Annotated in this window: 414 protein-coding genes and 10 pseudogenes (2 of these 424 cut by a window edge); 224 read left to right on the forward strand and 200 right to left on the reverse strand. The window is 74.5% G+C overall.

Annotation, left to right across the window (positions count from 1 at the left end; translation table 11 throughout):
• The 11 genes and pseudogenes from H7X46_RS13955 to H7X46_RS14005 form a co-directional block, all read left to right on the forward strand.
• On the forward strand, positions 1–1,220 hold the 3' portion of the coding sequence (locus tag H7X46_RS13955; protein ID WP_186359815.1) for an AMP-binding protein. Its footprint begins 433 nt before the window's first position; the window shows 1,220 of its 1,653 coding nt (coding positions 434–1,653); its start codon lies off the left edge, out of view; its stop codon occupies positions 1,218–1,220.
• On the forward strand, positions 1,217–2,242 hold the full coding sequence (locus tag H7X46_RS13960) for a phosphotransferase family protein (RefSeq protein WP_186359816.1): 1,026 nt from the start codon (positions 1,217–1,219) through the stop codon (positions 2,240–2,242). Before H7X46_RS13955 ends, H7X46_RS13960 begins: the two co-directional genes overlap by 4 nt.
• A 43-nt stretch (positions 2,243–2,285) precedes the next feature.
• Positions 2,286–3,503, forward strand: coding sequence for an acetyl-CoA C-acetyltransferase (locus H7X46_RS13965; protein ID WP_186359817.1), 1,218 nt, complete (start codon positions 2,286–2,288; stop codon positions 3,501–3,503).
• Positions 3,500–4,615, forward strand: a complete 1,116-nt coding sequence (locus H7X46_RS13970; RefSeq protein WP_370588764.1) for an NADH:flavin oxidoreductase/NADH oxidase — start codon at positions 3,500–3,502, stop codon at positions 4,613–4,615. The genes H7X46_RS13965 and H7X46_RS13970 overlap by 4 nt, the downstream gene beginning before the upstream one ends.
• 34 nt (positions 4,616–4,649) lie before the next feature.
• The gene (locus H7X46_RS13975) at positions 4,650–6,284 is read left to right on the forward strand and encodes an FAD-dependent monooxygenase (RefSeq protein WP_186359818.1); all 1,635 of its coding nucleotides are present in this window, start codon (positions 4,650–4,652) and stop codon (positions 6,282–6,284) included.
• Entirely contained in the window at positions 6,281–7,606 is a 1,326-nt protein-coding gene (locus H7X46_RS13980; RefSeq protein WP_186359819.1) for an MFS transporter, read from the forward strand. Before H7X46_RS13975 ends, H7X46_RS13980 begins: the two co-directional genes overlap by 4 nt.
• A 286-nt stretch (positions 7,607–7,892) precedes the next feature.
• Positions 7,893–8,258 carry a hypothetical protein gene (locus H7X46_RS13985; RefSeq protein WP_222131306.1) on the forward strand — a complete coding sequence of 122 codons (366 nt, stop codon included), beginning with the start codon at positions 7,893–7,895 and terminating at the stop codon, positions 8,256–8,258.
• 164 nt (positions 8,259–8,422) lie between these two features.
• Positions 8,423–8,953 (forward strand): annotated as a pseudogene (locus tag H7X46_RS29635) (IS110 family transposase); the annotation flags it as partial.
• Between the two features lie 50 nt (positions 8,954–9,003).
• Complete coding sequence (locus H7X46_RS13995) at positions 9,004–9,147, forward strand: hypothetical protein (RefSeq protein WP_370589071.1); 144 nt, start codon at positions 9,004–9,006, stop codon at positions 9,145–9,147.
• Positions 9,148–9,649: 502 nt separating this feature from the next.
• Entirely contained in the window at positions 9,650–11,059 is a 1,410-nt protein-coding gene (locus tag H7X46_RS14000) for an FAD-dependent oxidoreductase (RefSeq protein WP_186359820.1), read from the forward strand.
• Positions 11,052–12,344, forward strand: a complete 1,293-nt coding sequence (locus H7X46_RS14005) for an NAD(P)/FAD-dependent oxidoreductase (RefSeq protein ID WP_186359821.1) — start codon at positions 11,052–11,054, stop codon at positions 12,342–12,344. Before H7X46_RS14000 ends, H7X46_RS14005 begins: the two co-directional genes overlap by 8 nt.
• A gap of 19 nt (positions 12,345–12,363) precedes the next feature.
• Here H7X46_RS14005 and H7X46_RS14010 read toward each other — a convergent pair whose 3' ends face one another.
• From H7X46_RS14010 to H7X46_RS14030, 5 genes are all read right to left on the reverse strand, one after another.
• Positions 12,364–12,969: a TetR/AcrR family transcriptional regulator gene (locus tag H7X46_RS14010; RefSeq protein ID WP_222131307.1), complete on the reverse strand. Its 606-nt coding sequence runs from the start codon at positions 12,967–12,969 to the stop codon at positions 12,364–12,366.
• A gap of 359 nt (positions 12,970–13,328) precedes the next feature.
• Positions 13,329–14,495, reverse strand: a complete 1,167-nt coding sequence (locus H7X46_RS14015; RefSeq protein ID WP_186359823.1) for an alpha-hydroxy-acid oxidizing protein — start codon at positions 14,493–14,495, stop codon at positions 13,329–13,331.
• A gap of 152 nt (positions 14,496–14,647) precedes the next feature.
• Positions 14,648–16,048: an MFS transporter gene (locus tag H7X46_RS14020; RefSeq protein WP_186359824.1), complete on the reverse strand. Its 1,401-nt coding sequence runs from the start codon at positions 16,046–16,048 to the stop codon at positions 14,648–14,650.
• A gap of 245 nt (positions 16,049–16,293) precedes the next feature.
• Positions 16,294–16,698: a RidA family protein gene (locus tag H7X46_RS14025; RefSeq protein ID WP_186359825.1), complete on the reverse strand. Its 405-nt coding sequence runs from the start codon at positions 16,696–16,698 to the stop codon at positions 16,294–16,296.
• A 25-nt stretch (positions 16,699–16,723) separates the two neighbouring features.
• Positions 16,724–17,554: a phytanoyl-CoA dioxygenase family protein gene (locus H7X46_RS14030; RefSeq protein ID WP_186359826.1), complete on the reverse strand. Its 831-nt coding sequence runs from the start codon at positions 17,552–17,554 to the stop codon at positions 16,724–16,726.
• A 251-nt stretch (positions 17,555–17,805) separates the two neighbouring features.
• Between H7X46_RS14030 and H7X46_RS14035 the strand changes: the two genes are divergently transcribed.
• Complete coding sequence (locus H7X46_RS14035; protein WP_222132559.1) at positions 17,806–18,213, forward strand: hypothetical protein; 408 nt, start codon at positions 17,806–17,808, stop codon at positions 18,211–18,213.
• 365 nt (positions 18,214–18,578) lie between these two features.
• Here H7X46_RS14035 and H7X46_RS14040 read toward each other — a convergent pair whose 3' ends face one another.
• Positions 18,579–19,004, reverse strand: coding sequence for a nuclear transport factor 2 family protein (locus H7X46_RS14040; RefSeq protein WP_222131308.1), 426 nt, complete (start codon positions 19,002–19,004; stop codon positions 18,579–18,581).
• A gap of 269 nt (positions 19,005–19,273) precedes the next feature.
• Between H7X46_RS14040 and H7X46_RS14045 the strand changes: the two genes are divergently transcribed.
• Both H7X46_RS14045 and H7X46_RS14050 read left to right on the forward strand, forming a co-directional pair.
• Positions 19,274–19,825: a DUF6226 family protein gene (locus H7X46_RS14045; protein WP_186359827.1), complete on the forward strand. Its 552-nt coding sequence runs from the start codon at positions 19,274–19,276 to the stop codon at positions 19,823–19,825.
• 24 nt (positions 19,826–19,849) lie between these two features.
• Entirely contained in the window at positions 19,850–20,014 is a 165-nt protein-coding gene (locus tag H7X46_RS14050) for a hypothetical protein (protein ID WP_186359828.1), read from the forward strand.
• A gap of 40 nt (positions 20,015–20,054) precedes the next feature.
• Here the strand turns inward: H7X46_RS14050 and H7X46_RS29640 are convergent.
• Positions 20,055–20,201 (reverse strand): annotated as a pseudogene (locus H7X46_RS29640) (GNAT family N-acetyltransferase); the annotation flags it as partial.
• A 154-nt stretch (positions 20,202–20,355) separates the two neighbouring features.
• Between H7X46_RS29640 and H7X46_RS14060 the strand changes: the two are divergent.
• The gene (locus H7X46_RS14060) at positions 20,356–20,505 is read left to right on the forward strand and encodes a hypothetical protein (RefSeq protein WP_186359829.1); all 150 of its coding nucleotides are present in this window, start codon (positions 20,356–20,358) and stop codon (positions 20,503–20,505) included.
• Positions 20,506–20,552: 47 nt separating this feature from the next.
• On the opposite strand, the gene H7X46_RS14065 is transcribed toward H7X46_RS14060, so the two are convergent.
• Together H7X46_RS14065 and H7X46_RS14070 are read right to left on the reverse strand one after the other, a co-directional pair.
• On the reverse strand, positions 20,553–21,371 hold the full coding sequence (locus H7X46_RS14065; RefSeq protein WP_186359830.1) for an alpha/beta fold hydrolase: 819 nt from the start codon (positions 21,369–21,371) through the stop codon (positions 20,553–20,555).
• A 209-nt stretch (positions 21,372–21,580) separates the two neighbouring features.
• Complete coding sequence (locus H7X46_RS14070) at positions 21,581–22,858, reverse strand: dicarboxylate/amino acid:cation symporter (protein WP_222131309.1); 1,278 nt, start codon at positions 22,856–22,858, stop codon at positions 21,581–21,583.
• Positions 22,859–23,125: 267 nt separating this feature from the next.
• Here H7X46_RS14070 and H7X46_RS14075 point away from each other — a divergent pair, with 267 nt between their 5' ends.
• From H7X46_RS14075 to H7X46_RS14090, 4 genes are all read left to right on the forward strand, one after another.
• Complete coding sequence (locus H7X46_RS14075) at positions 23,126–23,608, forward strand: ATPase (protein ID WP_186359832.1); 483 nt, start codon at positions 23,126–23,128, stop codon at positions 23,606–23,608.
• Positions 23,605–23,946: an ArsR/SmtB family transcription factor gene (locus H7X46_RS14080; RefSeq protein WP_370588765.1), complete on the forward strand. Its 342-nt coding sequence runs from the start codon at positions 23,605–23,607 to the stop codon at positions 23,944–23,946. The genes H7X46_RS14075 and H7X46_RS14080 overlap by 4 nt, the downstream gene beginning before the upstream one ends.
• Positions 23,947–24,055: 109 nt before the next feature.
• Positions 24,056–25,582, forward strand: coding sequence for an MFS transporter (locus H7X46_RS14085; protein WP_186359833.1), 1,527 nt, complete (start codon positions 24,056–24,058; stop codon positions 25,580–25,582).
• An 85-nt stretch (positions 25,583–25,667) separates the two neighbouring features.
• A complete protein-coding gene (locus H7X46_RS14090; RefSeq protein WP_186359834.1) occupies positions 25,668–26,528 on the forward strand; it encodes a hypothetical protein in 861 nt (286 codons plus the stop codon).
• Positions 26,529–26,557: 29 nt separating this feature from the next.
• On the opposite strand, the gene H7X46_RS14095 is transcribed toward H7X46_RS14090, so the two are convergent.
• Both H7X46_RS14095 and H7X46_RS30660 read right to left on the reverse strand, forming a co-directional pair.
• On the reverse strand, positions 26,558–27,667 hold the full coding sequence (locus H7X46_RS14095; protein ID WP_186359835.1) for a tryptophan 2,3-dioxygenase family protein: 1,110 nt from the start codon (positions 27,665–27,667) through the stop codon (positions 26,558–26,560).
• A gap of 156 nt (positions 27,668–27,823) precedes the next feature.
• Positions 27,824–28,015, reverse strand: a pseudogene (locus H7X46_RS30660) (hypothetical protein); the annotation flags it as partial.
• Here H7X46_RS30660 and H7X46_RS14105 point away from each other — a divergent pair.
• Positions 27,963–28,625 carry a class I SAM-dependent methyltransferase gene (locus H7X46_RS14105; RefSeq protein WP_186359836.1) on the forward strand — a complete coding sequence of 221 codons (663 nt, stop codon included), beginning with the start codon at positions 27,963–27,965 and terminating at the stop codon, positions 28,623–28,625. The pseudogene H7X46_RS30660 and the gene H7X46_RS14105 sit on opposite strands and share 53 nt — an antisense overlap.
• 102 nt (positions 28,626–28,727) lie before the next feature.
• Here the strand turns inward: H7X46_RS14105 and H7X46_RS14110 are convergent, their stop codons facing one another.
• Entirely contained in the window at positions 28,728–29,393 is a 666-nt protein-coding gene (locus H7X46_RS14110; RefSeq protein ID WP_186359837.1) for a metalloregulator ArsR/SmtB family transcription factor, read from the reverse strand.
• Between the two features lie 182 nt (positions 29,394–29,575).
• Here H7X46_RS14110 and H7X46_RS14115 point away from each other — a divergent pair, with 182 nt between their 5' ends.
• A complete protein-coding gene (locus H7X46_RS14115) occupies positions 29,576–30,970 on the forward strand; it encodes a rhodanese-like domain-containing protein (protein WP_255426133.1) in 1,395 nt (464 codons plus the stop codon).
• 28 nt (positions 30,971–30,998) lie between these two features.
• On the opposite strand, the gene H7X46_RS14120 is transcribed toward H7X46_RS14115, so the two are convergent.
• On the reverse strand, positions 30,999–32,255 hold the full coding sequence (locus tag H7X46_RS14120; protein ID WP_186359838.1) for an MFS transporter: 1,257 nt from the start codon (positions 32,253–32,255) through the stop codon (positions 30,999–31,001).
• A gap of 236 nt (positions 32,256–32,491) precedes the next feature.
• Here H7X46_RS14120 and H7X46_RS30665 point away from each other — a divergent pair, with 236 nt between their 5' ends.
• Positions 32,492–33,244 carry an IclR family transcriptional regulator gene (locus H7X46_RS30665; protein WP_186359839.1) on the forward strand — a complete coding sequence of 251 codons (753 nt, stop codon included), beginning with the start codon at positions 32,492–32,494 and terminating at the stop codon, positions 33,242–33,244.
• A 46-nt stretch (positions 33,245–33,290) separates the two neighbouring features.
• Here H7X46_RS30665 and H7X46_RS14130 read toward each other — a convergent pair whose 3' ends face one another.
• Positions 33,291–33,524, reverse strand: a complete 234-nt coding sequence (locus tag H7X46_RS14130) for a hypothetical protein (protein WP_186362662.1) — start codon at positions 33,522–33,524, stop codon at positions 33,291–33,293.
• A gap of 602 nt (positions 33,525–34,126) precedes the next feature.
• Here H7X46_RS14130 and H7X46_RS14135 point away from each other — a divergent pair.
• Both H7X46_RS14135 and H7X46_RS30670 read left to right on the forward strand, forming a co-directional pair.
• Positions 34,127–34,429, forward strand: coding sequence for a PASTA domain-containing protein (locus tag H7X46_RS14135; RefSeq protein WP_186359840.1), 303 nt, complete (start codon positions 34,127–34,129; stop codon positions 34,427–34,429).
• Positions 34,430–34,559: 130 nt separating this feature from the next.
• A complete protein-coding gene (locus H7X46_RS30670) occupies positions 34,560–34,925 on the forward strand; it encodes a DUF2784 domain-containing protein (protein WP_186359841.1) in 366 nt (121 codons plus the stop codon).
• Between the two features lie 53 nt (positions 34,926–34,978).
• On the opposite strand, the gene H7X46_RS29655 is transcribed toward H7X46_RS30670, so the two are convergent.
• Positions 34,979–35,140 carry a hypothetical protein gene (locus H7X46_RS29655; protein ID WP_255426135.1) on the reverse strand — a complete coding sequence of 54 codons (162 nt, stop codon included), beginning with the start codon at positions 35,138–35,140 and terminating at the stop codon, positions 34,979–34,981.
• A 252-nt stretch (positions 35,141–35,392) separates the two neighbouring features.
• Positions 35,393–35,716 (reverse strand): annotated as a pseudogene (locus tag H7X46_RS30675) (hypothetical protein); the annotation flags it as partial.
• A gap of 622 nt (positions 35,717–36,338) precedes the next feature.
• Between H7X46_RS30675 and phoU the strand changes: the two are divergent.
• The 3 genes from phoU to H7X46_RS14160 all read left to right on the forward strand — a co-directional run bounded on the left by phoU (position 36,339) and on the right by H7X46_RS14160 (position 38,842).
• On the forward strand, positions 36,339–36,980 hold the full coding sequence (phoU, locus tag H7X46_RS14150; protein ID WP_186359843.1) for a phosphate signaling complex protein PhoU: 642 nt from the start codon (positions 36,339–36,341) through the stop codon (positions 36,978–36,980).
• Positions 36,981–37,049: 69 nt separating this feature from the next.
• Complete coding sequence (locus tag H7X46_RS14155) at positions 37,050–37,589, forward strand: MarR family winged helix-turn-helix transcriptional regulator (protein WP_370588766.1); 540 nt, start codon at positions 37,050–37,052, stop codon at positions 37,587–37,589.
• Complete coding sequence (locus H7X46_RS14160) at positions 37,586–38,842, forward strand: MFS transporter (RefSeq protein WP_186359844.1); 1,257 nt, start codon at positions 37,586–37,588, stop codon at positions 38,840–38,842. The genes H7X46_RS14155 and H7X46_RS14160 overlap by 4 nt, the downstream gene beginning before the upstream one ends.
• Positions 38,843–38,955: 113 nt before the next feature.
• Here the strand turns inward: H7X46_RS14160 and H7X46_RS14165 are convergent, their stop codons facing one another.
• The gene (locus H7X46_RS14165; protein ID WP_222131310.1) at positions 38,956–41,805 is read right to left on the reverse strand and encodes a BTAD domain-containing putative transcriptional regulator; all 2,850 of its coding nucleotides are present in this window, start codon (positions 41,803–41,805) and stop codon (positions 38,956–38,958) included.
• 64 nt (positions 41,806–41,869) lie between these two features.
• On the opposite strand from H7X46_RS14165, the gene H7X46_RS14170 reads away from it, so the two are divergent.
• Both H7X46_RS14170 and H7X46_RS14175 read left to right on the forward strand, forming a co-directional pair.
• The gene (locus H7X46_RS14170; protein WP_186359846.1) at positions 41,870–43,282 is read left to right on the forward strand and encodes an FAD-binding oxidoreductase; all 1,413 of its coding nucleotides are present in this window, start codon (positions 41,870–41,872) and stop codon (positions 43,280–43,282) included.
• A gap of 11 nt (positions 43,283–43,293) precedes the next feature.
• Positions 43,294–44,700, forward strand: coding sequence for an NAD(P)/FAD-dependent oxidoreductase (locus H7X46_RS14175; RefSeq protein WP_186359847.1), 1,407 nt, complete (start codon positions 43,294–43,296; stop codon positions 44,698–44,700).
• Positions 44,701–44,910: 210 nt separating this feature from the next.
• Here the strand turns inward: H7X46_RS14175 and H7X46_RS14180 are convergent, their stop codons facing one another.
• Positions 44,911–45,885: a transposase gene (locus H7X46_RS14180; protein WP_186359848.1), complete on the reverse strand. Its 975-nt coding sequence runs from the start codon at positions 45,883–45,885 to the stop codon at positions 44,911–44,913.
• 59 nt (positions 45,886–45,944) lie between these two features.
• On the opposite strand from H7X46_RS14180, the gene H7X46_RS14185 reads away from it, so the two are divergent.
• A complete protein-coding gene (locus H7X46_RS14185; RefSeq protein ID WP_370588767.1) occupies positions 45,945–46,814 on the forward strand; it encodes a class I SAM-dependent methyltransferase in 870 nt (289 codons plus the stop codon).
• Here H7X46_RS14185 and H7X46_RS30680 read toward each other — a convergent pair.
• Positions 46,766–46,882: pseudogene (locus H7X46_RS30680) on the reverse strand (hypothetical protein); the annotation flags it as partial. The gene H7X46_RS14185 and the pseudogene H7X46_RS30680 sit on opposite strands and share 49 nt — an antisense overlap.
• Here H7X46_RS30680 and H7X46_RS14190 point away from each other — a divergent pair.
• Positions 46,881–47,762 carry an alpha/beta fold hydrolase gene (locus H7X46_RS14190; protein ID WP_186359849.1) on the forward strand — a complete coding sequence of 294 codons (882 nt, stop codon included), beginning with the start codon at positions 46,881–46,883 and terminating at the stop codon, positions 47,760–47,762. The pseudogene H7X46_RS30680 and the gene H7X46_RS14190 sit on opposite strands and share 2 nt — an antisense overlap.
• On the opposite strand, the gene H7X46_RS14195 is transcribed toward H7X46_RS14190, so the two are convergent.
• Entirely contained in the window at positions 47,741–48,613 is an 873-nt protein-coding gene (locus H7X46_RS14195; protein ID WP_370589072.1) for a dihydrofolate reductase family protein, read from the reverse strand. The two genes, H7X46_RS14190 and H7X46_RS14195, sit on opposite strands and share 22 nt — an antisense overlap.
• Between H7X46_RS14195 and H7X46_RS14200 the strand changes: the two genes are divergently transcribed.
• Positions 48,599–48,805, forward strand: coding sequence for a hypothetical protein (locus H7X46_RS14200; RefSeq protein ID WP_186359851.1), 207 nt, complete (start codon positions 48,599–48,601; stop codon positions 48,803–48,805). The genes H7X46_RS14195 and H7X46_RS14200 overlap by 15 nt on opposite strands.
• A gap of 10 nt (positions 48,806–48,815) precedes the next feature.
• On the opposite strand, the gene H7X46_RS14205 is transcribed toward H7X46_RS14200, so the two are convergent.
• On the reverse strand, positions 48,816–49,919 hold the full coding sequence (locus tag H7X46_RS14205; protein ID WP_186359852.1) for a winged helix DNA-binding domain-containing protein: 1,104 nt from the start codon (positions 49,917–49,919) through the stop codon (positions 48,816–48,818).
• 181 nt (positions 49,920–50,100) lie between these two features.
• Between H7X46_RS14205 and H7X46_RS14210 the strand changes: the two genes are divergently transcribed.
• A complete protein-coding gene (locus tag H7X46_RS14210; RefSeq protein ID WP_186359853.1) occupies positions 50,101–50,631 on the forward strand; it encodes an isoprenylcysteine carboxylmethyltransferase family protein in 531 nt (176 codons plus the stop codon).
• 32 nt (positions 50,632–50,663) lie between these two features.
• Here the strand turns inward: H7X46_RS14210 and H7X46_RS14215 are convergent, their stop codons facing one another.
• Together H7X46_RS14215 and H7X46_RS14220 are read right to left on the reverse strand one after the other, a co-directional pair.
• Positions 50,664–51,962 (reverse strand): DUF222 domain-containing protein, encoded by a 1,299-nt coding sequence (locus tag H7X46_RS14215; RefSeq protein WP_186359854.1) that lies wholly within the window; start codon positions 51,960–51,962, stop codon positions 50,664–50,666.
• Between the two features lie 84 nt (positions 51,963–52,046).
• Entirely contained in the window at positions 52,047–52,331 is a 285-nt protein-coding gene (locus tag H7X46_RS14220; RefSeq protein WP_186359855.1) for a putative quinol monooxygenase, read from the reverse strand.
• 456 nt (positions 52,332–52,787) lie between these two features.
• On the opposite strand from H7X46_RS14220, the gene dnaK reads away from it, so the two are divergent.
• The 6 genes from dnaK to H7X46_RS14250 are packed head-to-tail and all read left to right on the forward strand — an operon-like array spanning position 52,788 to position 59,487.
• Positions 52,788–54,677, forward strand: coding sequence for a molecular chaperone DnaK (dnaK, locus tag H7X46_RS14225; protein ID WP_186359856.1), 1,890 nt, complete (start codon positions 52,788–52,790; stop codon positions 54,675–54,677).
• A 20-nt stretch (positions 54,678–54,697) separates the two neighbouring features.
• Positions 54,698–55,219: a nucleotide exchange factor GrpE gene (locus H7X46_RS14230; RefSeq protein WP_186359857.1), complete on the forward strand. Its 522-nt coding sequence runs from the start codon at positions 54,698–54,700 to the stop codon at positions 55,217–55,219.
• Positions 55,219–56,151 (forward strand): DnaJ C-terminal domain-containing protein, encoded by a 933-nt coding sequence (locus H7X46_RS14235; protein ID WP_186359858.1) that lies wholly within the window; start codon positions 55,219–55,221, stop codon positions 56,149–56,151. Before H7X46_RS14230 ends, H7X46_RS14235 begins: the two co-directional genes overlap by 1 nt.
• Before the next feature lie 11 nt (positions 56,152–56,162).
• Positions 56,163–56,474, forward strand: a complete 312-nt coding sequence (locus tag H7X46_RS14240; RefSeq protein WP_186359859.1) for a chaperone modulator CbpM — start codon at positions 56,163–56,165, stop codon at positions 56,472–56,474.
• A gap of 1 nt (position 56,475) precedes the next feature.
• Positions 56,476–59,103: an ATP-dependent chaperone ClpB gene (gene clpB, locus H7X46_RS14245; protein WP_186359860.1), complete on the forward strand. Its 2,628-nt coding sequence runs from the start codon at positions 56,476–56,478 to the stop codon at positions 59,101–59,103.
• Between the two features lie 36 nt (positions 59,104–59,139).
• A complete protein-coding gene (locus tag H7X46_RS14250) occupies positions 59,140–59,487 on the forward strand; it encodes a hypothetical protein (protein ID WP_186359861.1) in 348 nt (115 codons plus the stop codon).
• Positions 59,488–59,506: 19 nt separating this feature from the next.
• On the opposite strand, the gene H7X46_RS14255 is transcribed toward H7X46_RS14250, so the two are convergent.
• The 3 genes from H7X46_RS14255 to H7X46_RS14265 all read right to left on the reverse strand — a co-directional run bounded on the left by H7X46_RS14255 (position 59,507) and on the right by H7X46_RS14265 (position 61,191).
• Positions 59,507–59,719 (reverse strand): hypothetical protein, encoded by a 213-nt coding sequence (locus H7X46_RS14255; RefSeq protein ID WP_186359862.1) that lies wholly within the window; start codon positions 59,717–59,719, stop codon positions 59,507–59,509.
• A 72-nt stretch (positions 59,720–59,791) separates the two neighbouring features.
• Positions 59,792–60,226, reverse strand: coding sequence for a DUF6069 family protein (locus tag H7X46_RS14260; protein ID WP_186359863.1), 435 nt, complete (start codon positions 60,224–60,226; stop codon positions 59,792–59,794).
• 65 nt (positions 60,227–60,291) lie between these two features.
• Positions 60,292–61,191 carry an MBL fold metallo-hydrolase gene (locus H7X46_RS14265; RefSeq protein WP_186359864.1) on the reverse strand — a complete coding sequence of 300 codons (900 nt, stop codon included), beginning with the start codon at positions 61,189–61,191 and terminating at the stop codon, positions 60,292–60,294.
• A gap of 103 nt (positions 61,192–61,294) precedes the next feature.
• Between H7X46_RS14265 and H7X46_RS14270 the strand changes: the two genes are divergently transcribed.
• The 5 genes from H7X46_RS14270 to H7X46_RS14290 all read left to right on the forward strand — a co-directional run bounded on the left by H7X46_RS14270 (position 61,295) and on the right by H7X46_RS14290 (position 65,909).
• The gene (locus H7X46_RS14270; protein WP_186359865.1) at positions 61,295–62,899 is read left to right on the forward strand and encodes a DASS family sodium-coupled anion symporter; all 1,605 of its coding nucleotides are present in this window, start codon (positions 61,295–61,297) and stop codon (positions 62,897–62,899) included.
• Between the two features lie 118 nt (positions 62,900–63,017).
• On the forward strand, positions 63,018–63,500 hold the full coding sequence (locus tag H7X46_RS14275) for an SPW repeat protein (RefSeq protein WP_255426138.1): 483 nt from the start codon (positions 63,018–63,020) through the stop codon (positions 63,498–63,500).
• 67 nt (positions 63,501–63,567) lie between these two features.
• Complete coding sequence (locus H7X46_RS14280) at positions 63,568–64,815, forward strand: tyrosine-type recombinase/integrase (RefSeq protein WP_186359867.1); 1,248 nt, start codon at positions 63,568–63,570, stop codon at positions 64,813–64,815.
• A gap of 58 nt (positions 64,816–64,873) precedes the next feature.
• The gene (locus H7X46_RS14285; protein ID WP_186359868.1) at positions 64,874–65,512 is read left to right on the forward strand and encodes a bifunctional 2-polyprenyl-6-hydroxyphenol methylase/3-demethylubiquinol 3-O-methyltransferase UbiG; all 639 of its coding nucleotides are present in this window, start codon (positions 64,874–64,876) and stop codon (positions 65,510–65,512) included.
• Positions 65,513–65,546: 34 nt separating this feature from the next.
• On the forward strand, positions 65,547–65,909 hold the full coding sequence (locus H7X46_RS14290) for a hypothetical protein (protein ID WP_186359869.1): 363 nt from the start codon (positions 65,547–65,549) through the stop codon (positions 65,907–65,909).
• A 23-nt stretch (positions 65,910–65,932) separates the two neighbouring features.
• Here the strand turns inward: H7X46_RS14290 and H7X46_RS14295 are convergent, their stop codons facing one another.
• From H7X46_RS14295 to H7X46_RS14320, 6 genes are read right to left on the reverse strand one after another with little or no spacing between them, the layout of a single operon-like run.
• Positions 65,933–66,964, reverse strand: coding sequence for a ferrochelatase (locus H7X46_RS14295; RefSeq protein ID WP_186359870.1), 1,032 nt, complete (start codon positions 66,962–66,964; stop codon positions 65,933–65,935).
• A 7-nt stretch (positions 66,965–66,971) separates the two neighbouring features.
• Positions 66,972–67,748, reverse strand: coding sequence for an enoyl-ACP reductase FabI (gene fabI, locus H7X46_RS14300; RefSeq protein ID WP_186359871.1), 777 nt, complete (start codon positions 67,746–67,748; stop codon positions 66,972–66,974).
• Between the two features lie 29 nt (positions 67,749–67,777).
• Entirely contained in the window at positions 67,778–68,488 is a 711-nt protein-coding gene (gene fabG / locus H7X46_RS14305) for a 3-oxoacyl-ACP reductase FabG (protein ID WP_186359872.1), read from the reverse strand.
• A gap of 35 nt (positions 68,489–68,523) precedes the next feature.
• Positions 68,524–69,513: a VWA domain-containing protein gene (locus tag H7X46_RS14310; protein ID WP_186359873.1), complete on the reverse strand. Its 990-nt coding sequence runs from the start codon at positions 69,511–69,513 to the stop codon at positions 68,524–68,526.
• The gene (locus tag H7X46_RS14315) at positions 69,510–70,463 is read right to left on the reverse strand and encodes a DUF58 domain-containing protein (RefSeq protein ID WP_370588768.1); all 954 of its coding nucleotides are present in this window, start codon (positions 70,461–70,463) and stop codon (positions 69,510–69,512) included. Before H7X46_RS14315 ends, H7X46_RS14310 begins: the two co-directional genes overlap by 4 nt.
• Complete coding sequence (locus H7X46_RS14320; RefSeq protein WP_186359874.1) at positions 70,460–71,491, reverse strand: MoxR family ATPase; 1,032 nt, start codon at positions 71,489–71,491, stop codon at positions 70,460–70,462. The genes H7X46_RS14315 and H7X46_RS14320 overlap by 4 nt, the downstream gene beginning before the upstream one ends.
• Positions 71,492–72,266: 775 nt before the next feature.
• Between H7X46_RS14320 and H7X46_RS14325 the strand changes: the two genes are divergently transcribed.
• The 9 genes from H7X46_RS14325 (at position 72,267) to H7X46_RS14365 (ending at position 81,309) form a co-directional block, all read left to right on the forward strand.
• Positions 72,267–74,018, forward strand: coding sequence for a dihydroxyacetone kinase family protein (locus H7X46_RS14325; RefSeq protein WP_186359875.1), 1,752 nt, complete (start codon positions 72,267–72,269; stop codon positions 74,016–74,018).
• Entirely contained in the window at positions 74,012–74,770 is a 759-nt protein-coding gene (locus H7X46_RS14330) for a triose-phosphate isomerase family protein (protein WP_186359876.1), read from the forward strand. The genes H7X46_RS14325 and H7X46_RS14330 overlap by 7 nt, the downstream gene beginning before the upstream one ends.
• Positions 74,767–75,477 (forward strand): GntR family transcriptional regulator, encoded by a 711-nt coding sequence (locus H7X46_RS14335; protein WP_222131313.1) that lies wholly within the window; start codon positions 74,767–74,769, stop codon positions 75,475–75,477. The genes H7X46_RS14330 and H7X46_RS14335 overlap by 4 nt, the downstream gene beginning before the upstream one ends.
• An 85-nt stretch (positions 75,478–75,562) precedes the next feature.
• Positions 75,563–76,498, forward strand: coding sequence for a sugar phosphate isomerase/epimerase (locus tag H7X46_RS14340; protein ID WP_186359877.1), 936 nt, complete (start codon positions 75,563–75,565; stop codon positions 76,496–76,498).
• 20 nt (positions 76,499–76,518) lie between these two features.
• On the forward strand, positions 76,519–77,499 hold the full coding sequence (locus H7X46_RS14345; protein ID WP_186359878.1) for a 3-hydroxyacyl-CoA dehydrogenase family protein: 981 nt from the start codon (positions 76,519–76,521) through the stop codon (positions 77,497–77,499).
• On the forward strand, positions 77,496–78,263 hold the full coding sequence (locus tag H7X46_RS14350) for an SDR family NAD(P)-dependent oxidoreductase (RefSeq protein WP_186359879.1): 768 nt from the start codon (positions 77,496–77,498) through the stop codon (positions 78,261–78,263). The genes H7X46_RS14345 and H7X46_RS14350 overlap by 4 nt, the downstream gene beginning before the upstream one ends.
• A 104-nt stretch (positions 78,264–78,367) precedes the next feature.
• Positions 78,368–79,759 carry an MFS transporter gene (locus H7X46_RS14355; protein ID WP_222131314.1) on the forward strand — a complete coding sequence of 464 codons (1,392 nt, stop codon included), beginning with the start codon at positions 78,368–78,370 and terminating at the stop codon, positions 79,757–79,759.
• Positions 79,756–80,997: a four-carbon acid sugar kinase family protein gene (locus H7X46_RS30685; protein WP_222131315.1), complete on the forward strand. Its 1,242-nt coding sequence runs from the start codon at positions 79,756–79,758 to the stop codon at positions 80,995–80,997. The genes H7X46_RS14355 and H7X46_RS30685 overlap by 4 nt, the downstream gene beginning before the upstream one ends.
• 54 nt (positions 80,998–81,051) lie before the next feature.
• Positions 81,052–81,309 carry a PLDc N-terminal domain-containing protein gene (locus H7X46_RS14365; protein ID WP_186359880.1) on the forward strand — a complete coding sequence of 86 codons (258 nt, stop codon included), beginning with the start codon at positions 81,052–81,054 and terminating at the stop codon, positions 81,307–81,309.
• Here the strand turns inward: H7X46_RS14365 and H7X46_RS14370 are convergent.
• Positions 81,263–82,015, reverse strand: a complete 753-nt coding sequence (locus tag H7X46_RS14370; protein ID WP_186359881.1) for a sulfite exporter TauE/SafE family protein — start codon at positions 82,013–82,015, stop codon at positions 81,263–81,265. The genes H7X46_RS14365 and H7X46_RS14370 overlap by 47 nt on opposite strands.
• A gap of 83 nt (positions 82,016–82,098) precedes the next feature.
• Here H7X46_RS14370 and H7X46_RS14375 point away from each other — a divergent pair, with 83 nt between their 5' ends.
• Positions 82,099–82,731 carry a class I SAM-dependent methyltransferase gene (locus tag H7X46_RS14375; RefSeq protein ID WP_186359882.1) on the forward strand — a complete coding sequence of 211 codons (633 nt, stop codon included), beginning with the start codon at positions 82,099–82,101 and terminating at the stop codon, positions 82,729–82,731.
• Positions 82,732–82,755: 24 nt separating this feature from the next.
• Here the strand turns inward: H7X46_RS14375 and H7X46_RS14380 are convergent, their stop codons facing one another.
• Complete coding sequence (locus H7X46_RS14380; RefSeq protein ID WP_186359883.1) at positions 82,756–83,427, reverse strand: response regulator transcription factor; 672 nt, start codon at positions 83,425–83,427, stop codon at positions 82,756–82,758.
• Positions 83,428–83,638: 211 nt separating this feature from the next.
• On the opposite strand from H7X46_RS14380, the gene H7X46_RS14385 reads away from it, so the two are divergent.
• The 4 genes from H7X46_RS14385 (at position 83,639) to H7X46_RS14400 (ending at position 86,175) form a co-directional block, all read left to right on the forward strand.
• Complete coding sequence (locus H7X46_RS14385) at positions 83,639–84,406, forward strand: GAF and ANTAR domain-containing protein (protein WP_186359884.1); 768 nt, start codon at positions 83,639–83,641, stop codon at positions 84,404–84,406.
• 69 nt (positions 84,407–84,475) lie between these two features.
• Positions 84,476–85,165, forward strand: a complete 690-nt coding sequence (locus H7X46_RS14390) for an ANTAR domain-containing protein (protein WP_186359885.1) — start codon at positions 84,476–84,478, stop codon at positions 85,163–85,165.
• An 84-nt stretch (positions 85,166–85,249) separates the two neighbouring features.
• Positions 85,250–85,720 (forward strand): hypothetical protein, encoded by a 471-nt coding sequence (locus H7X46_RS14395; protein ID WP_186359886.1) that lies wholly within the window; start codon positions 85,250–85,252, stop codon positions 85,718–85,720.
• Between the two features lie 17 nt (positions 85,721–85,737).
• Positions 85,738–86,175, forward strand: a complete 438-nt coding sequence (locus H7X46_RS14400; RefSeq protein ID WP_186359887.1) for a hypothetical protein — start codon at positions 85,738–85,740, stop codon at positions 86,173–86,175.
• A 61-nt stretch (positions 86,176–86,236) separates the two neighbouring features.
• Here the strand turns inward: H7X46_RS14400 and H7X46_RS14405 are convergent, their stop codons facing one another.
• Both H7X46_RS14405 and H7X46_RS14410 read right to left on the reverse strand, forming a co-directional pair.
• Positions 86,237–87,919 carry an ABC-F family ATP-binding cassette domain-containing protein gene (locus tag H7X46_RS14405; protein ID WP_370588769.1) on the reverse strand — a complete coding sequence of 561 codons (1,683 nt, stop codon included), beginning with the start codon at positions 87,917–87,919 and terminating at the stop codon, positions 86,237–86,239.
• 364 nt (positions 87,920–88,283) lie between these two features.
• The gene (locus tag H7X46_RS14410; protein ID WP_186359888.1) at positions 88,284–89,264 is read right to left on the reverse strand and encodes an EamA family transporter; all 981 of its coding nucleotides are present in this window, start codon (positions 89,262–89,264) and stop codon (positions 88,284–88,286) included.
• A gap of 73 nt (positions 89,265–89,337) precedes the next feature.
• On the opposite strand from H7X46_RS14410, the gene H7X46_RS14415 reads away from it, so the two are divergent.
• Positions 89,338–90,255 carry a LysR family transcriptional regulator gene (locus H7X46_RS14415; protein WP_186359889.1) on the forward strand — a complete coding sequence of 306 codons (918 nt, stop codon included), beginning with the start codon at positions 89,338–89,340 and terminating at the stop codon, positions 90,253–90,255.
• Here H7X46_RS14415 and H7X46_RS30690 read toward each other — a convergent pair.
• On the reverse strand, positions 90,239–91,633 hold the full coding sequence (locus H7X46_RS30690) for an NlpC/P60 family protein (protein WP_186359890.1): 1,395 nt from the start codon (positions 91,631–91,633) through the stop codon (positions 90,239–90,241). The two genes, H7X46_RS14415 and H7X46_RS30690, sit on opposite strands and share 17 nt — an antisense overlap.
• 303 nt (positions 91,634–91,936) lie before the next feature.
• Between H7X46_RS30690 and H7X46_RS14425 the strand changes: the two genes are divergently transcribed.
• The gene (locus H7X46_RS14425; RefSeq protein ID WP_186359891.1) at positions 91,937–94,747 is read left to right on the forward strand and encodes an aconitate hydratase; all 2,811 of its coding nucleotides are present in this window, start codon (positions 91,937–91,939) and stop codon (positions 94,745–94,747) included.
• Positions 94,748–94,819: 72 nt separating this feature from the next.
• On the opposite strand, the gene H7X46_RS14430 is transcribed toward H7X46_RS14425, so the two are convergent.
• Positions 94,820–95,572, reverse strand: a complete 753-nt coding sequence (locus H7X46_RS14430; RefSeq protein ID WP_186359892.1) for an IclR family transcriptional regulator — start codon at positions 95,570–95,572, stop codon at positions 94,820–94,822.
• 113 nt (positions 95,573–95,685) lie between these two features.
• Here H7X46_RS14430 and H7X46_RS14435 point away from each other — a divergent pair, with 113 nt between their 5' ends.
• Genes H7X46_RS14435 through H7X46_RS14450 form a run of 4 tightly spaced genes read left to right on the forward strand, consistent with a single transcriptional unit; the run spans position 95,686 to position 99,780 of the window.
• Positions 95,686–96,966 carry an SLC13 family permease gene (locus H7X46_RS14435; protein ID WP_186359893.1) on the forward strand — a complete coding sequence of 427 codons (1,281 nt, stop codon included), beginning with the start codon at positions 95,686–95,688 and terminating at the stop codon, positions 96,964–96,966.
• 38 nt (positions 96,967–97,004) lie between these two features.
• Positions 97,005–98,396, forward strand: a complete 1,392-nt coding sequence (locus H7X46_RS14440) for an acyl-CoA synthetase (RefSeq protein WP_186359894.1) — start codon at positions 97,005–97,007, stop codon at positions 98,394–98,396.
• 26 nt (positions 98,397–98,422) lie between these two features.
• Entirely contained in the window at positions 98,423–99,382 is a 960-nt protein-coding gene (locus tag H7X46_RS14445) for an NADPH:quinone oxidoreductase family protein (protein ID WP_186362670.1), read from the forward strand.
• A gap of 8 nt (positions 99,383–99,390) precedes the next feature.
• Positions 99,391–99,780 (forward strand): VOC family protein, encoded by a 390-nt coding sequence (locus tag H7X46_RS14450; protein ID WP_186359895.1) that lies wholly within the window; start codon positions 99,391–99,393, stop codon positions 99,778–99,780.
• Between the two features lie 80 nt (positions 99,781–99,860).
• On the opposite strand, the gene H7X46_RS14455 is transcribed toward H7X46_RS14450, so the two are convergent.
• The gene (locus tag H7X46_RS14455; RefSeq protein ID WP_186359896.1) at positions 99,861–100,052 is read right to left on the reverse strand and encodes a hypothetical protein; all 192 of its coding nucleotides are present in this window, start codon (positions 100,050–100,052) and stop codon (positions 99,861–99,863) included.
• 266 nt (positions 100,053–100,318) lie between these two features.
• On the opposite strand from H7X46_RS14455, the gene H7X46_RS30695 reads away from it, so the two are divergent.
• The 5 genes from H7X46_RS30695 (at position 100,319) to H7X46_RS14475 (ending at position 104,495) form a co-directional block, all read left to right on the forward strand.
• The gene (locus H7X46_RS30695) at positions 100,319–100,603 is read left to right on the forward strand and encodes a putative leader peptide (RefSeq protein WP_370588770.1); all 285 of its coding nucleotides are present in this window, start codon (positions 100,319–100,321) and stop codon (positions 100,601–100,603) included.
• A 170-nt stretch (positions 100,604–100,773) separates the two neighbouring features.
• Entirely contained in the window at positions 100,774–101,619 is an 846-nt protein-coding gene (locus H7X46_RS14460; RefSeq protein WP_186359897.1) for an ABC transporter permease, read from the forward strand.
• Complete coding sequence (locus H7X46_RS14465) at positions 101,616–102,329, forward strand: ABC transporter ATP-binding protein (protein ID WP_186359898.1); 714 nt, start codon at positions 101,616–101,618, stop codon at positions 102,327–102,329. The genes H7X46_RS14460 and H7X46_RS14465 overlap by 4 nt, the downstream gene beginning before the upstream one ends.
• The gene (locus tag H7X46_RS14470) at positions 102,319–103,371 is read left to right on the forward strand and encodes an ABC transporter substrate-binding protein (protein WP_186359899.1); all 1,053 of its coding nucleotides are present in this window, start codon (positions 102,319–102,321) and stop codon (positions 103,369–103,371) included. The genes H7X46_RS14465 and H7X46_RS14470 overlap by 11 nt, the downstream gene beginning before the upstream one ends.
• Entirely contained in the window at positions 103,368–104,495 is a 1,128-nt protein-coding gene (locus H7X46_RS14475; protein ID WP_186359900.1) for an LLM class flavin-dependent oxidoreductase, read from the forward strand. The genes H7X46_RS14470 and H7X46_RS14475 overlap by 4 nt, the downstream gene beginning before the upstream one ends.
• Here the strand turns inward: H7X46_RS14475 and H7X46_RS14480 are convergent.
• Positions 104,484–104,825: a plasmid stabilization protein gene (locus H7X46_RS14480; protein WP_186359901.1), complete on the reverse strand. Its 342-nt coding sequence runs from the start codon at positions 104,823–104,825 to the stop codon at positions 104,484–104,486. The genes H7X46_RS14475 and H7X46_RS14480 overlap by 12 nt on opposite strands.
• Before the next feature lie 119 nt (positions 104,826–104,944).
• On the opposite strand from H7X46_RS14480, the gene H7X46_RS14485 reads away from it, so the two are divergent.
• Positions 104,945–105,334, forward strand: a complete 390-nt coding sequence (locus H7X46_RS14485) for a hypothetical protein (RefSeq protein WP_186359902.1) — start codon at positions 104,945–104,947, stop codon at positions 105,332–105,334.
• A 38-nt stretch (positions 105,335–105,372) separates the two neighbouring features.
• Positions 105,373–105,891, forward strand: coding sequence for a DUF6328 family protein (locus H7X46_RS14490; RefSeq protein WP_186359903.1), 519 nt, complete (start codon positions 105,373–105,375; stop codon positions 105,889–105,891).
• 36 nt (positions 105,892–105,927) lie between these two features.
• On the opposite strand, the gene H7X46_RS14495 is transcribed toward H7X46_RS14490, so the two are convergent.
• The 8 genes from H7X46_RS14495 to H7X46_RS14530 form a co-directional block, all read right to left on the reverse strand.
• Positions 105,928–106,131, reverse strand: a complete 204-nt coding sequence (locus H7X46_RS14495; RefSeq protein WP_186359904.1) for a DUF1918 domain-containing protein — start codon at positions 106,129–106,131, stop codon at positions 105,928–105,930.
• Between the two features lie 141 nt (positions 106,132–106,272).
• On the reverse strand, positions 106,273–108,291 hold the full coding sequence (locus tag H7X46_RS14500; protein WP_255426139.1) for an ATP-dependent Clp protease ATP-binding subunit: 2,019 nt from the start codon (positions 108,289–108,291) through the stop codon (positions 106,273–106,275).
• 71 nt (positions 108,292–108,362) lie between these two features.
• Complete coding sequence (locus H7X46_RS14505; RefSeq protein ID WP_186359906.1) at positions 108,363–108,575, reverse strand: dodecin; 213 nt, start codon at positions 108,573–108,575, stop codon at positions 108,363–108,365.
• Between the two features lie 52 nt (positions 108,576–108,627).
• Positions 108,628–109,131, reverse strand: coding sequence for a CinA family protein (locus H7X46_RS14510; protein WP_255426140.1), 504 nt, complete (start codon positions 109,129–109,131; stop codon positions 108,628–108,630).
• Positions 109,128–110,516: an aldehyde dehydrogenase gene (locus H7X46_RS14515; RefSeq protein ID WP_370588771.1), complete on the reverse strand. Its 1,389-nt coding sequence runs from the start codon at positions 110,514–110,516 to the stop codon at positions 109,128–109,130. The genes H7X46_RS14510 and H7X46_RS14515 overlap by 4 nt, the downstream gene beginning before the upstream one ends.
• A gap of 41 nt (positions 110,517–110,557) precedes the next feature.
• A complete protein-coding gene (add, locus tag H7X46_RS14520) occupies positions 110,558–111,586 on the reverse strand; it encodes an adenosine deaminase (RefSeq protein WP_186359907.1) in 1,029 nt (342 codons plus the stop codon).
• Positions 111,583–113,349, reverse strand: a complete 1,767-nt coding sequence (locus H7X46_RS14525; protein ID WP_186359908.1) for an adenine deaminase C-terminal domain-containing protein — start codon at positions 113,347–113,349, stop codon at positions 111,583–111,585. The genes add and H7X46_RS14525 overlap by 4 nt, the downstream gene beginning before the upstream one ends.
• Positions 113,346–114,752, reverse strand: coding sequence for a cytosine permease (locus H7X46_RS14530; RefSeq protein WP_186359909.1), 1,407 nt, complete (start codon positions 114,750–114,752; stop codon positions 113,346–113,348). The genes H7X46_RS14525 and H7X46_RS14530 overlap by 4 nt, the downstream gene beginning before the upstream one ends.
• Positions 114,753–114,855: 103 nt before the next feature.
• Here H7X46_RS14530 and H7X46_RS30700 point away from each other — a divergent pair, with 103 nt between their 5' ends.
• The 4 genes from H7X46_RS30700 to alc all read left to right on the forward strand — a co-directional run bounded on the left by H7X46_RS30700 (position 114,856) and on the right by alc (position 119,187).
• A complete protein-coding gene (locus H7X46_RS30700; RefSeq protein ID WP_186359910.1) occupies positions 114,856–115,848 on the forward strand; it encodes a LacI family DNA-binding transcriptional regulator in 993 nt (330 codons plus the stop codon).
• 153 nt (positions 115,849–116,001) lie between these two features.
• Positions 116,002–116,490 (forward strand): gamma-glutamylcyclotransferase, encoded by a 489-nt coding sequence (locus H7X46_RS30705; protein ID WP_370589073.1) that lies wholly within the window; start codon positions 116,002–116,004, stop codon positions 116,488–116,490.
• Positions 116,372–117,958, forward strand: a complete 1,587-nt coding sequence (locus tag H7X46_RS14540; RefSeq protein WP_186359911.1) for an AbgT family transporter — start codon at positions 116,372–116,374, stop codon at positions 117,956–117,958. The genes H7X46_RS30705 and H7X46_RS14540 overlap by 119 nt, the downstream gene beginning before the upstream one ends.
• Before the next feature lie 38 nt (positions 117,959–117,996).
• On the forward strand, positions 117,997–119,187 hold the full coding sequence (alc, locus tag H7X46_RS14545) for an allantoicase (RefSeq protein WP_370588772.1): 1,191 nt from the start codon (positions 117,997–117,999) through the stop codon (positions 119,185–119,187).
• A 107-nt stretch (positions 119,188–119,294) separates the two neighbouring features.
• Here the strand turns inward: alc and H7X46_RS14550 are convergent, their stop codons facing one another.
• Together H7X46_RS14550 and H7X46_RS14555 are read right to left on the reverse strand one after the other, a co-directional pair.
• Complete coding sequence (locus H7X46_RS14550; protein WP_186359913.1) at positions 119,295–120,053, reverse strand: MTAP family purine nucleoside phosphorylase; 759 nt, start codon at positions 120,051–120,053, stop codon at positions 119,295–119,297.
• On the reverse strand, positions 120,046–121,446 hold the full coding sequence (locus H7X46_RS14555; RefSeq protein ID WP_186359914.1) for a cation:dicarboxylate symporter family transporter: 1,401 nt from the start codon (positions 121,444–121,446) through the stop codon (positions 120,046–120,048). Before H7X46_RS14555 ends, H7X46_RS14550 begins: the two co-directional genes overlap by 8 nt.
• A gap of 278 nt (positions 121,447–121,724) precedes the next feature.
• On the opposite strand from H7X46_RS14555, the gene aceE reads away from it, so the two are divergent.
• From aceE to H7X46_RS14570, 3 genes are all read left to right on the forward strand, one after another.
• A complete protein-coding gene (gene aceE, locus H7X46_RS14560) occupies positions 121,725–124,541 on the forward strand; it encodes a pyruvate dehydrogenase (acetyl-transferring), homodimeric type (protein ID WP_186359915.1) in 2,817 nt (938 codons plus the stop codon).
• Between the two features lie 165 nt (positions 124,542–124,706).
• Positions 124,707–125,348, forward strand: a complete 642-nt coding sequence (locus H7X46_RS14565; RefSeq protein WP_186359916.1) for a TetR/AcrR family transcriptional regulator — start codon at positions 124,707–124,709, stop codon at positions 125,346–125,348.
• A complete protein-coding gene (locus H7X46_RS14570) occupies positions 125,345–126,655 on the forward strand; it encodes an FAD-dependent monooxygenase (RefSeq protein WP_186359917.1) in 1,311 nt (436 codons plus the stop codon). Before H7X46_RS14565 ends, H7X46_RS14570 begins: the two co-directional genes overlap by 4 nt.
• On the opposite strand, the gene H7X46_RS14575 is transcribed toward H7X46_RS14570, so the two are convergent.
• Entirely contained in the window at positions 126,537–127,010 is a 474-nt protein-coding gene (locus H7X46_RS14575) for an SRPBCC family protein (RefSeq protein WP_186359918.1), read from the reverse strand. The two genes, H7X46_RS14570 and H7X46_RS14575, sit on opposite strands and share 119 nt — an antisense overlap.
• Before the next feature lie 194 nt (positions 127,011–127,204).
• On the opposite strand from H7X46_RS14575, the gene H7X46_RS14580 reads away from it, so the two are divergent.
• The 4 genes from H7X46_RS14580 to H7X46_RS14595 all read left to right on the forward strand — a co-directional run bounded on the left by H7X46_RS14580 (position 127,205) and on the right by H7X46_RS14595 (position 130,524).
• Positions 127,205–127,699, forward strand: coding sequence for a hypothetical protein (locus H7X46_RS14580; RefSeq protein WP_222131317.1), 495 nt, complete (start codon positions 127,205–127,207; stop codon positions 127,697–127,699).
• A 3-nt stretch (positions 127,700–127,702) separates the two neighbouring features.
• Positions 127,703–128,092, forward strand: a complete 390-nt coding sequence (locus H7X46_RS14585) for a histone-like nucleoid-structuring protein Lsr2 (protein WP_186359920.1) — start codon at positions 127,703–127,705, stop codon at positions 128,090–128,092.
• Between the two features lie 64 nt (positions 128,093–128,156).
• Positions 128,157–129,548: a cytochrome P450 gene (locus H7X46_RS14590; RefSeq protein ID WP_186359921.1), complete on the forward strand. Its 1,392-nt coding sequence runs from the start codon at positions 128,157–128,159 to the stop codon at positions 129,546–129,548.
• A gap of 160 nt (positions 129,549–129,708) precedes the next feature.
• Positions 129,709–130,524 (forward strand): sigma-70 family RNA polymerase sigma factor, encoded by an 816-nt coding sequence (locus H7X46_RS14595; protein WP_186359922.1) that lies wholly within the window; start codon positions 129,709–129,711, stop codon positions 130,522–130,524.
• Positions 130,525–130,588: 64 nt separating this feature from the next.
• On the opposite strand, the gene H7X46_RS30710 is transcribed toward H7X46_RS14595, so the two are convergent.
• The 3 genes from H7X46_RS30710 to H7X46_RS14610 all read right to left on the reverse strand — a co-directional run bounded on the left by H7X46_RS30710 (position 130,589) and on the right by H7X46_RS14610 (position 134,269).
• Entirely contained in the window at positions 130,589–131,722 is a 1,134-nt protein-coding gene (locus tag H7X46_RS30710; RefSeq protein ID WP_186359923.1) for a glycosyltransferase family 4 protein, read from the reverse strand.
• Between the two features lie 86 nt (positions 131,723–131,808).
• Entirely contained in the window at positions 131,809–133,005 is a 1,197-nt protein-coding gene (locus H7X46_RS14605; protein ID WP_186359924.1) for an alcohol dehydrogenase catalytic domain-containing protein, read from the reverse strand.
• Positions 133,006–133,036: 31 nt separating this feature from the next.
• A complete protein-coding gene (locus tag H7X46_RS14610; protein WP_370588773.1) occupies positions 133,037–134,269 on the reverse strand; it encodes a glycosyltransferase in 1,233 nt (410 codons plus the stop codon).
• Between the two features lie 124 nt (positions 134,270–134,393).
• Here H7X46_RS14610 and H7X46_RS14615 point away from each other — a divergent pair, with 124 nt between their 5' ends.
• Positions 134,394–135,374, forward strand: a complete 981-nt coding sequence (locus H7X46_RS14615; RefSeq protein WP_186362674.1) for a glycosyltransferase — start codon at positions 134,394–134,396, stop codon at positions 135,372–135,374.
• On the opposite strand, the gene H7X46_RS14620 is transcribed toward H7X46_RS14615, so the two are convergent.
• Positions 135,371–135,979 (reverse strand): TetR/AcrR family transcriptional regulator, encoded by a 609-nt coding sequence (locus H7X46_RS14620; protein ID WP_186359925.1) that lies wholly within the window; start codon positions 135,977–135,979, stop codon positions 135,371–135,373. The two genes, H7X46_RS14615 and H7X46_RS14620, sit on opposite strands and share 4 nt — an antisense overlap.
• A gap of 65 nt (positions 135,980–136,044) precedes the next feature.
• Here H7X46_RS14620 and H7X46_RS14625 point away from each other — a divergent pair, with 65 nt between their 5' ends.
• Positions 136,045–136,881 carry an alpha/beta fold hydrolase gene (locus tag H7X46_RS14625; RefSeq protein ID WP_186359926.1) on the forward strand — a complete coding sequence of 279 codons (837 nt, stop codon included), beginning with the start codon at positions 136,045–136,047 and terminating at the stop codon, positions 136,879–136,881.
• Here the strand turns inward: H7X46_RS14625 and H7X46_RS14630 are convergent.
• From H7X46_RS14630 to H7X46_RS14640, 3 genes are read right to left on the reverse strand one after another with little or no spacing between them, the layout of a single operon-like run.
• Complete coding sequence (locus H7X46_RS14630) at positions 136,878–137,774, reverse strand: glycosyltransferase family 2 protein (RefSeq protein WP_370588774.1); 897 nt, start codon at positions 137,772–137,774, stop codon at positions 136,878–136,880. The two genes, H7X46_RS14625 and H7X46_RS14630, sit on opposite strands and share 4 nt — an antisense overlap.
• Positions 137,771–138,664: a glycosyltransferase gene (locus H7X46_RS14635; RefSeq protein ID WP_186359928.1), complete on the reverse strand. Its 894-nt coding sequence runs from the start codon at positions 138,662–138,664 to the stop codon at positions 137,771–137,773. The genes H7X46_RS14630 and H7X46_RS14635 overlap by 4 nt, the downstream gene beginning before the upstream one ends.
• Positions 138,661–139,545: a polysaccharide pyruvyl transferase family protein gene (locus H7X46_RS14640; RefSeq protein ID WP_186359929.1), complete on the reverse strand. Its 885-nt coding sequence runs from the start codon at positions 139,543–139,545 to the stop codon at positions 138,661–138,663. Before H7X46_RS14640 ends, H7X46_RS14635 begins: the two co-directional genes overlap by 4 nt.
• Before the next feature lie 85 nt (positions 139,546–139,630).
• On the opposite strand from H7X46_RS14640, the gene H7X46_RS14645 reads away from it, so the two are divergent.
• The 8 genes from H7X46_RS14645 to H7X46_RS14680 all read left to right on the forward strand — a co-directional run bounded on the left by H7X46_RS14645 (position 139,631) and on the right by H7X46_RS14680 (position 148,769).
• Positions 139,631–140,626, forward strand: a complete 996-nt coding sequence (locus tag H7X46_RS14645) for an NAD-dependent epimerase/dehydratase family protein (protein WP_186359930.1) — start codon at positions 139,631–139,633, stop codon at positions 140,624–140,626.
• 88 nt (positions 140,627–140,714) lie between these two features.
• On the forward strand, positions 140,715–142,337 hold the full coding sequence (locus tag H7X46_RS14650; protein ID WP_186359931.1) for a carbamoyltransferase C-terminal domain-containing protein: 1,623 nt from the start codon (positions 140,715–140,717) through the stop codon (positions 142,335–142,337).
• Positions 142,334–143,836, forward strand: a complete 1,503-nt coding sequence (locus H7X46_RS14655) for an HAD-IIIA family hydrolase (protein ID WP_186359932.1) — start codon at positions 142,334–142,336, stop codon at positions 143,834–143,836. The genes H7X46_RS14650 and H7X46_RS14655 overlap by 4 nt, the downstream gene beginning before the upstream one ends.
• A complete protein-coding gene (locus H7X46_RS14660; RefSeq protein WP_370588775.1) occupies positions 143,833–144,966 on the forward strand; it encodes a glycosyltransferase family 9 protein in 1,134 nt (377 codons plus the stop codon). The genes H7X46_RS14655 and H7X46_RS14660 overlap by 4 nt, the downstream gene beginning before the upstream one ends.
• A gap of 11 nt (positions 144,967–144,977) precedes the next feature.
• On the forward strand, positions 144,978–145,559 hold the full coding sequence (locus H7X46_RS14665) for an SIS domain-containing protein (RefSeq protein WP_186362676.1): 582 nt from the start codon (positions 144,978–144,980) through the stop codon (positions 145,557–145,559).
• Positions 145,556–147,136, forward strand: a complete 1,581-nt coding sequence (locus H7X46_RS14670) for a PfkB family carbohydrate kinase (RefSeq protein ID WP_186359933.1) — start codon at positions 145,556–145,558, stop codon at positions 147,134–147,136. The genes H7X46_RS14665 and H7X46_RS14670 overlap by 4 nt, the downstream gene beginning before the upstream one ends.
• Positions 147,133–147,828 (forward strand): SDR family oxidoreductase, encoded by a 696-nt coding sequence (locus H7X46_RS14675; RefSeq protein ID WP_186359934.1) that lies wholly within the window; start codon positions 147,133–147,135, stop codon positions 147,826–147,828. The genes H7X46_RS14670 and H7X46_RS14675 overlap by 4 nt, the downstream gene beginning before the upstream one ends.
• Positions 147,819–148,769: a glycosyltransferase family 9 protein gene (locus H7X46_RS14680; RefSeq protein WP_370588776.1), complete on the forward strand. Its 951-nt coding sequence runs from the start codon at positions 147,819–147,821 to the stop codon at positions 148,767–148,769. Before H7X46_RS14675 ends, H7X46_RS14680 begins: the two co-directional genes overlap by 10 nt.
• A gap of 7 nt (positions 148,770–148,776) precedes the next feature.
• On the opposite strand, the gene H7X46_RS14685 is transcribed toward H7X46_RS14680, so the two are convergent.
• On the reverse strand, positions 148,777–149,286 hold the full coding sequence (locus H7X46_RS14685) for a DUF4383 domain-containing protein (RefSeq protein WP_186359935.1): 510 nt from the start codon (positions 149,284–149,286) through the stop codon (positions 148,777–148,779).
• Positions 149,287–149,524: 238 nt separating this feature from the next.
• On the opposite strand from H7X46_RS14685, the pseudogene ctaD reads away from it, so the two are divergent.
• Both ctaD and H7X46_RS14695 read left to right on the forward strand, forming a co-directional pair.
• Positions 149,525–151,119 (forward strand): annotated as a pseudogene (gene ctaD, locus H7X46_RS14690) (cytochrome c oxidase subunit I).
• 244 nt (positions 151,120–151,363) lie between these two features.
• Positions 151,364–151,804 (forward strand): hypothetical protein, encoded by a 441-nt coding sequence (locus tag H7X46_RS14695; RefSeq protein WP_186359936.1) that lies wholly within the window; start codon positions 151,364–151,366, stop codon positions 151,802–151,804.
• A 750-nt stretch (positions 151,805–152,554) separates the two neighbouring features.
• Here H7X46_RS14695 and H7X46_RS14700 read toward each other — a convergent pair.
• The 4 genes from H7X46_RS14700 to H7X46_RS14715 form a co-directional block, all read right to left on the reverse strand.
• Positions 152,555–152,860 carry a PASTA domain-containing protein gene (locus H7X46_RS14700; protein ID WP_186359937.1) on the reverse strand — a complete coding sequence of 102 codons (306 nt, stop codon included), beginning with the start codon at positions 152,858–152,860 and terminating at the stop codon, positions 152,555–152,557.
• Between the two features lie 48 nt (positions 152,861–152,908).
• On the reverse strand, positions 152,909–153,466 hold the full coding sequence (locus H7X46_RS14705) for a bifunctional nuclease family protein (RefSeq protein ID WP_186359938.1): 558 nt from the start codon (positions 153,464–153,466) through the stop codon (positions 152,909–152,911).
• 93 nt (positions 153,467–153,559) lie between these two features.
• Positions 153,560–155,578, reverse strand: coding sequence for a CocE/NonD family hydrolase (locus H7X46_RS14710; protein ID WP_186359939.1), 2,019 nt, complete (start codon positions 155,576–155,578; stop codon positions 153,560–153,562).
• A gap of 25 nt (positions 155,579–155,603) precedes the next feature.
• Positions 155,604–156,935 (reverse strand): acetyl-CoA carboxylase biotin carboxylase subunit family protein, encoded by a 1,332-nt coding sequence (locus H7X46_RS14715; RefSeq protein WP_370588777.1) that lies wholly within the window; start codon positions 156,933–156,935, stop codon positions 155,604–155,606.
• Positions 156,936–157,216: 281 nt separating this feature from the next.
• On the opposite strand from H7X46_RS14715, the gene H7X46_RS14720 reads away from it, so the two are divergent.
• Positions 157,217–158,002 (forward strand): ANTAR domain-containing protein, encoded by a 786-nt coding sequence (locus H7X46_RS14720; RefSeq protein WP_186359940.1) that lies wholly within the window; start codon positions 157,217–157,219, stop codon positions 158,000–158,002.
• Positions 158,003–158,057: 55 nt separating this feature from the next.
• Complete coding sequence (locus H7X46_RS14725) at positions 158,058–158,309, forward strand: DUF6158 family protein (protein ID WP_186359941.1); 252 nt, start codon at positions 158,058–158,060, stop codon at positions 158,307–158,309.
• An 11-nt stretch (positions 158,310–158,320) separates the two neighbouring features.
• Here the strand turns inward: H7X46_RS14725 and H7X46_RS14730 are convergent, their stop codons facing one another.
• A complete protein-coding gene (locus tag H7X46_RS14730) occupies positions 158,321–158,956 on the reverse strand; it encodes a UdgX family uracil-DNA binding protein (protein WP_186359942.1) in 636 nt (211 codons plus the stop codon).
• A 52-nt stretch (positions 158,957–159,008) separates the two neighbouring features.
• Between H7X46_RS14730 and H7X46_RS14735 the strand changes: the two genes are divergently transcribed.
• The 3 genes from H7X46_RS14735 (at position 159,009) to H7X46_RS14745 (ending at position 161,174) form a co-directional block, all read left to right on the forward strand.
• The gene (locus H7X46_RS14735) at positions 159,009–159,671 is read left to right on the forward strand and encodes an HAD family hydrolase (protein ID WP_186359943.1); all 663 of its coding nucleotides are present in this window, start codon (positions 159,009–159,011) and stop codon (positions 159,669–159,671) included.
• Between the two features lie 237 nt (positions 159,672–159,908).
• Positions 159,909–160,847 (forward strand): alpha/beta hydrolase fold domain-containing protein, encoded by a 939-nt coding sequence (locus tag H7X46_RS14740; RefSeq protein WP_186359944.1) that lies wholly within the window; start codon positions 159,909–159,911, stop codon positions 160,845–160,847.
• A 90-nt stretch (positions 160,848–160,937) separates the two neighbouring features.
• Positions 160,938–161,174 (forward strand): hypothetical protein, encoded by a 237-nt coding sequence (locus H7X46_RS14745; RefSeq protein ID WP_186359945.1) that lies wholly within the window; start codon positions 160,938–160,940, stop codon positions 161,172–161,174.
• 252 nt (positions 161,175–161,426) lie between these two features.
• Here the strand turns inward: H7X46_RS14745 and H7X46_RS14750 are convergent, their stop codons facing one another.
• On the reverse strand, positions 161,427–162,146 hold the full coding sequence (locus tag H7X46_RS14750; protein WP_186359946.1) for a DUF2267 domain-containing protein: 720 nt from the start codon (positions 162,144–162,146) through the stop codon (positions 161,427–161,429).
• Positions 162,147–162,542: 396 nt separating this feature from the next.
• Here H7X46_RS14750 and H7X46_RS14755 point away from each other — a divergent pair, with 396 nt between their 5' ends.
• Positions 162,543–163,454, forward strand: coding sequence for an SDR family NAD(P)-dependent oxidoreductase (locus H7X46_RS14755; protein ID WP_222131319.1), 912 nt, complete (start codon positions 162,543–162,545; stop codon positions 163,452–163,454).
• Here the strand turns inward: H7X46_RS14755 and H7X46_RS14760 are convergent.
• The 6 genes from H7X46_RS14760 to solA all read right to left on the reverse strand — a co-directional run bounded on the left by H7X46_RS14760 (position 163,396) and on the right by solA (position 172,332).
• Positions 163,396–165,225: an ABC transporter permease subunit gene (locus H7X46_RS14760; protein ID WP_370588778.1), complete on the reverse strand. Its 1,830-nt coding sequence runs from the start codon at positions 165,223–165,225 to the stop codon at positions 163,396–163,398. The genes H7X46_RS14755 and H7X46_RS14760 overlap by 59 nt on opposite strands.
• Complete coding sequence (locus H7X46_RS14765) at positions 165,222–166,748, reverse strand: ABC transporter substrate-binding protein (RefSeq protein ID WP_370588779.1); 1,527 nt, start codon at positions 166,746–166,748, stop codon at positions 165,222–165,224. Before H7X46_RS14765 ends, H7X46_RS14760 begins: the two co-directional genes overlap by 4 nt.
• A gap of 34 nt (positions 166,749–166,782) precedes the next feature.
• Positions 166,783–168,435: an ABC transporter ATP-binding protein gene (locus H7X46_RS14770; protein WP_186359948.1), complete on the reverse strand. Its 1,653-nt coding sequence runs from the start codon at positions 168,433–168,435 to the stop codon at positions 166,783–166,785.
• 472 nt (positions 168,436–168,907) lie between these two features.
• Positions 168,908–169,846: an alpha/beta fold hydrolase gene (locus H7X46_RS14775; RefSeq protein WP_186359949.1), complete on the reverse strand. Its 939-nt coding sequence runs from the start codon at positions 169,844–169,846 to the stop codon at positions 168,908–168,910.
• 106 nt (positions 169,847–169,952) lie between these two features.
• Entirely contained in the window at positions 169,953–171,149 is a 1,197-nt protein-coding gene (locus tag H7X46_RS14780; RefSeq protein WP_186359950.1) for an aromatic ring-hydroxylating dioxygenase subunit alpha, read from the reverse strand.
• Complete coding sequence (solA, locus tag H7X46_RS14785; protein WP_186359951.1) at positions 171,142–172,332, reverse strand: N-methyl-L-tryptophan oxidase; 1,191 nt, start codon at positions 172,330–172,332, stop codon at positions 171,142–171,144. The genes H7X46_RS14780 and solA overlap by 8 nt, the downstream gene beginning before the upstream one ends.
• Positions 172,333–172,456: 124 nt before the next feature.
• On the opposite strand from solA, the gene H7X46_RS14790 reads away from it, so the two are divergent.
• Positions 172,457–173,347 (forward strand): LysR substrate-binding domain-containing protein, encoded by an 891-nt coding sequence (locus H7X46_RS14790; protein ID WP_186359952.1) that lies wholly within the window; start codon positions 172,457–172,459, stop codon positions 173,345–173,347.
• A gap of 51 nt (positions 173,348–173,398) precedes the next feature.
• Here H7X46_RS14790 and H7X46_RS14795 read toward each other — a convergent pair whose 3' ends face one another.
• Both H7X46_RS14795 and H7X46_RS14800 read right to left on the reverse strand, forming a co-directional pair.
• Positions 173,399–174,235: an alpha/beta fold hydrolase gene (locus tag H7X46_RS14795; RefSeq protein WP_186359953.1), complete on the reverse strand. Its 837-nt coding sequence runs from the start codon at positions 174,233–174,235 to the stop codon at positions 173,399–173,401.
• Between the two features lie 100 nt (positions 174,236–174,335).
• The gene (locus tag H7X46_RS14800; RefSeq protein WP_186359954.1) at positions 174,336–177,122 is read right to left on the reverse strand and encodes a LuxR C-terminal-related transcriptional regulator; all 2,787 of its coding nucleotides are present in this window, start codon (positions 177,120–177,122) and stop codon (positions 174,336–174,338) included.
• Positions 177,123–177,504: 382 nt separating this feature from the next.
• Here H7X46_RS14800 and H7X46_RS14805 point away from each other — a divergent pair, with 382 nt between their 5' ends.
• The 4 genes from H7X46_RS14805 to H7X46_RS14820 all read left to right on the forward strand — a co-directional run bounded on the left by H7X46_RS14805 (position 177,505) and on the right by H7X46_RS14820 (position 180,031).
• Positions 177,505–178,212, forward strand: coding sequence for a type 1 glutamine amidotransferase (locus H7X46_RS14805; protein ID WP_186359955.1), 708 nt, complete (start codon positions 177,505–177,507; stop codon positions 178,210–178,212).
• Positions 178,213–178,366: 154 nt separating this feature from the next.
• On the forward strand, positions 178,367–178,618 hold the full coding sequence (locus tag H7X46_RS14810; RefSeq protein ID WP_186359956.1) for a hypothetical protein: 252 nt from the start codon (positions 178,367–178,369) through the stop codon (positions 178,616–178,618).
• Between the two features lie 119 nt (positions 178,619–178,737).
• Complete coding sequence (locus H7X46_RS14815; protein ID WP_186359957.1) at positions 178,738–178,929, forward strand: hypothetical protein; 192 nt, start codon at positions 178,738–178,740, stop codon at positions 178,927–178,929.
• Positions 178,930–179,272: 343 nt separating this feature from the next.
• Positions 179,273–180,031, forward strand: coding sequence for an HpcH/HpaI aldolase/citrate lyase family protein (locus H7X46_RS14820; RefSeq protein ID WP_186359958.1), 759 nt, complete (start codon positions 179,273–179,275; stop codon positions 180,029–180,031).
• A gap of 42 nt (positions 180,032–180,073) precedes the next feature.
• Here the strand turns inward: H7X46_RS14820 and meaB are convergent, their stop codons facing one another.
• The 3 genes from meaB to H7X46_RS14835 form a co-directional block, all read right to left on the reverse strand.
• The gene (gene meaB, locus H7X46_RS14825; protein ID WP_186359959.1) at positions 180,074–181,057 is read right to left on the reverse strand and encodes a methylmalonyl Co-A mutase-associated GTPase MeaB; all 984 of its coding nucleotides are present in this window, start codon (positions 181,055–181,057) and stop codon (positions 180,074–180,076) included.
• Between the two features lie 132 nt (positions 181,058–181,189).
• Complete coding sequence (scpA, locus tag H7X46_RS14830; RefSeq protein ID WP_186359960.1) at positions 181,190–183,394, reverse strand: methylmalonyl-CoA mutase; 2,205 nt, start codon at positions 183,392–183,394, stop codon at positions 181,190–181,192.
• Entirely contained in the window at positions 183,391–185,292 is a 1,902-nt protein-coding gene (locus H7X46_RS14835) for a methylmalonyl-CoA mutase family protein (RefSeq protein ID WP_186359961.1), read from the reverse strand. The genes scpA and H7X46_RS14835 overlap by 4 nt, the downstream gene beginning before the upstream one ends.
• A gap of 449 nt (positions 185,293–185,741) precedes the next feature.
• Here H7X46_RS14835 and H7X46_RS14840 point away from each other — a divergent pair, with 449 nt between their 5' ends.
• From H7X46_RS14840 to H7X46_RS14885, 10 genes are all read left to right on the forward strand, one after another.
• A complete protein-coding gene (locus tag H7X46_RS14840; RefSeq protein ID WP_222131988.1) occupies positions 185,742–190,004 on the forward strand; it encodes a Pls/PosA family non-ribosomal peptide synthetase in 4,263 nt (1,420 codons plus the stop codon).
• Positions 190,001–190,705 carry a hypothetical protein gene (locus H7X46_RS14845; RefSeq protein ID WP_370588780.1) on the forward strand — a complete coding sequence of 235 codons (705 nt, stop codon included), beginning with the start codon at positions 190,001–190,003 and terminating at the stop codon, positions 190,703–190,705. Before H7X46_RS14840 ends, H7X46_RS14845 begins: the two co-directional genes overlap by 4 nt.
• Positions 190,702–192,003, forward strand: coding sequence for a heparan-alpha-glucosaminide N-acetyltransferase domain-containing protein (locus H7X46_RS14850; RefSeq protein WP_186359962.1), 1,302 nt, complete (start codon positions 190,702–190,704; stop codon positions 192,001–192,003). Before H7X46_RS14845 ends, H7X46_RS14850 begins: the two co-directional genes overlap by 4 nt.
• Positions 192,004–192,693: 690 nt before the next feature.
• Positions 192,694–193,878, forward strand: a complete 1,185-nt coding sequence (locus H7X46_RS14855; RefSeq protein ID WP_186359963.1) for a heparan-alpha-glucosaminide N-acetyltransferase domain-containing protein — start codon at positions 192,694–192,696, stop codon at positions 193,876–193,878.
• 44 nt (positions 193,879–193,922) lie between these two features.
• Complete coding sequence (locus H7X46_RS14860) at positions 193,923–195,365, forward strand: M1 family aminopeptidase (RefSeq protein WP_186359964.1); 1,443 nt, start codon at positions 193,923–193,925, stop codon at positions 195,363–195,365.
• Positions 195,366–195,479: 114 nt separating this feature from the next.
• Positions 195,480–196,892, forward strand: a complete 1,413-nt coding sequence (locus H7X46_RS14865) for a cytochrome ubiquinol oxidase subunit I (RefSeq protein WP_186359965.1) — start codon at positions 195,480–195,482, stop codon at positions 196,890–196,892.
• Between the two features lie 9 nt (positions 196,893–196,901).
• Positions 196,902–197,957 (forward strand): cytochrome d ubiquinol oxidase subunit II, encoded by a 1,056-nt coding sequence (gene cydB, locus H7X46_RS14870; protein ID WP_186359966.1) that lies wholly within the window; start codon positions 196,902–196,904, stop codon positions 197,955–197,957.
• Between the two features lie 62 nt (positions 197,958–198,019).
• Positions 198,020–199,735 carry a thiol reductant ABC exporter subunit CydD gene (gene cydD / locus H7X46_RS14875; protein ID WP_186359967.1) on the forward strand — a complete coding sequence of 572 codons (1,716 nt, stop codon included), beginning with the start codon at positions 198,020–198,022 and terminating at the stop codon, positions 199,733–199,735.
• Positions 199,732–201,441 carry a thiol reductant ABC exporter subunit CydC gene (gene cydC / locus H7X46_RS14880; protein ID WP_186359968.1) on the forward strand — a complete coding sequence of 570 codons (1,710 nt, stop codon included), beginning with the start codon at positions 199,732–199,734 and terminating at the stop codon, positions 201,439–201,441. The genes cydD and cydC overlap by 4 nt, the downstream gene beginning before the upstream one ends.
• Positions 201,442–201,575: 134 nt before the next feature.
• The gene (locus tag H7X46_RS14885) at positions 201,576–203,000 is read left to right on the forward strand and encodes a hypothetical protein (protein WP_186359969.1); all 1,425 of its coding nucleotides are present in this window, start codon (positions 201,576–201,578) and stop codon (positions 202,998–203,000) included.
• Between the two features lie 70 nt (positions 203,001–203,070).
• On the opposite strand, the gene fabG (H7X46_RS14890) is transcribed toward H7X46_RS14885, so the two are convergent.
• Positions 203,071–203,829 carry a 3-oxoacyl-ACP reductase FabG gene (fabG, locus tag H7X46_RS14890; protein ID WP_186359970.1) on the reverse strand — a complete coding sequence of 253 codons (759 nt, stop codon included), beginning with the start codon at positions 203,827–203,829 and terminating at the stop codon, positions 203,071–203,073.
• A 213-nt stretch (positions 203,830–204,042) separates the two neighbouring features.
• Here fabG (H7X46_RS14890) and H7X46_RS14895 point away from each other — a divergent pair, with 213 nt between their 5' ends.
• From H7X46_RS14895 to H7X46_RS14915, 5 genes are all read left to right on the forward strand, one after another.
• Positions 204,043–204,798 carry a class I SAM-dependent methyltransferase gene (locus H7X46_RS14895; RefSeq protein WP_186359971.1) on the forward strand — a complete coding sequence of 252 codons (756 nt, stop codon included), beginning with the start codon at positions 204,043–204,045 and terminating at the stop codon, positions 204,796–204,798.
• 90 nt (positions 204,799–204,888) lie between these two features.
• Entirely contained in the window at positions 204,889–205,866 is a 978-nt protein-coding gene (locus H7X46_RS14900) for an ABC transporter substrate-binding protein (RefSeq protein WP_186359972.1), read from the forward strand.
• Positions 205,867–205,885: 19 nt separating this feature from the next.
• Entirely contained in the window at positions 205,886–206,647 is a 762-nt protein-coding gene (locus H7X46_RS14905; RefSeq protein ID WP_186359973.1) for an SDR family NAD(P)-dependent oxidoreductase, read from the forward strand.
• 52 nt (positions 206,648–206,699) lie between these two features.
• On the forward strand, positions 206,700–207,281 hold the full coding sequence (locus H7X46_RS14910) for a hemerythrin domain-containing protein (RefSeq protein WP_186359974.1): 582 nt from the start codon (positions 206,700–206,702) through the stop codon (positions 207,279–207,281).
• Positions 207,278–208,099, forward strand: a complete 822-nt coding sequence (locus tag H7X46_RS14915) for a family 1 encapsulin nanocompartment shell protein (protein ID WP_370588781.1) — start codon at positions 207,278–207,280, stop codon at positions 208,097–208,099. The genes H7X46_RS14910 and H7X46_RS14915 overlap by 4 nt, the downstream gene beginning before the upstream one ends.
• A gap of 43 nt (positions 208,100–208,142) precedes the next feature.
• Here H7X46_RS14915 and H7X46_RS14920 read toward each other — a convergent pair whose 3' ends face one another.
• Positions 208,143–209,723: a Na+/H+ antiporter gene (locus H7X46_RS14920; RefSeq protein WP_222131992.1), complete on the reverse strand. Its 1,581-nt coding sequence runs from the start codon at positions 209,721–209,723 to the stop codon at positions 208,143–208,145.
• Between the two features lie 53 nt (positions 209,724–209,776).
• Here H7X46_RS14920 and H7X46_RS14925 point away from each other — a divergent pair, with 53 nt between their 5' ends.
• From H7X46_RS14925 to ppgK, 5 genes are all read left to right on the forward strand, one after another.
• The gene (locus tag H7X46_RS14925; RefSeq protein ID WP_186359976.1) at positions 209,777–210,361 is read left to right on the forward strand and encodes a YbhB/YbcL family Raf kinase inhibitor-like protein; all 585 of its coding nucleotides are present in this window, start codon (positions 209,777–209,779) and stop codon (positions 210,359–210,361) included.
• Positions 210,362–210,372: 11 nt separating this feature from the next.
• Entirely contained in the window at positions 210,373–211,413 is a 1,041-nt protein-coding gene (locus H7X46_RS14930) for a hypothetical protein (RefSeq protein WP_186359977.1), read from the forward strand.
• Between the two features lie 370 nt (positions 211,414–211,783).
• Complete coding sequence (locus H7X46_RS14935) at positions 211,784–212,872, forward strand: AbrB family transcriptional regulator (RefSeq protein ID WP_186359978.1); 1,089 nt, start codon at positions 211,784–211,786, stop codon at positions 212,870–212,872.
• 63 nt (positions 212,873–212,935) lie between these two features.
• On the forward strand, positions 212,936–214,579 hold the full coding sequence (gene pgm, locus H7X46_RS14940) for a phosphoglucomutase (alpha-D-glucose-1,6-bisphosphate-dependent) (protein WP_186359979.1): 1,644 nt from the start codon (positions 212,936–212,938) through the stop codon (positions 214,577–214,579).
• Positions 214,580–214,610: 31 nt separating this feature from the next.
• A complete protein-coding gene (gene ppgK / locus H7X46_RS14945; protein WP_186359980.1) occupies positions 214,611–215,369 on the forward strand; it encodes a polyphosphate--glucose phosphotransferase in 759 nt (252 codons plus the stop codon).
• A gap of 7 nt (positions 215,370–215,376) precedes the next feature.
• Here the strand turns inward: ppgK and H7X46_RS14950 are convergent, their stop codons facing one another.
• A complete protein-coding gene (locus H7X46_RS14950) occupies positions 215,377–215,922 on the reverse strand; it encodes a dihydrofolate reductase family protein (protein WP_186359981.1) in 546 nt (181 codons plus the stop codon).
• A gap of 93 nt (positions 215,923–216,015) precedes the next feature.
• Positions 216,016–217,485: a mannitol dehydrogenase family protein gene (locus H7X46_RS14955; RefSeq protein WP_186359982.1), complete on the reverse strand. Its 1,470-nt coding sequence runs from the start codon at positions 217,483–217,485 to the stop codon at positions 216,016–216,018.
• A gap of 193 nt (positions 217,486–217,678) precedes the next feature.
• On the opposite strand from H7X46_RS14955, the gene H7X46_RS14960 reads away from it, so the two are divergent.
• The 9 genes from H7X46_RS14960 to H7X46_RS15000 all read left to right on the forward strand — a co-directional run bounded on the left by H7X46_RS14960 (position 217,679) and on the right by H7X46_RS15000 (position 227,060).
• A complete protein-coding gene (locus H7X46_RS14960) occupies positions 217,679–218,587 on the forward strand; it encodes a TetR/AcrR family transcriptional regulator (RefSeq protein ID WP_186359983.1) in 909 nt (302 codons plus the stop codon).
• Complete coding sequence (locus H7X46_RS14965) at positions 218,584–219,477, forward strand: 3-keto-5-aminohexanoate cleavage protein (RefSeq protein ID WP_186359984.1); 894 nt, start codon at positions 218,584–218,586, stop codon at positions 219,475–219,477. Before H7X46_RS14960 ends, H7X46_RS14965 begins: the two co-directional genes overlap by 4 nt.
• Complete coding sequence (locus H7X46_RS14970) at positions 219,470–220,459, forward strand: 3-hydroxyacyl-CoA dehydrogenase NAD-binding domain-containing protein (RefSeq protein ID WP_186359985.1); 990 nt, start codon at positions 219,470–219,472, stop codon at positions 220,457–220,459. Before H7X46_RS14965 ends, H7X46_RS14970 begins: the two co-directional genes overlap by 8 nt.
• On the forward strand, positions 220,456–220,917 hold the full coding sequence (locus H7X46_RS14975; protein ID WP_186359986.1) for a thioesterase family protein: 462 nt from the start codon (positions 220,456–220,458) through the stop codon (positions 220,915–220,917). Before H7X46_RS14970 ends, H7X46_RS14975 begins: the two co-directional genes overlap by 4 nt.
• 75 nt (positions 220,918–220,992) lie before the next feature.
• Entirely contained in the window at positions 220,993–222,543 is a 1,551-nt protein-coding gene (locus H7X46_RS14980) for an ABC transporter substrate-binding protein (protein ID WP_186359987.1), read from the forward strand.
• Positions 222,540–223,511 (forward strand): ABC transporter permease, encoded by a 972-nt coding sequence (locus H7X46_RS14985; protein WP_186359988.1) that lies wholly within the window; start codon positions 222,540–222,542, stop codon positions 223,509–223,511. Before H7X46_RS14980 ends, H7X46_RS14985 begins: the two co-directional genes overlap by 4 nt.
• Entirely contained in the window at positions 223,508–224,365 is an 858-nt protein-coding gene (locus H7X46_RS14990; RefSeq protein WP_186359989.1) for an ABC transporter permease, read from the forward strand. Before H7X46_RS14985 ends, H7X46_RS14990 begins: the two co-directional genes overlap by 4 nt.
• On the forward strand, positions 224,362–225,939 hold the full coding sequence (locus H7X46_RS14995) for an ABC transporter ATP-binding protein (RefSeq protein ID WP_186359990.1): 1,578 nt from the start codon (positions 224,362–224,364) through the stop codon (positions 225,937–225,939). Before H7X46_RS14990 ends, H7X46_RS14995 begins: the two co-directional genes overlap by 4 nt.
• Positions 225,936–227,060, forward strand: coding sequence for a serine hydrolase domain-containing protein (locus tag H7X46_RS15000; RefSeq protein WP_186359991.1), 1,125 nt, complete (start codon positions 225,936–225,938; stop codon positions 227,058–227,060). Before H7X46_RS14995 ends, H7X46_RS15000 begins: the two co-directional genes overlap by 4 nt.
• On the opposite strand, the gene H7X46_RS15005 is transcribed toward H7X46_RS15000, so the two are convergent.
• Entirely contained in the window at positions 227,050–227,619 is a 570-nt protein-coding gene (locus H7X46_RS15005) for a TetR/AcrR family transcriptional regulator (protein WP_186359992.1), read from the reverse strand. The two genes, H7X46_RS15000 and H7X46_RS15005, sit on opposite strands and share 11 nt — an antisense overlap.
• A gap of 217 nt (positions 227,620–227,836) precedes the next feature.
• Here H7X46_RS15005 and H7X46_RS15010 point away from each other — a divergent pair, with 217 nt between their 5' ends.
• From H7X46_RS15010 to H7X46_RS15030, 5 genes are all read left to right on the forward strand, one after another.
• On the forward strand, positions 227,837–229,078 hold the full coding sequence (locus H7X46_RS15010) for a betaine/proline/choline family ABC transporter ATP-binding protein (protein WP_186359993.1): 1,242 nt from the start codon (positions 227,837–227,839) through the stop codon (positions 229,076–229,078).
• Complete coding sequence (locus tag H7X46_RS15015; protein ID WP_370588782.1) at positions 229,071–229,988, forward strand: ABC transporter permease; 918 nt, start codon at positions 229,071–229,073, stop codon at positions 229,986–229,988. Before H7X46_RS15010 ends, H7X46_RS15015 begins: the two co-directional genes overlap by 8 nt.
• A gap of 30 nt (positions 229,989–230,018) precedes the next feature.
• A complete protein-coding gene (locus tag H7X46_RS15020; protein ID WP_255426141.1) occupies positions 230,019–230,909 on the forward strand; it encodes a glycine betaine ABC transporter substrate-binding protein in 891 nt (296 codons plus the stop codon).
• Positions 230,910–231,000: 91 nt separating this feature from the next.
• Positions 231,001–232,323 carry an LLM class flavin-dependent oxidoreductase gene (locus H7X46_RS15025; RefSeq protein WP_222131321.1) on the forward strand — a complete coding sequence of 441 codons (1,323 nt, stop codon included), beginning with the start codon at positions 231,001–231,003 and terminating at the stop codon, positions 232,321–232,323.
• 80 nt (positions 232,324–232,403) lie between these two features.
• Positions 232,404–232,901 carry a flavin reductase family protein gene (locus tag H7X46_RS15030; RefSeq protein ID WP_370588783.1) on the forward strand — a complete coding sequence of 166 codons (498 nt, stop codon included), beginning with the start codon at positions 232,404–232,406 and terminating at the stop codon, positions 232,899–232,901.
• Positions 232,902–233,143: 242 nt separating this feature from the next.
• Here H7X46_RS15030 and H7X46_RS15035 read toward each other — a convergent pair whose 3' ends face one another.
• The 7 genes from H7X46_RS15035 to edd form a co-directional block, all read right to left on the reverse strand.
• Positions 233,144–233,743, reverse strand: a complete 600-nt coding sequence (locus H7X46_RS15035) for a malonic semialdehyde reductase (protein ID WP_186362683.1) — start codon at positions 233,741–233,743, stop codon at positions 233,144–233,146.
• Positions 233,744–233,839: 96 nt separating this feature from the next.
• Positions 233,840–234,757 carry an aldose epimerase gene (locus tag H7X46_RS15040; RefSeq protein ID WP_186359998.1) on the reverse strand — a complete coding sequence of 306 codons (918 nt, stop codon included), beginning with the start codon at positions 234,755–234,757 and terminating at the stop codon, positions 233,840–233,842.
• 28 nt (positions 234,758–234,785) lie between these two features.
• Complete coding sequence (locus H7X46_RS15045; protein WP_186359999.1) at positions 234,786–238,436, reverse strand: AAA family ATPase; 3,651 nt, start codon at positions 238,434–238,436, stop codon at positions 234,786–234,788.
• The gene (locus H7X46_RS15050; RefSeq protein ID WP_370589074.1) at positions 238,433–239,656 is read right to left on the reverse strand and encodes an exonuclease SbcCD subunit D; all 1,224 of its coding nucleotides are present in this window, start codon (positions 239,654–239,656) and stop codon (positions 238,433–238,435) included. The genes H7X46_RS15045 and H7X46_RS15050 overlap by 4 nt, the downstream gene beginning before the upstream one ends.
• A 93-nt stretch (positions 239,657–239,749) precedes the next feature.
• Positions 239,750–241,063 (reverse strand): Na+/H+ antiporter NhaA, encoded by a 1,314-nt coding sequence (nhaA, locus tag H7X46_RS15055; protein ID WP_186360001.1) that lies wholly within the window; start codon positions 241,061–241,063, stop codon positions 239,750–239,752.
• A gap of 116 nt (positions 241,064–241,179) precedes the next feature.
• Positions 241,180–241,806: a bifunctional 4-hydroxy-2-oxoglutarate aldolase/2-dehydro-3-deoxy-phosphogluconate aldolase gene (eda, locus tag H7X46_RS15060; protein ID WP_186360002.1), complete on the reverse strand. Its 627-nt coding sequence runs from the start codon at positions 241,804–241,806 to the stop codon at positions 241,180–241,182.
• The gene (gene edd / locus H7X46_RS15065; protein WP_186360003.1) at positions 241,803–243,668 is read right to left on the reverse strand and encodes a phosphogluconate dehydratase; all 1,866 of its coding nucleotides are present in this window, start codon (positions 243,666–243,668) and stop codon (positions 241,803–241,805) included. Before edd ends, eda begins: the two co-directional genes overlap by 4 nt.
• Before the next feature lie 137 nt (positions 243,669–243,805).
• Between edd and H7X46_RS15070 the strand changes: the two genes are divergently transcribed.
• Positions 243,806–244,990 (forward strand): ROK family transcriptional regulator, encoded by a 1,185-nt coding sequence (locus tag H7X46_RS15070; RefSeq protein ID WP_186360004.1) that lies wholly within the window; start codon positions 243,806–243,808, stop codon positions 244,988–244,990.
• A 1-nt stretch (position 244,991) separates the two neighbouring features.
• On the opposite strand, the gene H7X46_RS15075 is transcribed toward H7X46_RS15070, so the two are convergent.
• Positions 244,992–245,705, reverse strand: coding sequence for a GNAT family N-acetyltransferase (locus H7X46_RS15075; RefSeq protein ID WP_186360005.1), 714 nt, complete (start codon positions 245,703–245,705; stop codon positions 244,992–244,994).
• 60 nt (positions 245,706–245,765) lie between these two features.
• Between H7X46_RS15075 and galK the strand changes: the two genes are divergently transcribed.
• Positions 245,766–246,902: a galactokinase gene (gene galK / locus H7X46_RS15080; protein ID WP_186360006.1), complete on the forward strand. Its 1,137-nt coding sequence runs from the start codon at positions 245,766–245,768 to the stop codon at positions 246,900–246,902.
• Positions 246,903–247,030: 128 nt separating this feature from the next.
• The gene (zwf, locus tag H7X46_RS15085; RefSeq protein ID WP_186360007.1) at positions 247,031–248,533 is read left to right on the forward strand and encodes a glucose-6-phosphate dehydrogenase; all 1,503 of its coding nucleotides are present in this window, start codon (positions 247,031–247,033) and stop codon (positions 248,531–248,533) included.
• A 24-nt stretch (positions 248,534–248,557) separates the two neighbouring features.
• Here zwf (H7X46_RS15085) and H7X46_RS15090 read toward each other — a convergent pair whose 3' ends face one another.
• From H7X46_RS15090 to cobT, 4 genes are read right to left on the reverse strand one after another with little or no spacing between them, the layout of a single operon-like run.
• Positions 248,558–249,724 (reverse strand): acyl-CoA dehydrogenase family protein, encoded by a 1,167-nt coding sequence (locus tag H7X46_RS15090; protein ID WP_186360008.1) that lies wholly within the window; start codon positions 249,722–249,724, stop codon positions 248,558–248,560.
• 51 nt (positions 249,725–249,775) lie between these two features.
• Positions 249,776–250,519 carry a precorrin-4 C(11)-methyltransferase gene (gene cobM, locus H7X46_RS15095; RefSeq protein WP_186360009.1) on the reverse strand — a complete coding sequence of 248 codons (744 nt, stop codon included), beginning with the start codon at positions 250,517–250,519 and terminating at the stop codon, positions 249,776–249,778.
• Positions 250,516–251,739, reverse strand: coding sequence for a precorrin-6y C5,15-methyltransferase (decarboxylating) subunit CbiE (cbiE, locus tag H7X46_RS15100; protein WP_186360010.1), 1,224 nt, complete (start codon positions 251,737–251,739; stop codon positions 250,516–250,518). Before cbiE ends, cobM begins: the two co-directional genes overlap by 4 nt.
• Entirely contained in the window at positions 251,732–253,450 is a 1,719-nt protein-coding gene (gene cobT / locus H7X46_RS30715; RefSeq protein ID WP_186360011.1) for a nicotinate-nucleotide--dimethylbenzimidazole phosphoribosyltransferase, read from the reverse strand. Before cobT ends, cbiE begins: the two co-directional genes overlap by 8 nt.
• 103 nt (positions 253,451–253,553) lie before the next feature.
• On the opposite strand from cobT, the gene H7X46_RS15110 reads away from it, so the two are divergent.
• Positions 253,554–253,916 carry a YchJ family protein gene (locus H7X46_RS15110; protein ID WP_186360012.1) on the forward strand — a complete coding sequence of 121 codons (363 nt, stop codon included), beginning with the start codon at positions 253,554–253,556 and terminating at the stop codon, positions 253,914–253,916.
• A gap of 73 nt (positions 253,917–253,989) precedes the next feature.
• Here the strand turns inward: H7X46_RS15110 and H7X46_RS15115 are convergent, their stop codons facing one another.
• The 4 genes from H7X46_RS15115 to H7X46_RS15130 form a co-directional block, all read right to left on the reverse strand.
• On the reverse strand, positions 253,990–255,345 hold the full coding sequence (locus H7X46_RS15115) for an MFS transporter (RefSeq protein ID WP_186360013.1): 1,356 nt from the start codon (positions 255,343–255,345) through the stop codon (positions 253,990–253,992).
• A gap of 102 nt (positions 255,346–255,447) precedes the next feature.
• Positions 255,448–255,948 (reverse strand): NUDIX hydrolase, encoded by a 501-nt coding sequence (locus H7X46_RS15120; protein WP_255426142.1) that lies wholly within the window; start codon positions 255,946–255,948, stop codon positions 255,448–255,450.
• Positions 255,945–256,340 carry a GNAT family N-acetyltransferase gene (locus H7X46_RS15125; RefSeq protein WP_186360015.1) on the reverse strand — a complete coding sequence of 132 codons (396 nt, stop codon included), beginning with the start codon at positions 256,338–256,340 and terminating at the stop codon, positions 255,945–255,947. The genes H7X46_RS15120 and H7X46_RS15125 overlap by 4 nt, the downstream gene beginning before the upstream one ends.
• A 481-nt stretch (positions 256,341–256,821) precedes the next feature.
• Positions 256,822–257,598, reverse strand: coding sequence for an HNH endonuclease signature motif containing protein (locus tag H7X46_RS15130; RefSeq protein ID WP_186360016.1), 777 nt, complete (start codon positions 257,596–257,598; stop codon positions 256,822–256,824).
• Positions 257,599–257,735: 137 nt separating this feature from the next.
• On the opposite strand from H7X46_RS15130, the gene H7X46_RS15135 reads away from it, so the two are divergent.
• The 3 genes from H7X46_RS15135 (at position 257,736) to H7X46_RS15145 (ending at position 260,292) form a co-directional block, all read left to right on the forward strand.
• Positions 257,736–258,242, forward strand: a complete 507-nt coding sequence (locus tag H7X46_RS15135) for a DUF2127 domain-containing protein (protein WP_370588784.1) — start codon at positions 257,736–257,738, stop codon at positions 258,240–258,242.
• A 329-nt stretch (positions 258,243–258,571) separates the two neighbouring features.
• Positions 258,572–259,750: a CoA transferase gene (locus H7X46_RS15140; protein ID WP_186360017.1), complete on the forward strand. Its 1,179-nt coding sequence runs from the start codon at positions 258,572–258,574 to the stop codon at positions 259,748–259,750.
• A 59-nt stretch (positions 259,751–259,809) separates the two neighbouring features.
• Positions 259,810–260,292, forward strand: coding sequence for a DUF4188 domain-containing protein (locus H7X46_RS15145; RefSeq protein ID WP_186360018.1), 483 nt, complete (start codon positions 259,810–259,812; stop codon positions 260,290–260,292).
• 141 nt (positions 260,293–260,433) lie between these two features.
• Here the strand turns inward: H7X46_RS15145 and H7X46_RS30720 are convergent, their stop codons facing one another.
• Positions 260,434–262,728, reverse strand: coding sequence for a molybdopterin-dependent oxidoreductase (locus H7X46_RS30720; protein ID WP_186360019.1), 2,295 nt, complete (start codon positions 262,726–262,728; stop codon positions 260,434–260,436).
• A 63-nt stretch (positions 262,729–262,791) separates the two neighbouring features.
• On the opposite strand from H7X46_RS30720, the gene H7X46_RS15155 reads away from it, so the two are divergent.
• Positions 262,792–263,307, forward strand: a complete 516-nt coding sequence (locus H7X46_RS15155; RefSeq protein ID WP_186360020.1) for a DinB family protein — start codon at positions 262,792–262,794, stop codon at positions 263,305–263,307.
• 7 nt (positions 263,308–263,314) lie between these two features.
• On the opposite strand, the gene aac(3) is transcribed toward H7X46_RS15155, so the two are convergent.
• Positions 263,315–264,121 (reverse strand): aminoglycoside 3-N-acetyltransferase, encoded by an 807-nt coding sequence (gene aac(3), locus H7X46_RS15160; RefSeq protein ID WP_186360021.1) that lies wholly within the window; start codon positions 264,119–264,121, stop codon positions 263,315–263,317.
• 72 nt (positions 264,122–264,193) lie between these two features.
• Between aac(3) and H7X46_RS15165 the strand changes: the two genes are divergently transcribed.
• Positions 264,194–265,120 (forward strand): LysR family transcriptional regulator, encoded by a 927-nt coding sequence (locus tag H7X46_RS15165; protein WP_186360022.1) that lies wholly within the window; start codon positions 264,194–264,196, stop codon positions 265,118–265,120.
• On the opposite strand, the gene H7X46_RS15170 is transcribed toward H7X46_RS15165, so the two are convergent.
• Both H7X46_RS15170 and H7X46_RS15175 read right to left on the reverse strand, forming a co-directional pair.
• Complete coding sequence (locus tag H7X46_RS15170; protein WP_186360023.1) at positions 265,061–266,341, reverse strand: MFS transporter; 1,281 nt, start codon at positions 266,339–266,341, stop codon at positions 265,061–265,063. The two genes, H7X46_RS15165 and H7X46_RS15170, sit on opposite strands and share 60 nt — an antisense overlap.
• On the reverse strand, positions 266,338–266,778 hold the full coding sequence (locus tag H7X46_RS15175; RefSeq protein ID WP_222131322.1) for a MarR family winged helix-turn-helix transcriptional regulator: 441 nt from the start codon (positions 266,776–266,778) through the stop codon (positions 266,338–266,340). The genes H7X46_RS15170 and H7X46_RS15175 overlap by 4 nt, the downstream gene beginning before the upstream one ends.
• A 104-nt stretch (positions 266,779–266,882) precedes the next feature.
• On the opposite strand from H7X46_RS15175, the gene H7X46_RS15180 reads away from it, so the two are divergent.
• Positions 266,883–267,359 (forward strand): nucleoside deaminase, encoded by a 477-nt coding sequence (locus H7X46_RS15180; RefSeq protein WP_186360024.1) that lies wholly within the window; start codon positions 266,883–266,885, stop codon positions 267,357–267,359.
• A 223-nt stretch (positions 267,360–267,582) separates the two neighbouring features.
• Here the strand turns inward: H7X46_RS15180 and H7X46_RS15185 are convergent, their stop codons facing one another.
• Positions 267,583–268,683: a hypothetical protein gene (locus tag H7X46_RS15185; RefSeq protein ID WP_186360025.1), complete on the reverse strand. Its 1,101-nt coding sequence runs from the start codon at positions 268,681–268,683 to the stop codon at positions 267,583–267,585.
• A gap of 155 nt (positions 268,684–268,838) precedes the next feature.
• Between H7X46_RS15185 and H7X46_RS15190 the strand changes: the two genes are divergently transcribed.
• The 5 genes from H7X46_RS15190 to H7X46_RS15210 are packed head-to-tail and all read left to right on the forward strand — an operon-like array spanning position 268,839 to position 273,038.
• Complete coding sequence (locus H7X46_RS15190; RefSeq protein ID WP_186360026.1) at positions 268,839–269,162, forward strand: hypothetical protein; 324 nt, start codon at positions 268,839–268,841, stop codon at positions 269,160–269,162.
• 45 nt (positions 269,163–269,207) lie between these two features.
• Positions 269,208–269,603, forward strand: coding sequence for a hypothetical protein (locus tag H7X46_RS15195; RefSeq protein WP_186360027.1), 396 nt, complete (start codon positions 269,208–269,210; stop codon positions 269,601–269,603).
• Between the two features lie 20 nt (positions 269,604–269,623).
• Positions 269,624–270,382, forward strand: a complete 759-nt coding sequence (locus H7X46_RS15200) for a class I SAM-dependent methyltransferase (protein ID WP_186360028.1) — start codon at positions 269,624–269,626, stop codon at positions 270,380–270,382.
• Positions 270,379–272,016 carry an FAD-dependent oxidoreductase gene (locus tag H7X46_RS15205; protein ID WP_186360029.1) on the forward strand — a complete coding sequence of 546 codons (1,638 nt, stop codon included), beginning with the start codon at positions 270,379–270,381 and terminating at the stop codon, positions 272,014–272,016. The genes H7X46_RS15200 and H7X46_RS15205 overlap by 4 nt, the downstream gene beginning before the upstream one ends.
• Complete coding sequence (locus H7X46_RS15210) at positions 272,013–273,038, forward strand: DUF5914 domain-containing protein (RefSeq protein WP_186360030.1); 1,026 nt, start codon at positions 272,013–272,015, stop codon at positions 273,036–273,038. The genes H7X46_RS15205 and H7X46_RS15210 overlap by 4 nt, the downstream gene beginning before the upstream one ends.
• Positions 273,039–273,087: 49 nt before the next feature.
• Here H7X46_RS15210 and H7X46_RS15215 read toward each other — a convergent pair whose 3' ends face one another.
• Positions 273,088–273,522 (reverse strand): MarR family winged helix-turn-helix transcriptional regulator, encoded by a 435-nt coding sequence (locus tag H7X46_RS15215; protein ID WP_186360031.1) that lies wholly within the window; start codon positions 273,520–273,522, stop codon positions 273,088–273,090.
• Positions 273,523–273,595: 73 nt separating this feature from the next.
• On the opposite strand from H7X46_RS15215, the gene H7X46_RS15220 reads away from it, so the two are divergent.
• Positions 273,596–274,261, forward strand: coding sequence for a maleylpyruvate isomerase family mycothiol-dependent enzyme (locus H7X46_RS15220; RefSeq protein WP_186360032.1), 666 nt, complete (start codon positions 273,596–273,598; stop codon positions 274,259–274,261).
• A 147-nt stretch (positions 274,262–274,408) separates the two neighbouring features.
• On the opposite strand, the gene H7X46_RS15225 is transcribed toward H7X46_RS15220, so the two are convergent.
• Positions 274,409–275,443, reverse strand: coding sequence for an AraC family transcriptional regulator ligand-binding domain-containing protein (locus tag H7X46_RS15225; RefSeq protein ID WP_186360033.1), 1,035 nt, complete (start codon positions 275,441–275,443; stop codon positions 274,409–274,411).
• Between the two features lie 144 nt (positions 275,444–275,587).
• Between H7X46_RS15225 and H7X46_RS15230 the strand changes: the two genes are divergently transcribed.
• From H7X46_RS15230 to mtnA, 4 genes are read left to right on the forward strand one after another with little or no spacing between them, the layout of a single operon-like run.
• Positions 275,588–277,156: an NAD(P)/FAD-dependent oxidoreductase gene (locus tag H7X46_RS15230; RefSeq protein WP_186360034.1), complete on the forward strand. Its 1,569-nt coding sequence runs from the start codon at positions 275,588–275,590 to the stop codon at positions 277,154–277,156.
• Positions 277,153–278,016 carry an SDR family NAD(P)-dependent oxidoreductase gene (locus H7X46_RS15235; RefSeq protein WP_186360035.1) on the forward strand — a complete coding sequence of 288 codons (864 nt, stop codon included), beginning with the start codon at positions 277,153–277,155 and terminating at the stop codon, positions 278,014–278,016. The genes H7X46_RS15230 and H7X46_RS15235 overlap by 4 nt, the downstream gene beginning before the upstream one ends.
• Positions 278,013–278,930, forward strand: a complete 918-nt coding sequence (locus H7X46_RS15240; RefSeq protein WP_370588785.1) for an alpha/beta fold hydrolase — start codon at positions 278,013–278,015, stop codon at positions 278,928–278,930. Before H7X46_RS15235 ends, H7X46_RS15240 begins: the two co-directional genes overlap by 4 nt.
• 49 nt (positions 278,931–278,979) lie before the next feature.
• Positions 278,980–280,023, forward strand: coding sequence for an S-methyl-5-thioribose-1-phosphate isomerase (gene mtnA, locus H7X46_RS15245; RefSeq protein WP_186360036.1), 1,044 nt, complete (start codon positions 278,980–278,982; stop codon positions 280,021–280,023).
• Here the strand turns inward: mtnA and H7X46_RS15250 are convergent.
• On the reverse strand, positions 279,953–280,615 hold the full coding sequence (locus H7X46_RS15250; protein WP_186360037.1) for a class II aldolase/adducin family protein: 663 nt from the start codon (positions 280,613–280,615) through the stop codon (positions 279,953–279,955). The genes mtnA and H7X46_RS15250 overlap by 71 nt on opposite strands.
• A gap of 71 nt (positions 280,616–280,686) precedes the next feature.
• Here H7X46_RS15250 and H7X46_RS15255 point away from each other — a divergent pair, with 71 nt between their 5' ends.
• A complete protein-coding gene (locus H7X46_RS15255; protein WP_186360038.1) occupies positions 280,687–282,354 on the forward strand; it encodes an FAD-binding dehydrogenase in 1,668 nt (555 codons plus the stop codon).
• 5 nt (positions 282,355–282,359) lie between these two features.
• Here the strand turns inward: H7X46_RS15255 and H7X46_RS15260 are convergent, their stop codons facing one another.
• Positions 282,360–283,280 (reverse strand): alpha/beta fold hydrolase, encoded by a 921-nt coding sequence (locus tag H7X46_RS15260; protein ID WP_186360039.1) that lies wholly within the window; start codon positions 283,278–283,280, stop codon positions 282,360–282,362.
• Between the two features lie 74 nt (positions 283,281–283,354).
• Here H7X46_RS15260 and H7X46_RS15265 point away from each other — a divergent pair, with 74 nt between their 5' ends.
• Complete coding sequence (locus tag H7X46_RS15265) at positions 283,355–283,981, forward strand: helix-turn-helix domain-containing protein (protein ID WP_186360040.1); 627 nt, start codon at positions 283,355–283,357, stop codon at positions 283,979–283,981.
• 54 nt (positions 283,982–284,035) lie between these two features.
• Here the strand turns inward: H7X46_RS15265 and H7X46_RS15270 are convergent, their stop codons facing one another.
• Positions 284,036–284,887: a CBS domain-containing protein gene (locus tag H7X46_RS15270; RefSeq protein ID WP_186360041.1), complete on the reverse strand. Its 852-nt coding sequence runs from the start codon at positions 284,885–284,887 to the stop codon at positions 284,036–284,038.
• Positions 284,888–284,915: 28 nt separating this feature from the next.
• Positions 284,916–288,362, reverse strand: a complete 3,447-nt coding sequence (locus H7X46_RS15275) for a proline dehydrogenase family protein (RefSeq protein ID WP_186360042.1) — start codon at positions 288,360–288,362, stop codon at positions 284,916–284,918.
• 104 nt (positions 288,363–288,466) lie between these two features.
• On the opposite strand from H7X46_RS15275, the gene H7X46_RS15280 reads away from it, so the two are divergent.
• The 5 genes from H7X46_RS15280 to H7X46_RS15300 all read left to right on the forward strand — a co-directional run bounded on the left by H7X46_RS15280 (position 288,467) and on the right by H7X46_RS15300 (position 291,061).
• Complete coding sequence (locus tag H7X46_RS15280; protein WP_186360043.1) at positions 288,467–288,982, forward strand: DUF4190 domain-containing protein; 516 nt, start codon at positions 288,467–288,469, stop codon at positions 288,980–288,982.
• A gap of 45 nt (positions 288,983–289,027) precedes the next feature.
• A complete protein-coding gene (locus tag H7X46_RS15285) occupies positions 289,028–289,789 on the forward strand; it encodes a PIG-L deacetylase family protein (protein ID WP_370588786.1) in 762 nt (253 codons plus the stop codon).
• Positions 289,790–289,854: 65 nt separating this feature from the next.
• Positions 289,855–290,112, forward strand: coding sequence for a hypothetical protein (locus H7X46_RS15290; protein WP_186360044.1), 258 nt, complete (start codon positions 289,855–289,857; stop codon positions 290,110–290,112).
• Positions 290,113–290,151: 39 nt separating this feature from the next.
• Positions 290,152–290,577 carry a helix-turn-helix domain-containing protein gene (locus H7X46_RS15295; protein ID WP_186360045.1) on the forward strand — a complete coding sequence of 142 codons (426 nt, stop codon included), beginning with the start codon at positions 290,152–290,154 and terminating at the stop codon, positions 290,575–290,577.
• Positions 290,578–290,587: 10 nt separating this feature from the next.
• Positions 290,588–291,061 carry a VOC family protein gene (locus H7X46_RS15300; protein WP_186362688.1) on the forward strand — a complete coding sequence of 158 codons (474 nt, stop codon included), beginning with the start codon at positions 290,588–290,590 and terminating at the stop codon, positions 291,059–291,061.
• A gap of 3 nt (positions 291,062–291,064) precedes the next feature.
• Here the strand turns inward: H7X46_RS15300 and H7X46_RS30395 are convergent, their stop codons facing one another.
• Genes H7X46_RS30395 through benA form a run of 4 tightly spaced genes read right to left on the reverse strand, consistent with a single transcriptional unit; the run spans position 291,065 to position 298,494 of the window.
• Positions 291,065–293,767, reverse strand: a complete 2,703-nt coding sequence (locus tag H7X46_RS30395) for a LuxR C-terminal-related transcriptional regulator (protein WP_370588787.1) — start codon at positions 293,765–293,767, stop codon at positions 291,065–291,067.
• A 29-nt stretch (positions 293,768–293,796) separates the two neighbouring features.
• The gene (gene benC / locus H7X46_RS15310; RefSeq protein WP_186360046.1) at positions 293,797–296,604 is read right to left on the reverse strand and encodes a benzoate 1,2-dioxygenase electron transfer component BenC; all 2,808 of its coding nucleotides are present in this window, start codon (positions 296,602–296,604) and stop codon (positions 293,797–293,799) included.
• A gap of 10 nt (positions 296,605–296,614) precedes the next feature.
• Positions 296,615–297,133, reverse strand: a complete 519-nt coding sequence (gene benB / locus H7X46_RS15315; RefSeq protein ID WP_186360047.1) for a benzoate 1,2-dioxygenase small subunit — start codon at positions 297,131–297,133, stop codon at positions 296,615–296,617.
• Complete coding sequence (gene benA / locus H7X46_RS15320) at positions 297,130–298,494, reverse strand: benzoate 1,2-dioxygenase large subunit (RefSeq protein WP_186360048.1); 1,365 nt, start codon at positions 298,492–298,494, stop codon at positions 297,130–297,132. Before benA ends, benB begins: the two co-directional genes overlap by 4 nt.
• A 206-nt stretch (positions 298,495–298,700) precedes the next feature.
• Here benA and H7X46_RS15325 point away from each other — a divergent pair, with 206 nt between their 5' ends.
• From H7X46_RS15325 to H7X46_RS15340, 4 genes are read left to right on the forward strand one after another with little or no spacing between them, the layout of a single operon-like run.
• A complete protein-coding gene (locus H7X46_RS15325) occupies positions 298,701–299,639 on the forward strand; it encodes a LysR substrate-binding domain-containing protein (RefSeq protein ID WP_186360049.1) in 939 nt (312 codons plus the stop codon).
• Positions 299,639–300,742: a mandelate racemase/muconate lactonizing enzyme family protein gene (locus tag H7X46_RS15330; protein ID WP_186360050.1), complete on the forward strand. Its 1,104-nt coding sequence runs from the start codon at positions 299,639–299,641 to the stop codon at positions 300,740–300,742. Before H7X46_RS15325 ends, H7X46_RS15330 begins: the two co-directional genes overlap by 1 nt.
• A 24-nt stretch (positions 300,743–300,766) precedes the next feature.
• The gene (gene catA / locus H7X46_RS15335) at positions 300,767–301,615 is read left to right on the forward strand and encodes a catechol 1,2-dioxygenase (protein ID WP_186360051.1); all 849 of its coding nucleotides are present in this window, start codon (positions 300,767–300,769) and stop codon (positions 301,613–301,615) included.
• Positions 301,615–301,899 carry a muconolactone Delta-isomerase family protein gene (locus tag H7X46_RS15340; protein WP_186360052.1) on the forward strand — a complete coding sequence of 95 codons (285 nt, stop codon included), beginning with the start codon at positions 301,615–301,617 and terminating at the stop codon, positions 301,897–301,899. Before catA ends, H7X46_RS15340 begins: the two co-directional genes overlap by 1 nt.
• A 4-nt stretch (positions 301,900–301,903) precedes the next feature.
• On the opposite strand, the gene H7X46_RS15345 is transcribed toward H7X46_RS15340, so the two are convergent.
• Positions 301,904–302,113 (reverse strand): hypothetical protein, encoded by a 210-nt coding sequence (locus H7X46_RS15345; RefSeq protein WP_186360053.1) that lies wholly within the window; start codon positions 302,111–302,113, stop codon positions 301,904–301,906.
• A 79-nt stretch (positions 302,114–302,192) separates the two neighbouring features.
• On the opposite strand from H7X46_RS15345, the gene H7X46_RS15350 reads away from it, so the two are divergent.
• Both H7X46_RS15350 and mdlC read left to right on the forward strand, forming a co-directional pair.
• A complete protein-coding gene (locus tag H7X46_RS15350; RefSeq protein WP_186360054.1) occupies positions 302,193–302,828 on the forward strand; it encodes a PadR family transcriptional regulator in 636 nt (211 codons plus the stop codon).
• Between the two features lie 30 nt (positions 302,829–302,858).
• Positions 302,859–304,448 (forward strand): benzoylformate decarboxylase, encoded by a 1,590-nt coding sequence (gene mdlC / locus H7X46_RS15355; RefSeq protein ID WP_186360055.1) that lies wholly within the window; start codon positions 302,859–302,861, stop codon positions 304,446–304,448.
• Here the strand turns inward: mdlC and H7X46_RS15360 are convergent.
• From H7X46_RS15360 to H7X46_RS15385, 6 genes are read right to left on the reverse strand one after another with little or no spacing between them, the layout of a single operon-like run.
• On the reverse strand, positions 304,426–305,661 hold the full coding sequence (locus tag H7X46_RS15360) for an APC family permease (RefSeq protein WP_370588788.1): 1,236 nt from the start codon (positions 305,659–305,661) through the stop codon (positions 304,426–304,428). The genes mdlC and H7X46_RS15360 overlap by 23 nt on opposite strands.
• A gap of 27 nt (positions 305,662–305,688) precedes the next feature.
• Positions 305,689–306,351, reverse strand: a complete 663-nt coding sequence (locus H7X46_RS15365) for a phosphonatase-like hydrolase (RefSeq protein WP_186360056.1) — start codon at positions 306,349–306,351, stop codon at positions 305,689–305,691.
• The gene (gene phnE / locus H7X46_RS15370; protein ID WP_186360057.1) at positions 306,348–307,178 is read right to left on the reverse strand and encodes a phosphonate ABC transporter, permease protein PhnE; all 831 of its coding nucleotides are present in this window, start codon (positions 307,176–307,178) and stop codon (positions 306,348–306,350) included. Before phnE ends, H7X46_RS15365 begins: the two co-directional genes overlap by 4 nt.
• Positions 307,175–307,891: a phosphonate ABC transporter ATP-binding protein gene (locus tag H7X46_RS15375; RefSeq protein ID WP_186360058.1), complete on the reverse strand. Its 717-nt coding sequence runs from the start codon at positions 307,889–307,891 to the stop codon at positions 307,175–307,177. Before H7X46_RS15375 ends, phnE begins: the two co-directional genes overlap by 4 nt.
• A complete protein-coding gene (locus H7X46_RS15380; RefSeq protein WP_186360059.1) occupies positions 307,891–308,799 on the reverse strand; it encodes a phosphate/phosphite/phosphonate ABC transporter substrate-binding protein in 909 nt (302 codons plus the stop codon). Before H7X46_RS15380 ends, H7X46_RS15375 begins: the two co-directional genes overlap by 1 nt.
• On the reverse strand, positions 308,799–309,950 hold the full coding sequence (locus H7X46_RS15385; protein WP_370588789.1) for a TIGR03364 family FAD-dependent oxidoreductase: 1,152 nt from the start codon (positions 309,948–309,950) through the stop codon (positions 308,799–308,801). Before H7X46_RS15385 ends, H7X46_RS15380 begins: the two co-directional genes overlap by 1 nt.
• 122 nt (positions 309,951–310,072) lie before the next feature.
• Here H7X46_RS15385 and H7X46_RS15390 point away from each other — a divergent pair, with 122 nt between their 5' ends.
• Positions 310,073–310,807, forward strand: a complete 735-nt coding sequence (locus H7X46_RS15390) for a GntR family transcriptional regulator (protein ID WP_186360060.1) — start codon at positions 310,073–310,075, stop codon at positions 310,805–310,807.
• A gap of 20 nt (positions 310,808–310,827) precedes the next feature.
• Here the strand turns inward: H7X46_RS15390 and H7X46_RS15395 are convergent, their stop codons facing one another.
• From H7X46_RS15395 to H7X46_RS15415, 5 genes are all read right to left on the reverse strand, one after another.
• Complete coding sequence (locus H7X46_RS15395; protein WP_186360061.1) at positions 310,828–311,895, reverse strand: zinc-binding dehydrogenase; 1,068 nt, start codon at positions 311,893–311,895, stop codon at positions 310,828–310,830.
• An 85-nt stretch (positions 311,896–311,980) separates the two neighbouring features.
• Positions 311,981–314,311, reverse strand: coding sequence for a xanthine dehydrogenase subunit D (gene pucD, locus H7X46_RS15400; RefSeq protein WP_186360062.1), 2,331 nt, complete (start codon positions 314,309–314,311; stop codon positions 311,981–311,983).
• Positions 314,308–315,651: an 8-oxoguanine deaminase gene (locus H7X46_RS15405; protein WP_186362692.1), complete on the reverse strand. Its 1,344-nt coding sequence runs from the start codon at positions 315,649–315,651 to the stop codon at positions 314,308–314,310. Before H7X46_RS15405 ends, pucD begins: the two co-directional genes overlap by 4 nt.
• Positions 315,651–316,172, reverse strand: a complete 522-nt coding sequence (locus H7X46_RS15410) for a (2Fe-2S)-binding protein (RefSeq protein WP_186360063.1) — start codon at positions 316,170–316,172, stop codon at positions 315,651–315,653. Before H7X46_RS15410 ends, H7X46_RS15405 begins: the two co-directional genes overlap by 1 nt.
• On the reverse strand, positions 316,172–317,053 hold the full coding sequence (locus H7X46_RS15415) for a xanthine dehydrogenase family protein subunit M (protein ID WP_186360064.1): 882 nt from the start codon (positions 317,051–317,053) through the stop codon (positions 316,172–316,174). The genes H7X46_RS15410 and H7X46_RS15415 overlap by 1 nt, the downstream gene beginning before the upstream one ends.
• Before the next feature lie 93 nt (positions 317,054–317,146).
• Between H7X46_RS15415 and H7X46_RS15420 the strand changes: the two genes are divergently transcribed.
• Complete coding sequence (locus H7X46_RS15420) at positions 317,147–318,697, forward strand: PucR family transcriptional regulator ligand-binding domain-containing protein (protein ID WP_186360065.1); 1,551 nt, start codon at positions 317,147–317,149, stop codon at positions 318,695–318,697.
• Positions 318,698–318,718: 21 nt separating this feature from the next.
• On the opposite strand, the gene H7X46_RS15425 is transcribed toward H7X46_RS15420, so the two are convergent.
• The 6 genes from H7X46_RS15425 to H7X46_RS15450 all read right to left on the reverse strand — a co-directional run bounded on the left by H7X46_RS15425 (position 318,719) and on the right by H7X46_RS15450 (position 325,905).
• Complete coding sequence (locus tag H7X46_RS15425; RefSeq protein WP_186360066.1) at positions 318,719–320,677, reverse strand: solute carrier family 23 protein; 1,959 nt, start codon at positions 320,675–320,677, stop codon at positions 318,719–318,721.
• Positions 320,678–320,821: 144 nt separating this feature from the next.
• The gene (locus H7X46_RS15430) at positions 320,822–321,481 is read right to left on the reverse strand and encodes a response regulator transcription factor (RefSeq protein WP_186360067.1); all 660 of its coding nucleotides are present in this window, start codon (positions 321,479–321,481) and stop codon (positions 320,822–320,824) included.
• Complete coding sequence (locus tag H7X46_RS15435) at positions 321,478–322,695, reverse strand: sensor histidine kinase (protein WP_186360068.1); 1,218 nt, start codon at positions 322,693–322,695, stop codon at positions 321,478–321,480. The genes H7X46_RS15430 and H7X46_RS15435 overlap by 4 nt, the downstream gene beginning before the upstream one ends.
• Positions 322,696–322,776: 81 nt before the next feature.
• The gene (locus H7X46_RS15440; protein WP_186360069.1) at positions 322,777–323,586 is read right to left on the reverse strand and encodes an IclR family transcriptional regulator; all 810 of its coding nucleotides are present in this window, start codon (positions 323,584–323,586) and stop codon (positions 322,777–322,779) included.
• Positions 323,587–323,596: 10 nt separating this feature from the next.
• On the reverse strand, positions 323,597–324,394 hold the full coding sequence (locus tag H7X46_RS15445) for an aspartate/glutamate racemase family protein (protein WP_370588790.1): 798 nt from the start codon (positions 324,392–324,394) through the stop codon (positions 323,597–323,599).
• 17 nt (positions 324,395–324,411) lie between these two features.
• Positions 324,412–325,905 (reverse strand): NCS1 family nucleobase:cation symporter-1, encoded by a 1,494-nt coding sequence (locus H7X46_RS15450; RefSeq protein ID WP_186360070.1) that lies wholly within the window; start codon positions 325,903–325,905, stop codon positions 324,412–324,414.
• 151 nt (positions 325,906–326,056) lie between these two features.
• On the opposite strand from H7X46_RS15450, the gene H7X46_RS15455 reads away from it, so the two are divergent.
• The 3 genes from H7X46_RS15455 to H7X46_RS15465 all read left to right on the forward strand — a co-directional run bounded on the left by H7X46_RS15455 (position 326,057) and on the right by H7X46_RS15465 (position 329,799).
• Complete coding sequence (locus tag H7X46_RS15455) at positions 326,057–327,004, forward strand: acyl-CoA desaturase (RefSeq protein WP_186360071.1); 948 nt, start codon at positions 326,057–326,059, stop codon at positions 327,002–327,004.
• Positions 327,005–327,122: 118 nt separating this feature from the next.
• Positions 327,123–329,030 carry an MFS transporter gene (locus H7X46_RS15460; protein ID WP_370588791.1) on the forward strand — a complete coding sequence of 636 codons (1,908 nt, stop codon included), beginning with the start codon at positions 327,123–327,125 and terminating at the stop codon, positions 329,028–329,030.
• Complete coding sequence (locus H7X46_RS15465) at positions 329,023–329,799, forward strand: TetR/AcrR family transcriptional regulator (RefSeq protein ID WP_370588792.1); 777 nt, start codon at positions 329,023–329,025, stop codon at positions 329,797–329,799. The genes H7X46_RS15460 and H7X46_RS15465 overlap by 8 nt, the downstream gene beginning before the upstream one ends.
• Positions 329,800–329,814: 15 nt before the next feature.
• Here H7X46_RS15465 and H7X46_RS15470 read toward each other — a convergent pair whose 3' ends face one another.
• Positions 329,815–330,408 carry a hypothetical protein gene (locus tag H7X46_RS15470; protein WP_186360072.1) on the reverse strand — a complete coding sequence of 198 codons (594 nt, stop codon included), beginning with the start codon at positions 330,406–330,408 and terminating at the stop codon, positions 329,815–329,817.
• Positions 330,409–330,538: 130 nt separating this feature from the next.
• Entirely contained in the window at positions 330,539–331,840 is a 1,302-nt protein-coding gene (locus H7X46_RS15475) for an AI-2E family transporter (RefSeq protein WP_186360073.1), read from the reverse strand.
• A gap of 197 nt (positions 331,841–332,037) precedes the next feature.
• On the opposite strand from H7X46_RS15475, the gene H7X46_RS29730 reads away from it, so the two are divergent.
• A complete protein-coding gene (locus H7X46_RS29730; protein ID WP_255426143.1) occupies positions 332,038–332,172 on the forward strand; it encodes a hypothetical protein in 135 nt (44 codons plus the stop codon).
• A gap of 121 nt (positions 332,173–332,293) precedes the next feature.
• Complete coding sequence (locus H7X46_RS15480; RefSeq protein WP_186360074.1) at positions 332,294–333,046, forward strand: DUF5995 family protein; 753 nt, start codon at positions 332,294–332,296, stop codon at positions 333,044–333,046.
• Positions 333,047–333,132: 86 nt separating this feature from the next.
• Here H7X46_RS15480 and H7X46_RS15485 read toward each other — a convergent pair whose 3' ends face one another.
• The 6 genes and pseudogenes from H7X46_RS15485 to H7X46_RS15510 form a co-directional block, all read right to left on the reverse strand.
• On the reverse strand, positions 333,133–334,185 hold the full coding sequence (locus tag H7X46_RS15485) for a hypothetical protein (RefSeq protein ID WP_186360075.1): 1,053 nt from the start codon (positions 334,183–334,185) through the stop codon (positions 333,133–333,135).
• Positions 334,186–334,673: 488 nt separating this feature from the next.
• Positions 334,674–336,956 carry an HNH endonuclease signature motif containing protein gene (locus H7X46_RS15490; protein ID WP_186360076.1) on the reverse strand — a complete coding sequence of 761 codons (2,283 nt, stop codon included), beginning with the start codon at positions 336,954–336,956 and terminating at the stop codon, positions 334,674–334,676.
• An 84-nt stretch (positions 336,957–337,040) separates the two neighbouring features.
• Positions 337,041–338,314, reverse strand: a pseudogene (locus tag H7X46_RS15495) (integrase core domain-containing protein).
• A 1,188-nt stretch (positions 338,315–339,502) separates the two neighbouring features.
• On the reverse strand, positions 339,503–339,904 hold the full coding sequence (locus H7X46_RS15500; RefSeq protein WP_186360077.1) for a hypothetical protein: 402 nt from the start codon (positions 339,902–339,904) through the stop codon (positions 339,503–339,505).
• A gap of 75 nt (positions 339,905–339,979) precedes the next feature.
• A complete protein-coding gene (locus H7X46_RS15505) occupies positions 339,980–340,489 on the reverse strand; it encodes a hypothetical protein (protein WP_186360078.1) in 510 nt (169 codons plus the stop codon).
• 135 nt (positions 340,490–340,624) lie between these two features.
• The gene (locus H7X46_RS15510; RefSeq protein ID WP_186360079.1) at positions 340,625–341,179 is read right to left on the reverse strand and encodes a DUF2269 family protein; all 555 of its coding nucleotides are present in this window, start codon (positions 341,177–341,179) and stop codon (positions 340,625–340,627) included.
• Between the two features lie 319 nt (positions 341,180–341,498).
• Here H7X46_RS15510 and H7X46_RS15515 point away from each other — a divergent pair, with 319 nt between their 5' ends.
• The 11 genes from H7X46_RS15515 (at position 341,499) to H7X46_RS15565 (ending at position 349,191) form a co-directional block, all read left to right on the forward strand.
• Positions 341,499–342,131 (forward strand): TetR/AcrR family transcriptional regulator, encoded by a 633-nt coding sequence (locus H7X46_RS15515; protein ID WP_186360080.1) that lies wholly within the window; start codon positions 341,499–341,501, stop codon positions 342,129–342,131.
• Between the two features lie 154 nt (positions 342,132–342,285).
• On the forward strand, positions 342,286–343,188 hold the full coding sequence (locus H7X46_RS15520) for a hypothetical protein (protein ID WP_186360081.1): 903 nt from the start codon (positions 342,286–342,288) through the stop codon (positions 343,186–343,188).
• Positions 343,189–343,211: 23 nt separating this feature from the next.
• Entirely contained in the window at positions 343,212–344,366 is a 1,155-nt protein-coding gene (locus tag H7X46_RS15525; RefSeq protein ID WP_186360082.1) for an acyl-CoA dehydrogenase family protein, read from the forward strand.
• Positions 344,363–345,211 (forward strand): CoA ester lyase, encoded by an 849-nt coding sequence (locus H7X46_RS15530; protein ID WP_186360083.1) that lies wholly within the window; start codon positions 344,363–344,365, stop codon positions 345,209–345,211. The genes H7X46_RS15525 and H7X46_RS15530 overlap by 4 nt, the downstream gene beginning before the upstream one ends.
• 4 nt (positions 345,212–345,215) lie before the next feature.
• The gene (locus H7X46_RS15535; protein WP_186360084.1) at positions 345,216–346,115 is read left to right on the forward strand and encodes a LysR family transcriptional regulator; all 900 of its coding nucleotides are present in this window, start codon (positions 345,216–345,218) and stop codon (positions 346,113–346,115) included.
• 10 nt (positions 346,116–346,125) lie between these two features.
• Positions 346,126–346,509: a YidH family protein gene (locus H7X46_RS15540; RefSeq protein WP_186360085.1), complete on the forward strand. Its 384-nt coding sequence runs from the start codon at positions 346,126–346,128 to the stop codon at positions 346,507–346,509.
• Positions 346,506–346,841, forward strand: a complete 336-nt coding sequence (locus H7X46_RS15545) for a DUF202 domain-containing protein (protein WP_186360086.1) — start codon at positions 346,506–346,508, stop codon at positions 346,839–346,841. Before H7X46_RS15540 ends, H7X46_RS15545 begins: the two co-directional genes overlap by 4 nt.
• Positions 346,842–346,913: 72 nt before the next feature.
• Positions 346,914–347,516: a universal stress protein gene (locus tag H7X46_RS15550; protein ID WP_186360087.1), complete on the forward strand. Its 603-nt coding sequence runs from the start codon at positions 346,914–346,916 to the stop codon at positions 347,514–347,516.
• 29 nt (positions 347,517–347,545) lie between these two features.
• The gene (locus tag H7X46_RS15555; RefSeq protein WP_186360088.1) at positions 347,546–347,797 is read left to right on the forward strand and encodes a hypothetical protein; all 252 of its coding nucleotides are present in this window, start codon (positions 347,546–347,548) and stop codon (positions 347,795–347,797) included.
• Between the two features lie 45 nt (positions 347,798–347,842).
• Positions 347,843–348,331: a hemerythrin domain-containing protein gene (locus tag H7X46_RS15560; RefSeq protein ID WP_186360089.1), complete on the forward strand. Its 489-nt coding sequence runs from the start codon at positions 347,843–347,845 to the stop codon at positions 348,329–348,331.
• A gap of 80 nt (positions 348,332–348,411) precedes the next feature.
• Positions 348,412–349,191: a PIG-L family deacetylase gene (locus tag H7X46_RS15565; protein ID WP_186360090.1), complete on the forward strand. Its 780-nt coding sequence runs from the start codon at positions 348,412–348,414 to the stop codon at positions 349,189–349,191.
• Positions 349,192–349,207: 16 nt separating this feature from the next.
• Here H7X46_RS15565 and nrfD read toward each other — a convergent pair whose 3' ends face one another.
• Genes nrfD through fdh form a run of 3 tightly spaced genes read right to left on the reverse strand, consistent with a single transcriptional unit; the run spans position 349,208 to position 354,429 of the window.
• Complete coding sequence (nrfD, locus tag H7X46_RS15570) at positions 349,208–350,275, reverse strand: NrfD/PsrC family molybdoenzyme membrane anchor subunit (protein WP_186360091.1); 1,068 nt, start codon at positions 350,273–350,275, stop codon at positions 349,208–349,210.
• Positions 350,272–351,207, reverse strand: a complete 936-nt coding sequence (locus H7X46_RS15575; protein WP_186360092.1) for a 4Fe-4S dicluster domain-containing protein — start codon at positions 351,205–351,207, stop codon at positions 350,272–350,274. Before H7X46_RS15575 ends, nrfD begins: the two co-directional genes overlap by 4 nt.
• Positions 351,208–354,429 (reverse strand): formate dehydrogenase, encoded by a 3,222-nt coding sequence (fdh, locus tag H7X46_RS15580; RefSeq protein ID WP_370588793.1) that lies wholly within the window; start codon positions 354,427–354,429, stop codon positions 351,208–351,210.
• A 131-nt stretch (positions 354,430–354,560) separates the two neighbouring features.
• On the opposite strand from fdh, the gene H7X46_RS15590 reads away from it, so the two are divergent.
• Positions 354,561–355,790: a CoA transferase gene (locus H7X46_RS15590; protein ID WP_186360094.1), complete on the forward strand. Its 1,230-nt coding sequence runs from the start codon at positions 354,561–354,563 to the stop codon at positions 355,788–355,790.
• A gap of 19 nt (positions 355,791–355,809) precedes the next feature.
• Here the strand turns inward: H7X46_RS15590 and H7X46_RS15595 are convergent, their stop codons facing one another.
• Positions 355,810–356,268 carry a cupin domain-containing protein gene (locus H7X46_RS15595; protein WP_255426144.1) on the reverse strand — a complete coding sequence of 153 codons (459 nt, stop codon included), beginning with the start codon at positions 356,266–356,268 and terminating at the stop codon, positions 355,810–355,812.
• A gap of 75 nt (positions 356,269–356,343) precedes the next feature.
• Between H7X46_RS15595 and H7X46_RS15600 the strand changes: the two genes are divergently transcribed.
• Together H7X46_RS15600 and H7X46_RS15605 are read left to right on the forward strand one after the other, a co-directional pair.
• Positions 356,344–357,528, forward strand: coding sequence for a CaiB/BaiF CoA-transferase family protein (locus H7X46_RS15600; RefSeq protein ID WP_186360096.1), 1,185 nt, complete (start codon positions 356,344–356,346; stop codon positions 357,526–357,528).
• The gene (locus H7X46_RS15605) at positions 357,525–358,964 is read left to right on the forward strand and encodes an MFS transporter (RefSeq protein WP_186360097.1); all 1,440 of its coding nucleotides are present in this window, start codon (positions 357,525–357,527) and stop codon (positions 358,962–358,964) included. Before H7X46_RS15600 ends, H7X46_RS15605 begins: the two co-directional genes overlap by 4 nt.
• Positions 358,965–359,074: 110 nt before the next feature.
• On the opposite strand, the gene H7X46_RS15610 is transcribed toward H7X46_RS15605, so the two are convergent.
• The 7 genes from H7X46_RS15610 to egtA form a co-directional block, all read right to left on the reverse strand.
• Positions 359,075–360,163: a serine hydrolase domain-containing protein gene (locus H7X46_RS15610; RefSeq protein WP_186360098.1), complete on the reverse strand. Its 1,089-nt coding sequence runs from the start codon at positions 360,161–360,163 to the stop codon at positions 359,075–359,077.
• Complete coding sequence (locus H7X46_RS30725; RefSeq protein WP_186360099.1) at positions 360,160–360,576, reverse strand: serine hydrolase; 417 nt, start codon at positions 360,574–360,576, stop codon at positions 360,160–360,162. Before H7X46_RS30725 ends, H7X46_RS15610 begins: the two co-directional genes overlap by 4 nt.
• A gap of 9 nt (positions 360,577–360,585) precedes the next feature.
• Complete coding sequence (locus H7X46_RS15620) at positions 360,586–360,996, reverse strand: nuclear transport factor 2 family protein (RefSeq protein WP_186360100.1); 411 nt, start codon at positions 360,994–360,996, stop codon at positions 360,586–360,588.
• Between the two features lie 74 nt (positions 360,997–361,070).
• Complete coding sequence (gene egtD, locus H7X46_RS15625) at positions 361,071–362,060, reverse strand: L-histidine N(alpha)-methyltransferase (protein WP_186360101.1); 990 nt, start codon at positions 362,058–362,060, stop codon at positions 361,071–361,073.
• 8 nt (positions 362,061–362,068) lie between these two features.
• Positions 362,069–362,809 (reverse strand): ergothioneine biosynthesis protein EgtC, encoded by a 741-nt coding sequence (egtC, locus tag H7X46_RS15630; protein WP_186360102.1) that lies wholly within the window; start codon positions 362,807–362,809, stop codon positions 362,069–362,071.
• A gap of 3 nt (positions 362,810–362,812) precedes the next feature.
• Positions 362,813–364,168: an ergothioneine biosynthesis protein EgtB gene (egtB, locus tag H7X46_RS15635; protein ID WP_186360103.1), complete on the reverse strand. Its 1,356-nt coding sequence runs from the start codon at positions 364,166–364,168 to the stop codon at positions 362,813–362,815.
• Positions 364,165–365,553: an ergothioneine biosynthesis glutamate--cysteine ligase EgtA gene (gene egtA / locus H7X46_RS15640; protein WP_370588794.1), complete on the reverse strand. Its 1,389-nt coding sequence runs from the start codon at positions 365,551–365,553 to the stop codon at positions 364,165–364,167. Before egtA ends, egtB begins: the two co-directional genes overlap by 4 nt.
• Before the next feature lie 88 nt (positions 365,554–365,641).
• On the opposite strand from egtA, the gene H7X46_RS15645 reads away from it, so the two are divergent.
• From H7X46_RS15645 to H7X46_RS15655, 3 genes are read left to right on the forward strand one after another with little or no spacing between them, the layout of a single operon-like run.
• A complete protein-coding gene (locus H7X46_RS15645; protein ID WP_186360105.1) occupies positions 365,642–366,232 on the forward strand; it encodes a TetR/AcrR family transcriptional regulator in 591 nt (196 codons plus the stop codon).
• Positions 366,233–366,267: 35 nt separating this feature from the next.
• On the forward strand, positions 366,268–367,278 hold the full coding sequence (locus H7X46_RS15650; protein ID WP_186360106.1) for a dihydroxyacetone kinase subunit DhaK: 1,011 nt from the start codon (positions 366,268–366,270) through the stop codon (positions 367,276–367,278).
• Positions 367,275–367,898, forward strand: a complete 624-nt coding sequence (locus H7X46_RS15655) for a DAK2 domain-containing protein (RefSeq protein WP_186360107.1) — start codon at positions 367,275–367,277, stop codon at positions 367,896–367,898. Before H7X46_RS15650 ends, H7X46_RS15655 begins: the two co-directional genes overlap by 4 nt.
• A gap of 10 nt (positions 367,899–367,908) precedes the next feature.
• Here the strand turns inward: H7X46_RS15655 and H7X46_RS15660 are convergent, their stop codons facing one another.
• The 3 genes from H7X46_RS15660 to H7X46_RS15670 all read right to left on the reverse strand — a co-directional run bounded on the left by H7X46_RS15660 (position 367,909) and on the right by H7X46_RS15670 (position 372,078).
• A complete protein-coding gene (locus H7X46_RS15660; protein WP_255426145.1) occupies positions 367,909–369,807 on the reverse strand; it encodes an ABC transporter ATP-binding protein in 1,899 nt (632 codons plus the stop codon).
• Positions 369,808–369,932: 125 nt separating this feature from the next.
• Complete coding sequence (locus tag H7X46_RS15665; protein WP_010240451.1) at positions 369,933–370,142, reverse strand: helix-turn-helix domain-containing protein; 210 nt, start codon at positions 370,140–370,142, stop codon at positions 369,933–369,935.
• Positions 370,143–370,455: 313 nt separating this feature from the next.
• Complete coding sequence (locus H7X46_RS15670; protein ID WP_186360108.1) at positions 370,456–372,078, reverse strand: ABC-F family ATP-binding cassette domain-containing protein; 1,623 nt, start codon at positions 372,076–372,078, stop codon at positions 370,456–370,458.
• Positions 372,079–372,225: 147 nt separating this feature from the next.
• On the opposite strand from H7X46_RS15670, the gene H7X46_RS15675 reads away from it, so the two are divergent.
• The 4 genes from H7X46_RS15675 (at position 372,226) to H7X46_RS15690 (ending at position 376,017) form a co-directional block, all read left to right on the forward strand.
• Positions 372,226–373,005, forward strand: a complete 780-nt coding sequence (locus H7X46_RS15675; RefSeq protein ID WP_186360109.1) for an SDR family oxidoreductase — start codon at positions 372,226–372,228, stop codon at positions 373,003–373,005.
• A 90-nt stretch (positions 373,006–373,095) separates the two neighbouring features.
• Complete coding sequence (locus H7X46_RS15680; RefSeq protein ID WP_186360110.1) at positions 373,096–374,379, forward strand: lycopene cyclase family protein; 1,284 nt, start codon at positions 373,096–373,098, stop codon at positions 374,377–374,379.
• A 135-nt stretch (positions 374,380–374,514) separates the two neighbouring features.
• Positions 374,515–374,964: a universal stress protein gene (locus H7X46_RS15685; protein WP_186360111.1), complete on the forward strand. Its 450-nt coding sequence runs from the start codon at positions 374,515–374,517 to the stop codon at positions 374,962–374,964.
• Between the two features lie 3 nt (positions 374,965–374,967).
• Complete coding sequence (locus tag H7X46_RS15690) at positions 374,968–376,017, forward strand: adenylate/guanylate cyclase domain-containing protein (RefSeq protein WP_186360112.1); 1,050 nt, start codon at positions 374,968–374,970, stop codon at positions 376,015–376,017.
• Positions 376,018–376,174: 157 nt separating this feature from the next.
• Here the strand turns inward: H7X46_RS15690 and H7X46_RS15695 are convergent, their stop codons facing one another.
• The 7 genes and pseudogenes from H7X46_RS15695 to H7X46_RS15725 form a co-directional block, all read right to left on the reverse strand.
• A complete protein-coding gene (locus H7X46_RS15695; protein ID WP_186360113.1) occupies positions 376,175–376,582 on the reverse strand; it encodes a metal-sulfur cluster assembly factor in 408 nt (135 codons plus the stop codon).
• Positions 376,579–377,040 (reverse strand): Fe-S cluster assembly sulfur transfer protein SufU, encoded by a 462-nt coding sequence (gene sufU / locus H7X46_RS15700; RefSeq protein WP_186360114.1) that lies wholly within the window; start codon positions 377,038–377,040, stop codon positions 376,579–376,581. The genes H7X46_RS15695 and sufU overlap by 4 nt, the downstream gene beginning before the upstream one ends.
• The gene (locus H7X46_RS15705) at positions 377,040–378,344 is read right to left on the reverse strand and encodes a cysteine desulfurase (protein WP_186360115.1); all 1,305 of its coding nucleotides are present in this window, start codon (positions 378,342–378,344) and stop codon (positions 377,040–377,042) included. Before H7X46_RS15705 ends, sufU begins: the two co-directional genes overlap by 1 nt.
• A 2-nt stretch (positions 378,345–378,346) precedes the next feature.
• Entirely contained in the window at positions 378,347–379,126 is a 780-nt protein-coding gene (gene sufC / locus H7X46_RS15710; protein ID WP_186360116.1) for a Fe-S cluster assembly ATPase SufC, read from the reverse strand.
• 34 nt (positions 379,127–379,160) lie between these two features.
• The gene (gene sufD, locus H7X46_RS15715; protein WP_186360117.1) at positions 379,161–380,345 is read right to left on the reverse strand and encodes a Fe-S cluster assembly protein SufD; all 1,185 of its coding nucleotides are present in this window, start codon (positions 380,343–380,345) and stop codon (positions 379,161–379,163) included.
• Positions 380,342–381,778: a Fe-S cluster assembly protein SufB gene (gene sufB, locus H7X46_RS15720; RefSeq protein WP_186360118.1), complete on the reverse strand. Its 1,437-nt coding sequence runs from the start codon at positions 381,776–381,778 to the stop codon at positions 380,342–380,344. Before sufB ends, sufD begins: the two co-directional genes overlap by 4 nt.
• A gap of 242 nt (positions 381,779–382,020) precedes the next feature.
• Positions 382,021–382,857, reverse strand: a pseudogene (locus H7X46_RS15725) (helix-turn-helix transcriptional regulator); the annotation flags it as partial.
• Positions 382,858–382,995: 138 nt separating this feature from the next.
• On the opposite strand from H7X46_RS15725, the gene mptB reads away from it, so the two are divergent.
• From mptB to H7X46_RS15775, 10 genes are all read left to right on the forward strand, one after another.
• The gene (gene mptB, locus H7X46_RS15730) at positions 382,996–384,663 is read left to right on the forward strand and encodes a polyprenol phosphomannose-dependent alpha 1,6 mannosyltransferase MptB (protein WP_186360119.1); all 1,668 of its coding nucleotides are present in this window, start codon (positions 382,996–382,998) and stop codon (positions 384,661–384,663) included.
• Positions 384,660–385,571, forward strand: coding sequence for an ABC transporter ATP-binding protein (locus H7X46_RS15735; protein WP_186360120.1), 912 nt, complete (start codon positions 384,660–384,662; stop codon positions 385,569–385,571). Before mptB ends, H7X46_RS15735 begins: the two co-directional genes overlap by 4 nt.
• Entirely contained in the window at positions 385,568–386,347 is a 780-nt protein-coding gene (locus H7X46_RS15740) for an ABC transporter permease (RefSeq protein WP_370588795.1), read from the forward strand. Before H7X46_RS15735 ends, H7X46_RS15740 begins: the two co-directional genes overlap by 4 nt.
• 76 nt (positions 386,348–386,423) lie before the next feature.
• Positions 386,424–387,407, forward strand: coding sequence for a heme A synthase (locus H7X46_RS15745; protein WP_186360121.1), 984 nt, complete (start codon positions 386,424–386,426; stop codon positions 387,405–387,407).
• Positions 387,408–388,397: 990 nt separating this feature from the next.
• A complete protein-coding gene (locus H7X46_RS15750) occupies positions 388,398–390,239 on the forward strand; it encodes a BCCT family transporter (RefSeq protein WP_186360122.1) in 1,842 nt (613 codons plus the stop codon).
• A 106-nt stretch (positions 390,240–390,345) separates the two neighbouring features.
• A complete protein-coding gene (locus tag H7X46_RS15755; RefSeq protein WP_186360123.1) occupies positions 390,346–391,368 on the forward strand; it encodes an outer membrane lipoprotein carrier protein LolA in 1,023 nt (340 codons plus the stop codon).
• On the forward strand, positions 391,365–392,366 hold the full coding sequence (locus H7X46_RS15760) for an ABC transporter ATP-binding protein (protein ID WP_186360124.1): 1,002 nt from the start codon (positions 391,365–391,367) through the stop codon (positions 392,364–392,366). The genes H7X46_RS15755 and H7X46_RS15760 overlap by 4 nt, the downstream gene beginning before the upstream one ends.
• Positions 392,363–393,214, forward strand: a complete 852-nt coding sequence (locus H7X46_RS15765) for an ABC transporter permease subunit (protein ID WP_186360125.1) — start codon at positions 392,363–392,365, stop codon at positions 393,212–393,214. The genes H7X46_RS15760 and H7X46_RS15765 overlap by 4 nt, the downstream gene beginning before the upstream one ends.
• 76 nt (positions 393,215–393,290) lie before the next feature.
• Positions 393,291–394,265: a quinone oxidoreductase gene (locus H7X46_RS15770; RefSeq protein ID WP_186360126.1), complete on the forward strand. Its 975-nt coding sequence runs from the start codon at positions 393,291–393,293 to the stop codon at positions 394,263–394,265.
• Between the two features lie 40 nt (positions 394,266–394,305).
• Positions 394,306–396,330, forward strand: coding sequence for a prolyl oligopeptidase family serine peptidase (locus H7X46_RS15775; RefSeq protein WP_186360127.1), 2,025 nt, complete (start codon positions 394,306–394,308; stop codon positions 396,328–396,330).
• 19 nt (positions 396,331–396,349) lie between these two features.
• Here the strand turns inward: H7X46_RS15775 and H7X46_RS15780 are convergent, their stop codons facing one another.
• Positions 396,350–397,231, reverse strand: a complete 882-nt coding sequence (locus H7X46_RS15780; protein WP_186362698.1) for a heme o synthase — start codon at positions 397,229–397,231, stop codon at positions 396,350–396,352.
• Between the two features lie 598 nt (positions 397,232–397,829).
• Between H7X46_RS15780 and tkt the strand changes: the two genes are divergently transcribed.
• The 8 genes from tkt (at position 397,830) to H7X46_RS15820 (ending at position 409,184) form a co-directional block, all read left to right on the forward strand.
• Complete coding sequence (gene tkt, locus H7X46_RS15785) at positions 397,830–399,956, forward strand: transketolase (protein ID WP_222131325.1); 2,127 nt, start codon at positions 397,830–397,832, stop codon at positions 399,954–399,956.
• Between the two features lie 34 nt (positions 399,957–399,990).
• On the forward strand, positions 399,991–401,100 hold the full coding sequence (tal, locus tag H7X46_RS15790; RefSeq protein WP_186360128.1) for a transaldolase: 1,110 nt from the start codon (positions 399,991–399,993) through the stop codon (positions 401,098–401,100).
• Complete coding sequence (locus H7X46_RS15795; RefSeq protein ID WP_186360129.1) at positions 401,101–402,855, forward strand: hypothetical protein; 1,755 nt, start codon at positions 401,101–401,103, stop codon at positions 402,853–402,855.
• Between the two features lie 36 nt (positions 402,856–402,891).
• Positions 402,892–404,433, forward strand: coding sequence for a glucose-6-phosphate dehydrogenase (gene zwf, locus H7X46_RS15800; protein ID WP_186360130.1), 1,542 nt, complete (start codon positions 402,892–402,894; stop codon positions 404,431–404,433).
• A gap of 46 nt (positions 404,434–404,479) precedes the next feature.
• On the forward strand, positions 404,480–405,424 hold the full coding sequence (gene opcA / locus H7X46_RS15805) for a glucose-6-phosphate dehydrogenase assembly protein OpcA (RefSeq protein WP_186360131.1): 945 nt from the start codon (positions 404,480–404,482) through the stop codon (positions 405,422–405,424).
• 2 nt (positions 405,425–405,426) lie between these two features.
• Positions 405,427–406,206, forward strand: a complete 780-nt coding sequence (gene pgl, locus H7X46_RS15810; protein ID WP_186360132.1) for a 6-phosphogluconolactonase — start codon at positions 405,427–405,429, stop codon at positions 406,204–406,206.
• Positions 406,207–406,282: 76 nt separating this feature from the next.
• Positions 406,283–407,464, forward strand: coding sequence for a formate-dependent phosphoribosylglycinamide formyltransferase (gene purT / locus H7X46_RS15815; RefSeq protein WP_186360133.1), 1,182 nt, complete (start codon positions 406,283–406,285; stop codon positions 407,462–407,464).
• Between the two features lie 514 nt (positions 407,465–407,978).
• The gene (locus tag H7X46_RS15820) at positions 407,979–409,184 is read left to right on the forward strand and encodes a patatin-like phospholipase family protein (RefSeq protein WP_186360134.1); all 1,206 of its coding nucleotides are present in this window, start codon (positions 407,979–407,981) and stop codon (positions 409,182–409,184) included.
• Positions 409,185–409,212: 28 nt separating this feature from the next.
• Here H7X46_RS15820 and H7X46_RS15825 read toward each other — a convergent pair whose 3' ends face one another.
• From H7X46_RS15825 to uvrC, 12 genes are all read right to left on the reverse strand, one after another.
• Positions 409,213–410,472: a TrpB-like pyridoxal phosphate-dependent enzyme gene (locus tag H7X46_RS15825; protein WP_186360135.1), complete on the reverse strand. Its 1,260-nt coding sequence runs from the start codon at positions 410,470–410,472 to the stop codon at positions 409,213–409,215.
• 32 nt (positions 410,473–410,504) lie between these two features.
• On the reverse strand, positions 410,505–411,353 hold the full coding sequence (locus tag H7X46_RS15830) for a class I SAM-dependent methyltransferase (RefSeq protein WP_370588796.1): 849 nt from the start codon (positions 411,351–411,353) through the stop codon (positions 410,505–410,507).
• Entirely contained in the window at positions 411,350–411,691 is a 342-nt protein-coding gene (locus tag H7X46_RS15835; RefSeq protein WP_186360136.1) for an RNA polymerase-binding protein RbpA, read from the reverse strand. Before H7X46_RS15835 ends, H7X46_RS15830 begins: the two co-directional genes overlap by 4 nt.
• 39 nt (positions 411,692–411,730) lie before the next feature.
• Positions 411,731–411,964 (reverse strand): preprotein translocase subunit SecG, encoded by a 234-nt coding sequence (secG, locus tag H7X46_RS15840; RefSeq protein ID WP_186360137.1) that lies wholly within the window; start codon positions 411,962–411,964, stop codon positions 411,731–411,733.
• 163 nt (positions 411,965–412,127) lie between these two features.
• On the reverse strand, positions 412,128–412,916 hold the full coding sequence (gene tpiA / locus H7X46_RS15845; protein ID WP_186360138.1) for a triose-phosphate isomerase: 789 nt from the start codon (positions 412,914–412,916) through the stop codon (positions 412,128–412,130).
• The gene (pgk, locus tag H7X46_RS15850) at positions 412,913–414,148 is read right to left on the reverse strand and encodes a phosphoglycerate kinase (RefSeq protein WP_186360139.1); all 1,236 of its coding nucleotides are present in this window, start codon (positions 414,146–414,148) and stop codon (positions 412,913–412,915) included. Before pgk ends, tpiA begins: the two co-directional genes overlap by 4 nt.
• The gene (gene gap / locus H7X46_RS15855; RefSeq protein ID WP_186360140.1) at positions 414,145–415,158 is read right to left on the reverse strand and encodes a type I glyceraldehyde-3-phosphate dehydrogenase; all 1,014 of its coding nucleotides are present in this window, start codon (positions 415,156–415,158) and stop codon (positions 414,145–414,147) included. Before gap ends, pgk begins: the two co-directional genes overlap by 4 nt.
• Before the next feature lie 245 nt (positions 415,159–415,403).
• On the reverse strand, positions 415,404–416,225 hold the full coding sequence (locus H7X46_RS15860; protein ID WP_186360141.1) for a hypothetical protein: 822 nt from the start codon (positions 416,223–416,225) through the stop codon (positions 415,404–415,406).
• A gap of 122 nt (positions 416,226–416,347) precedes the next feature.
• Positions 416,348–417,340 (reverse strand): DNA-binding protein WhiA, encoded by a 993-nt coding sequence (whiA, locus tag H7X46_RS15865; protein WP_186360142.1) that lies wholly within the window; start codon positions 417,338–417,340, stop codon positions 416,348–416,350.
• Positions 417,331–418,374, reverse strand: a complete 1,044-nt coding sequence (gene yvcK, locus H7X46_RS15870; RefSeq protein WP_186360143.1) for a uridine diphosphate-N-acetylglucosamine-binding protein YvcK — start codon at positions 418,372–418,374, stop codon at positions 417,331–417,333. Before yvcK ends, whiA begins: the two co-directional genes overlap by 10 nt.
• Positions 418,371–419,270, reverse strand: coding sequence for an RNase adapter RapZ (rapZ, locus tag H7X46_RS15875; RefSeq protein ID WP_186360144.1), 900 nt, complete (start codon positions 419,268–419,270; stop codon positions 418,371–418,373). Before rapZ ends, yvcK begins: the two co-directional genes overlap by 4 nt.
• Positions 419,267–421,258 (reverse strand): excinuclease ABC subunit UvrC, encoded by a 1,992-nt coding sequence (uvrC, locus tag H7X46_RS15880; RefSeq protein WP_186360145.1) that lies wholly within the window; start codon positions 421,256–421,258, stop codon positions 419,267–419,269. The genes rapZ and uvrC overlap by 4 nt, the downstream gene beginning before the upstream one ends.
• A gap of 241 nt (positions 421,259–421,499) precedes the next feature.
• On the opposite strand from uvrC, the gene H7X46_RS15885 reads away from it, so the two are divergent.
• Positions 421,500–422,282 (forward strand): DUF2786 domain-containing protein, encoded by a 783-nt coding sequence (locus H7X46_RS15885; protein ID WP_186360146.1) that lies wholly within the window; start codon positions 421,500–421,502, stop codon positions 422,280–422,282.
• A 21-nt stretch (positions 422,283–422,303) separates the two neighbouring features.
• On the opposite strand, the gene H7X46_RS15890 is transcribed toward H7X46_RS15885, so the two are convergent.
• The 11 genes and pseudogenes from H7X46_RS15890 to metK all read right to left on the reverse strand — a co-directional run bounded on the left by H7X46_RS15890 (position 422,304) and on the right by metK (position 434,361).
• Positions 422,304–422,810 (reverse strand): PH domain-containing protein, encoded by a 507-nt coding sequence (locus tag H7X46_RS15890; protein ID WP_186360147.1) that lies wholly within the window; start codon positions 422,808–422,810, stop codon positions 422,304–422,306.
• On the reverse strand, positions 422,807–423,298 hold the full coding sequence (gene ribH / locus H7X46_RS15895; protein ID WP_186360148.1) for a 6,7-dimethyl-8-ribityllumazine synthase: 492 nt from the start codon (positions 423,296–423,298) through the stop codon (positions 422,807–422,809). The genes H7X46_RS15890 and ribH overlap by 4 nt, the downstream gene beginning before the upstream one ends.
• A gap of 79 nt (positions 423,299–423,377) precedes the next feature.
• Complete coding sequence (locus tag H7X46_RS15900; protein ID WP_186362701.1) at positions 423,378–424,646, reverse strand: bifunctional 3,4-dihydroxy-2-butanone-4-phosphate synthase/GTP cyclohydrolase II; 1,269 nt, start codon at positions 424,644–424,646, stop codon at positions 423,378–423,380.
• 104 nt (positions 424,647–424,750) lie between these two features.
• Positions 424,751–425,383, reverse strand: coding sequence for a riboflavin synthase (locus H7X46_RS15905; RefSeq protein ID WP_186360149.1), 633 nt, complete (start codon positions 425,381–425,383; stop codon positions 424,751–424,753).
• 15 nt (positions 425,384–425,398) lie between these two features.
• Positions 425,399–426,406 carry a bifunctional diaminohydroxyphosphoribosylaminopyrimidine deaminase/5-amino-6-(5-phosphoribosylamino)uracil reductase RibD gene (gene ribD, locus H7X46_RS15910; protein ID WP_186362702.1) on the reverse strand — a complete coding sequence of 336 codons (1,008 nt, stop codon included), beginning with the start codon at positions 426,404–426,406 and terminating at the stop codon, positions 425,399–425,401.
• Between the two features lie 64 nt (positions 426,407–426,470).
• On the reverse strand, positions 426,471–427,169 hold the full coding sequence (gene rpe / locus H7X46_RS15915; RefSeq protein ID WP_186362703.1) for a ribulose-phosphate 3-epimerase: 699 nt from the start codon (positions 427,167–427,169) through the stop codon (positions 426,471–426,473).
• Between the two features lie 87 nt (positions 427,170–427,256).
• Positions 427,257–428,705, reverse strand: a pseudogene (locus tag H7X46_RS15920) (RsmB/NOP family class I SAM-dependent RNA methyltransferase); the annotation flags it as partial.
• Between the two features lie 603 nt (positions 428,706–429,308).
• A complete protein-coding gene (locus tag H7X46_RS15925) occupies positions 429,309–430,247 on the reverse strand; it encodes a methionyl-tRNA formyltransferase (RefSeq protein WP_186360151.1) in 939 nt (312 codons plus the stop codon).
• Entirely contained in the window at positions 430,244–430,792 is a 549-nt protein-coding gene (gene def, locus H7X46_RS15930) for a peptide deformylase (protein WP_186360152.1), read from the reverse strand. The genes H7X46_RS15925 and def overlap by 4 nt, the downstream gene beginning before the upstream one ends.
• Before the next feature lie 151 nt (positions 430,793–430,943).
• Entirely contained in the window at positions 430,944–433,049 is a 2,106-nt protein-coding gene (locus H7X46_RS15935) for a primosomal protein N' (RefSeq protein WP_186360153.1), read from the reverse strand.
• Between the two features lie 94 nt (positions 433,050–433,143).
• A complete protein-coding gene (gene metK, locus H7X46_RS15940; RefSeq protein WP_186360154.1) occupies positions 433,144–434,361 on the reverse strand; it encodes a methionine adenosyltransferase in 1,218 nt (405 codons plus the stop codon).
• A 336-nt stretch (positions 434,362–434,697) separates the two neighbouring features.
• Between metK and H7X46_RS15945 the strand changes: the two genes are divergently transcribed.
• On the forward strand, positions 434,698–435,213 hold the full coding sequence (locus tag H7X46_RS15945; protein ID WP_186360155.1) for an SH3 domain-containing protein: 516 nt from the start codon (positions 434,698–434,700) through the stop codon (positions 435,211–435,213).
• Positions 435,214–435,289: 76 nt separating this feature from the next.
• Here the strand turns inward: H7X46_RS15945 and coaBC are convergent, their stop codons facing one another.
• The 10 genes and pseudogenes from coaBC to pyrR all read right to left on the reverse strand — a co-directional run bounded on the left by coaBC (position 435,290) and on the right by pyrR (position 446,678).
• Positions 435,290–436,504: a bifunctional phosphopantothenoylcysteine decarboxylase/phosphopantothenate--cysteine ligase CoaBC gene (coaBC, locus tag H7X46_RS15950; RefSeq protein ID WP_370588797.1), complete on the reverse strand. Its 1,215-nt coding sequence runs from the start codon at positions 436,502–436,504 to the stop codon at positions 435,290–435,292.
• A gap of 9 nt (positions 436,505–436,513) precedes the next feature.
• Complete coding sequence (gene rpoZ, locus H7X46_RS15955) at positions 436,514–436,780, reverse strand: DNA-directed RNA polymerase subunit omega (RefSeq protein ID WP_186360156.1); 267 nt, start codon at positions 436,778–436,780, stop codon at positions 436,514–436,516.
• Positions 436,777–437,439 (reverse strand): guanylate kinase, encoded by a 663-nt coding sequence (gene gmk / locus H7X46_RS15960; protein ID WP_186360157.1) that lies wholly within the window; start codon positions 437,437–437,439, stop codon positions 436,777–436,779. The genes rpoZ and gmk overlap by 4 nt, the downstream gene beginning before the upstream one ends.
• Positions 437,440–437,452: 13 nt before the next feature.
• Positions 437,453–437,767: an integration host factor, actinobacterial type gene (gene mihF / locus H7X46_RS15965; protein ID WP_010234602.1), complete on the reverse strand. Its 315-nt coding sequence runs from the start codon at positions 437,765–437,767 to the stop codon at positions 437,453–437,455.
• 423 nt (positions 437,768–438,190) lie between these two features.
• Positions 438,191–439,027 carry an orotidine-5'-phosphate decarboxylase gene (gene pyrF / locus H7X46_RS15970; protein ID WP_370588798.1) on the reverse strand — a complete coding sequence of 279 codons (837 nt, stop codon included), beginning with the start codon at positions 439,025–439,027 and terminating at the stop codon, positions 438,191–438,193.
• A complete protein-coding gene (gene carB / locus H7X46_RS15975) occupies positions 439,024–442,389 on the reverse strand; it encodes a carbamoyl-phosphate synthase large subunit (RefSeq protein ID WP_255426146.1) in 3,366 nt (1,121 codons plus the stop codon). The genes pyrF and carB overlap by 4 nt, the downstream gene beginning before the upstream one ends.
• A 326-nt stretch (positions 442,390–442,715) precedes the next feature.
• Positions 442,716–443,861: pseudogene (carA, locus tag H7X46_RS15980) on the reverse strand (glutamine-hydrolyzing carbamoyl-phosphate synthase small subunit); the annotation flags it as partial.
• Complete coding sequence (locus tag H7X46_RS15985) at positions 443,858–445,150, reverse strand: dihydroorotase (protein WP_186360159.1); 1,293 nt, start codon at positions 445,148–445,150, stop codon at positions 443,858–443,860. The gene H7X46_RS15985 and the pseudogene carA, both read right to left, overlap by 4 nt.
• Positions 445,147–446,091 (reverse strand): aspartate carbamoyltransferase catalytic subunit, encoded by a 945-nt coding sequence (locus H7X46_RS15990; protein ID WP_186360160.1) that lies wholly within the window; start codon positions 446,089–446,091, stop codon positions 445,147–445,149. Before H7X46_RS15990 ends, H7X46_RS15985 begins: the two co-directional genes overlap by 4 nt.
• Positions 446,088–446,678, reverse strand: a complete 591-nt coding sequence (gene pyrR / locus H7X46_RS15995; RefSeq protein WP_186360161.1) for a bifunctional pyr operon transcriptional regulator/uracil phosphoribosyltransferase PyrR — start codon at positions 446,676–446,678, stop codon at positions 446,088–446,090. Before pyrR ends, H7X46_RS15990 begins: the two co-directional genes overlap by 4 nt.
• A 544-nt stretch (positions 446,679–447,222) precedes the next feature.
• Between pyrR and H7X46_RS16000 the strand changes: the two genes are divergently transcribed.
• Positions 447,223–447,714 carry a transcriptional regulator gene (locus tag H7X46_RS16000; protein WP_186360162.1) on the forward strand — a complete coding sequence of 164 codons (492 nt, stop codon included), beginning with the start codon at positions 447,223–447,225 and terminating at the stop codon, positions 447,712–447,714.
• A gap of 118 nt (positions 447,715–447,832) precedes the next feature.
• Here H7X46_RS16000 and nusB read toward each other — a convergent pair whose 3' ends face one another.
• The 3 genes from nusB to H7X46_RS16015 all read right to left on the reverse strand — a co-directional run bounded on the left by nusB (position 447,833) and on the right by H7X46_RS16015 (position 450,081).
• On the reverse strand, positions 447,833–448,252 hold the full coding sequence (gene nusB, locus H7X46_RS16005) for a transcription antitermination factor NusB (protein ID WP_186360163.1): 420 nt from the start codon (positions 448,250–448,252) through the stop codon (positions 447,833–447,835).
• A 1-nt stretch (position 448,253) separates the two neighbouring features.
• Positions 448,254–448,814: an elongation factor P gene (gene efp, locus H7X46_RS16010; protein ID WP_186360164.1), complete on the reverse strand. Its 561-nt coding sequence runs from the start codon at positions 448,812–448,814 to the stop codon at positions 448,254–448,256.
• Positions 448,815–449,004: 190 nt separating this feature from the next.
• On the reverse strand, positions 449,005–450,081 hold the full coding sequence (locus H7X46_RS16015) for a Xaa-Pro peptidase family protein (protein ID WP_186360165.1): 1,077 nt from the start codon (positions 450,079–450,081) through the stop codon (positions 449,005–449,007).
• Positions 450,082–450,116: 35 nt separating this feature from the next.
• Here H7X46_RS16015 and H7X46_RS16020 point away from each other — a divergent pair, with 35 nt between their 5' ends.
• Positions 450,117–450,836 (forward strand): MBL fold metallo-hydrolase, encoded by a 720-nt coding sequence (locus tag H7X46_RS16020; RefSeq protein ID WP_186360166.1) that lies wholly within the window; start codon positions 450,117–450,119, stop codon positions 450,834–450,836.
• Between the two features lie 12 nt (positions 450,837–450,848).
• Here H7X46_RS16020 and aroB read toward each other — a convergent pair whose 3' ends face one another.
• The 4 genes from aroB to H7X46_RS16040 form a co-directional block, all read right to left on the reverse strand.
• Positions 450,849–451,985: a 3-dehydroquinate synthase gene (gene aroB / locus H7X46_RS16025; RefSeq protein ID WP_222131328.1), complete on the reverse strand. Its 1,137-nt coding sequence runs from the start codon at positions 451,983–451,985 to the stop codon at positions 450,849–450,851.
• Positions 451,982–452,680 (reverse strand): shikimate kinase, encoded by a 699-nt coding sequence (locus H7X46_RS16030; RefSeq protein WP_186360167.1) that lies wholly within the window; start codon positions 452,678–452,680, stop codon positions 451,982–451,984. The genes aroB and H7X46_RS16030 overlap by 4 nt, the downstream gene beginning before the upstream one ends.
• Positions 452,677–453,882: a chorismate synthase gene (aroC, locus tag H7X46_RS16035; protein WP_186360168.1), complete on the reverse strand. Its 1,206-nt coding sequence runs from the start codon at positions 453,880–453,882 to the stop codon at positions 452,677–452,679. Before aroC ends, H7X46_RS16030 begins: the two co-directional genes overlap by 4 nt.
• Positions 453,883–454,012: 130 nt before the next feature.
• Positions 454,013–454,654, reverse strand: a complete 642-nt coding sequence (locus H7X46_RS16040) for a prepilin peptidase (RefSeq protein WP_186360169.1) — start codon at positions 454,652–454,654, stop codon at positions 454,013–454,015.
• Positions 454,655–454,870: 216 nt separating this feature from the next.
• Between H7X46_RS16040 and H7X46_RS16045 the strand changes: the two genes are divergently transcribed.
• Complete coding sequence (locus H7X46_RS16045) at positions 454,871–456,772, forward strand: HNH endonuclease signature motif containing protein (protein WP_186360170.1); 1,902 nt, start codon at positions 454,871–454,873, stop codon at positions 456,770–456,772.
• A gap of 123 nt (positions 456,773–456,895) precedes the next feature.
• Positions 456,896–457,532, forward strand: the 5' portion of a protein-coding gene (locus H7X46_RS16050) for a spermidine synthase (RefSeq protein WP_186360171.1). It continues 242 nt past the right edge of the window; 637 of the gene's 879 nt are visible here — the first part of the coding sequence; its start codon is at positions 456,896–456,898; its stop codon lies off the right edge, out of view.

Below are 457,532 nucleotides of genomic sequence, written 5' to 3' on the forward strand. Positions count from 1 at the left end.
CGGCGGTCGCGCTGCGGGCGGACCACGACATCCGGACGCTGACCGTCCGGGGCGAGGTGGACGGCGCGCTGTGCCTGGATCACCCCGGTGACCGGTCCGGCGCCGTGCTCCCGCGCGCCGGCGCGGAGGACGTCGCTCTGCTGCAGCTCTCCGGCGGTACCACCGGTACTCCGAAACTGATCCCCCGGCTGCACTGCGACTACCTCTGCAACGCCCGGGCGTGGGCGCGCGTGTCGGAATGGGACGAGCACGTCGTCGCGATGCACGCGCTGCCCGTGGCGCACAACGCCGGCCTGGTGCTGTGCGTGCTGCCCGCGATGCTCGCCGGCGGCACGGTCGTCCTCGCCCCGGGCGCGGACGCCGCCACCATCGCCCGGCTCGTCGCCCGGGAGCAGGTCACCGACATGGTCGTCAACGCGACCGTCGTCTACCGCCTGCTCTCCTCGCCGGAGGTCGGCCGGAGCGACCTGGCGTCCCTGCGCCGGATGGCCGTCGGCCCGCAGACCCCGGAGTACGCCGCCCGGCTGGAGTCCGAGCTGGGCGTCCGGGCGCTCGGTGTGTTCGGGATGGGTGAGGGCATGATCATGCGGACCCCCTGGGACGCCCCGCGCGAGGCCAGGCTGCACACCGTCGGTACCCCGATCCACCCGCTCGACGAGGTCCGGATCCTCGACGAGGACCGCACCGACGTGCCGCCCGGGGAGATCGGTGAGCTAGCCTGCCGGGGCCCGTACACGATCCCGGGCTACTACGCCGCTCCCGAGCACAATGCGAGGGCTTTCACCCCGGACGGTTTCTACCTCACCGGTGACCTGGCGCGGGCCCGCGAGATCGGGGGGACGACCTACTACTCGATCGAGGGGCGGATCAAGGACAACGTCAACCGGGGCGGGGAGAAGGTCCACGCCGACGAGATCGAGCGGCTGCTGGTGACCCACCCGGCGATCGCCGAGGTCGCCGTCGTCGGGATGCCCGACCCCGAGCTCGGGGAACGGGTGTGCGCCTACGTCGTACCGCGCGCCGGGGCCGCGGCACCCACGGTCGCCGACCTCGCCGGTTTCCTGCTCGGCCACGGCCTGGCGAAGTTCAAGCTGCCCGAGCGGGTCGAGATCCGCGCCGAGCTGCCGACGACCAGCATCCGCAAGGTCGCCAAGAACCGGCTCCGTGCCGACATCGCCGAGCTGCTGGCCCGGGAGCGCTCCACGGCGGTGGGCACGTGAGCACCGGCGTGGCGACCGCACTCCCGCTCGACCGGCTCGAGCCCTGGCTCGCCGAGCACGTGCCGGGGCTGGAACCGCCGCTGACCCCGGTCCTGATCGCCGGCGGGCGGTCCAACCTCACCTACCGGATCACCGACGCGACCGGCCGGGCGGTGGCGCTGCGGCGCCCGCCGGGCGCGGTCGGGGTCCGGGGCGCGCACGACGTCGGGCGCGAGTACCGGGTGCAGGCCGCGCTGCGCGACGGGTCGGCCGTGCGGGTGCCCCCCGTGCTCGCCCACGCCGATGAGGACGGACCGCTCGGCGTGCCGTTCTACCTGATGGAGTTCGTGGACGGTGTCGTCGTGCGGGACGCCGCCGCGGCGGCCGGCCTGCCCGAGCCGGCCCGGCGGGCGTGCGGCCTCGCGCTCGTCGACCAGTTGGTGGACCTGCACCGCACCGATCCCGCCCGGATCGGGCTCGGCGACCTCGGGCGCCCGGACGGGTACCTGGAGCGCCAGCTGCGCCGCTGGCGCGGCCAGATCCCCGAGGGCGCCGCCGCCTCGGCGGCGCTCGCCGAGGTGCACGAGATCCTCGTCCGGCGGATGCCGTCGCAACGAGGGTCCGCGCTGCTGCACGGCGACTTCCGGCTCGACAACGTGATCGTCACGCGGTCGGGGCAGGTGCGGGCCGTCCTGGACTGGGAGCTCTCCACGCAGGGCGACCCGCTCGCCGACCTCGGCTGGCTGCTCCTGTACTGGCGGCCTCCGGACGACCTGGCCGGGGTGCTGCCCGCGGGCAGCGAGCTCCCCGGCTTCGCGGACGGCGCCGAGCTCGCGGCCCGCTACGCGGCCGGCACCGGTACCGACCTGTCCGACCTGCCCTACTACCTCGGCTTCGCCGCGTGGCGCCTCGCCGTCATCACCCTCGGTGTCGCGGCCCGGTACGTGGCCGGTGCCCGCGCCGGGGGCCACGTCGACGTCGACCGGCTCGCCGGCGACGTCCGGCTCCTCACCGCCGCCGCCCGGCGGCACCTCGCGCCCTGACGCCGGTCCCCACCGGCTCACCACCTCCGTGAAAGGTTCACCGATGCCCGACGCCGTCGTCGTGTCGACCGCCCGCTCGCCGATCGGCCGAGCGGTCAAGGGATCGCTGGCGCAGATGCGGCCGGACGATCTCGCCGCCGCCACCGTCCGCGCCGCCCTGGACAGGGTGCCCGGGCTCGACCCGTCCGCGCTCGACGACCTCATGCTCGGCTGCGGCTGCCCCGGCGGGGAGCAGGGCCACAACATGGCCCGGGTCGTCGCCGTCCTGCTCGGCCTCGACACGGTCCCCGCGACGACCGTGACCCGCTACTGCGCGTCGAGCCTGCAGACGTTGCGGATGGCGTTCCACGCCATCCGGGCCGGGGAAGGGTCGAGCTTCGTGGCCGCCGGGGTGGAGACGGTCAGCCGGTTCGACCGGGGACACAGCGACTCGGTCCCGGGCACGACCAACCCCGTCTTCGGCGACGCCGGCGCCCGTACCGCCCGCCTCGCTGCTACAGGCGCGCCCTGGGCGGATCCCCGGGCCTCCGGCGCACTCCCGGACGTCTACATCGCGATGGGGCAGACCGCGGAGAACGTCGCCCGGCTCTACGGCGTCAGCCGCGCCGACCAGGACGAGTTCGCCTGCCGCAGCCAGAACCTGGCCGAGGAGGCGGTCGCCTCCGGCTTCTGGGACCGGGAGATCACACCGGTCACCACGCCGGACGGCACCGTGGTGACCCGTGACGACGGACCACGATCCGGGGTCACGGTGGAGAAGCTCGCTGCGCTCGACCCGGTGTTCCGCGCGGACGGCACGGTGACGGCCGGCAACTGCTGCCCGCTCAACGACGGCGCGGCAGCGCTGGTCGTCACGAGCGACGAGCGCGCACGCGACCTCGGTCTGACCCCGCTCGCGCGGATCGTGGCGACGGGCGTCTCCGGTCTCAGCCCGGAGATCATGGGAGTGGGCCCGGTCCAGGCCACCACCAACGCGCTCGCCGCGGCCGGGATGACCATCTCCGACATCGATCTCATCGAGATCAACGAGGCGTTCGCGGCCCAGGTGCTGGCCTCGCAGCGCGAGCTGAAGCTCGATCTCGACCGGCTCAACGTCAACGGCGGCGCGATCGCGGTGGGCCACCCGTTCGGCATGACCGGCGCGCGGCTGGTCACCACCATGATCAACTCGTTGGAGTGGCACGACGCGCAGGTCGGGCTGGTCACCATGTGCGTCGGCGGCGGCCAGGGGATGGCCGTCGTGCTGGAGCGGCTGTCGTGAACGGTGCGCCGGAGGCGCCGCCCCTGCTGTTCACACCGTTGCGGCTGCGCGACCTCACCATCAGGAACCGGGCGTGGCTGTCGCCCATGTGCCAGTACAGCGTGCACGCCGAGGACGGGATCCCCACCGACTGGCACCTCGTCCACCTCGGGGCCCGCGCGGCCGGTGGTTTCGGACTGGTCATGACCGAGAGCACGGCCGTGCTCCCGGACGGCCGGATCAGCCCGCAGGACACCGGCATCTGGAACACCGAACAGGCACGGGCGTGGCACCGGGTGACCGAGTTCGCGCACGGGCAGGGTGCCGCCATCGGGATCCAGCTCGCCCACGCCGGGCGGAAGGCCTCGACCTGGGCGCTCGCGCTGCGTCGGGACGGCAGCATTCCCGAAGCCGAGGGCGGGTGGCCCGTCATCGCGCCGTCCGCGGAGGCGCTGGTCGGTCTCGCGACGCCCCGCGCGATGAGCCGCGCCGACGTCGCCCGGGTGGTCCGCGCGTTCGGGGACGCGGCCGAGCGTGCGGACCGGGCCGGTTTCGACGTCGTGGAGCTGCACGGCGGGCACGGCTACCTCATCCACCAGTTCCTGTCCCCGCTGTCCAACCACCGCCGGGACGCCTACGGCGGGTCGTTCGAGAACCGGTGCCGGTTCCTGGTCGAGGTCGTCGCGGCGGTGCGCGAGAAGTGGCCGTGCGGCAAGCCGCTGTTCGTGCGGTTCTCCGGCCACGAGTGGGCCGAGGGCGGCTGGACCCTCGGGGAGACCGCGGAGCTCGCCGCGCAGCTCCAGCCGCTCGGCGTGGACCTCGTCGACATCTCGTCGGGCGGTGTCGTCGCGCCGACCGAGCGGATCTCGGTGGGCCCCGGCTACCAGGTCCCGTTCGCGCGCGACGTCCGCGCGAAGTCCGGCGTCCCGACCGGAGCCGTCGGCATGATCACCGATCCGGAGCAGGCCGAGGACATCCTGGCCGACGGCTCCGCGGACGCCGTCCTGCTCGGCCGGGTCGCCTTGCGCGAGCCCGCCTGGCCGCTGCGCGCCGCGCACGCGTTCGGCGTCCCGCGGGACGCCGCGCCGTATCCCACCCAGTACTTGAAGGGCGCGTGGCCCCGGAAACGGTAATGGCCACCTGCCTCCCGAACGGAGGACGCCAGCAATGGCAGAGAAGATCGTCTCCATCATCGGCGGAGGGCCGGCCGGTCTCTACGCGGCCAGGCTGATGAAGCTGCGCCGGCCCGACTGGTCGGTGACCGTCCACGAGCGCTCCACCCACGACGACTCCTTCGGGTTCGGCGTGAGCCTGACCGGCCGCGCGCTCGCCTCGTTCCGCCAGGCCGACGAGGAGAGCCACCAGGAGATCCTGGCGCTCGGCGTGGCCGCGCCGAGCGCGGAGTTCCGCCTCCCGACCGGCACCGTGCGCATCCCCGGGTTCAGCCGCGGGGTGGCCGTCGCGCGCCGGGACCTGCTCGGGCTGCTGGTGCGGCTGTGCCGGGCGTCCGGGGTCGACCTGCGCGAGGGCAGCACCGCCGACGTCGACGAGCTGCGGCGGCACTCGGACATCGTCGTGGTCGCCGACGGCGCCGGTAGCCCGTCCCGGTCGCGGCTGCGCGAGGAGCTCGGTGTCCGGGAGAGCTTCGCCCGCGACGCGTTCATCTGGTGTGCCGCGGAGGTCCCGCTCGATGCCGCGACCTTCGTCCCGATCGAGACCGAGCACGGCGTCTACGCCACCCACTCGTATCCCTACACCTCGACCATGTCCGGCCACGTCATCGAGGCGTCCCTCGAGACCGTCCAGGCCGCCGGGATGTCCGTCGGACCCCGCGCCGACGGCGGATCGGACATGGTGGCGCTCGAGTACCTGTCCGAGGTGTTCTCCGAGATCCTGAAGGGTCAACCGCTGATCGGGAACCGCTCGGTGTGGGGTCGGTTCCGCTGGGTGTCCTGCGAGCGGTGGCACCACGACCGCGTCGTCGTCATCGGCGACGCGGCCGCGACCGCACACATGTCGCTGGGGTCCGGCACGAAGCACGCGATGGAGAGCGCGATCTCGCTCGCCGACGCGCTCGTCGCGGAGGACTCGGTTCCGGACGCGTTCGCCCGGTACGAGCAGTGGCAGCGCCCGGCGACCGCGGAACTGCAGGACCGCTCGTTCCGCAGCAGCCTGTGGTGGCAGTCGATCGACCGGAGGCTCGACCTCGCGCCGTCCCGGCTCGCGGTGTCCTACCTGACCCGGGCCGGCGCCATGTCGCTGGACAAGCTGCTCGCCTCGGCGGGCGGCCTGACGACGGACGCCGCGACCGCCGTCGGCGGCGGTGCGACCCCGCCCGACCTCGATCCCGCGGCGTTCGAACGTTGGGTTCTCGAGCGGCCGCTGTCGGTGCGGCAGGACGTGGAGCTGGCCCGGCGGCTGATCGGTCCCGACACCTCGGACGTCGTGACCGTGGCAGGGGAACGGGAAGCCCGCGAGCAACGCCACCTGCGCCCCGGCGCGGTCGTGCTCGTGGACCTGACGGTGGACACCGGTGACGCCTGGGGCGACGAGGCAGCAGCCGTCGTCACCCGGGCCCGCGCGTGCCTGGCCGCCGGGGCGGACGGGGTCCGGCTGGTCGGGAAGCCGACGCGCGACGCCCTTCTCGACCGCCTCGCGCTGGCCGAGCGGATCCGCACCACGACCCGGGCCACGGTGGCCGTGTCCGGACCGGACGAGCACCGCACCGACCTGGTGGAGGGGCTGCTGGCCGGCCGGCTCGACCTCGTCGAGTTCCCCGACCGGGAAGGAGAGGTCCGATGAACGAGCCCGTCTCGCGGCCGGCGATCGACCGCACCCCGCCCACCGTTCTCCTGCTGTGCCTGGCCTGCATGACGCTGGAGGGCTACGACGTCATCGCGTTCGGTGCCGCGCTGCCGCTGCTCCTGGCCGACACGACCTGGAACGTCACGGTGGCCCAGGCCGGCCTGCTGGGCAGCCTGACGCCCGTCGGCATGCTCGTCGGGGCCGTCGGCGCAGGCCTGTTGACCGACCGGCTGGGCCGGCGCAGGCTCGTCCTGCTCAGCACGGCGGTCTTCTCGCTGGCGATGATCCTCAGCGGGATCGCGCCGACGATCGCCGTCCTGGCGGCGGGACGGTTCCTCGTGGGCCTCGGCGTGGGCGGGGTGCTCCCGTCGATCACGGCCCTGGTCTACGAGTACTCGGGCCCCGGCCGGCGGAACATCAACACCGCCCTGACGTTCGCCGGGATCGGGATCGGTGGTGCCGCCTCCGCGGTCGTCGCCGGCGTGCTGGGACCGGAGTACGGGTTCCGCGTCGTGTTCCTGGTGGGTGGCTTGGCCGCGGTCGTCATCCTTCCGGCGGCGATCGTGTACCTGCCGGAGTCGCTCATCCACCTGCGCAGCCGGGGCCGCGTGGACGACGCCCGCCGGTGGGCCGCCCGTCTCCGTCTCGATCCCGCCGTGGCCGAGACCCCGGCGCCGTCGGCGGAGAGCGCCGGGCGACTCACCATCCTGATGTCGGCACCGTTCCGACGCACCACCGTGGTGTTCTGCCTGATGACCTTCGCATCACTGCTGACGTTCTTCGGCCTCTACACGTGGCTGCCGCAGCTGATGCGGTCCGCGGGTTACGAGCTCGGTTCCGCGCTGACGTTCCTGGTGGTGCTCAACCTCGGCACGACCGTCGGACCGCTGTGCCTCGCATTCCTCGCCGACCGCATCGGATCACGCCCCGCCACCGCGGTCGCGTTCCTCATCGCCGCGGTCGGGGTCGCCGGGATGAGCCGGCCGCTGCCGGGACCGATCCTCTACGGCGTCGTGGTGCTGGCGGGGATCGGCGCTGTCGGTACCCAGATCCTCATCAACGTCTTCATCGCCAGCCGGTACCCGATCCAGGTGCGCGCCACCGCGATCGGGACCGCCCTCTCGGCCGGTCGGCTGGGCGGGATCGTCGGCCCCGTCTACGGCGCGCTGCTGGTGTCGTCGAACCTGTCGACGGTCGCCGTGTTCCTCGCCTTCGCCGCGCCGGCGGTGGTCGGGGCCACCCTGACAATGGCGGTCCCGCGCGCATCCCAGATCGCGCGCGGAGCATCGGTCCGGCCGCACCGGACCGAAGCTCCGTGAGTCGGCCCATTCCCCGACACCGGCCAACCGGGGATTCTCAGCGAGGCTCGGATCGGCAGCCGAGACGGTGCTGGCCCAGGATGTCGTCCAGCATCGCCCGGGGAATGCCGGCCCCCGTCGGTGCGCAGCCAGGCCCGGCACGCGTCGTCGACAAACCACCTCGATCGCGGCGTGCGCGACACATTCCCCCGCGAAGCCGTCAGGTAGCGTCATCGTGCCGGCATGCGGCGCGCTCTCGGACCGGCTCCGCCGGCGCAAGATCTTCCCCATCGCGGGGGCTCTCGGCATGATCGCCCTGTTCTACCCCCTGCTGCTCCGGCTGAGCCAGCTAGGATTCGGCGTCTATGTTCTCGTCTCGGCGTCCGGCAGGGTCGTGCTGGCCATCTGGCAGGGCGTCTACCCCACCATCCAGGCAGAGCTGTTCCCGGCGTCGGTACGAGTGTCGGGCGTGGGGTTCGCGCACCAGATCGTGATCGCGGTCTTCGGAGGCACCGCCCCACTGATCGCGACCGCATTCATCGGAGCGGGACACCCCACCTGGGTCGCCATCTACATGACCGTAATCGTCGCGCTGTGCCTTTTCGTGTACTTCACGCCCGTTACCTTCTTGATCAAGCCCGGTGAGGCTTGCAGGCCGCCGGCCGCGGTATGACTTGTTGCCCCTGTCGCTTGATGATCTGGGGGGGGTGTTGTCGCCGCGGCCGGAGGACGCCAACGACCGCTGATAGAGACCTGACCGCACGCCGGTCTGCTCGTAACGTGGCTGCCGGCGCGGGTGCTCCAGGTCGGCCTGCCGCGACGAGAAGGGAGCGGCCGTTGCCCGATCCTGATCAGCCTCCGACCGGGTACGCGGTGTTCTGCGGCCTCGACGTCGGCAAATCCGAGCACCATGCCTGCGCACTCGACGCCGAGGGCCAGCGCGTACATGACAAGGCGCTGCCCAACGACGAGACCTCGCTGCGCGAGGTCCTGGCCGTTCTTGCCGAGCGGGGCCCGGTGCTGGTGGTAGTCGACCAGCCGGCCTCGATCGGCGCGCTGGCGGTCGCGGTCGCCCGCAACATGGGCATCGACGTGGCCTACCTGCCCGGGCTGGCGATGCGGCGCATCGCCGACCTGCACCCCGGACAGGCCAAGACCGACGCCCGCGACGCGCACGTGATCGCCGAGGCCGCCCGCACCATGCCGCACACCCTGCGCCCGGTCGGCACCGACGACGAAACCCTCGCCGAACTCAGCGTTCTCGCCGGCTACGACGACGACCTGGCCGGGCAGTCCACCCGGCTGACCAACCGGCTGCGCGACGCGATGCTGCACGTCCACGCCGCACTGGAGCGGCTGCTCGGCCCGCCACCGACGAGGTCGTCCTCGATACCGCCCACCGGCTCGAAGCCGGTTGGGTGCAGGTCAACCAGGGCGGCGGACAGGCAGTCGGCCAGTCCTACGGCGGCTACAAGCAGAGCGGCATCGGGCGCGAAGTGTCGCTTGAGGGCATGCTCGCGGGCTTCACTCAGGCCAAGCAGATCAACGTCCGGATCAGCTGACCGAACGTACGAAGGATCATCGGCCTGCCGGAGCAAACCCCTGCGGAGAGTTCTTCCACAGGCACCAGGTTCGCTGAGACACCCCTGGCCGCTCCCGTCTCACAGAAGCTGACTCCACGCAGGCCACAGCGTGGCGGAGGTGCCAACTTCGTTGAGACAGGACACGGCGGCCTGTGGTGACGGCTCCTGCTGTCGTCGTTGTCCGGCCTCAGTCGAAGTTGCCCCGGCGCGGGCCCGACACGGCCACGGACGGGCCTTCCCGCGATTGCCTGGCGCGCCGGGCTCGACCTCAGCCCGATCGACGTCACCGCCCCGCACGCCGTGCGCTGGCACTGAATTGAGATAACGCCCGTTGTCAGAACTGTTGCCGGTCGATAGGGTCGTGTCCGTCCGACACGCGAAGGCCGAGCTCGTGAGGAGTGCGCCCGGCGCCCCACGGAGTGGTGACGCGGTGTCGCCGACGACCTGGGCACGGTCGGCGGAGTACTCCGAGCAGGGAGGCGTGGCATTGATCACCTACTCGACGTTCACGGGCTGGGTCGACCCGCCGGTCGATCTTCAGGGCAGGTTGGAGGGCGAGACCACCTGCGATGTCGTGGTCGTCGGTGGTGGCCTCGGGGGCATGGCCACCGCGCTCCGGCTGGCCGAGCACGGCGCCGACACCGTGCTGCTGGAGGCCGAGTTCTGCGGGTACGGGGCCAGCTCACGCAATGCGGGACAGCTGGGAGCGGGTCCTGCGGGCGACGGCAGGTTCCTGCGGATCTTCTATCCGCGTCGCCTTCCTGCCATCGCACGTTTCTCCGAGCGGTCCGCACACTTCGCCGAGGGCCTGGTGAAACGACTTGACATCGACTGCGAGTACGAGCCGACGGGCAACGTCCGGGTCGCCTCCACTCCGCACCAGTTCGAGAAGATGCGCAAGACCGGGAAGCTCCTCGAGGCAGCAGGAGCGAGCGCCACGTTCGGCAGCAGCCATGAACTCGGCATTCCGCCCACCTTCCTCGGAGGGCTCCACGAGCCCACCGGGGGCTCGCTGAACCCCGGCAAGTTCAGCCTCGGAGTCCGCCGTGCGGTGATCCGAGCGGGTGTACGGGTCTTCGAGAAGACCACGGTGGAATCGGTGGAGGACCACGGCGGAGGTGTTGTCGTCAGCACTCCCGCCGGTCGGGTTCGCGCGGATCGGGCCGTGCTCGCGACCAACGCTCACGCGCGTGAACTCGCGATCGCCCCGAGGCGACTCGCCGCCCCGATCTGGGTCAGCTTGGTCGAGACCGCCCCGATCGATCCGGAACGGCTGGCTGCAACGGGCTGGACCAGCCGCTCCGGCATCGTGACCACGCACAACATCATGCAGAACTTCCGGGTCACTCGGCGCAACACGATCGTCTCGGGCGTTCGCCGCCTCGAGTCCGGGGGCGGGCGCAGAGCGCTCCCCGCCCGTACATCCGATCCGGCCGTCGTCGCCGACATCACCGGCGGGCTCCACGCCCGTTTCCCCTCGCTGCGCGACGTGCCACTGGAGCGGACGTGGGGTGGCTGGATCGCCATGACGCCGTCCATGCAGCAGATCGCGGGACAGACCACCAGGAACGTCACCTACCTGTGCGCCTGCAACGGCCACGGCCTCGCTCAGGCCCCCTACGTCGGCTCGATGCTCGCCGACCGAATCGCCGGCGGCAGTGTCCACGAAGATCTCGTCACGGTGTGGCGGGACCACCCGCGGTTCGCGCCCGCGATGATCTACAACGCGCCCGTTCTTCGGGCGATGTGGACGGTCGATCGGCTGTCCGACCGCATCCACCGTTCTCCGCAGCGAGGCGACGACGTCGACGGCAACGCGGCAGTGAACACGTCGAGATGCGCTTCCGGCGCGTCGGGAACCGAGGCGGGAGCTCGTGATCGACATGTATGACGTCGCAGTGATCGGGGCAGGGTTCGCCGGGATGACCGCCGCCCGGGATCTCTCTGCCGATGGCTACTCGGTGATCCACCTCGAGGGGCGTGACCGGATCGGTGGCCGGACCTATGCAGGTGAGGCGTTCGGCCGGTCGGTGGAGTTCGGTGGCGCCTACGCGCACTGGACCCAGCCGAACGTGTGGCGGGAACTCGAACGTTACGGGATCGCGCTGGCCGCACCCATGGCGATCGACAAGCTGTACTGGCTCGCGGACGGTGCCGTCCACTCCGGGAGTCCGGTCGAGTACGCCGCCGTCGGCGAGCCGCTGATCGATCGGTTCGTGGCCGACTCGCGGGCGCAGTTCCCCCGGCCGTTCGACCTGTCCGCCGCGGACACCACCGTGATCGAGAAGCAGACGCTCGCGGACCGGCTCGAGTCGCTGGACCTCTCCCCCTACGAGCAGGACGTCGTCGACGGGATGATGTCGTCGCTCGTGCACTCCTACACCGAGCAGGGCCTCGCGCAGTTCCTGTTCTGGACCGCGCTCAACGTCGGTCACTGGCGCTCGTTCATCGAGACGGCCGGGCAGTGGCCGATCCAGGGAGGAACGCGGCGGCTGCTCGACGCGATCGCCGGTGACTCGACGGCGGAACTGCGCCTGACCAGTCCGGTGGACGCCGTCGAGGACGACGGCTCCGGGGTCGTTGTCACCATCCGTGGTGGCGAGCGGGTCAGGGCCCGGCAGGCCGTCCTCGCCGTACCGCTCAACACCCTCCACGACCTGAGGATCACGCCCGAGCTGACCGGGCCGGTCCGCAGGATGGTCGAGGAGAAGCACCCGATGAGGACGCGGAAGCTGTGGGTGCGGGTCCGGGGCGAGATCGAGACGTTCGTGGCCAACGCGCCGGTCGGGAAGCACCCGGTGAACACGGCCAAGACGGAGTACCGCCACGAGGGCGACACGCTGGTCGTGTGCTTCTGCTCCGACGCCTCGTCGATCGACCCGGATGACCACGACGCCGTGCAGCGCGCGCTGCGCCTGTTCGTGCCCGAGATCGAGGTGGTCGATGTCGCCGCCCACGACTGGGTTACCGACGAGTTCTCCCAGGGGACCTGGGTGCATCACCGGCCGGGGAATCTGACGACCGTCGTGCCGCTGATGCACCAGGCGCACGGTCGCATCCGGTTCGCCGGTGGTGACATCGCGCCGATGGGTGTCGGCGGGATCGACGGAGCCATCCAGTCCGGCGCCAAGGCCGCCCGGGACAGCGCGCGGGCGCTCGCGGACGACCGGAGCTGAACGAAGCAGCAGCGCGTGCTCAGGCCCCGGCCGCGGCGGAACGCCCGCCGCCGGCCGGGGGCCTGAGCAAGGTGAGGATCGACTCGACGATCGCATCGACCCGGCTCGGGGTGAACCGCTCGCGCTCGAACGGGAACATCAGCATCCACCCGTCACCGGAGGCGCTGAGCTGATCGGCCAGCAGGTCGGCCGGGATGTCGTCGCGGACGACGCCTCGTGCCTGCCCGGCTGCGAGGATCGAGGCGTACTCCTTGCGGAAGCGGGCGTACCGCCGCTCGATGATCGCCGCCAGAGCCGGTTCGTACCGGGCGTGCGCGAGGAGTTGCGACATCACCGGCCAGTACTCGGGATCGCCGGTGGAGTGGACCAGCCAGCGCCGGATGAGCGACTCGATGTCGGCGTCGTCCCGGACCGCCTCGAGCATCGCGTCATAGCTGTCGAACCGGCTCTCGACCAACGCCGTGAGCAGCTTCTCCTTGCTCGAGAAGTAGTAGGTCACCGCGCCCGTCGTGCACCCGGCACGCCTCGCCACATTCCGCAACGAGGTGCTCGCGTAGCCCTCCTCGGCGATCACCGACACCGCCGCCTGGAGCAGCTCGGCACGTCTCGCGTCCCGGTCACCCACCGGACGCCCCCGCCGCGCGACCTGCTCGTTCTCGCTGTCGCCAGCCTGTCGCGTCCGAGTCTGAACCACTCGTCCGATTGTGCCACGCCCATATCGGAACGGGCATGACGATAACTGGCGCGTCGGCGGCGGTGCAGGTCAGACCGCGCAGTACCGCCCGTCCTCGAGCCGTGTGACCATCCCTCGGTCCATCAGGCGATCGAGGTGGCGCACGGCGGTCCGCCGCGAAGCCGTCGAGGCGCTCGCGGAACCCGGCGGCGCCCTCGATGACCGCCTTCTGGCGCGAGGTGCAGTACCGGCGGGCCTCGACGTCACGTCAAGTCGCGAGACGGGCCTGTCGCTGTCCGCGGCTCGCTCGATCACTGAACCCGCTGCAGACCGGCCTCACGCAGGCGGGCGAGGTCGGGGTAGCCGTTGACGGCCATCAGCAGGTCCGCCTCGGCGAGGAACGAGCGCAGGTGATGGTCGACCCCGGCCTGTCCCCCGACTGCCAACGCGTAGGCGAGCGGCCGCCCGGTGCCGACCATCGTCGCGCCCAGCGCCAGTGCCTTCACCATGTCCGATCCGCTGCGGATCCCCGAGTCGAACAGCACGGGCGTGTCACCCGCCGCATCGACGACCGCCGGCAGGGTCTGCAGCGCCGGCAGGCCACCGTTGGCCTGCCGTCCACCGTGGTTCGAGCAGTAGATCCCGTCGACGCCCAGGTCGATCGCCTTGCGCACGTCCTCGGGATGGCTGATCCCCTTCAGCACGATCGGAAGTGACGTCGCCTCCCGGATCCAGGACAGGTCGTCCCATCCCAGCGGGTAACCGAACACCCGGGCCCACTCGGCGGTCACGGCGGCCGGGTCGTCCTCGGGGGCGACCGCGAGCCGCTTGCGGAAGTGCTCGTCGGTCACGTAGTTCGACAGGCAGTACCCGCGAAGCTGCGGGAAGTTGCCGGTGTTGAGGTCGCGCGGCCGCCAGCCGGTGATCCAGGTGTCGAGTGTGATCACCAGAGCACGGAAGCCGGACGCCTCCGCCCGGTGGACCAGGCTCACCGCCAGGTCCCGGTCGTTCGGCGTGTACAGCTGGAAGAACGACGGCGTGCCGTCGAGCTCCCTGGCGACCTCCTCCATCGGGTCCTGGGAGAGGGTCGAGAGCACCATCGGTGTCGAGGTCGCCGCGGCCGCACGTGCGGTGAGCAGGTCGCCGTGCAGATCCTGCGAGCACAGGCCGAGGATCCCGATCGGGCACAGGAACATCGGATGGGGGAAGTCGATCCCGAAGAGGTTCACCGAGAGGTCGCGCCGGTGCTCCCCGACCATCATCCGGGGGACCAGGCCCCACTGGGTGAACGCCTCGGCGTTGGCCCGCTGGGTGTGCTCGTCCCCGGCACCCGCGCGCACATAGTCGAGCACCCACCTGGGCAGCGCGTGCGATGCGCGTTCCTCCAGCGTCGCGAAGTCGGCGGGGAATCGGGGCACGTGGCCCCGCAAGCCCGCGCCGTAGATCTCCGCCTGGTAGTCCCCGTACGTCGCTGCCATGAGCAGTGTCTGTCTCCGATCTTCTTCGACCACGGACGCGGGTCCGGGAACCTGACGAGGCCGCCGTGCCGTTCGCCTCGTGGTGCCAGCACGGCAGCCCCGAAGAGAGAGACGGTGGCCACCACCTCGTGAGATGGCGAGGTGGTCGGTCGCTACGTGGTCGTGCTGAGTTCTTCGGCAGCGACGCCTTCGAGCGAGCGGTTCGCGGTCCGCGGGCCGCCCAGGAGTACGGCCGAGAACACGATGTAGGCCGCTGCAGCGACGACCATCACCCCAGCCATTCCCCACCCTCCGAAGAGGGCCGCGCCGACAACACCGGATGCGGCGCCGCCGACCTTGCCCACGCCGATGATGACACCGCTCCCGAGGCCACGCGCTTCGGTCGGGATCGTCTCCGGAATGTACGTGTAGTACACGTTGACCACGATCCCGGTCGTGATTGCCGCCAGCCCACCGGAGACGATGACGATGACGCTGTCGACCGAGATGCCGAGCAGGACGAGCGGGACGGCACTGATCACCGAGGTCGCGACCGCGAGTGTCTTGCGCTCGAACCGGTCCATGACGAGAAGTGCGACGAACGGGGTGACGCAGTACACGACGTTCCAGATCAGCTGGATCTCGTACGCGGTGGTCTCGTCGTATCCGAGGCCGTAGACCAGCGAGTAGAGAGCCCAGTTCTGGAACAGGTAATAGCCGAACGTGGCTCCGAAGTAGCTCACCGACACGATCGCGATGATGCGCAGCAGGCGCTTGTTGCTCAGCAGGGCGCGCATCGAGAGGCGATCGTTCGTGTAACCCGGCTCGATGACGGGCTCGCTGAGGGGCCCGGAGCGGAGTGCGCGTTCCTCGAGGTTTGCGACGATGTTCTCGGCCTCCTGGATGCGGCCCTTGGTCAGGTACCACCGCACCGATTCCGGAACGGTGAACCGCACGAGCGGGGCGATCACCAGGCCGATGCCGCCGATGAGGTACAGGTAACGCCACATCTCCGGCCCGCTGTTGGGGATCGTCACGAGTGCCAGTAGCGCGATCAGCGGTGCGACGACCACGAACCCGAAGGTCAGGAACGAGACGAACCGTCCTCGGGTCTTGGCGGGGAACATCTCTGCGACGTAGACGAGCAGCACGGACGTAGCCGCCTGGACGCCGAGCCCGGTGACGATCCGGGAAACGGTCATGACCTCGAAGGTCGGTGACCACGCAGTTCCGATCGCCCCGGCCGAATAGAGCACCGTCGTCCACACCAGCGTGCGGCGGCGCCCGAACCTGTCCGCCATGCGGCCCCCGATCAGGGCCCCGACGAGCATGCCGACGAAGAACGCGGTGTTGACCGTTCCGAGCTGCGCCAGCGAGTACCCCGTGCTTTCCGCGATGGCCGGCATCACGTAGGCGAACAGGGCGTTGTCGTAGAACTCGAGCGCCAGGTTCGCAGCCAGGACTGCGATCCACACGATGTGCGTTGCGGTGACCGGCAGGCGGTCGAGGCGCGCCGTCATGCTCGCGTTCACGCCTGATCCGGGATCATTGTCGATGTTCTGCAGGCGGTCCATGACCCCTCTTTGGTGTGAGATATCCGCTCTCGCGGACGAGGGTCCAGGATCGGACGACCGTCGTCAGGAGATGCCGATCGATCCTGGTCGGGGGGAAGCACCCACCGTGTGGTGGATGCATCCCTTCCGGGTCCCCGGTCGGACGTTGCGGTCTGCCGTTGTCACCGGGGCGCCGCACCCGCATGGGACCAGTGCCCCGCGGGTGCTGCCGAGCCGCTGTCGATGGAGCCGGTCCCGGCGCCGAGTCAGTCCGAACCGCTGCCACGGACGGCGACGGCGCGGATCTCGACCAGCAGTTCGGGCAGGGCGAGCTGGGTCACCCCGATCGCGGTCCACGCCGGGTACCGGTCGGGCAGGTACTCGTCCTTCACGCGAACGAACTCGGCGATCTCCCCGCGGAGGTCGGTGTGGAACGTCGTGATCTCGACGACGTCGGCGAGCCCGGCCCCGGCGGCCTCGAGCACGGTCCGCAGCCCATCGAAGGCGAGGCGGGCCTGGGCATCCATGCCGTCAGCGGGTCGTCCGGTGCCCGGATCCACTCCCACCTGGCCGGCAACCCAGATCAGGTCGTCGACGCGGTTGGCCTGGGAGAAGTGGAGCCGGTCGTAGGTGGCCTCGGTGCCGGCGGGGTTGACGAGTTGGCGCTTCATGTCAGGTGGCCGATCGTGGTTCGGATCAGACGACCTGGCGGAAGACGGGCGAGCGGAAGGGATCCCCGGCGCTCAGCTTGGCCATCTCCTCCACGAAGAGTCCGCCGTTGCGGGCGAAGTGCTTGTTCACCTCCGGGAGGGGACGGAACGTCGCATCGTCGCCGAAGTAGCGGAGCACCAGGGTGTGGCGGTCCGGGCAGTCCGCGTCGACCCCGGCGCCGCCGTGCAGCGAGCGAGGGTGCAACACGACGACGTCACCCGGATCGACCGCCCAGGAGAGGATGTCGTAGGCGTCCGGGTCCTCCGCGAGCTCGGCGTCGATGTCGGGGAGGCGGGGCAGCACCCCGTGACCGTGCAGTGGCTCGGTCGGGTCGTCGGGGTTGGCGAACGTGGTGCCGTCGAACTGCGTGCCGCGGTGCGAGCCGCGGACGATCTCCAGGGAGTTCTTCCGGGGAATGTGCTGGAAGCTGATCCAGGCGTTCGCCCAGTGCTCGCCCGCCCAGGGGAGGTAGGCCGTGTCCTGGTGCCATGAGCTGCGCGCCCCGCGCCCGCCGGCCTTCAGGAAGATCTCCTCCGCGAAGAACCAGACGTTCTCGGACCCCCACAGCTCGGCGAACAGCTTGCCGAACGGCAGCGACGCCGCCAGCTCGTCGACGTGCTCCTTGGCCAGGGGGTTGGCGTTGTCGACGAGCGAGCGCTGCTCGGTCCCGTCGAACAGCGACGTGGCGCCGGGCCCGGGGTTCGCCACGGCCCAGTCGAAGGCCTTGCGACACCGCGCCAGCTGCTCGGCGTCCAGGCAGTCCTTCAGGAGGACGGCCCCGTCCTCCCGGAACGCGGTGCGCAGCGACTCGTCCATGCGTGACTCCCTTCACATATCAGTCGTGACGAAAAGCACGGTAGAGACAACGACCCGTCTACACAACAGTTGTTATGGAAAATCCTACCTCTGTCCGTCCAGGTGCGGCGCGGTCATGCCACGGCTCGCCGCTCGGAGCAGGGCGCCGGTGTCGCGTCCGCCAACCGACTGGCCTACCTGCCGGAGCCGGGTCAGGCTCCCGCGCGGTCGCGCTCGCACTGGCGGGCCACCGCAAGGACCGGCCGGGCAGTGTGCGCCTGTGCGGCCGGTCCATCGATCCGACCCGCTGGAACGCATCTCACGCGGTCCAGACCGGCGTCACCCTCGTGCCCGAGGACCGCATCAAGTCCGGCCTGGTCGGCGCCATGTCGATCGAGGACAACGTGACCCTGACGACGCTGCGTCAGCTGACGAAACGCGTGTTGCCGGACCGTAAGCAACGCCGACGCACGGCTGAGTCCGCTCGAGAGGATCTCGGGGTGGCTTGCAGCTCAGCGGCGGGAATCAGCAGAAGGTTCTTTTCGGTGCCGCGCTTGGGCCGCACCGGATCCTGGCCACCCTGGCCCCGCGAGATGGACCGCCGCGACGCCCGCTTCGGCCTGGAGACCATGTGCATCGGCGACGGGCAGGGGCTCGCCGCAATCTTCGAGAAGGTCTGAGCGAGAGCGCCTCATCCGCCCGACCGACTGCGGACCTCGTCGCCCGACCAGCTATTGGACCGAAGAGGCAGATGGTCGACTGCCGCGTCTTGGACTGCGTGCGAGAAATCCTCGTTCCTGACGACCACCGGCGTCCGCAGCATCGCTTCCACGGGAGCCAGGTCCGATGAGACAGCTTGGGAGCCGGGCGTCTCACCGATCTGACTCCGCCCAGGTCAACTGCCTGGCCTGGAGTCACCTTCGCTGAGGTCGGACAGCAGCCGCGCTGCTGCTGGCGGCTGCTGGAGGGTGCGACACGGGGCAGCCACACCGCCTGGGCGACGCTGAACTCGCCGCGCCGCATGTCGCGCCGACCGGCCCGTGCTCTATCGTCGCTTCTCGAGGGTGTAATGGATGGTCTGTGCCACGATCTTGCCGGCCTCGATGAGGAACGAGTCGACGCCGTCGCGGACCCTCACGGCGGAGTCGTCGTAGGTCCACTCGAGCAAGCCGACCCGGCCTTCCACCTTGACATAGGTGTAGGCGAACGCCTTGTGTTCCGGCAACTCGTCGCCGAGCATCCGGGCGAGATGCCGTACGCCTTCGTGGCCCCGGAACGTGCCGCGGTTGATCAGGACCACGACATCCTCGGACACATTCCGTCGAAGATCCTCGTCGAGCACGCGATCCAGCGGGGTGTCGACCCAGCTGTTGGCGAGCTTCAGGTGATCGTCAAGCACTTCTCGGGCGGTCCGGTTGCTGAGATCGTCCACAACATTCGACGTCGGGGTCGAGTGCAGGAGCGTTACCACGACGGCGGAGCGGAATCCGCCTCTCGGGAGAACCCAACCGCCACTGAACCCGCGGCGCTTCACACCGGCGGACAACGACACCTGCCCACGAACCCTCGTCCGGGGTCACGTGACCACAATTCAGATACCGACTCCACCCATCCCGGGCCAACCACCTCCGCCAGACCCGGGCCGGTTCAGAACAACGGCCCTCGTCGCCGTACATCGAAGGCGGCCTCGCCGCTGGTGTACCGGTTGAACAGGGGCCGACCTGGTCGGTGGTGTCGGCGATGAAGCCGTCCAACACCGAGCCCGGCGACACTGTACGAACCTGGCTGCAGGTCGTCCGGAGCACGGAGTTGCGTCCACGCGACGCCCGAGCCGCCCCACTGACCATCGGGCACACCGCATTTCCCGGCGTCGTCGCGCGGGCCGGGGTGCTGCTCGACGCGAGCTGCCCGATCTACGGCCCAACGTGCTCGGGGCGCTACCGCGCGGATCCATGGGCGCATGTGGATCCCGTGCCGGGTGGGGCCGGGCTGTACCGGCGGTCACCGTCCTGCTCGCGAGCGGGCTACTGCGATGGCCGCGACCGCGACGGCGGCGAGCAGCAGTCCGACCAGCTGCGTGCGGGTGACACGTGCGGCGCCGGGCGGGTCCACGTCGATCACATCGCGGAGGCGCGCACCGGCGAGGGCCACGAAGCCTCCTGCGCACCGTGCCTCGCGTCGCACAGCCAGGTTGCTCGAAGCCGAGTCGGGATTCAGGGCGCCCCCACCGGCGCCGGCCCGGTGTCCGCCGGGTTACCGAAGCCGAAGAACGTGCGCGGCGCCACCGGGTAGACGTCGACGCGTCCTGCGCAGCCGGTGCAACGCGGCGTTCTCCCGGTCCAACGCCTTGATCCGGTCCCGGTCGGCGGTTCGTCCCGGCCCGGTGCGGCGGCCGCCGTCGCCGAGATCAACGCGGCGGTCGCGTGCGCGAAGGCGGGCGTGCCGATGGACCTGACCGGGCCCCGCCACTTCGCCCACTGACCAGTGTTCGCTGGGCGCACTACGGCGGCCGCCCGGCCGGTCAGGACTCGAGTTCGCGGATGTAGCAGAGCATGCGGTAGTCGGTGCCGGGCTCGATGTTCACGAAGCCGTGCCGCTCGTAGACGCGGCGGGTGTCGGTGTCGATCTCGTCGACGTTGATGTGCATCTCCCCTGCCGGACGACGGCGACCGCGGCGTCCTCGTGCAGCAGGCGACTCTCGAAGCCCGGCCGGGGCCCCCGGCCTTGATGGATGTCGAGCCGCCGTCGTACGACCCTACGTCTCGGCGAAGAACTACTGGGTCCTGAAACACCACGCCCGTGAGCGCTGGCGGGACCATCCCTTGTACGACGACTGTGTTTGCGCCGACTACGACCAGAACTCCTTCGACCCGACCTACGACTCGCAGCCCTTGGAGTTCTTCGAGCCGATGCTACGGCGCGTCTTCGCGCCCGCACGGGTCACCGCCCCCGACCTCATCGACGACGCCTGACGGGCACATCGGGCACCGCGCAGGCCGGCGGGCCCGCCCAGCGCGGATCAGTGTTCCGGGTCCGGTGCGTCGAGGAAGGTTGTCACGGCGTCGAGGACGAGCGTGGTGCGGGCGAGCCCGAAGAAGTGCGTGGTACCGGGGAACACGGCCAGCTGGGAGGCCGGCACCCCGACGAAGTCGCCGTTGACGTCGCCTCCGCGCAGCTGCAGGAACCGCACGGCGTGCTCGAGCGTGACGGCGTCACAGTCGCCGACCGTGATCAGCGTGGGCGCGGCGATCCCTCGGATGTCCTCCTCGGACCAGCCAGCGGCGCCCTTGTCGTAGTTGCCGAGCTTGGTGAGCAGCGCCTGCAGGTGTTCCTTGTCCGGGTGCGGCGACCTGGCCAGGTAGGCCGCTTCCATCGGCGTGCCGGCGATCATGTCGACGGTCATCTCGGCGACCGCCTCACTGTTCTCGGCGCGGTCGCCGTCGGGGTGGAACGACACCGAGGAGACCACGAGCCGGCGGACCCGCTCCGGGTGGCGCACGGCCAGATACAGCCCGACCGCGCCGCCCACGCTGAACCCGAACACGTCGACCCGGTCGAGGCCGAGGTGCTCCAGCAGGCCGACCACGTCGGAGGCGAGGTCGGCGGTGCGCAGCGGCCGGGCGATGTCGTGGGTGCGGCCGTGGCCCTGGAACTCGACGGCAATGACCTGACGGCCCGCGGCCAGATCGGGGATCAGCGCCCCGAACTGCTGGTCGATGTCGAACAGCCCCCCGTGCAGCAACAGCAGCGGCGTGCCGCCCACCCCGTGGACCTCGTAGTACATCCGCAGGCCGTTCACCTCGGCGTAGCCGGTCTGCGTGGGCGTGGTCTCGGTCATCGCTGCTGCCTCCCTGCCCGCCGGACCGGGGCGTGGTGCCCGTCGGCGTGTCGGCCGGCCTGTGGTCGTGTCGGTCAGCCGGTAGACCGCGCCCGGACGGCGATCTCATCGGCTCGGGGTGCGCGAGGTCGCCGAGCGGCCGGACCCCGACTGTTCCGGCCCGGAGACGACCGACCCCGAGGGCGGCAGCGCCCGGTACGTGACCGGCGTCAGGAGGTCGACGCGCCTTCTTCTTCCTCCTCCTCCGGTACCGGAACGGTGCCGTCGTAGACGTCGCGGTCGATCTCGTCGTCGGCGTGGGCCACGAGCATCGCCACCAGCGTGTCCGCGTTGACGTTGAGGAACGTCCGGAGGATTCCGGTGAACCAGTCGACGGCGATCAGCAGGCCCGCGGCCTCGACCGGCAGGCCGAAGGTGGTGGCCAGGAAGATCGCCACCACCGGGAAGCCACCCGGCACGGTGATGGTGCCCATGTTGAGCAGGATCGCCAGCACCATCCCGAACACGATCTGACCCGGGGTGAGGTCGATCCCCCCGGCCTGCGCGAGGAACAGCACGGCGATGGTGTAGTTGAAGACGGCACCGTAGGAGCCCATGGTCAGCCCCACCGAGAGCGTGAAGTTCGCGATCCGGGGGCTGACACCCACCTTCTCGATCGTGTTCCGCAGGACGGTGGGGAAGGTGACCGCCGAGCTGGTGGTCGTCACCGCGACGGCGGTCTGCTCGGCGAGCTTGCGGGGCAGCTTCAACGGGCTGAGCCGGGTACGCAGCGTCACGACCGCTACGAAGACGACGGTCAGGATGACGACGCCGAGCAAGTTGGTGCCCAGATAGGCCAGTGCAGAGCCCACGACGGCGAGCCCGACGTCCCCGGCCAGCGCCGCGAGCAGCGCGAACACGCCGATCGGCGCGACGTACATGACCAGCCGGATCAAGGTGAGCAGGACCTGCTGGAGGTGCTCGATGAAGGTGAGGACGACCGTGCTGTTCGAGGTGCGGCCGTACTGATTGAGCGCGACGCCGAACAGCAGCGAGAAGATGATGATCGGCACCATGGCGGCCTCGGCCATCGACTCGATGACGTTGGTCGAGAAGAAGCCGAGGATCGTGTCCTGCCAGCCCGTCGCTTCCGAGGCCGATTCCCGCAGGCTCGGATCGATCGCGCCGGTGTAGACCATCCCCACGCCCGGGCGGAACAGCAGTCCGAGGGCGACCGCGAGCGCCGCTGCGACCGCCGACAGCCCGATCATCCAGGCGAACGTCCGCAGCGCCACCTTCCCGGTGCCGGAGCCACTCATCGAACCGGTCGCGGCGATCACCGAGGCCATGACCAGCGGGACGATCGCCATCTGGATCAGCCGGATGAACGCGTCGCCGATGAACTTCAGGTTGCTCGCCCAGTCGCCGACCAGCAGGCCGAACACGACCCCCGCGATCGCCGCGAGGGCGATCGCGGTCGCCGGGTGCTTCAGCACCGAGAGCTTCACGTTCGCCCCTCCTGGCAGGCCCGAGCTGCTGTGTCTCCGCCGAGGCGTCCACCGCGCGCCACGCCGGCAAGGCCGACCGTCGCTGCTGGTCGCCCCGGTGCCCAGGAACTTTACGAGGAGACGACGCTGTTCCAACAGGCCCGGATCTCGCCGGTGCTGCCCGGCGCGGCCGAGGTCTGCGCGAAGGTTCACTGCAACTGACTGGTTGCACTCGGTCGGCTTATGTGCAATCGTGTGATTGCACATCGATTCGACGGGAGCAACGCCATGAACGACGCCACGTACACCCCCGCGGAGCTGGCCGAGCTGGACAGCATCTCTCGCGAGATCGACATCGACGCGCCGGCCGAGCGCGTGTGGGACCTGATCGCGCGGCCGGGCTGGTACATCAACGACGGCACGGTCGACGCCGAGCCCGACCTGCGCTACGAGGACGACGTCGCGGTCGTCACGGATCACACGGGCGAGTTCCGGTTCCGGACGGTGCAGCTGGACAAGCCGCGCTACGCGGCCTTCCGCTGGCTCGGTACCCCGTTCCGGGCCGTGTCCGAGGGCACGCTCGTCGAGTTCTGGATCGACGAGCGCGCAGGCGGTGGGGTGACGCTGCGGGTTCTGGAGAGCGGCTTCTCCAGCCTGTCCGAGGACCCCGCCGAGTGGCTGAAGGAGCGCGCAGGCAACGACCAGGGCTGGACGCAGGAGCTCGCGGCGGCGAAGACGTTCGTCGAATCCCGTGTGGACGGCGGGTCGTGAACGCGACCGAGCTCCCGACGATGTGCGCCGCCCTGGGTGACTCGACCCGCTGGGACATCCTGTCCCGGCTCGGGGACGGCGCGAAGTCGGCGTCCGCGCTGGCCCGAGTGCTCCCGGTGAGCAGGCAGGCGATCGGCAAGCACCTGGAGGTGCTGCGCGAGGTCGGGCTGGTCGAGTCGGAGCAGCGCGGCCGCGAGGTCGTCTACATCGCCGTCGGCGCCCGGCTGGGCGCGCTGGCTCGCGAACTCGACCGGATCGGCCGGTCCTGGGAGGCCCGGCTGCAGCGGATCAAGGAGCTGGCCGAACGCCCCGACCCGGACCGACCGCCCCGCACCTGAGCCGCACGCGGTCCCCCGGTCGAGCCCGTGCGCTCGGCCGCGGTGGGCTCCGTGCGCCCGGAAACGCCTCCACGCCCCGATCGCACACCACCAGAAGGCAGGCATCGCCATGGCCACCCAGACGTCCGAGCCGGACCGCGACGACCGGGCCCCCACCCCACAGACCCTCGCGCCCACCGGGCGCGCTCCGGCCGGACGGGCCGTGCGACGGCTGGTGCTGGCCCTGGCCTGCGCCGCGACGGCGATGGCGGGGCTCGACATCGCCATCGTGAACGTGGCGCTGGCCTCGATCCAGCACGACCTCGGAGCCGGGCCCGGCACCCTGCACTGGGTCGTCGTCGCCTACGGGCTGCTGCTCGGCGGGTTCCTCCTGCTCGGCGGACGACTGGCCGACCACCTGGGCCGTCGGCGGATCTTCCTGATCGGGCTCACCGTCTTCACCGGCGCATCGTTCCTCGCCGGCGCCGCGCAGGACGCCGGTCAGCTCATCGTCGCCCGTGGCGTCCAGGGCTTCGGCGCCGCCCTCGTCGTACCGGCGGCCTTGTCCCTGCTGGCGGTCACCTTCGCGGAGGGCCCCGAGCGTGACCGGGCCTTCGGCCTCTTCGGGGCCGTCGGTGGCCTGGCAGGGACGGTCGGCGTCGTCGTCGGCGGGCTGCTGGCGTCCGGGCCCGGCTGGCGCTGGTCGTTCTTCATCAACGTGCCGATCGGCGTGGTGTTGATCGCGATCGCTCTGGCCTTCCTGGCCCGGGACGGGCGCAGCGACCGCGTCGGACGGCTCGACGTCGCGGGGGCGACCACGGCGACCGGCGGGTTGCTGCTGGCGGTCTCCGCGTTGCACCACGCCGTCGAGCACGGCTGGTTCTCCGGTTCGACCCTGGTGTCGTTCGCTGCTGCCGCGGTCCTGCTGGCGGTGTTCGTGCGGGTCGAAGCACGTTCCGCGGCCCCGCTGATACCGGCCGTCCTGCTGAGGAACCGCTCGCTCGTGACCGCGAACCTCACCGCGTTCCTCGGACTGTGCGCGCTGCTGTCGTTCATCTTCGTCGGGTCCCTGCTGATGCAGCAGGTGCTGGGCTACTCATCGGCGCAGGCAGGCGTGGCATGGCTGGCCACCACGGCCACCGTCTTCGTGGCGGCCATGGCCGGTGCCCGGCTGGTGACCCGCGTCGGTGTACGGGGGCTGCTGCTCCTCGGGCTGTCGCTCGTCGTCGTGGGGGCACTGTGGATGGCCAGGATGCCGGCCGATGCCGGCTACCTCGCGGATTTGTTGCCCGCGTTCCTGCTCGTCGGTGTCGGCTTCGGATTCTGCGAGCCGGCCGTGCAGCTCGGCGCGCTGTCCGGGGTGGCGCCGTCGGATGCGGGACTGGCCTCCGGTCTGGTGCAGACCATGTGCGAGATCGGCGGTGCCGCCGGTGTCGCGGCGGTGTCGACCGTGCTGGTCGCCGGTTCGGGGCTCGACGGTTTCCACGCCGCCTTCGCGTTCATCGCCCTCCTCGCGCTCCTCGGCGTCGTCACCGCCGCCGTCGGGTTCGTCCGCAGGGGTGGCCGCAGGGACATCGGCAGCGGGACCACGCAGTGTGACCGGACGTCGGCACGACATGCCATGATCGCGCCGGATTCCGCACCGTGCCCGGAGTGAGGAGTGGCGGCACGGGACCGAGTCGGCTGCGGCCCACGCGTTCGCCCAGTTCCTCCTCAGCCCCGAGATACGGTCGAAAATGCACTTGCAGGAGCAGGAGTCGATGAACAGACGAATTCAGTGGGCCCGACCAGGTCTGCTCGGCCGGCTCAGCAAGGGCAGCACCGGCAAGGCAGCACTGATCCTCGTTGCGGCACACCTCCTGCTGCTGCTCGTCTGCCTGGGAATCTGGTACGCGGGACTCGCGCCGGTGTTCGATCGGGCTCACTGGATCCCGGCCGTCCTGGTGACGGTGGTGGCCGTGGCCGGAGGGACGTTCCTGATGGCCTCATTCGGCTTCTGGGGAGTCGGGGCCCACAGCGGTCAGGACGGTGGCGACCAGTTCGAGGGCGACTTCAGCCCGGCGGCCGCGTTCGGTCTCGGCTGGCTGCGGTGGGCACTCCAGATCGTGGTCATCGGCAGCGTGGGCATGCTGGTCATTCTCACCTGGATGAACTTCCGCCCCTGGTACATCCTCTCGTCACCGGGCATCGACGCCATGCCGACGCAGGTCGCCGGCATGCCCATTCCTCGGGACTGGGAGCAGTCGGACACCGAGAAGGACGACGACTGGAAGCGAGACCGGGCGGCGTACACCAAGCCGCACGCTCGCTATGAGCAGTCCTACTACGCCCCGGTGCGGACGTTCGCCGAGATGGAGCGGTGGGTGTCCGATGAAGCGGCCTGGAAGCAGAGCCGGTTCGGCGCCATCACCAACGTCGACTGCGACGAACGCATCGAGCGATGCCGGGCGGACAAGGTTCCGGCCGCCGGTGAACCCGAGGAGCACTTCATCGAGGTGTACTTCTCCGAGCTCGACGGGGTCACCGACAGTTCTGACGGGTCGCCGTTGAACAGTGTTCGGGTGGTGCTGTACTACGCCGAAGACGGTCAGGAGTGGAACTGAGCCTGAGCCGATGACCGTTCCGGCCGTGCTCACGCCGCCCCGGCACCGCCGCCCGGCGCGCTGAACAGCCGCTCGTCCAGCCAGCGGCGCAGGTACGGGACGCCCTCGGTGTAGCCCGAGCCCGGCGCGTCGCCGAGCATCGACGCCGCGAGCGAGTGGTGCGTGCCCTTCCAGCGCCGGTGCCCGCGCTCCAGGGCCGTGACGGCGGTGGCCAGTGCGGCGCCGTCCGCCCCGTCGGCGCCGACCTCGCGCCACGCCGCGCTGAAGTCGTCGAGGTGCGGGACCTCGGCGCGCACGACCGGGACATGTGCGAAGGCCTCCCCCGCCAGACGCGGGGGCGACGGTGTCCCGCAGGCGATCTCGAATCGTTTGTAGGACTCCGACTGGATCGCACTCGCGCCCTCGGTGTAGCGGCGGAACGAGTGGAACGCGGCCGGCCGGACCGTCGCGACCAGCCGGAACAGCAGCGCGGCCTGGTCCAGCACGACGGCCGCGCGTGCCAGGTGCGCTGTCGCGGCGGGGACGTCGTCCGCGCGCAGCGCTGCGGTCGCCGCCCGCAGCAGGTCGGTCATCGTCGTGAAGACCATCTCGTGCGCCTGCAGGACCCGGATGAAGAAGTACTCGTCGTGCTCCGTGGAGACGGGCAGCGCGGTGAGCGCGAACCAGCCGCCGGGTTCGTGCGCCACGTCGACGCCGGGTGCGGCCGCCGCGACGAACCGCAGCGCGTGCCGGATCCGGACCGCGCGGGTGCGCGCGTCGAGCGCGCCGGTCACCTCCCGCTCGTGCCGCACGACGTCGGCGACGAGCAGTGCGGACATCGTCTGCGGGTCGACACCGAGGTCGACCCGGACGAGCTCGACGAGCGGCAGCGCGAGGTAGGTCTGGTTGCAGAAGCGGTTCCGGTGGCGGCCGAGCACGGCGGTCAAGAAGGCGTCGAGGTGGACGTCGCCGTCGCCGAGCCGGTCCTGCAGGTCGCCGAGCGCGTCGAGCAGCGGGCTGCCCAGGTGATGCCGGCCGGTCCGCCGCACCCGCCCGGCCACGAGGGTGGCCAGCGTCCGCGGGTCGGCCGCCCGGTCGCCGCGGTACTGACGGTCGAGCTCGGCGTCGAGGTGCAGGGCGGGCGGTCTCGTGCGGGCCATGGCGTCTCCTCCGGCTGTGGACGCCCAGGCTCGGGGACGGGAGCCCCGCAGGCGATGGGGTGCGCACGTGGAGCGCCGGGGGACGGCCCCCGAGGACGGGTGGGGTCCGCACCCGCTGGCGGGAGGTGTCAGCTCGGCCACCGTGGCTCGCCGGTCCGCGGGGTGACGTCGACGCTCGGCCCAGCCGCGCTGTTCCATGGTGTCGACCAGGGCGGTGACGTGCCGTGGGCTGCAGCGCAGGTAGGCGGCCGGCTGCCGGTGAACTATGTTCAGGGCTTGGTGCGAGGGGGCAGCGATGGCAGCGGAGAAGGTCAGCAGCGTGCAGGACCGTCCGCGACGGCTGTTCAGTCGCTTCTACGCGTCGATGAGCCCACGGCTGGACGACGAAGGGCTGGCCGCGCTGCGCGACGAGTTGCTCGCACCGCTGACCGGCGCCGTTGTCGAGGTCGGCGCGGGCCCGGGTGGCAACTTCGCCCGCTACCCGTCGGCGGTGGCGTCGGTGACCGCGGTGGAGCCGGAGCCCTACCTGCGACGGCTCGCCACTGCGGCGGCCCGGGACGCCGCGGTTCCGACGACGGTGCGGGCCGGGGTCGCCGAACATCTGCCGCTCCCGGACGCGTGTGCCGACGGCGTCGTCTTCTGCCTGGTCCTGTGCTCGGTCCCGGATCAGGCTGCGGCCGCGACCGAGGCAGCCCGGGTGCTGCGCCCCGGTGGGATCGTCCGGTTCCTCGAACACGGCCGCGCCGACACGCTCGGGTTGCGCATGCTGCAGCGGGTCGCCGATGCGACCGTGTGGCCGCTGCTCACCGGGGGCTGCCACACCAGCACCGACCCGGTCGCAGCGCTGCGTGCGGCCGGTTTCGTGGTCGACGACGTCCGTCGGCTGCGGTTCCCCGCCGACCGCTTCACCCAGCCGTCCACCCCGCACGTCCTCGGCACTGCACGTCTCCCCGGCTGAGCGCTCCGACGGGGCGCTCGGCCGGATCCGCGCCTGCCGGGCACGGCGCTCCGGTCGATCCGGACCGCTCGAGCTCGGCTGTGGCCGGGTACCGCTCGCTGGTCAGGACGCGGCCGCGGTGACGACGGGCTCACCGGCCAGCCGCCACTCGAGGATGCCGTCCTCGAGCCGCCGGGCTCGGCGTCCGCGCGCCCGGAGCAGGCGGACCGCCTCGTGGGAGAACACGCAGAAGGCGCCGCGGCAGTAGGCGACGACCTCCAGCTCGGGGGGCAGCTCGTCGAGACGCTCGGCCAGCTCGTCGAGGGGGATCGACACGGCGCCGGGAATATGACCTGCGGCGAACTCGGAGCCAGGGCGCACGTCGACGACGACCGCGTCGCCCTGGTGGACCCGGTCGAGCAACTCCTCCCGGCTGACCTGCTCGGTGTCGGCGGGGCCGAGGTAGTCCCGCGCCACGGGGGCAACGTCGGCCACCCGGGTCGCCGCCACGTCGCGCAGGCGGGCATACAGCTCGGCGACGTCGTCACCGGCCAGGTCGTAGAAGATCGTCGTGCCGGCGCGGGTGGTGCGGACCAGGCCCGCGTGCTTGAGCACCTGCAGGTGGGCCGACGTGGTCGTCAGCCCCGCCTGGGCCGCCTCGGCGAGCTCGGCAACCGATCGCGGACCCTGGGCCAGCAGATCGATGAGCTCCAGGCGTTTCCCGTTGCCCAGCGCCTTGCCCACGCGCGCGAGGTGCGTGAACAGCCGTTCCTTCGTGCTCTCGCCCATCACCCGATCCTCCACAATATGATGGAATACGGTACCACGGGCGGCGGCGCCGACCCCGCCCCGAGCCTGCGCCGCGGGAGCGACCCCCGGGCCGGCGCATCGCCGACGCTCCTCCTGCGTGCTATCCTCCAAAATAGCATGGAATAGCCGAGGATCGCGCCGGTGTGGTTCCGGAGGTCGAGATGAACGCGTCCACTGCCGTGGCACCGATGACGATCGTCGACGAGGGCCTGGGCAACAGCTGCTACCTGGTGGACCTCGGTGACGGGTCGGCGCTCGTGGTCGACCCCCCGCGGGATCTGCGCACGGTGCTGGCCACCGCCCGCGAGCACGGGCTGCGGATCCGCTTCGCCGCCGACACCCATCTCCACGCCGACTTCCTCTCCGGCGCCGTCCAGCTCGCACACGAGTTCGACACGACCGTGCTGGCCTCCGCCGCTGGCGGGCGGGCCTTCCCGCACCGGGGACTGGGTGACGGTGACCAGGTCGACCTCGGCGGGTTGCAGCTGACCGCGCTGACCACGCCAGGGCACACCGACGAGCACCTGAGCTTCCTGCTCGGCGACGGTGAACGGCCGGCCGGAGTGTTCACCGGCGGGTCGTTGATCGTCGGCTCGGCCGCGCGGACCGACCTGCTCGGCCCGGACCGCACCGATGCGCTGACCCGCGCTCAGTTCCGCTCGCTGCACCGGCTGAGGCAGCTGCCCGCCCGGACCGCGGTGTGGCCCACCCACGGTGCGGGGTCGTTCTGCTCGGCGCCACCCGGGACGGCGCGGACGTCGACGATCGGTCAGGAACTGGCGACCAACCCGCTGCTGCAGCTCGACGACGAGGACACCTTCGTACGGACCCTGCTCGCCTCGCTGGGGAGCTACCCGGCGTACTTCCGCCGGCTCACCGAGATCAACCGTCGGGGCCCGCAGATTCTCGATCTCCGGGCGCCGGCCCGGCTCGCCCCGCTGTCGCCCTCGCTGGTGCACACGATGCGTGGCGACGGCGCCGTGGTGGTCGACGTCCGCCCGGTGCGCGACTACGCGGCCGGGCACGTCCGGGGCGCGGTCTCGATCCCGCTGCGCGCGCAGTTCGCGACCTGGCTGGGGTGGCTCGTCGACGCTCCGGTGGTCATCGTCCGCGGGGACGACCAGGACCCTGCCGAGATCATCTGGGCGGCGGCGAACATCGGGTTCGACACCCTCGGCGGACTGGTCGGAGAACTCGCCGGAGGGGTCGAGAGCTGGGCCGCCGCCGGCTACGAGCTGGCCACCACCGGCATGCTGGCCGCGGCCGAGGTCGAGCCGGACCGTCAGCACGTGCTCGACGTCCGCCAGGACGCCGAGGTGGCCGCGGGACACCTGCCACGCACCCACCACGTCGAGCTGGGCTCGCTCGCCACCGAGACGGTGCCACCCCGTGGCGACCCGGCACCGAGGACCGTGACCATGTGTGGGCACGGCGAGCGCGCGGCAACGGCAGCCAGCCTGCTCGAGCGCCAGGGCCACCACGATCTCGCGATCGTCGAGGGCGGACCCGACGACTGGGCGCACGCCCGCAACGCCCGACTCGACACCACGTCCTGACCACTTCCGACCGGATCGGGCCCCGCGCTCAGCCGGCCGACGGTGTGCGGGCACCGCGCGGGTGGGTCTCGTACATGCGCACGGCGACCACGATGGCGGAGACCAGCGAGATCGCCGCTGCCGCCCACACCGCGGCGGTCAGGTCGAAGGCGTCGGCGACCACGCCCCCGACCACGGCGCCCGCGGCGTAACCCAGGTCCCGCCAGACCCGGTAGACCCCGACCGCCCGGCCGCGCCAGGACGGGTGCGCCACGTCGCCGATCACCGCCAGCAGCGTCGGATACACCAGCGCCGTGCCCAGTCCGAGCACGACGGCGCCCAGCGCCCAGCCGGCGAACCCGCCGGACACCGCGATCACCACCAGCGCACCGGCCTGGACCGCCATCCCGACCGTGATCATGTGTTTGCGGCCGACGCGATCCGACAGGCCACCGGTGACCAGCTGCCCGATCCCCCAGACCCCGGGATACAGGGCGATGAGCAGCCCGATCCGTCCGATGTCGAGGTCGGCGGTGGCGAACAGCAGCGGGAACAGCCCCCACGACAGCCCGAAGTTCAGGTTGTTGACCAGCCCGGCCTGGCTGGCCGCGGCCAACGCGGGCTCCCGCCAGCTGACGTCCGCGGTGATCCTTCCGTTGCTGCGCGGGTCCTCGGGGCCGTGCCCGGCCGCATCCAGGCGGGCGTGTTCCCGGGTCTCGCGCACCAGCAGCGAGCTGAGCGCGAGGGCGATGACCGCGTACCCGAGCCCCAGCAGGAACGGCGCCGGCCGCAGCCCGTACTGCTCGGCCAGCGAGCCGGCGAGCAGCGAGCTGACCGCGACCGCCCCGTATCCGGCCGCCTCGTTGAGCCCCATGGCCAGGCCACGTTGGCGTGCACCCACGAGGTCGATCTTCATGACGACGGTGGTGGACCAGGTCAGGCCCTGGTTGAACCCGAGCAGGACGTTCGCCAGGATCACCCAGCCCCAGCTAGGGGCCCAGATCAGCAACAGCGGGACCGGGACGGCCACCAGCCAGCCGAGGAGCAACACCGGCTTGCGCCCGAAGCGGTCCGACCAGGTCCCCGCGACGTAGTTCGCGGTCGCCTTGGTGAGCCCGAACGCGGCGACGTAGGTGAAGATGAACGTGTAGCCGGTCAGCCCGAACGCCTCGGACGCCAGCAACGGCAGCACCGCCTGCTGCTGGCCGACCATGCCGCCGACCAGGGCGTTGACCACCACGAGCAGGGTGAACTGGCCGGCGTTCTCCCGCAGGCCGAGCCGGGGCGGCCGCTGCCCGCTCCTCATGGCCTCGGCTCCTGCGCCGGGTGCGGACCGGCGGGGTCACCCCACCCACCAGGAACACCGCAGCTGACGTGCCGCACACCGCACACCGAAGTATTCCAAGAGTCCATGGATTAAGAGCATATGGCAGCCGTTCGACGCCGGCAACACCACCGGACCCAGGTCGGTCTCGTGTCGCCCACGACTGCCGCGGTCGCAGGGCCGGGTAGGGTCGTGCCAGCGGCCGAAGGGAGGCCTGAGTGTCGGGGGTCCGGTCCGTCGATCGCGCGATCACCGTCCTGGAGCTGCTCGCCGAACGCGGCGAGGCCGCGGCCGGTGAACTGGCCGCTGCGCTGGGCGTGCACAGTTCGACCGCGTTCCGGCTGCTCGGCGCCCTGGCCGAACACGAGCTTGTCGAGCAGGTCGGCGACCACGGCACCTACCGGCTGGGGTTCGCGCTGATCCCGCTGGCCGACCGGGTCGCCGAGCGGCTCGAGGTCAGCAGCCGGGCCCGCCCGGTGTGCCAGGAGCTGGCCGCCCGGCTCGGTGAGACGGTCACCATCGCGATCCCGGACCGCGGCTATGCGGTCAACGTCGAGCAGGCCCGCGGTTCCTCGGTGGTCACCGCCTACAACTGGCTGGGCCGGAGCACCCCGCTGCACAACACCTCGAGCGGGAAGGTGTTGCTGACCGCGGGCGGCGCCGCCGACCCGGACGCGCTGGCCGCCGAGCTACCCCCGGACACCCGGCTCTCCCCGGGGGCGCTGCGGGCGCTGGCCACCGAGCTGACCGAGATCGCCGCCCACGGCTACGCCTGGGCGCTGGAGGAGTACGAGCCCGGGCTGCACGCCGTCGCCGCCCCGGTGCGTGACCACGACGGCACGATCATCGCCGCCCTGTCGGTCTCCGGGCCGTCCTACCGCCTCCCCGCCGAACGGCTCGAGGAGATCACCCCGGACGTCGTCGCGGCCGGCCACGAGATCAGCCGCCGGTTCGCCCCCTGCAACGGGTGAAACCCCCACCGAGCACCGGCTCCGCGAGGATCCCGGGGTAGGTGCGTCAAACCCGGTCGACGACGGGTGTCCGTTCGCTCTGTCGCGCGCAGTGCGCGCAGCAGTAGAACCGACCGTGACTCTGCACACCGTGCCCGACGATGCGGCAGCCACAGTGCTCACACACCGGTGCCATCTTCTGGATGGCACATTCGAAGCTGTCGAACACGTGGACGTCGCCCTGTGCGTGCACCTCGAAAGCCATGTCGTAGTCGTTGCCGCAGACCTCGCATACCGCCATCGCGTTCTCCTCGAATCGCATCGACGCTCGGGCGTACCCGTTCCTCGCGACACGGATGCACCCCAGGCCACCCCGGCGGCCCGGCCCCGCAGGGTCCGCGATCGGTTGCCCCGCTTCCCGGACCGGCACGACGTGCCTCCGCGGCGGTCGTGCCGTTCCCGCGAGCGGACCTCGCGTGGGACGGAGTGCCACGAGCGGCCCGCTCGTCGCGAAGCCAGGCCCTCGGCGCGTCGCGACCTGACGAGCCGCGCCGGACGAATCGGCTCGCGATCCCGGGGGTACTCCGTCACCACCGGTGACGACATCACCCGCGAAGAAGGTGCAGCCACGATGCCCACGCTCACCACCGGACGAATCCTCGGCGCCGTCCGGGTCACGGAGCCGCCCCTGCCGCCCGACCCGCCCGAGCCGACACCGGATCCACCCCCGCCCCCGATCCCGGATCCGGAACCGGTCCCTCCCCCGGACCCGGCCCCGCCCACCCCGGAACCACCGTTGCCGCCGACCTGAGGGCCCCGGGCCATCGGCATGCGCTTGCGGGGCGGGCGCGTGCGGCGGACCGTGGGTGCCATCTCCGTCCTCGGGAGGGAGGCTGCAGCGTGATGGGCGAGTCCAGACGAGCCGTGGTCCCGACGCTGGTCGGACTCAGCACGGCGGCCGCGCACGACGCGGCCCTCGACGCGGGACTGCTCGCGGTACTCCAGCAACCCGCCCCCGCCGACCCGAGCTCGGTGCCGGTCACCGCCCAGCGCCCGGCACCGGGACGACGGCTCCACCGCGGCGCCCAGGTCCGGATCTGGGCGGTGCCCGATGATCCCGGCGATGACTCGGGCGGTGGTGGCGGCCACCGGGTCCCGGTCAATCCCGGTCCGAAGACCCCGGCCGGGACCAAACCCGGGCCATGATCGCCGGGAGCCCGGTCGCGCGCGCCATCACCGGCAGCTTCACGACGGCTGGCGAGGATCGCGACAGCGCGGCGGACTCGGTCGTCTCGGTGCCCGGCCACGGCACGGACCCTTCCCCGCGGCAGAGACTGTGAGTCACGAGGTGCTCGCCGAGACCGCGATGGTGGTGCACTTCGCCTTCCTCGCCTACGTGGCGTTCGGCGGGTTCCTGGCCTGGCGCTGGCCGCGCACGTACTGGCTGCATCTCCTGGTCAGCCTGTACGCGCTCGGGATCGTCGTGATCGGCTGGGAGTGCCCGCTCACCCGGGTCGAACGCCGGGCACGCGCGCTCGCCGGACACCCGAGCATCTCGGAGGCCGGGTTCGTCGATCACTACCTGACCGGCACCCTCTACCCGGCCGAGCACGAGCCCACGGTGCAGCTCGTCCTGGTCGCCCTCGTCCTCGTCTCCTGGGCCGGAGTCGCCGTCTCGGCCCGCTCCTCCTCCCCCACGTAGCCCGTGATGGACAGCTCGGGTCGGTCCGCCCATCCCGGCCGCCGAGGTCGTCCTCACATCGGCCGGGGCACGAACGCTCCGGGGCGGTAGTGGTGGGGCCGCGAACGTTCACTGTCCCGCGGATGCCGCGGAACAGCGGAGCCGAGCGCGCCCAGGTGGGCACGGAGCTGGTCACGGTGGCGCAGGTCGTACTCGGCGCCCGGTCGGTCGGTCATCGCCTGCACGATCGACACGAGGTCGTCGGTCGTCCGGGAGCTGGACCTCCGTAGCGATCGGCGTGGGGCCAGGCACGCACCGAGGACGTTCGCCAGGCGATGCACATCGGACGACCCGGGTCCGGCACGGCGGGACTGCCGGACGTGCGAATCGTGGTCGCACAGCAGGCTGGCGTATCCGCTCAGCCGCGGGATGCCGTCGGCACCGAGGAGGATGTGTCGCATTCCGAGGTCGGGATGCCGGATGCCACGACGGTGACCGTGCCCGAGGGCCGCGGCGAGTGCAGCCCCGAGTTCGACCGCCTCGTCGACGAGCAGCGGGCCGGCGCACCGGAGCCGGTGATCGAGTCGCTCGCCGCCCAGCGGGGTCACGACGAACCAGCCTTCTCTGGACGAATGGCGGTCGAGCCGGCCACCGTCGAGGACGCTCAGCACACCGCGATGGTCGAGAGTCGTCGACAGCCGTAGTTCCCGCTGCCACCGGCGGTGTCCGGCACCGTGGGGGTCTCCGGGTACGAGCTTGACCGCGACGGCTCGCTCGAGCAGGCGGTCGTAGCCGCGCCGCACCACGACCATCGTGCCTCGGCCGAGCACACCGGTCAGCCGATACCGGTTCGCAGGTCCCACGAAGGTCGACGACGGTCGTGGCTCGGCCAGCCAGCCGATGACGCTGTCGAGGTGGCGCACGACGACCTCCTGGTGGTCTCTACCCGGCGAACCGTCAGCGGCTCGTGTCGCGACGCGCCTGGCTGCTACCCGATCGACCGGTGCCTACTCATGGCGCGGAGGGAGCCGCCGCGGTGGCTCGGGTGCCGGCAACACAGCGTGAAATCGCCGGGTGCTGGAGCGACTCCCCGGATGCCAGGTGATCCGCATCAGGACGGCCGAGCGGCTCGCGTGCGGGGTGCGTCAGCCCGGAAGCCACCCCATGCCCAGGAGGACCAGGACGACCAACGCCGCCAGGCCCACTTCGATCCCCCAGCTCAGACACTCGATCACGGTCGACGGCGCCGGTGGCCGCTCCTGCATCCCCACGATGAGGCCCTCGCCCCGGCCCCTCCCTGAGTTACCACCGCGCTCGCTCGAGCAGGGCACGCTCACGCCGCCCGGCAGCAGGGAACGGTCGGGGCCGCCACTGCGCCGGCCGGCGGGTCGGACCGCCACGCCGATCCGGCGTGACGGGGTCACACTGGGCGTCGTGCGACAGCTCTTCCACGGCGACCTCGAACAGCTGGGCCGCGGGCTGGCCAGCATGTGCGGGCAGGCCGCGGACGCCCTCGACGATGCCTCCGGCGCCCTGCTCGACACCGATTTGGCCCGCGCCGAGCGGGTCATCGGCAACGACAGCACGCTCGACACCAGCCGCGCCCGGTGGGCCGAGCACGCCGAACGGCTCCTCGCCCTGCAGGCCCCGGTCGCCCGTGACCTGCGGCGGGTCGTCACCGGCATCCAGATCGCCGACAAGATCGAACGCATGGGCGACCTTGCCCGCCACGTCGCCGAGGTCGCCCGCCGCCGCCACCCCGAACGCGCCGTCCCCGACCCCCTGGTGGAGCCGTTCCGCGAGATGTGCCGCCTGGCCGTCGGACTGGCCCGCAACGTCCAGCAGACCATCACCAGCCCGGAGCAGGCCCGCCCCGAGCAGCGCGAACGCGACGACGACCGGATCGACCAGCTCCACCACACCCTGCTCGCCGGCCTCGACGACCTCACCGGACCGCACCCGGTCCGCACCGCGATCGACGTCGCACTGCTGGCCCGGTTCGTCGAACGCTTCGCCGACCAGGCCGTGGCCATCAGCCGCCGCCTGGACTACATCCACACCGGCGCTCCCCACTGAGCCGAGACCGAACCGAGCGGCAGCGAACCGAGTTCGCCGAAACACTGACAGCGCTGTTATATTAGCGCTGTGGAAAGTTCGGACCCGACGCGGGTCGAGGGCCGGTTGCAGCCTCTGCGACGGCTGCTCGCGGCCATGGAAGCCGAGATCGAGCAGATCTACGAGGCCCGCGGCCTGCGCGGCGTCCGGCCTCGCTACGCCTACCCGCTGATCAGGCTGGCGCACACCGGGCCGCTGACGATCCGCGAGCTCGCGGAGTCGCTCGGGCAGACCCACTCGGCGGTCAGCCAGACGCTGGCCGGGATGCGTCGCGAGGGCCTGATCTCCTCGGAGCCCGGTGCGGATGCCCGGACACGTCGGATCACGGTGACCGAGCACGGGCGCTCGCTGGTGCCGTTCCTGGAGACCGAGTGGCGTGCCACCGAAGCCGCGGTCGCCGAGCTCGACGACGAGGTGATGCCGACTGCACTGAGCGTCGCCGTGACCGCGACGGAAGCCGCTCTGCAGCGGCGCAGCCTCACGCAGCGGATCTCCGAACGCATGGGCGACGCTCGACCACCCGACGCACCACCTCCACCGGCGCAGCGCGAACCGCCCGGACGAGCGTGACGCGTCGAACGGGCGTCCTCGACGCACGCCCGCTGCACGCCGGCCCGTTCCGCGACCTCTGGGTCGGCACGACGCTCGGGCAGTTCGGCCAGCAGTTCGCCACCGTCGCCGTCCTGCAACAGACCTGGGAGCTGACCGGCAGCCCCGTCTGGACCGGGGCGATCGGGATCGCCACCGCGGTCCCAATGATCGTGTTCGGGCTGCTGGGCGGATCACTGGCCGACATGGCCGACCGCCGCACCATCGTCCGCGCAACGACGACACTCCAGTTCCTCGCCGCGCTGGCGCTGATCGTCCAGGCCGCAGTGGGGAACGTGTCGGTCGTCCTGCTGCTCGGCCTCGTCGCACTGCAGACCGTGGCCGCGGCCCTCGGCGCACCGGCCCGGCGCACACTCCCGGTCCGCCTGCTCCCCGCCGACCAGGTCGCCGCCGGCCTGGCCCTGTCGAACGTCTCGTTCCAGGCCGCGATGCTGGTCGGGCCCGCGGTCGCCGGTGTGGTTCTCGCCGCGTGGCAGTTCCCCGCGGCCTACGCCTTCCACGCCCTCGCGATCGCCGCGTCCCTGGTCGCGGTGGTGCGGCTACCGCCGATCCCGCCGGACCGCACCCTGCACGACGCGTCCATGGCCCCGACGCGGTGGCGCCCGTCCGCGGGCGGCTGGGCGTTCATCCTGCGGCGACCCACGCTCTGGGGCTCCTTCGCCGTCGACCTCGCCTCCTGCGGGCTGGCGATGCCCGTCGCGCTGTTCCCCCTGATCAACGAACTCCGGTTCGGCGGGGATCCCCGCACGCTCGGGTTCTTCCTGTCGTCCATCGCGGTCGGCGGGATCACCGCCGGGCTGTTCTCCGGCTGGATCACACGGCTGCGCCGCAGCGGCGCCGTCCAGCTCACCGCCGCCGGCATCTGGGGACTCGCCCTCGCCGGGTTCGGCCTGGCCGGTCCGGTCTGGGCTGCTCTCGGCTGCCTGGCCATCGCCGGTGCCGCCGACTCGATCTCGGTCTTCACACGCGGCGCGCTCATCCAGCTCGAAACCCCGGACGGGTATCGCGGGCGCGTCTCCTCCGTCGAGCAGGTCATCGGCGCCGCCGGTCCGGAGATCGGGAACTTTCGCGGCGGGCTGGTCGCATCACTGACCTCTGCGCCGCTGTCCCTGGTCACCGGAGGGCTCGCCGCGACCGCGGCCACGCTGGTGATCTCCGCGATCAACGAGCCGCTACGCCGCTACACGATCCCCACCCGAGGGGCGTGCCGGTGACCCGGCGGACGACGTCGCCGACGTTTCTCGGCCCCGGCTGTGAGGGTCGCGGCGCTCCGTGAGCGGCTGGACGGGGTCCCGCCATCTACTGCCGATTCACAACCGACGCCGCATCATCGCGCAGCTCGGCGTGTGATCGCGGCCCGGTGGTCGGCGATCGCCTGCCGTGCGACGGCGAGCACCTGCGCGCGGCCGGTGACCGCGGCGATCGCCCTGACGTCCGAGACAGAATCGGCCGGCAGGTCCCCGACGGCCGGATCCTGGTCGTCGCCGACCGGCGGCGCGTCGGGGGCGTGGTCGGCGGCGGTGTCGAGCAGCAGCGCCGTCCCGGCGTCGCCCAGCGTGCGCAGCAGCCGGGCGAGGTTGCGCAGGGTGGTCCACTGCTGCACCCAGCCGCCGGTGCGCTCCCAGTAGTCGACGAGGTCCCGGTAGCCGTCCAGCGCGTCGGCGACACGTCCGGTCGCCGCGCGGACGGTGAGCAGACCGACCGAGGCGATCCCGTCGACGAACGTGGCACCGCTGACGCGGGCGAGGTTGATCGCCTGCTCGTAGTGGGCCTCGGCGCGGTCCGTGTCCCCGGCCGACGCGTCGATCTCGCCGGCCACGTAGTGGTGGAACCCGCGCAGGGTCGGTGAGGCGGCGACACCGGCCAGCCGGCCGTTCAGCTCCCTCGCCGCATCGAGGTCGCCCCGGTAGGCCGCTGCGAGGGCGGCGACTCCGAGGCTCTGGTCGGGTCGGGGCGCGAGCCTGCCGGCCTCGGTGCCGTGGGCCACCGCATCCTCGAGCTCACCCCTGCTGAGCGCGGCGAGGGCCAGCGCGGCCTCGCACCGCCACCGGCCGTCGCCGGACGACCGCAGCCCCGCTCGCGCGAGTCGCTCGGCGCGCTCGAGCTCGCCACGGGCCCAGGCTGCCCCGGCGGCGATGCCCCGGATCGAGGTGGCGTCCGGGTGGGTATCGAGGGCGGGATCGTCCGTCAGCTCCAGGCCCCACGACCAGATCTCGGTGAGGTCGCGCCAGCCTGCAGCGGCATCGAGCCCGATGACCAGGCGCACGGCCTCGTCGAGCCGACACCGTCCGCGGAGCAGCTCCCAGGCGGCGCGCAGGTTGGCCGTCTCGCGGCGGAGCACGGCGTCGACGCCCGGCTCGTCCTCGGTATCGATCGTGCGATCGGCCCACGCCGCGAGGTCGAGCGCCCACCGGAGGAACTCCTCGGTCGAGGCCTCTTCCTCGTCATGGGCGGCGAGGCGATCGCGGGCGAACGCCCGCATGGTGTCGAGCAGGCGGTAGCGCGTCGGCGAACCGGGGACCGCCTCGACCATCGACGCGTCGACGAGGTGTGCGAGGGTCCGGACGGTGTCCCCGGGAACGCCGACCCGGGTGGCAATGGACTCGGCGGTCGCCAGGTCGAGCCCGTCGGGGAACGCGCCGAGATGGCGGAACAGCCGCCGCTCCGGCCCGTCCAGCAGGTCGTAGGACCACTCGATCGTCCGTCGCAGCGTCGTGTCATGGGCGTCGCCGAGCAGGTCGAGGGCCCGGTCGAGGTGGCTGTGGATCTCGGAGAGGCCGAGTGACGTCAGGCGCCCGGCGGCGAGCTCGATGGCAAGGGGGATGCCGTCGAGCCTGCGCACGATCTCGGCGACGAGGCCGAGCTCCGCCGGCCCGGGCACGAAACCCGGTCGAACCCGCCGCGCCCGGTCGAGGAAGACCGCGACGGCCGGTGAGCGGGACAGGTCGTCGGCCCGGTGCCCGCCGACGAGCCCCAGCGGGGCGATCCGCAGCCGCTGCTCGACGGTCAGCCCGAGCGGCTCCCGGCTCGTCGCCAGCACGGTGAGCCGCGGGCAGCGGTCGATCAGGGCGGCGACGACGTCCCGCACGGCGGGAAGCAGGTGCTCGCAGTTGTCGATCACGAGGAGGTGCGGGCCCGCCGCGAGCAGCGCGGCGCAGGCGGAGAGCACGTCGCCCTGGGTGATCCGCAGGTCGAGCGCGTCGGCGAGCGCATGCGGGACCGCCGCGGTGGTGGTGACCGGAGCCAGCAGCAGCACGGTGACCGGTTCGGTGGTGGCGGTGATCGCCGTCGCCAAGCGGGTCTTGCCGACTCCGCCCGGCCCGAGCACGGTGACCAGGCGTTCCCGGGCGAGCAACCGCCGGAGGGCGGCGAGCTCCGAGTCGCGGCCGCGCAGCGGACCGGCCGGGCGGGGCAGCCCCCGGTCCGGCCGCACGTCGCCGGCGATCTCCCGCTCGAGCCGCGCGAGCGCGGGCGTGGGGTCGAGCCCGCTCTCGGCGATGATCCGCCGGCGGTGCTCGTAGGCGACGCGCAGCGCGTCGGGCGCCCGCCCGGTCGCGTGCAGCGCGCGCATCAGGATCAGCACGGCCCGCTCGGACAGCGGGTCGGTGGCGACCAGCGCGGCCGCGACGTCCACGGCGTCGGCCGGCGCGCCCGCGTCGAGAGCCGCGGCGGCATAGGTCTCGTCGACGCTCCGCCGCAACCGGTCCAGCGCCGGTACCAGCGCGGCGAGCGGGGCGACGTCGGGGAACTCGGCGAGCGGCCGGCCGCGCCAGAGCGACCGCGCCTCGGCCGCCAGCCGCCGGGCCACGTCGGGCGGTGACCCACTCGAGCTGGCGAGCAGCGAGCGGGCGCGGGCGACGTCGGTCCCGTCGCCGTCGCCGGGATCCAGCAGGTAGGCGCCGGGGCGACCGGCGAGGCGGCCCGCGGCCGGCCCGAGGTGCCGGCGCAGCCGGGAGACGTGGCTGTGCAGCGCGGCGCGGGCCGAGTCCAGGTCGTCCGGCCACAGCGCGTCCAGCAGGCGGGCGGTGGTGACCGCCCGGCCCTCCTCCATGGCCAGGAGCGCGAGCAGCGCCCGGCGCTTCGGACCGGGCACGTCGACCACGTCGGCACCGACCGTGAGCCGCAGCGGGCCGAGCACGTCGACCCGCACCTGCGGCGCCCCGGCGAGCCCGGTCACGCCGGCCCCCCGGCCGACGCGCCGTGCAAGAGGCGTGCAAGGTGCGGCCGCGACAGTAACCCGCATGACACGGACAGAGTCTCCCGCACGAATGAGCTCCGGTGCCGAGCGTGCGCTGGTCGACGCGCTGCGCGGCGGCCTGCGCGGGGCGGTCGTCGGCCGCACTGATCCCGGCTACGACGAGGCCCGCCGGGTGTGGAACGGCCTGGTCGACCGCGCGCCCGCGGCCGTCGCCCGCTGCGCGGACGTGGCCGACGTGGTCGACGCGGTCCGGGTGGCCCGGGAGCAGCGCCCGGTGCTCAGCATCCGCGCCGGCGGGCACCAGGTGGCGGGCAGCGGGGTCTGCGACGGCGGCCTGGTGATCGACCTGTCGTCCATGCGCGGGGTGCAGGTCGACCCGATGGCGCGCACGGCACGGGTACAGGCCGGTGCGACCTGGGGTGAGGTCGACCGGGCCACCCAGCTTCACGGGCTGGCCACCCCGGGCGGCGAGGTGTCCGTCACCGGCGTGGCGGGCCTGACCCTCGGCGGCGGCCTCGGGGCGATGATGCGCACGCACGGCCTGAGCTGCGACAACCTGCGGTCGGTCGAGATCGTCACCGCGGACGGGATGGTCCGCACCGCCAGCCGCGACCAGCATCGCGACCTGTTCTGGGCCGCCCGCGGCGGCGGGCGCGGGCTCGGCGTCGTCACCTCGCTGGAGTTCGACCTCCACCCGCTCGGACCCGAGGTCGCCGGCGCGCTGGTGCTGTACCCGTACGAGGACGCCGCTGCCGTGCTGCGGGCCTGGCGCGAGGTGGCCCGGCAGGCCCCGGACACGCTCACCCCCGAGATCGGGCTCTGGAGCATCCCGCCGCTGCCCGACGTGCCCGGTGATCTGCACGGCGCGCCCGTCGTGATCGTCGCGGGCGTCTACATCGGAGCTCCTGCCGACGCCGGCCCGGTGCTCGAACCGCTGCGGCGGCTCGGCGTTCCACTGGCCGACATGACCGCGACCTCGTCCTACGTCGAGTCCCAGCGCGCCCTCGACGACCTGTTCCCCGCCGGCGGGCGCTACTACTGGAAGTCGCACTTCGTCGACGAGCTGACCGACGAGCTCATCGACGCCCTGCTCGCCTGTGACGTGCACCGGCCGAGCCCGGAATCGGTCGTCTACATCCGCACGCTCGGCGGGGCCATCGCCCGCGTGGGCGAGGACGAGACCGCCTACCCGCACCGCGCGGCCGGCTTCAACATCAGCGTGGACGCGTCCTGGCACGACCCGGCGCTCGACCACTCCGCCATCGCCTGGGCGCGGTCCACCTGGGACGCGCTCGTCCCGTTCGCCACCGGCGGCGTCTACCTCAACTTCGCCGGTCTCGGCGAGGAGGACGCGCTGCGGGCCACCGCGCTGGGCGCCCACGGGGCCCGGCTGGCCGAGATCCGCCGCACCTACGACCCGAATGGTCTGTTCGAGGCCGCTGCCCACCGAGCGTGAGGAACACCGCGATGACCGGAACGACCGACCGACGTCCTGCGCGAATCGGTGGCCGCGCCGTGGTCGTCGGCGCGAGCATGGCCGGGCTGTGCGCGGCCCGGGTCCTGTCCGAGCGGTTCGACCACGTGCTGCTCATCGACCGCGACGCGCTCCCCGACGGTCCGGTCCCGCGTGGCCGCGTGCCCCAGGGCCGGCACCCGCACCTGCTGCTGGTCGCGGGCGCCCGCCTGCTCGAGCGCTGGTTCCCCGGCATCGTCGACGAGCTCGAGGCGGACGGCGCCGTGGACCTCGACCTGTGCGGCGACTTCTACTGGCACCAGGGCGGCGGTGTGGCGCGACGGCCCTCCTCCCCGCTGCGCGGGCCGGCGATGTCGCGCCCGTTCCTCGAACACACCGTCCGCACGCGCGTCGAGGCCCTCCCCCGGGTCACCGTCCGCGACCGCACCACCGTCGCGGGCCTGCACACCGACACCGGCGGGGCCCGGATCACCGGCGTCCAGCTCGACGACGGCACGACCGCAGGCTGCAATCTGGTGATCGACGCCACCGGCCGGCAGGCCAGGAGCCTGGCGTGGCTGGCGCCACTGGGATTCACCGCACCGCCGACCTCGGTGGTCGCGGTCGACACCCGCTACGTGTCCCAGGTGTACCGGCGCGGCGACGATCCGCACCGGGGCTGGAAGGCCGCGGCCGTGATCGACGAACCGGCCGCCAGGCGGCTGGCCATGGCGCTGCCGGTGGAAGGCGACCGGTGGATCGTGCTCCTCGGCGGCCTCAACGGCGAGTCACCGCCCACCGGCGAGACCGAGCGGCTGGCCTACGCGCGATCGATGCCCTCCCCGGTGATCGCCGAGATCATGGAAACGGCCGAACCGGTCGGCGCGCGGGCGACCCACCGGTTCCGTGCGAACCAGCGACGACACGTCGAGCGCATGCGCCGCGTCCCCATCGGCTGGGCGCCCCTCGGCGACGCCGTCTGCAGCTTCGATCCCATCTACGGCCAGGGCATGACCTCGGCGGTGTTGCAGGCCGACGCTCTCGGCGCATGCCTCGACCGCTCCGGCGCGGTGGACCGCGCCTTCACCCGCCGGTACCTGCGGTCGGTCGGCCGGGTCGTGGCCGGCCCGTGGTCGGTCGCCGTCGGCGGAGACTTCGTCTACGAGGGCACGACGGGGCCCAAGCCACCCGGGACGGACCTCCTCAACCGCTACATGGACCGGGTGACCATCGCCGCCCAGCACGACGACGCCGTTGCCCTCCGGCTGAACGAGGTGATCGCGATGGTGCGTGCCCCGGAGGCCCTGCTCGCACCGGGCTTCGTCCTGCGAGTCCTCTCCGTCGCGCGGCGCGGACCGGCGGGCACCACCGGCGCCCCGACGCCGGGCCGGTCCGCCGCGACACCACGGCGGGCGACTTGATGCGCAGACCGGACGGCGAGCGCGCCACCATCGCGGTCCGGCGGGCGGAACGAGGCGCACCCAGCGAGTCCACACGGGAATCAGGCGAGCGCGGCGGCCAGCAGGGCGAAGGCGGCGATGATGACGGCGACGCGGAGGTAGTGGTAGCGGTCCCAGGAGCTGCTGGTGGACCGGCTCGCCGTGATCCGATCGGCGTGACGCCGGGCGCGGTCACTCGACTCCGACGGTGTCGGCCAGCAGCGGAGCGAGAACCCGGTCCCAGGTGCCGTCGCGGCGGTAGCGGCGATACCGCTTCCACAACGTCTGCCAGGGCCCGAACCCGGCCGGCACGTCGCGCCACGGCAACCCGTTCCGGAACCGGTAGAGGATCCCCTCGACCACACGCCGGTCGTCACGGAACTGCCGTCCGCGACGCCCCGCGGACGACGGGAGCAGTGGCGCAAGGCGTGCCCACTGGGCGTCGGTCAGCACGGCGGGGAGGGCCGCCGAACTCGGCTCCGCACCGTCCTGCGACCGATTTGGGAGACACGATGAGACGGTGTCACGCTCGAGGAGGGTGACGACGTCCTGGGCCAGTCGCACCCCTTCCTCGGCGGCCGCCACGTCGAACGGGGCCCGGGTGACGTCGTCGGGCCAGGCCTCCACGACGTCGGTCGCCCACCGGACCCAGCGGGCGACCATCAGGTAGTACTCGGTCAGGAAGCGCCCGGGGAGCTGGTTCAGTGCCGCACGCTCGGGGAAGGCGCCACGTCCTTCGAGGTAGGCCCGGGCGGTGGCGAGGTTCTCCTCGTTCTGGGCGAGCACCCAGGACCGCATCGCCTCCAGGTTGGCGACGATGTCGGCCTTGGTGCCGTGGTCGCCGAGGTGGACCTTGACGAGCTGCTCGCATTCGAGCACCGGCCCCTCGCCGGGTTCCGAGAGCCAGGCGGCGAGCGCCCGGCGCCCCTCGGCGGTGATCGTGTAGCGGGTGCGGGGACGGCGGCCGACGGAGTCGTCGGCCGCCCGGGCGTAGCCGTGGGCGACCAGCTTCTTGGGTTCCTCGTAGAGCTTGCTGGTCGCCCGCGGCCAGATCCGGCGCAGGCTGTGATCGACCTGCCGGACCAGCTCATGCGTCCGCCACGGCTTCACGGCCAGCAGGCCCAGGATGGCGTAGGACGTCGTGGTCATCGAGGAGGGGCTTGACATGCTTCTCCCTCTGGGAGGACATTTTACTCCCAATGGGAGATTAGCAGAGGGGTCCGACCGTGACCACGACCGATGCCGTGCCCGTCCATCCGTCCAACCTCGACCAGCTGCGCGCCTGGGACGGCGACGAGGGCGGCTACTGGGCCGCCCACCCCGACCATTTCGAGCGCGCCCTCGCCGCCTACGACGACGCCCTCTTCGACGCCGCCGCCATCGGCTCCGGCGACCGGGTGCTCGACATCGGCTGCGGAACCGGCAGCACGTCCCGGCACGCCGCCCGCCTCGCCGCGACCGGCTCCGTGCTCGGTGTCGACCTGTCCTCGGCGATGGTCGACGTGGCTCGCCGGCGAGCCGCGGCCACCGGGCACGCCAACGTCGTCTTCGCCCAGGCCGACGCGCAGGTCCACCCCTTCGAGGCCGGGGCGTTCGACGTGGCCGTCGGCCGGACCAGCGCCATGTTCTTCGGTGACCGGGTCGCCGCACTCGCCAACATCGGGCGCGCCCTCCGGCCGGGTGGCCGGCTCGCGCTGCTGACGTGGCAGCCGGTCGAGCGGAATGAGTGGATCCGCGAGTTCGGCGGTGCCCTCGCCGCCGGCCGTACGCCGCCGGCACCCCCGCCCGATGCACCCGGCCCCTTCTCCCTCGCCGATCCCGGCGTCATCCGCGCCGTGCTCGACTCCGCCGGGTACACCGACGTCCGGATCGACGGTCACGAGGCGCCGATGTGGTTCGGCACCGATCCCGACGATGCCCATGAGCTCGTCCTCGGCCTGCTCGGCTGGATGCTCGACGGCCTCGACGACGCCGCTGCGTCCCGCGCCCGGGACGCCCTGCGTGCCACGATCACCGCCCACCGGACACCTGGCGGTGTCGTCTTCAGGTCGGCGGCCTGGATCATCCGCGCGACCCGGTCGTCCACGACTGCCTGATCCGCAGAGGCGATCGTGTCCGCACCGCCACGATGAGTACGGCCCGCTCGCGCAGTCTGCAGGGGCATGGAGACCCTTCTTCCGGTCGGCGACGTCGAGCTGTGCGTCGACACCACCGGCTCGCCGACCGACGTCCCACTGCTGCTGATCGGCACCACCGTCGCCACCTGGGACGACGCGTTCGTCGAACGGCTCACCGACCGGTACGTCGTCCGCTACGACCTGCGGGACACCGGCCGATCGACCACCGTCGACCCCGACTCGCCCGGCTACACGTTGCGTGACCTCGTCACCGACGCCGTCGGCGTACTCGACGGGCTCGGCATCGCCAGCGCGCACGTCGTGGGCATCGCGACCGGCGGTTTCATCGCGCAGCTCCTGGCGCTGGACCACCCGTCGCGGGTCGCGTCGCTCGTGCTGGTCGGCACCCGCCCGGTCGCGCCGGGCCCCGTCGACGAGGACCTGCCCGAGCACTCCCCGGCGATCATGGCCCACTTCGCCGGCGCTCCCCCGGTCGACTGGGCCGACCGCACGTCGATCCTCGACGGTGCGGTGGCCACGGCCCGCGCCCTCGCCGGCACGCCGGGGGTCGACGCCGCCGAGGCCCGCGCTCGCGCGGCCGCGGTTCTCGACCGCTCCGGCCCGCACCCGGCCTCGGCGCGCAACGGCCTGCTGAGCACGGTGTTCGCGAAGCTGGACTGCACGCCGCGCTGGCGCGAACGGCTGCCGGAGATCACCGCACCGACACTGGTGGTGCACGGCGCGGCCGACCCGTTCTTCCCGGTGGGGAACGCGGAGGCGCTGGCCGGGGAGATCCCCGGCGCGACCCTGCTCGTCCTCGACGGGGTCGGGACCGGGCTCCCCCGCCGGGCACACGCCGAGGTGGCTGCGGCGGTGCTCGCCCACACCGGGGCCGCTGCCCGGCGTCAGCCACCGCCGGTGGCGTAGGTCGCGATGATCGCGCCCGTGCCGGTGACCCGGCTGTCGACCAGCCGGAGCGGTTGCAGCGCACCGTCGTCGCCGAACAGGCGCTTGCCGCCACCCACCACCACCGGGTCGATCATCAGCCGGAGCTCGTCGACCAGACCCAGGTGGATCAGGGTCTGGAGAAGCCCCGGGCTGCCGATGAGGTGGAGGTCCCCTCCGTCGTCCGCCTTCAGCGCGGCCACCGCAGCACCGAGATCGCCTGCCAGCAGCCGCGCGTTCTGCCACCTGAGCGGCTCCTCGATGGTCGTCGAGGCCACGTACTTCGGCAGCGTGTTCATCGGCTCGGCGAGCACCTGCTGCTCCTCCGGCGCGTGCGGCCAGTGGGCGGCAAACCGCTGGTAGGTGCCGCGCCCGAGCAGGTAGCCGCCGGCGCCTCGCACGTTGTCGATCACCCACTGCATGGACACGTCATCGAGGTAGCGGGCGTTCCAGCCACCGTGCTCGAACCCGCCGGCGAGGTCCTCGTCGGCATAGCTGGGCGCTTGCACCACCCCGTCCAGCGTCACGAACTCGTTCGCAATCACCTTCCGCATTGCGGGCTCCCTCGGTCGTTCTCCGGCGCACCATGGCCGGGCTCTGACACCACCGGGACGGAGCCGGGAGCCCGTGCTCGACATGAACCAGGCCCCGGTGGTCGTCGCTATCACAGCCGGCTGACGACCGTCCGCCGCGGCGGAGCCCGTCACGGAGAGCCCGGCGACCGTGAATGGGCCGCGCAGGCCGCGGGAACCCTCGTGGAGCGCGTCGAGGTCGACCCCACCGAGCGCGCGGCAACCCCCACAGGAAGGTGACATGTCATGGCCGACGCCCATCCCGAGGACGCCGAGGAAGGCCCGGACCGCGGGGGCGAGACGCCCGACCGGCACGACGATCCGGCCCGCGACGCGCGGCGCCGCGACGGGGAGCTCGAGGAGGAACCCGAACACGGCTCCGACTCGGCGGCCTCGCAGACCTTGCGCCGGACGGCGGGCCCCGAGGGTAGCGACTCGGTCGACCGCATGTAGGCGGGCCGGTTCACGCCGACCGACGGCGGTCCAGGACGACGCGTCCGGGGAGGCCGTCGCCGAGGAACGTGGCCAGCTGAGTCGCCTCGTCGCGTACCTGTTCCTGCTCGTCCTCGGTGAGTGTGCGCAGGGGTGTGACGGTCACCGTCACGGGATCCGGCGTCGTCTCCCGGCCGCTCGTCCAGGTTGCGGCGACCCGGCCGTCGACCAGGACGAACCGCGCCCCGCGCACGCTCAGGCCCCGATGCGGCGCGTCGATGACGCGGCTGCGGTCGTCGTAGCCGAGCACCGCGTTGTCGAACGCGGGCAGGAACCGCACCGGGACCGGGATGTCCGGGTCGGGAAGCGGGCCGTCCTCCACGTCGAGGAGCTCGCGTCCGCGTTCGTCCCGGTAGGTGCACAGCTGCGGGCGCAGGCGGGCGATCACCGCCGGGAGTCCGGTCAGGCCGGACCATGCCCGGATGTCGGCACTCGCTGCGGGGCCGAACGCGCGCAGGTACCGCAGCACGAGTTCGGCGAGCGGATCGGTCGACGCGGGACCGGGCGTCCGGCCGAGCCAGCTCCCCGTCGTGAGGCACGTCGCCGGCGCGGTCCGTCCCCAGAGTCCGCGCGGCGGGACCTGCACCAGCGGGACGACCGTGCCCAACGCATCGGCCAGGTCGCGCCTCGCCACATCCGGCCAGCGCGACGCGAGGATGCGCGCGACGTCGGTGGTCCGCCGCGGCTCGCCGGTGAAGTGCGGAGCGGCGGCCTCGGCGAGCTCATCGAGATCCACACCGGGAAGCTGCCTGCGCAGGGTCCCGTACATGCGGGTGACGAGCATCCGGTGGTGCACCGGCCGCAGCTGCAGGCAGTCCTCGGCCGAGACCAGGTGCAACGTGCGGCGCATCAGCAGCGTGCGCACGGCGTGCCGCTCCTCGAGGAGCTGGACCAGATCGCGCGGGATGAAGCCGTCGACGCGCGACCACAGCCCCACGTACGGCTCCAGTGGCTCCTGGGCCTGCAGCCCGACGAGATGCTCGACGGCGCCGATCGCGGGCAGCGTGCTCCGGCGGTCCAGCAGCTGGCGAGCGAGCAGCGCCCGGTTGAGGGTGGTGCGGTCGAGGACCCTCACGCCGGCACGTCCGGCCCAGCAGGGCGGGCCGGCACCGGCCCGTGCCCGGCGAGATCTCCGATGCTGACCATGACGCTCCCCCCGGGCGGTCGCTGTGCGTGCCGGGGCCCGGGGTAGCCGGGTGGCACCGACCGCGGCCTCGATTGTGGCCCGGACCATTAATTCAGCGTATGTTGAGTTCATGCGGGCGGAATCGGCATCGGATCGCAGGCGGCGGCGCGCCGCACTCGGGTCGGCAGCGTTCCTCGTGGCCGGCCCCGGCACGGTGGCCGGTGTGGTGCCGTGGTTGCTGACCCGGTCGGCACCCCGGCGCCCCTTCCCCGGCGGCGCGGTGACGCGCGCCGCCGGGGCGCTGCTGATCGGCGCCGGGGGTGTCACGCTCACCACCGCGTTCGCCGAGTTCGTGCGTGACGGGCTCGGCACGCCGGTCCCGGCCGCCCCGCCGACCGAACTGGTGGTCGACGGCCTGTACCGGCACGTCCGGAACCCGATGTACGTCGCCCTGGCCGCGCTCGTGCTCGGTCAGGCCCTGCTCGGTGGGCGCCGCCGGCTGCTGGGTTACCTCGCGGTGATGGCGGTGCCGGTGTCGGTGTTCGTGATCTACCGCGAGGAGCCGGTGCTGCGGGAGCGGTTCGGTGAGCAGTACGAGCGCTACTGTGCCGCCGTCCCCCGGTGGCTGCCGCGGGTGCGTCCCTGGCACGGCACCGCGTGACGCTCCTGGAGCCGCCCCCGGCTCCGGCGGGGTCAGGGTCCGGCGCGGCTGGTGTAGGTGTGGCCGGTCGGGGTGGTGGTCCGCACGGTGTGGGGTTCGGTGCCGAGTCCGTCGTGGATGACCTCGGCGGTCCAGCCGGGTAGTTCTTTGATCTGGTTGCCGCGTACGCAGGTGCCGCGGCCGTTGGTGTAGCTGGTGGGTCCGCCTTGTGCGTCGGGGTGGATGTGGTCGATGTTGCGGCACGGTGCCCCGCAGTAGGGGTCCCGGCAGCGGTCGTCGTCCCGGATCCGGATCAACGCGGCGAGTACGCCGTCGAAGTAGCGGCGCCGGGGGTCGGCGCCGATCAGCGGTCCGCCGGCCGGTCGGGTGAACAGGCGTCGCCACCAGCGGCGGCCCTTGGTGCCGGCCAGGACCTCGCGGGCGAGACAGGCCGGGATCGGGCCGTGCCCGACGACCTGGGCGGTGGCCGGGGAGCGGGGGTCGGTCAGGGCGTCGACCGGGATGACGATGCCGACCTCGACGTTCACATCGCCGGCGGTGGTTTGGCCGGTGAGGCGTTCGACGAGGGTGTCGGCCATGACCTGGTCCCGGGTGCGGGGTTCGTCGCCGACCCCGACGGTGGTGTCGGCGTGCCGGCGCAGCGCGGCCAGCGCGGCGACGCCTTGTTCGACCGGCACCAGGGCGGAGAGCACGGCCATGGTGTCCGGGGCCGGCCGCAGGGTGACCCGGCGGTCCTTGCGGGCGGTGCGGCCCCGCTGCAGGTAGCCGGCCTTGTCGGCCTGGTAGGCGAGGTCGCGGACCTTCATCGCGGCCTGGCGCGGGTTCAGCCCGTCGACACCGGCGGCGACGATCTGGGTGTCCACCTGCCGGCGCAGCTTCGGGGTCAGGTGCCGGGTCTCCGAGACCACCTGGGTGGCGATGTCTTCGGAGATCTGCCCGGCCACCAGCAGCCCGCGCACGCCGGGCAGGTCGGCGCGCAGGATGCGGGCGGTGCCCAGCCGCCGCGACCCGGCGGTGGGTGAGATCCGGGCGGCCAGCGCGATCTGGTCGGCGATCCCGCGCTGCACCCTGGCCGGGTGCACGTCGCCGCGGGCGATCGTGTCCTCGACCTGGGCGCGGGCGAACCCGATCGCCTCGGTGTGCTGGGCGGCGGCGACCGCGCCACGGAGTTTCTCCAGCAGCGCGATCCGGTCGATCCGGGTCGCCGCGGTCACCCCGCCGGCGGGGTCGGTGTCGGTGTCGGTGTCGGCGAGCGTGGACAGCTGGTCGAGCATGGTGGACAGCGCGGCCGTGACCGGGTCCCCGCCGTTCTCACTCGACTTCGCTCGCATGTTCGAATTCTAGCGCGTGGCCACGCCATTCTCCCGGCCGTTCGGCGCGCCGAAGGACCGCTCACCGCAGCACGCCGCCTGCCACTACGGCTCCCCCACCGACGCCACTCCGTAGCGCCGCACATCGGCCCCGACGATCCGCGCCGCGGTGCCCGAATCCGGCCCCGAACCGCGAAACGCCAGCAGCGCCTCTTCCGACTCCCAACGCTCGAACACGTTCACCCGCCCGGGGTCGACCGTGTCCGCCGTCAGGCAGAAGTCCAGGCAACCGGGAGCCGCACGTGCCATCGAGACGACCGTGGTGCCCTCGGCCACGAAGGCGTCCCGGTCCCGCGGGTCGGTCAGCAGGTGGCCGGCGATGATCAGCATGCCAATGTGGACCGGGCTCGGCGCCGGGAATCATCGGTCACCCGGGCGAATCGCCGGGCGAGGTCGCAGGCTCCCGGGTGGGTTCGCGTGACAGCCACCCGGTGGGAGGACGTGCCTGTCGACCCGGGACCCGTAGCGATCACCGCACGCCCGGGATCGAACCCGGTTCGACCGACCGGTCGATGTGCCGCTCACCAAAGTCGATTGGAGCGGCTCACAATCGCGCTGCACCTGGTCGATCGACAACCGGAGTCCGCTTGACGACCCGTCCCGGACCGCAGTAGACCCGGACCGGACGGAACCGTCGACCGCAGCAGTTCGACGCTCGAATTCGATCAGGTACGGACGTGCGGCCGTCGCATTCGTTGCGCCCGACAGCATTCCGTGTGGATCCCGCGCATCGACCCCCCACCACCGGGGCGCCGCGGACCGACCGCACCGTGACAAGGAGACCTCGTGGCCAAGGCCGTAGGAATCGATCTCGGTACGACGAACTCGGTGATCGCTGCCATGGAGGGCGGGCATCCCACCGTCGTCGCGAACGCCGACGGCGACCGCACGACGCCGTCCGTCGTCGGCTACACCGAGCAGGGCGAGCGACTGGTCGGCCAGCTCGCGCGCCGGCAGGCCATCCTCAACCCCAAGGGCACCGTCTCCTCGGCGAAGCGGTTCGTCGGGCGCCGGCACGACGAGGTCGCCGGCGAGCGGGACGCGGTGTCCTACGACGTCGTCGCCGGCGGGGACGGCGCCGCCCGGTTCGACGTCCGCGGCCGCCAGTACGCGCCGGAGGAGGTCTCCGCCCAGGTGCTGCGCAAGCTCGTCGACGACGCCTCGAAGTACCTCGGGGAGAAGGTCACCGAAGCGGTGATCACCGTGCCGGCGTACTTCAACGACGCGCAGCGGCAGGCGACCAAGGACGCCGGCAAGATCGCCGGCCTGGACGTGCTCCGGATCATCAACGAGCCGACCGCCGCCGCGCTGGCCTACGGCCTGGACAAGGAGAAGAGCGAGACCGTCCTGGTCTTCGACCTGGGCGGCGGCACCTTCGACGTCAGCATCCTCGACATCGGTGAGGGCGTGGTCGAGGTCCGCGCCACCGCGGGAGACACCCATCTCGGCGGCGACGACTTCAACCAGCGCATCGTCGACCACCTCGCCGAGGGGTTCAAGAAGGACACCGGAATCGACCTGCGCTCCGACGCGCAGGCGCTGCAGCGGCTCTGGGAGGCCGCGGAGAAGGCCAAGGAGGAGCTGTCCTCGGTCAGCCAGACCACGATCAACCTCCCGTTCGTCACCGCCGACGCCTCCGGCCCGAAGCACCTCAACGTCACCCTGATGCGCTCGACGTTCGACCAGATCACCGAGGACCTCGTGGAACGCTGCCGGGGCCCGGTCGAGCAGGCGATCGCCGACGCGAAGCTGACCCCGACCGACATCGACGAGGTCATCCTGGTCGGCGGATCCACCCGGATCCCGGCCGTGCAGGCGCTGGTCCGCCGGCTCACCGGCGGCCGGGAACCGAACATGACCGTCAACCCGGACGAGGTCGTCGCGCTCGGCGCCGCCGTCCAGGCCGCCGTGATCAAGGGTGAGGCGAAGGACGTCCTGCTGCTGGACGTCACCCCGCTGTCGCTGGGCATCGAGACCCTCGGTGGCGTCATGACCAAGGTGATCGAGCGGAACACGACGATCCCGGCTCGGCGCAAGGAGACCTTCAGCACCGCGGAGGACGACCAGCCCGCCGTCGACGTCGTCGTGCTGCAGGGTGAGCGGGAAAAGGCCGCCGACAACCGGGTGCTCGGCCGGTTCCGGTTGGAGAACATCCCGCCGGCGCCCCGCGGCGTCCCGCAGATCGAGGTCACCTACGACATCGACGCCAACGGCATCCTCAACGTCTCGGCCATGGAGAAGACCACCCGGACCGAGCAGAACATCACCATCAGCGAGAGCTCCAACCTGGAATCGTCCGAGGTGGACCGGATGGTCGCCGACGCCGAGAAGCACCGGGCCGAGGACGCCCGCCTGCGCGAGACCGTCGACGCCCGCAACGTCCTCGACACCGCCGCGTACCAGGTCGACAAGCAGGTCACCGAGCTCGGCGGGTCCGTCCCGGTGCACGAGAAGGCCCGCGCCGAGTCGCTGGTCGCCGACGCCCGCAGCCTGCTCGAGGACGCCGACCCCCCGCTGGACCGGATCAAGTCGCTCACCGCGGAGCTGCAGCAGGTGCTGCACGGCCTCGCGGCCGCCGCGGCCGGACCGGACGTGGGTGCCGCCCACGGCGCCCCGGGCGGCCGCCCCGGCCCGGACGACGACGACGTCGTCGACGCCGAGTTCACCACCTCCTGAGCGACGCCACGAGTAGGACGATGACCGAGCAGAGCACCGACGGGACCGCAGCCGGCCCGGACCCCGGGACCGGCGCGGCGGACGGCCAGGAGGCCGGCGAGCTGCGCGCGCGGATCGCCGAGCTCGAGGACCGCTGGCGGACCGCCGCCGCCGATCTCGAGAACTTCCGCAAGCGCACCGCCCGCGACGCCGAGCGGTCCCGCGAGCTGGAACGCGCCCGGGTGGCCCGGGAGTGGCTGCCCGTCCTCGACAACCTCGACATCGCACTGCAGCACGCGGAGTCCGACCCGGGCGCGATCGTCGAGGGCCTGCGCGCCGTCCGCGAGCAGGCCGCGGCCGTGCTCGCCCGGCTCGGCTTCCCGCAACGCGAGGACGAGCCGGGCACGGCCTTCGACCCCGCCCGGCACGAGGCCGTCAGCACCGTCCCGGCCGGGGAGTTCGCGCCCGGCACGATCGTGCAGACGGTGCGCACCGGGTTCGGCGACGGCGATCACCAGCTGCGCCCGCCCGGTGTCGTCGTCGCGGCCCCGGAGCCGAGCTGATGGCCACCACGCACGACACCGACTTCTACGCGACCCTCGGCGTCGGCCGGGACGCGAGCCCGGAGGAGATCCAGCGGGCCTACCGCAAGCTCGCCCGCTCCTACCACCCCGACATCAACAAGGACCCGGGCGCCGAGGACACGTTCAAGAGCATCACGGAGGCCTACGACGTGCTCTCCGACCCGGAGACCCGCAAGCGGTACGACGCCTTCGGCGCGGACTTCCGGTCGGTCCCCGAGGGCGTCGACCCCGACACCTGGGCCCGGGCCCGCGCGGGCGGTGAGCGCACCGGCGGGTTCGGCGACGGCTCCACCTTCACCTGGTCCGACGACGACATCGACATCGAGGACCTCCTCGGCGGGATGTTCGGCGGGCGTGCCCGGCGGGCCCGGGGCCCGGTGCCCGGCGCCGACCAGGAGGCGGAGATCGAGCTGACCCTGCAGGAGGCCTACCGCGGCGGCCGGCGCTCGCTCACCCTGTCCGGCCCGGACGGTCCGAAGACCCTCGAGGTGAACATCCCGCAGGGGGTCACCGAGGGGAAGCGGATCCGGCTGGCCGGGCAGGGCGGGCGCGGCTTCGACGGCGGCGAGCCCGGCGACCTGTACCTGATCGTGCGGTTCGCCCCGCACCCGCGCTACCGCGTCGACGGCCGGGATGTCTCGCTGACCGTGCCGGTCGCGCCGTGGGAGGCCGTGCTGGGGGCGACCGTCGCGCTCGAGATCCCGGACGGCGAGGCCAAGGTCAAGATCCCGCCCGGCACGGCCGGCGGGAAGCGGCTGCGCCTGCGCGGGCGCGGCATCCCGGACCCGCGCGGCACCGCGGGCGACCTGTACGCCGAGGTCCGCGTCGTCGTCCCCACCGACCCGACGGAGGCCGAGCGCGACCTCTACCGCGAGCTGTCGACCACGTCGACGTTCGAGCCGAGACGATGAAGGAGGCCCGGATGACCTACCCGCTCGTCCTGGGACACGTCGGCGCGCACCGCCTCGACCCGGAGTCCTTCGCCGAGACCGCCGGCGTCCACCCGGAACTCGTGCACCGGTGGGCGACCCTCGGCCTCGTCGAGTGCGTCACCGACGCCCGGGGCAACCGGTGGTTCCCGGTCACCGAGCTCGCCGCCGTGGCCCGGATCCAGCGGCTCCGGGCCGGGCTCGGGTTGAACTACGCGGCCCTGGGTGTGGTCGTCGACCTTCTCGACCGCATCGCCGAGCTCGAAGCCACCCTGCAGCAACGCCCACGACGCACCGGAGGCTGACGTGGACCCCGACCGCCTCACCCAGAAGTCCCAGGAAGCCCTGCACGACGGCCAGACCAAGGCGCTCCGGTACGGCCACACCGAGGTGGACGGCGAGCACCTGCTGCTGGCCCTGCTCGAGCAACCCGACGGGCTCGTCCCCCGGCTGATGGCCGCCGCGGGCGTCGACACCGACCGGCTCGCCGGCGCCCTCGAACGCGAGCTCGACCGGCGTCCGAAGGTCAGCGGCCCCGGCGTCCGGCCCGGGCAGGCGGCCGTCACCCAGCGGCTGTCCCGGCTGCTCGACGCCGCCGACCAGGAGGCCAGGCGCCTCAAGGACGACTACGTCTCGGTCGAGCACCTCATCACGGCGATGCTCGACGAGGGCCGCGCCGGCCCCGGCGGGCGGCTGCTGCACGAGGCAGGGCTGAGCAGGGACGCCTTCCTGAAGGCGCTCACCGACGTCCGCGGCCACCAGCGGGTGACCTCCGCGACCCCCGAGGGCACCTACGAGGCGCTGGAGAAGTACGGCCGCGACCTCGTCGCGGAAGCGGCGGCCGGCCGGCTCGACCCGGTCATCGGCCGGGACGCCGAGATCCGCCGGACCATCCAGATCCTGTCCCGCAAGACGAAGAACAACCCGGTGCTCACCGGGGACCCGGGCGTCGGCAAGACCGCGATCGTCGAAGGCCTCGCCCAGCGGATCCACCACCGCGACGTGCCCGAGGGCCTCAAGGACAAGACGGTCTTCGCGCTCGACATGAGCGCGCTGGTGGCCGGCGCGAAGTACCGCGGCGAGTTCGAGGAACGGCTCAAGGCCGTCCTGAGCGAGGTCATCGGGGCCGAGGGGCGCATCCTGCTGTTCGTCGACGAGCTGCACACGATCGTCGGCGCCGGCGCGACCGAGGGCGCCATGGACGCCGGCAACATGCTCAAGCCGATGCTCGCCCGCGGCGAGCTGCACATGATCGGCGCGACCACCGCCGACGAGTACCGCCGCCACATCGAGAAGGACGCCGCGCTGGAGCGCCGGTTCCAGCAGGTCGTCGTGGACCAGCCGTCGGTCGAGGACGCGATCTCCATCCTCCGCGGGCTCCGCGAGCGGCTGGAGGTCTTCCACGGCGTCAAGATCCAGGACGGGGCGCTGGTCGCGGCCGTGGTCCTGAGCGACCGCTACATCACCGACCGGTTCCTGCCGGACAAGGCGATCGACCTGGTCGACGAGGCGTGCGCGATGCTCCGGACCGAGATCGACTCGATGCCCGCCGAGCTCGACGAGTACACCCGCAGGCTGACCCGCCTCGAGATCGAGGAAGCCGCGCTGGCCAAGGAGACCGACGCGGCCAGCGGCACCCGGCTGGAGGAGCTGCGCCGCGAGCTCGCCGACCTGCGGTCCGACGCCGCCGCCATGCGCGCCCGGTGGGAGGCCGAGCGCCAGGCCGTGCACAAGGCCCAGAACCTGCGCGGCGAGATCGAGCGCGTCCGCGTCGAGGCCGAACGGGCCGAGCGCGACTACGACCTGAACCGGGCCGCCGAGCTGCGCCACGGCCGCCTTCCGGACCTCGAGCGGCGGCTGCAGGCCGAGGAGGAGCGCCTCGCGAGCAAGCAGGGCGGCAACCGGCTGCTGCGCGAGGTGGTGACGGCCGACGAGATCGCCGCCATCGTCTCCCGGTGGACCGGGATCCCGGTGTCCCGGCTGCAGGAAGGCGAGCGGCAGAAGCTGCTGCGGCTCGACGAGCTGCTGCACGAGCGGGTGATCGGCCAGGACGAGGCGGTGCTGCTGGTGGCCGACGCCGTCATCCGGGCCCGGTCGCACATCAAGGACCCGCGGCGCCCGATCGGGTCGTTCCTGTTCCTCGGGCCGACCGGAGTCGGCAAGACCGAGCTGGCCAAGGCGCTCGCCGCGAACCTGTTCGACACCGAGCGCAACGTGATCCGGCTCGACATGAGCGAGTACCAGGAGCGCCACACCGTGTCCCGGCTGGTCGGCGCCCCACCCGGCTACGTCGGGCACGAGGACGGCGGCCAGCTCACCGAGGCGGTACGGCGCAAGCCCTACTCGGTGCTCCTGTTCGACGAGGTCGAGAAGGCCCACCCGGACGTCTTCAACACCCTGCTCCAGGTGCTCGACGACGGCCGGCTGACCGATTCCCGGGGCCGCACCGTCGACTTCCGGAACACCGTCATCATCATGACCTCGAACATCGGGTCGCAGTACCTGATGGACGGCGTCACCAGCGGCGGCGAGATCAAGCCCGAGGCCCGCGAGGCCGTGCTCGCCGACCTCCGCGCGCACTTCCGGCCCGAGTTCCTCAACCGGATCGACGACATCGTCCTGTTCAAGCCGCTCACCCCGCCGGACATCGAGAAGATCGTCGACCTGATGTTCGGCGAGCTCCGGGACCGCCTGGCCGAGCGCCGGATCTCCCTGGAGGTCACCCCGGCGGCGCTGCGGTTCATCGCGGAGCAGGGGTTCGACCCGGTCTACGGCGCCCGCCCGCTGCGCCGGTTCCTCACCCGCGAGGTGGAGACCCGGATCGGGCGGGCGCTGCTCGGCGGGGAGGTCACCGACGGGGGCACCGTCTCGGTGTCCCTGCACGACGGCGAGCTGGCCGTCACCTACGACGAACCGGCAGGCGCCGCCGCATGACGGCGCCGGACACCCACCCCGGAAAGGCGGTCCGCCGTGCCCGAGAACCCCACCGTCCGTGCCCACCTGGTCGGCAACCCGTTCGGCGGTGAGCTCGACAACCCGTGGCCGCCGGGTCGTCCGGCCGACGGCGAGCAGGTGGCCCTGTTCCTGTTCGAGGTGACCTCGGTGGACGGGACCCGCGACCACAGCCGCACCTTCCACACCGTGCCCGCGGTCCGGGCCGCGACCGGCGCGCTGGGTCCGGCCACGAGCGAGCCGCAGGGGGTGACCGTCCGCTGGTGGGGGTGCGGGACCGCGACCGTCGCCGGGGTCCCGGAGGACGACCCGCTCTCCCGCGAGGTGCGCCCGGACGACCCCGCGTTGCTCGACCCGGCCGGGTAGGTTCTCGCGGCCGTGATCCTCAGGGCAGCTGACGCGGCCCCGCGCCCGGCCCCAGCGACTGCGCCCGGGAGCCGGACACGCGCCGGTACGCCCAGACCCCGCCGCCGACCAGGAGCGCGCCCGCGGCCAGCCACGCCAGCGACCCGACCAGCCAGCCCAGCACCGGCAGCACCACACCGGTGAGCACCACGATCGCGCCGATCCCCGCCAACACCAGCACTGCGATTCTCATAACTCCACGGTGCCGTGCCCCCGGCGCCGCCACCTCGGGGTCGCCCCGGAGACGGCTCGGGGTCGGCCGCCCCTACCGGGCGCGGGTGCGCAGCAACGCGGGCACCAGCACCGCCACCGCGAGGTGCACGAAGAACAGCGCCACCTGGGTCCCGGGTGTGGCGTCGACGAGGAAGATCGGGACCATCGACGCGGTGAGCACCACCGCGGCCAGCGCCGTCCAGATCCGGGCGGCGTGCCGGGTGAGGCGTTCGAGCAGGACCAGGACGGCCCAGCCCAGCAGCGACACGACGAGCGTGACCGCCGCCGTCGTCCCTGCCCCGATGGTCACCGATCCGGTCGGGTCCCTGAGGACGTAGTCGGCGCCGGCGAGCACGCCGACGGCCCAGACGACGAGCGTCACGACGACGGTGGCCCCGACGCCGGCCGGGCGCAGCAGCCGGCGGCGCGCCGCCGGGAAGCCGGAGGAAGTCGGATCGACGGTGTGGACGGTTGTTGTTTCGCTCATGGACACAGCCTCTGAGCTGAAGCTGAGTTCAGGTCAAGTAGCTCGTCCCGGATGTGTCACCGGTCTCAGCGCGCCACCCGGTACCGCCCGGGCTCGACGAGCTCGACGGTCCCGCCCGCGACCAGCCGGGCCAGGTGCTGCTCCGCGGTCCGCCGCTCCACGGTGTCCGCCCAGGGCAGGTCGACGTGCGGGCGGTAGACGATCCGGTGGGCGACGATCTCGTCGAGGGTGCGCGGCTCGGCGAGGAACTCCAGCAGCCGCTGTTCCCGGGTGCCGATCACGTCGCGGTAGGCACGCAGCTGGCCGGCGAACTCGGCCGCGCCGGTCACCACGCCCTTGTGGTGGAACGTGCCGTACCAGCGGGCCTGCACCTGCAGGCACTGCTCGATCGACGCCTCGAACGCCGACAGGTCGCTGCCCAGGTCGCCGTAGTACGGACCGAACCGGCTCAGGTCGATGTCGCCGACGAAGAAGAAGTCGTCGGGCTCGACCAGGAGCCCGCAGTGGCCGGCCGTGTGACCGGGCAGGTGCACCACGGTCAGCGTGCGGTCGCCCAGATCGAGCCGGGTGCCGTCGGCCAGACCGGTGGCGTCCGGGCGGTCCACCAGCCCGAAGTCGCGCACGAGCTCGGCCCGGAACTCCCCGGACCGTTCCCGCGGCAGTCCGTAGCCCTCGACCAGCGCGTCGACCGAGCGCACCGCGGGCAGGTCCGCCTCGTGGACGTACACCGGCACCTCGGGGAACCGGTGCAGCCCCGCCAGGTGGTCCTCGTGGCCGTGGCTGACGACCACCGCGTCCACCCCGGTCCCGTCCAGGCCCTGCTCCCCGACCGCGAGCGACGGGTCGACCAGCACGGTCTCCGCGCTCCCCCGGATCAGCAGCGAGTTGCCGTGCGGGTAGCGGCCCCCGTTCTCCGGGACCAGCACCCCGACGGCGCCATGATCGTGACGGCTCAGGCCCACCATCGGCACCTCCTTGCGACCGGGCCGACCCTACTGCCCGGCCCGGCCGGAGCCGACGATCTCCGCCCGGGTGGCCGCCGGTCGTGACCCCTGTCACGCTTCGCCCATGAGCGACCAGAGCCCGGGCACCCGGACCGACGTCGACCAGGCCCTGCTCGGCCACGCCACCTACCGCAGCCTCGGTGAGCAGCGGCTCTCCCCCACCGAGGAACGGTTCGAGAAGGGCCGCCGCACGGTCGGGCTGTTCCTCGCCCCGGCGGTGACGATCGTGTTCCTGCTGCTGCCGCTGACGATCGAGCCGCAGCAGCAGGTGCTGGCCGGCGTGCTGCTCGGCGTGATCGTCCTGTGGGTGACCGAGGCGGTGCCGATCCCGGTCGGCGGACTGATCGGGGTCGCGGCCGTCGTGATCCTGCAGGTGGTGCCGGCCGACGACGCGCTGGCACCGTTCGGATCCTCGACGATCTTCACGTTCATCGGGGCGTTCATCCTCGCGCAGGCGATGCTCAAGCACGGCCTGGCGCGGCGGTTCGCGTTCCGGATCCTCGCCCTGCCGCGCGTGGGGCAGACGACGACCGGCGTGATCATCGCGTTCGGCGCGATCACGTGCGTGCTCTCGGCGTTCGTGTCCAACACCGCGACGGTGGCCATGCTGCTGCCCACCGCGATCGGCATCCTCGCGGTGATCGCCAAGCTGCTGCAGGAACGTGGGCTGGTGGCCGAGGACTTCGACCCGCTGCGGCTGCGCGTCGGAGCGGCCCTGATGCTGATGCTGGCCTACGGCGCGAGCGTCGGCGGGCTGCTGACGCCGGTCGGCAGCCCACCGAACCTGATCGGCCGGGGCCTGATCGAGGAGGCCACCGGCAGGCAGATCACGTTCGCGCAGTGGATGGCCGCCGCGGTCCCGATCTGCCTGCTGATGTTCGTGGCGCTCGCCCTCGTGCTGCTGCTGCTCAACCGGCCCGAGATCCGGCGCATCGAGGGCGTCGGCGAGTTCGTGGCCCAGCAGCGCGCGGAGATGGGGCCGCTGTCGCGGGCGGAGAAGAACACGCTGATCGCGTTCGGCATCACCGTCGCACTGTGGATCCTCCCCGGTGTCGTCGCGCTGGTCGCCGGCGCCGACTCGCCGGTCTACGACGCCGTCAGCGAACGGCTCGACGAGGGCGTGGTCGCCGTCCTCGGGGCCGCGCTGCTGTACGTGCTGCCGACCGACTGGGCGAACCGGGAGTTCACCCTGCGCTGGCGGGACGCCGCAGAGATCGACTGGGGCACGATCCTGCTGTTCGGCACCGGCATCATCTTCGGTTCCCTGCTCGCCGACACCGGCCTGGCCGAGACGCTGGGCAACGCCGCGGCGTCCGGGCTCGGGCTGAGCAGCATCGTCCCGATCACGATCTTCGCCGTGGTGCTGGCGATCGTCGTCTCGGAGACCACGAGCAACACCGCGTCGGCCGCGGTCGTGGTGCCGATCATCATCCCGGTGGCCGTCGCGGCGGGGGTCAACCCGTTCGTGCCGGCACTCGCGGCCACGTTCGCCGCGTCGTTCGGGTTCATGCTCCCGGTGTCGACACCGCAGAACGCCGTGGTCTACGGCTCCGGGGCGGTGCCGATCACCAAGATGATCCGCTCCGGGGTGTCGTTCGACGTGCTCGGCGCTCTTTTGATCATCGTGCTCATCCCGCTGATGGTGGCGGTGCTGGGGCTGGGTGCCTGAGTCGCCTCGCGCGGAATATTGCCTCTGTCCTGCGGGTGCGAGCAGGTCGACAATCGTGCGAGGCGGACACTCGTCTTGCACGGAGGTGAGCATGATGTCCACCCCACAGAACCCTCCCATGTCGGAGCACCCCGACCTCGCCGAAGTGCGGCGCGGGCACGAGCTGCAAGAAGTCCGGATGCGCTACGAGCGGGCGGCCGAGACGGCCACCGGGCAGCTCATCGAGGGCGTGATCATGCTCGCCGGGCTGTACATCGCCCTGTCGGGTTGGATCATCGGGTTCGCCGGACCGCTCCAGATGAACAACCTGGTCGTCGGCCTCGCGATCGCCGTGCTCGGCTTCGGTTTCGGTGCGGCCTACGGCAGCACCCACCGCCTGGCCTGGGTGTGCCCGATCCTCGGCGCCTGGACCATCGTGGCGTTGTGGCTGGTCAGCGGAGCCGCGGGCGGCATCGGCGCGCTCCTGACCAACATCATCGCCGGCGTGGTGGTGCTGCTGGCCGGGCTCGCGTTGCTCGGCACGACCCGGATGGGTGACGCCGGGCAGATGTTCCGCGGCGGCCGGACCGGGACCGGGGGCGGCACCGCCGGTCACATGTGAGAACGGCGGCCCGGGCGTCGGGGGCGGGACCGGACCACCCGGCCACGGTCCGGCACGATCGTCGGCGATGACCGACCCCGCCGCGCTCACGGTGCTCACCGCACTCCCCCGCCGTCCCGGGCCGGCGCTCCCGGGCCCGCACCCCGGCCCGGACGCCGACTGGCCCGGCGTCGACGACCCCGCCGCGCTGCGGGGCCTGGTCGCCCGCTGGCTGGCCGGCTACGGCGCCGCGCAGACCCGGCGCACCTACGCCTACGCGCTCGGGCTGCCCCCGGAGTGGGCCGACGCCGTCACCGGCGCCGACCGGCCCGCCCGCGCCGCCGGCAGCGGGCGCACGCCGCCACCGGCCCGCCGAGGCCGGCTGCACCACCTGGCGTACTTCCGCTGGTGCGCGGGCCACGCGCTGGACCCGCGGGCGGCGACGGCCGCACACGTCACCACCTGGCTGCACGCCCTCGACGCCGCCGGGGCCGGCAAGCGGACCCGGGCCCGGATGCTGTCCACGGTGTCGGCGTTCTACGCGTTCCTGGCCGAGGACGGTGTGATCGACGCGAACCCGGCCGCGCTGCACCGCGGGCGGCTCGGGCTGGCCGGGACCTCCCGGGACCCGTCCCCCACGATCCGGCTGACGGCCGACCAGGTCCGCGCGTTGTGGGCGGCCGCGGCGGCGCTGCCGAACCGCACCCGGCACCGCGAGCTCTACGCCCGCCGCGCCGTCGCCTACGTCGCGCTGCTCTGCCTGGGCCTGCGGATCTCCGAGATCACCGGGCTGGACCGCGACGACCTCGTCGTGTCCGGCGGCGAGCGGGTGCTGCGGGTCCGCGGCAAGGGCGGCACGGTCCGCGAGGTGTTCCCCGGGGCGGCGACCGTCGACGCGCTGACCGGGTACCTGCTGCTGCGCGACCGCGAGTACGGCGACCCGCTGCCCGCCCGCACCGGGGGCGCCCGCCGCTCCCCGCTGCTCGCCACCAAGGACGGCGGCCGGTGCTCCCGGCACGACCTGCACCAGCTGCTGCGCCGGATCGCCCGGCACGCCGGGCCGCCGCTGGCCGAGGTCGCCGACCGGGTGCACCCGCACACGCTCCGGCACGCCTACGTGACGCTCGCCCTGGAGGCCGGGGCGCCGATCCAGCACGTCCAGGCCGACGTCGGGCACGCCAGCATCGCCACCACCCGGCACTACGACCGGTCGCTGCGCACCCGGGCCGGGAGCGCCGCCGACCTGGTGACGGGGCTGGTCACCGAGACCGGCCGGGAGCGCACCGGTCCCCCGGACGAACGGGAGGACCCGCAACGGCCGCGCGCAGACGCTTGACCTCGAGCCGACTTCAGCTCGCAGGCTGGGCGGGACCCGACGACGGAGGAGCATGCAGATGGACGTCACCCCACCGGTCACCCGGTTCGAGCAGGCCTACCGGGACGGCGACCCGCCCTGGGTGATCGACGAGCCGCAGCCCGCCGTGGTGGCGCTCGCCCGCGACGGCGCGTTCACCGGGACCGTCCTCGACCTGGGCTGCGGCACCGGGGAGCACACCATCCACCTGGCGCGCCTCGGGTACGACGTGCTCGGCGCCGACGGCTCCGCCACCGCCGTCGAGCGGGCCAGGGCCCGCGCCGCGGCGGCCGGCGTGGCCGCCCGGTTCACCGTCGCCGACGCACTCGCCCCGGCCGGGCTCGGCACGTTCGACACGGTCCTCGACAGCGCCCTGTTCCACGTGTTCGACCCCGGCGACCAGGCCCGGTACGCCGACGCGCTGGCCGGACTCGTGCGCCCCGGCGGCGTCGTGCACCTGCTGGCGCTCGCCCGGACCGGTGCGGCCGCCGAGTTCGGACCGGTGATCGACGCCGCGGAGATCCGGGCGGCGTTCGCCGGGCCCGGGTGGACGGTCGAGGCCCTCGACCGGTCCACCTACCGCGGTGTCGTCACCGCGGACCTGGCCGCGTCGTACGGGGAGCCGGCCGGGACCCGGGTCGACGTGCCCGCCCACCTGGCCCGGATCGTCCGGACCTGACGCGGGACCGCCCCGGCTCGTTATCCTGCCCACCATGTCGCGACCGTCCGACCTCGAGGCCCGGCTCGCCGCGCTGGAGGCACGCGTCGAGGCCGTGGCCGCGGACGCGACGGCCGCCCGCCACCTGGCCGCGGCCCGCGACCGCGACCTCGCCGAGGTCGGGCGCAAGCTCGACGCGACCCGCTCGGGGGTCACCGGCCTCGGGGAGCAGTCGGCGGCCCGCTTCGCGCACCTCGAGGAGCGCTTCGCCCGGCTCGAACGGCGGCTCTACCACATCGAGGACGGGATGGGCACCGGGTTCGCCGAGCTGCGTGGCCGGCTCGACCAGGCCGCGGCCGGTCAGCAGCAGATCGTGGAGCTGCTCCACGAGGTGCTCGCGCAGGAGCGTGACCGGTAGGGACCTCCACGGCCCCCGGGAGATCAGGCCGGCCGGCGCGCCGGCAGGCAGCAGTCGACCGCGCACGGGGCGCCGTTGCGGGTGCACCCGGCGGCCGGGACGGCGCCGAGCCTGCGGGCGGGCAACCCGCCGGTGTGCTCCCGGACCAGCTCGATCACCATGTCCGCGAACCGCGGGTCCGGCCCGGCCGTGGCCGCCCGGGCGAAGCCCATGCCGTGCGCGGCGCACCGCTCGGCGGCCTCGTTGTCCAGGTCCCAGATGACCTCGACGTGGTCGGAGACGAACCCCACCGGGGCGACGACGACCGCCGGGACCCCCTTGGCGGCCAGGTCGTCGATGTGGTCGACGACGTCCGGTTCCAGCCACGGCACCTGCGGCGGGCCCGACCGGGACTGCCAGACGACGTCGAAGTCGTCCACGCCCAGCTCGGCGGCCACCAGGGCCGCCGCCTCCGCCACCTGCCGGGAGTAGCGGTGCCCGCCGTCGGCGGGCGTGCCCGCGGCGGCGTCGGCGGCGGTCGGGATCGAGTGTGCGGTGAACACCAGCCGGGCCGGGTCGCGCTGCTCGGCGGGCAGCCGCGCCACCGCCGCGCGGATCGCGTCGGCGTTGGCGCGCACGAAGTCCGGGTGGTCGTGGAAGTGCCGCAGCTTGACCAGCTCGGGTGCGCCGTCGCCGACGGCGGCCCGGGCCCGGGCGATGTCCTCGTGGTACTGGCGGCAGGCCGAGTAGCCGCCGTAGGCGCTGGTCGCGAACACCAGCGCCGACCGGATCCCGTCCCGCGCCATGGTGCGCACCGTGTCCTCGGCGAACGGGTGCCAGTTGCGGTTGCCGAAGTACACCGGCAGCTCGGTGCGGGCGGCGATCGCCGCGACCAGCTCCCGGTTGCGCGCGTTGATCGGCGAGACCCCGCCGAAGTGCTGGTAGTGCTCCTCGACGGCGTCGAGCCGCTCCGGCGGCACCCCGCGGCCCCGGGTCACGTTCTCCAGGAACGGGCGGACCTCGCCGGGGGCTTCGGGGCCGCCGAAGGACAGCAGCAGGATCGCGTCGAACTCCACCCCCCGATTAGACACCGACCGCGTGGACCCCGCCGTCGGCCATCACCATCGAGCCGGTCGTGGTCGGCATCCAGTCCGAGAGGACCGCGCAGACGGTCTTCGCGACCGGCACCGGGTCGTTCATGTCCCAGCCGAGCGGGGCCCGGGAGTCCCACACGTCCTCGAACGCGGAGAAGCCGGGGATCGACTTGGCGGCCATCGTCTTCACCGGGCCGGCGGCGACGAGGTTGACCCGGATGCCGTCCGGGCCGAGGTCCCGGGCCAGGTAGCGGGTGACCGACTCCAGCGCCGACTTGGCGACGCCCATCCAGTCGTAGGCCGGCCAGGCCTGCCGGTTGTCGAAGTCCATCCCGACGATCGACGAGCCCGGCCCGAGCAGCGGCTTGCACGCCACCGCCAGCGACTTCAGCGAGTACGCGCTGACCTGGATCGTGGTGGCGACGTCCGCCCACTCGGCGGACAGGAACGCGCCCTCGCCGAGCGCGCCGGGCGGGGCGAAGCCGATCGAGTGCAGCACGCCGTCGAGCCGCGGCTCGTCCCCGAGGTGCGGGGTGATGCGCTCGGCGAGGGTGTCCAGCTGCTCCTGGTCGGCCACGTCCAGCTCGACGACGGGTGCGGGCTTCGGCAGCCGCTGCGCGATCCGCTCGACGAGGCGCATCCGGCCGAACCCGGTGAGCACCACCTCGGCGCCCTGCTCCTGGGCGATCTTGGCGGAGTGGAAGGCCAGCGAGGCGTCGGTGATCACACCGGTGATCAGCAGCCGCTTGCCGTCGAGCAGTCCCATGACGTCCTTTCGAGATCTGGAGTTGCGGGCTAGTGGCCCATGCCGAGGCCGCCGTCGACCGGGACGACCGCCCCGGTGACGTAGCCGGCGCCCGGCGAGGCGAGGAAGGTGACGACCGAGGCGACCTCGTCGGGGTCGGCGTAGCGGGCCAGCGGGATCGTCCCGAGGATCTCGTCGCGGCGCTTCTCGCCGAGCGCGCGGGTCATGTCGGTGTCGACGAACCCGGGGGCCACCACGTTCGCGGTGATGCCGCGGCTGCCGAGCTCGCGGGCCACGGAGCGGGCCAGGCCGACCAGCCCGGACTTGGACGCCGCGTAGTTGACCTGGCCGGCCGAGCCGGACAGCCCCACCACCGACGACACGAAGATCATCCGGCCGGCCTTGGCCTTCAGCATCCCGCGCGACGCCCGCTTGGCGACCCGGTAGGCCGCGGTCAGGTTCGCGTCGACGACCTTGGTGAACGACTCCTCGCCCATCCGCATGAGCAGGCCGTCGTCGGTGATCCCGGCGTTCGACACGAGCACCTCGACCGGGCCGTGCGCGGCCTCGACCTCGGAGAACGCGGCGTCCACCGACTCGGCGTCGGTCACGTCGCAGCGCACCGGCAGCAGGTCGTCCGGCAGGCCGTCCTTCCCGGACCGGTACGTCACCGCCACCTGGTCCCCCTGGGCAGCGAACGCTCTCGCGATCGCCAGCCCGATGCCGCGGTTGCCTCCGGTCACGAGCACGCTGCGTCCCACGGGGCCAGAACCTAACGCACGCGGGTGCCCGCCGGTCACGGCAGGCGCCGCCCCAGCAGGACCCCGGCGCCCAGCCCGCCGAGCAGCAGGACGAACCCGCCGATCATCCAGGGCCGGCTCGCGTCGACCTCGCGTTCCTCGTAGCCGAGCTCCTCGGACAGGTCGGAGTAGACCGCGCGCAGCTCGGACTCGGTGGCGGCGGTGAAGAACCGGCCGCCGGACAGCGTCGCGATGCGTTCCATCGCCGCGTCGTCGACGGCGACCGGGGTGCGCCCGCCGTCGAGCTCGATCGTGCCGTAGCCGGTCCCGAACGAGATCGTCGACACCGGCATGCCCCGCTTCTGCGCCTCGGACGCGGCGGTGAACGAGCCGCGCGGCTCGTTCTCGCCGTCCGGCCCGGGCACGGTCTGGGTGCCGTCGGAGAGCAGCACGATCCGGGCCGGCGGCGGGACCCCCTGCTGGTCCGGGCCGCCCTGCAGCGAGCGGGAGAACGTGTCGATCGACTGCATGGCCGTGAAGATCGCCTCGCCGGTCGCGGTCGACTCGGCCAGCTGCAGGTTGTCGACGGCATTCTTCACCGCGTTGCGGTCGGTGCTCGGCGACACCAGCACCGCGGCCGTCCCGGCGAACGAGACCAGGCCCAGGTTGACGCCCGGGGTCAGCTGGTCGGCGAACTGCTTCGCCGCGGACTGCGCGGCGGCCAGCCGGGTCGGCGCGACGTCGGTGGCCTTCATCGACAGCGAGACGTCGATCACCAGGACCACCGTGGCCCGGTTGCGCGGGACCTTGGCCAGCGCCTGCGGCCCGGCGAGGGCCACCGTGAGCACGGCGAGCGCGGCGATCAGCGCGACGGCGGGCACGTGCCGCCAGCGGCCGGGCCGCTTCGGCGCGACCGTCTCCAGCAGTTCGAGGTTGGTGAACCGGACGACGTCGCGGCGCCGGCGCCGCAGCAGCCACACGTACCCGGCGGCCATCGCGGCGACGATCAGCAGGCCCAGCAGCCACCACGGCGTCGCGAACCTCATGCCGGCCTCCCCCGCTCCCGCCCGCCGGACCAGGAGTGCTTGCGCGCGACCGCGAACCGGACGACGTCGGCCACCCAGTCCCGGTCGGTCCGCAGGGTCAGGTGCGCCGCACCGCACCGGCGCAGCGCCGCCGCCACCTCGTCGCGGTGCGCGGACGCGGCCGCGGCGAACTCGCGGCGCAGCAGCGGGGTCGTCTCCACCTCGCGCTGCCGCCCGGTCTCCGGGTCGGCCAGCACGACCGTCCCGACGTCGGGCAGCTCGAGCTCCCGCGGGTCGACGACCTCGATCGCGAGCAGGTCGTGCCGCGCCGACAGGGCACGCAGCGACCGCTCCCACACCGGCGCGCCGAGGAAGTCGGACAGCACCGCGACCAGCCCGCGGCGCCGCGGCGGGCGGCGCAGCTGGTCCAGCGCGCCGGTCAGGTCACCGCGGACCCCCTCCGGGGCGGCCGGTGTCGCCGCCACCCGCCGCACCAGGCCGCGCGCGTGCACCGTCCCGGCCCGGGCGGGCAGCCGGACGGTCCGCTCCCCGGTCGCGACGACCGCGCCGATCCGGTTCCCGCCACCGGTGGTGAGCTGGGCGACGGTGGTCAGCCCGGCCAGCACGAGGTGTCGCTTGTCGGTGTCGGCGGTGCCGAAGTCGAGGCTGCGGGACAGGTCGACGACCGCCCAGGTCTCCAGCTCGCGGTCGGCGACCGTCTCCCGGACATGCGGGGCCGTGGTCCGGGCGGTGACCGACCAGTCCATCCGGCGGACGTCGTCGCCGGGCTGGTAGGGCCGCGCCTCCCCCGGCTCGCTGCCCGGCCCGGGCAGCAGCCCGATGTGGTTGCCCTGCAGCAGGCCGTCCAGCCGGCGGCGGACGGCCAGCTCCATCGTCCGCAGCGACGCCTCGAGCCGGACGAGGTCGGGGGTGGTCCCGTCCCCCGGAGCGGGCGGCCGCTCCGCGGTCACGCCGGGCCACCTGCCGGGCGGGCACTGACCTGGGGCAGCGGCACGGTCTGCAGCACCCGGGAGACGAGGTGGTCGACCGGGACCTGGTCGGCGACGGCGTCGTAGGACAGCACCAGGCGGTGCCGCAGCACGTCCGGAGCCACCTCCAGCACGTCCTGCGGGAGCACGTAGTCCCGGCCCCGGACCAGGGCCAGGGCACGGGCGGCGGCCACGATGCCCAGCGACGCGCGCGGCGAGGCCCCGTAGGCGATCCAGGACGCGACGTCGGTCAGGCCGTGCTCGCCCGGGAGCCGGGTCGCGACCACCAGCCGGACGACGTAGTCGACCAGGGCGTGGTGCACGAACACGTCACCGGCGGTGCGTTGCAGCCGCACCAGCTCGGCCGGGCTGAGGATCTGCGCCGGCTCCGGCGGGGTCACCCCCATCCGGTAGATGATCTCCCGCTCCTCCTCGACGCCCGGGTACTCGATCAGCAGCTTGAACAGGAAGCGGTCGCGCTGCGCCTCGGGCAGCGGGTAGACGCCCTCGTTCTCGATCGGGTTCTGGGTCGCGAGGACCAGGAACGGGTCCGGCATCGGGTGGTCCCGGCCGCCGAGCGACAGCTTGCGCTCGGCCATCACCTCGAGCATCGCCGACTGCACCTTGGCCGGGGCGCGGTTGATCTCGTCGGCGAGCACGAAGTTCGCGACGACCGGGCCGAGCTCGACGTCGAACTCCTCGCGCCCCTGCCGGTAGATGCGGGTGCCGAGGATGTCGGCGGGCACCAGGTCCGGGGTGAACTGCAGGCGGGCGAAGCTGCCGCCGACGACCTTGGCGAACGTCTCCACCGCGAGGGTCTTCGCGACCCCGGGGACGCCCTCCAGCAGCAGGTGCCCGCGGGCCAGCAGCCCGACCAGCATCCGCTCGACCAGCCGGTCCTGGCCGACGATCACGCGCTTGACCTCGAGCACCGCGCGTTCGAGCCGCTCGGCGTCGTGGGCCGGGGTGGTCGGCGTGCCGACGGTGTCCTGCGACGGAGTCGTGCTCACCGTGCCATCCCATCGCGGGGGCCGTGTGACGGCCGTGAAAGCGGAGTGGGCGGACGTCCGCCGTGTCCGTGCCGTGTTCCGGCGGCCGCTCCCCTCCGGCGGCGTCCGTCGTCGAGGCGGCCGGGGTCGTCGTCGTTTGGTTGACGAAACGCTGGTGTCAATGATTCATTGACATCATGGGCACGGCCGAGTGTCGATCAACTCTCGGACGCCCCCGGCAGGGCGAGAACGCGCGCCTCGACCGAACCACCGCCGTCGATCTGCACGATCCGGCCCGCGCCGGGGCCAGAACGCGCGTCTCGACCGGCGCATCCTCGTTGATCTGCACGCTTTCGCCGCGGCCAGGGCGAGACCGTGCAGATCGACGAACGCCGCCCTGTCGATCTGCACGCTTCCGCCCCCGCCAGGGCGAGAACGTGCGTCCCGGCCGGCGCCTCCCAGTTGATCAGCACGCTTCTGCCCCGCCCCGGGCACGAACGTGCAGATCGACAAGACGCTCGCCCATCACGCTCCACGATTCCGCTGGTGATCTGCACGGTGTCGCCCCGTCTCGGGCGAGAACGTGCACCTCACCCCACACCTTCTCCCGCGGCGATCCGGGCGCGGGCGAGACGGAGCGCACCGCGCCGCTCCCCCCGTCCGGCACCCCGGGCGACCGCGAGTACGCGAGCCGAGTGCCGCGCCGCGGTGGCCGGCGCTCGCGACCCACCAGCTGCACCCTCTTCCAATTTCCTATAGGATTCACCTGCCCGCACCCCGTGACGAGAGGACCGCGATGACGCGCCTGTTCAACGACCCCGGCGAGTTCGCCGCCGAGATGACGGCCGGGTTCGCCGCCGCCTCCGCCCGCTGGGCGCGCGCGGTGCCCGGGGGCGTGGTCCGCAGCACCGCGAGCCCGGAGCCGACGGTGTCGCTGGTCGTCGGCGGCGGCTCAGGCCACTACCCCGCCTTCGCGGGCCTGGTCGGGCCCGGCCTGGCGCACGGCGCGGCGATGGGCAACCTGTTCGCCTCACCGTCGGCCCAGCAGGTGCACGCGGTCGCCGCGGCGGCCGACCAGGGACGCGGGGTGCTGCTGTCCTACGGCAACTACGCCGGCGACGTCCTCAACTTCGACGCCGCACAGGAACGCCTGCGCGCCGAGGGAGTCGACTGCCGGACCGTCGTCGTCACCGACGACGTGTGGAGCGCCGGCCCCGACGAGCGGCACCGGCGCCGCGGCATCGCGGGCGACCTCACCGTCTTCAAGGTCGCAGGCGCGGCCTGCGCGGCCGGCTACGACCTCGACGGCGTCGAGCGGGTCGCGCGGCTGGCCAACGCGCGGACCCGCTCGCTCGGTGTCGCGTTCGGCGGCTGCACGCTGCCCGGTGCCGGCGAGCCCCTGTTCGACGTCCCGGCCGGCCGGATGGGCGTCGGCCTCGGCATCCACGGCGAGCCCGGCATCGACGAGACCGACGTCCCGACGGCGGCCGGGCTGGCCGAGCTGCTGGTCTCCAACCTGCTCAAGGAGGTCCCGGACGGCGCCGGGGCCCGAGTCGTCCCGATCCTCAACGGCCTGGGCTCGGTCAAGTACGAGGAGCTGTTCGTCGTCTACGGCACCGTGCACCGGCTGCTCGGCGAGGCCGGGCTCGAGGTCGTCGACCCCGAGGTCGGCGAGTTCTGCACCAGCTTCGACATGCCCGGCGCCTCGCTGACCCTGCTGTGGCTCGACGACGACGTCCCCGGCGAGCTGGAGCGCCTCTGGACCGCGCCGTGCGACACCCCGGCCTTCCGGCGCGGCGCCGTCGGCGGGCAGGGCGCCGTCATCCCTGCCGCGTCCGGGGCGACCACCGGGGCCGGCCCGGCCGCACCCGGCACAATCACCGAGGGGAGCCCGGCGTCGCAGGCCTGCGGGGCCCGGATCGCGGCCGTCCTCGACGACGTGGCCGCCGCACTCGACGCGCACGCCGACGAGCTCGGCCGGCTCGACCGCGTCGCCGGCGACGGCGACCACGGCATCGGCATGCAGCGCGGCGGCCGGGCCGCCCGGGACGCCGCGGCCGGGGCGGCCGGGCAGGGCGCCGGGGCGGGCACCGTCCTGCGCCGGGCCGCCGACGCCTGGGGCGACCGCGCCGGCGGCACCTCCGGCGCGATCTGGGCGGCGATGCTCGACGCCCTCGGCACCGCGCTCGGCGACGACGACGCCCCGGACGCCCGCGCCGTGGCCGGCGGGGTCCGCGCCGCCGAGCAGGCGGTCGCACGGGCCGGCGGGGCCGCCGTGGGCGACAAGACCATGGTCGACGCGATCGTGCCGTTCGCCCGCGCGTTCACCGAGCGCGTCGACGCCGGCGACGACCTCGCCGCCGCCTGGGACGCCGCGGCCCGGCTCGCGACGGACGCCGCCGACGGGACCCGCGAGCTGGCGGCCCGGCTGGGCCGGGCCCGGTCGCACGGGGACCGCAGCATCGGCACGCCCGACCCGGGCGCGGTCTCCTTCGCGCTCGTCGTGCGGACGGCCGGGGAACGGCTCCGGGAGGACCCCCGGTGCTGATCGGCATCAGTTTCAAGACCTGGTTCTCGCACGCCCGCACGCTCGACTGGCTGCGCACGGTCGCCGCGACCGCCGCCACCCACGAGGCCGTGACCTCCGGGCTGGTGCGGCTGTTCGCGCTGCCGCAGTTCCCGACCGTCCCGGCGGCACTCGAGATCGCCGGGCCGGCCGGGATCGCGGTCGGCGCCCAGGACGTCGCGGTGCACGACGAGGGCCCATGGACCGGCGAGGTGTCCGGCGCCGTGCTCGCCGAGCTCGGCGCGACGCTGGCCGAGATCGGCCATGCCGAACGCCGCGCACACTTCGGCGAGACCGACGACGTCGTCGCGGCCAAGGTCCTCGCCGCGCGCCGCAACGGGCTCACGCCGGTGCTGTGCGTCGGCGAGACCGAGCACTCCGCGCACGCCGCCGACGAGGTCCGGGCCCAGGTCGACCGCGCCCTCGCCCCGGCCCGCGCGGCCGGCCTCGACGGCCCGCTGGTCGTCGCCTACGAGCCGGTGTGGGCGATCGGCGCCCCGGAGCCGGCGCCGGTCGCGCACGTCCGCGCGGTCGGCTCGGCGCTGCGCGCACACCTCGCCGGGCTGCCGGACACCCGGGTCATCTACGGCGGGAGCGCCGGGCCCGGCCTGCTCCCGGAGATCGCCGGCGCCGTCGACGGGATGTTCCTCGGGCGGTTCGCGCACGATCCGGCCGCGGTTACCGCCATCCTGGACGAAGCACTGTCGACCACGACGAGCGGAGGCGCCCGGTGAGCACGAGGTCCGGCCTGCGCGGCGGCATCGAGCGGCGCGGCCTGCGCGACCACGTCTACGAGCGGATCCTCGAACTGCTGCTCTCCGGCGGGCTCGAGCCGGGCACCCGGCTGGGCATCGACACGATCGCCCGCGAGCTCGACGTCTCCCCCACCCCGGTGCGCGAGGCGATGGTCCAGCTGGAACGGACCGGGCTGGTCACCCGGGAGGCGCTCAAGGGCTACCGGGTCGCGCCGCCGCTGGGCGCCGACCAGCTCGCCGAGCTGTTCGACGCCCGGCTGATGCTGGAGACCACGGCGGCCCGGATGGCCGCACCGGCCACCCCGGAGATGCTCGACGACCTGCGCGCGACCCAGCAGCGGCACGCCCGGGCCGGCTCCGCGGTCGCCGCCGCCCTCGCCGAGGGCCGGGTCGACCCCGCACTGACCGCCGAGTACTTCGCGGCGGACACCGCGTTCCACGACGTCGTGCTGCACCACAGCGGCAACCGCTACCTGCGGCAGATGTCCGAGACGCTCGGCGCCCAGGTGCACCGGATGCGCCAGACCGCCCTGCAGGGCGTCCCGGACGTCGAGGAGGCCGTCACCGAGCACGCGGCCGTCGTCGACGCGTTCGCCACCGGCGATCTCGAGGCCCCGGTCACGGCGCTGCACCGTCACCTGGAGAACGTCCGGGAGCGCTCGCTGCGCTTCGAGACCGGCACCTGACCCCCGGAGCACGGCCGCCCGAACGGTTGACTCCGATACTCGATCCTATAGGATCTATCAAAGAGCACGATTGAAGGAGCCGCTGATGCCCCCCACCCCGGATCTCACCGCGGAGACCTGGCCGATCGCCGTGTGCATGCACGGTTTCGCCCCGGTCGGCCCGGACGGGGTCGCCCTGCACGACGCACCGGCCGAGCGCTGGGACGCGGTGTTCGCCGAGGTCGCCGCGCTCGGTTTCACCGAGCTGGAGCTCGCCGACTCCCACATCCGCCCGGCCGACCTGGAGCCGGTCCGGCGCGCCGAGCTCCTCGCGGTCGCCGAGCAGCACGGCGTCAAGATCATCTCCGTGCACGTGCAGCGGCAGAGCGTGCTGCAGCCGGGCCACGAGGACCGCAACCTCGACTACGCCCACCGCACCATCGACGCCGCCGCCGAGATGGGCATGGACGTGTTCTCCACCGGGCTGCACCACCCGTTCTCCGCCGCGCAGAAGCGGGCGCTGTGGTTCTGGACCGCGCCCGGCTGGCGCGACCCCGACGACGCCGACACCCGCGCGTTCGCCGTCGCCCGGCTGCGCGAGCTGGGCAAGCACGCCCAGGACGCCGGCCTGCCGATGTCGCTGGAGATGTACGAGGACACCTACCTCGGCACCGCCGACTCGGCCGTGCAGCTGATCGAGGAGATCGGCCTGCCCAACGTCGGCCTCAACCCCGACATCGGCAACCTCGTGCGCCTGCACCGCCCGATCGAGGACTGGCGCGAGATGCACGCCAAGACGCTGCCGTACGCCAACTACTGGCACGTGAAGAACTACGCCCGCGACGAGGCCGCCGACGGCTCCTGGTCCACCTCGACGCCGACCTCGCTGCAGCTCGGGCTCATCAACTACCGGCAGGTCGTCCGCGACGCCGTCGCGCTCGGCTTCCGCGGCCCGTTCCTGATGGAGCAGTACGGCGGCGACTCGCTCGGCGTCTGCGCCACCAACCGCGACTACCTGCGCACCCTGCTCCCCCGCCCCTGACCGAGCCGAGAGAGGCCACCATGACCGGACAACTCACCGGCCGCACGTTCGCGGTGATCGGCAGCGGGTACATGGGCGGCGGCATCGCCCAGGTCCTCGCCCTGGCCGGCGCCGAGGTGCGGATCGCCGACGTCGACGCCGAGGTGACCCGGGCGAACCGGGAACGGCTGATCGCCGAGGCGGAACGGTTCGCCGCCGACGGCCTGTTCCCGGCGCACGCCCCGGACACCGTCGCGTCCCGGGTCACGGCCGCCGACGACTACGAGGCCGCCGTCGACGGCGCCGGCTTCGTCGAGGAGGCCGTCCCGGAGAAGATCGAGATCAAGCACGAGGTCCTGCGCCGGGTCTCCGCGGCCGCCGCACCCGACGCCGTGATCGGCTCGAACACCTCCACCATCCTCATCGGACGGATCGCCGAGGCGGTGAAGGGCCCGGAGCGGTTCCTCGGCGTGCACTTCTCCAACCCGGCCCCGTTCATCCCGGGCGTCGAGGTGATCACCCACGAGGGCACCGACCCGGCGGTCGTCGCCGGCGTCGAGGACGTCGTGCGCGCCACCGGCAAGCACCCGGCCCGGGTCGCCGACGCCGACGGCTTCGTCCTCAACCGTCTGCAGTACGCGCTGTTCTCCGAGGCCTCCCAGCTGGTCGACGAGGGCGTCGCGAGCGCGGAGGACGTCGACACGATCGTCCGCACCACGTTCGGGTTCCGGCTGCCGTTCTTCGGCCCGTTCGCGATCGCCGACATGGCCGGGCTCGACGTCTACAGGTTCTGCTTCGAGTCGCTGCAGGGCCGCTGGCCCGAGCGGTTCGCCACCCCGCCGGCCCTGGCCGAGCACGTCGACGCCGGCCGGCTGGGCACCAAGTCCGGCGGCGGGTTCCTCGACGTGCCCGCCGAGCGGGTGCCCGAGCTCGTCGCCTACCGCAACCGGGCCTACACGCGGATGCAGCAGCTCCTCGACGAGCTGGGCCCGGCACCCCTGACCCAGGAGGACGACCGATGACCCCCTTCCCCACCGAGCGCACGGTGATCCTCACCGGGGCGGGCTCCCCGCGCGGGATCGGCCGGGCGACCGCGTTCCACCTCGCCGAAGCGGGCTGGAACGTCGGCCTGGTCGACGTGGACGCCGCTGCGGCCGCCGATACCGCGGCCGAGGTCGCCGCGGCGCACGGCGTCCGCGCCGCCGGCGTCGGCGCCGACGTCGCCGACCGCGAGGCCGCCGTCGCCGCGGTCGACACCCTCGAGGAACGGCTGCCGCAGCTCGTCGCGCTGGTGGCGTTCGCCGGGGTCTCCTCCCCGGTCCCCTACCTGGAGGTCGACGCCGACGAGTGGCGCCGGGTCGTCTCGGTGAACCTGGAAGGCACCCACTGGGTCACCCAGCGGGTCGCCCGCTCGCTGGTCGGGCACGGTGTCGGCCGGATCGTCGGGATCTCGTCGGTGTCCGCGCAGCGCGGCGGCGGCACCTACTCCAAGACGCCGTACTCCGCGGCCAAGGCCGGCATCGTCGGCCTGATCCGGTCGGTGGCCCGCGAGCTGGGCCCGCACGGGGTGACCGCGAACGCGATCTCCCCCGGCCCGATCGACACCGACATCATGGGCGGCACCCTCACCGACGAGCGCAAGGCCGCGATGGCCGCCGACGGGGTGCTCCCCCGGATCGGCACCCCGCGCGACGTCGCCGCGGCCGCCGCCTACCTGATCAGCGAGGACGCCGGCTTCGTGACGGGGCAGACCCTGAACGTCGACGGCGGCCTCTACATGCACTGATGTCCCGACCGTTCCCCGGCTGGAGCCGCTCCCGGATCGCGTTCCTCGCGGTCGGGATCGTCCTCGTCGCCGCCGGGCTCGTGATGATCTTCTAGGAGACCGCCGTGGCAACGACGCCGCAGACCGGCGCCCCGCGCGAGCTGCTCGACAGCCCGCACCTGGCGTCCGGCATCAAGAAGGCCACCACCCGGCTCATGCCGATGCTGGTGATCCTCTACTTCGTCGCCTTCCTCGACCGCACCAACGTCGGGTTCGCCGAGGACGGCCTGCAGATCGACCGGGGCATCAGCGCGGGCGCGTTCGCGCTGGGCGCCGGCATCTTCTTCATCGGGTACGCGCTCTTCGAGATCCCGTCGAACCTGCTGCTCACCCGCTACGGGGCCCGGTTCTGGCTGGCCCGGATCGCGATCAGCTGGGGCCTCGTGGCGTCCGCGTTCGCGTTCACCACGAACGACACGATGTTCGTGATCCTGCGGTTCCTGCTCGGCGTCACCGAGGCCGGGCTGTTCCCCGGCGTGATCATGTTCCTCGCCGAGTGGTTCCCGAACAAGCGCCGCGTGCAGCTGTTCGCGATCTTCTACCTGGCCCAGCCGTTCAGCCAGATGCTGGGCGCCCCGCTGTCCGGCGGCCTGATCAGCTTCGGTGAGCAGTTCACCCCGTGGCTGGGCTGGCAGGTGATGTTCTTCGTCGAGGGCATGCTCGCCGTCGTCGCCGGGATCGCGGCGTTCTACCTGCTCACCGACTCCCCGCAGAAGGCCCGCTTCCTCACCGCCGAGGAGAAGTCCGCGATGCACGCGGTGATGGAGCACGAGAACGCGGTGAAGGACGCCGACGGGCCGCGTGGCATCTGGCCCGCCATGGTCAGCGGGAAGGTCTGGTACTTCACCGCGATCTACTTCTGCCTGCAGGTCGCCGTGTACGGCACCACCTTCTACCTGCCCCAGCAGGTGTCCGGGCTGATCGGCCGCGACGTCGGCTGGGAGGTCGGCCTCGTCACGGCGGTGCCGTGGGCGGTGGGCCTGTTCGCCTGCTACTACGTCGGCAAGCACGCCGACACGCTGCGGCGCCGCCGGGACTGGGGCACGGTCGCGTTCGTGCTCACCGGAGCCGCGATCCTGCTCTCGGCCTGGGCGGGCGCGCACGGGTACTCGCTGCTCGGCATCGTCGCGATCACGGTCGCGGTGTCGGCGTTCCTGTGCGCCGGCCCGATCAGCTGGTCGTTCCCGACCGCGTTCCTGGCCGGGGCGGCCGCCGCCACCGGCATCGGGCTGATCAACTCGATCGGCAACCTGGGCGGCTTCGTCGCCCCGGTCATGCGGACCGCGATCAACGACGTCGTCCCGACCGAGAGCGGCACCTGGGGCGTGGTGTCGCTGGGCGTGCTCGCGTTCGTCGCGGCCGCGATGATGTGGGCGACCCGGTTCTTCACCGCCCGGGCCGACGCGCTGCTCGCCGACACCCCCGCAGCGGACGGCGCCGCGGAGACGCGGCCGTGACCCGGCCGGTGAAGGTGGTCGTCTGCGACGACGACCCCACCGGGACCCAGTCCGCGACCGGGGTCGAGGTGCTGCTGGCCTGGGACGCCGGCTCGCTCACCGAAGCCCTGACCCGGGCCGACGCGGTGTACCTGCTCACCAACACCCGGGCGCTGGCCGAGCCCGCGGCCGTCGCACTGGTCGCCCGGATCCGGGCGGAGGCGACCGCGGCCGCGGAGCGCCTCGGCGCCGACGTCCGGCTGGTGCTGCGCGGCGACTCGACCCTGCGCGGGCACGTGTTCGCCGAGGCCGCCGCCGTCGACCCGGTCGCGCCGCTGCTGTTCGTGCCGGCGTTCCCCGGCGGCGGCCGGACCACCGTCGACGGCACCCACCTGGTCCGGGTCGGCGGGGAGACCGTCCCCGCGCACGAGACCGAGTTCGCCCGCGACCCGGTGTTCGGCTACCGGCACGGGCACCTGCCGGACTACGTGCGCGAGAAGTCCGACCGCACCCCGGTGCCGGTCGGGGTCGACGTCGTGCGCTCCGGCGGATTGGCCGGCGTGCTGGCCGCGGCCGGTGACGGCGAGGTGATCCTCCCGGACGTGCACGACGACGCCGACGTCGTCCGGATCGCCGAGGCGCTGCGGGCGGCCTGGCCCCGCCGCGCCGTCGTCGCCCGCGGCGGCGCCCCGCTCGCCGCGGCCGTCTGCGGCGTGACCAGCGACGGCCTGCTGGACCGGCCGGTCGCCGGCCCGGGCCGGACGCTGCTGGTGTGCGGATCGCACACCGGCGCCGCCACCCGCCAGCTCGCCGCGGCCTCGGCCCGCCGGCCGGCGCCCGCGGTCGTCGACACCGACGCGGCGCTCGCCGACCCGGACGCGGCCGCGGTCGCGCTCACCGCCCGGTGCGGCGCCGGCCTGGACACCGGCTACGCCGCGCTGGCCAGCGAGCGCGAGCGCCGCGCCGAGCACGACACCCTCGCCCACGGGGAGTCGGTGATGCGGGTGCTGGTCGGGGTGGTCGCGGCGGTGCGGGACCGGGTCGACGTCGTCGTCACCAAGGGCGGGATCACCGGCGCCCAGGTCGCCCGGGACGGCCTGGGCGCGACCTCCGCCCGGGTCCGCGGCCAGGTGCTGGCGGGGGTCTCGGTCTGGGACCTGCGGACGGCGGGCGGCCGGGACGTCGTGCAGGTGGTGGTGCCCGGCAACGTCGGCGACGACGACGCCCTCGACGCCGCGCTCACCGCCGTCGGCGCCTGAACCGGTCCGGGAACGCCCCGTGACGTGCGGGGCGGCTCCTGCCAGGATCGGCGCATGGGCCGCAGGGTGAGGTGGAACGACCTGGGCGCCGGCGGGCGGGCCGCCGTGGTGCTCACCGCGATCGCGCAGTTCGGGCTGCTCGGCGCCGCATGGGTGGATCTCGCCCGCCGCGCGCCGTCCGAGGTGAACGGCCCGCGGTGGCTGTGGGCGCTGGCGTCGCTGGTGAACTTCGCCGGCCCGATCGCCTACTTCGCCCGCGGCCGGGCTACTCCACGAGCAGGAACACGACCGCGGCGATCCCGATCACGATGATCACCGCGCGGAGCAGCGCCGGCGGCAGCCGCCGCCCGACCTTCGCGCCCAGCAGGCCACCGGCGATCGAGCTCACCGCGATGATCCCGACGACCGCCCAGTCGACCGGGGCGACGACCGCGTAGATCACCCCGGCGACCAGGTTCACCACCGACGCGAGCGTGTTCTTGAACGCGTTGAGCCGCTGCAGCGGGTCGGCGACGAGCAGGCCCATCACCCCGACCAGCATGATCCCCTGCGCGGCGGTGAAGTAGCCGCCGTACACACCGACCAGGAAGATCAGCAGGTAGAGCACCGGCGACGAGGTCCGGTCCGGCCGCTCCCGGTTCCGCAGCAGCCGCGCGAGCAGCGGCTGCACCGCGACCAGCACCACCGAGAGCCCCACGAGGACCGGCACGATCGTCTCGAACGCGTCCGGCGGCAGCGACAGCAGCAGGACCGCGCCGGCGATCGCGCCGAGGAACGACGCGACGCCGTAGCGGGCCAGCCGGCGCCCGTGCCCCACCCATTCCTTGCGGTACCCGACCGCACCCGTGATCGAGCCGGTGATGAGGCCGATGGCGTTCGACGTCGTCGCGGTCACCGGCGGGAACCCGAGCGCGACGAGCACGGGGAAGGTCACCAGCGTCCCGGACCCGACGACGGTGTTGATCAGTCCGGCCCACAGCCCGGCCAGGGCGATGACCGCGACCTCCCACAGCTCCATGCGCTCACCCTACGAACCGACCGTTGCATCGCTAACCATCGGCCGCTCGCCGGGGCGCACCGCGGCCGTACGAGGATCGCCACGTGAACCCCGACTTCCTCACCCGGACCCGCTCCGGCTACGACCGGATCGCCCGCGCCTACGCCGATCACTTCCGCGACGAGTTCGCCGGGTGGTACGAGGAGCGCGCCCTGCTCGGGGCGTTCGCGGACCGCCTCGTCGCCGGCGGGGGCGGCCCGGTGGTCGACGCCGGCTGCGGGCCGGGTGACGTGACCGGGTTCCTGCGGGACCGCGGGGTCGACGCCCGCGGGATCGATCTCTCCCCCGAGATGGTGCGGGTCGCCCGCGAGCAGCACGCGGGCGTCCCGTTCGCGGTGGGGTCGCTGCTGGAGCTGCCGACGGGGCTCGCCGGGCTGCTGGCCTGGTACTCGCTGATCCACGTCCCGCCGGAGCGCCGCGCGGACTGCCTCGCCGGGTTCGCCCGTGCCCTGCGCCCGGGCGGGCTGCTGCTGCTCGGGTTCCAGGTCGGGACCGGGACGTTGCACCTGGCCGAGGCGCTCGGCGAGCCGGTCGGGCTGGACTTCCACCGGCTCGACCCGGACGAGCTGGCGGACCGGCTGGGCGACAACGGGTTCACCGTGCTCAGCCGGACCGTCCGGGCGGCGCGGGAGGGCGAGCGGACCCCGCACGCGGTCGTGCTCGCCCGGCGCGGGTGAGCGCCGGCCGGCCGCCGGGCGTGCTCAGCGGACCGACCGGTGCCGGTGGTACAGGGCCACGGCCTCGATCTGGGAGTTGACCCCGAGCTTGGTGAGCACCCCCCGGATCTGGGTGCGCACCGTGGCGACCGAGACGACGTAGGAGTCCGCGATGGCCGGGGCCCGCCGGCCCGCGGCCAGCAGCTCGAGGATCTCGCGCTCCCGGGTGGTGAGAGCGGCGAAGGCCTCGTCCAGCCGGTGCCGGTCGCGCCGGTGGGCGAGGTGCCGTTCGATCAGCTCGCGGCGCCGGACCGGCGGCACGACCGGGCGGCCGTGGAGGGTGTCGCGCAGCGCGGCCAGCAGGGTGCCGAACGGTGCCGACTTGGGGACCGCCCCGGCTGCGCCTGCGGCGAGCGCGGCCCCGATCCGTTCGGGCCCGGTGTCGTCGCTGAGCGCCAGCACCCGCCGGCCCGCGGCCCGGATCGGCCCGACCAGCTCGGCGCCGTCGATCCGGCGGCCGGTGCCGTCGTACCCGAGCTCGAGGTCGAGCAGCACCACCTCGGGCACGGTGGTGGGCCCGAGCGCGGCGACGACCTCGGGTGCGGAGGGGACCGCGAGGACCCGCGCGTCGTGACCGGCCGCCCGCAGGCCGGTGGCCAGCGAGGACGCCACCAGCGGGTGGTCGTCGACGATCCAGATCGGCCGGAACGGCGACACGGGGCCCCTTTCCGTCAGGGGCCGCACGGTCGCCAGGCCCCGGCATCGAGTGGACGAAGCCGATGTACCGCCGGGGTCTGGAGCGGTCGTCTCCAGTAGGTACACAATCGGCTGCGGGAACGTCGACCGCCGTTCGGCCGATCCGGGCTGCTGCGGTCACATGATCCCGTGCGGGGCCGGGTACCCACCCGATGCGAGCTCGGGAGGACCCATGGCCCCACGTGACGGGTGGCCGCCGGACCGGACCGGTGAGCTGGCCGAGACGTTCGTCGAATGCGCCGACACCCTGGTGGCCGGTTTCGACATCGTGGAGTTCCTGATACGGCTCTGCGACCGGTGCGTCCGGTTGCTGCAGGTCGACGCGGCCGGGGTGGTGCTGGCCGACCCCCAGGGCCGGCTGCAGATCATGGCCGCGACCGGCGAGGACGCCCGGCACCTGGAACACCGCCAGCTCCAGGTCGGCGAGGGGCCGTGCCTGGACTGCCACCGCACCGGCCGAGCGGTGGCCGTCCCCGACATGGCCGAGGCCGTGGAGCGGTGGCCCCGGTTCGCCGTGACGTGCCGGCAGGCCGGGTTCGCCGGGGTGCACGCGCTGCCGATGCGCTATCGCGACCAGGTGGTCGGCGCGATGAACCTGTTCGCGCGCACGCCCGGGCCGTGGGGCCCGGCCACCGCGCGGGTCGCCCAGGCGCTGACCGACGTCGCCACGATCGGCCTGCTGCAGCACCGCGAACGCACCGACCAGGCCACGGTGATCGACCAGCTGCAGACCGCGGTCACCAGCCGGGTCGTCATCGAGCAGGCCAAGGGGGTTCTCGGCGAACGCATCGGCATGGACCCGGAGCAGGCGTTCCAGGTGCTGCGCCGGTACGCCCGGCGCCACAACCGGCGGCTGACCGACCTGGCCCGCGCCGTGGTCACCGGCACCGAGGACCTCACCGGCCGGGTCCCGCGCCCCCCGCCGGACGGCCGGCGCTGAGCACCCGTGCACGCGGCCGGGTTCGCGGTAGCGTGTCGGTATCGCCCTCCGGCAATCGAGGGGTCGTCCGTGCCACCAGACTCTCGACAGTCGCTCCAGCAGGTCGTTCGCGGCTGCGTCGCCACGCTCGGGGTAGACGGAGCCGGCCTGACCGCGATCGGCAGCCGGGACGAACGGGTCCACCTCGCCGCGACCGGCCCCGCCACCCTCCGGATCGCGGACCTGCAGCAGGTCACCGGTACCGGCCCGTGCTGGGACGCCAGCACGACCCACCGGCCCGCGCACGGGCCCGACCTGGCCGCGGCGGTGGAGCAGGCGCGCTGGCCCGGTTTCGCCGCGGCGGCCGTCGAGCGGGGGACGCGAGCGGTCTTCGCCTTCCCGGTCCTGGCCGGGGCCGTCTGCTGCGGCACGCTCCTGCTGTGCCGGCAGCGCCCCGGGCCGCTGACCCCGGCCCAGATCCGCGACGGGCTGGGGTTCGCCGAGTCGGGGCTGTGGGCCCTGCTCGATCTGCGGGCCGGCGTGCCCACCGACCGGCCGGTCGCGCCCTTCGGCGCCGGCCAGGACGAGGTCTTCCAGGCCAGCGGCGTCATCGCCGCCCAGCTCGGCACCGGGGTCGATGACGCCCTGGTCCTGCTGCGTGCCCATGCGCTGGCCGCCGGCCGGCCCCTGACCGAGGCCGCCGCCGACGTCGTCGCGCACCGCCTGCGGTTCGCCCCGGACCGCACCGGTAGCGCCGGCGATCACGGGTCGACGGAGTGATCTGGATCATCTAATCTGGCGGCGCGTCACTCCAGACCCCGGTGACCCACTCCTGTTGGTGTGCACGGGAAAGGCCGGGCGGGTATGGAGAACCCCTGTTTCATCGGCTCGTTCCTCGACGACCCGGGCGAGGGTGTCCTCCTGCTCCGGGGTGATCTCGACGCCGGTGCGGTCGTCCGCGTGGGCCACCACATCGACGACTTCCTCGCCGGCCCCACCCGGTTCCTCACGATCGAGGCCCACGAGGTCCACGACTACGACGCCGGCCTGCTGGCGCTGCTCGGGCGCGCGCAACGACGGCTCGGCGCCCGGCGCGGGATGCTGCAGGTGCGGGGCCTGCGGCCGGCCCCACGACCGGACCCGGCCCGGGCCGGGGCGGGTGCCGCCACGCCGGCACCCGAGGCGGCCCCACCGGTCGACGACCGGCCGACGGTTCGCTGTGGCGTCGCGCGTCAGGACCGGCGCGGCCGCCACCGCCGTGACCGGGCCGCCCCGGTGCCCGGTAGCCGCGCGGCGGGGGCCGCGAGACCTGCGGCCGACGGAGCACCGGCGTGACCCGGTCGGCACCGGACGTGAGTTCCGTTGCGGACGCGCCCCGGCTGCGCGACCGCCGCGAGCTGGTCGCCCAGCTCGACGCGCTGCACCGCTGGGACGGTGCCGGACCGACCGCCGAGTTCTACCGCGGCGCCGCCGCGGCGCTGAGCTGGCTGGCCGACGGTCGCCCGGCCCCGCTGTCCGGGAGCAGCCGTACCGGGCCCGTCACCGCGCCGGCCGTGGCTGCCGAGCTGGCCGACGCCGACGACCTCATCCGGGCCGGCCGGCCGCGACGACGGCACTTCCTCATCGGGGTGGAGCACGCCCTGATGTGGGCAGGGCACGACACCGCCGTCCCCCCGCTGCCGGACGCGCCCGAGCCGCCACCCCCCGTCTCCTCCTGGGCCGGACCGGGCATCCCTGCCCCGGACACCGCCGGGGACCAGGACCCGGTCGGCTGCGTGACCCGACGGTGACCGCCTTCCCCGGCACCGCGAGCCACCGGTCGCACGCCGTCCCAGGGCACCGGCCGACCGGTCATCGGCCCGGCGGGCCGGCCGGCCCCGAGCGGCCGCCGAGCTCCCGCCGCGGCCAGCCGGCCAGGTCCCGCAGCAGCTGCCTGTCGTGGGTGGCGACGACGACCGCGGCACCGGTCACCCGGATCGCCCCGGTCAGCTCGTCGACCAGGGCCGGTGACAGGTGGTTCGTCGGCTCGTCGAGCAGCAGCGTGCCCGGCCGCCCGGCCAGCGCCAGTGCGAGGTCGAGCCGGCGTTGCTGGCCCTGGGACAGCCGGCCGACCGGGGTGCGCAGCGCGGCCGTGTCGAGCAGGCCGAGCGATCCCGGCGGGACCGCGTCGGCGTCGCGGAGATCCCCGCGGGCGACCAGCCGGCCCACGTGGCGGGCGTGCACCTCGAGCGCGGTGAGCCCGGGATCGTGATCCGCGGTCTCCTGGGTGACCCGCACGATCCGGGCCCCGGGTGCCCGGCGGACGTGCCCCCGGGTGGGTGCGAGGTCCCCGGCCAGCACGGCGAGCAACGTCGACTTCCCGGACCCGTTCGGACCGGTGACGAGCACCCGGTCACCGCCGTCCAGGACGAGGTCGACCGGCCCGGCCAGCCGCCCGGCGACGGCGACGCCGTGCGCCCGCAGCTGCGGCGCCCCGGCCCGGACGCCCGGTTCGGGCCACCGCAGCGACGGCGGCGGCTCCGGGACGTCGACCCGGTGCGCCTCGAGCGCGCCGCGCTGCCGGTGCAGTGCCTGCACGACACCGGGTGCCCGGGACTGGCGCTGGTGCCTGCCGGTGCCCTTGTCCGGGCGCCATCCGGTGGAGAGCCGGTCCCGGGCCCGGGTCACGGCGTCCTGCAGGCGCCGGTGCTCGGCCTGCTGGGCGGCGTGGTCCTGCTCCCACCGCTCCCGCTCGCCGCGCCGGGCGTCCTGCCAGGCGTCGTAGCCGCCCGCGTACAGGCGGGGCCTGCCGTCCCGGGTCGGGTCGAGGTCGAGGAACCGCTCGGCCACGTCCCGCAGCAGGGCCCGGTCGTGGCTGACGACGGCGAGCCCGCCGGGGTGTTCCCGCAGCGCGCGGGTGAGGAAGTCGAGCCCGCCCGCGTCGAGGTGGTTGGTCGGCTCGTCGAGCAGCAGGACGTCGTGCCGGGCACCGAGCAGGCACGCCAGCCGGACCCGGTAGCGCTGCCCCACCGAGAGGGTCGCGAGCGGCCGGTCCCGGTCGGTGCAGGCACCCAGCGCCTCCAGGGCGACGTCGACCCGGCGTTCGGCGTCCCACGCCTCGAGCCGGGTGGCGGTGTCCAGCGCGGCCGCATAGCGGTCGTCCGCGCCGGTGTCGCCCCTGGTCAGGGCGTGGGTGGCCGAGTCGAGCGCAGCCAGCGCGGCGAGGCCGGCGGCCAGCGCCTGCCCGGTGACGGTGCCGACGGTCTCGCCGTCGCGGGCGGACATCTCCTGGCGGGCGAGCCCGATCGTGCCGGCCCGGTGCACGGTGCCGCCGTCCGGTGCGAGGAGGCCGGCGAGCACGTGCAGCAGGGTCGTCTTACCGCGGCCGTTCTCGCCGACGACGGCGATCCGCGACCGGTTGGACACGGTGACCGTGACGCCGTCGAGGACCCGGCGGTCCCCGCGGACGACGGTGACGTCCTCGGCCCGGATGTGGGCGGTGCCGGCCGGTGCGCCGGCGGTGCCGGCAAGCGTGGATTCGGGGGTGAGGTTCACGGGGATGCTCCGCAGCTCGCAGTGGAGCCGGGCAGCAGGACACGGCCGCCCGGCGGGAACCGGAACGGCGAGCGCGTGAAGTCGATGCGAAGGCGCCGCCGTCAGCGGGCGGAGCGGACCTTCTGGGACCAGATGCCTCGTGCCATGGCGCTCACGGTAACGACGCGGGCGCAGCGCATCATCCCGATTTCCGCGGCCGGCCGGCCCCGGAGGCGCCAGGTCCGCCGAATCCCGCCGACATGTAGCCCCCGGCGCGAATCGTCGATCTCCGCCGGACCGTGGGCTGCATCTCGGCGGGGGTGTGCCGGACACGGACGTTCCGGACGCGGACCGGTGCGCCCGGGTTGCGCCCCCGGTCACCGCATCACCCGACGGTCGCGGCCGGTTCGGCCGGCGCCCGGCGCCGCGACGGCGCCGACGCCGCGAGCACCCCGCCCACCACGACCGCCCCCGCGAGCAGCTCGACGACCGAGGGCCGCTCCCCCAGCAGCACCATCGCCAGCGTCATCCCCACGACCGGCACGAGCAGCGAGTGCGGCGCGACCAGCCCCGCCGGGTAGCGGCGCATCAGCCCCGTCCAGATGCCCGCGGCGAGGACCGTGGCCACCACCGAGAGGTAGACGAGCGCCCCCAGCCCCGGCAGGCCGTCCCAGGTGACCATCGCCCCGACGGCCGCCCACCCGGCCCCCGGACCCTCGACCACGGCGGAGGCGGCCAGCAGCGGCACCGGCGGCACGACCGTCATCCACATCGTCAGGTGCAGCGGGTTCACCGTCGCCCCGTCCCACTGTGCGGATGCGCGTTCCGCCTGCGCTCCACGCTGGGCCGACGCGCGTTCCGCCTGCGCTCCACGCTGGGCGAGCCGGTTGCACAGGTTGCCCGCCGCCCACCCGAGCGCGCCGAGCAGGGTGAGCACCACGGGCAGCAGCGCCGCGCTCTGGGCCCGGGCCAGCGCGATCGTGGCGAGCCCGGCCACCGCGACCCCGATGCCCGCCCACTGCCGGCGGGTCACCTCCTCCCGCAGCAGGATCGCGCCCAGCACGAGGGTGAACGGGCCGGACGCCTGCAGCACCAGCGACGCCAGCCCGGCCGGCATCCCCGCGTACATGGCGAGGAACAGAAACAGGAACTGCAGCGTCCCGAACCCGAGGCCGTAGCCGACCAGCCAGCGCAGCGGCACCCGCGGGCGCGGCACGAGCAGCACCGCCGGAACCGCGAGCACGAGCATCCGCAGGCCGGCGAGGAACACCGGCGGGAAGTACTCGAGTCCGACGTGGATCGCGATGAAGTTCGCGCCCCACAGCACGGCGACGACGACGGCGAGCAGGCGGTCCCGGACGGTCACGGCACCGACCCTGTCGCACCGCGGACACTGCAGTCCAGCGACATGAACTGAAACGATGTTGTAGCGTTCCTACATGGATGTGCGCCGCCTGCGGATCCTGCGCGAGCTCGCCGACCGCGGCTCGGTCACCGCCGTCGCCGCGGCACTCAACTACACGCCGTCGGCGGTGTCCCAGCAGCTCAAGGCGCTGTCCCGGGAGGCGGGCATCGCCCTGACCGTCCCGGACGGCCGCGGGCTGCGGCTGACCGAGGCAGGCGCCGCCGTCGTCGCCGGGGCGGAGGAGGTCCTCGCCGCGCTGGGCCGGCTGGAGGAGACCGTCACCGGGCTGCGCGATCAGCCACTCGGGACTGTCCGGGTGGTGCTGTTCCCGTCCGCGGCGCGGCTGCTGCTGCCCGGCCTGCTGCGCCGCGCCGGCCGGCACGACGGCCTGGTCCTGTCCTGCCGGGATCTGGACCTGCGCCCCGACGAGGTGCCGGTGGCCGCGGCGGAGGCCGACGTCGTCGTCACCCACCACGACGAGCGGCTCGACCCGTTCGGCGGCGGACGGCTGCGGGTGCACCCGCTGCTGCGCGAGCCGCTCGACGTGGTCCTCCCGCCCGCGCACCCGCTGGCCACCCGCACGGCGCTGCGCCTGACCGACCTGGTCGACGAGGACTGGATCTCGGTCGGGGTCGGGTGGCCGGTCGACGACGTGCTGAACTCCCTCGCGCTGGTCACCGGCACGACACCGCGGGTCGTCCAGCGGATCAACGACTTCTCGGTCACCGAGGAGCTCGTCGCCGACGGCCACGGCGTCGCCCTGCTCCCCCGCTACTCCACCGACCACCGTGACGGCACACGCCTCGCGCTGCGCCCGCTGGCCGGCGTGCACGCGGCCCGGCTGGTGCACGCCGTCGCCCGCCCGGAGGCAGCCGAGCGCCCGGCCGTGCGGCTGGTGCTCGACGAGCTCGCGGCCGAGGCCGACGCCGTGCGGCTCAGAACATCCGGGTGACCTTGTTCAGGCCGTCGTAGCGCACCGGGGTGATCCGCACCCGCGCCCCGGAGTACGGCGCCTCGATCATCATCCCGTCGCCCAGGTACATGGCGATGTGGTGGGTCCGGCCGTCCTCGGCCCAGGACAGCATGTCGCCGCGGCGCATCTCGTCGATCGGCACGAGCTCACCGGAGTTCGCCTGGTTGCCGCTGTAGCGGGGCAGGTCCACGCCGACCCCGGCGAACGCGTACTGCATCAGCCCGGAGCAGTCGAAGCCGACCTTGCGGTAGTCACCGTGCTCGTCGGCGACCCCGCCGTCCCGGATCCCCCGGGTCGGGCCGCGGGAGTTCCCGCCGCCCCACGCGTAGATGACGCCGAGCTGGGCCGTCGCGCGGTCGATCACGGTCTCGATCGCGGCCGAGCCGGACCGGCGGGGCGCCGGCGCCGGCGACGGCCCGTCCTGCTGGCTCTCCCGGGCGCGCGACCGCTCCTCGCGCTGCACCCGGGCGCGGGCCTCCGCGCGGGCCCGCTCCTCGGCCGCGGCGCGCAGGCGCTCCTGCTCGGCACGCCAGGCCTCGAACCGCTGGCGCTGGGCCCGCAGCCCGGCGTCGGCGTTCTCCGCCGCGTCCAGCCGGCCCTGGACCTGCGCCCGCTCGGCCCGGACGGCGTCCAGCCGGGCCTGCTGCGCGTCCGCCGCGGCCGCGGCGGCGTCCAGCTCGCGCTCCGCGGCGGCCGAGGCCTGCTCGGCGGCCTCCCGGCGCCGGTCGGCCTCCTCCTGCGCGGCCCGGGCCAGCGAGTCCGCGTTGGCCTGCGCGATCCGCGCCTGCTGCAGCCGTTCCAGCACCGCGGCCTGGTCCTCGCTCAACGCGTCGGTCAGCCGGGCCCGGTCGACGAGGTCCTGCGGGTCGGTCGCCCGGGACAGCAGCCCGAGCGGGCCGAGGTCGAGGCCGTGCGTGTAGACGTCGCCGACGAACGCGTCGAGCCGGGTCCGGGCCTCGTCGACGGCGCGGCCGGCCTCCTCGGTGGCCTGCCGCGCGGAGAACGCCCGGGCCGCGGCCGCGTCCGCCTCCCGCCCGGCCGCGTCCGCGGTGTCGCGGGCCGCGAGGGCCTCCTCGTTGCGGGCCGCGACGGCGAACTGCAGCTTTTCGACCTCGGCGTCCAGCTCCGCGAGCCGGCCGGTGAGCCGGCCGACCTCGCCGGCGCGTTCCTGCACGGTCCGGCGGCTCTGGTCGAGCTCGTCGTCGCCGGGGTTCGGCGGCGGGGGCGGCGCGGGCTGGGCCGGCGCGGTACCGGCCGCCGGCGCGACGGCGGCGGCGCCCACGGCAGGCGTGGCGAGCAGCACGGCCCCCAGGACCGCCAGCACGCCGATCGCCGTCGGCACGCGCCTGGACGTCACTCGTGGGCCTCCCGGGGAGCGGAACGGCGAGCGGGGGTCTCGCGCAGCTTGCCACTCCCGTCACGTCCGCACCGTGCGACACACCGGACGCACCCCGAGGTCCGCCGCTCGGGCGACGCGACCGGCACCACACCCACCTCGCGCGACTTATAGGACAGGCGTACTATTTGGGCGCGAGGGTCCACGCTGCCGCGGACGGAGCGGTGCGCAAGACTCCCGAGAGACGCCGGTGAGCCCACCCGAACGGCGAGCGCTCACCGACCCGGACGAGACACACGCCCACCACCACGGGAGGACCATCAAGTGGCCAGCACCGACAGCTTCGGCGCCCGAGGACAGCTCGACGTCGGAGGCACCGGTTACGAGATCTTCCGGCTCTCCGCGGTGGAGGGCTCGGAGCGGCTGCCCTTCAGCCTGAAGGTCCTGCTCGAGAACCTGCTCCGCACCGAGGACGGCGCCAACGTCACCGCGGACCACATCAACGCCCTGGCGAACTGGGACCCGCAGGCCGAGCCGGACACCGAGATCCAGTTCACCCCCGCCCGGGTGATCATGCAGGACTTCACCGGCGTGCCCTGCGTGGTCGACCTGGCGACGATGCGCGAGGCCGTGACCGAGATGGGCGGCGACCCGTCCAAGGTCAACCCGCTCGCGCCGGCCGAGCTGGTCATCGACCACTCGGTGATGATCGACTTCTTCGGCTCGGCGGACGCCTTCGAGCGCAACATCGAGTTCGAGTACGGCCGCAACAAGGAGCGCTACCAGTTCCTGCGCTGGGGCCAGGGCGCCTTCGACGAGTTCAAGGTCGTCCCGCCCGGCACCGGCATCGTGCACCAGGTCAACATCGAGAACCTGGCCCGCGTGGTCATGCCCCGCAACGGGCAGGCCTACCCGGACACCCTCGTCGGCACCGACTCGCACACCACGATGGTCAACGGCCTGGGCGTGCTCGGCTGGGGCGTCGGCGGCATCGAGGCCGAGGCCGCGATGCTCGGCCAGCCGGTGTCGATGCTCATCCCGAAGGTGCTGGGCTTCAAGCTGACCGGCGAGATCCCGACCGGTGTGACCGCCACCGACGTCGTGCTGACGATCACCGAGATGCTGCGCCGCGAGGGCGTCGTCGGGAAGTTCGTCGAGTTCTACGGCGCGGGCGTCGGCTCGGTGCCGCTGGCCAACCGCGCGACCATCGGCAACATGAGCCCCGAGTTCGGCTCCACCGCGGCGATCTTCCCGATCGACGAGGAGACCGTGCGCTACCTGCGCCTCACCGGCCGGTCCGAGGAGCAGATCGCGCTGGTCGAGGCGTACTGCAAGGAGCAGGGCCTCTGGCACGACCCGGACCGCGAGCCGGTCTACTCGCAGACCCTCGAGCTCGACCTGTCGACCGTCGAGCCGTCGATCGCCGGCCCGAAGCGCCCGCAGGACCGGATCGCGCTGTCCGACGCCAAGTCGTCGTTCCGCAAGTCGGTGCACGACTACACCGACGACGACGTCCCGGAGTCCCCGCAGCTCAAGGGCGTCGACGAGTCCAGCGACGAGTCCTTCCCGGCCAGCGACGCGCCGGCGCTGTCGTTCGCCGACGACGACGCCGCGCCGGTGGTGCACTCGGCCGCGAACGGCGGCGAGGGCCGCCCGTCCAAGCCGGTCACCGTGCGCTCGGAGACCCGCGGCGAGTTCGTCCTGGACCACGGCGCGGTGGCGATCGCCTCGATCACCTCCTGCACCAACACGTCCAACCCGAGCGTGATGCTCGGGGCGGCCCTGCTGGCCCGCAACGCCGTGGAGAAGGGGCTCACCGTCAAGCCGTGGGTCAAGACCTCGATGGCCCCCGGCTCGCAGGTCGTCACCGACTACTACGAGAAGGCCGGCCTCTGGCCGTACCTGGACAAGCTCGGCTACAACCTGGTCGGCTACGGCTGCACCACCTGCATCGGCAACTCCGGCCCGCTGCCGGAGGAGGTCTCGCAGGCGGTCAACGAGCACGACCTGACCGTCGTCTCGGTGCTGTCCGGCAACCGGAACTTCGAGGGCCGGATCAACCCGGACGTCAAGATGAACTACCTGGCGTCCCCGCCGCTGGTCATCGCCTACGCGCTGGCCGGCACGATGGACTTCGACTTCGAGACCCAGCCCCTGGGCCAGGACCAGGACGGGAACGACGTCTTCCTGCGCGACATCTGGCCCTCCACCGAGGACATCAACGCGGTCGTCGACTCGGCCATCGACTCGGCGATGTTCACCAAGAACTACGCCGACGTGTTCCGCGGGGACGAGCGGTGGCGCTCGCTGCCCACCCCCGAGGGCCAGAACTTCGAGTGGGACCCGCAGTCGACCTACGTCCGCAAGCCCCCGTACTTCGAGGGCATGGCCGCCGAGCCGGCGCCGGTCGGCGACATCTCCGGGGCCCGGGTGCTCGCCCTGCTCGGCGACTCGGTCACCACCGACCACATCTCGCCGGCCGGCGCGATCAAGCCGGGCACCCCCGCCGCGCAGTACCTCGACGAGAACGGCGTCGAGAAGAAGGACTACAACTCCTTCGGCTCGCGGCGCGGCAACCACGAGGTGATGATCCGCGGCACGTTCGCGAACATCCGGCTGCGCAACCTGCTGCTGGACGACGTCTCGGGCGGCTACACCCGCGACTTCACCCAGGAGGGCGGCCCGCAGGCGTTCATCTACGACGCCGCGCAGAACTACGCCGCGCAGAACACCCCGCTGGTCGTGCTGGGCGGCAAGGAGTACGGCTCCGGGTCGTCGCGCGACTGGGCGGCCAAGGGCACCGCGCTGCTGGGCGTCAAGGCCGTCATCGTGGAGTCCTTCGAGCGGATCCACCGCTCGAACCTCATCGGCATGGGCGTCATGCCGCTGCAGTTCCCGGAGGGCGAGTCGGCGCGGTCCCTGGGCCTCGACGGCACCGAGACCTTCGACATCGCCGGCATCACCGCGCTGAACGACGGGGCCACCCCGCGGACGGTGCAGGTGACGGCCACCAAGGAGTCCGGCGAGACCGTGCAGTTCGACGCGACGGTCCGCATCGACACCCCCGGTGAGGCGGACTACTACCGCAACGGCGGCATCCTCCAGTACGTCCTGCGGGGCATGCTGGCGAGCTGACGCGCCACCACCACGGACGGAGCCCGTCGCCCCGCGCAGGGGTGGCGGGCTCCGCCTCGTTCACACCCGCGTTCACACCGGGGCGCCGAGCTCCCGGGAGATCCGGCGGGCCGCATCCGCGGCGGCCCGCCCGTGGTCGTCGAACACGGCCTCGGTCATCCGCACGGTCGGGCCGGACACCGACAGGGCCCCGACCGGACGGGCGTCGGCGCCGAGGATCGCCGCGCCGACCGCGGCGATGCCGTCGCTGAGCCCTTCCGGGTTGACCGACCAGCCGCGGGCCCGGACCTCGGCGAGCCGCGCCCGCAACGCGTCCGGATCGGTGACCGTCCACCGGGTGCGCTCCTCGAGGGACCCGCCGGCCAGGTAGGCGTCGACCACGGGGGCGGGACAGGCCGCCAGGTAGGCCTGGCCGGTGGCCGAGGCGTTGAGCGGGATCCGGTGCCCGAGCGGCAGGAACGCGCGCAGGCTGTGCGCGGTGTCGAGCCGCTCGATCAGCACCAGCTCGCGGCCGTCCGGGGCCGCGAGGTGGATCGTCTCCCCCGTGGCGAGCTGCAGCTCGTGCAGCACCGGCAGCGCGCGCCCGCGCAGCTCACCGGCGTCGCGCGCCTGGTTGCCGACCGCGAACGCGCGGTAGGTCAGCCGCCACCGCGACACCTCGTCCACCCGGCACCAGCCGACCTCGGCCAGCGTCAGCAGGGTCCGCTGCACGGTGCTCTTCGGCAGCCCGACGGCCCGGGCGAGCTCGGACAGCCCGATCGGCTGCCGCTCCCCCACGGCCTCCAGCACCCGGATCGCCGAGACCACGCTGTTCGTCGCCGCCATGTGCTTGACCCCTCACGTACGGGTGACCTAACATCCGCGTCGGTCCATGGAATGAACCACTGTGCCATTGTGTGGACCGATTCGACAAGGTAGCGACCAACGGGGGTACGCACGTGGCGGTCCAGACCATCGCGCTGGTGGTGTTCGCGGCGGTGTTCGTGATCGCCGAGGTCCGGCGGTCGCACATCGGCATCGTGATGTTCGCGGCCGCGTCCGGGATCGGGCTGCTGGTGGCCGGGCTCGCCCTCGACGACATCGTCGCCGGGTTCCCGATCGACATCCTGATCCTGCTGGTCGGCGTCACGTACTTCTTCGGGATCGCCAAGGCCAACGGCACGATCGGGCGCCTCGTCGACCGTGCGCTGCTGCTCACCGGGGACCGCACCGGGGCGCTGCCGCTGACCTTCTTCGCGCTCACCGGCGTGATCTCGGCGATGGGCTCCCCGCTGGGCGGCCTGGTGATGGCCCCGATCGGGATGTCCGTGGCGCACCGGCGCGGGATCGACCCGATGCTCATGGGCCTCGCGATCGGGACCGGGTTGTCCGCGGGCGGCTTCGCGCCGACGTCGCTGTTCGGGATCGTCACCTGGGGCACCGCCGCGTCGGCCGGGGTCCCGCTGAACCCGCTCACGCTGTTCGCGGTCGCGATCGTCGCCAACCTGGTGCTGCTGGGCGCCGCCCACCTGCTGTTCGGTGCCCGCCGCCGGGTCCGCGTCGCCGCCGGGAGCGTTCCGCCCGTCGAGGACGACGACGTGCCGGCCGGGCGCGACCCGTTCAGCCCGATCCACCTGATCACCGTGCTCGCGATGCTCGGCCTGGTCGCCGCGGTGGTGGTGCTGGCCGTCGTCGGCAACGAGCCCGACGTCGGTGTGCTCGCGTTCGCGTTCGGTGCTGCGCTGACCCTGATCGACCCCGCGAACGGCCGCGGTGCGCTCAAGGAGATCGACTGGTCGACGGTGCTGCTCGTCGGCGGGATCATCACCTACGTCGGCGTGCTGCAGGAGATCGGTGCCGTCGACCTGCTCGGCGACCTCGCCGCCCGGCTCACCGTCCCGCTGCTCGCCGCCCTGGTGATCTGCGCCGTCTGCGGGCTGGTGTCGGCGTTCGCCTCGACCACCGGGATCCTCGCCGCCCTGGTCCCGCTCGCCATCCCGCTGGTGCAGCAGGGCGGTGTGCCGGGCTGGGCGCTGATCTGCGCGCTCGGGGTCTGCTCGTCCCTGGTGGACGTCTCCCCGTTCTCGACGGTCGGGGCGACCCTGGTCGCGACCACCGTCGACCCCGACCAGCGTCCGCGGATGACCGCGCTGCTGACCCGCTGGGGCCTGTCCATGGTGGTGCTCGGCCCGCTCGCGCTGGTCGGCACACTGGTGCTCCCCGCACTCGCCGTCCAGTGAGACCGCCCAGTGAGACCGCCCAGAACCGGAGACCGACGTTGATCCTCACCTCCCTCACGTCCGCGGAGGACCTCGACCGCGCCGTCGCCGTCGGCGACGACGTGCTGTCCCGCGCCGACCTCGTCGAGCGCGCCGGGCGGTTCGCCGCCGGCCTCCCGGACGACGGCCCGGTCGCGGTGCACGCGACGGCGTCGATCGACACGATCGTCGCCGTCACCGGCTGCCTGCTGGCCGGGGTGCCCGTGGTGCCGGTGCCGCCGGACGCCGGCCCCGCCGAGCGCGGGCACGTGCTGCGCGACTCGGGCGCGACCGCGTGGGCGGGCGACCGCCCGGACGGGGCCGAAGTCGCGGCGCTCCCGCCGGTCCGCCCCGCCGCGAGCGCCGCCGCACCGAGGGAAGTCGACCCCGAACAGACCGCGATGCTGCTCTACACCTCGGGGACCACCGGTGCGCCGAAGGGGGCGCAGCTGTCCGGGCGGGCGATCGCGTCCGGCCTGGACGCCCTGTTCGAGGTGTGGGACTGGACGCCCGGCGACACCGTCGCGCACGGGCTGCCGCTGTTCCACGTGCACGGGCTGATCCTCGGCGTGCTCGGCTCGCTGCGGCGCGGGTCGCGGGTGGTGCACACGGTCAAGCCGCAGCCCGCCCGGTACGCGGCGGCCGGCGCGAGCATGTACTTCGCCGTGCCGACGGTCTGGAACCGGATCGCCGACGACCCCACCTCGGCGCGGGCGCTCGGATCGGCCCGGCTGCTGGTGTCGGGCAGCGCGCCGCTGCCGGCGTCGCTGTTCGAGCGGATCGCCGGGCTCACCGGACAGGCACCGGTCGAGCGGTACGGGATGACCGAGACCATGATCACCCTGAGCGCGCGGGCGGCCGGGGAACGGCGCGCGGGCTGGGTCGGCCTGCCGGTCCCGGGCGCGGAGACCCGCCTGGTGCCGGCCGGCGACGGCGAGACCGGGGAGGTTCCCGGCGACGGCGAGACCGTCGGCCGGCTCGAGGTGCGCGGGCCGATGCTGTTCAGCGGCTACCTCAACCGGCCCGACGCCGACGCCGAGTGCCGGGCCGGCGACGGCTGGTTCCGCACCGGTGACCTCGCCGTCCGCGACGCCGGCGGGTTCCACCGGATCGTCGGCCGCGAGTCCACCGATCTCATCAAGTCCGGTGGCTACCGGATCGGCTCGGGCGAGATCGAGGCGGTGCTGCTCGACCACCCGTCGGTCTCCGAGGTCGCCGTCGTGGGGCTGCCCGACCCGGACCTGGGCCAGAAGATCGTCGCGTTCGTCGTGGGCGACGGCGACGGCCAGGCCCTCGTCGACCACGTCGCGTCCCAGCTGTCCTGGCACAAGCGCCCGCGCGAGGTCGTGTTCGTGGACGCGCTGCCGCGCAACCCGATGGGCAAGGTGCAGAAGAAGCTGCTCGGACGCTGAGCCACGGAGGGAGCAACGTGCGACGGATGGTCTGCCGGGAGTTCACCGACCCGCCACGGCTCGACGTGGTCGAGGAACCCCACCCCGTGCCCGGGCCCGGCGAGGTGCTGGTCGAGGTGGACGCGGCCGGGGTCAGCTTCGTCGACGGCCTCATCGCGGCCGGGCGCTACCAGGTCCGACCGCCGCTGCCGTTCGCGCCGGGCTCCGCCGTCGCCGGGCGGGTCGCGGCCGTCGGGGACGGTGTCACGGCCCCGGCGCCGGGCGTGCGGGTGGCCGGGCTGCTGACCGGGTTCGGCGGTTTCACCTCGCACGTCGTGCTCCCGGCCGCGTCCGCGGTCGAGATCCCGGCCGGGGTGGATCCGGACGCCGCGGCCACCGCCCTGGAGAACTACGGGACGCTGGTCTTCGCCGTCACCCACCGGGTGACGATCGCCCGCGGCGAGTGGGTGGTGGTGCTCGGCGCCGGAGGCGGCATCGGGCTGGCCGCGGTCGACGTGGCGCGCTCGCTCGGGGCGCGGGTGCTGGCCGTCGCGTCGTCGGAGGGCAAGCGGGCGGCCGCGCGAGCCGCCGGGGCCGAGGCCACCCTGGGTTACGACGGGCTCAAGGACCGGATCCGGGAGGTCACCGGCGGCGGCGCGGACGTGGTGCTCGACCCGGTGGGCGGGCCGACGGCGGAGGCGGCGCTGCGGGCGCTCGGCACCGGCGGCCGGTTCTGCGTGGTCGGCTTCACGTCCGGGGAGATCCCGCGGCTCCCGGCGAACATCGTGCTGCTGCGCAACCGGACCGTCGTCGGGGTGGACTGGGGCGACTGGGCCCGCGCCGACTCGGCCGCGGCCGTGGCGCTGGCCGGTGACGTGCTGGGCCGGATCGGCCGGGGCGAGCTGCACCCGCCGGCGCCGCACGGGCTGCCGCTGGGGGAGGCGGGCGAGGCGCTCCGGATGCTGGCCGCGCGCGAGGTCACCGGGAAACTGGTCCTGCACCCCTGAGGAGACCCATGCCCTGCACGTTCAACCACACCATCGTCGCCGCCCGGGACCGCACCGCCTCCGCGGCGTTCTTCCGGCACGTCTTCGAGGCCGCCGAGGCCCCGTCCTGGGGCCCGTTCACCAACGTGCTGCTCGACGGCGGCGTGCTGATCCAGTTCGCCGACCTGCCGGAGGACGCGTACCCGGAGATCCAGAACCAGCACTACGCCTTCCTGGTCGACGACGACCTGTTCGACCGGGCGTACGCGCGCCTGGTCGACGGCGGCGTCGAGCACTGGGCCGACCCGCGCGGCGAGCGCCCCGGGGAGATCAACCACGAGCACGGGGGCCGCGGGGTGTACTTCCTCGACCCGGCCGGGCACTACCTGGAGATGATCACCCGGCCGTACCTGCCATGATCACCCGTTGTGGAGTGCAGCGCTCGCTGCGCGAACGCTGCACTCCACAACCGTCGATCACCGGGTCGTGCCGGGGTCGGTCAGACCGCGCGCGGCCGCCGGCGCAGGGCGTTGCGGGCCACCGCGAGGTGCTGGGCGACCTCGGCGGTGATCAGCTCCGCGTGCAGCGGCCCGGTGTCGTCGGCGCGGAGCGCCCGGTGCCGGCGGACGAGGGCCTCGAGGCCGTCGAGCAGCTGCGTGCCCGGGTCGGCGGGGCGGGTGGACGTGCTCATGCTGGTCTCCCGGATGCGGAGGGACGTGGTCGCGGTCGAGCGGCCGTCCGACACAGTGTCGCGTGCGTCAGTCCGAAGTCGACGACGCGCCGCCGGGACAGGACCGTGCGGGCCACGTCCCGCTCGTCGCGCCTCCGCAGCATGCGTCCTCCATCGCTCCCGGCGGGAGCACCCGCACCCGCGTGGCGGGGGGTTGCTGCGGCGTCGTCGAGCCGGGTCTCTCGGCCGCTCCGGATGGTGTGCCCCCCGAACTGTACGAAGATCGGATGGGCCCGTGTCAAGCGGCGTCGAGCCGGAGTGACCGGCACCGCTGCGGGCGTCCCGACCGGCGGAAACCGGCGGCCGGGGCGGCCCGTGCTGTCCGGACAGGACGGTCCCGCTCCCGCGCCGCGGACGCCGGGTTGTCCCGGACGCACGGTCCGTGGTCACCTGCCGGGGTGAGTGCCCCCCGAGGTGACCGGTCACGCCCGGTCGCCGTCGACCACGGCCGCGACCTGACGCGTCGCCGGCACGTCGACCTCGTCCGGATCGCCGGCTGCGTCTGTCGCTGACGCGCCCGCCGCACCCGCACCCGCACCTCCCCGCGCGCCACGTCCCGGGCCGGTGACGGCCGGGCCGTCCTCGACGGCCGGGTCACCGGCCCGGCCGGCACGCGCGCTCCGCGTCCCGGCGCCGCCACCGAAGCCGCCGCCTCCCCCAGACCTCTTCCCGGGAGACACCCGTGTCCTCGACCACCCTGACCCGCCCGGCGGGCACCCACGGCCCGGCCGCCGCACGGCCGGAGCCGGCCCGTGCCCGCCGCCGCCCCGACCTGCGCCGCTGGATCTCTCCGGTCGCGCTGCTGCTGCTGTGGCAGCTCGCCTCGACCACCGGACTGCTCGCCGAGGACGAGCTCGCCTCGCCGCTGCGGGTGGTGACCGCCGCCGTCGACCTCACGCGGACCGGTGAGCTGCCGGCAGGCCTGCTCGTCTCGCTCGGCCGGGTCGCGGCCGGCGTCCTGCTCGGCCTCACCACCGGTGTCGCGCTCGGGCTGGCGTCCGGGCTGTCCCGGTGGGGCGGGCACCTGATCGACCCGCCGGTGCAGATGCTGCGCACCTTGCCGCACCTGGCGCTCGTGCCGCTGTTCATCCTGTGGTTCGGCGTCGGCGAGCTGCCGAAGGTGCTGCTGGTCGCGCTCGGCGTGCTGTTCCCGATGTACCTCAACGTGCACGCCGGTGTCCGCGGCGTGGACCCGAAGCTCCTCGAGGCCGCGTCGGTGTCCGGGTTCACCCGCGCCGAGCGGCTGCGGCACGTCGTGCTGCCGGGCGCGATGCCCTCGACGCTCACCGGGTTGCGCCTCGCGCTCGGCGTCGCCTGGCTGTCCATCGTGGTCGCCGAGACGACCGCGGCGGACGCCGGCCTCGGATACATGATCATGAACGCCCGGGAGTTCCTGCGCACCGACGTGATCGTCGTCGGGCTCGCGGTCTACGCCCTGCTCGGGCTCGGCACCGACGCGCTGGTCCGCCGGCTCGAGCGGACCGTGCTGGCCTGGCGCCCGGCCGGCCCGGCGGGAGGCGACCGGTGACCGCGCGCATCCGCGACCTGACCCGCTCCTTCGACGGCCGCCGCGTCCTCGACGGGCTCGACCTCACCCTCGGCGACGGCGAGTTCGTCGCGCTGCTCGGCCGCTCCGGCTCCGGGAAGTCGACGCTGCTGCGCCTGCTCGCCGGGCTCGACGGCACCTCCGACGCCGAGGTGTCGGGCCGGGTCGAGGTGCCCGGCTCGGTCGCCGTCGCGTTCCAGGAACCGCGGCTGCTGCCGTGGCGCTCGGTGCGCGACAACGTCGCGCTCGGCCTGCACCGCGATCTCGCCGGGGACACCCCGGCCCGGGTCGCCGACGCCGCGCTCGCCGAGGTCGGGCTCACCGGGCGGGCCGCCGCGTGGCCGCTGACCCTCTCCGGCGGTGAGGCACAGCGCGCGTCGCTGGCCAGGGCCCTGGTGCGGGAGCCGGACCTGCTCCTGCTCGACGAGCCGTTCGGCGCGCTCGACGCGCTCACCCGGATCACCATGCACCGGCTGGTGCTGGACCTGTGGACCCGGCACCGCCCCGGCGTGCTGCTGGTGACCCACGACGTCGACGAGGCGCTGCTGCTCGCCGACCGGGTCCTGGTGCTCGCCGAGGGCCGGATCACCGCCGAGCACCGGCCCGGTGGCCGCCCGCGGGACCCGGACCGGCTCGCCGCGCTGCGCCGCACCGTGCTGGACGAGCTGGGGGTGGCCGACGATGCGGCCTGACTGGGTCGTGCCGCGGCTGGTCGCCGCCGTCGTCACGCTGCTCGCGCTCGCCGGGTGCTCGGCAGTGCCGGTCGAGCGCCCACCCGTCCAGCCGCCGGTCGAGGAGGCCGTGATGGCCGGTGTGACGCTGGTCGTCGGCGACCAGAAGGGCGGGTCGCAGTCGCTGCTGCGCGCCGCGGGGCTGCTCGACGACCTGCCCTACACGGTGCAGTGGCGGACCTTCACCTCCGGCCCGCCGCTGATCGAGGCCGCCCGCGCGGGAGCGATCGACGTCGGCGGCACCGGGAACACCCCCGCGATCTTCGCGGCCGCCGCGAGGGCCCGGGTGCAGATCGTCTCGGCGAACCGCGGTGACGTCAGCGGCGACGCGATCGTCGTCCGCCGCGACTCGCCGCTGCGCACCGTCCAGGAGCTGCGCGGCAGGCGGATCGCCGTGGCGAAGGGCAGCTCCGCGCACGGCCAGCTCCTCTACACGCTGCGCCGCGCCGGGCTCTCGCTGGACGACGTCGAGCTCACCTTCCTGGCCCCGGCCGACGCGTTCGCCGCCTGGAAGCAGGGGGAGGTCGACGCCTGGTCCACCTGGGACCCCTACACCAGCCAGGCCGAGCTCGGGGGTGGCCGCGTCCTCGCCGACGGCGAGGGCACCGCGAACGGCCTCGGCTTCCAGGTCGCCTCGAACGCCGCGCTCGCCGACCCGGCCCGGAGCGCCGCCGTCGCCGACCTGCTGGCCCGGGTCGCGGCCGCGCAGGCCTACTCGAACACCCACCGCGAGCAGCGCGCGGCGGTGTGGAGCCAGGAGACCGGCCTGCCGATCGCGGTCACCCGCCGGGCGGTCGGCCGGGGCCCCGACCTGCCGGTCCCGCTCGACGACCGGGTCGTCGCCTCCCAGCAGGCGCTCGCCGACGCGTTCTCCGAGGCCGGGGTCATCCCCGGCCGGGCGGACTTCGCCGCGTTCGTCGACCGCCGCTTCGAGCCGACCACCCTGCACGCCGCCCGGAACGGCGTCCCGGGCACCCCGACCTCCCGAGGAGACACCCCGTGAGCAGCATCGTCCCGCACTGGTTCCTGCCGACCTCCGGCGACGGCCGCACCGTCGTCGCGCGCCGGCACGCCGACCGCGGCGAGGCCGGCGAGACCACCCGCGCGGCGGACATCGGCTACCTCGCCCAGATCGCCCGCGCCGCCGAGGCGCAGGGCTTCCACGGCGTGCTGACGCCGACCGGCACGTTCTGCGAGGACTCGTGGCTGACGACGGCGGCACTGCTGCGCGAGACCCGCACGCTGCGCTACCTCGTGGCGTTCCGGCCCGGGGTGCTCTCCCCCACCCTCGCGGCCCAGATGGCAGCCACCTACCAGCGGATCTCCGGCGGGCGGCTGCTGCTCAACATCGTGACCGGCGGGGACGCCGTGGAGCAGGAGCGGTTCGGCGACCACCTCGACCACGACGCGCGCTACGCCCGCACCGACGAGTTCCTCGCGGTGCTGCGCGGAGCCTGGTCCGGGGCGCCGTTCGACTTCGCCGGAGCGCACTACGATGTGCGGGGCGCGACCACCCTCGCCGCACCCGACCCGGAACCCCCGATCTACTTCGGCGGTTCCTCGGACGCGGCGCTCCCGGTCGCGGCCCGGCACGCCGACGTCTACCTGACCTGGGGCGAACCGCCCGACGCGGTCGCCGAGAAGGTCGGCCGGGTGCGCAAGCTCGCCGAGGACCTCGGGCGCAGCCCACGGTTCGGCATCCGGCTGCACGTCATCACCCGGGACACCGCGGACGAGGCGTGGGCCCAGGCGCAGCGGCTGCTCGACGCCCTCGACCCGGCCGAGATCGAGCGGGCCCAGTCCGTGCTGCGCTCCAGCCAGTCGGTCGGGCAGCGGCGGATGCTGGATCTGCACGGCGGCTCGCGCGACGACCTCGTCGTCGCACCGAACCTGTGGGCCGGGATCGGCCTGGTCCGCGGCGGCGCGGGCACCGCGCTCGTCGGATCGCACGCGGAGGTCGCCGACCGCATCGCCGAGTACCACGCGCTCGGGATCGAGGAGTTCGTCCTCTCCGGATACCCGCACCTCGAGGAGGCCTACCGGGTCGGCGAGGGCCTGCTGCCCGAGCTGCGGCGCCGGGGGCTCCTCCGGCCGGCCGGGTCGCCCGGCGGCGGGTCAGGACCGTGAGTACCCGAGGGCCCTCCGGAGCTCGTCCTTGTTCATCGAGGAGCGGCCCTGGATGCCGGCGCGCTTCGCGTCGTCGTAGAGCTGCTGCTTGGTCTCGCCCTTGGGCCCCTCCCGGCGACCGGAGCGCTTGCCGCCGCGGTGGCCGGGCGAGACGTCCTTCGTGGACGCCTTGCTCGCCTGCCGCGACTCGCCCTCCTGGGCGCGCTCCTTGTTCACCGTCCGCGCCGCGATCTCCTTCGCGCGCTTCTCGGAGCTTCCCCGCTCCTCGGTCTGCTCCTTGATGTGCTCGTACTGTCGTTCCCGCTTGTCGCTCCACGCCTGCTGCGGCACGAGAGCACCTCCTCGGTCTCCGGACGGTCTCTCCATCCGGTACCCGGCTCCGTGGCGAGGTATGCGAGGAACCCTCCGGACCGGTACGGTCGTACCACCGCAGACCGGGGGGGAACGTGGTGGACGACGTCCGACGGGTGGTCGCCAGGGCACTGCACGACACGCGCGACGGGGGCACCGCCGTGCTCGGCGCGGACAGCGGCGCACGGGGCGTCGTGCAGTGGATCTGTTTCGGCTCCGACGGGTACCTGATCGACGTACCGGACCCGGCCCGCTGCCGGGGCGGCCTGCTCCGCCGGATGTGGCGCCGGTCGGAACCGGACCCGGACGGCCTGAGCGACGAGCAGGTCCGCGGCCTGCAGCGGCTCGGTTTCGGTCCCGGGGACCACGGGTACGAGCGTCACACCCGAGCCGACGAGCTCGGTCACGACCAGCTGGTGCACCTCATCGTGAGCGCCCTGGACGTGGTCGGGCTGGACGGGGAGCCGGTGTCGGCCGAGGTGTTCTGACCCGCAGCCGGGCCGGCCCCCGATGCCGAGGAGCGACCATGACCGTCACCGAGCCCGTCATCGGCAGTGACCACTGGAACGAGCAGCACCGCGACGAGGGCCCGCTGTGCCGCGCCGACCGGAACTTCATCGAGATCCTGCAGGAGCTGCGGGTCGTGCTCACCGGCGTGCAGATCCTGTTCGGTTTCCTGCTCACGGCGTCGTTCACCGAGCAGTTCGCCCAGCTGACCCCGCTGCAGCGCGGGTTGTTCGTCAGCACGCTCCTCGCGGCCGCGCTGACGTCCGCGCTGCTGGTCGCGCCGGTGGCGGCGCACCGCGCGGTGTTCCGACTCGGCCGCAAGCCCGCGCTGGTGCACTGGGCGCACCGGCTCACCCAGTGCGGGTTGGGCAGCCTGGCCGTCACCCTGGTGTCCGGGCTGGGCCTGGTGCTCGACCTGGCCGTCGGCACGCCCGGCGCCCTCGCCGGCGTGGCCGGCTTCGTGGTCGTGCTGGCGGGGCTGTGGGTGATCGGACCGGTGCGCCGGCTGCGCCGGGAGGACGGCTCAGCGTCCTCGTAGGCCGGGCCACCCTCCCGGCGCAGCACGTGAGCCGCCTCAGGCCCCGCTGCTCTCCTCGGCCGCGGCGTTGAGATGGGCGTCCGGCCCCGGGCAGTAGAGCGACTCGGTGCCGTCGTCCCACCGCACGCGGTACGGCGGGCCTCCCCCGTCGCCCAGGACGGCGACGACCTCGCCGAGCCGGGCGGGCTTGCCGAGGGTCGCCGACTCGACGACGATGTGATCACCCACGGTTGCCTGCATTCGTCCTGCACCCCTTCCGTCGTCCGGCGTCTGCTGACGGTGTGTCGAGTCGGATGGTTCCCGGATCCCGGCGCTGCCATGCGCCCGTGCTGCCAGGATCTCGCCGCGTTCGGGACCCGGCAAGGGCAGGACGGTTCCCCGCTACCGCTCCGGCCGGATCCGCAGCTCCTCCCCGGCGACGGTGAGCCGCACCGTGTCCCCGGCCCGTAGCTCCCCCGCCAGCAGCGAGCGGGACAGCCGGCGCCCCACCTCGCGACCGATCGTGCGGCGCAGCGGCCGGGCCCCGTGCTCGGGGCGGTGCCCGCGCCGGGCGAGCAGGTCGACGGCGTCGTCGTCGGCGCGCAGCGTGATGCCCTGCGCCCGCAGTCGCGTGCCGGTCTCGGCCAGCATCATCGCGGTGATGCGGCGCAGCTGGTCCGCGGCGAGCGGCGCGAACAGCACGACCTCGTCGATCCGGTTGAGGAACTCGGGCCGGAAGTGCATGCGCGCCAGGGCCAGCAGCGGCTCCCGGACGTCGTCGAGCGGGGTACCCGCCGCCGCGGCGGCCAGCACCCGGTCCGACCCCAGGTTGCTGGTCATGATCACGATGGTGTGCCGGAAGTCGACGGTGCGGCCGCGCGCGTCGGTCAGCCGGCCCGCGTCCAGCACCCCGAGCAGCGTCGAGGTGACCTCGACGTGCGCCTTCTCGATCTCGTCGAGCAGCAGCACGCAGTACGGGGTGCGCCGCACGGCCTCGGTGAGCCGCCCGCCGTCGTCGTGCCCGATGTAGCCGGGTGGGGCACCGATCAGCCGGGTCACCGACGCGCGGTCGGCGTACTCGCTCATGTCGAGGCGGACGATCCGGTCCGGGGAGCCGAACAGGGTCTCGGCCAGCGCCCGGGCCAGCTCGGTCTTGCCGACCCCGCTGGGCCCGAGGAACAGGAACGAGCCGACCGGTCGGTCCGGGTGCCCCAGCCCGGCCCGGCCGGCCCGGACGGCGTCCGCGACGGCCTCCACCGCCTCGTCCTGCCCGACGACCCGCGCGTGCAGGTGCTCCTCCAGGCGCAGCAGCCGGTCGCGCTCGTCGGTGCCGAGCCGGGCGAGCGGGATGCCGGTGCGCCGGGAGACGATCTCGGCGACGTCGTCGGCGGTGATCACCGGTCGGGCGTCCGCCGCGCCGGTGATGGCCCCGAGCCGGTCCAGCTCGCGGGTGAGCATCGCGGCCCGCTCGAAGTCCTCGGAGTCGACGGCGACGTCACGGGCCCGGCGCAGCTCGTCGATCCGGTGGGTGGTCGTGCCGGAGGACCGCAGCCCGGCCCGGGCAGCGGCCCGGTCGACCAGGTCGATCGCCTTGTCCGGCAGGAACCGGTCCGGGACGTAGCGCGCCGACAGCGCGACCGCCGCGTCCAGCGCGCCGTCGGTGAGCCGGACGCCGTGGTGGCGCTCGTAGCGGTCGCGCAGGCCGCGCAGGATCTCGACGGTCCGGGCCTCGGTCGGCTCGGGCACCGCCACCGGTTCGAACCGCCGTTCCAGCGCGGTGTCGCGCTCGATGTAGCGGCGGTAGTCCTCGGTGGTGGTGGCCCCGACCAGCCGCAGCGTGCCGCGGGCCAGCGCCGGCTTGAGGATCGACCCGGCGTCCATCGCGCCGCCGTCGGCCGCACCGCCGGCGCCGACGACCAGGTGCAGCTCGTCGACGAACACCACGATCCGGCCCTCGGCGGCGACCACCTCGTCGATGACGGCGGTGAGCCGCTCCTCGAACTCGCCGCGGTACTTGGTGCCCGCCACCATCCCGGCCAGGTCCAGCGCGATCATCCGCACGCCGCGCAGCGCCGCGGGCACGTCACCGGCGGCGAGCCGCCCGGCGATGCCCTCGGCGATCGCGGTCTTGCCCACGCCCGGGTCCCCGACCAGCACCGGGTTGTTCTTGGTGCGGCGGCCCAGCACCTCGAGCGCGGTGTCGATCTCGGCGTCCCGCCCGATCACCGGGTCCAGCCGGCCGGCGGCCGCGTCCGCGGTCAGGTCGCGGCCGAACCGGTCCAGCCCGCGGGTGCCGCGGGCGCCGGGCGGGCGCCGGTCGGCGTCGGCGAACGGCTCGTCGAGGTCACCCAGGGACTCGAACAGCCGCCCGAGCAGCGGTTCCAGCGGGCCGAACGCGTCGCGGAACGGGTCCTGGGGCATGCGGGCCTCCTCCGGGAGGGGACGCCGTACGGCGTCCCTACCCGATGGTGCCCGCCCGGCGCGGCCCGCGCTCATTCTTCTTCTTCGACCCGGAAGCCCACCTTCATGCCGACCTGGAAGTGCTCGACCGAGCCCTCGTCGAGATGCAGGCGGATCTGGGTCACCTCCGCCCAGTCGAGGTGCCGCAGCGTCCTCGACGCGGCCGCGATGCCGCTGCGGATGGCCGCGTCGACGCCCTCGGTGGAGGAGCCGACGATCTCGGTCACGCGATATGTGTGCGCCATGCGGACGGCATGCCCATCCGCCGGCCGCGCGAAACAACCCACCGGCCGGCCGTCACGGGCTCGGCCCGAGCCGGGTCGCGAGCACCCGGAGCACCTCGGCCGCCGCCGAGGTGCAGATCTCCGCGGGCGTGCCGTCGAGGTCGAGCCGGAACACGTCGTCCCCGCCGGGCTCCCCCGCGACGGCGACGAACACGGTGCCCGGCGACTCGCCGTCCTGCGGGTCCGGCCCGCCCGAGCCCGTCACCGCGACGACGAGCCCGGCGCCGAGCAGCTCGCGGGCCCGCCGGGCCATCGCCCGCGCCGCGGGCCGGCTCACGACCGGGCCGTCGGGCACGTCGAGCAGGCCGTACTTGACCTCGCTGGCGTAGGCGACGATCCCGCCGCGGAACCACTCCGAGGCGCCCTCGGCGCGGGCCAGCGCGGCCGCGACCATGCCCCCGGTCAGCGACTCGGCGACGGCGACCGTGCACCCCCGGGCGCTCGCCCGCCGGGCGACCGACGCGGCGAGGTCGTCGAGGGCCGGGTCGTGCGCGTCCTGGGTCATGTCCTGGTTCATGTCACCGGCCGGCCCAGGTGCACGACCTTCACCGTGGTCATCTCGTCGAGCAGCTCCGGCCCGTAGCCGAAACCCTGCCCGCTCGCCCGCCGCGGCTGCGCCGCCCCGCCGGGGGCGCCGCCGAACACCGAGTTGACCTTCACCGACCCGACCGGCAGCGACCGCCACGCCTGCTGGGCGTGCTCCATGTCGGCGGTCAGAACGGTCGCGGCCAGCCCGTGCCGGTCGTCGGCGGCCTCGGCCAGCCCGGTCGCGAAGTCCGGGACCACCCGCACCGGCGCGACCGGGCCGAAGGTCTCCTCGGCGAACACGGCCAGCTCCGGGGTGCAGCCCTCCAGGACGGTCGGCGGGTAGTACGCGCCGGGTCCGCCGGGCAGCGTGCCGCCGGCACGCAGCCTTGCGCCGGCCGCCACGGCGTCGGTGACCTGCCGGTGGACGGTCTCCCGCAGGTCCCGGTCGACCATCGGCCCGATCCGGTCCGCCCAGGTGCGGGCCTGCACGGTCAGCGCGTCGAGGAACGGCCCCGCCAGATCCGCGTGGACGTGGACCCGCTCGACGGACACGCAGATCTGCCCGGAGTTGGCGAAGGCGCCCAGCGCGGCCTGCTCGGCCGCCCAGCCGGGGTCGACGCCGGCGTCGACGACGAGCGGGTCGTTGCCGCCGTTCTCGAGCAGCACGTGCGCACCGGTGGCGGCACAGGTCCGGCGGATCTCCCGGCCGGTGGCGGTGCCGCCCACGTGGGCGACGACGTCGACGTCGGCCCCGGCGAGGCGGGCCCCGACCGTGCCGTCGCCGTCGACGACGCGCAGGACGTCCGGTGGCAGGTGCGCCGCGACCAGCTCGGCGAACCGCCGCCCGGTGGCCGGGCACCGCTCGCTGGGCTTGTGCACCACGGTGTTGCCGGTGGCCAGCGCCGCACCGAGGAGACCGGCCGCGACCGCGACCGGGTCGTTCCACGGCGTCAGCACGGCCACCACGCCGCGGGGCTCGGGCACCATCAGGTCGGTGGCGTCCCAGCTCCCCTGCAGGGTGCGTCCGCGGTGCAGCGGGCCGAGCTCGGCGTACTGCACGAGCGTGCCGATCCCGGCCTCGACCCCGCCCCGCGCGTCGGCGAGCGGCTTCCCGGTCTCGCGCTCGGTCATCTCGGCGAGCTCGTCGGCGGCCTCCCGCACCGCGGCGGCCGCGGCGTGCAGGGCGGCGCCCCGCTCCGCGGCCGGGGTGCGGGCCCAGCCGGGCGCCGCCGCCCGGGCCGCGGCGACGGCCGCCGCGCACTCGACGGGCGTCGCCGGGGTCAGCCGTCCGACGACCTCGCCGGTGCGGGGGTCGAGGATCGGGCGGTCGCCGGGCTCGGTGCGGTCCTGCGGGGTGCGGTCGGTGAGTGTCACGACGACCACGTACCCGGCAACCGGCCGTCCTCACCTCGCCGTCACCCGGCCGGCGACCCCACCAGCGCGTCCAGCCGGCCCCGGAAGTCCCGCTTGACCTCCGGGGGTGCCCAGGAGATGTCGATGGCGTTGCGCTGCAAGGTGATGAGCTCGTCCGGGGAGAAGCCCGCCTCCCGCATCGCGACCAGGTTCTCGGCGACGTAGCCCCCGAAATAGGCGGGGTCGTCGGAGTTGACGGTGACCTTCACCCCGAGATCGAGCAGCTGTTTGATCAGCTCTGCCTTCGTACCGTCGCTCACCCAGCGGTTCGAGATCGGGCAGCAGGTGAGCCCCAGTCCCCGGCGGACGACCTCGGCGACCAGCTCCGGGCTCTCCAGGACGTTCGAGCCGTGGTCGATGCGGTCCACCCGGATGTCCTCGACGCACTGCCGGATGTGCTCGACCGAGTCCTGCTGGTCGACGTCGCAGTGGGCCGTGATCAGGTAGCCCTCCCGCCGCGCCCGGTCGAAGACCTGCGCGAACTTGGCCGGCGGGTGGCCGCGCTCGTCGGAGTCGAGGCCGACGCCGACGATCCACTGCCGGTACGGCAGGGACTCCAGGAGGGTGGCCATCGCGTACTCGGCCTGGAAGTCCCGCAGGAAGCACATGATCAGCCCGGTGGGGAGCCCCAGGGTGCGCTCGGCCTCCAGCTGGGCCCGCCGGATGCCGCCGATGACGACGTCGAACGGGACCCCGCGGGACGTGTGCGCCTGAGGGTCGAAGAAGATCTCCGCGTAACGGACCCCCTGGCCGGCGGCCTTCTCCAGGTACGCCCGGGTGAGGTCGTAGAAGTCCGCCGCGGTTCGCAGGACCTGCATGCCTTCGTAGTACGACGCCAGGAACGACGTGAGGTCGTCGAAGCGGTACGCGGCCCGCATCTCCTCGACCGTGCCGTGGGGAAGCCGGAGCCGGTTGCGCTCGGCGAGCGCGAACTTGAGCTCCGGTTCGAGCGTGCCCTCGATGTGCAGGTGCAGCTCGCACTTGGGCAGCGTCTCGATGAACGCGTCGGTCGCGGTGGCGTTCTCGGTCATGTCCGCACCTCGATGATCGGGTCGATGGGCTCGAACGTCGTGCAGTCGATCAGCCCGAGGTCGGTGATCGCGTACTCGGGGATGGCGGTGATGGACAGGAACATCAGGTGGCCGAACGGTGACGGGAGACCGCTGCCCAGCTCGCGGGCGCACTTGTCGAGCGCCTGTTCCCGCTCCGCCATCGTCTCGGGGGGCAGGTCCGCCACGATCCCGCCGATCGGCAGCGGCAGCAGCGCGAGCACCTGGCCGTCCCGGACGACGACCTGCCCGCCCCCGGCGCGGGCGATCGCGTCGACCGCCGCGGCCATGTCCTCGGTGTCCGCGCCGACACAGACGATGTTGTTGTCGTCGGGCGCTGCGGAGGTCGCGATCGCACCGGCGGTCAGGCCGAAGCCGTGGACGAACGCGACGGGCAGGTGCGAGGTCCTGCCGTACCGCTCGGCGACGGTGACGTACAGGACGTCGCGGTGCACGTCGGCCAGGATCCGTCCGTCGCGGACCGGGAGCACGGCGTCCTTGCGGGTGCGCACGAACGCGACGTCGGGGCTCAGCGCCATCGCCAGCACGTGGGCCTCCCCGGTCGGCTGGGACACCCGCGGTGCGAGATCGGCGCCACCGATCTCCCGCAGCACGATCGTCTCGCGGACGAGCGGGGAACGCTCGGGGGGTTCCGGGCGCCGCACCGGCCGGCCGTCCCGGGCGACGACGACACCGCCGGCGAGGACGGTCTGCGCACGGAAGTCGGCGAGGTCGTCGACCAGGAGGATGTCGGCGAAGCGGCCGGGCGCGACCGCCCCGACCGACTGGTCGATCCGGTACATGGTCGCGCAGTTGATCGTCGCCATCTGGATGGCGGTCACCGGGTCGACCCCGGCGTCGACCGCCATCCGGACGAGGTGGTCGAGGTGCCCGCGGCCGAGCAGGTCACCGGCCGACACGTCGTCCGTGCAGAACGCCACCCGACCGGGTGCGGCACCGAACTCGGTCAGCACCCGGATGTTCTCGTGCAGGAACGGGGCGGCCGCGGACTCGCGGAGGATCACGTGGATGCCGTTGCGCAGCTTCTCGAGCGTCTCCTCGGCGGAGTAGGACTCGTGGTCGAGCCGGATACCGGCAGCGGCGAGCCCGGCCACCCGGCGGGCGTCGGCCATCGGCGCGCACCCGAAGATCGGCAGCCGGTTGCGGTCGGCGAGCTCGAACGCCCGGAACACCTCGTCGTCACCGTGCTCGACGAACTCCTGCACGGTCTCCCACAGGCCCACGCACTCCGGCCAGGACTGGGCGACCCGGTGCTCGTCCGGGCCGAACCGGTGACCGACCGTGGACTCCGGCACCGTGTAGGGCGCCTTCGCCGGCGCTCCCCAGAAGATCCGCAACGCCGTGTTCCGCGACTCGGCGAGGAACTCGCGGACCCCCTCGAGGCCGGCGACGACCAGGATCTGGTCCAGTCCGGACACCGCGCTCGTCGTGCCGTAGCGCGACACCAGATCGGCGAACATCGTGACCGAGAGCTTGCTGCACTCGACGTGGACGTGCCCGTCGATCAGCCCGGGGGTGAGGTAGCGCCCGTCGGCCCGGATCACCGTGGTGTCCCGGCCGCGGTGGCGGGTGGCGTCGCCGACGGCCGCGATGCGCGCGCCGGAGATCGCCACGTCGGCCGGGTAGATCTCCCCGGTCAGGACGTTGACGAGCCGTCCGCCGGTGACCACGGTGTCCGCGGCCGTGCGCCCGTAGGCGACGTCGAGCAGGGAACGGTCGATCACAGGGTGGCCCTTTCTCGGGGGTCGGAGCTGCGGAAGGCGGCCCGCCGGGCGAGGGCCCAGTACGTCAGCGACGCGGTGAGCAGCCCGGCCGGGATGCTGAGGTCGGCGCCGCCGGTCCAGGTCGACAGCGGACCCACGTAGGTCGTCGAGTGGAGCCAGAGTGCCGCGACGAGCATGCCGAGTGCCTGCGCGACCAGGCCCGGGGTCCCGAACCGGGCCCGTCCGCGGTCGCCGGGCCGGTCGGCGAGCTCGGCCGGGGCGTAGCGGCCGCGGCGCAACCGCCAGTCGGTGAGGTAGACGGCCACCCACGGCGCCATCCAGACGACCAGCAGGCCCAGGAACGCGTTGAGCATGTCGTAGAACGACTCGCCGACGACGGCGACGTAGGTGATGACCGCGCAGAGGACGGTGTCGGCGACGACCATCCCGATCCGGGAGACCGGGACGCCGGCCGTCTGCAGGTTCAGTCCGGAGGAGTAGAGGTTCGTGCTGTTCTGCACGAGCAGCGACACCATCGCCAGGACGAGGTACGGGACGACGAACCAGGCCGGCAGGACTCCCGGCAGGCCGGAGATGGGGTCGGAGGCGTCGAGCGTGATCGACGCGGTCACCGCACCCAGGATCTGGAGCAGCACGTAGGGGACGAACCCGCCGAGCGCGGCGTACCAGGCCACCGCGGGCCGGGACGCGGTCGTCGGGAGGTAGCGGGAGAAGTTCGACCCGGACGGCGCCCAGGAGAGGCCCCCCGAGGCCATGACCAGGGCCACGGCGACGGTGAACATGGACAGGGACGCGCCCTCGGCGGTGCTCGCCGCGCCGAAGTCGACCTGGGGGACGACGAGCGCGGCCATCACGGCGAACGCCACCGCGAAGACGGCACTGAAGTACTTCTGCGCCTTCATCATCACGGCGTGCCCGAACAGGGGCAGCAGCAGCTGCACTCCGGCGAGGGCGACGATCGCCACGATCTGGACCGCCGGTGTCGCTGCCACGCCGGCCCGCTCGAGCAGGGTGAGAGCAGCGAACACGACCAGGATGAGGCCCCCGGCCTCGAAGCCGACCAGCGTCAGCCACGCGAACACCCCGAGGACGCGGGCCCCTTTCGGCCCGTAGGACGCCCGCGAGATCGTCAGGGTGGTCGTGCCCGTGGCCGGCCCCTGCACGCTGGCCAGCCCGAGCAGGGGGTAGGCCAGCAGGTTCCCGACGACGATCGCCAGGACGGCCTGGCCGAGGCTCAGCCCGAGCGCGACGACGAACGCACCGTAGACCACCGTGAACACCGTCATCGTGGTGCCCGCCCAGAGGAACATCAGGTCACGGGGCCTGCCGTAGCGCTCGGTGTCCGGCACGAGGTCGATCCCCCGGCGCTCGAAACGACTCGCGGACGACGATGTCCTGCCCATCGGGGCTCCTCGTGGTGACCGGAGGGGATCGCGTGATGGACGCGGACGCTAGGAGCAGAAACGTTTCTTCACAAGAAGTCCGGGCCGGTGGCATGCTTCCGCCGTGTCCCGCCGCCGGTCCGCCGCACCCGGAATTCGCGATGTCGCCACCGCGGCCGGGGTGTCGATCACGACGGTGTCGGACTCCCTGAGCGGCAAGGGCCGGATCAGCGAGGCCACCCGCCGGCGGGTGCGGGAGATCGCGGACTCGCTCGGCTACCGGCCGAGCCCGCTCGCCCAGGGCCTGCGCGCCGGGCGGTCCCGACTGCTGGGGCTCGTCGTGACGAAGTACGGGCCGACCCGGTGGACGTTCACCCGCTACCCGTACTTCTCGACGGTCGTCGACGCGGCCGTCGACGCCGCGCTCGATCGCGGGTACGCGCTGGTGGTGCTCCCCGCAGGTGGCAGCCCCGAGACGCTGCTGGCCTACCCGTTCGACGGGCTGTTCGTGGTCGACCCGCTCCGCCACGACACCGTGATCACCGAAGCCCGTCGCCGGGGCGTTCACGTGATCGCGGACCGCGCCAACGCGACGTCCCCCGAGCACCTCTGGGTCGACTTCGACCACGACCGGGCGGTCACGCTGATGTGCGACCACCTCGGCACCCGGAACGGTCACGCCCCCGCGCTGCTGGCCGCGGACGGCGACGACAGCTACACCCACGCCTGCATCGAGGCGTACCGGCGCTGGTGCGCGGGCGCCGGGGCCCTCCCCCGCGAGGTCCGCGTCGGCCGCACCGAGGAGGACGCGGCGGAGCAGGTCACCGCCCTGCTGCGCGCGCCGGACCGGCCCGGCGCGGTGTTCGGCCTGGAGGATCTCCATCTCCAGGTCCTGCGGTCGGCGGTACGCCGGTGCCGGCTCCGGGTCCCCACCGACGTCGCCCTCGGGTGCTTCACCGAGGAGACCGCGACCGACGAGGGCAGCGGACCGGTGGCCCGACTCACCGGAAACCCGGCCGCCCTCGCCGGCAACGCCGTCGCCCTGCTCGTGGACCGGATCGAGAACCGGGATCCACGCCCGGAGCTTCGCACCGTCGACTGCGCGCTGCGGGTTTGACGGACGACACCGGTGGACAATCGTCGTCCGCCGCCCGTCCCATGTATACACGCCAGTGATTGATCTGGCCGATCCCGGACCATACGTTGACCGCGTGTGAACACGAACACACGGAGGAACGACATGGCCCGAATGTTCTTGACCGGCGGCGCGATGAAAGGTGGTTCAGCGCATCACCTGATTGCCGGGAGCCCTTTCCTGGGCGAATACCGCACCGTTGCGGAGTACCGGTTGTTCTGCATCCGCGACCGCTTTCCGGCGCTGTGCCCCGTGGAAACCGGAGGCTTCCCGATCCGGGGGGAACTCTACGACGTCCCGCTCCGGCAGCTCCGTGAGATCTCCTACCCGCCGAGTCCCCCGAGCTGGAACTGGGGATCGTCCTGCTCGACGACGCACAGGCGTGCCTCGCCATGCTGCTCCGGCAGACCGAGCGGGTTCCCGGACGCTTCCCGGACATCACCGCCTACGGTGGATGGCGGGAGTACATGCGGCAGTCACGGGTGGCCGGCGGGGCGCACCGACCATGACCGCCGAGAGCCGGACGCCGGCGGCGGGTTCCGGTTCCGGGCCCACGGCAGGGTCCGAGTCCTACGGACGCGGACCGCTCGGGAGCCTCTTCCGCCTGCTCGAGCGCGTCGGTAACCGGGTGCCCGAGCCCTTCACGCTCTTCGTCTACGCCTTCTGCCTCCTGGCGGTCCTCTCCACCGTCTTTGCCGGACGAACCGTCACCGTTCCCGGCCAGGCCGACGCAGTCATCGTTCGCAACTTCCTCTCGGTCGATGGGGCGCTTCACCTTCTCGACACCGCGGTCGAGAACTTCATCGGCTTCCCGGCCCTCGGCACCGTCCTGGTCATGGTCATGGCGGTCGGCGTGGCGCAGGGCACCGGCCTGCTCGAGGCCGCCGTTCGCGCCATGATGGTGCGGGTTCCGGCATGGGCGATCCCGTATGCCGTGGCTTTCGCGGCGGCCCAGGGTCACGTTCTCTCGGACGCGTCGTACTTCGTCATCGCGCCACTCGGAGCCCTGGTGTTCAAGGCCTGCGGTCGCAATCCGCTGGCGGGACTCATCGGCTCCTACGCCTGCCTTCAGGCCGGCTATGCGGGCGGATTCGTCCTCGGCACCTTGGACGCGACCTACGCCGGCATCACGCAAGAGGCCGCCATGATCGTCGGCGGCGACGAGCCCATCCACATCGCCATGAACATCTTCTACACCGCGGCTGCGGGGATCATCCTCCCGGTCCTGGGTGGTTGGTTGATCGCGCATGTCCTGGAGCCACGGCTGCCCGCATCGACACGGCCGCCCGGCCACGACGACGAGACCACGGTCACGCTGGGCGTGACGCCGGTCGAGCGCCGCGGACTGCTGATGGCGATCGCCGGCGTCGCGACCTACTCCGCGGTGGCACTGACCCTCTGGCTCCTCCCGGACAGCCCGCTCCGAGGCGACGGCGGCCGTCTCGTTCCGTCACCGTTCACGAGCGGACTGGTTCCCCTCATCGCCATCGCCTTCGTGATCGGCGGCGCCGTCTACGGCTTCGTGACGCGAGCGCCCGGAGATCGCGAGAACCTGCCGACGCTGATGGCCCGGTCGGTGCGCAACGTGGCCGGACTGGTCGTTCTCTTCTTCGTGGTCGGTCAGGTGTTCGCCCTGATCCAGTGGACGAACCTCGGCACCTTCCTCGCCGTGACTCTCGCCGAGACGGCGCGGGCGTGGCACATCGAGGGGTTCGCCGCACTGATGGTCCTCGTCGTCGTTTCTGCGCTCCTCAACATGGTGATCACGTCGGGGTCCGGACTGTGGAGCCTCGTCGGGCCCGTCATGGTGCCCAGCATCATGCTTCTCGGGCTGTCGCCGGCGGCGATCCAGGCCGCTCACCGGATCGGTGACTCGACCACCTCGCTCATCACGCCGATGTCCGTGTTCCTGTTCTGGCTCCTCGGCGTGGCAAGGGAGTACGAGCCAGGGCTGAAGTTCGGCACCCTCATCACCCGGCTGGCGGTCTTCGTGCCGGTGTACCTGGTCGGCTGGATCGCCGTCCTGGCGGCCTTCTACTACGCCGACCTCCCCCTCGGCCCCGGAACCGGATTCGAACTGACACCGCCCTGATCCGTCCAGGTCGCAGTCGATACCACGTCAGGAGAAACGTGTCTCGCCTCCCACGGCCAATTGATCTTGCATCCCGCCGCCTCGGCGGTGGGGTGATGGCAGCGAACGACGAGCATTTCGGCAAGAAGGAAAGGCTGCTCGATCCCTCCGACCCGGTCTCGCATGCCGCGCACACCGGCCTGACCGGCGACCTGTATGACGGGTGGGAAACCCGCCGTCGACGCGGGCCGGGTGATGACTGGGCCCTGGTTCGCCTCGGTGCCGCCGGGATCGTGCGGGAGATCGTCGTGGACACCCGGCACTTCCGGGGTCAGAACCCGCCGAGCTGCACGATCGAGGCCTGCGCGGTCGAAGGGTTTCCGTCGGCCGAGTCCGTTCTTGCGGACGACGAGGTCCGGTGGGTGCCGCTCGTGAAGCAGGTACCGCTGCTCGCGGACGACGTGAACCGTCTCCCGGTCGATTCGGCGCTCAGGATGACCCACGTGCGGCTCAGCATCCACCCCGACGGCGGTGTCGCACGCCTCAGGGTCCTCGGTGACGTCGTGCCGGACCCCAGACGGCTACACGGAATGACCTTCGACCTGGCGGCGCAGGCCAACGGAGGCCGGGTCGTCGCGTGCAGCGACGAGTTCTTCGGCAACCCGACGAACATCAACGCACCGACGCCGCAGCTGCGCAAGGAGAAGGGATGGGAGTCCAACAGGCGACGGAGCGGCGGCCACGACCACCTGGTCATCGAACTGGCGGCCAAGGGAGTCGTCGGCATCATCGACTACGACACCACGTACTACACGGGGAACTCGCCCGAGTCGTTCTCGCTCGAGGGTTGTGATGCCACGGCCTCCGATCTTCGCGATCCGGACGCCTGGTTCTCCCTGCTCGCCCGTACGGAAGGCCGGCACGACACGCCCCACTGGTTCAGCGCACTGCCGGCTCCCGCGGTCACCCACGTGCGACTGAACATCTACCCGGACGGCGGGGTTTCACGGCTACGCCTCTGGGGGCGACCGGATGGGACGGGGCGATCGCACCTCGCTCATCGCTGGTTCAACTCCCTCCCCGAGGACCACGCGGCTGCGGTGCTGCGAAACCTGGATGTCCCTGCGGGGATCGCCGCACGGGTCGTGCCCGGGCGCCCCTTCCCCACCCCGGCCGAGACGATCGCTGCGCTCAGGCACGCGGATGACGGGCCCGGTGTCGGGAAGCTCCTGGAGCTGTTCGAGGTGTGATCCGCCCCTCCTGCGTCCACTCATGGACCTTTGGTCCCGTGGCGCGGGACCAAAGGTCCATGAGTACGCGACCGGCGCGGGTGGGTGCGGGCCGGCCCCGGGAGCGGTCAGCCCGCGGGCCCCGACAGCTGCACGGCCACGTGCAGCAGGGCCTCCCGCAGCCGGCGCGTGTTCGCCGAGAGCTGCTCGGTGACCTGCTCCTGGGTGACCGGCCACGGGGTGTCGGGGATGACGTCGTGGTCGGTCACCAGCGCCACCGAGGTGTAGGCGATGCCGAGCTCGCGGGCGAGCACGGCCTCCGGGTACGGCGTCATGCTGACCAGGTCCCATCCCTGGGCCGCGTACCAGCGCGACTCCGCCCGGGTGGAGAACCGGGGGCCCCGGACGGCCACCATCGTCCCGCCGTCGTTGACGACCCAGCCGCTCTTCCGCAGGGTGGCGACGACCTGGCGGCGGCCGGCCGCGCTGAACGGCTCGGCGAACGCGACGTGCACGTCGTCCTCGTCGTGGAAGGTGTCGTCGGTGCGGCTGGTCCGGTCGATGAGCTGGTCCGGGACGACCACCGAGCCGACTCCGAGCGCCGGCCGCAGCGACCCGGACGGGGTCGGCGCGAGGATGGCCCGGACGCCGATGCTGTGCAGCGCCCAGATGTTGGCCCGGGCGTTGATCTCGTGCGGCGGGATGTTCCGGTCCGGGCCGGTCCGCGTCAGGTAGGCGACCCGCCGGCCGTGGGCCTCGCCGACGAGGATGTCGTCGGACGGCGGGCCGTAGGGCGTCGTGACGCTCAGCTTCTCGGGATCGGTCAGCAGCCCCTGGTACCCCCAGGTACCCAGGATCGCGACCGTCGGTGCCGGCTGCTCAGGCATGCTCGCCCTCCGTCTTCGCTGGGGTGGCGCCCGTGACCGGGGTGGAGCCCACGTCGACGCCTTCCGGGATGACCTCGTCGACGTCGGCCAGCTCCTCCTCGGACAGCCGGCCGTCGAGGGCCGCCTTCATCTGGTCGCGGTCGAGCAGACCCTCCCACCGCGCGACCACGAAGGTCGCCATGCAGTTGCCGAGCAGGTTGGTGAAGACCCGCATCGAGTCCATCAGCCGGTCGGCGCCCAGCAGCAGCGCCACCGCGGCGACCGGGAAGGCGTTGACGGCCGCGGCCGTCGCCGACAGCGCGACGAACGCCGAGCCGGGGACCCCGGCCATGCCCTTGGAGCTGAGCATCAGGATCCCGAGGATCACGATCTGCTGGCCGAGGCTGAGGTCCACGCCGACGGCCTGGGCCAGGAACAGCATCGCCAGCGACAGGTAGATCGCGGCCCCGTCGAGGTTGAACGAGTACCCGGTGGGCACCACCAGACCGACGACGGCGCGGTCGCAGCCGGCCCGGTTCAGCTTCGTGATGATCCGCGGCATGACGGCCTCGGACGAGCCGGTGCCCAGCGCGAGCATGAACTCGTCGCGGCAGTAGCGCACGAACTTCCAGGCGCTCACGCCGGTGATCAGCCGGACGACCACCGCGAGGATCACGATGAACACGACCGCCGCCCCGTAGGCGGCGAGGACGAGCATGCCGAACGACGCGAGCGATCCGGCCCCGTAGTTGCCGACGGTCGCCGCCATGGCACCGAAGGCACCGATCGGCGCCAGGTACATCACGTAGCCGACGATCTTGAAGATCACGTGCAGCGTCTGGTCGATGACCTCCATCAGCACCGGCGGGGCGCTGCTGTGGAGGGCGGCCAGTGCGACGCCGAACAGGATCGCGAACAGCAGCACCTGGAGCAGGCTGTTCTCCGCGAACGCGCTGAACACGCTGGTCGGGATGATGTCCATGATGAAGGGGACGGCGCCGGGCAGCTGCCCGCCCTTCGTCTTCTCCTCCAGCGCGCTGGTGTTCAGCGTCGCCGGGTCGACGTTCAGCCCGCTGCCCGGCTGCACGACGTTGGCCACGACCAGCCCGAGCACCAGCGCGGACATCGTCGCGACGGTGAACCAGGCCAGCGCCTTGACCCCGATCACGCCGAGCGCCTTCATGCTGCCGACCTTGGCGATGCCGGTGACGATCACCAGGAAGATCAGCGGCGCGACGACCATCTTGATCAGCTTGATGAACCCCTCGCCCAGCGGCGAGAGCAGCTTTCCGAAGTCCGGGAAGAGGAGCCCGGTCAAGATGCCCAGCCCGATACCGATGAGCACCTGGACGAACAGGGACGGACGCCAGCGCCGCCGCGGCGGCGAGGCTTCGACTACCTGGCTGTCTGCCATGCGGGACTCCCCTTCGAGTTTCGCATCGTGAAATTTTGATTCCGCAGCGGCGAACAGTAAAGAGCTTGCATACCCGCGCTGTCAAACCGACTGGTGCACGTGGGGCCGACCGCCCCCCTGGGCGCGGCATGATCCTGCGGCACCTGCATGGCGCCTTGACACCCCGGGGCCGTCGTGCTCGGATTGACTCCCCACAGAGCGGAATAATCATTCCATATCGCGAAAAGATCACGTGGCGACGCGCGTGCGAGCAGCGACCACGCGAGAAGGGATCGGCCATGGTTCAGCGCAGCACCGGCTCCACCGGCTCCGACGACGAGCGGGGCCCGGGCTCCGGGGCGGCCGAGCCGCGCCGCGTGAACGTGATCCGGGACGGGCTGGCGGCTCATCTTCCGGATATCGATCCGGAGGAGACGGCCGAGTGGTTGGAGTCCTTCGACGCGGTCCTGGACAATGCCGGGCAGCAGCGGGCCCGGTATCTGATGTTGACGATGCTGCAGCGGGCCCGGGAGCGCCATGTCGGGGTGCCCGCGTTGACGGCGACCGACTATGTGAACACGATCCCGACCGAGCGGGAGCCGTGGTTCCCCGGTGACGAGGACGTGGAGCGCACCTACCGCCGCTGGCTGCGGTGGAACGCGGCGATGACGGTGCACCGCGCCCAGCGTCCCGGGATCGGGGTGGGCGGGCACATCTCCTCGTATGCCTCCTCGGCGACGCTGTACGAGGTGGGGTTCAACCACTTCTTTAGGGGCAAGGACCATCCCGGCGGCGGGGACCAGGTCTTCATCCAGGGGCATGCCTCGCCGGGCATCTACGCGCGCGCGTTCCTGGAGGGCCGCCTGTCCGCGGACCGGTTGGACGGGTTCCGCCAGGAGCTCTCGCACGCCGGCCCGGGTGGGGGGCTGCCCTCGTATCCGCATCCGCGGTTGATGCCCGACTTCTGGGAGTTCCCCACGGTGTCGATGGGGATCGGCCCGATGAACGCGATCATGCAGGCCCGGTTCAACCGCTACCTGGGCGACCGCGGCATCACCAACACCTCCGATCAGCGGGTGTGGGCGTTCCTCGGCGACGGCGAGATGGACGAGCCGGAGTCCCGGGGCATGGTGCAGGTGGCCGCGAACGAGGGCCTGGACAACCTCACCTTCGTGATCAACTGCAACCTGCAGCGCCTGGACGGCCCGGTCCGCGGCAACGGCAAGATCATCCAGGAGCTGGAGGCGTTCTTCCGCGGCGCCGGCTGGAACGTGATCAAGGTGATCTGGGGCCGGGAGTGGGACGCCCTGCTGCACGCCGACCGGGACGGCGCCCTGATCAACCTGATGAACACCACCCCGGACGGCGACTACCAGACCTACAAGGCCAACGACGGCGCCTACGTGCGGGATCACTTCTTCGGCCGCGACCCGCGGACCAAGGCCCTGGTCGAGCCCATGACCGATGCCGAGATCTGGAACCTCAAACGCGGCGGGCACGACTACCGCAAGGTCCACGCCGCCTACGCCGCCGCGACCGCGCACCACGGCCAGCCCACGGTGATCCTGGCCAAGACCATCAAGGGCTACGGGCTGGGCTCGCATTTCGCCGGCCGCAACGCCACCCACCAGATGAAAAAGCTCACCCTCGACGACCTCAAGCAGTTCCGCGACGAGCAGCGCATCCCCATCTCAGATGCGGCGCTGGAGGCCGACCCCTACCTGCCGCCCTACTACCACCCCGGCGACGACGACGAGGCGATCCAGTATCTGCGGGAGCGCCGCCGCCAGCTCGGCGGCCCGCTGCCCTCACGCCGCACGTCGTCCAAGGCGTTGGTGCTGCCCGGGGACAAGGTCTACGACCCGGTCCGGAAGGGCTCCGGCAAGCAGGAGGTCGCCACCACCATGGCGTTCGTCCGGCTGCTCCGCGAACTGATCAAGGACAAAAACGTCGGCGGCCGGATCGTGCCGATCATCCCGGACGAGGCCCGCACCTTCGGCATCGACGCCATGTTCCCCACCCAGAAGATCTACAACCCGCACGGCCAGCACTACACCTCGGTCGACGCCGAACTACTGCTGGCCTACAAGGAATCCGAACAAGGCCAGATCCTGCACGAAGGCATCAACGAAGCCGGCTCGGTCGGCACGTTCACCGCCGCCGGCACCTCCTATGCCACCCACGGCGAGCCGATGATCCCGATCTATGTCTTCTACTCCATGTTCGGGTTCCAACGCACCGGCGACTCCATCTGGGCCGCCGCCGACCAGATGGCCCGCGGGTTCCTCGTCGGCGCCACCGCCGGACGCACCACCCTGACCGGCGAAGGCCTGCAACACAACGACGGCCACTCCCTGCTGCTGGCCGCCACCAACCCCGCCGTCGTCGCCTACGACCCCGCCTTCTCCTACGAGGTCGCCCACATCGTCCGCGACGGACTGCGCCGCATGGTCGGCGACAACGCCGAGAACGTCATCTACTACCTCACCGTCTACAACGAGCCCTACGTCCAACCCGCCGAACCGGCCGACCTCGACACCGACGGCCTGCTGCGCGGCCTCTACCGCTACGCACCCGCCCCCGACGGCACCGGACCCGTCGTCCGGCTGCTCGCCTCCGGGGTCGCCATGCCCTGGGCCCTGCACGCCCAACAGATGCTCGCCGACGACTGGGACGTCCGCGCCGAGGTCTGGTCGGTCACCTCCTGGGGCGAACTGCGCCGCGACGGCGTCGACGCCGAACGAGCCAACCTGCTCCACCCTGCCGCCGACCCCGTCGTGCCCTACGTCACCAGCAAACTCGGCGACGGCGACCACGCCGACACCCCGGTCATCGCCGTCTCCGACTGGATGCGCGCCATCCCCGACCAGATCCGCCAATGGTCCCCGGCACCGTTCACCTCCCTGGGCACCGACGGATTCGGCCTGTCCGACACCCGACCCGCCGCCCGCCGCCACTTCGCCGTCGACGCCGAGTCCATCGTGGTCGGCGCCCTGACCACACTCGCCCGCCACGGACAGATCAAAACCGAAACCGCCGCCGACGCCGCCACCCGCTACAAGATCGACGACCCCCAAGCCACCGGCCCCCAAACCAGCGACTCCGGCGTCGCCTGACCACAGCGCTCACGCGCCCGTGAGTGGTTGGCAGGGCCAGGACCCGCCCAACCACTCACGGGCGCGTCAGCGCGTCACACCCCCGACCGGGGGCATGGCGGGCCGTCGGCATGCCGGCCTCCGTCCGGCTGGCGGTGCCGTAAACAACTGTTTACTATCCTCAACATGGGTTCACTCCCGGACGACCGGACGGCGCGGGCCCGCATCCGGGACGAGGCACTACGGCTGTTCGCCGACCACGGGCCGGACGCGGTCACCGTCCGGGACATCGCGACCGCCGCCGGCGTGTCCCCCGCGCTGGTCGTGCGGCACTACGGCTCCAAGGACGGGTTGCGCGACGCGGTCGACGACCACGTCGCGCAGGTCTTCGAGGTGATGCTGGACCAGGTGTCCGGCCCGCCCGGCGCCGGCGACCCGTTCGATCCCGCGGCACTGCCGGGCCTGGCCGAGATCGTCGCCGACCAGCTGCCCGCCGGCTCGGCGATCCCGGCCTACCTCGGGCGGATGCTCGTCGCCGGGGGGCCGGTCGGGTCGGCGCTGTTCGAGCGCCTGCACCAGCTCAGCCGGCGCACGCTCGCCGCCCTCGCCGACGCCGGGCTGGCCACCGAGGGTGCGGCCCCGGACGTGCGGGCAGCCTTCCTGCTGGTCAACGACCTGGCGGTGCTGATCCTGCGCGCGCGGCTGACCGACGTGCTCGGGACCGACCCGCTGTCGGCGCCCGGCATGCGGCGGTGGGCGGGCGAGGTGCTCGCCGTCTACGGCGGGGGCCTGCGCACTCCGACCAACCCGAGAGGAGATCCACGATGAAGGTCGTCATCTGCGGAGCCGGCATCGCCGGGCTCGCGCTCGCCCACCGGCTCGGCACCCTCGGCTGCGAGGTCGTGGTGCTGGAGCGGGCACCCGGTCCCCGGCCCCAGGGGTACATGATCGACTTCTTCGGTCCGGGCTACGACGCCGCCGAGGCCATGGGGGTCCTGCCCCGGCTGCGGGAGCTCGGCTACCGCTTCGAGGAGGCGACCTTCGTCGACGGCACCGGTCGGCGCCGGGCCGGCCTGAAGTTCGACGTCTTCGGGCGGGTGATGCAGGGCCGCCTGTTCAGCATCCTGCGCCCGGACCTCGAACGGGGACTGCGCGAGCAGCTCCCGGACGGCGTCGACCTGCGGTTCGGCACCGGCGTGACCGCCGTCCACCGCACCGCAGGCGGTGTCCGGGTCACGCTGGGCGACGGCGGCACGCTCGACGCCGACCTGCTCGTCGGGGCGGACGGGATCCACTCGACGGTGCGCCGGCTCGTCTTCGGTGCGGAGCACCGCTTCCTGCGTCACCTCGGGTTCCACACCACCGCGTTCCTGTTCGAGGACGCGCGGATCCACCGCGAGCTCGGCGGGCGGCTGTGCCTGACCGACACCGTCGACCGCCAGATGGGTCTGTACGCCCTGCGGGACGGCCGGATCGCGACGTTCGGGGTGCACCGCGCGCCCGGTCCCACGCTGCCGGACGACGCGGCCACCGCCGTCCGGCGCGAGTACGGCTCGCTGCCGTGGATCGTGCCGCAGGTGCTGGACCGGTGTCCGCCCTCGTCCGAGGTCTACTACGACCAGGTCGCCCAGGTCGAGCTGCCGCGCTGGAGCGACGGCCGGGTCGTGCTGCTCGGTGACGCCGCCTACGCGGTGTCGCTGCTGGCCGGCCAGGGCGCCTCCCTCGCCGTCGCGGGCGCCTACGTCCTGGCCCAGCAGCTGGCCGGCGCCGGTTCGATCGAGGCCGCGCTCGAGGGCTACGAGCGGCTCTGGCGGCCGGTGGCCGAGGAGAAGCAGCGGGTCGCCCGCGCCGGCGTCCAGTGGTTCCTGCCGCACTCCCGGATCCGGCTGCTCGCCCGCCGCGTCCTGATCGGACTGTCCCGGGTGCCGGGCCTCGACCGCTACGTCGCCCGCGGGCTGGCCGGGGATGCGCTCTGCACCCGTGAGTGGATGGCAGGGCCAGGACCCGCCCAACCACTCACGGGCGCGACAGCGCGTCCAGGTGGGCCAGCGAGTTCTCCAGATGCTCGCGGCCGAACGGCGGGAACCGCAGGTACTCGCGCACCGACGCGGGCACGCCCGACCAGTCGTAGGTGAGCGTGACCGCGGTCGCCCCGTCACCGATCGGCGCGAGGTCGTAGCGCCAGGTCCATCCGCCGTAGCGGATCGTGCCGGTCCCGTCGTCGTACCCGGGCTTCCACGAGATCGTCCGGGGCGGGTCGCACACCTCCACGAGGTTCTCGATCTCGTAGTTCCCGTCCGGGTGATCGGGGTGGTACATGGCGACGCGGAACGTCTGCCCGGACGCGGTCAGCCGCCGGGCGTCGAGCGCGTCGCCCACCCAGCCGGTGCCGTCGACCTCGGCGTGCCGCGTCGGGTCGGCGAGCACGGCGAACACGTGCTCCGGGGTCGTGGCCACCGTCCGGGTCACGACCATGGTCTCGTCGGTCATGCCGGTACCGACCGCGGCCGGAGCGGAATCTCATCGCTTCCCGCCGCCCGGTACGCGGCACGCCACAGGAGTGACCGAAATCGACCCGGCCCGCGACGCGTCGGAGCGATGCCCGACCATAATCTCCTGGCACGATCACATCACCCCGCACCGGATGGTGACGGGGTGAGCGACCGGACCGAGAGGAGATGGACGTGGCGGAGGGTGCGGCGGCCGGAACGCCGAGATCGATCCAGGGCGAACAGCAACAGGAATCGGGTTGGATCCGGGCCTCCGAGGAGGACGTCGACCTGTACGTGGATCGGGTCTCCGACGAGGTGCTGGCCTGCCGCGAACGCGGCCGCCACCTGTTCCCGACGATCCGTCAGGCCGGGATCCATTTCACCGGCGTCGACGACGACGGCCTGCTGATCCGCCGGTTGACCTGCACCTGCTGCCAGCTCGCCGTGAAGGTCGAGAAATGGGAAGGCGTGCGTGGCCGCGGTCGCCGCACCCGGTTCCAGCGTGTGGCCTCGCATCTCGAGTACCGCACGGGCCCCGACGGCCAGGCCTATCTGGCCCCGTCGGGTCGCGGGCACATGACTCCACGGCAGATCGGCGACTCCGTCGCGTCGAAGGCGTTGGCCGGCCAGAGCCTGACCGCCCTCCGCAAGGCCGCCATCCGGGCGAGCAAGGAAGAGGGGCGCTGACCCATGGGGATCCGTCAGATCCGGTTCTGCGATCTCACCGGCACCGAGAACGACGTCGAGTCGCACGAGATCCACATCGACCAGATGCGGATCCAGATCGACCTCGCCGGAAGCGAGTACCGCCGGCTGCTCGAGACCCTGAAACCGTTCATCGACGCGGGCCGGGTGGATGCGTCCGTACCGGACGAGGCCACGCTGCCGGGCCGCGGGGGGCGCCGCGGGCGGGCCCCGACCCGTTCGGGCCTGTCGGCCGCCGAGCGCGACCAGCTGCGCCAGTGGGCCGAGGCCAAGGGAATTCCCGTGCCGTCGAACAACCGCTTCAAGCGCTCCCTGATCGCGCAGTGGCGGGAGGAGACGGCACCGGGGACCTCGGAGGGCGACGCCCAGGAGTGAGCCCGCCGGGGCCGGCGCGGCTGCTCGCTGCATGGCCGGTGCTGCACCCGGGTACGGCGGGTGCATGTCCCGATCCCACCACGCGACGAGCCCGGCCCCGGCCACCGGCCGGACCGCCACCGCGTCGCTGCCCGTCCTGTCCCCCGCCGACACCGCACGCCTGCTCGGGTCGGGGCTCGGCCCGATCGTCGCGCAGGGCGTCATCGCCCGCCGCCCGCTCGTGGTCGCGGCGGCCGGCAAGGCGGGCACCGACGACCGGTCGGTGCGGTTGTTGCAGGAGCTGCGGGACCGCTACGGGGACGGCCCGGTCCGGGTACCGGTGCCCGGCCGGCCGGCCGCCCTCGTGCTCGACGCCGGCGGGGTCCGGCGGGTGCTCACCGAGGGACCGGAGCCGTTCGCGCCGGCGTCCTGGGAGAAACGCGGGGCGCTGCGGCAGTTCCAGCCGCACGGCGTGCTGGTCTCGCACGGCGAGGCCCGCGCCGAGCGCCGCCGGTTCACCGAGGCCGTGCTGGACACCGGGTCCCCGCTGCACGCCGAGGCCTCCCACATCGCCGAGGTCGCCCGGGCCGAGACCGCGGCGCTCCGCGACGACGCCGCCCGCCGCGGCGCCTTCGGGTGGGACGGGTTCGTCACCACGTGGTGGCGGATCGTGCGCCGGATCGTGCTCGGCGACGGCGCCCGCGACGACCACGCGCTCACCGACACGCTGACCCGGCTGCGCCGGCGCGGCAACTGGTCGTTCCTCGTCCCGCGCCGCGACGACCTCCACGAACGGTTCGCCTCCGGGGTGCGCGATCACCTCGAACGGGCCGAACCCGGCAGTCTCGCCGCCCGCATCGCCCAGGTCGACCCCGGCCCGGGCAGCGCCGTGACCCCGGAGGACCAGATCGGGCACTGGTTGTTCGCCTGGGACCCCGGCGCGGCGGTGACGCTGCGCGCCCTCGCGCTGCTGGCCACCCACCCGGAGGTGCGGGGCCGGGCCCGCGCCGAGGCCGCGGCCCCGTCGCCCGGCGGGCCTCCGGAGCTGCCGGTGCTGCGCGCGACCGTCCTGGAGTCGACGCGGCTGTGGCCGACCACTCCCCTGCTGCTGCGCGAGTCGACCGCCGACACGAGCTGGCCGGGCGGCACCCTCGCCGCGGGCACGTCGCTGCTGGTCCCGACCTGGTACCTGCACCGCGACGACCGGCGCCGCGCCGACGCGGACCGGCTCGACGTGGAGCAGTGGCTCGACGGCGGTGCCGCCGACGACTGGATGCTGACCCCGTTCAGCGGGGGTATCGGGGCCTGCCCGGGCCGGGAGCTGGTGCTGTTCGTCGCGTCGACGGTGCTGGCGACGCTGCTGGACGGCCACCACGCGGTGCTGCTGCCGCCGGAGTCGTTCGACGCGAGCCGCCCGCTGCCGCGCGGGCTCAACCCCTACGCGCTGCGGCTCGGCCTGTCCCGGGCGGCGCGCTGAAACACGCCACACCGTGGGTTCCGACCTGGGTCGTGGGCCGGCGGGAGCCGGTGCGACGAGCGGTGTTGTGGGATGCTGCTCCTCTTCGTACTGTCGAGATACGACAAGGTTCCGTTCAACCACGCAGCGGAGACGCCACCCCGAACAGCCGGGAGCCTCCATGCGCACCTCTGAACAGAACCGCGTCGAGCACCGGCCCGCCGCCCCCGGATCCCGCCGCGACGGCCCCCACGGCTACGACGACCTCGAGCCCGACCTGCGCCGCCTCGCGGACATGGACCCCGACGACCCGGCCCGCGGCGCGCTCCGCGACCAGATCATCTGCGAGTTCCTGCCGCTGGCGCGCAACCTGTCCCGCCGCTACGCGACCGGGGCCCAGTCCGCCGACGACGTCGAGCAGGCCGCCACCCTCGGGCTCATCAAGGCCGTCGACCGCTACGACCCCGACGCGGCCACCGGGGGGCCGCTCGGCTACCTGGTGCCCAGCATCCGCGGCGAGCTCATGCGCTACCTGCGCGACCACAGCTGGGCCCTGCGCGTCCCCCGGGACCTCAAGGAGCTCAGCGTCGGCCTGAACCGGGCCACGGCCGTCCTCACCCAGCGCCTCGGCCGCGCTCCCCGGCCCTCCGAGATCGCCGCCGAGCTCGACACCGACACCGCCGACGTCGTCGAGGCGCTCGGCGCGCTCGAGACCTACCGCGCGGTGTCGCTCGACGTGCCCGGCCCGGACGGCGAGGCGCCGCTGGGCGAACGGATCGGGGACATCGACGACGACCTGGAGACCGCGTCACTGCGCGACGAGCTGAAGGACCGGATCGAGGCGCTGCCCGACCGGGACCGGCGGATCCTGCTGCTGCGGTTCTACGGCGACCGCACCCAGTCGGAGATCGCCGCGGAGATCGGGGTGTCCCAGATGCACGTGTCCCGGCTGCTGACCCGCATCCTGGCCCGGCTGCGCGAGGAGCTCGACGCCTGAGACGCACGGGTCGGGGCCCGCCGTTCGGCGGGCCCCGACGTCTGTCCGATGTGTGTCCGGCGTGTCACCCGGTCCCGGCGAGACACGCCCGCTCGAAGACCTCACCCAGCGCCCGGGCCAGGTGGCTGCGCCGGAACGCCACCTCGACCCGGTTCCGGCCGGCGGCGCCGAACGCGATCCGGCTGCTCTCCCGGGACAGCACCTCCCGCAGCCCGCGGCTGAGCGCCCGGTCGTCGCGCGGCGGCACGGTCAGGCCGCACACCTGGTCGACGACCACGTCGGCGTTCCCGCCGACGGCGGCCGTGACGACCGCGCGGCCGCAGGCCATCGCCTCCAGCGCGGCGATGCCGGTCGACCAGCGCGGCGCGGCGTTCACCACCGCGTCGGCGGACCGGATCAGCCGTGGCACGTCGGCCCGCTCGACCGGGCCGAGGAACCGGACCCGGCGTCCCACGCCGTGCTGCCGGGCGAGGGTGTACAGGCGGGCCCGCGCGGGGTCGTCCGCGCCGGCGGGCAGGCCACCGGCGACGAGCAGCTCCGCGTCCGGCACCGTGGCCAGCGCGCGCACGACCCGGTCCGCACCGCCCTCGGCGTCGGCCCCGCCGAGCGCGACCAGCCGCGGGCGGGTCCCGCGGCGCAGCGCCGGGCCGGACGGGTGGAACTCGTCGTCGTCGACGGCCAGCGGGACGATCCGCAGCCGGTCCGCCCGGACCCCGATCCCCTTCACCGCGTGGTGGTCGGCGGAGCTGGTCACGACGACCTGGTCGGCGCCGCGCAGCACCGCGTGCTCCACGGCGCTGCGGTCCTGGTCGGACTCCAGCTCGCCGCCGTGCACGGTCTGCACCACCGGCACCGGTGCGTCCGCGGACGCCTGCCGGGCCGCCAGCGCGGCGATCCAGTGGTGGACGTGTACGACGTCCGGCCGCCGGTCGCGCCAGAGCCCGGACAGGTGCTCGGTGAGCGTCCGCACGGCGGCGGCCGGATCGGGTGCCGCCGGGTCGACCGGTACCCGGTGCACGACCGGGCCGGACCCCTCGACGACGTGGCCGGGCCGGCCCGGCACCACCACGTCCACCCGGTGTCCCCCGGCGGCCAGGGTGTCGACCACCTCGCGGAGGTGGCCGGCGCGTCCGCACCAGTCCGGACGGCCGGGCGTGGTCCACGGATCGAGCGAGCTGGAGACGACGGCGACGTGCACACGGACCCCCTCGGTTCATGACGAGCGAGCTACCCGCGCAGGCGGTTCTACGCGCTGGACACCGGGATTCCCCGCGGAGGTGCGGGTCAAACGCCGGGGCCCGGCGTGAAGAGGATCTTCACTGCGCCGCTGCGCTTCTCCTGGAACATCCGGTACGCCTCCGGGGCCTGCTCCAGCGGCAGCCGGTGGGTGGCGAACTCGTCGACGCCCAGCGGGTCGTCGTCGCCGAGCAGCGGCAGCAGGTCCGGCACCCAGCGCCACACGTTGGCCTGCCCCATCCGCACCTGAACCTGCTTGTCGAACAGGGTCAGCAGCGGCACCGGGGTGGCCGTGCCGCCGTAGACCCCGGCCAGCGAGAGCGTGCCGCCGCGGCGGACCAGGTCGATCGCCAGGTACAGCGCGGTCGTCCGGTCGATGCCGGCGGTCTCCATCAGCTTCCGCCCGGCGCCTGCCGGGAGCGCCGCGGCCAGCCGCTGGCCGGCGGTGGCGACCGGGGAGCCGTGCGCCTCCATGCCGACGGCGTCGATGACGGCGTCCGCGCCGCGGCCCTCGGTGAGGGAGTCCACCCCGGCCCGGACCTCCCGGGCCCCGGAGCGCACGTCGAGCGTCGTGGTGCCGCGCAGCTCGGCGCGGCGCAGCCGCTCGGGGACCCGGTCCACGCCGACCACCTGCCGCACCCCGAGGTGGCGGGCGATCCGGGTGCACATGTCCCCGATCGGGCCGAGGCCGAGCACGACCACGGTGCCGTCGCGCGGCGGGTCGGCGTACTGCACGGCCTGGTAGGCGGTGGGCAGCACGTCGGACAGGTAGACGAACCGGTCGTCCGGCGGGCCGTCCGGGACCCGGATCGGCAGCGTGTTGCCGAACGGCACCCGCAGGTACTCGGCCTGCCCGCCGGGGATCCGCCCGTAGAGGCTGGTGTAGCCGAACAGCGACGCGCCGGTGCTCGTGTCCCGGTTCTGCGTGGTCTCGCACTGCGAGTGCAGGCCCCGCCCGCACATCCAGCAGGTCCCGCAGCTCACGTTGAACGGGACGACGACCCGGTCGCCCACCGCCAACTCGGTCACCGCGGGCCCGGTCTCGGCGACCACGCCGATCGGTTCGTGGCCCAGCACGTCACCGGGGGTCAGGTAGGGCGCGAGCACCTCGTACAGGTGCAGGTCGGAGCCGCACAGCCCGGAGCTGGTGATCCGCACGACGACGTCGTCCGGTGCGGAGATCACCGGGTCGGGGACGGTCTCGACGCGGACGTCGCGACGGCCCTGCCAGGTCAGCGCGCGCATCGGCTCTCCTCCTGCGGTCCGGTGGGGACGGTCATGACGCCGCGGCTACCCGGGGCCGCCGGTCGGAAACGGGCAGCGGGGCCCGCCGGCGGGCGGCCCGGGCGGCGTCGGCGTAGACGCCGGCGATCCGCTCGGCGACGCGGTCCCAGCCGTACCTCTCGACGACCCGGCGCCGGCCGGCCGCACCGAGCGCCGCGGCCCGCACCGGGTCACCCGCCAGCTCGCGCAGCGCCGCCGCGAGGGCGTCCGGATCGCGGGGCGGCACGTGCAGCCCGGTCCGGCCGTCGCGCACCGTGTCCTGCAGGCCGCCCACCGCGGTGACCACCACCGGCCGCCCGCACGCCATGGCCTCCAGCGGGACGATGCCGAACGGCTCGTACCAGGGCGCGCACACGACGATGTCGGCCGAGCGCAGCAGCCCCGGGACCGCGTCGCGGCGCACCGCCCCGAGGAACCGGACCCGGTCCGCGACCCCGGCCCGGGCCGCGACCTCCTGCAGCCGGTCGACGTCCGGGTCGCCGCCGGGGCCGGATCCCCCGGCCACCACGAGCTCCGCGTCCGGCACCCCGGCGAGTGCCTGCACCGTCTCGTCGACGCCCTTGCGGCGCACCAGCCGTCCGAGCACCAGCAGGCGGGGGCGGCCGGTCGGTTCCCGGGCCGGCCCGGGCCGGAACAGGGAGGTGTCCACCCCGGACGGCACCGTGACCAGGGCGCCGAGCGGTGCGCCCAGCCGGATCAGCTCCGCGGCCTCGTCCGGGCAGGACGCGACGACCCGGTCGGCCCGGCGGGCCACCGCCGCCTCGATCCGGATCCGGCCCTCCGGGCTGGTGTCGGCCGCGCCCTGGTGACGGCGCTTGACCGCGCCGAGCGCGTGGTAGGTCTGCACCAGCGGCAGCCCGAGCCGCCGCGCCGGGCCGGCCGCGGCCCACCCGGACATCCAGAAGTGCCCGTGCACCACGTCCGGGCGGTCGGCCCGCCACGCCTCCTCCAGGGCGGCGGACAGCTCCGGGACGTGCGCGGCGATGTCGTCCTTCGGCATCGGGCCGGCCGGGCCCGCCGGCACGTGCCGGACCCGCACGGACCCGGTGAGCGGCACGACCTCGGGCGCGGCCGGGTCGTCCCGGCGGGTGCAGACGGTCACGTCGTGCCCGGCGCGGGCCAGTGCCAGCGCCAGCTCGCGGACGTGCACGTTCTGCCCGCCGGCGTCCGGGCCGCCCGGGTCGACGAGCGGGCTGGCGTGTTCGGAGACCATCGAGATGCGCACGCCCCCCGCATCGCCGCGCAGCCGCCGTCCAAACCCGCCGGGGCATGGAACCGGGCGCGGCGGGTAGCGGGCCGCCATGACCGGGTCGTCGTCGCCGACAGAAGCGTGCGCAACGAGCCATGGGCTGAGCGTTCTGCTCTGGCACGTCCACGGGTCGTGGACCGGCTCGTTCGTGGCCGGGCGCCACCGGTACCTGATCCCCGAGCTCGACCGGGGCGGGCCGTGGGGCCTCGGCCGGGCCGGGCGGGACTGGCCGCCGTCGGCGCGCGCGGTGCCGCCCCGGGAGCTGGCCGCGTCGGAGGTGGACGTCGTCGTCCTGCAGCGACCCGAGGAACCGGCCCTGGTGGAGGGCTGGCTGGGGCGGCGCCCCGGCGTCGACGTGCCCGCGGTCTACGTGGAGCACAACGCGCCGCCCGAACACGCCGCCCGGTCCCGGCATCCGCTGGCCGGCCGCGCGGACGTGCCGGTCGTGCACGTCACCGGGTTCAACGAGCTGATGTGGGACTGCGGGGACGCCCCGGTCACCACGATCCCGCACGGGATCGCCGACCCGGGGCACCGCTGGACCGGGGAGCTGCCGCGCGCGGTCGCGCTCATCAACGAGCCGGTGCGCCGCGGCCGGGTCACCGGCAGCGACCTGCTCCCCCGGTTCGGCGTGCGGCTGCCGGTCGACGTGTGCGGGATCGGGACCGAGGGGCTCACCGCCGCCGACCTCGGCCCGCCGCGGGACGCCGACGTCAGCGGGCTCGGCGACCTGCCGCAGGACCGGCTGCACGCGACGATGGCCCGCCGGCGGCTCTACCTGCACACCGCCCGCTGGACCTCGCTGGGGCTGTCGCTGCTGGAGGCCATGGCGCTGGGCATGCCGGTGGTGGTCCCGGCGACCACCGAGGCCGCGGTCGCGGTGCCCCCGGCGGCCGGGGTGGTGGCCACCTCGCCCGCGGAGCTGGTGGAGGGGGCGGCGGCGCTGGCCGGCGACCCGGCCCGGGCCGCCGACGCCGGCGCCGCCGCCCGCGAGCACGTGCTGACCCGGTTCGGGCTGCCCGCGTTCCTCAAACGCTGGGACGAGCTGCTCGGCGCGGTCGTCTCCGGCCGGCCGGTCTAGCGCGGCGTCGCCTGCCAGCCCGCGATCAGCGCGCCCACCGCGTCCGCCCAGATCTGCGTGGTGTCCGGCCGACGGCCCGCCGTCGCCGTGCGGAGGTCCTGCGCGGCGAGCCCCTCGCACAGGCTGCTGAACTGCCAGGCGGCCTCGCGGACCGTGCGCCCCCCGCAGCCCCCGGACTCCCGGAGCCGCCGGATCCGCTCGAGGAGGACCTCCAGGGCTTCCGCCCGGGCCGGGTCGAAGCGCGCACGGACCTCGGGCGACACGGTGACCCGCTGCGGGAAGGTGACCTGGAACAGCGCGGGATGCGCCAGCGCCCAGACCCGGAACCCCGACACCGCCGCCGAGACCAGGTCCGCGGCGGGATCGTCCGTCCCGCGCACTCCCGCGACCTCCGCCGCGAGCAGCGCGAACCCCCGCACGCCCAACCCGGTGAGCAGGGCGTCCTTGGACCCCAGGCTGGTGTAGACGGCCCGAGTCGTGGTCCCGACCTCGTCGGCGACCCGGCGGACGGTCAGCGCCTCCAGGCCGCCGGCCTCCAGGATCCGCTCGGCCGCGTCCAGCAGCGCCTCGGCCGTGTCCTCGTCGTGTATCCGCCTGCGCCCCACCTTGACAGCATATCGTAACAGAATTACGTTACAATGATTCGAAATCGTGTCCCGAGGAGGCCGTCATGGACGTCGCGAATCCGGAGGCCGGCCTCGCCCACGACGTCGAGGGAACCGGCACGCCCGTCGTCCTGCTGCACGGGATGACCTTCGATCGCCGGACGTGGCGGCCGGTCGTCGACGAGCTGGACGGCTCCGTCACGAGCATCGCGGTCGACCTGCCCGGGCACGGCGGAAGCAGCGGCCGGCCGACCCGGCTCGAGGAGGTCGTCGAGCAGGTTCACCGGCTGCTGGAGTCGCTGGCCGTGGAACGCCCGGTCGTCGTCGGCCACTCGATGGGTGCCGCGGTCGCCGCGCTCTACGCGGGCACGCATCCCGCGCGCGGCCTCGCCATGGTCGACCAGGCGACCGAGATCGAGCCCTTCGCCCGGGCGCTCCACCGGATCGCACCGATGCTGCGCGGACCCGCCTTCGGCCAGGCCTGGGCGGCCATCGAGAACGGCCTCGGCCTCGACCGCATCCCCGAACCGGTCCGCACCCTGGTGCGGGATGCGCACACGGTCGAGCAGGACGTCGTGCTCGGGTACTGGGATCAGCTCCTGACCACCGATCCGGCCGGGATGCAGGCCTGGATCGACGCCCGGGCGGCCGGGATCCGGGCCCCCTGCCTGGCCGTGTTCGGTCGGCAGGCCACCGAGGGTGAACGCGAGCGGGTGGGGCGGATGCCGGACGCCCAGCTCGAGGAGTGGGTGGGCGACGGGCACTTCGTGCACCTCGTCGACCCCGCGCGGTTCGCGACCAGGCTGCGCGCCTTCGTCGACCACTGCGATCACGACAGTGATCAGCGCGGTGATCAGGGCGGGGCCGTCGCCGGGGAACCGGTGGCCGGCCAGCGGAGCTAACCGACGTAGCGGCGGGCGGTGGACCGGCGCTGCGGCTCCTCCAGCAGCCGCAGCCCCTCCTCCACCGCCGGCGGCACGACCCGGCGCTCGCGCAGCACCCACGGCAGCCCGGCCACCGCCGCCAGGACGGCACGCAGCGTCGCCGCGTCGGCGGGCGCGCCCCGCACGACCTCCACCGTGCGCCGCACCGCGCTCCGGACCGGGCGACGCAGCCACAGCGTCCACAGCGTGTTCCGGATGCCGAGCCGGCGCCGGGCCCGCGGGTCACGCAACGTCGACGGGGCGTGGTGCACCACGACGTCCGGGATCCAGCACATCCACCAGCCCGCGGCGGCCAGGTCGAGGGCGAGCAGCTCCTCCTCCCCGCCCAGCCAGATCCGCGGGTGGAAGCCACCGGCCGCGCGGAACGCGCCGACCCGCAGCGTGGACAGCCCGGCCATGATCCCCAGCAGCGCCGGGCCGGGCAGCCCGTCCGGGGCCGGCACCGGCGAGTCCCGCATCTCCGGGGTGATCGGGTCCTCGTGCAGGTCCGGCTCGACCAGGCAGCGCCCGGTCACCGACGCGACACCCGGGTGCGCGTCCAGCACGTCCGCGGCCCGGGTGAGCGCGCCGGGCTGCGGGCGGGTGTCGTCGTCGCAGAACGTCACGTACGGGGTGCGGACCCGCTCGACGGCGACGTTGCGGCCGACCGCGCCGAGGTTCTCGCCCGCCGCGATCAGCGCGACCCGCGGGTGCCGGGCCCGCACGGCCGCCGCGGTCCCGTCGGTGGAGCCGTTGTCCACCACGATCACCGGGGCGGCGTCGGGCAGCGCCTCCAGGTGCGCGAGGGTCCGCAGCAGCTCCGCGCGCCGGTCCCGGGTGATGACGACGACGGTCGTCCGCGGCCCGCTCACCACTGCTCCACCAGCCGCAGCCGGTCCTCGACCGCTCGGGGCAGCACCCGGCGCCGGGCGAGCGCGCGAGGCGCCGCGGCCAGCCCGGCCGCGAACGCCCGCCGGGACACCCCGTCGTGCACGGCCCGTTCCGCAAGGCCGGCCAGCTCCGAGCCGACCCGCGACCAGGGCCGCCGCATCAGCGCGATCAGCAACCGGTTGCGGGCCTCCAGCGCGCACCGCTGGTCGTGCGGCATCCGGTGCGGCGACGGGTGGTGCAGCGCCACCACGCCCGGGTCGTGGCACAGCCGCCAGCCCCGGGCCGCCAGGTCGACGGCCAGCAGCGTCTCCTCGGCGCCGAAGCGCAGCAGCGCGGAGAACCCGCCCGCCTCGTCGTAGGCCCGCTTCCGGACGACGGCCGCGCAGGCCAGGAAGCCCAGCACCTCCGGGCCCGGGTCGGTCCCGCCGAGCGGGCTGTCGCGCAGGTCGGCGTTCACCGGGTCGGGCCGCCGCTCCGGTCCGACCAGGACCGCGCCGGCGACCAGCCCGACGTCCGGGCACCGCTCGAGGATCTCCTCGGCCCGGGCCAGCGCGTCCGGGGCCCACCACGAGTCGTCGTCGCTGAACGCCACGTAGGGGGTGCGGACCCGCGCGACGCCGGCGTTGCGGGCGGCCGCGCCCCGGCGGTCCCGCAGCCGGACGAGCTCCACCTCCGGGCGGGCGGCGACGGTCCGCGCCGTGTCGTCGGTCGAGGCGTCGTCGACGACCACGACCGGCGGCCGGGGCCGCAGCGCCGCCAGCTCGTCGAGCGTGCGGGCGAGCTCGCCGGCCCGGTTCCGGGTCGCGATCACCACCGTGGTCCGGACGCCGTGCTCATGGTGCTCATGGTTCGCTCGCTGACGCTCGCTCACGTGAGTCCGACCTCCGCCCGCAGCTCGGCCAGCAGCCGGTCGCCGTCCCGCGCGGCGGCCAGGTCCCGGGCCCGCCCGGCCGCACCCCGGCACCACTCCCAGGCCCGGTCCAGCACGGCGCGGCCGTGCGGGCCGGCCACGTCCTCGCCGGCCAGCACCGGCCAGCCCAGCGCCCGGCCCTGCGCCGTCACCTTGGCGCCGCCGGCGACCGGGTCGACGGCCAGCGCCGGTACCCCGGCCGCGAGCGCGAGGACCGCGCCGTGCAGCCGGGTCGTCACGACGGCGTCGAGCCGGGACAGCACGGCCCGGAACTGTCCGGGCGTGGCCGGGTGCCGCCAGTCCCGCGGGTCGACCCGGGTGTCCAGCTCCAGGCGGGCGGCGTCGAGGTCGCGCAGCCACTCGGCGAGCACCGCGTGCACCTGGTCGTGGCGGCGGCGGTCGCCGTACTCCGGCTGGCCGGGGGCGAGGACGACCCCCACCACCGGGACCGGCGCGGGGTCGGGGGCGGACCAGCACAGGTCCGGTGCGGCGTCCTCGGTTCCGTCGCGGGCCAGGACGCGGTGGAAGCCGGTCACCGCCGGGTCGAGCGGGTCGGGCACCGACACGCCGACCGCGATCCGCCGCGCGCCGGCGAACCGCTCGTGCAGCCGCGCCACCTGCGCGCCCCGCGCCGGGCCGCAGGCGAACACCAGGTGGGTGCAGCCCGCCGGGTCCGCGGTCGTCGCGGACTCCGCCGACGGGTCGAGCACCGGGCTGAGCAGCTGCTCGACCCGCCGGCCGGGCCCGCGCACCGCGTCGGCGACCCGGGCCATCGCCAGCAGGTCACCCGCGGTCGCCTCCCCGTCGACGAAGCTCGGCCAACCGGCCACCATGATCCGCACGGCGGTGTGGCTACCCCGGACCGGCGAGACCATGCGACTCGTGTGCCGACCGTTTCGCGCCGGTACGGCGAGGTAGCCGCCGGCCATGACCTCACCTCCGTTCGACCGCGCGATCGTGACCGGCGGAGCCGGCTTCGTCGGCTCGCACCTGTGCGAGGCCCTGCTCTCGGCCGGCACCCGGGTCGTCTGCCTGGACGACCTCAGCAGCGGGCGCCGCGAGCACCTGGCGCCACTGTCCGGTTCGCCGCGGTTCCGCTTCGTCCGCCACGACGTGACGCTGCCCTGGCCGGAGCCGTGGCCCGGACCGGACGCGGCCGGCCGGGTGCTGGTCGCGCACCTGGCGTCGGCCGCGTCACCGGTCGACTACCACCGCCGCCCGCTGGAGACGCTCCGCGCGGGCGCCGCCGGCACCGAGCACGCGCTCGCGGCCGCGCAGCGGTACGGGGCCCGGTTCCTGCTCGCCTCCACCAGCGAGGTGTACGGCGACCCGGAGGTCCACCCGCAGCACGAGGGCTACCACGGCGACGTCGACCCGGTCGGCCCCCGCAGCTGCTACGACGAGGCCAAGCGCTACGCGGAGGCGCTGACCACCGCGCACCGGCGGGTGCACGGCACCGACACCGCGATCGCCCGGCTGTTCAACACCTACGGCCCGCGGATGCGCCCCGGCGACGGCCGCATGGTGCCCACGTTCGTGGACCAGGCGCTACGCGGGGTACCGATCACCGTGACCGGGAGCGGGGAGCAGACCCGGTCGCTGTGCCACGTCGACGACACCGTCCGCGGGCTCCTCGCGCTGGCCGCGTCGGACCACCCCGGCCCGATGAACATCGGCAACCCGACCGAGCGGAGCGTGCACGCCGTCGCCGAGCTGGTCCGGGACCTCACCGGCTCGGCGTCGGAGATCACCGCGGTCCCGGCGGCCGCGGACGACCCGCGCCGGCGCCGCCCGGACATCGGCCTGGCCGGGCGGGAGCTGGGCTGGGAACCGCGGATCGGGCTCGAGGAGGGCCTGCGCCACACCGTGGGCTGGTTCGCCTCCCGGTCAACCGTGCCCACCCCGGTCGACTCCGCTGTGTAGCGACGTCCTGGGGCGACGTTTGTGCCCGACCGCGGAGGGTAGGAGCCGTCCACCGGCCAATCGGAACGCAGAAGATCGGGAGGTGGGGATGCGGGTCCTCGGGGTGAACGCCGTGTTCCACGACCCGGCCGCCGCGCTCGTCGTGGACGGCCGGGTGGTGGCCGCGGCCGAGGAGGAGCGGTTCACGCGCCGCAAGCACGGCAAGGAACCGGTGCCGTTCTCGGCCTGGGAGCAGCCCGCCGCGGCCGCCGCCTGGTGCCTGGAACAGGGCGGGCTCAGCCCCGCCGACCTGGACGCCGTCGGCTGGTCCTACGACCCCGACCTCGTCGAGCACGGCCAGCCCGGCACCGACCCGGGCTGGGAGCAGCTGCGCACCGACTTCGCCCGCCGCGCCCCGTACTTCCTGCGGACGGCGCTGCCGGGGCTCGACCCGGGCGTGGTGCGGTTCGTGCAGCACCACCTGGCGCACGCCGCGTCGGCCGCACCGGCCGCGCCCTGGCAGGACGGCGCCGTGCTGGTCGCGGACGGGCGCGGCGAGGCGACGTCGTACCTGGCCGGCCTCTACCGCAACGGGATCCTGCAGCGGATGGCCACCCAGCGGCTGCCGGACTCACTGGGCCTGCGCTACGAGGACCTCACCGCGCACCTGGGCTTCCGGCGCTCCTCCGACGAGTACAAGGTGATGGCGCTGGCCTCCTACGGCACCCCGCGGTTCGCCGACGACCTCGCCGAGGACCTGCACGCCCGCGGTGACGGCGGGTTCCGGGCGGCCCCGGTCGACCTGTCGCGGTTCGCGCCGCCCCGCGGCCCGGCCGACCCGGTCCTGCCCGAGCACGCCGACCTGGCCGCCAGCATGCAGCGGCGGCTGGAGGACACGCTGCTCGACCTCGCCCGCTGGCTGCACGACCGCACCGGGGAGTCCCGGCTCGCGATGGCCGGCGGGATCGCGCTGAACTGCGTGGCGAACACCCGCATCGCCGACGAGGGCCCGTTCGACGAGGTGTGGGTGCAACCCGCCGCCGGGGACGCGGGCACCGCACTCGGCGCCGCGCTGCACCTGGCCGCCGAGGCCGGTGACCCGGTCGCCCCGATGCCCGGTGCCGACCTCGGCCGCGGCTGGACCGACGACGAGCTCGAGCAGGTCCTGCGGGACGCCCGGGTCCGCTACGAGCGCCCCGACGACCTGCCCGGCACCGTCGCCGACGCGATCGCCGACGACGGCGTCGTCGCCTGGTTCCAGGGCCGCTCCGAGTTCGGGCCGCGGGCGCTGGGCAACCGCTCGCTGCTGGCCCACCCGGGCCGGCGGGAGAACCTCGACCGGCTCAACGCGGTCAAGGGCCGCGAGTCGTTCCGCCCGGTCGCCCCGATGGTCCGCGCCGAGCGGGCCGCCGAGCTGTTCTCCCGCGGGCCCGCCGAGAGCCCGTACATGCTGTTCGTGCACGACGTCGCCCCCGAGTGGCAGGACCGGATACCGGCGGTCACCCACGTCGACGGCACCGCCCGCATCCAGACCGTGGACCACACCGAGCGGCCGCTGCTCGCCGCCCTGCTCGGCGACGTCGAGAAGGCCACCGGCCTGCCGTGCGTGATCAACACCAGCCTGAACACCGCGGGCCGCCCGATGGTCGACACCCCGGTGCACGCGCTGGAGACGTTCGGCTCGGCGCCGATCGACCTGCTGGCCCTCGGCCCGTTCGTGGTGCGCCGGTGACGGCGACGGGCACGGTGAGCGTCGTCGTCCCGACGACCGGGCGGGCACGGCTGGCCCGGGTGCTCGACGACGTCCGCGCCCCGGGCGCGCGCGCCGCCGGGATCAGCGAGGTGATCGTCGTCGACGACCGGGTCCGCCCGGACACGCCGCTGCCGGGCGTGGCCGACCGGGACGGCGCGCCGCCGCTGCGGGTGCTGCGCACCGGCGGGCGCGGGCCGGCCGCCGCGCGCAACGCCGGCTGGCGGGCCGCGGCCCCGGGCTGGGTCGCGTTCGTCGACGACGACGTCGAACCCGGCACCGGCTGGGCCGCCGCGCTGGCCGCGGACCTTGCCGCGGTCGCCGCCGACGTCGGCGCCGTGCAGGCCCGGATCGCGGTGCCGCTGCCCGCGCACCGCCGCCCGACCGACGCCGAGCGCAACACCGCGGGCCTGGCCTCGGCCCGCTGGGTGACCGCCGACATCGCCTACCGGACCACGGCGCTCGCCGCCGTCGGCGGCTTCGACGAGTGCTTCCCCCGCGCCTACCGGGAGGACGCCGACCTGGCCCTGCGGGTGCGCGCGGCCGGCTGGCGGATCGTCGCCGGCGACCGGGTCACCACGCACCCGCCGCGCGCGGGCGGCCCGCTCGCCTCGGTCCGGGCCCAGGCCGGCAACGCCGACGACGCCCGGATGCGCCGCAAGCACGGCCCGGCCTGGCGGGACGCCTGCGACGCCGGGCGCGGCATGCTGGGCACGCACGCGGTCACCACCGGTGCCGCGCTGCTCGCGGTCGCGGCCGCGGCCACCGGACGGCGCGGGCTCGCCCGCACCGCCGCCGGGGTGTGGGCCGGCGCGACCGCCGCGTTCGCGGCCCGCCGGATCCTGCCCGGCCCGCGCACCCCGCGCGAGGTCGCGACGATGCTGCTGACCAGCGCGCTGATCCCGCCGGCCGCGACCGTGCACCGGGTCGCCGGCGAGCTGCGGGCCCGCCGGGCCCCGGCCGCCGTGCTGTTCGACCGCGACGACACCCTGGTCCACGACGTGCCGTACTGCACCGAACCGGATCGGGTGCGGCCGGTCGACGGGGCCGCCGCCGCGCTGGGGCGGGTCCGGGCCGCGGGCGTCGCCACCGGCGTGGTCACCAACCAGTCCGGGGTGGCGAGGGGCCTGATCTCCCCCGACGAGCTCGCCGCGGTGAACGCCCGGGTGGGCGCCGACCTCGGGCCGTTCGGGACCTGGCAGGTGTGCGTGCACGGCGAGGACGACGGCTGCGGCTGCCGCAAGCCCGCGCCCGGCATGGTCCGGGCGGCGGCGGAGGCGCTCGGCGTCCGCGCCCGGGACTGCGTCGTGATCGGCGACACCGGCGCCGACGTCGCCGCGGCCCGGGCCGCCGGTGCCCGCGCCGTGCTCGTGCCGACCGCGCGGACCCGGCCCGAGGAGGTCGCCCACGCCCACCGGTACGCGCGGGTCGCGCCGGACCTGGGCGCGGCCGTCGACCTGGCAATGGGGGGCCGGGCGTGAGCCGGCCGCGGCGCCGCGACCGGGTCCTGGTGGTCCGCCAGGACGCGGCCGGTGACGTCCTGCTCGCCGGGCCCTGCGTGAGGGCGGTCGCCGCCGGCGCGGGCTCGGTGACGCTGCTGGCCGGGCCGCGTGGCCGCCGCACCGCCGCGCTGCTGCCCGGGGTCGACACCCTGCTGGTGCGGCCGGCGCCGTGGATCGAACCGGACCCGGCGCCGGTGCACCGCGCGGACCTCGACGCCGCCGTCGACGAGCTGGCGGCCGGCGAGTTCGACGCGGCGCTCGTGCTGACCTCGTTTCACCAGTCCCCGCTGCCCGCGGCCCTGCTGCTGCGGGCCGCCGGGGTCCCGTGGGTCGGTGCGGCCTGCGAGGACTACCCGGGGTCGCTGCTGGACCTGCGGCACCCGCCCGAGCACCACCTGCCCGAGCCGGAACGGATGCTGTCGCTGGCCCGCGCGGCCGGGTTCCCGCCGGCGCCCGGGGACGACGGGCGGCTCGCCGTGAACCGCCCGCTGCCCGAGGTCGGGCCGCTGACCGGGCCGCCCGGCTACGTCGTCGTCCACCCGGGGGCGTCGGTCCCGGCCCGGCGGCCCTCCGCCGGGCGCAGCGCCGCGCACGTCCGGGCGCTCGCCGGCGCCGGGTACCGGGTCGTCGTCACCGGTGGGCCGGACGAGGCCGAGCTCACCGCGCGCGTCGCCGGCCGGGCGGCCACCGACCTCGGCGGCCGGACCGGCACCGCCGAGCTCGCCGCCGTGCTGGACGGGGCGCGGGTCGTCGTCGCGCCGAACACCGGGCCGGCGCACCTGGCCGCCGCGGTGGGCACCCCAGTGGTGTCGCTGTTCGCCCCGGTCGTGCCGGCGCACCGCTGGGGCCCCTACGGCGTGCCGTCGGTGCTGCTCGGCGACCCCGACGCGCCGTGCCGCGACACCCGGGCCCGCACCTGCCCGGTCCCCGGACATCCGTGCCTGGACGGCATCGGGGACGACGCCGTCGTCGACGCCGTCGCGGAGCTGGCGGGCGACCGCGCGCCGTACCCGGTCCCGGCCGGGGCGGCGCCGTCCGTCCCCGGCCCGCACCCACCCGCGACCGGCCGCGGCGCCCGCGGCCGCCCGACCCAGGGAGGTACCCGGTGAGCGAGCACCAGCTGGACGAGCTGCACCGCGCCCTGACCGGCGTACGCCGTGACCTGCCGACCGTGCGCGCCTGGGGCGGCCACCTCGCCCGGCGGCTGTCCGACGGCGGGCGGCTGCTCGCGTGCGGCAACGGCGGCAGCGCCGCCGAGGCCCAGCACCTGACCGGCGAGCTCGTCGGCCGTTTCCGGTTCGACCGCCGCCCGCTGTCGGCGATCGCGCTGCACGCCGACACGTCCTCGACGACCGCGATCGGCAACGACTACGGCGCCGACGAGGTGTTCGCCCGCCAGGTGTACGCGCACGCCCGGCCCGGTGACGTGCTCGTGCTGCTGTCCACGAGCGGGTCCAGCCCGAACGTCGTCGCCGCGGCCAAGGCGGCACCCGAGGTCGGTGCGACCGCGTGGGCGCTCACCGGTCCCGCGCCGAACCCGCTCGCCGCGCTCTGCGACGACGCCGTGACCGTCGACGCGGCCCTGACCAGCACCGTGCAGGAGCTGCACCTGTTCCTGGTGCACGCGCTGTGCGCCGCGATCGACGACGCGCTCGGGGTGGGGGCGGCGCGGTGCGGGAGCGCCGGCGAGGGCGCGCGGTGAGCGCACCGCTGGTGGTGGTCGGGGACTCCCTGCTCGACGTCGACCTGGCCGGCCGCTCGGACCGGGACTGCCCGGACGCGCCCGGCGCGCCCGTCGTGGACGTCGCGGCGTCCCGGGCGCGGCCCGGCGGTGCGGCGCTCGCCGCCGTGCAGGCCGCCCGGCTCGCCCCGGACGGGTGCCCGGTCGTGCTGCTCACCGCGCTCGGCGACGACGCCGCGGCCGAGCGGCTGCGCGGGCTGCTCGGCGACCGGGTCACCGTGCACGCGCTGCCGCTGGCCGGTGCCACCCCGGTCAAGACCCGGGTGCTCGACCGGGGGCGGCCGGTGGCCCGGCTCGACACCGGGGACGGGCGGGCCACGGCCGACGGCCCGGCCGCCGAGGTCCTCACCGCGGCGCGGGCGGTCCTGGTCGCCGACTACGGCCGCGGGGTGGCCGCGCTCCCGGGCGTGCGGGAGCTGCTGGCCGGCCGTCCGGCCGGGGTCCCGCTGGTGTGGGACCCGCACCCGCGCGGGTCCGCGCCGGTCGCCGGCACCGACCTGGTCACCCCGAACGCGTCCGAGGCGCGCCGCGGGGCCGGCGGGGCGGGACCGGTCCGGGCGGCCCGGCGGCTGCGGCGGCGGTGGGACGCCGGCGCGGTCGCCGTGACCCGCGGCCGGGACGGTGCCGTGCTGGCCGCAGGCGGGGCGCGGCGGGTGCGGCGGATCCCGGTGCCCGGTGCCGCGCGCCCGGCGAGGGGCGGGCGCGCGGACAGCTGCGGGGCCGGGGACGTGTTCTCGGCCGCGGCGGCGGCGAGCCTGGCCGGCGGGGCGACGGCCGCGGCGGCCGTCGCCGCGGCCGTCGAGGCGGCGAGCCGGTTCGTCGCCGCGGGCGGGGCCGGTGGGGACGATGTCACCGTCGGGGCGGGCCGGGACGGTGTCACCGTCGGGGCGGGCCGGGACGGTGTCACGCTCGGCGCGGGCACGGACCGTGTCCCGGCCGGTGCGGGCGGGGACGGTCTCACCGCCGGCGCGGGCGGGTGCGGGGGCGCCGTGGCGGACGGCGGCGCCGTGCCCGCCGGCGACTCCGGCGCCCTGCCCGACGCGGCGCCGGCCGGACCCGACGGCTTCGCGCTCGCCGAGCGGGTCCGCCGCGCCGGCGGCCGGGTCGCCGCCACCGGCGGCTGCTTCGACCTGCTCCACCCCGGCCACGTGCGCGTGCTGCAGGCCGCCCGCGCCCGCGGCGACGCGCTGGTGGTGTGCCTCAACTCCGACGACTCGGTGGCCCGGCTCAAGGGACCGGGCCGCCCGTACGCCACCGCGGCCGACCGTGCCGCGGTGCTGCTCGCCCTGAGCTGCGTGGACGCCGTCGTGACGTTCGACGGCCCCGACCCGTCCGCGGTGCTGGACCGGCTCCGCCCGGACGTGTGGGTGAAGGGCGGCGACCACGACCCGGACCGGATGCCGGAGACCCGGGTGGTGCGCGCGCACGGCGGGACCGTCGAGACGGTGCCGCGGGTGGGCGGGCACTCGACGAGCCGGCTGGCCGCGGCCGCGCGGGCCGCGGCGTCCCCGACGACCGACACGGAAGGAACTTCATGAGCCACGACCGCGACCTCGGGACGGTGCTCGTCACGGGTGGGAGCTCCGGGCTCGGCGCCGCCGTCGTCGACGCCGTCGCCGCCGCCGGCGGCCGGCCGCAGGTCCTCGACTTGCACCCGCCGAAGGCCGACGTGCCGCACGTGACCGTGGACCTGGCCGACACCGCCGCCACCGAGGCGGCCGTCGACGGCCTGGCCCGCACCGCGGGCCCCCCGGACGCCGTCGTGACCGCGGCCGGCATCGACCATCCGGCCCCGTTCGGGGCGCTGCCCGCCGACGAGTGGGAGCGCGTGGTGCGGGTGAACCTGCTCGGCACGGCCGCCGTCGTCCGGGCCGCGCTGCCCTACCTGGAGGGGGTCCGCGGCCGGGTCGTCACCGTCTCGTCCACGCTCGGCCTGAAGGCCGTCCCGGACGCGACGGCGTACTGCGCCTCGAAGTTCGGGGTCCTGGGCTTCAGCCGGGCGCTCGCCGCGGAGACGGCCGGGCGGGTGTCGGTGACGACCCTGGTGCCCGGCGGCATGCACACCGCGTTCTTCGACGGCCGCGACGAGCAGTACCGCCCGCCCGAGGACGCCAAGCTGAACCGGCCGGAGGACACCGCCGCCGCCGTGCTGCACGCGCTGCGGCAGCCGCCGGGCTGCGAGATCCGGGAGCTGGTGGTCTGCCACTCCGAAGAGGGCTCGTGGCCGTGATCCCGCCGGGTCCCGGCCGCCCGGAGGTGCTGGCCCTGCGGGCGCCGGGGATCGGGGACCTGCTGACCGCGGTCCCGGCGCTTCGGGCGCTGCGCCGCGGGTTCCCCGCCGCCGAGCTGGTGCTGGCCACCCCCGCCCGGCTCGCCGGACTGGTCAGCCTGATCGGCGGGATCGACCGGATCCTGCCCGCGGACGGCCCGGGTTCGCTGTGCTGGTCCGGGCGGCCGCCGCGGCTCGCGGTCAACCTGCACGGCTCCGGCCCGCAGAGCATCGACGCGCTGCGGGCCACCCACGCCGGTGAGCTGCTGACCCACCGGCACCCGGACCGCCCGGACGTGCCCGGCCCCGCGTGGCGGCCGGACGTGCACGAGGTCCGCCGCTGGTGCGACCTGCTCACCGGGTACGGCCTGCCGGCCGACCCGCACGACCTGGACCTGGACCCCCCGGACCGCCCGCCCCCGGTCCGCGGGGCGGTCGTCCTGCATCCCGGAGCGGCCTCGGGCGCGCGGCGCTGGCCCGCCGACCGGTACGCCGAGCTGGCCCGGGCGCTGCACCGGGACGGGCACCGGGTGGTGGTGACCGGCGGGCCGGGTGAGCGGGCGCTGGTGGCCGCCGTCGTCGAGTGCGCCGGGCTGCCCCGCTCGGCGGATCTCGCCGGCCGCTGCTCCGCCGAGGGGATCGCGGCGCTCGTTGCCGATGCCCGGCTGGTGGTGTGCGGCGACACCGGGCCCGCGCACCTGGCCACCGCCTACCGCACCCCGTCGGTGCTGCTGTTCGGCCCGACCTCACCGGCCCGGTGGGGCCCGGGACGAGAGGGCCCGCACACCGTGCTGTGGGCGGGCCGCACCGGCGACCCGCACGCCGACCGGCCCGATCCCGGGCTGCTGGAGATCGGCACCGGCACCGTGCTGGACGTCGCGCGGGCGCTGCTCGCCCGCTGAGCCGGCCTCAGGAGTCCTCGCGGGGCTGGCGCAGGCCGATCACCCGCCGGCCGGTGCCCTCGATGCCCGCCTGCAGGCGGTCGTAGGGCATGTCGCTGCGGACCCGCCCGAGAGCGGCCAGCGCGCCGAGCACCGCGTACGCCACGGCCACCAGCACCGTGCCGAGGTTGAACGCGAACGGGCCGGACGGGAGCACCGCGAGCACGCCGGTCAGCAGCCCGGCGAGCGCCTCCACCCCGCCCAGCACGAGCAGCGCCCAGCCGTAGACCCGGGTGGCCACGAGGTTCGCGGCGCAGGGCATCCCGGCCACGCCGACGGCGAGGTGCACGATGTTCCGGATCGGGTCGACCGCCGCGCCGAGCAGCTCGTTGCTGCCCGGCGGCGTGCCCGGCATGCCGCTGTACCGGAACCCGATCAGGCCGTAGAGCACCATCACGAGCGCGGTGACGAGCACGAGCAGCTGCGGCCACGGGAACCGGGCATGGCCGTGCGAGTGGTGTTCGGACTGGACGGGCATGGGACCTCCCGCAGTGCGCGCCCCGGCCGGGTCGGCCGGTCCAGCCGATCGGGTACCCGCTGCCGGGCCGGTGATGCACCCGCCACGGGGAATGGACCACGCCGGCCCCGGGTAGGTGCGGGCGGTGACCCGCACCGATCCCGCACCCGGAGGCGGCACCACGGCGCGCGTGGTGCCCCGGCCCGTCCCGTCGGCGTCGGTCCCCCGGCGGCCGTCGCGGGGCGGGCGGTTCGCCGCGATGCTGCGCACCACCGACCCGAAGGACATCGGGCTGCTCTACCTGGTGACCGCGTTCGGGTTCTTCCTGGCCGGTGGCGCGATGGCGCTGCTGGTGCGCGCCGAGCTCGCCCGCCCGGAGCTGCAGCTGCTGTCCACCGAGCAGTACAACCAGCTCTGTTCACCATGCACGGCACGCTCATGCTGCTGCTCTACGCGACCCCGATCCTGTTCGGGTTCGCCAACTACGTCGTGCCGCTGCAGATCGGCGCCCCGGACGTGGCGTTCCCGCGGTTGAACGCGCTCTCGTACTGGCTGTTCCTGTTCGGCGGGTTGATCGTCCTGTCCGGGTTCGTGACCCCGGGCGGCGCCGCCGACTTCGGCTGGTTCGCCTACACCCCGCTCTCGGACGTCGCCCACTCCCCCGGGCCCGGCGGCGACCTGTGGGCGAGCGGCCTGATCGTGTCCGGGCTGGGCACGATCCTCGGCGCCGTCAACATGATCACCTCGATCGTCTGCCTGCGCGCACCGGGTATGACGATGTTCCGGATGCCGATCTTCACCTGGAACATCCTGTTCACCTCGGTGCTGATCCTCATCGCGTTCCCGGTGCTCACCGCGGCGCTGTTCGCGCTGCTGGCCGACCGGCACCTCGGGGCGAACGTCTTCGCGCCCGAGCACGGCGGCACGATCCTCTGGCAGCACCTGTTCTGGTTCTTCGGCCACCCCGAGGTCTACATCGTGGCGCTGCCGTTCTTCGGGATCGTCACCGAGATCATCCCGGTGTTCGCCCGCCGCCCGCTGTTCGGCTACAAGGGCCTGGTCTACGCCAGCGTCGCGATCACCGTGTTGTCGGCGGTCGTGTGGGCGCACCACATGTACGCCACCGGGTCGGTGCTGATGGCGTTCTTCTCGCTCACGACGTTCCTGATCGCGGTCCCGACCGGCGTCAAGTTCGTCAACTGGATCGGCACGATGTGGCGCGGGAAGCTGACCTTCGAGACACCGATGCTGTTCGCGGCCGGCTTCCTGGCGACGTTCCTGCTGGGCGGGCTGACCGGGGTGCTCCTGGCGTCACCGCCGCTGGACTTCCACCTGACCGACACCTACTTCGTGGTCGCCCACTTCCACTACGTGCTGTTCGGGACCATCGTGTTCTCGGTCTTCGCCGGCACCTACTTCTGGTTCCCGAAGATGACCGGCCGGCTGCTCGACGAGCGGCTCGGCCGGCTGCACTTCTGGACCATGTTCGTCGGGTTCCACATGACGTTCCTGGTCCAGCACTGGCTCGGTCACGAGGGCATGCCCCGCCGCTACGCCGACTACCTGCCGACCGACGGCTTCACCGTGCTCAACACGGTCTCCTCGATCGGCGCGTTCCTGCTCGGTGCCTCGACGCTGCCGTTCATCTACAACGTGGTCAGGAGCTACCGGTACGGCCGGGCCGCCGGCGTGGACGACCCGTGGGGGTTCGGGAACTCCCTGGAGTGGGCGACCACCTGCCCGCCGCCGCGGCACAACTTCACCGAGCTGCCGCCGATCCGCTCCGAGCGACCGGCGTTCGAGCTGCACCACCCGCAGACGGTCGCGGCGGCGCGGCAGCGGGGTGGGCGGTGACCGGGTGCGACGACGCACGCGTGGCGTCGCCGGGCCGGTCACGGCGCTCGCCCTGCGGTGGCGATCGACGCGCCGCACGGCAACACTGCGAACTGCACCCTCATCGCACCGTCGTCCCGGGAACCGACTGCCCGGGTGTCGCGGCGGCGCGGACGTCCGTCAACGGGTATCGGATCGACGCAGCCAGACCACCCGCCGAGTGATCGGATCCGCGGGAGCGGGAACGGTGACAGGAGGACACCGGATGATACCGGCCGTCGCAGCGAGCCAGCCGGACGCCGGGCACCCTCCGGCGGCCGCCGAGCAGCGAACAGCACCCGCGGTGCCACCCGGACAACGCCTCAAGGAGAGCGTCCAGCGACTGCTGGTCGTCCTCATCGACAGTGCCGCGGGCTTCGCAGTCGACAAGGTCGACGACCTGGCCGACTCCCTCGAGAACGTCACGGCCCGCGGCGGCGTCGGTCTGTCCGCGACGCTCGGGGCCGGGCGCGCCCTGCTGTCCGGCGACAATCCGCTGTTCGCCGCCGCGAGAGCGACCTATGGCACGCTCGGTGCGCTCGGCAAGACCCTGATGATCATCGGGCTCGTGCTCTCGCCGGTGCTGCTGGTCCTCCTCGCGGTGCTGCTGCTCGTCGCCGCGATCGTGATCGCGATCGTCCTGGTCATCCGGTCCGCCACGACCTGACCGCGACCGGCCCGTCGGGCCACGCAACAGAAGGGGATCATCCTGCGTAGCGCTCAGGTCGCCGGTGGTGCGCGGTCGATCAACACGATCGAGCCGCGGCGAGGGCCGAATCGTGCCGCTCACGGGCACCGGCCTCGCCGATCAGCACGCTGTTGCCGAGATGAGGGCGGAATCGCGCAACTCGAGGCACTGCGCGCAGTCGATCAACACGATCGAGCCGCGGCGAGGGCCGAATCGTGCCGCTCACGGGCACCGGCCTCGCCGATCAGCACGCAGTTGCCCCCGCGGGGGCAGAAACGCGCTGATCGAGTCCGCGTCGGGGCCCAGGTGTGCACCTTCCCGCCCCGACGCGGGCGGAAACGTGCTGATCGGATAGCGGGCTCCGGTCGGCGCGCGCGTTGCCGCCCCCGCCGGGGCGAGAGGGTGTTGATCAACTCGCCGGCGCGGTCGAGGTGCACCCTTTCGCCCCAGCGAGGGCTGAACGGTGCTGATCAACTCCCCGACGCGGGTCGAGGTGCACCCTTTCGCCCCAGCGAGGGCTGAACGGTGCTGATCAACTCCCCGACGCGGGTCGAGGTGCACCCTTTTCGCCCCGGCCGGCCTGTCGCTCGGCGACCGGTGCTGTCCGGTCCTGGCCGCCCGCCCGGACGCCCCGCCGTCACCGCCGACAAGGCCTGGACCGCGCTCGACGCCGGCGTGCGTGTCGTACCCGTCCGGTGGACCAGCACACGACAGCCGGCGCGGACCCCGTCAGCCCCGTCCGCTCAGCACCGGGCCCGGGTGCACCGGCAGCACGCCGCCCCCACCGCCGCCGTTCCCGTCGTCCGGGGGCGGCCCGGTCCAGACGTCGACCGCGCTGCCGTACGGCACGACCGCCCCGGGGCGCGGTTCCTGGCGGAGCACCCGGCGTTCCGGCTCCGCGCCGCACGAGCTGTGCTCCACCGCCAGCACCCCACCGTCGAGGGCCGTGTCGTGTGCCTGCGTGACGTCCAGGCCGGTCAGCGGTGGCACCGTCACCACCCGCTGCCGGCCCGGGGACGACCCGTTGCCCGACATGCCCCCGGAATCACCGCCCCGGGCAAGTCCGAAACGCGGATCGGGGGATCACTGGTCGTCGGGGCGCTCGTCGCCGGGCTCGAAGTCCTCGGGTGACGCGGTGTCGAGGAAGCGGCGGAACTCCTCCATCTCCCGGCTCTCCGGCTCGCCGGCCCCGGTCCCGCCGGCCTCGGGGCCGGCGCCCGCCACGCCGCTGCCCTCCACCGAGACGGTGTCCGCGGCGACCCCGGCCTCGGCGAGCACCGCCTCCTCCACGTCGATCCGGCAGGCGGCGTGCAGGGCCAGCACGACGGCGTCGCTGGTCCGGGCGTCGACCCGGGTGCCGTCGTCGAGCTCCAGCTCGGCGTGGAACACGTGCTCGCGCAGCGCGCACACCCGGACCCGGACCAGCCGCCTGCCGAACGCGGCGAGGACGGCGCCGATCAGGCGGTGCGTGTCCGGACGCTCGCCGACCACCCCCTCCAGGGCCGACGCGACGGCGATCGCCTCCGGCTCACCGACGGCGACCGCGAGCAGGCGCCGGTCACCGGTCGTCTCCTGCAGCAGCACCACGGGGCCCTGGGTCCCGACGTCGATGCCCACTGCTCGCACCCGTACCTCGACCATGCCCAACTCCCTGCTCGGTCCGCGAGGCCACGCGTACCCGGTGCGCGGCGGCCGTACGCCCGCGCCGGCCCCCGCGCACCGGCAGGGTGCCGGTCAGACCAGGTCCCGCGGCACCGAGGTGGACCGGTCGAGCGAGGCGATCCGCGCCTCACCACGGTAGGCGTCGACCGTCGCGTGCAGATGGAAGTCCTCCGCGTCGGCGGTCTGCACGGTCCGGGTCACCGCGGTCGCCTCGTGCTCGCCGCGCCGGAACGTCACCGTGGACCGTACCTCCCCGCGCAGCGACCCGTGGTCGTCGCCGCGGGCGGCGTAGCGCTCCTCGACCCGGTGGTCGAGCTCGAGCCCGTCCGGGTAGCGCACGCAGCCGAGGTCCTTGACCACCAGCAGCTCGGAGACGTAGTCGACCAGGTCACGGCGCACCTCCCAGCGCTGCTCACCCGGGCGCACCTGCTCCACGACGATCGGTGTGGCCCCCTCGGCGGGCCCGAACGGGTCGTCGCCGAGCTCGTCGGGTGCCTCCGCGTGCCGCACCGGCAGCGTCACCGACGACCGGCCCGACGCCAACCCGAGCCGCACGGGGTGCGGCGGCGCCCACGCCAGCGGCCAGTACGAGGTGGACAGCGACAGCCGGATCCGGTGCCCCGCCGGGAACCGCTGGGCCACCCCGTTGAGGTCGAGGTGCACCCGGCACGGCGTCCCGGGCTCGAGCGGCTGCGGGTCGGCGTGCGAGTCGCGGTGGGTCAGGTTGAGCAGCCCGTAGCTGACGCGGGTCGCGGCCCCGTCGGGGGCGACGTCGGACAGCCGGGCCGCCACCATCGCCACCGGGGCGTCCGTGGTGACCTCCAGGTCCAGCCGGGGCGCGCCGAGGATCTCCACCGGCTCGTCGAGCGGCGGGGTCTCGAACACGAGCGAGCCGCCGTCCTCCTCCCGCTGGTCGTAGGGCAGGTCCGGCGGGGCGTTGTAGGAACACCACTTGCCGGCGAACTGGCCCACCGACAGCGGCGAGCTGATCGTCAGCTCGGCCTCCGGTCCCTCCTCGCCGGGCTCACCGATCCGCCCGGGCAGCAGCGGCCGGCAGCGCCGCTCCACGTGCGGCGACGGCCAGGACGGGTCGGCCACCCACCGGCCGGGGCGGTCCTCGTAGGAGGTCGACGGCGGCACGCTGTCCTGCATCCAGGTGCACAGCGTCGGCTCGTCCCCCGCGCCGTTGTCCTCGTCGGCGAGCCAGTGACCGAACCAGCGGACCAGCTCCTGCAGGAACCCGATCGCCGGCCCGGGACGTCCCAGGTGCGGGTAGGTGTGCGACCAGGGCCCGATCAGGCCGCGGCGGGGGACGTCGAGCCGTTCCATCAGCCGGAACACCGCGTTCGAGTAGCCGTCGGCCCAGCCGCTGGCGGCGAGCACCGGGCAGCGGATCGCGCCGTAGTCCTCGTTCACCGAGCCGTGCCGCCAGTAGTCGTCGCGGCGCTGGTGGCGCAGCCACTCCTCCACCCAGAGCCCGCTGCCGTGGAGCCGCTCCAGCCACATGTCCTCCCAGCCGTCGCCGACCCCCTCGGGGTCGGGCGGGCAGGAGTTGTACATCAGCATCGTCGACGCCCACGACAGGTTGTCCCCGAGCAGGCAGCCGCCCATGTAGTGGACGTCGTCGGTGTACCGGTCGTCGGTCGAGCACACGGTGGCGATCGCGCCCAGCGACTCGGGCCGGCGGGCCGCGACCTGCAACGCGTTGAACCCGCCCCAGGAGATGCCCATCATCCCGGTGCGGCCCGAGCACCACGGCTGGTCGGCCAGCCAGGCCAGGACCTCCTCGGCGTCGTCGAGCTCCTGCGGCAGGTACTCGTCGGTGAGCACCCCGTCGGAGTCGCCGCTGCCGCGCAGGTCGGCCCGCACCCCGGCGATGCCGTGCCCGGCGAGGTACGGGTGGTGCACCGAGTCGCGGACCGCGGTCATGTCCCGCAGGCGGTACGGGATGAACTCCAGGACGGCCGGGACGGGCCCGGCGGTGTCCGGGCGCCACACGCGGGCCGAGAGCGTGGTCCCGTCCCCCAGCTTGACCCGGGTGTCCTCGCAGACCACCGCGTGCGGCAGGTCGTGCGGGTCGATGGTGCGCAAGGTGCTCCCTCCGTCGGTGGCCTCGTCACTCGCCGAACTCGAACGGGAGCAGGTCGGTGCAGCGGCGGATCTTCTCCTCCAGGTCGCTCGCGTCGCTCCCGCCCACGTAGATGTTCGCGATCTTGTAGCTGTAGCTGTCCTGGTCGGGCAGCTCGGAGAGCCGGTCGCCCTCGGACACGATGACGTCCACCGTGGTCCCCGACACCTCGCGCTGGGCCCGCTCGATCTCCTCGGCCGTCGGGACCCGCCGGACGACACCGTCCTCGACGCGGCGCATGAACCACTTCGCCGCGATCGCGTACGGCCCCTGCCCCCGGGGCATGTCCGGCTCCTCCCCGAGCGCCAGCCGCACCATCGCCAGGTGGTTCGCGGCCCCGTCGACGTCGGCGAACAGCTCGGCGTGCGACTGCGAGTGCCGCGGGTTCACCTCCAGCACGGTGAGCCGGTCGGTATCGGGGTCCCAGAAGAACTCGACGTTGAGCGTGGTGTGGTCCAGCCCGACCCGGTGCACGATCCGCTCGGTGACCGACGCCATCCGCTCGACCACCCGGTCCGGGACCGACGACGGGTAGACGAACCGGTCCTGGCTGGGCACGTCGTCGCGGTTCACCGTGTCCACCGCGCCGAGCAGGTGCAGCTCACCGCCGCGGACCCAGGCCTCGAGGGTGACCTGGCGGCCCTCCACGGCCTCCTCGGCGACGCAGGCCGTGCCGCCGGCCTCGGCGATCTCCCGCGGCAGGTCCACCATGGCCAGCAGGTCCTCGAACGGCTCCCCGACCCGGTCGACGTCCTCCGCGATCCGGTCGATCGCCTCGGAGAACTCCTCGGCGTTCGTGACCCGGAACGCGAGGTCGGAGGAGAACGACTTCACCGGCTTGACCCACATCGGGAAGGGCACGCCGTCCGGCGGCAGGTCGTCCTCCTCCGGGTCGACCAGCGCGAACGCCGGGTACTCGTCGATCACCTCCCGCTGCTCGAGCCGGCACCAGTACTTGTGCTCGCAGCGCAGCACCGCCTCCAGCGACGGGCAGTTGCTCCCGAGGTGCGCGCACAGCAGCGGCACCATCGTGCTCACCGGGAAGTCCCAGAACCCGATGACGCCGTCGACCCGGCCGGCCTCGTCCAGCTCCTTCTTCGCCTTCTCCAGCAGCTCCAGCACCGGGATCTCCTCGCCGTACTGGAGCTCCTCGATGCTCAGCAGAGGCAGGAAGCGGTAACGTTCGGCGCCCGGCAGGCGCTCCAGGATCTCCCGGTTGTGGTCGTCGAGTCCCGGCACGGCCACCGTGCGGACGTCGGCTTCCTCGTTTCCCATGACCGTCATGTACCCGGGCCGCCGGCGGCCATGCGTGGTGTCCACAGTCGATCCGCGGGCCGCGACGCGCCGATCACCGGGGCGGCGTTGCGATCGTCTCCCCCGCTGGAATACCGTCTCCGCCGAGTGCGCCCGGGCCTGCCCGCCGGCGCCGTCCCGGGGTCGAACAACCGGCCCAGCGTCCACCCGTCCGGTCCCCACCGGCCGGGGATCCACGACAGTGCACGAAAGCAGCGCTGCCGGACCGCGCCCCGGCCAGGCCCGACGCTCCCCCGAGCCGTCTCCCCCTTCCCGCCGAACGCCGTCCTGCAGCGGCGGAGGTCGACATGCCACCCGGACCCACGGAGGCGCGCGCGCTGCGCGCCGTCCACGACGATCCCGTCTTCCACGCGACCCGGTCGCCGTACGTGGTCCTCGACCGCTCGCTGCGGATCCACGCCGCCAACCCCGCCTACCTGGCCGCGACGCTGCGCGAGCCCGGCGAGCTCGCCGGCCGGCACCTGTTCGACGTGTTCCCCGAGCATCCCGGGGCTCCTGGCGATGACGGTATGGCCCGGGTGACCGCGTCGCTGCTGCGGGTGCTGCGCTCCGGCGAGCGGGACGACCTCGGCATCGTGCGCTACGACGTGCCGGCACCCCGCGGGGCGGCCGGGTTCGTCGAGAAGGTCTGGGTGGCGGTCAGCTCGCCGGTGCGCGACGGCGACGACCGGACCGCCGGCATCCTCCTGCACGCCGAGGACGTCACCGCGCTGTGGGCCGCGCTGCCGCACCGCAGCACCGACCGCGCCGGCGACCCGGACGGTGACGGCAGCGCGCCCCGCAGGGTCGTCCCGCTCACCGGCCACGGGCCGCACCGCGACGGGGCCGGCCCGGTCGACCCGGTCGGCGCGGTGGCGCTCGCCCGGGAGCTGGCCGCCGAGAACGCCCGGCTGCACCGGCGCTTCGGCCGGCACGCCGAGATCGAGCAGGCCAAGGGCGTCCTCATGGCCGAGCACGGGTGCGGCCCCGAGGAGGCCTTCGCGACGCTGCGCGAGCTGTCCCAGACCACGAACACGAAGCTGTGGAAGGTGGCCCGGTCGGTGGTCGACCGGGCGATCGGCGCCCCGCGCTGACCGCGGGACGGGCCGGCGCCGCATGACCCGGACACGGTGCGGGTACGGGCCCGGTATGCCCGACCGATCGCACGGCATCCCGCCCACCGAGCTCGACGACGACACGCTGCGGCGCGAGATGGCCCACCTGCACGAGACCCGGCACGACACCGTCCTCCGCGGGTCCGAGGACGCGCTGCGGGCGCACACCCGGCGGATGCTGGAGCTGGAGTCCGAGTTCCTGCGCCGGCTGCCCGCCGAGGCCGCGCCGGACCCGCACCGCACCCGCGCGGGGAGCCGGGCCGACGCCGGGCAGGACCGTCCGTAGCCGGCGCCCGGTCAGGGCGCGACCACCCGCAGGTCCTCGACCAGCGCGTCGAACGCGGCCCGGCGCTGCTCCGGATCGGAGCGCAGCACCGACGACGGGTGCACCGTCGCCAGCACCGACGGGCCGTCGCCGGGTGCGTCCGGCAGCGGCAGCAGCCTGCCGCGCTCGCGGGTGACCCGGAACCCCGGACCGAGCACCGCCTTCGCCGCGGTCGCGCCGAGGCACACCACGACCTCCGGGCCGACCGCGGCGATCTCGGCGTCCAGCCACGGCCGGCAGGCCACCACCTCGGTCCGGCTGGGCGTGCGGTGGATCCGGCGGGACCCGCGGGCGTCGCGGGTGAACTTGAAGTGCTTCACCACGTTCGTCACGTACGCCTCGTCGCGGGGGATGCCGGCCGCCTCGAGGGCGTCGTCGAGCACCCGCCCGGCCGGCCCGACGAACGGCGCACCCCGCCGGTCCTCCGCGTCGCCGGGCTGCTCGCCCGCCAGCAGCAGCCGGGCACCGGCCGGCCCGGCGCCGAACACGGCCTGGGTCGCGTCCCGGTAGAGCCCGCACCCCCGGCAGCCGTCGACCGCCTCCCGCAACGCGGCCAGCCCACCGCCCTCGGGCAGGTAGGCCTCCGCACCGGTCGCCTGCTGTCCCATACGCCCTCCCGTACCCGGTTCCGGCCGGGCCAGTCGCGGGTACGCGGGGGTCATGACCCGACCGGACACCGCGGTGATCGACGTCGACGGGACGCTCGTCGACACGAACTACCACCACGCGCTCGCCTGGTACCGCGCATTCCGCCGCCTCGGCCGGACCGTCCCGGTGTGGCAGCTGCACCGCGCCGTCGGCATGGGCGGTGACCAGCTGGTTCCGGCCGTGGCCGGCGAGTCGTTCGACGCCCGGCACGGCGACGACACGCGGGCGGCGTGGAAGGAGGAGTTCGCCGAGCTGCTGCCGGAGATCGAGCCCCTCGCCGGCGCGGACGAGCTGCTCGCCGCCCTCTCCGAGATGTTCGGCGAGCAGCTGGTGCTGGCCAGCTCCGGGGCGCCCGAGCACGTCACCGCCTACCTGGACCTGTTCGACGGTGCCGCAGACCTCCGCGACCGGTACCTGACCCGCGACGACGTGGACCGGACGAAACCCGAACCCGACCTGATCGAGATCGCGGTCCGGCAGGCGGGCGGGACGGCGGCGTTCGTCGTCGGCGACTCGGTGTGGGACGTCCGCGCCGCCTGCGCCGCGGGACATCCGACCTACGCCGTGCGCACGGGCGGCTTCTGCGAGGCCGAGCTGCGCGAGGCCGGGGCACGCGAGGTGTTCGCCACGCTCGCCGAGCTCCGGAACGCGCTGCCGCGGCTGGTGCTCGGGTAGCCGGGCACGCCCGCCGGCGCTGCCGCACCTCGTGCCGGCGTCGCACACCCGTACCGGCGCCGTTGCCCCGGCGCTGCCGTGCCCGTGCCGGCATCGCACCCGTGCCGACGCCGCGCCCCGGCGTCGCCGCACCCCGTACCGGCGTGCCGCACCTGTCGCGCGGCGTGCGGCACGCCGGTACGGGGTGCGGCGGCCGTGGGGGTGTGGAGGCGGCGTCGCTCGGGGTACTGCTACCCCATGACCCGCGCCGACGACGAGCACGTCGCCGCGCCCACCGCGCCGGCGAGCCTCCGGGCCCGCGCCCTCGTCGCGGCGTTCCGGTGGCGGCGCACGTCGGATTTCTTCGCCGACCCGGCGACCATGCGCGCCCACCTCGCCGAACACCAGGACCCGGCACACACCCGCCCGCCGCGGTGGCTGCGCGCCACCACCGACGTCGAGCACCGGACCGTCGACGGCCACGACGCCTGGACGCTGCGGCCCCGGCGCGGGGTGCGGACCGGCATGCACGTCCTCCACCTGCACGGCGGCGGTTTCGTGGAGCAGCCCGCGCGGCACCACTGGCGCTTCGCCCGCTGGCTGGCGTGCCGTCTCGGCGCCGCGGTCACCCTGCCGATCTACCCGTTGTGCCCCGACCACGACCACCACGACATCTGGCCGGTGGTCCGGCACTGCTACGAGCAGTTCCTGGCCGCGCACCGGCCCGACGACCGGGTGGTGCTCGGGGACTCGTGCGGCGGCGCGCTCGCGCTCGCCCTGGCCCAGCTGCTCCGCGACCGCGGCGAGCCGGTGCCGTCCCGGATCGGGCTGTTCTCCCCGTGGCTCGACCTGGCGGTGTCCGACCCGCTGTCGGCCCGCATCGCGCCGCACGACCCGGTCCTGGGGATCGAGGGGCTGCGCCTGGCCGGGCGCTGGTACGCCGGCAACAACCCGATCGACGACCCCGAGATCAGCCCGGTCGACGCCGACCTGCGCGGGCTCGGCCGCATCGCCGCGTTCGCCGGCACCCGGGACCTGCTCCTGGCGGACACCCGGCGGCTCCGCCGTGACGCCGAGGAGGCCGGGCAGACCGTCGAGATGCACGAGTACCCGGGCATGTTCCACAACTGGATCATGCAACCGATTCCGGAGGCCGAGGTCGCCCGCGGGCACCTCCTCGATTTCCTCCGCCGCTGAGCCGCGCCGGCAGGTGTGCCCCGCGCGGGTCCGGGTACGCGAGGGACGCCCGCAGCGACCCGATCGAGAAGTTCGAGGAAGGAGGTTCCGATGACGTCGACCAGCGAGACCGGTGAGGTCACCGGCACCAAGGACAAGGACTACAACCTCGTCTGGTACGTCCAGGCCTGCCTGGAGAACGCGCTCCGGCTGGACACCTACATCCAGGACGCCGAGCGCGACGGCGACAACGAGCTCGCCGACCTGTTCCGCCGGGCCCAGGCCGACAGCCGCAAGGGGGCCGAGCAGGGCAAGTCGCTGCTCGCCCAGCGGCTCAAGTCCGCGTAGGGACTCTCCGCCGAGGTACTGCTCACCGGAATCCTGCCCGCCGAGGCGTGGCCCCGTCCTCCGCCCGGAGGGCCGGCCGCCCCGGCGGGCGGTTCTGTCTGCTCCGCTCGGGGACGTCCTGTCTGCGGCCCGGGTCATCTGCTCCGGCTGCCCGTTCGACCTCACACCCCTTCCCCGCACCGCACACCCTTCGCTACACCTCACACCCGACGCAACAGGTGTGTGGCGAGGTCAAGGGGGTGTGAGGTCGGGTCAGCCGCGGCGGGCCCGGCCGCCGGTCGCGGCTTCCGCCACCACGTGGTCGATGTCGGCCGCCAGCTCGATGTCCGGCCGGGTCACCTGCTGGTCCGCGGTCCGCAGGACGATCGTCAGCTCGCCCCGCCCGCGCTCGAGGTGTGCGTGGTCGTTGCGCCGGCGGGCCACCTCCTGGACCCGGGCGGCGAGCGGTTCGACCCGTTCGTCCGGGACCGCGACCGTCCGCGAGATCCGCGTCGGGTCCCCGTCCCAGTTCTCCAGCCGGGCCAGCTCCCGCGCGACCTCGTCCGCGGTCAGCGCGGTCGGCCGCTCCGGGGTGGCGGTGACCTCGTCCCACCGCGCCGCACCGCCCCGCAACGACTCGAGCGCGCCGTCCGGTAGCGACCCGGCGATGCGCGCCGTGGTGTCCGGGTCCTGCCGGTCGATCTCGTCGAGCACCGCGCGGGCCAGCAGAAGGGCCTGCTCCGGGGGACGCTTGAGGAGCCCGGCGATGTCCTGGATCATGCGTTCGGGATCCACCGTCCGCGGGCCTTCCCCGACATCGGCGACCGCCTCGACCAGGGACGGCATGGCACCGAGCACGTGCTCGCGGGCGTCGGACGGCAACGCGCGCACCAGCGTGCCCAGCACGATCCCGGTGGCCTCCCGGGCCTCGCGCGCATCCGGCAGCCCGGCGCGGTCCCGCACGGCCTCCACCAGTTCCTGGTAGCGGATCATGATCCCCCTTCCGCGTGAGTCTCGGCGGCATCGCTGCCGGCGGGCTACCCCCGGCGGGCATCGTTCATGCGCGGGCGCCGAGGTCGTCGCGGGCCCGAGGCGCACGTTCCCGCCCTCCTCGGGGCATCACTGTGCGAGTCACCGCAGCTCGGTCCGTCGAGCCGCACGTTCCCGCCCCACCGAGGGCGTCACCGTGCAGATCACCGGCGGTTCCGCCCGGGCATTATCGCGCTGATCGGCCCGAGCCGTCCGACCCACGCGCGCACTCCGCTCCGCCCGGAGCGCACGTTCCCGGAACGGAGGCATCGACGGCGCCGGAACGGGGACCCGGTGGGGATGACAAACACCGAGGCAGCGCCCCCTGACCGGCCCACCCGCCCACGCCCGGTCGCGCTGGTGACGGGCGCGAGCCGCGGGCTCGGGTTCCTGATCGCCCGCGAGCTCGGCGACCGCGGCCACGATCTCGTCGTGTGCGCCCGCGACGGCCTCGACGCCGCCGTCGCCGACCTCGCCCGGCCGGGCCGGGAGATCCTCGCCGTCGAGGCCGACGTCACCGACCGCGCGGACGCCGCCCGGCTCGTCGCCGAGACCGAGCGCCGCTTCGGGCGGCTCGACGTCCTGGTCACCAACGCGGGCGTGATCCAGGTCGGGCCGGTCGCGCACATGCGCCTCGAGGACTTCCGGCACGCCATGGACGTCATGTACTGGGGCATCGTGCACACGGTGGACGCCGCGCTGCCGCTGCTGCGCCGCCGGCACGGGCGGGTACTGGCGGTGACCTCGATCGGCGGGAAGCTGCCCGCCCCGCACCTCGCGCCCTACACGGCGGCCAAGCACGCCGCGGTCGGCTACGCCGAGGCGCTGCGGGTGGAGGCCCACCGGCTCGGCATCGGCGTCACGGTGGCGGTGCCCGGGCTGATGCGCACCGGCTCCACCCGCAACGCCCTGTTCACCGGTGACCGGGACGCCGAGCGGCGCTGGTTCACCCTCGGCGCGGGCGTCCCCCTGCTGTCGATGGACGCCGAGCGTGCGGCCCGCCGGCTGGTCGCCGCCACCCTGCGTGGCCGGCCGGAGGTGGTGCTCACGCCGGCGGCGAAGCTGGGCGTCCGGGCGCACGCGCTGGCGCCCGGGCTCACGATGCGCACCGTGGCCGCCGTCGAACGGCTCCTCCCCCCGCCGGCCGGCCCGGACGGCGACGGTCCGGAACCCGGCCACGCCACCGGCCCGCAGCCGTCCTGGTTCGCCCGGCTCACCCGCCTGGACCGGACGGCGGCCCGCCGCTGGCACCAGCTCGACGACCCCGGCTGACCCCGGCCGAGGCCAGGGACACGGCGAGCACGGCGACGAGCACCAGCATCCCGGCCGGGGCCAGCACCGCCCAGGGTGCGCGCTCGACGTAGGGCATGCCGTCGGCGAGCAGCCGCCCCCACTCGGGGCTCGGCGGCTGCGGGCCGAGCCCGAGGAACCCGAGCGAGGCGAGCGCCAGCGCGGTGCCGGGCAGCCGCAGCATCGCGTGCCGGACCAGCGGACCGGCCGCCGCCGGCAGCACGTGCCCGACCGTCGCCCGGACCGGGCCGACCCCCAGGACCGGCAGGATCCGCACGTGTGGCTGCGCGCGGATCTCCGCCACGAGCGCCGCGGTGTGCGCGGCCAGCGGCGCCCAGCCGACGAGGGCCACCCCGACCGCGGCGCCGACCGCCGACGGCCCCAGCACGGCCGCGACGACCAGCCCGGCCAGCACCGGCGGGGCCGCGTTGGCGGCCTCCGCGGCGCCGGTGGACAGCCGGGGCGCCAGGCCGACCAGCACGCCGGCGACGAGCGCGACCGCGACGACCGCCAGCGCGGTCCCGGCCGTCAGCAGCGCCCCGTGCCCGGCCCGGGCCAGCAGGTCCCGGCCCGCCGCGTCGCTGCCCAGCGGCAGGGCGAGCGACGGGGCGGCCAGCCGCGGGTGGGCCGAGGTGTACGGGTCGCGGACCAGTCCCGCCGCGACCACCAGCAGCAGGAGCGTCCCGGACAGACCGGGCAGCACCCACCGGTGGCGGCGGACGGCCGTCACCACCCACGCGACGGGGACGTCACCGGTGCGGGCCGCCCGGCCGAGGACCAGCCGCCGCGCCAGCTGGGCGAGCGCGCCGGCCGCCGCGGCGACGAGCAGCAGCGCCAGCACCCCGGCCTGCAGCACCGGCAGGTCCAGCGACGCGGCCGCGCCGAGCGTCGTCCGGCCCAGGCCGGGGACGGCGAAGACCTCCTCGACCGCGACCGCTCCCCCGGTCATGCCGACCAGGACCAGCCCGACCTGCGGGAGCACCGACGGCAGGGCCCGCCGGACCACCGCGGCCCCGACCCGGGCCGGGGGCAGCCCCGCGGTCTGCCACGTGCCGACCCACGGTTCGCCGAACGCCGACGCGACCGACTCGGCGAGCAACCGGCCGACCAGGCCGCCCGCGGGCACGCCGAGTGCCAGCGCGGGCAGCACCGCGTACTGCGGCCCGGCCCAGCCGTAGGGCGGCAGCCAGCCGAGACCGACCGCCACGGTGACCAGCAGGACGGCGGCCAGCAGGAACTCCGGGAGCGCGGTCAGCGCGGCGGCGAGACCGCCCGCGTTCCCGGCCGTCCCGGCTCCGGTCAGGCCGCGGCGCAGGACCGGGGCGACCAGGACGGCCGTGACGGCGGCCGTCACGGCCAGGGCGAAGCCCATCAGGGTCAGCGACACCCCCAGCCCGGACAGCACCGAGCCCAGCACCGGCGTCCCGGAGACCCAGGACGTGCCCAGATCGCCGGTCAGCACCCCGGCGAGCCAGCGGCCGAACACGCCCCACGGCCCGGCGTCCAGGCCCAGCTCGGCCCGGACCGACGCGAGCGCCTCCGGGGTGGCCTCCTGCTCGGCCGAGCGGGCCCGCAGCACGGCGAGCTCCGGGGAGCGCAGCGACAGCCACGGCAGGATCCCGATCAGGAACACCACGCCCGCGCCGGCGACGAGCCGGGACGCCGCGACGACCGCCCCGTCGCGGGCCCGCGCGGCACCGTCCCGGCGCGGCGGCGGACCGTCCGGCACGGTCACCGGGCGGGCCACGGTCACGGCGTCGCGCCCACGGTGGTGCCGGACGTGATCAGCTCGCGCTCCCGCGGGTCCCGGGCCACCCCGGCGACCCGCGCCGACTCGCCCTGGATGACCCGCTCGTGCAGCAGCGGGACCACGGCGTCGGTGGCGAGCACGGCCGCCTCGGCCTGCATCGTCGCCGCCCGCCGCGCCGGGCCGGCCTCGGTCCCGGCGGCCCGCTGCACCGCCTGCTGGACCTGCGGGGTGCAGAGCTGCGAGATGTTGAACCCGCCCGCACAGCCGAAGTCGCTGGCCAGGTAGGCGACCGGGTCCCCGGAGTCGAGCACGGTGGCGCGGGACAGGATGAACGCGTCGAACGCCCCGTTCAGTGCGTCGGCCTCGATGAAGGCGTACTCGCGCACGTCCTGGGTCACGACGAACCCGGCCGCCTCGAGCTGCTGCTCCAGCAGCACGGCGACCTCGGGCAGCTCGGCGCGGTCGGTGAACGTGCCCAGCGTGATCGGCACGCCCCGCACCGGCGCCGGGGCGGGCCGGGCCGCGAGTGCCCGGGCGTAGGCGGGGTCGCGGCGCAGGTCGGCGGCCCACGGCAGCGCCGGACCCAGCAGCCCGGCCGCGCTGTCCGCGCGCCCCTCGTAGGCGCCGGCGATGATCGCCGCCCGGTCGACGGCCGCGCGGGCCGCCGCCCGGACCGCCGGGTCGGCGAACGGGCCGCGGGCGGTGTTCAGGTACAGCGTGTTCGTCCGCGGCATCGGTACCTCGTGCACGCGTGCCGGGTCCAGCACCGGCACCTGGCCGGCCGGGATCGCCTCGACGACGTCCGCGGTGCCGGTCCGCAGCGCGGCGGCGCGGGCGGTGCCGTCCGGCACGTAGGTCACGTCGATGCCCGCGACCCGGGCCGGCTCACCCCAGTAGCCGTCGTGGCGGTCCAGGGTCGCCGCCGTGGTGCCCTGGGCCGCGGTCAGCCGGAACGGGCCGCTGCCGTGGCCGACCGGGTCGACCCGCCCGTCCGGTCCGTACGCCGCCGGCGCGAGGATCGCCAGCTGCGGGCTGGACAGGCGCTGCGGGACCAGCGGGTCCGGTACCGCCGTGGTGACCAGCACGGCGTCGCCGTCGGCACGGGCGGTCAGGTCGACGCCGTCGAGGATGCGGGGCGGCGGGGACGCGGCCACGGCCCGGTCGAGGACGTCGGCCGCGTGCGCCGCGGTCAGCTCGGTGCCGTCGTGGAAGGTGACGCCCTCGCGGACGGTGAACCGCCAGGTCCGCGGGTCGACCCGGGACCACGCGGTGGCCAGCATCGGCAGGGCGTCGCCGGCCGGGTCGAGCTGGACCAGCGTCTCGGCGGTGCGCCAGCGGGCCAGCTTGAACGCGTCGTCGCTGAACGGGGTCAGGCCGGACCGCGGCGGCTGCAGCATGGCCACGCTCACCCGGTCGGAACCGGCGGCGGTGCTGCTCGGCGGGGCGGCGAAGCAGCCGGCCAGCATCAGCGCGGACGCGCCCAGCGCCAGCCCGGCGAGGGATCGGTGGATTCGGGACGACGGCACGGGACTCCTCTGTCGGGTGGGTTCGGTTCGGAGCTCAGGCGGGGACGCGGGTGCCCGCGGCCCGCACGAGGCCGGCGGTGGTCGGGTGGGTGGGCCGGGCCAGCACCTCGGTCGTGGGCCCGTCCTCGACGACCCGGCCCGCGTCGAGCACGACCAGCCGGGAACACAGCGCTTCTGCGACGTCGAGGTCGTGCGCGACCAGCAGCAACCCGGCGCCGGTGGCGGCGCAGGTGTCCGCGAGCAGCTCGACCACCTGCTCGCGCAGCTGCGGGTCGAGCCCGCTGACGGGTTCGTCGGCGAGCAGCAGTCGCGGCCGGACCACCAGCGCGCGGGCCAGCGCGGCCCGCTGGGCCTGGCCGCCGGACAGCTCGCCGGGACGGCGGTCGGCCAGGCCGGCGGTCAGGCCGACCCGGTCCAGGGCGGTCCGGACGGCCTCGGCGTGGTCGCCGGGCACGGCGAGCCGCCGCAGCGGCTCGGCCACGAGGTCCTGGATCGTCCACCGGGGATTCAGCGACCCCGCGGGGTCCTGCGGCACGTACTGGACGGCGCGGCGGAACCACCGCCGGGCCCCGGCGGCCCCGATCTCGCGGCCCTCGACGGTGACCGTGCCCTGGTCCGGGCGGTCGAGACCCAGCAGGATCCGCAGCAGGCTGGACTTCCCCGCACCGGACGGCCCGGCGAGACCGACCCGCTCGCCGGGGGCCAGGTCCAGGTCGACGCCGCGCAGCGCGCGTACCGGGTCGGCCGGCCGCCGCCACGGCCGCCGCGGGCGGGGATCCGGGTGCACCCGGTGCAGGTCACGGGCCGCCAGGAACGGCTCCGCGGCGGCGTGACCGGGTTCCGCGGAGGCACAGCCGGACGGGCCGAGCTCCGCGGTCGCGCGGCCGGGCGGGGACGGCTCGGCGGCACGGCCGGGCGGGCCGGGCTCCGCGGTGGCGTGGCCGGGTGGGCCGAGCTCGACGGCGGCGCGGCCGGGCGAGCCGGGCTCCGTGGCGGGAACCACCCGTCCCCCGTCGAGATGCACCGACCGCGTGCACAGCCGGTCGGCGGCCGGCACGTCGTGGCTGATGAACAGCAACGCCGTGGACGAGTCCGCGAGCCGGTCCGCCAGCACGTCCAGCACCCGGGACCGGGTGACCGGGTCGAGCGCGGTGGTCGGCTCGTCGGCGACCAGGAGGTCCGGCCGGCACGCCAGGGCCAGCGCGAGCTGCACCCGTTGCCGCTGGCCTCCCGACAGCTCACCGGGCAACCCACCGAGGATCCGCTCCGGATCCGCGAGCCCGGTCGCGGCCAGCTCCGCGGCGAGGTCCGTGGTGTCGCCGGTACCGGCGGCGCGCACGGCGGCCCGCAGCTGCACGCCGACCGGCACCAGCGGGTTCAGCGCCACCCGGGAGTCCTGGCCCACGGCCGCGACCCGCACCCGCCGTGGCCGGCGCGCGGCCGGGACGGCGAGGACGTCGCGCCCGGCGAGCGCCACCGTGCCGCTCCCGGTCGCGACGGCGGGCAGGCGCCCCAGCACCGCGGCCGCGGTCAGCGACTTGCCCGACCCGGACGGGCCCAGCAGCGCGACCCGCTCGCCGCGGTCCACGTCCAGGTGGACCGACCGGACCAGCTCACGGCCGCCGATCGAGACGGTGAGGTCGCGGATCGAGAGCAGCGGCGGGCCCCCGGACGTGTCGGGCTTCATCCCCGAAACGATAACGGACACAGTTGTCGTTACTGCACGCACCGTGACGAGGACCGCAGCCGGTTCCACCGGACGGGCGGCGGGCACGCCCCACCGTGGCCACCCGCACCACCCGCACCGCCCGCAGAATCCCGCCGAGGTGCAGCTGAGGGCGAATTGTCGATCTACGGCGAACGCTCAGGTGCATCTCGACGGGGTGTTCCGGACACGTATCAGTTCGCGGTCGGAACGGGCACGCGCCACCGGCCGATCATGGGGCTGGGTCCGCCGCCGTCCAGGAATCGCCCGCTGCGCGCCCGCAGGAGCGGTGGAGGCGCGGACGGCGCTGGTCACCGCCCGACGGGCCCGGGTTCCCGCCGAGTCCTCAGGCGTCGCGCCGGGTCCACGCCCGGCCCGGGCCCGGTCGGCTCCGCCGGGTCCTCACCCGGCCCGGCTCCCCGGTCGTCACCCGGCCCGGCTTTCCGCCGCGACCTCAGGCGTCGGCGGGAACCGGGAGCTCCGGCAGCCCCAGGATCCGGCGCCGCACCGCATCCCGGCCGCTGTCGGCGGGCGCGGTGCCGTCGACGAACTCCCGCACCAGCGCCGCGAACCGCGACGGCCGTTCGGCGTGCGGGAAGTGCCCGGCCCCGTGGAAGATCTCCAAACGGCTGCCCGGCAGGCGGTCGTGCGCCGCCAGCGTGTGCTCCGGCGGGATCACCCGGTCCCGGTCACCGCCGACCAGCAGCACCGGCACCTCGGAGAGCAGGTGCAGTCGCTGCGCGCCGTCGAGCCGCTGCCCGGACGGTTCGAGGGCGCCGCGGGCGGTGCGCACGAACGCGCCGCGGGCACCGTGGTCGGCGAACGACTCCCAGGCCGCGTGCACGCCGTCGACGTCGGAGGCGGGAGCGCTGCCCACCGCGTGCGCGATCCGGTGCACGGTCCGGCGCATCCAGCGCGGGGTCAGCGAGGCGGCCGAGCGCAGCACGACACCGGAGCCCGGCAGGCTGGCCGCACGCAGGGGCAGCGCGACGTCGTGGCCCAGCCCGCCGCTCGACACCAGCACCACCCGCTCGGTGCGCTCGGGGAACTGGTGCGCGAACTGCATGGCCACGCCGCCGCCGAACGAGTGCCCGACGATCGTCACCCGCTCGACGTCCAGGGCGACCAGGAGGTCGCGCAGGTCGGTCGCGAAGCCGCCCAGCGAGTAGTCACCGCTGCGGGGAGCGTCGCTGGCGCCGTGCCCGAGCAGGTCCGGGGCGATCACGTGCAGGTGCCGGCCCAGCGGCTCGAGCACCGGCAACCAGGTCGCCGAGCTGCCCGCGAGGCCGTGCACGAGCAGGACCGCCCGATCGCGGCCGCGGCCGGTCTCGCGGTAGCCGACCCGCTGGCCGTGCAGCTGGATCTCCTGCGCCGCAAGCAGTTCGCTCGCCATCCGCCACCTCCAGGCTCCCGGCTCGGGGTACCGGGACTCGGTACCGACACTACCGGCGGAGCGACGTCCGACCGTCCGGTGTGGTAGGCGCCTCCGGCGGCACGCGTCACGCCGGGGTGCGGCCCCGTTCCAGGGCCGCGGTGTACCAGGACAGGAACCCCTCGACCGAGGCCTCGACGACCGGCGAGAGCGGCCCGGGCCGGTAGCCGCGCGAGGCGATGCCGGCGTAGTTGTTCTCGCACAGCTCCCAGTCCTGCTCGGAGGTCGCGCGCCAGACCGCGGTGAGCGCGTCCACATCGAGCTCACCGGCCTCGGCGCGCACCAGGAAGCAGACGTCCACATCGGTCGTGCCGGCGTCCACCGGGGACAGCCGGGTCGTCACCGCGTAGTCGCAGTTGGCGTGCGCCCACATGTCGGGCAGGCCCACGATGCGCAGGCTGCCGGCGTCCTCCGCGGTGAGCCCGCCGAGGAACGGGGCCACCGGCCGCCCGTCGAGGGACTCGGTGACGAAGCCGTCGCGCAGCGGCAGCCGGGCGATCCGGTACCAGGCACCGCCCGGGAAGCTGACCTCCTCGCCGGGAAGCCCGCGGCGGGCCCAGCGGGCCCGCGCCTCGGCCAGGGCGGCCTCGTAGCGGGGGTGGGACCGCACGTCCCCGTGCACCCCCAGGTCGAAGTTGGACAGCGTGAACTCCGGGTGGCTGCCGCGGCAGTGGTAGCACTCGCGGTTGTTCTCCACGAGCGTCTTCCAGTTCGCCGCGACCCGGTAGTGCAGGCGCGCCTCGACCCGGGTGCCGGCGAGCCGGTGCGGGGCGAGCTGCGGGCCGAGCGCCGCGGCGAACCCGGCGATGTCCGGCGGGTCCTGGGCCAGGCTGACGAACACGAGGCCCTCGATCTCGCGGACGGCGACCGGGGCCAGCCGGTAGTCGTCCACCGGGAAGTCCGGGCCCATGTGCCGGGCCGCGCGCAGCCGGCCGTCGGTGCCGTACACCCACTGGTGGTACGGGCAGACGAACGCCCGGACGCAGCCGCGGTCGGCACCGGTCAACCGGGAGCCGCGGTGCGCGCACACGTCGTGGTGGGCGTGCAGGGCGCCGTCCTCGCCGCGGACGACGATCACCCGGTCCCGGGCGACGTCACGGGTCAGGTAGGCCCCGGGGCGGTCCAGCTCGCAGGTGTGACCGGCGAACAGCCAGCCGGTCGCCCAGACGTGCTCCAGGTCGGCGGCGAACACGTCCGGGTCGGTGTAGGCGGCCTGGGGCAGCGACCGTCCGGGGCTGCGGGTGAGCACGGCAGTCTCAGACATGGAACGACCTCGCGAACCCGGGGTCGGTCAGGGCCGGCCGGTCGAGCGCGAACTCGCCGATCGGGTGCCGGGTGCGGCCGGTCGTGGCCAGCTCGGCGAGGACGTGGCCGAGCAGCGAGGCGAACTTGAACGCGTGCCCGGCCCCGACCGCGACGGTCACCCGCGGCGCTCCCGGCACCGGCCCCAGCACGAAGTGGTGGTCCGGCGGGAGCGTGTACAGGCAGGTCTTCGTGTACAGCTCGGGCCCGAGCATGCCGGGCACGTGCTCGGCCAGGAACTCCGCCTGACGCTTGCGGCGCACCGGGTCCGGGTCGTAGCTCCGGGTGTCGGCGGTGACCTCGTGGCCGCCCATGTGCTGGCCGAGCTTGGTGGCGACCTCGCCGTACACCGGGAAGCCGTAGAAGTTGTCGGCGCCGTGCCACATGAACACCGGGAAGCGACCCGGCGAGAAGTCGATCAGGTTCGGGGTCGCGTAGTAGGTCACCTGCTCCTGGAGGACGGTCAGCGGCAGCTCGAGCAACCCGTCGAGCACCTCGTTGGTGCGCGCGTCCACGGTGACGACGACGTGCTCGGCGCGGAACACCTCGTCGTCGGTGACGACCTCGACGTGCGACCCGGCCTCGTGCACGTCCCGGACGGGGGTGTGCTCGCGGATCTCCGCGCCGTACCCGCGGGCCAGCGCGATGTGCGTGGCGTTCGCCCGGCGCGCGTCGACGATGCCGGTCCGTCGCTGGTAGACGGCCCGTTCGGTGCCGCGGAGCCGGAACTGCGGCCAGCGCGCGGCCAGCGCGCCGGCGTCGAGCAGCTCGAGGTCGACCCCGTGCCGCGCCGCGACCTCGAGATAGCCGTCGATGTCGCGGCCGCCGGTGGGCAGCCCGCGGCGCGCCTCGACGTCCTCGATCACCAGCCCGCCGGTCTCGGTGACCAGGGTCTGGCCGGACAGGCTCTCGACCTGCCGCCAGGCGTCGTAGGCGGCGGGGGCGAGGCGTGCGTAGGCGTCCTGGTGCTGGACGAGGCGGATGATCCGGCTGTGGTCCTGGCTGGCGCCGTGCTCGTGGCCGAGCGCGTGCTGCTCGAGGCCGAGCACCGAGGAGTACGGCGCGGCGCTGCGGGCCAGCCAGTACAGCGCGGCCGAGCCGAGGCCGCCACAGCCGACGACGACGAACGGGTGGTCGGAGTTCACGGGGGATCACTCCCGAATCCGGTGGGTCGGTCGCCGTCCACTCTGGCCTCTGCCGTGCCGCCGCGGGGCCGTTCGATGATCGCGGCCCGCGATGCTGCGATAAGGATGGTCTTATGATCGATGCATGGACGTCGAGCTGCGCCAGCTGCGGGTGTTCCTCACCGTCGCCTCGGAGCTGCACTTCAGCCGGGCCGCAGCGCGGCTGCACGTCAGCCAGCCGGCGTTGAGCCAGCAGATCCGGACCCTGGAGAAGGCGCTCGGCACGCCGCTGTTCGACCGCACCAGTCGTGCCACCGAGCTGACCCCGGCCGGACGGGTGCTGCTCGACGCCGCACCGCGGGTCCTGTTCGAGGCCGAACGGGCCCGGACCCGGGTCGCGCAGGCCGCCGAGGGCGCGAGCGGGCTGCTGGTCGTCGGCTCGGTCGGGACGGCGCTCGCCTCGATCGCCCCGCGGATCCTGCGCACCGTGCGGGCCCGCTACCCGGACCTGCAGATGCAGGTGTCCCAGCACGACACGGCCGCACAGATGGTCGCGCTGGCCGAGGAACGGCTCGACGTCGGCCTGGTCCGCGCGGCCGCGCCCACCACGGCCGTGACCGTCGAGGAGCTGGTCGCCGAGCCGCTGGTCGCCGTGCTGCCCGGCGACCACCCGCTGGCCCGGCACGACACCGTCGACGCCGGCGACCTCGCCGGCGAGGCGTTCGTGCTGTGGCCGCGGCCGCTGGGGTCGGAGTTCTTCGACATCCTCACCGGCTACTGCCGCGACCACGGGTTCAGTCCCCGCATCGTCGCCGAGGGTGCCGACATCGAGACCCAGCTCAGCCTCGTCGCGGCCGGGATCGGGGTGTCGTTGCAGCCGTCGTACTACGCCAACCTGCGGCCGCCCGGCGTCGAGTTCCGGCCGCTGTCCGGGGACGCGCCCGCCGTGGCGCTGCAGGTGGCGTGGCGCCGCCGGGACCGCTCCGCCGCCGTGCGGCACTTCGTCGAGGCGGCCCGGGTGTGCGCAGCCGGGTAGGCGGCCCGTCGGCACGACCGGGTAGGGCCACGACCGCCCGGAAATCGCGGGTCAGGCCGGCGGCTGCGCCGGCGAGAAGAAATCCGTGAGCGCCTCGGCGAGCGCCTCGGGATGGGTCAGCATGACGGCGTGCCCGGCACCGGGGATCTGGTGTATCCGTGCGTTGGGGACGTGGTCGGCCACGTACCGCGCGCCGGCGTGGTCGAAGTGCTTGGTGTCCGATCCGAGCAGCATCAGCACCGGAGCGGAGATCGCGCCGAGAACGGCCGGATCGGCAGGCGTGGGGCCTTCGTACTCCATCGCCTGCCGTTGGACGTCGAGCACGTTCGGGACGTAACGACCTGTGGCCTCGAAGTAGCCGGCATCCTCGGCCACGGCGATGTCGTCGTCGTTGAAGGGGAAGCCGGCGAACGCGCGAGCCGCGGCCGTCAGCTGACCTTCTGCGGCCAGCTCGCCCATGCGGGCGACGGCCGCGCCGAGAGCCGCTCGCTCCTGCCCGTCCATCAGCCACGGCATCACCGGCCCGACGACGGCCACCGCGTCCACCGCGTCGGGCTGCACCCCCGCGGCCGTGAGTGCCAGTCCGCCGCCGGCGGACCAACCCACCAGTCCGGTCGGTTCTCCGATGCTGTCGACGTAGGCGAGGACGTCGTCGACCAGCCGGCCCCAGCTGAGGTCGGGGTGATCGTCGCTGAGGCCACGGCCCCGCCAGCTCGGCAGGTAGCACGTGAACCGGTCGATGAGATGCGGCAGCAGCGCCTGCCAGTCGATGTCGCCGTCACCGATGATCCCGTGCACGAACACCAGCGGCCGTCCTTGGCCGTGCACGGTCCCTCCGATGGTGACGCCGTCGGTGGCGGTCACGAAGTGGGTGCGTTGGCTGCTCATGTGCGCTCTCCTGCATCTCGTGCGGTCGTGCCCGACCATGACGCGAAGGACGCCGGAGAACGTCACCCCACCCGGTACGTCTCGGCGGGCAGGGGTGGTACTAGAGGTCGCGGCGGGCCACCTGTGCGGCGAGATCCGCGCGTCCACCGACGTCGAGCTTGGCGTAGACGTGGGTCAGGTGCTTCTTGACCGTGTTGACGCTCATGAACAGGCGCTCACCGATGCCGGCGTTGGTGTGGCCTTCGGCGACCAGCAGCACGACGTCGCGTTCGACGGGAGACAGTGACGCCCAGCCGGCCTGCGGGCGCCGACGCTCGCCTCGCCCGCGGCGCGCATAGGCGACCGCGGCGGCCAGCGACAGCTCGCCGCCCGCGTCCCAGCATGCCGCCGCGTCGGTGGGGTTCAGGGCGGCTCGTGCCGTGCTGCGGGCACGGTCGAAGCGGTCGGCCTGGATCGGGAGGCGGGCGAGCCCCGTTTCGGTGTGGAACCGTTGCGACGCGGCGAGCAGGCGAAGCGACCGCTGGGGTTCGCCGAGGGCCACGGCAAGGTCGGCAATCATCTCCAGCGCCGCGGCGGCACCGACGCGGTCGCCGTAGTCGTCGAGCACCTCCAGGCCGTCATGGGCCAGCTCCCACGCCCTTCCGAGGTTCTCGTCCTCCTTCCCGGCCAGTGCCGCGAGGCCGAGCCACGACCGGCCCAACGGGAACGGGAGCCGTGGGTCGGACGACAGTGCGCGGCTGGCCTCCAGATGTGCGCGGGCGTCGTCGTCGTGCTCACCGACGTGGGCGACCACGCCCAGCAGCCACTCACCGACGGCTTCGTCCCAGCGACTGCCACTCCCACGGCCGATCCGCACGAGCTCTGCAGCCGTGGCCCGTGCGGTGTCCAGGTCACCGGATGCACAGGCCGACAACGCGCGCCACGGGCACAACCACATCTCGTGGTTGGACCCCGTCAGGCCTCGTGCCCGCAGCACCGCGTGCGCCTCGGACAGCCAACGCCGGGCCTGACCCTGATTTCCGTGCAGGACCTCGACCGCTCCGAGGCCGGCGAGCCCGATCGCTTCCCACCCGGGACGTACGACCTGCCGGCCGAGCTCGACGGCACGTTCAGCGTGCCGGCGTGACCGGTCGAGCCGCCCCGACCACCCCGCCCACAGCCCGAGAACCGCGTGGGCGGCGGGCAGATGGAAGACGACGTCGTCGGCTTCGCACACCTCGATCGCCCGCTCGAGCAGGCTGCACCCGGCGTCGATCGTTCGACTTCGGAGCAGTGTCCATCCGGTGATCGCCAGGGCGTAGGCGTGGGTCGCCGCATCACCGCACTGCTCGGCATGCCCGACCGCTTCCTCGACGTCGGCGTCCACCTGCGCGCTGGTCGACAGCCCCGCCAGGGCCCCCGTCTGGGCCCGAACGCTCAAGCCGAGCGCGAGCGCACCGTCCACACCAGTGGCGCGTGCCGCCTCGACCGCGTGGCTCGCCGACCGATGGGCGCCGGCATAGTCGCCGCCACCGATGGCCAGCAGCGCCGCGGTGGTCAGCCCCCGCACGCGTTCCTCCTCGGGTACGCCCCGGATCTCGGCTGCGTCGTGCAGGCGTCGATGCACCTCCCCGGACAGGCCGCGCTCGAACCAGAAGCGGACGATGGGCTCGGTGATGTCCACCAGCGCTCGCAGGTCCGCCGACTCCGCCGCCCGGTCCATCGCGGCACGCAGGTCGTCGAGGTCGGCCACGAGCCGCGTCATCCATGGCCCAGGCCGTCCACTGTTGAGACCCGCGTGCGCCCGCCCGGCCAGCCCGACATGGAACTCCAGATGGCGATCACGCACCCGGGCGGGGTCATCGAGCTCGGACAGCCGCTGCCGGGCATACACCCGGATCGACTCCAACAGACGGTAGCGGGCTCTCCCGTGGCGCTCGATGATCTCCAACATCGACTGTTCGACCAGCCCGGCGACCAGATCGAGCACGTCGTCGCCGTCGATGCCGTCCCCGGCCACGACCGCCTCCGCGGCGTCGAGCTCGAACGAACCGGCGAACACCGACAGCCGCGCCAGCGCCAGCCGCTGCGCGGCGTCGAGCAGGTCATAGCTCCAGTCCAGCGACGCCACGAGCGTTCGTTGACGTGCCGGCGCCCCCCGCAGGCCGCCGGTGAGCAGGCCGAAGCGGTCCGACAGCCCGGCCGCGATCTGGCCCGGCGCCAGCACCCGCACCCGCGCCGCCGCGAGCTCGATCGCGAACGGGATCCCGTCCAGGCGGCGGCAGATCTCGGCGACGTCGGCGGCGTTGTCGACGCCGATCCGGAAGTCCGTGCGGACCTGCCGTGCCCGCACCTCGAACAACCGCGCCGCGTCCGCGGCGGCGACCGTGCCGGCGGACCTGGCATCCGGGTCGGGCACCGGCAGCCCGGTGACCTCGAATGTCGCCTCACCCTCGACGACCAGCGGCAGACGGCTGGTGGCCAGCACGTGAAGGTGCGGGCACGCCGACGACAGCTCGCTGACCAGAGTGGCGCACGCGGCCACCAGGTGCTCGCAGTTGTCCAGCACCATCAGCAGATGCCGTGCATGGAGCTGCTCGGCGAGCGTGTCGGTCAGCGCCTGGTCGGGTCGCGCGTGGACGTCCACCGCCCCGCCGACCGCCCCGCCGACCGCTGCGGCGACCGTGGCGGGTTCACTCACCCCTTGCAGGTCCACCCAAGAGACCCCGTCGGAAAACCGCGACACCACGTCCCGGGCGACCTCCAACGCGAGCCGCGTCTTCCCGCAGCCACCCGAACCGGTCAACGTCACCACGCGGGAACCCGCGACCAGGTCGGCGACTTTCGCACGTTCACGACGGCGGCCGACGAACGCCGCGACCCCGGCAGGTAGCCCGTGCATCTCCATGCACTCCAGCGCGAATCAGAAAGCGCGGTGAGCGAGATGCCGACGGAGCAGCCCGATGAGTGGCCATCGACCCCACGCCCTGACCCCGGTCCCCATGGCCGGATCTTCCCACGAACTGCCACGGGGCAGCCGCGCTCTCGAGCCGCATTCCGCGCCGGAAAATCGGACCGGCGCACTCTGATCACAACCGACCGCGGTGACGGCTTTCACCACTTCTTCCTCGTCTCGGCGGTGGTCGGGCGTCGTGGCCCTCGTTGTGGTCGGGCCCGGGCCGGTTCCACCAGGACGTGCAGCCGCCGGTCCCCGTTCACCGCGTGAGTTGCGGACCGGCTCGGTGGTACGCCACGGTCACGGTGATCAGTCCCCGTCCCCTGGAGCCGATGTGACCGCGTCCCGCCCCCCACGTGTCCTGTTCGTCCAGCACCAGGACGACGGTCCCCCCGGGTACGTCGGGGAGCGGATCGCGCAGCGCGGTGGCGAGGTCGAGGTCGTCCGGGCACAGTCGCCGCGCATGCCCGACCCGCGCGGCTACGACCTCGTCGTGCCGCTCGGCTGCTACGCGTCCGCCTACGACGAGTCGCTGCCGTTCCTGCGCCGCGAACAGGACCTGCTCACCGCCGCGGTGGAATCCGGCGTCGCGGTGTTCGGGATCTGTTTCGGCGCGCAGCTGCTGGCGCGGGTCCTGGGCGGCGAGGTCCACCCCTCCCCCGGTGGCCCGGAGATCGGCTGGCTGGAGGTCGAGACCGCACCGCAGGCGGCGGGCACCGTCGAGCCGGGTCCGTGGCTGGTGTGGCACCTCGACGTGATCAGCCCGCCCGCGGACGGCGTCGAGCTGGCGTGGACCGGTGTCGGCACCCAGGCGTTCCGGCACGGCCGCCACCTCGGGGTCCAGTTCCACCCCGAGGCGACCCTGGACAGCGTGCGGTCCTGGGCCGACCACTACCGCGATCTCCTTCTCGACATCGGCCCCGACCCCGACGAGATCGTCGCGACGACCCGGCGGACCGCAGCGGAGACGGCGCGGCGGGCGTACGTGCTGACGGACCGGGTACTCGCCGCGGCGATGCAGGACGCGGGCCGCCCGGCATGAGGTTCCGCGCCGACCGATGAGGTCCGGGCAGGGGGGCAGTCCCTACCTGTGACCGGCGGGGTACGCCGGGGGTCCGCCCGATGGCAGGGCGGACCCCTCCGGCGGATCGTCGACGGTCCCAGGTAGACGACCCGGACCCGAAGGAGCGACGACGATGTCCACCACCACTGTTCTCCCCCGTTCCACCGGCCGTGACCGTGCGCTGCTCCGGGCCGTCGCCGCGGGCCGGTGCACCGTCAACGACGACGCCTGCCACTCGCTGGCGATCGACGGTGTGTGCTTCTGCGACCAGTTCGCCGCGGTGCGCCTGGCCGGTGCCGGTCTCGTCGAGCCGGCGGGCCGGGCCCGAGGCCCGAGACCACTCCGGCTGACCGACACCGGACGGTCGTTGCTGGCCGCCGCGTGAGCCGGGCACCGCCGGGGCGCCCGAATCGCACGATCCGGCCCTCGCCGCGCACGAGCGTGCTGACCGTACGGACCGGGCGCCGGTGAGCGGCACGACTCCGCCCCCGGCAGGTCGACACCGTGCTGATCGACTCGAACCGCCCGATGACCCGCACGAAGCTGCCCTCGGCCGGGCACCATCGCGCTGATCGACTGCGCGCCGCCCCCCGAGTCGCACGAATCCGCCCCCGCCCCGGCAACAGCGTGCTGATCGACGACGCCGGTACCCGCGAGCTGCACGAATTCGCCCTCGCCGCGGCACGATCGTGCTGATCGACCACGCGCCACCCGACGACACGCACGAATCCGCCCCCGTCCGGGCACAATCGCGCTGATCGACTGCGCGCCGCCCGCCGAGTCGCACGAATCCGCCCCCGCCCCGGCAACAACGTGCAGATCGACCACGCGCCGCCCGACGACTCGCACGAATCCGCCGTCGCCCGGGCCGGATCGTGCTGATCGACCGCACACCACCCGACGATCAGCACGAATCCGCCCCCGCGACGGCACGATCGCGCTGATCGACCACGCCGTCGACGGCGAGGCCTGCACCGCGACCCGCCGAGAACCCGCGCGGGTGTGGCGCCGGCGGCTCCGGGCAGGCACGGTCACACCCATGACCCCGGTTGCGTCCACTCCCGACCCGATGTTCACCGCCGACGCCGTCGGCGGCTGGCTGCAGCTGCCCTCCCCCGCGGTCGCCGAGGTCGTCGGCTCGGTCGGCTTCGACGTCGTCTGCGTCGACACCCAGCACGGGCTGATCGGCGACGACACCACCCTGGGCATGCTGCAGGCCCTCACAGCCACGGGGACGCGGTCGCTGGTCCGCGTGCCCGGGCACGGTGCGGAGCCGATCGGCCGGGCCCTCGACCGGGGCGCCGACGGCGTGATCGTCCCGCTGGTCGACACCGCCGAGCAGGCCGCGGCCGCCGTCGCCGCGTGCCGGTACCCGCCGGACGGCCACCGCAGCTTCGGACCCGTCCGGCCGTCCTGGCTGGGCCGCGACCTGCTCGCCGGCGGGCGGTGCGTCGTGATGGTGGAGACGGTCGCGGCCGTCGCGAACCTGGCGGAGATCCTCGCCGTGGACGGCCTCGACGCGGTGTTCATCGGCCCGTCGGATCTCGCCCTGGCGCACGGGTTCCCGCTCAGCGCGCAGGACCCGGACGGACCCCGCGCGGACGAGTACGGCGAGCTGGTCGGCGGGATCACCGGCCGGTGCGCGGCCGCGGGCGTCCCGGTCGGGATCTACTGCAACTCCCCCGCGCACGCCCGGCGGTTCCGCGAGCTCGGCTGCACGTTCACGATGCTGGGCGCCGAGCAGGCGATCCTGCGGGCCGCGCTCGCCGAGCAGCTGGCCCGGGCCCGGGCCGGCTGACGCAAGGACGGTGCCCGGACGGACCCCGCCGGCCGGGTGCGCCTACCGCAGGACGTCGAGGATGGTCTGGGCCGCCAGGGTCGGGGTCAGCCGCCCGTGCCGGACCTCCTCGGTCAGCCCCGGCAGCTTCTCCGCCAGCCCCGGGTCCTGCAGCAGCCGGTCCATCAGCCGGTCCCGGACCATCTGCCACATCCAGTCGACCTGCTGGTCGGCCCGCCGGGTCGCGAGCTCCCCGGCCTTGTCGAGGGCCTCGCGGTGCTCGGTGACCTTCGCCCAGACCTTGTCCAGCCCCATCCCGGTCTGCCCGGAGCAGGACAGCACCGGGGTGCGCCAGTTCGCCGACGGCGGCGTCATCATGTGCAGCGCCCCGGCGAGCTCGCGGGCGGCGGCCCGGGCGTCCCGCTCGTACGGGCCGTCGGCCTTGTTGACGGCGACGACGTCGGCCAGCTCGAGGATCCCCTTCTTGATCCCCTGCAGCGAGTCGCCGGTGCGGGCGATGGTGAGGAACAGGAACGTGTCGACCATCCCGGCGACCGTCGTCTCGGACTGGCCGACGCCGACGGTCTCGACCAGCACGACGTCGTAGCCGGCGGCCTCCATCAACACCATCGTCTCCCGGGTGCGGCGGGCGACCCCGCCGAGCGTCCCGGCCGACGGGGAGGGCCGGACGAAGGCGTCCGGGTCGACGGCCAGCTTCGGCATGCGGGTCTTATCGCCCAGGATCGAGCCGCGGGTCCGGGTGGACGACGGGTCGACGGCCAGCACCGCCACCCGGTGCCCCTGCCCGGTGAGCCGGGTGCCCATCGCCTCGATGAACGTCGACTTCCCCACCCCCGGCACGCCGGAGATGCCCACCCGGACCGCCTGCCCCGCGCGCGGGCTCAGCTCGAGCAGCAGCTCCTGGGCGGCCCGCTGGTGGTCGGGCCGGCTCGACTCGACGAGCGTGATCGCCCGCGCCAGCAGGGTGCGGTCGCCGGCCAGGACACCGCGGGCGAGCTCCACGGGGTCGGGGACGCGCGGGGCCATCAGGACCTCCGGTTCTCGAGGTGCGGACACGGCGGCACCAGCGTGCGACCCTCCCCGCACCAGCTTGCCACTCATGGAGCATTGGTCCCGTCGCACAGGACCAAAGCTCCATGAGTGGAAATGGGGGCGCGATCAGTCCGCGAAGACGCTGCCGGGCTCCGGGGCCGGGTCGCCGTGACCCAGCTCGGCCGACAGCTTCCCGAGCAGGTCGACCGCCGCCTCGGCGATCACCGTGCCGGGCGGGAACACCGCGGCGGCGCCCATCTCCAGCAGCTCGGGCACGTCGGCCGGCGGGATGACACCGCCGACGACGACCATGATGTCCTCGCGCCCCAGCGCGGCGAGCTCGCGGCGCAGCTCCGGGACCAGCGTGAGGTGCCCGGCGGCCAGCGAGCTAGCGCCGATCACGTGCACGTCGGACTCGACGGCCTGCTTCGCGACCTCGGCCGGGGTCTGGAACAGCGGGCCGACGTCGACGTCGAAGCCGATGTCGGCGAACGCCGTCGCGATGACCTTCTGGCCGCGGTCGTGGCCGTCCTGGCCCATCTTCGCGACCAGGATCCGCGGCTGGCGGCCCTCGGCCCCGGCGAACTCGGCGACGAGCTCGCGGGCACGGTCGATCGCCGGGTTCTTCCCGGCCTCCTTCGAGTACACACCGGAGATGATGCGGATCTGGCCGGCGTGGCGCCCGAAGACCTTCTCCAGCGCGTCGGAGATCTCCCCGACCGTGGCCTTGCTGCGGGCCGCGTCGACGGCCAGGGCGAGCAGGTTCTCGTCGAACCCGCGCGCCGTGCCCTCGGCGATCTTCTCCGCGGCGCCGGTGAGCGCGCGCAGCGACGCGTCGACGGCGCGGTCGTCGCGCTCGGCCCGCAGCTTCTGCAGCTTCTCCAGCTGTTCGCGGCGCACGCCGGCGTTGTCGACCTTGAGCACGTCGATCTGCTCGTCGGTGTCGACCACGTACTTGTTGACGCCGATCACCGGCTGGCGGCCGGAGTCGATCCGGGCCTGGGTGCGGGCCGCGGCCTCCTCGACGCGCATCTTGGGGATGCCGGCGTCGATGGCCTGCGCCATGCCGCCGGCCTTCTCGACCTCGTCGATGTGGGCCCAGGCCCGCCGGGCCAGGTCGTAGGTGAGCCGCTCGACGTAGTACGAGCCGCCCCACGGGTCGACGACGCCGGTGGTGCCGGACTCCTGCTGGAGCAGGAGCTGGGTGTTCCGCGCGATCCGCGCCGAGAAGTCGGTGGGCAGCGCGAGCGCCTCGTCGAGGGCGTTCGTGTGCAGCGACTGGGTGTGCCCCTGGGTCGCGGCCATCGCCTCGACGCAGGTGCGGACGACGTTGTTGTAGACGTCCTGCGCGGTCAGCGACCAGCCGGAGGTCTGCGAGTGCGTCCGCAACGACAGCGACTTGGCGTTCTGCGGCTCGAACCGGTTCACGAGCTTCGACCAGAGCAGGCGCGCGGCCCGCATCTTGGCGACCTCCATGAAGAAGTTCATGCCGATCGCCCAGAAGAAGCTCAGCCGCGGGGCGAACGTGTCGATGTCCAGCCCGGCGTCCACCCCGGCCCGCAGGTACTCCACGCCGTCGGCGAGGGTGTAGGCGAGCTCCAGGTCGTTGGTCGCCCCCGCCTCCTGGATGTGGTAGCCGGAGATCGAGATCGAGTTGAACTTCGGCATCTTCGCGCTGGTGAAGCCGAAGATGTCCGAGATGATCTGCATCGACGGCTGCGGCGGGTAGATGTAGGTGTTGCGGACCATGAACTCCTTCAGAATGTCGTTCTGAATGGTCCCGGTCAGCTTCTCCGGCGCGACGCCCTGCTCCTCGGCCGCGACGATGTACAGCGCGAGCACCGGCAGGACGGCCCCGTTCATCGTCATCGACACCGACATCCGGTCCAGCGGGATGCCGTCGAACAGCTGGCGCATGTCCAGGATGGAGTCGATCGCGACACCGGCCATGCCGACGTCGCCCGCCACCCGCGGGTGGTCGGAGTCGTAGCCGCGGTGGGTGGCCAGGTCGAAGGCGATCGACAGGCCCTTCTGCCCGGCGGCCAGGTTGCGCCGGTAGAACGCGTTCGACTCGGCCGCCGTGGAGAAGCCGGCGTACTGCCGGACCGTCCACGGCTGGTTGGTGTACATCGTCGGGTACGGCCCGCGCAGGTACGGCGTCAGGCCCGGGTAGGTGTTCAGGAAGTCGAGGCCGTCGAGATCCTGCGCGGTGTAGAGCGGCTTGACGCCGATGCCCTCGGGGGCGTCCCAGGTGGGCGCGGTGCCGTTCCAGGCGGACGACGGCGCGGTGGCCGCGTCCAGGGGCACCGAGGTGAAGTCGGGAATGGTCACTTCGACCCCTCCAGGGCGGTGTAGACGTCGTCGATGACGGCGAGCGCGTCGCACCCGGCGAACAGGTACCCGTCCACGCCAGGCACCTCCCCCTTCGGCTTGCCCGCCAGCAGGATGCGGGTCGCCCCCGCCGCGCGCAGCGCGGCCGCGGCGTCGGCGGCCCGCTCCTCGTAGAGCGCGTCCGACGAGCACAGCACGACCACCCGCGTCGCGGCACCGCCGAACGCGTCGGCGACCTCCTGCACGGTCTCGGTCGGGCCCGCGTCGACGGCGTCGATCCCGCCGGCGCCGAGCAGGTTGCGGGTGAACCCGGCCCGCGCGGTGTACACGGCGAGCGGTCCGAGCGTCGCGAGGAACACCGTGGGGCGGGTGCCCTCGGCCTGCAGGACGGCGTCGGAGCGGTCCCGGTAGGCCTCGTAGGCCTCGGCCGGCCGGTAGAGCGGCAGCCCGCCGCGCTCGACGGGCGGGAGCGGCTCCCGGGGCACCGGCTTCTCGTGCAGGTCGGGGAACTCGGAGACCCCGGTCAGCGGCGCCTTGCGGCGGGCCACGTCGGTCTCCCGCCGCGCCCGCACCTCGGCCACCTCGCGGTCCACCAGGCCGGAGTCGAGCGCGGCGACCGCGCCGCCGGCGCCCTCGACCGTCTGGAAGAACGCCCACGCGGCCCGTGCGAGGTCGTCGGTGAGGTGCTCGACGTACCAGGAGCCGCCGCCGGGGTCGATCACCCGCGCCAGGTGCGACTCCTCGATCAGCAGGCTCTGGGTGTTGCGCGCGATCCGCCGGGAGAACGGCTCGGAGGCGCCCAGCGCGGCGTCGAACGGCGGCACGGTCACCGCGTCGGCCCCGCCGACGCCCGCGGCGAAGCCGGCGACGGTGCCGCGCAGCATGTTCACCCACGGGTCACGCCGGGTGAACAGGGCCTCGGGGACGACGGCGTGCTGGCGCTGCGGCACGTCGGTGACGCCGCTGGCCTCCAGCACCCGCGCCCAGAGCCGGCGCGCGGCCCGCAGCTTCGCGATCGTCGGGAACTGCTCGGGGGTGGCGGCGTAGCGGAACTCGAGCACCCGCGCCGCGGACGGGGCGTCCATCCCGGCGCCGGTCAGCTCCCGCAGGTAGGCGACCCCGGCGGCGAGCGACCAGCCGAGCTCCTGGGCGTCCGAACCGCCGGCCTCGCGGATCACGCTCGCGTCCACGGTGACCGCGGTGAGCTTCGGGTAGGTCCCGGCGACCCGCTGCGCGAGCTCGACCACGCTCGCCACGTCCGGGCCGGTGCCGGTGCGGGCACGCACCCCGATCGGGTCGAGGCCGAGCGCGCCGAGCAGCGCCGAGTCCAGGACCCCGTGCCGGCCGGCGAGGTCGAGGTAGGCGGCCCCGGCATCGGCGGCGTCGGAGCCGGCGTCCAGGGCGACCCCGGCCAGGTCCAGGTGGACGCCGTCCAGGGCCGTACCGAGGGCGTCGACCGGGATCCCGCCCTCGCCGACCCGCAGCCAGACCGAGCCGACCCCGCATTCCAGGTCGGCCAGGATCGTCTCCCGGACCGAGGCCGGGTCGGTGCCGGTGTGCCGCTGGCGGACCTCCCAGCCGTCGGGCACGTGGCCGTCGGTGAGCGGGCCCCGGGTGAACGGCCACGCCCCGGGCACCCCGGTGTCCGGGAGCCCCTCGACGTCGTCGGCCGTGTACAGCGGGGCCACCCGGATCCCGTCCACCGTGGTCCGGGTGAGGGTCTCCACCCCGGCGCCGAGCGCGGCGTCCTCGCCGATCCGGCCGGACCTGCGCACCACCCCGTCCACGGCGGCGAGCCATTGCTCGCGGGTCACCGGGTCGAACTCTCCTGCGAGTACCAGGTGGTCCGGTTCCACCGGCCCGTCCGTGGCGCCACCGCTACCGCCGCTGTCGGTCATCCGTTCCGCTCTCCTCACCGGCCCCCGGGGCGGCCCTCGTTGCCCGCCCGGCACCGCCGTCGTGACGTCGCCGAGGTCCCGCGGAGTCTAGTGATCGGCTGCCGTTCCGGGCAGGGTCTGTGGCGAGGTGCGCACGGTGTGTGACACGCCGACCGGTGGCGCCCGTGGGCCGCGTCACCGGACTCCGTGAGGTGTGCAGGCACCCCCGTCCGCCCCGCACCTCGCTCCCCCGTTCGCAGCAGCCGCCCACGCCGAACCGGGTGTTTCTCCGAGTCGGACACCTACTCCACGTAACCAACAGCCCCTCTTCCCGGTTATGTCGGCGTAACACGAACGTGTTGCCCCGTCGAAAATCCGGGTACGCCATCGAGCGTTCCGGCCGGTGCGGCTCCCCCGCTCCCCGATCCCCGGCCAGGGCACCGTTGTAAGGAGAGTGACGCCACGTGACGATGTCGCCGTCGCGCGCGGGCGGGCCGGGGCTCGCCCCGGTCCCGGCCGGGCGCCCGGTCCGGTACCCGGACCGGCTGCACCGGTTCTTCGAGGCCACCGTGGCCCGGACCCCGCACGCGGTCGCGGTGCAGGACGGCGCGCTGGAGCTGACCTACGCCGAGCTGGACGCGCGCGCCGCCCAGCTGGCCCGGTACCTGCAGGCCCACGGGGCCGGGCCGGGACGGCGGATCGGCATCCTGCTGCACCGCAGCTGGCGGACCTACGCGGTCCTGCTCGCGGTGCTGAAGACCGGGGCCGCGTTCGTCCCGATCGACCCGGCCGCGCCACCGGACCGGGTCGGCTACATCCGGGACGACGCCGGCCTGGACCTGCTGGTCACGACGTCCGACCTGGCGGCGGACCTGCCACCCGGCGGCCTGGTCCAGCTCGACCTCTGCGTGGACGAGGTGTCCCGGCTGCCCCGGCACCCCCTGGAACCGGTGCCGCCGCACGCCGACCCGCTGGCCTACATCATCTACACCTCCGGGTCGAGCGGCCGGCCCAAGGGCGTCGCCGTCGCGCACCCCAGCATCTGCAACTTCGTGCACGTGATCACCCAGGTGTACGACGTCCGGCCGCACGACCGCGTCTACCAGGGGATGACGATCTCGTTCGACTTCTCGATCGAGGAGATCTGGCCGACGTTCGCCGCCGGGGCGACGCTCGTCGTCGGGCCGACCGACTCCCGGCGGATCGGCGCCGAGCTGGGCGACTTCCTCGCCGGCACCGGGGTCACCGTGCTGTGCTGCGTGCCGACCCTGCTGGCGACCATCCCGCGCGAGCTGCCCGCGCTGCGCACCCTGCTCGTGGGCGGCGAGGCCTGCCCGGCCGGGCTGGTCGAGCGCTGGGCGCGGCCCGGCCGCCGGATGCTCAACACCTACGGCCCCACCGAGGCCACCGTGACCGCGACCTGGGGTGAGCTCGTCCCGGGGCGCCCGGTGACGATCGGCCGGCCGGTCCCGACCTACTCGGTGGTGATCCTCGACGACGCGCTGCGCGAGGTCCCCCGTGGCGAGGTCGGCGAGATCTGCATCGGCGGGCCGGGCGTCGCGCTCGGCTACGTCAACCTGCCGGAGAAGACCGCGGACCGGTTCGTCCGGCACCCGGCCGCTCCGCCGAACGGGGACGGCCGGCTCTACCGCACCGGTGATCTCGGCCGGATCGACGAGCACGGCGAGATCGTCTACCTGGGCCGCGCCGACGACGAGGTCAAGATCCGTGGCCACCGGGTCGACCTGGGCGAGATCGAGTCCGTCGCCCTGGAGCGCGCCGACGTCGAGAGCGCGGTCGCGGCCCTGTCGAAGTCGGACGACGGTGCCGGCGAGGAGCTCGCCGTCTACGTGGTGCCCGCCGGCACAGCAGGCCCGGTCGACCGGTCCGGCCTGCACGAGCTGCTGCGGACCCGGCTGCCCGAGTACATGGTCCCCGGCTACGTCGAGGTCCTCGACCGGCTGCCGATGATGCCCAGCGGCAAGGTCGACCGCCCGAAGCTGCCCGCCCCGTCCGGCCCCCGGATCGTCGTGGCCGGCGGACCCGTGGTGGGACCGGCCACAGGGCTGGAGACGCGGGTGCGGGACGTGCTCGCCGAGGCGCTGGCCCTCGAACCCGGGCAGGTGTCGGTCGAGGCCGACTTCTTCACCGAGCTGGGCGGTCACTCGCTGCTCGCCGCCCGCGTCGTGACGCTGCTGCGGGAGCGCGGTGTGGGGCGCACCCCGGCGGTGCGGGACCTCTACGAGCACGCCACGGTGCGCGGCCTGGCCGGGGCACTGGACCCGGCGGCCGGCGGGAGCTCCGACGCGGTGCCGCCGCCCCCGCGGCCGGCGCCGCTGCGGCACTCCCGCCGCCGCTACAGCCTGGCCGGGTCGGCGCAGGCGGCGGCGCTGTTCGTGCTGATGCTGACCATGACGTTGCCGGCGGCCGCGGTCTACGCCTGGCACGACGGCCGGGTCGCCCCGGACGTGCTGGCCCAGCTCGCCGTCGGCGCCACCGCGATCTTCCTGCTGCTGCGCTGGGTGCTCGCGCCGCTCGCGGTGCGCGCGCTCGGCGCGGAGGTGCGGCCCGGCCGGTACCGGATGTGGGGCCGGGTGCACCTGCGGTTGTGGGCGGCGGACCTGCTGCTGTCGCTGTCCCCGCTGCCGGTGCTGTCCGGCAGCCCGCTCGCGCCGGGTTACCTGCGGCTGCTCGGCGCGCGGGTCGGCCGCGACGTGCATCTCGGCACGTCGGTGCTGTCCCTGCCGCGGATGCTGCAGGTCGGCGACGGCGCCACGATCGGCTACGGCGCCGCGCTGCGGCCGTGGACGGCCGCCGATGGCTGGGTGACGGTCGCCCCGGTCGCGGTCGGCGCCGGTGCCCACGTCGGGGCCAGCGCCGTCGTCGAGCCGGGCGCGGTGATCGGCGCCGACGCCGTCGTCGGGGAGCAGTCGGCGGTCGCCGCCGAGCAGGTGATCCCCCGCGGCGACCAGTGGGCGGGCTCGCCCTGCGTGCCGGACAGCGCCGACCCGGCGGTGGGCGAGCTGACCGAGCGCGGCCCCGCGCCGTCGTGGACCCGGGCCCAGCTGGCGGCCGCGGCCGGCGGGGTCGCCGCCTGCGAGCTGGTCGCGCTGGCGTCGCTGGTGCCGGCGGTGCTGCTGGTGTGGACGTCGCTGCTGGTCTTCGGGGACGGCCCGGCGCTCGCGGTCGCGGTCGCGGCCGGACCGGTGTTCGTGCTGACGGTCTGCGTGCTCGTCGCGGCCGGCCGGTGGGCGGTGGCTCCCCGGACCGGGCCCGGCGTGTTCCCGGCCCGCTCCGCGCTCGGGCTGCGGAAGTGGTTCGGCGACAAGCTCCTCGAGATGAGCCTGGCCTACACCAACTCGCTGTACTCGACCCTGTACACGGTCGGCTGGCTGCGGCTGCTCGGCGCCCGGGTCGGGCGCGGCGCCGAGGTCTCCACCGCCTCGCACATCGACCCGGAGATGCTCACGATCTCCCCCGGCAGCTTCGTCGCGGACATGGCGAGCGTGGGCAGCGCGACCTTCCACAACGGCTGGATGGTGCGGCGCCCCACCCTGGTCGGGCGGCGGGCGTTCGTCGGGAACGCCGCGGTCGTCCCGGCCGGGTCGACGCTCGGCGCCGAGTCGCTGATCGGCGTGGCGACCGTGCCCCCGGCGTCGGGGGTGCCGGACGACACCACGTGGCTCGGTTCGCCGGCGATGAACCTGCCGGTGCGCCAGGACTCCGGGGAGCAGCCGGAGAGCCTGACGTTCCGGCCGTCCCGGCTCCGGGTCGCGGAGCGCCTGGGCATCGAGTTCCTGCGGGCGACCCTGCCCGCCTCGGTGATCTCGGTGTCGCTCTACCTGTTCCTGCAGGCGCTCTCCGACGTCGCCCGGATCTCCCCGGCGTGGGCCGTGGTCCTCGCCGCGCCGGCGCTGGCGTTCGGCACCGCGCTGCTCCTGGTCGTGCTCGTCGCCGCCGTGAAATGGCTGGTCGTCGGCACCTACCGGCCGCGGGTCGAGCCGCTCTGGAGCCGGTTCGTGCGCCGCTCGGAGTTCGTCACCGGGCTGTACGAGGCCGCCGCGGTGCCGGGGCTGCTGATGATGCTGTCCGGGACGCCGATGCTCCCGCCGATGCTGCGGCTGATGGGCGCCCGGGTCGGGCACCGCACCTGCGTGTCCACCACCTACCTGACCGAGTTCGACCTGGTCGAGATCGGCGACGACGCCGTCGTCGGCCGGGACGTGTCGCTGCAGACCCACCTGTTCGAGGACCGGGTCATGAAGATGGCGACGGTCCGCATCGAGCGTGGCGCGAGCGTCGGCGACCGGGCGATCGTGCTCTACGACGCCGCCGTCGGACCCGGGGCGCGGCTCGAACCGCTGTCGCTGGTGATGAAGGGCGAGCACCTTCCCGCCGGCAGCCGGTGGCGGGGCATCACCGCACAGCCGGTGGTGGACGCGCCGGCCCCGGCCGGATCGGAGGACCTCACCCAGCGGCTCGACGCGATCGACCCGGAACGGACGCAGGTCCTGACCCCGGTCGGCCCGGGCGCGGACCCGGGCCGCACGGTGCGGCTCCGCTCGGTGCAGGCGACCCGCTCGTCGCCCCGGCTCCCGGCGCCGTCCGGGGCGGGCCGGCACCGGATCCCCGGCCCGCGCGGCTTCGGCCGGGCCCGGTTCGGGCGCGGTCTGGTGCGGACGCCCGCAGGTCCGCCCGCCCGGCCGGCCGCGAACCGGGGGGACGAGCGGTGAGGCTTCCGGCCCTGCTCGGCCGGTTCCGGGCCGCACCGGCGCGCGGCGACGGCCCGCTCGCGCTGGTCCACCGCGGCCCGGCGACCGTGCCCGGGTGCCCGGAAGCGGTGGCGGCGCTGCTGGCGTCGTCGCGGCACGGGTTCGACGTCCGGTTCGTCGGTCCGCGCGAGCGGCTGCGGCCGACCCCGGCGGTCCTGTCCGCGGCCACGCTGTACGCCCAGCCGGGCGGCGGCACCCTCGAGGACGCGTGGCCGCACGTCCGGCGGCACCGCGGGCCGATCCGCGACCTGGTCGCCGCCGGCGGCCGCTACCTGGGCTTCTGCCTCGGCGGCTACCTCGCCGGTGCCACGCCCGGGTTCGGCCTGCTGCCCGGCGACACCGACCGCTGGATCGACACCCGCGGCGCCACCGTCACCCACGACGGCGACGCCCTGGTCCGCGTCGACTGGTGCGGGGCCGAGCGCACGCTCTACTTCCAGGACGGCCCCCGGTTCCTGCTCGACCCCGGCGCCGCCGGCACCGTCCTGGCCCGTTACCCCGACCACGAGGTCGCCGCCGCCGTGACGCCGTTCGGCGCCGGCCGGGTCGGCGTGGTCGGCCCGCACCCCGAGGCCGGCGCGGACTGGTTCGCCGACGCCGGTCTCCCCCGGGCCGACGCCCGCGACCTCGGCCTCCGACTGATCGACGAGGTGATGGCGTGAACCCACCGCTCCCCGCCCCCCGCCGGCCCCGGCTGCTCGGCGTCGACGCCGCCCGCGGTCTCGGGCTGTTCGGGATCATCGCCGTGCACGCGCTCCTCGAGACCACCGACGACGGCGTGCCCACCGCCGCCTACCTGGTCTTCGGCGGCCGCTCCGCGGCGTTGTTCGCGGTGCTCGCCGGGGTGTCGCTGGCGTTCCTGACCGGCCGTGCCCGGGTGCGGCCCGGCCCCGAGCTGGCCTCGGCTGCGGCGATGCTCGCGACGCGTGCCGGGATGCTGCTGCTCCTGGCCCTGGCGCTGAGCTGGACCGACCCGTCGATCGCCACGCTGATCCTGCCGTACTACGCCGTCGCGTTCGTCCTCGCGATCCCGCTGGTCGCGCTGCCGAACCGGCTGCTCGCGCCGCTGGCCGTGCTGCTCGGCCTCGGCGTCCCGGTGCTGTCGCACCTGGTGCGGCCGTTCCTGCCGGCCCCGGCGCTGGGCAACCCGGGACCGGTGGACCTGCTCACCGACCCGCTCGGGCTGCTGTCCGAGCTGACGGTCACGGGTGCCTACCCGGCGGTGGTGTGGCTGGCCTACCTGGCCGTCGGGATCGGCGTCGGGCGGCTGCGGCTGACCTCGGCACGCACCGCGGCGACCCTGCTCGGCGGCGGCGTCGCGGCCGCGCTGGCCGCGACCGGGATGTCGATGTGGCTGCTCGGACCCGCCGGCGGGTACGCGGCGATCGCGGCGGCGAGCCCGCCCGGCCTGCTGGAATCCGCACCGACGATCGCCGACGTCGTCGCCGGCACCCCGAACGGGGTCACGCCGGCCACCACCTGGTGGTGGCTGGCAACGGTCGCGCCGCACTCCGGGACGCCGTTCGACATCGTGCAGACCACCGGGTCCGCGCTCGCCGTGCTCGGCGCGATGCTGCTGCTCGCCGGGGTCGGTGCGCCGCGCGCCGCGCGGGCGCTGCGCGTCGTGCTGTGGCCGCTGGCCGCGGCGGGGTCGATGACCCTCACCTTCTACGTGGCCTCGATCCTGTTCATGAACTCCCCGTTCGACACGTTCGGGCCGGTGGAGGGCTACCTCTGGCAGGTCGGGTTCGCGCTGGCGGCCGGTGTCGCCTGGCGCCGCGCGGTCGGCCGGGGCCCGCTCGAGACCCTGGTCTCGGCGCCGGCGCACGCGGTCCGGGACCGGATGCGGAGCCGCCACCACCGCCGGCGACACGGGCCGGGTGGCCCCCGCGGACCGGTCGTCCCGGCGCCTCGCAGCCCCGGCGCCGAGCCGGGCTCGGTCCGCAGCCGCTCACGCTGAGTGACGTCGGTCCGCGGCACGGTGGCCGCGCCGGGCACGGAGATCCGGTGGCGCAGACCGCACGCTCCGTGGCGCTGAGCCGACGACCCGGTTGGTCCGTACGGGGACGACTTGGCCGCTCATTGGCGCGAATGCCGCGCCGAACGACACGTTGAGTGATCATACTACGCCATAGGTACGCTGGTCGCGTGACCCGAGTGGACGCCCGGACCGATCACAGGTGTGACGCGCGGGTGGATCCGAGCCCCGGTCCCGCCCGGCGTCCCGTCGCCGCCGGCTCGTGGCCGTCACCGGACCGTGCGGGCGACGGAACGTGACGGTTCCGAGGTGAGCCGTCCCGTCCCGCTCCCGCACCGTCCCGGCCCCGGGCACCCGCCTCCCGGTCCCGCCCGGCCCGGGCCCGGCCCGGATCCCGAGACCGCGCGCATCCCGGTCCTCGCACGGGACCGCCGGCCGTACACCGCGTCGGATGCCGGCCCGCCGGGCCCGCCGGTCGCCGGCGCGCCGCCGGTTGCCGGGCCGCCGCCGGTTGCCGACGAGCGCGTCGCACAGGATCGCCGGGCACCGCACAGGTTCGCCGCGCGCCGCACAAGCCCGGACCTGTGCGACGAGCCCCCAACCTGTGCGGCGCCGGGGCGATCCGGCGCGGAGCCGCCGAGCCCACCCGCATCGCCGGCCCGGCTGCACGGCGTGGACGCCACCCGCGGCCTGGCGCTGTTCGGGATCATCGCCGTGCACGCGCTCGTCATGGCCACCGACGACGGCACCGTCACGCTGACCTACCTGGTCCTCGGCGGTCGCTCCGCGGCGCTGTTCGCGGTGCTCGCCGGCGTGTCGTTCGCGTTCATGACCGGTCGCGCCCGGGTCCGGCCGGGCCCCGGCCTCGCCACGACGGCGGCGATGCTCGCCACCCGCGCCGGTGTCCTGCTGCTGCTGAGCCTGGCGCTGAGCTGGACCGACCCGTCGATCGCGACGCTGATCCTGCCGTACTACGCGGTCGCGTTCCTGCTCGCGATCCCGCTCGTCGCGCTGCCCACCGGGGTGCTGGCCCCGCTGGCCGTCGCGCTGTGCGTGGGCGTGCCGGTCCTCTCGCACCTGGTGCGGCCGTTCCTGCCGGCACCGGACCTGGCGCATCCCTCGCTCGCCGACCTCGTCACCGATCCGCTGGGCGTGCTGTCCGGGCTGGGGCTGACCGGTGCCTATCCGGCGGTGGTGTGGGTGGCCTACCTGGCCGTCGGGCTCACCGTGGGACGGCTGCGGCTGTCGTCACGGCGCACCGCGGCGGCACTGCTGGCCGGCGGGGCGGCCGCCGCGCTCGCCGCGACCGGGGTGTCGATGTGGCTGCTCGGCCCCGGTGGGGGTTACGCGGCGATCGCCGCGGCGGGCCCGCCGGAGGTGCTCCGCACCGCGCCGACGGTCCCCGACGCGGTCACCGCCTACCCCAGCGGCGTCGCCCCGACCACGACGTGGTGGTGGCTGGCGACCGTCGCGCCGCACTCGGCCACCCCGCTCGACGTCGTCCAGACCACCGGGTCGGCGCTGGCCGTGCTCGGGGCGGTGCTGCTGCTCGCCGGGATCACCGCCCGCGGCGCATCGACGGTGCTCGGGCACCTCCTGCGCCCGCTCGCGGCGGCCGGGTCGATGACGCTGACCCTCTACGTCGGCTCGATCCTGTTCATGAACTCCCCGCTGGACGACTTCGGCCCGCTCGAGGGCTACCTGTGGCAGGTGGGCGCCGCCCTCGTGATCGGGGTGGCCTGGCGCCGAGCCGTCGGCCGCGGACCGCTGGAGTCGCTGGTCTCCGCTCCCGCCCACGCGGTCCGGGACCGGCTCCGGCACGGCCACCATCGGGGTGGCGGCACCGGCGCCCGGTGAGTCGTCCGCTCGGCGGCGGGATCCGGTGGCTAGCCTGGGAAACCATGATCGGCCTGGCCTGGCGGTACCGGGCGCCCGCTGCCGTGGTGGTCGTCCTGGCGGTCCTGGGGGGCTGCGCGGCCGGTGTCCCGCAGGAGGACCGGGCGGAGCCGTGGCCGCAGCGCCCGGTGGTCGACGCGAGCGTCGACATGGCGCCGGACCTCTCGTCGGCGACCGGCCGGCAGACCGTGCGGTTCACCCCGGACGCCCCCGTCTGCGAGCTCGTCTTCCGGCTCTGGACCAACCGGCCCACCGTCGTCTCCGGCGGCGGGTCCGCGGAGGTCACCGGGGCGGCGGTCGACGGCGCCCCCGTCGTCCCGCGCAGCCGGCAGGCGGGCGCACCCGACGGTGCCCCCGGGACGCTGGTCGAGCTGCCGCTGCGGGCGTGCGTCGACGCCGGCACCCCGGTCACCGCCGAGCTGGCCTTCCGGATCACCCTCGGTGACGACTCCACGGAGCGGATCGGGCGCTCCCCCGCCGCCGGGACCGCGTGGCTCGGCACCCCGCTCCCGGTGCTGGCGTGGGTCCGCGGCCGCGGCTGGGTCCGCGAACCGGCCGTGCGGATGCCCGGCGAGACGGTCGCCGCCGAGGACTACCGCTTGAGCTCGCTCGCCGTGACCACGGCCGGCGACCAGCAGGTCGTCGGGGTCGGCACCGCCACCGGGACGCACGCCCCGGCGCCCGGGCGGCTCACCCGCACCTTCACCGCCGACGCCGTCCGCGACGTGGCGTTCGCCGTCGGCGCCTACCGGATCGCCGAGAGCACCGTCGGCTCGACCCGGGTGCACGTCGCGGTCCCGGTGCGCGGTCGCGCCGGCGCCCGGAACCCCGAGGAGGAGCTGCGCGGGTCGGCACGGGACTGGGAACGTGCGGTCGCCGAGTACCTGCCGAGGCTGGAGGCCCTGCTCGGGCCCTACCCCTATCCCGACCTGTGGCTGACCGTCGTCCCCACGCTGAGCGACGGCGTCGAGTTCCCCACCCACCTGCAGTTCGGAGACGTCCGCGACGGCTCACGCGGGCCGCTCGCGGCGCACGAGCTCGCGCACATGTGGTTCTACGCGCTGGTGGGCAACGACCAGGCCCGCGATCCGTGGCTGGACGAGTCGTTCGCGACGTGGGCGCAGGCGGTCACCGCCGGGCAGGGCGACTCCTACCGCCTCGACGAACACTCCGTGGCCGAGGACGGCGCCATCGGCGACCCGATGGCGGTCTGGGACCGCCGGGGCGGGTTCGGCGGCTACGTCGACGGGGTCTACGACCAGGGGGCCGCCGTCCTGCTGGAGGGACGCCGGCGGGACGGCGTGGAGCGGTTCGACGCCGCGATGCGCGCGTACGTGGCCGCGCACGCGCACCGGGTGGCGGCGCCGTCCGACGTCGAGCGGGCCTTCGCCGACCTGCCCGGAACCGTCGACCTGCTGCGGGCCCACGGCGCGTTCGCCCGGGACTGAGAAGGGCACCGAGCGACCCGGGTGTCGGTTCCCACGCCGCCCCGTCCCCCATCGATCTTCTACTTGCGGTAGAACTACTACTGGACGTAGAACTTCGCGGAGGGCGGTGCCGGAATGGACGCGCTGGACCTGGCACGCTGGCAGTTCGGGATCACGACGATCTACCACTTCCTGTTCGTGCCGCTGACCATCGGCCTGTCGGTGATCGTGGCGTCGCTGCAGACCGCGTGGTTCCGCACCGGCCGGGACGAGTACCTGCGGGCCACGACGTTCTTCGGCAAGCTCTTCCTGATCAACTTCGCGATGGGCGTCGTCACCGGGATCGTCCAGGAGTTCCAGTTCGGGATGAACTGGAGCGCCTACTCCACCTTCGTCGGTGACGTCTTCGGGGCGCCGCTGGCGATGGAGGCGCTCGTCGCGTTCTTCCTCGAGTCCACCTTCATCGGCCTGTGGATCTTCGGCTGGGACCGGCTGCGCCGCGGCGTCCACCTGGCCTGCATCTGGGCCGCGGCCCTCGGCTCGAACCTGTCGGCGTACTTCATCCTCGCGGCGAACGCCTGGATGCGGAACCCGGTCGGCTACGAGGTCGACCCGGCCACCGGCCGGGCCCGGCTCACCGACATCGGCGCCGTCCTGACCAACCCGCAGGCCTGGTCGACCTACCTGCACGTCGTCACGGCCGCGTTCGTCATCGCCGGCCTGTTCGTGGCCGCGGTGAGCGCCTGGAAGCTGATGCCGCGCACCCGGGCACCGCACGCCGGCGAGCGGGAGCTGTTCCGGAAGAGCCTGCGCGCCGGGTTCCTGGTCACGGCGGTCGCCGGCGTGCTGCTCGTCGCCTCCGGTGACCACCAGGCGAAGCTCGCCGCCACCTACGAGCCGATGAAGCTCGCCTCGGCCGAGGCGCTCTGGCAGACCGAGGAGTCCGCCGGGTTCTCGCTGTTCGCGGTCGGCGACATCCACGGCAGCCGCAACCACATCAACATCCAGATCCCGGGGGTGCTCAGCTTCCTCGCCACCGGCGACCCGTGGGGGCCGGTGCAGGGCATCGAGAACGTCCAGGCCCAGTACGAGGCCCTGTACGGCCCCGGGGACTACCGGCCGAACATCGCCGTCCTGTACTGGTCGTTCCGCCTGATGATGGGGCTCGGGCTGGCCGGGGTGGCGATCGCCGTCGCCGGGCTGTGGCTGACCCGCCGCGGGCGCGTGCCGGACCGCCCGTGGATGTACCGGATCGTCGTCGCGGCCCTGCCCGCCGCCCTGGCCGGCAACATCTGCGGCTGGGTGCTCACCGAGATGGGCCGCCAGCCCTGGACGGTGCGCGGCGAGCTGCTCACCGCGGCCAGCGTCTCGCCCGGCGTGAGCCTCGGCCAGGTGGCGTTCTCGCTCGCCGCGTTCACCGCGCTCTACGGCGTGCTCGCGATCGTCGAGGCCGGGCTGCTGTTCCGGTACGTGCAGGCCGGCCCGAGCGCGCCGCGGCCGGACGAACCCGCGTCCGACGACCGCCCCGACCCGGCCTTCAGCTACTAGGAGCCCGTCATGGACCTGCCCACGATCTGGTTCGTCGCGGTCGCCGTCCTCTGGACCGGCTACCTCGTGCTGGAGGGGTTCGACTTCGGCATCGGCATGCTCCTGCGGGTGCTCGGCCGGTCCGAGGAGGACCGCGAGGTCACGCTCGGGGCCATCGGCCCGGTGTGGGACGGCAACGAGGTCTGGCTCATCACCGCCGTCGGTGCCATGTTCGCCGCCTTCCCCGCCTGGTACGCGGCCACCTTCTCCGGCTTCTACCTGCCGGTGCTGCTCGTGCTGCTGGCGCTGATCGTCCGCGGTGTCGGCCTGGAGTACCGGCACAAGCGCGACGACCCGGCGTGGAAGCTCCGGTGGGACGTCGCCATCGGGGTCGGCTCGCTGGTGCCCGCGTTCGTGTGGGGCACGGTGCTGGCCGGCCTCGTCCGCGGCCTGCCGACGCGGGTGACGGCCCCCGGCCACGGCGGCGGCACGGTCGTCACCGCCTCGCTCGGCGACCTGTTCGGCGGCTACGCGCTGCTCGGCGGCCTGACCACCACGGCCCTGTTCCTGCTGCACGGCGCGGTGTTCCTGGCGTTGAAGACCGACGGCCCGGTCCGGTACCGGGCGCGCCGGTTCGCGGTGCGGGCGGCGCTCCCGGTGCTGCTGGTGACGGCCGCGTTCCTGACCGCCACGCTGGCCCTGCGCGATCCGTCCTGGACCACCCCGGTGGCCTGGGCGTCCGGGCTGGCGCTGGTGATCGCCGGGTTCGCCCTGCTCCTCGGCCGCGAGGGCTGGGCGTTCACCGCCACCGCCACGGCGGTCGGCGGGCTGTCGGTCGTCCTGTTCGGGCAGCTCTTCCCCGAGCTGCTCGTCTCGACGACCGACCCGGCGCACACGCTGACGGTGACGAACGCGGCGTCCGCGCCGTACACGCTCACCGTGATGTCCTGGGTCGCGGGGGTGTTCCTCCCGCTGGTCCTGGTGTACCAGGCCTGGAGCTACTGGGTCTTCCGCAAGCGGCTCGGCGGCGAGCGCGTCGAGCCGGCCGCGGCGGCCGACGCCCCGGCGGACCCGGCACCGCGATGATCCCCGCCTCACCCCCGTCGGACTCATGGAGCTTTGGTCCTGTGCGACGGGACCAAAGCTCCATGAGTCCCACGACCGGGGGGCCGCCGGTCGACCCGCGGCTGTTCCGGGCCGCGAGCGCGGTGCGGACCCAGCTGCTGGTCGCGGCGGCCTGCGGCGTCGCGGCGACCGGGCTGATCCTGGCCCAGGCCTGGCTGGTGTCCCGGGTGGTCGCCGGCGTCACCTCGACCACTGCGGCCGCGCTGCTGCCGCTGGTCGCCGGGGTGGCCGCGGTGGCGCTCGCCCGGGCGCTGCTGTCCTACGGCGCCGAGTGGGCGGCGCTGCGCAGTGCCGCCCGTGCCAAGTCCCAGCTGCGGATGCGGCTGGTCCGCCGGCTGGCCGCCGCACCACCGGACCCGGCCCGCTCCACCGGCGAGCTCGTCACCCTCGCGACCCGCGGCCTCGACGCCCTCGACGACTACTTCGCCCGCTACCTGCCCCAGCTGGTGCTCGCGGTGCTGGTCCCGGTCGCGGTGCTGGTCGTCGTCGCCGACGCCGACTGGATCTCCGCCGTCGTCGTCGGGGTCACGCTGCCGCTGATCCCGCTGTTCATGGCACTGGTCGGGATGCACACCCGGGCCCGCACCGAGTGGCAGTGGCACCTGCTGTCCCGGCTGGGCGGGCACTTCCTCGACGTCGTGCAGGGCCTGCCGACGCTCGCCCTGTTCCGCCGGGCGACCGTGGTGGCCGAGAAGGTCCGCGACACCACCGACGAGCACCGCCACGCCACGATGGGGACGCTGCGGGTGGCGTTCCTCTCGGCGTTCGTGCTCGAGCTGCTCGCCACCCTGGCGGTCGCCCTGGTCGCCGTCGAGGTCGGGCTGCGGCTGCTCTACGGCGGCCTGGACTACCCGACGGCGCTGTTCGTGCTGATCCTGGCCCCGGAGGCGTACCTGCCGCTGCGCGAGGTCGGTGCCCGGTTCCACGCGAGCATGGAGGGCGTCGCCGCCGCCCGGCAGGTGTTCACCGAGCTGGACCGGCCGGTCGGCGGCGCGGCCGGGGGCACGACGCCGCCGCCGGTCCCCGACCCGGCCGGCCGCGCCCTGCTGGTGGACGGGCTGCGGGTCCGCCATCCCGGCGCGTCCGGCGAGGCGCTGTCCGGGTTGTCGCTGGCCGTGCGGCCCGGCGAGTCGGTGCTGCTGCGCGGGCCGTCCGGGTCCGGCAAGTCGACGTTGCTGGGCGTGCTCCTCGGCGTCGTCGCCCCCACCGGCGGGACGGTCCGCATCCCCGACCGGGACGGCGAACCGGCGGACCTCGCCGAGCTCGACCTCGACGCGTGGCGGCGCGGCATCGCCTGGGTCCCCCAGCAGCCGCACCTGTTCGCCGGGTCGGTCGCCGACAACGTCCGGCTCGGTGACCCGGACGCCTCCGACGCCGCCGTGCACGCCGCGGCCCGGCGGTCCGGGCTGGACGCCGTCGTCGCGCGGCTGCCGCGCGGCTGGGACACCCCGCTCGGTGAGGGCGGGGCCCGGCTGTCGTCCGGTGAACGGCAGCGGGTGGCCCTGGCCAGGGCGTTCCTGCGGGACGCCCCGCTGGTGCTGCTCGACGAGCCCACCGCGCACCTCGACCCGGACTCGGCGGCAGCGGTCCGCGCCGCGGCCGCGGACCTGCTGCGCGGGCGGACCGCGCTCGTCGTCGCGCACGACGCCGGGTGGGCCGAGCACACCGACCGCACCGTGCACGTCGTGGACGGCGTGGTGCCCGCCGACCCCGCCACCCGCGAGGAGGCGTTCCGATGAGACCGGCCGGACCCTGGTCGCTCGCCCGCACCGTGCTGCGCCGGCGGGCCCGCGGGATCGCGGCCGGCGCCCTGCTCGGGGCGCTGGCCACCGCCTGCGGGGCCGGGCTGCTGTCGCTGGCCGCGTGGCTGCTGGCCACGGCCGCCGAGCACCCGCCGGTGACGGCGCTGTCGGTCGCGGTCGTCCTCACCCGGGCGCTGGGCGTGGGCCGCGGCGTCGCCCGTTACGCCGAACGCCTGGTCGGGCACGACGCCGCGCTGCGCGCGCTCGCGGACCTCCGCAACCGGGTGTACGCCCGGCTGGCCGCCACCGAGCCCGTCCGCCGGTTCCGGTCGGGCGACCTGGTGTCCCGGCTGGTCAGCGACACCGACTCGGTCCAGGACCTGGTCGTGCGGGGTGTGCTCCCGATGGTCGCCGCCGCGCTGGTGGGCTCCGGTGCGGTGCTGCTGGCGACCGTGCTGCTGGTGCCCGGCGGCGCGCTGCTCGCGGCCGGGCTGCTGCTCGCCGGGCTCGCCGTCCCGGCGCTCGCCGCGGCCCTGTCCCACCGCCCGGCCGCCCGCGCCGCCCGGGCCAGGGCGCGGCTGTCGACCGGGCTGGTCGACCTCCTCGACGGGGCGCCCGACCTGCTGGCCTACGGCGCCACCGGCCGGGCGGTGCGTGCCGTGGAGCGCGCCGACGACGCGCTGACCCGCACCGCGCGCCGGGACGCCGCGCTGCTCGGGCTGGGCGCCGGGTCGGGGGCGCTGCTCGCCGGCCTCACCCTCGCCGGGACGCTGCTGCTCGGCGTCGCCGCGGTCGACGCCGGCACCCTGGACGCGGTCCCGATGGCCGTGCTGGTGCTCACCGCGCTGGCCGCCTTCGAGATCGTCGCGCCGCTGCCGGCCGCCGCCGCGAAGCTCGCCGGCGTCCGCGCCGGGCTGGCCCGCCTGGTGCCGGTGCTGACGGCGGCGCCGTCGGTAGCGCACCGCGACCCCGGCCCCGGTCCGCTGCCCGCCCGGGGCGACCTGCGGATCCGCGGCCTGACCGCGGCCTACCCCGAGCCGGACGGCGGCCCGGGCCGGACGGTGCTCGCCGGCCTCGACCTCGACGTCGCCGAGGGCGAGCACGTCGCCGTGGTCGGCGCGAGCGGCTCGGGCAAGTCGACGCTGGCCGCGGTGCTGTTCCGGTTCCTCGACCCGGTCGCCGGGTCGGTCACGCTCGGCGGCCGGGAGCTGGCCACCCGACCGCCGGACGAGGTGCGGCGGGTCGTGTCCGGGGTCCCGGCCGACCCGCACGTGTTCGACTCGACCGTCCGGGAGAACCTGCGCCTCGCGGCGCCGGACGCCACGGACGCCGACCTGTCGGCGGTGCTGCGCCGGGTCGGGCTGGCCGGGCTCGGTCTCGACGCCGAGGTCGGCGCGCACGGTGCCCGGCTCTCCGGCGGGATGCGCCGCCGGCTGGCGGTGGCCCGCGCCCTGCTGGTCGACCCGGCCGTCCTCGTCCTCGACGAGCCGACCGCGCACCTCGACGCGGACACCCGTGACACCGTGCTGGACGACCTGCTGGCCGCCGCCGCGGGCCGCTCGGTCGTGCTCATCACCCACGACCCGGCCGTCCTCGACCGGGTCGACGCCGTCCACACGCTGCGGGACGGGCGCCTCCACCGCCGAGCCGGGGCGGGTCACCGCGCCGGCACGGGACCGTCCTACGCTGCTCCGAACGCCTGAGGCACGCCGGCCGCGCCGCTCTCAGGTGGATCACAGGAGCTCGCTGCCACGCTGGGCCCCGGCCGTCCGCGACCCGTCGTCGCGGTGGCCGCCGACCGTGTCAGCGACCGTGCCAGAACGTGAGGTCCCCACCCGTGCGAGCGTCACGCCGTCCCTCCCCGAGGACGTCCCCGCGGCGGCTGTTGCCGTCCCCGGCGTCCCGCCCGGTCCCGCGCCGGGTGTCCGCGCTGGCCGTGCTGCTGGCCGGCCTGCTGGCCGTGGTGTCGTGCACCTCGGGCGGGACGGGTGAGGCGCCGCCGTCGGCGCTGGAGGCCTCGGCCCGCGCCGTCGACCTGGAGTCCGGCTGGACCTGGGAGCAGCAGCCCGGCCCGATGGAGCTGGGTGTCACCCACACCCAGAACAGCCTGGACGACACCGAGCCGGCCGCGGCCCGGCAGCGCGGCTCGGAGATCCTGTCCAGCCTGGGCCAGGAGTACCAGAACCACCACCTCATGGGCTTCGGGACGCTCAATCCGGAGCCGTCGCCGGGCCAGTTCGACTGGGGCTCGCTGGACCGCCGGATGCAGCTCACCGAGGAGACCGGCGGCAAGGCCATGCTCACGCTGTGCTGCGGCCCGGACTGGATGAAGGGCGGCCCGCCCGGCGTCACGGACTGGGAGAAGCTGGAACGCCAGATCAAGCCGGAGTTCTTCGACGACTACGCGAACCTCGCCCGGGAGGCCGTGCAGCGCTACCCGCAGGTCGACCGGGTCCTCGTGTGGAACGAGCTCAAGGGCTTCTACCACCAGGACGAGAACCGCTGGGACTACGAGGGCTACACCGACCTGTACAACCAGGTCTACCGGGCGGTGAAGTCGGTCCGGCCGGACATCCAGGTCGGCGGCCCGTACGTGGTCATGAGCAGCGTCCCGCCGGACTCGCCGGACGCCTCGGAGATCCGCGGGCCGTGGGGCGCGCTGGACCGGCGCCCGCTCGACGTCCTCGAGTACTGGCTGGCCCACAACGTCGGCGCGGACTTCATCACCGTCGACGGCTCCACCACCAACCGCGGCCAGCAGGACGCGATCTCCCCGGTCGACGTGGGTGCGCAGAAGTTCGCGGTGATCGACCAGTGGATCCGGGAGCGGACCCCGCTGCCGATCTGGTGGGCGGAGTTCTACGCGAACGTCCCGGCCGATGCCCAGGCCGGCTACGACTCGCCGGCCAGCGCCGTCTCCACGCTGGCCGTCATCGGGGCGATGGCCCGCTCCGGCTCGCAGGGAGCGCTGCTGTGGGGCCCGGAGGGCAGCGACTCGCTGGAGTACTCGTCGCTGTGGAGCCCGGCCACCGAGGAGGACGGCGGCCGGCCGACCCCGCTCACCGACGCGTGGCGCTGGCTGGTGCCGAGGCTGCGGGAGGGCACGGTGGAGATCGGCCGGGCGCAGGGCTCGACGCTCGGCGCGTTCCGGGCCGAGGACGGCTCGATGCTGATGGTGAACCTCAGCGAGGACCCGGTGCCGGTCCCCGGCCAGCAGCCGATCCCCGGCTGGGCCGTCATCCCGGTCGACAGCTCCGGCTGACGCGGGGCGGGCCGGCCCGGGACCACCGGGGCCGGCCCACCCGGCGGGCACCGCAGGAGCGGGGCCGCTGTCAGGTCTTCGGGCCGCCGGCCACGTAGATGACCTGTCCGCTGACGAACGACGACCGCTCGTCGACGAAGAACGACACCATCTGCGCGATGTCCTCGGGTGCACCCGCGCGCTGCACCGGGATCTCCTTGGCCCGCATCGTCTTGAACTCCTCCCAGTCGACGCCGAGCCGCTCCGCGGTCGCCTTGGTCATCTCGGAGGCGATGAAGCCGGGGGCGATGCAGTTCGCGGTGATGCCGAACTTGCCCAGCTCGATGGCCAGGGTCTTGGTGAAGCCCTGCAGCCCGGCCTTGGCCGCGGAGTAGTTCGCCTGGCCGCGGTTGCCCAGCGCCGAGGTGGACGACAGGTTGACCACCCGGCCCCAGTGGGCGTCGACCATGTGCTTCTGCACGGCACGGGTCATCAGGAACGACCCGCGCAGGTGCACGCCCATGACCGCGTCCCAGTCGTCCTCGGTCATCTTGAAGAGCAGGTTGTCCTTGGTGATGCCGGCGTTGTTGACCAGGATCGTCGGGGCGCCGAGCGACTCGGTCACCGCGCCGACCGCGGCCTCGACCGCCGCGGCGTCGGCGACGTCCGCGCCGAACGCCCGCGCCGTGCCACCGGCGCCCTCGATGGCCTCCACGGTCGGCTTCGCCGCCGACTCCTCCAGGTCCAGCACGGCCACCTTGTGCCCGTCGGCCGCCAGCCGGATCGCGGTGGCCGCGCCGATCCCGCGTGCTCCCCCGGTGACGATGGCGGTCCTCTGCTGCTGGGTCATGTCTCTCCTCGCGTCCTCGGTCATCGCCGGTGAAACCGGTGCGGCACCACCGCCGGTGACGAGGGGTCGTCCCAGCACGGCGGCGCCGCCGTGATCGATCGTGTCACCCCGCACCCGCCGATGGGCAGGCATCTGTGCGTGATTGGTCACCCCGGAAGGGTGAGCCCGTCCACTACCGTCGAAGCATCCGTTCCCGACCAGGAAGGTGCTTCTATGGCCGTCGAGCGTTCCGAACCGCCCTACCGGCTCGCCCTGCCCCAACCCACCGAGTCCGTCGAGCAGGACATGGAGTACTGCGTCCTGGACACCGGCGACGGCTGGACGGAGTACCGGTTCCACGACTACGCCGAGCTCTACAAGGTCCCGGGCCTGTACGAGCGGCTGTTCTACGACATCCTGCAGTGCCAGTCCCCGCCGGTCGTGTGCGACCTGCTCGCCGAGCAGCTGGCCGCGGAACGGATCGACCCGGCCGGCATCCGGGTGCTCGACGTCGGCGCCGGCAACGGCATCGTCGGCGAGGAGCTGCGCGCCCGCGGGATCGGCAAGGTCGTCGGCGTCGACATCATCCCGGAGGCCCGGGACGCCGCCGAGCGGGACCGTCCCGGCATCTACGCCGACTACCATGTGATCGACCTCACCGCCCTGGACGGGGACCGGGCCTCGGCCATCGCCTCCGGCGGCTTCGACGCGCTGACCTGCGTCGCCGCGCTCGGCTTCGGGGACATCCCGCCGGAGGCGTTCCGGGCCGCGCTGGACATGGTCGCGGTGGACGGCTTCGTGGCCATCACCCTGCGTGACGATTTCCTGTCCGACGACGACACCAGCGGTTTCGCCGGCCTGATCCGGTCGCTGCTGGAGACCGGGGAGCTCGAGCAGCTGGGCTCCACCGTCTACCGACACCGGCTCGCGACCTCCCGCGACCCGCTGCTGTACCGGGCCGTCGTGGCCCGCAAGCGCCGCCCGCGCTAGGACCGGAGCGCCCGCGTCGGCTGCACCGGCGCCGCCGACGCGGGCGCCTGCGCTTGTTGCGGTGAGGCAAGGCTGGGCTAAGGTCCGGTCGTGCTGAGAAAGCTCCTCCCGCTGCTGGTCCTGACCGGCCTGCTCGCCGCCTGCTCCTCCCCCGCACCGGACACCGGCCCGGCCGGCACCGGGGAGGGCCCCTATCCGGTCCGCATCGACCACGCCTTCGGGAGCACCGAGATCCCGCGACGCCCGCAGCGCGTCGTCGCGCTGGGCGTCACCGACGTCGACCCGGTCGTGGCGCTCGGCGTCACCCCGGTCGCCGCCGGGTCATACCCCTTCTACGCGCAGACCCACGGCCTCGGCCCGTGGGCCCGCGGCCTCGTGCAGGGCCCGCCCCCGCAGGTCCTGACCGGCGACCCGAAGCCGGAGCAGATCGCGGCGCTCGACCCGGACGTGATCATCGCGGTCAGCGCGGGGATCGACCAGGCGATGTACGACCAGCTCTCGGCGATCGCGCCGGTCGTGGCCCGGCCGGCCGGGACGATCCCCTACGGCGTGCCGCGCAGCGACCAGATGCGCTCCGTCGCGACCGCCCTCGGCGAGCCCCAGCGGGGCGAGGAGCTGGTCCGGAAGGCCGACGCCGCCTTCGCCGACGCGGTCGCGGCGCACCCGGAGTTCCGCGGGAAGACCGGGGCGACCGTGCTGCCGTTCGACGGCAAGTACGGCGCCTACACCCCCGCCGACTCCCGCGGGCAGTTCATGGCCGGCCTCGGCTTCGTCCAGCCGCCGGAGATCGCCCGGCGCGACACCGGCGAGCGGTTCTACGTCGAGGTGGCCGCCGAGCAGGCCGGCCTGCTCGACGGCGACGCCCTGGTCATGCTGGCCGACGAGGGCGCGCGGAGGTCCCAGATCGACACCGACCCGGTGCTGCGGCAGGTCCCGGTCGTCGCGGAGGGCCGGATGATCGTGCCGGACACCGACACCCGCGGCGCGATGACCTACAACAGCGTGCTCTCCGCGCCGTACGCCCTGGAGCGCCTGGTCCCGCAGCTCGCGGCGGCCGTGCGCCGCTGACGGCCTAGGGTCACCGGGTATGAGCGTGATGGAGCGATTCCGACTGGACGGCAAGGTCGCCGTCGTCACCGGGGCCTCGGCCGGGCTGGGCGTGGCGTTCGCCACGGCACTGGCCGAGGCGGGGGCCGACGTGGTGCTCGGTGCCCGCCGCACCGACCGGCTCGCCGACACGGTCGCGCTGGTCGAGGCGGCCGGGCGGCGGGCCGTCGCCGTCGCCACCGACGTGGCCCTGCCCGAGGACTGCCGCGCGCTCGCCCATGCGGCGCTCGGCGAGTTCGGCCGGATCGACGTGCTGGTGAACAACGCGGGGATCGGCACCGCCGTCCCGGCGCTGAAGGAGACCCCCGAGGAGTTCACCCGGGTCATCGACGTCAACCTCAACGGCAGCTACTGGATGGCCCAGGCCTGTGCGACGCACATGGAGCCGGGCTCGAGCATCGTCAACATCTCCAGCGTGCTGGGGCTGACGACGGCGTCGCTGCCGCAGGCGGCCTACTCGGCCTCCAAGGCCGGGATCATCGGGCTCACCCGGGACCTCGCCCAGCAGTGGGCCACCCGCAAGGGGATCCGGGTCAACGCGATCGCGCCCGGATTCTTCGCCTCGGAGATGACCGACCAGTACCAGCCCGGCTACCTCGACCGGATGATCGAGCGGGTCCCGATGGCGCGCAAGGGTGACCCGGAGGAGCTGGCCGCCACGGTCGTCTTCCTCGCGTCACCGGCCGGCGGGTACGTGACCGGGCAGACCTTCGCGGTCGACGGCGGGCTGACGATCACCTGACCGGTCGGGTTCCGGCGCGCCGGAACGGCCGGTCCGTCCTACGCTGCGCTCCGTGCCCGACATCACGACGCTGATCCTCGACGACCACGCGTGGTTCCGGAGACGGTTCGCGGAGCTCGACGAGCTCCAGGCCCGCCCGGACGCCGACCCGCGCGAGCTGAGCCGGGTGTGGCGGCCGCTCGCGGACCGGCTCGACGTGCACGCGATCGCCGAGGAGAAGATCTTCTACCCGCAGCTGCTGAAGCAGGGCGAGAACCCCCAGGACGAGACCCTCGACGCGATCGGCGACCACAACGAGATCCGGGACGGGGTGGCCGAGGCCGAGCGCAACCCCGTCGGGTCCCAGGGCTGGTGGGACGGCGTGTGGTCCGCCCGGCGCGCCAACGACGAGCACATGGCCGAGGAGGAGAACGAGGGCCTCGCCGACTTCCGCCAGCACGCGCCCTCCGGCCTGCGCGAGTCGCTCGGCCGCCAGTTCCAGGAGTTCATGGACACCCATCCCACCCCCGAGGGCCTCGACAACACCGACAAGGACCCGGAGGTCTACGTGCGGACGATCGAGGCCCGGATCGACCCCGCCTCCGCCTCGACGACCGGGCTCGGCATCGGCGACCTGAAGGGACACGACCAGTGACCGTGCACGACCACCTGCTCCGCGCCCAGGCTCCGATCCCGGCCGCAGCCTGGGCGGCGATCGACGACGAGGCCCGCGAGCGGCTCACCCCGCTGCTGGCCGGTCGCCGGCTCACCGACTGGGGCGGCGCGGCCGGCTGGTCGGCTTCGTCGGTGTCGCTGGGCCGGGCGACCCGGCTCGGCGGCCCGCCGCCCGGGGTCGACGCGGCCGGCGCCACGGCCCGGTTGCGCCGGGTCCAGCCGCTGGCCGAGTTCCGGGTGCCGTTCACGGTGTCCCGCGACGAGATCGACGACATCGAGCGCGGCGCCCAGGACCCCGAGCTCGACGACCTCGACCGCGCCGCCCGGCAGGCCGCCTCGATCGAGAACCGGGCGCTGTTCCACGGCTGGCCGGACGCGCAGATCACCGGCATCGCCGAGGCGTCGCCGTACGAGGCACTGTCCCTCGGTGACGACACCGACCGCTACCCGGGCGTCGTCGCGCGGGCGGTGGACGTGCTGCGCCGGGCCGGCATCGAGGGCCCGTTCGCGCTGGCCGTCGCCCCGGAGGGCTTCACCCGGATCGCCGAGACCGCCGAGCACGGCGGCTACCCGCTGTTCGACCACCTGACCCGCATCCTCGGCGGCCGGATCCTGCGGGCACCCGGCCTGGACGGCGCGCTGGTGGTGTCCCAGCGCGGCGGCGACTTCGTGCTCGACGTCGGCCAGGACCTCGCGATCGGCTACTCCTCGCACGACGCGGACACGGTGCACCTCTACCTGGAGGAGTCGTTCACGTTCCGGGTCACCGAGGCGGACGCCGCGGTGGTCGTGCGCTGACGCGCCCGTGAGTGGTTATCGGGGCCAGAGCCCTGATAACCACTCACGAGCGCGCGAGCGCCGTGCGCATGTCCAGCCGCTGCAGGACGCGGTCGGCGGCGTGCGGGTCGACCCCCGGCTCCCGGCGCGCGGCGAGGACCTCGACGCGGGCGGCCGCGAGCGCCGACGCGTGGGCCTCGGCGACCTGCCCACGCACCGTCCGGAGGGCGGCGATCCGCTGTCGTTCCTCCTCCGAGGGCGTCTCCCCGGACAGCACCGACTCCAGGCGGGCGAGCCGCTCGCGCATTGCCGTGCCGACCTCCTCGGGCAGGTCCCGGACCGACCGCTCGAACTCCAGGGTCGCGAGGGCGGCCCGCCGGGCCCGCAGCACGATCTCCCGCTCGGCCCGCGCCTCGGCGCCGGCCTCGTCGTCGACGCCGAGGGCGCGGACCAGCGCCGGCAGCGTGAACCCGGGCACGAGCAGCGTCACGACCAGCACGGACACCGCGATGAGCACGATCTCGGCACGGTGCGGGAACGGGGTCCCGGCCGACGTCGTCGCCGGCAGGGACAGCGCCAGCGCCAGGGTCGCGAGGCCGCGCATGCCGCACCAGGACAGCAGCAGCACCTCGGGCCCGGTCCGCGGTGCGGCAGTGCGGTCGGCGGAGCGCCGCACCACCCGCCAGGCGACGGTCATCCACACGACGCGCACCGCGACGACGACCGAACACACGATCCCGGCGTGCCCGAGCATGCGCGGCAGATCGTCCCCCGCGGCGGTGACGACCTGCCGCAGGTCGAGCCCGATCAACCCGAACGCCAGCCCGGTGACCAGCAGCTCGACCACGTTCCACAGCGAGGTCTGGGTGAGTCGCTCGACGGACTCGTCGGCGTCCGTGCCGGCCCGCAGCTGCAGCGCGAGCACGACGACCGCGACGACCCCGGACGCGTGGACCTCCTCGGCGGCGAGGTAGGTGGCGAACGGCAGCACCAGGGTCAGCGCGCTGCGCCCGGTCGTGTCGGTGACCCGGCCGAGCACGGTGCGGGCCAGCCAGGCCACCGCCAGGCCGATGAGCACGGCTCCAGCGGCCCCCGCGACGAACCGGACGCCGAGCCCGAGCGGGCTGAGCTCGTCGCCGGAGACGGTCGCGAGCACCGCCGCCTGGAAGATCACCAGAGCGGTGGCGTCGTTGAACAGTCCCTCGCTCTGCAGCACCGACACCAGCCGCCGCGGGACCGGCACCTGGCCTGCGACGGCCTCGACGGCCACCGGGTCCGGTGGCGCGACCATCGCCCCGAGCGCGACCGCCGCGGTCACCGCGATGCCCGGGATCAGCAGCCAGACCGCCCCGGCGACGACGGCGGTGGTGGCCAGCACCAGCCCGATCGCGAGCAGGGCGATCGTGCGCCACCGAGCACGGAACAGGGCCCACGACGTCCGCTGCGCGGTCGCGAACAGCAGCGGCGGCAGGAACAGTGGCAGGATGAGCTCGGGCTCGAGGGTGAACGCGTCCGGCAGGCCGGGCAGCAGCGCGACCCCGGCGCCGAACACGACCATCAGGGCCGGCCACGGCAGGCGCAGCCGCTCCCCCACGCCGACCAGCACGACGGCGGCCAGCATCAGGCCGACGACCACCAGCAGCATCCCCACCCGCACCACCCACCCGGCTCGTCGTCCCCGGCACGGGACGGCGGGGCATGCCAGGATCGGGCCGTACCCCGCAAGCCCCGACGAGGAGGTCGTCCACAGTGTCCCGCAATCCGTACGACGAGCTGCCCCCGGTCCCGTCGTTCACCGTGTCCAGCGAGGACGTCACCGACGGCGCAGCGCTCGCCACGCCGCAGCTGTCCGGCATCTTCGGCGCCGGCGGCGAGGACCGCTCCCCGCAGCTGTCCTGGTCCGGCGCGCCGGAGGACACCCAGTCCTATGTGGTCACCTGCTACGACCCGGACGCCCCGACCGTGTCCGGGTTCTGGCACTGGGCGGTGTTCAACCTCCCGGCATCGGTGACGTCGCTGCCCGCCGGGGCCGGTGACGAGACCGGTTCCGGGCTGCCCGAGGGCGCCGTGCAGCTGCCGAACGACGCCGGCCTGGCCCGCTACCTGGGCGCCGCCCCGCCGCCCGGGCACGGCCCGCACCGGTACTACTTCGTGGTGCACGCCGTCGACGTGCCGTCGCTGGACATCCCGGCCACGTCGACGCCGGCGTTCCTGGCGTTCAACCTGTTCGGGCACACCCTCGGGCGCGCGATGCTCGTCGGGACGCACGCGAACCTGAGCTGACCGCCCGCGCCGTGGACGCCGACGCCGTCGCCGAACGGCTCTACCGGATCCCGCCCGACGAGTTCGTCGCCGCGCGGGACGAGGCGGTCGCCGAGGCCCGCGCGGCCGGGGACCGGGATGCCGCCAAGGCGATCGGCGCGTGCAAGCGGCCGACCCGCGCCGCCTGGCTGACGAACCTGCTCGTCGGGGCGGCGCCCGACGAGGTCGAGGGGTTCCTGTCGCTGGCCGGGCCGCTCGCGGACGCCCAGCGCTCGCTCGACGGCCCGGCCCTGCGGCAGGTGTCGGCGCAGCGGAACAAGCTGGTCGGGGCGCTGTCCCGGCGAGCGGCGCAGCTGGGCCGGGAGGCCGGGCAGCGGGTCGACTCCGGCCTGGAACGCGAGGTCCGCGGCGTCCTGGAGTCGGCGCTGGCCGACGACGAGCTGGCCGAGCAGGTGCGGTCCGGCCGGCTGGTGCGGTTCGAGCGGCACAGCGGCTTCGGGACGTTCGGCGCCGGCGAGACCGGCACCGGTACCCGTCCGCGGGGAGCCCGGCGCCCGGGCACCCCGGCACCGGCCGGGTCCACCGGTGCGGACGACGAGCCCACCGGCGCGGCACCGGACGACGAGCCCGCGGACGGCCGCCGCGGGGCGGCCGGCGAGCTCGACGGGAAGCGCCGCGAGGCGGACCGGCGAGCACGGGACCAGCGGGCCGCCGAGCGGCGCGAGCGGGAGCGTGCTGCCGCCGAGCAGCGTGAACGCGAGCGCCGGGAGCGCGAGCTCGCCGCGGCCGAGGACCGGCTGGAACGGGCCCGGCTCGCAGCCCACGACGCGGCCCGGGAGCGCGACGACACCCGGGAACGCGCGGACGCCGCGGCCGAACGCCGCGACGACGCGCACCGCCGGGTCGAGGAGCTGCGCGCGGAGCTCGACCGGGCCCGCTCCGAGGCGACCGACGCGGACCGTGCGCTGCGGTCCGCGGAACGCGAGGCGGGCGACGCCGCCCGGCGCGCCCGCCAGGCCGACGCCGAGGTCACCCGCGCCGAGCGGGCCCTCGAGGACGCCCGGGACACCTGACCCCGCTCATCTCCGCCACGCAGCCCGGCCTGCTCCGGCGGGCTCGACGCGCCGCGCCCTGCAGACGCTCACCGAACCCGGCGACGCTCACCCGATCACGCGAGCACCTCCGGGTTGCGTGAGCGCCTGCAGGGAAGGGGTGTGTGACGCGGCCGAGTCCGGGCGAGCCCGTGGTTCGGGCCCCACCCCTCCCCGCCGAGATGCACGCCCAGCGTTCGACGAAGATCGACAATTCGCGCTCGGCTGCACCTCGGCGATTGTCCCGAGCAGCCGCGGGCCGGAGAGTCGTTCGCTCGGAGCAACGACCGTGGCCGGTCTCACCGCGACGCGCTGCGCGGGCCGGATCTACGCTCGGTCCCGTGATCCGACGGTGACGGCGTACGGGCGCCTGCGGAACGTCCGCTGGTGGCGGTGGTTGCTGCTCGCCGTCCTCACCGCGGGCGCCACCGCCGCGCTGGCCGTCCTCGACGTGCCGTCGCCCGCGCTGTTCGCCGGGCTGTTCGTGGCCACCGCCGTGGCACTCGCCGGGCTCGGACCGGCCCGGGTCGCCCGGCCCGCCACCGCGGGCGGCCAGGCGGTGATCGGCGTCGTCATCGGGTTGCTGGCCCGGCCGGAGACCCTCGCGACGGTGGCCACCCAGTGGATCCCGGTGCTGCTCATCAGCCTCGGGACGCTGCTGGTCAGCATGGCTGCCGGGCTGCTCATGGGCCTGCAGCGCGGGGTCACCCCGCTGACCGGGATGCTCGCGCAGACCGCGGGCGGCGCGTCCGGGCTGGTCGCGATCAGCCGCGAGCTGGGCGGCGACGAGCGCACGGTCGCGGTGATCCAGTACCTGCGGGTCGGCCTGGTGACGGCGACGATGCCGGTGGTCGCCGCGCTCGCCTACGGCGCGCAGCACACCGTCCCGGCGGACCTCGCGCCGCCCGGACCGGGCGCCCCCTGGTGGGCCGGGCTCGCGGTGACCGCGGTGTGCGCCGCGATCGGCATCCCGCTCGGCCGGGTCGCGCGGATCCCCGCGCCCGCGCTGCTGGGCCCGATGGCCGTCGCCCTGGTCCTGAGCCTGACCGGGCTGACCGCCGACGCCGCCGTCCCGGTCCCGGTGGTCGACGTGGCCTACGCGGTCATCGGCTGGCAGGCGGGCCTGCGCTACACCCGCGCGGCCCTCGGCACGGTCGTCCGGCTGCTCCCGCTCGCCACGGCGCTGATCCTGGCCGTGGTCGCCCTGTGCGCCGGGCTGGGGCTGCTGCTGTCGCACTTCACCGGGATGACCCTGCTGGAGGGCTACCTCGCGACGACGCCCGGCGGGGTGTACGCGGTGCTGGCGACCGCGATCTCCTCCGGGGTGGACGTCACCTCGGTGGTCGCCGTGCAGGTGCTGCGGGTGATCCTCATGCTGCTGGTGGCGCCGTGGATCGCCCGGTTCGTGGGACGGCGGCTCGGCGCGGAGCCGGCCAGGTAGGTGCGGCCACGCCCCCCGTACGGCAGGCTGTGCACGATCGATCCGGACGGAAGGAACCGCTGCATGTCCGTGCACCAGCGCGCCGGCACCCCGGCCCGCCCCGAGGACCTCGTCGACGTCGACGCGCTGCTCGCCGCGTACTCCGAGGTGCACCCCGACCCGAAGGTCGACGTCCAGCGGGTCGCGTTCGGCACGTCCGGCCACCGGGGCTCGGCGTTCCTGTCCACCTTCAACGACGACCACATCGCGGCCACGAGCCAGGCCATCGTCGAGTACCGGGCCGCGCAGGGCACCGACGGGCCGCTGTTCCTGGGCCGGGACTCGCACGCGCTGTCCGAGCCGGCCTGGCTGACCGCGGCCGAGGTGTTCGCCGCGAACGGAGTCGAGCTCATGATCGACTCCCGGGACGGGCTGACCCCCACCCCGGCGATCTCGCACGCCATCCTGGTCACCAACGCCGGGCGCAGCGCCCACCTGGCCGACGGCGTCGTCGTCACCCCGTCGCACAACCCGCCCGCCGACGGCGGGTTCAAGTACAACCCGCCGGACGGCGGCCCGGCCGGCACCGAGGCGACGTCGTGGATCGCGGACCGGGCCAACGAGCTGCTGGAGGCGGGGCTGAAGGGCGTGCGGCGCCGGTCGTTCGACACGGCCGCCGCCGGGCGCTACGACTACCTCGGCGAGTACGTGGCCCAGCTCGACCAGGTGCTGGACATGGCGGCGATCCGCGACGCGGGCGTCACGATCGGCGCGGACCCGCTCGGCGGCGCGTCGGTCGACTACTGGGGCGCGATCGCGGAGCGCTACGGCCTCGACCTGACCGTGGTGAACCCGGCCGTCGACCCGGCGTTCGCGTTCATGACCCTGGACTGGGACGGCAAGATCCGGATGGACTGCTCGTCGCCGTACGCGATGGCGTCGCTGCGGGAACGGATGGCGAGCGACCCCTCTCCCTTCCGGATCGCCACCGGCAACGACGCCGACGCCGACCGGCACGGCATCGTCACCGCCGACGGCGGCCTGATGAACCCGAACCACTACCTCGCCGTCGCGATCGGCTACCTCTACGCCCACCGTCCGGGCTGGCCGGCCACGGCCGGCGTCGGGAAGACCGCCGTCAGCTCGTCGATGATCGACCTGGTGGCCGCGGACCTCGGCCGGACGCTGGTCGAGGTGCCGGTCGGGTTCAAGTGGTTCGTGCCCGGCCTGCGGTCCGGCGAGATCGGGTTCGGCGGCGAGGAGAGCGCGGGGGCGTCGTTCCTGCGCCGCGACGGCGCGCCGTGGAGCACCGACAAGGACGGGCTGCTGCTCGCCCTGCTCGCCTCCGAGATCACCGCGGTCACCGGGCGCACGCCCACCGAGCACTACCGGGAGCTCACCGCACGGTTCGGCGCCCCCGCCTACGCCCGCACCGACGTCGCCTGCTCGCGCGACGACAAGGCCGCCCTGTCCAAGCTCGACGCGTCGGCGGTGACGGCGACCGAGCTGGCCGGCGACCCGATCACGGCGAAGCTGACCCGGGCGCCGGGCAACGACGCCCCGATCGGCGGCCTCAAGGTCGTCACCGAGGCGGGCTGGTTCGCGGCCCGGCCGTCCGGCACCGAGGACGTCTACAAGGTCTACGCCGAGAGCTTCCGCGGCGGCGAGCACCTGGCCCTCATCCAGGCGGAGGCACGTGACGTGGTCGCCGCCGCGCTGCGTTCCTGAATCCCCCGTTCCCGAGAGAGGACCCTGCTCCGTGAGCACGAAGCACGACCTGGGTTTCGGCATCGACATCGGCGGCTCCGGCATCAAGGGGGCCCCGGTCGACCTGCAGAAGGGCAAGCTGGCCGAGGACCGCGTGCGGATCCCGACCCCGCAGCCGTCGACGCCGGAGGCGGTCGCGGAGACCGTGCGGCAGATCCTCGACGAGTTCGGCTGGACCGGCCCGTTCGGCTGCACGTTCCCCGCCGTCGTCCAGCACGGCGTGACCCGCACCGCGGCGAATGTCGACCCCTCCTGGATCGACCGCGACGCCGCCGGAGTGCTGCGCAAGGTCACCGGGCGGGACGCGCTGCTCGTCAACGACGCGGACGCCGCCGGGGTCGCCGAGGTCGAGTTCGGCGCCGCCGGGCGACGCTCCGGGGTGGTGCTGCTGGCGACCCTCGGCACGGGCATCGGGTCCGCCCTGATCGTGGACGGCCACCTCGTGCCGAACACCGAGCTCGGTCACCTCGAGCTGGACGGCCACGACGCCGAGACCCGCGCCGCGGACTCCGCCCGGGAACGCGAGGACCTCGGCTGGCCGGAGTGGGGCGAGCGCCTGACCCGCTACTTCACCCACGTCGAGAACCTGCTGTGGCCGGACCTGATCGTGGTCGGCGGCGGGGTCAGCAAGAAGTTCGCCAAGTGGTCGCCGTACGTGAAGACCCGCACGCGGATGATCCCCGCGACGCTGCTGAACGAGGCGGGGATCATCGGCGCGGCGCTTCTCGCGCACCGGGGTGAGCGCCGGTAGGCGGCTCTCAGGTGATCGGCGGCCCGTAGGTCATCCGGACGACGCCGTTCTCGTACGCCTCGGTCTCCACCAGCCGCAGCGGGATCCGCTGGCCCTCGGTGAACAGCTTCAGCCCGGAGCCCAGCGCGATCGGGTAGACGAACAGGTTCAGCGTGTCGACCAGGCCGTCGGCGAGCATCGCCCGGACCAGGGTCGCGCTGCCGCTGACGTAGATGCCGCCGTCGGTGTCGTCCTTGAGCTGCTGGATCCGCTTCGGGTCGTACGGCCCCAGTACCGTCGAGTTCTCCCACTCCAGCGGATCGGCCAGTGTGGACGTCACGACGTGCTTGGGCGCCCCGTTGAAGAACGCTCCCCCGGACTCGACGTCGTGCCCGCGGGCCGACCACGCCGGGTAGAACCCCTCGTAGGTGGTGCGGCCCAGCAGGATCGCCTGGTCGCAGAGCTTGCCGATGGCCTCACCCATACCCTCGGTGAAGCCGAACTCCGCGGTCCAGGTCGGCTCCTCGATGACGCCGTCGAGGCTCATGAACTCGTGGACGTCGATCGTGCCCATGGTGTCTCCTCTGTTCTTCCGGGGTGGAGGTCTACGGTTCCGACCGCCCGGGTACGCGGAAATCATCGGCCGCCCGCTCGGGCCCGGGCCGGTTCAGGCGAGGCCGGCCACCGTCGCGGCGGCGCCCCGCGCGTACAGCGACTCCAGCGCGTGCCGGTACGCGCCGGCGAACCGCTCGTCCTCGGCGAGGTCGCCGAACACCGGCCGGTGGCGCAGGAACGCCAGCGGCTCGGTGCGCTCGCGCCGGGCCAGCGGGGTGAGCTCGGCGGCGAGCCGGTCCTGCTGCGGGACGGGCTCGCCCTGCTCGTCGGTGCCCTCGGCGTACCGGCACCACCCGGCGACGACGGCGGCCGCCCGGTCCACCGGCCCGCCCGCGGCCAGCTGCTCCCGCACCACCGGCAACAGGAAGATCGAGATCCGGTCGGAGCTGCCGTAGTTGATCCGCATCAGGGTGTCGGCGACGCCCGGGTTGGCGAACCGCTCCAGCAGCGTGTCCTTGTACGCGTCGAGGTCGATACCGGGCACCGGGCGCAGCGTCGGCGTGGCCTCGTCGTCCATGTAGCCGCGCAGGAACGCCGCGAACGCTGGGTCCCGGGCGACCTCGTGCACGTAGCGGTGCCCGGCGAGGTAACCGAGGTAGCCCAGCGCCTGGTGGGTGGCGTTGAGCAGGCGCAGCTTCATGAACTCGTAGGGCACGACGTCGTCGACGAGCTGGACCCCGACCCGCTCGAACTCCGGGCGGCCCGCGGCGAAGTCGTCCTCGAGCACCCACTGGGAGAACGGCTCGCAGACGACCGGCCAGCCGTCGCGCAGGCCGAACCGCTCGGCCAGCGCCTCCCGGTCGGCGTCCGCCGTGGCCGGGGTGATCCGGTCCACCATGGAGTTCGGGAAGGTGACGTTCGCGGCGACCCAGGGGCCGAGCTCGGGGTCGCGCAGCTGGGCGACCCCGGTGACCACCCGGCGGGCCACGTCGCCGTTGCCCTGCATGTTGTCGCAGCTCATGATCGTCAGCGGTCCCGTGCCCCGGTCGCGGCGCCGGGCCAGGCCCTCGACGACCAGCCCGAACGCGCCGGTCGGGCGGTCCGCGGCGAGGTCGGCCCGGATCCCGGGGAACTCCGGGTCGAACTCGCCGGTCTTCTGGTCGATCGCGTAGCCGCCCTCGGTGATCGTGAGCGAGACGATCCGGGTGTCCGGGTGCGCGATCCGCTCGATCACCGCCTCCGGGTCGTCGGGCGCGTACAGGTAGTCCACGAGGGACCCGACCACACGCGGCGCCAGTGACCCGTCGGCCTCCTTGCGGACCAGTGTGTACAGCCCGTCCTGGGCGCGCAGGACGTCGCGCATCCGGTCGTCCGAGGCGAGCACGCCGACGCCGCAGATGCCCCAGTCCCGGGCCTCGCCCGCCGTGAGCAGCGCGTCGACGTACATCGCCAGGTGGGCCCGGTGGAACCCGCCGACTCCGATGTGGACGATCCCGGTCCGGACGCCGGACCGGTCGTAGCCGGGGACGTCCACCCCCGGCACGCCCTCGCTCCAGATCGTGGCCTCGTCCAGCGAGCGCATGGTTCCCACTTCCCGGGTTCGGCTCCGTCGGCGCGGACAACGCGACCGACCCTACCGCGCCGGAGGTCCCCCGTGCCGACCTCGGCCGCAAGCTGAACGGCGCGCCGGTCAGTAATCGCAAGCATGCCTGTGCACTGGGGTTTTCCGGAACGATCCTTGCGATCAGCGCAAGTCCGCCCTTAAGGTCCCCGCCATGACCGCTCCCCCTCCGGCCCCGCCCGGCGACGACGCCGTCGCCGCCCGGGTGCGCGAGCTGCTGGACCGGGACGGGTGGACCCAGCGCCGGTTCGCCGCGGCCATCGGGCTCGACGAGACGAAGCTGTCGAAGTCGCTCGCCGGCCGCCGCCGGTTCGCCGCGGGCGAGCTGGTCGCGATCGCCGACGTCACCGGCGAGACGGTGAACCGGCTGCTGCACGGCCGCGACGACGCGCGCACCCACACCGCCGTGCCGGGCGGCTCGGCCGCGCCGCGCAGCACGGCCGCGCCGCAGGGGTCCCGCGAGACACGGCGCCGGATCCTCGAGGCGGCCTGGGTCCTGATCGCCGACCGCGGATACCACCGGGTGCGGACCTCGGACGTCGCCCGGGCCTGCGGGACCAGCCCGGCCACCATCCACTACCACTTCCCGAGCCGGTCGGCCCTGCTCGACGAGGCGTTGCGGCACAACGTGAAGCTCGCCTTCGACCGGCAGGTCGCCGAGCTCGGGGAGATCGCCGACCCGCACGTGCGGCTGCTGCGGCTGATCGACCTGCAGCTGCCGGAGGGCGAGCTGCTGCGCCGCGAGTGGTCGATCTGGATCCAGGTCTGGGCCGAGTCGGCGATCGACCCCACCCGGCGCGGGCTGTACTGGGACTCCTACGACCGCTGGTACCGCAGCGTGGCCATGACCCTGGCCGACGGCGCCCGGACCGGCGTGTTCGTCCCCGGGGCCGAGGCGCTCGCCCGCCCGCTCACCGCGCTCGTCGACGGCCTCGGCATCCAGGTCATGGCCGGGACGCCCGGCGCCGCCTGCGCCGAGATGCGCGCGGTGCTGCACGACTACATCGACCGGGCCGTGCTCGGCGGTCCGGGAACCACCACCGACCGGACGGAGACCGGATGAACCGTGACGTCATCATCACCTGCGCGGTGACCGGAGCCGGGGACACCCCGGGCCGGAGCCCGCACGTGCCCGTCACCCCGGCGGCGATCGCTGCCGACGCGATCGCCGCGGCCCGCGCGGGCGCCGCCGTCGTGCACATCCACGTGCGCGACCCCGAGACCGGCGACCCGTCCCGGGCCGTCGAGCTCTACCGCGACACGGTCACCCGCATCCGGGACGCGGGCGTCGACGTCGTGCTGAACCTGACCGCCGGCATGGGCGGCGACCTGGTGATCGATGCCGAGGACCCGCTGAAGCCGGTCGACGGCACCGACCTGGTCAACGCCCTCGAGCGGCTCCCGCACGTCGAGGAGCTGCTCCCGGACATCTGCACGCTCGACTGCGGCTCGCTGAACTTCGGCGAGGGCAACCAGCTCTACGTGTCCACACCGGACATGTTGCGGACCGGGGCGAAGCGCGTGCAGGAGCTCGGCGTGAAGCCCGAGCTGGAGATCTTCGACACCGGCCAGCTGTGGTTCGCGTCCACGATGGTCGACGAGGGCCTGATCGACGCCCCGCCGCTGTTCCAGCTGTGCATGGGCATCCCGTACGGCGCCCCGGCAGACCCCGGCGTGCTGGCCGCGATGGTGAACCTGCTGCCCGCGGGCGCCAACTTCGCGTCGTTCGCGATCGGCCGCGACCAGCTGCCGTGGGTGGCGCAGTCGATGCTGCTCGGCGGGCACGTCCGGGTCGGGCTGGAGGACAACCTCTACCTCTCCCGCGGGGTGAAGGCCACCAACGAGCAGCTGACCGAGCGCGCGGTGCAGATCGTGCAGGATCTCGGCGGCACGGTCGCGACGCCGGACCGCGCGCGCGAGATCCTCGGGCTGGCGGAGCGGGCCGATGGCTGAGCGCGGCGGGACCGGCGCGCCGGCGGGCCTCCCGCCGGTGTCCTCGATCGGCACGGTGGCGTGCATCGGCGCCGGGGTCATCGGGGCCGGATGGGCGGCGTACTACCTGGCCCGCGGGCTGCGGGTGCGGGCCTGGGACCCGGCTCCCGACGCCGCGGAGAGGCTGCGCCGGGTGGTCGACGCGGCCTGGCCCGCGCTCACCGAGCTCGGCCTCGCCGACGGCGCGGACCGCGACGCCCTGACCGTGCACCCGACCGTCGCCGAGGCCGTCGCGGGCGCCGGGTTCGTCCAGGAGAGCGCCCCGGAGGACCTGGCGCTCAAGCGGTCGCTGCTCGCCGAGCTGGCCGCCGAGACCGGGCCGGACGTCGTGGTCGCGTCGTCGACCTCGGGGTTCCCGATGACCGACATGGCCACCGATGCCGGCGACGGTTCCCGGCTGGTGGTCGGGCACCCGTTCAACCCGCCGTACCTGATCCCGCTGGTCGAGGTCGTCGGCGGGGAGCGGAGCGCGCCGTGGGCGGTGGCCCGGGCCGCGGAGTTCTACCGCCACGCCGGCAAGTCGGTGATCGAGATGGAGCGGGAGCTGCCCGGGTTCATCGCGAACCGGCTGCAGGAGGCGATCTGGCGCGAGGCGCTGCACATGGTCGCCGCCGGCGAGGCCACCCCCGAGGAGATCGACCGCTCGATCACCGACGGGCCCGGCCTGCGCTGGCCGGTGCACGGTCCGTGCCTGACCTTCCACCTCGCGGGCGGCGAGGGCGGGATGGCGCACATGCTGGACCACTTCGGACCGTCGTTGAAGGCACCGTGGACCCGGCTGGACGCGCCCGAGCTGACGCCCGCCCTGCGCGACGACATGGTCGCCGGGGCCGAGGTCAGCGCCGGCGGCCGGCCGATGGCCGAGCTCGTCGCCGAGCGGGACCGGGCGGTGATCGCCGTCCGGCGTGCGGTCGAGGCGGCGCGCGCGGCAGGGCGCCCGTGACCCCGCTGCGGCACCACGACGTCGTCCGCCCGGAGTGGATCGACTACAACGGGCACCTCTCCGAGCCCTACTACGTGCTGGTGTTCGGGGACGCGACGACCACCCTCATGGACCACGCCGGGATGGGTGAGCGCTACCGGTCGGAGACCGGGTGCTCGCTGTACACGGTCGAGGCGCACGTGCGCTACCTGCACGAGGTCGGCCCGGACGCCGCGCTCGAGGTGCGCACCCGGGTGCTGGGCCGGGACGCCAAGCGGCTGCGGCTCTGGCACGAGCTCCACGCCGAGGGCCGGCTCGTGGCCACCGAGGAGCTCATGTGCCTGCACGTCGGCCCGGACGGCACCCGGCCTTTCCCGGACGGCGTCGCCGGAACGCTCGACGCGCTGGCCGCCAGCACGTCCGGCCCGGCCCCCGACCACGCCGGCCGGGCGATCCGCGACCTGGGTCCGGGACGGTGATGCGCCGGCCCCCGAGCTGAGTCCCGTTCGCGGTCCCGGTCCTGGCCGGGGCCCTGCTCCGAGGAGACACCTTTCATGATGAGCCCGACAGCGACGTCGTTCTCACGGCGCCGCCTGCTCGGCGGAGCGGCCGGCCTGGCCGCCGCGGCGTTCCTCACCGGCTGCGGCGGCCCCGCCGCGGCCCGGGACGCCGGCCCGCCGCGCCGCGGCGGAGTCCTGCGCGTCGGGGTGACCGGGGGCGGCGCCTCCGACACCCTCGACCCGCACAGCCCGGCGACCAACCCGGACATCGCCCGCACCCTCAGCCTGTACGAACCGCTGCTGCACTGGGACGACGCCTACACCCTGCAGCCCGCCGTCGCCGAGGCCGTCCGCCCGGAACCGGGTGCCCGCGCCTGGACCGCGACCATCCGGGCCGGGATCACCTTCCACGACGGCCGCCCGGTCACCCCGGACGACGTCGTCGCGACCTTCGCCCGGATCACCGACCCGGACGACCCCAAGTCCGGGGCCTCGCAGTTCGGGATCCTCGACCGGGTCGTCGTGGCCGGCGACCGGCAGGTCCGCTTCGAGCTGACCGAGCCGTCTCCGGTGTTCGACCAGTACCTGGCCGAGTACTCGTGCGGCATCGTGCCCGCGGACTTCGACGTGTCCCGCCCGGTCGGCACCGGCGCGTTCCGGTTCGAGTCGTTCACCGCGGGCCAGCAGAGCGCGTTCGTCCGCCACGACGGCTACTGGCGGCCCGGCCAGCCCCACCTCGACCGGCTCGAGCTGATCAACTTCGCCGAGGACGACGCCCGCATCAACGCGCTGCTCTCCGGCCAGGTCGACGCGATCGACCAGGTCCCGCTGTCGCTCACCGAGGTCGTCGGGTCCTACGAGTCGGTGCGGCTGCTCACCTCGGAGACCGGGTCGTGGCTGCCGTTCACCATGCGGGTCGACGTCGCGCCGTTCGACGACGTCCGCGTCCGCCAGGCGCTGCGGCTGATCGCCGGCCGCGACGAGATGCTGAACCAGGTGCTGTCCGGCCTGGGTGCCCGCGCGGTCGACCTCTACGCCCGCTACGACCCCCAGTACCTGGCCCCGCAGCGCGAGCAGGACCTCGAACGGGCCCGCGACCTGCTGTCGGCGGCCGGGCGGCCGAACCTCGCGCTCGAGCTGGTCACCTCCCCGATCCAGGCCGGCACGGTCGAGGCCGCCCAGGTGTTCGCCACCCAGGCGCGTGCGGCCGGCGTCGAGATCGGCCTGCGCCGGGTCGACACCTCGACCTTCTTCTCCGACCAGTACCTGCAGTGGGAGTTCGCGCAGAGCTTCTGGAACACCCGCAACTACCTCCCGCAGGCGTCGTCGTCCTCGATGCCGGACTCGCCGTTCAACGAGACGCACTGGGAGGACGCCGAGTACCAGGCCGTCGTCCGCCGGGCCCGCTCCGAGCTGGACCCGGCCGTGCGGGCCCGGCTGGTCCGGCAGGCCCAGCAGATCGAGTTCGACCGGGGCGGCTACCTCATCTGGGGCTTCCCGGACCGGGTCGACGCCCACCAGGCCTACGTCGGCGGGCTCGTCCCCAACCGGACCGGGCTGTCGCTGTCCGGCTACGAGTTCCGGAAGGCGTGGGTGAACGCATGAACCTGCTCACCAAGCTCATCCTCCGGCGCCTCGCGGTGTCGGTGCTGGTCCTGCTCGTCGTCTCGCTGCTGATCTTCGCCGCGACGCTGCTGCTCCCCGGCGACCCGGCCCGCGCCATCCTCGGCCAGCAGGCCACCCCGGAACGCGTCGCCGCGCTCACCGAGCAGCTGGGCCTCGACCGTCCGGCCTGGGAGCGCTACCTGTCCTGGCTCGGCGGCGTCCTCACCGGCGACCTCGGATACTCCGCCGCCACCCAGGGCCCGGTGGCGGAACTGCTCGGCGGACGGGTCACCGCGTCCGCACTGCTGCTCGTCCTCACCGCGGTGATCTCGACACCGGTCGCGCTCGCCCTGGGGACCTGGGCCGCGGTACGCCGGGCCACCCGGACCGACTCGGCGCTGTCCGGGGCCAGCCTGGTGCTGGCCGCGCTGCCCGAGTTCGTGATCGGTGTGCTGCTCGTGGTGCTGTTCGCGACCTCGGTGGTCCGGATCCTGCCCTCGGTGACGATCGCCCGGCCCGGTGAGCCGGTGTGGGCGCGGCCCGAGCAGCTGGTGCTGCCGGTGCTCACGCTCGCCCTGGTCGTCGTCCCCTACGTCATCCGGATGACCCGGGCGACGCTGTCCGAGTCGCTCGACGCCGGCTTCGTCGAGATGGCCCGGCTCAAGGGCCTGCCCGAGCGGACCGTGCTGTTCCGGCACGCCGTGCCGCACACGATCGGGCCGGTCGCCCAGGTCATCGCGCTGCAGCTGGCGTGGCTGGCCGGGGGCGTCGTCGTCGTGGAGTTCCTGTTCCGCTACCCCGGCATCGGGCAGGCGCTGATCGACGCCGTCGCCAACCGGGACGTCCAGGTGGTGCAGGCGATCACGCTGATCATCGCGGCGTTCTACGTGCTGGTGAACCTGGCCGCGGACGTCGCGGGGATCCTCGCCGACCCGCGGATCCGTCACTCGGGAGGGATGTCCGCATGAGCGCACCCACCGTGCCCTCGGGGCTGCTGACGCGGACCTTCCGCCGGCGCCAGGCCCGGATCGGCGCCGTACTGACCCTGGTCGTCGTCGCGGTCGCGCTGCTCGGGCCGGTGCTCGGCCCGGCGCTGACCGGCTACGGCGTCGACGACTTCGCCGGCCGCCCGTTCCGGGCCGACGGCCTCGCCGGCACCGACGACCTGGGCCGCGACGTGCTCACCCGGTTCCTCGCCGGCGGCGGCCCGGTGCTGCTGTACGCGCTGGCCGCGACCGCCATCGGCATCGTCGGCGGCGCGGTTGCCGGGATGCTCGCCGGGTACTCGGGCGGCCGCCTCGACACGCTGATCATGCGGGGCGGGGACGTGCTGCTGTCGTTCCCGCAGCTCGTGCTCGCGTTGCTGGCGGTGGCCGTGCTCGGCTCGTCCGGCTGGCTGCTGGTGCTGGTCATCGGCATCACCCACATCCCCCGGGTCGCCCGGGTCGCCCGGCAGGCGACCCTCGCCGTCGCGACCCAGGACTACGTGCTCGCGGCCCGGATGTACGGCGTGCCGCGGCGGCGGATCCTCGCCACCGAGGTGCTGCCGAACATCACCGGACCGCTGATGGTGGAGCTCGGGCTGCGGCTGACGTACTCGATCGGCTACGTGGCCTCGCTGTCGTTCCTCGGCCTCGGCGTGCAGCCGCCGGCCGCGGACTGGGGCCTGCAGATCAACGAGAACCGGATCGCGCTGATCGTCGCGCCGTGGGGCGTGCTGCTGCCGGTGCTCGCGATCGCGGTGCTCACCGTCGGTACGAACATGATCACGGACGCGCTGGCGAAGGAGTCCGCGGACACCACCGGAGAGGCGGCGTCATGAGCGACACGATCGAGTGCACCGGGCTGCGGGTGGCGACCACCGGCGGCCGGGAGGTGCTGCACGGGGTGGACTACGCCGTCGCGCCCGGCGAGATCCTCGCCCTGGTCGGCGAGTCCGGATCGGGGAAGACGACGGCCGCGCTGGCCGCGCTCGGCCACTTCCGGACCGGGCTGGCGTGCACCGGAGGGACGATCACCTTCCGCGGGCACACCGAGTCCCACGACGACCTGCTGGCGCTGCCCCCGGCGACACTGCGCGGGATCCGCGGCCGGCTGGTCTCCTACGTCCCGCAGGATCCGGCGCTGTCACTGAACCCGCTGCTGCGCATCGGCACCCAGGTGTCCGAGGTGCTGGCCGCGCACGGCCACGAGGGGGTGGCCGAGGAGCGCGTCCGGGAGGTGCTGGCCGACGTCGGCCTGCCCACCGACGACGCGTTCCTGCGCCGCTACCCGCACCAGCTCTCCGGCGGGCAGCAGCAGCGGGTCGGGATCGCGGCCGCGTTCGCGAACCGGCCCGACGTCGTCGTCCTCGACGAGCCGACCACCGGGCTGGACGTCACCACCCAGGACCTGGTGCTGGAGACCGTGCGCCGGCTGGTCACCCGGTCCCGGACCGCGGCGCTCTACATCACCCACGACCTCGCGGTCGTCGCCGGGCTCGCGGACCGGGTCGCCGTGATGCAGGCCGGCGAGGTCGTGGAGACCGGGAGCGTGCAGCAGGTGCTGACCGCACCGGAGCACCCCTACACCCGGGCGCTGATCGCCGCCGTCCCCGACCTCGACAAGGCCGTCGAGCGGGGGCCGGCCCCGCCCGGCGACGGCACGCCGCTGCTGCGGGTGACCGGGGCCGGGAAGCGGTACGGGTCGAGGACGGTGCTCGACGGCGTCGACCTCGAGCTGTGGCCGGGCGAGTGCCTGATGCTGCTCGGCGAGTCCGGTTCCGGCAAGACCACGCTGGCCCGCGGCCTGTCCGGGCTGCTCGGCCTGGACACCGGCACGCTCACGCTCAAGGGCGAGGAGCTCGCCACACCGCGCAGCTACGCCCAGCTGCGCAGCGTGCAGTACGTGTTCCAGAGCCCGTTCGCCTCGCTCAACCCGCGCCGCACGATCGGCAGCTCCCTGGAGGTGCCGTTGCGGCACCTCACCGACGCCGGGCCGGAGGCGCGCCGCGCGCGGGTGCTCGACATGCTCGGCCAGGTGCGGCTCGACGAATCGTTCGCCGGGCGCTACCCCGGCGGGCTCTCCGGCGGGGAACGCCAGCGGGCCGCCATCGCCCGGGCCCTCGTCACCGCCCCCGACGTGCTGGTCTGCGACGAGGTGACCTCGGCGCTGGACGTGTCGGTGCAGGCGTCGATCATCGAGCTGCTGGCGCTGGTGCGCCGCGAGCTCGGCACGGCGATGCTGTTCGTGACGCACAACATCGCGCTGGCCCGCGAGGTCGCCGACCGGATCGCGGTGCTGCAGGGCGGGCGGATCGTCGAGCAGGGCACCGTCTCCGAGGTGCTCGCGAACCCGCAGCACGACTACACCCGCCAGCTGCTGGAGCACACGCCGTCCATGGCGGCGGTGCGGTGAGCGGGGACCCGCGGGGGACGGTGGCGCCGGGGTTCGGCGCGGTCGCCGACGCGTTCGCCGCCGTCCTCGCGGACACCCGGGGCGGGGCCGCGTTCTCCGTGGTCCGGGGCGGTGTGCCGCTGGTGGAGCTGCACGGCGGGCTCGCCGACCCGGACACCGGGCGACCGTGGGACGCGGACACCGTCGCGGTGCTGTTCTCCGGCACGAAGGGCCTGGCCGCGGCCGCCGCGGCGGACGTGCTCGACCCCGACCTGCCGGTCGCCCGGTACTGGCCGGAGTTCGCCGCGGCCGGCAAGGACACGGTGACGGTCGCGCAGGTGCTCGCGCACACCGCCGGGCTGCCCTACCTCGACCCGGATCCCGCACCCGGGTCCCCGGTGGACGACCGGGCCTCGGCGGCCGTGCTGGCCCGCCAGGCCCCGCTGTGGGAGCCCGGCAGCCGGGTCGCCTACCACGCCCTGACCTGGGGTCACCTGGTCGCCGAGCTGCTGGTCCGGGCCACCGGGCGGGACCCCCGCCGGGTCGTCGAGGACGTCGTCGCCCGGGTTCCCGGCGCCCGCGTGCACCTGGGCTCGGCACCCCTGCCGGCCCGGATCGTCCGCGCGCCCGGCTACCGGATCTCCACCTTCCTGCAGGACGATCCCGGACGCCGCCGGATCGTCGAGCGCATGTACCGGGCGCTGCTCGACGACACCGACACGGTCAACTCCCCGGCCTGGTACCGGTCGGGCGCGCTGGCCGGTGCCGGGGTGGCCGGTGCCCCGGCGGTCGCCCGGTTCTACGCGGCGCTGGCCGACCCGGCGCGCTCCCCCGTCGCCGCTGCGGCGCTCGAGCGGGCCACCCGCCCGCACGCGGCCGGGCTCGACGCGATCAACGACCGGCCGCTGCGGTTCGGGCTGGGCTTCGAGCTGGCCGACCCGATCGGCACCTACGGCCCGGAACCGGTCGCGTTCGGGCACAGCGGCGCCGGCGGCGGGCGGCACGGGACGTGGCCGGAGCGCGGGATCGGGTTCTCGTTCGTCACCAACGAGATGCGCGCCGAGGACGTCGACGACCGCGCGTCGACTCTCCTCGGCGCGCTGCACGCGTGCCTCGCGGGCACGCGCGTCCCTAGCTGGTGAGGGACGCGGCGAGAAGCTCGACCGTGGCATCGATCCGCTCCGCGTCACCGGTGCTGAGGAAGTCCACGATGAGGCCGGTGAGCGCCGCCAGCATCAACGAAGCCATCAGCTCGGCTTCGTGACGGTCGCGGCCTTCGGAGACGAGCCATGTGGCGAAGTAGTCGGTCCAGTACGCCTGCAGATCCCGGCGCCTGGTTTCGGAGATCGCCGCCGTGTCGGCGGTCAGCATCGCCTCCATGTTCAGCCGCGGGAACGCGAACCGTTCCGGCTTCTCCCGCCACCAGCTCCACAGCGCTCTCAACGCCTCTGCGACGGTCAGTGCGGGGTGCTCGTCCCGCAGCTCGGTCAACATGTCCAACGTGGATGCGCGTGCGCGGCTCAGCGCCGCATCGATGAGCCCGTCCTTCGAACCGAACTGGTAGGAGATCGTGTTCGTGCTGACCCCGAGATAGGCAGCCAGCTTCCGCATCGAGAGCCCCGCGAGCCCGTGCTCGGCGAGGAAGGCGACGGCACAGTCGAGGACCTCGTCGGCACGGTCGGGATGAGCAGGCCGGCCCATGCACGCCCCTTCTTCCGTTGACGACCGATGGTAGCTGCACACCCCGGATCGGCCGGACGGTCACCTCTTGACCCCGCTTGGAACGATCGTTACGTTCGCTTGTAACGGTTGTCACGTATACGCCCGTCGGCCCGCGCCCACGTGGGGCGACGCCGTGCCCCGCCCCACCGGCCACGGAGTCTCCGCCCGGTGATGACCGGCAGGAGGAGCAGTACCAGTGATCGAGATTCAGGAACTCAGCAGGGTGTTCGGACTCGGCGACGACGCAGCTCGACGCGCACTGGCCACCGAGAACCCGGTCGGCACCGTACGCGCCGCCGGAGGTCACCTCGCCGTGCACGACGTGGACCTCACCATCGAGCGTGGCGAGCTGTTCGTGGTCATGGGGCTCTCGGGTTCGGGCAAGTCGACCCTGATCCGGATGCTCAACGGCCTCGTCCGGCCCACGACCGGCAGAGTCCGGATCGACGGCCAGGACCTGCTCACGTTGCGCGGGGCGGCGCTGCAGACGATGCGCAACCGAACGGTGAGCATGGTCTTCCAGAACTTCGGACTGCTGCCGCACAAGTCGGTCCGCGACAACGCCGGCTACGGGCTGTCGGTGCGCGGAGTCAACCGGCGCGAACGACGTGAGCGTGCGGACTGGGCGCTGGCAGAGGTCGGGCTCGCCGACTGGGGCGACCGATTTCCCGGCGAGCTTTCGGGCGGGATGCAACAGCGCGTCGGACTGGCTCGGGCGCTGGCCACGGACGCCGAGGTCCTGCTCATGGACGAGCCCTACAGCGCACTCGACCCCCTGATCCGCACCGAGATGCAGGACCTGCTGCTACGTCTGCAATCCGAGCTCCACCGGACGATCGTGTTCGTCACCCACGACCTCAACGAAGCGGTGAAACTGGGTGACCGGGTCATGGTGATGCGTGACGGGCGGTCGGCCCAGCTCGGGACGGCACTGGACATCATCAACGCCCCGGCAGACGGCTACATCCGTGACTTCACCGCCGGCATCGACCGGACGCGGGCACTCACCGCCGAGATGATCCTGCGCGAGCCGCTGCTGAGCGCCCGGGTCGTCGAGCACCCGGAGGACGTCCTGGTCAGGCTGGAGAACGCCGAGGCGAACGGTGTGTTCGTCCTCGACGACGATGGTGTCCTGCTGGGGATCGCCCGTGACGACACCCTCGCGCATGCCGTTCGGCACCGCGCGACCACCCTGCACCCGGCCCTCGTCGACGACTACGAGACCGTGGCTCGGGACCGCCCGTTGACCGAGCTGTGCCGGCGAGTGGGGCAGTGGCCGGTCCCGCTCGCGGTCGTCGACGACCAGTACCGCCTCCTCGGTGTCGTCCCGCGGGCCGCACTCCTCGCCGCACTCGCCACGCCAGTCCCCGACATCGATGGTCGCGGGGGGTCCTCCGACGACCCGTGCGTGGCCCAGGAGGAGGCCGTCCGTGCCTGAGATCGATCTCGGATCCTTCGCAGCCGCTCTCGTCGACTGGATGCAGGACAGCCTCCAACCGCTGTTCGACACCGTGTCGAGCCTTGTATCGGCGCTGGTCGAGGTGGTCACCGCAGCGCTGGCAGGTCCCCCGGCGCTGGTCACGATCGCCGTTCTGGTGGCCCTCGCAGTTGCCACCCGTCGCCCTGCGTTCATCGGATACGCGGTCCTGTCGCTGCTGCTGATCAATGCGATGGGGTTGTGGACCGACGCCATGCACACACTCGCTCTCGTTCTCGTCGCCGCCGTCGTCGCGCTGATGATCGGCATACCCCTGGGGATCGTGACCGCATACAGCCGGACCGTCGCGTTCGTCGTGCGCCCGATGCTCGACCTTGCGCAGACGATGCCGGTCTTCGTCTACCTGATTCCTGCGGTGTTCCTGTTCGGCATCGGCGCGACACCAGGTGTGGTCGCCACCATCGTTTTCGCGGTCGCTCCGGCGGTTCGACTCACCGAGTTGGGCATTCGTGAAGTCGATCCCTCGGTGGTCGAGGCGGCCGTCTCCTTCGGTGCCGGTCGATGGCAGATCCTGACCGAGGTGCACCTGCCCCTCGCGATGCGATCGATCATGACCGGGGTCAACCAGGTGATCATGATGTCGCTCTCCATGGTCGTCATCGCCGGGATGGTCGGCGCCGACGGTCTCGGCGAGCTCGTCGTCCAGGCGGTGTCGTCGCTGGATGTCGCCGGCGGCTTCCAGAGCGGCCTCGCCGTCGTCCTCCTCGCGATTTACCTGGACCGGCTCTCCGGATCGGTCGCAACCTCACCTGGCGGTCGCCCCCGCGGCACCGTCGCCGGACTGCTCGGTCGCCGGGGCCCCACCACGACGCCGGACAAGCCCGGCACGACCTCGCCCGCTCCGGCCTGACCGCTTCCCCTGACGTTGAAAGGCATTCCCATGACATGTCGTGCTTGGACCAGATCCGTCGCCCTCGCGCTCACCACCGTCCTTGCCGTTGTCCTCTCCGCGTGCGGGACAACGTCCTCGGCCGGCTCGACGGACAAGGAGATCACCCTCGGCCTGTTGAGCTGGGAGGAATCGACTGCAGTCGGCAACGTCTGGGCCGTGCTACTGGAGAGCCGTGGCTATCAGGTCACCCTGCAGCAGGTCGACGCCGGCCCGGCGTTCGATGCAACGGCCCGGAGCCAGATCGACGTCCTGCTCGAAATGTGGCCGAACTACCATGCCGAGTACATGAAGAAGTACGAGGGAAAGATTGCCTCCCTCGGCCAGTGGTACGAGCCGACAGACATCAACCTCACCGTTCCCGACTATGTCACGAATGTGAACTCCATCGCCGACCTCCGAGGCAAGGAGAGCGAGTTCGGTGATCGGATCGTCGGTATCGAGGCCGGCTCGACGACGATGAAGCTGCTTGCCGAGGATGTCGCGCCCGCATACGGCCTGACCGGCTACGATCTCGTCCAGAGCAGCACTCCCGCGATGCTCGCCGAGCTCCGGAAGGCCGTGGCCGAGCAACGACCGATCGTCGTGTCGCTGTGGAAGCCCCACTGGGCCTACGCCGAGCTGCCCCTGAAGTCGCTGGCCGACCCTCAGAAGAAGTTCGGCGGCGCCGGAACCATCGACACGGTCGCCGCCGTAGATTTCGCGAGGGAGAATCCTGACGTCGCCGAGATGTTCGGACGGTTCTCGCTCGACGAACAGCAACTGGCCGACCTCATGCTCTCACTGGAGAGGGCCGGCAAGGGCAATGAACGCGCCGGAGCCCAGGCCTGGATCGACGCCAACCGGCAGCTGACAGATCGGTGGCTCGGCGCCGGACGGTGAGGCGGTCGACTCGCGATCGCCGACCCCGCATCAGCATCCTCAACGTGAAGATCGGAGAGCCATGCCCGAGAACCGTCCGCGTTCGGACCAGATGAGCCTCGGCATCGTCCTGTCGCCGACGACCGCGCACATCGCCGGCTGGCGGAGTCCCGACGCGGTGTCGAACGCCGGCGCGACGTTCGAATTCTTCCGGGAATCCGCGGCGACTGCCGAGCGGTCCGCATTCGACTTCGTCTTCCTCGCCGATGAGCTCTGCCCGCCCGACGCACCCGCAGAGGTCCTCAGCCTCGATCCGGTCATCTACCGGTACGAACCGATCACGCTCGCCTCGGCGCTGTCGGTCTGCACGACGACGATCGGGATCGTGGTGACACAGACCACGACCTACAACGAGCCGTACCACCTGGCTCGGAAGCTTGCATCCATCGACAACCTCAGCAACGGCCGCATCGGATGGAATCTCGTGACCTCGTACGTCGAGGCGGAGGCACGGAACTTCAGCCATGGCGAGCATGCCGAGTACACCGACCGGTACGCCCGGGCGGCCGAGTTCTTCGAGGTCGCCGCGGGCCTCTGGGACAGCTGGGACGACGACGCCTTCGTACTGGACAAGAGCACGGGCAGGTACTTCGACCCGACCAAGATGCACCCGCTCAACCACAAGGGGGACTACTTCTCCGTCGCCGGACCACTGAACGTGATCCGCTCCCCCCAGGGCAGACCGGTCCTCGTCCAGGCCGGGGCGTCCGAGCCCGGGCTCGATCTCGCAGCGCGATTCGCCGAGACCGCGTTCACGGCCCAGCAGAATCTCGCCTCGGGCCAGGCCTACTACCGTGATCTCAAGCAGCGCATGCGGTCCTACGGGCGGCCTGACGACGCGCTTCGAGTCATCGCAGGCGTGTTCCCCGTCATCGGCGGGACCATCGCGGAGGCGGAGGCGAGGTACCGGGACCTCCAAGAGCTCATTCTGCCGGAAATCGGGCTGACCCGGCTGTCCCAACTCCTGGGCTTCGATGTGACCGAGATGTCGCTCGACGAACCCCTGCCGAACGAGATCCCCGAGACGAACAGCTACCAGAGCCGGCAGCGTCTCATCATCGAGATGGCCAGGCGGGACCGGCTGACTCTACGGGAACTCTACTTGCGGGTCGTGACGTCCTACGGGCACCGAACCGTTCTCGGCACCCCGGAGACGGTAGCCGACACGCTCGAGGAGTGGTTCGAGGCGCGAGCCGCCGACGGCTTCATGGTGATGGCACCGGTCATGCCGTCCGGGCTCGCCGAGTTCACCTCGGCAGTCGTCCCGGAACTCCGTCGCAGGGGGCTGTTCCGCGACGACTACTCCGGTGCGACCCTCCGGTCCCACCTCGGCCTCAGCCGACCCGAGCGCGGCGCACCGCTCGCCCAGCCATGAGTCCCGGCTCACTCGACCGGGCACGGCACCATCACGACGCTGCACGGTCGGCGCGACGGCCGGCATCCGGAGGAGCCTCGGTGGTCGACCTCGACCCCCTGACCGGTGAACCCGAACAGCTCCGCAGCGCATACAGCTGCTTTCCCAGCGGTGTGACCGCCGTCTGCGCCTTGTCCGGGGGCCGGCCCAGGGGAATCGCTGCCAGCTCGTTCACCCCTGTCTCCCTGAACCCGCCGTTGGTCTCGGTGTGCGTGCAGAACACGTCAACGACGTGGCCACGGCTCCGCACGCTGCCCCGGTTGGGGGTGAGTGTGCTCGGTGCAGGCCAGGACACCACCGCGACCCGGCTCGCAGCGAAGCATGGTGACCGGTTCGCAGACGTTCCATGGCAGGCAACCCCAGATGGTGGAGTGCTCGTGCACCAGGCGGTGCTCTGGCTCGACTGCTCGGTTCACTCGGAGGTCTCGGCCGGCGACCACATCGTGGCCCTGCTCCAGGTACACGGCTTGCGTTCCCACCCGGATCGGGTCCCGCTCGTGTTCCACGGCAGCCGGTTCCGCCAGCTGGTCGAGGTCTGATGTGGCGGGCGGCACGGGGCGCGGCCGGAGCGCGGGCTCGGGTTCTCGTTCGTCACCAACGAGATGCCCGCCACCGGTCGAACCGCTCCCGCCCGGCCGGGCGAAGGACGCTCGGCTCGGTTCGTCCGTGCCCGGAACGACCCCGCCGACATGCGGCCCAGCGCGAATGTCGATCTCTGCCGGACGCTCGGCTGCATCTCGGCGGGTCGGACGCGACCGTTCGACGGCGCGGCGGGGCGCGGTCAGGCGAAGCTCAGCACCTCGGCGGAGTCCAGGCGGGGCAGGCGCTGCTGCCAGGCGTCGCCGGCCGGGTGCCCGAGGTTGACCACGAGCAGCACGGTGTGCCGCCCGCCGGGGAAGAACTCGCGCGTCACGGCGTCGGCGTCGAACCCGGCCATCGGGCCGGTGGCCAGGCCGTGCGCCCGGGCGGCGAGCAGGAAGTAGCCGGCCTGCAGGCTCCCGTTGAACCGGGCCATGCCGGCGCGGCCGTCCCGGCCCTGCTCCTCGAGGCTCTCCCGGAACCCGGGCTTGATCGGGAACGTCACCGGGACGTGCTCGTGGAAGTCCAGGTCCGCGGCCAGCAGCGCGACGGCCGGCGCGGCCTCGGACTTCGGCCGGTTGCCCTCGGCGAGCAGCGGCAGCAGCCGGTCCTTGCCCTCGCCGGTGCGCACGTAGGTCACGCGCAGCGGCTGGGTGTTGGCCGCGGTCGGCGGCCACTGGGCCAGCTCCCAGACCGAGCGGAGCGTCTCGTCGGTGACGGGCTCGTCGGTGAACGTGTTCGCGGTGCGGGCCTCGGTGAACAGCGCGGCGCGGCCGGCGGCGTCGAGACGCGGCAGGCGCACGGGGGAAGCGGTCTGTGCGGTCACGTGATGCTGGAGCGTTCAACCACCCCGGGTGGATTCCCGGCACAGACGTGCCGTTGATCACCCTGCTGCCGGTCACCCGGTGGCGCAGACGCCCCAGCGCAGCACCTCGGCCTCCCCCGGCACGAGCTCGACCAGGTCGGCGCCGGAGTTGAGCGCGTCCGGCGGGCAGGTCATCGGCTCGACGGCGACCGCCCGCGACACGACGACCGCACCGTCCGGACCCTGGCGCGGGAACTCCCCCGGGGTGAACACCTGCACCCAGCCGAACGCCGGCTCGGCCCACAGCTCGGTGCCGCCGCCGTCCGGGGCGGCGACCCGGTGCCGGACGAGGTCGTCGCCGTCACCGGGGACGCAGCCGCCGAACGCGCCGTCCAGCTCCAGACCGCCCAGCGGGGTCGACGCGAACGGTCGCTCCAGCGGCACCGCGGGCCCGTCCGGGAGCTGGTCGCGCAGCGGCAGCACGGTGCGGGCGGCGAGGGTCAGCTCCAGCTCGTCGGTGGGGACGTCACCGACCCGCAGGTACGGGTGGAACCCCAGCCCGAACGGGACCGGTGCGGCGCCGAGGTTCTCCACGACCGTCTCCACCGCGAGGCCGCCCGCGCCGACCGTGTAGGTGATCGTCACGCGGACCGGCTGCGGCCAGCCCGGCTGCACCGGGGCGACCGCGGTCAGCGTCACGTGGTCGCCGCCGCGGCCGGTGAGCGTCCACGGCACGTGGCGCAGCAGGCCGTGGATGGCGTTGCCGGCGTCCGGCTCGGAGAGCGCGAGCCGGTGCGTGGTGCCGCGGTGGCGCCAGCGGCCACCGCGGACCCGGTTCGGCCACGGCGCGAGCACCGCGCCGGAGCCCTTCGGGGGCCGGGCCGTGGGCGGGTGCGGTTCCAGGCGCACCCGGCCGCCCTGGGCGAAGCCGGCGAGACCGCCGCCGACCTCGTCGACGTCGGCCCGGGCATCCCCGCTGACGATCACGAACCGCTCACCGCAGGCGTCCATACGCGCAGTCTGCTGCAGCCGGGCCCGCTCACCCCGCCAGGGGGGTCGCCCGGGCGGCCTCGGCGTCCAGGACGGCGTCGACCGGGGTGGGCGGGCCCAGCTCGGTGACCGTGAAGTCGACCCCGGTGCCGCGGGCCAGGCCGACCACGTGCTCGTGATGGGTGAACAGCAGGACCTGCTGGGTGGCCGCCAGCTCGGCGAGCACACTGATCGCGGCCGGGGCCCGCTCGTCGTCGAAGGTCATCAGCACGTCGTCGAGCACCACCGGAACCGGCGGCAGCCCGGCCGCGGCCCGGTCGGCCTGCAGCTGCTCGATCCCGGCCAGCCGCAGCGCCAGGTGCACCTGGTCCGCGGTGCCCTCGGACAGCTTCCGCGGCGGCAGCTCCTCGCCGTCACCGCGGACCGCGACCAGGCTCCTGGCTCCGGCTGCCGACCGCCCGTCCACCTCGGACGGCGGCCGGAGCGCCACGAACCGGCCACCGGTCAGCCGCTCCAGCAGCGTCCCGGCCCGGACCAGCAGCGGGGACGCGTGGCTGCGCTCGTAGGCCTCCAGCTCCCGGCGCAGGATCTCCCGCTGCAGGTGCAGCACCAGGTAGCGCTCGGCCGCCTCGGCGACGCCGGCCAGCTCCTCCTGGGCACGGGCGTGCAGCTCGGCGGCGCCCTCGGTCTCCTCCAGCTCGCGGCGCCGGGCCCGCAGCCCGCCGAGCTGCTCGCGGATCGCGTCCTGCTCGGCGCCCAGCTCCCGCTCGCGCGCCTCGGCGCGCGCAAGGGCCTCGGCCAGCGCACCCGGCTCGGTGTCCGGTGCGGCGGCGACGAGCTCGTCGGCGTCCAGGTCGGGGGCGGCCGCCGCGAGCAGGCGGGACTGCTCGGCGATCCGGGCGTCCAGGTCGGCAACGGTGGCGCCGCGCTCGGCCGCGGCCTCCAGCCCGCCCGGTTCCATCGCCTCGGTCAGCGCCAGCTCGACGGCGAGCCGGTCCAGCACCGCGCCGGCCGCGGCGACGTCCCGGGCCGCGCGGGCCGCGGCGTCCTCCGCGGCCGCAATGCCGTCGTCGAGGTGCCCGGCCGACACCGCGGCCTTGGTCACCTCGCGGACCCGGTCGGCCAGCTCCCCGAGCCGGTCGGCGGACGCGGTGCCGGTCGGCGCCTTCGGCAGGTGCCGCTCGACCAGCGCGGTCACGGCCCGCCGGTGCGCGTTCACGGCCCGTTCGAGGCGCCGCGCCTCGGCGTCGTCCTGGCGGGCGGTCGCCCCGGCCTGCTGGGCGTCGGCGACGGTGTCGCGGCGGGTGTCCCATCCGGACGGTTCCAGATCGGTGGGCAGCCCGGCGCCGCGCAGCGCGAACCGCCAGCGCGAGCGCGCCAGGTCCCGCTCGTGCCGCGCGGCGTCGGCCGCCCCGCCGGCCCGCTCGGCCTCGCTGCGCAGCCGGGCCAGCAGCACCCGGCGGTCGCGGGCGTGCTCGGCCTCGGTGGCGAGGTCGGCGGCGGCGACCAGCAGCACGTCCAGCGGCGCCCCGTCCCGCGGACGCCCGGCCGCGGCCAGCGCGGCCGCGAGCGCACGTTCCTGCTCGTCGGCCTGGTCACGCAGCCGGGCCAGCCGCTCGTCGGCCCGGGCGACCTCGTCCTGCGCGCGGGCGGCGTCGGTGAGGGCGGTGACGACCGCGTCGGCGTCGTCCGCGTCCGGGACGGCGACGCCGTGCGAGCGCCACAGCGTCGCCCAGGCCGCCCCGGCCTCCGCGGCCCGGGACCGGGCCTCCTCGACCGCGGACGTCGCACCGCCCGACCGGGCCACCGCCTCCTCCAGCTCGGCCTCGCGGTGCGCGAGCTCGGCGACCCGGTCCGCGGAGGCGATCATGTCGTCGGCGACCCGGTCGGCGGCGGCGACGGCGGCCGCGACCCGCGCGGCGGCGTCCCCGAACCCCGCGGCGGCGTGTCCCGGCCCGGCAGGAGCGGCTTCCGGTCCGGCAGCGGCCTCCCGTGACCCGGCGGCGGCATCCCCCGGCCGCACGGCCGCGTCACCGGCTCGCGCGGCGAGCAGCTCCGCCACTGCGGCGTCCCGCTCGGCGCGGGCGGCGGCCAGGGCGTCCGGGCCGACCGGGCGGCCGCGGCCCGCGACCCCGTCCCGGGCCGACCGGGCCCGGTGCTCGCGCTCGGCGGCGTCGGCGGCCGCGCGCTCGGCGGCGCGGAGATCCTGCTCGGCGGCGCGCAGCGCGGTCCGCAGCGCACGCACCTCGCGCACCGGGGGCGCCAGCACGGCCCCGTCGCCGCCCGGGTCGCGGCCCGGGTCACCCGCGCCGCGGTAGCCGGCCGCGGCCAGCGCCTCGGAGCGGCGGGCCAGCGCCGCGTCCCGCTCGACGACGGCCGCCCGGCACAGCGCCGCCGCCGACCCCTCGGCCTCGATCGCACGGCGGACCTCGGCGACCCGGCCGACCCGCTCGGCGTCGAGCCCGCCCGGCACGTCGGCGGCCTCCCGGACCTCGGCGAGCGCCTCGGCGTGCAGCCGCTCGGCCCGCTCGGCCTCGACCTCCGCGTCGTGCAACCGGCGGGCGATCTCGTCGAGGTCGCGGGCCCGGTCGGTGGGCAGGTGGACGGCGGCGAGCCGCTCGTCGGCGCTGCGCCCGTCCTCGGCGACGAGCTCGGCGAGCGCGGACTCGGCACGCCGGTGCAGCTCGGCGGCGTCGGCCCGCAGCCGGGCGGCCCGCTCCGCGTCGGCCCGGCGGGCCTGCGCTGCGGACTCCAGCTCCCGGATCCGGGTGGCGTCGGCCAGCAGGTCCTCGTCGAGGTCGAGCTCGGCGCGGCGGGCGCGCAGCTCGTCGGCGCGGGCCCGGTGCTCGTCACGCTGCTGCTCAGCGGCCGCCCGGTCGGCGGTCGCGCGGGTGTACTCGGCCAGCGACCCGGCGTCGAGCGCGGCGCCGGTGGCGCACAGCGCCGCCCGCTCGGCCCGCAGGGTGGCCAGCTCGTGGGCCGGTTCCTGGGCCCGGACGGCCTGCCGGGCGCGGTCGGCGTCCTCGGCGGCGGTGCGCCGGGTCCGGGTGAGCTCGGCGGCCCGCCGTTCCAGGCGGCCGATCTCGTCGGCGAGCGCGGTCACCTCACCGGCCCGCGCGGTGCGGTCGGCGGCGGCCTGCTCGGCGTCGGTGAACCGGGCGAACGCGGCCCGCACCTCGACCGACTTGCTGCCCCGGTGCTCCTTGTAGAGCGCGTCGGCCTCGGCGTCGAGGGCGGCGATCAGGGCGCGGGCGTCGCGGCCGCTGCGGGCGGTGAACACCAGCTCGGCGAGGTCGCCGCCGCCGGCGCAGAGGGTGCGGCCGCCGGCGCGGAGCTGCTCGTGGCCGAGCCCGAACCCCTCGCGCCACCGCCGTCGGGCCTCGGCCCCGCCGGTCCCCCACGGGGCCTCGACGGCCCGCCCGTCGTCGTCGTGCAGCCCGCGGGTGGTCCGGCGCAGGGTCCGCGGGCCGTCCGGGCCCTCGACCGAGGCGGCGACGGCGAGCCGGGCCGGGCTGAACGCGTAGGCGTGCTGCGCCGGCCGCGGCATCCCCCAGAGCAGGTCGGACAGCGCGTCGAGCAGGGTCGACTTCCCGGCCTCGTTCGGCCCGGAGACGATCGTCAGGCCCGGGCCGAGTGCCAGCGACCGGTCCTCGTAGCTGCCGTAGCGTTCCAGGACGAGCGAGCGCAGGCGCCCGTTCACGAGCCCTCCCCCGCCATCCGGGCCAGCAGCTGCTGCTCGGCCTGCCGGGCCAGCGCGGCCAGGCGCTCGTCGTCGCGCAGGTCCAGCAGGCCGGCCTCGCGCAGCCGACGCCCGAGCTCGCGGTCCAGGGGCGCGGCGAGCTCGCGGATCCGGCCGGGGTCGGCGGCGAGCCCGGCGGCGGCCGCCGAGACCGCGGCGCTCAGCTCGGGGTCGACGGCGAGCGCGTCGGACGGCGGGCGGGTCCGGTTGCGGATCTTCTCCAGCACCGCACCCGCGTTCGCGGCGGCCAGCTCCAGCTCGGTGCGAACCCGTTCCGTGTCGGTCAGCCCGGCCGCGGCCGGCCCCGCGCCGTGCAGCGTGACCTGCGCGACGACCGTGCGCGGCGCCGCCTGCCCGCACCGCTCCCGCACGGCGGCGGCGACGGCGTCGAACACCTCGTCGGCGTCGGCGAGCCCGGCGATGTCGACCTCGACCAGCTCCCAGCGGGCGACGTCGAGCTCGAGCGGGGTCAGCGCGGCCTGCCCGCCGGGCTCGACGTCGACCAGCAGCGCGCCCTTGGGGCCGCGCTCCTGGGGGTGGCGGCCCTGCAGGTTCCCGGAGAACGCGGCGGTGTGCTGGCCGTCGCACACCACCCGCTGCTCGTGCACGTGCCCGAGCGCGAAGTACTCGTAGCCGCAGCCGGACAGGTCCTCCGGGCGGCAGGGGGCGTAGGTGTCGTGCCGGTCGTCGCCCTGCACCGAGGTGTGGAGCATGCCGACGTTGACCAGCCCGGGGACCCGGTCCGGGTAGGCGGGCACCAGGTTCTCGCAGACGGCGCGGCGGGCGAAGCCCTGGCCGTGCACGGCCAGACCCAGGTCGTCGACGACCCGGGTCTCCGGGGCGTCCACGGACAGCCGGTGGGTGTTCGGGGGCAGCCGCAGCGAGCGGGTGATCTCGGACTGGGCGTCGTGGTTGCCGTTGATGAGGAAGACCGGGATGCCCTCGTCGTGCAGCCGGGCGAGCTGGCGGACGAAGAAGGCGCCGGTGGCGTAGTCCTTCCAGTCGCCGTCGTAGACGTCCCCGGCCAGCAGCAGCGCGTCCGCGCCCCGGTCGACGACCGCGTCGACCAGGTTCTCGCAGGCCCGCCGGGTCGCGGCGCGCAGCGATCCGGCCAGCTCGGAGTCGCCGAGCCGGGACAGCCCGCGCAGCGGGCTGTCCAGGTGCAGATCGGCGGCGTGCACCAGGCGCAAGTGGGGGCTCCGTGGGTCGGGGTCCGGGGAGGGCCCGAGTCTAGGAGAGGGCACCGACGACATCGCGCAGGCCGGACCCGCGGGTCACCCGTCGTCGGGGCGGCCGTCCTCCTGGTAGACGTCCGGGATGCCGTCCCGGTCGGTGTCCCGGGTCTCGATCTCGGCGATCCGCCGGTAGTGCGCGTTGCGGAACCGCAGCAGGACCGTCGCCAGCAGCGCCGCCGTCAGGGACCCGACCAGCACGCCGACCTTCACGTGGTCGTCCTGGGGGGTGCCGGCGCCGAACGCCAGCTCCCCCACCAGCAGCGAGACGGTGAACCCGATCCCGGCCAGCTGGGCGATGCCGAGCAGGTCCCACCAGCTCACCTCGTCCGACAGCTGGGCGCGGGTGAACCGCTGCACCAGCCAGGTCGAGCCCAGCACGCCGATCGCCTTGCCCAGCACGAGGCCCGCGATGATGCCCAGCGTCACCGAGTCGGCGAGGGTCTCGGCCAGGCCGCCGGCGTCGACGACCGAGACCCCGGCGGCGAAGAACGCGAAGATCGGCACCGCGACGCCGGTGGACACCGGTCGCCAGCGGTGCTCGAAGTGCTCGGCCATCGACACGCCGTGCACCGTGTGCCTGCCCAGCACGGGCACCGTGAAGCCGAGCAGCACCCCGGCCACGGTCGCGTGCACGCCGGACTCGTGCACCAGGAACCAGGTCACCGCGCCGAGCGGGAGCAGCAGCCACCAGGACCGGACGCCGCGCTGCACGGCGAGCCCGAACAGCGCCAGCGGGACCAGCGCGCCCAGCAGCGCCGGCAGGGACAGCTCGTCGGTGTAGAAGACCGCGATGACCGTGATCGCCAGCAGGTCGTCGACCACGGCCAGGGTGAGGAGGAACATCCGCAGCGCCGACGGCAGGCTGGTCCCGATCACCGCCAGCACGGCCACCGCGAACGCGATGTCGGTGGCCGTCGGGATGGCCCAGCCGACCAGCGTCTCCGGCCGGGACGCGTTGATCGCCACGTAGATCAGCGCCGGGGCGATCATCCCGCCGACGGCGGCGACGACCGGGAGCAGCGCCGTGCGCGGGTCCCGCAGGTCACCGGCGACGAACTCGCGTTTCAGCTCCAGCCCGACCACGAAGAAGAAGATCGCGAGCAGCCCGTCCGCGGCCCAGGTGGCAAGCGACAGGTCCAGGTGCAGGGCGCTCGGCCCGACCGTGAACCGGGCCAGGTCGAAGTAGGTCTCCCGCCACGGGGAGTTCGCGTACAGCAGCGCCAGCGCGGCCGCGACGACGAGGACCATGCCGCCGACCGTCTCGGTGCGCAGGATGTCGCCGACGACGCGCGCCTCGGGCCACGATCCGCGGGCGAGGAGGCGACGGCGGGGCGGGTTCGGGGAGGTGCTCACGGATCTCCGGAAGGGTCGGGCGGGCAGGTGTCATCGCTCGCCGACCAGACTTCCCGGCACACCGGGGCGGATCTTATCGGCCGGCCCCGGTGTGCGTCACCCGCGGGCGAGATCCGTCACGGGCGGGGGCCGAGCGCCGCGGCCGCGGCGGCGAGCTCCCGGATCCGGTCGACGTCACCGGCCGCGACCGTGTCGGCCGGGGTGAGCCAGGAGCCCCCCACACAGGCGACGTTCGGCAGCGCCAGGTAGTCCGGCGCGGTGTCCACGGTGATCCCGCCGGTCGGGCAGAACCGCAGGTCCGGCAGCGGCCCCGCGACCGACTTCAGGAACGGGCGCCCCCCGGCGGCCTCCGCCGGGAAGAACTTCAGGGCGCGGTGCCCGCGCTCCGCGACGGCCATCATCTCCGAGATCGACGACGTGCCGGGCAGGAAGTCGAGCCCGGAGTCCTCCATCGCGTCCAGCAGCCGCGGCGTGGCGCCGGGGCTGACCAGGAACCGGGCGCCGGCCGCCACGGAGGCCTTCACGTCCTCCGGGGTGCGGACGGTTCCGGTCCCGACGACGGCGTCCGGCACCTCGGCGGCGATCCGGCGGACCGCCTCGGCGGCGGCCGGGGTCCGCAGGGTCACCTCGATGACCGGCAGGCCGCCGTCGACCAGCGCCCGGGCCACCGGCACCGCGCTCCCGGCGTCGGGCAGGACGACGACCGGGACGACCGGGGCCAGGTCCAGCAGGTTCGTGCTCATGCGTCTCTCTCCACTCCGGCGACGGTGGCGCCCCGGTCGGCCGGGCCGACCGCCGCGCGGAACGCCGTGAACAGTTCCCGGCCGGTGCCGAAGGTCGGCCCGGACGGCGTGTCGGGTACGGCCGGCTCGCGGGCGTCGAGCTCGTCGGCGTCCACCAGCACCGACAGTGTGCCCGTGAGGGTGTCGAGCCGGATCGGGTCGCCGTCGCGCACCTTGCCCAGCGGACCGCCCCGGGCGGCCTCCGGCGTGACGTGCAGGGCCGCCGGGACCTTGCCGGACGCGCCGGACATCCGGCCGTCGGTGACCACGGCCACCTGGTGCCCGCGGTCCTGCAGGACCCCGAGCACCGGGGTGAGCTTGTGCAGCTCGGGCATCCCGTTGGCGCGCGGGCCCTGGTTGCGGACGACGGCGACGAAGTCCCGCCCGTCCAGCTCGCCGGCCCGGTAGGCGGCCAGCAGGTCGTCCTGGTCCTCGACGACGACGGCGGGTGCCTCGACGTAACGGTGGGCCGGCTCGACGGCGGAGGTCTTCACGACCGCCCGGCCGAGGTTGCCGTGCAGCACCCGCAGTCCGCCGTCCGGCGCGAACGGATCGGCCACCCCGCGCAGCACGGACTTGTCCAGGCTCTCGGCGGGGCCCTCGCGCCAGACCAGCTCGCCGTCGTCGAGGAAGGGCTCGCGGGTGTAGCGGGCCAGCCCGGGGCCGTCCACCGTGCGGACGTCGTCGTGCAGCAGGCCGGCCCCGCGCAGCTCCCGGATGAGTACCTGCAGGCCGCCCGCGGCCCGGAAGTGGTTCACGTCGGCACTGCCGTTCGGGTAGATCCGCGCGAGCAGCGGCACGACCGCCGACAGGTCGGAGAAGTCGTCCCAGGTGATCTCGACGCCCGCGGCGGCGGCCATCGCGACCAGGTGCATCGTGTGGTTGGTGGAGCCTCCGGTGGCGAGCAGCGCGACGATCCCGTTGAGCACCGCCTTCTCGTCGACGATCTCGCCCATCGCCAGGGCGGGGTCGCCGGCCGCGGCCAGCGCACGGCGGGCGGTCTCGGCGGTCAGCGCGTCCCGCAGCGGGGTGCCCGGGTTGACGAAGGTCGAGCCCGGCAGGTGCAGGCCCATGATCTCCATGAGCAGCTGGTTGGAGTTCGCGGTGCCGAAGAACGTGCAGGTCCCGGGGCCGTGGTAGCTCTGCGACTCGGCCTCGAGGAGCTCCTCGCGGCCGATCTCGCCCGCGGCGAACCGCTGGCGCACGGCCGCCTTCTGCTTGTTCGGCAGCCCGGAGGTCATCGGACCGGCCGGGGCGAGCAGCACCGGCAGGTGGCCGAACGAGAGCGCGCCCATCACCAGACCGGGGACGATCTTGTCGCAGACCCCGAGCAGCACGGCGGCGTCGAACATGTCGTGCGAGAGCGCCACCGCGGTCGACATCGCGATGACGTCCCGGGAGAACAGCGACAGCTCCATGCCGGCGCGGCCCTGCGTGATCCCGTCGCACATGGCGGGGACGCCGCCGGCGACCTGGGCGACGCCGCCCGCGTCCCGGGCCGCCTGCTTGATCAGCGCCGGGTAGGTCTCGAACGGCTGGTGCGCCGAGAGCATGTCGTTGTAGGCGGTGACGATGGCCAGGTTCCGGGCGGGCGACGCGGTGAGCGTCAGCTTGTCCGGCCCGCAGGCGGCGACGCCGTGCGCGAGGTTGGCGCAGCCCAGGCTCTCCCGGTGCGGCCCGGCGGCCGGGCCCCGGTCGGCGGCCGAGCGGATGCGCTCCAGGTAGGCGGCCCGGGTGGTGGCCGAGCGGGCGGTCACCCGCGCGGTGACCTCGGCGAGGACGGGGTGGATCTCCGGCGGGGTGGGCTCGGTGGTGGTCGTCACGGTACGTCGGGCTCCAGGTGGTGGGGGATGGCGAACCGTTCGATACGCACGCTACCGGTCGACTTAGGTATTTACAAGACGTTACTGTGACCGGATCGGTGTTTTGCCAGCTCAAAGCCCTGTGGTTCACTGGATGAATGCGAGGACGGACCCCGACCAGCGCGCCCGCGACCGCCGGGGAGATCTTCCGGCTGGTCCGGGAGGGCCTGGCCGCGACCCGGACCGAGATCGGCCGGGCGACCGGCCTGTCGCGGACCGCCGTCGCCGCCCGCGTCGACCGGTTGCTGGCCGACGGTCTGGTCACCGAGGTCGTCGGCGCCGCCGCCACCGGCGGCCGTCCCGCCGCGCGCCTGGAGTTCAACGCGGCCGGTGGCACCGTGCTCGCGCTGTCGATCGGTGTCAGCCGGTCCAAGGCCGCGGTCTGCGACCTCACCGGCGCCGTCCTGGCCGAGGCCGTGATCGACCGGCCCGCCACGGTCGGCCCGGAGCAGCTGCTCGCCGAGGCCGTCGGCACCCTGGAGAAGCTGCTGCTCGAGGCGGGCGGGGACGACTCCGGCATCCGCGGCATCGGCCTGTCGGTCCCCGGCACCGTCGACCCGGTCCGCGGCTGGTCGGTGGGCGTGCCGACGCTGCCGGGCTGGGAGCGCGTCCCGCTGCCGCCGATGCTGACCGAGCGCTTCCCGGTGCCGGTCCGGGTGGACAACGACGTGAACGTCATGGCGCTCGCCGAGCACGCCGCGCACCCGGACGTCGACGACCTGCTCATGGTGAAGATCGGTTCCGGGGTCGGGGCCGGGCTGGTGTCGGGCGGCGTCCTGCAGCGCGGCGCGTGGGGCGCCGCCGGGGAGATCGGGCACATCCCCGTGCACGACGGTCCGGGTATCGGCTGCGGGTGCGGCAACGTCGACTGCCTGGAGGTGCTGGCCTCGGGCCGGGCGCTGGTGCGGGACCTGTCGGCCGGGCGGCCGGACGGCGAGGTGACCTCGATCCCCGACGTCGTCGGGCTGGTGAAGCGGGGCGACCCGGACGCGGTCCGGCTGGTCCGGATCGCCGGGCGCCGGCTGGGCGAGGTCCTGGCCGCCGCGGTCAACCTGGTCAACCCGGCGCTGGTCGCGATCGGCGGCGACCTGGTGGGCGCGTTCGACCCGCTGGTCGCGGGCGTCCGGGAGGCGATCTACCGGCGGTCGATGGCGACGGCGACCCAGAACCTGCGCATCGAGCCGGGGCTGCTCACCGGCCGCAGCGGCGTCATCGGGTGCGCGATCCTGGTTCTCGACGAGGTGCTCTCCCCCGCGACCGTCGACGCGGCGCTGTCGGCCTGAGTCACGCCGCCCCCGGCGTGCGCAGCATGTCGAACCGCATCGCCCGCGAGACCGTGAACCCCATCGACCGGTAGAGCCGGACGGCGTTCTCGTTGGCCGCCGACACGTGCAGCACCGGGCGCTCGCCGCGGGCGACGATCCCGGCGACGACCGCCTCCACCAGCCGCCGGGCCAGGCCCTTGCCGCGGAGCTCCGGGTCGGTGCACACGGCGCTGATCTCGGTCGCCACCTCCCCCGCCGGCCCGAGCCGCATGCGCTCGCCGGCCATCGCGACCAGCCGGCCGTCGTGCCGGAACCCGACGAAGCGACCGAGCTCGGCGGTGCGCGCCATCCACGGGCCGGGCCGGGTGGCCGCGGCCAGCTCCGCCATCTCGGCCCGGTCCGCGGACCCCAGCTCGACGGCGTCGGGGTCGGGCCCGCCCGGCACGCCGGCCCCGTCCATCTGGATCGCCGGGAACGGCCACCGCAGCACCCACCCGTCCGGCAGCACCGGCGGCCCGTCCCCGGCCCGCACCAGCACGACGTCGCGGTCGGGTCCGCACAGGGCGGCGAGATCGGCCCAGTCGGCGGGCCCGGGGTCGAGCGGCAGCCCGGCGAACGGCGAGACTTCCGGGGCGAATCGGGCCGCGCCGCCACGGACCGCGCCGAACCCGCCCAACGCGCCGTGCAGGGTGGCGGGGACCGGGTTGCGCAGGGCGGCGTCGAGGGCGGACACCCCGCGATCGTGCCCCGGCGACGGGAAGCCGCCGCCACGGGGTCCTCTACCGTGATCGGCATGACCGTCGCCGCCGCCGACGCCTTCACCGCCCGCCACGGCGCCGCCCCGTCCGGGGTGTGGTTCGCCCCCGGCCGGGTCAACCTGATCGGCGAGCACACCGACTACAACGACGGCTTCGTGCTGCCCTTCGCGCTGCCGCACCGGGCCGTGGTGGCCGCGGCGCCCGCGTCCGGCCCGGTCAGCCGGGTCCGGTCGGCCCAGGAGCCGTCGGTGGCGGAGTTCACCGCGGCGTCGGTCGTCCCGGGCGACGTCGACGGCTGGGCCGCGTACGTGGCCGGGACGTGCTGGGCGTTCCGCGAGGCCGGGTACCCGGTCGGCGAGGTCGAGCTGGAGCTGGACTCGGACGTGCCGGTGGGGGCGGGGCTGTCGTCGTCGGCGGCGGTGGAGTGCGCGGTCGGGGTGGCGCTGGCCGGGCTGGCCGGGGTCGAGGTCGACCCGACCGAGCTGGCCCGGATCGCCCGGCGTGCGGAGAACGAGTTCGTCGGCGCGCCGACCGGCGGGATGGACCAGATGGCGGCGGTGCACGGCCGGGCCGGCCGGCTGGTGTTCCTCGACACGCGCGACGACACCGTCGAGCTGGTGCCGTTCGACCTGCCCGCGCACGGGTGCACGCTGCTGGTGATCGACACCCGGGCGCCGCACGCGCACGCCGGCGGCGAGTACGGCGCGCGCCGCCGGGACTGCGAGGAGGCGGCCGCCGCGCTCGGCGTGCCCGCGCTGCGGGACGCCTCCCTCGCCGACGTCGAGCGGCTGGCCGACGACCGGGTGCGGCGCCGCGCGCGGCACGTGGTCTCCGAGAACGAGCGGGTCCTGGAGGTCGTGCGGCGGCTGCGGGACGCGGTGGACCCGCGGGCGATCGGCCCGCTGCTCGACGCCTCGCACACCTCCATGCGGGACGACTTCGAGATCACCGTCCCGCACGTGGACGTGGCCGTGGCCGCCGCCCGCGACGGTGGCGCGCTCGGGGCCCGGATGACCGGCGGCGGGTTCGGCGGCTGCGTGATCGCGCTGGTGCCGGCGACCGCGACGGCCGCGGTGAGCGCATCGGTGGAGCGGGCCTTCGCCGACCGCGGCTGGACGGCGCCGGTGGTCTTCCCGGGCACACCGAGTGACGGGGCCGGCCGGCTCGCCTGAGGTTCCGCACTTGAAAGACGGATCGGAATCGGTACAGTACGGAACCGGCCCGGTCTCGCACCGAGCCGCCTGGCACCTCAGGTTCCGTTCGATCAAGGAGACGGCTCGTGCCGCATCCCCTTCCCGTCATGGACCCCGCCGACATCGTCGTGTTCGGCGGCACCGGCGACCTCGCCATGCGCAAGCTGCTGCCCGCGCTGTACCTGCGCGACCGGGACGGCCAGCTCGCCGAGGGCACCCGGATCGTCGCGGTCTCGCGCTCCGGCCTGGACGACGCCGACTACCGCGACAAGGTCGACTCCGAGCTGCGCCGGGTCGTCCCGCGCTGGGCCGGGGCCGACGTCCTCGCCGACGACGCGGCACACACCCGGTTCCTGCAGCGCCTCGACCACGTCACGCTCGACGTGTTCGACGACGACTGGTCGGCCCTGTCGGGCCTGCTGGGGCGGGCGGCCGAGGACGGAGCGCGGACCCGGGTGCTCTACCTCGCCTCGGCCCCGCAGCTGTTCGGCCGGATCTGCGTCGGCAGCGCCCGGGCCGGGATCGTCGACGAGCGCACCCGCGTCGTCCTGGAGAAGCCGCTGGGCCACGACCTGGCCTCGGCCCGGGAGATCAACGACGAGGTCGGCTCGGTGTTCGCCGAGGAGCAGATCTACCGGATCGACCACTACCTCGGTAAGGAGACGGTGCAGAACCTGCTGGTCCTGCGCTTCGGCAACTCCCTGTTCGAGCCGCTGTGGAACGCCTCGCAGATCGACCACGTGCAGATCACCGTCTCCGAGTCGATCGGCTGCGGCAACCGTGCCGACTACTACGACGGCAGCGGCGCCCTGCGCGACATGGTCCAGAACCACCTGCTGCAGCTGCTGTGCCTGGTCGCGATGGAACCTCCCGCCAAGATCGACGGCGAGGGCGTGCGCGACGAGAAGCTGAAGGTGCTCCAGTCGCTCAAGCCGCTCGACGGGCCGGACGTCATCCGCGACACCGTCCGCGGCCAGTACACCGAGGGCCTCGTCGACGGCGCCGCCGTCCCCGGCTACGCCACCGAGCTGGCCGAGGCCCGGGCCGGCACCCCGCGCGAGCGCGAGCGGCCGAGCACCGAGACGTTCGTGGCGCTGCGGGCCGAGGTCGCCAACTGGCGCTGGGCCGGCGTGCCGTTCTACCTGCGGACGGGCAAGCGGCTGGCCACGCACGCGTCGGAGATCGTCGTGCAGTTCAAGCCGGTCCCGCACTCGATCTTCCCGGCGTTCGGGGAGGAGATCCCCGCGAACCGGCTCGTGCTGCGGCTGCAGCCCGACGAGGGCGTCCGCCTGCACATGACCGCCAAGCAGCCCGGCCCCGGCGGGATCCGGCCCATCCCCGCGCCGCTGGACCTGTCGTTCGCCCGCACGTTCGGCGACCGCCTGCCGGACGCCTACGAGCGGCTGCTGATGGACGTGCTGCGGGGCAACCCGACCCTCTTCATGCGCCGCGACGAGATCGAGGCCGCCTGGACCTGGGCGGAGCCGATCCTGCGGACCTGGGAGGCCACCGACCAGCGGCCGCGGCCGTACGCGGCGGGCAGCACCGGCCCGGCCGCGGCCACCGCGCTGATCGAGCGCGACGGCCGGGCCTGGCACGAGGACTACTAGGCGGGACCGGCGGCGTCCCGGGCGTCAGTAGGACCGCGGCAGTCCCAGCACGTGCTGCGCCACGTAGTTGAGCACCATCTCCTGGCTGATCGGGGCCAGGCGCATCAGCCGCGCCTCCCGGAAGTAGCGCTCGACGTGGTACTCGCGGGCGTAGCCCATGCCGCCGTGGGTCTGGACCGCCCGGTCGGCGGCCTCGAACCCGGCGTCGGCGCACAGCCACTTCGCCATGTTCGCCTCCTTCCCGCACGGCAGGCCGCGGTCGTATCGCCACGCGGCCTGCCGTGCCATGAGCTCGGCGGCGTCCAGCCGCGTCGCGGCCTCGGCCAGCGGGAAGGCGATGCCCTGGTTCTGCCCGATCGGCCGGTCGAACACCACCCGCTCGCCCGCGTACCGCACGGCCCGGCGCAGCGCGGCGCGCCCGATCCCGAGCGCCTCGTGCGCCAGCAGGATCCGCTCGGGGTTGAGGCCGTCGAGCAGGTACCGGAAACCCTGGCCCTCCTCCCCGACCCGGGCCGAGGCGGGTACCCGGTAGCCGTCGAGCACGACCTCGTAGGAGGCCACGGCGTTGCGCCCCATCTTCGGGATCGGCCGCAGGACGAGCCGGTCCGGGTCGACGTCGACCAGGAACAGGGTCATGCCGTCGGTGGGCCGCTCGACCTCCTCGCGCGGTGTGGTCCGGGTGATCAGGACCATCTTCTGCGACCGCCCGGCCTTGGTGGTCCACACCTTCCGCCCGTCGAGCACGTACCCGTCGCCGTCCCGGCGGGCCCGGGTGGTGATCCGGGTGGTGTCGGTGCCGGCGTCCGGCTCGGTCACGCCGAAGCAGACGTGCAGCGATCCGTCCGCCGCCCCGGGCAGCACCGCCCGGCGCATCTCCTCGCTGCCGTGCTTCACGATCGTGTTCAGCCCGAAGATCGTCAGGTGCATGGTGCTGCACCCGTTCATCGCCGCACCGGAGGCGGCGACCTCCTCGAGCAGCAGCGAGGCCTCCAGCACGCCGAGCCCGCCGCCGCCGTACTCCTCGGGGACGGCGATGCCGAGCCAGCCGGCGTCGGCGAAGGCGTCGTAGAACGCGTCCGGGAACTCGCAGCGCTCGTCGCGCTCGGCCCAGTACTCGTCCGGGAAGCGCCCGGCCAGCTCGCGGACGGCCCGGCGGATGTCCTGCTGCTCGTCGGTGAGCTCGAAGTCCATGTCGTTCCTCTCCCCGTGAGTGGTTCGGAGGGCCGGGGCCCTCCGAACCACTCACGAGCGGCAGCGGTCCGTCGAGTACAGGTGCGAGTCGGGGAAGTGCCGGGCGGCGAGCGCCTCCCCGACGATGATCACGGCGGTGCGTTCGATCCCGGCCTCCCGGACGGCCTTGGGCATGCCGTCGAGGGTGCCGCGCAGCACGACCTCGTGCGCCCGGGAGGCGTGCGCGACGACCGCGGCCGGGCAGTCGCCGCCGTAGGCCGGGGCCAGCGCGTCGACGACCTCGTCGATCCGGTGCACGGCCAGGTGCAGCACGACCGTGCCGCCCGCCTTCCCCAGCGCCGCGAGGTCCTCGGCCGGTGGCATGGGGGTGGCGCGGGCGGCGATCCGGGTGAGGGTGACGGTCTGCGCCACGGTCGGGACGGTCAGCTCCCGGCCCAGCGCGGCCGCGGCCGCGGCGTAGGCGGGGACGCCGGGGCACACGTCGTACGGGACGCCCTCGGCCTCGAGCCGGCGCATCTGCTCGGCCATCGCCGAGAACACCGACGGGTCCCCGGACGCCAGCCGCGCAACGTCCAGGCCGTGCCGGTGCGCCCGGACCATCTCGTCGAGGATCTCGTCGAGGGTCATCAGGGCGGTGTCGACCGTCCGGGCGCCGGGCGGGCAGATCTCCAGCATCTCCGGCGGGACGAGGCTGCCGGCGTACAGGCACACCGGCGAGGCCGCGATGAGGTCGCGGGCGCGCAGCGTCAGCAGGTCGACCGCGCCCGGGCCGGCCCCGATGAAGTGCACCGTCACGAGTCGTTCCCCTTCTCCCAGTTCCAGATCGTCACCGGCATCGACGGCCGCCAGCCGTGGAAGCCGCCCACCGGCTCGGCCCGCGCCACCTGCACGCGCACGAGCGTGCCCCCGTGCGCGGCGTGCGCGGCGGCCAGCACCGCCTCGGTCTGCACGGTGACCGCGTTCGCGACGAGCCGCCCGCCCGGGCGCAGCGCGTCCCGGCACCGGTCGAGCACCCCGGCCCCGGTGAGCCCGCCGCCCACGAAGACCGCGTCCGGTTCCGGCAGGCCGTCGAGGGCGCCGGGGGCGCGGCCGGTGACGACCTGCAGGCCCGGGACACCCAGCGCGGCCGCGTTGGCCGCGACCCGGTCGGCGCGCTCGGCACGGGACTCGACGGCGACCGCGCGGCACGCCGGGTGCGCGCGCATCCACTCGATCCCGATCGAACCGGAGCCGGCGCCGACGTCCCACAGCAGCTCACCGGGCCGCGGCGCGAGGTGGGCGAGGGTGACGGCCCGGACCTCCCGCTTGGTGAGCTGGCCGTCGTGGTCGTAGGCGGTGTCGGGCAGCCCGGGGGTCTCGCCGAGCGGGCGCACGCCGTCGTCGGGGACGCACTCGACGGCGACGACGTTCAGCGGGTCGGCCTCCCCCCGCCAGCCGGCGGCGGTCCCGGCCACGACCCGCTCGTCCGGGGCGCCGAGCCGTTCCAGGACGGTCAGCGACGACCCGCCCCACCCGGCGCCGGTGAGCAGTCGCGCGATCTCGGCGGGCGACCCGGCCCCGGCCGACAGCACGACCAGCCGGGTGCCCGGGGCGAGCACCCGGCGCAGCGCGTCGAGGGGGCGGCCGACCAGCGACAGCACCCGCACGTGCTCCGAACCCCATCCCAGCCGGGCGCAGGCCAGCGCCACCGACGACGGGTGCACCAGTACCCGGAGCCGCTCCGGCCCGGCGACCCGGGCCAGGGTCGCACCGATCCCGAAGAACATGGGGTCGCCGGAGGCGAGCACCGCGACGCGCCGCCCTGCGAGCTCGTCGAGGATCCCGGGCAGGGCCGGGACCAGCGGCGACGGCCACGGCCGCCGCTCCCCCGGCACCTCGCCGCCGGGCAGCAGGTCCAGCTGGCGGGGGCCGCCGAGCAGCACCTCGGCCTCGCGCAGGGCCTCGCGGGACGGGCCGGGGAGCCCGGCCCAGCCGTCCGCCCCGATCCCCACCACGGATACCGGCGCGTCACCCATCGGTCTTGTCCGTCACTCCCGCGCTGTCGAAGGTCGCGACGTCGGTCATCGCCCGCGCGGCCCCCTGCAGCACCGGCAGTGCGAGCAGCGCCCCGGTGCCCTCACCCAGGCGCATGTCCAGCTCCAGCAGCGGCGCGAGCCCCAGATGCTCCAGGACGACGTGCCCGCCGGGTTCGGCCGAGCGGTGCCCGGCCAGGCAGTACCCGGGCACGTCGGGGGCGAGCGCCGCAGCCACCAGCGCGGCGGACCCGGCGATGACGCCGTCGAGGAGCACCGGGGTGCGCAGCGCGGCCGCGCCGAGCACGAACCCGGCCAGCCCGGCGTGCTCGAACCCGCCGATCGCGGCGAGCACGCCGAGCGGGTCGGCCGGGTCCGGCCGGTGCCGCTCCAGCGCGCCGCGGACGACCTCGGTCTTGCGGGCCAGCGTCGCGTCGTCGATGCCGGTACCGCGGCCGGTCACCGCGGCCGGGTCGGCACCGGTGAAGGCGCAGATCAGGGCGGCCGCGGGGGTGGTGTTGGCGATGCCCATGTCGCCGGTGACCAGGCACCGGTTCCCGGCGGCGACCAGGTCCCGGGCGACCTCGATGCCGTGCTCGACGGCCTGCCGGGCCTGCTCGCGGGTCATCGCGGGGCCGCAGGCCAGGTCGGCGGTGCCGGGCGCCACCTTGCGCGGCAGCAACCCGGGCACCGGCTCCAGATCGGCCGCCACCCCGACGTCGACGACCTGCACCTCGGCCCCGAGCTGGCGGGCGAACGCGTTCACCACGGCGCCGCCGGCGACGAAGTTGGCCACCATCTGCCCGGTGACCTCCTGCGGCCACGGGGTGACGCCCTGGGCGTGCACGCCGTGGTCGCCGGCGAACACCGCGACGGCCGCGGGGGCGGGCACCGGCGGCGTCTCCGACCCGGCGATCCCGGCGAGCGTGACGGCGACGTCCTCCACCCGGCCGAGCGCGCCGCGCGGCTTGGTCATCCGGTCGAGCCGGTCCCGGGCGGCGGCGCGGGCGGCCCCGTCCACCGGCCCGATCGCGTCCACCGTGGACTCCAGCAGGGCGGTGGGCGGAGCGCCGGGCAGCCCGCGGGCGCCCCAGGTCTCCTGGTGCACGGCCCAGTCGAGCGGGCGGCGCCGGGCCCAGCCGTGGTCCTCCAGCTCCGGACGGTCCGGGAACGCGTCGACGTGCCCGACGCACAGGTAGGCGACGACCTCGACGTGCGCCGGGAGGCCGAGCAGCTCACGCAGGGTGTCGAGGCCGTCGTCGCCGAAGAAGCTGACCCACCCGACGCCGAGGCCTTCGGCCCGGGCGGCCAGCCACAGGTTCTGCACGGCGAGGGCCGCCGAGTAGGGACCCATCTCGGGCCGGTCGTGCCGGCCGAGGGTGTGCCGGCCGCCGCGGGTCGGGTCGGCGGTGACGACCACGTTCAGCGGTGTCTCCCGGATGGCCTCGATCCGGATGGCGCGCAACGCCTCGGCCCGCGCCGCGGGCAGCGACGCGGCGTACCGGGCCCGCTGCGCGTCGACCAGCGCGTGCACCCGGTCCCGGGTCGCCGGGTCGCGGACGAGCACGAAGTCCCACGGCTGGGAGAACCCGACGCTCGGCGCGGCGTGCGCGGCCTCCAGGATCCGGGTGAGCACGTCGTCGTCGACCGGGTCGGCCCGGAACCCGGTCCGGACGTCCCGGCGGGAGTGCAGCACGTCGTAGAAGTCCTGCACAGCTGCCTCCCGATGATCGTGACGACGGACGAGCCGACCACACGCCTGAGCGGATGGTCAACCGACCGGCCCGACTCGGTCGGGCACCTCACATACTGGTCGCATGAACTGTCCCTGCGGCACCGGACGGCCCGAGGACGCCTGCTGCGGCCCGGTCCTCGCCGGCCGCCCGGCCCCGACCGCGGAGGCGCTGATGCGCAGCCGCTACACCGCGTTCGTCCACGGCGACACCGCGCACCTGATGGCGTCGTGGCACCCGTCGACCCGGCCGCGCCGGCTGCGGCTGGAGCCGGGCTCGACGTGGACCGGGCTGGAGATCGTCGACCGCGCCGGCGGGTCGATGTTCGACCGCGACGGCGTGGTCGAGTTCCGGGCCCACCGGGTCGACGGGGTGCTGCACGAGCGGAGCCGGTTCGTGCGCGAGGAGGGGCACTGGTTCTACGTCGACGGGGACGTCCGTTCGTAACAGGCTGTCGCCGACCGGCGACCCCGGTGCGAGTCGCCATCGGGGGCAAGCCGGATCGACCACGGTGCGTCGGTCAGCCGGCGCCCGGGCCGGCGTCTCCCCCGACGGGCCGCTCCGCCGGCGTCCGCCGCGCGCGGCCGAGCAGCCAGGTCACCACGGCCGCCGAGACCATGCAGATTCCCACCACCCACAGCCCGAGCCGGTTGCTGCCGGTCGCGTCGGACAGCGAGCCGGTGACGTAGGGCGCGACGAACCCGGACAGGTTCCCCAGCGAGTTGATCAGACCGATGCCGGCCGCCGCCGCGGCACCGGTCAGGTACGCCGTGGGCAGGGACCAGAAGCCGGGGAGCGCGGCCAGCACGCCACAGGCGCAGATCGTGACGGCGACGATCGCGAGCCACGGGTTCGCCAGGTACAGCGCCACCGGGATGGCCAGGCCCCCGACGAGCGCCGGCACGGCCACCCGCACCGTCGGGTTCGTCGCCCTCCGGGTCCAGAGGATCATGGCGATCAGCCCGATCCCGAACGGGATCGCGTTGATCAGTCCCTGCTGGACGGTGGTGAACTGGGTGCCGTACTGCGCGGAGAACCCCTTGATGATCGTCGGCAGGAAGAAGCCGAGCGCGTAGAGGCCGTAGACGACCCCGAAGTACACCCAGGACAGTGCCAGCACCCGGGGGCTCTTCAGCGCCCCGAGCACCGACTTCGGCCCGGCCCCGGACACCTCCCGGCCCTCGGCGGCGAGCACGCGTTCCAGGGCGTCCCGCTCCGCCTGCGGCATCCACGACGCCGTGCCCGGCCGGTCGGTGAGGAAGAACCACACGACGACGGCCAGCAGGACCGCCGGGATACCCTCCAGCAGGAACATCACCCGCCAGCCGGCGAGCCCGAACAGCCCGTCGCCGTGCTGGATGATCAGCGAGGAGACGACGGCGCCGAGCGCCGTGGAGATCGGCACCGCGGTCATGAACCACGCCGTCATCCGGGCCCGCTGCGCGGCCGGGAACCAATACGTGAGGTACAGGATGATGCCCGGGAAGAAGCCGGCCTCGGCCACACCCAGCAGGAAACGCAGCACGATCAGTACCGCGGCGTTCGGTGTGAACGCCATGACCGTCGCCACGACACCCCAGCTCACCAGGATCCGCGCGATCCACCGGCGGGCACCGAAGCGGTGCAACAGCAGGTTGCTGGGCACCTCGAGCAGCAGGTATCCGATGAAGAACACCCCGGCGGCGATACCGAAGAGCGTGGCCGACAGGCCCAGCTCCTCGTTCATCCCGTTCGGCCCGGCGAACCCGATGTTCACCCGGTCCAGGTAGTTCACGAAGTACAGCACGATCAGCAGGGGGATGAGCCGGCGGCCCGCGCGGCGCACGCCGGAGCGGACCAGCTCATCGTCGGTCCCGACAGCGGCGTCGGAGGTCATGGACGTTCCTCTCTGCAGACCTGTGGCCGGGGCCGAGGATGCCCCGGGGATCGAATGCTCGCCCGCCGGAGGGGTGCAGGTCCAGCACGGCCGGTCGGCCCGCTACCCGATGCCCGCTTCCTGGAGCGCCCGGCGAAGGATCGGTGCGAACGGATGGCTCTCGAGCCCCAGTCCACGTGAGACGTCCCTCGGCGCAACGACCCGTCGGTGACCGATCTCGAACCGGGGGGCCCACGGGCCGACCTCGACCTCGGCCCGCCAGATCGACCGTACGAGGACCAGGCCCAGCTCGCGTCCGGCGATGCACTCTCCGACGGAGAAGCCGAGCAGCCGGGCCCGCAGCACCGTCGAGCATGCCTCCTCGTGGACCTCGCGCCGCAGGGTCTGCTCCCACGACTCGTCGCCTTCGGGCCGGCCGGCCGGCAACTCCCAGTGATCACCGTCCTGGCTGATCAACACGATGTCTCCGCCGCCGGTCACGCAGACGCCCGCGGCACCGTGCCGGACCCCGGGCGGCGGATCCGTCGTCGGGGGATGCCACGACACGAGCAGATCCTGCCCGGAAGCGCGGACAGGGATTCGCCGGCCGTCGGTGGCGATCATCGCGACAGATGCATCACGGCCTGGCCGGTCGCCCGGAACCCCAAGCGCCCGTAGAACGGCGCAAGGCTGCGGGGACAGAAGAGCGTCACCGTGGGGATGTCCGCCAACTGTTCGAGCAGGCGGTGGACGAGCGCAGTCCCGATCCCGGCTCCCCGCAGCCGGGGCGTGACCACGACGTCCTCGACGTACGCGCGCAGCACGCCGTCGCTCACCGCCCGCGCGAAACCCACCAGCTCGTCGTCGTGCCATGCACCGACGGCCGGTCCCCCGCCGACGAGTGCGCGGCCGATCTGATGGTCCGTCCGGTCCGGCCACCAGCCCGGGGCGCGGTACAGGGCACGGACGGCCTGCGCCGGTATCGGACGCTCTGCGTGTGTCAGGACGTCGGACATCGTGGACACAGCGGCCGATTCTGGCAGGCGCGGCAGCCAGGGCCCATCACCTCACCGTGGCCACTGCCCGGTGCGCCGACGAGCAGCTGACCGCCGGGAACCGAACGCGTTTCCTGCGCGCGAGCGCGCGCCGCGCGTGTGTGCATCTCCGCGTGACGAACCGGGCCACCGCACGGCACCGCAGGGAGCTGCTCGCCCGGAGGGGCGGAGACGGTCGTCAACGCCCAGCCAGAGCTGGTCGGCGCCACCGCGGCAGCGGTTCGGCTCGCGGATCGGGTCAGCCGGGAGGCCGCCGCGGGATGACGCGGCGCCCCGGTCGGTGGCGGCCGCGGCCACTACTCCGGCGCTGTGAGCGTCCGGGCCGGGCCGCGGATCCTCGGTCGATCCGTGCCCCTCCCGCCTCCGCCCCGGGCGTTCGATGGGGCGACGCCCGTCTCGGGGCACCAGCCGGGTCGGGGTGGCCGCTGAGGCGACCGGTCGGTCAGAACGGCGGTGGCTCGTCGTCCGGTTTCGGTTTCGGTTTCGGCTGTGGCGGTGGTGGCAGGGGCGGGTCCGTCGCCGGGCGCCGCAGCAGCGGTGTGTCGTGCTTCCGCAGGTCCCGGTCGGTCTCGGCGGCGCTCTGCTCGCCCGGCTCCTCGCGCGGCTCCGCGTCAGGGTCGGGGTCGGGCAGGTCGGGGCGGACGGGTTCGCCGCGGGTGCGGTAGGTGCGCCCCAACGGGCTCCTCCAGCAGAACCGGCCGGGTTCGGGTTGGGTCAGGGTCCAGCCGCGGTCCTTGTCGGCGTGGTGGCGCCCGCAGCAGGGTCCGATGTTGGCCGGCACGGTGGGTCCGCCGTGGTCGTGGTCGGTGGTGTGGTCGAGTTCGGAGCGTCGTGCCGGGCGGGTGCAGCCGGGGCCGACACAGGTGCGGTCCCGGACCTGGACGTGGGTGGCCAGGGGTCCGCGGGCGAACCGGGCGGTGGGGTCGGCGTCGAGCCGGGCGCGCCGGGTGTCGCGGTCGGCCCAGGCGCGGGCGATCTCGGCCAGCAGCGGGTGCCAGCCGGCCAGCTGGGGGTCGGCGGCGTAGCGGTCGAGCTCGTCGAGGCTGATGTGGAGCTCGACGACTCCGCCGCGCACCGGCGGCGGTGTGCCCGGTGCACCTGGCGTCCTCGGTGTCTGCGGCGCGCCCGGTGGTTTCGGGCCGTTCCGGTCGTTCGGGGCGCGGGTGCGGGGGCGGCGGCGCAACGGCCCGGCCAGCAGCAGGTAGCCGTCCGGGTCCACTACCGACAGAACCGGATCCCGATGGCCTCCACCGCGAATGTTCACTCGGAAGGAGCAACACCTGACCTGCAAGCAGGTACCGCGGCGGCCGGGGAAGCGGAGAGGCCGCGCGAGCTGCACCGAGGCAGGCAGGGTGTGTGAGCATCACCCGCGTGACGAACCGGGCCGCCGCGCCGCGCCGCAGGGAGCGGCTGTTCAGGATCGCGCTGCTGGTCAAGGGCGTCGACGGGGCCGCGGAACTGATCACCGCCGGCGTGCTGCTGGCGGTCTCCGGGGCGGCCGTGCACCGGCTGGTGGCCGTCGTGCTCGCCCGCGACCTGCTCGGTCCACCGGACGGAACCCTGGCCCGCCACCTCGTGGCCGGGACCGACGAGTTCGCCTCCGGGAACCGGACGTTCGCCGTCGTGTACCTCGCGGTGCACGGCCTCATCAAGCTCGTGCTCGTACTCGCGCTGCTGCGCCACTGGCGGCCGGCGTACCCGGTGGCGACGGTCGCGCTGGGCGTGTTCGTCGGCTACGAGCTCACCCACGCCGCGTACACCGGATCGGTCCTACTGCTGTTCCTGGCCGCGCTGGACATCGCGGTCATCGTGCTGGTCGCCCTCGAGTACCGGGCCCTCCGACGGGACCCGACCACGACGTGAGTCCGGCCGTGCCGCCGAACCACGCAGCGCCTCCGGGAGGACCGCGCCGTACAGCCGCCACCCCGAGGCCGTCGCCCTCCAGTGCAGCTCCTCCCACGGGTCCGGGTCGATCCGCTCGAACAGGGCCCAGAGCTCCTCCTGGACCCGCAGGGCCTCACGCACGGCGCGACCGACCCGGACGAGCACCCGGGCAAGAACGTTGTCATCCCTGGTCATGGCCTCGATGCTCGCCGCTCGACCACCCCACCGGAACGGGCAGGAACGTCACGGCCCGTCAAGATCCTGCCTCGCTTGTCGGTCCGCAGGACCCGCGGCTAGCGTGCCGGGACGTGGATCACTCCCCGCTCGGTGACGAGCCCGCCCCCGGCCCCCTCGACGGCGTGCTGGTCGCCGACTTCTCGCGGGTCCTGGCCGGCCCGTACGCGACGATGATGCTGGCCGACCTCGGCGCGACCGTGATCAAGGTGGAGGGCCCCGGCGGCGACGACACCCGGACCTGGAAGCCGCCGGCCGTCCACGACCCCGACCACGGCGACATCGCGACCTACTACCTGTCGATCAACCGGAACAAGCGGTCGGTCGTGCTGGACCTGACCGACGCCGAGGATCTGGAGCTCGCCCGCCGGCTGGCCCACCGGGCGGACGTCCTCGTGGAGAACATGAAACCGGGCGGGATGGCGAGGTTCGGCCTCGACCACGCCGCCGTGGCCCGGGACAACCCGTCGGTCGTGTACTGCTCGATCTCCGGGTTCGGCAGCCGCGGCGGCGCCCACCTGCCCGGCTACGACCTGCTCGTCCAGGCGGTCTCCGGGCTGATGAGCCTCACCGGCGAGGCGGACGGGCCGCCGTACCGGGCGGGTGTGGCGGTGTTCGACGTCCTCACCGGACTGCACGCCGCACTGGCGGTGTGCGCGGCGCTGCGGCACCGCGAGCGGACCGGCGAGGGCCAGCTGCTGGAGACCAACCTGCTGTCGGTCGCGATGTCCACACTGGTCAACCAGACCGAGGCCTACGTCGCCGCGGGGGCCGTGCCGCACCGGATGGGCAACGAGCACCCCAGCGTGTTCCCCTACCAGCCGATGCCGACCGCGGACGGCGACCTGATCGTCATTGCGGCCAACGACGGCCAGTTCCGCCGGCTCGCGACCGTGCTCGGCGATCCGGCGATGGCCGAGGACCCCCGGTTCGCCACCATGTCCGACCGCATCGCCCACCGCACCGAGATCGAGGAACGGCTGCGCGCCCGGCTGGCGACCCGCACCGCGCAGGAGTGGTACACCGCGATCACCGAGGCCGGCGTCCCCTGCGGGCCGATCAACACCGTCGACCGGGGCGTCGCGCTGGCCGAGGAGCTGGGCCTGGAGCCGGTCGTCCGGGCCCCCGACGCGGCGGCGGTCCCGACGGTCCGCAACCCGGTCACGTACTCGGCGACCCCGCCGTCCTACCGGCGCTCGCCGCCCGCCATGGGCGCCGACTCCGGCGAGATCCGGGCCTGGCTCGAGAAATAGATAGCGCAACTCTCCACATATCGGATAGTGTGAGTATCCGAACGAGGAGAGGAGTCACCATGGCGCAGTACACCCGGACGACCAACGAACCGGCCGACGGCGAGATCGTCGTCTTCCTGATCGGGATGCGTCTCAACCGGCCGTGGCGGGTCGACGCCTGGGTTCCGGTGTTCACCGCGATGCCGAAGATGCTGGCCGAGCTCTCGAAGGATCCCGGCTCCGGCCTGCTCGGCCACCGGCTGGTCCTCGGCGCCGGCGGACCGATGGTGATCCAGTACTGGCGCGACCGCGAGTCGCTCTACGCCTACGCGAACGACACCGGCCGGCTGCACCGCCCGGCGTGGGCCGCGTTCAACCGGCGGGCGCGCCGGGTGCCCGGGGCGGTCGGGATCTGGCACGAGACGTTCGTCGCGGGCGAGTTCGAGAGCATCTACGGCGACATGCCGCCCGCCGGGCTCGCGAAGGCGCTCGGGGTGCGGCAGATCGACGCGGCCACCGAGGGCGGACGGCGGCGCCTCGCCACCCGGCGCGCCACAGCCTGACCCCTCCGCCCCCGCCCCGGCAGGCCCCGCAGCACGGACGCTCACGAAACCCCGGGAACGCTCACCCGATCTCGCGAGCGTTGCCGGGTTCCGTGAGCGCCGGCAGTGACCGGCGGCGGCCGGCCGGGGCCGGCCGTCCGGTCAGGCCGTGGGCGGTGCCGTGTGCGCCGCCACCACCGGCGGCTCGTGCGGGAACGGCGAGACCGCGACCGCGCTGAGCTGCCCGCTGCACCCCTGCGCCAGCGAGGACGACCCGCGGTCGCGGGTGACGGCGTTCGGGTTGCCGTGCACGCAGAGCCCGTCGTCGCCGTACCCGGGTCGTTCCGGGTCCGGGCGCGGGTCCCACCAGGCCCCGGTGGGCAGCTGCACCACGCCCGGGCGGATGTCCTCGGACAGCCGGGCCGCGGCCAGGCAGGCCCCGCGGTCGTTGTGGATCCGGACGACCTGGCCGTCGGCCACGCCGATCCGGTCGGCGTCGTCCGGGTGGATCCGGACGACCTCGCGACCGGAGCGTTTCGCCCCGGCCGAGTGCGCCCCGAAGTCCAGCTGCGAGTGCAGCCGGGTCGCCGGCTGGTTGGCGACCAGCCAGAACGGGTGCCGCTCGTCGGGGGCCTCGGTGGGCTCCAGCCAGGCCGGGTGGCCGGGGTGGTCGGCGAGACCGTGGCCCGCGATCGTCGCCGAGGCCACCTGGACCTTGCCGGACGGGGTCGGCAGCGGGTGCGCCTGCGGGTCGGCGCGGAACCGGGCGAGTACGCCGCCGTCGTCGGGGCGCTGGGGCAGCTCCAGCTCGCCGCGCGCCCAGAACTCCTCGAAGTCGGGGGCGGCCAGGCCGCGGTCGGCGAGCGCCTTGCGGGTGCGGTCGTACATGTGGACGAGCCACTCCTGCGCCGTGCGGCCCTCGGTGAACGCCTCCCCGTGCCCGAGCCGGTGGGCCAGCTCGGACAGGACGTCGTAGTCGTCGCGCGACTCGCCGTGCCGCGGCACCAGCTGCTTCATCGCGACCACGAGCGGGTCCGAACTGGACGCGCCGATGTCGTCCCGTTCCAGAGTGGTCGTCGACGGGATGACGACGTCGGCGTGCCGCGCCGTCGCCGTCCACATCGGATCGTGCACGACGAAGGTGTCCAGTTCGGCCACCGCCCGACGCAGCCTGCGCAGGTCCTGGTGGTGGTGGAAGGGGTTGCCGCCGGCCCACCAGGCCAGCCGCACGTGCGGGTAGGTGCGCTCGGCCCCGTCGTAGACGTAGGTCCCGCCCGGGTTCAGCAGCATGTCCGCGACCCGGGCCACCGGGATGACGGAGTCGACCGGGTTCTGCGCCCGGGAGAACGTCGGCACCGGCACCGCGGTGCGGGCCCGGCCGTAGTGCCCGAGCGAGCCGAGGCCGTAGTTGAATCCCCCGCCGGGCAGCCCGATCTGGCCGAGGACGGCGGCCAGTGCGGCCCCGCCCCACACCGGCTGCTCGCCGTGCTCGGCCCGCTGCAGGGACTGCGCGAGGGTGATCAGGGTGCGGCCGTAGGCGATCCGCCAGGCGAGCTCGCGGATCACCGTGGCGTCGATGCCGGTGACGGCAGCCGCCCAGTCGGCGTCCTTCACCGGGTCGGCGAACAGGTAGGAGCGCAGCTGCTCCCAGCCGTCGCAGTGCGAGGTGAGGAAGTCGGCGTCGTGCCGGCCGTCGGCGACGACGGTGTGCATCAGCCCGAGCATCAACGCCACGTCGGTGCCGGGGCGGATCGGCAGCCAGGTGGCGTCGACCTCCTCCGGCAGGTCCGGGCGCAGCGGGCTGACCAGCACGAACACCGCACCGCGGTCGCGCGCCGCCCGCATCGCACCGCGCTCGACGTGTCGGCTGACCCCGCCGGCGGCGATCGCGGAGTTCTTCAGCGCCATCCCGCCGAACGCCAGCACGGTGTCGGTGTGCGCGGCCACCTGGTCCCAGCTGACCGCGTACCGGGTGACCGCGTCGAAACTGCCCAGCACCTGCGGCAGGATCACCTCGGCCGCGCCACCGGAGTAGGTGTTGACCGAGCGCGTGTATCCCCCGGTCACGGCCAGGAAGCGGTGCAGCTGGCCCTGCGCGTGGTGGAACCGGCCGGCCGAGGCCCACCCGTAGGACCCGCCGTAGACGGCCGCGTCGCCGTGGGCGGTCCGGACCCGGTGGGTCTCCTCGGCGAGCCGGTCCAGCAGGGCGTCCCAGGACACCGTGCGGTAGCCGTCGCGGCCGCGGGCCGGGTCCCGGCCCGGGCCGCGCTCCCACCAGCCGCGCCGCACCGCCGGGGCGGCCACCCGGGCCGGGTGCGCGACCGCGGCCGGGACGTTGTCCAGCACCGGCGACGGGTCGGGATCACCCGGGTGCGGGCGGACCCGGAGCCGGCTGCCGTCGAAACGGGCGCGGAACACACCCCAGTGCGCGCTGTGGGTCTTCTCGATCTCGGTCACCGCTGCCCACGCTAGGCCGCGCCCGGCCGCATGCGGAAGGCTTCGAGGGGGAAGGTCTCGGCCATGACGACCTCCGCGGAGCTACTCGAAGACCACTTCGGCCGCGTCGACGAGCTCGTGCACGACGTGCTCGACGGCCTCACCGCACCGGACCTCGTGCGCCGGCCGGAGGGCGACGGCGGCCGGGGCAACCCGATCGGCTGGCTGGTCTGGCACCTGCTGCGGGTCCAGGACGACCACGTCGCCGAGGCGTTCGGCACCGGCCAGGTCTGGACCGACGACGGGTGGGCCGACCGGTTCGGCCTCGACCTCGATCCCGCCGACACCGGCTTCGGCCACTCGCCGGAGCAGGTGGACGCCGTCCGGACCACGCCCGCGCTGCTGACCGGGTACGGCGAGGCCGTGCACGCCCGCACCACCGGCCACCTGCGCAACCTCACCGACGACGACCTGTCCCGGGTGCTCCCCCCGACCTACGGCGAGGGGGTCACGCTCGGCGAGCGGCTGGTCAGCGTGCTCGGCGACGACCTGCAGCACGCCGGCCAGGCGGCCTACCTGCGCGGCCTGTTCGGCCGCTGAGCGCGACTCAGCGGCCACGCTCCTCCAGCCACCGCACGGCGAACGCGCAGATGTCGGCCGCGTCGACGACCAGCGTGTCCGCCTCCCCGACCGGGCCCCGGCGACCGCCGCCACCGGCCACGAAGTCGGTGACGATCCGGTCGAAGTGGTCGTCACGGAACGCGGCTGTCACCGGGACGCTCGTGTCGAACTCCTCGACCGTGTGCCACACCGTCGCGCCGGGCGCGGCCAGCGGCACCTCGTACCGGGTGACCCGCTTGCCCGGCAGGTCGGCGAGGTGCTCGGCGTGGTGCAGCAGCGTCATCGTGTCCCACGGCGCGCCGACCATCGCGACCTTCCCACCGGCCGCGACGAGCCGCGCCAGCGGGGAGCCGGTGCCGTAGCCGTAGTCCAGCGGGTGGTCGCGGACGAAGTGTTCCGCATCCGCGCCGAGCGCCGCGATCGAGGCGCCCGGCGAGCCACTGCGCCGCGCGCCGGGCCGGGTGCGCAGGAACTCCGGGAACGCGCCGTTGTCCCGGATCGCCCGGGAGGCCGCCGGGTCGAAGGGCGGCACGTGCGGGCGCAGGCCGTCCGGGACCCGGCCGTCGTCGAGGAACTCCAGGTAGGGCGCCTGCCAGTCGGTGTAGGCCAGCACGGTCCCGCCCGGTGCGACGGCGTCGAGCAGCGCGTCGATCAGCGTGTCCGGCCCGTCGAGCAGCGGGCCGAGCGAGCGGATCCCCGCATGCGCGAGCACCGCCTGCCCGGCGCCGAGCCCGAGTGCGCGCAGGTCCTCGGCCAGGTCGGCGCGGGTGTGCGGCCACGGCGGGGCGGGCATGGGACCGGACGCTAGCGACCTCCGAGCGGGCTGTCACCGGGGTTCCCCCGGCGGGCGCCTACGCTGGTCCGGATGTCCTCCGCACCCACCTCCGTCCCCGACCTGACCGCGCTGGCCGTGCTCGTCGCGGTCGCCCGCACCGGCAGCCTGGCGACCGCCGCGGGCGAGCTCGGCCTGTCCGTGCAGGCCGCCAACGCCCGCATCCGGGCGGTGGAGCAGCAGGTCGGCGCGCCCGTCCTGGAGCGCGGCGCGCGCGGGCGGCGGTCCAGCCGGCTGACCCCGCGCGGGGCGCTGCTGGCCGGGTGGGCCGGCCCGGTGCTCGCCGCCGCCCACGACCTCGACGCCGCGGTCGCCGCGCTGCGGCCGCCCCGCGGCGAGGACCCGGTCGTCGTGGTGGCGGCCGGGCCGACGGCAGCGGAGGGCCTGCTCCCGGCCTGGCTGGTCGAGCTGCGTGACGGGCCCGGCGGGCAGGTGACCCTGCTCGCCACCGACGACCCGGCCACCGCGGTCCGGGACGGCGACGCGGCCGTCGGCATCGTCGAGACCGCCGGGCCGCTGGACAAGCTGCACGCGACGACCGTCGTCACCGACACGCTGGTCGTCGTGGTCCCGCCGGGTCACCCGTGGGCAGGCGGCGCCGGGGTGGACGCCGCCGAGCTCGCCGGCAGCGCCCTGGTCACCCGGGGCCGGGGTGCCGGGTCCCGGCCGGCGCTGGAGGCGGCGCTCGCCGCGGCGGCGCCGGACGTGCCGGTCGCGGCCCCGGCCCGCGAGCTCGCCACCGACGCCGCCGTCCGGGCCGCCGTGCGCGGCGGCGCCGGGCCGGCCGTGCTCCCGCGCCGGGTGGTCACCGCCGACCTCGCCGCCGGCGCCCTGGTCGAGGTGCCGGTGCGCGGCGCCGAGCTCACCCTCGAGTTCCGTGCCGTCTGGCAGGAGGGCACCTCACTGCAGGGCACGGCCCGCGACCTGCTGCGGATCGCCACCGGCGGCCGGATCCGCTGACCCCGCCCGGCGGGCGGCCGGCCATCCGAGGGCCGCGGCGACGAGGCACGCCACCGCACCCAGTGCGAGCCCGCCGCGCCCCCCGAGGTGCTCGGCCACCCAGCCCGCGATCGGACCGCCGATCGGTGTCGACCCGAGGAAGGCGACCGACCACAGCGCCATCACCCGGCCGCGCAGGTGCGGGGCGGCGGCGAGCTGCAGGGTGCTGTTGCCGCCGGACATGAACGCGACGCTCGCCGTCCCGACCAGGCCCATCGCGATCAGCGCGACCCACAGCGCCGGCGCGGCCGCGGCGAGGCCCAGCGCCGCGCCGAACAGGAGCGCGGTCCCCACCAGGGACCGCAGCCCGGTCCGGCCCCGGCCCGCGACGACCAGCCCGCCGAGCACCGCGCCGGCCCCCATCGCGCCGGTGAGGTAGCCGTAGGTGGCGGCGTCGCCGCCGAAGGTCTCCGACGCCACGACCGGCAGCACGACCGGGAACTCGTAGGCCAGGCAGCCGATGAGCGCCATCATCAGCAGCGGCACCCGCAGCTCGGGTTTGCCGCGGACGTGGGCGAGACCCTCCCGCAGCTGGCCGGGTGCGCGCGGCGCGGGCTCGGCCGCGGTGAGCGCGGAGACGTCGAGGCGCAGCAGCGAGGACACGACCGCGACGAAGCTCGCCGCGTTGAGCGCGAAGCACATCCCGGTCCCGCCGGCGACGATCACCAGCCCGGCGACGGCCGGGCCGACCGCGCGGGCCGCGTTGGTGAGCACCGAGTTGAGGGTGACGGCGTTGCGCAGGTCCCCGGGGCCCACCAGCTCGTGCACGAACGTCTGGCGGGCCGGGTTCTCGAACGCCTTGTTCAGCCCGAGCACGGCGGCCAGGACGTAGACGTGCCACAGCGCGACGGTCCCGGTGAGGGTGAGGACGGCGAGCGCCAGCGCCTGCAGGCCCATCAGCGACTGCAGGCCGATCATGAGCCGCCGCCGGTCGAGCCGGTCCACCCAGACCCCGGCGTACGGGCCGAGCAGCAGGGTGGGCAGGGTCTGGACCGCGATCACGGTGCCGAGCACGGCCGCGGACCCGCTCAGCTCGTAGACCAGCCAGGACTGCGCCACCGACTGCATCCAGGTGCCGACCATCGAGATCGACTGGCCGCCGAACCACAGCCGGTAGTTCCGGCCGGAGAGGGCGGCGAAGGTCCGCCCGGAGAGGTCCCGGACCGCGGTCCGGGCGCTCACCGCGGGTCCCGCAGCGAGGTCGCGAGCGCGTCCAGGGCGGGCAGCGCGGCGCGCAGGCCGTCGACGTGGTGTTCGGGCAGGCCGTCGACGTGCCGGGCCAGCAGCCGGGCGCGCTCCTCGCGCTGGCGCCCGTGCTCGGCGGTGCCGGCCTCGGTGGCGGCGACCCGCACGGCGCGCCGGTCGGCGGGGTCGGCGTCGCGCACGAGCAGCCCGGCGGCCTCGAGCTTCCCGGTGAGCCGGGACAGCATCGTCGGGTTCAGCCCCTCGATCGTCGCGAGCTCCCCCATCCCGATCGGCCCGCGCACGACCACCGTCCCGAGCACGGAGACCTGGGTGCGGGTGAGCTCCGACCCGCGGGAGTGCCGGTCGAGCCCGCGCGCGATCCGGGCCAGGTCCACGCGCAGCCGGGTGAGCTCGTCGGGGTCGAGTCCGCTCATCGCCCTCCATTCAGTTGCCTATCGGCAAGCATATACCCGGTGTCGGGAGTCCCCCACCCCGCGTCGGTCTAGGATCCCGCGCCGGGGAAAGGGGTGGGACGCCGATGGACGAGCGCGACCGGGAGCACCTGCGACGCTGCGTCGAGCTGGCCGAGGAGGCCCTCGACGCGGGCGACGAGCCGTTCGGCTCGGTGCTGGTCGACCCGTCCGGCGTGGTGCGGGCCGAGGACCGCAACCGGGTCGCCGGCGGCGACCGGACCCGGCACCCGGAGTTCGCGCTGGCCCGCCGGGCGACCGAGCTGCTGACACCCGCCGAGCGTGCCGGCGCCACCGTCTACACCTCGGGCGAGCACTGCCCGATGTGCGCCGCCGCGCACGCGTGGGTGGGGCTGGGCCGGATCGTGTACGCGAGCTCGACCGCGCAGCTCACCGCCTGGCTGCGGGAGCTCGGGGCGCCGCCGGGCCCGGTACGGCCGCTGCCGGTCCCCGAGGTGGCACCGGGGGTGCGGGTCGAGGGGCCCGACCCGGACCTCGCGCCGCGGGTCCGGGCCCTGCACGAACGGTTCCACCGCGGGAGCTGACGGGCGGAACACGAGAGAGGTCCGGGGCGCGACCGCCCCCGATGCAGCCGCGTCCCGGACCTGGGACGACGGACCGGGAGGCTCCCCAGCACCCGGCCCGTACCGGGGTCCGTACGTTCCTCGTGATACCCGACCCCGCCCGGTGCGAACCACCTCGCGAGCCGGATTCACCCGGCCGGCGGCCAGGACGGACGTCACTGGGCCGGGCAGGTGAACCACCCGCTCACGCGGCGACCGGGAAACGCAGCACGGCGCCGAGGCCGTCGGTGAGGGTCACATCGTCGCCGGGCCGGACGAGCAGCACCGCGCCGTCGGTCGCGGCGACGGCCCGCACCAGCACGTCCGCGGCCGGGCCGGAGCGGGTCGGTCCCCCGGCGAGCACGTCGGCGGAGCGTTCCGCGACGGTCGTCGGGTCGTCACCCACGAGCAGCTCGGTGCCCGGGACCGCGGCGGGGTCGACGAGCAGCGTCTCCACGGCACGCGCCCGGACCGCGTCCACCACCGGCGACAGGCCGGTGACCGCGAGGCCGTCCGTGCGACCGGAGGCGGTCGCGAAGCTCTCCACCGTCTCGGCGCGCCGACGCTCCCGCACCTCGTCGGCCGCGGCCCGGACGGTGTCGTCGACCTGGTCGGGGACCGCTCCCCCGGTGTGCTCGATCTCGGCCATGATCTCCGCCGAGGCCGGCGCGAGCTCGTCCCGCAGCCGGGCCCTTGCCGGGGCGTCACCGGCCACCACCAGCAGGTCGGCGTGCCCGGCGCGCACGAGCGCGTCGACCCGCTCGGCGACGGCCCGGGCGTTGCGCCGCCAGGTCTCCTCCACCCGGGCGTCGGCGTTACCGGCGACGGGGTCGGGCATGTGCGCCTTGTGCACCGGGCCCCCGGGGTCGACCTCGGCGGAGTCGACGGTCTCCACGACGCCGTCGACACCCCGGATCTCGCCGCCGGTGTTGTCGACGGCGGCGACCACGGTCCGCACCTCGTCGACGCCCGCACGGACCACGGCGAGCAGGTCGGGCACCGACCCCCACCGCGCGGAGCCCCGCTCGGGCGGGACCTCGGTGAACCGGTCGAGCAGGACCGCCTCCGTGTCGGCGACGAGCACCCGGCCCGCGGTGCCGTCCGGCACGTCGGCACCGGTGACGGCCCGGTCCAGCACGGCCAGCGTCGCGTCGTCCGCACCGGAGTCCGCGAGCCGCTCCCGCAGGTCCCGCCACCGGAGCCGGTACTGCTCGGTGGCGTCGGCCGTGTCGTGGGTGGCGTCCATGACGACGGTCGCGAACGGCCCGTCGCGGTCGTTGAGGGGTCGGATCCAGTCGGTACGCATCGCCGGGGGTCTTCCCGGCACGCGCGCGGACAAACCCGGCGACCTCACCCGGGCGGAGGTACCGCCGATCGCGTCGTCGACCGCCGGGCGCGGCGCCGTACCCGTCCGGCCACCGGGCGTTGGTCCACGGGCCGGCGGCGCGGACCATCGACGACGTGCTCTACATCGGACCCGGTGACGTCCCCGGCTCGGACGACCACGAGGGGTTCGTCAGCGGCCGCACCCCGGACGGCCGGGACACCGGCATCTGGACCGACGTGCTCGACGACCACCTCGACGGCCCGGCCTACACCGGCTTCCGCGCGGCGTGCGAGTGCGGCTGGCGCGACGACGAGCTCCACGCCCCGGACGCCGACGGCCACCGCGCCGCGCTGCACGGGTTCGTCGACCGCCACTTCGCCGCGATCGCCGGGTACCGTCCCGATCCGGAGCGGGACTTCCTGACCCCGTGGTCGGTCCGCCGGGTCACCCACGCCTGACCGGCCGGGGCGCTCCTCGTGTTCCCTCGCAGCCCCGGGAGTGCCATGCCCGCGCCGAACCGTCACGCCTCCCCCGACCGGCCGGCGCCGGCCCCGGTACTGGCGTTCCGGGTGCTGACGCTCGCCGCGGTCGCCGTGCTCGCCTGGCAGTTCGTCACCGCGGGCGGGCTGTTCACCGGCGGCGACCCCGGCCTGCACGGAGCGGGGGCGATCGTGCTGCACGTCGTGACCGGGCTGGCCGCGCTGGCCGCCGGCTGGCTCCGCGCGGTCCGGGCCGCGCCGTGGTGGCCGGTCGCCGTGGCGGCTTCGGTGTTCGCGTTCAGCTTCGTGCAGGCCTGGTTCGGCGAGATCCCCGGCCTGGTCGTGCACGTCCCGGGGGCGATGGCGCTCACGGCCGGCACGGTCTGGCTGGCCGCGTGGGGGTTCCTGCGGCTGCGGTGAGGGGGTTCTACGCTCCGGCCATGGCCGACGCGCACTCCCCCAGCCCCACCCGCACCGCAGCCGTCGGCCGGACCGGGCTGCCCCGGCACGAGGTACCCACCCACTTCGACGACGGCGCCGCCGACTACGACCGCCTGGTCGGCCTGAACCCCGGCTACCACGACCACCTGCACGCCTCGGCCGCGCGGATGCGGCTCCCGCGCGACGGGGCGGGGCTGCGCCTGCTCGACGCCGGCTGCGGCACCGGCGCGTCCACCGCCGCGCTGCTCGGTGTCGCGCCGCGCGCCGAGATCGTCGCCGTGGACGCGTCGGCCGGCATGCTGGAGCGGGCCCGCACGAAGCCGTGGCCGGCCTCGGTGCGGTTCGTGCACACCGATGTCGAGGCGATGGCGGCCCACGGCGTGACCGGGCCGTTCGACGGGATCCTCGCCGCCTACCTGCTGCGCAACCTCGACGACCCGGACGCGCAGCTGCGCCGCTTCCACGACCTGCTCCGCCCGGGCGGGACCCTGGCCGTGCACGAGTACTCGGTCGCCGACTCGGCCCGCGCCCGCGCGGTGTGGCACGCGGTCTGCTGGGGCGTGATCGTCCCGCTGGGCCGGGCCACGTCCGGCGGGACGGCGCTGTACCGGCATCTGTGGCGCAGCGTGACGACGTTCGACGGCGTCGGGCGGCTGCGCGACCGGATGCGTGCGGCCGGGTTCGACGCCGTCGGGTCCGAGACGATGACCGGCTGGCAGCGCGACGTGGTGCACACCGTGCTGGGGACGCGCCCGTGAGCGTGCGGCCGTGCGACCGGCGGCGGGCCGTCCACCCGCCCGCGGGCGGGCTCGGTGACGCGGGCCTGCTCGGCCGGCGGCCCCGCGTCACCGTCGTCGGGGCCGGGATCGCCGGGCTGGCCGCGGCGACCGGGCTGGCCGAGCGGGGCGTCGTCGTCGAGGTGCTCGAGTCCGAGCCCTACCTGGGCGGCCGGGTGGGCGGCTGGTCCGCGACCCTGCCGGACGGCACCCCGGTCTCGACGGGGCGCGGGTTCCACGCGTTCTTCCGGCAGTACTACAACCTGCGCCAGCTGCTGCGGCGCGGCGACCCCGGCCTGGAGCACCTCGTCGCGCTGGACGACTACCCGCTGGTCGACGCCGGGGGCCGGCGTGACACGTTCCGCGGCCTGCCCCGCACGCCGCCGTGGAACGCCGTGCTGTTCGCGCTGCGCAGCCCCACGTTCCGGCCCGCGGACCTGGCGCGCCTGGACCCCCGCGCGGCGGCGCCGCTGGGCTGCGTGTCCGTCCCCGCGATCTACGACGCGCTGGACCACGTCGACGCCGAGAGCTTCCTCTCCTCGATCAACTTCCCGCCGGCCGCACGGCACCTGGCGTTCGAGGTGTTCTCCCGCAGCTTCTTCGCGCCGCCGTCGGCGATGTCGGCCGCCGAGCTCGCGACGATGTTCCACATCTACTTCCTCGGCTCCTCCGAGGGGCTGACGTTCGACGTCCCGGACGACGGCTTCGACGTCGCACTGTGGGAACCGTTGCGGCACTACCTGTCCGCCCGGGGTGTCACGTTCCGCACCGGGACCGCCGTGTCCTCGGTGGAGCGGGACGTCACCAGTGGACGGTTCCACGTGAATCATTCGTCCGGCGGTGTCTCCACTGCGGACGCCGTGGTCTTGGCGGCCGACGTCCGGGGTCTGCAGGAGATCGTGGCGGCCTCCCCCGGGCTCGGCCCGGCGAGCTCGTCGGTCGCCGGGCCGGACGCGCTGGACCGCTGGCGCGCCGACGTCGCCGCGCTCGGCACCGCGCCGCCGTTCCTGGTGCAGCGTCTCTGGCTCGACCGTCCGCTGCGCGCGGACCGGCCGCCGTTCCTCGGCACCGGTGGCCTCGACCCGCTGGACAACGTCTCGCTCCCGGACCGCTACGAGCGCGACGCGGCGGCCTGGGCGGCCCGGACCGGCGGGTCGGTCGTGGAGCTGCACGCCTACGCGGCGACCGTGCCGGCCGGGGCCGGCGAGGACGCCTGGACCGCCGAGCTGCGGGCCCGCTGCCTCGCCCGGCTGCACGAGGTGTACCCGGAGACCGCCGCCGCCCGGACCGTCGGCGAGCTGGTCGAGTGGCGTGCCGACTGCCCGATGTTCGGGGTCGGCGCGTTCGCGCGCCGGCCCACGGTCGCCACCCCGGTCGACGGCCTCGTGCTCGCCGGGGACGGCATCCGGATCGACCTGCCGGTCGCGCTGATGGAACGCGCGGCGAGCACCGGCTGGCAGGCCGGGAACCGGCTGCTGGCCGGCTGGGGGCTCGCCGGGCACCCGCTCGAGACCGTCCCCACCGGCGGGCGGCTCGGGCCGCTGACGCGGGCCGCCGGGTACGCGATGCAGCGCCGGCGGGAGGGGACGCGACGTCGCCGAGGGGGAACGCCATGACCCTGCTGCCCCGGTTCACCGCACTGTCCCGGATCACCGCGCGCTGGCCCGCCTCGTGGCCGCTGCAGCCGCTGCCCGCCGCCGACTGGGCCCGCCAGGAGCCCACCCATGCCGACGCCGACCCGGCGCTGATCTCCGCGGCGCTGGAGCGGGCCCGCGCCCGGCCGTCCGGGAACTGGTTCGTGGTCGCGGCGAGCCGGGAGGTCCGGGCGGACCGGCCGTTCGGCACCCGGGTCGGCGGGCGCGAGCTCGTCGCCTGGCGGGACACCGGCGGCCAGGTGCGGATCGGGCCGGGGGCCTGCCCGCACCTCGGGGCGCCGATGGCGCTGGCCGCGGTCGACCGCGGCGAGCTGGTGTGCCGCTGGCACGGCCTGCGCCTCGGTGCGCGGCCGGGGCCCGGCTGGTCGCCGTACCCGGCGCACGACGACGGCGTGCTGGTCTGGGCCCGGCTCGACGCCCTCGGCGGCGAGGACCCCACCGAGGTGCCCGTGGTCCCGCGCCGCCCGGCCGGGCGCACCCTGGACGCGGTCACCACGCTCACCGGGGTCTGCGAGCCCGAGGACATCGTCGCCAACCGGCTCGACCCGTGGCACGGCGCCTGGTTCCATCCGTACTCGTTCCAGCGGCTGACCGTGGAGTCCGCACCGGCCGCCCGCGGCGTGGCCGAGGGCGACGACCGGTTCACCGTCGCGGTCACGTTCAAGGTCGGGCCGGGGCTCGGCGTCCCGGTCCGGGCCGAGTTCGTGTGCCCGGAGCCGCGCACGGTCGTGATGCGGATCCTCGAGGGCGAGGGCGCCGGCAGCGTCGTCGAGACGCACGCGACCCCGCGCGGCCCGGGGCGGGACGGGCGGCCGCGGACCTCGGTGATCGAGGCCGTCGTCGCCGGGTCGGAGCGGCCCGGGTTCGCCGTCGCGTCCCGGCTGGCGCCGGCGATCCGGCCGGCCATGACCGCCGCCGCGACCCGGCTGTGGCGCGACGACCTCGACTACGCCGAACGCCGCTACGCGCTGCGCACGCCCTGAGGCCCAGCGGTCGGGGGCCGAAGCATCGGTACTGCGGGTTCACAGGGGCTCACAGATAGGGATCGGTGATCTCCCGCAGCCGGGTGAGCGTGTCGCGCAGCTGCTGCATGCGCTCGGCACCCAGGTGCGCGGTCCACTCGGCCTCGATCTCGGCGATGGTGGCGGCGCCGACCGGGATCGTGGCCGCGCCGCGCTCGGTGATCCGGACCAGGCGCGCCCGGGCGTCGGACGGGTCCGGGGCGCGTTCGACGTACCCGGCGCGTTCGAGCTGGTCGACCAGGAACCCGGCGGTCTGCTTCGTGACCTGGGCGGCCTCGGCGAGCTCGGTGAGGCGGCTGCCGTCCGGACCGATCCGCTGGAAGACCCGGGCCTGGGCGGGGGTGATGTCGGCGAAGCCCGCCTCGGCCAGCGCCCGGAACACCCGGCCCTCCAGGGCGCGGTACGGGATGTAGAGCAGCAGCCCGATGTTCAGCTCCTCCGCCATGCACGTGCTCCTTGCTGCAGTACGAGACTCTGACTATATTGGTCAGAGGCTGATACTAACCCGAGGAGACGTCATGGACCGGGACGCGATGTGGCAGGTCCTCGACTCCGAGCGTGACCGGGCGGCCGATCTCCTCGAGTCGCTGTCACCGGAGGAGTGGGAGCGGCCGACGCCGTGCGCCGGCTGGCGGGTGCGCGAGGTCGCCGCCCACCTCGCGCTCGGCCCGCGGACCACCGTGCGGCAGGTGCTCGTCGAGATCGTCCGGGCCCGCGGGTCCTTCGACCGGATGATCGACCAGACCGCCCGGCGGCACGCCCGCCGCCCGGCCCCGCAGCTGGTCGCCGACCTGCGCGGGTGCGTCGGGTCCCGGCGGCTCGCCCCGGGCCAGACGCTCGCCGTCGCGATGATGGACGCCCTGGTGCACGGCCAGGACATCGCCGTCGCCGTCGGCCGCCGGCACCCGGTGCCGCCGGAGGCCGGGCGGGTCGCGGCCGAGCTCCTGTGGCGCACCGGCTTCCCGTTCCACGCCCGCCGCAGGCTCGCGGGGTTCGCGTTGCGCGCGACCGACGCCGACTGGAGCGCGGGGACCGGCGCCGAGATCAGGGGCCCGATCGAGGCGCTGCTGCCGCTGCTCGCCGGGCGCACGGCCACCCTGCCCCGGCTGGGCGGGGCCGGTGCGGCCGTGCTCGCGGCACGGCGGTCCGAGCCGGCGCCCGCGCCGCGCGGCGGGCAGCCCTGAGGCGGCCATCACCCGAACGCTCACCGAACCCCGGCGTCGCTCACGCGATCCGGCGAGCGTTCCCGCATTCGGGCGTTCCCGTCCATGGCACCGCGGCAGTCGGCGCGGTGGTCCCGGTCGCCCGGACCCGGCGTCCGGTGCAGCCGGTCACCCGGCCGGGTCGGCCGTCGCCGTCACCCCGCCCTGGCGCAGCGCCCGGGGCGGCGCCCCGAACCACCGCCGCGACGCCCGGGTGAGCGCCGACTGCTCCGCCAGCCCCACCATGGCCGCGACCTGTGTGAACGGCAGGTCGGTCCGGGTGATGAGGCGTTCGGCGACGTCCCGGCGGGCCTCGTCGACGATCTCCTCGAACGTGGTGCCCTCGGCCGCGAGGTGCCGCTGCAGGGTGCGCGGGTGGACCCGCAGCAGCCGGGCGACCGATCCGATCCGCACCGGCCCGGTCCCCAGCGAGCGGTCCACGGCCGTGCGGACCCGGTCGGTGACCCGGCGGCCCGGGCGGTCGAAGTGGGTCTCCAGGTACTCGATCGCGATCGTCCGCACGGTCTCGTCGCCGTCCAGCGGGCGGCTCAGCAGGTCCGCGGGCACCCGCAGGACCGCGTCCGGCCGGCCGAAGCGCACCTCGGCGCCGAAGAAGTCCCGGTAGCGCTGCTCCGGCGCCAGCGCCGGGTGCGGCAGGTGCACCGAGCGGAGGCCGTAGGAGCCGCCGGCCAGCAGCGTCACGATCCGGTGCATCACCCCCACGCCGAGGTCGGCCACGTGCGGCGGCAGCGGGTCGGTGCTGCCGTACTCCAGCCCCGTGACGCCGGCGACGCCCTCCGGATCGGCGACCGCGGCGATCGTGAGGGCAGGGCTGTGCACGTAGAGGTATTTCGACGCGCAGTCCAGCGCGTCGCCCAGCGACGCCGAGTTCTCGACGGCGACCGCGAGCGGGCCCAGGATCTCCGGGCCCTGCCGTTCGGCCAGCCGCAGGCCGAGATCGGCGCAGCGCAGCTCCGCGGCCGCGGTCTCCAGCACCCGGGCGACCGACCGGGTGGGGACCAGCGCGTCCGGGTCGGCGCCGTCCACCGCGGACACCGGGATGCGGAACCGCGCGAGCATCTCCGGGCCGTCGCCGCCGAGCTCCCCGATCAGCTCCGGAAGCCCGCGCAACGCCCTCGCCCGGGTGAGCGATCCCGTTCCCATGTCGCATCAGGTTAAGTAGTTGTCGCGCGCGGTCAAGTTACCGCCGGTAGGTTTCGGGCACACTGGGACCGGCCAGCAAGGTCAGTGCAGTGCACAGTCAGTGCAACGGTCAGTGCAGACGACGGCAGAGCAGGAGGCCGCTCCATGACGCAGCCCACCTCGGAGAACGGCACCGAACATCACGACGTGATCATCGTCGGGGCCGGCCTGTCCGGGATCGGCGCCGCCTGCCGGCTCCAGCAGGAGCTGCCCGGCAAGGACTACGTGATCCTCGAGGGCCGCGACGACATCGGCGGCACCTGGGACCTGTTCCGCTACCCGGGCATCCGCTCGGACTCGGACATGTTCACCCTCGCCTACCCGTTCAAGCCGTGGCGGGAACGCAAGTCGATCGCCGACGGGCACAGCATCCGCGGCTACATCACCGATGCGGCCCGCGAGCACGGCGTGACGGGCCGCATCCGGTTCGGTACCCGGGTCGTCGGGGCGTCCTGGGACTCGGCCACCGCGCGCTGGACCGTGGACGCCGAGACCGCGGACGGCCCCCGGCGCTACACCTGCGCGTTCCTGTTCATGTGCTCGGGCTACTACGACTACGACCAGGGCTACCAGCCGGACTTCCCCGGCCGGGAGGACTTCGCCGGCACCTGGGTGCACCCCCAGTTCTGGCCGGAGGACCTCGACTACGCCGGCAAGCGCGTCGTCGTCATCGGCTCCGGCGCCACCGCGGTCACGCTGATCCCGTCGCTGGCCGAGCACGCCGCGCACGTGACGATGCTGCAGCGCTCGCCGTCGTACCTGACGGTGCTGCCCGGCACCGACCCGGTCGCCGACCGGCTCCGGCGCCACCTGCCCGCCTCGCTCGCGCACCGCATCCTGCGCCTGCAGTACGTCGCCCTCACCCAGGGCTTCTACCAGCTGGCCCGGCGCCGCCCCGAGCGCGTCAAGAAGGTGCTGCGCGGGCTGGCCCTGCGGTTCCTCCAGGACGAGTCCTACGTGGACCAGCACTTCACGCCGTCCTACGAGCCGTGGGACCAGCGCCTCTGCGTGGTCCCCGAGGGCGACTTCTTCCGGTCCATCTCCCGGGGGGCCGCGTCGGTCGTCACCGACCACATCGACCGGATCACCGAGAAGGGCATCCGGCTGCGCTCCGGCGAGGAGCTCGAGGCGGACATCATCGTCTCGGCGACCGGGCTGTCGCTGAAGCCGCTGGGCGGCATGACGATCCACGTCGACGGTGAGCAGGTCGACATCGGCAAGACGGTCACCTACCGGGGCCTGATGCTCTCCGGCGTCCCGAACCTGGCGTTCTGCATCGGCTACGTCAACGCGTCCTGGACGCTGCGTGCCGACCTGGTCGCCCGCTACGTCCCGCGGCTGCTGGCGCTCATGGACCGCGAGCGGATCGCGATCGCGACGCCGGCACCCTCGGTGTCGCCGGACCGGCCGCTGCTGGACCTGCAGTCCGGCTACGTGAAGCGCTCCGAGCACCTGTTCCCCCGCCAGGGCCGCAAGGACCCGTGGCGGCTGCGGCAGAACTTCTTCCTGGACGCGATCGGCCTCGGCCGGGCCGACCTCAAGAAGGACATGCTGCTCACCCCCGCCTCGGTGCTCGGGAGCCGCACGGGCGCCGTGCCGGCACCGACGGCGTCCGGCATCGCCGCCGACCCGGCACCCGCCGGCACCGTCGGCGCGCAGGAGGTGGCGTCGTGAGCCGCCGCACCCCGTTCCGCTTCGCGGAGGGCACCGCCGTGGTCACCGGGGCCGCGGGCGGCATGGGCGAGCACGTGGCCCGGCTGCTCGCCGCCCGCGGCAGCGACCTCGTGCTCGTCGACCGGGACGGCGGGCGGCTCGAGTCCGTCGCGGCCGGGATCCGGGCCAAGCACCCCGGCCTGTCGGTGACCACCGAGACCGTCGACCTCGCCGAGCGCGACGCCGTCGACGCCCTCGCGACGCGGGTCCGCGCCGCGCACCCGGAGATCCGGCTGCTGGTGAACAACGCCGGCGTCGCGCTGGGCGGCGACTTCGCCCGGCTGACCCTGGACGAGTTCGACCGGGTCATGGACGTCAACTTCCGGGCCCCGGTCCGGCTCACGCACGCGCTGCTGCCCACCCTCACCGCACGGCCCGGGGCGCACGTGGTGAACGTGTCCAGCCTCTTCGGGCTGATCGCCCCACCGGGCCAGTCGGCGTACTGCTCGTCGAAGTTCGCGCTGCGCGGCTTCTCCGAGGTGCTGCGGGCCGAGCTCGCCCCGCTCGGCGCGACCGTGACGACCGTCCACCCGGGCGGCATCCGGACCGGTATCGCGGCGTCCGCGCCGGCCGGTGTCAACATCCCGGCCGAGGAGGCCGAGCAGGGCAGGCGCGAGTTCGAGAAGCTGCTCACCTTCCCGGCCGACAAGGCCGCCGCGCTGATCGTCGACGCCGTCGCGCAGCGCAGACCGCGGCTGCTCATCGGGGCCAGCGCGAAGATCCCCGACGCGCTCGCCCGGATCGCCCCCGCGAGCAGCCTGCGGATCTTCGCCCGGCTCGTCGGAGCCTCCGGGAGGCGGACCCCGGCGGGTGCCCGGTGAGCCCGCTGCCCGCCACCCGGTTCGTCGACGTCCGCGGCACCCGCATCCGGGTCCGCGAGTCCGGCGACCCCGCAGGCGAGCCGGTCCTGCTGCTGCACGGCATCGGCCGGAGCCTGGAGGACTGGGACGACCAGCACGCCCACCTCGCCGGGTACCGGGTGGTCGCCGCCGACCTCGCCGGGTTCGGCTACTCGGACCGCGTGCCCGGACCGGCCACCCTGGAGAAGCTGGCCGACACGGCCGTCGCCACCCTCGACGCGCTCGGCGAGACCCGGCCGGCGCACCTCATGGGCAACTCCCTCGGCGGCGCCGTCGCCCTGCTGATCTCGGTCCGGCACCCGGACCGGGTGACCTCGCTGGTGCTCGCCGACCCGGCCGGCTTCGGGAGCGAGGTGACACCCGCGCTGCGGATCCTGGGCGTGCCGGTGCTCGGCCGGTTCCTGCTGGGCCGGTTCGACGCCCGGGCCGCCCGGCAGACCGAGCGCTCGCTGTTCGTGGACCGGTCGCTGGTCACCGAGGAACGGGTGCAGCGCGGGCTCGACATCGGGCGGCGGCCGGAGTTCGCGCAGACCTTCCTCGACATCGCCACCGGGCTCGGCACCGTACAGGGGGTGCGGCCGGGGTGGCGACGGGCGCTGCTCGCCGCGGCCGCGCGGGCGCCGAGGCCGACCCTGGTGGTGTGGGGCGAGCGGGACCTGATCCTGCCGGCCTCCCAGCTGCGGGCGGCGGCGCGGGCGCTGCCGCACGTGACCACGCACGTGTTCGGCCGGGTCGGGCACATGCCGCAGATCGAGGCGGCCGGGGAGTTCGCGGCGCTCGCGCTCGGCCACATCGGCTCCCGGGCGGAGACGACCGCCGTCCGTGCACCGGTTCCGGCCGGCGCCGGCCGCGTCGCCGCCGTGCCCGGGGCCTGATCAGGAACCGGCCGGTACCGTCGGGCACCGGGACCGGGAAGGGGTGGCGATGCGGATCGTGGACTGGGCCGGCGCGGCCGAGGGCGGCCCCGCCGTCGTGCTGCTCGACCAGCGGGCACTGCCGCAGGCAGAGGTCCACCTCCTCCTGAACACCGTGGACGGCGTGGTCGACGCCGTCCGGTCGCTGGCCGTGCGCGGCGCGCCGAGCCTGGGCATCACCGGCGCGTTCGGCGTCGCGCTCGCCGCACACCTGCACGGCACCACCACCCCGGACGCCCGCGCCGCGGTCCGGGCCGACGCCGAGCGGATCGCCACCGCCCGGCCCACCGCGGTACCGCTGTCGCTGGGCGCCCGGCGCGCGCTGGCGGCCCTCGACGGCGGCCCGGCGGCCGTGCTCGCCGAGGCCCGCGCCGTCGCCGCCGAGGCGGCCCGGATCAACGCCGCCGCCACCGGGCGGGCCGCCGACCTGGTGGCCGAACGGTGCCCGGACCGGCCGCTGCGTGCCCTGACCGTCTGCAACACCGGCCCGCTCGCGGCCGGGCCCGGCGGCACCGCGCTCGGCGCGATCCTGCGGCTGCACGAGCGCGGCGCGCTGGCCGAGGTGCTGGCCTGCGAGACCCGCCCGCTGCTGCAGGGGGCCCGGCTGACCGTGTGGGAGCTGGACCGCGCCGGCGTGCCGCACCGGCTCTGCGTCGACTCCGCCGGGCCCGCCGCGATCGCGCAGGGCCTCGTCGACGTCGTGTTCGCCGGTGCCGACCGGATCGCCGCGAACGGCGACGTCGCCAACAAGATCGGCACCTACATGCTGGCGTGCGCGGCCGCCCGGTCCGGGATCCCGTTCGTCGTCGTCGCGCCGGAGGAGACGGTCGACCCGGGCACCCCGACCGGCGCGGAGATCGTCGTCGAGGAACGCGGCGCCGACGAGGTCCGCGAGCACGGCGGGACGCTGCAGACCCTGCCCGGCACGCCGGTCTACAACCCGGCGTTCGACGTCACCCCGCACGACCTCGTCACGGCGATCGTCACCGAGACGCGGGCGTGGTCGCCCGCACCTTCTCCTTCTGCACCGCGAACCGCCGCAGCGCCTCGCTGATCTGCTCCGGCGACAGCAGCCGCGGCTCGCCGACGGCGCGGGCCCGCAGCCACACGTCGCACAGCCACTCCAGCTGCCGCGCGGCGTCGTAGGCGGCCCCGAGCTGCTCGCCGAGCACCAGCGTGCCGTGGTTGCCCATCACGACCGCGGTCCGCTCCCCCAGCGCGGCCATCGTGTTCCGCACCAGCGCGTCGCTGCCGAACGGCGCGTAGTCGGCCACCCGGACCGCACCGCCGAACATGGCGATCTGGTAGTGCACCGGCGGGACCTCGTCGCGGAGCAGGGACACCGCCACGGCGGCCGGCGAGTGGGTGTGGACGACCGCGCGGGTGCCGTGGCGGGCGTGCGCGGCCAGGTGCAGCGGCAGCTCGCTGGTCGGCGTCCGGGTGCCGTCGACGACCGCACCGACCGGGTCGACGAGCACGACGTCGTCGGGGGCCATCGCCGCGTAGTCCACCCCGGACGGTGTCACGGCGATCAGGTCGCCGGTGCGGACCGAGAGGTTGCCGGACGTGCCGACCACCAGCCCGTCCTGCACCATGCGGCGCGACCAGGTGCAGAGGGACTCGCGGGCGGCGGCGTGATCGTTCATACCGCACAGTGTGCTCGTGAGTGGAAACCAGGGTCCTGGCCCTCCTTTCCACTCACGAGCACCATGTGGGCATGGATGCCGATGCCGTCGTCGTCGGGGCCGGGCTCGCCGGTCTGGTCGCCGCCGCCGAGATCGCCGACGCCGGGTGCTCGGTGGTCGTGCTGGACCAGGAACCGGAGCAGAACCTCGGCGGGCAGGCCTTCTGGTCGCTCGGCGGGCTGTTCCTCGTCGACTCCCCCGAGCAGCGGCGCACCGGGATCAGCGACTCGGCCGACCTGGCGCTGTCGGACTGGCTGGGGTCGGCGGCGTTCGACCGGGGCGTCGACGACCCGTCCGGCGCGGACTTCTGGGCGCGCCAGTGGGCCACGGCCTACGTGGACTTCGCGGCCGGCGAGAAGCGGGCCTGGTTGCACGCCCAGGGTGTCCGGTGGCTGCCGGTCGTCGGGTGGGCCGAGCGCGGCGGGCACCTCGCCGACGGCCACGGCAACTCCGTGCCCCGCTTCCACCTCACCTGGGGCACCGGGCCCGGCGTGCTGGAGCCGTTCCTGCGCCGGGTCCGCGCGCACGCCGGGGCCGGCCGGATCACGCTGCGGTTCCGGCACCGGGTGGACGGGCTCGCCGTCACCGGCGGTGCCGTCACCGGCGTGCACGGCGCCGTCCTCGCCCCCGACGACGCCGAGCGGGGCGCCCCCACCAACCGGGACGTCGTCGGGGAGTTCACCGTGAACGCCCCGGCGGTGCTCGTGACCTCCGGCGGGATCGGCGGCGACCACGACCTGGTCCGCGCGCACTGGCCGCAGCGGCTGGGGACGCCGCCGTCGCACATGGTGTCCGGGGTGCCGGCCCACGTGGACGGGCGGATGCTCGCGATCACCGCGGACGCCGGCGGCCGGATCGTGAACGCCGACCGGATGTGGCACTACACCGAGGGCGTGCGCAACCACTCCCCGATCTGGGCCGACCACGGCATCCGGATCATTCCCGGGCCGTCGTCGCTGTGGCTGGACGCGACGGGGCGGCGGCTGCCGGCCCCGAACTTCCCCGGGTTCGACACCCTCGGCACCCTGGCGGCGCTGCGCGCCACCGGGTACGAGCACTCCTGGTTCCTGCTCACCCAGAAGATCATCGAGAAGGAGTTCGCGCTGTCCGGGTCCGAGCAGAACCCGGACGTCACCGGCAAGGACGTGCGGGCGACGCTCGGCCGGGTCCGGCCCGGTGCGACGGCGCCGGTGGAGGCGTTCACCAAGCGCGGCGCCGACTTCGTCGTCGCCGACAGTCTCGACGAGCTCGTCGCCGGGATGAACCGGCTGACCGGCGGCGTCCCCGAGCTCGACGTCGAGGCGATCCGCCGCCAGGTCGTCGCCCGGGACCGGCAGCTGCGGAACCCGTTCGTCAAGGACCTGCAGATCATGGCGATCCACAACGCCCGGCGGACGCTCGGGGAGAAGCTCGCGCGCACCGCACCGCCGCACCGGCTGCTTGACCCGGCGGCCGGGCCGCTCATCGCCGTCCGGCTGCACGTGCTGACCCGCAAGTCGCTCGGCGGGCTGCAGACCGACCTGTCCGGTCGGGTGCTGGACGACGCCGGCGCCCCCGTCCCCGGCCTGTGGGCCGCCGGGGAGGTGGCCGGGTTCGGCGGCGGCGGGGTGCACGGGTACCGGGCCCTGGAGGGGACGTTCCTCGGCGGCTGCCTGTTCTCCGGGCGGCAGGCCGGGCGGGCGATCGCGCTGGCGCGCTGACGGGCTTACCGGTCTCGCCCGTCCGCACGAGTCGCGTCCCCGCGCTGCGCCGCGACCCAGTCGCGGAACGCCGCGACGAACTCCTCGGGTGCGTCGGACTCCACGTAGGTACCGGCGCCCTCGACGATCACGGTCGTGTGGTCGGGGAACGCCGCTTCCAGACGCTCGCGCTCCTGCCGGCGGAACGCGATGTCGGCGGCACCCCACACGATCAGCGTCGGCAGGTGGGCGAGGTCGGCGAGGCCGGTCTCGACCTCGGCGAAGAAGGCCCGGCTGGCGAGGACCCGGCCGGGGAGCACGGCGGAGGCCTGGCGTCGCCCGGGGGTGTCCAGCGCCCGGTGGTAGTGGGTCATCTCGGTCGCGGTGGGTGTCCGGCGACGGTGGCCGGTGGGGACGAACGCGTGGACGAGGAGGTTGAGCCTCCGGACCAGGAAGCGGGCCGGGGCCCCGCCGAGGATGCGGGAGAAGGCCTCGAAGTGCAGGACGCCGTCGACCGGCCAGGCCCAGGTGTTGGCGAGCACCAGCCGGTCGAAGGCGCCGGGCCGGCGCTGCGCGGCGGCCAGGCCGATCGGGCCGCCCCAGTCCTGCCCGACCAGGGTGGCCCCGTCGAGGCCGATCGCGTCGACGAACCCGGTGACCACGTCGGCGTGCTCCTCGGGCAGGTGGCGGTATCCGGGCCCCGGTGTCGACAGCCCGAAGCCCGGGAGGTCGAGGGCGACGCACCGGAAGTCGTCGCGCAGCGCGCGGATCACGTCGCGCCACAGGAACGACCAGGTCGGGTTGCCGTGCAGGAGCAGCAGCGTGGGACCCGTTCCCTCGTCGACGTAGTGCACGGTGTGCCCGGCGATGTCGACGAAGCGGCTCTCGAACGGGAACAGCTCGTCGTCGACCCAGGCGGGCCGCACGCTCCTGGTGGTGTCGGCCATGGCGGCCCTCTCGGCTCGGTCGGCAGTACACTTGAGATTTGCAAGCGTACTTGAGACTGTCAAGTAGAGGTGTGATGCGTAGCTACGGCCAGTACTGCGGGCTCGCCCGGTCCCTCGAGGTCGTCGGCGACCGGTGGAACCTGCTCATCGTCCGCCAGCTCCTCCTCGGCCCCGCCCGCTACCGGGACCTGCTCGACGGCCTGCCCGGGATCGCGACCAACCTGCTCGCCGACCGGCTCCGTGACCTCGAGGCCTCGGGCGTCGTCGAGCGGCGACCGGCCGGCGCGGGCAGCGTGGTCGAGTACGCCCTCACGCCGTGGGGCGCCGAGCTTCGCCGGCCGATCGAGAGCCTGATCCGGTGGTCCACCCCGCTGATGCTCCGCGGCCCCGAGGGCGACTCCTTCCGCCCCGAGTGGCTCGCCCTCGCCGTCCCGGCCCTGCTCGACGCCCGGATCCAGGTCCGTACCCCGGCGACGGTCGGCCTCGAGATCGGCGGGAACCCCGTCCAGCTGCGCGCGACACCCTCCGGCGTCACGGTCGGCCCGTACGACGGCCGCGCGCTCGACGCCACCGTCCGTGCCGATCCCGCCAGCGTCCTCGGACTCGCCGCCGGCGCACTCGCACTCGACGACGCCCGCGCCCTCGGGCTGGTCGAGATCGACGGCGACGAGTCGGTCGTCCGCACCGTCTTCGCCGCCTGACCGGGCGCTGGCGCGCCCGTGAGTGGTTCGGAGGGTCCTGACCCTCCGAACCACTCACGGGAGCAGGTCGCTCCGGCTGAGGACGCCGACCAGGACCTGGTCGTCGTCGACGACCGGGACCACCCGGAAACCCCGCTCGGCCAGCAGGTGCTCGGCGGCGGTGAGCGGGTCGCCCGGGTGCAGCACCTCGACGTCGTAGGTCATCACGCCGTCCACCGTGCTCGCCCGGGTGCGGCGCCCGCCGTCGGTCGACCCGCTCATCAGGTCGGCCTCGGACACGATGCCGAGCAGCCGGTCGCGGTCGTCCACCACCGGGACGGCGGTGAACCGGTAGGACAGCAGGACCTCGGCGGCCTCGTCGAGGGCGAGGCCCGGCGGGATCGCGACCAGCCCGCCGTCGGTCATCACGTCGGACACCCGTAGCGACGAGACCGGCCGGCCGCCGATCCGGCCGGCGCCGCGCGGGACCATCGCCTCCGGCATCGGCCCGGTGATCCCGGCCCCGCCGAGGCGGCGGGCGGCCCGCCGGAACAGCCCGCCCGCGCGGCGCGCACGCAGCAGGTCGCTGCGCGTGATCACGCCCACGAGCTGTCCCTTGTGGACCACGGGGACGAGCCGGAGCTCGCCGTAGACCCGCATCCGGTGCGCGACGACCGACACGGCGGTGGTCGCCTGCACCGTCACGACCTGCTCGGTCATCGCGTCGCCGACCGTCGCGCCCGGGTCGTCGCGGTGCCGCAGGATGTCGACCAGGCTGATGACCCCGACCAGGGAGAACGTCCGGTCCACGACCGGGAGCGCGGAGAAGCGCGCCTCGGCCATCCGGTCCCGGGCGCGGGACAGCGGCGCGTCGGCCCACACGGTGACGACGCGTTCGGTCATGACATCCCGCGCTCGCAGCACCATGCCCCGACCGTAGCTCGTGACTCCGGGATCACCGGGGGTCGAGGTGGCCGAACCGGTGCCGGGTCCGGCTGACCGCCTGCTCGCGCAGCACGGTCAGCAGCTCCCGCCGGCCGTCGACGAGGACGGCCGCGTCCAGGATGGACGCCCCGGCCGCGGCGGCCGCCGCCCGCAGTCCGCCGGGGACCGTGCCGAGCGCGCGGATCCGCACCGCGGGTTCCGGGTCCAGGACCGGGCCGCCGTGGACCCCGCCGGGCAGCGGGCCGTCCGGGACGCCGGGGCCGTGCAGCCGTACTGGGACCCCGGCCGTCGCCGCGGCGAGCAGCACCCGCAGGACGTCCACCCGGGTCGTGCCCTCACCCGCCCACAGCACGAGCGAGGGCAGCGGCCGGTAGCGGAACACGTCGGACTCGGCGGCGAGCCCGGTCGGGTCGTGCTCGACCCCGAACTCCGTGCGCCAGGCGGCCGCGTCGGAGGCGGCCGCGCGGCGCAGCCGCTCCCGGTCGCCGGTGTCCAGGTCGGACGCGGCGGCGAGGACCCGGTCGGCGGCCCGGCCGGAGGTCCCCTCCCCGGCGGGTGCGGCCGGGTCGTCGTGCCAGGTCCCGAACTGGGCGACGTAGTTCGGCCCGCCCGGTTTGGCGCCGGGGCCGAGCACCGAGCCCTTCCAGCCCCCGAACGACTGCCGCTGCACGATCGCGCCCGTGATGTGCCGGTTGACGTAGGCGTTGCCGACCTCGACGTGCTCCAGCCAGTGCCCGATCTCGTCCTCGTCGAGCGAGTGGATGCCGCCGGTGAGGCCGAACCCGGTTCCGTTCTGCCAGCGGATCGCCTCGTCGAGGTTCCGGGCGGCCATCAGGCCGAGCACCGGGCCGAAGCACTCGGTGCGGTGGAACCAGCTGCCCGGCGCCACCCAGGCCCGCACCCCCGGGCTCCACATCCGCTCCCCGAGCCGCCGCGGCCGCACCAGCCAGCGCTCGCCCGGCTCGAGGGTGGTCAACGCCCGGTGCAGCTTCGCCGGGGGTTCGTCGATGAGCGGGCCCATCGTCGTCGACAGGTCCGATCCGGGCCCGACCCGCAGGGTCCGGACGGCGTCGACCAGCTGCCGGCGCAGCCGCCGCCCGGTCGCCGACCCGGTCGCCGCCGGCCCGACCAGGATCCCCAGCGAGGCCGCCGAGCACTTCTGTCCGGCGTGCCCGAACGCGGACCGGACGAGGTCGGCGACGGCCAGGTCGGGATCCGCCGCCGGGGTGATGACCAGCGCGTTCTTGCCGCTGGTCTCCGCGAGCAGGTTCAGCTCGGGCCGCCAGGACCGGAACAGCGCCGCCGTGTCGGACGCCCCGGTGAGCACCACCCGGTCGACGCCGGGGTGGGTGACCAGCCGCCGCCCGGCGTCGCCCTCGTCGGTGGGCAGCAGCTGCAGCGCGTCGGCCGGGATCCCGCCGCGGTGCAGCGCGGTGACCCCGGCCTCGGCGCACGCCCGCACCTGCGGGGACGGCTTGAGCAGCACGGACGCGCCGGCCGCGAGCGCGGCGAGGCAGCCGCCGAGCGGGATCGCGATCGGGAAGTTCCACGGCGGCGTCACGGCCACGACCCGGTCCGGGGTGAACGGGGCACCGGCCAGCTCGGCGGCGCGTTCGGCGTAGTACGCGGCGAAGTCGACGGCCTCGGAGATCTCCGGGTCGGCTTCGGCGACCGTCTTGCCGCCCTCCCCGATCATCACCGCGAGCAGGGTCCCCCGTGCGGCCGCGAGGGCCCGGGCGGCCCGGCGGAGCGTGGCCGCCCGCTCGGCGGCCGGCAGGTCCCGCCAGCCGGACCCGGCCGCCCGGTGGACGGCGGCGTCGACGTCGCGCGGGTCGGTGACCACCGGGATGCGCGGGACGGCGATCGTGCCGCCGGCCGCCGACGCTGCCCGGCGGGCCCACGCCCGGTTCGCCGGCAGCGCCGGGTCGGTGTCGGGCTCGTTGCGGAACCCCGGCTCGCCCGGCACGAGCGGGCCGTCCGCGCCGACCGGCGCGTCCACCGTGCGGTCCTGGGTGCGGCGCGGGGTGTCGGCGACGGCGTCCCGGTCCCGGACCGATGTCCGGAACCGGTCCAGGTAGGACGACGGTCCGGTGTCCGGTGTGAACAGCGTGTACAGGTAGCCCTCCGGCGACGCGTTCTCCTCCAGCCGCCGGACCAGGTAGGACACCGCGGTGTCGAAGTCGCCGCGGTGCACGACCGGGGTGTAGAGCACGAGCTTCGACCCCGGTCCGGACGCCGGCAGGTCCCCGGCGACCGCGCGGGCGAACTCCGGTGCCATGCCGTGCAGCATCTCCAGGTCGAGCTGGGCGCGGGCGTCCCGGGCCTCGGCCATCTCCAGGGCGAGTGCCACGTGGTGCAGGTGGTGCGAGGCGACGCCCAGCCGCAGCGCGTGGCCGCCGTCCGCCCGGGCGCCCCCGGCGACCCGGTTTCCGCCGATCGCCCGGTCGAGGAGCCGGACGTAGTTGGCGTCGACCTCGGCCTTCGTCGGGTACGGGGCCTGCGGCCAGCCGTGGAGCTCGGCGTCCACCTTCTCCATGGCCAGGTTGGCGCCCTTGACCAGCCGCACCTTGATCGGTGCGCCGCCGTTCCGGCGGGCGGCGAACTCGCCGAGCTCGTCCAGCGCGGCGACCGAGTCCGGCAGGTAGGCCTGCAGCGCGATCCCGGCGGGCAGGTCCCGGAACTCCGGCCGGGACAGCAGCGTGGTGAACACCGCGACCGTCAGGTCGAGATCCTTGTACTCCTCCATGTCGAGGTTCACGAACACGCCCGCGGTGCGGGCCGCGCGGTAGAGCCGCAGCAGCCGGGTGACCAGCCGGTTCCGGCTGCCCTCCAGGTCCCACGGCACGAGCTGCGACGCCACCGCCGACACCTTCACCGACACGTGGTCGACCCCCGGCCGGCGCAGCAGCGCGATCGTCCGTTCGAGCCTGCGGTCGGCCTCCCCCTCGCCCAGCACCGCCTCGCCGAGCAGGTTGAGGTTGAGCCGGTGCCCGGCGGCCTCGGCGGCCCGGAGGCGGCGGGCGAGCGGGCGGCCGCCCGCGTCGACGATCAGGTGACCGACCAGGCGGCGCAGCCGGGCCCGCGCGGCCGGGACCACGACGTGCGGCAGTGCCGGGGCGAGCCGCGCGCCGGCCCGCAGCAGCAGCCGGTCGGCCCCGCCGACGAACGCCGGCAGCGCCGGGGCGCCGTCCGCGCGCACGCGGTGGCGGCCCGCGAGCCGGGCCAGCTCCCGGGCGGCCACCCGGTTGTCGGCCGGCCGGGCGACCCGGTCGACGAACCACAGCGTGAAGTCGACGCCACCGGGGTCGTGCATCAGCGCCGCCAGCCGGGCGGTCGGGTCCGACGCGCGGGCCGAGGCGATCGCCGTGTGGGCGGTCCAGCGGCGCACGCGCTCGACGGCCCGCTCGACGAGGGCGTCGTCGAGGGCCGGAGCGGGATGGGTGGGATGCACGCTCACCCCGCACAGTCTGGCCCGCCGTCCGGTTCGCGGCACGTCCACGGCGTCGCCCTCCCGGGCGTTGCGCCTGGACCCGGCCCCCGGGCACGAGGATCATCGGCGCAGTGAGCAGCCCACCGCCGTACCCGGGGAACCCGCAGGACCCGCACGCGCAAGGAGGTCACCCGGAGCAGCCCACCCACCGGTACGGCTACCCCGACCGGCCGCCCGCCCACGACCCGGGCGTCGCCGCCTACGGCGGGCCGCCACCCCGGCCGCGGAACGGCGTCGGGACCACCGCCCTGGTGCTCGGCATCCTGGGCATCCTCACCTGCTGGCTGCTGATCGGCGCGCTGTTCGGGCTGATCGCGGTCGCGCTCGGCATCATCGGCATCGCGCGGGTGTCGAAGGGCATTGCCACCAACCGGGGCGTGGCGATCAGCGGGCTGGTCCTCGGCGTGCTGAGCGTGCTCGCGACGGTCGCGCTCGTGGTGTTCGCCTGGGGGGTGTTCAGCAGCGTCGGGGGCCTCGATTTCATCGACTGCGTGCAGCGCTCGGGCGGGGACCAGGCCGCGGTCCAGCAGTGCCAGACCGGGTTCCAGGAGCGGCTGCAGCAGGAGAGCGAGCAGCTCGGCGGCTGAGGGGTCCGCACCCGGCCCGGCCAGGGCGCGCGCGATCATGGCGGGGTGACCGACGAGGGACGCACCGCGGCCGACGACCGCAGCCACACCCGGATCGACCGCGCGCTGGTGATCGCCGCGCACCCCGACGACATCGACTTCTCCTGCAGCGGGACCGTCGCGGTGTGGACCGACGCCGGGGTCGAGGTGACCTACTGCCTGGTGACCGACGGCGACGCGGGCGGCTTCGACCGGGACGTCCCGCGGTCGGCGATCGCGGGGATCCGGCAGGACGAGCAGCGGGCCGCGGCCGCCGCCGTCGGCGTCTCCGACCTGGTGTTCCTGGGGTACCCGGACGGCCGGCTGACCGTGACCCTCGAGCTGCGCCGCGACCTGGCCCGGGTGATCCGCCGGGTCCGCCCGGACCGGGTGGTCGTGCAGCGGCCGGTGCGCGACCTGGACAGCATGTACGGCAGCCATCCCGACCACACCGCCACCGGTGAGGCCGCGCTGTGCGCGGTCTACCCGGACGCGCGCAACCCGTTCGCCTTCCCGGAGCTCGCCGACGAGGGCTTCGAGGCGCACTCCGCGGGCGAGGTCTGGGTGCTCGGTGCGGTCGCCGCCGACGACCCGGCGACGCTGCGGCACGTCGACATCACCGACACCTTCGACCGGAAGATCACCGCCCTGCGTGCCCACGTGAGCCAGACCGCGCACATGACCGAGCTCGAGGACATGATGGCCCGCTGGGCCGGGTCCGGGGCGAAGCGGGCCGGCTTCCCCCGCGGCCGTCTCGTCGAGTCGTTCCGGGTGCTGGACACCCGCTGACCCCGCCGCTTTGCGACAGGCGCGACGAGGAGTAGAGTTAGTCGTACCGAACTCCGGTGTTCGGGTTGCGATCACATCGCGTCGACGAGGAGGTGGTCACCGTGTTCCGCGCCGCCCCGCCGCAGCAGCCGGCGTCGGTCCGCACGGTCGTGCTGGCCTGCCTGCTCATGGTGCTCCTCGCCGGGGCCACCATCGTCTCGGTGTCCACCGCCCCGGCCGCCGTCACGGTGCTGCTCGCCGCGGCCGCGCTCGCGGTCCGCCCGCTGATCGTGCTGCACCACCGCCGGGCCGCCGCGACGCGGGTCGCGGTCACCCGCCGCTGATCCATCTACCTCCGCCGGCCACCGGGCTACCGTGACTCCATGCCGAGCGCGGCCCAGGAGGACCGGAACCGTCGCATGCTGCGCGCCCGCGACGCGATGGACCGCTCCTACGCCGAGCCGCTGGACATCGCGCGCCTGGCCCGCATCGCCTACGTGTCGGAGGCGCACTTCATCCGGACCTTCAAGGCGACCTTCGGCGAGACACCGCACCGCTACCTGCAACGGCGGCGCATCGAACGCGCGATGATGCTGCTCCGCGAGACGAACCGGCCGATCACCGACATCGCGTTCGGCGTCGGGTTCGGCAGCGTGGGGACGTTCAGCCGCACGTTCGGCGACATCGTCGGGGAGTCGCCGACGGCGTACCGGCGCGGTGCGGCGACGTTGCGGGTACCCTCGTGCTTCGCGCGGGCGTGGCTGAGACCGAGCAGTTTCGGAGAAGCGCCCGCCGTCCGGCGGTCCTAGCGTGACGACCATGCTCAACGCGATCTCCATCACCCAGGTCACGGTCCTGGACCAGGACGAGGCACTCGACTTCTACGTCGGCAAGCTCGGGTTCGAGGTGAGCGCCGATGTCGACATGGGGTTCATGCGGTGGCTGACGGTGTCGCTGCCGAGCGATCCCGACCGGCACCTGCTGCTCGAGGTGCCGAAGCCGCCGGCGATCAGCGAGGAGACCGCGGCACAGGTCCGCGACCTGATGACGAAGGGCGCGCTCGGGCTCGCCTGCATCCTGACGACCGACGACTGCCGGAAGACGTTCGAGGAGCTCACCGCCAAGGGGGTCGAGTTCAGCGAGGAACCCACCGAGCAGCCGTACGGCGTCGACTGCGCGCTGCGCGACCCGTTCGGCAATCACATCCGCATCACGCAGCCGGCCCGCGGCCCGGTCGAGGTCACCGAGGCCGACAAGCAGCGCTGGGAGGCCGGCGCGCGGCAGAACCGCTGAGGCTCACCCGCCGCCGAGCCGCCCGGCCAGCTCCGCCCGGGACCGGACGCCGACCTTGGCGTAGGTCCTGGTCAGGTGGTACTGCACGGTCTTGACCGACACCTGCAGCTCCGCGGCGATCTCCCGGTTGGTCCGGCCGCGGACCACCAGGTCGGCCACGGCCCGCTCCTGCGGGGTCAGCTCGCGCACCGCCCGGTCGCCGCGGGCGCCCGCGTGCACGCCGCCGGCCTTGAGCTCCCGGTCGCAGCGGCGGACGTACACCGTGGCCCCGAGCCCGGCGAACATCTCCCGGGCCGCGGACAGCACCGCATCCGCGTCGCGGCGCTTCCCGGCCCGGCGCAGGGTCTGCCCGAACGCGAACCGCACCCGGGCCCGGTCGTAGCGGTGCGGCAGCCGGTCGGCGACCCGCAGCGCCTGCTCGAACGCCGCCCGGGCGGCGTCGTGCTCGCCCCGGGCGCCGAGCAGCCGGCCCCGCGCGTAGCCGAGCCGGGCGATCGTGGACCGGTGGCCGCGGTCGGCGGCCCGCCGCTCGTGCGGGACGAGGAACTCCTCCGCCGCGTCCAGCTCACCGGTCATGACCAGCGCGTTCGCGAACACGTCCTGCCACGGCCACCAGCCGGGCTCTGCGGTGGCGCCCCCGGCGGTCCGCAACGGCTCCAGCGCGCGCAGCACCGCCGGGTAGTCGGCCCGGGCCTCGGCCAAGTGGGCCCGGGCGAGCATCGCCGGGACCCGCGCGATCTCGTACTCGGAGGCGCCCGCCTCGGCGGCGAGCGCCGCCCGTTCGGCGCGTTCCGGCTCGTCCCGCAGCCCGTGCACCTGCGCGATCGTCCATTCCAGCAGCGGCGCCGCCAGCGCGATCCCGGTCCGCGCCGCCAGCTCCCGGCCCTGCTCGGCGGCCCGCAGCGCGCCGTCCCAGTCCCCGGTGTGGAAGCGGGTCCGGGCGAGCCAGCCCAGCGCCCACAGCGAGATCCGGGACGAGCCGCCGAGCACGGTCGTCGGGACGGCGCTCTCCAGGTCGGTGCGGGCCCGGTCGAGGTCGTCCTGCACGAAGTGCAGCCAGCCGCGGCCCATCGTGACCCGCTGGGCCTGCGCCCCGTGCCACACCCGTTCGGACGCGGCGGCGTAGGCCGCCCGGGCCTGCTCCGGGTGCCCGGCGGCGGACAGCCCGAGCCCCCGGATCGCCGCAGCCTCGACGGCGGGCGGAGTGTCCGGGCCCGCCAGCGCGATCGTCCGGTCCGCCCAGGTCACGAGCTCGTCCCCGCGGCCACGGGCCAGCGCGTGCAGGACGCAGCGCTGCGCGACGAGCGCGGCCGCGGGCCGGTCGGTCTCCCCGGCCCCGGCCTGCTCCCACGCCCGGCCGAGCCGGGCGGACGCCTCGCCGGCCTGCCCGAGCACCACGGCCAGGTACCCGAGGACGGCGCCGCGCAGCGGGGTCTCCCGGGTGGCCTCGACCACGGGGACGAGCGCCTCCGCGGCCCGGCACTCCCCCGCACCGATCATCGCGTCCACGGCCCGCACGAGGCGTTCCTCGCGGCGCGCCCGGTCGGCGGTGAGCCGGGACGCCTCGGCGAGCAGCGCGGCCACGGTGCTCCAGGCCCCTGCGGCGGCCTCCTCGGCGGCGCGGGCCTCGAGCTCGTCGGCGAGCACGTCGTCGCGGCCGGCGACCGCACCGGCCAGCAGGGCCAACCGCCGGGTCGGGTCGTCGACGACCTCCCCAGCGCGGCGGCGCAGCCCGGCGACGACGTCCGGGCCCAGCTCGTCGAGCACCGCTGCCCGCACCATGGGATCCGCCGGTGCCGCCGCGGGACCCCACCGGCTGCCGGCCGGGGCGACCAGCCCGGCCCGGGCGGCCTCGGCGAGCGCCGCGAGCACGCCGGCCGGGTCGCCGCCGGTGACCGCGGCGATCTCGTCCGGCTCGCCGGGCCGGTCCAGGACGGCGACGACGTCGAGCAGCGCCCGCGCCGGTTCCGACAGCCCGGCCCGGCGGTGCCTCACCGACGCCGCCACCTCCGGCGGGGCGGGCAGCCGCGCGTGCGGGTCCGGCCAGGCGTCGGCGGGCAGCGTGGCGAGCAGGGCCAGCACGTGCCGCGGCCGGCCCGCGGTGTGCCGGGCGAGGCGCTCGGCGGCCGCCGCGCCGAGCGGGACACCGCGGGCGGCGGCCAGCGCGGCGACGGCACGGGCGTCGAGCGGGCGCAGCACGATCTCGGTCCCGGCGACGGCGCGCAGCAGGTCGGCCGTGCCGGGCTCACCGTCGGCGGGGCGGGCGGCCAGCAGCACCGTCAGCGCCCGCTCCGGATGGTGGTGGACCAGCGTGGACAGCACCTGCAGCGACCACGGGTCGGCGGCGTGCGCGTCGTCGACGACGAGCAGCGTGCGGGCGTCCCGGCTGCAGGCGGCGGCGACGGCGCCGGCCGCGGCGAACGCGTCGCCGCCCGGGACCGCGGCACCCGGCACGAGCTGGGCGAGCACCCCGCCGCTCCGGTGCGCCTCCCACCGGGCGCCGCGGGCGGACCGCACCGGGCCGTCGTGCCCGGCGGCGACGGCGGCGACCAGCGCGGACACCCCGATCCCGCGCGGCCCGGTGACCAGCGCCGACCGGGTACCGGTGCCGGCCAGCAGCCCGCGCAGCCGCGCGGCCTCGTCCGCCCGCCCGGCGAGCACGGCCGGCGCCCACCCGGTGGGGTCCACGGCGTCGGGGTCACCCACATCCCGGACCGTACCCGGCCCGCGCCGGGTCACCCCTGGTCGCCACCGGCGACCGGCAGCACCGTCCCGGTGATGTAGGACGCCTCCGGGGAGGCCAGGAACGTGATCGCCGCGGCCTGTTCGTCGAGCGTGCCGTACCGCTTGAGCAGCGACGACTCGGTGGTCTGCTCGACGATCGTGGCGTACCACTCCCGCTCCTGCTCCGACTCCGGGGCCGGTCCGCGCGGGATCCGCCGGGCCGGCGCGTCGGTGCCGCCGGGTGCGGTGGCCGCCACCCGCACGCCGTGCGGGGCCAGCTCCATCGCCAGCGCCGAGGTGATCGCGTTGACCCCGCCCTTGGCGGCCGCGTACGGGACCCGGTTGAGCCCCCGGGTGGCCACCGAGGACACGTTGAGGATCGTCCCGGACCCGCGCTCCACCATGTGCGGTGCCACGGCACGGCAGCACCACAGGGTGGGCATGAGCGACCGGTCGATCTCGGCGCGGATCTGCTCCGGCGGGTAGTGCTGGAAGGGCTTGGCCCAGATCGTGCCGCCCACGGTGTGGATCGCGACGTCGACCCGGCCGTGCCGGGCCAGCGCGGCCGCCACGACGGCCTCCGCGCCGTCCCAGTGCTCCAGGTCGGCGGTCACCGCCTCCGCGCCGAGCTCGTCGGCGACCGTCTTCACCTGGTCGGACCGGTCGGCCAGGACGAGCGCGCCGCCCTCGGCCCCGATCCGCCGCGCGACGGCCTCGCCGATCCCCTGGGCCGCGCCGGTGACCAGGACGACCAGGCCGTCGAACCGGCCCGGGCTCACGAACCGGGGCCGGCGCGCCGCGGCCGCCTCGTGCATCGCCCGGCGCATGGTCGCCTTGGAGTTCTCCGCGTGCGAGCTGATCAGCTCCCGGGCCCGGGTGCGGTCGCCGGCCGCGATCGCGTCGACGATGTCGATGTGGTCCTGCGCGCAGTCCGGGTGGCACCACACCGCCGAGCGCAGCGTCTCCGACATCGCGCCCTTCACCCCGAGCGCCTGGTAGGCGCGCAGCAGGTGGGAGTTGCCGGTGCGGGTGAACAGGTAGTCGTGGAACGCGGCGTTGGTCTCGGTGTAGGCCTCGGCGTCGGTGAACCGCTGGGCCTCCCGGTCCACGTAGGGCACGGTGGCCTCGGCGAGCAGCCGGTACCCGGCGACCTCCCGGGACGAGAGCCGGCCGAGCACCAGCTCCAGGGCGCCGAGCTCCAGCGCGTGCCGCGCGTCGAAGATGGCGTCCGAGGAGTGGATGTCCGGGTGCTCCTCGCCGATCTCGTACCCGTCCTCGGAGACCGTCGCGCCGGGCGGGGCCACCAGCGGGTCGAGGTCGTGCGGGGGCAGCACCGGCATCGACTGGACCGCGCGGGCCCCCTCGGGGGCGACGAGCAGCCCGGTGTCGGTGTCCAGCGGCGTCGCGGGGGCGTCGGTGAACGGCTCCCAGACCCGCTGCCCCAGCACCGCCCGCTCGGGCTCCGGGTCCCCGGCGGGCCCGGCCGGGGCGGGGGCGTGCAGCGGCTCCGGGTCGCCGAACCGGGTCAGCGGCAGGCCGAGCACGCTGCGCCCCTCCCGGCCGCCGAGGGTGAGCAGGTCGCCCGGGGTGGGCGCGGCCGCCGGCACGGGGCCGGCCGCGGCCACGCCCGCGGAGACCGCGCCGGCCGAGGGGGCGCCGGTGGAGGCCGCGCCCGCGGAGACCGTGCCCGCCGAGGCGGTGCCCGCCGGGCCGCCGCTCCCGATGCCCGCGCTCGCCGGCGCTACTCCGGCCGGAGCAGGCACCTCGGCCGCGGCTGCAGGGGACGCCGCGGAGCGCTCCGGCACCGCGGCGAGGGCGAACTTCTCGTAGTAGAACCCGGCCGGGGCCAGCCCCCGTTCCCGTAGGTCGGTGCGGACGGCCTCGACCATCGCCGGCGGGCCGCACAGGTAGACCGCGCCGGTGCCGTCGTGCAGGTGCTCCGGCCCGAACAGCGCGGTCACGTACCCCTGGTTCGGCGCCGACGTGCCCGGGTCGGCGACGCAGTGGTCCCAGGTCAGCCCGGTCCCGGCGGCGAGCTCGCGGACGGTGTCCAGCTCGACGAGGTCGTCGTCGGTGGTGACGCCGTAGACCAGGTGCACCGGCCGGGTGCTGCGCTGGTCGCGCAGGGTCCGCAGGATGGACAGGATCGGTGCCAGGCCGGTGCCGCCGGCGAGCAGCAGCAGCGGGTTCTGCGACTCGCGCAGGAAGAAGCTGCCGTGCGGGCCGGTGAACGACAGCGGGTCGCCGACCGCGGCCCGGTGCTCCAGCCACTCCGACATCACCCCGCCCGGGGCGAGCTTGACCAGGAAGGTCAGTGCCTCGTCGTCCGGGGCCGAGGAGAACGAGTAGGAGCGGTGTGCCTCGGTGCCGGGGACGGCGATGTTGACGTACTGCCCGGGCAGGAACGCCAGCTTCTCCCGGTCGTCGATCTCGACGGTGAGCCGCACCGTGGTCGGCGAGAGCCGGTCCAGGCCGGTGACCCGGCCGTGGTGGGTGGCCGCCGCGGTCTTCGCGACCGCCGACGTCGTGGGGATCTGCACGACCAGGTCGCTGCGCGGCCGGGCCTGGCAGGCCAGCAGGTAGCCCTCGGCGGCCTCGTCGGCGGACAGGGCGTCGTCGATGTAGTCCCCGCCGTCGTAGTCGCCGGACTCGCAGAACGCCTTGCAGGTGCCGCAGGCCCCGTCCGAGCAGTCGACCGGGATGTTGATCCGGGACCGGTAGGACGCGTCGGCGACCGACTGGTCCTCCCGGCAGGTGACGAACCGGGTGACGCCGTCCTCGAAGCTCAGTGCCACCCGGTGCGTGGTCGTCGCCGCCATGGCGACCTCCTCAGAAGTGGTAGACGTCGACCACGTGGTGGATGTAGTCGTTCTTCAGCACCACGGTCTTGCGGCGGATCAGGGGCGACTCCCCCGAGAAGTCGATCGTGTAGAACGACGTGCCGTAGTACGGGTCCACGGTCTTGTACCGGAAGTACATCGTGTGCCAGTTGAACCGGACGTCGACGAGGTCGCCGCGGCGCTCGATGACCTCGACGTTGGAGATGTTGTGGCTGGTCCGCGGCTCGGGAAGGGAGGTCGCCGAGGACCGCTCGGTGCGGATCCGGAAGACCCGGTCCTCCAGGCCGCCCTTGTTCCCGTAGTAGATCAGCGAGATCTCGCGCTGCGGGTCCTCGGTGAGCCGGTCGGTGTCGTCCCACGCCGGCATCCAGTAGACGACGTCGTCGGCGTAGCACTCCAGCCACTGCTCGAACTCGCGGTCGTCGAGGTACCGCGCCTCCCGGTAGAGGAACTGCTCGATCATGTTCTGGGTGATCAGGGTGGACGAGCGCTGCTCGGTGGTGGTCATGCCCGCGCCTCCTCGGACTCGATGGCGGCGCGCATGACGTCGCGCCAGTAGCCGTGCTGCACGGGGTAGAGCCCCTCGTCCTCGTTCTTGACCCCGGCCGAGACGACCCCGTGCATGTCCAGTGCCTTCGCGACCTCGTCCGGGCCGGTCAGCCAGTGCTGCGCACCGCGGGACATGTCGTTCCACGGGGCCGCGGTGGCCTCGAAGGTGAGCTGGCAGGCCCGGAACTCCTCCAGGTCGTCCGGGGTGGCCATGCCGGAGGCGTTGAAGAAGTCCTCGTACTGCCGGATCCGGTGCGCTCGGGCGGCGTCGCTCTCCCCCCTCGGCGCGATGCAGTGGATCGTCACCTCGGTCTTGTTCGGCGCGATCGGCCGGAAGTGCCGGATCTGGGTGGAGAACTGGTCCATCAGGTAGACGTTCGGGTAGAGGCACAGGTTGCGGGAGCCCTTGACCATGAACTCGCCCTTGGCCTCGCCGAACCGCTCCTTCAGCGTCTCCATCTCGCTCCACAGCGGACGGTCCTGCGGGTTCGCCGCCCAGGTCCACAGGCAGAGGTGGCCGTTCGGGTAGGACCAGTAGCCGCCGCCGGACTTGCCCCAGCCGCCCGCGTCGAGCGCCTTGGTGTCGTTCTTCGACTCGCCGGACCCGCGGCGCGAGGTGGTCGCGGCGTAGTTCCAGTGCAGCGCGGAGACGTGGTAGCCGTCGGCGCCGTTCTCGGCCTGCACCTTCCAGTTGCCGTCGTAGGTGTAGGTCGACGAGCCGCGCAGCACCTCCAGCCCCTCCGGGGACTGGTCGACCAGCATGTCGATGATCGTGGTGGTGTCGCCGAGGTGCTCGGACAGCGGCAGCACGTCGGCGTTGAGCGAGCCGAACAGGAACCCGCGGTACTCGTCGAACCGGGCGACCCGGGTCAGGTCGTGCGAGCCGTCCTTGCCGAAGCTCTCCGGGTAGCCGGCGCCCTCGGGGTCCTTGACCTTGAGGAGCGTGCCGTCGTTGCGGAAGGTCCAGCCGTGGAACGGGCAGGTGAGCGTGAGCCGGTTGTCGGTCTTGCGGCGGCACAGCATCGACCCGCGGTGCGCGCAGGCGTTGATCAGGCAGTGCAGCTCCCCGTGCCGGTCCCGGGTGATCATCACGGGCTGCCGGCCGATGTGGGTGGTCACGTAGTCGCCGGGCTCCGGGAGCTGGCTGGTGTGCGCGAGGTAGACCCAGTTGCCCTCGAAGATGTGCCGCATCTCGAGTTCGAAGATCTCCTCGTCGGTGAAGATCCGGCGGTTGGCGCGGTAGACGCCCGCCTCCGGGTCCTCGACGACGGCCGAGTCGAGCACGCGGCGGACGTGGTCGGAGTGGGCGACGGCGGTCATCGGCGTCCTCCTGGTCGTGGTCCGGGAATGCGCACCACGCTGCCGGGCCGCCGGGTCCGGCACCCCGGGCAGATGCCCAGTCCTGACCCAGGGTGTTCTCAGATGCCTGAGATCTCATTCCCGCTCAATCCGGTCTTTGTGCCTCTGGCCGAGCCGGTCCTACGCTCGGTTCCGTCCCGCCCGACGGCCACGAGGAGGTGTCTCGCATGGAACTGCGCCAGCTGCGCTACTTCGTCGCCGTCGCCGAGACCCGCCACTTCGGGCGCGCCGCCGAGCGGCTGCACATGGCCCAGTCGCCGCTGTCGCAGGCGATCCGCCAGCTGGAGGGTCAGGTCGGCGCGACGCTGTTCGAGCGCACGACCCGCCGCGTCGACCTCACGCCCGCCGGCGCCAGCCTGCTCGAGGACGCCTACCGGATCCTCGCCTCGGTCGAGGACGCCCGCCGCCGCGTCGAGCGGGTCGCGGCCGGCTCCGACGGCGTCGTCACCGTGGGCACCACGGACCTGGCCGCCTACCGGCTGCTCCCCCGGCTCGCCGGGCTCGTCGCCCGCCGGATGCCGGCGGTGACCCTGCGGTTCCGGCCCGGTTTGCTCACCGCGGCCCAGGAGGACGCGCTCGACGAGCGCCGCATCGACCTCGCCGTGCTGCGGCCGCCGGTGCTGCGGCCCGACCTGTCCACCCGGACCGTCGCCGAGGAACGCCTGGTCGCGGCGCTGCCGGCCGGGCACCGGCTGGCCGGGCGGGCCCGCGTCTCGCTCGCCGACCTGCGCGGCGACGACTTCGTCGCCTACGGCGCCACCGGCTCCGTCGTCGACTCGGTCGCGGTGCAGGGCTGCCTGGAGGCCGGTTTCCTGCCGCGGCGCCGCACCGAGGCCCGGGACACGCCGATCCTGCTCACCCACGTCGCCGCCGGCGACGGCGTGGCGCTGCTGCCCGGCTCGGTGCGCGCGCTCGGCACCGAGGGCGTCGTCTACGCCGACCTGGCGGAGGAACTCCGGGTGGACCTGGCGCTGGCCTGGCGCACCGAGGACCGCTCGCCCGCACTCGTCCGGCTGCTCGACGTGCTCGCCGACCACGCCCGCGAGCTCGACCCCACGCACGGCGCAGGCGAGACCCTGCCCGCCGCCGCCCCCGGAGGACCCTGATGAAGATCGTCGCCGTCGAGGCGATCCCGTTCGCCGTGCCGTACCGCAAGCCGCTGCGCTTCGCCAGCGGCGAGGTGCACACCGCCGACCACGTGCTGGTCCGCGTGCACGCCGAGGACGGGATCGTCGGGGTCGCAGAGGCGCCCCCGCGCCCCTACACCTACGGCGAGACCCAGGCGTCCATCCGGGCGGTGATCGAGACCGTCTTCGCACCGGAGCTGGTCGGGCTGTCGGTGTTCGACCGGGAGAAGATCCACGCGGTGCTCGACCGCACGATCGCCAACCCGGCCGCCAAGGCCGGGATCGACATGGCGGTCTGGGACGTCGTCGGCCGCACGCTCGGCGTCGGGGTGACCGACCTGCTCGGCGGGTGGACCGACCGGATGCGGGTCTCGCACATGGTCGGGTTCGCCCCGGACGAGGTGATGGTCGCCGAGGCGCAGCGGATGCGCGACGAGCACGGGATCACCACCTTCAAGGTGAAGGTCGGCCGCCGCCCGGTGTCGCTGGACACCCGGGCCTGCCGGGCGCTGCGCGAGGCACTCGGCCCGGACGTCGAGCTCTACGTCGACGGAAACCGCGGCTGGTCCGCGTCCGAGGCCGCCCGCGCCCTCGACGAGATGGCCGACCTCGGGCTGACCCTGTCCGAGGAGCTGATGCCCGCCGACCAGGTGCTGGGCCGGCGCTGGCTGACCGGGCGCACGTCGGTCCCGACGGTCGCCGACGAGTCCGCCACCCGCCCCGGCGAGGTGACCCGCGAGCTGCTCGACGGCGCCGCCACCATGGTCAGCATCAAGACCGCCCGGACCGGGTTCACCGGCTCGCAGCGGGTCCTGCACCTCTGCGAGGGCCTCGGCACCGAGGTCGTCATGGGCAACCAGATCGACGGCCAGATCGGCACCGCCTGCAGCGTCGTGTTCGGTGCGGCGCACCGGCACACCAGCGCCCGCGCCGGGGAGCTGTCGAACTACCTGGACATGGCCGACGACCTGCTCACCGAGCCGCTGCGGATCACCGGCGGGGAGCTGCAGGTCCCCGCCGGCCCCGGGATCGGGATCGAGATCGACCCCGGCAAGCTCGCCCACTACCGCACCGATTCCTGACCCGCCCCACCACGGAGAGAGAGCATGAGCACCACAGAGACCGCCACCGCCGCCGGCTCCGGCCGCAACGCCACCGAGACGTTCCGGAAGAAGCAGGGCACCGGCGCCACCGGCGTCGACCAGGCACGGGTCGACGCCGTCGCCCGCGACGTGCTGTCCGCCATGCACGACGTCATCCGCCGGCACCGGCTCACCTACGCCGAGTACGACGCGCTCAAGGCGTGGCTGATCCGCGTCGGCGAGGACGGCGAGTGGCCGCTGTTCCTGGACGTGTGGATCGAGCACGTCGTCGAGGAGGTCGCCAACGCCGACCGCAAGGGCGCCGTCGGCACGATCGAGGGCCCCTACTACGTGCCCGGCGCCCCCGAGTTCACCGGCGAGGGCACCCTGCCGATGCGCGAGGACGAGCCCGGCACCCCGTTCCTGTTCCAGGGCACCGTCACCGACCTGGACGGCAACCCGCTCGCCGGCGCCACCGTGGACTTCTGGCAGGCCGACGACGCCGGGTTCTACTCCCAGTTCGCCCCGGGCATCCCGGAGTGGAACCTGCGCGGGGTCTGCCGGACCGGCGACGACGGCACCTTCAAGATCCACACGGTCAAGCCGGCGCCCTACATGATCCCGCACGACGGCGCCTGCGGCGCCCTGATCGAGGCGGCCGGCTGGCACCCCTGGCGGCCGGCGCACCTGCACCTGAAGGTCGCGGCGCCGGGCCGGCAGCTCATCACCACCCAGCTCTACTTCGCCGGCGGCGACTACGTCACCGACGACGTCGCCCAGGCCGTCAAGCCGGAGCTGATCCTGGACCCGGTCCCGGCCGCGTCCGGCACCGGTGAGGAGGTCACCTACGACTTCGCGCTGGACCCGGCCTGATGGCCCGGTTCGCCGTCCGGATGGAGGTCGACCTCCCGGCCGACATGGACCCGGCCGCCAAGGCCGACCTGCTCGCCCGGGAGAAGGCCTACTCCCAGCAGTGGCAGCGCTCCGGCGAGTGGGTCAGCATCTGGCGCTGCGTCGGCGAGTACGCCAACCTGTCGATCTTCGAGGTGCGGGACAACGAGCAGCTCCACGAGATCCTCTGGGGGCTGCCGCTGTTCCCGCACATGACGATCCAGGTCACGCCGCTGGCGACGCACCCGTCGGACATCCGGGCCTGACGCGCTAGCCCTCGGCGCAGACCAGCCCGAACAGGACGGCGTCCGGCCCGCCGGCGCACCCGGACGACATCCCGGCCTGCTCCACCCGGCCGGTGGCGCCGGCGGGCGTCGCCGGAGCCACCGCCAGCAGCAGCGCCGCGGCGGCCAGCACGGCCGCCAGCAGCAGCCCGGCCAGCGCGAACGCGTTCACGCCCGGCCCGTCGTCCTCACGCATCGCCGCGCCCCCTTCTCCCCCGTGCGGTGACATACTCCCATGGGGAGTACTCCCCTGGGGAGTATGGGAGGGTCTCGAAATGCCTCGAGGTCAGACGCCGACCACCACGTCGTACGCGACGCTGGGCCTGCTGGCGGTGCAGCCGTGGAGCACCTACGAGCTCACCAACCAGATCCGGCGCAGCCTGGCCCGCTTCTGGCCCCGCGCGGCGAGCAAGCTCTACGAGGAACCGCGCAAGCTCGTGGCCCTCGGCTACGCCACCGCCGAGACCCAGCACCAGGGCCGCAGGCGGCGCACCGTCTACTCGATCACCCCCGAGGGCCGGCGCGCGCTCGCCGCCTGGCTGGCGACGACCGGCGCGGCCCCGGCGCTGGAGTCGGAGCCGATCCTGCGGGTCTTCCTCGCCGACCAGGGCAGCCGCCGCGACCTGCTCACCACCATCGCGTCGATCCGGGCCTGGGCCCGGGAGCAGGCCGTCCTCGACGCCGCGATCGCCCGCGAGCACCTGGGCGGCAGCGGCCCGTTCCCGGAGCGGCTACCGGTGAACACCCTGGTCGGCCGCTACCTGTCGGAGATCTCGGACGCCACCGAGCGGTGGGCCGACTGGGCGGGCGAGGTCGTCCGCTCCTGGCCCGACGACATGTCCGGGCTGCCGGTCGACACCGCGGCGCTGAAGGTGATCGCCGACCGCGACCCGGCCGTCCGGGACGGGTGAGCGACCCGCCACCCGGGTTAACGTGACCGGATGACGACGATCGGCGAGGCCGGCTGGCAGGTGCTGGGTGCGCACGGGATCGACACCGTGTTCGGCAACCCCGGATCGAACGAGCTGCCGTTCCTGGCCGCCATGCCCGAGGGCACCCGGTACGTCCTGGGCCTGCACGAGGGCGCCGTGCTGGGCATGGCCGACGGATACGCCCAGGCCACCGGCGGACCCGCCCTGGTCAACCTGCACGCCGCGTCCGGAACGGGGAACGCGCTGGGCGCGCTCACCAACGCCGTGTACGCCCACTCCCCGCTGGTGCTCACGGCCGGCCAGCAGGTCCGCTCCACGGTCGGCCAGGAGGTCATGCTGACCAACGTGGACGCCGCCGCGCTGCCGCGCCCGCTGGTGAAGTGGTCGCACGAGCCGCTCGACCCGCAGGACGTGCCGCGCGCGCTGTCCCAGGCGGTGCACACCGCGCTGCTGGAACCGCGCGGACCGGTCTACCTCTCGATCCCCTACGACGACTGGTCGGCTCCGGCCGGCCCGGACACCGCCCACGTGGTGGGCCGGCGGACGGTGTCGGCGGCCGGGCTCGACCCGGCGCAGCGTGACGCGCTCGCCGACGTGCTCGCGGGCGCGGAGAACCCGGTCCTCGTGCTCGGCCCGCAGGTCGACGCCGACCGGGCCAACACCCACGCCGTCGCGCTGGCCGAGCGGCTCGCGTGCCCGGTGTGGATCGCGCCGTCGGCGTCGCGGTGCCCGTTCCCGACCCGGCACCCGGCGTTCCGCGGGGTGCTGCCGGCCTCGGTGCGGGACGTGACGCAGCGCCTGGCCGGGCACGACGCCGTCCTCGTGGCAGGGGCGCCGGTGTTCCGCTACCACCAGTACCTCCCCGGCGACCTGCTGCCCGCCGGGGCCCGGCTGCTGCACCTCACCGCGGATCCGGCCGAGGCGGCCCGGGCCCCGATGGGCGACGCCTGGGTCGCGCCCGTGGGACCGGCACTCGCAGCACTCGCGGAGCGGGTTCCGGCGGCGGCGCGCCCACCGCAGCCGGCGCGGGCCCCGTTCCCCGAGCCCCCGTCGGCGACCGGCCACGTCCTGCCCGAGCAGCTCTTCGCCCTGGTCCGGGAGGCCGCGCCGGCCGGGGCGGTGCACGTCGTCGAGTCGACCTCGACCGCGGACGCCTACTGGGCGCAGGCCGACCTGGCCGAACCGGGCAGCTACCTGTTCCCCGCATCGGGCGGGCTGGGGTTCGGGCTCCCGGCCGCGGTGGGGGCGCAGCTGGCGCACGGCGACGGGCGCCGGGTCGTCGCGCTGGTCGGGGACGGTTCGGCGCACTACGGCATCACGGCGTTGTGGACGGCCGCCCGGTACCGGGTGCCGGTCGTGTTCGTGATCCTCAAGAACGGCACCTACGGCGCGCTGCGCGGGTTCGCCGAGCTGCTCGGCACCGGGGAGACCCCCGGGCTGGACGTGCCCGGGGTGGACTTCTGCGCGCTCGCCGAGGGCTACGGCGTCCCCGCCGTCCCGGTCCGGGACGCCGACGCGCTGGCCACCGCGCTGAAGGAGGCGTTCGACGCCGACGGCCCGCGGCTGGTGGAGGTCGTCACCGCGCCCGGTGCCGGGTGAACCGCACCGCCGCCCGCCCGAGCAGGCCCACGACCAGCGCGACCGCACCGGCCAGCACCGCGGCAGGCGGGAGCAGCACGGCCAGCGCCAGGCACCCCACCAGCCCGCCCGCCGACAGCGCCCGCCGCCACGGCCGGTCCCGGTGCAGGGTGAGCGCCGCGGCGTTCGCGACCGCGTAGTACAGCAGCACCGCGAACCCGGACAGCCCGATCGCGGTGACCGGCGCGGCCGTCAGCACCAGCACGAGCACGACCGCCCCGACCGCGAGCTCCGCCCGGTGCGGCACCGCGTACCGCGGATGGACGGCGGCGAGCGCGCCGGGCAGCTCGCGGTCCCGGGCCATCGCGAGCACGGTGCGCCCGACCCCGGCGACCAGCGCGAGCAGCACCCCGGCCGAGGCGACGGCCCCGCCCGCCCGGACGAGCGGGGCGAAGCCGGGCCCGGCGGCCGTGGCCAGCGGGGCGGGCGAGGCGGCCAGCGCCGCGGGACCGGCCGCCGTCAGCGCGGCCACCGCCACCACCGCGTAGACGCCCAGCACCAGCCCCAGCGCGAGCGGGATCGCCCGCGGGATGGTGCGGGCCGGGTCGCGGACCTCCTCGCCGAGCGTCGCGATCCGCGCGTACCCGGCGAACGCGAAGAACAGCAGGCCGGCGGCCTGCAGGATCCCGAGGACGCCGGCGCCGCCCCAGCCGGTCCACGCCGACGCGACGGCCGGCCGGGACAGCGCGGACACCACGACGGCGGCCAGCACCGCCAGCGTGAGCGCGACCAGCACGCGGGTGGCGGCCGCGGTCCGGGTCACTCCCCGCAGGTTCACCGCGACCACGGCGACGACCGCGGCGGCGGCGACCGCCCGGGCGTGCTCCGGCCAGGCGTAGGAGCCCAGGGTCAGCGCCATCGCCGCGCACGACGCCGTCTTGCCGGTGACGAACGCCCAGCCCGCGACGAACCCCCACACCTCCCCCAGCCGGCGGCGCCCGTAGACGTAGGCGCCGCCGGACTGCGGGTGGCGGGCGGCGAGCCACGCCGAGGACATCGCGTTCGCCGTCGCGACCGCCGCGGCCACCAGCAGCGCCGGCAGCACGGCCGTCCCGGCGGCCGCGGCGGCCGGGCCGAGGACGGCGAACACCCCGGCGCCGAGCATCGAGCCCAGCCCGACGACGACGGCGTCGGTGAGGCCGAGGCGGCGGGACAGCGACGGTGATCCGGTCACCGGGTCAGCCTCCCGCACGCCTCCCGGTCACGCCGGGACGGGGATCCCGAGCAGCGCCGGCAGGTCCGCCACCCCGCCGACGACGTCGGTCGGTCCGGCCACGGCCAGCTCCTCCCGGGTCTGCGCCCCGGTGAGCACCCCGACGACCCGGCCGGCCCCGGCGTTGCGCCCGGCCTGCACGTCGAGCACGGTGTCGCCCGCGGTGAGCACCCGGGCCGGGTCCGCCACGTGCGCCAGCTCCATCGCCCGGTGGATCATCGCCGGGTCCGGGCGGCCGGCACCGACGTCGTGGGCGCACACCACGGCGTCGAGCTCGCCGGTGAACGCGGCCGGAAGCGCGGCCAGCAGCGGGTCGGTGACCTGCCGGTCGAACCCGGTGGTGAGCACGACCGACGTGCCCGCGGAGCGCAGCGCGGCCAGTGCCGCGGGCACCCCGGGCAGCGGCTGCGGCGGGGTCGCGGCGTAGGCCTCGGCGAGCCGGGCGACGAACGTCTCGTGCAGGTCCTCGACCTGCGCGCGCCCGGTCAGCGCGGCGAGCGCCTCCCGCTTGTCGGCGCCCATCCAGCGCCGCAGCTCGGTGTCGGCCGGCGGGTGGCCGGCCTCGGTCACGACCTCGGCCAGCACCCGGTAGACGGCACCGCCCTCGTCGACGGTGGTCCCGGCGATGTCCAGGACGGCCAGTTCGATCATGCTTCACTCCCGAGGCGGCGGCGGACCAGCGCGGACAGCTGGTCGACGGCGACGACCAGCACGAGGACGACGAGGATGTGGGTCAGCATCTCGTCGAACCGGAACAGCTGGATCGACTGGTTGATGAGGAACCCGATGCCGCCGGCGCCGACCAGGCCGAGCACCAGCGACGAGCGGACGTTGACGTCGAACCGGTACATCAGCAGCCCGGCCAGCTGCGGGGTCACCGACGGCAGCAGCGCGTGCGCCGCGACCTGCAACCGCCCGGCCCCGGCCGAGCGCAGCGCCGTGGGCGGGCCCGGGTCGGCGTCCTCGATCGTCTCGGCCCACAGCTTGCCCATGACGCCGACGTTGTGGAACACCAGCGCGAGCACGCCGGGGAACGGGCCGAGCCCGACCGCGGTCACGAAGATCAGCGCGAACACGACGTCCGGGACGGCCCGCAGGAACGACAGCAGACCCCGGGCGAGCTGGTAGACGACCGCGCCCGGCGCGGTACCCCGCGCCGCGGCCAGTGCGAGCAGCAGCGCGAACGGGATCGACAGCGTGGTGCCGAGCAGGCCGATCCAGAGCGTGACGAGCGCGGCCTCCATGCTCGGCCCGAGCACGTCCCAGCCCAGGTCGGGCGGGATCGCCTCGGACAGGAACTCGGCCATGCCGTCGGCCCCGTCGATCAACGCGCCGAACGACATCTCGGTGGTGCGCCAGGCGATCACGTGCACGACGACCAGCACGCCGATGATCACCCCGGCCAGGGCGAGCGTGTGCGGCCTGCGCGGCCGGGCGGGAACCGGGAGGCGGCGGACCTCGTCGTCGGTGACGGTCATGACGTGGGCTCCAGTTCGCGCGCCCCGGACGGGTACAGGGCGCTGACGTCGGTCTCCGGCGGCCCGTCGAGGACGACGGATCCGTCGCGCAGCCCGACGAGCCGGTCGGCGTGCCGGGCGGCCAGCGCCGGCTGGTGCAGCACGGCGAGCACGGCCAGGTGCTCGGTGTGCGCCAGCTCGGCGAGCAGGCCGAGGACCTGCTCGGCGGCCGCCGGGTCCAGCGCGGAGACCGGCTCGTCGGCGAGCACCACCCGGGCCCGCTGGCACAGCGCCCGGGCCACCGCGACCCGCTGCTGCTGGCCGCCGGACAGCGACCCGGCCCGGTCGTGCGCCCGGTCGGCGAGCCCGACCCGGTCCAGGCAGGCCACGGCCTCCTCCCGGACCGCACGCGGGAACAGCGCCGGGACCAGCGACGACCGCAGCGGCAGCCGGCCCAGCGCGCCGGCGCACACGTTGTCCAGCACGGTGCGCCGCGGCACGAGGTGGATCTTCTGGAAGACCAGGGCCACGTCGAGGCGGCCGCGCCGGGCACCGTCGACGAGCACCTCGCCGTCGGCCGCGGTCAGCCCGGCGGCGGCCCGGAGCAAGGTGGACTTGCCGGAGCCGTTGGCGCCGAGCACGGCGAGCAGCTCGCCCGCCGCGACGTCGACGTCGACCCCGTGCAGGACCTCGCGGTCGCCGTAGCGGACCCGCGCACCCCTCACCTGCAGCATTACTCCACGTCCTTCTCGGTCAGCCCGAGCTTCTGGGCGAGCTCGACCAGCGGCCGGTAGGTGTCGTGGGTGACCGGGACGAGCTTGCCGGGCGGGGAGACGTCGAGCAGCGCGCCGACCTCGCCGACCGCCTGCGGGTCCAGGTTCAGCAGGGCGTCCGAGACGGCGGCCTTGAACTCGGGATCGAGGTTGCCGCGCACCGTGACCGGGTCGTTCGGGATCGGCGCGGAGCGCCAGATCTGCCGGAACCTCGCCGGGTCGAAGGTCCCGGACTTCTTCGCGGACTCCAGCTGCTGGGTGTTGATCTCGGCGGCGTCGACCTTGCCGTTGGTCAGCGCCAGCAGGGCCTCCGGGTGGCCGCCGGCGTAGTCGATGCGGACGTCCTCCTGCCGCACGCCCGCGTCGACCAGGGCCTGGCGGGGCAGCGCGTCGCCGGAGGTCGACCCGACCGAGCCGAGGGCCAGGCTGCGGCCGCGCAGCTGGGCGACGGAGGTGATGTCGGAGTCCTTCGGGACCCAGATCCCCGCCGTGTACGTGGACAGCTTCCCGTCGGCGGTGCCGAACGAGGCGACGGCCTCGGCGCCGGCGCGCTGCTGGGCGAAGACGTAGCCGAGCGGGCCGAAGATGCCCAGCTCCAGCTCGTCGTTGTCCATGGCGAGGACCTCGGCCGAGTAGTCCTCGGTGACCTGGACCTCGACCGGGCAGTTCAGCCGGCGTTCCAGGGCGTCACCGAGGACGTTGGCGGCCGGGACGAGCTTGGCCGGGTCCTCGAAGGGCTCGACGCCCATCCGGATCTTCCCGTCCGGGCAGGTGGGCGAGTCGGCGGCGCCGCCGGCGGACGGCCCGCTGCAGGCGGTGAGGGTGAGGGCGGCCGCGAGGAGCAGGCCGGCGGCGTGTCGGGGACGCATCAGGACTCCTTGGTGGTGAGCGTGTCGAGGACGGCCGGGGCGAGGCCGAAGGCGGTGGTCATGCCGATGCCGGAGGTGACGGTCACGGCCGTCGTCGCCGGCCCGGCGGGGCGGATCAGGAACTCGCCGGGGGCGTCGGCGTAGACGCCCTGCCAGCGGCGGGTGACCTGCAGCCCGGTCCCAAGCAGGGCCCGGGTCTCGGCGAGGAGCAGGTCGTCGAGCCGTTCGTGCGACCAGGGGTCGGGGGTGCGGTCGTAGGCGTGGGTGTCCCCGACGACGAGGTCGCCGCCGGGCAGCTGGGTGAGCATGTGGTTGACGACGGCGTCGAGCAGCTCCGGCCGTTCGCTGCGCCAGCGCGCGCGCAGCGCACGGGCGCCCTCGGTCGCGGCGAGGGCCGGGTAGCGCAGCATCGAGCTGCCGGTGAGCACCGCCGGCCCGACGTCGACCGGTGTGCTCGTGCGGACCTGCAGCATCTGCAGGACGCAGCGGCGCAGGCCGGCCTCGTCGGCCAGGGCCGGGAACAGCCGGTCCAGGTCGTGGCCGACGCAGACGATCACGTGCCGGGCGCGGACGTCGCCGCGCCCGGTGCGGACCGTGACCGGCCCGTCGCCGGTCGCGCCGGTCGCCCCGGATCCGTCGATCCCGAGGACCGGGCAGCCGAAACGGACCTCGGCACCCAGCCGGCCGTCGAGCCACGCGGCGATCGCACCGACCGCCCGCCGCTGCTCGACCCGCAGGTCGCGGGGCAGGAACGCGCCGCCGTGCAGCCCGTCCGGCGCGACCGGGATCCGGTCGGTGACCTGCGCCGGGTCGAGGAGCACGACGTCGTCGCCGCGCGTGGCGGCCAGCTCGTCGAGCGCCGCCCGCTCCTCGGCCGAGCGGGCCACGACGACGGTGCCGCACTCGGCGACCCCGAACCCGGCCTCCTTCCCGAGCCGCAGCCAGGTGTCGCGGCCACGGTGGGCGTACTCGAGGGCCTCGCCGGTCTGCGCGGTCAGGCAGCCGTGGCCGAAGTTCCGCACCGAGGCGCCGACGGCGCGCTCGTCGCGGTCCAGGACGGTCACGGACAGGCCGCGGTCGACGGCCTCCACGGCATGGGCGAGGCCGACGACGCCGGCCCCGACGATCACGACATCACTCGTGCGGGTCACGAGAGTGACAGTGGCAGCGTCGGAACCCCCGGACAAGGCTTGTAGATACAAGTCAGAGCTTGTTCACCTGCAGTCTTTCTGGGTGACGCGCAAGCCACCCTGTCGCTTGTACAGTCAGCTCTGTGGCCACTCCGTTGCACCGCACACTCGCCGACGAGCTGCGCTCCCGGATCCGTTCCGGCGCCATCGGCGTCGGCGAGATGCTGCCGTCCGAGGCGGACCTGTGCCGGGAGTTCGCGACCTCACGGGGGCCGGTGCGCCAGGCACTGGCCGCCCTGCGGGACGAGGGGCTGATCGGCGGCGGGCAGGGCAGGCGGCCGGTGGTGCTCGACGACGTGCCGGCGCAGCCGTTCGAGTCGTTCCTGTCGTTCACCCGGCGGGCCGAGCTGACCGGGCACGTGCCCGGTCAGCGGCTGCACGAGATCGCGCTGCGCACCCCCGACGCCGGGACCAGCGCGGCCCTGCACCTGGAGCCCGGCGACTACGCCGTCCAGCTGATCCGGCTGCGGCTGCTCGACGACCGGCCGGCGATGCTCGAGCGGATGACCTTCGTCGAGAAGGTGGGCCGCCCGCTGCTGGAGGCCGACCTCAACGCCGGCTCGATCTACGCGTTGCTCACCGAGCACGGCGTCGACCTGCACACCGCCCGGCACACCTTCGACGCGGTCGCCGCCGACCGGCTCGACGCCGAGCTGCTGGGCGTCGCGCTCGGGCACCCGCTGTTGCGGGAACGGCGGCTGACCTGGAACGGCGCCGGCGAGGTGCTGGAATGGTCCGAGGACCGGTACCGCCCGGACGTCGCCACGGTGACGATCACGAACACCCGCAGCGGCCGGGGCGCGTTCACCCGGGAGTGACCGGCGGCCCGGGCCGGGGCTCAGGGACGCACGGCCTGGCGGGGTGCCGCCCCGGGCGTGCCGGCGGCGGCGAAGGCGGCGTCGAGGTCGTCGAGCGCCCAGGGGCCGCCGACGAGGTCGGCGAACGGGAACCGGGCGTGCTCGGCGGCGAGGAACCCGACCGCCGCGGCGAGGTGCCGGGGTGCGTAGTTGTGCACGCCGACGACCGTGTGCAGGCCGCGGACCAGGCCTTCCGGGTCGAGGTCGACCGGCGGCCCCGGTGTCACCGAACCGGCGAGCACCGCGGTGCCGCCGACGTCCAGCCCGTCCAGGCAGGTCCGCACGGCCGGCGCCGCCCCGGACAGCTCCAGCGCCACGTCGAAGGCCCGGGTGCCCGGGGACTCGACCGCCGCCGTCGCCCCGAAGCGCAGCGCCCGCGCCCGGCGGTCGGCGTGCGGGTCGGCGACGACGACCTCGGCGCCCGCCCGGGCGGCCATCGCGACCGCGGTCACCCCGAGCATCCCGGCCCCGGTGACCAGCACCCGGTCGCCGGGACCGACCGGCCCGGCGGCGTCGAGCACGGCCGCGACGGTGGCGGTCGCGCAGGACGCGGGGGCGGCGACACCGTCCGGGACCGCGTCCGGGACGACCGCGGTGGCCGTCCCCGGGGCGAGCACGCAATGGCTGGCGAACCCCCCGGTCAGCGGGTGCGCCTCGTCGAGCGGCTGGTGGCCGTACTTGACCAGGCCGGTGCACTTCTGCGGGATGCCGCGGCGGCAGCGCCGGCACGTCCCGCAGGACGCGGCGACCGACCAGACGATCCGGTCGCCGGCCCGGACCGGGCTGCCGTCCCCGTGCCGCGGGCCGTCCGGGACCTCACCCACCGCCACGACCCGGCCGACCTGCTCGTGACCGAGCACCCCCGGGGCCGGCGACGGCCGCCGGCCCCGGGTGGTGTGCAGGTCCGATCCGCAGACCGTGGCGAGGTCGACCGCGACCAGCACCTCACCGGGCCCGGGGCGCTCCGGGAGCGGGGTGGAGACGATACGGAACGGCGCACCGACCCCGTCCCAGCGTGCGTAGCGGGCGGTGGGCGCGGTGACCGTCATGCCGGCAGGGTCGCAGCGGCCGGTAGCGGCGTCCACCAACTTGTATCGACAAGCTGGTGAACGCCGCGCACGGTGAGCGCCCCGGTCAGGAGACGGCGCCCCGGTCAGAGACGATGTGCTCGGGCCGGATCGGCACCCGGCGCAGGTCCTTGCCGGTCGCCGCCCGGATCGCCGCCGCCACCGCGGGCCCGCTGGAGATGGTCGGCGGCTCGCCGACCCCGCGGACCCCGTACGGGGCGTGCGGGTCCGGGTACTCCAGCACCTCGATCCGCATCGGCGGCGTGTCCAGCACGGTCGGGATGAGGTAGTCGGTGAACGACGGGTTGCGCACCTGCCCGTCGGTGACCAGCACCTCCTCCATCAGGGCCAGCCCCATTCCCTGCACCGACCCGCCCTGGATCTGCCCGAGCACGGCGTCCGGGTTGATCGCCTTCCCGACGTCCTGCGCGGTGTCCAGCGCGATCACCTTGACCAGGCCCAGGTCGACGTCGACGTCGACCACGGCGCGGTGGGCGGAGAACGCGTACTGCACGTGCGCGTCGCCCTGGCCGGTCTCCGGGTCCGGCTCGAACGTCGGCCGGTGCCGCCACTCGGTGGTCTCCTCGACCGCGCCGTCGCCCAGCACCTCGACCAGCCCGGCGAGCACCTCGCCACCGGCCCCGACGACCTTGTCACCGTCCAGCCGCAGTGACGCCGCGGGCACGCCGAGCGTGGCGGCGGCCCGCTCCAGCACCCGGGCCCGGACCAGCTCGCAGGCCGCCCGCACCGCACCACCGGTGACGTAGGTCTGCCGCGACGCCGACGTCGAGCCCGCCGACCCGACCGAGGTGTCGGCCGGCTCGATCACCACCCGGGTCACGCCGAGCTCGGTACGGGCGATCTGCGCCTGCACCGAGACCAGGCCCTGGCCGACCTCGGCGGCCGCGGTGTGCACCGAGGCCACCGGCTCGCCGCCGGTGACCGACAGCCGGACCCGGGCCGTGGAGTAGTCGTCGAAGCCCTCGGAGAAGCCGACGTTCTTGTAGGTGACCGAGTAGCCGATCCCGCGCCGGACGCCCTCGCCGTGCGTGGTGTTCCCCACCCCGCCGGGCAGCTCCAGCAGGTCGGTGCCCCGTTCCCCGGGCAGCGGCATGTCCCGGACCCGCTGGATCAGCTCGGCCACCGGTGCCGCGGAGTCGATCGTCTGCCCGGTGATGTTCGGGTCGCCCTCGCGCATCCCGTTGCGGGCACGCAGCTCGACCGGGTCGGCGCCGACCCGCTCGGCGAGGGCGTCCATCAGGTACTCGTGGGCGAACGCGGCCTGCACGCAGCCGAAGCCGCGCATCGCCCCGCACGGCGGGTTGTTCGTGTACACACCGCGGGCGACCATGTCGACGACCGGGAACCGGTAGGGGCCCAGCCCGAGCGTGCCGCCGTTGCCGACGACGGCCCCGGTGGACGACGCGTAGGCGCCGCCGTCGAAGAGGATCTCGGCCTTCCCGTAGCGCAGGGTGCCGTCGGTGTCCGCGCCGAACTCGTACCGCAGCCGGGCCGGATGCCGGTGCACGTGCCCGAAGAAGGACTCCTCGCGCGAGTAGCTCATCTTCACCGGCTTGCCGGTGCGCAGCGCCAGCAGGCAGGCGTGCACGTGCATCGAGAGGTCCTCGCGGCCGCCGAACGCGCCGCCGACCCCGGCCAGGTGCAGCCGGGCCGCCTCCGGTCCGATGCCCAGCACCCGCTGCACCTGCTGCTGGTCGGTGTGCAGCCACTGGGTCGCCACGTAGAGGTCGACGCCGCCCTCACCGTCCGGCACGGCCAGCCCGGACTCCGGGCCGAGGAACGCCTGGTCCTGCATGCCGACCTCGAACTCGCAGGACACGACGACCGGCGCGTCGGGGATCGGCCCGCCGCGCCGGACCGGTATCTCGCGGACGAGGTTGCCGGTGGGGTGGGACGGGTGCAGCAGCGGCGCGTCCGGATCGAGCGCGCGGCCCGGATCGGTGAGCGCGGGCAGCACCTCGTACTCGACGGCGATCTCCGCGGCGGCCCGGCGGGCGGTCTCCGGGTGCTCGGCGGCGACCAGGGCCACCGGCTCGCCCTGGTACCGCACGACGTCCTCGGCCAGCGCCGGCTGGTCGGCGTGCTCCAGGCCGGTGCGGTTCACCCCCGGCACGTCGGCGGCGGTGAGCACCGCGAACACGCCCGGCCGGGCCAGCGCCGCGGTGGTGTCGATCGAGACGATCCGGGCGTGCGGGTGCGGGCTGCGCAGGGTCACCCCCCAGCACATGTCCTCGTGCCAGAGGTCCGACGAGTAGGCGAACTCGCCGGTGACCTTGAGCGTGCCGTCCGGGCGGAGCGGGCTGTCGCCGATCCGGCCGCTGGTGGCCGAGGTGCGGTCCCCGCCCGTGGTGGTGGTGCGCGGTTCGGTGGTGGTCATGACGCCTTTCCCAGCAGGTCGCGGTGCACCGCCGCGCACTCGGCGGCGACGGTCTCGGTGTCCACGGTCAGCACCCGGTCGTGCTCGACGACCGGCCGGCCGCCGACCAGCGACAGCTCCAGCGGCGGCGGCGAGCCGAGGACGAGCGCCGCGACCGGGTCGGCGACGTCGACGTGCGCGAGCCCGTCGATCCGCCACAGCGCGAGGTCGGCCAGCTTGCCGGGCTCGATCGAGCCGATCTCGTCGTCGCGCCCGAGCACCCGGGCACCGCCGAGGGTCCCCATCTCCAGGGCGTCCCGGATGCCGAGCGCGGTGGGCCCGCCGACGGCCCGGGCGAACAGCAACGAGTTGCGGACCTCGTCGAGCATCACCGACGACTCGTTGGACGCCGCCCCGTCGACCCCGAGCCCGACGACCGCCCCGGCGGCACGCAGGTCCCGGACCCGGGCGATCCCGGCACCCAGCCGGCCGTTCGAGGTGGGGCAGTGCGCGACGCCGGTGCCCGACGCGCCGATCGTGTGCACCGCGTCGTCGTCGAGGTGCACGGTGTGGGCGAACCACACGTCCGGGCCGGTCCAGCCCAGGTCGGCGACGTACTCGGTCGGGGTGCAGCCGAAGCGCTCGCGGCAGAAGTCCTCCTCGTCGCGGGTCTCGGCCAGGTGGGTGTGCATCCGCACGCCCAGCTCCCGGGCCAGCTCGGCCGACGACCGCATAAGCTCCCCCGTCACCGTGAACGGCGAGCACGGCGCGAGCGCGATCCGCACCATCGCCCCCGGCGACGGGTCGTGCCAGCGTGCGACGGCCTCGGCGGAGGCGGCCAGGATCGCGTCGACGTCCTCGACGACGTGGTCGGGCGGCAGCCCGCCGGCGCTGCGCCCGAGGTCCATCGAGCCGCGGGTCGGGTGGAACCGCACGCCCACGTCGCCGGCCGCCTTGATCAGCGCGCCGAGCAGGTCGCCGCCCTCGCGCGGGAAGACGTAGTGGTGGTCGGTGGAGGTGGTGACGCCGGACCGGGCCAGGTGGGCGAGCGCGCCGGTCGCGCCGGCGTGCACCGCGCGCTCGTCGATCCCGGCCCAGACCGGGTAGAGCGTGCGCAGCCACTCGAACAGGGTCGCGTCCACGGCCAGGCCGCGGGTGACCCACTGGTACAGGTGGTGGTGGGTGTTGACCAGGCCGGGGGTGAGCAGGCAGCCGCGGCCGTCGACGACCCGGTGCTCGCCGTCGGGGCGCGGGGCCGGGCCGGGCCCGACCGCGGCGATCCGGTCCCCGTCGATCACGACGTGCCCGCCCGGGTGCTCCTGCCCGGAGACGGTGACGACGTGCGCGCCCTCGATGACGATCACCGGGAACCCCCGGTGCGCTCGGCGGACGTGCTCCGCACGGTGTCGAGGCGTGCTTCGCCGGCGCTCCGCACGGCATCCAGGATCTTCTCGTAGCCCGTGCACCGGCACAGGTTCCCGGCCAGCGCCTCCCGGATCTCCGGGTCGGTGGGGCGGGGGTTCCGCTCGAGCAGGTCGTGCGTGCTCACGATGAGCCCCGGGGTGCAGAACCCGCACTGCACGGCACCGTTCTCGACGAACGCCCGCTGGACGGGATCGAGCTCGCGGTCCTCGCCGGCTCCGCTGCCGATCCCCTCCACGGTCGTGACCTCGCGCCCCGCCGCCTGACCGGCCGCGACCAGGCAGGAGCAGACGGGCGTCCCGTCCAGGTAGACGGTGCAGGAGCCGCACTCGCCCTGCTCGCAGGCGTTCTTCGAGCCGGGCAGCCCGAGCCGCTCGCGCAGCAGGTACAGCAGGCTCTCCCCCGGCCAGACGTCGTCGGCGTCACGGGAGGTGCCGTTCACGGTGAGCTCGATGCGCATCAGGCGGCCCTCTTCTCGGTGCTGCGGTGGGCCTCCCAGGCCCAGGTCAGGGTGCGGCGGGCGAGCACGGCCAGCACGTGCCGGCGGTAGTCGGCGCTGCCGCGGACGTCGTCGATCGGGGAGGCGGCGGCCCGGACCCGGTTCCCGAACTCGGTGACGAGCGACTCGGGCAGCGGCGCGCGGGACTCCCACAGCCCCGCCGCGGACAGCTCGCCGGACAGGAAGTCCTCGGCGTCGAGCGCCCGGCGCGGGGTGGGCGCCGCGGAGCCGATCCCGGTGCCGACCCGGCCCCGTTCGGGGTGCAGGGCCAGCGCGAACGCGGTCACCGCGATCACCATGGCGTTCCGCGGACCGATCTTGGCGAACTGCTGCGGCCCGGTCGCCGGGGCGACGTGCACGGCCGCGATCAGCTCGTCCGGCTCCAGCACCGAGCGCTTGGGCCCGGTGAAGAACTCGGCGACCGGCACCCGGCGCACCCCGCGGACCGAGGCGATCTCGACCTCGGCACCGGAGGCGAGCAGCGGCGGGTGGCAGTCCCCGGCCGGCGACGCCGACCCCAGGTTGCCACCCGCGGTGCCCCGGTTGCGGATCTGCGGGGAGCCGACGGTGCGGGCGGCCATCGCCAGCCCGGGCAGCTCCGCGCCCAGCTCGGTGATCATCCGGGTGTACGGGACGCCGGCGCCCAGCCGGATCCGGCCGTCGACCCGGTCGACGGCGGCGAGTTCGGGCACCCGGGTCAGGTCGAGCAGGGCGGGCGGGCGGCGGCGGTCGAAGTTCAGCTCGACCATCACGTCGGTGCCCCCGGCGACCGGGACCGCGTCCGGGTGCCCGGCCTTCACCGCCAGGGCCTGGTCCCAGCTCGTCGGTACGTGGAAGTCCATGCCGAGAATGCAACCGCGTCCCGGCCACGGCCAGAAGCCGCCGCGCGGACAAAACGTGCTCCCGCTCACCCGCGCCCGTTGTATGTTCCTCCAATGCTGCTGTCCGAGCTGGTGGCCCGCCGTGAGCTCGGGCTGCGCGTGCTGCACGGGACGGCGGCCGACCTGGACCGCTCGGTGCGCTGGGTCTACACCACCGACCTGCCGGATCCGTCGCGCTACCTGGGGGGTGGCGAGCTGGTCATCTCCGGGCTCGTGTGGCGCCGGAGCGCGGCCGACAGCGAGCGGTTCGTGGCCGCGGTCGCCGCGGCCGGGGCGGCCGCGCTGGCCGCAGGGGAGGCCGTGTTCGGGGACGTGCCCGACGACGTCGTCGACGCCTGCCGCCGGTACGGCCTGGTGCTGATCGCCGTCCCGGAGCACGTCTCGTTCGGGGCGGTCACCGAGACCGTCGTCGGCGCGCTGTCCGCGGCCCGCGGGGACCGGCTCGCCCACACCCTGGGCCGGCACCGGCGGCTGCTCGCCGCGTTCGCCGAGGGCGCCGATCTCACCGACCTCGCCGGTTCGGTGTCGGCCGGGACCGGCCTGACCTGCCGGGTGCTGACGGCCGGTGGCGCGCTGCTGGCCGGCCCGCCGCTGCCCGCCGACGACCGGGACGCCGTGGTCGCCGCGTTCCTCACCGCCGAACGGCTACCGGTGACCGCGGCCCGCCACCTCGTCGTCCCGGCCGCGCCGGGGACCGCGCGGACCACCAGCTGGCTGGTCGCGGCGGAGCTCCCGCCGGGGCGCGAGGCCGACACCGAGGCCGTCGACGCCGTCGGGGAGCTCGCCGCCATCGCCGCGCTCGACCGCTCCCGCCGCCGTGAGGGCACCGCGGTGGCCCGGTCGATCGCCGACGACGCGCTCGCCCGGATCGCGGGTGGGGAGGGGGACCGGCCGGAGACGCGGGCCCGGCTGCGGCAGGCCGGGGTGGAACCGGACGGCACGCTGGTGGTGCTCGTCCTGCGGGCCGACGACGACGCCGACCCGGCGGGCACCGCGTACGCCCTGCTGGTGGATGCCCTGGCAGGCGCCGGCCCGGCCGCCGTCGGGGTGCACGGCGGAGCCGCCGTCGCCGTGCTGGCCGTGCCCGGCGCGGACGCGGCGCCGGACGCCGGCCCCGTGGCCGACCCGGTGGCCGGCGTGCTCGACCGGCTCCACCGGCTGGGGCCCGGCCTGGCCGGGCGGCGGCTGTGTGCCGGTGTCGGGCACCCGTCGTCGGCGGACGCGCTCTCCGGGGCGCTCGGCGAGGCCGGGCACGCGGCCGAGCTGGCCGCGCACCGGCCCGGCCCGGTGGCCGCGGTCCGGGCCGGGGAGATCACCTCGCACGTGGCGCTGCTGGCGGGGGTGCCCGACGAGGTGCGCCGCGGGTTCGCCGCGCAGGTGCTGGGCCCGGTCCTCGACCACGACGCGCGGTCCGGGGCCGGGCTCGCCGACACCCTCGCCACGTTCCTCGACGAATCGGGGTCGTGGAGCCGCACCGCCGCCCGCCTGCACCTGCACGTGAACACGGTGCGGTACCGGATCGGGCGGGTCGAGGCGCTGACCGGGCGGGACCTGGGCTCGTTCCCCGACCGCGTCGACCTGTACCTGGCGTTGCGGTCTCGGTGAGGCCCGGCCCCGCCCGGCCGGTCAGCGCACGAGATCGTCGAAGCGGTGCCCGGCCACCTTGGCGATCTCGACCAGCGCGGCGGCGTGCTCCTGCGCGGGCGGGTGGCCGAGCCGGCGCCGCGCGGTCGCGAGCAGCGCGGCCCGGTCCCCCGCGTCCCGCAGGCACACGATCAGCGGGAAGCCGAACCGCTCCCGGTACTCCGCGGCCAGCCCGGCCAGCTCGGCCCGGTCGTCGCCGTCGAGCAGCGCGAGCCCGGCCCGGTCCCGCCGCACGGCCAGCACACCCGGCGCGACGGAATCGCCCGCCACGTCCCGGCCCGGCCCGTCCCGGTCCGGCGCTGCCGCCCGGTCGCCGGCCGCGTCCGGTCCGGTCACGAGACCGCCCAGGTCCGGGTAGTGCGCCATCAGCTCCCGCTGCTCCTCCACCGGCGCGGCGAACAGCTCCTCCTGGAACGCCGCCCGCAGCGCCGCCGGGGTGTCGAACGGGCCGCGGGCGTGCACCCGGGCCGGCACCGGGGTCGGGCCCTCGAAGAGCCGTCCGAACACGTCGGTGAACTCGGCGCGGTCCAGCGTCGCGGCCCGCTCCGCGGGCACCGCGGCCGGCCGGGACCGTGCGGTCCGCCGACGGCCGGTGTGGAAGAACAGCAGGTTGAGCCCGATCGCGACGACGCTGCCCGCGGTGATCCCCGAGCCGAGCACGATCTGCGCCCACTGCGGGAGGGCCTGCGCGACGTCCGGCTCGACCGTGACGAACAGGGCGACGCCGATCCCCGAGCCGGCGACCACGACGTTGCGGTGGTCGGTGAAGTCCACCTTGGACAGGGTCTGGATCCCGACGACCGCGACGGTCGCGAACATGGCCAGCGCCGCCCCGCCGAGCACCGGGTGCGGCACCGCCGCCACCAGCGCGCCCGCCTTCGGCACCAGGCCGATGAGGAGCATGAACACACCGGCCGCCGCGACCACCCAGCGGCTGGAGACCCGGGTCAGCCGCACCAGGCCGACGTTCTCGGCGAAGCAGGTGTAGGGGAAGGAGTTGAGGACACCGCCCAGGGTCGTGGCGGCACCGTCGGCACGCAGGGCGCGGGCGACGTCGTCGGACCCGACCCGCTTCCCCACGATCTCACCGGTGGCGATGACGTCACCGGTCGTCTCCACGGCGGTGATCATCATGACGACGATCATCGAGAGGATCGCGGCGAGCGAGAACTGCGGCCAGCCGAAGTGGAACGGGGTCGTGACGCCGACCCAGTCCGACTCCGCCACCCCGTGCAGGTCGACCAGCCCGAACGGGGCCGCGGCCAGCGTGCCGAGCACCAGCCCGGCGAGCACGGCCACGGTGGCGAGGAAGCCGCGGAAGATCCGCTGGATCAGCACGATCACGGTGAGGGTCCCCAGCGCGAGCGCCAGGTACAGCGGGTTGCCGGGGTCGGGCGCCTCGGCGCCGCCGACGGCGTCGGTGGCGGCCACCGGCAGCAGCGCCAGCCCGATCACGGTGATCACCGTGCCGGTGACGACCGGCGGGAAGAACCGCAGCAGCCGCGCGACGTAGGGCGCGGCGAAGAAGGTGACCAGCCCGGCCACGATGACGGCGCCGTAGATCGTGGTCAGGCCCTCGGTGCCGCCGCCGGCGGCCAGCCCGATCGCGATCATCGGAGAGACCGCGGTGAACGTGACGCCCTGCAGCAGCGGCAGCCGGACGCCGATCCTGCGCCCCAGCCCGACCGACTGGACGATCGAGGCGATCCCGCAGGTGAACAGGTCCGCGTTGATCAGGTGGATCAGCTGGCGCTCGTCCAGGCCGATCGCGCTCGCGAGCAGGATCGGGACGACGACGGCGCCGGCGTAGAACGCGAGCACGTGCTGCATGCCGTACACGGCGAGCCGGCCCGGTGGCGGGACGGCGTCGACGGGATGGACCGGCGCGGTGGACCGGCGGCGTGGTAGGCGCAGTGACGGCAGTGGAGACCGTGATGTCATCGGGAGCCTCGTTCCGGAGACGGACGGAGTGCGACCTGCATCACGATGCGCCGGGGACCACCGCGCCCGGCACGGGCGCGGCCCACGAACACCGGCGGTCCCGACCGCCGGGTTTCGTGCGATCCCACAGTCGACCGGACACCCTCAGGCGAGCCCGGACTGGTAGGCGAACACGACCAGCTGGGCGCGGTCGCGGGCACCGAGCTTGGTCATGGCCCGGCTGACGTGGGTGCGTGCGGTGGCCGGGCTGACCACGAGCCGTTCGGCGATCTCGTGGTTGGTGAGGCCCTGCGCGACCAGCGCGACGATCTCGCGTTCGCGGGCGGTGAGATCGCCGAGGCGGGGATGCGGGGTCGGGCGCCGCGGTGTGACCTCGACGAACTCGCGGATGAGGGTGCGGGTGACGGTGGGGGACAGCAGTGCGGCGCCCTCGGCCACGGTGCGCACTGCGGCGAGCAGCTCGGCGGGTGGGGTGTTCTTGAGCAGGAACCCGCTGGCCCCGTGCCGCAGCGCGTCGAACACGTACTCGTCCCGCTCGAAGGTGGTCAGGACGATCACCCGGACGCCGTCGAGATCGGGGTCGGCGGCGATCCGGCGGGTCGCCTCGAGGCCGTCGATCCCGGGCATGCGGATGTCCATGAGCACGACGTCGGGGCGGGTCGCGGCGGCCTGCTCGACCGCCGCCAGGCCGTCGGCGGCCTCCCCCGCGACCGTGTAGCCGTCCTCGCTGCCGAACAGCGTGCGCAGGCCCATCCGGACGAGGTCCTGGTCGTCGACGAGCAGGACCGAGATCGGCGTGGTCACGGCGAGGTCTCCGGGGTGCGGGGAAGCGTGGCGCGGACCTGGAACGAGTGGGCGCGCGGGCCGGGACCGGCGCGGAACGTGCCGCCCAGCTGCGTGACCCGGCGGCGCATGCCGGTGATCCCGATGCCGTCGACCGGGGGCGGGCCGAGGTTCTGGTTGGTGACCTCGACGGTCACCGCGGCGGCGGTGTGGGCGATCCGCACGTCGGCGTGCTGGTGCGCGGAGTGCTTGATGACGTTGGTCAGGGACTCCTGCAGCACCCGGTAGGCCGCCACGTCGGCGGCGGGCGGCAGGGGCCGGGGGTCGCCCTCGACGTCGAGGCGGACCGTGATCCCGGCGTCCTCGACCCGGCGGCAGAGCTCCCCGGCCCGCGCGAGCCCGGGGGTGGGCGCCGCCCGGTCGCGGCCGGGGTCCTCGCGGGGGATCGCGGCGAGCGTGGTGCGCAGCTCCTCGAGGGCGGACCGGCTGGCGTGGCTGATCGCCTCCAGGGCGGCCCGGGTCTGCTCGGGACGCGGCCGGGACAGGTGCAGCGTGATGTCGGCCTGCATCTGGATCGCGGCCAGCCCGTGCCCGACCACGTCGTGCACCTCCTGGGACAGCCGCAACCGCTCGGCGTCGACCAGGCGCTGCTCGGTGGCGCGGCGCTCGCGGGCGTGCGCGGCGACCACGAGACGGCGGGCGGCACCGACGGTGGACGGGATCGCGACCCAGGCCAGCAGGGGCAGCAGCCCGGCCGGCCCGTCCAGCGCGGCGTCGTTGGTCCACAGGTGGACGGCCAGCATCAGGTACACCGCAGCGGCCAGCGGCGCGGAGCGGGCCAGCGGCTGCTGCCGGGCGGCGGTGTACAGGGTCAGCACGACGAACCCGAACAGCGGGCCGTACGGGTAGCCGGCGGCGAGGTAGGCCCCGACCAGGGCACCGGCTGCGGCTGCGGCCGTGAGCGGCCGTCGGGCGCGGAGCGCGGTGGCGCCGCCCGCGAGCAGCACCAGCACGACCGCCACCGCGTCGGTCTCGCGATCGACGGTGCTCATCAGGTCCTGCGCCGGCAGGGACACGAGCGACAGCAGGGTCAGCGCGGCCACGAAGGCCGCGTCCGCCCACCCCTTCCGGGCCCACTGCCGCACCCGATGCCGGGCGCGGGCGGCCCGGTCCGCGCGCACGCGCCCACCGGTCGCCGCACCGGCCCTTCCGGATGGGGTCCCGACCGCGGACATGGTCCCAGTATCGCCGCTCGCCCGGGTCGCCCGCGCCGGTCGGGAAGCGGCCGTCGGCGTACGTCCGCGGGCGTAGCCGGCTCAGGCGGAGGCCGCGTCCTGCCGGGCCAGCTCGTCCACCAGCGCCTCGGCGGCGGCCCGCAGCTTCGGCACGGCGGAGTCGATGAGCTCGTCGGTCATCCGGGTGGTCGGCCCGGAGATCGAGACGGCGGCGGGCAGCGGGCCCTCCAGCGCCACCGCGACGCACCGCACCCCGAGCTCCTGCTCGCCCTCGTCGATCGCGTAGCCGGTGGCACGCACCTGCTCCAGCGCGGCGTCGAAGGCCTCGATCGAGGTGATCGTGTTGTCGGTGTGGGCGACGAAGTCGGTGTGCCGCAGGATCTCCCGCACCCGATCGGCCGGCATCCGGGCGAGCAGGGCCTTGCCGACCGCCGTGCAGTGCGGCGAGACCCGGCGCCCGACCTCGGTGAACATCCGCATCGAGTGCCGGCCCGGCTCCTGGGCGACGTAGACGACCTGGTTGCCCTCGAGCATGGCCAGGTTGGCGCTCTCGCCGAGGTCGTCGACCAGCTCGGTGAGCCGGGGCTGGGCCCAGATCCCGACCAGCCGCCCCGCGGCGTCCCCGAGGCGCACCAGCCGGGGCCCCAGCGCGTACTCCCGGGAGGACTGCTGCCGGACGTAGCCGCGGCCGGCCAGGGTGCGGACCAGCCGGTGGATCGTCGGCAGCGGCAGCCCGGACGTCGCCGCGAGGTGCGACAGGCTGACCGTGCCGCCCGCGTCGGCCATCGCCTCGAGCAGGTCGACGGCCCGCTCGACGGCCTGCACGGTCCCGGAACGAGCCGGGACGACGCCACCGCCGGCAGCGTCGAGCCCGGTATCAGATTTCCGCATGACGGAAATTCTAGACGTTCTCGGCCGGCCGTGCGGCCTCGCGCGCCGCCGGATCCGGTTCGACGGCGGAAATCTCGTACGACCCCAGTCCCTGCAGCGGGAAGCCGGTGATCTTCTTGGTGCGGGGGGTGGCGTAGGTCCGTACCTTCGACGTGCCCAGGCCGAGCCGCACCATCGACTCCGCGATCGTGACCGCGGCCCGGACCCCGTCCACGACCGGAACGCCCGTCGCGTCGCGGACCCGGGCGTCCAGGCCCGCCATGCCGCCGCAGCCGAGGCAGATCACCTCGGCGTGGTCGTCGGCGACCGCGCGCTCGGCCTGGTCGACGATCGCGGCGACGGCACGCGCCGGGTCCTGCTCGAGCTCCAGCACCGCCAGGCCGGACGCCCGCACCGACGCGCAGCGGCGGTCCAGCCCGGCCAGCAGCAGCCGGTCCTCGATGAGCGGCACCGTCCGGTCCAGCGTGGTCACCACCGAGTAGCGGTGCCCGAGGTACAGCGCGGTGGTCGCGGCGGCCTCGGTGATGTCGACGACGGGCACGTCGAGCATCTCCTGCAGGCCCTCGCGGCCGTGCTCGCCGTAGCCGGCCTGGATCACCGCGTCGAACGGGCCGTCGTAGCGGGCGACGGCGTCCGCGACGCCGACCGCGGCCAGGTAGCTCTCCAGGTTCCCCTCGACCGACTCGGCGCCGAACCGGGGCGTGAGCCCGACGATCTCGGTGCCGGGAGCGGCGACCGCGCGCGCCGACTCGGCGATCGCCTCGGTGACGGACTCGGTGGTGTTGACATTGACGACGAGGATGCGCACTCCGGCGGCCTTTCGGATCAGTGCCCGGCGGACCGGACGGCGATGCCCTCACCGGACACCGCGCGGTAGGTCGTGCCCCGGGGCGCGACCAGGACGGTGAGCACTGCACCGATCGCGGCGCCCAGGAACCAGGAGAACGGGGCGATCGGCTCCATCGCGGGGACGAACCCGGCCGCGACGGCGACGATCGCGGACGGCACGAACACCGCGACCGCGCGGACGTTGATCCCGCCCCGGTAGTGGTAGGCGCCGTCCGGACGCTCGGTGTACAGCGCCGGGACGTCGATCCGGCCGCGGCGCACCAGCCAGTAGTCGGCCATGACGATCCCGAACAGCGGGCCCAGCAGCGCGCCGAGCACGCCGAGGAAGTAGACGATGACCGTCGGGTTGTCGTAGAGGTTCCACGGCAGGATGACCAGCCCGATCACCGCGCTGACGATGCCGGCCCGGCGGAAGTCCAGGAGCTTGGGCAGCAGGTTGGACAGCGCGTAGCAGGGGGCCACGAAGTTGGCCATCAGGTTCACCGCGACCGTCAGCACGAGCAGCGCGGCCGACGCGACCAGCAGCAGCGGGGTGTTCGGGATGGTGTTGACGACGTCGCTGGGGCTGGAGATGACCTGGCCGTCGATCCGGAACTGGCCCCCGGCCAGCACGACCGCGACGACGCCGAAGAACAGGGTGTTCGGCAGGATCCCCCAGAAGCTGCCGTTCCGGATCGCCGACGGGCTGGTCGAGTTCCGGGTGAAGTCGCAGAAGTTGAGGACGAACGTGCCGTAGATCGCCGTCCAGAGCGACGCGCCGGCCAGGATCTGCACCCACATCGTCCCGCCGGTCAGCGGCTCGGGCACCGACAGCGCGATGTCCCCGCCGGTCTGCCACAGCATCCAGCCGGCGAGCCCGGCCAGGGTGACCAGCACGACCGGGCCGGCGAACGCCTCGTAGCGGCGGATGCCGTCCATGCCGTAGAGCAGGATGCCGACCTGGATCACCCAGAGCGCCAGGAAGCAGATCCAGCCGAGCACGGACAGGCCGAGGAACGACACCTGTTCGAGGGACTCGGCGGCGGGCACCACGGCCAGCACCATCACGGTGAGCACCTGGGTCGCCAGGTAGGTCTGGATGCCGAACCAGGCGATCGCGACCACGCCGCGGACCAGCGCCGGCAGCTGCGCGCCCCGGACCCCGAACGAGATCCGGCTCATCACCGGGAACGGCAGGCCGGTCCGGTAGCCCATGTACCCGGCGACCGTGAGGAGCACGAACAGCAGCAGCGCCCCGATGCCCAGCGACACGAGGATCTGCCAGGCGCCCAGGCCCAGCGCGAACAGCCCGAGCGCGAACCCGTAGTTGCCGAGGCTGTGCACGTCGACCGCCCACAGCGTGAAGATGTTGTACGCCTTCCACGACCGGCCCTCGACGGTGGTCGGGGCGAGGTCGGTGTTGTACAGGTGCGGGCTGAGGTCGCCGGTACCGTCCTGCCGGTCCGGCCGGGTCGTGTCGGGGCGCGTCATCGGGCCCACCTCTCACTGGTTCCGCAATGCGGAATTATTTTGTTGGCTGGTGGAATTACGCTAAGGCTGTGGCCGGGCACCCGTCAAGGGGCCACGGCATGGGGGTTCTCCCCACTGCCGACCGTGCCGCGACCGGGAACGATCGGAGATCGTGACCGACACCCGGCCCGGCGCTCCCCGAGACCTCTCCGACCGGCTCCGCCATCCCGTCCCGCACCTGTTCGTCTACGCGTTCGCGATCGTCCCGGCGATCGCCCTCGTCGCCGCCGTCCCGCTCGCCTGGGGCTGGGGCCTGACCTGGCTCGACGCCGGTCTCGCCCTCGCGCTGTACGTGATCTCCATGCTGGGCGTGACCGTCGGGTTCCACCGCTACTTCACGCACGGCTCGTTCAAGGCCCGGCGCCCGCTGCGGATCGCGCTGGCGGTCGCGGGCAGCCTCGCCGTCCAGGGGCCCATCCGGCACTGGGTCGCCGACCACCGCCGCCACCACGCCTACGCCGACGCCGAGGGCGACCCGCACTCGCCGTGGCGGTACGGCACCTCCCCCGCCGCGCTCGTGCGCGGGTTCTGGCACGCCCACATGGGATGGATCTTCGACCGCTCGCTGACCGACCAGCGCCGGTTCACCCCGGACCTGCTCGCCGACCGGGACATCGACCGGGTGCACCGCGGCTTCACCGTGCTGACGATCCTGTCCGTCTTCGGGCCCGGGCTGGTCGGCGGGCTGGCCACCTGGTCGTGGTGGGGCGCGTTCACGGCGTTCTTCTGGGCCGGGCTGGTGCGGGTCGCGGTCTCGCACCACGTGGCGTGGTCGACCAACTCGATCTGTCACCTGGTCGGCGAGCGGCCGTGGCGGGCCCGGGACCGCTCGACCAACGTCTGGCTGCTGGCGATCCCGAGCATGGGCGAGTCCTGGCACAACCTGCACCACGCGGACCCGACCTCGGCCCGGCACGGCGTCGGCAAGGGGGAGATCGACATCTCCGCCGGCGTGATCCGGCTGTGCGAGAAGGCCGGCTGGGCCTACGACGTGCGGTGGCCGACCGAGAAGCGGCTGGCCAAGCTCGCGGTGCGCCCGGAGCAGGCGGCCTCGACCTGAGGCCGTACCGGCCGGCGGACCGCTCTCCGCGGGCGGCACCCCGCCGCACTCCCGGCTGTGCGCCGAAGCACGCTCGGCAAACTTGCACGCTGTGCACGTTTGTCGCCATACTAGTTGCGTGACGTCAACTACCCGTTCTCCCGAGGAGGCCGCCGCCCACCGCCGCGACGTGCTGCTCCCCCTGACCGGCCTGCTCATGGCGCTGTTCGTCGGCGTGCTGTCCAGCACGATCGTGTCCAACGCGCTGCCCCGGATCCTCGGCGACCTCGGCGGCACCCAGGCCGAGTACACGTGGGTGGTCTCGGCGTCGCTGCTGGCCATGACGGCGTCCACCCCGATCTGGGGCAAGCTCGCCGACCTCTACTCCAAGAAGCTGCTGGTCCAGTGCGCGATCGGCGTCTTCCTCGTCGGGTCGCTGCTGTGCGGGCTCGCGGTGTCGACGTCCCAGCTGATCGGGTTCCGGGTGCTGCAGGGCCTCGGCATGGGCGGTCTGCAGGCCCTCACCCAGGTCGTGATCGCCGCGATCATCACCCCGCGCGAGCGGGGCCGGTACATGGGGTACCTGAGCGGGATCATGTCGCTGGCGGTGGTCGGCGGCCCGCTGCTCGGCGGGATCATCGTGGACTCCCCGCTGGGCTGGCGCTGGTGCTTCTTCGTCGGCGTCCCGCTTGCCGCGATCTCGCTGGTCGTGCTGCAGCGCACGCTGAACGTCGCCACCGACCGACGCGACGACGTCACCATCGACTACCTCGGCGCCCTGCTGATCGCCGCCGGCGTCTCGGCGCTGCTGCTGTGGACCTCGCTGGCCGGCAAGCAGTTCGGGTGGGGCTCCCCCACCTCGTTCGGGCTGATCGCGGCCGGCGCCGGGCTGCTGGGCCTGGCCGTCCTCGTGGAGCACCGCGCGAAGGACCCGGTCGTCCCCCCGTTCCTGTTCCGGGACCGCACCTTCGTGCTGGCCACCGTGGCGAGCCTGTTCGTCGGCGTCGCCATGTTCGGCTCGACGATCTTCCTCTCGCAGTACTTCCAGCTCGCCCGGGGCGCCACCGCCACCGAGGCCGGAGTGCTGACCCTGCCGATGATCGTCGGCATGTTCCTGGCCTCCACCGTCGCCGGGCAGCTCATCACCCGCTACGGCCGGTGGAAGCGCCACCTGGTGACCGGCGGGGTGGCACTGGTGGCCGGTCTGGCCCTCGGGGCGGCCGTCATCTCCTCGACCGTGCCCTACTGGCAGGTCGCGGTCGCGATGCTCCTCGTCGGCACCGGCGTCGGCATGACCCAGCAGAACCTGGTCCTGGCGGTGCAGAACACGGTGGCGCTGCGCGACATGGGCGCCGCGAGCTCGACGGTCACGTTCTTCCGCTCGCTGGGCGGCTCGGCCGGGGTCGCCGGGCTCGGTGCGCTCCTGGCCTCGGTGGTCTCCACGCGGACCGCGTCCGGCCTGGCCGCGGCCGGGGTCGACGGCGGCGGCGCGACCCGGGGCGGGCAGGTGCCCGACCTCGCCCGGCTGCCGGAGCCGGTGCGCTCGATCGTCATGGACGCCTACGGTCACGGGATCGCGGACATCTTCCTGATCGCCGCCCCGCTCGCCGTGCTGGCCCTGGTCGCGATCCTGTTCCTGCGGGAGCGCCCCCTGCGCGACACCCTCGACGTCGAGCCGGCCGCCCCGGACACCGACCCCGCCGGCCCCGCCCCGTCCCGCACCGCCGCCGGCGCGGTGCTGCACGGCGTCGTCCGGGCCGACGGCGCCCCGGCCGCGGGTGCCGTGCTGACCGTGCTCGACCGCGACGGCACCGAGCTCGGCCGCACCCGCGCCGACGACGGCGGCCGCTACCGGATCTGCGTCGCGACCGGCACCGTGTCCACCGTGTACCGGTGGGAGGGCAGGCCCGCGGCGCGCCGGGTGACGGTGCCGCTGGAGGGCATGCGGCTCGACGTCGACCTGGAGCCGCTGCCCGGACCGGACCGGCCCGAGATCGTGTCGGTGCGGCCGCCGGCCCGGGCCGACACGGGGGCCTGCCGTGCCTGAGCAGCAGGAGCCCGCCGTGGCCCGGCACAAGCCCGCCGTGGCCGGGCGAGAGCCTGCCCTCGCCGGGCGGGATCCTGCCGTGGCCGAGCGGGACCCGGCCCTCGCCGGGCGGGATCCTGCCGTGGCCGGGCAGTGCGACCCGGCCGGGGCCGGGCGGCCGCCCGGCCGGCGGGAGCGGAAGAAGGCGGCGACCCGGGCGGCGCTGGCCTCGGCCGCGCTCCGGCTGAGCAGCGAGCGCGGTGTCGACCACGTGACCGTCGAGCAGATCGCCGACGCCGCCGACGTCGCGCCCCGGACGTTCTTCAACTACTTCACGTCCAAGGAGGAGGCGATCGTCGCGGGCAACGCGCCGACCGGCCGGATCCTGGTCGCCGCGCTGACCGCACGGCCGCCGGAGGAGCCGGTGAGCGAGGCGTTGCGGCACGCGCTGCACGCGGTCGTCACCGACCCCGGATACCTGGAGCGGGTCCGGCACCTCCGGGCGCTGCGCGGGCACCCGGCCGTCGCCGCCCACCAGATGGCCGCGTTCGGCGAGCTGGAGCGGGAGCTCGCGGCGGTCGTCGTCGCCCGGACCGGGACCGATCCGGCCCGCGACCTGTTCCCGGCCCTCGCCGCGGCCGCCGGGGTCACCGCGCTGCGGGTCGCCGTGCAGCACTGGCTCGGCGACCACGGTCGCGACCCGCGCTCCCCCGACCTGGCCCGGCTGATCGACGAGGCGATGGCGGTGTTCGACGCCGGGCTCCGCGCCGCGGACGGCGTCCGCGTCTGACGGACCGGCCGGCGGTCAGGGCGTCCGGCGCCCCGACCACTGCGGCTCGACGTCCGCCCAGTCGAGCTCCCAGGCGCGGGCGAACCGGCGCCCCGTCCAGCGAAAACCCAGGTGGCCGAGACCCACCAGCGCGACGCCCCACACGACGAGCGTCATGAACCCGGCCGCGCCGGCCACGGTGACCGCGTCCGTGGGCGTCGACGGCGGCGGTGTCAGCTGGCCGTCCGGGCCGACCCAGACGGTGAGCCGGTCGCCGACCTGGTACATGCCGGGGAGCGAGGTGCCGCCGGTGCGGGCCGACCCGTCCGGTGCCGTCCACGACACGGTCAGCGCCTGCAGCCCGGACTGCACGTCGGCGACCGAGGTGGCCCGCTCGGTGACGACGGCCTCGACCGCGTTCCGCTCGGCGGCCTCCGTCGCCCCGCGCTCGAGGACGCGGTCGTGCGCGGACGATCCCGCCAGCCACGCCGCCAGCAGCCCGACCGCGACGAGCAGCCCGAGCCCGACCGACAGCACGTCCTCCCAGCGGCTCGCCGTGCGGCGCAGGCGGTCCGCCCCGCCCGGCGCCGGCCGCGGTCCCGTCCGGCCGGGGCCGTCGGCAGTACGCATCGTTCCTCCTCGAGGGTCCGGTCCGGCCCGCGTCCTGGCGTCGATGCGGGCCCACCCTCGACAACTACCCCCGTTATCCGATCGAGACATCCCTCTCGGGAGGGACATCACTCCGTGAGGCGATGCACGTTCAGGCAGGTGGACGGTCGCCGTCGCCCAGCGGCCGGCCGGCGGCGTCGCCGTCGACGGGTGCGGTGCCGTCCTCGGCCGGCGCGGTCTCCCCCGCGGTGGGCGCGGCACCGTCCTGCCCGGTCACCTCGGCGAAGCGGCGGTCCCGCTTGTCGATCTCCTCGCCGAGGTAGCGCAGCAGCACCGCGACGACGGCGGCGACCGGCACCGCGAGGAACGCCCCGGCGATCCCGAAGATCGACCCGCCCGCGGTGACGGCGAGCAGCACGACGGCGCCGTGCAGCTTCAGGCTCTGCCCCTGCAGGATGGGCTGAAGGACGTTGCCCTCGACCTGCTGCACCGCCACGACGAGCACGAAGACCGCGACCGCCGTGCCGAACCCCTGGGTGACGAGCGCGATGAGCACCGCCAGGGTGCCGGCGACGAGCGCGCCGACGATCGGGATGAACCCGCCGAGGAAGGTCAGGACCGCCAGCGGAAGGGCCAGCGGGACGCTCAGCAGCACCAGCCCGATGCCGATCAGCACGGCGTCGATCAGGCTGACCAGGGCCTGCACCCGGATGAAACCGCCCAGCACCGCCCACATCCGGGACAGGACCTCGGCGATGTGACCGCCCGCCGTGCGCCCCGAGATCGAGGTGAGCCACGGCAGGAAACGCGGCCCGTCCTTGACGAAGAAGAACGTCAGGACCAGGGCCAGGACGATCGAGAGCAGGCCGGACGCGACCGTCGACACCCCGGTGAGCACACCGCTCGCGATCGCGGACGCGCTGCGCTGCAGCTGCTGGGTGACCTGGTTGACGATGTCACCGATCTGGCCCTCGCCGAGGTTCAGCGGCGGCCCGGACACCCACACCTGGATCTGCCCGAGCGCGGCGACGACGGCGGCCGAGATCTGCTGGACCTGCCCGGCGACCGACGGGACGATCCCGACGAACACCCCGGCGATCGCGCCGAGCGCGAGCAGCAGCACGACGATCGACGCGAGCGCAGGCGGAATCCGGTGCCGGATGAGCCAGCCGGCCGGCGGGCGCAGCACCGTCGTGAACAGCACGGCGAGCACGACCGGCCACAGCACCACCCAGAACGAGCCGATCACGTAGCCGACGAGGACCAGACCGACCGCGATCAGCCCGACCCGCAGGCTCCAGGCGGCCAGCCAGGTCAGGCCGTTGCCGATCACCGTGCCCCGGCTCGCGACCGGCGGCGCGTGCGGCGGGCTCAGCACCGACCCGGCGGCGGGGTCCTGGCGGCGCGCGACCTGCTCGTCCTCCCGGACCGCCGGCTGCGACCGCGACTCCATGCTCCACCCCGTTCGTCCGCTACCGGATGCTCCGCGGAACCCTAACGGCGTACCGGCGAGCCCGCCCCGCAGACCGGCGGCCCGGCGGGCGAAGCTGTGGCAGGAATTACCCGAACCCTGTCCTTCCTGCCCCTGTCCGGCCCGGTGGAGCGAGCGGATCCTGGGTGTCGAACCGAGGAACGACCGGAGGTAGTCCGATGCTCACCCAGATCCTGCTCGCCGCCACCGTCGTGGTCGGGGCGACCGCGACGCTGCGCGAGGTGCTGCGGGGCCACCCGCGCCGGTTGCAGACGCGGCGGAACTACGACACGCGGACGCCGTCGCTGCAGTGACCGCGGCGCCGTCTCCGGGGACGCACCCGATACGGTCGGCCACCGACCGTATCGGTGACGTCGCGGGCGTCCGAGGTGACGCGGCGCGACCACCGCGACCCGACCCCAGGAGAGGCACCGCATGCCCCACAACCTCTCGGTCCACTGCGGGGAGGTGACGACCGTCCCGGAGGTCGTGGCGGCCCTGACCGCCATCCGCGACCAGTCGGCGGCCGACATCAATGCCCCCGAGCTGGACGGGATCTCCTGCTTCACCCGGCTCTACACCATCATCACCGAGAACGTCCTCCGGACGCTCGACGGCTCGCACCCCACCCGGAGGTTCGACGATCCGGCGTTCCTGGAGCGGCTCGACGTCGTGTTCGCCCGCCGCTACCTGGACGCCATCGCCGCCCACGAACGGCCCGACGGCGCCGCGCCGGCCTGCTGGCAGCTGCTGTTCGACCGCAGGCGCGAGCAGACGATCGGGCACGTCAACTTCGCCGCCTGCGGGGTCAACGCGCACGTCAACTACGACCTCGCGCTTGCGCTGCTGGAGACCTGGAAGGACTTCCCGCCCACCGAGGCCCGGCGGGCCGACTACGACCAGGTCAACGACATCTTCGCCGAGGAGATGGACGAGCTGCGCGAGGAGTTCGACGCGTTCCTCGCCGGTACCCGGGACGGCGGCACGCTCGACCTGTTCGGCAATGCGATGTCCGATCTGCTGGTGCGCGTCACCCGCGGGCAGGCCTGGGACGCCGCGTTCGAGGTGTGGAGGAACCGCGAGGACCCCGACGCCTACGAGCGGGCACTCAGGTCGGAGACCGAGCGGCTGGACAACGCCGCGAAGGTGCTGGGCTGGATGATCCTGCGCGCACCCGGCCTGCCCTGATCCTGCGCGCACCCGGCCCGCCCTGATCCGGCACGCGCCCGGCCTGCTGTGATCCGGGCACGCCCGGCCCACCGGTGCGCCCCGGGTCACGGCAGGCCGCGGTGCAGGACGTCCAGCGCGGCGTTCTCCCAGGAGCCGCCGCCCGCGTGCTCGTCCAGGCGGGCGGCCAGGTCGGGTGGCAGGTCGAGCACGAGCCGGACGGTGCGTGGCTGCTCCGGCCGCGCTTCCTGCCCGGCTCGCTCGATCTGGTCGCCGGTCCGCGCTGTCTGGTCCGCCTGCCCGGCCCGCCCTGCCGGGCCCACGGCCCGCGCTGTCCGGTCCGCTTGCCCGGCCCGCTCTGCCTGGACCGTCTGCCCGGCCCGATCGGTCTGCTGCCCGGCCCACCAGGGCCGGCCGGTCTGCTGTGTCCGGTCGGCCGGTCCGGCCCGCTCGGTCTGGTCGGCCCGGCCGGCCCGATCGGCCCACGATGCCGGGCCGGGCGGATCGGTCCGCGGCGGGCGCAGCACCAGCCCGAGCACGGGTAGTGCGATCGTGCCGAGCGCGTCGACGATCCCGGCGACTCCCAGCCAGCGCCAGTACCACCCGTCGTCGGACCCGGGGACCTCGCCGTCGGTCAGCACCGGGATCACGATCATCACGGCGACCACCGCGATCGCGATCAGGGTGACAGCGAGCCCGATCCGGATCGCCGCGTGCCGACGCCCGGAGAGCAGCAGGAGCAGGTTGGCGTGGGCCAGGCTGACGGCCAGGATCGTCAGCACGATCAGCGCCTTGAACAGCCCTTCCTCGCCGCCGCTCGGGACGTCCCAGTCCCGCCAGATCAGCACGAGCGCGCACGCCGCCGCCCCGACGCTGCCGGCCAGCCCGACGAACCCGACGACCCGGACGGCCCGGGTGACGACGGCGAGGTGGCACAGCGCCGTCGTCCCGAACGCGGCGACGACCAGGGTGGTGAGCACGATCCGACCCTGCAGATCGCCGAACTCCCCCGACAGCAGCGCGACGATGCCCATGGCGGAGGCCACGACGAGCGAGCCGACCACCGCCACGATCATCGCGCGGCGGGCGCCGCGCACCGTGGCGACCCGCCCCTCGTCGCGGTCGGTGGCGGTCGCGGTGTCCGGTCGGTCGGCGGTCATGACGCGACGGTACGACCGGCCGGGCGCGGTCCGCGTGCGTAGCACTACCCGGACCGCGCGTCCCGCCGAAGGAACGCCCCGCCGAGAGAGCGGCCCGCCGAGGGAGCGGGAGCGCCCCTCCGAGGGAGCGGCCGCCGAGGGAGCGCCCCGTCGCAGTGCGCGGACGTCGATGCCCGGCCGTCGGGCGCGGTGGCGTCGAGACGGCCAGCAGCTGGTCAGCGGGCTGGTCATGATGGCCTGCGGGCGAGGTCGGCGAACGACACCGACGGGCGAGGCCGACCGGGACCCGCGCCCGGGCTCGGGCCCGGGCCGGGTCAGGCCGGCCGGCCACCGGCCGGGCCTCCCGAGGCACGGCCCCGGCCTCGGAGCAGGACGGCCGGTGGGTGCCGTCGGCGCTGTCCTGCCCGATCGGCGCGGGCACGGTCGAGCTCCCGGCTCGGGTGATTGACCCCGTTCCCGGGTCTGGGCCAGCTCGGTGGCCGGTCAGATCAGAACGGCGGGGCGTCATCGTCGGCGGGTTGCCCCGGTGGGGCGCGGTCGCTGGTCGGCGTGTCCGGTGGTGGTCGTGGCGCTGGTCGGGGTGTCGGGTCGAACAACGGTCGCTCGTCGAGTTCGGGGTCCGGTGGTCGGGGTGGGTCGTGGTCGGCGCTGGGGTCGGGGATCGGGTCGCCGAGGGGTTCGCTGACCGGTTCGCCGCGGGTGAGGTAGATGTGGCCGAGGGGGCTGCGCCAGCGGAACACTCCGGGTGCGGGTTGGTGCAGCTGCCAGCGTCCGGCGATCTTGAGGGCGTGGTGCAGGACGCAGAGCGGGCCGAGGTTGCCGGTGACGGTGTGGCCGCCGTGGCGGTGGTCGTGGGTGTGGTCCTGCTGGGTCTTGCGGGCCGGTCGGCGGCAGCCCGGGAACGTGCAATGGCGGTCCCGGATTTCGATGTGGCGGCGTAGCGCGGGGGGTGGGAACCGGTCGCCGGCGCGGGCGTCGAGGTCGGCGTGGAGCTGGTCGCGGCGGGCGTACTGGGCGGCCAGGTCGGCGAGCAGGGGTGCCCAGCCGGGTGGCGGGTCGGCGGCGAGTGCGGCCAGCAGGTCCGCGGGGATCTGGAGTTCGACGGTGCCGCCGTGGGCCTGCCGTGTCCGTGGCCGCGGGCCCTCGCCGGTCCTGGCTGCCCCGCCGGTCCTGGCCGCCCCGGTGGCCCCGCTGGCCCCGGTGTGGCCGGTGTGGCGGGTGGGGTCGGTGGGTGGGCGGTGGCGGGTGGTGCCGGCCAGGATGAGGTGGCCGTGGGGGTCGGTGATCGCGAACCGCCACTCGGCGTGCCGGTGGCGGGCCACGCAGGCCCGGGCGGTGGGGGCCAGGACCGGGCCCAGGCCGGGGATCTCGGCGGGGTGGTCGTCGTGGCCGAGCAGGGTCGCCAGCCGGATCCGGATCTCGATACCGGGCCGGGCCGGCTCCGGGACCGGCGTGGACGCCGCGGAGCCAGGGCCGTCGGATCCGACGCCACCACCACCTTCACCGCTGCCATCGCCGCCACCATCGCCGCTCCCACCGCTGTCGCCGCCGGCGGTGCTGTCGCTGCCGCCTGCGCTACCGCTGCCGCCGGTGCAATCGGTGCAGCCAATGCCGCTGCCGCTGCGGTCGGTGCTGCCGCTGCCACCGGTGCTGCCGGCGCTGCCGGTGGCGTTGCCGCGGCGGCCGGTGCTGCCGGTGGCGTCGCTGCCGCTGCCGCCCGAGCTGCCGCCGCCGGTGCTGCTGCCGCCCGTGCTGGCAGCGGTGCCGGTGCTGTCGTCGCTCCCGCCGGCGTTCCCGGCGGGGCCGGTGCTGTCGTGCGGGCCCGGATCGCGGGGGCCGTCCCCGCCACCACCGTCGCCGCCCCCGCCCTCATCCTCCTCGCCGTCCGCGCCGTCGCCCTCGCCGGTGTCGGCGGCACCCGCGGGATCGTCGGGGTCGGGGTCGGTGGGGTCGTCGTGCTCGGTGGCGCGGTCGAGCATGGTGGTGATGATCTGGTCCTGGGTCAGGGTGTGCAGGCTGCCGTCCAGCAGCGCGGTGGCCAGGTCGGCCCGGATGCACGACAACGACGCCGGGTGCCCGGCCGCCCGGATTGCCCGGGCCAGCCCGTCGAGGCGTTCGCAGGCGGCCTGGGCGGCGGTGGGGTCGAGCCCGCTGGCCGTGATGGTGGCGGTGCCCTCGGGGTCGAGGTAGCAGATCACCCGCCGCTCGCGCAGGGCGCGGCGGTAGCGGCGGCGGGCGGCGTCGGGGTCGATGGCGATCACCCGTCGCTGCAGCCGGGCCCGTAGCTGCCCGCTGGTCCAGCCCGAGGCCTTGGGCAGCAGGTCGGCCACGATTCTGGCGTTCTGGGCGTCGGAGAGCGGTTCGAGCAGGTCGGCGAACACCGCGGCCCGGCCCTTGTCGATGTCTCCGGCGGCCAGGGCGGCGTGTACCGCGGGTAGGCGGTGGACCAGCATCTCGGCCAGGGCGTGTTCGCGGCAGGCGGTCAGCTCGGTCACGGTGAGCGCGACCGCGATCTCCATCCGGCAGTCCGGGTCCGGCTCCGGCAGCCGGGTGGTCGACCACAGCGGTGCGTCCGGGTCACAGCGCCCGACCGCGGCCATCGCGGCCAGCTCGTGGGCGTCGACGTACGAGCGCAGCCGCCGCAGCGCCTGCAACAGCGTGACGGTGTCGCCGTTGGGCACCCGGTCCGGGTCGAGCCCGGCCAGCAGGGCACACAGTTCCGGGCCGGGCGGGATTTCCGCCAGGCCGTCGGGAACCGTGCCCACCAGCATGCCTCGAACATACATTCGAGGTACGACAGTATCGACGCGCTCGAACCCGGTGTGATGTCTCAGGACATGGGTGACAGCTCTGCATCAGGACATCGGTGACGGTTGATGTGTCAGGACTTCGGTGACGTTCCCGGGTTCTTCGGGCGTCTTCCGCGGGGGCGGCCGTTGCCGACGTAGCGGATGCCGGGAGCGGGTCGGGTTCGCTCGACGAGGATCTCGCCGTCGAGGTCGGTGACGATGATCTTGTCGCCTGGTTGGTCTCCGTCGGTGACGATGAGGACCTGTCCGAACGCGTGCTCGCCGCCGATCTTGTAGTGCACCTTGTCGAGGTAGAGGACTCCGGCGGAGTTCACCGTTCTCAGCCGTGTGCCGGCGGGCAGGTCTGCGGGCGGGGTCGGCCGGGGCGCCACGACGGGGGCCGGTGGCCGGTAGACGGGCCGGTCCGGCTTCGGGCGGGGTGGGTCGGCCGTGGCAGTGGCCTCCCACGCAGCCAGCGGTGTGATCCGTCCGGGCAGCCCCTGGTGAGGGCGCTCGGAGTTGTAGAGGTGGTCGAACGCGTCGATCTGGGCCTGGAGCTCGGCGAGTGTGGCGGCCAGCGGCTGCTTGTCGAGGTAGCGGAACAGGGTCTGGTGGAAGCGTTCGTTCTTGCCCTGGGTGGTCGGCTTGTGCGGCTTGCCGGTGATCGCCTCGGTGCCCAGCGCGGCGACATGTGCCACGAGCCGGCCGACCATGCCCCGTCGCGACGGGTTGAGCGCGAGCCCATTGTCCGACAGCAGCCGTTGCGGCACGCCGTGGGCGGCCACGGCCTTGTCGAAGACCGCGATCGCGTCCTTGGCGGTCTCACCGGCCGCGGCGTGAGAGGCAAGCGCGTAGCGGGAATGGTCGTCGATGAGCTGGAAGATCACGCACTTGCGACCGCCGGTCAGCACGTACTCGGTGGCATCGAGCTGCCAGCACGCGTTCGGCGCCGGGTAGACGAACCGCCGCCACGCCGAGCGGGGCTTCTTACGCGGCTCGCGTCGGGCGACACCGGCCTCACGGAAGATCCTTGCCAACGACGCCGTCGAGGGCACCGATCCCAGGCCCATCGCGCACATCTTCTCGTGAACACTGATCGGGCCGTGGTCCAGACCGGACGCTTCAAGCGCGGCCCGCACCGCAACAGCGTGGGCCTTGACCTGCTCGGTCAGCTTCGACGGACTCGATCCCGGACGCCTGGACCTGGGCACGAGCACTGCTGCGGGCCCGTCAACGCGAGCGCGCTTCCGCAGCTCATAGAACGACTTGCGCGAGATGTTGTGCTCGATGCAGAACGTCGAAACCGCCCCCCGCGGCGCGTCATCAGGCCACTGCGAGATCGCGAGGCGGACACGAGGGTCGATGGGGTCATGGGCGGCCACCGCCACAGCCTCACGACGGAAGTGTCACCACCAACAACACCCACAGCGTCACCGATGTCCTGACACAGGACCGTCACCGATGTCCTGAGACATGACACGCGCTCGAACCCGGTATCAGGGAGGCGAGCGAGGAGCACCCGCGGGGCCTCCCGTTCCCCTCGGCGACGCCGGCGAAGGCGGCTGCGATGCCCCCGCGGTCGGCCACGTATCACCGCGCGCGAAGACGGCCGCGACGCTGGTCGGCCGGTTCGGGGTCGTGGGCGGAGCTGCTGGACGCGGTCGGCACCGCCGGGGACACCCGGCTCGCGGCCGGGGTGCGGGCGAAGCTGGCCGCGGCCCGGGCGTACCTCGACGTCGTCGAGCCGGTGGTGCGAGTGGTGCCCGACGCACCGGTGGAGCTCAGCCATCCCGAGGTGACGTTGCCGGTCGCTCCGGCCGACCCGCAGCGGCTGGACGAGCTGGCCGCGCGGTGGTTCTGGAGTCGTCGGTGGAGCGGTTGCGGAAGGCGCTCGCCTCGGCGGCCGGCTGAGGTCGCCGGCCGGGTGGCGGACGGGCGGCGAGGGCGCGTCCCACCGGCGCGGGCGGCGTCAAGGACGTGCAACCGCCCGCTGCGGCAGGTCGATCAGCACGAACCCGCCCTCACCGGGCCGGAAACGTGCAGGTCAACCGACTCCGGCGAGTCGATCAACACGAACCCGCCCTGACGACGGCGGAAACGTGCTGATCGACCGACACCGGCGAGTCGATCAACACGAACACGCCCGCGCCGGGCCGGAAACGTGCAGATCGACCGACGCGGGCGCGTGGATCAGCACGTACGCGCCCGGGCGACGGCGAGAACGTGCACCTCGACCGACCCGGGCGAGTTGATCAACACGAACCCGCCCCCGCCGCGGCGAGAACGTGCACCTCGACCGACACCGCTGAGTCGATCAGCACGAACACGCCCGCGCCGGGGCGGGAAACGTGCAGGTTGATCGCCACGGACGAGTTGATCAGCACGAACTCGCCCAGGTCACGGCGGGAACGTGCACCTCGACCGACACCAATGAGTCGATCAGCACGAAACCGCCCTCACCACGGCGGAAACGCGCAGGTCGAACGAGCGTCGAAAGTCGATCACGCCGCCGACGGCCGGGAGGTCCGTCATCGGGACTCCCCCGCGCGATCCCGGCCGGCCAGGTCACGACGCTTGGTCGGCAGCGCGGCGACGATCCCGGCGAGCGCGGCCAGTATCACCCCGCCCATCTGCAGAACGGTCCCGATCCAGAGCGGGAACTGGGCCGGGTCGGTCAACCGCTCGGTGGTACCGGGATAGACGAAGAACGCCCCGCCTGCGATGGCCAGGCACAGCACGACCCCGATCAGTGGAACCCAGCGGCGGCGCGGCATCGCGAGGACCGCGGCCGCGGCGACCAGCAGGACGATCACACCGGGCGGAAACGGCTGCAGCTCGGGGACCCCACCGACGAGCAGGACGAGGAAACCGACACAGGCCACGAGCAGGCTGACGACATGGACGAGCGTGGCGGGCGAGAGTGTGCGCACTACGGACATTGTCTTTCCTTTCACTTCCGGACAGCTTGTGGATCTGGGCTGGTGATGGGGCGACGGACGCCGACCTCAATGCTCACCCTCAGCACTCGTGGCGGGCACCGTGACTCGTGTGAGGTGACGGTGCCGGGCGTTTCGGACCGTGCGTGCGATGACCGCGGCGACGGCCGCGACCAACCCGGTGCCGATCCCGATTCCGAGGCTGACGACCGCGGTGTAACCACGGAGGGCGAGTTCCTGTCCTGCCGGGGCGAACCCACGGGCGAAATCGATCGCGCCCTGCGGGATGCTGTGCTCCGCACCCGGTGCGTGCCACAGGAGCTGGTGCGCGAGGACCAGCGAGAGCCCGTAGAGCACGCCGAGGACGAGGAAGTCCGGCACCGGTCGCCGGGTCGGTCGCAGGACGGCGACGGCCAGCCAGGCGGCGAACGGGGCGAGAGCGAGCACGTAGTACAGCAGCGAGCTCTCCGGGGCCACGATGTCGAGGTCGGCGAGCACGGTGCGCGGCAGCCCGATCGCCACCAGGACCAGCATCAGGAGCCAGGGCATGTCGGTGAGCGGGAACGAGCGGGATCTCATGACGCACTTCCTTTCCGGAGGTGTCTCGAAGATGTGCCCCAGCACGCATCCGGCGCGCAGGAGCCGGTCGACGGAGAGCGCGGCGGTGTGACGGGCACCGCCGGTTCAGGTGAGCGTCGGGGCGGCATCGGTGCCTCACCCCGAGGTCGGTCCGCGGCGGATCCGCCGGATACGCCCCCACGGCTTGACCACGGACAGCGTGAGCGCGATCAGCAGCAACGTCGGTGACACGGTCGGTGGGAAGACCAGGTTGCCCAGATCGAACGTGACCGGTTCCCCCGCGGCCGACCGGCGGGCCCGATCGGCCTGCTCCGCGACCTCGAACTGCAACGAGGCCACGACGAGCGCGGTGAGCACCAGATTGAGCACCAGCTTGATCGCGACCCACCAGTAACGGACCAGACCCCACCTGGTGCCCAGACCCAGCACCACCCCGGAGCCCAGGCACAGCAGCCCGCACGCCAGCAACGGCCACACCGTGACCAGTTCCAGCGCCTGCAGGGTGAACACCACCGTTCCCGGGTCGTCCGTGGTCGCGGCGGTGACGATCAGCACGGCCATGGCGACGTCGACGCCCAGCCACGCCCCGGAGGAGGCGATGTGGACGATCAGCACGGCACGGCGGCTGCGGATGCCGAGGCGGCGACGGGCGGCGGCCGGCACCGTGTGCGACGCCGAGGCTCTGGTCATGGGGTAGACCCTCCCCGCCGGCGTGCCCCGTGTCGTCCGTCCGGTGATGACCCCGCTCCTACGTTCTGCGGCGTAGGGGCGGACGACGTGGCGGCGGTGCGGTTCCCGCGATACCGGCCGGGGGACACCGACGGCTCCGCCGGCCGCTCCGCAGCCGGGCGATCATCAGTCGGTGCCCGCAGACGTCTCACCGATCCCCGCCGGACCCGACATCGAGGCCTCCCGCACCGGAATCGATCTCGTATTCCAGAGTACGAGTTCGCAAGGGAGGACGGTACTAACCTGTACTCGCCTGTACAAGGTACTTAGGATGGCGATCATGCCCAGCCCGGAGGCGCGTCCGCGCCGGCGCGCAGACGCCGAACGCAGCATCACCCGGATCGTGTCGGCGGCACGGCGCTGCCTCAGTGCCGACCCCGAGGCCACCATCGACGACATCGCCCGGACGGCCGGCGTCGGGCGGATGACCCTCTACGGTCACTTCCCCAGCCGGGCCGAGCTGGTCGAGGCCGCCCTCGTCGACGCGCTCCGGGCCGGCGAACGGGCGCTGTCCGCCGTCGACCTGACCGGTGACGCACGCGAGGCCGTGGGACGGCTCCTCGAGTCCAGCTGGTCGCTGGTCGCCGAGTCCATCGCGCTGCTCACCGCTGCCCAGAACACCCTGTCACCCGGACGGATCCGGGAACTGCACGCCGACCCCGCCGAGCGGTTCGAGGAGCTCCTGCGGCGCGGTCAGGACGAGGGCGTGTTCCGCACGGACCTGCCGCTGACCTGGCTCGTCAACGCCGCGCACCACGTCCTGCACGGTGCCGCCGAGGAAGTCCGCGCGGGCCGGGTGACCGGCGCCGACGCCGCCCGCATGGTCGTCGCCACGGTGCAGCCGATGCTCGCGGCCGCGCCGGTCGGCACCCGCAACGCCCCCGCAGGCGCGGCCGGCGCCGCCGACGGGTGACGCCGGGCCGAGGCGTCCGACCAGGAGTCATGTCCGGGACACATCGACGTCCGGCGTGATCGTCATTTCCCACATCGATACCGGACCGGCCAGAATGCTCGGGTCGGCCTCCCCGCTCCGCGGGCGGGCCGCGTTCCACGGACGAAGGAGTGTCGTGCCCGAGAGCGCCACCGCCGGAACCCTCGCCGAGCTCGTGAAGGACTGGCAACCCCCGGTCGTGGCGACCAGCCGCCGGGTCGACCCGTGGCCGGCCGCCGCGTTCGCCGACCTGGTCGACGCCGAGCATCCGGCGACCGGCGACGGCGACCCGCTCCCCCCGCTGTGGCACTGGCTGCTGCTGCTCCCCCACCCCCGGACCTCGGAGATCGGCGACGACGGCCACCCGGCCGAGGGCCCGTTCCTCCCGCCGATCCCGGGCCGCCGCCGCATGGCCGCCGGGGGCCGGCTGCACCGGTACGGCGACATCCCGTTCGGCGCGGTGCTGCACAGCCGCTCGTCGGTCGCCTCGGTGACCCCGAAGGCCGGCCGCTCCGGCGAGATGCTGTTCGTGACCGTGCGCAGCGAGCTCACCGTCGGCCACAGCACGGCCGGCACCAGCAGCTCCGGCGTCGTCGCCGTCGAGGAGCAGGACTTCGTCTACCGCTCCGAACCGGAGGGGACCCCGCGCCGCAGGACACCGCGCCCGGACACCGGGGAGCCGGAGCCGGACGCGCAGTGGCGGTTGCGGCTGCCGACCGACTCGGTGCTGCTCTCGCGGTTCAGCGCGCTCACCTACAACGGGCACCGCATCCACCACGACCACCCGTACACGACGACCGTCGAGGGCTACCCGGACCTGGTGATCCACGGCCCGCTCATGGCACTGCTGGCCCTCGAGCTGCCCCGCCGGCACGCCCCGCACGACCGGGTCTCCGCCGTCGAGTACCGGCTGTCCCGGCCCGCGTTCCTGCCGTCGCCGATCGTCGCGACCGGCGACCGGGACGGCGACCAGGCCGCGATCACCGTCGCCGCGGAGGGCGCGAAGCCCTCGCTGACGGCCACCGTCCGGTTCCGCTGACCCCCACCCATCCAGGAGATCCCGTGCTGAGCACCGAGGAGCAGGCCGTCGTCGACACCGTCGCCGAGTTCGTCGACCGGGAAGTGAAACCGCAGGTCAACAAGGTCGAGCACCGCGACGAGTACCCCGAGAAGTGGATCGAGCAGATGAAACGGCTCGGGATCTACGGGCTCGCCGTCCCCGAACCCTGGGGTGAGGCGCCGGTCTCGATGCCCTGCTACGCGCTGGTCACCGCCGAGCTCGCCCGCGGCTGGATGAGCCTGGCCGGCGCGATGGGCGGGCACACCGTCGTCGCGAAGCTCCTCGTCGCGTTCGGCACCCGCGCGCAGCAGGACCGCTACCTGCCCCGGATGGCCACCGGCGAGCTGCGCGCCACCATGGCGCTCACCGAGCCCGGCGGCGGGTCGGACCTGCAGAACATGTCCACCCAGGCCCGCCGGGACGGCGACCACTACGTGATCAACGGGTCCAAGACCTGGATCTCCAATGCCCGCCGCTCGGGGTTGATCGCGCTGCTCTGCAAGACCGACCCCGCCGCCGAGCCGAAGCACCGCGGCATCTCGGTGCTGCTCGTCGAGCACGGCCCCGGCCTGACCGTGTCGAAGGACCTGTCCAAGCTCGGCTACAAGGGCGTCGAGACCTGCGAGCTCGTCTTCGACGACATGCGCGTGCCCGCCGATGCCGTCCTCGGCGGGGTCGAGGGCCGCGGTTTCGCCCAGATGATGAAGGGCCTCGAGACCGGCCGGATCCAGGTCGCGGCCCGGGCGCTCGGCGTCGCCGACGCCGCGCTCGCCGACGCGCTGCGCTACGCCCAGGAACGGGAGAGCTTCGGCAAGCCGATCTGGCAGCACCAGTCGGTCGGCAACCACCTCGCCGACATGGCCACCAAGATCACTGCTGCCCGCCAGCTCATCCTGCACGCCGCCCGGCGCTACGACGCCGGCGAGCGTTGTGACATGGAGGCCGGTATGGCGAAGCTGTTCGCCTCCGAGATCGCCATGGAGGTCGCCCTGAACGCGGTCCGCATCCACGGTGGGTACGGCTACTCCACCGAGTTCGACGTCGAACGCTACTTCCGCGACGCCCCGCTGATGATCGTCGGTGAGGGCACCAACGAGATCCAGCGCAACGTCATCGCCGCCCAGCTGGTCAAGCGCGGCGGGCTGGAGCGGTCGTGAACGCGCTGCGCGGCCCGGCGCTGCTGTTCTGCCCCGGCACCCGTCCGGACCGGTTCGCCAAGGCCGCGGCCGCGGCGGACACGGTGGTCATCGACCTGGAGGACGCCGTCGCCCCGGACGACAAGGACGAAGCCCGGGCCCTCGCGCTCGCGGAGCTGTCCGAGCTGGATCCGGACGCGGTGCTGGTGCGGATCAATGCCCCCGGCACCCCCTGGCACGACGACGACGTGGCCGCGCTCGCGGCCTACCCCCGGGTCCCGGTGATGCTCCCGATGGCCGACCTGGCCGCCGACGTCGAGGAGCTCGCGCCACGCCCGGTGGTGGCGCTGTGCGAGACCGCCCGCGGCGTGCTGGCCGCCCCCGCGATCGCCGACGCCCCGAACTGCGTCGGCCTGATGTGGGGCAGCGAGGACCTGGTCGCCGACCTCGGTGGGCGGCCCGGCCGCACCCCGGACGGCGGCTACCGGCCTGCGGTCGAGGAGGCCCGCACCCGCATCCTCTACGCGGCCCGCGCGGCCGGGGTGGTCCCGATCGACACGGTGCTGGTCGACATCGCCGACCTCACCACGCTGCGTCGCGATGCCGAGGCCGCCGTCGCCGCCGGGTTCGCCGCGAAGGCGTGCATCCACCCGAGCCAGGTCTCCGTGGTGCGGGAGGCGTTCCGGCCCACCGACCGGGAGGTCGCCGAGGCGCGCGAGATGCTGGCCGCCGCCGCGGAGCACGGCGGCGGCGTGTTCCGCCTGGACGGCCGCATGATCGACGCGCCGATCCTCGCGCACGCCCGCGAGATCCTCCGGCAGGCCGGCGACGATGCGGCCGACGCATCGGAATCGGTGACATCATGACCAGATGACGACGGTGGACGAGCTGGAGTGGTTCGTCGTGCTCGCCGAGACCGAGCACATGACCGAGGCCGCGCAGCGGCTCTCGCTCGCCCAGCCCACGCTGTCCCGCGCGCTGGCCCGGCTCGAACGCCGGGTCGGCGCGCCGCTGTTCGACCGGGTCCACCGCCGGCTCCGGCTCAACCCGTACGGCGCGATCATGCTCGAGCACGCCCGCCGCGGCCTGGCCGAGCTCGCGGCCGCCGAGGAACGCATCAGCACGCTGCGCGACCCCGACCGGGGCACGATCCGGCTGGCGTTCCTGCACTCCATCGCCGCCGGCGTCACCCCGGCGATCCTGCGCGCCTACCGCGCGGACGTCCCCGAGGTCCGGTTCGACCTCACCCAGGCCGCCGGGCACGAGATCGTCGAGCACCTCCTGGCCGGGCGGGCCGACCTCGGGCTCACCGCGCCACGCCCGGACGGCGACGAGCTCGCCTGGACCGGGCTGTACCGCGAGCAGCTCTGCCTGGCCGTCCCGGACGGGCACCGGCTCGCCGGCCGGGCCCGGGTCGCGCTCGCCGAGGCGGGCGACGACCCGTTCGTCACGCTGCGGGAGCCGATCGGGCTACGGCGGCTCACCGACGAGCTGTGCGCGCGGGCCGGCCTGCACCCGCGCGTCGCGTTCGAGAGCACCGAGATCGGCACGCTCGAGGGCTTCGTCGCCGCGGGCCTCGGCGTCGCGGTCGTGCCGGAACCGCGCCCGGAGCGCGCCGAACCCGGGGTCGCCTACCTGCCGCTCACCGACGACTCGGCGCACCGGATGATCGGGCTGGCCCGGCTGCGCGACCAGCCGCTACCGCCGGTGGCCGAGCGGTTCGCCGGGTTCGTCACCGCGTGGTTCGGGGAGCGGGCGACCGGGCCCTAGACTCCCGGCCATGGACGACCGACCGTCACCACCCGCGGAGCGCCGGTTCCCGCGGTCGGTCTACGGCCACGGCAGCGAGCCCGACCCGCGGTTCTCCCTGGCGAACGAGCGCACGTTCCTGGCCTGGATCCGCACGTCGCTCGCGCTGGTCGCCGGCGGGGTCGCCCTGGAGGCGCTGGCCGCGGGGATCCACCCGGCGTTCCGGCTGGCCGCGGCGGTGCTGCTGGTCGTGACGGGTGCGGTCGTCGCGGCCGTCGCCTGGTTCTCCTGGAGCCGGGTCGAGCGGTCGATCCGGCTGTCCCGCCCGCTCCCGGCCCCGTCCCTCGGGCTCCCGCTGGCGCTGGCCGTGCTGGTCACCGCCGTCCTGGTCGGGGCGGGGATGGCGGTGGCGTGACCGGACCGGAGGAGCGGTTCGACCCGGGGCTGCAGTCCGAGCGCACCGCGCTGGCCTGGTCGCGGACGAGCCTGGCGCTGGTCGTCGGTGCCCTGGTCGGTGCCCGCCTCCTCGCCGACCGGTTCGGGGCGGTCGCGGTCCTGCCGATGCTCGTGGCCGCGCTCTGCGGGACCGGCCTGATGGTGCACGCGTACCGGCGGGGCCGCCGCAGGCTCCCGGCCGCGCCGGACGCCGCGCGCCCGCCGCACGGTGACGGCCGGCTGGTCGTCGCGGCGTCCGCGCTCACCGTCGCCCTGGCCGGTGCCGGCCTGGTGGCGGTGCTCACCTGGTGAGCGCCACCGCATGAACACCCTCCGTGCGGGGTAGTCACCGCGCCCAGGCAGCCATCACGAGGAGGCACGGGCATGCGGCACGGCGAGTCGGAGCGAGGCCATTCGGACCTGCACCCGAAGGACCACGTCGACCAGATGCGCCCGGAGCGGTCACCGGAGGGCGGCTCCCCGCCGGCCGACACCGGCCCGCCCGTCGGGGCCGGGGGTGCCCCGGGCACCGCCGGTACCGGGGCCGCGGCCGCGCCGCGGACCGGCACGACGTCGATCGGGCCCGGCACGGTCGTCGTCGGGATCGACGGTTCGGCGGTGTCCCGGGCGGCCCTGCGCTGGGCGCTGGACCACGCGGGCGGCCCCGGCCGGCAGGTGGTCGCGGTCACGGCGTGGCGCAGCCCGGTCCAGACCCACCCGCGGGGCGCCCGGACCCGGACCGACACCGAGCAGGACTCCCGCGCCCAGGCCGAGGCGGCGGTCCGGCAGGAGGCCCCGGACGTCCCGGTGATCGTCGGGCGCGGCCGCCCCGCCGAGGTGCTCGCCGAGATCTCCCGCGGGGCGGGCCTGCTCGTCGTGGGCAACGACCGTCCCGCCCGGCTCGCCGCGCCCGCCTCCACCGTGCTGGACTGCCTGCGCCTGGCGGAGGTCCCGGTCGTGGTGGTGCCGTCCGAGGGCCACGCGTGAGGCTGCGGCCGCCCGGGTACGCAGCGCCCATGGTGACCCTCCTCAACCGGCTCCTCGACCGGCTGCGCGGCCGCGGCCCCGCCGAGGACGTCGAGCCCGACCCGAACCTCGCCAACGCCCGGGAGACCGGTGGGGCCGGCGCGCAGGGCGGCGACGCGCCGTCCACCACCGGGACCGGCCCGGCCGGTACCCACGTGGGGCGCGTCAGCGGCTCCGACGAGGGCGCCGGCGAGACCGGCGCCGAGGTGCGCGGCGACCGCGACGACGGCCCGGCCCGCTGAGCCCGCGCCGGGTTTCGGCGGTCCACCAGCGGTGATACGGCGGCCGTGACTTCGCACTCCGGAACCGGTGACCTGGTGGACGTCCTGGTCGGCGACCACCGCACCCTGCTCGACCTGCTGGACCACGCCGCCGCGGCCGACCACGGCCCGCAGCGGTCCGACCTGGCGCTGCGTGCGGTCAACGCGGTCCGCCGCCACTGCGTCACCGAGGAACGGCTGCTGCACCCGCTGCTGCGGCGCTGTCTCGACGACGGCGACCGGTGCACCGACGCCGACACCGAGGAGCACGAGCAGCTCGAACGGCTCGCGGCCGAGCTGACCGACGTCGGCCCCGGGTCCCCGGCGGCGGCCGACCTCCTGCGGGAGCTGGCGGCGTCCGCGCGGCGGCACGTCGAGGGCGTCGAGGGCCGGCGGCTCCCGGTGCTGCGCAAGTGCCTCACCGTGACCGAGCTGCACGATCTCGCCGACACGGCGCGCAGCGAGCTCGGCATCGGCACCGACGACCGGTCCGGGCCGGCGCCGGTGACCGGATGAGCGCGGACCGGACGAGCACAGGCCGGATGGGCACAGGCCCGGCCGCGACCTCCCGGCCGCACCGGGCCCGGTGGGCAGGCGTGCTGGCACCCCGCCACGCCGCCGACGTCTGGGACGACGCCACCACGACGCTCGCGTTCCGGGACCTGGACCCGTCCACGATCCGGCGGCTGGTCGTCGTGTCCACCCACCCCGACGACGGGCCGCTCGGCGCCGGCGGGCTGATGCGCGCGGTCACCGCGGCCGGCGGCACCGTCGAGCTGGTCGTCGCCGGCGACGGCGGGGCCGCGCCGCCCGGGGCCGGCCGGCCGGACCGGGCGGGCACCGGCCGCACCTGCCGGGCCGAGCTGGACGAGGCCCTCGCCGAGCTCGGTGTCCCGGCGCAGGTGGACCGGCTCGGCCCGGCGCTGCACGAGGACGACCTGGCCGCCGCCCTGGGCCCGCGGCTGGCCGGCGCCGACGCCTGGGTGGGCCCGTGGCGCGGCGACCCGCACCCGGACCACGCCGCCGTCGGCCGGGCCTGCGTCGCCGCGGCGACCACGCACGGCTACGGCTTCCCGGTCCGGGCCCGCACCCGGTGCGACCCGACCGACCCCGACGTGCCGTGGGACCGCGCCCACCGCCTCACGCTGTCCCCGGCGGACCGTGCGGCGAAGGCGCGGGCCGCCGCCGCCCACACGTCCCGGTGCCGGACCCCGCCCGGCGCCACCCGGGCGGTGCTCTCCCCGGCCGCGCGGCAGCACTGCCGGGGTGCGGTCGAGGTCTACTTCCGCGAGCTCCCGCCCGGCCGGAACGCATGTCCCGCAGGGGCCCCGGGTAACCGCGCGGCGGACGCGGATCCGTACGAGGAGGAACGGTGAAGGTCGTCGCCGTCCCCTACCCGTCCCGGCGGCCGGCCGGCGGGTCCGCATCCGGCGCGCCGGCGGCCTCGCGGCGGCGCAGCCGTTCCCGCTGCGGGACGACCGTGTACGCGGGGTCCCACGCGGTGGCCATCCCGGCGTCGAACACCCCCCACCGGGTCGCGGCGGAGCCCGCGTTGAGCAGCAGCCCGGCGGCCGCGTCCAGCCAGCGCCTGCGGCGCGGCGCGCGCCGGGCGACGCGATCGGCGACCGGCCCGGCCAGCGCCGCGGCCGCCCCCGCGACGGTCGCGGCCCGCGCGGCGCGCAGCACCCGGCCCGCCCGCCCGGTGCGGTACGCCCGCGCGCTCGTCCCGATCGTCGTCTCCAGGCGGTGCGTCGCCGCCAGCTCCAGTGCCGCCCCGGCGACGGCGACCCGGCGGGGCGGGCCGTCGCCGTACCCGGTGACCAGCGCCGACCCGCCGCCGGCTGCGAGCGCCGACCCGGCGAACACGAACGGCAGCTCCCGGTAGGCCTCGTGCCAGCCGGGCACCGCGGTGTCGGCCAGCAGCACCGCGGTGTAGGTCGTCATCGCGGGGCCGAGGACGCCGGCGGCGAGCCCCGCGGCCCGCCCGGTGCCGGGCAGCAGCCCGGTCACCTCGGACGCGGCGGCCGCGCCGGTGGCCGTGCCGAACGGGGCGAGGATCCAGGAGCCGACCGACAGCGGCGAGGTCGGTTTGATCACCCGCATCATGTTCAGGAAGCGTTCCGGCCGGCCCAGGTCGTGGATGAGGAACGCCACCGACGCGACCGCCCCACCGGCCGACACCATCCGCCCGCTGCGGCGCAGGCCGGCCCGCCCGGTGAGGTCGCCCAGCGCCGCCAGCGACGCCGCCACCCCGGCCGTCCCGCCGAGGTAGAGGTAGGCGGGGACGTCGGGCACCTTCCACACCGGCGGCTTGATGATCGGGCGGTCGTGGTAGCTGCGGAACTCGGCGTCCGGCACGAGCTCCTGCTCCCCGCGACGCCGGTGCCGGCCGGGCCGCCGGGCTCCGCTGGTCGCCGGGGCCGCCGCGCCGTCCGCCCGGTCCCGCTCCGCCCCGGTCACCGGCGGGCTCCCAGGAAGGCGGCAGCGACCGTGCCGGCCACCGTCAGCGCGGCCGCGGCGGCGTGCCGCCACATCGACGGCAGGTCCCGGGTGGTCACCACCGGGTCCGGGGGCAGCCCGTAGACCTCCGGTTCGTCGAGGAGCAGGAAGAACGCGCCGTCACCGCCGACGCCGTCGTCCGGGTCGTGGCCGTAGAGCCTGGCCTCGGTCACGCCCTGTTCCTGCAGCTCCGCGACCCGGGCGTCGGCCCGCTCGCGCAGCTCGTCGAGCGGTCCGAACTGGATCGACTCGGTCGGGCAGGCCGTCGCGCAGGCCGGGGCGAGCCCGGAGCCGAGCCGGTCCTGGCACATCGTGCACTTGAACGCGCGGCCGTCGCCGGGCCGCTGGTCGATCACCCCGTACGGGCAGGCGGGGATGCAGTAGCCGCACCCGTTGCAGATGTCCTCCTGCACCAGGACGGTGCCGTGCTCGGTGCGGATCAGCGACCCCGTCGGGCAGACGTCCAGGCAGGCGGCGTGCGTGCAGTGCTTGCAGACGTCCGACGACATCAGCCACCGGACCTCGGTGGCGTCGCCGCCGGACCCGTCCGCACCCGGCAGGTCCATCGACGGCATCCCGAGGTCGGTCTGCGCCGCCCGGGAGGCCGGCACCCGCTGCTCGACGAACGCCACGTGCCGGTAGGTCGAGGCCCCGAGCCCGCCGGTGTTGTCGTACCCCATCCCGGCCATGCCGAGGACGTCGCCGCCGGCGCCCCGGTCGGTCACGCCGTCGGCCGGGAGCGCGTTCCACTCCTTGCAGGCGACCTCGCAGGCCTTGCACCCGATGCAGACGCTGGTGTCGGTGAAGAAGCCGACCCGGGACGGGTGGTCGTCCGGGTAGCCGGCGTCGGCGCTGGGGTCGGCCAGCGGCCCGTACAGGGAATGGGCACCCATCTAGTCCTCCAGGCCGGCGGCGCGCCGGCGGTCGGCGAGGTAGGTGACGAGGGCGGGCCCGCGCGGCCGCCGCCCGGGGCGGATGTCGCAGGTCGCGGCCTTCGTCTCCATGATGTGCACGTTCGGGTCGAGGGCGACCGACAGGAGCTCGTTGGCCGCGTCCCCGGTGGACAGGCCGTTCTCGCCCCAGTGCCACGGCACCCCGATCTGGTGGATCACCCGGGTTCCCCCGTTGCCGTCGGCCACCCGCAGCGGCGTCGCACGCTCGGTGACCACCACCCGGCCCTCCACCGCGGACCGTGCCGTGACCACGTGCGCCCAGTCGTTGTCGGTGAGGCCGCGCTCGGCGGCGAGCTGGGGCGAGACCTCCAGGAACATCTCCGGGAACAGCTCGTTGAGGTGCGGCGTCCACCGGCTCATCCCGCCCGCGGTGTGGTGCTCGGTGACCCGGAACGTGGTGAACACGTACGGGAAGTGATCACCGGGTGGGTTGTAGATGTTCTCCGGGCCGGGGAACTGCTGGCGGGCCGGGTTCGCCCGCTGCGCGGGATACAGCACGTTCGGCACCGGTGACTCCTGCGGCTCGTAGTGCGTGGGCATCGGCCCGTCGAGCAGCCCCGCCGGCGCGTACAGCCAGGCCCGGCCGTCGCCCTGCATGACGAACGGCTCGTTCCCGGCGATCGAGTCCGCGCCCTGCTCCTCGGACTCCGGCACGTAGCCCGGGGCGGTGGTCGCCGGGAAGTCGGGGACGTCGTCGCCGGTCCAGCGCTCGCCGTCCCACCAGACGAGCTTCTTCCGCTCGCTCCACGGGTTGCCGTCCGGGTCCGCGGAGGCACGGTTGTAGAGCACCCGGCGGTTCGCCGGCCAGGCCCAGCCCCACTCGTGGGCCAGCAGGTCCTGCTCGCGGCCGGGCCGGCGGCGCATGCTCTGGTTGACGCCGTCGGCGTAGACGCCGGTGTAGATCCAGCAACCGGCCGCGGTCGAGCCGTCGGCCTTCATCGCCGTGTACGCCGGCAGCAGCGTCCCGTCCGCGTCCCAGCCGTTGATCTCGCGCAGCACCGCGTCGGCGCTCGGCTCGGCGATCCCGGTGGGCCCGACCTCGACCGGGTAGTCCCAGGTCAGGTCCTGCAACGGGCGGTCGCGCGGGTCGGTGGACCCCGCGACGCGCTCCTTCAGCCGCCGGCCCAGCTCGTAGTAGAACCACAGGTCGCTGCGGCAGTCCCCGGGCGGCTCGACGGCCTTGTGGTGCCACTGCAGCAGCCGCTGGGTGTTGGTGAACGTGCCGTCCTTCTCGGTGTGGTTCGCCGCGGGCAGGAAGAACACCTCGGTGCCGATGTCGGAGGTGCGGAGCTCCCCCGTCTCGATCTCCGGGCCGTCCTTCCAGAACGTCGCCGTCTCGATCATGTTGAGGTCCCGGACGACCAGCCACTCGAGGCCCGCGAGCCCGAGCCGCTGCTGGCGCGAGTTCGCGGTGCCGACCGCCGGGTTCTCCCCGATCACGAAGTACCCCGGCACCTCGCCGCGGGCCTGGGCCATCACCGTCGGGAACGTCGAGTGGTCCCCGGTGAGCCGCGGCAGGTGGTCGAAGCAGAACTCGTTCTCGCGGGTGGCCGCATCACCGAACCAGGCCTTGAGCAGGCTCACCAGGTAGGTGTCCATGTGGGCCCAGTAGCCCTTGCGACCCGAGTTGTGCTCGACGAACGTGTCGATGTCCTGCTCGCGGTGCGCGTGCGGCATCGGGATGTAGCCGGGCAGCAGGTCGAACAGCGTCGGGATGTCGGTGGAGCCCTGGATGGACGCGTGCCCGCGCAGCGCGAGGATCCCGCCGCCCGGCCGGCCGACGTTGCCCAGCAGCGCCTGCAGCACCGATGCCGCCCGGATGTACTGGACGCCGACGGTGTGGTGGGTCCAGCCGACCGCGTAGCAGAACGCGGCGGTCCGGTCCCGGCCCGAGTTCGACGTCAGCGCCTCGGCGACCCGGGCGAACGTGGCCCGGTCGATGCCGCACACCTGCTCGACCAGCTCGGGGGTGTAGCGGGCGTAGTGCCGCTTGAGCACCTGGAACACGCACCGCGGATGCTGCAGCGTGTCGTCCCGGGTGGGGGTGCCGGCGAACGGCGCGCCGCCGGACCCGGAGATCTCGGCGCGCTCGTGCTGCTGTATCGCGCTCCGCTCGTCACGGAAGCCGGCCGACGCCTCGATCTCGGCGGAGTCGTACTGCCAGGTGACGACGTCGTAGCGGCCGGTCTCCGGGTCGTAGCCGGAGAACAGCCCGGCCAGCTCCTCGGTGTCCCGGAACTCCTCGGAGACGAGCATCGGGGCGTTCGTGTACGCGCGGACGAACTCGTCGAACCACAGGTCGTTCTCCAGCACGTACCGGATCAGCCCGCCGAGGAACGCGATGTCGCTGCCCGCCCGGATCGGGACGTGCAGGTCCGCCACCGCCGAGGTCCGGGTGAACCGCGGGTCGACGTGGATCACCGTCGCGCCCCGCCGCTTCGCCTCCATCACCCACTGGAAGCCCACCGGGTGGGCCTCGGCCATGTTCGAGCCCTGGATCACGATGCAGTCGGAGTTGACCAGGTCCTGCTGGTAGTTGGTCGCGCCGCCACGACCGAAGGAGGCTCCCAGACCGGGAACCGTGGAGGAGTGTCAAATGCGGGCCTGGTTCTCCACCTGCACCGCGCCCATCGCGGTGTAGAGCTTCTTCATGAGGTAGTTCTCCTCGTTGTCGAGGGTCGCTCCTCCGAGGCTCGCGATGCCCATGGTGCGGTGCAGGTGCCGCCCGAGATCGTCGACGTCCTCCCAGGTCCGCCTGCGGGTCTCCAGCACCCGGTCGGTGATCATCTCCAGCGCGGTGTCGAGGTCGAGGTCCTCCCACTCGGTGCCGTACGGCCGCCGGTACCGGACCCGGGCCGGCCGCTGCGGGGAGGTGACCAGCGACAGCGTCGACGAGCCCTTCGGGCACAGCCGCCCGCGGCTGATCGGCGAGTCCGGATCGCCCTCGACGTGGGTGACCCGGCCGTTCTCGGTGTAGACGTTCTGGCCGCACCCGACCGCGCAGAACGGGCAGACCGACTTCGTGACGCCGTCGGCCAGCGCGGTGCGGGCGATCTTCCGGTCGGTGCCCGGCGACCGGGCCGCCGCCCCCCGCCCGAGCGGGTCCTGCCCGGTCAGCTGGCGGGCGGCCGGCCATGACTGCAACCACTCACGCATCCCCACGAGGGCAGCGTTCCCGGCACACCGGAGTCCAAACGGGATGCCCCGCGGACCGCCGGCCGGGCGTGCTCGCCCGTCCCGCGCGCCCCGGGCAGGATGAGGGGAACGACCCGACCCGAGGAGCGCGACCGGACGTGACGACAGGACCGCGGCAGAGACCCGACCGCCCGCTGGACGGCCTGCGGGTCGTCGAATGCGCCAGCTTCGTCGCCGGACCCACCGGCGGCATGACCCTCGCCCAGCTCGGCGCCTCGGTCATCCGGATCGACCCGATCGGCGGCGGCCCCGACCACGGACGCTGGCCCGCCGCCGGGCACGGCACCGGTCCGTCCTACTACTGGGCCTCGCTCAACCAGGGCAAGCGCTCGATCACCGTCGACATGCGCTCCGATCAGGGCCGCGAGCTCGTCCTCGCCCTGGCCACCGCGCCCGGCACCGACCGCGGCATCCTCGTCGACAACGTCGTCGGCCGCCGCTGGATGGCCAACGACGCCCTCGTCGCCCGCCGCCCGGACCTGATCCACGTCCGCGTCCAGGGCTACCCCGACGGCCGGCCCGCCGTCGACTACACCGTCAACGCCGAGGTCGGCATCCCGCAGATCACCGGCAGCGAGGAGGGTGGCGCCCCGGTCAACCACGTGCTGCCCGCCTGGGACCTGGTCACCGGGCTCACCGTCTCCACCACCGTGCTGGCCGCCCTGCACCAGCGCACCCGCACCGGGGCCGGCGTCTACTCCGAGATCGCCCTCGCCGACGTCGCCCTGGCCGGTGTCGCCAACCTCGGCTGGCTCTCCGAGGCCGCCGAAGCCGGCCACGACCGCCCCCGCCACGGCAACCACGTCTACGGCAGCTTCGGCACCGACTTCGCCTGCTCCGACGGCCACCGCGTCATGGTCGTCGCCCTCACCCCCGGCCAGTGGACCGCGCTGGTCACCGTCACCGGCACCGACGCCGTGTTCACCGCCCTCGAGAAGGCCCTCGACGCCGACCTCACCGACGAGACCGAGCGCTACCGGCTGCGCGACACCATCGCCGCCGTCCTCAAACCCTGGTTCCTCGCCCGCGACTCGGTCACCGTCGAGTCCGAGCTCAACCGCGCCCGCGTGCTGTGGGGCCAGTACCAGCCCATGACCCACGTCGTCGACCGGCACCGGGCCGGCACCCACCCCGTACTCGCCGACCATCCCCTGCCCGGCGGTCCCACCGCGATCACCGCCCGCACCCCGATCCGCTGGAACGGCGAGCACGGCGACCCCGGCGCCGCACCGCAGCTGGGCCGCGAGACCGACCAGATCCTCGCCGACGAGCTCGGCCTGTCCGCCACCGAGATCGGCGCGCTGCACGACCGCGGCGTCGTCGCCTGAGCCGGTCGACCGCCGGAGGTCAGCCGTGCGGGTGTCCGGGGTCGATCCAGGGCACGTGCTCCGGTTCCGGGACGCCGTCGATGTCGAGGTTCACCACGACCGGTTCCTGGCCGGAGCGGGTCAGCACGCATTCGAGGGGCTCGTCGTCGAGCGCGTTGATCTCCTGGTGCGGCACGTAGGGCGGCACGAAGATGAACCCGCCCGGCCCGGCCTCGGCGGTGAACTCCAGGTTCTCGCCCCACCGCATCCTGGCCCGGCCGCGGACCACGTAGATCACGCTCTCCAGCTCGCCGTGGTGGTGGGCACCGGTGCGGGCGCCGGGGTGGATCGTGACGGTCCCGGCCCACAGCTTCCGTGCACCGGCCCGGTGGTGGGTGACCGCGGCGGCCCGGTGCATGCCGGGGGTCTGCGGGGTGTTCGTGTCGAGGGCGTCGCCCGGGATGACGCGGACGCCGTCGTGGCGCCAGTCGGTGGCCATGGCCCGACCTTCGCACATCGTCCCCGGATGGCCCACACTCGATGATCGGCACGCCGTGGAGCTGAGAGGACCGCCATGACCACCGCAGCACCGCCGCTGGACGGCATCACCGTCGTCAGCCTGGAGCAGGCGGTCGCCGCCCCGTTCGCCACCCGCCAGCTCGCCGACCTCGGCGCCCGCGTCATCAAGGTCGAGCGCCCGGACGGCGGCGACTTCGCCCGCGGCTACGACGAGGCCGTGCACGGCAACGCCAGCTACTTCGTGTGGCTCAACCGGGGCAAGGAGTCGCTGACGCTGGACCTCAAGTCCGACGAGGGCGCGCGGATCCTCACCGACCTCCTCGAGGGCGCCGACGTGCTGGTGCAGAACCTCGGCCCGGGCGCCGCGGCCCGGCTCGGCCTCGACGCGGACACGCTCGCGCGGCACCACCCGAGGGTGATCCCCTGCTCGGTCACCGGCTGGGGTTCCACCGGGCCGTGGGCCGGCCGCAAGGCCTACGACCTGCTCGTCCAGTGCGAGGCCGGGCTGCTGTCGGTGACCGGCACCCCCGGCGAGATGGTCAAGGCCGGCATCTCGGTCGCCGACATCGCCGCCGGCATGTACGCCTACTCGGGCATCCTCGCCGCCCTGCTGCGCCGGGCCACCACCGGTGCGGTGTCCGCGGTCGAGGTGTCGCTGTTCGAGGCCCTCGCCGAGTGGATGGGCCACCCGGCCTACTACGCCACCTACTCCGGCACGACGCCACCGCGTTCCGGCGCCCGGCACGCCACCATCGCCCCGTACGGCCCGTTCGGCACCGCCGACGGCACGATCCTGCTGGTCGTGCAGAACGACCGCGAGTGGTGGCGGCTGTGCACCGACGTCCTCGGTGACGACGCGGTCGCCGACGACCCCCGGTTCGTCACCAACTCCGACCGGGTCGCGCACCGCGACGAGCTCGAGAAGCTGATCTCGGCCCGGCTGGCCGCGCTCCCCACCACCGAGGCGGTGGACCTGCTCGACGCCGCGGGGATCGCCAACGCCGGGATCAACGACGTCGCCGACCTGGCGACCCACCCGGTACTCGCCGAGCGTGGCCGCTGGCACGAGATCGGCGTGCCGGGCGGGACGATGCGGGCGCTCCGCCCCCCGGCGGACCTCTCCGGTGTCGCACCGGTGATGGGTGACGTCCCCGCGCTGGGCGCCCACACCGACGCCATCCTGCACGAGCTGGGCCGCGGCCACCGGGTGGCCGAGCTGCGCGCCGCCGGGGTCGTATGACCGGCCTGCCCCTGGCGTCGGTGCCGGGGCGGTGGCTCGTCGTGGCCGCCGCGCTGGGGTCGGGCGTCGCGTTCCTCGACGGGTCCGTGGTCAACGTGGCCCTGCCGGCGATCGGCCGGGAGCTCGGGGGCGGGTTCAGCGTCCTGCAGTGGGTGCTCGACGGCTACCTGCTCACGTTGAGCGCGTTGCTGCTGCTCGGCGGGGCGCTCGGCGACCGGTACGGCCGGCGGCGGGTGTTCCTGGCCGGGCTGGTCCTGTTCACCGTCGCCTCGCTCGGGTGCGGGTTCGCCCCGTCCGGCCCGGTCCTGATCCTCACCCGGCTGGTGCAGGGAGTCGGCGGTGCGCTGCTGATCCCCGGCAGCCTCGCACTGATCGACTCGACGGTCCGGCGGGAGGACCGGGGACGCGCGATCGGCCGCTGGGCCGGGCTCAGCGGGGTCGCCGCCGCGCTGGGGCCGTTCGTCGGCGGCTGGCTGGTCGACACCGCCTCGTGGCGCTGGATCTTCCTGCTGAACGTGCCGCTGGCCGCCGTCGCGTTCGTCGTGACGGTGCGCCACGTGCCGGAGACCCGGGCCGGCGCGCCCGGACGCCTCGATCTCGCCGGGGCGGCCGCGGTCACGGCCGGTCTCGGCGGGGTGGTCTACGCGCTGATCGAGATCCCGGTGGCGGGCCTGACGGCCGTCACGGGTGGGGCGGCGGTGGCCGGTGTTCTCGCGCTGGCGGCGTTCCCGCTGGTCGAGCGGTACGCGAGCGCACCGCTGATCCCGCTGTCACTGTTCCGGTCCGCCCAGTTCACCGGCGCCAACCTGGTGACCCTCGCCGTGTACACCGGGCTCGGCGGTGCGCTGTTCCTGCTCGCCCTCCAGCTCCAGCAGTCGCTCGGGTACTCCGCGCTGGCCGCGGGCCTGGCGTTCCTGCCCTTCACCGTGATCATGCTGCTGCTGTCCGGCCGGATCGGGGCGCTCGCCCAGCGGATCGGACCGCGGGCGCCGATGACCGTCGGGCCGGTCGTGGCCGGTACCGGGCTCGTCCTGCTGGTGCGGGCCGTGCCCGGCGCGAGCTACGCGGCCGGGGTGCTGCCCGGGCTCGTCGTGTTCGGCCTGGGGATGGCGATCACCGTGGCGCCGCTGACCTCGACGGTGCTCGCCTCGGTCGCCGAGGAGCACGTCGGGGCCGCGTCGGGTGCCAACAATGCCGTCTCCCGGGTCGCCGGCCTGCTCGCGGTCGCCGTGCTGCCCCTGGCGGTCGGTCTCGAGGGTGGCGGGGACGCGCCGCTCGGTCCGGGCTTCGGCCGGGCCATGGTGGTCTCCGGGGTGCTGTGCATGCTCGGCGGGGTCGTCGGGTTCCTGACGGTGCGCCGGGGCACCGCCGTCCGGCCGCAGCTGCTGCCGGGGGTCCAGCATGCGTGCCAGGAACCGGGCACCCGCGCGCCGTAGCCCGCGGGCCGCACCCCGAACGCTCACGCAACCCGGCGCCGCTCACGCGATTCCACGAGCGTTCTCGAGTTCGGTGAGCGTTTCGTGGGTGGGTGCGCAGTCGGGCGGGCTCACAGGAGCGGGAGCGCCAGCAGCGGGACCCCGGCGAGCAGCAGCGAGAACGCCGCGTTCACCCGCTGCCCGGCCGTCCCGGCCGGGGCGCCCCGCCACCGGCACGCGGCCTGCCCGGCACCGGCGCCGGTGAGCACGCAGCCGGCGAGCCACCACGGCAGCCGGGCCACGTCCGTCGCGTCCACCGTCCAGGCGACGAACAGGAAGAACACCGCGGTGCCCGCCGCGGCGAGCAGCTCGGCCCGGCTCGCCCGCCGGGGCGTGCGGCGCCACCCGCCCCGGGCCGCGCCGAGCGTCGTCAGCCCGGCCAGGACCGGGAACGCGGTCGCGACCAGGACCGGGCCGAGCGCCGCGAACCCGCCCGAGGGCGTCTCCGCGGTGCGGGCCTCGAACGGCGACGGCACGCCGAGCAGCTCGGCCGCGACCCCGTCCACGCCGGCCTCGGAGTTGCCCAGCACGATCGCGGCCCGCCCGGTCGACGGCTCCACCAGGATGCTGGAGCGCATCCCGCCGGAGCCGCCGTTCTTCCAGATCAGTGTGTGCCCGCCGACCTCGAGGGTGTACCAGCCGTACCCGATCCGGCCGTAGTCGGACGGGTACCGCGGCACGGCGGCGGCCGCGACCGGCGATCCCGGGTCGGCGAGCGCACCGGTGTAGCGGACCAGGTCGGTGACGGTGGAGAACACCCCGGAGCCGGCGGGTGCGTTGGCCGCGCCGATCCACGGCTCCTGGACCCGGCCCGCGGTGTCGTGCCCGGCCGTCGCACCGGGCGGGGCGACGCCGTCCGGGATCGTCGTCGCGGTCATGCCGAGCGGCCCGGTGACGAGCTGCCGCACCAGCTCCTCGTAGGGCGTCCCGGCGCGCACCGCGAGCGCCTGGCCGAGCACCGCCGTGCCGAGGTTGGAGTACACGGTCTCGCCCCGCGGGCCGAGCGGGGCGGCGTCGGCGGCGGCGAACAGCTCCGCGACGCCGGGCTGCCACGGGGCCAGGCCGAACAGGTTGTTGCCCCAGATGCCCACCAGCATCCGCAGGCCACCGGGCTGGACCGGCAGCCCCGAGCGGTGCGACGCGAGCTCGGCCAGGGTCACGTCGCCGATCGGGCCCACTCCCGTCCCGGGACGACGTCCCGCAGCCGATCGCCGGCCCGGACCACGCCCCGCCGTTCGAGGCCGGCCAGGACCGCGCCGGTGACGGTCTTGGTCACCGAGCCGATCTCCATCGGGGTCGCCGCGGTGAGCGCGGTGCCCCGCCCGTCGTCCCCGACGGCGGCGGTCGTGACGGCACCGCCCGCGACGAGGGCGGCGGCCAGCCCGTGCTGTCCCGGCCCGGCCACCGCCCGCAACCGTTCGGCGAGCGCGGGATCCCCGGTGCTCGACGGGCCCGGCGACACCGGGACCGGGGCGACCAGCCATCCCAGCAGGCCGCCGAGCACCGCCCCGGCCAGCACGGCGACGAGGACCCGGCGGGCGGTGCCGGCGTGCGCGGGCGGGGCGACGACCACGTGCCTACGTTATTCCGTAATTACGTCATTCCGCAAGGCCGAGGTGATCTGGGAGAGCACGCACGCCCAGCCGCCCGCCCGGCGGACGAAGACGTCGCTCACCCACTCGTCGGCGTCGAACCGCCGGCCGCGGAAGTGCGCGGTGTTCGTCTGGCGGATCGTGAGGACGGCCGTGTCGCCGTAGCCGCGGACCCGGGCGTCGCCGACCCGGTCCATCGCCGAGTGGGTCAGCTCCCCGGAGCGGACCAGCGCGAGGAACTCCTCCCGGGTCGCCACACCGTTCTCGGAGACGATCACCCAGTCCTCGGACATGTACTCCCCGATCCGGGCCGCGTCATTCGAGACGATGGCGCGCGCCCAGCCGTCGGCGACGGCGACGAGCTCGGGCTCGAGCGCGGTGGATGTGCCTGCCTCGGTCATGGTGTCCTCCTCGGTGGAGCGGTCGGCTCACCGTAGGAAGGGACCGGCAGCAGTGTCTTGAACGTTCGGGAAGCTCAGACGGCCGTGAGCAGGTTCAGCGCGAACCGCCGCTCCGGGTCCACCCAGCGCCGGGTCGGCTCGAACCCGGCCGCGACGACGAACGCGTCGACGACCTCGGTGCGGAACTTGGCCGACACCTCGGTGGCCAGCTCCTCCCCCGCGGCGAACCCGACGTCCAGGTCCAGCTCGGCGACCCGGACCCGCATGTCCCGGCCCGCCCGCAGCCGCATCTCGATCCACTCGTTCTCCGCGTCCCACAGCGCGACGTGGGAGAAGGCCTCGACGTCGAAGTCGGCGCCCAGCTCGCGGTTGAGGACGTGCAGGACGTTGCGGTTGAACTCGGCGGTGACGCCCGCGGCGTCGTCGTAGGCGGCGACCATCAGGTCCGGGTCGGTGACCAGCCCGGTCCCGAGCAGCAGCTGCTCCCCCGGCGCCAGGACGCTCCGCACGTGCCGGAGGAACGCGTCCCGGGGGCCGGGCAGCAGGTTGCCGATCGTCCCGCCCAGGAACGCGATCATCCGCCGGCCGCCCGGCTCGGCACCCGGCAGCCGGTGCAGGTCGGTCGTGAAGTCACCGACCACTCCGTGCAGCGCGAGCCGCGGGTAGGCCGCGCGCAGGTCGTCGAGGGCGCCGCGCAGCGCGGACTCGCTCACGTCCTGCGGGACGTAGCGGCGCAGCGTCCCGGCGGCGGCGAACGCGTCCAGCAGCAGCCGGGTCTTGGTCGACGAGCCGGACCCCAGCTCGACGACGGTGTCCGCGCCCGAGGACCGCGCGATGTCGGCGACCGAGTCGGCCAGCAGGGCGCGCTCGGTCCGGAACGGGTAGTACTCGGGCAGCTCGGTGATCTTCTCGAAGAGCGCGGACCCGCGGGCGTCGTAGAACCACTTGGGCGGCAGCTCCTTGGGCCGCGCGGTCAGGCCGCGGGCCACGTCGGCGCGCAGGGCCGCGTCGGCGTCGGCCCCGGTGAGGTGGACGTCGAGCCGGATCGTGCCGGGAGTGGACACACTGCTCCTCAGATCGGGTGGAGGTCGTGGCCGCCCGGGCGGGCCACCACGAGGTGCCGGTCGGGCACCGGGATCCAGTCGGGGAACGCGTGGGTGGGTTCGGACGCCACGGTGGTGTGGTCGCCGCCGGTCCGGACGGCGAGCGCGTGCCACCAGGCCGTGGCCCAGACCGTCGAGCCGTCGGTCAGCAGGAGGTTCAGCCGCGAGCCGGGCGCGTCCCGCTCGACCCGCTCGCAGGTGGTGGCCAGGACCTCCGCCGGGTCGTCGCCGGCACGCAGCCGGGCCCGGACCAGCGCCCACAGCGCCGCCGAGTCGGTCGGCGCGTCCAGCGTCAGCAGGTCGGTGACCGGCACGGCCGCGGCCGCGGACGCGAGCGAGCCCGGCCAGCCGCGGACGACGCCGTTGTGGCTGAACAGCCAGCGACCGTCGGTGAACGGGGCCGCCGCGGTCTCCACGACGGGCATGCCGACGGTGGCCGAGCGGACCGCGCCCAGCACCGCCCCGGACGACGTCGCCCCGGCCAGCGCGGCGAACGACGTGTCGGCCCAGAGCGGCTTCGCCGACCGGACCCGCACCGGGTCGGCACCGGATGCGGGGTACCAGCCGGCGCCGAAGCCGTCGGCGTTGATCGTGCCGCCGCCGCGCATGTCGGCCGGGGCGTAGGACTGGGCGAGCAGCCCGTGCTCCGGTTCCAGCAGCAGCACGGCGAGCGTGCGGGGCGGGCCGAGGTAGGCCAGGTGCCGGCACACGGCTCAGATATCGAGACCGGCGCGGGCGTCACGCGCCAGCCGGAACCCGGAGAAGATCTGCCGGCGGACCGGGTGGTCCCAGTTCCGGAAGGTCGCCCGGATCGCCGCCGGGTCCGTGCCGAACGAGCCGCCGCGCAGGACCCGGTAGTCCCCGCCGAAGAACACCTGCGAGTACTCGGGGTACGGGAACATCGTGAAGCCCGGGTACGGGTGCCAGCCGGAGTCGCACCACTCCCAGACATCGCCGAGCATCTGGTGCGCGCCGAGCGCCGAGGCCCCGGCGGGGTACGCGCCGGCCGGGGCGGGCTGCAGGTGCCGCTGGCCGAGGTTGGCGTGCCGGGGGGCGGGCTCGTCGTCGCCCCACGGGAAGCGGCGCGAGCGCCCGGTCGCCGGGTCGAACCGGGCCGCCTTCTCCCACTCGGCCTCGGTGGGTAGCCGCTTGCCGGCCCAGCGGGCGTAGGCCTGCGCCTCGTGGAAGCTCACGTGCACGACCGGCTCGTCCGGTGGCACCGGCTCGACGACGCCGAACCGGCGCCGCCACCACTCGCCGCCGGCGTCGCGGAACCAGAACCGGGGCGCGGCCAGGCCCTCGGCGACCCGGTGTTCCCAGCCGGTGCCGGTCCACAGGCGACGGTCGTCGTACCCGCCCGCCTCCACGAACGCGGCGTACTCGCCGTTGGTCACCGGGTAGGTGTCGATCACGTATGCGGGCAGGTCGACGGTGTGCACGGGGCGCTCGTTGTCCAGCGCCCACGGCTCGGCCGAGGTGCCCATCTCGAACGGCCCGGCGGGCACGAGCACCTCGGCGCCCACGTCCACCGGGGCCGCGGGCCGGGGCGGCGGCGAGGCCTCGAGGACCGGGTCGCCCGCCCGCAGCTGGTGGGTGGCCAGCATGGTCTCGTCGTGCTGCTGCTCGTGCTGGACGATCATGCCGAACGCGAAGCCGTCCTGCTCGAGCCGGCGGCCGCGCAACGGGCTGCCCTCCAGCGCGTCGAGGGCCTTGTCCCGGACCTCGCCGACGTACTGCCGCGCCTCCGACGGCGTCAGCAGCGGCAGGTCCACCCGGGACGAGCGGGTGTGCTGGAAGGCGTCGTACAGGCCGTCGATCTCCGGGCGCAGCGGCTCGCGGCCGCCGACGTCGCGGACCAGCCACAGCTCCTCCTGGGAGCCGATGTGGGCGAGGTCCCAGACCAGCGGGGACATCAGCGGGGAGTGCTGCGCGGTCAGCTCGCCGTCGTCGAGTGCGGTGAGGCGGGCGCTGCGCTCCCGGGCGCGGCCGAGCAGGGCGGCCGCCCGCGCACGCATCGCCTCCGGGGTCTCGCCGGGGGCGGCCGGGCCGGTACTGGGCTGGACGGTCATCGCACGGTCTCCTCGATGATGCGGCGGCGGTGCGGGGTCGCGGCGGGATCGGGTTCGGCGTGGAGGCCGGGCGGGAAGGGCAGCGTGGTGCGTGCGCACCCGTCCTCCAGGGGCAGCAGGTCGTCGGCCGGGCAGCGCCCGCGCAGCACCCGGTGCTCGATGACCTCGCGGAGCCGGGCCAGCAGCGGCACCGGCGCGGCGACCAGGGGGTGCCCGCCGTCGGCCAGCACGTCGTGGGCCAGCGGGAACAGCGCGGCCGCCGCGGCGGCGAGGGCCGGGTCGGCGAGCGCGTCGCGGGCGGCGGGCACCCAGGCGTCGCGGACCGGCTCGCAGATCTCGCGGACCCGGTCGACCACGGCCGGCGACGACGTCAGCGCCAGCAGCACCGCGGCCGGCAGCGCCCAGTCGTCCCCGGCCTGGCCGTCGACGTAACGCACCTCGAGGTGGCCGTGCGGGCGGACCGGCGGGAACAGCGTCGAGATGTGGTAGTCGAGGTCGGCGAGGGTCGGTGGCCGGTCGAGGACGCCGCCGCGGGCGTCACCGGAGGCCCACTGGGCGAACGTCACCCCGGGAGGCACCACCCACGACCCGCTGCCCCGGACGCAGAGCAGCGGGGTGTCGACGACCCGGCGGGCCCAGGCCCGCGCCGGGTCCTCCCCCGCCGCGACGGGCTCGGGCGGCGCGGTGCGCCGGGGGTCCAGGCTCAGCCAGCACGCCTGCCGGGACGACTTCCACCCGGTGCGCCTGCCGTGCTGGACCGGGGAGTTCGCGAAGGCCGCGACGAGCACCGGGCCGAGCTCGTGCAGCACGGCCCAGCGGTCCGCCACGGTGCCGGCCGGGCCGGCGTCCAGGCAGACCTGGACGGCGGCGGTCGAGCACATGCCGCTGCGGCCGTGCGGACCGACCCGGTCGAACACGCACTCCATGGCGGCGTAGCGGGGAAGGTCGAGCAGGCGCCGGGCCGGGCGGACCGGGTCGGCGGCCCGCAGGTGCGGGCGGAGGCCGAGCGGGGCGACGAGGCCGTGGAGGTGCGCGGCGTCGGCGGTGACGTCACCGATCAGCCCGGCCAGCCCGGCCGCGGGCCTGCTGGAGATCTCCAGCTGCCCGCCGGGCTCGACGGTGACGACGCCGCCGGCCGGCAGCGGGCGCCCCGGCGAGGCGGGATCGAGTGCCGGCGGGGTGTGCACGCCCAGCGCGGCTCGCAGGGTGTCCAGGTCGACCGGGTCGCCGGGCCGGTCGGGGCGGTGGAGCATCCACTCCACCTCGACACCCACCCTGCTCGGAGGCCCGTGCTTGAAGCAGACGGAGGCGACGTACGCTTCCGCTGCGGCCCGGCTGCGGAGCCGGCCGTCACCCGATGCGGTGCCCCCGTGATCCACCGTCACCCGGCCGACGCTACCCCCGGGGTCCGACGATCGCAGGTCCTCGACGGCGCTCCCGGCAAGCCGGACAACCGTACGGAATACTGGGGGCATGCCCCGCGTCAGCACCGACCAGCTCGCCGCCCGGCGGCGACAGATCCTGGACGGCGCACGCCGCTGCTTCGCCGACCACGGCTACGAGGGCGCCACCGTCCGCCGTCTGGAGGAGTACACCGGGCTGTCCCGGGGAGCGATCTTCCACTACTTCCGGGACAAGGAAGCCCTGTTCCTCGCCCTGGCCGAGCAGGACGCGCGCCGGATGGCCGACGTCGTCGCCGCGCAGGGACTGGTCCAGGTGATGCGCGACCTGCTCGACTCCTCCCGCGGCCCCGGCACGATCGACCGCAGCTGGCTCGGCACCCGCCTCGAGGTGTCCCGGCGGCTGCGCACCGACCCCGAGTTCCGGGCCCGCTGGCAGGCGCACTCGGGCGCGCTCACGGCCGCCACCCGGGCCCGGCTCGAACGCCAGGCCGCGGCCGGCGCGCTGCGCGACGACGTGCCGGTCCCGGTGCTCGCCCAGTACCTGGAGCTGGTGCTGGAGGGGCTCGTGTCGCACCTGGCGATGGGGCTGCCCACCGACGACCTCGGCGCCGTCCTCGACGTCGTCGAGAACGGGGTCCGGGCCGGCGCCCGCACCCCCTGATGCGGCACCGGCCGGGCACCTCCATGATCGGTGCCATGCCGTTCCCCTTCCACCCGGCCGGTGACGACCCCGTCCCGGCGGCCGTCCGCGGGTTCGCGCGCGCCCACGACGACCTCGTCGAGCTGCGTGAGGACCCGATCCACCTCGTCGCCCGGCACCGCGCACCCGGCCGGCGGGTCGGGCTGGTGTCCGGCGGCGGCTCCGGTCACGAGCCGCTGCACGCCGGCTTCCTGGGCCGAGGCATGCTCGACGCCGTCGCCCCCGGCCCGGTGTTCACTTCCCCGCACAACAAGGCGGTCCTGCACGCCTCCCGCGCCGCGGCCGGGCCCGGCGGCGTGATCCACGTCGTCAAGAACTACACCGGCGACCGGATCAACTTCGGGATCGCCGCCGAGCGGCTCCGGATGGAGGGCCTCGACGTCCGCCGGGTCCTGGTCGACGACGACCTCGCCACCGACGGCCTCGACACCGCCACCGGCCGCCGGGGCACCGGCGCGACCGTGGTCGTCGAGAAGATCCTCGGCGCCGCCGCCGACACCGGCGCCGGCCTGGACGAGCTCGCCGGGCTGGGCGCCGAGGTCGCGGCCGCGTCGCGCAGCCTCGCCGTCGCCTCGAGGGCGCAGACCTCGGCCCGGACCGGCGAGCCGGCGTTCGCCCTGGACGGCCAGCTGGACTACGGCGTCGGCATCCACGGCGAGCGGGCCCGGGCCTCGATCCCGCGGCCGCCGACCGAGGAGCTCGTGGACCGGATGCTCGACGAGCTCCTGGCCGGGCTCCCGGACGGCGACGACGACTGCGTCCTGGTCGTCAACGGGATGGGCGGGACCGCGCTGCTGGAGCTCTACGTCGTCGCCGAGCTCGCCTCCGCCGGGCTGGCCGAGCGCGGCATCGGGCGGGCCGGCCTGCTGGTCGGCACGTTCGTCCCGGCCCTGGACATGGCCGGGTTCTCGCTGACGCTGACCCGGATGCAGCCGGCCTGGAAGGACCACTGGGCCGCACCCGCCGAGACCGCGGCGTTCCCGCGGCGCCACGAGGAGACGCGATGATCGATCAGGACGCCGTGCTGGAGCGGTTCGCCCGTGCCGTCGAGGACGGTCACGGCGCGCTCACCGACCTCGACCAGCACTCCGGGGACGGCGACTTCGGCGACAACCTGCGGGCCGGGGTCCGGCAGGCCGTGCAGCGCGCCGGGCAGGGCAGGCAGCGCGGGTTCGGCGCCCTCGGCGCGGTGTTCCTCGACGAGGTCGGCGGCACCAGCGGACCGCTGCTGGGGCTGCTGTTCACCGAGATCGCCCGGGCGCTGGGCACCGCGCACGCCGCCGGCGACGGCCTGGCCGCGCTCGCCTCCGGTGCCCGCGCCGGCCTGACCGCGATCCAGCGGGTCGGGGAGGCGCAGGAGGGCGACCGGACGCTGGTCGACGCGCTCGCGCCGGCCGTGACCGCGCTCGGCCGGGACGGCGCCGCCGCCGCGGCGACCGCGGCACGCGAGGGTGCCGAGCGGACGGCGGAGCTCACCGCCCGGCACGGCCGGGCGTCGTACCTGGGCGACCGGGCCAAGGGCGCCCAGGATCCCGGTGCGGTCGGGGTCGCGCTGCTGTTCTGGGCGATCGCGGCGGTGGCCGAGCCGGACGCGGACCTCCGCTCGCCGCTGCCCGCCGCGGCCTGACCGGACCCGGTCACGTTCCGGTGGCCCGGGGCGCCTGCGGTGCGAACTGGATCCGGTACAGCGACGCGTACCGTCCGCCGGCGGCGAGCAGCTCGTCGTGGGTGCCGCTCTCGACGACCCGGCCCGCCTCCAGCACGGCGATGCGATCCGCCGCGCGGACCGTCGACAGGCGGTGCGCGATGACGATGGCGGTGCGGCCGATCAACGCCTCGGTCAGGGCGGCCTGCACGGCCGCCTCCGACTCCGAGTCGAGGTGCGCGGTGGCCTCGTCGAGGATCACCACCCGCGGCTTGGCCAGCAGCAGCCGGGCGATCGTGAGCCGCTGGCGTTCCCCGCCGGAGAGCCGGTAGCCCCGCTCCCCCACCACGGTCTCCAGGCCGTCGGGCAGGTCGTCGAGCAGGTCACCCAGCCGGGCCCGGCGCAGCGCCTCGATCATCTCCGCGCCGGTGGCGCCCGGCGCGGCGTAGCGCAGGTTCGCCCCGATGGTGTCGTGGAAGAGGTGCCCGTCCTGGGTGACCATGCCGACTCCTGCGCGCAGGGTGGCGAACGCCAGGTCGCGGACGTCGACCCCGGACAGCTCGACGGCACCGGAGTCGACGTCGTACAGCCGGGGCACCAGGGCGGCCAGCGTCGACTTCCCGGCGCCGGAGGGCCCGACCAGCGCGAGCAGCCCGCCGCCTCGCACGTGCAGGTCGACGCCGTGCAGCACCTCCGTGCCCGCCCGCTGGTCGAGCACGGCGACCTCCTCGAGCGAGGCCAGTGACACCTCGGTCGCGCGCGGGTAGGTGAACCGGACGTCGCGGAGCCGGACGTCGACCGGGCCGGGCGGCAGCGGGCGCGGGTCCGCGCGCTCGGTGATCGACGGCGCGAGGTCCAGGACCTCGAAGACCCGCTCGAACGCGACGAGCGCGGTCATGACGTCGACGCGGGCGTTCGCCAGCGCCGTCATCGGCGTGTAGAGCCGGGTCAGCAGCAGGCCGAGCGCGACGACCGTCCCGGCCGGGATCGCCCCGGTCACCGCGAGGTAGCCGCCGAGGCCGTAGATGAGGGCCTGGGCGAGCGCGGACACCAGCTGCAGCGCCGTGACGAACAGCCGGGACACCATCGCCGAGCGGACGCCGATGTCCCGCACCCGCGACACCTGCCCGCGGAAGACCGCCGCCTCCTGGACCGGGTCGCCGAACAGCTTGACCAGCGTCGCGCCGGGCGCGGAGAACCGCTCGGTCATCTGGTTGCCCATGGTCGCGTTCAGCTCCGCGGCCTCCCGCCGGAGCTCGGCGAGCCAGGTCCCCATCCGCCGGGCCGGGACCACGAACACCGGCAGCAGCAGCATGGCCAGCACGGTCACCTGCCACGCCAGGCCGATCATCACGGCGACGGCCAGCACGAGCTGGATGGTGTTCGCCAGCACCGTGGACAGCGTGCTGGTGATCGCGGTCTGGGCACCGATGACGTCGTTGTTGAGCCGGCTGACCAGCGCACCGGTGCGGGTGCGCGCGAAGAACGCCAGCGGCATCGACTGGACGTGCGAGAACACCGCGACCCGCAGGTCCTCGATGAGCCCCTCGCCGAGCCGCGCGGAGAACCAGCGCCCGGTCAGTCCGGCGACGGACTCCAGCACCGCCATCCCGGCGATGGCCGCGGCGATCACGATGACCACCCGGGCCGGGTCCGGGAGGTCGTGGGCCGCGACGATGGTGTTGACCACCCGCCCGGCCAGCAGCGGGGTCACGACGCCGATCACCGCGGTGACGGTGGTGAGCGCCAGGTACCCGGCCAGCCAGCGGCGGTACGGGCGGACGAACCCCCAGATCCGGGGCCAGGTGCCGGGCGCGACGGACCCCCGGCGGATGGACGGCGAGTCCGCTCCCCGGACGACCCCGCGCATCAGGGCGAGCGGACGGTCCAACGGTGTTCCCTTTCGCCGGTGGTGGACGGCGAAGGGTCACGTTACGGCGCGGCGGGTGGGCCGGCGCACCGCTCGCCGGTGGGCGCCGTCACGCGCGACGACGCCGCCGGCGGCCCGGGACGGCCCTACTTCTTCTTGGTGCGGGTGGCGCCACCGCGGCCACGCAGCGTCACACCGGTCTCGGAGAGCACCCGGTGCACGAATCCGTACGAGCGGCCGGTCTGCTCGGCGAGCGAGCGGATGCTGGCGCCCTTCTCGTACTTCTTCTTCAGGTCGGCCGCGAGTTTGCCCCGCTGCGTCCCGGTGATCCGGGCGCCCTTCTTCAGCTCGGCCATTGGGCCCTCCCTCGTCCCCACCGCGGATGCCCCCGCGGACCGCCGCATCCGGCGCGACGATCAGGCCATGATGATCCAGATGATGATCCCTGGCCAGAACGCACAAACCGAGATCGGTGAGCGGTTACCCCGAACGGCCCACACCGTTTCGTGATCGGTCCAGCATGCGTGAGTCGATCAGCGGAGCGCCGTCACCCGCCGGGGCCGGCGGCCCGGTGCACCCACCACGGAGCATCACCGAACCGCGACGTTCGGCCGATGCACTGGACCGGTCGGGTGATCACGACGGGCGTGCGGTGACCGGTCGCGGTGATCAGGCCAGCTGCACGAGCTCGAGGTAGTCGGCCGACCAGAGGTCCTCGGTGCCGTCCGGCAGGACGATCACCCGGTCCGGTTCGAGCGCCTCGACCGCGCCCGGGTCGTGCGTGACGAGCACGACCGCGCCCTCGAACCGGCGCAGCGCGTCGAGGACCTGCTCGCGGCTGGCCGGGTCGAGGTTGTTCGTCGGCTCGTCGAGCAGCAGCACGTTCGCCGCCGACGACACCAGCCCGGCCAGCGCGAGCCGGGTGCGCTCGCCACCGGACAGCGTCCCGGCCGGCTGGTCGAGCTGCTCGCCGGAGAACATGAACGACCCCAGCAGCGTGCGGAGCTGCTGCTCGGGGGAGTCCGGCGAGGCGTGCCGCACGTTGTCCCAGACGCTGGCGTCCATGTCGAGCGTGTCGTGCTCCTGGGCGAAGTACCCGGTCCGCAACCCGTGGCCGGGCACGACCGCGCCGGCGTCCGGGGTCTCGGTGCCGGCCAGCAGCCGCAGCAGGGTGGTCTTGCCGGCGCCGTTGAGGCCCAGCACGACCACCTTGGACCCGCGGTCCACGGCGAGGTCGACGCCGGTGAACACCTCCAGCGACCCGTACGCCTTCGACAGACCCTCGGCCGTCATCGGGGTCCGCCCGCACGCGGCCGGGGTCGGGAAGCGGATCTTGGCGACCCGGTCGTCCTGGCGCTCCTCGTCCAGCCCGGCCAGGAGCTGGTCGGCGCGGCGGGCCATGTTCTTCGCGGCCACGGCCTTGGTCGCCTTGGCGCCCATCTTCGCGGCCTGGGCCTGCAGCGCGGAGGCCTTCTTCTCGGCGTTCGCCCGCTCCCGGCGGCGGCGCTTCTCGTCCGTGGCCCGCGCCTCGAGATAGCGGCGCCAGTCCATGTTGTACTGGTCGGCCTCGCCGCGGGTCGCGTCGAGGAACCACACCTTGTTCACGACCGCGGCCAGCAGGTCGGTGTCGTGGCTGATCACCACGAGGCCGCCCTCGTGGTTCTGCAGGAACCCGCGCAGCCAGGTGATCGAGTCGGCGTCGAGGTGGTTGGTCGGCTCGTCGAGCAGCAGCGTCGTCGCCGACTGCGAGCCCCCGTCGGAGGCCGCGAACAGGATGCGGGCCAGCTCGACGCGGCGGCGCTGGCCGCCGGAGAGCGTGCGCATCGGCTGGGCGAGCACCCGGTCCGGCAGGCCGAGGTGGGTGCAGATCCGGGCCGCCTCGGACTCGGCCGCGTAGCCGCCGAGCGCGGAGAACCGCTCCTCCAACCGGCCGTACTCGCGGACGGCCTTCTCGTTGGCCGGGCCGTCGACGAGCTCGGCCATCGCCGTCTGGGCCTTCTCCATCTTGGCCAGCAGCGTGTCCAGGCCGCGGGCCGACAGCACCCGGTCCTTCGCGGGGACCGACAGGTCACCCTCGCGCGGGTCCTGCGGCAGGTAGCCGATCGGCGAGTTCGCGGCGACCTGCCCGGAGTACGGCTCGCCCTCCCCCGCCAGCACCCGCATCGAGGTGGTCTTCCCGGCGCCGTTGCGGCCGACGAGGCCGATCCGGTCGCCCGGCTGCACGCGCAGGTTCGCCCCGGAGAGCAGGATGCGGGAACCGGCGCGCAGTTCGAGGTCGGTCGCGGTGATCACGTGAGGGGTCTCCGGACGGAGTCAGAGGAAAGGGACCTGAGAGGCGGCGGCGGGCACACGGGTGCCCGGCGGCGTCGCTCACTCGATCAGGACCACGCACCCAGGCTACGGCCGGGAGCAACGAGATTCCGACGTAGGGTCGATTCCATGACCGATCTCACCTCCCTGTCCGGCCGGGCTGCCCTGGTCACCGGCGCCTCTCGCGGCATCGGGTACGGCATCGCGGCCTGCCTGCTCGGCCGCGGCGCGTCCGTGACGATCACCGGCCGAAAGGAGCCCGAGCTGGCGGCGGCCGCGGAGGCGCTCGCCGCGGACGCCGGGGTGGATGCCGGCCGGGTCCTCGCGGTGCCCGGCAACGCCGGGGACGCCGACCACCGGGCCGACGCCGTCGAGCAGACCGTCGCCCGGTTCGGCTCGCTGGACGTGCTGGTCAACAACGCCGGGATCAACCCGCAGTACGGACCGCTGGTCGACGCCGACCTCGGCGCCGTCAGCAAGATCTTCGAGGTGAACGTCGTCGCCGCGCTCGGGTTCGTGCAGCAGGCGCACCGGGCCTGGCTGGGCGCGCACGGCGGGTCGATCGTCAACGTCGCCTCGGTCGGCGGGCTGCGCCCGACGGGGGTGATCGGCGCGTACGGCGCGTCGAAGGCGGCGCTGATCAAGCTGACCGAGGAGCTCGCCGGGCAGCTCGGGCCGGGCGTCCGGGTGAACGCCGTCGCCCCGGCCGTGGTGAAGACCCGGTTCGCCGAGGCCCTCTACGCCCACGACGAGGACGGGGTCGCCGCCGGCTACCCGCTGAAAAGGCTGGGGGTGCCGCAGGACGTCGCCGAGGCCGTCGCGTTCCTGGTGTCCGACGCCGCGTCCTGGATCACCGGCGAGACCCTGCGCATCGACGGCGGGAGCCTGGTCGCGGGCCGGCACGGGTGACCCGGAGGCACTCATGGACCGAAAGCCCCGTGGCACCGTGCTCTTGGTCCATGAGTGTGTGCCGGCTGGGGCCGGTGAGGCAGGTGAGGTGTGACGACGGCGGTTGACGTGCTGGTGCTCGGCGGCGGCCCGGCCGGGCGGGCGCTGGCCGGGGAATGCGCGCGACGCGGGCCGCGCACCGCGCTCGCCGACCCGGCCCCGGACCGCCCGTGGACCGCGACCTACTGCGCGTGGCCCGAGGAGCTGCCCGCCGGCCTCCCGGAGTCCGCGGTCGCGGCCCGGCCGGTCGCGCGGGCGGTGCTGCCGGGCCCCGGCGGCGACCGGGGCCTGGGGCCCTACACCGTGCTGGACACGGCGGGCCTGCGGGCGCACCTGGACGGGCGGCTGGGCGAGGTCACCGTGCTGGTGGGCCGCGCCGAACCCGGTGACGTCACCCGGCCCGGCAGTACCGATCCGGCCCCGCGCCCTGGAGACCGCACCCGCCGCGCCGGGCTCGGCACACCGGCCGGGCCCGCGGACGGTGGGTACCGGGTCCGGCTCCGCCGGCCAGGCGCGCCGGACACGGTCGTGACCGCCGGCCTGGTCGTCGATGCCACCGGCGCCCCGTCCCGGCTCCGCCCGGGCGGCGGTCCCCGGGCCGAGCAGACCGCGTACGGCGTCGTCGTCCCGGCGGCGGCCGCCGCACCCGTGGTCGCCGCCGGCGAGGCGGTGTTCATGGACTGGCGCCCGCCCCCGCCCGGTCCCGGCCGGACGGACGCGCCGACGTTCCTCTACGCCGTCCCGTACGGCGACGACCGGGTCCTGCTCGAGGAGACCTCGCTCGCCCGGCGGCCCGGGCTGCCGCTGCCCGAGCTGCGGGACCGGCTCGCGGCCCGGCTGGCGGCGCGCGGCGTCACCGTCCCCGACGGGGCCCCGGTGGAGCGGGTCCGGTTCCCGGTGGACTCCCCGCGGGGCGCCCGGCACCCGGTCCCGTTCGGCGCGGCGACCCCGCTCGTGCATCCCGCGACCGGGTTCAGCGTCGCCACGGCGCTGCGCCTCGCGCCGGGGCTCGCCGCCGTCCTGGCCCGGCACCTGCCCGGCGACCCGGGCGGCGCGACGGCGGCCGCGCACCGGCTGCTCTGGTCCCCGTCGGCCCGCGCCGTGCACCGCCTGCGCCGGCTCGGCCTGCGCACGGTGCTCGATCTGCCCGCACCGCTGGTGCCGGGGTTCTTCGACGCCTTCTTCGCCGCGCGCAGCGGCCGGGCCTTCCTCACCGGCCGCGACGACCCGGTGGGCACGGTCGCCGGCATGGCCGGGGTGTTCCGTGCCGCATCGCCGCAGGTCAGGGCGCACATGCTGCGATCGGTGTCGCCATTTCACCCGATCGGGTCATGACGTCGGGACCACATGATCAGTTGAAGGGTTACCAGTAGTAGCGTCGAGTCCACGTGCCAGACCCAGTGTCGAGGGCCGCGCGGCGTCCGCCAGCGAGCGGCACGCGTGCCGGCCCGTTCCCGCCGGAGGCTGCTCATGTCCGCGTACCAGACCATCGTCGTCGGCACCGACGGCTCGGCCACCTCGTTCGCCGCGGTCGAGCGCGCCGCCCGGGTGGCTGCCGACGCCGGCTCCACGCTCGTCATCGTCTCGGCCTACACCCCGGCGAGCCGGGAGGACACCGCGGAGGCCGAGGACGTGCTCAAGGACGAGGCCTACCTCGTCACCGGCTGGACCCCCGCCGAGGAGGCGCTGCGCGAGGCCGCCGACCGGGCGGCGGCCGCCGGGGCCCAGAAGGTCAGCACCCACGCCGAGGACGGTGCGCCGGTCGACGTCCTGCGCAAGGCCGTCCGGGACCACCGCGCCGACCTGCTCGTCGTCGGCAACCGGGGGTTGAACACGCTCTCCGGCCGGCTGCTCGGGTCGGTGCCCTCGGACGCCACCCGCCGCGCCGGGGTGGACGTGCTGGTCGTGCACACCACCTGATCCGTGGCCTCCGAACCTCCGGGCTCCGGGAGCGGGCCGGCCCTGCCGGATCCCGCCGACGTCGACTGGACCCAGCTCGAGGGCGGGGTCCTCGACGAGTTCATCCTCGGCGCGCCGCGCGAGTTCACCCGGGACGAGCTGGTGGAGGCCGCCGGGCTGGACCCGGAGGAGTCGGGACGGCTGTGGCGCGCGCTCGGCTTCCCGGAGACCGACCCGTCGGCGCGGGTGTTCACCCGGGCCGACCTGGAGGCCGCGCGGAGGGTCATCGCGCTCAGCCGGGACTGGCTGCCGGACGCCGAGGTGCGGGAAGCCGTGGCCCGCGCGGTCGCGCAGTCGCTGTCCCGGCTCGCCGAGTGGCAGATCGGGATGCTGGCCCAGGTGGCGGCGTCCCAGGTGGGTGAGCTGACACCGCGGGCGGCCGCGCGGCTCGCCGCCGAGGTGCTGCCCGACCTGGAGGCCCTGCAGTCCTACGTCTGGCGCCGGCACCTGGCCGCGACCGCGGCCCGCTGGACGGCGGGCGCGCAGCGCAGTGACGCCGAGCACATCGCCGCCGACACCTGGCCGCTGTCGGTCGGGTTCGCCGACATGGTCGGCTTCACCCGCACCACCCGGCGCCGCTCGCTGGACGAGCTCGGCGAGATGATCGAGCGGTTCGGATCGGTCACGAACGAGGTCATCACGAACGGCCGCGGACGGATCATCAAGACGGTCGGGGACGAGGTCCTGTTCGTCACCGAGCACCCGGCAGACGCCGCCGCCATCGCGCTCGGGCTCCGCGACCGGGTGCGGGCCGAGCCGGCGCTGCCGCCGCTGCGGATCGGGCTGGCGCACGGCATGGTGCTCAGCCGCTACGGCGACGTCTACGGCGAGGTCGTCAACGTCGCCGCCCGGCTCACCTCGGAGGCGAAGCCGGACACGGTGCTGGTGGACCGGGAGGTCCACGAGGCGCTGCGCGACGACCCCCGCTTCGACCTGCGGCGGATCGCGACCCTGCACACCCGTGGCTACACGCACCTGCGGGCGTGGACGCTGCGCGGAGCCCGGGAACGCTGAGCACCCCGCTCCTGGTGCCGGGCCCCGGTCACGTCCCACGAGCGCGCAGGCCGCCGCACCCCGCACCGGCGTGCCGCACCTACCCGGGCGGGTGCGGCACGCCGACACCGGGTGCGGCACGGGGACACGGGGTGCGGCGGCGCCGGGGCCGCCCGGGTCAGACCCGGAAGCCGAGGGCGCGCAGCTGCTCGCGGCCGTCCTCGGTGATCTTCTCCGGGCCCCACGGCGGCATCCAGACCCAGTTGATCCGGACGTCGGAGACGAGCCCCCCGTCCGGGCCCGCGGTGAGCGCGGAGCGGGTCTGCTCCTCGATCACGTCGGTCAGCGGGCAGGCCGCCGAGGTGAGGGTCATGTCGATGACCGCGGTTTCGCCGTCCACGTCGATGCCGTAGACGAGGCCGAGGTCGACGACGTTGATGCCGAGCTCGGGGTCGACGACGTCCTTCATCGCCTCCTCGAGCGCCTCCAGCGACGCGCCGTCGGTCGCGGCCGGGGGCTCGGGCATCCCGGCCGCCCCGCGGACGACGTCGTCGGTCTCGTTCTGCTGCTCGGTGGTCTCGCTCATGCCGGAGATCCCTCCGTCTCGATCTTCGCGTCCGTGCGCGAGACGGCGTCCTTGAACGCCATCCAGCCCAGCAGCGCGCACTTCACCCGGGCCGGGTACTTGGCGACCCCGGCGAACGCGACGCCGTCGCCGAGCACGTCCTCGTCCGGCTCGACCTGGCCGCGGCCCTGCGCCATCTCCTGGAACGACGCCAGGATCCGCCACGCCTCGTCGACCGACCGGCCGACGAGGAGATCGTGCAGCACCGACACCGACGCCTGGCTGATCGAACAGCCCAGCGTCTCGTACGACACGTCGGCGACCGTGTCGCCGTCGACCCGGACCCGGAGGGTGACCTCGTCACCGCACGTCGGGTTCACGTGGTGGGACTCGGCGTCGTAGGGCTCGCGCAGGCCCGACCCGTGCGGGTCCCGGTAGTGGTCCAGGATGATCTCCTGGTACATCTGCTGCAGCTGCATCAGATCACCCCGAAGAACTTCTGGGCGGCCCGGATGCCGTCGGCCAGCGCCTCGACCTCGTCGAGCGTGTTGTACACCGCGAACGACGCCCGCGCGGTCGCGACGACCCCGAAGCGCCGGTGCAGCGGCCACGCGCAGTGGTGGCCGACCCGGATCGCGACACCGCGGTCGTCGAGCACCTGGGACAGGTCGTGCGCGTGGATGCCGTCCACCAGGAACGACACCGCTCCCCCGCGGCCCTCGGTGCCGGTCGGCCCGACGATCCGCAGGCCGTCGATCGCGGAGAGCTGCTCGAGCGCGGCGCCGGTGAGCTCCGCCTCGTGGGCGGCGACCGCGTCCATGCCGATCTCCGACAGGTAGTCGACGGCCGCGCCGAGGCCCACGGCCTGCGACGTCATCGGCACGCCGGCCTCGAACTTCTGCGGCGGCGGGGCGTAGGTCGAGCCCTCCATCCGCACCAGCTCGATCATCGACCCGCCGGTGAGGAACGGCGGCAGCGCCTCCAGGAGCTCCCGGCGGCCGTACAGCACGCCCACGCCGGACGGGCCGAGCATCTTGTGCCCGGAGAACACGGCGAAGTCGACGCCGAGCCCGTGCAGGTCCACCGGCGCGTGCGGGACGGACTGGCAGGCGTCCAGCACGGTCAGCGCGCCGACCGCCCGGGCCCGCCCCACCAGCTCCTCGACCGGGGCGACCGCTCCGGTGACGTTCGACTGGTGCGTGAACGCCACGACCTTGGTGCGGTCGGTGAGCTCCAGCGAGTCGAGGTCGATCCGGCCCTCGTCGGTGACCTCGTACCAGCGCAGGGTCGCCCCGGTGCGCCGGCACAGCTCCTGCCAGGGCACCAGGTTGGCGTGGTGCTCCAGCTGGGTGACCACGACCTCGTCGCCGGGGCCGAGCGCGAACCGCTCGGACTCCGCGGAGAGCCCGTCCCGGATCGAGGCGTTCCCGATGCCGTACGCGACCAGGTTGATGCCCTCGGTCGCGTTCTTGACGAAGACGACCTCGTCGACGGCCGCGCCCACGAACGCCGCGATGCGGGACCGGGCGGACTCGTAGGCGTCGGTGGCCTCCTCGGCGAGCTGGTGGGCGCCCCGGTGGACGGCGGCGTTGTGCCGCTCCAGGAACGCCCGCTCGGCGTCGAGCACCTGGCGCGGCCGCTGGGAGGTCGCGCCGGAGTCGAGGTAGACCAGCGGCTTCTCCTCGCGCACGGTGCGCGCGAGGATCGGGAAGTCCGCCCGGATCCGGGCCACGGCGGCGGTGTCGAGCCCGGCCGTGGTCCCGGTTCCGTGCACGGTCGTCATGATCAGGCCAGCGCCTTCTGGTCGGCCTTCGCGCCCTGGGTGAACCGCACGTAGCCGTTCTTCTCGAGCTCGTCGGCCAGCTCCGGGCCGCCGGACTCGACGATGCGGCCACCGGCGAACACGTGCACGCGGTCGACCTTGATGTGGTTGAGGATCCGGGTGTAGTGCGTGATCAGCAGGACGCCGGTGTCGTCCTTCGCCCGGTACCGGTTCACGCCCTCGGAGACGACGCGCAGGGCGTCGACGTCGAGACCGGAGTCGGTCTCGTCCAGGATCGCGATCTTCGGGTTCAGCAGCTCGAGCTGCAGGACCTCGTGGCGCTTCTTCTCGCCGCCGGAGAAGCCCTCGTTCACCGAGCGGTCGGCGAACGCCGGGTCGATGTCGAGGCCGGACATCGCGTCCTTGACCTCCTTGACCCAGGTGCGCAGCTTCGGGGCCTCGCCGCGGACCGCGGTGGCGGCCGAGCGCAGGAAGTTCGCCATCGACACGCCCGGCACCTCGACCGGGTACTGCATGGCGAGGAACAGGCCCGCCCGGGCCCGCTCGTCGACGGACATCTCCAGGACGTTCTCGCCGTCCAGCAGCACCTCGCCGGAGGTGATCTCGTACTTCGGGTGCCCGGCGACGGCGTAGGCCAGTGTGGACTTGCCGGAGCCGTTCGGGCCCATGATCGCGTGCGTCTCACCCGCGCGGACGGTGAGGTCGACCCCGCGCAGGATCTCCTTCGGACCGTCCTCGGTCTCGACCGCGGCGTGCAGGTCCTTGATCTCCAGAGTGGACATCTGTAGTGGTCGCTCCGTTACTGGTGTGGTGGTCTCAGGCGCCGGTGATCGCGAGCTCGGCCTCGACGGCGGCGTCGAGGCGCGCCTTGAGGTCCGGCAGCGTGATCTTGTTCAGGATCTCGCCGAAGAAGCCCCGCACGACGAGGCGGCGGGCCTGCTCCTCGGGGATGCCGCGGCTGCGCAGGTAGAACAGCTGCTCGTCGTCGAACCGGCCGGTGGCGCTCGCGTGCCCGGCGCCGGCGATCTCGCCGGTCTCGATCTCCAGGTTCGGGACCGAGTCCGCGCGGGCGTGCTCGGTGAGCACCAGGTTGCGGTTGAACTCGAAGGTCTGGGTGTTCTCGGCCGCGGCCCGGATCAGCACGTCGCCGATCCACACCACGTGTGCCGACTCGCGGGAGTCGCTCTGCAGCGCGTTCTTGTAGAGCACGTTGGACGTGCAGTTCGGGACCGCGTGGTCCACGAGCAGCCGCTGCTCCAGGTGCTGGCCCGCGTCGGCGAAGCCCAGGCCGAGCAGCTCGGCGTCGCCGCCGGGACCGGCGTAGTGCACGGTGGACGACACCCGCACCAGGTCGCCGCCGAGCTGGACGGCGGTGGCGCGCAGGGTCGCGTCACGGCCGATGCGGTAGTGCTCGGCGCCCACGTGCACCGCGTCGTCGGCCCACTCCTCGGTGACCACCAGGGTCAGCCGGGAGCCGTCGCCGAGCACGACCTCGGTGTTGTCGGCCAGAGCACCGTGCCCCCGGTGCTCGACGACGACCGTCGCCTGCGTGTGCGGGGTCGTCCGGATGTGCAGGTGCCCGGCCGCGGAGACGCCCTCACCGGGCCCGTCCACCGTGATCGTCACCGGCTCGGGCGTCCCGTCCAGGGTCACGACGGTGGCCTCGGTGAAGGCCGACCAGGCCGCCGCGGCGACCCGGTCGGCGGGGGTCCCGCCCTCGCCGAGCCGGGCGTCGTCGCGGCCGACCGTCTCGACGGTCACCCCGGCCACCTCGGTGACCGTGACCCCCACCTTGCCGTCCAGCGTCGCGGAGCCGTCGTGCAGCCCGCGCAGGCGGCGCAGCGGGGTGAACCGCCAGTTCTCCTCGCGACCGCCGGGGACCTCGAAGGCCTCGACGTCGAAGGACTGGAACCGCTCGCCCGCCGAGGCGATCGGCACCTCACCCTGGCCCTCCTTGGCCCCCTTCAGCTCGGGGGCGAGGCCAGCAACATCCGACGTCATCCGACGGAACCCTCCATCTGCAGCTCGATCAGCCGGTTCAGCTCCAGCGCGTACTCCATGGGCAGCTCGCGGGCGATCGGCTCGACGAACCCGCGCACCACCATGGCCATCGCCTCGTCCTCGGTCAGGCCCCGGCTCATCAGGTAGAAGAGCTGGTCCTCGGAGACCTTGGAGACGGTGGCCTCGTGCCCCATCGACACGTCGTCGTTGCGGATGTCGACGTAGGGGTAGGTGTCCGACCGCGAGATCGTGTCGACCAGCAGCGCGTCGCACTTCACCGTCGACCGGGAGTTCTTCGCCCGCGGGTTGACCTGGATCAGGCCGCGGTAGGACGTCCGGCCGCCGCCGCGCGCCACCGACTTCGACACGATCGTCGACGACGTGTTCGGCGCCAGGTGCACCATCTTCGCGCCGGCGTCCTGGTGCTGGCCCTCGCCCGCGAACGCGATCGACAGGACCTCGCCCTTGGCGTGCTCGCCCATCAGCCACACGGCCGGGTACTTCATCGTCACCTTGGAGCCGAGGTTGCCGTCGACCCACTCCATGGTCGCGCCCTCCTCGGCCTTGGCGCGCTTGGTGACCAGGTTGTAGACGTTGTTCGACCAGTTCTGGATCGTGGTGTAGCGGCAGCGGCCGCCCTTCTTCACCACGATCTCCACCACGGCCGAGTGCAGCGAGTCGGTCTTGTAGATCGGCGCGGTGCAGCCCTCGACGTAGTGCACGTAGGCACCCTCGTCGACGATGATCAGCGTCCGCTCGAACTGGCCCATGTTCTCGGTGTTGATCCGGAAGTAGGCCTGCAGCGGGATGTCGACGTGCACGCCCGGCGGCACGTAGATGAACGACCCGCCCGACCAGACCGCCGAGTTCAGCGCGGAGAACTTGTTGTCACCGGCGGGGATGACCGAACCGAAGTACTCCTTGAAGAGCTCGGGGTGCTCCTTCAGACCGGTGTCGGTGTCGAGGAAGATGACGCCCTGCGCCTCCAGGTCCTCGCGGATCTGGTGGTAGACGACCTCGGACTCGTACTGCGCGGCGACACCGGCGACCAGGCGGGCCTTCTCGGCCTCGGGGATGCCCAGCTTGTCGTAGGTGTTCTTGATGTCCTCCGGCAGGTCCTCCCAGCTGGTGGCCTGCTTCTCCGTGGAGCGCACGAAGTACTTGATGTTGTCGAAGTCGATCCCGGACAGGTCGGAGCCCCACCGCGGCATCGGCTTCTTCTCGAAGAGATCGAGCGACTTCTGCCGGAACTCGAGCATCCAGTCCGGCTCGTTCTTCAGGCGGGAGATGTCGGCGACGACCTCCGAGGAGAGGCCGCGCTTGGCGGCGGCACCCGCCTCGTCGGAGTCCGCCCAGCCGAAGTCGTACCGGCCGAGCGCCGCGATCGTCTCCTCCTGGGTGAGCTCGGTGCGCACTTCAGGAGTGGTCGTCATTGAGGACTGCCTCCCTTTCGGGGACCGTGGTGGGACCTGGACCCGCCTTCGGCGGGGCCGGATTCTTCTTCCATCTTCCGCAGCCGAGCAGGTGGTTGCGGACTAACGGTGCCGGACTTCGGGGCATCCTCGTCCAGCTCCCGCAGCCGAGCAGGTGGTTGCGGATCAACGGTGCCGGACGTCGTCGGGACGTCCTCGTCCGTCTCCCGCAGCACCGTCTCCTGCAGCCGAGCAGGTGGTTGCGGAGTTCCGGCGCGGGGCGTCGGGACTTCTTCCGTCGCCCGCAACCCAAGAGCAGGTCGCGGACTCCCGGTGCCGGAGTCGGGGCCCCCTTCCCTCTTCCCGTGCCGGGCCCGCCCGAGGAGTTCGGGATCCTCGAGCGGGACGTGTGTGGTGCACGCGGCGCCGCCGCGCGCGATCGTCGCCAGCCGCTGCACGTGCGTGCCCAGCAGCTCGGCGAAGGCCCTGGTCTCGGCTTCGCAGAGCTCCGGGAACTCGGCGGCGACGTGCGCCACCGGGCAGTGGTGCTGGCAGAGCTGCACGCCGGACCCGCCGCGGCGGGTCTGTGCAGCGTAGCCACGGTCGCTGAGCACCCGGGCCAGCACCTCGGCGCGCTCGGCCGAGGTGCCCGCCGCCGCGACCGATCCCCTGTCGGGTCCCAGCAGCTCACGCACCCGGCGACGGGCGAACGCGTCCACCGCCTGCTCCCCCGCCGTCTCGGAGAGGAACCGCAGGGCCGAGGTGGCCAGGTCGTCGTAACCGTGCCCGAACCGGACCCGGCCGGTGTCGGTGAGCAGGTACTCCTTGGCCGGACGGCCGCGCCCGCGGGGACGCGCCGACCGGGCCGGGGCCCGGACCTCGGCCTCACCGTCGGCGATCAGCGCATCCAGGTGCCGCCGGACGGCGGCCTCGGTGAGCTCCAGCTCGCCCGCGACGACCGCGGCCGTGACCGGACCCTGCTCCATGAGCACCCGCGCCACCGCGGCCCGGGTGCCCGATCCGGATCCGGGCAGCACGGCTTCGGACCCGTGCCCGCAGGCGGGGTCCGGGCGCCGGTGCGCCGTCCGGTCTGTTTTCACAACACCAGTGTTGCGGATATCGGCGCCGGCAGCAAAACCCACCCCCCAGATATGACCGGGGTCACCGGGGTCGCCGAGGTCGCGGGCGGTGGAGACCGGTCCCGGAGCCCGGAGCCCGCCCCACTAACCTGCATGGTCATGGTGACGCCCGAGGTCGCCCCACCCGGGCGCGACGACTCCCCGACGCGACCGGCGCCGGCGGACACCGCGTCCGGCCCCGGCCGGAAGCCGCCGGCGGCCCGGCGCGGGCTGCGCGAGCAGGCCCGGATCGCGCGCGTCCTCGGCCTGACCGGCGCGATCCTCATGGGGATCAGCGCGCTCGGCTCGGCCGCCTTCCCCGTGCCGAACCCGCTGCACGGGCTGCGGGTGATCGGTCTGCCGGCCCGCAACGTCACCCTGGCCATCGCCGTCACCTACACCGGGCTGCTCATGGTCGTCACGGCCTGGCTGTGGATCGCCCGGATGCTCACCGCCCGCGGCGCCGTGCACCCGGCCCCGGAGCGGCGCGAGCTCGCCCGCACCGCGGTGCTGTGGGGGATCCCGCTCGCGCTGGCGCCGCCGATGTTCTCCAAGGACATCTACAGCTACCTGGCCCAGAGCGCGACGCTCGCCCGCGGCATCGACCCGTACTCGATCGGCCCGGCGCAGGCGCTGGGCGTGGACGACCCGCTCACCCGGGGCATCCCGACGGTCTGGCGGGACACCCCGGCCCCGTACGGGCCGCTGTTCCTCGGGCTCGGCCGGATCATCACCGCGTTCTCCGGCCACGACGTCGTCCTCGGGATCGCCGAGCACCGGCTGCTGGCGCTGGCCGGGGTCGCGTTGCTGGCCTGGGTGCTACCCCGGCTCGCGGACCGGTTCGACCTCGATGCCGGCCTGGTGCTCTGGCTCGGCGCGGCGAACCCGCTGGTGCTGTTCCACATGGTCAGCGGCATCCACAACGAGTCGATCATGATTTCGCTGATGCTGCTCGGGCTGTACGTCATGCTCGGGCGGGACGACCGGGTCCAGCCCTGGTGGCGCATCACCCTGGGTGCGGCGCTGATCGTCGCGGCGGCGTCGGTGAAGCTGCCGGCGCTGCTCGCGCTCGGTTTCGTCGGCGTGTATCTGGTCCGCAAGCGCGGAGAGGAGCGCAGGCGGAACGACCATCTGCGCGGAGAGGAGCGCAGGCGGAACGACCATCTGCACCACGGACGGGTCGTCGACTGGGTGATCATGACGAGCTGGCTCACCGCCATCGCAGCCGTCGTCTTCTCGGTGTTCAGCTTCGCCACCGGGCTGGGCTTCAACTGGCTGCGCGGGCTCTCGGCACCCAGCGCGATCCTCAGCTGGATGTCGGTGAGCACCGACGTCGGCCTGATCGCCGGACAGGTGGGCCGGCTCGCCGGGCTCGGCGACCACACCGAGGCCACCCTGGCGCTGGCCCGCGGGCTGTTCGCGATCCCGATGGGGATCGTCGTCGTGGCGCTGCTGCTCGCCTGCCTGCGCGGGCGGCTCGACCCGGTCACCGGCACGGGCGCGGGGCTCGGTGCGGTGGTGCTGCTGGGCCCGGTCGTGCACCCCTGGTACCTGTTCTGGGCGTTGCTGCCGCTGGTTGCGACCCGGGCGATGCCCCGCTACCGGCGGGCGATGCTGCTGCTGTCGGCGTTCCTGGCGCTGGTCGTGCCGCCGACCGGGGCCGACTTCATCTTCCGCGCCTTCCAGCTGCCGCTGTCCGTGTTCGCCGGTCTGGCCATGTTCGCCCTGTCGCTGCTGGTGGTGCGGCGACTGCTGCGCGCCCCGACCCCCACCGCCCCGGCGTCGTGACCGCCGCGCTGGAGGTCCGCGAGCTGGTCGTCCGGTACGGCCCGACGACCGCGGTGGACGGGATCGACCTCGACCTCGCCCGCGGCGAGGTGCTGGCCCTGCTCGGGCCGAACGGGGCCGGGAAGTCCAGCACGGTCGAGGTCTGCACCGGGTTCCGGGCCGCGTCCGGCGGCCGGGTCACCGTGCTCGGCCACGCCCCCGGTGACGACGCGGTACGGCCACGGGTCGGTGTCATGCCGCAGGGCGGCGGGGCCTACCCGGCCGTCCGGGCCGGCGAGATGCTGCGCCTGGTCGCGGCCTGCGCGGCCCGCCCCATCGACCCGGACGTCCTGCTGGACGTGCTCGGGCTGCGACCGCGCGCGCAGACGCCGTTCAAGCGGCTCTCCGGTGGGGAGCAGCAGCGGCTCGCACTGGCCTGCGCCGTCGTCGGGCGGCCCGAGCTGGTGTTCCTCGACGAGCCGACGGCCGGGCTGGACCCGCAGGCCCGCCACCTCGTGTGGGACCTGGTCCGGGCGCTGCGCCGGGACGGCGTGGGGGTGCTGCTCACCACGCACCTGATGGACGAGGCCGAGCAGCTCGCGGACGACGTCGTGATCATCGACCGGGGTGCGGTCGTCGCGCACGGCTCCCCGGCCCAGCTCACCGCGGGCGACCAGACCGAGCTGCGGTTCCGGGCCCGCCCCGGGATGGACACGGCGGGGCTCGACACCCGGCTCCCGGCCGGGTACGCCACCGCCGAGACCGCGCCCGGGCGCTACCGGGTGCAGGGCCGGATCGACCCGGCCGCGCTGGCCGCGATCACCTCGTGGTGCGCCGACCAGGGCGTCATGGCCGACGACGTCCAGGTCATCCGGCGCAGCCTGGAGGACGTCTTCCTCGACCTCACCGGACGGGAGCTGCGGCCGTGAACGACCCCTTCCCCGCCGGGACCTTCACCCCGGACCCCGGCCGCGGCGGCGCGCTCACCATGCTGCGTGCCCAGGGCGGGCTGGAGACCCGGCTCGCGCTGCGCAACGCCGAGCAGGTGCTGCTCACCCTGTTGATCCCGGCCGCCCTGCTGGTCGCCGTCACCCTGGTGCCGGCGATCCCCGCACCGGAGCCGCGAGTGCCGCAGGTCCTCGCCTCGATGCTCGCGCTGGCCGTGATGAGCTCGGCGTTCACCAGCCAGGCCATCGCGCTCGGGTTCGACCGCCGGTACGGGGCACTGCGGCGGCTCGCGGCGACCGCGCTGCCGCGCTGGCTGCTGGTGTGCGGGCGGCTGGCGGCCGTGGCCGCCGTGGTCGTGATCCAGGTGGTGCTGCTGGGCCTGCTGGCGCTCGCGCTGGGCTGGGACCCGGCCGGGGCCCGGCTCGACGGCGTCGCGGCCGCCGTGCTGCTGGGCGGGGCCGCGTTCGGGGCGCTCGGGATCCTGCTGGGCGGCACGCTGCGGGCCGAGATCGTGCTCGCGGTCGCGAACGTGGTCTGGTTCGTGCTGCTGCTCGCCGGCGGGATCGTCGTCCCGGTCGCGGACCTGCCCGGCCCGCTGGGCGCGGTGGCGTCCTGGCTGCCGTCCGGCGCGCTGGCCGAGGCACTGCGCGACGCGCTCGGCGCCGGGGGGTTCCCGGCCCCCGGATCGCTGCTGGTCCTGGCCGGGTGGGCGGTCGCCGCCGGGGTGCTGGCGTCGCGGCTGGTGCGGTGGCGCTGACGCGCCCGTGAGTGGTTGCGAGGGTCCTGACCCTGCTGGCCACTCACGAGCTTCTACACTCCGTAGTGTGTCCCGCATGTCCGGTCTGCTCGCACGCGTGCCGTCCACCCCGCCGCTGCTGCTGCGCCGGCTGGCCATCGCGAATTTGGTCGCGCAGATCGGCATCGGCGTGACCGGCTCGGTCGTGCGGGTGACCGGATCGGGGCTCGGCTGCTCGGCCTGGCCGGAGTGCGAGCCGGGCAGCATGGTGCCGGTGTCCCACGCGGAGATCGCGCCGCTGCACATGTGGATCGAGTTCGGGAACCGGCTGCTCGGGGTCCTGGTCGTGCTCGCCGCCGGGGCCACCCTGCTCGGGGTGCTGTTCACCCGGCCCCGCCGCCGGCGGCTGACCGCGCTGGCGTGCGCGATGCCGCTCGGCGTCGTCGCGCAGGCCGTGATCGGCGGGATCACCGTGCTGGCCGGGCTGGTGTGGTGGACGGTGATGCTGCACTTCCTCGCCTCGATGGTGCTGGTGTGGTTCGCCGTGCTGCTCGTCGGTGCCACCACCGAGGACGACGGCCCGGTCACCCGCATGCTCCCGGCGGCCGGGCGCGGGCTGGTGCTGCTCTCGACCGCGGTCCTGGCCGTGCTGCTCGTCGCCGGGACGCTGGTCACCGCGGCCGGCCCGCACGGCGGTGACCCGGACACCCCGCGGCTCGACATCGACATCCCGGTGCTCGCCCAGCTCCATGTCGACGCCCTGTTCGGCTACCTGGGCCTCCTCGCCGGTCTCGGGTTCCTGCTGCACGCCGTCGGAGCCCCGCCCGCGCTGCACCGCCGGTTCCGGACGCTGATCGCCGTCGTGCTCGCCCAGGGCGCGCTCGGCGGCGTGCAGTACGCGCTGGGCGTGCCGGAGCTGCTGGTGTCGCTGCACGTGCTGGGCGCAGGGCTCGTCACCGCGGCCGCGGCCTGGGTGTGGGCGGGCACGGCGGTCCGCCCGGCGCCGCCGGCCCCCGCGCCGCCCGCGAACGCCTCCGGTTCCGGGGCCGACCGGCCCCTCGCCGGCGCCGACCGGGGCTGAGGACGCGCGCCGCCGCACCGCGACCAGGCCACGCCTCCCCGAACCCGGCAGCGCCTCCCGGCGCTTCCCGAACCCGGCAGCGCCTCCCGGCGCTTCCCGAACCCGGCGGCACCTCCCGACGCCTCCCGGACCAGGACGGCGGCGTGGCCACGCCGCCGTCCTCGAACGTCGGCCCGGAGCGGTGACACGCACGCGTCCGCCCGGGTGGGGACGCGATCGTGCGAGCCGCCCGGGGCGCCGCGGACCGGACGCACGTACTCGCCCCCGGGCAGGACGGAAACGTGTAGCTCGACCGCGTCGGGCCCGCTGAGGCGCACATATCCGCCCCGCACAGGACCGGAACGCGCACCTCGACGCCGCCGAACCCGGTGACATGCACGAAACCGCCCCGCCCAGGACGGAAACGCACACGTCGACCGCGTCGAGCCCGCTGACACGCGCACATTTGCCCGCAGGGCCGGAACGCGCACCTCGACCCGTCAAGAACCCGGTGAGCGGCGCGAACCCGCCCCGGACAGGGCAGGGCAGAAGCGCGCAGGTCGATCCCGCCGAGCCCCGACGAGACGCGCACATTTGCCCGTTCGCCGCTCCCGGAGTGCCGGCGCGCGGCCACGCCGGCTCACGCACGGGCTGAGGGTCACTCGGGCGCGCACCCGCGCCGGCGCACTCACCGGCGCACAGTCACCCCGGCGCACAGTCCCCCGGGCGCGCAGCCACGCCGGCACTCGGTCACACCCGCCCACCACCGCGCTCCCCGCGGTAACGCCCGCACGTGGTGGGCGTCGGACACGGCGTCCGGAAGTTCGTCGGGTTCCTGCCGATCGGCGGGGCCGGGTTCGTCTCCGTCCGGGCCCGAGTCGGCCCGCTGTACCGATTCACCCGTCCGGACGTCGCGACAAACCCCCGTGACACGCCGTACTCTCTCGCAGCACTGAACACCGCGTTCAGAATGTGAGCACCAACTGTGACCGCAGAGAGGCGGACCAGGTAATGACACAGGTGAAACCAGACGAGGGTGAGCTCGCCTCGGACGATGTGGGCCCCAGGGGCTCGCGCACCGACTGGACGGTCCTCGGTGTGGGCGGGACCATCGCGCTGGCGTTCCTGCTCTGGGGCGTGATCTCCCCGACGGGGATGGCCTCGGTGGTCAGCGACATGCTCTCCGCGCTGATGCGCGGCGGGGGCTGGGGCTTCGTACTCGCCGCGAGCGCGTTCACCACGTTCGCGCTGTGGCTGGCGTTCAGCAAGTACGGCCGGATCCGGCTCGGCACCGACGCGGAGCAACCGGAGTTCCGGAGATCGTCCTGGATCGCGATGATGTTCAGCGCCGGCATGGGCATCGGACTGATGTTCTTCGGGGTGTACGAGCCGCTGGCGTACTACACCACCCAGACCCCGCCGGGGACCGTGGCACCGATGACGCCGGAAGCCGTGAACGTCTCGATGGCGTCCACCCTGTTCCACTGGACGCTGCACCCCTGGGCGATCTACGGCGTGGTCGGCCTGGCGATCGCCTACTCCACGTTCCGCAAGGGGCGCAAGCAGCTGATCAGCCAGGCGTTCATCCCGCTGATCGGCAGGAAGGCCGCCGAGGGCGGTGTCGGCAAGGCGATCGACATCCTGGCCATCTTCGCCACCCTGTTCGGGTCGGCGGCCTCGCTGGGCGTCGGCGCCTACCAGATCGGCGGCGGCCTGCAGGCCGGTGGCTTCACCGACACCGTTCCCGGTCCGGCGGTCCTCGGGATCATCATCGTCATCCTCACCGCGGCGTTCGTCCTGTCCGCGGTCTCCGGCATCGGCCGCGGCGTCCAGTACCTGTCGAACATCAACATGGTGCTCGCCGCGATCCTCGCGCTGTTCGTGCTCGTGGTCGGCCCGACCGTCGTGATCCTCGACCTGATCCCGGCGTCGGTGGGCGCCTACTTCTTCGAGTTCTTCAAGATGGTCGGCCGGACCCCGGCCTCGGGCGGCGAGCCGATGCTCGAGTGGCTGTCCAACTGGACGATCCTGTACTGGGCCTGGTGGATCTCCTGGACCCCGTTCGTGGGCATGTTCCTGGCCCGGATCAGCCGCGGCCGCACCATCCGGGAGTTCGTCGGCGGCGTGGTCCTGGCGCCCAGCCTGGTGAGCCTGATCTGGTTCGCCATCTTCGGCGGTTCCGCGATCACCCAGGCGCAGCAGGGCGCCCGGTTCTCCGACAACCCGGACGTGCAGCTGTTCGAGCTGCTGAGCCGCTACCCGGCAGCCGGGATCACCGGCCTGCTGGTGATGGCGCTGGTCGCGATCTTCTTCGTCTCCGGCGCCGACGCCGCGTCGATCGTGATGGGCACGCTGTCCCAGCGCGGCACGATCGAGCCGAGCCGCTGGGTCGTGATCTTCTGGGGCTGCGTGATGGGCGGCGTCGCGGTGCTCATGCTGGCCATCGGCGGCGAGGACGCGCTGGACGGGATGCAGAACCTGACGATCCTGGTCGCCGCGCCGTTCGTGCTGCTGATGGTCTTCCTGTGCGCCGCCCTGTTCAAGGACGTCCGCCGGGACCCGATGATCCTGCGCGAGATCAAGGGGGCCGAGGTCATCGAGCAGGCCGTGGACTACGCCACCGCCCGCCACGGGCGTGACTTCTTCCTGTCGGTGAAGGCGTTCCCGGACGGGCAGAAGACCGAGCTGTCGGCGTTCGAGTGCGCCTACGGTCCCGGGACCGGCCCCGGCTACCAGGTGACCGAGCCCGGCGAGTTCCTCGACGAGGAGCCGTCCCGGAACGGCTCGGGGCCCGAGCACCCCGACCGCGGTCCCGCCGCGGAGGAGGGCCGGGCACCGGTCGCCGGCAGCTGACCACGACCCGGAACCGCCCGCTCGTGGCACGCCGAGGTGGCGTGCCACGAGCGGGTCGCGGGAACCGGCACTGCGCGAGCACGCCGGCGTGCGGCACTCTGGACCCATGACCTCCGGTTCCCGGCTGCGGCGTGGTGGTATCGCCGCGGCACTCGCGGCAACGCTGGCCGTCGCCCTCGCCGTCGGGTTCGTCACCGCCCGGGCCTCGGCCGCGCCCGAGCTGCCGCCGGTGACGCCCGAGGAGCTGGTCGCCTCCGTGCTCGACGCGGAACCCGTCGCGCTGGCCGGGACCGTCGCCGTCGACAACCGGCTGGGTCTGCCCGCCGTGCCCGGCGTCCCCGGCGAGGGGTTGACCGACGGGACGTCCACGGCCCGCGTCTGGTCCGACGGCGCGGGCCGGGGCCGCCTCGCCCTGCCCCGGCCGGACGGCGAACGCACCTACGTCCGGGACGGCACGACCGTCTGGGCCTACGACTCCGCGGACCGCACCGCCACCCGCACCCCGGCCGGCGCGGACCGGCGACCGGAGCCCGGGCAGGACCCGCAGGCCGCCGCGCAGGGGATCGTCGGGAAGCTGCGCGGTACCAGCGCGGTCCGCGTCGACGGCACCACCGATGTGGCGGGCCGGCCGGCGTACACGCTGGTCCTGGCCCCGCAGCCCGGGGAACGGACGGTGTTGCGGGAGGTCCGCGTCGCCGTCGACGCCGAGTCCCGCATCCCGCTGGAGCTGACCGTGCGCGGGACCGGCCCCGATCCCGTGCTGCGGGCCGGCTTCGACGACGTCACGTTCGGGCCGCAGGACCCGTCGCTGTTCACGTTCACCCCGCCGCCGGGGGCCACCGTCGAGGAGAAGCCGGCGCCGGAGCACCGGCCGCGGTCCGGGAGTGCGGTGAAGCCCCGGATCGTCGGCGACGGGTGGGACGCGGTCGCGGTCGGGCCGCTCCCCCGGCACGCCGGTGACGGGGTGCGGAAGCCGGACCTGTCCGCCCTCGGCACCCCGGTCTCCGGCCCGTGGGGCAGCGGCCGCGCGATCACCACGAACGCCGGGTCCGCGATCCTCACCGACGACGGCCGGTTCGCCACCGGCGCGGTCGGCACCGACGTCCTCGGTGCCGCGCTGGCCCGATGAACCAGGCCGGACCACCCCGCACCACCTCCGACTCATGGAGCTGCGGGGAGGGGGCACAGGACGGGGCGGGGGCGCACGAGGCGCGGGAAGGAGCAGGGGCGCCGGCGGCCCGGGTCCGGCGGCTCCGGAAGGTGTTCGGCCGGGTCACCGCGGTGGACGGCGTCGACCTCGACGTCCCGGCCGGGTCGGTGTTCGGGATGCTCGGCCCCAACGGCTCCGGCAAGACCACCCTGATCCGGATGCTGCTCGGCCTCACCCGGCCCACCTCCGGCACGGTCGAGCTGCTCGGCCGCCCGGTCCCCGACGGCCTGGCCGCGTCCCTGCCGGACGTCGGCGCGCTCGTCGAGGGGCCCGGGTTCCACCCGTTCCTGACCGGGCGGGAGAACCTGCGCCGGGCCGCCGCCACCGAACCCCGGCTCTCCGCCGCCGGGATGCGGCCGGCGGTCGAGGCCGCGCTGGAGCGGGTCGGCCTGGCCGACGCGGCGGACCGGCGCTACCGCGGATACTCGCTCGGAATGAAGCAGCGGCTCGGGCTGGCCGCCGCGCTGCTGGTGCCGCGCCGGCTGGTCGTGCTGGACGAGCCGACGAACGGGCTCGACCCGGCCGGAACCCGGGAGATCCGCGCCGTCGTGGCCGACCTGCAGGCGTCCGGGGCGACGGTGCTGCTGTCGTCGCACCTGCTCTCCGAGGTGGAGGCGGTGTGCACGCACGTCGCCGTGCTGAAGCGCGGGTGCCTGGTCGCGTCCGGGGAGCTCGGGCGGCTGCTCGACGCCGTCGCCGGCGGCTGGGAGATCAGCACCCCGGACGTCGAGCGGGCCGTTGCGGTCCTGCGGGACGCCGGCGCCACCGCCCGCGCCGACGGTTCCGGGGTGCTCGTCGAGGACGGCCCCGCCGCGCCGGTGCTGTTCGCGGCGCTGGTCCGGGCCGACGTCGACGTGCACGGCCTGCGCCGGTATCGCCCCGACCTGGAGACGCTGTTCACCAGGATCACCGAGTGACGGCGACGACCGCCGCCCCGGTCTCCTGGGCCCGGCTGCTCGGAGCGGAGCTGCGCTGGGTCCTGCGCCGCCCACGCACGTGGGTGATGCTGGCACTGCTCGCCGCCGTACCGGTCGTGATGGCGCTGGGCATCGTGCTGTCCGACCGCCCCCGGCGGAGCCTGCTCTCCGAGGTCACCGGCAACGGGCTGTCGCTGCCGGTCGCCGCGCTGTCGATCCTGCTGACCCTGCTGCTGCCGCTCGCGGTCGCGGTGGCGGCCGGTGACGCGATCGCCGGCGAGGACCAGCAGGGCACGCTGCGCGGCCTGCTGCTCGCCCCGGTGGGGCGGCTGCGGCTGGTCGTGATGAAGGCGTTCGGCGTGTACGTGGTTGCCGGTCTCGCGGTCGCGGTGGTGACGGTGTCGGCGGTGGTCGCCGGGTGGGTGATGATCGGCCCGCCGGTCGTGCTCGCCACGGCGGGCGACGGCGGCGCGCTCGTCACGATGTCCGGGACGACGCTGTCCCTGGCCGACGCGGCCACCCGGATCGCCCTGGTCGCCGGGTGGACGGCGGTGCAGCTCGTCGCGGTGGGCACCGTCGCGCTCGCGATCTCGTCGTTCACCGAGCACCCGGTGGTGGTGCTGTCCTCGGTGCTCGGCGGGGTGATCCTGTTCGGCGTGCTCACCGCCATCCCGGCGCTCGCGCCGCTGCACCCGTGGCTGATCACGACCGGATGGGACGCGGCCGCGGACGTCCTGCGCGACCCGCTGCCGTACGGCGGGCTGGTCCGCAGCTCCCTGGTCGCGGGCGGCTACCTGGCGGTCGGCGCCGCGATGCTGGTGGTCCGGATGCAGCGGCGGGATGCGTGAGAGGAGCTTGCGGAACGAACCATGGGCACTGCGGCATGATCGGGTCCGGACGACCGGCGACGATCGAGGAGGGCACATGCGCGCGGTACGGGTGACGAAGGCCGGAGGCCCGGAGGTACTGGAGGTCGCCGACCTCGACGATCCCACCCCGGGCCCCGGTGAGGTGCTGGTCGAGGTCGCCGCGGCGGGCGTCAACTACATCGACACCTACCAGCGCGAGGGCATCTACCCGATGGAGACGCCCTACGTCCCCGGGCTGGAGGGCACCGGCCGGGTCACCGCCCTCGGCGAGGGCGTCACCGGGGTGGCGATCGGCGACCGGATCGCGTGGGCCGAGACGCTCGGCAGCTACGCCCAGCAGGTCACCGTGCCCTGGGACAAGGCCGTCCCGGTGCCGGACGGAGTCGCCGACGACGCCGCGGTCGGAGCCCTGCTCCAGGGCATGACCGCCCACTTCCTGGTCAACGACTGCTTCCCGCTGGCCGGCACCGAGACCGTCCTGGTGCACGCCGCCGCCGGCGGGGTCGGGCTGCTGCTCACCCAGCTGGCGTCCGCGAAGGGGACCCGGGTGATCGCGACGACGTCGAGCGCGGAGAAGGCCGAGCTCGCCCGCGGCGCCGGGGCCGCCGAGGTGATCGACTACACCCGGGTGGACGACCTGGCCGCCACGGTCCGCGAGCTGACCGGTGGCACCGGGGTGGACGCGGTGTTCGACAGCGTGGGGCGGACCACGTTCGACGCGAGCCTGGCCGCGCTGCGCAAGCGCGGGATGCTGGTGCTGTTCGGCGCCGCGTCCGGCCCCGTCCCGCCGGTCGACCCGCAGCGGCTCAACGCCGGCGGTTCGCTCTACCTGACCCGGCCGAAGCTGTTCGACTACGTCGACACCACCGAGTCGCTGCGGGACCGCGCCGCCGCGGTCTACGCCGAGGTCGCCGCCGGGCGCCTGGACGTCCGGATCGGGCACCGCTACCCGCTCGAGGAGGCGGGGACCGCGCACGAGGACCTGCAGGGGCGGCGGACGACCGGGAAGCTGCTGCTCCTGCCGTCCTGATGCGCAGGAAAGATCCGCGCGGAGGTGCTATGAACCCGGTGTGCCGACGGATGACGCCGCGAAGACCCCGTTCCACGACCTCGACGCCTACGTCGCGCTGCCGCGCCTCGGCGGGCTGGCGCTGTCGCCCGACGGGACGCGCCTGGTCACCGGGGTCGCCGAGCTGGAACCCGACGGCACCCGCTACCGCACCGCGCTGTGGGAGGTCGACCCGGCGGGCGAGCGACCCGCGCAGCGCCTGACCCGGGGCGCGGCCGGTGAGTCCGACCCGGTGTTCACCCCGGACGGGGACCTGCTGTTCCGCTCGTCGCGGCCGGACCCGGACGCGTCGTCGGACACCGACACCCCGATCGGGCTGTGGATGCTCCCCGCCGCGGGCGGCGAGGCCCGCCCGGCCGGCAGCCGCCCCGGCGGGATCGACGACGTCGCCGTCGCCCGCGGCGCGGGCACGGTCGTCGCGTCGTCGCCGACCCTGCCGGGCGCGGTCACCGGCGAGGACGACGAGCAGCGCCGGACCGCCCGCTCGGAGGCGAAGGTCAGCGCGATCCTGCACACCGGCTACCCGGTGCGGCACTGGGACCACGACCTCGGGCCGGCCGAGAACCGCCTGCTGGTGCGGGACGGCGACGGCTGGACCGACCTGACCCCGTTCCCGGGCCGGGCCCTGGACGACACCGCGTTCGACGTCTCCCCGGACGGGACGACCGTCGTCACGGCCTGGCACCGGGCCCGCGGCCACGGCATGCGGCGGGCGGGGATCGTCGCGATCGACGTCGCCACCGGAGGGCACCGCGACCTGCTGTCCGACGACGACCACGAGTACTCCGAGCCGCGGATCAGCCCGGACGGGCGCACGGTCGCCGTCCGCCGCGAGACCGTGCCCACCCCGGAGACGGCCCCGCGGATCGACCTGGTGCTGGTGCCCCTGGCCGGGGGCGAGACCCGGCCGGTCGCCGCGGGCTGGGACCGGTGGCCGTCGGCGGCGCGCTGGACCCCGGACTCGTCCGCGCTGGTCGTCGGCGCCGACGACGACGGCCGCGGGCCGCTGTTCCGGATCGACCTCGACCCGGCCGGTGACCGCGTCGTCCGGCTGACCGCCGACCACGGCTGCTACACCGACCCCGTACTGTCACCGGACGGTCGCTGGGTGTACGCGCTGCGCAACGCCTACGACGCGCCGCCCGCCCCGGTCCGGGTGGACGCCCGCGCCGGCGGCTCCGGCCCCGAGCACCTGCCGGGCCCGGCGGAGGCCCCGGAGCTACCCGGCACACTCACCGAGATCGAGACCACCACCGGCGACGGCACCCGGGTCCGGGCCTGGCTGGTGCTGCCGTCCGGCGCCGACGCCGCCGCACCGGCACCGCTGCTGCTGTGGATCCACGGTGGCCCGCTGGCCAGCTGGAACGCCTGGACCTGGCGGTGGAACCCGTGGCTGATGGCGGCCCGCGGCTACGCCGTCCTGCTGCCCGACCCGGCCCTGTCCACCGGCTACGGCCAGGACTTCGTGCAACGCGGCTGGGGCCGCTGGGGCGGCCCGCCCTACGAGGACCTCATGGCGATCACCGACGAGGCCGTGGCCCTCCCCGAGATCGACACCACCCGGACCGCCGCGATGGGCGGCTCGTTCGGCGGCTACATGGCGAACTGGGTCGCGGGGCACACCGACCGGTTCGCCGCGATCGTCACGCACGCGAGCCTGTGGGCGCTGGACCAGTTCGGCCCGACCACCGACCACGCCGACTACTGGCTGACCGAGATGTCCCCGGCGATGGCGCAGGCGAACAGCCCGCACCTGCACGCCGACGCGATCACCACCCCGATGCTGGTGATCCACGGCGACCGGGACCACCGGGTGCCGATCGGCGAGGGCCTGCGGCTGTGGTGGGACCTGGTGTCGCGGCAGCCCGACCCGGACGCGAACCCGCACCGGTTCCTGTACTTCCCGGACGAGCACCACTGGGTGCTGGCGCCGCGCCACGCCGTCCTCTGGTACGAGACCGTCCACGCGTTCCTGGCGACGCACGTCCTCGGCCAGGAGTGGGTGACCCCCGACCTGCTGCGCTGAGCCCCGGCGCCGGGGCCGGTCAGAACAGGACCGGCAGCCCCAGGGCGGCGTCGACGGCGATCGCCGCGAACAGCACGCACAGGTACAGGTTCGACAGGTGGAACAGCGGCATCGGGGCGACCTCGCCGCCCGCCTTGACCGCGCTGTGCAGGCGGTGCGCCCGGAAGACGAAGTACGCCCCGCCGAGCAGCGCCACCCCCAGGTAGACCCAGGACGTCGCGGGCAGCAGGAGCAGGCTCCAGGCCACCATCACCCAGCTGTAGACGACGATCCGGACCGAGACCGCGGGCGCCGCGGCGACCACCGGCAGCATCGGGACGCCGGCCGCGGCGTAGTCGTCGCGGTAGCGCATCGCGAGCGCCCAGAAGTGCGGCGGGGTCCAGAAGAAGATCACGCCGAACATGACGAGCGCGGGCCACTCGATCGTGCCGGTGACCGCGGCCCAGCCGATCACCACCGGCATGCAGCCCGCGGCGCCGCCCCACACGATGTTCTGCGAGGTCCGCCGCTTCAGCAGCAGCGTGTAGACGAGCACGTAGAACGCGATCGCGGCCACGGTGAGCGCGGCCGCCAGCCAGTTCGTCGTGAACCCGAGCCACAGCGAGCTCAGCGCCGCCAGCACCAGGCCGAAGACCAGGGCGTTGCGGGTGGGCACCTGCCCCTTCGCCAGCGGGCGCCGGGCGGTGCGCTTCATCTTCTGGTCGATGTCGGCGTCGACGACGCAGTTCAGCGCGTGCGCGGCGGCCGCGGCCATCGCGCCGCCGACCAGGGTCGCGACGATCAGCCACAGCGACGGGACGCCCCGCTCGGCCAGGAACATCGCGGGGACCGTGACCACGAGCAGCTGCTCGATGATCCGGGTCTTGGTGAGGCCGAGGTAGGCCGCCACGGTGGCGCGCATCCGGGCCAGCCGCCCCACCGGGGTCGGGTCCGCAGCGGGGACCGCCGCCTCGGGGACGGCGACCGGCGGGGCGTCGGCGGCTCCGGCACCGGCCGTCGCGGACGACTCCGCCCGTCCCGGCCGCGCGGTCGGCACCGCCCGGCTCCGCCGCGACGCGGGTGCGCTCACCTGTTCGTACCTCGCTCGGCTCGGCAGTACGTCGATCCTGTACCGGCGCGATGATCGACCGCGCGGCCCAGGGCTGAGAGCCGAGGTCGCACGCGCCTCTAGTTCTACAGCGCGTCGATGCTAACCCGTCGCATGCGGTCCCGGGCGGCCGGGTACACCCGTGTCGGACGCCCCGCCCGTCCCCCGTGACGGGCGGCAAAGTCCCAGGCACCGGGCCCGCGCAGTAGGGTGGGCCGGAGCCGGGGGCGGCGACGGTGCCGCCGGGGGTGTCCGGGTCGCCGCCCAGCGACCCGTATCGCCGCCGGTTGCGGCCGTGTGCTGCGCCGGTGGGATGCGCCCCCGCGCGTCGCGACCACCACGTCGTGACCACCACTGCGCCGCCCCGCGGCACGACCCGTCACATGCCGACGCGAGTACAGGAGCCACCGCCTTGTCCGACACCGCCACGTCCCCTCACGGCGGGGACAGCGCCGTCGCCGCGCTCACCCGCGCGCACGTGCCCGACGACTGGACCGATCTGGACCGCCGGGCCGTGGACACGGTCCGCGTGCTCGCCGCGGACGCGGTCCAGAAGTGCGGCAGCGGCCACCCGGGGACAGCGATGAGCCTGGCGCCGCTGGCGTACACGCTGTTCCAGCGGGTGATGCGACACGACCCGGCCGACCCGGACTGGATGGGCCGGGACCGGTTCGTGCTGTCCGCCGGCCACACCAGCCTCACCCTTTACATCCAGCTGTACCTGGCCGGCTACGGCCTGGAGCGGGAGGACCTCGAGCAGCTACGGCAGTGGGGGTCGCTGACGCCGGGCCACCCGGAGTACGGCCACACCCGCGGGGTGGAGATGACGACCGGCCCGCTGGGCCAGGGCCTGTCCTCGGCCGTCGGCATGGCGATCGCCGCCCGCCGCGAGCGGGGCCTGTTCGACCCGGACGCCCCCGAGGGCGCCTCGCCGTTCGACCACCAGATCTACGTGATCGCCTCGGACGGTGACATCGAGGAGGGTGTGACCTCGGAGGCGTCGTCGCTGGCCGGCCGCCAGGAGCTGGGCAACCTCACGGTGATCTACGACGCGAACGAGATCTCCATCGAGGACGACACCAACATCGCCCTCAACGAGGACACCGCGAAGCGGTACGAGGCCTACGGCTGGCACGTCCAGACCGTCGAGGGCGGCGAGAACGTCACCGGCATCCTCGAGGCGCTCGAGGCGGCGCGGGCCGAGACGTCGCGGCCGTCGATGATCGTGCTGCGGACCGTGATCGGTTACCCGGCGCCGAACAAGATGAACACCGGGGCCGCGCACGGTGCCGCGCTCGGCGACGAGGAGGTCCGCGAGGTCAAGAAGGTCCTGGGCTTCGACCCGGACCAGGACTTCGAGGTCGACGAGGACGTCCTCAAGCACACCCGCCAGGTCGGTGAGCGTTCCCGCGCCGCGCACGACACGTGGCAGGGCACCTTCGACGAGTGGGCCAAGCGCGAGCCGCAGCGCAAGCAGCTGCTGGACCGCCTGGTCGCGCAGCGGCTGCCGGAGGGCTGGGCGGAGGCCCTGCCGAGCTTCGAGCCCGACGAGAAGGGCATGGCGACCCGGAAGGCGTCCGGGGCGGTGCTGGCCGCGGTCGCCGACGTGCTGCCGGAGCTGTGGGGCGGGTCGGCGGACCTGGCCGAGTCGAACAACACGACGATGAAGGGCTCGGACTCGTTCGGCCCGAAGTCGGCGGCGACCGGGATGTGGAACGCCCAGCCGTACGGCCGCACGCTGCACTTCGGGGTGCGTGAGCACGCGATGGGCGCGGTGCTCAACGGGATCGCGCTGCACGGCCCGACCCGGGCCTACGGCGGCACGTTCCTGATCTTCTCCGACTACATGCGCCCGGCCGTGCGCCTGGCCGCGCTGATGAAGACCAACCCGATCTACGTGTGGACGCACGACTCGATCGGGCTCGGTGAGGACGGCCCGACCCACCAGCCGATCGAGCACCTGGCCTCGCTGCGCGCGATCCCGGGCCTGGCGATGGTGCGGCCCGGCGACGCCAACGAGACCGCCTACTCCTGGAAGGCCGCCCTGGAGCGGCCCGCCGACGGGCCGATCGGGCTGGCGCTGACCCGGCAGAACGTCCCGACCCTGGTCGGCACGTCCGCCGAGGGCGTGGCCCGCGGCGGGTACGTCCTGGAGGAGGCCGCGTCCGGGGTGCCGCAGGTGATCATCATTGCGACCGGTTCCGAGCTGCACCTCGCGGTGCGGGCCCGGGCGACCCTGGAGTCCGAGGGCATCGGCACCCGGGTGGTCTCGATGCCGTGCGTGGAGTGGTTCGACGCCCAGGACGACGACTACCGCGAGTCGGTGCTGCCGTCCGCGGTGCGGGCCCGGGTCTCGGTCGAGGCCGGTGTCGCGATGCCGTGGCGGCGCTTCGTGGGTGACGCGGGCCGTTCGGTGTCGATCGAGCACTTCGGGGCCAGCGCCGACCAGGCGACCCTGTTCGAGAAGTTCGGCTTCACCGGCGACACCGTGGCCGCCGCCGCGCGGGAGACCCTCGCCGCGGCCGCGAAGTCCTCCTGACCTTCACGGCTGCCGATCGCAAGGAGACCAACTGATGAGCAACGACCGACTCGCCGCGCTGTCCGCGGCCGGGGTGTCGATCTGGCTGGACGACCTGTCCCGGGAGCGGCTGAACAGCGGCAACCTCGCCGAGCTGATCCGGAACAAGCACCTGGTCGGTGTCACCACCAACCCGACGATCTTCGCGACGGCGCTGGCCGACGGCGCCGCCTACGACCAGCAGGTCCGCGAGCTCGCGGATCGCGGCGCCGACGTCGACACCGCGATCCGCGAGATCACCGTGGCCGACGTGCAGCAGGCCTGTGACGTGTTCTCCGGCACCTGGGAGCACACCGGCGGGGTCGACGGCCGGGTGTCGCTGGAGGTCGACCCGAACCTGGCCCACGACACGGAGAAGACCACCGCCCAGGCCCGGGACCTGTGGAAGGCCGTGGACCGGCCGAACCTACTGGTCAAGATCCCGGCCACCGAGGCGGGCCTGCCGGCGATCACCCGCGCCACCGCGGAGGGGATCAGCGTCAACGTCACGCTGATCTTCTCGGTGGAGCGCTACAAGGCCGTCATGGACGCCTACCTCACCGGCCTGGAGCAGGCCCTGGACAACGGCCAGGACCTGTCGAGGATCCACTCGGTCGGCTCGTTCTTCGTGTCCCGGGTGGACACCGAGATCGACAAGCGGCTCGAGGCCGTCGGCGGTGCCGAGGCGCTGCGGCTGCGCGGCAAGGCCGCGATCGCGAACTCCCGGCTGGCCTACGCGGCCTACCGGGACGCGTTCTCCGGCGCCCGCTGGGAGGCCCTCAAGGCCAGGGGGGCGAACGCCCAGCGGCCGCTGTGGGCCTCGACCGGGGTGAAGAACCCGGACTACCCCGACACCCTCTACGTCTCCGAGCTGGTTGTGGACAACACCGTCAACACCATGCCGGAGAAGACCCTCGAGGCGTTCGCCGACCACGGCGAGGTCCACGGCGACAAGGTCACCGACGCCGCCGGCGCCGCCCAGCAGGTCTTCACCGACCTCGAGGGCGTCGGCATCGACCTCGACGACGTCTACGTCGTGCTCGAGAACGAGGGCGTCGACAAGTTCGCGAAGTCCTGGGTCGAGCTGCAGGACACCGTCCGGCAGCAGCTCGAGGCCGCGAAGTAGTTGGCGGACAACACACCCGGCGGCGACGGGGCCGATCTCGGTTCCGCCGCCGCCGGTGGTCTCCCCGGCGCGACGCCCGCCCCGGTGCGGGTGCGCCCGGGCGGGGAGCCGTTCACCGAGGCGGCGCACCGGATCGCGGGCGAGCTGGCCGCGGAGACGGTGGCGTCCCGGCTGGCGGACGGCGACCCCAGCGTCTGGGGGGCCGCCGCCACCGGCCGGACCGGCTGGGTGGGCCTGGCGCGGGCCTCCCGCCCGCTGGCCGGCCAGGTCGCGGCGCTGCGCGAGCGGTTCGCGGTGGCCGGGGCGCACCGGGTCCTGCTCGTCGGCACGCCGGACGCGGTCGCCGCCGCCCGGCTGGTGGCGTCCCTGGACCCGGGGACCACCCGGCTCACCACGCTCGACTCGGCCGACCCCGTGCAGGTCGCCGAGGCGCTGTCCGGCGAGCTCGCCGAGACCGTGCTGGTGGTCGCGGACGCGCGCGGGGACGACCCGGTGGTCGCCGCGGTCCGGCACGCGGTGACCGCGGTGCTCGCCGACGAGGTCGGCCCGGACGCGCTCGCCGCCCGCACGGTGCACCTCACCGAACCCGGATCGCCGCTCGACACCCCCGGCGACGTCGTCGTGGTCACGCTGGACGCCGACGTCCCCGGCCGGTTCGGCGCGCTCGGCCCGCTGGGCCTGGTCCCGGCCGGGCTGGCGGGCGCCGACGTCGCCGCTCTGCTCGCGGACGCCGTGCCCGCGGCCGACGCGCTCGCGGCCGACGACCCGGACAACCCCGCGCTGGTGCTGGCCGGTGCGCTGGCCGCCGCACGCGGATCGGTGCTCGCGCTGCGCGACGAGGCCCGCTCCCCCACGCTCACCGCGTGGCTCGCGCCGCTGCTGACCGCGGCGGGCCTGGCCGCGGTGCCCGCGGAACCCGGCACGGAGGTGCCCGCCCCCGGTACCGCGCCGCCCGGCGTCGTCGACGTGCACGCCGACGGCAGCGGCGCCGTCCCGGAACCCGGCGGCGGTGCCGTGCGCACCGAGGCCGGCCCGGGCGCGACCGTCGTCCTCTGGCAGGTCGCGGCCGCGCTGGCGGCACGCGTGCTGGGAGCCGACCCGTTCGCCCCGGCCCCGCCGGTGCCCGAGGACGGTCCCGACGACCCGCCCACGTTCGTCGACGGCGGCATCGCCGTACACGCCGGGGACTGGCTGCCGTCCGGTGTGGACACCGTCGCGGGCGCGCTGGACGCGCTCGCCGCCGCCGCCCGCCGGGACGGTGGCCACCTCGCCGTCTCCGCCTGGCTGGACCCCGAATCCGACGCCTCGGTGGGCGTGCTGCGCGGCCCGCTCGTCGCTCGTGCCGGAGTGCCGGTGGCGTTCGGCTGGGCACCCGGCTGCCGCACCGGCGACACCGGCGCCCCGGACCGGGCGGCGCACTGCCACCTCACCGGCGGCGCCGGCCCGGCGGAGGACACGTTCGACGCGTACCTCGATCCCGGGCCCGACGCCCCGGGGTTCGACGGCCCGGGGGTCGACGGCCTCGGTCGGGGTGCGGGCCCGGGGATCGACGTGGTCGGGCCCGCTGCCGGCCCGGGTGACGACGCGCTCGGCGCGGGGAACGCGCCGGAACCGTCCGGACTGGATAGCCTGCACGCGGCGCAGGCCCGCTCGGTCGTCGCCGAGCAGCGGCGGCGGGGGCGACCGGTGCTGCGACTGCACCTGACCGACCGCCTGACCGGCCTGGTGACGCTGGCGCGGGCCGTCGGGCACTGACACGGACGCGGACACCACGAGACAGCCGGAGGAGCGATGCCCACCGCGAACGGCGGCCGGATCAACCCGCTGCGCGACCCCCGCGACAAGCGGCTCCCCCGCATCGCGGGCCCGTGCGGGCTGGTGATCTTCGGGGTCACCGGGGACCTGTCGCGCAAGAAGCTGATGCCGGCGATCTACGACCTCGCCAACCGCGGCCTGCTGCCGCCCGGGTTCGCGCTCACCGGGTTCGCCCGCCGCGACTGGGCGACCGAGGACTTCGGGAAGATCGTCTACGACGCGGTGCGGGAGCACGCGCGGACCCCGTTCCGCCAGGAGGTGTGGGACCGGCTCGCCGAGGGCCTGCGGTTCGTGCAGGGCAGCTTCGACGACGACGCGGCGTTCGACGAGCTCGAGCGCACCGTGCGCGACCTCGACGAGAAGCGCGGCACCGGCGGCAACCACGCGTTCTACCTGTCGATCCCGCCGAGCGCGTTCCCGGTGGTGTGCAAGCAGCTGGCCCGCTCCGGGCTGGCCGGCTCCTACGACGACACCTGGCGCCGGGTGGTGATCGAGAAGCCGTTCGGCCACGACCTGACGTCGGCGCAGGAGCTCAACGCGATCGTCAACGAGGTCTTCCCCGAGGACTCGGTGTTCCGCATCGACCACTACCTCGGCAAGGAGACCGTCCAGAACGTCCTGGCCCTGCGGTTCGCCAACCAGCTGTTCGAGCCGATCTGGAACGCCAACTTCGTCGACCACGTCCAGATCACCATGGCCGAGGACATCGGCCTGGGCGGGCGCGCCGGGTACTACGACGGCATCGGCGCGGCCCGCGACGTCATCCAGAACCACCTGTTGCAGCTGCTCGCGTTCACCGCGATGGAGGAGCCCACGTCGTTCTCCTCCGACGAGCTGCGCGCCGAGAAGATCAAGGTGCTCAAGGCGGTGAAGCTGGCGCTGCCGCTGGAGGAGACCACCGCCCGCGGCCAGTACGAGGGCGGCTGGCAGGGCGGCGAGCAGGTCCCCGGGCTCAAGGAGGAGGAGGGGTTCAACCCCGAGTCCACCACCGAGACGTTCGCCGCGATCACCTGCGAGGTGCAGAACCGCCGCTGGGCGGGCGTGCCGTTCTACCTGCGGACCGGCAAGCGCCTCGGCCGCCGGGTGACCGAGATCGCGGTGATCTTCAAGCGGGCCCCGCACCTGCCGTTCGACGCGACGATGACCGAGGAGCTGGGGCAGAACGCCCTGGTCATCCGGGTGCAGCCGGACGAGGGGGTGACGATGCGGTTCGGCTCCAAGGTGCCGGGCAACCAGATGGAGGTCCGCGACGTCACGATGGACTTCGGCTACGGCAACGCCTTCACCGAGTCCTCCCCCGAGGCCTACGAGCGGCTCATCCTGGACGTGCTGCTCGGCGAGCCGTCGCTGTTCCCGGTCAACGAGGAGGTCGAGCGGTCCTGGGAGATCCTCGACCCGGTCATCGACCACTGGGCGTCGCTCCCGACCGGGCCGGACGGGTACCCGGCCGGCTCGTGGGGCCCGGAGTCGTCCGCCGAGATGCTCGCGCGCACCGGCCGGCACTGGCGGCGCCCGTGAGCGGTTCGGAGGGCCAGGGCACGCGCAACCACTCACGGGGGGCCGCATGATCATCGATCTGCCGTCGAGCAACACCTCGGCGGTCAACCGCAAGCTCGTCGAGCTGCGCGAGGCCGGTGGGGTCTTCGCGCTCGGCCGGGTCCTGACCCTGGTCGTCGTCACCGACGACGGCCCCGAGCTCGAACGCTGCATCGACGCGGCCAACGCCGCCAGCCGCGAGCACCCGTGCCGGGTGATCGTCCTGGCCCGCGGGCAGCGCCGGGCCGCGCCCCGGCTCGACGCCCAGATCCGGGTGGGTGGTGACGCGGGCGCGAGCGAGGTCATCGTCCTGCGCGGCTACGGCGCCCTCGCCGCCGAGGACGCCGGCGCCGGCATGGTGATGCCGCTGCTGCTCCCGGACGCCCCGGTCGCCGCCTGGTGGCCGGGCGAGGCGCCCGCGAAGCCCTCCGAGGACGCCGTCGGCAGGCTCGCCCAGCGCCGGATCACCGACGCGCTGTCGGCGAGGAACCCCACGCGGGCGTTCGAGCAGCGGCGCAAGGACTACGCGCCCGGTGACACCGACCTGACCTGGACCCGGCTGACGCACTGGCGGGCGCAGCTGGCGGCGGCGCTCGACGTGCCGCCCTACGAGCCGGTCACCCACGCCCTGGTCGCCGGGGAACCGGTGTCCCCGTCCACCGAGCTGGTCGCCGGGTGGCTGGCGTCCCGGCTCGGGATCAAGGTGAAGCGCTCGCCGTCGGAGACCGCCAACGGCCTGTCCCTGGTCCGGCTGTCCCGGCGGTCCGGCAACGTCGAGCTGGCCCGGCCGGACGGCAAGACCGCCCGGCTCGTGCAGCCCGGCCAGCCGGAGCGGCTGATCGCGCTGGCGCGCCGCCAGGTGTCCGACTGCCTCGCCGAGGAGCTGCGGCGGCTCGACCCGGACGAGGTCTACGAGGAAGCACTCGCCGGCGTGTCCCAGGTGACCCGCGGCCGTACCCCGGTGAAGGTGTGAGCGTGAACAACGTCCGGATCGCCGTCCATCCCGATGCCGGCACGCTCGCCGCCGCGACCGCCGCCCGGCTGATCACCACGCTGGTCGACCTGCAGGCCGCGGGCACCGTGCCGAAGGTCGTGCTCACCGGCGGGGGCGTCGGGATCCAGTTGCTGCGCGACGTCGCCGCCTCGCCCGCCCGCGACGCCGTCGACTGGGGCTCGGTCGACGTCTTCTGGGGCGACGAACGCTTCGTCCCCGCCGCCGACGGCGAGCGCAACGAGAAGCAGGCCCGTGAGGCGCTGCTCGACCACGTGCCGCTCGACCCGGCCCGGGTGCACCCGATGCCCGCCGCCCCGGCCGACGGCGGCACCCCCGACGAGGCCCGGGAGGCGGCCGCCGACTACGCCCGGGTGCTCGCCGACCTGGCCGGGCCGGGCGCGGACGTGCCGGCGTTCGACGTCACCCTGGTCGGGATGGGCGAGGAGGGGCACACCCTGTCGGTGTTCCCGGACTCGCCCGCCGTGCACGAGGAGGCCGCGGGCGTCGTCGCGGTGTTCGACTGCCCGAAGCCGCCGCCGACCCGGATCTCGCTGACCCTCGCCGCGGCGAGCCGGTCCCGCGAGGTGTGGGTGGTCGCCGCAGGCGCCGGGAAGGCCCCGGCGGTCGCGGGCGCGCTCACCGGCACGCCGGCGACGCAGCTGCCCGTCGGCGGGGTGCACGGCACCGAGGTCACCCGCTGGCTGCTCGACACCGCGTCCGCGTCCGAGGTGCCGGCCGAGCTGCGGCCGCACCGTGCGTGACCGGCCGGTGCGGGCGGTGTGACATCGCGCCCGTTCCCTGGCCGGGCGCCGCGGTGCCCCGGTTAGGGTCCGGCCCATGCGCATCGGCACCCCGCTCGGCCCGGACCCCACCCGCGTGCTGCTGCTCGGCTCCGGCGAGCTGGGCAAGGAGGTCGCGATCGCGTTCCAGCGCCTCGGGGTCGAGGTCGTGGCCGTCGACCGCTACCCGCACGCGCCCGCGCACCAGGTCGCACACCGCTGGCACGCGGTCGACATGACCGACCCGGTCACGCTCGCCACCCTGATCGAGCAGGAGGCGCCGGACCTGATCGTCCCGGAGATCGAGGCCATCGCGACGAACGCGCTGGTCGAGGCCGAGGCCGCGGGCACCGCGGTGGTGCCGACCGCGCGGGCGGCGAAGCTCACCATGGACCGGGAGGGCATCCGGCGGCTCGCGGCCGAGGAGCTGCGGCTGCCGACGTCGCCGTACGCGTTCGCGGACACCCTCGACGAGGTCCGCGCGGCGGTCGACAAGATCGGGCTGCCGTGCGTGCTGAAGCCGGTCATGTCGTCGTCGGGCAAGGGGCAGACGACGCTGACCTCCGCCGACGACGCCGAGGCCGCCTGGGAGCACGCCCGCACCGCCGGCCGGGTCGCCGACCCGCGGGTGATCGTGGAAGGCGTCGTCGAGTTCGACTACGAGATCACCCTGCTCACCGTCCGGCACGCCGGCGGCACGTCGTTCTGCGAGCCGATCGGGCACCGCCAGGCCGACGGTGACTACGTCGAGTCCTGGCAGCCGCAGCCGATGTCCACCGCCGCGCTGGACGCCGCGCGGGACGTCGCCGGGCGGGTCACCGAGGCGCTCGGCGGCCGGGGGATCTTCGGCGTGGAGCTGTTCGTCCGCGGGGACGAGGTGCTGTTCTCCGAGGTCAGCCCCCGCCCGCACGACACCGGCCTGGTCACCCTCGCCACCCAGCGGTTCTCCGAGTTCGAGCTGCACGCCCGGGCGGTGCTCGGCCTGCCGGTGGACACCGCGCTGCGCTCCCCCGGCGCGTCCGCGGTCGTGTACGGCGGACAGGACCTGGACGCGCCCGCCTACGCGGGCGTCGCCGAGGCGCTCGCGGTGGAGGGTGCGGACCTGCGGCTGTTCGGGAAGCCCGCCGCGTCGCCGCGGCGTCGGATGGGTGTCGCGGTCGCGCACGCCGACGACGTCGGGTCCGCCCGGGACCGGGCACGGCGCGCCGCGGAGCTCGTACGGCCGGTTCCGCGCGGCTGAGGTCGCCGGAGCAGCGGTCCCTGGAACGCAGCGCCGCCCGGGCCGGGTGCCCCGCGCGCGGTTGCCCGCTCGCCGAGCAGCGCGTTCCCGCCCGGAGCGGGGTACCGGCGTGCCTCCCCGGCGGAACCTTCCCGGTCGATCAGCACGATCCCGCCCCACACCGGGCGACTTCGTGCACCTCACCGCCGCCCTCCCCGTCGATCAGCACGATCCCGCCCCGTCCGGGGCACCTGCGTGCACCTCACCGGAGTCCTGCCGGTCGATCAACACCATCCCGCCCCACACCGGGCGATATCGTGCACCTCACCGGAACCTCGCCGGTCGATCAGCACGGTCCCGCCGCGCGCCGGGCGACTTCGTGCGCTTCACCGCCCCCTTCCCGGTCGATCAGCACGATCCCGCCCCGCACCGGGCGCCTTCGTGCGCCTCACCACGCTCGCCGGGCGCAGCGGCGGGCCGCGCGTACCGGGACGACCCGGACCACGGCGCGGGCTACCGCGGGTAACCTGGTCCCGTGGCGGGACGCACGGGGCTGGTCGTCGCCGGCGCCGGGGCGCGCGGCGCGTACGAGGCGGGGGCGCTGACCGAGCTGCTGCCCCGCCTCACCCGCCGGTGGTCGGCACCGTCGGTGCTGGTCGGGACGAGCGCCGGCGCGTTGAACGTCGCCGCGCTCGCCGGCCTGTCCGGCACGGACCCGGAGGAGGCGGCCGCCGAGCTGGTCGCCCGCTGGGAGTCGGTGCGCACCGACGAGGTGGTCGCGCTGCCGTCGTCGGTGTTGCAGGCCGGGGCCGCCTACGCCGGTGACCTGCTGGGCATCCCGTCCTCGCTGCGACGGCTGCTGTGGTTGCCGGGCCGGGTGACGCGGCTGCTCGACGCCGAACGGCTGCGCCCGGTCGTGGACCGCGTCGTCGACTGGGACCGGCTGCACCACGCGGTCGCCCGCGGCCCGGTGGACGCCGTCGGCGTCGCCTGCACCTCGGCCGGGACCGGCGGCACGGTCGTGTTCGTGGAGCGCGGGCCGGACGTGCCGCTGCCGCCGTACGACCCGAACCGCGACATCCGCTACGTCGACGCCCGGCTCACCTCCGACCACCTGCTGGCCTCGGCCGCGGTGCCGGTCCTGTTCGCCCCGCGCCGGCTCGACGACGGCTGGTACCTCGACGGCGGCGTCCGCCTGAACACCCCGCTCAAGCCGGCGCTGCGGCTCGGGGCCCGGCGGCTCGGGGTCGTGGCGACCACGCCGGCGATGCCGGTCCCGCACGACCCGCTCCCGGCCGGGCACGTCCCGGACGTGTACGCGGTCGCGGCCCTCACGCTCCGGATCGTGCTGGGCGCCGGGGTCACCGAGGACCTGCGGACCCTGCGGGCGGTGAACGACCTCGTCGACGGCGGCACCGACGCCCGGCACGCCCGGATCGCGACCTGGTTCGCCGGGCCGCCCGCCGACCGCGCGGACGAGCTGGCCCGGCTGGCCGCGGACGTCCGCCGCACCGAGTACGGCGGGCTGCGGGCGCTGCGCAACCCGTCGCTGGCGGTGCTGGAACGCCTGGTGGGCGGCGCCGTGCCGGACGCCGACGCCGCGCACGGGGCGGAGCTGCTCAGCTTCCTGTTCTTCGACCCCGCCTTCGCGCGGGCCGCGGCGGAGCTGGGTGCGGAGCACGCGAGCCGGAGCAGCTCCCCGGGCAGGTCCCCGGTACGAGCCCGAGCCGGCCGCGGATAACGACGACCCGCTGCGGCACCGGTCGGAGTCAGCCCAGCTCGTCGGTGAGGCGGCCGTGCGCGAAGTCGTCGTAGGCGGCCAGGTCCAGGAACCCGTGCCCGGAGAAGTTGAACAGGATGACCTTCTCCTCGCCGGTCTCCTTCGCCGCCAGCGCCTCGTCGATCGCCGCGGCGACCGCGTGCCCGCACTCCGGCGCCGGGATCTTGCCCTCGGACCGGGCGAACTGGACGGCCGCCTCGAACACCTTGCCCTGCGGGTAGGCGGTCGCCTCCATCCGGCCGTCCTTCACCAGCGACGACACCAGCGGCGAGTCCCCGTGGTAGCGCAGCCCGCCGGCGTGGATCGCCGGCGGCACGAAGTCCCGGCCGAGGGTGAACATCGGCATCAGCGGGGTCAGGCCTGCGGTGTCGCCGTAGTCGTAGTCGTAGCGGCCCTGGGTCAGGGTCGGGCAGGACAGCGGCTCGACGGCCAGCAGCCGGACGCCGCCGTCGGGCACGAACGGGAAGGCGATTCCCCCGAGGTTCGACCCGCCGCCGCACGACCCGATGACGACGTCCGGGAGCTCCTCCCCGGCCAGCGCCAGCTGCTCGCGCGCCTCCAGCCCGATCACCGTCTGGTGCAGGAGCACGTGGTTGAGCACCGAGCCCAGCGCGTAGTGGGTGTCGTCGCGGCCGACGCAGTCGCGGACCGCGTCGGAGATCGCCGAGCCGAGCGAGCCGGGCTGCTCCGGCTCGTCCACCGGTGACGGCACGACCTGCCCGCCCCAGGTCTCGATCGCGATCCGGCGGTACGGCTTCTGCTCGTACGACGCCCGCACCATGTAGACCTTCAGCTCGAGGTCGAACTGGGCCGCCGCGAAGGCCAGCGCGGTCCCCCACTGGCCGGCACCGGTCTCGGTGGTGAGCCGGGTGGTGCCCGCCGCGGCGTTGTAGAACGCCTGCGGCACCGCGGTGTTGGTCTTGTGGCTGCCGGAGGGCGAGACCGACTCGTCCTTGAAGTAGATCCGCGCCGGGGTGCCGAGCGCCCGTTCCAGGCGGGCCGCCCGGACCAGCGGGGTGGGCCGCCACAGCCGCAGGATGTCGAGGACCTCACCCGGGACGTCGACCCACGGCTCGTCGGTGACCTCCTGCTCGATCAGCGCCGCCGGGAACAGCGGCGCCAGGTCGTCCGGGCCGACCGGCTCCCGCGTCCCCGGGTGCAGGGGCGGCTGCAGCGGGGCCGGCAGGTGCGGCACGACGTTGAACCAGGCCGGGGGGATCTGCTCCGGTGACAGCGTCCAGCGGGTCATGACCTGGGAATCTATCCCGGCCGCGGCCCGGGTCACGAGGGGGCAGGGGTTCCCGGGTCGTCGATCCGGACGGCCACCTGCTCGTTGTCGTGGGTGTAGCAGACGTAGTGGTAGCGGACCCCGTGCTTCTCGGTGTACTCCCACCACGCACGGGCCTCGTCGCGTTCCCAGCCGGGGAAGTTGAGGAACTCGTCGAACAGCACGATGCTGCCGGCCCGCAGCCGGGGGCCGGCACCGGCCAGCACGGTGACGGCCGAGGAGTACAGGTCCGAGTCGACGTGCAGGAAGTCCACCGGGCCGGGGTGGGCGGCGAGGAAGCCGTCGAGGGTGTCGTCGAACAGGCCGGCGACGAGCTCGGCGCCGGGGATCTCGGGCAGCTCGCCGACGTCGTCGAACGCGCCGGCCCGGAAGCCCGGCCGCCAGGTCTCGGGCAGCCCGGTGAAGGTGTCGAAGCCGTACACCCGGCCGTCGCCGCGGTGCTCGGCGATCATCCGCAGCGTGTGCCCGCGGTAGACACCGAACTCGAGGGCCATCCCGCCGGACGGCGCCTGGTCCAGCGCGTGCCGCAGGGTGGCCTCCGGGTGGGGCAGCGGGACGGCCTCCGCGAGGTGCTCGCGGACGAACCGGGCGCTGGAGGCGACCGCGTCCCGCTCCCCCGCCGCGATCATGTCGCGGCGGTCGCGGACCTCCACGGCCCGCAGCTCCGCCAGGACCCGGTCGGCCTCGCCGCGCACGCGGGCGTCGAGCTCCTCCCGCAGGGCCGCGAGCTCGGCCCGCAGCGTGGCCGTCTGGGCGGCGGTGTGCCGGGCGAGGGCGTCGTCGAGCAGGCGTCCGGCCCGCCGCCGCGCCTGCCGGAGGAGGGTGCGCGGTCCCGGGATCACAGCTCCCGCGACGCGCGGAGGCGGCCGAGCGCCTCCTCGAGGATGGCCTCGCCGTCGGCGTCGCTGCGCCGCTCCTTCACGTAGGCCAGGTGCGTCTTGTACGGCTCGGTCCGCGGTGCGGCCGGCGGGTTCTCGGGGTCACGGCCGCCCGGCAGCCCGCAGCGGGGGCAGTCCCAGGTCTCCGGGACCTCCGCGTCGGCGGCGAACCAGGTGTTGTTGGTGTGCCCGTTCGCGCAGTAGAACGGGATGCGCTCGCGCGGGGCGGTCTCCCCCCGCTCGGTCTCGCCCATCGGACCGGCCCCGACACGGGTGCCGCGGATCGCGTTGCCGCCCGCCATCTCGATCTCCCTTCCTCGCCCTGCCGCAGTGCGGAGCCGTCAGGCGTTGGCCAGCAGCAGGCCGTTGCCCACCACCGCGATGAACCAGATCAGCCCGACGAAGATGGTGTACCGAGCGACGTTGCGGTCCGCCGCCGCCGAGCCGGACAGGCTCGACTGGACGCCGCCGCCGAAGAGACTGGTCAGACCCCCGCCCTTGCTGCGCTGCAGCAGGACCAGCGCGATCAGCAGCATGCTGGTCACGATGAGGATGATCTGCAGGGTCACGATCACGGGCAATTCCCAATCTGCGGTCGCTCGCCGGGACAGCCGAGGATACTCCGCATGCCCCCGCCGGCCTCCGGCCGGGGTGCGCGGGCCTCCCCCGGACACACTCATGGCCCAAAGGCCCCGTGCGACGGGACTTCTGGGCCATGAGTGGGCGCCGGGTGAGGCGTTACGGCAGCGGGCCGCCGGCGGCGATCGCGGAGAGCTTCGCGAACTCGTCGGCGTCGAGGCTGGCCCCGCCGACCAGCGCGCCGTCCACGTCGGACTGCGCGACGATCTCCCCCACGTTCGACGACTTCACCGAGCCGCCGTAGAGGATGCGGACCGCCGCGGCGACCTCGTCGCCGTACAGCTCGCGCAGGGTCTCGCGCAGCGCGGCGCAGACCTCCTGCGCGTCCGAGGCGCCCGCCACCTTGCCGGTACCGATCGCCCAGATCGGCTCGTAGGCGAGCACGAGCGTCGCGGCCTGCTCCGCGGACACGTTCGCGCAGGCGGCGCGGAGCTGGTCGGTGCAGTGCTGCACGTGGGTGCCGGCCTCGCGGACGTCCAGGCCCTCGCCGACGCACAGGATCGGGGTGATCCCGTGCGTGAGCGCGGCGAGCACCTTCGCGTTGACCTGCGCGTCGTCCTCGGCGTGGATCTCCCGGCGCTCCGAGTGCCCGACGACGACGTAGCGGCAGCCCAGCTTCGCCAGCATCGGCCCCGACACGTCACCGGTGTAGGCGCCGGAGTCGTGCGGGGACAGGTCCTGCGCCCCGTGCACGATCCGGAGCTTGTCGCCGTCGATCAGCGTCTGGACGCTGCGGATGTCCGTGAACGGCGGCAGGACGGCCACCTCGACCTTGTCGAGGTAGCGCTCCGGCAGGGCGAAGGCGAGCTTCTGCACCAGCGCGATGGCCTCGAGGTGGTTGAGGTTCATCTTCCAGTTGCCGGCGATCAGGGAGAGCCTGCTGCTCATGCGTCACCCTCCAGCACCGCGACACCCGGCAGCGTGGCGCCCTCGAGGAACTCGAGCGAGGCGCCGCCACCGGTGGAGATGTGCGAGAAGCCGTCCTCGGCGATGCCCAGCGCCCGCACCGCGGCCGCGGAGTCGCCGCCACCGACGACGGAGAACGCGTCACCGTCCGCGATGGCCTGCGCGACCCCGCGGGTGCCCTCGGCGAACGGCGCCATCTCGAACACGCCCATCGGGCCGTTCCAGAAGATCGTCTTCGCCTCGCCGATCCGCGCGGCGAACGCGGCGACCGACTCGGGGCCGATGTCGAGCCCGAGCCAGCCGTCCTCGATCGCGTCCACGGACACGGTGCGGGTGTTCGCGTCGGCGGCGAACGCGTCGGCCACCACGACGTCGACCGGCAGGACGATCTTGCCGGACTCCAGGAGCTTCCGGCAGTTGTCGATCTGGTCGGACTCGAGCAGCGACGAGCCGACGCCGTAGCCCTGCGCGGCGAGGAAGGTGAAGCACATCCCGCCGCCGACGAGCAGCGTGTCCACGTTCGGCAGCAGCGCCTCGATCACGGCCAGCTTGTCCGAGACCTTGGACCCGCCGAGCACGACCGCGTACGGCCGCTGCGGGCTCTGCCCATTCTCGTTCCGCAAGCTGCTCTCGCCCGTCAGGGTCCGCAGCACCTCCACCTCGGCCAGGACCAGCCCGCCGGCGTAGGCCGGGAGCGCGGACGCCAGCTCGTAGACCGAGGCCTGCTTGCGGTGCACCACGCCGAACCCGTCGGAGACGAACGCCCCGTCCGGGCCGGCCAGCGCAGCGAGCTCGCCGGCGAACGCCGAGCGCTCGGCGGCGTCCTTGCTGGTCTCCCGCGGGTCGAAGCGGATGTTCTCCAGCAGCGCGACGTCGCCGTCACCCAGCCCGGCCACGGCGTCCCGGGCGGCGGCGCCGTGCTCGGCCAGCGGCACGCCTCCGCCGAGCAGCTCCCCGAGCCGGGTCGCCACCGGCGCGAGCGAGTACTTCGCGTTGTCCTGGTCCGGCTTCGGCCGTCCGAGGTGGGCCATGACGACCACGCGGGCGCCGGCGTCGCGGAGCTTCGTGATCGTCGGCACCGAGGCGCGGATCCGGCCGTCGTCGGTGATCCGGTCGCCGTCGAGCGGGACGTTCAGGTCCGACCGGACCAGCACGGTCCGGCCCCTGATCGTGCCGCCGCCCTCCTCGGCGATCAGGTCGTCGATGGTCCTCACAGCTTCGACGCCACCAGCCCGGTGATGTCGACCAGCCGGTTCGAGTAGCCCCACTCGTTGTCGTACCAGCCGACGATCTTGACCTGGTTGCCGATGACCTTGGTCAGCGGCGCGTCGTAGATGCACGAGTGCGGGTCGGTGACGATGTCCGAGGACACGATCGGGTCCTCGGAGTACCGCAGGACACCCTTCAGCGGGCCCTCGGCGGCCTCCTTCATCGCGGCGTTGACCTGCTCGACGGTGACCTCCTCGCGCACCTCGACGGTGAGGTCGGTGGCCGAGCCGGTGGGGATCGGCACCCGCAGGGCGTAGCCGTCGAGCTTGCCCTTCAGGTGCGGCATGACCAGCGAGATGGCCTTCGCGGCACCGGTCGAGGTCGGGACGATGTTCAGGGCGGCGGCACGGGCGCGGCGCAGGTCCTTGTGCGGGCCGTCCTGCAGGTTCTGGTCCTGGGTGTAGGCGTGGATCGTGGTCATCAGACCCTTCTCGATCCCGGCCAGGTCGTCCAGCACCTTGGTCATCGGCGCGAGGCAGTTGGTGGTGCAGGACGCGTTCGACACGATGGTCTGGGTCCCGTCGTACTCGCCGTCGTTGACGCCCTTGACGATGGTGATGTCCTCGCCGGTCGCCGGCGCGGAGATGACGACCTTCTTCGCACCGGCGTCGAGGTGCTTGGCGGCGGCGTCGCGCTTGGTGAACAGGCCGGTGGACTCGACGACGACGTCGACGCCGAGGTCCTTCCAGGGCAGCTCGCCCGGGTCGCGCACGGCCAGGCCCTTGAATCCCTTGCCGTCGACGACGATCTCGTCGTCGGAGGTGGTGACCTCGTAGGGCAGCCGGCCCAGGATCGAGTCGTACTTCAGCAGGTGCGCGAGCGTCGCGTTGTCGGTGATGTCGTTCACCGCGACGATCTCGATGTCGGTGGTGCCGGCGGCACGCTGGGCGTCCACCGCCCGCCAGAAGTTCCGGCCGATGCGGCCGAAGCCGTTGACTCCTACGCGGACCGTCACAGTGCCTCCAGGGGCTCGTCGTGCGTGTCGTCTCCCCTGCCCGCCGGGTCCCGGCGGCGGGGTGTGTGGCAGGTCGATCGCGGTGCGGTCCGGATCGGGTCGCACCGCGTGCCGTGCTCGGGCGCCACCCTATCGGCGCGTGCCGGGCTCCGGATCCCGCGTGTCCCGTGACCTGCGCCGCGCCCGGCACCCGGACCCGCTCGGGCGGTGCCGGACGGGGCCGGATGTCCGGATCGGCTCCGGAATCAGCGGATGCGCAGCAGCTTCCGCCAGCCCGGACGGGTGTCGGGGACCTCGGCGGCCGCGCGCTCGTCGTCGGAGAAACCGTCGACCGGCTCGTACGGCCGGGTCGTGCGGGCCCGGGACACGAACGCCGACGCGGCGGCCAGCGCGGCCGTGACGCCCTCGGCGCCCGGTCCCGCGGTGATCGTCGCCGTGGCCGGGACGCCGAACCGGGCCGCCGCGGCGGGCGCGCCGGGACGGTCCGCGACCGCGACGGCGGCGGTGCCCTGCGGATCGTCACCGGCCCCCTCGGCCTGCTCGGCCCCGGCCGGCGCGCCCCCCGCGGCCGCAGTGGCCCGGCGGCCGGCCGGGACGCCGTCGGTGAGCACGTCCACCAGCACGAACTCCCAGGCGTAGGTGGAGTGCTGGTGCGCGATGCGCTCGCGGGCGGCCGCGGTGTCCCCGACCCCGGCCTCCCCGACGAGCAGCACGACGACGCGGTCGGGCCGGTCGGCCTCGGCGCGGGCGGCGAGCTCGTCACCGACGGCGTCGAGCAGGCGGGCGGCCCCGGTGGGCAGGTCGGGGCCGTCGAGGGCGCGCAGCTTCGCGGGAAGCGCCGCAGCTGCCTCGGCGCCCGGCACCGGCACGGCCGGCGGGTGCGTGCCGTCGGGCAGCGAGCGGGTCAGGTCGTCACCGGTGGAGACCACGACCTGCAGGTCCCCCGGCTCGGCGGCCTGCGCGTCGAGCAACGTCGCGAGGCCCGACCGCAGGGTGGGGAGCAGCGGTCGCAGCGGGCTGGATCGATCGAGATGAACGGCGAGGAGCGTGGAGGCCGGGTTGGTCACGGCGGCATCATGCCAGTGGCCCGCGGCGACCCGCGGGGCACCCGGCCCCGGCGGCCCCGGGCCGGCTCTGTGCCGACCCCGGGCCCGCTCTGTGGGAACCCGGAGCCGGCTGAGCGGCCGGCTCAGCGCCCCTCGTGCTCCTCCAGCATCTCCGCGGTCACCGCCGATTCGGTGTCCGGGATGCCCAGCTCGGCGGCCTTCTTGTCGGCCGTCTGGAGCAGCCGCCGGATGCGGCCGGCGACGGCGTCCTTCGTCATGGGCGGGTCGGCGAGCTGCCCCAGCTCCTCCAGGGACGCCTGGGTGTGCTCGGCCCGCAGCCGGCCGGCCGCCCGCAGGTGCTCCGGCACGTCGTCACCGAGGATCTCCAGCGCGCGGGTCACCCGGGCCGCGGCGGCCACGGCGGCCCGCGCGGAGCGGCGCAGGTTGGCGTCGTCGAAGTTCGCGAGCCGGTTGGCGGTGGCCCGGACCTCGCGGCGCATCCGCCGCTCCTCCCAGGACAGCACGCTCTCGTGCGCCCCCATCCGGGTCAGCAGCGCGCCGATCGCGTCGCCGTCGCGCACCACGACCCGGTCCGCGCCGCGCACCTCGCGGGCCTTGGCGGCCACCCCGAGCCGGCGGGCCGCGCCGACGAGCGCGAGCGCCGCCTCCGGGCCGGGGCAGGTGACCTCCAGCGCCGAGCTGCGGCCGGGCTCGGTCAGCGAGCCGTGCGCCAGGAACGCGCCCCGCCAGGCCGCCTCGGCGTCGGACAGGTCCCCGGAGACGACGGGCGGCGGCAGGCCACGGACCGGCCGTCCGCGGTTGTCGAGCAGGCCGGTCTGGCGGGCCAGGCCCTCGCCGTCCCGGATCACCCGGATCACGTACCGCGCGCTGCGCCGCAGCCCGCCCGCCGTGATGACGTGCGCGTCTGCGGTGTGCCCGTAGAGCTCGTGGATCTCGCGGCGGAGCCGGCGGGCCACCGACCCGGTGTCCACCTCGGCCTCGATGACGACGCGCCCGCCCACGATGTGCAGCCCGCCGGCGAAGCGCAGGAGCGACGCGACCTCGGCCCGGCGCGACGACTGCTTGGTGACGGTGAGCCGGCTCAGCTCGTCCTTCACCGTGCCGGTCATGGCCATTGCGGGCTCCTTCCGCGCTGCGGGCCGTGGTCGTCCGTCCCGTCGTCCCCGGTGCCCGCGAGCGCGCGCGGGCGCACGGTGTCGAACACCTCGAGCAGGGCGCCGGCCAGGGCGTCCGGGTCGTGCCGCGGGGTCACCGCGCCGACGTCGGCGACGTCGGACAGCCACACCCGCCCGCCGGGGACCAGCAGGTCGGCCGCGGCCGCGTGCAACCGGTCCGGCAGGCCGACCGAGCCGATGTCAGCCAGGACGGCGTGCGCCCGCAGGGAGGGCGCGTGGCCCGACAGTACTTCAAGGTGCTGCTCGGGCGAGAAGCCGGCGGTCTCCCCCGGCTCCGGGGCGAGGTTGAGCAGCACCACCCGGGCGGCAGGCGTCGCCAGCAGGGCGTCCCGCAGGCCCGGCACGAGCAGGTGCGGGAGCACGCTGGTGAACCACGACCCCGGCCCGAGCAGCACGACGTCGGCGTCCAGCACCGCCCGCACGGCCTCGTCGCAGGCCGGCGGGTTCTCGGGGCGCAGCCACACCCGGCGCACCCGGCCGGGGGTCGAGGCGACCGCCACCTGACCCCGGATGCGGTGCGGGTGCTCCCGGCCGTCCAGGTTCACCTCGGCCTCGATGTCCAGCGGCACCCGGGCCATCGGCAGCACCCGCCCGGCGCAGCCGAGCAGCCCGCCGACGGTCTCCAGGGCCCGGACCGGGTCGTCGTCGCGTTCCAGCAGGGCAGCAAGGAGCAGGTTCCCGACGGCGTGCCCGGCGAGCGCCCCGGTGCCACCGAAGCGGTGCTGGACCAGGCCGGACCAGAACCGGCCGCCGTCGTCGTCGGCGGCCAGCGCGGCGAGCGCCATCCGCAGGTCCCCGGGCGGCAGCAGGCCGAGCTCGCGGCGCAGCCGGCCGGACGAGCCGCCGTCATCGGCGACCGTCACCACGGCGGTGATCCCGGCGACGGCCGGGCAGCGGCGCAGCGCCGTGAGGGTCGTGTGCAGCCCGTGCCCGCCCCCCAGCGCGACGACACGGAGCCCTTCGCGCTCGGTCACTCGCGCCCCATGTCCCGGTGCTCGACGTTGACCTGGATGCCCTCGCGCGCGGCCAGCCGGCGGCCGATCTCCTCGGAGATCGCGACCGAACGGTGCTTGCCGCCGGTGCAGCCGACGGCGACGGTGAGGTAGCGCTTCCCCTCCCGCCGGTAGCCGGCACCGACGAGGTCCAGCAGCTCCAGGTAGCGGTCGACGAACTCCTCCGCGCCCTCCTGGGAGAGCACGTAGTCGCTGACCTCGGAGTCGAGGCCGGTGTGCTCGCGCAGCTCCGGGATCCAGTGCGGGTTCGGCAGGAACCGCACGTCGACGACGAGGTCGGAGTCCAGCGGCAGGCCGTACTTGTAGCCGAACGACAGCACGGTGACCCGGGTCGCGGCGTGCCCGTGCTCGCCGGCGAACGACGCCTCGATCCGGGCCCGCAGGTCGTGCACGGACAGATTCGAGGTGTCGACGACGAGGTCGGCGTCCGAGCGCAGCGGGCGCAGCACCTCCCGCTCGGCGTTGAGGCCGTCGGTGATCCGCCCGGCGCCCTGCAGCGGGTGCGAGCGCCGGTTCTGCTCGAACCGGCGCACCAGCACCTCGTCCGAGGCCTCCAGGAACAGCAGCTTCGGCCGGTAGCCGCGCCCGTCGAGGTCCTTGATGACCGCGCCGAGGTCGTCGGTGAACGCCCGCGACCGGACGTCCATGACGACGGCGATCCGGGTCACCTCCCCCCGGGCCCGCGAGCCGAGCTCGACCATGGTCGCGATCAGCTCCGGTGGCAGGTTGTCGACGACGAACCAGCCGAGGTCCTCCAGGACCTTCGCCGCCGTGCTCCGGCCGGCCCCGGACAGGCCGCTGACGACCGCGACCTCGATCCCCGGGCCGCCGCCCTGTTCCTCGTTCTCCCCCGTCATCGCGGTCCCCCGTCGCTCGATGATCCGGTGCCGCCGTGCAGCGCGGCGACCACCGTCTCGGCGGTGCGCCGCCCGAACCCGGGCAGCCCGGCGATCTCGTCCACCCCGGCGGCGCGCAGCTTGCGCACCGAACCGAAGTGTTTCAGCAGCGCCTGCTTGCGTGCCGGGCCGAGTCCCGGCACCCCGTCCAGCGCCGACGCCGTCATGCCCCGGGAGCGGCGCTGGCGGTGGTAGGTGACGGCGAACCGGTGCGCCTCGTCGCGGACCCGCTGGAGCAGGTACAGGCCCTCGCTGGTCCGGGACAGGATGACCGGGTCGTCGTCGTCCGGGAGCCAGACCTCCTCCAGCCGCTTCGCGAGGCCGCACACGGCGACGTCGGTGACGCCCAGCTCGGCGAGCTCGGCGGCGGCCGCGTCGACCTGCGGCTTCGCCCCGTCGACGACGAGCAGGTTCGGCGGGTAGGCGAACTTCTTCGGGCGCCCCGTCTCGGGGTCGATCCCGGTGCGGACGGTGTCGCCCGCGCCGATCTCGCCGGACCCGGTGACCGGCGGCGGCTCGTCGGCGGTCTCGGCCAGGTAGCGCCGGAACCGGCGGCGTACCACCTCGGCGATCGAGGCGACGTCACCCGAACCCGCCGCGTCCTTGATCTCGAAGCGGCGGTAGTCGGACTTGCGGGGCAGCCCGTCCTCGAACACCACCAGCGAGGCGACCACGTCGGTGCCCTGCACGTGGCTGACGTCGATGCACTCGATCCGCAGCGGCGCCTGGTCGAGCTCGAGGTGCTCCTGGATCTCCTGCAGCGCCGCCGACCGCGCGGTGAGGTCCCCGGCCCGGCGCAGCTTGTGCTGGGCGAAGGCCTCCCCGGCGTTCCGCGCGACGGTCTCGGCCAGCGCCTTCTTGTCGCCGCGCTGCGGGACCCGCAGCTGGACCCGCGACCCGCGCAGCCCGCTCAACCAGCGTTCGAGATCGCCCGAGTCCTCCGGCAGGACCGGGACCAGGATCTCCTTCGGCACCGGCTGGGTGGCGTCGTCGGCGGCCCCGGCCAGCGCGTGCTGCTCGCCGTAGAACTGGGACACGAAGCGCTCGACGAGCTGCGCGGTGTCGGTCGGCTCCACCTTGTCGACCACCCAGCCGCGCTGGCCGCGGACCCGACCGCCACGGACGTGGAACACCTGGACGGCGGCCTCCAGCTCGTCCTCGGCGAACGCGACGAGATCGGCGTCGGTGCCGTCGCCCAGCACGACCGCCTGCTTCTCCAGGGCGCGGCGCAGCGCCCCGAGGTCGTCGCGCAGCCGGGCGGCCCGCTCGAACTCCAGGTTCTCCGAGGCCCGTGCCATCTCCCGTTCGAGGTGGCGGACCATCCGGTCGGTGCGGCCGGAGAGGAACTCGGAGAAGCTCTCGACGATCTCGCGGTGCTCGTCGGCGCTCACCGATCCGACGCACGGCGCGGAGCACTTGTCGATGTAGCCGAGCAGGCACGGCCTGCCGATCTGGCGGTGCCGCTTGAACACCCCGGCCGAGCAGGTCCGGGCCGGGAACACCCGCAGCAGCAGGTCGAGCGTCTCCCGGATGGCCCACGCGTGCGCGTACGGGCCGAAGTAGCGCACGCCCTTGCGGCGCGGGCCCCGGTAGACGTGCAGCCGCGGGTACTCCTCGTGCATCGTCACCGCGAGCACGGGATAGGTCTTGTCGTCGCGGTAGCGGACGTTGAACCGCGGGTCGTACTCCTTGATCCAGTTGTACTCGAGCTGGAGGGCCTCGACCTCGGTCCCGACGACCGTCCACTCGACCTTCGACGCGGTCGTCACCATCTGGCGGGTGCGCGGGTGCAGCCCGGCCAGGTCCGCGAAGTAGGAGTTGAGCCGCTGCCGCAGGTTCTTGGCCTTGCCGACGTAGATCACCCGTCCGCGCGGGTCGGAGAACCGGTAGACCCCGGGCGACTCCGGGATCGTCCCGGTCGCCGGACGGTAGGTGCTCGGGTCGGCCATGGTGCGCTCCAGAGTAGTTCCGGCCACCGACACGCCGGGCCCGGCCCCGGCCCCCGCGCGCGGCGGATCCGGGGTGTAGGGACGGGCCGGGCGGGCGCCGGCGCGAAACCGTCGGTGCCGTCGGGTACAACGTTCCTCGAACACAGGTTCGACCCGTCCGGCTCGGCTGAGCGAAGCTTGCGGAGCGAACATCGGCCCTGAGCGAAGCTTGCGGAGCGAACATCGGCCCCGAGGAGGCCCCATGAGCACCACGCACGACGTCCGGTTCGGCACCGCCGCGGGCGAGGAGGCGATCCCCGAGGCGCGCCTCGACCGGATCCGCAAGCTGCTGGCCAAGGCCGAGCGGGCCGGCACGCCGGACGAGGCCGAGATCTACACCGACAAGGCCGTCGAGCTGATGGCCCGGCACGGGGTCGACGAGGCGCTGCTCGCCGCCACCGGGCCCCCGCAGGCGGATCCGATCGGCCGGGTGACCATCGCCGTCGACGATCCGTACAGCGGCGCGAAGGCCCGGCTGCTGGGCTGGATCGCGTCGGCACTGCGCTGCCGGTGGGTGATGCACGACAACCGGGGCGGCAAGGTCTCCGCGGTGACCGTGCTCGGGTTCGCCTCGGACCGCGAGCGCACGGAGCTGCTGTACACCTCGCTGCTGCTGCAGACGACGGCGCAGCTGGCCGCGGTCCGGCCACCGGACCCCCGGGAGTCGGTGGCCGCCTACCGGCGGTCCTGGCTCTACGGCTTCGCCGCCCGGGTCCACCAGCGGCTGCTCGCGGCGGAGCGGGAGGCCGTCTCCGAGGTCGCGGCCACCCGCGAACCGGGCGCGACCTCGGTGGAGCTCGTGCTCGCCGACCGCGGCAGCGAGGTCGACCGGGCCTACGAGGAGGAGTTCGGCGAGCTGCGCCGGGCCCGCCGCCCCCAGGTCTCCGGGTCGGGCTACCGGCACGGCGCGGCCGCGGCCGACCGGGTGGATCTCGGCGGGTCCCGCCTGGCCGGGCGGGGCCGTACCCCCGCGCTGGACCGGTGAGCGATGCGGGAGCGGGGCCGGTCAGCGTCCGGTGACGGCCGCCCGGTGCAGGTCGCGCAGCGTCCGGACGTGGCGGACGGCGAGCCCCCGGTCCACGGCCTGGACGGCCAGCACCGGGTGGTACTCGTCGTCGGGCAGCTCGAGGCGGGCCGAGGAGGCCCCGTCCGGGAACGAGACGCCGAGCACCTCGGTCCACGGGAACCAGCGCGTGGTCAGGACGTTGCGCACCTCGATCCCGGCGCGGTCGGCGCGGGCCCGGGGGCGGGCCATCAGCAGCAGGCCACCGGCGACGAACGCGCCGATCACCATCATCGCCACCTGGTCCGCCGGCCGGAAGATCACCCCGGTGTTCTCGGCCGGCATGAGGTAGGCGACGACGGCGAACAGAATCATGATCGCGACCGCGCACACCCACGCGGTGATCAGCAGCGCGCGCGGGCGCAGGGTGACCGCGTCCGGCCCCGGGCCGGTCGGCGGGGTCTCCCGCGGCGTCCGCTCGGTCACGGTGTGTCCCTCCTGCTCGCTCATGCGTGGGTCGCCGCGCCGGCGCGCAGGTCGCGCAGCACCAGGGCCGACTCCAGGGCGGCCAGGCACGCCTCGGCGCCCTTGTCCTCGGCCGAGCCGGGTGCGCCGGAGCGGTCGAGCGCCTGCTGGACGGTCTCGGTGGTGAGCACACCGTTGCCGACCGGGGTGGACTCGTCGAGCGCGACCCGGGTCAGGCCGGCCGTGACGGCGTCGCAGACGTACTCGAAGTGCGGCGTGCCCCCGCGGACCACGACGCCGAGCGCGACCACGGCGTCGTGCGTGTGGGCCAGCTCCTGGGCGACGACCGGGAGCTCCACGGTGCCGGGGACGCGGACGACGGTCGGCTCGGTGCCGGCCTCGCGGGCCGTCGCCACGGCCCGCTCCAGCAGGCTGTCGACGATCTCGGCGTGCCAGCGCGCGGCCACCACCCCGACCCGGAGTCCGGACGCGTCCAGCTGCGTGGCCCCGGTGGGCCGCCCCTCACCGCTCATGGCCCGATTCTCGCCGGTCCCGCCGGGCCCGGTCGCACGGGGGTGCCCCGGCGCCGGTGCCCCGCGGCGCGGCCCCGGCTCAGCGGCCCGGGTCGGCGACCCCGCCCAGGTCGGGCAGGTCGTGGCCCATCCGGTCGCGCTTGGTGCGCAGGTACCGCAGGTTCTGCGGGGTCGGCCGGATCGGCATCGGCTCGCGGCCGACCACGCGCAGGCCGTAGCCCTCCAGCCCGGCCCGCTTGTCCGGGTTGTTGGTGAGCAGCCGCATCGACTTCACCCCGAGGTCGGCGAGGATCTGGGCGCCGATGCCGTAGTCGCGGGCGTCGGCGGGCAGGCCCATCGCCAGGTTCGCGTCGACCGTGTCGGCGCCCGCCTCCTGCAGCTGGTAGGCCTGCAGCTTGTGCAGCAGGCCGATCCCCCGGCCCTCGTGCCCGCGCATGTACAGCACGATGCCGCGCCCCTCCGCGGCGACGGCGTCGAGGGCCGCGTCCAGCTGGGGGCCGCAGTCGCAGCGCAGCGAGCCCAGGACGTCGCCGGTGAGGCACTCGGAGTGCACCCGGACGAGGACGTTCTCGCCGTCGTCGGCCGGGGTGCCGACGTCGCCCATCACCATCGCGATGTGCTCGACGCCGTCGAGCAGCGAGTCGTAGCCGTAGGCGAGGAAGTCGCCGTGCACGGTCGGGATCCGGGCGGCCGCGACCCGCTCGACGTGCTTCTCGAAGCGGCGCCGGTAGGCGATCAGGTCGGCGATCGTGATCAGGGTGAGGTCGTGGTCGTCGGCGAAGACGCCCAGCTCGTCGCCGCGGGCCATCTCCCCCAGTTCCTTCTCCGACACGATCTCGCAGAGCGCACCGGCCGGGGACAGGCCCGCCATCCGGGCGAGGTCGACGGCGGCCTCGGTGTGGCCCGGCCGGCGCAGCACCCCGCCCTCCCGGGCCTGCAGCGGCAGCACGTGCCCGGGCCGGACGAGCTCGGCGGCCTGGGTCGCCGGGTCGGCCAGCAGCCGGATGGTGTGCGCGCGGTCCTGGGCCGAGATGCCGGTCGTGACGCCCTCCTTGGCGTCCACGGTCACCGTGTACGCCGTGCGGAAGGAGTCCCGGTTGGTGTGGTGCATGGGCGGCAGGTCGAGCCGGTCGCACGCCTCCTCGGTGATGGCCACGCACACGTAGCCGGAGGTGTAGCGGACGGTGAACGCCAGCAGCTCGGGGGTGGCCTTCGCCGCGGCGAAGATCAGGTCGCCCTCGTTCTCGCGGTCCTCGTCGTCCATCACGATGACCGGCTTGCCCTCGGCGATGTCGGCGATCGCCTTCTCGATCCTGGCGAACCGCTGGGCCCGCTCGGCCGGGCTCATCGCGGTGTGCGGGCGGTTCGGCAGCGGGCCGGTGTCCGGAGACGTTCCGGTGTCCCGGGACGTTGCGGTGTCCGGGGTGCTGCCCGGGGTGGTCGACGGCTCGCTCACCGGGCGGCCCCTTCCTGTCCGGACCCGGGGCCCTGCAGGTACCCCGCGGTCATCCGTTCCACGTACTTGGCGATCACGTCGACCTCCAGGTTGACCGGGTCGCCCGGGGCGCGCGCGCCCAGGGTCGTGTCGGCCAGGGTCGTCGGGATCAGCGCCACACCGAACCCGTCCGGGTACACCGTGGCGACGGTGAGGGACACGCCGTCGACGGCGATCGAGCCCTTCTCGACCACGTACCGGGCCAGCTCGGCGGGCAGGGCGAACCGCACCTCGTCGCTGCGGTCGCCCGGGGTGCGGGAGACGAGGGTGCCGACGCCGTCGACGTGTCCCTGCACGATGTGGCCGTCGAGGCGGCCGCCGGCCGGGACCGCGCGCTCCAGGTTGACCCCCGACCCGGCGCCGACCGCGCCCAGGGAGGTGCGCTGCAGGGTCTCGGGGACCAGTTCCAGGGTCAGCGTCCCGCCCGGTGCCCCGTCGACGACGGCGGTGAGGCAACAGCCGTTCACCGCGACCGACTCGCCGTGGCCGACCTCGGCGGCCAGCGCCGCCCGCACGGTCAGCACGACGACGTCGCCGTCGGCGCGGACGTCGACGACCTCGCCGACCTCCTCCACGATGCCGGTGAACATCCTCGTTCCCTCCTGCTACCCGACCGGCCCGGGGACCGGTCGTGCGTCGATCACCACGTCCGCACCGGCGCGGTGCACCTCGTCCACGTCCAACCGGACGATGTCCGCGATCGTTCCCACGCCCGCGTCGCCGAGTGCGTGCGGCCCCGCGCCGAGCAGCGCCGGGGCCAGGTGCACCAGCACCCGGTCGACGGCGCCGGCGGCGACGAACGCACCCGCCAGTGTCGGCCCTCCCTCGAGCAGGACGTCGACGACGTCCCGGTGCGTGAGATCGGTGAGCACCTCGGCCGGGTCACGGGTCGTGAGGTGCACCACCGGGGCGACCCCCTCGGTCCGCAGCCGCGCCCCGGCGGGGACGTCCCGGTGCCCGACGACCACCCGCAGCGGCTGGTGGTCGCGCAGGGTCCCGTCCGGGTGGCGGGCCGTCAGGGCGGGGTCGTCGGCCAGGACGGTACCGGTGCCCGCAACGATCGCGTCCATCCTGCGGCGCAGCTCATGGACCTCGGCCCGGGCGGCGGGCCCGGTGATCCAGCGGCTGGTCCCGTCGGCGGCCGCGACCCGGCCGTCCAGGGTGGTGGCGACCTTCCAGGTCACGTGCGGGCGCCCGGTGCGCTGGCGGTGCAGCCAGCCGCGCAGCGGGCCGCGGGCCACCTCCGCCGCGAGCGTGCCGAGCGTCACCTCGACGCCGGCCGCGCGCAGCCGGTCCAGCCCGCCGGCCGCGACCGGGTTCGGGTCGGCGAGCGCGGTGTGCACCCGGGCGATCCCGGCCTCGAGCAGCCCGTCGACGCACGGCGCGGTGCGGCCGGTGTGGTTGCACGGTTCCAGGGTGACGACGGCGGTGCCCCCCGCGGCCCGGGCGCCCGCCGCGGCGAGCGCGGCGCGTTCGGCGTGCGGCCCGCCGGGCGGCGCGGTGGCGCCCACCCCGGCCACGGCGCCGTCCCGGTCGAGGATCACGCACCCGACCGCCGGGTTGGGGCTGGTCGTGCCGTGCACCCGCTCGGACGCGGCCAGGGCACGGCGCATCGCGTCGACGACCGCGTCCGGCCCGCCCGCCCCGCTCTCCCCCGTGCGCACCGCGTCCGCCCGGTCAGTCGGCCCAGCGCCGGGGGGCGCTGCGGCGCACGCTGTCCCGCAGCGCGGCGACGGCACGGCCGGGGTCGTCGGCGCCGTAGACGGCCGAGCCCGCGACGAAGCAGTCGACACCGGCCTCGGCGGCCTGCTCGATGGTGTCGGCGTTGATGCCGCCGTCGATCTCGACGATCAGCTTGAGGTGCCCGGTGTCCACGAGGCGGCGGGCGGCGCGGACCTTGTCCAGCACCTCCGGGATGAAGCTCTGGCCGCCGAAGCCCGGCTCGACGCTCATCACGAGCAGCGTGTCGTAGTGCTTGAGCACCTCGACGTACGGGTCGAGCGGCGTCTTCGGCTTGATCGACAGGCCGGCGAGCGCGCCCGCGGCGCGCAGGTTCTTCGCGAGCATGACCGGGTCACGTGCCGCCTCGACGTGCACCGTGACGTTCGCGGCGCCGGCCTCGGCGTACCCGGGTGCCCAGCGGTCCGGGTCCTCGATCATGAGGTGGCAGTCGAGCGGGATGTCGGTGGCTGCACGCAGGCTCTGCACGACCGGGAGGCCGAGGGTCAGGTTGGGCACGAAGTGCGCGTCCATGACGTCGACGTGCAGCCAGTCCGCGCGGGCCCCGCCGTCGGCGCCCTCCCCCGTTGCCGCGACGGCGGCGGCCTCGTCCGCGAGCCGCGCGAAGTCCGCCGACAGGATGCTGGGCGCGATCATCGGGTGCACGACGGCAGGCTATCCCTGCCGGCCGCGGCCGTCGGCACCCCCGTGCGAGGCCCGGGTCACACCCGGCACGGGGGCACCTCAGCCGAGCGGCCGGCGCAGCAACGCGAGGTACATGGCGTCGGTGCCGTGCCGGTGCGGCCACAGCTGCACGGCCGGCCCGGCACCGAGGCCGGGCATGCCCTCCGGCAGGACGGCACGGGCGTCGAGCTGCTCGACCGGGCCCGCCGGGCCGGGCCGCCCCGGGCGGCCGACGATCCGGCCGACGACGCCCGCGGTCTCCGACACGTGCGGCGAGCAGGTCACGTAGGCGACCACGCCGCCGGGGCGGACGTGGCCCAGCGCCGCGACGAGCAGCTCGCGCTGGAGCCGGGTGAGCGCGGCGGTGTCCTCCGGGCGGCGGCGCCACCGGGCCTCGGGGCGGCGGCGCAGCGCGCCGAGTCCGGTGCAGGGCGCGTCGACGAACACGCGGTCGTACTCGCCGGCGGGCAGCGGGGCCTCGCGGCCGTCGGCGACGTGCACGGTCACCGGGAGCTCGGCGGTCGCCGCCCGGACCAGGCCGGCGCGGTGCTCGCTCGACTCGACCGCGTCGAGGGTGCCGCCGTGCGCGGCGACCAGGCCGCCGAGCAGCGACGCCTTGCCGCCCGGGCCGGCGCACAGGTCCAGCCAGCGGCCGGTGTCCTCGCCGAGGAGCTCGGCACGTGCCAGCGCGGCGGCGACGAGCTGGCTGCCCTCGTCCTGGACGACGGCGAGTCCCTCGGCGACGGCGTCGAGCTCCCCGATGTCGCCGCTTCCCGGCTCCAGGTGCACGCCGTACGGCGACCACGGCGCCTGCTCGCCGCCGGTGGCCAGGGCGAGCTCCTCGGCGGTGATCTCCCCGGGGCGGGCGAGCAGGTGGACCTGCGGGCGGGCGTCGTCGGCGGCGAGGGCGGCGGCCAGCTCCTCTCCGGTGTCACCGAGCGCGTCGGCGAACGCCTGGGCGATCCAGCGCGGGTGGGCGTGCCGGAGCGCGGCGGCCCCGACCGGGTCCTCGGCCGGGTCCGGGGCGAGCCGGTCCAGCCATTCGGACTCCTCGTGCTCGCCGATCCGGCGGAGCACGGCGTTGACGAACCCCGCCGCCTGGGAGCCGTGGCCCTCGCGGACCAGCTCCACGCAGGTCGAGACGGCGGCGTGTGCCGGAACCCGGGTACGCAGCAGCTGGTAGGCGCCGAGCCGGAGGGCGTCCAGCAACGGGTGCTCGATCTTCGACAGCGGGCGGTCGGTGCAGGCGTCGATGACCGTGTCGAGCAGGCCCTGGGCGCGCAGCGTGCCGTAGCCGAGCTCGGTCGCGAGCGCGGCGTCCCGGTCGCGCAGCCGGTGGCGGCGCAGGATCCCCGGCAGGGCCAGGTTGGCGTACGCGTCCCGCTCGCGGACCGCGGTCAGCAGCTCGTAGGCCGCCTGCCGGGCCGGGTCGACGGCCGGTGGGCGCCCGGGCCCGACCCGGCCGCGGGGAGGACCGGCATTGCGCGGGCCGGCGGTGCGCTCGCGGCGCCCGCCCTCCCGGCGTGCCTGGTCGCGGCGGTCGTGCTCGCGGCGCGGGGCCCGGCCGGTGTCGCGGTCGCGCCGCGCGCGGCCGTCCCGGTCGTCACGGTGCCGGTCCTCACGCGGGCGGTCCTCACGAGGCCGATCACCACGCGGGCGCTCGCCGCGGGGCCGGCCCTCACGCGGGCGGTCCTCACGCGGCCGGTCGCCACGGGCGCGCTCCTCACGCGGCCGGTCGCCGCGCGGCCGGTCCTCACGCGGCCGGTCCTCACGGCGCCGGTCCCGATCACCGGGGCGGTCGTCGCCCCGCCGGTCCCGGCCACCGCCCCAGCCGGAGCCGGTGCGCCCCCGGCCCTCCGGGCGGCCGCCGTCCTGGCGCGGACGGCCGCCGCGGCCGTGCCCGCCGGGACCGCGCCGGTCCCGGTCGCGGGGCGCGCCGCGGTCGTCACGGCGGCGGTCGTCGTCGCCCGGCCGGCTCCCGGGATCCTGCTCGCTCACGTCGTCTCCTCGGCGGTCACCCGCCGCGGCCGTGCCCACGGGCCCGGCCGTCCTCGTCGGTCGTCGTCGGTTCGGTCACCGGCACGGTGGCGGTCGTGCCCGGCGGCGGCACCCTCACGGTCGGTGCAGGTGCTCGCCCGGCTCGATCCGGGCACCGCGGGCCCAGTCCGGGGCCGGCATCAGGCGCTTGCCCTTCGGTTTCACCTCGCCCAGCTCGACCGGGACGGTGCCCGTCCCGGCCAGCACCCGGCGGCGCTCGACGCGCAGCTCGCCCGGCGCCAGCCCGACCTCACCGGTCCGCAACGGTCGCACCGGGCCGAGCCCGAGCCGGTCCCCGCGGAACTCGCACCAGGCGCCCGGGTCCGGGGTCACCGACCGGATCAGCCGGTCGATCGCGGCGGCCGGCGAGCCGGGATCCACCCGGGCGTCGGCCGGGGTCACCTTCGGTGCCAGCGAGACGCCCTCGGTGGGCTGCGGCACGGCCTGCACGGTGCCGTCCTCGATCCCGTCGAGCGTCGCGGCCAGCAGCTTCGCCCCGGACTCGGCGAGCCGGCCGAGCAGGGTGCCGGCGGTGTCGGCCGGGCCCACCGTCTCGGTGACCACACCGAAGGCCGGGCCGGTATCCATGCCCTCCTCCAGCCGGAACGTGGTCGCGCCGGTGACGTCGTCGCCGTGCCGGATCGCGGCCTGGACCGGTGCGGCCCCGCGCCAGGCCGGCAGCAGCGAGAAGTGCAGGTTGACCCAGCCGTGCGCCGGTACGTCGAGCACCGGCCGCGGCAGCAGCGCCCCGTACGCGACGACCGGCGCGCAGTCCGGTGCGAGCTCGCGCAGGGCGTCCAGGAACTCCGGGTCGGACGGCCGGGCCGGCGTCAGCACGGGCAGGCCGGCCTCGTCGGCGAGCACGCCGACCGGGGACCGGGTGAGCGTGCGGCCGCGCCCGGACGGGGCGTCCGGCCGGGTCAGCACGGCGACGACCTCGTGCCGCGGCGACTCCAGCAGCGCCCGCAGCGACGGCACGGCCGGCTCCGGGGTGCCGGCGAACAGCAGCTTCATCGGGCCTTGCCGAACATCGGGTGCGGGCTGACCTTGACGACCGGCTCGGGCTCGCCGAACCACGCCGCCTCCCGGATCTCGCTCATCGCGCGCTTGCGGGTCTCGGCATCCAGGCGGTCGACGAACAGGACACCGTCGAGGTGGTCGGTCTCGTGCTGGATGGCGCGGGCGAGCAACGCGGACCCCTCGATCACCTGCGGCTCGCCGTGCATGTTCCAGCCGCGGCCGACGACGTGCATCCGGCGCCGGCAGTTCCAGCCGAGGCCGGGGATGGACAGGCAGCCCTCCGGCCCGAACTGCTCCTCGTCGCCGACCGGCTCCCAGGTCGGGTTGACCAGGTGCCCGGAGACGCCGTCGCAGTCGAAGACGAACACCCGCTTGCTCACGCCGATCTGCGGCGCGGCCAGGCCGGCACCGCCCTCGTCGTGCATGGTGTCCGTCAGGTCGGTGACCAGCTTGCGCAGCTCCGCGTCGAAGTCGGTCACCTCGGTCGCGCGGGTGCGGAGCACGGGGTCACCGAACAACCGGACGGGCTGGATGGGCACGGTTCTCCTCGGGGACGGTCGGGGTGGTCGGCGCTCCACTGTGCCAGTGCGCGACCGCGCCATTGTGCCACTGCGCGACCGCGCCGCCCCTGCCCCCGCAGGCCGCCGCACCGCGCCGGCCGGTGGCACCGCCGGGCTCCCGGACGCCGGGTCAGTCGATCTCGTCGGGGTCCAGGCGCACCCGCACGGTCTCGGTGGCCTTCCGGGCGGTGCGCAGCGCCTGGGCGTCGTGCAGGGCCGCCGCGAGCCGGCGCCCGGCCCGGCGCGGCACCCGCAGCAGCGCCCGTTCCCGGACGTCCCCGCCGCCCGCGCCGGGCCGCTCCGGCGGGTCGATCTCCACCGGCCCGAGCAGCTCCACGCCCTCGGGCGGGTCCCGGTCGGGGTCGACCACGAGGTCGCAGATCTCGGCGACGGCGGCGGGCGGGCCCTCGACGGCGGCCATCCGCACCGCGGGCGGGAAGCCGACCTCGGCGCGTTCGGCCAGCTCACCCTCGGCGTGCCAGGCCGGGTCCCACCGGACGAGTGCCTGCACGGTCGGGATCGCCGAGTCGGCGACGACCACGACGCGGCCGCCGTCGGCGTGCGGGACCACACCGGCGGCCGCGGCGAACCAGCGCCGCAGGGTCTCCTCGGCCACCCGCAGGTCGGGGCGGGCCAGCATCGCCCAGCCGTCGAGCAGCAGCGCGGCACCGTATCCGCCGTCGGCGACCGGTTCCGCACCGGGCGTGGCGACCGCCAGGGACGGGCCGGCCGGCACGGCGTCCAGCACCGCGGAGCCGCCACCGGAGGTCCGGACCGTCACGCCCGGGAACGCCCGCCCGAGCTCCTCGGCGGTCCGGCCGGCGCCGATCACGCCGGCCCGCAGCCGGCGGGACCCGCAGTTGCCGCACCGGAACGCGGGCTCCACCCGGCCGCACCAGCGGCACGCCGGCAGGCCGGCCGCGCCACCGGGGTCCGCGCCCCGCTCGCCGGCCGCCGGACGCGGCAGCCCCAGCGGACCCGCGCAGTGCCGGCACCGCGACGCCTCCCGGCACGACGCGCACGCCAGGAACGGCAAGTACCCGGACCGCGGGACCTGCACCAGTACCGGCCGTCCCGCCTGCAGCGCCGCCCGGGCCGCCTCGAACGCCACCCCCGGCACCCGCGCCGCCCGGGCCGCCGGGTCGCGGACGAGCTGGGTGTCGCTCTCCCCGATCGCGGTCACCCGCGGGGCGCGGGCCCGGACCGTCGCCCGGTCCGCGACGACCTCCCGCGCCCAGCCGGACTCCACCAGCAGCTGCGCCTCTGCGGTGCGGGCGAACCCGCCGACCAGCAGGGCGGCGCCCTCCCGGTGGGCACGCAGCACGAGCACGTCCCGGACCTGCGGGTACGGCGCGCGCGGCTCCGAGTGGGAGTCGTCGCCGTCGTCCCAGACGGCCAGCAGGCCGAGCTCGCCGAGCGGGGCGAACGCGGCCGACCGCGTCCCGACGGCGACCCGGACGTTCCCGCGCCGCACCGCCAGCCACCGCCGGTACCGCTCGGCGGGCCCGAGGTCGGCGGTGAGCGCGACGACGGCGTCCGCACCGAGCAGCGCCGCGCAGGCGGCGTGCAGCCGGTCGACGTCGCGCTGGTCGGGCACCACCAGCAGCGCGGACCGGCCCGCGGTCCGGGTCGCGGCGGCGGCCTCGGCGAGCCGGGCCGCCCAGTCCTCGCCGGGCAGCGCCTGCCAGACGGCGTGCGCGGCCCGGCCGCGGGCCAGGGCGTCGAGCAGGGCGCCCCCGCGCGGGTAGGCGTCCCACCCGGTGCGGTCGGGCGGTTCCGGGTCGGGGACGGCCCGATCGCTCGGCTGCTCCGACTCGACCCGCGCGTGCCGGGCGGGGATCGCGAGCCGCAGCACGTCGGCGAGCACCCCGGCGTACCGGTCGGCGACGGCCCGCGCGAGACCGGCGATCTCCGGGGTCAGCACCGGCTCGGCGGAGACCACCTTGTCGACCCAGGCGAGCTTCCCACCGTGCGCGGAGCCGTCCACCCGCTCGAGCAGGTAGCCGTCGACCATCCGCCCGGCGAACCGGACCCGCACCCGCACCCCGGGGACGGCGGCCTCGTCGAGGTGCGCCGGCACCCGGTAGTCGAAGGGCCGGTCCAAATGCGGCAGCGGCACGTCGACGACCACCCGGGCCACCGGTGCCGTCTCCGCGGGCCGCCACTCGCCGCGGTTCCGTGCGGGACGCCGCGGCGCACCCGTCCGTGCGGACCGTGCCGTCGCGGGAGAACTCACGGCCAGGGTCTACCAGACGCTCCCGACGGGCCGGCGACACGGCCGTGGCCGGGCCCGCGGGGTGCGGACCCGGCCACGGCCGGTACTGGATCGATCAGGCCCCGACGGCGGACTTGAGCGCGTCCGCGCGGGAGGTGTCCTCCCACGGCAGGTCGATGTCGGTCCGGCCGAAGTGACCGTAGGCGGCGGTCGGCGCGTAGATCGGCCGCAGCAGCTTCAGGTCGCGGATGATCGCGGCCGGGCGCAGGTCGAAGACCTGCTCGATCGCCTTCTGGATCTTGGCGGGGTCGACGTTCTCCGTGCCGAAGGTCTCGACGAACAGGCCGACCGGGGCCGCCTTGCCGATCGCGTAGGCGACCTGGACCTCGATCCGGCCGGCCAGCCCGGCGGCGACGGCGTTCTTCGCCACCCAGCGCATGGCGTACGCCGCGGAGCGGTCCACCTTCGACGGATCCTTGCCGGAGAACGCGCCGCCACCGTGGCGGGCCATGCCGCCGTAGGTGTCGACGATGATCTTCCGGCCGGTGAGGCCCGCGTCACCCATCGGGCCGCCGAGGACGAAGCGGCCGGTCGGGTTGACCAGCAGCCGCGGCTCGCTCGGGTCCCAGCCCAGCGCCTCGACCTCGGGGGTCACGACGTGCTTGAGGATGTCCGGGGCGAGCATGCCGTCGAGGTCGACGTCGGCGGCGTGCTGCGTGGACAGGACGACGGTGTCCAGCCGGGCCGGCTTGTCGCCGTCGTAGTCGATCGTGACCTGGGTCTTCCCGTCGGCCCGCAGGTAGGGCAGGGTGCCGTTCTTCCGGACCTCGGTCAGCCGGCGGGAGAGCCGGTGCGCGAGCGCGATCGGCAGCGGCATCAGCTCCGGGGTGTCCTCGCAGGCGTAGCCGAACATCAGGCCCTGGTCGCCCGCACCCTGCTTGGCGATCTCGTCCTCGGCGGACTCGACGCGCTTCTCGTAGGCCGTGTCCACGCCCTGGGCGATGTCCGGGGACTGGGCGCCGATCGCGATGTTGACGCCGCAGGACGCGCCGTCGAAACCCTTCGCGGAGGAGTCGTAGCCGATCTCGAGGATCTTGTCCCGCACGAGCTGCGGGATCTCGACATAGGCGTTGGTGGTGACCTCGCCGGCGACGTGCACCTGCCCGGTGGTCACGAGGGTCTCGACGGCCACCCGGCTGCTGGGGTCCTGCGCGAGCATGGCGTCGAGGATCGTGTCGCTGATCGCGTCACAGATCTTGTCCGGGTGGCCCTCGGTGACCGACTCGCTCGTGAACAGACGGCGGCTCGTGTTCGACACGCGCTGTTTCTCCATCCCGTTGGTGGTACTGCGTTCACTCCGGCACAGCCTCTCGACCGCGCTGGTCCGGACGCACCCAAGACTTCGGAACGCCCTCTGGCGGCTCACCCTAGTCCAGATCCGCCGCCCGCAAGGGGTGACGGAGGGCCAGCTCACATACGGAGCGTAGCGACACGCCGAGCGTCGACTACGTGGTGTCGCCGGATGGGGTGGTTGACCCCCTCGGTCGCGAATCGATCCCGCGCGGCCTCGTTGGGCCGGACAACGCCTCGCGGCAGTGGCCGTGAGGTGGCTCTGACCACACGGAACGGCGGTTCCCCAGTCCGCCGTCGGCACGGAGGTAATCCCACGATGAAGCCGAACTCGCGACGCATCGCCGCCGCCGTCGGTGCCCTGGCGGTGGCGGGCGTCACCGTCACCGGTCTGATCGCCGGCACGGCGACCGCGGCCGGCACCGGAACCTGCACCTCGAGCGTGAACGTGCGCTCCGAGGCGAAGCCGGACGCCCCGATCGTCGGCGTGTGCGAGCGCGGTGAGACCACCTCGGTCGGCGAGACGAAGGACGGCTTCGTCGAGCTGCCGGAGTACGGCGGCTGGGCGGTCGCCGACTACGTCACGACCTCGTCGAGCTCGTCGCCGCAGACCGGATCCTCGGAGGACTCGGAGGACTCGCTGACCTCGACCAGCACCGAGCCGTCGTCGAGCAGCACCCCGAGCGCGACGCAGGCCCCGCAGCCCAGCGGCACTGCCGAGCCGGCGCCGAGCGGGTCCGCCGCGCCGGAGGCCCGGACCGCGCCGACCGCCCCGGCGTCGCCGTCGTCCTCCGCCCCGAACAGCAGCGAGTCCCCCTCCTTCTGGGAGGACTGACCAGACCCGGTCACCACGACGCGACGGCGCCGCTGCGGTCTGCAGCGGCGCCGCTGTCGTTCCCGGAGCAGGCTGCTCAGGGCAGGCGCGGGGTGACGGCGTCCCAGATCCGGGAGGCGAGCAGTGCCTTCGACCCCATCGGGAGCTCCTCCTCGCCGCCGTCGCGGGCGAGCAGCCAGCCGGCGTTGTCGAGGGTCTCGAACGCCTTGCCGTCCCCGACGGTGTTGACGACGAGCAGGTCGCAGCCCTTGCGGGCGAGCTTGGCGCGACCGTGGTGCAGGGCGTCGCCCTGGGCGTCACCGGTCTCCGCGGCGAACCCGACGATCACCTGGCCGGGCCGGGGGTTGTCCCGCACGATCCCGGCGAGGATGTCCGGGTTCTGCGCCAGGCGCAGCGGGGCGGGCTCGTCGCTCCCCCGCTTGATCTTGTCGGCGGCGGACTCGACGGGCCGGAAGTCGGCGACGGCGGCGGCCATGACGACCGCGTCGGCGCCGACGGCGGCGTCGCGGACGGCGGCCTCCATCGCCGCGGCGGTGCCCGCCGGGACCAGGTCCACGCCGGCGGGTGTGCCCAGGTCGGCGGTGTGCCCGGCGACGAGCGTGACCCGGGCCCCGCGCTGGGCGGCGACCCGGGCGAGCGCGTAGCCCTGCCGGCCGGACGAGCGGTTGCCGAGGTAGCGCACCGGGTCCAGGTTCTCGCGGGTGCCGCCGGCGCTCACGACGACGTGCCGGCCCTCCAGGTCCCGGGGCAGCGCGTCCGCGCGTTCCAGCAGCAGCCGGGCCACGTCGAAGATCTCGGCCGGGTCGGGCAGCCGGCCCTTGCCGGTGTCGGCGCCGGTCAGCCGGCCGGACGCCGGCTCCAGGACGACCGTCCCCCGGGAGCGCAGGAGCGCGACGTTGTCCCGGGTGGCGGGGTGCTCCCACATCTCGGTGTGCATCGCGGGGGCCAGCAGGACCGGGCAGCGCGCGGTGAGCAGCGCGCCGGTGAGCAGGTCGTCGGCGCGGCCGTGGGCGAGCCGGGCCATCAGGTCCGCGGTGGCCGGGGCGACGACGACGAGGTCGGCCTGCTGCCCGAGGGCGACGTGCGGGACCTCGTGGACGTCGTCGAAGACACCGGTCGCCACCGGGCGCCCGGAGAGCGCCTCGAAGGTCGCGGCGCCGACGAACCGCAGCGCGGACTCGGTGGGGATGACCCGCACGGCGTGACCGGACTCGGTCAGCCGGCGCAGCAGCTCCGCGCTCTTGTAGGCGGCGATGCCGCCGGAGACGCCGAGCAGGACCTCGGGAGGCACGGTGGGGTCTTACTCGCCCTCGGTGTGCTCGAGCATGCCGGCCTGGATCTCGCGCATGGCGATCGACAGCGGCTTCTCGCGGGGGCCCGGCTCGACGAGCGGGCCGACGTACTCCAGCAGGCCCTCGCCGAGCTGGGAGTAGTAGTCGTTGATCTGCCGGGCGCGCTTGGCCGCGTAGATGACCAGCGCGTACTTCGAGCTGACCTGGCCGAGCAGGTCGTCGATCGGCGGGTAGGTGATGCCCTCGGGGGCGGTGGTGCCGGTAGGCGTGCTCACGTACTCACTCCAGAAGCGGACGGGGGACCGAGGCCTCGCGCGGCGTCACGGTCGACCACCAATGCTACCAACCGGCCGATCACGGCCCGCAGGTCGTCGTTGACGACGACCTCGTCGAACTCGTGCCGGGCCTCCATCTCCTCGATGGCGGTACGCAGCCGGCGGGCCCGCTGCTCCGGGGTGTCGGTGCCGCGGTCGGTGAGCCGGCGGGCGAGCTCCTCCATCGACGGCGGTGCGACGAACACGGTGACGGCCTCGGGCAGGACCCGCTTCACCGAGCGGGCGCCCTGCAGGTCGACCTCGACGAGGACCGGACGGCCCGCGGCGAGCGCCCGCTCCACCGGTTCCCGCGGCGTGCCGGAGCGCTGCAGCCCGCCGTGCACCTCGGCCCACTCCAGGAGCTCGCCGCGCTCGATCAGCGCGTCGAACTCCTCGCGGGACACGAAGCGGTAGTCACGGCCGTCCACCTCGCCCGGCCGGGCCGGCCGGGTCGTGGCGGACACGCTGAACAGCAGCTCCGGCAGCGCCTCGCGCAGGCCCGCGACCACACTGCTCTTCCCCACGCCGGACGGCCCGGCCAGCACGAGCAGGCGCCCGCGGGCCGGGCGGCCGGCCTGGTCGGGGGACGCCGGCGACGGATCGGAGGAAGTTCCGGTCACGGGGTGCGCCGGGTCAGCTCGGGTAGCGCTCGAGCAACGCCTTGCGCTGCCGGTCGCCGAGGCCGCGCAGCCGGCGGCTGCTCGCGATCTCCAGCTCCTCCATGATCTGCTGCGCGCGGACCTTGCCGACGTTCGGCAGGGCCTCCAGGAGCGCAGAGACCTTCATCTTGCCGAGGACCTCGTCGGTCTCGGCCTTCTTGAGGACCTCCTCGAGGGTGGTGCCCCCTCGCTTGAGGCGGTCCTTCAGCTCCGCGCGGGCCCGGCGCGCGGCCGCGGCCTTCTCCAGCGCGGCAGCGCGCTGTTCCTCGGTCAGCTGGGGAAGGGCCACGGTGATGCCTCCGTACTCTCCGTGTCGTTCAGGTCGTGCTCGTCGCCGGGTGGCGGCGCTCGGGTGGTGGTCGCACCGACCCGTCCGGGGGACGCCCCGGAGTTGCGATCGAACGTACCCACGCCCTCCACACGGGCGTCAATGGGGGTCCCACCTCCGGTTTCGCCGGCTGTGAGGTGATCATCGGCACGCTCTGTGATGCCGCTCGCGGTGCCGCCGGGCTCCCCCGGACGACGGGTCGGCGCAACACGGTCCGCCGGACGGCCGGTTCGCGACACGGCCGCTCGCGCCCAGTTGCACTCCCGGAGCGCCCAGGGCCACCGGCCGCACGCGGAACGCACACGACCGGCGACGGACGGTACGCCTGCCGACGCAGGGGTGTCGTCCGGCTCGACCCGGCTACTCGCGCGCCGGCGGAGGCGTTCAGCCCGCCACGGCGCGGGCCGAGGCCAGCTCCTCCCCCAGCGCCCGCGCCGCGTCCCGCAACGCGGCCGGGTCCGGCCCGGCCGCCAGCAGGGTCCGGGCCGCCGCCGGCAGCACCGGGCCGGAGGCACCCGCGAACCGGGACGCGATGTCGGCCGGGTCTGCGCCCTGCGCACCCAGGCCCGGCACGAGCACCGGGCCGTTCAGCGCGGACAGGTCCAGCCCGTGGTCGTGGGTGCCGCCGACGACCACGCCGACGTCGCCGGTGGGTACCGCACCCGCGTTGCGCTCGGCCGCCGCGTCGACCATCGACTGGGCGACGGTGCGGCCCCCGGGGGCGGTGGCGAGCTGCACCGCACCACCCTCCGGGTTGGACGTGCGCGCCAGCACGAACACCCCGCGGCCGGCCGCGGCGGCCGCGGTGAACGCCGGCTCCAGGGAGCCGAACCCCAGGTACGGCGAGAGCGTCACCGCATCGGCGCCGAGCGGTGCGCCGGGCCGGAGGCAGGCGTCCGCGTACCCGTCCATCGTGGACCCGATGTCGCCGCGCTTGGCGTCGAGCAGGGTCAGCGTCGGCGTCCCGGCGAAGCCGGCCAGCAGCCGTTCCAGCACCGCGATCCCGGCCGAGCCGTGCCGCTCGAAGAACGCCGACTGCGGCTTCACCAGGGCGACGGCACCGGCGAAGCCGGCCAGGCAGGCGTCGGCGAACCGGGCCAGCCCGTCGGCGTCGTCGGCCAGGCCCCACCGGGCCAGCAGCGGCGGGTGCGGGTCGATCCCGGCGCACAGCGGCCCGTACGCCGCGACGGCGTCGGCGAGCCGCTGCCCGAACCCGGTCACGATCGCGGCGCCGGGGAAGGTGTGTCCGCACCCGGCCCGGAGACGGCGTGCGTCACGAACCCGGCGTCCGGTCCGGACCGCAGTGCCGCGTGCGCCTGCTGCAGCGACCGCACGCCGAGCCCGCCGGAGGCCAGCGCCTCGATGCCCTGCACCGCGGCCGCAGCCCCCTGGACCGTGGTGATGCACGGGACACCGCGGGACACGGCCGCGGCGCGGATCTCGTAGCCGTCGACCCGCGGCCCGGGGTTGCCGACCGGGGTGTTGACGATCAGGTCGACGCCCCCGTCGAGGATCGTGTCGACGATCGTCGGGTTGTCCGGCGTCGACCCGGCCGAGTGCTTGCGGACCACGGTCACGCTGATCCCGTTGCGGCGCAGCATTTCCGCGGTGCCCTCGGTGGCGAGCACCTCGAACCCGAGATCGGCGAGGCGGCGGATGGGGAACACCATCGCCCGCTTGTCGCGGTCGGCGATCGAGACGAACACCCGCCCCGAGGTCGGCAGCGAGCCGTAGGCCGCCGCCTGGGACTTCGCGAAGGCCGGCCCGAACGCCGCGTCGAAGCCCATGACCTCGCCGGTCGACTTCATCTCCGGGCCGAGCAGCGGGTCCACGCCCTGGCCCGCGGTGTTGCGGAACCGGTTGAACGGCAGCACCGCCTCCTTCACCGCGACCGGCGAGTCGGCCGGGAGCAGGCCGCCGTCGCCGGTGGCGGGCAGCATTCCCTCGGCGCGCAGCTCGGCGACGGTGGCGCCCAGCATGATCCGCGCGGCGGCCTTGGCCAGCGGCACCGACGTCGCCTTGGACACGAACGGCACCGTCCGCGACGCGCGCGGGTTGGCCTCCAGCACGTAGAGCACGTCGCCGTGCAGCGCGTACTGCACGTTGAGCAGCCCCCGGACGCCGACGCCGTGTGCGATGGCCTCGGTCGCCTCCCGGACCTTGGCCAGCACCGACGAGCCCAGCGTGATCGGCGGCAGCGTGCACGACGAGTCACCGGAGTGCACCCCGGCCTCCTCGATGTGCTCCATCACGCCGCCGAGGTAGACCTCGTCGCCGTCGCACAGGGCGTCGACGTCGATCTCGATGGCGTCGTCGAGGAACTTGTCGACGAGCACCGGCCGGTCCTGCGAGACCGTCGTGGCGCGGGCGATGTAGCCGGCCAGCGTGGCCTCGTCGTAGACGATCTCCATGCCGCGCCCGCCCAGCACGTACGAGGGCCGCACCAGCACCGGGTAGCCGATCCGGGCGGCGATCTCGCGGGCCTCGTCGAAGCTGGTCGCCATGCCGTAGTCCGGCGCCGGCAGGCCCGCCTTGCGCAGCACCTCGCCGAACGCGCCGCGGTCCTCGGCCAGGTCGATCGCCGCCGCCGTCGTCCCGACGACCGGCACCCCGGCCTCGGTGAGCCGCTGTGCCAGGCCGAGCGGGGTCTGCCCGCCGAGCTGGACGATGACGCCGGCGACCGTGCCGGACCGCTGCTCGGCGTGCACGACCTCCAGCACGTCCTCGAAGGTGAGCGGCTCGAAGTAGAGCCGGTCGGCGGTGTCGTAGTCGGTCGACACCGTCTCCGGGTTGCAGTTGACCATCACGGTCTCGAACCCGGCGGCCCGCAGGGCCATCACGGCGTGCACGCACGAGTAGTCGAACTCGATGCCCTGCCCGATCCGGTTCGGGCCGGAGCCCAGGATCAGCACCTTCGGCTTCTCGGTCTGCGGGGCGATCTCCGACTCGGCGGCCGGGTCGGTCTCGTAGGCCGAGTAGTGGTACGGCGTCCTCGCGGCGAACTCGGCGGCGCAGGTGTCGACGGTCTTGTAGACCGGGCGGATCCCCAGCCGGTGCCGCAGCGTCCGCACGCCGTCCTCGCCCGCGAACTCGGGACGGACCGCGGCCAGCTGCCGGTCGGACAGGCCGTACCGCTTGGCCTTGCGCAGCAGGTCGGCGTCGAGCACCGGCGCGGCCTCGAGCTCGGCCCGGAGCTCGCCGAGCAGCGCGATCTGGTCGACGAACCACGGGTCGATGCCGGAGGCCTTGGCGACGTCGTCGACCGACTGCCCGGACCGCAGCGCGCGCTCGACCTCGTAGATCCGGCCGTCGACCGGGCTGGCGTACTCGGGATCGCCGTCCGGGTCCGGCGCCGTCCAGAAGCCGGCCCGGGCCCGCTCCATCGAGCGCAGCGCCTTGCCCAGCGCCTCCGGGAACGAGCGGCCCAGTGCCATCGCCTCGCCGACCGACTTCATGGTCGTCGTCAGCTCGGGGTCGGCGCCGGGGAACTTCTCGAACGCGAACCGCGGGATCTTGACGACGACGTAGTCCAGCGTCGGCTCGAACGCGGCCGGGGTCTCGCCGGTGATGTCGTTGCGGATCTCGTCGAGGGTGTAGCCGACGGCCAGCCGGGCGGCGATCTTCGCGATCGGGAAGCCGGTGGCCTTGGACGCCAGCGCCGACGACCGGGACACGCGCGGGTTCATCTCGATGACCACCAGGCGCCCGGTCTCCGGGTGGATCGCGAACTGGATGTTGCAGCCACCGGTGTCGACGCCGACCTCGCGGAGCACGGCGATGCCGACGTCGCGCATGTGCTGGTACTCGCGGTCGGTCAGCGTCATCGCGGGCGCGACGGTGATCGAGTCCCCGGTGTGCACGCCCATCGGGTCGAGGTTCTCGATCGAGCAGACGACGACCACGTTGTCGTGGTGGTCGCGCATCAGCTCGAGCTCGTACTCCTTCCAGCCGAGCACCGACTCCTCGATGAGGACCTCGGTGACCGGGGACGCGTCCAGCCCCGCACCGGCGAGGCGCTCCAGCTCCTCGGCGGTGTGCGCCATGCCCGAGCCGAGGCCGCCCATCGTGAACGACGGCCGGATCACGACCGGCAGGCCGAGTTCCCCGGCCGCGGCCCGGACCTCGTCCATCGAGTGGCAGACCCGCGAGCGCGGCACGTCGCCGCCGACGCTCGTGACGATGTCCTTGAACTTCAGCCGGTCCTCGCCCCGCTGGATGGCGTCGACGTCGGCGCCGATCAGCTCGACGCCGTAGCGCTCCAGCACGCCGTTGTCGTGCAGCGCGATCGCGGTGTTCAGCGCGGTCTGCCCGCCCAGGGTCGCCAGGATCGCGTCCGGCCGCTCCGCGGCGATGACCTTCTCGACGAACTCCGGGGTGATCGGCTCGACGTAGGTGGCGTCGGCGAACTCCGGGTCGGTCATGATCGTGGCCGGGTTCGAGTTGACCAGCGAGACCCGGATGCCCTCGGCCTGCAGCACCCGGCACGCCTGGGTCCCGGAGTAGTCGAACTCGCAGGCCTGTCCGATGACGATCGGCCCGGATCCGATCACCATCACGTGGTTGATGTCGTCGCGGCGGGGCATCAGCGGTCCTCCTGCCGGGCCTGCGGGCCGTCCTGGTCGGACGGGGTGGTCGGGTCGGCCGCGGGTGGCGGCCAGGGTCGGTCGTCGACGGGGCCGGAGCGGCCGGTCGCCGCGCCCGGGTCGTCGTCGCCGCGCAGGGCGTTCTCCACGTCGGAGAACGGCGCGGTCAGCGGGTCCGGGGCCCCGGGCCGGGCCTGCCCCGGCCGTTCCCCGCCCGGGCCGGTGACCGGTTCCTCGCCGGGGAGGACCTCCACCTCCGGGTACGGGGCCGGCTCGACGCCCGCGGGCCGCTGCGCGGCGACGCCGGCGTAGCCGACCGGGTGGCCGGCCATGAGCTGCACGAACCGGTCGAACAGGTCGGCGGCGTCGTGCGGGCCGGCGGCGGCCTCCGGGTGGTACTGCACGGAGAACGCCGGGAAGTCGATCCCGGCCATGCCCTCGACGCAGCCGTCGTTCGGGCAGGTGTGGGTGATCACCGCCCGCCCGTACGGGGTGTCGAACTCCTCGCCGGCCTCGCCCGCGACGGCGAAGCCGTGGTTCTGCGAGGTGATCGCGACCCGGCCGGTGGCGTGCTCCACGACCGGGATGTTGATGCCCCGGTGGCCGTAGCGCAGCTTGTAGGTGGAGCGGCCCAGCGCGCGGCCCAGGATCTGGTTGCCGAAGCAGATCCCGAACAGCGGGATCCGCCGCTCCAGCACCTGCCTGGTCAGCGCGACCGGATGGTCGGCGGTGGCCGGGTCGCCCGGGCCGTTGGCCAGGAAGAACCCGTCGGGCCGCAGGGACTCGATCGTCTCGATCGTGCTCGACGCCGGCAGCACGTGCACCTCGATGCCGCGCGCCGCCATCATCCGCGGGGTGTTGTACTTGATCCCCACGTCGAGCGCGGCCACGACGAACCGCCGCTCCCCGACGGCCGGGACGACGTAGGGCTCGGTCGTCGTCACCGCGCCGTAGAGGTCGGCGCCCTCCATCGGCGGGCTCTGCACGACCCGCTCGACGAGCTCCGCCTCGGGCGCCAGCGCGGAACCGGAGAAGATCCCGGCCCGCATCGCACCCCGCTCGCGCAGGTGCCGGACCGCGGCCCGGGTGTCGATCCCCGCGATGCCGACGATCCCCTGCGCCCGCAGCGCGTCCTCCAGCGAGCCGGTGGCCCGCCAGTTCGACGCCCGCCGGGCCGGGTCACGCACCGCGTAGCCGGCGACCTGGATGCCCGACGACTCGTCGTCGGCGTCGTTCCAGCCGGTGTTGCCGATCTGCGGTGCGGTCTGCAGCACGATCTGGCGGTGGTACGACGGGTCGGTCAGGGTCTCCTGGTAGCCGGTCATCCCGGTGGTGAACACGGCCTCGCCGAGGGTCGCCCCGGTCGCGCCGTACGCCTCGCCGCGGAAGATCCGCCCGTCCTCGAGCACCAGCAGCGCGGTGTTGTCCCCACCCCGCGCGCTCCGCCCGCTGCCGACCCCCAACGACTTCATGCCTGCACCTTCCCGTCCTGCGCCGTGATCCGGCCACGCAGCACCGTCGCGACCACCGATCCGGGCAGCCGCATTCCCTCGTACGGCGTGTTCGCCGCCTTGCTCGCCAGGTTCGCGCCACGCACCGTCCAGACCGCGTCCGGGTCGACGAGCGCGAACGTCGCCGGCTCCCCCTCCGCGACCGGCCGGCCCTGGTCGGGCAGCCGCCCGATCTCGGCGGGGCGCTCGGACAGCACGCGCGCGACGCCGTGCCAGTCGAGCAGGCCGGGCTCGACCATGGTCTCGATCAGCACCGACAGCGCGGTCTGCAGGCCCAGCATGCCGGGTTTCGCCGCCTGCCACTCGGTGTCCTTGTACTGCTGCGCGTGCGGGGCGTGGTCGGTGGCGACCACGTCGATCACGCCCTCGGCGAGCGCCTCCCGCATGGCCCGGGTGTCCTCCGCGGTGCGCAGCGGCGGGTTGACCTTGTTCACCGGGTCGTAGCTGGACAGTCTGCTGTCGGTGAGCAGCAGGTGGTGCGGGGTGACCTCGGCGGAGACCTGCACGCCCTGCGCCTTGGCCGCGCGCAGCACGTCGATCGTGCGGGCGGTCGAGATGTGGCAGACGTGCAGCCGGGCCCGTGCCTCCCGGGCCAGCGCGCAGTCCCGGGCGACGATCGTCTCCTCGGCGGTGGCCGGCCATCCGGCGAGCCCCAGCCGGGCCGCGACGGCACCCTCGTGCGCCTGCGCCCCGCCGGTGAGGCGGTGGTCCTCGGCGTGCTGGGCGATCACGGCGTCCAGCGCGGAGGCGTACTCCAGTGCCCGCCGCATGATCAGCGGGTCGTTCACGCACCGCCCGTCGTCGGAGAACATCCGGACGGCGGCGCGCGAGTCGGTCATGGTCCCGAGCTCGGCGAGCCGCTCGCCGCCCAGCCCGACGGTGACCGCACCGACCGGGTGGACGTCGACGAGCCCCACCTCGGCGCCGCGCCGCCACACGTGCTCGACGACGACGTCGGAATCGGCGACCGGGTCGGTGTTCGGCATCGCGAAGACCGCGGTGAACCCGCCGAGCGCGGCGGCGCGGCTGCCGGTCTCGATCGTCTCGGACTCCTCGCCACCGGGTTCGCGCAGGTGGACGTGCAGGTCGACGAACCCGGGCAGCAGGACGGCGCCCTGCGCGTCGAGCACGCCGCTGCCCTCGGGGGCGGTCAGGCCGGTCCCAATCGTGCGGACGACCCCGTCGGCGACGAGCACGTCGACCGGGTCCTCGCCGTAGGGCCGTGCGTTGGTGATGAGCAGATCGGTCATTCGGGGGCTCCGGCGAGAAGGTGGTAGAGGACGGCCATCCGGACGTGCACGCCGTTGCGGACCTGCTGCAGGACGGCGGAGCTGGGCGCGTCGGCGACCGCGGGGGCGATCTCCATGCCGCGGACCATCGGCCCGGGGTGCAGCACCACGGCGTCCTCGCGCAGCAGGGCGGCCCGGTCCTCGGACAGCCCGAACCGGACGGCGTACTCCCGCGAGGAGGGGAAGAAGCCGCCGTGCATCCGCTCGGCCTGCACGCGCAACATCATCACCGCGTCGGCGGCCGGCAGCTCGGCGTCGAGGGTGTGCGAGACCCGGCACGGCCAGGACTCGACCCCGGTGGGCAGCAGCGTCGGCGGCGCGACCAGCACCACCTCGGCGCCCAGCGTGGCGAGCAGCAGCACGTTGGACCGGGCGACCCGCGAGTGCAGGACGTCGCCGACGATCGCGACCCGCCGCCCGGCGATGCCGCCGAGCCGGTCGCGCAGCGTCGCGGCGTCCAGGAGGGCCTGGGTGGGGTGCTCGTGGGTGCCGTCACCGGCGTTCACGATCGCGGTCGGCGTCCCGGTGTTCTCCCGGTCGGCTTCCAACCAGTGCGCCAGCCGGTGCGCCGCACCGGAGGCCGGGTGCCGCACGATCACGCAGTCGACGCCCATCGAGGACAGGGTCAGCGCGGTGTCGCGCAGCGACTCCCCCTTGGACACCGACGAGCCGGACGCCGACACGTTCACGGTGTCGGCGCTCATCCACTTGCCGGCGATCTCGAACGAGACCCGGGTGCGGGTCGAGTTCTCGTAGAACATCGTGATGACGGTGCGGCCGCGCAGCGTCGGCAGCTTGCGGACCTCGCGCCCGAGCAGCGCCTGGCGCAGCCGGTCGGAGGTGTCGAGCAGCGCCGTGGCCTCGCTGGCGTCGAGGTCGGCGACCGAGAGCAGGTGCTTCACGCGGTCTCCCCCTGGGTGATCCACACGCCGTCGCTGCCGTCGATCTCCGACAGCGACACCAGGATCTGCTCGGTGCGCGAGGTGGGCACGTTCTTGCCCACGTAGTCGGCACGGATCGGCAGCTCGCGGTGGCCGCGGTCGACGAGCACGGCGAGCTGGACGATCCGCGGCCGGCCCTCGTCGCGCAGCGCGTCGAGCGCGGCCCGGGTGGTGCGGCCGGACATCAGGACGTCGTCGACGAGCACGACCAGCTTGTCGTCCACCCCGCCCTCGGGCACCGCGGTCGACTCCAGCGCGCGGGCCGGGCCGCGCCGCAGGTCGTCGCGATAGAGGGTGGCGTCGACGGAGCCGACGGCCGGGGCGGCGCCGGCGAACTCGGTGATCGCGGCGGCCAGCCGGTGCGCGAGGTGGACGCCCCGGGTGGGGACGCCCAGCAGGACGAGGTCGTCGGGCCGGTCGGGGCCGAACGCCGTCTTCTCGATGATCTGGTGCGCGATGCGCGCGATGGTGCGGGTGACGTCGGCCGCGGACAGCAGCTCCCGGCGGGAGTCCTGCGCGTCGACGTCCCCGCGGCGGTTCTGCGCCACGAGGTCGCTCCTTCCCCGCCTCACCGGACGGGTCTTAAAGGACGGTCTTGCGCGCTCAACCTAGCAACCGCCCCGATGTGACGTGGGCCCTGTCCCGTCCGGCGCCGGTGGACCGGCCGTCACCCACCCGAGGTCACGGTCCGATCACGATGCGCAGCCGTCGCCCGGTCGTCCGAGCGGGTCCGGCGATACCCGGTTCTGCCCATCACACCCACAAGAGCGGGTGGTCCGGCCCGGGCGTCCACACCCAGCGCTACCGCCGACGAGGGACGACCACTGCCCCGTTCGTGTGGGAAACCGCTCGTCAACCCCCCGGGCAGGGGGTCGAACTTGACCGCGCCGGACCGGACCCGGAGGATTACTCTCCGTATCAAATAGGGAACGTGCCGCAGGGCCGGAGCGAGCGCGCCGGTACACGAGCCGGCGCGGGCCCGGTGTCGCCACCCCGCCGGGCAACCACCCACAGGGGCGACGACACGGCCACTTCCGGCACACCGCCGGTGACGACCGGCCGCCGGCACGGACCGCAGGAACGAGGAGATCGATGGGCGACTACGCCAAGGCGCTCGGGGGCAAGCTCCGGGCGATCAGGCAGCAGCAGGGGCTGTCGCTGCACGGCGTCGAGCAGAAGTCGGGCGGGCGCTGGAAGGCGGTCGTCGTGGGCTCCTACGAGCGCGGCGACCGTGCGGTCACCGTGCAGAAGCTGGCCGAGCTGGCCGACTTCTACGGGGTCCCGGTGGCCGAGCTGCTCCCCGAGGGGCGCGTCCCGTCGGGCAGCGAGCCCGCCACCAAGATCGTGATCAATCTGGAGCGGCTGCAGCAGCTGCCCGCGGACAAGGTCGGGCCGCTGGCCCGCTACGCCGCGGCCATCCAGAGCCAGCGCGGCGACTACAACGGCAAGGTGCTCTCGATCCGGGCCGAGGACCTGCGCTCGCTCGCGATCATCTACGACATGTCCCCCGGCGAGCTGACCGACCAGCTCATCGAGTGGGGCGTGCTGCCGCCCGAGTCCCGGCCCGGCCCGCACGTGGGATGATCGGACCCGCCGGACGCGCCCCAGGGGAAGGGTGGCGCGCTCGGCGCCCGTCCGGGCGGTGGTGGCCGTTTGCTCGGCACAGTTCTCCGGCCGTCACCGCCCGGATCTCCGCGTGGCCCTACAGGGTGGCGCGCAGGTGCTCGGCGATGTCCGAGATCTGGCCGAGCACGCCGTTGACGTAGCGCGGCGAGTCGTCGGTGGACAGGGTCCGGGCCAGCTCGACGGCCTCGGTGATCGCCACCGGGTCGTCGACGTCGTCGACCCACAGCAGCTCGTAGACGCCGATCCGCAGCAGCCCGCGGTCCACCGCCGGCATCCGGTCGACCGACCAGCCCTCGGCGTGCTCGGCGATCAGCTGGTCGATCCGCTCGCGGTGGGTGGCGACGCCCTCGACCAGCCGCGCGGCGTAGTCCTGGACCGGTGGGGCGTCGTCGGTCTCGCGGCGCGCGGCCAGCACCTCCAGCGGTGCCTCGCCACGCGCCTCGGACTCGAAGAGGATGTCCAGGGCCCGTTTGCGGGCCTTGGTACGTGCACGCACGTCAGCTCACGCGGCCGAGGTAGCGGCCGTCCCGCGTGTCGACCTTCACCTTGGTGCCGGACTCCAGGAACAGCGGCACCTGGATCTCGGCGCCGGTCTCCAGGGTGGCCGGCTTGGTACCGCCCGTGGAACGGTCGCCCTGCAGGCCCGGGTCCGTGTGGGAGATGACCAGCTCGACCGAGGTCGGAAGCTCCACGAACAGCGGCTCGCCCTCGTGCAGCGACACCTGGGCGCCTGCGTTCTCCAGCAGGTACTTCGCGGCGTCGCCGACCTTCTCCTCCGGGATCGGGATCTGCTCGAAGGTGTCGCCGTCCATGAACACGAAGTCGGTGCCCTCGCGGTACAGGTAGGTCATGTCGCGGCGGTCGACCGTCGCGGTGTCGACCTTGGTGCCGGCGTTGAAGGTCTTGTCGACGACCTTGCCGGACATCACGTTCTTCAGGGTGGTGCGCACGAAGGCGCCGCCCTTGCCCGGCTTGACGTGCTGGAACGCCGTCACGGTCCACAGCTGGCCCTCGAGGTTCAGCACCAGGCCGTTCTTCAGGTCGTTCGTGGTCGCCACGTGCGCGTTCTCCTGATCGGGTGTCGGGTCTCGCTGGTCGGGCACCGGGTCCCGACGGCGCCACGGCCACGGTCGGCGGGCGGCGCGTCGCGAGGACGTCCGGTACGTCCGGCGCGCCCTGCCCGCGGGCGGTGCGCACCTGACGGTCAAGGGTACCGGCACGCGGTCCACCTGCCCGTGCCGGGCCGGTTCAGACCTCGATCAGGTCGCGGGGCAGGGTCGTCAGCGGTACGGCGGGCCCGCCGGCCGGCACGTGCAGGGTGTCCTCGATCCGCACCCCACCGCGTCCCTCCAGGTAGACGCCCGGTTCGACGGTCACGACCGCGCCGGCGGGAACGGTCCCGGCCCCGGTGCGGGCCAGCCACGGCGGCTCGTGGACCGCCAGCCCGACGCCGTGCCCGAGGCCGTGCGGGAACTCGTCGCCGTACCCCGCCTTCTCGATCACCGTGCGGGCGGCGGCGTCGACCTCGCGCACCCCGGCACCGCCGCCGAGCGCGGCCCGCCCGGCACCGGCCGCGGCGTCGACCAGGGCGTGCAGCTCGCGCTGCCAGCCGGCGGCCGGGCCGAGGCAGAACGTCCGGGTGGTGTCGGAGTGGTAGCCGTCCAGCTCCGCCCCGAAGTCGATCTTCACGAGGTCGCCCCGGCACAGCTCGGCGTCCGTCGGCGCGTGGTGCGGGACGGCCGAGTTCGCCCCGGCGGCGAGGATCGTGTCGAACGACGGCCCGGCCGCGCCCAGGCGCCGCATGCGGTCGTCGAGGTCGCCGGCGACCTCCCGCTCGGTCCGGCCCGGCGCGAGCCCGCCGGCGTCGAGCAGGGCGCGCAGCGCGGTGTCGGCCAGCTCGCAGGCGGCCCGGATCGCCGCGACCTCGCCGTCGTCCTTGACCTGCCGCAGCCGGCCGACCAGGCCCGGGGCGCGGCGCAGGCGCCGTCCCGGGGCCGCGTCCCGGACCGCGGCGAGCCCGTCCACCGTCAGGGTCGCCGAGTCGTAGCCCAGTCCGGCCCCGGTCGGGACGCTCGCCGCGGCGGCCGGGGCGCTCGGCCGGTCGATCACCACGGGCAGGTCCGGGCACTGCGCGGCCGCCTGGAGCCGGTACCGGCCGTCGGTGCACAGCAGGTCCTCGCCCGCGCGGGACACCACGACCGCGGCGTTCGAGCCGGTGAACCCGGTGAGGTAGCGGACGTCGAGCAGGTCGGTGACCAGCAGCGCGTCCAGCCCCTCGGCGTCGAGGAGTGCGCGCACGGCGTCCCGGCGGGCGGCATGGGGCATGCGCGCGACCCTATGCCGGCATCTAGGGTCGCCGCATGGGCCTGTACTTCCGCCAGCTGCTCTCCGGCCAGGACTACGCCGTCGGCGACCCGGTGGCCACCCAGATGGTCAACTTCTCGTACCTGATCGGCGACACCGAGACGCGGGACGCGGTGGTCGTCGACCCTGCCTACTCCCCCGACGAGCTGCTGGCCGTGCTCGACGCGGACGGCATGCGGCTCACCGGGGTGCTCGCCACCCACCACCACCCCGACCACGTCGGTGGCTCGATGCTGGGCTTCGACCTCCGCGGGATCGCGGACCTGCTCGGGAAGCACCCGGTGCCGATCCACGTCCAGCGTCCCGAGGCCGACTACGTGACCCGGGTGACCGGCCTGTCCGCGACCGACCTGACCCCGCACGACCACGACGACGTCGTCGAGGTCGGCAACGTCGCGATCCGGCTGCTGCACACCCCGGGCCACACCCCGGGCAGCCAGAGCTTCCTGGTGCCCGACCCGGACGGCGGGGACAAGCTCGTCGCCGGTGACACCTTGTTCCTGCAGGGCTGCGGGCGGACCGACTTCCCGGGCGGGGACGCCGCGCAGATGTACCACTCGCTGCAGCAGCTGGCGTCGCTCAAGGGCAACCCGACCGTCTACCCCGGGCACCGCTACACGGACGCCGCCAGCGCGCCGCTGCAGGACGTGCAGCGCACCAACATGGTGTACCGGGCGAGCTCCGCGGAGCAGTTCGTGGCAGCGTTCGGCGGGTGAGCCGCGGCCGGCTCAGCGGGTGATCGCCGCGTAGGCGGCTTCCAGCAGCGCCGGGTCCGGGCCCTCGAGCCGCCCCGGCTTCGCGAGGCCGTCGAGCACGACGAACCGCAGCGTCCCGGCCCGGGACTTCTTGTCCCCCCGCATGGTCGCGGTGAGCTCGGGCAGCGCCCCGGGCTCGTAGGAGGTCGGCAGGCCCACCCGGTCCAGCACCTCGCGGTGCAGGTCCACGGTGGCGTCGTCGAGCCGGCCCGCGGCCCGGGCCAGCTCGGCGGCGAACACCAGCCCGACCGAGACGGCGTTGCCGTGCCGCCACCGGTAGTCCTCGCGGCGCTCGATCGCGTGGCCGAGGGTGTGGCCGTAGTTGAGGATCTCCCGCAGGTGCGACTCGCGCAGGTCGGCGCCGACCACGTCGGCCTTGACCCGGATCGAGCGCCGCACCAGCTCGGCCAGCACCGGCCCGCCCGGGTCGAGCGCCGCGGCCGGGTCGGCGCGCACCCGGTCGAGGATGACCGGGTCGGCGATGAAACCGGCCTTCCACACCTCGGCGGATCCGGCGACGAGCTCGGCGCGGGGCAACGTGCGCAGGGTGTCCAGGTCGACGAGCACCGCCGACGGCTCGTGGAACGCACCCACCAGGTTCTTCCCGGCCGCGGTGTTGATGCCGGTCTTGCCACCGACCGCGGCGTCGACCATCGCGAGCAGCGTGGTCGGGACGTGCACGACCCGGATGCCGCGCATCCAGGTGGCGGCGACGAACCCGGCGAGGTCGGTGACCGCACCCCCACCGAGCCCCACGACGACGTCGGCGCGGGTCAGCGCCGCGTCCGCGCAGGCCTGCCAGCAGGCGGCGAGCGAGTCGAGGGACTTCCCGGCCTCGGCGTCGGCGACCTGGATCGTGGACGCGGCCAGCCCGGCCCCGGTCAGCTCGGCGCGGGCGGCCTCCGCCCGGTCGGCGAGGGTCGGCGGGTGCACGATCAGGGTGCGGCCGGCGCCGGTGCCCGCGACGACCTCGGCCAGCCGGGCCGCGACGCCGGCGCCGACGAGCACCGGGTACGGGTGCTCGGCGTGCACCTCGATGCGGACCGATCCGTCCGGCTCGACGACGCCCGAGTCGTCCGGGAACGCGGTGGGGTCGGTGGTGCCGGTCATCGGGCCTCCACCCGGTCGTCGTGTGTGCCGTTCCCGCCGTCCCGACCGCGCCCGGGGGCCCCGAAGCCGGGGGACGGCAGCGGCGCGTCCTCGCGGGGGGTCGGCCGGTCGCGCGGGTCCTCCGCGTCCGGGTCGGCGTCGGCATCGGCGTCGTCGGCCCCGGGGAGCTCGCAGGCACGCAGCACGGCGGCGACGACCTGGTGGGGGCTGCGGCGCGCGGTCTGCACCTGCACGGTCGCGACCTCGGCGTAGAGCGGCGCCCGGTCGGAGAGCAGCGCCCGGAACGTCGCCCGCGGGTTCACCCCGGCCAGCAGCGGCCGCGCGGCGGACATGCCGGTGCGGCGCATGCCGTCGGCGAGGTCGACGTCGAGCGCGACGACCCGGTGCTCCCGCAGCAGCTCCCGGGTCTCCGCCGCGAGCACCGATCCCCCGCCGAGCGCGAGCACCCCGTGCCCGGCCCGGAGCTGCTCGGCGACGACCTCGCGTTCGAGCGCCCGGAACGCCGGCTCGCCCTCCTGCACGAACATCTCGGCGATCGGCTTGCCGATCCGCTCGACGACCACGGCGTCGGTGTCGGCGAAGGTCAGGCCGAGCCGCTCGGCGAGCAGGCTGCCGATCGTCGTCTTGCCGGACCCGGGCGGGCCGACCAGCACGAGGAAGGGACGGCCCTCGGCGTCCGGTCCGGGCGCGCTCACCGGTCGCCCCCGGCCAGGTAGCCGGCCACGTTCCGCCGGGTCTCGGCCAGCGAGTCGCCGCCGAACTTCTCCAGCACCGCCTGCGCCAGCACCAGCGCGACCATCGTCTCGACGACCACGCCGGCCCGCGGCACGGCGCACGCGTCGGACCGCTGGTGGATGGCGGTGGCCTCCTCGCCGGTCACGGTGTCGACGGTGCGCAGCGCCCGCGGCACCGTGGAGATCGGCTTCATCGCGACCCGGACGCGGACCGGCTCCCCGTTGGTCATGCCGCCCTCGATGCCGCCGGCCCGGTTGGTGAGCCGGGTGACCGGGACGGTGCCCGCCGGGCCCTCCTTCGGGCCGCCCGCGGGGACCATCTCGTCGTGGGCGACGCTGCCGCGCCGGTGCGCGGTGCGGAAGCCGTCGCCGATCTCGACCCCCTTCATCGCCTGGACGCCCATCAGGGCGGCCGCCAGGCGGGCGTCGAGCCGGCGGTCCGCCTGCACGTAGCTGCCGACGCCGACCGGCATCCCGTACGCGATCACCTCGATGACCCCGCCGAGGGTGTCACCGGCCTCGTGCGCCGCGTCGATCTCGGCGGCCATCGCGGCGCCGGTCTCCTCGGTGAACGCGCGCACCGGGTTCGCGTCGATCCGGTCGAGGTCGTCCGGGCCGGGCAGCGGCTCGTCGTCCGGGGCGTCGACGGCACCGATCCCGACCACGTGGGACACGATCCGCACGCCGAGCGCCTGGTCCAGGAACGCCTTCGCGACCGTGCCGAGCACCACCCGGGCCGCGGTCTCCCGGGCGCTCGCGCGCTCCAGGACCGGGCGGGCCTCGTCGAAGCCGTACTTGGTCATCCCCGCGAGGTCGGCGTGGCCGGGCCGGGGCCGGGTCAGCGGCGCGTTGCGGGCCCGGTGCGCGATCAGCTCCGGGTCCACAGGGTCGGCCGCCATGACGGTCTCCCACTTCGGCCACTCGGTGTTGCCGATGCGGACGGCGACCGGGCCGCCCTGGGTGATGCCGTGCCGGATGCCGCCGACCACCTCGAGCTCGTCGGCCTCGAACGCCATCCGCGGGCTGCGGCCGTAGCCGAGCTTGCGGCGGGCCAGCTCGGCCTGCAGCTCCTTCGTGGTGATCCCGACTCCGGCGACCATGCCCTCGAGCACGCCCACCAGCGCAGGACCGTGGGACTCCCCGGCGGTCAACCATCGCAGCACGGCATCCATCCTCTCACCCGGGGTTTCCGGGCCCGGACCAGGCCGAGGCCGGGCCGGGGCGGCGGTGGGGGCATCAGCCCGGCCTGTGGCGGCGCGGCGGCCGTCCGGCCGGTCCCGGGTGGCGCGCCGTTCATCCGGCCGCGCCGGCCACGATCACGACGAGTGCCGAACCGAGCAGCACCGGTCCGTGCGGGAGCCTGCTCCCCCACCGTGCCCGGCCGGCGAGCAGCGCGCATCCGGCGACGGCGGCCGACAACAACGCGGTGAGCAGGGCCGCGGCCGCGAGCGCACTCCAGGACGGGCCGGTGACCGCGGCCCCGACCGGTCCGGCGAGCTTGACATCGCCGGCGCCCATCGCGACCGGCGAGATCAGGTGGACGGCGGCGTACGCCCCGGCCAGCAGCAGCGCCCCGGCGACTCCGCGCAGCACCGCGCCGGGCCCGGCCGGGAGGAGCGCGAGGACCACCGCCGGCAGCGCGGGCAGGGTCAGCGCGTCCGGCAACCGCCGCCGCAGCAGGTCCGTGGCCGCGCCGGCGACACCCAGCCAGCACACGACGGCGAGCACCGGTGCCCACCGGACGTCGATCAAGCCGCCGGCGCCCACCGCACCGAGCCCGGCCCACAGCACGCCGAGCCCGGCTTCGCACCACGGTGGTTCGACCGGTGCACCACGGCGCAAGCGGGCCAGCCAGCAGCGGGTCAGCGCGCCGGCGAGCGCACCGGCGGCGCCGAGGAGCAAGGTCGCGACGAGCGGGTGGTGCAGGAGGTCCATGCGATCGAGCCTGCCGTGGATCGGCACGGTTGCACCCACGACTTCGGCGCCTGTGGACAACTTTCCCGAGCGGTTCGGCGATGTCTGCGCGAGCGGGCCTGGTCCCGTTGCGAGCGGGCCTGGTCCCGTTTGCGAGAGGTCACCTGGACCCGGGTACGGCTCGGCTCCCGGCGCCGGCGCCGCGAAAGTGTCGGTGGTCGATTGTATGTTCTAGATATGCCCGTTGAGCAGGTGGTTCCGGAGGGTCTGGCGGGATTGCCCGTCGGCCCCGGGCTGGCCGCTGCGCTCGCCGGGCTGGACCTGGCCCGGGTACCCAACGACGACATCGTCGACGTCCTGCTCGCCCAGTCCCGGCAGCTGGCCCACGAGCAGGCCCGGATGCTGGCCGCGCTGGCCGAGGTGGTCTACCGGCGCCCGTTCGCCGGCCCCGGGCAAATCCACCGCGGCGAGACCCCCGAACCGTACGCCGCCGACGAGGTCCGGGCCGCGCTGGCCTGGACCCGGCGGGCCGCCGAGGCCGAAACCGACCTGGCCGTCGCACTGGTCCACGACCTACCCCAGGTCTGGACCGCCCTGGACCAGGGCCGGATCGACCGGGGCAAGGCCACGGTGTTCGCCACCCACCTGGCCGGCCTCCCCACCACGCTGCGGGAACGGGTCTGCACCGAGGTCCTGCCACACGCACCACGGCTGACCACCGGCCAGATCGCCGAGCGGATCAAACGCCTGATCCTGGAGGCCGACCCGGCCTACTTCGAGCAGCGCTACCGCCGCGCGATCCGCGAACGCCAGGTCGTGGCCTACCTGGCCGAAGACGGCACCGCCGTGCTGACCGCCACCGGACTACCCGCCGACGAAGCCGCCGCAGCCTGGGAACGACTCGACACCCTGGCCCGCGCCGCCCGCCACGACGGCCACCCCGGCACCCTCGACCAGGTCCGCGCCGACCTGGTCCTGGGCCTGCTCGACGGCTCCCTGCACGGCCTCAGCCGCGCCGAGATCCTGCACGCACTGCTGGAACGCTTCGCCGGCCACCCCGACACCCCCGACACCCCCGCTTCCCCGGACGGGGCAACCGGCAGCAGCCCCACACCCACCGCACCCGGATCCGCGTCCGCTCAGCCCGGTGCGGCCGAGTCCGACGGCACCGACTCCAGCAGCCCCGGCTCCGGCGGCCCCGACTCCGGCGATCCCGACCCCGCCCGACCGAACCGCCGCCGACGCCGCGGGGTCGGCGTCGAGGTCCGGGTCCCGCTGAGCACCCTGCTCGGCCTCGACCAACGCCCCGGCGAGATCCCCGGCTGGGGACCGATCCCCGCCGATGCCGCCCGCAGGATCGTGGCCCGCCAACACCGCGCCCAATGGCGCTGGGTCATCGTCGACACCGACGGGCACCTGCTCGCCGAAGGCCTCACCCGCCGACGACCCACCACCGGTATCCGCCGCCGCGACCGCGACCGCACCGACGAACACGACCACAAGGACGACGGCCCGGCCGGGGGCATCGTCGAGATCCACATCCCGGAAACCCTGCTCACCGAACTGGCCGCCGACGCGGCCCACCCCCGATGGGCCCGGGTGATCGCCGACATCACCGCCCGCTACCAGCACCACCGGCAGCAGGCCGCACCCGGCGCCGACCTCGACGCCCACCCCACCGCCCGCTTCCCCCGCGCCGCGCTGCGCCGCCACACCCAGGTCCGCGACCGCACCTGTACCTTCCCGACCTGCCGGACCCCGGCCCGACGCTGCGACCAGGACCACACCACCGACCACACCCACGGCGGCCCCACCACCCGCGACGATCTCGGACCGCTGTGCCGCCACGACCACACGCTCAAGACCGAAGCCGGCTGGGACCTCGACCAGCCCGAACCCGGCCGGTTCATCTGGACCAGCCCCCTCGGCAAGACCTACCCGGTCGCCCCCGAACCGATCCTGCCACCGCCGATGCCACCGCTACCGCCCGACAACGACCCCGGCGGCGAACCTCCGGACGCCGACACCGGACAGCACGACCTCGACCTGCACCGACGCCACCGCGCCCCACCCCAGGACGACACACCACCCGACGACACCGCCGCAGGTGGTCCTCATGACGACCCCACACCGTTCTGACCCGAACCGGCCGGCTCGGCGGTGGGTCGGCCGGGTGTGCCGCCACGGGCCCGGGCCGACTCCTCTACCTGCGTCCGCCGGTCCGCCCCGCCGCACGGTCTCCGTCCCGGGCAGGATGGACGGATGGGACCCGGTCTGCCGCAGGGCGCGCGCACGGCCTCGGCGATGTTCCGGGCCGAGGTCGACCACGGCGTCGCCGAGCTGGTGCAGGACCCGGACCGCCCGCAGTCGTGGACGCTGCTGCTCGATGGGACCGCGCAGTCGCACGTCGACCTCGCCGATCCCGAGCACCTGGAGTTCGAGTACCTCCGCCGGGTCGCGCACCTCGTCGACCTGGCCGGGCCGCCGTCGGCGCCGCTGCGGGTGCTGCACCTCGGCGGCGGCGCGTGGACCCTGGCCCGCTACGTCGCCGCGACCCGGCCCGGCTCGCCGCAGACCGTGGTCGAGCTGGACGCGGCGCTGGCCGAGTTCGTCGCACACCGGCTGCCCGGCCCGGGCGAGGCCGACGGGCTGCGGGTCGTCACCGCCGAGGCCCGGTCGAGCCTGGACCGGTTCCCGGCGGACGCGTTCGACCTCGTCGTGCTGGACGTCTTCGCCGGTGCCCGCACCCCCGCCCAGGTCACGACGGCCGAGTTCCTGCACGGGGTCCGCCGGGTGCTCGCACCGGCCGGTGTGTACGTCGCGAACCTCGGCGACGGCTCCCCGTGGCCGTTCCTGCCCGGCCAGGTCGCGACGGCGGGCACGGTGTTCACCGAGCTGG

The sequence above is a fragment of the Pseudonocardia sp. C8 genome (genome assembly GCF_014267175.1).
GTDB lineage: Bacteria > Actinomycetota > Actinomycetes > Mycobacteriales > Pseudonocardiaceae > Pseudonocardia.

Excerpts from the sequence above, each read along its gene's own strand:
- H7X46_RS13965 (WP_186359817.1), top strand. The coding sequence starts at position 2,286 with ATGCCCGACGCCGTCGTCGTGTCGACCGCCCGCTCGCCGATCGGCCGA.
- H7X46_RS13975 (WP_186359818.1), top strand. The coding sequence starts at position 4,650 with ATGGCAGAGAAGATCGTCTCCATCATCGGCGGAGGGCCGGCCGGTCTC.
- H7X46_RS13980 (WP_186359819.1), top strand. The coding sequence starts at position 6,281 with ATGAACGAGCCCGTCTCGCGGCCGGCGATCGACCGCACCCCGCCCACC.
- H7X46_RS13985 (WP_222131306.1), top strand. The coding sequence starts at position 7,893 with ATGATCGCCCTGTTCTACCCCCTGCTGCTCCGGCTGAGCCAGCTAGGA.
- H7X46_RS14005 (WP_186359821.1), top strand. The coding sequence starts at position 11,052 with ATGTATGACGTCGCAGTGATCGGGGCAGGGTTCGCCGGGATGACCGCC.
- H7X46_RS14015 (WP_186359823.1), bottom strand. The coding sequence starts at position 14,495 with ATGGCAGCGACGTACGGGGACTACCAGGCGGAGATCTACGGCGCGGGC.
- H7X46_RS14020 (WP_186359824.1), bottom strand. The coding sequence starts at position 16,048 with ATGGACCGCCTGCAGAACATCGACAATGATCCCGGATCAGGCGTGAAC.
- H7X46_RS14025 (WP_186359825.1), bottom strand. The coding sequence starts at position 16,698 with ATGAAGCGCCAACTCGTCAACCCCGCCGGCACCGAGGCCACCTACGAC.
- H7X46_RS14030 (WP_186359826.1), bottom strand. The coding sequence starts at position 17,554 with ATGGACGAGTCGCTGCGCACCGCGTTCCGGGAGGACGGGGCCGTCCTC.
- H7X46_RS14045 (WP_186359827.1), top strand. The coding sequence starts at position 19,274 with ATGAAGCCGTCCAACACCGAGCCCGGCGACACTGTACGAACCTGGCTG.
- H7X46_RS14065 (WP_186359830.1), bottom strand. The coding sequence starts at position 21,371 with ATGACCGAGACCACGCCCACGCAGACCGGCTACGCCGAGGTGAACGGC.
- H7X46_RS14075 (WP_186359832.1), top strand. The coding sequence starts at position 23,126 with ATGAACGACGCCACGTACACCCCCGCGGAGCTGGCCGAGCTGGACAGC.
- H7X46_RS14085 (WP_186359833.1), top strand. The coding sequence starts at position 24,056 with ATGGCCACCCAGACGTCCGAGCCGGACCGCGACGACCGGGCCCCCACC.
- H7X46_RS14095 (WP_186359835.1), bottom strand. The coding sequence starts at position 27,667 with ATGGCCCGCACGAGACCGCCCGCCCTGCACCTCGACGCCGAGCTCGAC.
- H7X46_RS14105 (WP_186359836.1), top strand. The coding sequence starts at position 27,963 with ATGGCAGCGGAGAAGGTCAGCAGCGTGCAGGACCGTCCGCGACGGCTG.
- H7X46_RS14110 (WP_186359837.1), bottom strand. The coding sequence starts at position 29,393 with ATGGGCGAGAGCACGAAGGAACGGCTGTTCACGCACCTCGCGCGCGTG.
- H7X46_RS14115 (WP_255426133.1), top strand. The coding sequence starts at position 29,576 with ATGAACGCGTCCACTGCCGTGGCACCGATGACGATCGTCGACGAGGGC.
- H7X46_RS14120 (WP_186359838.1), bottom strand. The coding sequence starts at position 32,255 with ATGAGGAGCGGGCAGCGGCCGCCCCGGCTCGGCCTGCGGGAGAACGCC.
- H7X46_RS14130 (WP_186362662.1), bottom strand. The coding sequence starts at position 33,524 with ATGGCGGTATGCGAGGTCTGCGGCAACGACTACGACATGGCTTTCGAG.
- H7X46_RS14135 (WP_186359840.1), top strand. The coding sequence starts at position 34,127 with ATGGGCGAGTCCAGACGAGCCGTGGTCCCGACGCTGGTCGGACTCAGC.
- H7X46_RS29655 (WP_255426135.1), bottom strand. The coding sequence starts at position 35,140 with ATGACCGACCGACCGGGCGCCGAGTACGACCTGCGCCACCGTGACCAG.
- H7X46_RS14170 (WP_186359846.1), top strand. The coding sequence starts at position 41,870 with ATGACACGGACAGAGTCTCCCGCACGAATGAGCTCCGGTGCCGAGCGT.
- H7X46_RS14175 (WP_186359847.1), top strand. The coding sequence starts at position 43,294 with ATGACCGGAACGACCGACCGACGTCCTGCGCGAATCGGTGGCCGCGCC.
- H7X46_RS14180 (WP_186359848.1), bottom strand. The coding sequence starts at position 45,885 with ATGTCAAGCCCCTCCTCGATGACCACGACGTCCTACGCCATCCTGGGC.
- H7X46_RS14190 (WP_186359849.1), top strand. The coding sequence starts at position 46,881 with ATGGAGACCCTTCTTCCGGTCGGCGACGTCGAGCTGTGCGTCGACACC.
- H7X46_RS14200 (WP_186359851.1), top strand. The coding sequence starts at position 48,599 with ATGGCCGACGCCCATCCCGAGGACGCCGAGGAAGGCCCGGACCGCGGG.
- H7X46_RS14195 (WP_370589072.1), bottom strand. The coding sequence starts at position 48,613 with ATGGGCGTCGGCCATGACATGTCACCTTCCTGTGGGGGTTGCCGCGCG.
- H7X46_RS14210 (WP_186359853.1), top strand. The coding sequence starts at position 50,101 with ATGCGGGCGGAATCGGCATCGGATCGCAGGCGGCGGCGCGCCGCACTC.
- H7X46_RS14215 (WP_186359854.1), bottom strand. The coding sequence starts at position 51,962 with ATGCGAGCGAAGTCGAGTGAGAACGGCGGGGACCCGGTCACGGCCGCG.
- H7X46_RS14220 (WP_186359855.1), bottom strand. The coding sequence starts at position 52,331 with ATGCTGATCATCGCCGGCCACCTGCTGACCGACCCGCGGGACCGGGAC.
- H7X46_RS14230 (WP_186359857.1), top strand. The coding sequence starts at position 54,698 with ATGACCGAGCAGAGCACCGACGGGACCGCAGCCGGCCCGGACCCCGGG.
- H7X46_RS14235 (WP_186359858.1), top strand. The coding sequence starts at position 55,219 with ATGGCCACCACGCACGACACCGACTTCTACGCGACCCTCGGCGTCGGC.
- H7X46_RS14240 (WP_186359859.1), top strand. The coding sequence starts at position 56,163 with ATGACCTACCCGCTCGTCCTGGGACACGTCGGCGCGCACCGCCTCGAC.
- H7X46_RS14255 (WP_186359862.1), bottom strand. The coding sequence starts at position 59,719 with ATGAGAATCGCAGTGCTGGTGTTGGCGGGGATCGGCGCGATCGTGGTG.
- H7X46_RS14260 (WP_186359863.1), bottom strand. The coding sequence starts at position 60,226 with ATGAGCGAAACAACAACCGTCCACACCGTCGATCCGACTTCCTCCGGC.
- H7X46_RS14265 (WP_186359864.1), bottom strand. The coding sequence starts at position 61,191 with ATGGTGGGCCTGAGCCGTCACGATCATGGCGCCGTCGGGGTGCTGGTC.
- H7X46_RS14270 (WP_186359865.1), top strand. The coding sequence starts at position 61,295 with ATGAGCGACCAGAGCCCGGGCACCCGGACCGACGTCGACCAGGCCCTG.
- H7X46_RS14275 (WP_255426138.1), top strand. The coding sequence starts at position 63,018 with ATGTCGGAGCACCCCGACCTCGCCGAAGTGCGGCGCGGGCACGAGCTG.
- H7X46_RS14280 (WP_186359867.1), top strand. The coding sequence starts at position 63,568 with ATGACCGACCCCGCCGCGCTCACGGTGCTCACCGCACTCCCCCGCCGT.
- H7X46_RS14285 (WP_186359868.1), top strand. The coding sequence starts at position 64,874 with ATGGACGTCACCCCACCGGTCACCCGGTTCGAGCAGGCCTACCGGGAC.
- H7X46_RS14290 (WP_186359869.1), top strand. The coding sequence starts at position 65,547 with ATGTCGCGACCGTCCGACCTCGAGGCCCGGCTCGCCGCGCTGGAGGCA.
- fabI (WP_186359871.1), bottom strand. The coding sequence starts at position 67,748 with ATGGGACTGCTCGACGGCAAGCGGCTGCTGATCACCGGTGTGATCACC.
- H7X46_RS14310 (WP_186359873.1), bottom strand. The coding sequence starts at position 69,513 with ATGAGGTTCGCGACGCCGTGGTGGCTGCTGGGCCTGCTGATCGTCGCC.
- H7X46_RS14325 (WP_186359875.1), top strand. The coding sequence starts at position 72,267 with ATGACGCGCCTGTTCAACGACCCCGGCGAGTTCGCCGCCGAGATGACG.
- H7X46_RS14340 (WP_186359877.1), top strand. The coding sequence starts at position 75,563 with ATGCCCCCCACCCCGGATCTCACCGCGGAGACCTGGCCGATCGCCGTG.
- H7X46_RS14345 (WP_186359878.1), top strand. The coding sequence starts at position 76,519 with ATGACCGGACAACTCACCGGCCGCACGTTCGCGGTGATCGGCAGCGGG.
- H7X46_RS14350 (WP_186359879.1), top strand. The coding sequence starts at position 77,496 with ATGACCCCCTTCCCCACCGAGCGCACGGTGATCCTCACCGGGGCGGGC.
- H7X46_RS14365 (WP_186359880.1), top strand. The coding sequence starts at position 81,052 with ATGGGCCGCAGGGTGAGGTGGAACGACCTGGGCGCCGGCGGGCGGGCC.
- H7X46_RS14370 (WP_186359881.1), bottom strand. The coding sequence starts at position 82,015 with ATGGAGCTGTGGGAGGTCGCGGTCATCGCCCTGGCCGGGCTGTGGGCC.
- H7X46_RS14385 (WP_186359884.1), top strand. The coding sequence starts at position 83,639 with ATGGCCCCACGTGACGGGTGGCCGCCGGACCGGACCGGTGAGCTGGCC.
- H7X46_RS14395 (WP_186359886.1), top strand. The coding sequence starts at position 85,250 with ATGGAGAACCCCTGTTTCATCGGCTCGTTCCTCGACGACCCGGGCGAG.
- H7X46_RS14415 (WP_186359889.1), top strand. The coding sequence starts at position 89,338 with ATGGATGTGCGCCGCCTGCGGATCCTGCGCGAGCTCGCCGACCGCGGC.
- H7X46_RS14430 (WP_186359892.1), bottom strand. The coding sequence starts at position 95,572 with ATGGCGGCGACGAACAGCGTGGTCTCGGCGATCCGGGTGCTGGAGGCC.
- H7X46_RS14445 (WP_186362670.1), top strand. The coding sequence starts at position 98,423 with ATGGTCTGCCGGGAGTTCACCGACCCGCCACGGCTCGACGTGGTCGAG.
- H7X46_RS14450 (WP_186359895.1), top strand. The coding sequence starts at position 99,391 with ATGCCCTGCACGTTCAACCACACCATCGTCGCCGCCCGGGACCGCACC.
- H7X46_RS14455 (WP_186359896.1), bottom strand. The coding sequence starts at position 100,052 with ATGAGCACGTCCACCCGCCCCGCCGACCCGGGCACGCAGCTGCTCGAC.
- H7X46_RS30695 (WP_370588770.1), top strand. The coding sequence starts at position 100,319 with ATGGGCCCGTGTCAAGCGGCGTCGAGCCGGAGTGACCGGCACCGCTGC.
- H7X46_RS14470 (WP_186359899.1), top strand. The coding sequence starts at position 102,319 with ATGCGGCCTGACTGGGTCGTGCCGCGGCTGGTCGCCGCCGTCGTCACG.
- H7X46_RS14490 (WP_186359903.1), top strand. The coding sequence starts at position 105,373 with ATGACCGTCACCGAGCCCGTCATCGGCAGTGACCACTGGAACGAGCAG.
- H7X46_RS14495 (WP_186359904.1), bottom strand. The coding sequence starts at position 106,131 with ATGCAGGCAACCGTGGGTGATCACATCGTCGTCGAGTCGGCGACCCTC.
- H7X46_RS14500 (WP_255426139.1), bottom strand. The coding sequence starts at position 108,291 with ATGCCCCAGGACCCGTTCCGCGACGCGTTCGGCCCGCTGGAACCGCTG.
- H7X46_RS14505 (WP_186359906.1), bottom strand. The coding sequence starts at position 108,575 with ATGGCGCACACATATCGCGTGACCGAGATCGTCGGCTCCTCCACCGAG.
- H7X46_RS14510 (WP_255426140.1), bottom strand. The coding sequence starts at position 109,131 with ATGAACCAGGACATGACCCAGGACGCGCACGACCCGGCCCTCGACGAC.
- add (WP_186359907.1), bottom strand. The coding sequence starts at position 111,586 with ATGACCGAGAACGCCACCGCGACCGACGCGTTCATCGAGACGCTGCCC.
- H7X46_RS14530 (WP_186359909.1), bottom strand. The coding sequence starts at position 114,752 with ATGGGCAGGACATCGTCGTCCGCGAGTCGTTTCGAGCGCCGGGGGATC.
- H7X46_RS30705 (WP_370589073.1), top strand. The coding sequence starts at position 116,002 with ATGAAAGGTGGTTCAGCGCATCACCTGATTGCCGGGAGCCCTTTCCTG.
- H7X46_RS14540 (WP_186359911.1), top strand. The coding sequence starts at position 116,372 with ATGACCGCCGAGAGCCGGACGCCGGCGGCGGGTTCCGGTTCCGGGCCC.
- H7X46_RS14550 (WP_186359913.1), bottom strand. The coding sequence starts at position 120,053 with ATGCCTGAGCAGCCGGCACCGACGGTCGCGATCCTGGGTACCTGGGGG.
- H7X46_RS14555 (WP_186359914.1), bottom strand. The coding sequence starts at position 121,446 with ATGGCAGACAGCCAGGTAGTCGAAGCCTCGCCGCCGCGGCGGCGCTGG.
- aceE (WP_186359915.1), top strand. The coding sequence starts at position 121,725 with ATGGTTCAGCGCAGCACCGGCTCCACCGGCTCCGACGACGAGCGGGGC.
- H7X46_RS14565 (WP_186359916.1), top strand. The coding sequence starts at position 124,707 with ATGGGTTCACTCCCGGACGACCGGACGGCGCGGGCCCGCATCCGGGAC.
- H7X46_RS14570 (WP_186359917.1), top strand. The coding sequence starts at position 125,345 with ATGAAGGTCGTCATCTGCGGAGCCGGCATCGCCGGGCTCGCGCTCGCC.
- H7X46_RS14575 (WP_186359918.1), bottom strand. The coding sequence starts at position 127,010 with ATGACCGACGAGACCATGGTCGTGACCCGGACGGTGGCCACGACCCCG.
- H7X46_RS14585 (WP_186359920.1), top strand. The coding sequence starts at position 127,703 with ATGGGGATCCGTCAGATCCGGTTCTGCGATCTCACCGGCACCGAGAAC.
- H7X46_RS14590 (WP_186359921.1), top strand. The coding sequence starts at position 128,157 with ATGTCCCGATCCCACCACGCGACGAGCCCGGCCCCGGCCACCGGCCGG.
- H7X46_RS14595 (WP_186359922.1), top strand. The coding sequence starts at position 129,709 with ATGCGCACCTCTGAACAGAACCGCGTCGAGCACCGGCCCGCCGCCCCC.
- H7X46_RS14605 (WP_186359924.1), bottom strand. The coding sequence starts at position 133,005 with ATGCGCGCGCTGACCTGGCAGGGCCGTCGCGACGTCCGCGTCGAGACC.
- H7X46_RS14625 (WP_186359926.1), top strand. The coding sequence starts at position 136,045 with ATGGACGTCGCGAATCCGGAGGCCGGCCTCGCCCACGACGTCGAGGGA.
- H7X46_RS14645 (WP_186359930.1), top strand. The coding sequence starts at position 139,631 with ATGACCTCACCTCCGTTCGACCGCGCGATCGTGACCGGCGGAGCCGGC.
- H7X46_RS14650 (WP_186359931.1), top strand. The coding sequence starts at position 140,715 with ATGCGGGTCCTCGGGGTGAACGCCGTGTTCCACGACCCGGCCGCCGCG.
- H7X46_RS14675 (WP_186359934.1), top strand. The coding sequence starts at position 147,133 with ATGAGCCACGACCGCGACCTCGGGACGGTGCTCGTCACGGGTGGGAGC.
- H7X46_RS14685 (WP_186359935.1), bottom strand. The coding sequence starts at position 149,286 with ATGCCCGTCCAGTCCGAACACCACTCGCACGGCCATGCCCGGTTCCCG.
- H7X46_RS14695 (WP_186359936.1), top strand. The coding sequence starts at position 151,364 with ATGATACCGGCCGTCGCAGCGAGCCAGCCGGACGCCGGGCACCCTCCG.
- H7X46_RS14700 (WP_186359937.1), bottom strand. The coding sequence starts at position 152,860 with ATGTCGGGCAACGGGTCGTCCCCGGGCCGGCAGCGGGTGGTGACGGTG.
- H7X46_RS14705 (WP_186359938.1), bottom strand. The coding sequence starts at position 153,466 with ATGGTCGAGGTACGGGTGCGAGCAGTGGGCATCGACGTCGGGACCCAG.
- H7X46_RS14720 (WP_186359940.1), top strand. The coding sequence starts at position 157,217 with ATGCCACCCGGACCCACGGAGGCGCGCGCGCTGCGCGCCGTCCACGAC.
- H7X46_RS14725 (WP_186359941.1), top strand. The coding sequence starts at position 158,058 with ATGCCCGACCGATCGCACGGCATCCCGCCCACCGAGCTCGACGACGAC.
- H7X46_RS14730 (WP_186359942.1), bottom strand. The coding sequence starts at position 158,956 with ATGGGACAGCAGGCGACCGGTGCGGAGGCCTACCTGCCCGAGGGCGGT.
- H7X46_RS14735 (WP_186359943.1), top strand. The coding sequence starts at position 159,009 with ATGACCCGACCGGACACCGCGGTGATCGACGTCGACGGGACGCTCGTC.
- H7X46_RS14740 (WP_186359944.1), top strand. The coding sequence starts at position 159,909 with ATGACCCGCGCCGACGACGAGCACGTCGCCGCGCCCACCGCGCCGGCG.
- H7X46_RS14745 (WP_186359945.1), top strand. The coding sequence starts at position 160,938 with ATGACGTCGACCAGCGAGACCGGTGAGGTCACCGGCACCAAGGACAAG.
- H7X46_RS14750 (WP_186359946.1), bottom strand. The coding sequence starts at position 162,146 with ATGATCCGCTACCAGGAACTGGTGGAGGCCGTGCGGGACCGCGCCGGG.
- H7X46_RS14770 (WP_186359948.1), bottom strand. The coding sequence starts at position 168,435 with ATGAAGCCCGACACGTCCGGGGGCCCGCCGCTGCTCTCGATCCGCGAC.
- H7X46_RS14775 (WP_186359949.1), bottom strand. The coding sequence starts at position 169,846 with ATGGCGAGCGAACTGCTTGCGGCGCAGGAGATCCAGCTGCACGGCCAG.
- H7X46_RS14780 (WP_186359950.1), bottom strand. The coding sequence starts at position 171,149 with ATGTCTGAGACTGCCGTGCTCACCCGCAGCCCCGGACGGTCGCTGCCC.
- H7X46_RS14790 (WP_186359952.1), top strand. The coding sequence starts at position 172,457 with ATGGACGTCGAGCTGCGCCAGCTGCGGGTGTTCCTCACCGTCGCCTCG.
- H7X46_RS14795 (WP_186359953.1), bottom strand. The coding sequence starts at position 174,235 with ATGAGCAGCCAACGCACCCACTTCGTGACCGCCACCGACGGCGTCACC.
- H7X46_RS14800 (WP_186359954.1), bottom strand. The coding sequence starts at position 177,122 with ATGGAGATGCACGGGCTACCTGCCGGGGTCGCGGCGTTCGTCGGCCGC.
- H7X46_RS14810 (WP_186359956.1), top strand. The coding sequence starts at position 178,367 with ATGTCCACCACCACTGTTCTCCCCCGTTCCACCGGCCGTGACCGTGCG.
- H7X46_RS14820 (WP_186359958.1), top strand. The coding sequence starts at position 179,273 with ATGACCCCGGTTGCGTCCACTCCCGACCCGATGTTCACCGCCGACGCC.
- meaB (WP_186359959.1), bottom strand. The coding sequence starts at position 181,057 with ATGGCCCCGCGCGTCCCCGACCCCGTGGAGCTCGCCCGCGGTGTCCTG.
- H7X46_RS14835 (WP_186359961.1), bottom strand. The coding sequence starts at position 185,292 with ATGACCGACAGCGGCGGTAGCGGTGGCGCCACGGACGGGCCGGTGGAA.
- H7X46_RS14840 (WP_222131988.1), top strand. The coding sequence starts at position 185,742 with ATGTCGCCGTCGCGCGCGGGCGGGCCGGGGCTCGCCCCGGTCCCGGCC.
- H7X46_RS14860 (WP_186359964.1), top strand. The coding sequence starts at position 193,923 with ATGATCGGCCTGGCCTGGCGGTACCGGGCGCCCGCTGCCGTGGTGGTC.
- H7X46_RS14865 (WP_186359965.1), top strand. The coding sequence starts at position 195,480 with ATGGACGCGCTGGACCTGGCACGCTGGCAGTTCGGGATCACGACGATC.
- cydB (WP_186359966.1), top strand. The coding sequence starts at position 196,902 with ATGGACCTGCCCACGATCTGGTTCGTCGCGGTCGCCGTCCTCTGGACC.
- cydD (WP_186359967.1), top strand. The coding sequence starts at position 198,020 with ATGAGTCCCACGACCGGGGGGCCGCCGGTCGACCCGCGGCTGTTCCGG.
- cydC (WP_186359968.1), top strand. The coding sequence starts at position 199,732 with ATGAGACCGGCCGGACCCTGGTCGCTCGCCCGCACCGTGCTGCGCCGG.
- fabG (WP_186359970.1), bottom strand. The coding sequence starts at position 203,829 with ATGACCCAGCAGCAGAGGACCGCCATCGTCACCGGGGGAGCACGCGGG.
- H7X46_RS14895 (WP_186359971.1), top strand. The coding sequence starts at position 204,043 with ATGGCCGTCGAGCGTTCCGAACCGCCCTACCGGCTCGCCCTGCCCCAA.
- H7X46_RS14905 (WP_186359973.1), top strand. The coding sequence starts at position 205,886 with ATGAGCGTGATGGAGCGATTCCGACTGGACGGCAAGGTCGCCGTCGTC.
- H7X46_RS14920 (WP_222131992.1), bottom strand. The coding sequence starts at position 209,723 with ATGCTGCTGGTGGTCGTCGGCCTGATGCTGGCCGCCGTCGTGCTGGTC.
- H7X46_RS14925 (WP_186359976.1), top strand. The coding sequence starts at position 209,777 with ATGCCAGGATCGGGCCGTACCCCGCAAGCCCCGACGAGGAGGTCGTCC.
- pgm (WP_186359979.1), top strand. The coding sequence starts at position 212,936 with ATGTCCGTGCACCAGCGCGCCGGCACCCCGGCCCGCCCCGAGGACCTC.
- H7X46_RS14950 (WP_186359981.1), bottom strand. The coding sequence starts at position 215,922 with ATGGGCACGATCGACGTCCACGAGTTCATGAGCCTCGACGGCGTCATC.
- H7X46_RS14955 (WP_186359982.1), bottom strand. The coding sequence starts at position 217,485 with ATGCGCTCGCTGGACGAGGCCACGATCTGGAGCGAGGGCGTGCCGGGG.
- H7X46_RS14960 (WP_186359983.1), top strand. The coding sequence starts at position 217,679 with ATGACCGCTCCCCCTCCGGCCCCGCCCGGCGACGACGCCGTCGCCGCC.
- H7X46_RS14965 (WP_186359984.1), top strand. The coding sequence starts at position 218,584 with ATGAACCGTGACGTCATCATCACCTGCGCGGTGACCGGAGCCGGGGAC.
- H7X46_RS14970 (WP_186359985.1), top strand. The coding sequence starts at position 219,470 with ATGGCTGAGCGCGGCGGGACCGGCGCGCCGGCGGGCCTCCCGCCGGTG.
- H7X46_RS14980 (WP_186359987.1), top strand. The coding sequence starts at position 220,993 with ATGATGAGCCCGACAGCGACGTCGTTCTCACGGCGCCGCCTGCTCGGC.
- H7X46_RS14985 (WP_186359988.1), top strand. The coding sequence starts at position 222,540 with ATGAACCTGCTCACCAAGCTCATCCTCCGGCGCCTCGCGGTGTCGGTG.
- H7X46_RS14990 (WP_186359989.1), top strand. The coding sequence starts at position 223,508 with ATGAGCGCACCCACCGTGCCCTCGGGGCTGCTGACGCGGACCTTCCGC.
- H7X46_RS14995 (WP_186359990.1), top strand. The coding sequence starts at position 224,362 with ATGAGCGACACGATCGAGTGCACCGGGCTGCGGGTGGCGACCACCGGC.
- H7X46_RS15005 (WP_186359992.1), bottom strand. The coding sequence starts at position 227,619 with ATGGGCCGGCCTGCTCATCCCGACCGTGCCGACGAGGTCCTCGACTGT.
- H7X46_RS15020 (WP_255426141.1), top strand. The coding sequence starts at position 230,019 with ATGACATGTCGTGCTTGGACCAGATCCGTCGCCCTCGCGCTCACCACC.
- H7X46_RS15025 (WP_222131321.1), top strand. The coding sequence starts at position 231,001 with ATGAGCCTCGGCATCGTCCTGTCGCCGACGACCGCGCACATCGCCGGC.
- H7X46_RS15040 (WP_186359998.1), bottom strand. The coding sequence starts at position 234,757 with ATGGACGCCTGCGGTGAGCGGTTCGTGATCGTCAGCGGGGATGCCCGG.
- eda (WP_186360002.1), bottom strand. The coding sequence starts at position 241,806 with ATGAGCACGAACCTGCTGGACCTGGCCCCGGTCGTCCCGGTCGTCGTC.
- H7X46_RS15070 (WP_186360004.1), top strand. The coding sequence starts at position 243,806 with ATGCGAGGACGGACCCCGACCAGCGCGCCCGCGACCGCCGGGGAGATC.
- galK (WP_186360006.1), top strand. The coding sequence starts at position 245,766 with ATGACCGTCGCCGCCGCCGACGCCTTCACCGCCCGCCACGGCGCCGCC.
- zwf (WP_186360007.1), top strand. The coding sequence starts at position 247,031 with ATGGACCCCGCCGACATCGTCGTGTTCGGCGGCACCGGCGACCTCGCC.
- H7X46_RS15090 (WP_186360008.1), bottom strand. The coding sequence starts at position 249,724 with ATGGACTTCGAGCTCACCGACGAGCAGCAGGACATCCGCCGGGCCGTC.
- cbiE (WP_186360010.1), bottom strand. The coding sequence starts at position 251,739 with ATGGGTGACGCGCCGGTATCCGTGGTGGGGATCGGGGCGGACGGCTGG.
- H7X46_RS15110 (WP_186360012.1), top strand. The coding sequence starts at position 253,554 with ATGAACTGTCCCTGCGGCACCGGACGGCCCGAGGACGCCTGCTGCGGC.
- H7X46_RS15115 (WP_186360013.1), bottom strand. The coding sequence starts at position 255,345 with ATGACCTCCGACGCCGCTGTCGGGACCGACGATGAGCTGGTCCGCTCC.
- H7X46_RS15120 (WP_255426142.1), bottom strand. The coding sequence starts at position 255,948 with ATGATCGCCACCGACGGCCGGCGAATCCCTGTCCGCGCTTCCGGGCAG.
- H7X46_RS15125 (WP_186360015.1), bottom strand. The coding sequence starts at position 256,340 with ATGTCCGACGTCCTGACACACGCAGAGCGTCCGATACCGGCGCAGGCC.
- H7X46_RS15145 (WP_186360018.1), top strand. The coding sequence starts at position 259,810 with ATGGCGCAGTACACCCGGACGACCAACGAACCGGCCGACGGCGAGATC.
- H7X46_RS15155 (WP_186360020.1), top strand. The coding sequence starts at position 262,792 with ATGACGACCTCCGCGGAGCTACTCGAAGACCACTTCGGCCGCGTCGAC.
- H7X46_RS15165 (WP_186360022.1), top strand. The coding sequence starts at position 264,194 with ATGTCCTCCGCACCCACCTCCGTCCCCGACCTGACCGCGCTGGCCGTG.
- H7X46_RS15175 (WP_222131322.1), bottom strand. The coding sequence starts at position 266,778 with ATGAGCGGACTCGACCCCGACGAGCTCACCCGGCTGCGCGTGGACCTG.
- H7X46_RS15180 (WP_186360024.1), top strand. The coding sequence starts at position 266,883 with ATGGACGAGCGCGACCGGGAGCACCTGCGACGCTGCGTCGAGCTGGCC.
- H7X46_RS15185 (WP_186360025.1), bottom strand. The coding sequence starts at position 268,683 with ATGCGTACCGACTGGATCCGACCCCTCAACGACCGCGACGGGCCGTTC.
- H7X46_RS15195 (WP_186360027.1), top strand. The coding sequence starts at position 269,208 with ATGCCCGCGCCGAACCGTCACGCCTCCCCCGACCGGCCGGCGCCGGCC.
- H7X46_RS15200 (WP_186360028.1), top strand. The coding sequence starts at position 269,624 with ATGGCCGACGCGCACTCCCCCAGCCCCACCCGCACCGCAGCCGTCGGC.
- H7X46_RS15210 (WP_186360030.1), top strand. The coding sequence starts at position 272,013 with ATGACCCTGCTGCCCCGGTTCACCGCACTGTCCCGGATCACCGCGCGC.
- H7X46_RS15215 (WP_186360031.1), bottom strand. The coding sequence starts at position 273,522 with ATGGCGGAGGAGCTGAACATCGGGCTGCTGCTCTACATCCCGTACCGC.
- H7X46_RS15220 (WP_186360032.1), top strand. The coding sequence starts at position 273,596 with ATGGACCGGGACGCGATGTGGCAGGTCCTCGACTCCGAGCGTGACCGG.
- H7X46_RS15225 (WP_186360033.1), bottom strand. The coding sequence starts at position 275,443 with ATGGGAACGGGATCGCTCACCCGGGCGAGGGCGTTGCGCGGGCTTCCG.
- H7X46_RS15230 (WP_186360034.1), top strand. The coding sequence starts at position 275,588 with ATGACGCAGCCCACCTCGGAGAACGGCACCGAACATCACGACGTGATC.
- mtnA (WP_186360036.1), top strand. The coding sequence starts at position 278,980 with ATGCGGATCGTGGACTGGGCCGGCGCGGCCGAGGGCGGCCCCGCCGTC.
- H7X46_RS15250 (WP_186360037.1), bottom strand. The coding sequence starts at position 280,615 with ATGAACGATCACGCCGCCGCCCGCGAGTCCCTCTGCACCTGGTCGCGC.
- H7X46_RS15255 (WP_186360038.1), top strand. The coding sequence starts at position 280,687 with ATGGATGCCGATGCCGTCGTCGTCGGGGCCGGGCTCGCCGGTCTGGTC.
- H7X46_RS15260 (WP_186360039.1), bottom strand. The coding sequence starts at position 283,280 with ATGGCCGACACCACCAGGAGCGTGCGGCCCGCCTGGGTCGACGACGAG.
- H7X46_RS15265 (WP_186360040.1), top strand. The coding sequence starts at position 283,355 with ATGCGTAGCTACGGCCAGTACTGCGGGCTCGCCCGGTCCCTCGAGGTC.
- H7X46_RS15270 (WP_186360041.1), bottom strand. The coding sequence starts at position 284,887 with ATGGTGCTGCGAGCGCGGGATGTCATGACCGAACGCGTCGTCACCGTG.
- H7X46_RS15295 (WP_186360045.1), top strand. The coding sequence starts at position 290,152 with ATGCCGAGCGCGGCCCAGGAGGACCGGAACCGTCGCATGCTGCGCGCC.
- H7X46_RS15300 (WP_186362688.1), top strand. The coding sequence starts at position 290,588 with ATGCTCAACGCGATCTCCATCACCCAGGTCACGGTCCTGGACCAGGAC.
- benC (WP_186360046.1), bottom strand. The coding sequence starts at position 296,604 with ATGGCGGCGACGACCACGCACCGGGTGGCACTGAGCTTCGAGGACGGC.
- benB (WP_186360047.1), bottom strand. The coding sequence starts at position 297,133 with ATGACCACCACCGAGCAGCGCTCGTCCACCCTGATCACCCAGAACATG.
- benA (WP_186360048.1), bottom strand. The coding sequence starts at position 298,494 with ATGACCGCCGTCGCCCACTCCGACCACGTCCGCCGCGTGCTCGACTCG.
- H7X46_RS15325 (WP_186360049.1), top strand. The coding sequence starts at position 298,701 with ATGGAACTGCGCCAGCTGCGCTACTTCGTCGCCGTCGCCGAGACCCGC.
- H7X46_RS15330 (WP_186360050.1), top strand. The coding sequence starts at position 299,639 with ATGAAGATCGTCGCCGTCGAGGCGATCCCGTTCGCCGTGCCGTACCGC.
- catA (WP_186360051.1), top strand. The coding sequence starts at position 300,767 with ATGAGCACCACAGAGACCGCCACCGCCGCCGGCTCCGGCCGCAACGCC.
- H7X46_RS15340 (WP_186360052.1), top strand. The coding sequence starts at position 301,615 with ATGGCCCGGTTCGCCGTCCGGATGGAGGTCGACCTCCCGGCCGACATG.
- H7X46_RS15345 (WP_186360053.1), bottom strand. The coding sequence starts at position 302,113 with ATGCGTGAGGACGACGGGCCGGGCGTGAACGCGTTCGCGCTGGCCGGG.
- H7X46_RS15350 (WP_186360054.1), top strand. The coding sequence starts at position 302,193 with ATGCCTCGAGGTCAGACGCCGACCACCACGTCGTACGCGACGCTGGGC.
- mdlC (WP_186360055.1), top strand. The coding sequence starts at position 302,859 with ATGACGACGATCGGCGAGGCCGGCTGGCAGGTGCTGGGTGCGCACGGG.
- H7X46_RS15365 (WP_186360056.1), bottom strand. The coding sequence starts at position 306,351 with ATGATCGAACTGGCCGTCCTGGACATCGCCGGGACCACCGTCGACGAG.
- phnE (WP_186360057.1), bottom strand. The coding sequence starts at position 307,178 with ATGACCGTCACCGACGACGAGGTCCGCCGCCTCCCGGTTCCCGCCCGG.
- H7X46_RS15375 (WP_186360058.1), bottom strand. The coding sequence starts at position 307,891 with ATGCTGCAGGTGAGGGGTGCGCGGGTCCGCTACGGCGACCGCGAGGTC.
- H7X46_RS15380 (WP_186360059.1), bottom strand. The coding sequence starts at position 308,799 with ATGCGTCCCCGACACGCCGCCGGCCTGCTCCTCGCGGCCGCCCTCACC.
- H7X46_RS15395 (WP_186360061.1), bottom strand. The coding sequence starts at position 311,895 with ATGACGGTCACCGCGCCCACCGCCCGCTACGCACGCTGGGACGGGGTC.
- pucD (WP_186360062.1), bottom strand. The coding sequence starts at position 314,311 with ATGACCACCACCGAACCGCGCACCACCACCACGGGCGGGGACCGCACC.
- H7X46_RS15410 (WP_186360063.1), bottom strand. The coding sequence starts at position 316,172 with ATGCGCATCGAGCTCACCGTGAACGGCACCTCCCGTGACGCCGACGAC.
- H7X46_RS15415 (WP_186360064.1), bottom strand. The coding sequence starts at position 317,053 with ATGGACTTCCACGTACCGACGAGCTGGGACCAGGCCCTGGCGGTGAAG.
- H7X46_RS15420 (WP_186360065.1), top strand. The coding sequence starts at position 317,147 with ATGCTGCTGTCCGAGCTGGTGGCCCGCCGTGAGCTCGGGCTGCGCGTG.
- H7X46_RS15425 (WP_186360066.1), bottom strand. The coding sequence starts at position 320,677 with ATGACATCACGGTCTCCACTGCCGTCACTGCGCCTACCACGCCGCCGG.
- H7X46_RS15435 (WP_186360068.1), bottom strand. The coding sequence starts at position 322,695 with ATGTCCGCGGTCGGGACCCCATCCGGAAGGGCCGGTGCGGCGACCGGT.
- H7X46_RS15440 (WP_186360069.1), bottom strand. The coding sequence starts at position 323,586 with ATGCGGAAATCTGATACCGGGCTCGACGCTGCCGGCGGTGGCGTCGTC.
- H7X46_RS15450 (WP_186360070.1), bottom strand. The coding sequence starts at position 325,905 with ATGACGCGCCCCGACACGACCCGGCCGGACCGGCAGGACGGTACCGGC.
- H7X46_RS15470 (WP_186360072.1), bottom strand. The coding sequence starts at position 330,408 with ATGCGTACTGCCGACGGCCCCGGCCGGACGGGACCGCGGCCGGCGCCG.
- H7X46_RS15475 (WP_186360073.1), bottom strand. The coding sequence starts at position 331,840 with ATGGAGTCGCGGTCGCAGCCGGCGGTCCGGGAGGACGAGCAGGTCGCG.
- H7X46_RS29730 (WP_255426143.1), top strand. The coding sequence starts at position 332,038 with ATGCTCACCCAGATCCTGCTCGCCGCCACCGTCGTGGTCGGGGCGACC.
- H7X46_RS15480 (WP_186360074.1), top strand. The coding sequence starts at position 332,294 with ATGCCCCACAACCTCTCGGTCCACTGCGGGGAGGTGACGACCGTCCCG.
- H7X46_RS15485 (WP_186360075.1), bottom strand. The coding sequence starts at position 334,185 with ATGACCGCCGACCGACCGGACACCGCGACCGCCACCGACCGCGACGAG.
- H7X46_RS15490 (WP_186360076.1), bottom strand. The coding sequence starts at position 336,956 with ATGCTGGTGGGCACGGTTCCCGACGGCCTGGCGGAAATCCCGCCCGGC.
- H7X46_RS15505 (WP_186360078.1), bottom strand. The coding sequence starts at position 340,489 with ATGAGATCCCGCTCGTTCCCGCTCACCGACATGCCCTGGCTCCTGATG.
- H7X46_RS15510 (WP_186360079.1), bottom strand. The coding sequence starts at position 341,179 with ATGACCAGAGCCTCGGCGTCGCACACGGTGCCGGCCGCCGCCCGTCGC.
- H7X46_RS15515 (WP_186360080.1), top strand. The coding sequence starts at position 341,499 with ATGCCCAGCCCGGAGGCGCGTCCGCGCCGGCGCGCAGACGCCGAACGC.
- H7X46_RS15535 (WP_186360084.1), top strand. The coding sequence starts at position 345,216 with ATGACGACGGTGGACGAGCTGGAGTGGTTCGTCGTGCTCGCCGAGACC.
- H7X46_RS15540 (WP_186360085.1), top strand. The coding sequence starts at position 346,126 with ATGGACGACCGACCGTCACCACCCGCGGAGCGCCGGTTCCCGCGGTCG.
- H7X46_RS15550 (WP_186360087.1), top strand. The coding sequence starts at position 346,914 with ATGCGGCACGGCGAGTCGGAGCGAGGCCATTCGGACCTGCACCCGAAG.
- H7X46_RS15555 (WP_186360088.1), top strand. The coding sequence starts at position 347,546 with ATGGTGACCCTCCTCAACCGGCTCCTCGACCGGCTGCGCGGCCGCGGC.
- H7X46_RS15575 (WP_186360092.1), bottom strand. The coding sequence starts at position 351,207 with ATGGGTGCCCATTCCCTGTACGGGCCGCTGGCCGACCCCAGCGCCGAC.
- H7X46_RS15595 (WP_255426144.1), bottom strand. The coding sequence starts at position 356,268 with ATGGCCACCGACTGGCGCCACGACGGCGTCCGCGTCATCCCGGGCGAC.
- H7X46_RS15600 (WP_186360096.1), top strand. The coding sequence starts at position 356,344 with ATGACCACCGCAGCACCGCCGCTGGACGGCATCACCGTCGTCAGCCTG.
- H7X46_RS15605 (WP_186360097.1), top strand. The coding sequence starts at position 357,525 with ATGACCGGCCTGCCCCTGGCGTCGGTGCCGGGGCGGTGGCTCGTCGTG.
- H7X46_RS15620 (WP_186360100.1), bottom strand. The coding sequence starts at position 360,996 with ATGACCGAGGCAGGCACATCCACCGCGCTCGAGCCCGAGCTCGTCGCC.
- egtB (WP_186360103.1), bottom strand. The coding sequence starts at position 364,168 with ATGACCGTCCAGCCCAGTACCGGCCCGGCCGCCCCCGGCGAGACCCCG.
- H7X46_RS15645 (WP_186360105.1), top strand. The coding sequence starts at position 365,642 with ATGCCCCGCGTCAGCACCGACCAGCTCGCCGCCCGGCGGCGACAGATC.
- H7X46_RS15650 (WP_186360106.1), top strand. The coding sequence starts at position 366,268 with ATGCCGTTCCCCTTCCACCCGGCCGGTGACGACCCCGTCCCGGCGGCC.
- H7X46_RS15655 (WP_186360107.1), top strand. The coding sequence starts at position 367,275 with ATGATCGATCAGGACGCCGTGCTGGAGCGGTTCGCCCGTGCCGTCGAG.
- H7X46_RS15665 (WP_010240451.1), bottom strand. The coding sequence starts at position 370,142 with ATGGCCGAGCTGAAGAAGGGCGCCCGGATCACCGGGACGCAGCGGGGC.
- H7X46_RS15675 (WP_186360109.1), top strand. The coding sequence starts at position 372,226 with ATGACCGATCTCACCTCCCTGTCCGGCCGGGCTGCCCTGGTCACCGGC.
- H7X46_RS15685 (WP_186360111.1), top strand. The coding sequence starts at position 374,515 with ATGTCCGCGTACCAGACCATCGTCGTCGGCACCGACGGCTCGGCCACC.
- H7X46_RS15695 (WP_186360113.1), bottom strand. The coding sequence starts at position 376,582 with ATGAGCGAGACCACCGAGCAGCAGAACGAGACCGACGACGTCGTCCGC.
- sufU (WP_186360114.1), bottom strand. The coding sequence starts at position 377,040 with ATGCAGCTGCAGCAGATGTACCAGGAGATCATCCTGGACCACTACCGG.
- H7X46_RS15705 (WP_186360115.1), bottom strand. The coding sequence starts at position 378,344 with ATGACGACCGTGCACGGAACCGGGACCACGGCCGGGCTCGACACCGCC.
- sufC (WP_186360116.1), bottom strand. The coding sequence starts at position 379,126 with ATGTCCACTCTGGAGATCAAGGACCTGCACGCCGCGGTCGAGACCGAG.
- sufD (WP_186360117.1), bottom strand. The coding sequence starts at position 380,345 with ATGACGTCGGATGTTGCTGGCCTCGCCCCCGAGCTGAAGGGGGCCAAG.
- sufB (WP_186360118.1), bottom strand. The coding sequence starts at position 381,778 with ATGACGACCACTCCTGAAGTGCGCACCGAGCTCACCCAGGAGGAGACG.
- mptB (WP_186360119.1), top strand. The coding sequence starts at position 382,996 with ATGGTGACGCCCGAGGTCGCCCCACCCGGGCGCGACGACTCCCCGACG.
- H7X46_RS15745 (WP_186360121.1), top strand. The coding sequence starts at position 386,424 with ATGTCCGGTCTGCTCGCACGCGTGCCGTCCACCCCGCCGCTGCTGCTG.
- H7X46_RS15750 (WP_186360122.1), top strand. The coding sequence starts at position 388,398 with ATGACACAGGTGAAACCAGACGAGGGTGAGCTCGCCTCGGACGATGTG.
- H7X46_RS15755 (WP_186360123.1), top strand. The coding sequence starts at position 390,346 with ATGACCTCCGGTTCCCGGCTGCGGCGTGGTGGTATCGCCGCGGCACTC.
- H7X46_RS15760 (WP_186360124.1), top strand. The coding sequence starts at position 391,365 with ATGAACCAGGCCGGACCACCCCGCACCACCTCCGACTCATGGAGCTGC.
- H7X46_RS15770 (WP_186360126.1), top strand. The coding sequence starts at position 393,291 with ATGCGCGCGGTACGGGTGACGAAGGCCGGAGGCCCGGAGGTACTGGAG.
- H7X46_RS15780 (WP_186362698.1), bottom strand. The coding sequence starts at position 397,231 with ATGCGCGCCACCGTGGCGGCCTACCTCGGCCTCACCAAGACCCGGATC.
- tal (WP_186360128.1), top strand. The coding sequence starts at position 399,991 with ATGAGCAACGACCGACTCGCCGCGCTGTCCGCGGCCGGGGTGTCGATC.
- zwf (WP_186360130.1), top strand. The coding sequence starts at position 402,892 with ATGCCCACCGCGAACGGCGGCCGGATCAACCCGCTGCGCGACCCCCGC.
- opcA (WP_186360131.1), top strand. The coding sequence starts at position 404,480 with ATGATCATCGATCTGCCGTCGAGCAACACCTCGGCGGTCAACCGCAAG.
- purT (WP_186360133.1), top strand. The coding sequence starts at position 406,283 with ATGCGCATCGGCACCCCGCTCGGCCCGGACCCCACCCGCGTGCTGCTG.
- H7X46_RS15825 (WP_186360135.1), bottom strand. The coding sequence starts at position 410,472 with ATGACCCGCTGGACGCTGTCACCGGAGCAGATCCCCCCGGCCTGGTTC.
- H7X46_RS15835 (WP_186360136.1), bottom strand. The coding sequence starts at position 411,691 with ATGGCGGGCGGCAACGCGATCCGCGGCACCCGTGTCGGGGCCGGTCCG.
- tpiA (WP_186360138.1), bottom strand. The coding sequence starts at position 412,916 with ATGAGCAGCAGGCTCTCCCTGATCGCCGGCAACTGGAAGATGAACCTC.
- whiA (WP_186360142.1), bottom strand. The coding sequence starts at position 417,340 with ATGGCCATGACCGGCACGGTGAAGGACGAGCTGAGCCGGCTCACCGTC.
- rapZ (WP_186360144.1), bottom strand. The coding sequence starts at position 419,270 with ATGACGGGGGAGAACGAGGAACAGGGCGGCGGCCCGGGGATCGAGGTC.
- uvrC (WP_186360145.1), bottom strand. The coding sequence starts at position 421,258 with ATGGCCGACCCGAGCACCTACCGTCCGGCGACCGGGACGATCCCGGAG.
- H7X46_RS15885 (WP_186360146.1), top strand. The coding sequence starts at position 421,500 with ATGAGCACCACGCACGACGTCCGGTTCGGCACCGCCGCGGGCGAGGAG.
- H7X46_RS15890 (WP_186360147.1), bottom strand. The coding sequence starts at position 422,810 with ATGAGCGAGCAGGAGGGACACACCGTGACCGAGCGGACGCCGCGGGAG.
- ribH (WP_186360148.1), bottom strand. The coding sequence starts at position 423,298 with ATGAGCGGTGAGGGGCGGCCCACCGGGGCCACGCAGCTGGACGCGTCC.
- H7X46_RS15900 (WP_186362701.1), bottom strand. The coding sequence starts at position 424,646 with ATGAGCCCGGCCGAGCGGGCCCAGCGGTTCGCCAGGATCGAGAAGGCG.
- H7X46_RS15905 (WP_186360149.1), bottom strand. The coding sequence starts at position 425,383 with ATGTTCACCGGCATCGTGGAGGAGGTCGGCGAGGTCGTCGACGTCCGC.
- ribD (WP_186362702.1), bottom strand. The coding sequence starts at position 426,406 with ATGCGCCGTGCCCTGGCCGCGTCCGAGCGGGTGCACGGCACGACCAGC.
- rpe (WP_186362703.1), bottom strand. The coding sequence starts at position 427,169 with ATGATCGCGCCCAGCATCCTGTCGGCGGACTTCGCGCGGCTCGCGGAC.
- H7X46_RS15925 (WP_186360151.1), bottom strand. The coding sequence starts at position 430,247 with ATGAAGCTGCTGTTCGCCGGCACCCCGGAGCCGGCCGTGCCGTCGCTG.
- metK (WP_186360154.1), bottom strand. The coding sequence starts at position 434,361 with ATGGAGAAACAGCGCGTGTCGAACACGAGCCGCCGTCTGTTCACGAGC.
- H7X46_RS15945 (WP_186360155.1), top strand. The coding sequence starts at position 434,698 with ATGAAGCCGAACTCGCGACGCATCGCCGCCGCCGTCGGTGCCCTGGCG.
- carB (WP_255426146.1), bottom strand. The coding sequence starts at position 442,389 with ATGCCCCGCCGCGACGACATCAACCACGTGATGGTGATCGGATCCGGG.
- H7X46_RS15985 (WP_186360159.1), bottom strand. The coding sequence starts at position 445,150 with ATGACCGATCTGCTCATCACCAACGCACGGCCCTACGGCGAGGACCCG.
- H7X46_RS16000 (WP_186360162.1), top strand. The coding sequence starts at position 447,223 with ATGGGCGACTACGCCAAGGCGCTCGGGGGCAAGCTCCGGGCGATCAGG.
- H7X46_RS16015 (WP_186360165.1), bottom strand. The coding sequence starts at position 450,081 with ATGCCCCATGCCGCCCGCCGGGACGCCGTGCGCGCACTCCTCGACGCC.
- H7X46_RS16020 (WP_186360166.1), top strand. The coding sequence starts at position 450,117 with ATGGGCCTGTACTTCCGCCAGCTGCTCTCCGGCCAGGACTACGCCGTC.
- aroB (WP_222131328.1), bottom strand. The coding sequence starts at position 451,985 with ATGACCGGCACCACCGACCCCACCGCGTTCCCGGACGACTCGGGCGTC.
- H7X46_RS16040 (WP_186360169.1), bottom strand. The coding sequence starts at position 454,654 with ATGGACCTCCTGCACCACCCGCTCGTCGCGACCTTGCTCCTCGGCGCC.
- H7X46_RS16045 (WP_186360170.1), top strand. The coding sequence starts at position 454,871 with ATGCCCGTTGAGCAGGTGGTTCCGGAGGGTCTGGCGGGATTGCCCGTC.